Consider the following 461,373-nt stretch of genomic DNA (forward strand, 5'->3'; position numbering starts at 1 on the left):
ACTCGTCAATGGTAAATTTATAAATGTCAAGCGCAGCTCCTGAAACTCAAAAATCCACGAGTTATAAATAGCTTTCAATTTGGGGAAGCTTTTCTTTAAGCTGACGGACATTGGTCTCTAGTTTTAAAATGACCTCTTCTAATTCCTTTGGGTCGATGCCTCTAAGTACTGGGACCTGAATAACCTCTGTGGCTTTGGTTTCTGATTTTAATTCTCGCATCTCCAGCTGCTGTTCTTGCCATTTATCCATCAGATCAGCAATTGTCGCATAAAAACGCTCATAATCCTTGATTACGCTATCTAAAAATGTATCCACTTCCTCCGCATCGTAACCACGAAGCTTCATACTGAATTCTTTTTCATGTATGGTTAGAGCATCTAGAGTGATGCCAAGTTGGCTGAATAGCTTACGTTGTTTGTCCAATCGACGTTTCATATGTTCATCCATCATTTGTAACCTCCAAGTATATACTGCAATTATCCGGCAGTAACCATTATAACAGGGTGAGAGCATCCTGAAAATATAACTATAGTTCCAGTTCTAGAAGTTATCCGCAACCGCCTTGTTCAAAATACCTAAGCAGCGATCAAGATCCGTCTTCACCTGCTTCTTATATAGCTTCGCTTTCTCTTCTCCATCAGTTGTGAAATGGTATAAGACGATTTCTTGAAAATCCACCTTCGGATCATTCCCTTTTAGCTGTTTAGTACGATATAAAATTCCTTGCTGTACCAGCTCATGCAGCGCGCGATAAATTTCGCTCTGTGGAGGGGAATATCCATGTGCCTTGAAATCTCGACGTAAATCCTCAAGCATTTGGTATCCATACCCGCGATGTTGTTCTACCATTGTTATAAGATACACCTTGATAAAAGCCCGTTGAGCAATCATAAACGCCATATAAACCCTCCTCATGTTGTGTTTTTTTTGGTTAATCTTACCTTCTATAACTCTAGTATAAGCACTATTTTCCAACTTTCACAACCTGAAATGTGGTAGTGGTTTCACTTTTTCCGATTTGTATAGAAATTTAATAGGGATAGATGATGAATTTATTGAAAGTAACTAGATAGAGTTGTTTATTTTGTGATTTTCTATTGTGAATTTTTCATATGATGAAAGTTGGTTTTTTTGAGTAATAAATAACGGTCATTGAGAACTTAACCATAAAGTTCTCGATGGCCGTTGAATAATGAGTGAACAATCCCTTAGCGTTTATTGGCCTCATGCCATTTAGCGAGTAATTCCTCTCGGTTCGCAGCAGCGATATCGAATCGATACGTAATCATTAATTTTTCCAGCTTAACAGAAGACAATAGCGGATGGATCTTAATATTCGGCATCACAGGTAAGGAAAATGCGGAATTCATATAATCTGTCTGAGCATCTGTTGACAGTACAAAATCTACCAGCTGCTTAGCAGCAGTCACGTTGTTCCCACCTTTCAAGATCGACACTGCACCTATCTCCCATCCAGCTTGTGGAGGAATAGAAGATTGTATAGCATATCCCGAATTCTTAAATCGAAGCTGGTCGCCCATAAAGCTGATAACAGCAGCAACTTCACCTACTGCAAGCCGCTGGGCAGAACTAATTCCTGAGAATGTAGTTGATGAACTCTGCTTCTTAAGAGCACTCACCAATGCTAGAGCTTGCTCCTCCCCACGTTCTTGTGCAAGAGAGGCTAGCAATGTGTATCCTGTACCTGAGGTTTCTGGGTCCGGAATTTCAATTTTCCCCTTGAGCTCGGGACGTAATAAGTCTTCGTAGCGTTCCGGAAGAGGTAAAGCTACAAGCTGAGGATCTTGATTCCAGACCTGCTCATTTACACCAATAGCCAATGCACCCATGTATATACCTGTCCAATAGCCCATTTTATCTTTATAGATGTCGGGGATCTCATCAGCAACATGTGATGAATAGCGAATTAATTTCCCTTTGTTCTTGAGCTGCTCATGAAGATCAGCAGGCCCACCGAGAACAACATCAATGCCTGTCTTATTGATCGACATCAAATGGTAGCTTGCCTCACCGCCAGACATGCGAATAAGCTCATAAGACTGTCCCGTCTTCTTCTTATATTTCTCCAACAGAATACGCGCTTCATCCTCTTGAAAAATTACATATACTTTGAGAGGCTGATTGCTTTTCTGGCCAGGATAGAAATATATTAGAAGAAGTATTGTTACCGCAACCAATGACAGGATAATTACCTTTGTTCTCAATTAGAACGTCTCCTCCCGCTAAACTAGCCTATAGCCGCCGTTCTATAAAAAAACGATACGCCAAAAAAGGAAAACGACTGTTTTCCTTTTTTGGAACATCTACTTCAGTTTACGGACTAACCTTTTTAATAATATGAATTTTGTCTATTGCCGCACTCATCCGAACTTGACCATCGAAAGTCTTTTGACCAATATCATAAGCATCGACAATCCATTCTTTGCCCCATTGATCTGCAAGGAAATATCTTTCCTTTTCTCCTAGAAACATCGAGGATTGGACTACTCCCATGATGTTAAATCCGCTAATGTCCGGATGATTTAGTCGCAATGATTCGGGGCGAACACTCAGAAGAACTTCCTCACCCTCTGTCAGCTTTTCATCTGTAGTAATAGTAACATTATCCCCTCCAAAGCCGTAGCTAACTGTTGCCGTACCCTCTTTACTTTGCATGACTACTGCCTCAATAAAATTGGTAGAACCAATAAAATCAGCTACATATTGTGTACGAGGTTTATAATATATTTCATGCGGCGTACCGTACTGATCAATAGCTCCTTTATTAAAAACAACGATCTGATCTGACATCGACAAAGCTTCCAATTGATCATGCGTTACATATATTACGGTTAGTCCAAGTTCCTGTTGAATTGTTCGCAGTTCAACGCGTACCTCTTCACGTAATTTAGCATCTAGATTACTTAGTGGCTCATCCAGGAGAATAATCGGCGAATTCATCACTAAAGCACGAGCCATAGCTACACGTTGCTGTTGTCCACCAGACATTTCATGGGGATATCGCTCTTCAAGTCCGGATAATTTGACCTGGGCCATAACAGCCATTACCCGTTCCTGTACTTCTGCTTCAGGTCTTTTCTTAATATCTAGTCCATAAGCAATATTATCAAATACCGTCATATGCGGGAACAAGGCATATTCCTGGAACACCATTGGAGTGCCCCTTTTATATGGAGGTAATTCATTAACCAAATTCCCGTCAATCCACACCTCACCATCATCGATGGTATAGAAACCCGCGATGGAACGTAATAAAGTCGTCTTCCCACAACCACTCGGACCAAGGAAGGTGATGAACTTCCCCCGTTCAATCTTTAAGTTGATATTTTTCAAGACATGGTTATTGCCGAACACTTTATTCACGTTTTTCAAATCTAGTAGTATGTTGGATTCCATCGTGCCCACTCCCTTCAAAATCATTAGAAATCAAATATTTTCACTTTGGAACGGAAGATCAACTTGATCACTCCCAGTGTTCCAAGCGTTGCACCCATCAAACCCACTGCCACAGCGGCTGCCCAATAATAGGTTCCCGTTTCGGCATAGTTAAAGATCGATACTGCTGCAACAACCCATTTAGGGGTAATTAGGAAGATTATCGTACTCAAAGTATTCATATTTTTCATAAACGCATAGACAAAGTTCGCTACGACGGTTTTTTGCAACATTGGAAATACAATCGTTGTTAGCGTCTTACGGCTACTCGCACCCAGATTGGTGGCTGCTTCTTCGATCGATTTATCCACTTGTTTAAAAGACGCAGTCAAGCCCCGATAACCTACAGGCATCTGTTTAAGTAACATCGCAATGACAATCAATGCTGCAGATCCCTGCAAAACAATCGGACCTTTACTAAACGCAACAATCAGTGCAAGACCAACGAATGTTCCTGGAAGCGCAATTGGAAGAACCGCGCTGAAATCTAGTAATTTTTTACCCGGAAAAGGTTTGCGAACTACTATATAGGCGAGCACTAATGCAAGAGCCACCGCCAGTAACGCACTAATTAGTGATAACACTAAGCTGTTCAAAACGGCTGGACTAGATGAACTAAAGACAACTTTCATAATATGATCCAGTGTGAACGTATTATCTCGACCAAAGTTTTTCGTAAAGGCGAAAAGAATGGTGATCGCAAACATCGAAATAATGAACAATGAGATTAAACTGTTAAAAGAGAAAAGTAATGCATCTGTCTTCTTAGATGTAGTGATCCGTTTCAAACCAGATACCGGCTTACCAGTTATCGTTGAGTAGGAGCCTTTAGATAAAATCTTATTCTGAACCCAGAATACAATCAGTGCAGGAATTACTAAGATAATCCCCATGACCGAAGCTAGTCCAGCCTCGTTATTAATGATTTCTCCGTAAATTTCAACTGCTAAAAGTGAATAGTTACCACCAATTAGCTTTGGATTTCCGAAGTCAGCGAAGCAGTTAATCGCTACCAGCAAGAATGCGTTAATAACACCTGGAAGTGCAAGTTTCAGCGTAATCGTCCTGAATAATTTGAATCCTCTAGCTCCAAGATTCTGTGCTGCTATCTCCAGATTCGGTGATATAGCGCGGAGCACACCTGTTATAGTCATGTAGGCAAGTGGAAAATAGGATATCGTCTGAACAATCCACAGCCCCGGTAATCCATACAAATCAAGCTCAAAATTAAAGTTGGTATTTAACCATTGTGAGATCATTCCCCCACGTCCAAAAAGCAATAGGAATGCTAAACCACTCATAACCGAAGGAGCTAATAATGGAATAAAGGCTATAAATCGAAAGAACTTCTTTCCTCTGATGTTACTATAGTGAATCGCATACGCGTATATAAATCCAAACACTGTTGCTGTAAAAGCGGATAATGATGAGCTAACTACCGTATTTAATAGAGCTTTTCCATAACGGGGTTTACTAAAAAACGTTGCCCAATTATCAAATCCAGATGTAAACACAACGACTACCAGCGGATAAATAACAAATAGAATGAGAAATGCAAAGCTAGTCAGTACAAGTACGAGTGACGACGGATCTTTAAAGAGCCTGTTGATCGACTCCCCAATGCCTTTTTTTTCTTTCATAGGGGGCGACTCCCACCTTTCTGCCATCCAATTTGAGGGGCATTACAGTCATCATATATGGTACAGCCCTGCAATACCCCTATTGGCTCTTTTATTTCAAATCTTTTAATGCATTTTGCAACTCTTTACGCTGCGATGCTGCTTTTAACAAATCATAAGCATCGTTGTATTTCGTTGTTTTAATATCAATGCCACCTTTAGGAATCGGTACTGATGCTTTAACGGATACTGCGTATGCAGATTGCGTATACAACTCACCCGGTTCATTGGTAAGCATATAATCCATAAGCTTCTTCGCAGCCTCTGTATTAGGTCCACCCTTAACAATCGATAAGGCTCCAACTTCATAACCTGCTGCTTCTGGAACAACACTAACAATTGGGTTGCCTTGGTATTTAATCTTCAATTGATCGCCTAGGAAAGTCACACCAATTGTATACTCCCCTTTAGCAGCTTTCTGAATTGGCTCAATGCCAGACTTAGGTCTTTCCTTAAGGTTAGGCAGCAACTGTTTGATATAGTTCAACATCTCATCATCACCCCATACTTGGGCTAAAGAAGCTACTGCTGTATATGCTGTACCCGATGTTGCTGGATCGGACATACCGATTTCACCTTTGAATTTAGGATCGAGCAAATCCTTAAAAGTTTCAGGGTATGGATCACTACCATATTTCTCTTTCCAACGTTCTTCATTAATACCTATAGCGATTGGATTTAGATAAAACCCTGTCCAGAAGCCATCTTTGTCTTTCATATTGTCAGCGATGTCAGAAGCATTCGGAGAAGCGTAAGCTTCCAATGAACCTGCCTCTTTCAGTACTTGGTGCGAATCTGCTGGCCCTCCCATCAGAAAGTCGGCTTGTGGATTCGACATTTCATTCTGTACACGGGATACTGCTTCTCCACTTGGTAAACGTAGGATGTCATAGTCAATTCCGGTTTCAGCTTTGAATTTATCCAGAATTTTACGAGCCTCTTCCTCTTGAAAAATGGAATATACGGTAATTTTTTTGATTTCTTTACCGCCAAATACTCCTGATTTATACATGAAGAACCCCGCTACCAACACAACTACTATGACTGACAATAAAATGACTGACTTACTGTTTTTTTTCTTTCTCGCCATAGACTAAACCATCCCTTCAAGATCAGTATGAGGCATTATTTAGTTTGAAATAGACTCTTTGATTGGTCTCATCCAGAAGGTCATAGACCACGAAGTAAGCACCGTTATAGCGATCCACATGGATCCAGTGCTTTTTCACTCGATAATCATTCGTGAGCTGAATGACAAAGTGAGCATCGGGTGTACGTTGTAAGTCATCAAAATGGCTGAAATCGATAATACGCTCTGCTGCACGAATCTGCGATATCAACGCCTTCCTCTCAACCTGAGTGAGAGCTGTAAGTACTCCCTGCTGTAGTGTGAACACATCATTAATCTTGTTTTCCACAGCAGATCCAATACTCGACGTTGTTAACATCTTATCGATGAGTGTACTTTGCAGCTTGCGGATAGTAGCACTTACATTAAGCGAATTAACTGACTCCGCACCGAAGTGAAACGCATTCGTTTCCACTTGAAAAGGAATATCTTCTTGATCCAGATAGGCCATCGTTCCCGTCAACAGAAGTCTCGGAACCAACTGTTGTGGACGCTGCATTCCTGATGATAACAACCCAGAAAAAGTAGATCTCAATTTCAGCAATTCCTTCGGATCCTCAATGGATATCGTCCCTAGGCCTGGATACGTAATATCCACGCGCATCGGAACGCCAGCAATGCGGTCAAGTTGATCCTCCTGTCGAGGTACAACATGCACTTCATCAAGAGGTATTCGAAAAGTGTAAGCGCACATGCCGATTAGCAGACTGCCTATGATGACTTGTAACAAGATGAGGCGAAACCATGAAAGCCCTTTCTTATCCTCTGGCACTTACTTTAACCTCCTCATATATCAGAAAAATTTTAAATTTGTATCAGTTTTGTAACAGCGCTTACATTTGTTATGTTAAGGGGAATCTCAGCTGAATCTCTGTCCCCTTCTTCTCCGAGCTAGTAATGACGATACTCCCTCCTTGAAGTTCCATAAACTGTTTACATAGAGGTAATCCTAACCCATGTGATTCGTTTGAAATAATACGATCCTGTTTCTCTGCCGAGGGTAGAAATAATATACTTTGCAATTGTTGTGATATCCCTCTCCCGTTATCTATGATACGAACCAGCCCACAGTCCCCATGCTCCGTTAACTCGATATAGAGATTTGTACATTCACTATGCTTAATAGCGTTATCAATCACGTTAAATAGAACTTGCTGAGTTCTCTTGGGATCTAAATTCACTTCACAAGATGAGATCTTTAGCGTGGTAACAATCGCGGATTTTTGAAGGGTCGGCTCTAAGATACGTAGACTATCCTTAATGACAGCCCCTAAATCAGTACACTCCAGCTTGATACGCCAAGCCTCATCACCAATCAGTGAGGTCTGTAACAAATCCTCAACCATATTTAACAACCGAGTACTCTCTTTACGGATATAGGTATTACATTCCTGTATATCATCCTTCTTATTCATTCTTTCAATTAAATCCGAAAACCCGATAATCGAAGTTAATGGTGTTTTTAATTCATGAGTTATGTTGTCGTAGAAAGCTTTCTGCTTTCCCTGTTCATACTTTAACATTTTGATATGATGTTGCAGCGCATCCGACATATGATTGAAATCCTTGGCTAATTCTCCTACCTCATCCTGACTACTCGCCTGTATCTTTCTGCTAAAATCGCCAATGGATACAAGCTTAAGCGCCTGCTGCAAGGCATGTAGAGGCCTCACCAACAAAGATGAGAATGAATAGCTGACCATAAGCGAAAAAATTAAACATCCTACAGCTGCAGCGATGAACCAAGTGCGCATCTGGTTTAATGTCTGCAAATTCTCATGGAGGTCCAATAAATATCGAAATCCACCCACAATTTCTCCTTCATACCAGAAGGGAACTGAGTAGATTAGATATTGTGTACCTTCACCTGCAGTTATGACTGTGGCAGCATTACCAGTAAGCGCTTTCTGAATATCGTTACGTTTAAGTAAGTTTTCTTTATCGCTGCTGCTCCCAACAATCGTCTCATCTAGTGCGAATAGTTGTACTTGAAAATTGCTGTTTGACGCCAAATGCGACGCAATAAAGGGGGCGTACTTACCTGAAAATAATTGTTCTATATTAATTTTCTGATCACTGACAATCTTCAATGCCTCAATACGATGCAAGCCAAAATACTGACTTAACGTCTGAGTATCCCGTTTAATCATACTTTGGTTAAGCGTATAATTAACGATAAAAAACATCGCTGTGAGCAGCATAACAATCGTAACGGCATGCTGAATAAACATTTTATTTCGCAGCCCCATCTTCTATACCTCCAGCTTATAGCCTGTCCCATGTATAGTAGCGATCAGATGCTCGTTGGGTTTCATTTTCTCCCGAAGACGGTTTACCACCATGTCCACGGATCTTGTATGCCCATAATAATCATAACCCCAGACCTGATCAAGCAAGTCTTCGCGAGTGAAAACTTTCTTAGGATGAGCACATAAGAGCCACATAAAGTCAAACTCTTTACTGGTTGTCTTAAGCCATTGTTCCCCTATCTTACAGGTACGTCCATTCTTATCAATTTCAATAGGTCCAATCTTGATCACTTCAGGAGGCGCCACCATCTTCATTCGTCTCATAACTGCCTTAATGCGCTCGATAAGTTCCCTTGTCTCAAAAGGTTTCGTTAGATAATCGTCTGCTCCCAACTGAAAGCCAAGGATTTTATCATTCATTTCATTCTTAGCGGTGAGCACGATTACCGGGACTGACTTATACTGTTGTTGAAGCATTTGAAGAAGCTCGAACCCGGAACGGTCAGGTAACATAAGATCTAACAGAATTAAATCGGCAGACCATGTTGCAAGTTCATCCCACGCCTTAGTCACCGTTCCTACAGCTTTCGTCTGATACCCTTCCACCTCTAAGCTCAATTTTAGCAGCATTTGAATGCTGGGATCGTCTTCAATAATTAAAATATTCATACGTAGCCCTCTTTTCCTTAGATGCTATTTTACACTGAACTTTCATATTTTTAGTTACCCTCTTATAATAGCGGATATCGTTCAATACGAAAACGCTTTCCAAATATCTACAATTAAAAATACAAATCAAATAATTGACTATAAACTTACATTTTATGTCTCTGTATAGTAAGTAAAATCCACAAAAAAACTCCCACATAATGGGAGTTCTACGGATTTAGGATTTTGTAGAACGGACTATACCACTCGAAAATCCCTTAATCGAGCGATTGCGCTCATGATTGCTCATCTCTGTTTTTCTCCATAAATTCTTCCTTCGTCAATCCAAACAATATCAAATCATAATATCGTCCGTTCGTGTAAATGACTTTCCGCCGCACGCCCTCTTGCACACAGCCGACTTTCTTTAACATCCCTATAGAACCTTCATTACCTTCAAGCGCACATTCATTGAATTTATTTAGCCGTCGCTCGAAAAAAGCATATTTTAAGAGGATGGTTATAGCTCTCGTTCCATACCCTTTACCTCGATGATCTTTATCCACCTGCACACCAATGCTGAACGTACCATTTTTCTCATCAATGCTATTTAGATTTACGCCTCCGACATTTTCACCATGCAAATCTTCAATCGTAAACATTAGTCTATTCGATGAGAATTCAGCGTAAGTCTCCGCAAAATTTTTAGCTTCGGCAATGGTGGGTGGTAGTTCAACTGCACATTGTAAGAGTCGTCGTGCTGGGGTATCAAAACGATTCGTATAATAGCCTTCCCAATCCCCTTCTTGTATTGATCGTAATCTTATTTTCTCGTCTTTCCAGTAATAATTGCTATAATCTATCTCTCTCATTTTCTAGCCTCCAAATAATATTGGGATTGTTTTTTTATAATAAACATTACTTTATAACCATGTAGTAAGATATAACCATTAAACGTGACTATGAAAAACACTTTGGAAAAGAGGCAAACTTATGAGTGATTACCAATTGGTCAGTGATTATAAGCATATCGAAAAATATAAAGAAAGCTTTAATGCCTTAGCTAAATCAATCTTCGGGATTGATTTCTCGCCATGGTATGAACAAGGAGGCTGGAGTGACAAGTATATTTGTTATTCCTATATCGATGGGGACCATGTGATCGCTAATGCGTCCATAAACAAAATGACGATTCTCATAAATCAAAAAGAGTATAACGCCATTCAAATTGGCACTGTAATGACACATCCTGATTATCGCATGCAAGGATTATCCAGGAAATTAATAGATCAAATTATCGCGAAATACGAACATGAATATGACTTCATTTACTTATTTGCAAACGACAGTGCTTTGGACTTTTATCCTAAATTCGGATTTGAACGTATGCAAGAAAGCAGCTTTTCGATTAACGCTTCTAATCTTAGAAATCAAACGTCTAAAATCTTCTCTGTGCGTCCCTTATCTATGAATAACTCCGTTGATTTCACCATGATAAAAAAATTCGCTGAAGAAAAAGTTCCGGTGTCCTCTATACTCAGCGTTGTAAACAATGAACATCAGCTGCTGTTTTATTTTATCCTTCCTTTCCATGATTCTTTTTACTATATTGAAGAAGCTGACGTCGTAGTGGTCTTTAGACATGAGGAGCATCAGCTTCATATTTTTGATATTATCAGTACTAAAAGTATAGATATTAACGCGATATTGAATAGCATTATTTCTCCTGAAACGGAGGTTATACATTTTTATTTCACACCAGATTATGCCATAGATCACATAGAGTCAGCATTAATTCCCCAGAGTGAGGATACGTTATTTGTACGTCCATTTTTAAAAGAACTACCTAAACATTTCATGTTTCCCATAACCTCACATGCCTAGATAGAATGAAGAAGGCTGCCATCCGGCAGCCTTTTTTTTATTTGCTCTTTCATTTCTTCAGAGCTTCATTTCATACCAGATTTATTCATTAAACAAGTGGAGCTTGAATCAATGTTGCGAAATTGAATCGATGGACATGACCATCATTTAATGTAGTTTGGCCAGATACAAAATGTACGTGTTTGCCATTTCCGACTGAAATAGCAGGGCCTGTTCTTATCTTTTTCAGATTATGAAAGTGGTTCAAGAAATCAGTTCTACTAAGATCAATTTCATGAATATGGCTATTCCCTACTCGAATCGCCTGCCCCGTAACACCTGCAAAGCGATGGTTATGTCGATCTGCACCTTCTTCAGCCAATTTCGTACTACCTTCAAATTCATGTACATGTCTCTGCGCATATTGAGAATATAATGTTTTCTTCTTTAGAGTAGCTTTTTTCTTTACCATCTGTTGTGAACCTCCCTATAAACATGAACTTCACAACATTCTATTAAGAAAACACATTTTAAGTTCTAGGCAGGTGTCTAAGTAACCATTATGATTTGTTCGCTAATCCTTTACAGGAATATACATGCTCTGTATCTCTTGTACTCCAGGAACAAATCCTAGATTTGTATAAACAGACTCCGCGTCATTACCTTCCATGACATATAATCTAAGGAGAGGATACTTATCTTTAAGGAGACTTAGTCCTCTTTTCATCATCAGTGTCGCTAACCCTTTGCCTCTATAACTGGGCATTACACCAATACTATAAACCGCTGCGTAATCGTCTTGTAAACCCAAGAGACAATTCGCAATTAACTGTCCCGATTTCCTATCATACACAAGCGTTGACGCGGTAAGTAATGCTTCATTCGTATAATTCGGTTCTTCACTTGGAATAAAATCTTCATAAGAGAATTTTTTTCTTCTAGTCGCCTCGAGACTTCCATTAAAGCTTGCATAGCTACATTCGGCGATCTGATCTTCCAGAATAAAGCGTTTAGCTCCTATTCCATCATCTTCGATCTGTGGACTTTCAATTCTAAATTCTTCGTTCCATTCCACCTCGAAATGATCTGTAGGACGCTGCATCCAGCGACATCTGAACTCATCAGGCCAAAATCCTGCCCGCGCAAATAAATGAACTTGATCCGGTAGAACCTCAAATGTTTTTATAGGCTCCGTTCGGTCAGACCAATATATCAAAAGCTTTTTTAGAAGTTTAAGCACCACAAATGTATCGTTAAAAGGTGGAATAACAAATAAATGATAGATCCGATTAGGCGACATCCTTACTCCACCTATTTTCGCCTCCCCTTTATAGATCCAAAAAGCATTCTTTTGGGCAGAATTGAACCCATCTTCTCTAAAAAAGCCAATATACTGAATATTATAATAAATGGAGCAATACACTCCCCACTCTTTCGAATCAGCCTTACGAATTGAATAATCATTACTTAGCTCATACGATATTTCATCCTCAGACCATCCCATTAATTGCATGTACAATTCCTCCTCGCTGCTACTTCACCTTCTATTTTCTATAGTATCACTTCTTAAAGTAAATGATTGGTAATAAACACTTATAATGATTATTTACTAAACTACAGCAAGTGTAATTGCATCTGGAAGTCCAATATATAAGAAGAAACCTTATAATATAAAAAAACTGCCTATTGGCAGTCTTCTCCTTAATAAATTCTAGAACATAGCCAAATGGCGGTTCCCACAGCGATAATACCTGCTAATGTTACAAATAGGACATACCCTCTCTTTGTTCTAGTAACCGTGTGATTATCATAAAATTCAGGTTTTCGTACGATTCCAAACCATAGATCCGCGATTAAATTCACGACCACTAGAGAGAAATTTTTTATTACCCCCACGTCATCACTCCTTTTCAACTTTAGCTAGCCAAGTTTATTATTAATTTCACTTAGTGACTCATTCATTTCGTCCATTTTCTTGATCATCGCATATTGATTGCTAATCATCATGATTAAACCAATAAAGAACAAAATCACAAGAAGTAAACTCATACTGCACTTCCTTTCAGTAGCTGAATTCATTCACTCTGGACATTCAAGCTCCGAGCAAATCCTGACCTCCATGACGGGTACTGTGGACTCCATTCGTAATCCATTCGAGCTTTCGTATTGGAGGCTCCGCGTTCCCATCCTGCTCTGCCTTCTTGAACATTAGGAGCAGGAGCACCTATGGTATCTGAATAAGTTGATAACCAATCCAATCCATTAGCAGGCTCGTCGTCTACGATGTTCACAGGACCTGAAGGCCAGTTCAGAGCAAGCACCGCCGCGTTAGCTGCATCCTCCACATGTAGGAATGATACAACTGCATCTGTCGCTGTCACTCGTCCTTGACGAATTTCCTCTGTCATATAGCCATTAGTGTCATACCAAGTTCCTTGGCCGTACAACATTCCATACCGCAAGATCACATGATTGGGGATCTCGGCAACTGCTTTCTCTAATGAGCATATACCTTCAATCGTTCTTATCCGAGGCTCTAAAGCCTTCAGATCTAAAGGAGTTTCCTCCGTAGCTGGCTCCTCTCCAGCTTCATAAGCCCAAGAAATACTTTGTGCAATGATTTGTTCCACGCCTGCTCCAAGGGAAGCATCCACAATATTTCGTGTTCCTTCTATTCTTATCCTCGAATTATCTGAGAAATTCCGCTGACTTAGTGAAGTTAGCTGATGAATAACCACTTCTGGCTGTGCTTTGTGAATGGACGCAAATACGGCCTCTCGATCGAAGACATCCGCGACTACCACCTGCGCTCCACACATCTCAATAAATGCTCTATTTTCTTCCTTATGGGTCATTCCGACAACCTCATGCCCCGTTTCTAATAACTTGGGTAGCAATAGCCGTCCAATCACGCCCGCTGCACCGGCTACAAATATCTTCATCTAAGCCCTCCTTAAGAACAGCCTCTAAGTATAAAGATTGCTAGTTACTTCTCAAAATCCCAATTATAATTTGGATTATTATCCATATCATACCACATGCATAATAAAGACTGCACCTCACAGCTTATCGCTGTGAGGTGCAGTCTTTGATGGATTGTTTATAGTAAAAGTAGGTCGATTAACATTTTAGATTTTATCGCGGTTGTAGACTTCAGCCGTTCGGTCTGCTCTGTTAGCCATCGAATTACCTAGTCGAGTGTCTTCGTTATAGACGCCTTCGTAACGCTGAGCATTTAGTGAGCGATTGTCTCGGAACACATCATGCGCTTGATACCCTCGTCCATTATCCTCAACAAGCACAAGGATCTTGCCACTTTCAACGTATCCTTCGTACTCTTTTGCCTCATCCTCAGGAATGCCAAGACCGATCAAGCCGCCAACTAAGCCACCTGCACCTGCACCCACGGCTACACCTGTTAACGTTGCCACAATAGGTCCCGCTGCCAGAATAGGACCAATCCCCGGAATTGCGAGCGCTCCGATACCTGCTAGCAGTCCGGTAACACCACCCAATACGCCGCCTGTAGCTGCACCTGTTGCAACACCCTCGGGAGCTTTTGTGCCTGTATCATCCGAAATATGTCTTAGCTCATCACGATCACGTGTGATTACTGATATTTCATCATTACTGAACCCTTGATTGTGAAGTCCTTCAATTGCTCTGGTTGCTTCTTGTTCTGTATCAAAGATACCTACGATTTTTTTAGTCACTTGAAGCCCTCCTTAGTAATTGTCTTCGCTAGTTAATTACCCTGTAAGCTGAAGACAAAACATCTAATTAAAATTTCAAGTGCACGAAGGACCCTATTATTTCTTGGGACGTGCTCGATTGGTCGGAATAGCTTGCAAGGGGTCGTCTGGCCAATAGTGCTTCGGATAACGTCCTTTTAGATCCTTTTTAACCTCAAAATAAGTACCACGCCAAAAGCTTGCAAGGTCAGAAGTCACCTGCATCGGCCTTCTTGCCGGTGATAAAAGATGAAGCAATACTGGTACCTTCCCCCCTCCAATTCTAGGGGTGTCTAACTGTCCAAACATCTCTTGCAAACGCACAGCCAGTACGGGAGCAGCTGGATTAGCATAGTCCACGGGCACACGCGAACCACTAGGAACTGTTATATGTGTCGGCGCTTCCTGTTCAAGAAGCTGTCGCTGATTCCAGTCCAGCAACCCCTCAAGCGCACGGGATAACGGGATTCGCTGAAGGTCGCGCAAGTTACGCATACCGTGAATGTAAGGTAAAAGCCATTCATCAAGCGTCTCAATTAATGCTTCATCAGAGACATCCGGCCAATCTGAACGTAAGGCGTGCATAAACATTAGCCGCTCACGAAGCTGCAGAGGTCCCTTTTCCCACGGTAAGATATCAATCCCACCCTCTGCGATTACACTTAGCAGTACTTTCGCTGTTTCTTCCGCGGAGGGTCTTTCATGTGACGTTTCTTTTAAGACAAGAGCGCCAAGCATCGTTCGACGGCGTTTCTTCACACTTCCACTTTCTTTATCCCAATGCACGTCAGAATCCTCTGTGATGTGATCTATATGATATTTAAGCAGTTGTCCTTCTTCTAGCTCAGCTGCCAGCAAGATTGCACCTTGTGTGGCTCGATCGTCAACAGACGCGGCCACAATATAAGCGGATCGGGCCAGCGGTTGCCCTTCCCGCATGGCCACGCCACGACCGGCAGAGAGCAGAAACGCGCCATCACCGCGTTTCTGCCCGATACGGTCGGGATAGGCGAACGACAGAAGCAGCCCGCAGAGGCTGATGTCGTTCACGGTCCCGCCCGGCGCTGCTTGCAGCTGCGCCAGGAAATTGCGGCTCTCGCGCACCACCGCGCGCAGAGCCGCAGAGTCCGCTCCGCCCGTGTCGGCGGAGCGTTCGAACCGGAGCAGCGCCTCTACGCGGAGCGTGAGGTCGCAATCTAGTGCCGCGGGACCCTTGAACAGGTCCCGCTCTTGCAGCAGCGCCGCCAGCCGGCAGGCGAGCGGTGCTGCGTTAAGCTCTGCCGCGCGCAGCAGCATATGCGCGGCTCGCGGGTGCGCGCCAAGCACGGCCATGCTGCGGCCGTGCGGCGTAATGGCGCCGCCAGCGTCCAGCGCGCCGAGCTGGCGCAGAAGCGCGGTGCCCTGCGCATAGAGCACAGCGGGCGGCGCGTCAAGCCAAGCTAGCGCGGCAGGATCGCGCACGCCCCACAGCGCCAGCTCCAAAGCGAGCTGCGCAAGATCCGTCTCCATAATCTCCGGCACATTGTCATCCGGAAGGCGATTATGCTCCTCCTGACTCCACAGCCTGTAGCATACGCCCGGAGCTGTCCGCCCGGCCCGTCCTCGCCGCTGATCGGCAGAGGCTTTCGAAACCGGAACCGTCGTAAGACTTGGCATTCCCGTACGCGGAGAGAAAATCTGCGTACGACGCAGCCCTGTATCAATTACCGTTCGCACACCTTCGATCGTCAAGCTTGTCTCCGCAATGGAGGTCGCTAGTACGACTTTACGTTCGCCGTTTATGGATGGAGCCACTGCAGCATCCTGCATAGCCTGAGGTAATTGTCCGTATAAAGGACGAAGCACTATTCCGTCAGGCAGTTTTCCATGTTCCAACTCATTTTGGGTTCTGCGAATCTCCCGTTCACCCGGCAAGAATACAAGTACATCTCCCGGCTGTTCAGCAAGCGCATGTCTCACTGCGGCTGTGGCCAATTTTTCAATAGGAAGATTTCCTTTAGTTGGGTTATAGATAGTTTCCACCGGATAGGTTCGTCCCGGACAATCAATCACTGGCGCATCGCCCAGCATAACCGAGACCCGTTCACTATCCAATGTTGCTGACATAATCAGAATCCGAAGATCATCACGCAGCACAGCCTGCGCTTCCAGCGCCAGAGCTAGTCCCAGATCCGCATGTAGACTACGCTCATGGAACTCATCAAAAATAATCAGACCCACATCCCCTAGCGATGGATCACTCTGAAGCATCCTCGTTAAGACACCTTCAGTCACTACAACAATTCGTGTATTCTTGCCTACCTTAGTGTCGTTCCGCATCCGATAACCTACCGTCTGTCCAACACTTTCTCCAAGATTGGACGCCATGTAAGTTGCAGCTGATCTAGCGGCAAGTCTTCTAGGCTCAAGCATAAGAATGCTTTTACCAGCCATCCATGGCTCGTCCAGAAATGCCGGAGGCGTTCCAGTTGTTTTGCCCGCACCGGGTTCTGCGATCAGAACAGCTGCCCGTGTTGAGCGAAGTATGTGTTTCAGGTCTGGAAGCACCTGTATAATTGGAAGCTGTTTCATTATATCTCTCCATCGTTTGTAATAATATGTTATGATTTCCTTTGATGTGGTCTAAACCTTATTCATCATGTGCGAAAAAACTTCAAAGATCAAGACAATCTGTACTTACCATTTCAAGTATAACTTTCTTATATTATAAAAAGGAGACTTTCTAAAATGCTCGTAACTAAAGCCACTATTTCAGATTTATCTATACTCAGCAAGATCGATAGCATGGTCATTGGCAGCGAAATTCGCAAACCTAAAATTGAACAATATATTCTAAATGAGCAATGTGTTGTAGCATCGATTAACAGTGAGCCTGTCGGTTTTGCTTGTTACGATACCACTTTTTTCGAATGCTGTTTTATTCAGCTCGTAATTGTGAATCCCAATTTCAGACGTCTTGGCATTGCCGGTGCACTTATTCGTTACATTGAAGAACACTCTCCAACCCCTAAGCTGTTTACTTCCACCAATGAATCCAATACGATCATGCAGCAAGTGTGTCTTTCTCTAGGATTTGTAAGAAGCGGAATCATTGAGAATTTAGACGATGGTGATCCAGAATGGGTATATTTCAAGCAAGTAAAATGACACTTGTGAAACGAAGCACGCAAAAAGGCAGCTCTTTCGTCTCTTTATGGACTAAGAGCTGCCTTTATATCACACTATTTATCCTCATGTCCATACAATAGGACCCTAATAAGCGTTATTCTTCTTCCCTAATTATCTGTTCGTGTATTTGAACACTGTATTGCATAAAAGCAGGATTACTATCTAAGCCTCGTTCACGCAGAAGCTCTTGCAGACGCAGCCTTTTCAAAGACAATTTTGCCCGGATAGCCTTGCCTTCACTAGTTTCAGTGCCTCCGCTATTGTGGCAGGCAGCAAGCAGCCCTTCGAGGGTAACGCATTCTGCACGCAAAGATACTTCCTCGGGCACCAGCCCGGAATTCTTCATAATTTTGAAAGACATGCGCAATTCTTCTGGCACGCCCGATAAATCCTCAAGCTCCAGTGGCTTGCCATGCCCAGGTAAATCTCCAAATTCCCCATTACGCATAGATTCCTGAATCCGCTGCTCAACCAGCCAGGACATCATCCCCATATACGCAGCCTCCTTCACCAATACCACTACTATGATCTATCCCGCCTAAGCAAAAGTATGGTAAGCAGAATTGCGTCTATTTTAGCATAAAAAACTGTAGATTTACATCAAACTGCCGCAATGCATTCTTATAAAAGGCGATCCTTCTCCGTTCTATGAATCTTCCTCGTCATCGCAGATCGTTCGGACTAAGGAGCCCTTATTTCGCAATTTCAGGCTATTTTGCTACACTATCGGACTCAGTTGTACCTATTCACGCAAATACACCCTATTTTTAATAGAAATTGTGGAAATAAGAGCTATGCAGTCCGAAAAGTCTGCGCATCCTCATATTCGCCTCCGCAGATCGCTCAGGACTCAAGAGTCCCCATTCCGCAAATTCAATTCATTCTGCTACACCATCATTATCTGCTCCCTGTCCGCAACATATTACAGACGCCTAACCAAACCGTACAATAGTTTTTTTTCATGCGAACAATTGTTATACTCGTTCTAATAAGCCTCAACTCAACAAGAAAAACGCCTGACGTCGTCCTTGGAGGTAGAGTTACAAGCTGAGTACATCCGTAATTCCATACTCGTATCCATATACACCTTCGTAGTGAGCACTTATTCCCTAATAACAAGCCCCTTCCCGGTGATCTGGGGCGAATAACAGCGCTGGCTCATTTACGTTACCGGCGGCACATTGTATTCGGTTTTTCGCATACATTTGGCTCGTTTACGTTACCGGCGGCACATTGTATTCGATTTTTCGCATACATTTGGCTCGTTTATGTTACCGTCGGCACATTGTATTCGATTTTTCGCATACATTTGGCTCATTTACGTTATTGGCGGCACATTTGTATTCGGTTTTTCGCATACATTTGTCCGTAGGCTCGACTAAAACATGCATTTCGGAGGATATAAGGTCCGCTCGGTTTTTAGAATCTGACGGATGACTCCTCGTTTATTTCATGTCTCCTGCTTCTTCACGTTCACCCCTCCTTCCTCTTTCTTCGGAGTTATCCACATTTTTTTTGTATTGTATAATTTCCTAAACAATAAAAAAAGGACTACAGCAGTAGTCCAAAGGAGAAATATAACATGATAGCTAACCTCAAAAAAGCAGATGATCATTATGTCGCTCGTTTCGAACGTCAACTAAAACATCCCGCATCAGAATTATGGTCCTTTCTGACAGAGAATGAGAAGCTAGCTTTATGGTTCACTGAATTACGTGTTGAAGACCTGTGTGAAGGTGGATTAATCAAGTTTGATATGCAAGACGGAACCTTTGAGGAAATGACGATTACCGCCCTGCAACATGAATCTGTTCTTGAATTTACGTGGGCTGAAGATTCCGTTCGCTTTGAGCTATATCCTAATTCAGAAGGCTGCCTTCTCGTCTTGAATGAAACGATCCGAACGCTCACGCCACACACACCCCGAGATTTAGCTGGCTGGCATGTATGTCTGGACGTGATCCAGCATCTTCTGGATGGTACGACGCTGGAGTCACGAAAAGCTGAATGGAACGTTTGGTATGAACGATACCGAGAAGCGATCTCTAAATTAGGACAATAAGGATTCTGCTCCATCAATCACAATTTGCGCACCTGTAATATGAATGGATTCATCGGAAGCCAAAAAAGAAACTAGATCGGCAACATTATCCGGTTTACCCGGCCCATCCGCCAGCGGCTGAGCACCATCGGGAAATTCAATCGGAATGACGATCGCTTCTACTTCTTCGTTCATTTCAGTGGTTTCATCTATATTGGTAGCAATCGCCCCAGGGCAGATCACATTCACTCGAATTTTAAACTTAGCTAGCTCAAGTGCAGCCATTTTGGCAAAAGCTACCTGTCCAGCTTTGGTAGTACTATATGTAGACCACCCAAAGCTGGCAAATCTAGTATTCCCATTGATGGAGCTAGTGATGATAATGCTACCTTTCCCTTTATCCTTCAGATGAGGGATCGTATATTTTAATGTCAAAAAGGTCCCCGTCAAGTTCACCGACATCGTGCGCTCCCAATCACTCAGGCTCAGTTCCTCTATAGGTCCCACCGCACCATTGATTCCCGCGTTAGCGAATACTACATCTAAGCCGCCGAATTGTTCGACTGTCCTGCGCACGGCTTCCTCCATCCCTTTTTCATCCGAAGTGTCTACCTCTATGGCCAATGCACAATCTTTGCGAAACTTGTTTAGCTTATCCGCCAAAGATGAGGTACGTTCAAGATTCAAATCAAAAAGCGCTACATTAGCACCTTCCCTCGCCAGCTTAATAGCGGTAGCCCGACCAATTCCTGAGCCCGCTCCTGTAATAATTGCTGTTTTTCCAATAAATCTTTGTTTCTTAGCTATGTTTGGACTCATATGTAATCTCTCCCTTAAGATCTCTTAGTGATGTACTATGGATCAAGATTACCCAAATACATGCACACTGGAATCATCTTCACAAAAAAACTCCCCGTTCAAAAGCTTGAACTGAGAGTTTCATCTAGATCTATACATCTAATTGTCCAGCTTCCGCACATCCACTTTCACGGTCAGAGTGCCTGCTCCACCACGATATACACCTTTTACAGGTACAATATCTTTGTAGTCCCGTCCGTGACCTAACTTAATGTAACGCCAATTGACCTCAACATTATTCGTCGGATCGAAACCAAGCCAACCTGTACCCGGAATGTGAGTCTCCACCCAAGCATGTGAGGCTTGCTCAAAATTAGCATTACTCCCTTGCAAATCACCAACAAAATGATATCCACTTACATATCTGGACGGCAGACCGACACTACGGCAGACAGCAATCATTAGATGAGCATAATCCTGACATACACCGCGTTTAAGCTTCAGTGCTTTTTTTACCGTAGTATTTACACTTGTAGCCTCAGGGTCATAGGTGAACTGTTCATAAATCGTCGCCGATAATTTAAGAATCCATTCATACATATCCTCTGCTTCATTAAAAGGGTACTGTGAGGCAAACTCCACTAATTCAGGCGTCACCTCGGTATAACGAGTCGGCAATATAAACTCAATATAACGGTTCTGAAATCCCTCGTCATTTAACAATCTAATTTGTTCTTCAAGAGATGTTCTCGGGAGATCTGTCCCCTGAGCTTTATCCAGTGTAACTACAGTAGCTTTAGTGTGGATGACCATCTCCGTATGCGGTTTATTAACCGAATAGGCATGGACCCGATTCCCGAAGAAATCCTCATAGGTTAATAGATTGGCTGGCGGGTAAATATCCACTTCATGGTGATAACAGGATTGGCGATAATTCGTGCGTGGCGTGAGTCTGATCTCATTGACACTGTCCGTAACCGGCTCTGGATAGCTGTATGTGGTGGTATGATTGATTTGAATCTTCATACAGACACTCCTTCTCGCCGAAAAAAGGCGCCCTCCATTGTTTTACCAAGTTTTTGACAGGATATCACCAGCGATTTAAGCACATCTTCCACTAGCTCGCCGGACATTTCTTCCTTTTCCATATAATCCAGCTCTGCTTTTAGCTTACCCGCTTGCCGGATAACCTTCTCATGACCTGAACCTTTCTCTGAGGGATCTAGTTCAAGCTTTGCTAAATGCTCTTCCAGCTGATGAAAAGAAAAACGAATGGAACGCGGAAATTTGGGATTCGCAATCAAGAAATCTAAAATGCTCTCCGGGGACATAGCATCTGCATAATAACGGCGAAACGCCTGGTACCCACTAACGGATTTAAGCACCGCCTGCAACTGAGTATAAACCGCGTCAAGCTCCTTAAATCGGCATGAGGCAATGACCGCCTGCAAGATACGAGTTGTATTCTCTGCCCGCTCTAGAAACCGTCCGCTCTCAATGAAATGCCACTCATTCCCTCTAAGCATTACCGACTGCTCTGCTCCGAGAAACATGGCTGTACGCTCCTTAACCTGCTGATAGAACTGATGTGGGCCGCTCATAATATCTGCAACAGACCGCTCACCAAGCCATAGGTTGAAGCTGTTGACAACATCCCATAATTCACTTGGAAGCTGCTGACGGAGTGTTCGCAGATTATTTCTGGCATGATGTACACAAGAGAATAATGAATTAGAATTGCCTAAATCAAGTGTGATGAAAGATAGGACATCCTGCTCGGAAAAGGTTTCGAACTGCTGCATATATTCACCTCGAACGCCTAGCGCATCGATTAACCTTGACCATTTATGTCCTTCTTCATGAAAATCCTCTTCCTGCTGGATATGATAATGAACATTGATTAGCCGCGCATGATTCTCTGCCCTTTCAATATATCTGCCGATCCAGAACAAAGCTTCAGCATTTCGATTCAGCATCTCCAGCCACTCCCTTATTTAACAAATTGATGCTGCATTTTGTTAATCATCAACAAGCCTCACTAGGTTGTATCAAGCCATGACCCAAGTATCTTTTACGCCACCACCTTGCGAGGAGTTTACGACCAAAGACCCTTCTTTCATAGCCACCCGTGTCAATCCCCCAGGGATAACATGTGGCTTACGGTCAGCACCCATTAATACAAAAGCTCGAAGGTCGATATGTCTCGGTGCCATTGTTCCTCCTGACAATACCGGTGCTCTAGATAGAGACATGATCGGCTGCGCAATATAACGCTCCGGATCTGCGATAATCTTCATTCGAAATTCAGCGAGTTCTTCTTTCGTAGCTTCGCTTCCGATCAACATTCCATATCCCCCGGATAAAGAGGTTTCCTTAACAACCATTTCAGATAGGTTCTCAAGGACATATAAACGTTCATCAGGCCTGCCTAGCAGATAGGTCGGGACATTCCCAAGAATCGGTTCTTCATTCAGATAATAACGAATCATATCCGGTACATAGACATACATCGCTTTATCATCAGCAACACCAGTCCCCGGGGCATTAGCAATCGCTACATTCCCTGCCCGATACGCATTCATCAGACCCGCCACCCCTAGAAGTGAATCCGGCTGAAAAGCTAACGGATCGATGAAATCATCATCCAAACGGCGATATAGTACATCTACGCGGCGAAGTCCGTTCATTTCTTTCAAATATATTTTGTGATCCTTTGCAACCAAATCTCGTCCTTCAACCAAATGTATACCCATCTGTTGTGCTAGAAAAGCATGCTCATAATAAGCAGAATTGTATTCCCCAGGTGTAAGAAGTGCTATAACCGGATCTGACTTTCGTGAGGGTGATAAACTACGTAGAACGGATAAGAAGCGATTCAAGCTATGATCAACATCTCGGATGGAGCTGGCAAAGGACAATTCAGGAAACAACTGATTCATAAGGGTTCTGCCTTTAAAAAGATATGAAAAACCTGAAGGCGTTCGTAGATTATCTTCAAGCACATAATATTGCCCATCATGATGGCGAATCAGATCGATTCCCGAGGTAGTGATGTAGGCTCCACCAGGCACCCTTAGACCAGTCATTTCTGGCCGGAAATAACAGTTGGAGATGATCATACGCCTTGGGACTATTCCATCCTTTACGATGTACTGCTCATGGTAGATATCATGAATGAACAGATTCAAAGCCGTGATACGCTGAATAATTCCAGCCTCTAGCCTCTCCCATTCATTCTTAGGAATAATGCGTGGAATCATATCGAAGGGAATCGTACGCTCCATGGGATGATCCTGAGCCGGATTGTATAGCGTAAAAGTAATTCCTTCCTCCATCATCCTGCGCTGCATCAAATTCTGCTTACCCTGCAGCTCTTCGGAGCTCATTCCGGAAAACATGCGATTCACATGTCTATAATGCGGCCGGACATTTCTCTTATCTGCATACATTTCATCGAAAAAATGTTGCAGCGGATACGGAGACAGACCTGGCAGAGGATCTAATTTGGACATGAGCCCGACTCCTTTCGATAATGTTATCTTTACTAACAACCTATACTTTAATTTCTGAAAATATCCTTGAAAATATTGTTTTGTATTCCCATAATACGTAAATTCTATTGCCGATGTCAATATATATAACAGAGAAATGTGATCTCTGAATATTTCCGTGTTTTGGAATCGCTTCCTTTCTCTCTTATATAGGTTGCCGGAGCTGAAATGTAGTTTCTTCATTGAATTGTATGCAGGAGTAGTGACAAGCATTACTATTATGAATTTTTCATATGTTGGTTTTTTTATATAGTTGTCTGGGAAAGTAATTTCAGTTATATGGTATAATTTGGAGCGTTAGGAGAGTGAACAAATGGATCACAAATATACTATGACCATGGAGCAGGAAGAGGCTAGGCGGAAGCATATTTATCTTTTATTTGGTTTGTCAGAAGCTGGTTCGATGAAGGTAGCACTTAGTCGTGTAGGCAGTCGTCATTTAATAAGAGTACTTTCATTTAATGAGACGTTCTCTGCTGGACCGCTGTGCAAATTACATAATGATGAAGGGTGTCATGCCCGTGAGTTATGGTTTCAAGAACGATTTCCGGATCAGGGTTATCATCTCAATCCCCAGCATAAACTGGGAGCCATGATTCAGACCTTAAAAGAAATTCCCGAGGACAAAAAAATCACTATTTGGTGCGGAAACAACTCCCATGATCAGACAGGTTTACGATTTGCACTTTCTGTTCTTAGTGAGAGGAAGCAACCTATTTATGTTATAAATCCAATCGAAGCTTATGAGGAGCTTCCTGGGATTACTGAACAATATAGCATGGACTTATCTCCCCAGTCCCTGGGTCAGCTCCCAAACGAAGCTGTGCAAACTATTATCAAAAACACCGAAAATACGCAACCCCTTACCTCCGCGCAGAGAAAACAGTATGAGCTGGAGTGGCAAGAAATCAGCAACACTGAGGATATGCTTCGAGTATGGTTCAAAGGTCAGCTAACGAATGTACCCGAAACATACTATGACGAAGACATTTTATCCTTAATTCTGCAACTGCAAAAGAATGAACAGGGATTTCATTTCGTAAATGCAGGACTTATTGTAGGTGCAATTATAGGACAGTGGAATTTATTTATCAGTACCTCATTTATAGAATATCGCTTCTGGAGGCTTATTAGTGAGGGGAAGCTGTTATTTAAAGGGATACCCTACGCGATGCATTTGTACTTTTTAAGAATTCCTTAGAGGTCGCTACATTAACAACTAACAAACATTTTATAAAAAAGGAATGCCCTCATAAACTAAATATAGCTTCGAGGACATTCCTTGTAAATATGACTTCTTTATGATTATGTGTAGGGATGGATTACACTTACTCTTCCGATTCTTCTGACTCTTCCTCAGCAATTAATCCGGCAAAAAGAGCATGCACGAACTGCTGAGAATCAAATGGCTGCAAGTCTTCCATCTTTTCTCCGAGCCCTACGAGCTTCACTGGTAAGTTCATTTCCTGACGAATGGCTACTACAATTCCGCCTTTAGCTGTACCATCCAGCTTCGTCAAGACGAGCCCTGTTACCCCACTCTTTTCACCAAATAGCTTGGCTTGAGTAAGCGCATTTTGACCTGTGGTCGCATCTAGCACCATCAGTACTTCATGCGGAGCACTAGGAATTTCTCTTTGAATAACGCGGAAAATTTTGTTGAGCTCTTCCATCAGATTACTCTTATTCTGAAGTCTGCCTGCCGTATCGCAAATCAAGATATCTACATTCCGCTGCTTAGCCGCTTGAACAGCATCGAACATAACAGCGGCTGGGTCAGAGCCAGCTTGTTGCTTAATTACGTCTACGCCAGCACGTTGACCCCAAACTTCGAGCTGCTCAATCGCTCCGGCACGGAACGTATCCCCTGCGGCCAAAAGAACTTTTTTACCCTCTTGTTTGTAACGATGTGCTAGTTTACCGATCGTAGTCGTCTTGCCTACTCCATTTACCCCAACGAACAAAATAACTGTAATGCCATCCGGATTTTCCTTCAGGCTGTTATCGTCATCGCCGCGCAGCAATTCCATGAGCTTACGGGACAAAATGGGTTGCAGCTCTGCTGCATCTTCAATTCGCTTTTGCTTCACTTCGGCGCGCAGATCCTCGACAAGTGTCATTACTGTATTAACACCTACGTCCGCACCAATCAAGATTTCTTCCAGCTCTTCGTAGAACTCTTCATCTATTTTTTTACGGCGGATAATCAGGTCTGCTACCTTTTCGACAAAGCCTTTACGGGTTTTCTCTAATCCGTCGCGGAATTGTTTGGTTACACTTTCCGTTTTGCCGGAAATGCTTTCTTTTAACTTCCTGAAAAAGCTCATTTGTTTCCTCCTAAAAGTTTTGTGAGCGACACTTCATTGATTTAACTTCGTACAAAACTCGCTTCGGAAGCCTATGCTTAGTTTTGTATAAGATCACTACATCGAACAACTTCGTACAAAACTCGCTTCGAAAGCAGATACTTAAAAAAATCACCAATTTGGCAAGCCGTTAAGCGATCTCTGCTTCCTCATCCTCTAAACGTACAGAGACAAGCTTAGATACTCCGCCTTCTTCCATCGTCACTCCGTAGAGCACATCCGCCTCTTCCATCGTTCCTTTGCGGTGTGTAACGACGATAAATTGCGTTTGTTCCGAGAACTCACGCAAATACTGTGCAAAACGCACGACATTCGCTTCATCTAGCGCAGCCTCTACCTCATCCAGTACGCAGAACGGAACCGGCTTCACTTGCAGGATGGCAAACAAGAGGGCCATCGCAGTTAAGGCGCGTTCCCCACCAGATAGGAGCTGCAGGTTTTGAAGCTTTTTACCCGGTGGTTGGGCTACGATATCTATACCTGTTTCAAGCATATGTTCTGGATCCAGCAGCATGAGATCAGCTCGACCGCCTCCGAACAGCTTCGAGAATACCGTGCCGAATTGTTTACGGATCGCATCGAAGGTCTGTTTGAAGCGTTTGGACATTTCATCTTCCATCTCACGGATAACTTGATACAGGGTAGTCTTGGCTTCGACCAGGTCATCTTTTTGTCCACTGAGGAAGGTATAACGCTCATGAACACGCTGATATTCTTCAATCGCACCTAAGTTCACTTCGCCCAATGCAGAAATACTGCGTTTCAGACGCTGTACATCCGCTTGTGCGGCAGGCACATCTTCGGGCACAGGATAACGTTGCTTCGCTAGTTCATAGCTTAGCTCGTAATCATCACTCAGCTTACGAAGAATATTATCAAGTTCAACATCGAGACGACCCACAGAAACTTCAGTAGAACGCAGCTTGTCCTCCACGACTCTAAGTGCCTGACGCTGATCCTTGGTCTTACCCTCCTCTAGCTCAAGCTTACGGGTTAACGCTGAACGTTCCGCCCGAGCTAGATCCAAAGTACCGGCTGTCTCTTCCTTCTTCAGACGATAACTATTCAAATCTTCTTTCTGTTTCACGGTTTCCAAAGCATTACTAGCCAAATCCTGTTCGATCGTATGTAACAGATTTCGATTCTGGCGCAGCTCTTTATCCTGTGAACCCGCATCTTGTCTTAGACGACGTAATTGCTCCTCCAAGGAGAAAATCTCCTGATCGAGCTTGCCTTCCGAAACCTTCATACTGGTCAGCTTACCTTGCAACTCTTCCTTAGCGGATTCATTCGCTTTACGCGCCGATTCGGCATTACGGATACCCTCATGAGCTTCCTTCTCTTCCTTCTCGAGACGTTCAAGCTCAGCAGAGGCTTGTTTCCGAGTCTCCTCAAGCGTGCGGACCTCACTTTCAAAGCCACTACGTTCCGCGCCTGTGCTCTCCACTTGTTCCTGTACATGCCGAAGCTCCTGTTCAAGCTGCTTCAAATCGCCAGAAACACGTTGCTCTTCCAGTCTCTTCTCATCACCATCACGGCGCAGGTCCTCTAGCTTCACGCTAGCGTTCTCCTGCTCTTCACGAAGTCTGGCTATGCCTTGTTTCAGCTTAACAATTTGACGCTCGCTCTCTTCGATCTCACTGCTCAGCTGATCCAGCTGGCGTTTACGACTAAGTAAGCTATTGTTCTTCTTATGTTGGCTACCACCAGTCATGGAGCCCCCGGCATTGACTACATCACCCTCTAGCGTAACCACACGATAACGATACTGGCATCTTGCGGCGATGCGGTTGGCCTGCTCCAGGCTCTCAGCAATAACTACATTGCCAAGCAAACTGCCAACAATACTTGCATACTTATCATCGTATCCAACGAGTTCGGAACCAATTCCAACAAAACCTTCAGCATCTTCCACCATTCCTCGGTCACTACCGGAAATTTGGCGTGGCCGGATAACATCGAGTGGTAGAAAAGTAGCTCGTCCCAATTGACGTTGCTTCAGGAAAGATATCGCTTGACGAGACACGCTCTCATTATCCATAACCACGTGTTGCAGCGATGCACCCAGCGCAGTCTCAACAGCCATTTCCAGCTTCTCCGGAACGGAGATGAGTTCAGCAACCGCACCATGCACACCGTTAAGCTGTCCTTTACGAGCTCCTTTGAGAACTTCTTTAACCCCAAGCATAAAGCCATCGAAATCATCCTGCATTTCTTTCATGGTCTCGTGACGGGAGACTTGTGCTTCCCGCTTCTGTTCCCACTTTCTCAGACCTGATTGCGTCTCTTCAATCAGCTTCTGACGTTTACTAAGTTGTTCACTTTCAGTAATATAAGCACCACGAAGATTGCTTAGTTCTTTTCCAAGCTGGGCAATCTTGTCTTTTAGCCCTTTCTGGTTAGCAGACAGCTCATCATGCCGTGCAGTCCATTTGCCGCTTTCTTCTTCACTGCGGCTCATACGACGCTCCAGGTTCTCCTTCTGTTGATCCGCGTAACGAATTTCGTTACGTGCATTCGCCATAAGGTTCATTAACTCCAGGAGAGCACTTTTCAGCTTCTCCTCCTGGCTCTGACTAATACCGTCAGCGACACCTTCGAGTCTTGCCTCTTCCGCTTCGATCTGTTTCCGAAGCTCAACAAGCTTAAGCCGGGACGCTTCGAGCTTAGCTTCTAAATCCCCAAGCTCACGCTGTCGGTCCGCAGAACGCTCACCTACAGAACCTAATGTGAGCATTAACTGTTCACGGTTGCTCTCAAGATTACGCTTGCGTTCCTTCAACACTTCCCCGTAACCTTCGCTCTTCTCATAAGCTTCACTATAACGGAGCAATTGCTCTTGCTGCTTCTCGATCTGTTCTTCTAACGCGCGCAGTTCAGCACGTCCGCTTTCCAGCTTGGCATCATGGGCTGAGACAACTGTAGATAACTCCAGTTGCTCATCCTTTAAAGTTTCGAGCTTAGCGTTACCTTCCTGCCAAGCTGTATGAATGCCTTCAATCTGATGCACATAGACTGAAATTTCCTGATTCTTCAGTTGTTCCCGAAGCTCTTTAAAGCGAATGGCCTTCTCCGATTGATCCTTAAGGGGACCAATCTGATCCTCAAGCTCACTAATCAAATCGTGAATACGAAGCAAGTTTTGCTCCGTGTCGTCAAGCTTTCGACTTGCATCTTTTTTGCGCGATTTATATTTTACAATACCCGATGCCTCTTCGAATATGCCTCGCCGATCCTCGGAACGAGTACTCAGAATCTCTTCAATCCGACCCTGTCCGATAATCGAATAAGCCTCACGCCCGATACCGGTATCCATGAACAGCTCTGTGATATCCTTCAGTCGGCAGGATTGCTTATTAATTAAATATTCACTCTCACCACTACGGTGAACACGCCGAGTCACTGTAACTTCGCTGAAATCCAGTGGAAGCGTGTGATCCTCATTATCGAGCGTAAGTGATACTTCACCATAATTCACAGCTTTACGCGCGTCACTACCGGCAAAAATAATATCTTCCATCTTGCCGCCACGCAGTGATTTAGCACTCTGTTCGCCGAGCACCCAGCGTATGCCGTCAGAAATATTGCTCTTGCCGCTTCCGTTCGGACCCACTACGGCCGTTATTCCGCGCACAAATTCCATTTCTGTTTTGTCGGCAAATGATTTAAAACCAGCTAATTCTATCCGTTTCAAAAACATACTTGCCTATCACCTCTGACCCATTATACCATAGCGTTTATTCGCCTAAAATAGCTTCAAAATGAAGCTTGGCTATTCTTTCGAAAAAGAGCAGCAACGGTCTGAGCTCCGCCTAAACGCCGGTATTCAGACCTTTGCTGCTCTCCTCCGCTTGTCCACATGATGCAAAATTCAGGCACCATCTTCTTTCAGATGCAACAGTGCAGCTGCTGCAGCCTGCTGCTCTGCTTCCTTCTTCGAGCGGCCGCTCCCTTTACCAAGTGAACGGTTAGTCATTAACACTTCAGAGACGAATTCACGCTCATGCGCGGGTCCCCGTTCTTCAATGATCCGATATTCCAACGTACCCATATTGTGCTGCTGAATTAGCTCTTGCAGTTCCGTCTTATAATCGGTCATCTGCATTTGCAGTTTCCCATCCGTCTCCACAAGTGGAAATACGTGATTATCAAGAAAAGACCGTACAGTTTCCAGTCCTTGGTCAAGATAAAGCGCTCCCACGAAGGATTCGAACACATCAGCCAGCAGGGCCGGGCGAGTACGTCCGCCCGTAAGTTCTTCCCCTTTTCCCAGCAGTACATAACGGCCAAAACCTAAACTCTCAGCGAACTTAACCAGCGAAGGCTCGCATACGATAGCGGCACGTAGCTTGGTCAGTTCCCCTTCAGGTCGATCTGGCAACAGATTGTACAAATATTCAGAAACCGTCAGCTCCAGTACAGCATCCCCTAGAAATTCGAGACGCTCATTGTCCTGATGCTGATTGAAACGGTGTTCATTCACATAAGATGCATGGGTAAAGGCCTGCTTCAGAAGCACAGAATCGTGAAATTGGATTTGAAGTTGCTGTTGTAACTGCTTCAGTTCTCCTTTCACCGCGCTGTCCCCTTACTGATTATATTTTTTTAGAATAACTGTTGCGTTATGTCCCCCGAATCCAAACGAATTCGACATTACAATATCAAGATCCGCTTTACGTGGAACATTTGGTACATAATCCAAATCACATTCCGGGTCCTGGTTGTCCAAATTAATTGTTGGAGCAATCATGCCCTTTTGCAAAGAAAGTCCGCAGATAATAGCTTCAACTCCACCAGCAGCACCTAGAAGATGACCTGTCATGGATTTCGTTGAGCTAATAGCTACTTTATAGGCATGTTCGCCTAATGCTTTCTTAACAGCAGCCGTTTCTGATCGATCTCCTACAGGCGTTGAAGTACCATGTGCGTTGATGTAATCAATATCTTCAGGAGAGATACCAGCATCACGGATTGCCATCTTCATGCAGCGAGCTGCTCCATCTGGATCCGGTTCAGTCATATGGTGAGCATCAGCGCTTAGACCATAGCCAATTACCTCAGCATAAATCTTCGCTCCACGTTTCTCAGCATGTTCAAGGGATTCCAGAATCAAGATCCCAGCGCCCTCTCCCATAACGAAACCATCGCGATCTACATCAAATGGCCGACTAGCCTTCTCCGGCTCATCATTACGAGTGGACATCGCTCTCATTGCACAGAATCCTGCCATTCCTGTTGGACGAATGGTCGCTTCCGAACCACCGCAGATCATAGCATCCGCGTCTCCACGTTGAATCAGACGGAACGATTCCCCAATGGAATGACTTCCTGTAGCACAGGCTGTCACTGTAGTCGTATTCGGTCCCTTTGCACCGAGGTTAATGGACAGCTGCCCAGAACCCATGTTAGCGATCATCATCGGGATAAAGAACGGGCTAACCCGTTTTGGCCCTTTTTCAAGCAACAGATTATGATTGTCTTCCCAAGTACCAAGACCACCGATACCCGAACCAACAGATACACCGATCCGTTCAGCATCGATATCTTCACCGATCTTAAGTCCACTGTCTCTCAATGCATCTTCACCAGCAGCCACTGCAAATTGTACAAAACGGTCCATTTTGCGGGCTTCCTTGCGGCCAAAAAGAGCCTCCGGATCAAAGTCTTTAACTGATGAAGCAATTTGCGTAGTGTATTCACTGACATCAAACGCTTCAACCATCGATACACCTGATTTACCGCTCATCAGATTATCCCAGAACGTCTCCAAGTCTTTCCCCAGTGACGTAATTACGCCCATCCCGGTTACAACCACTCTATGACTCAAACACAATCACCCCATCTATAGGCTGTATACATTATATTCAGTACTTATATACTGCAAATTATTACTATATGAACAGCGATCACCGCATCATTAAAGCTTCCGCGGTTCTGTTATAATCCCTATGAAGCTGCACATGGCAACCTGTAATACAACTTTAATGCTGTATAAATGAGGAGAAGCCCCGCCCAAGTTGGAACGGGACTCTCAATCATATGACTCTAGGTATGAGATTGTATGTACTTCACAACTTCACCCACGGTCGTAATCGTCTCTGCATCTTCATCAGAGATTTCCATGTCGAATTCATCTTCCAATTCCATAACCAATTCTACTACATCAAGAGAATCAGCACCTAAATCATCTTTGAAAGACGCTTCTAATGTTACCTCAGCTTCATCGGCACCTAAGCGGTCGATGACAATGCGTTTTACACGCTCTAATACATCGGACATCCGGTTCACCTCCTCTTTTGGTATTATACGAGATATGAGGTCAAAATACCATAGACCGCAAAAAACGCTTTCCTGATCCCTCACATTTCATCTTTAAAACAGTGTAATTTCTCCCAAGCATAAACGCTTTCGGCGTCCTTATAAGGACGGTAAGTGTTTAAGCAAGAAATATAAAGATAAAGTATAGTGTGAAACTTATACTTTCTTATATTTTCAAAGGAGAATTACATATACATCCCGCCATCCACGTGTAGTGTCTGGCCGGTCATATAAGCGGCGCCTTCAGAAGCTAAGAAAACAACTGTCATAGCTACTTCTTCCGGACGCCCAAGGCGAGCTAGTGGAATGCCCTTCTCTAGCTCACTGCGAACCTCTTCAGAGAGCTCACGCGTCATATCTGTATCAATAAACCCAGGAGCGATACAGTTGACGGTGATGCCCCGCGAAGAAAGCTCACGAGCCGATGCCTTCGTTAAACCGATGACACCAGCCTTAGCTGCAGAGTAATTAGCCTGACCAGGGTTACCTGTCACGCCCACAACCGAGGAAATATTAATGATTCGGCCATAGCGCTGTTTCATCATCGGACGTGTTGCTGCCTTAAGGCAATTAAACACACCTTTCAGATTCGTCTCAATCACTTGATCGAACTCTTCCTCTTTCATGCGCATAATCAGGTTGTCCCTAGTAATGCCGGCATTATTGACAACAATGTCAATACGTCCCCAGGTATTAAGAACCTCTTTCACAAGGCTCTCGGCCTGTTCACTATTGCCGACATCTCCACGGAGTGCAATACCCTCCGAGCCAAGCTCGACAATACGAGCCACAGTCTCCTGTGCCGCCGCTTCACTTCCTGCATAGTTCACGGCCACCTTTACACCGTGTTCTGCAAGAGCAAGCGCGATACTACGGCCAATGCCACGTGAGCCGCCAGTTACAAGGGCCGTTTGGCCCCGCAATGCTGAGAACATAGTCTAATCCCCTTTCAATCATGATGCTGTTGTCAAAATGTTAAACCATTTCTTACAAAACAGTTTGGACACTTTCAAGTGTATTAATGTTGATTACTTTGACTGTTTTATCTATTTTGCGGATCAGACCTGCCAGAACACTACCAGAACCAATCTCAACAAAAGTGTCAACACCATCCGCAATCAACCATTCAATACTGTCTTGCCAAAGCACAGGAGAATACACCTGACGAACAAGCAGTTCGCGAATTTCTTCGGGATCTGTTACCGGTGATGCAGTGACGTTAACGATGACAGGTACATTTGGAGTGTTGAAGGTTACTTTCTTCAACTCTTCTGCCAAACGATCTGCAGCAGCTCTCATCATAGAAGAGTGAAAAGGTCCACTTACTTCTAGCGGAATTGCCCGCTTGCCACCAGCTTCTTTAACACGCTGCACAACACCATTAACGCCTTCCTGAGATCCGGAAACAACGATCTGACCTGGACAGTTAACGTTAGCCAGTTCTACAACACCATTCTCTTCAGAGATAGTTTGGCATAATGCTGCCAGCGCTTCTCGTTCTGCACCAAGCACTGCCGCCATTGCACCTTGTCCTCCTGGAACAGCTTCTTCCATGAAACGACCTCTCAAGCGTACAAGTGTTACAGCATCTTCATATGACAACACACCCGCAGCTACTAGTGCACTGTATTCACCAAGGCTATGACCAGCAACATAATCCGGCTTCAAGCCTTGTTCACGTAGAGCTTCAAGATAGGCTACGCTTGCTGTAAGAAGCGCTGGTTGCGTGTTTACCGTTTGCTTCAACTCACTGTCCGGTCCTTCAAAAATCAGCTTACTTAGTGGAAATCCGAGAACTTCATCCCCTTTCTCGAACACTGCACGGCTGTTTGGAAGAGCATCATAAACATCCTTGCCCATTCCAACTGCTTGTGCTCCCTGACCGGGAAAGACGAATGCAATTTTACTCATAAGTATGAACTCCTTCCCGTATAACGGTCTTAGCTTATTACCAGATCAATACAGATGCGCCCCAAGTCAAGCCACCGCCGAATCCAACCATCAGGACGGTGTCGCCTTCTTTCATACGTCCTTCTTCCGCCGCTTCAACAAGCGCTAGTGGAATGGAGGCAGCCGAAGTATTGGCATATTTATCAACATTGATTACACATTTCTCTGGTGGCAAATCAAGACGCTGCATAGCGGATTGAATGATACGAATATTCGCTTGGTGAGGTACAAACAAATCGATATCTTCCTTACCCAGACCAGCTTTAGTAAGCACACGTTCTGTAGCTGAGCCCATTACACGAACAGCAAATTTAAAGACTTCACGGCCATTCATATAAATGAAATGCTTCTTATCTTCAACGGTTTGCTGAGAGGCAGGCAAGCGCGAACCGCCGGCTTCTAGCTTAAGCAAGTTCCCTCCAGAGCCTTCAGCACCCAGATCAAAGGATTGGAAACCACGACCTTCCGGAACCTCACCAATGATAACTGCACCTGCTCCATCACCAAACAAGACACAAGTATTGCGATCTGTATAATCTGTGATGCGGGATAAAGTATCCGCACCTATAATAAGTGCATTATTGTACATTCCGTTCTGGATAAAGCCAACCGCAGTAGCTAAGCTGTATACAAAACCAGAGCAGGCTGCTGACAAGTCAAAAGCCGCAGCGCCTTTAGCACCCAGTTTATCCTGTAAAATACAGGCTGTAGAAGGGAAAGCACTATCAGGTGTTACTGTTGCAATAATAATAAGATCCAAATCTTCGGCTTTCATTCCAGCGGAATCAAGTGCCTTGAGTGCTGCTTCATACGCTAGATCAGAAGTTGCCTCGTGAGGCGCAGCAATATGTCTCTCGCGGATGCCTGTCCGACTGACGATCCACTCATCGTTAGTCTCCACTATTTTTTCCAGATCGCTATTTGTCAATATTTTCTCAGGTACATATTTCCCAGTTCCTATAATTCCAACCGGTCGCAACTGTCTCATGTCGTCACTCACTTCCCGCTAATTTCCTTGGATATACTTGGCACAAGATCGGCTTGTAGAGCAATCCGCGCTTGTCTTACCGCATTCTTAACTGCATTTCCGTCAGAAGATCCGTGGCCCTTAACTACCAATCCGCTAAGACCGAGTAGTGGTGCACCACCGTGCTCTTTGTAATCCATTTTACCCTTTAAAGCTCTAAGCTCCGGCATCAGCATAGCCGCGCCAAGCTTAGTCTTCAGGGAACGACTAAATTGCTCCTTGAGCAAAGAGAACAAAGCACCCGCCGTACCCTCAAGAGACTTTAGCAAAATATTACCGGCAAATCCATCGCAGACAAGCACATCGCAATTCCCTGTCAGTACGTCACGTGCCTCAACATTACCGATAAAATGAATGCCTGGCAAGTTCTCAAGCAGCGGATAAGCTTCTTTCGTCAGTTCGTTACCCTTTCCAGGCTCCGTCCCTACATTCAGAAGTCCCACACGCGGCTTAGCAATACCATGAACCTTGCTTCGGTAAATGCTGCCCATCAGCGCATATTGTACCAGATGTTCAGGCTTCGCATCCATGTTAGCACCAAGATCAAGAGCCAGTACGCCAACATCGTCAAGCGTTGGAATCATAGGCGCTAGTGCAGGACGTTCAATTCCCTGCATCCGGCCAACTACGAGGAGTCCTGTGGTCATTAGCGCACCCGTGTTACCCGACGAAATCATAGCATCCGCTTCACCTTCACGCACCATTCGTCCAGCTACAACCATGGATGAGTCTTTTTTACGACGAACTGCCTTAACCGGCTCTTCATCAGAACCAATGACGTCTCCTGCATGACGTATTGTCAGATTAGATGGCTTGTCTTTGAGTAGTGGCTCTAATCTGGCTTCGTCACCAACGAGCACAATCTGCGTATCTTTCCATTCCGCGGCCGCGGACAACGCCCCCTCGACATTACATTCAGGAGCGTTGTCCCCGCCCATGGCATCAATGGCGATCAGCACTATGGTTACCCCCTTCACTGTGTTCATCATTTGCGGACCGATACACTATAAAATGGCCCTGAAACACTAGTTCTTCTCCGACATAGGTGAATACGTCCACCTCTGCTTTGCCACCCCTACCGGCGAGTGACCGCACCTGTGCTTTGGCAATACACTTCTCACCTAGCTGAACTGTGCGTACAAAACGTATATCGGCTGAAGCGGTCAGAGCAATTTCATCGTTGATTACGGCAACCGCAAGCGAATTCGCTTGAGCAAACACATAGTGACCACGAGCGATCCCATTTCTAGAGAACACATGGTCTTCGCGAATCTCAAATATCGAAATCCCACTCTTGTCCAATTGTAAATCCACAATGTCTCCGATGACTTCATCCGCAGGCAAAGAGCGCACCTGATCATAGGAGTGCTCTGCCATTTGCTTCATTCGTTCACGCAGTTCCGGTATCCCCAGCTCCATTCGGTCTAACCGAATCGTCTGAATGCTAACTTTTAGCTGACGAGTCAACTCCCGATCCGTTACAAAAGGATTACCTGCGATTATATGTAGCAGCTGTTGCTGACGTTCTTTCTTGGACATCCGCTCGATTGCGGCTCACCTCCTGGCACGTGCCAAGCATAAACGCCTTCGGTGTCCTTATGGACGATAAGCGTTTAAGCGAGAAATATAAGACATCAAGTATAGGTGCATAACTTATACTTTCTTATATTTTAAAGAAAGCATTCGGCCGCTTGAATGGCCGCTGTTATATTAGGTCAAATAACCTTAAACATTATTTAGAACCAGGTACTAATATGTAGTATAAAGCATGCCGCACCAAAAATAAAGCATTGACTTCTGGGCGGCTTATGTTTGGATAAGCATAAACGCCTCAGCGTCCCTAATAGACGGTAAGCGTTTGTGCAAAAAATATAAGGATAATGTATAGCGTGAAACTTATATATTCTTATATTTCAAAAAAAATAGTACTTCACCGATAGTGAAGTACTATTTATTCCGAAACTATTGTTTGATGATTTCTCTTGCTTTGTAAGTTCCGCAAACTTTACATACGTGGTGAGCCAATTTCAACTCTCCGCATTGTTCGCATTTCACCATGCCCGGCACAACCAACTTAAAGTGGGTGCGACGTTTGTCACGGCGTGTTTTAGACGTTCTACGTTGTGGTACTGCCATGTGTTCCACCTCCTTGTGATATTTCTGTCAGCCTGCTCCTCAGAGCAGAATGTGTTTTGTTGTAATGTTTCATTTGAAAAAGTCTTTCAACCCAGCGAGTCGAGGATCGATCACTGTGTTGTCGCAACTGCAGGTGCCTTCGTTCAAGTTCTGTCCGCATTTCTGACAAAGACCAAGACAGTCTGCCTTGCACAATACCGAATCCGGTAAGTGCAGTACGAAATTTTCTTCCACATAAGGAATAAGATCCACAACCTCATCCTTGACGTAAATGAGTTCCTCATCTTCGTCATCATCTGGAAGAACTGGCTGCTTAAGCCACTTGAAAGTCTCAGCAAAAGGAATGTTCAAATCACTTTTGACCTCCGTGAGACAACGTGAACATAACATGTCCACATCTCCACTCAGTTTTCCCACCACGTTCACACAATCGGTTCCCGCGGGCAGCGCTTTAAGGTCCACTGAGAGCGGAGCAACAGCTAGAATATCCTTGCGCCCTTTGACTACCTCGCTGACATCCACAACATCGTGAATATGTAACGGTTCGTCGGCATTCGCTAATTTGCGAAAGTGAATCTGCATAACTTATCACTCCCAAACAAACAAAATTTATTATACCTAGTATTATATACCTTTGTCAACCATTTTCCCTTTATATTGTTTCAGGAATTGGAGAGAATTATGATATAACTATTAGTGTAAATCAAAATGACAGCATATGCGAACTGAGTTTCTAAATATTAATCCTACTAATCTCTACTTATATTTTAAATAATGGTTACATACGGAGGGAAGCAGCAGTGACAACAGTTGGAATAATAGCAGAATACAATCCATTACATAACGGACATGTCCATCACTTCACCGAAGCCAAAAGACTATCTGGCGCTGAGCGCGCCATTGTCGTCATGAGCGGTCCCTTTACTCAGCGCGGCGAGCCGGCGGCGGTAAGCAAGCAAGCCCGGACAGAGATGGCGCTACGAATGGGCGCCGACCTCGTCATTGAGCTGCCTGTGGCCTATGCTGTACAGCCGGCAGAATGGTTCGCCTTCGGAGCAGTTGCACTGCTGGAAGCGACCGGGGTCGTGGACAGCTTGTGCTTCGGCTCCGAAGCCGGTACTTTGGGTTCGCTGCTTCCTCTGGCCAAGTATCTAGCAGAGGAAAGCAGCGAACTTCAGAGCGAGATCCGCCGCCGCATGGCGCTCGGAGCGAGCTTCCCCGCCGCATACAGCGCAGCGGCGGCGGTGGCCTTTGAAGGGACTCTCCATGAAGAGGAGAGTCCCGGCGATGCTGGCGAGCTGCTGCGCCAGCCGAATAACAGCCTTGGCTTGCATTATCTCATCGCCTTGCAGCGGCTAAATAGCAAGATTGAGCCGCTAACCGTTCCGCGAACGGCAGCCGGATTCCATGATCCTTTGCAAGTTGGCTCATCGATCGCAAGCGCCACTGCTATTCGCAAGCTGCTGCAAGAAGGCGGCTCTCCAGCAGCATACATGCCGGAATATAGCGTGTCCATATTAGAAAGAGAGCATGCAGCAGGTAGAGGTCCTCTGGCATTGGAGCATTTCCGAGGTCCCCTCCGTCACCTGCTCTCTACACGTACCGCTGCCGAGCTACGAACCATCCAAGACATGAATGAAGGCTTGGAGAATAGAATCCTTCGTCTTATGCCCGATCTTGAGCAATTCTCTATCTCGGGTTTGCTTCAAGCCCTTAAGAGCAAGCGTTATACGCATACACGACTGCAACGTCTACTGCTACACATTTTGCTGAATCATACAAAGGAAGAAATGACCCCTTCTGTACTAGCGGAGGGGCCCGGGTATATTCGAATCCTTGGTTTTAGAGAAAGTGGACGAGCTCTCCTTAAAGAGATGAAACAAAAAGCAACCTTACCCATCGTCATGCGGCCTTCACTGTGCTCCCATCCACAACTTGAACGAGACCTTCAAGCCGCGTCTGCTTTCGCAGGAGCTTTTCGAGAACCTTACAGAACCGATATGTATCGCGATTATTTGGAACCTCCGGTCATGGTTTGACCGGTAGTTCCTCCATATACTTCAGTGCTTCATCCAGTGTCGATACGGGTACCAGCTTCATAGATGTGCCGATTTTATCAGCTTTCGTTTTGGCTTCGTCGTAATTCTTAACAGGAACGAAAAAAATCTCCGCCCCTTCTCGATCTGCAGCAACAATCTTATGCTTCACTCCACCGATAGCACCAACCACACCCTCAGCGTCGATCGTGCCCGTTCCTGCAACCCTATGACCTTTGGTTAAATCACCAGGCGTAAGCCGGTTGTAAATCTCCATAGTGAACATCAGTCCTGCAGAAGGTCCGCCAACATTCGTATCCACAAAGCTGACCGCTTTGCCTTGTTCTTTAGGTTTTACCTTTTGAACTGCGGCTATAGTGACTCCAAAACCAGGTCGAACTGCAGTACCTTCTTTATCTTTGATCTCGACAAGTGTCACTTGTTCCTTTACTTCCTTACCGTTTCTTTGTAAAACAACAGCGACCTGATCACCGATTTTTTTTGTTGAAAGTAAAGCAGAAAGTGCTTCTGGATCGGGTACCTTCTGGCCTTCTACACTTATGATTCTGTCACCCGGCTGGAATTGTCCTTTATTACTGGCAACCGGAACTGAAAAAACATACAAATAATCCACAACATCCTCATACGGAATTCCTGCAGCATGATAGGCCGCCTGAACGGAGTAAGATTGCGAGCTGTTCATATAAAAAACCTGCTCCGCAGCATACTCATCTTCAGACTTATCTCCTAACCGTGTTTCTTTCCGCACAACCTCTGAATTGGAGTTAAAAACAGAGGCGACCAGCAACGCCACATTAGCGTAACTAGCAGATACTGTAGTCATCATGAAGGTTCCTTCTTCAGCTGGATCAGCATTTTCCACTTTAATCATAGGGGCAACTTCAGATGCACTACCCGGTTGATATACAATGTACGGGGTGTTCATAAATACAAATACATACACGATAACTACAAACGTAAAGAGGTAAGCTGTGGCACGGAATCCCGGCCGATGCTTCAACTGCTTCACTACTCTTCCCTTCTTTCCCACGGCACATTTAGGATATGAATGTTTGAACTTCATTACCGCTTCGACTAGTGGTTTGGCATGATGGTTGTCTACTCTGCATAAATTGATAACACATCCGCTATGCCTTAAGTTATGAAGAGGTGATTCTAGAAATGAACAATATTAAAATACGCCGGCTAGCTAGTCGCTCCACACCTTTTTTATCTGGGGTGATCGCAATCCTGTTAGCCATTGCCATCATCATCTCACCAGAAAGCTCTTTCGAGGCTTCTCTCCAAGGGTTAAAGCTCTGGTGGACACTCGTATTCCCTGCACTTCTACCCTTCTTGATGCTGTCTGAGATGCTAACCGCTTCGGGCTTCGTGCATGGTTTCGGAGTTCTCCTGGAACCATTGATGAAAAAGGTCTTTCGACTGCCTGGCGCGAGTGGTTGGACTTTGGCGCTTGGAATCACCGCTGGATTCCCCGGCGGGGCTGGAGGTGTAATGCAGCTTCATAAGCAGGGCAGCATTTCGGACAAGGAAGCCGCTCGTCTTGCTTCACTTACGCATTTCGCCAGTCCAGTAACCCTGCTCATTGTGATTGGTGTAGCTTTCCTACATAGTCCTACAGCAGGTTACTTTCTACTTGCTATCCACTGGGTTTCAGGACTTTTGGCCAGTTATACAGACGCTCTTTTAAATGGCCGGCTAGACAATCTGCAGCCTTCTTTAAAAGAAAGCACGAATATCAAACGACCTTCTTTATATAGTCGTGTCCAACTTGCAGCCACTGAAGCCAGATCAAGAGATGGCCGAAGCTTCGGTAGACTTCTTGGGGAGTCAGTAGCTACAGCGGTACAAAATTTGATGGTTGTGGGCGGTTACATGATTATGTTCGCCGTGGTCATCAATATCATTACTACGGTACTTCCTGCATTGCCAGCCGCTCTGCCAGCGAGCTTGCTCGAGATTCATTTAGGAGCCGACGCTATAAGCAAAGGACTCTCGAGCATCGGAGCCGGAGCATCAGGTGTACTAGGCTTGGCCTTACTCTCTGCTGCACTAGGCTGGAGCGGGCTCTGCGCGCAGCTACAGGTGCTGACGTTGCTTAAACAAGCAAATGTCCGATTCCTCCCCTATGCTGTCGTTCGCCTGATGCATGGCGTTTATGCTTTTTTATTAACACTGCTACTATGGAAACCACTTTTAGTAATAAGTGAGGCTACTTTGCCTGCGCTCGCTGATTCACAATCCATACCAAACAGAACCATTAATGTAACTGCCATATGGAGCTCTTTTCCACAGTTGCTTAGTTTGCAATCGCTTCTGCTAATCATCCTCCTGGCATTATCCGCAACGATCTATCTCGTTAGCGCTTTTCGCCATCGGCTCGATTAAATTTAAGCTTCATCGCCTGTTCCACCTCAGGCGTCACGAAGTCAGACACATTCCCACCAAAATGGGCAATTTCTTTTACAACGCTGGAGCTTAAATAGGAATATTTCGGATTAGTCATCATAAAGATCGTTTCCGCATCCGGATCCAGACTATGGTTGATGGATGCGTTTTGCAGTTCATATTCAAAGTCAGTTACGGTACGAATACCACGTACAATGACTTGAGCATCTTTTTGACGAACATAATTGACTAATAGATCCCTAAAGCTGTCGATTTCCACATTGGGAATATCAGCTGTCGCCTGTCTTAAAAGCTCTGTCCGCTCTTCTACAGTAAACAGCGGGTTCTTACTCAAATTATTAAGCACCGTTACGATTAAACGGTCGAATTGCTTGGATGCGCGCCGAATAATATCCATATGTCCCATAGTCACGGGATCAAAGGTGCCTGGATAGATGGCAACACGTTCTTTTCTAATTTGCTGACTCATTCTCTACCTCCTCACCAGTCTCGCTTTCCACAGAAGGATTAGCTTCATACTGATAAATAGAAATTGTCGTTTCTCCGTATACGGCCTGACGCAGCCTATAAAATCCTGGGATATCCTCAGGATAGGCATAACTTGATTCATGCTCCAGAACAATGATTGCGTCCTCTTGCAGCATTCCTTTTTCTACCATAGATAGCATCAGCTCATCTCCGTGCTTCAATCGGTAGGGAGGATCTAGAAAGACTAAATCAAAAACACGTCCCCGCTTCTCTAATGCACTGAGTGCTCTTCCTGCTTCATTTCGGTACACTTGCGCACTCGTTTCAAGATTAGTCGCTTTCAAATTGGCACGAATGGTGTCAATACTTTTGGGATCCATATCTACAAATACGGCGCTTTCCATCCCTCTGCTTAAAGCTTCGATACCCAAACCACCTGTACCTGCGAACAAGTCCAGTACCGCTCCACCTTCAAAATATGGACCGATCATACTGAATACAGCTTCCTTCACCTTATCGGTTGTAGGTCTTGTTCCACTTCCCGGCACACTTTTTAGTGGTCTTCCTTTTGCACTTCCCGATACCACTCTCACCGTCAATCACCCGCTCTATGTCTCTGTTTGTTATACCCAAAAGGGCATAAGTCCACGCCTATCGTAACACATTTGCGCAATGAAATAAAAAATTTGTCTAGATATGAAAAATGGAAAGATCAAGACTATTCCGATAAATAAGTCTTCCTTATGTATAAGACTGGGCTTCCAGGGACATCATGTAATTATCGACACCACAAATGTCGTAGACAACCGCGGAGCAGGCTTACGTTTCCCCATAAGCTCTTCGTCCGGTTTCTCCTCTCCCATGAAAGGGGCCCTAGAGATAGGGCCCCGAATTTATGTTTAAAGACATTAAAAGTTATTATTATATATGTAATAATCAATACAAAATTACTAGTTTCGGACAATGAGAAAGAAGAACTCACACAGTGGCTTGCGAATGCTGCCGCCTTAGGAATACCCAAATTTCTGCAATTGCCTCTTGGCTCAAAGATCACGGTCATAGGGAAATATGGGCTCTCGTGCTCATCCTTTCGGAGATCTGCGACGTGCCATATTTTCAGCAGCGTATTCAACTCCCTCTGATAAAATTAAAGCTCATTCATATTGAATTGGATATGGAAAACGACCTACGGTTATATGAGCGTGGCAAGATAGATGAGGATGAAACATCCGCGCATTTCATTCAACTGTATCATCACTACCTAATTCATCATCGATTTGCTGTTGTCTTTTTTTGTTTATATTCCGTAACACTAGGTGTGTAAGAAAATAAACAATTATAAAAGATACAAAGATTAAAATAATGCTCCAAACATTTCTTTCTCCCGCCAAAACTATAAGCAACGAAACACAAATTCCGCCTGAAATAATGCTGTTTATGAGCAGCTTTTTGTTTGTGTGTCTTTGGGAATCCCAAATATCAACACCAACAGACAAGTGCCGGATCGTTATATATATTCCACTACCAATCAAACAGAAAAACTCGACTGCAAATTGCTCAAACGGAGCATTCATTATGAATTGTTGAATCAGTACTGAAATCAGCAAACAATATACTAATATTTGATAAGCATCACTTTGAATCTTTCTTCTTTGAGATACAACTCGTTCATCATTCATTTTACTTTTTTTCATTATTATCCCTCCCTATAACCAGAATTATAATATATTTATTACATAATGCAATTTATATATTGCATTTAAATGTGAATAAAAAGCAAACTCACACAATAAATTCGCTAAAGAGTATATACATCACAAAAGGACCACCTTTCGGCAGCCCTTTGTTAGACAGTCACGGTAGGGGTTACATGATAGAAATAAAAGCTTCCCACCGTTACGACAATGATTAATAGTACAATAATGGAAGAAATCCCGATCAGCATTTTTTATGTACTTCAATACGAGAGTAGAATCCTAACGACTTTTGCTTAGCATCGCATAAATTGAAATAGTACCATAAAGAAAGTCTGCTTCCAGCACGCATGCCAGAAGCAGACTTTTTTATATCTTTAGAATATGCATGCGCTCGTAATAATAACTAACAAGATGAACAACACTAAGATTGCGCCTGTATTAGTAAAAGCACCACCAACATGACCAAATTCTGCACCCATGAGAAGACCTCCTCCGTATTTTAGAATACATCATAAGATATGTAATCATCTTCTTAGAAGATTGGGCGAACGGTTAAAAAAAAGACCCCACTGGCAACCAGTGAGGTTAAATGCTCTGCAATTAATCAGAAACTAAAATACCGTCAAAGCTTTCTGGACCCACACGTACTGTTCCAAGAAGACTAGAAGAAACAAATGCTGTATAAGTGAGTTGAGGTGTGATTGCAGGTAAGAAGTCTGCTGCCGAGAAGGTTATCACTTGCGGTGCCAGTATACTAAGGCCAAAAGTTGAAGTAGCAGAATACACTTTCGGATCCGTAGGCAAAGTTCCTCTTACAATCGTAACTGTAATACCCACCAATGACAGCGGTAGAGTAACAGATATCGTCCCTTTTAGCAGCACACGCGGGTTCGTAGTCACTCCTGCAGTTATCAAACCAATTTGTCCAAACAACTGTGGCGTGTTAATTGCTGTAATCGGGATAGCTATCGAATTGGCGAGACTGGCATTTTGTGATGTTCTAGCGTCAAGATAGGTTCCCATAGTTACACCTCCTTTTTCTTTTCATACCATAATATATTAGTCATCTTGATAGAATGCGTAGTCATTTTACCAGTGAGAAAGGATTGATTTTAAAAAAATGAATACGACAGAATCATTTATCGTCTGTTTTAGTTCCATCCCTTTTGTTAAAAGCAAGCTCGAATAACCCCGTCGCCGAAAGTCCTGCTAGCCCTCCAGCCCATAGCCGCAGGATCAGATTCATATCAGTGAACGGATAGGCCACTGCTCCAACCAGCAAGCCAATAGCTAATCCAACAACCGGTACAATATTCCGCGGAAGTTGCACGCTATTCTTCACAAGTTGTACAAGCGCCATTACAAAAACAGCCAGCACGGAAGCAAAGGCAAGCACACTGTTGAGAGCATCATTATACATGGTGTTTAATCCTCCTTATTTCATTTTCCACTACCAGGAGCAAGTAAGCCTGCACGGTTCAGCACTGTTATTATGCGATAGAAGTCATAACTGCCACCTGACGGTGTATCCAGCAGCCCTGCAGCACTCGCGGCTTTTACTGCCGCTTCAGCCCATGGGGGTACATTCATCACTGCTCGGCCTTCGATTAAAGTCACACGATCTGAAAGCTTAGTAATCGACTGGCCTTGTTCCTGCATACCTGTTTTTAGCGTATCCTTGCTATCCGTAAGGCTCACAATAACAGCACGCAATTCCTTTATTTCCATTTCCAGACTAGCCAGCCTTTGTTTATCCTCTGCCGACATTTCGTCATCACCTTCCTTGGCTTCATCATCATATTTATACAGATTGTAGGTATTCATGATTTGGATTAGCTTTGCTGCATAGTTTGGGTCGGTAGCATAACCAGCGGCAGCAATCTCTTGTGCAGCTACCTTGCCACTAGCACCAAGCACCTTGCTGTAAAGATTACGATTCCACGAAACACCATTCACAATCAACGCGGAATGATCCGCAACAGATTCTCCCCAGTTGTTATAGGCCCGAAAAAGAGCTTCTACTTTAACAGCTTTACCATTAACATATTCAGTAGTTTGCACAGTAATACTACCGGCTGGTCCGCTACCTTTAATCCCAAACAAATTGTTGGCCTTAACAGTCAATCCGCTGCTACCAAAGCCCGATTCCAGCGCCGCTTGAGCTATCGTTAGCGATGCCGGAACCTTGCTGATCTGCATGTCCTTCACAGCAAAATTTGCGATCTTCGCAATAAACTCAGTCTCCGTCATTTCATCACTTCCTCTCCTTTTATTAAATGCTGAGCATAATGAAATGCTTGTGCATATCCCTACTAATAGAGCGTCATTGCTAGATTCCATTCAAAATAAACGTCAAAACACGCGCCCAAAGAGCGCGTGTTAGTATTTGATAATACAGATGTGACATAAGTAGCTGAAAAGAATTAAATGAAGCATGCAACTTACATAGGGCTATTGGTCCTGCTCACATGAGCAATTTACTTCTCGTAGATTCATAATATGTAATTATAAGTAAAATTGTCTTGAAGTTTCATTAAAACTAGCGTAACATATAGTATTAATTGACTATATAGGAGGGTCTAATAGACTATGCCTTCATATTACTTTAGAGAACTATGGACACCCTTACGCTGGGTAGGTATTAAATTTTTCCGTGATGACGAAGGTTTTCTTTGGATTAAATGGTGGGCCAAACCCAGAAAAAGACTGCGTTAACCGTTAAGCAAGCAAATATACATAAGAAGTTTCATACAATGTGCATATGTATTTCTTGATAACAATCTAAAGGGGCATCAACCGCTAAACATTAGCAGCTGATGCCCCTTTTCCTAGTTTCCTACCTTAGCCCCAAAAGAGCGTGCTAACAGTACAGCCTGATCTATATCCATACGAACACCTTGCAGATCCAAACTTTTCAAATCAATTCCTTCAACAATAGCATCCCGTAGGTCAGCCCCCTTAAGCTTGCATTGAGACAGCTGTACACGGCTCAGATCAGCCCCTCGAAGATCACTTTTTTGCAAATTACAACCCATGAGATCGGCCTCAGTAAATCGAATCCCGCGCAGATCCTGTCTGCTAAGATTGGTATGTCTCAGGTTCGTGTAGGACCAATCCCCGCCGATAAGTGTGATCCCGTCCAAATAAGCATTTGAGAAATCAGATCCTACCATTTTACAATCTTCAAATTTCGATACGAACAGATTCGCACCCGTGAACTTACAGTTAGTAAAAGCCGAGCCTTTATGATGTGATGCATTGAGCATGGCTCCAGTAAAATCGCAATCTATAAATCGGCAGCCGATGGAAGTCATCTCTTCCATAGAGCTTCCCTTGAAGGAACACTGCTCAAATGTACAGTTATTTAGTTCCCCGTCCTGTAGACTTCCTTGGTCAAAATTGTGTTTTTGGAACGTTTCATTAAGGTATTGGTACATGTTAAGTCTCATCACCTTCATTAGGATTAAATAAATTTATTCTTATTAAAAATAGCACTTTAGTAGATTGTTCTCAACAATCTCTTTCGATATAATTGCAAATAAACGATATGGAGGGAAATTATGGATGTGTCCAGCAGGAAAGAACCATTTCGCTATGTAATGAACCAGCCGCTTGAATGCTGGATTGAAGTTCCAATAAGTAGTAGCGGTCCGGGTGCCGGAAAGCTAACAGAAGCTGTGTTGCTCGATCTTAGCCGATCTGGCTGCAAAGTGCGTACCCCCCTGAATCTTCGATTCACGGCGGGCGATACAAAGCTAGTGATTCATCTTCAATTAAACGAAGAAAAGCTTCAACTCGTGGGCAGCGTCCGCTGGGGCTGGATGTTCGGACTCGGCCAATACCAATATGGAGTTAAACTTAAATTGAACGAGGACGAAGAAGAACAGCTACATAGAGAACTCGATATATGGACAGCCTCTCTAAATGTAGAGGGCCTGTAGAATTCTACATAACAGATGCCCTTCTCATGGAAAGGCGTCTTTTTTTTGCATAAAAACGAAGACAAAGCTAATCGCTCTGCCTCCGTTCTAAAAATCGTTATTTCAGGTGTACCTAGGACTCCACTCTTTTTTTAACGAGCTTAACAATAGCAAATACTAGAATCGCAATAATCACAGCTTCGAACAGGGTAGGAAGTAAGCCAAGAACATACTGAGAGATCTCAATATCATTTAATTTAGCGGCCTCATCCGTCACTTCAAATCGAAAAGCTCTTTCCAAAGTGATATTTTCATGATCGAACATCGATGTTTCTAATGAAGAAATTATATACTGTATTACAAAAAAAACGGCTATCCCAATCCATACTCTTCCTTTCACTCTCACACTCATTGCAACGGTCATGGAGAACATCACGAGCAACATAGAGTAGGCGGAAGCCCAAAAGACTATTAGTACTGTATATGCGGAGATCAGCCAAAATTTTTCCGGTAAAAACAAAGTTGAATACATCATAATATCTACTGCTAAATGAATATAAGCAACTAGAAATAAACCGAGTAACGACCCTAAAAACAGCATTACCGGTGAGAGAACGGTATGCAGGACTGGTACTGGCACAAGCCTCCGATTGAATAATCTCAGGTTCTGACCGAAGGTGCGCAGACTAAAAAAGAGAAGCACTACACCTGCTACGGCATAGGAAGTGATGTTCATCATGAACATATCTTGATCTGATTGAACAGTAAATCCTATCACAAACTGCACAAGAATGGTGATTACAAAAACAGCAAGAAACTTATCCCTATCTCGTCTAAAATCATACTTCACTAGCTTTAGCATTCTGCGTACACCTCTCTGAACAGTTCGTCTATGCTTTTACCTTGGCGCAGCCGGATATCTTCTACCGCCGTATGCATCACAATTTCTCCCTCTTTTATAAAAATCACATCATCAAAGATCCGCTCGATATCCGATACTAAATGAGTAGAAAGGAGAATGGTGCTGTCCTCTTCATAAAACTCTACTAACGCGTTAAGAATTTTAGTTCTAGCTACTGGATCTACACCACCGATTGGCTCATCCAGTAAATACAGGCTAGCTCGACGTGATAAAGCAAGTGTAAGCTGTAGACGCTCATTCATCCCTTTTGACAAATCCTTCACCTTATCTTGAGCACTTAGCTTCATAAACTCCAACATTCGAGAAGCCTTAGTCTGATCAAAATCCGGATAGAAATCACTTTGGAACTTTAGAGCATCCTTAACATTCATCCAGGATTCTGTAAGCGGCTTATCGGGCATAAATGACACTACTGCTTTACTATCTATGCCTACAGCCCCTCCAATAATGGATACACGACCGGAAGTAGGCTGTGTCAGCCCGGCGATGATTTTCATAAGTGTACTTTTACCGCTGCCGTTACTGCCCAGCAGTCCCGTGATTTTACCCGCACTCAGATTAAAGGATACTCCGCGGAGGGCGTGCTTGGATCTATATTTTTTTGTAACGTCATGAACCTCAAGTATATTTTCCAACTTGCTTATCCCCCTATTCTCCATCCTTGTTTCGGATACTCTCTGCTACTGCCGCTAAAATATCTTCACCTTGAAAACCAAGGTCCTGCATGCCACGAATGAAACGATCCAGTACATCCTTTGCCATTTCTTTTTTGATGGTCAAAATAGTACCTTCATTACTAGTGACGTATCTTCCCATTCCACGCCGGGTCTCCACGATTTCTTCACGCTCCAGTTCCTGAAAGGTTCTTTGTACTGTATTCGGATTAATCTGCAGTTCATTGGCAAGCTCTCGTACCGAGAGAATTTTATCTCCTGGTTTTAACTTACCTGTGACGATTTCTCCTTTGATATAATTCATGATCTGAATATAAATCGGCAGGTTGTTATCGAATTCGATTGTCATGATTAAGCAACATCCCTTCGTCTAAAGACGGAGAAGCCTATGAGTAGAAAGACAGCTGTGTATAAAACTAGCATTACTATGGAAAAGGTCAGCGTCATTCCAGGAATAGGTGCTCCTCCACCTTCATAAGCAGCTAAATTTAGGTTGGGGAATAATACATATTTATAAAATTCACGAAAAATAACCAATTTGTCTATCATCAGCATAAACATTGTAGCACCAATTGTAACACCCGTAGATGTTGTCAAAATACCGATCATAAAAGCAAGTGTTGTATATACAACTGTACTAACTGAGTTATACATTAAACTGGTTAACATCTCACGAATACCAGCCTCACCACCACTCAAGCCAAACCATAAAGCTCCTGATGCAAAAACCGCCAACATGCCGACAACTGCCACTGAGAACGCGTAAATCAACACAACAGCATATTTGGACGCAAGTATTGCTGTACGACTTCTCGCACGGATTAGAAGGAATTTGATGGTGCCCTGACTATATTCTTTTGAGACAATACCCGCTGTTCCGATGATTGCGAGAATGGTAATCACTTGCCCAATCCCTTGTGAAAGCAGCATCATTGCTGAAAAGTCATAAGCTGATCCAAACATATCAGGTGAGGCAGAATGAACAATATAACCTAATAGCAGGGATAATAAAATTAATATCAGGTAAGGTACAAAAAACGTACGTTTCTTCGAGAGCTTGAGCCATTCATTAACAACCAAATTATTAAAGCTACGCAATTCGGTTCCCTCCTGTCCATTTCAAGAAATCTTCCTCTAAGCTTTGTTTATTCTCTGCAATCCGGTAAATACCTACCCCTTTATTACTAAAAGTCGACACTAGTTCCGGCACTTTACTGTCATGCAGATTTATTGTCACCTCAGAACGAGCACTATCCATAGACAATAACTCTGCGTATTCTAGCCCTTCCAAGATGTTAATTGCTGATTCTACTGAGCCTACACGAATGGTTAGTTTCACATCTGAAGCTGTCTCCTGCTCCCCACCAATCGCTGTAACGGTCACCAATTTTCCGTTCTGAATCACGATGGCCCGGTGACAAATTTGTTCAATTTCAGTTAGTAAGTTACTGGATATTAGAATAGAAATCCCTTCAACCTCAGCAATCCTACGCATATAATCACGCATTTCTCGTATGCCTGCTGGGTCAAGGCCGTTCGTAGGTTCATCTAGAATCAATAACTTTGGTCGGTTCAGTAATGCCTGAGCAATCCCAAGACGTTGACGCATACCCAGCGAATAGGCCTTCACTTTCTTATTCATCGCTTCCTGAAGTCCTACCAATTCAACAACCTCATCAATTCTGCCAGCCTCAATATTATCTGTCATTCTCTGGTATTGCTTTAGATTATCAAGCCCTGTCATATACGGATAGAACTCTGGATTTTCAATAATCGCTCCAATATGTCCAATAGCTTTATTAAAATCACTCTTAACACTGTGACCTTGAACGATCACATCGCCTTCACTCATCCTTATAAGACCCGTCATCATCCGGATCGTTGTTGTCTTCCCTGCACCATTGGGTCCCAATAGCCCAACAATTTCTCCCTTACGGATATCAAATGTCAGCTTATCCACAATGGATTTCCCTTTAATGATCTTGCTTACCCCATTCATTTGCAGCACGATTGAATCCTGCATGCGTTCATCACTTCCCTGCTTCATGGTAATCCTCCCTGCCATCTTTTTATTATTGATGAGTTTTTTTAATGTGTCGGTGTTATAGTTGAATAGTACACTAATGCATTGTTTATGTAAAGCCCGAATAATTGAATGACGTAAAATAAGGGCTTTCTATTAGACTATCTGCCAAACCAAAAAATGAAATGAACATAGATTAGATTACAAAGGAGGAATGACAAATGAAAAAAGAAGTTCATGTATCACAGACTTATCCACGCTTAACTGTTTACGATGAAGAAAACTTTAGGGGTAACAGTAGAATCTATACTGGCAACCTAGGCATTCGTAATACGGACAACATCCTCGATGGTATTGAGAGTCTTCGTTTCTTCTCTACCAGCAGCAACGCAACACTGGTACTGTTCACAAGAACTAGGTTTAGAGGGAACTTCCGCGTACTCCGTGGTAACCGCAGCATCCGTGATTTGGACGATTTCATTTCCGGCAATGATGTGGAATCCATTATTTCAACCAATCAGAGATTAACTCTCGAACAGATTCGCAATATCCGCAGCAGCGGCACTTTGCCTGCGGGATATCGCCTGATCTAACATTTCCATTCAACAAGAAAGGAGCAATCTGGTGCTAGAGCCCAGGTTACTCCTTTTTCCCAAGTGATCTTCTGAGGTCAAATAGTTATTAGATTTACCTGCTAAGTCAATCCAACAAGGAGAGATGAAATATGGTAACCATAAAAGCAGCGTCCGTAATCTATCCCAGATTAAGAGTATATAGTGAGGAGAACTTTCGTGGGCTCCGCAGAACCTATCGCGGCAACCTAGGCATTGCAGATATTGATGCAGTCCTTACTGGAATAGAAAGCTTACGCTTTTTCTCCACGAATCCGAACGCTACGCTTGTGTTGTTCGATCGTTCTCGCTTCCGTGACAATTTCGTAATTCTGCGTGGTAACCGCAGCATTCGCGAACTAGATGACTTTCTCCGTAGTGGAGATGTCGAATCGCTCATTTCAAGCAATCAGCGGCTGACTCCGGCGCAGGTTCGCGCCATACAGCGCACTGGTAGCTTGCCTTCAGGATATCGTTTGATCTAATTACTTGAGGACGCAGTTTAAGCTATAAGCTTAAGGTGCGTCCTCATTTATTTTCCGCTATAATGACTCCATACATATTAATAGAAAGAAGGTATCTTTATGGAACCAATCGTTTCTACCCGATGGCTGCTTGCTCGGTTATACGAACCTGAACTGGTTATAGTCGATTGCCGTTTTTTACTTACGGATCCGGAAGCTGGGCGTAAAGCCTATACGGAAGATCATATTCCCGGCGCAATCTATTTTCATCTAGAAGAACAACTCTCCGCTCCAGTAAGCGCACACGGTGGACGCCACCCACTGCCTGAGATCTCGAAGCTAACCACCATTCTTAGCAAGGTTGGCATTAACAGAGATAGTATTGTCGTTGCTTATGATGATCAAGGTGGTGCCTACGCTTCCCGTCTGTGGTGGATGCTTAAATATTTGGGACATGAACGTGTGTTTGTAATGGATGAAGGCTACTCTGCTTGGAAAAAAGCGTCCTTCCCCGTCAGTGATCATCAAGCGGTTAGGATTCCTAGCCAGTATGAAGCAGATGTTCAGAAGAAGATGCTTGCTAGCATGGAAGATGTGCAAAATGTAGTTAACGACGGTCGCGCACTATTGATTGATTCCCGCGAGTCCCGTCGCTATGAAGGGCTGGAAGAACCGATTGATCCGAAGGCAGGTCATATTCCTGGGGCGATCAATAAGTTCTGGAAAGAAGTGCTGGATGAGCAAGGACGCTGGAAATCAACTGAGGTGCTGAAAGAGCATTATGAGGGAATTGATCCTGAGCAAGAAATTATCGTGTACTGTGGTTCAGGTGTAAGTGCCTGCCCGAATGTGCTCGCGCTCGGAAAAGCTGGGTATAGGAATGTGAAATTGTATGCGGGTAGTTGGAGTGATTGGATTTCTTATGAGGAGAATCCGGTGGCGATAGGAGAAGAATAGAATAAAGAACCTGCGGCGCGGATTCTTGTGATTCCCTGGAAATCAGAGGCCTGATTTACCCGACTGGAAAAATATCGTATTCGATTTTTCGTGTATATTTGGCTCGTTCATGGTTCGGTGGCACATGTATGCGATTTTTCGCATACATTTGGCTCATTTATGTTACCTGTGGCACATTGTGTTCGATTTTTCGCATATATTTGGTTCGTTCAGCTTGCCGGTGGCACAATGTATTCACTTTTTCGCATACATTTGGCTCATTTATGTTACCTTTGGCACTTAGTGTTCGGTTTTTCGCATACATTTGGCTCATTTACGTAACCGGCGGCACATTGTATTCACTTTTTCGCATACATTTGGCTCGTTTACCTACCGTCGGCACATTGTGTTCGGTTTTTCGCATACATTTGGCTCGTTCAACTTGCCGGCGGCACATTGTATTCGGTTTTTCGCATACACATGCCTCCTTCAACTTGCCGACGGCACATTGTATTCGATTTTCCGCATACATTTGGCTCGTTTACCTACCGTCGGCACATTGTGTTCGGTTTTTCGCATACATTTGGCTCGTTCAGCTTGCCGGTGGCAAATTGTATTCGATTTTCCGCATACATTTGGCTCGTTTACCTACCGTCGGCACATTGTGTTCGGTTTTTCGCATACATTTGGCTCGTTCTACTTGCAGGCGGCACATTGTATTCGGTTTTTCGCATACATTTGACTCGTTCAACTTGCCGGAGGCACATTGTATTCGATTTTTCATTCACATTCTCACGACGGACTTCATCTTCAAACCAAATCTGGACTTTGTAGCGTACCAATATATTCATAGTAAATGATCCGCTGAGATGAACCTCTTGCCACCGGGCGAAATTTTCCTTTATCCACCAGCTGACGGCAGTATTTAATGATCGTCATCGTGTGCAATTCCAGTTCTCTCGCGGCATCAGCCGGGCGAAGGACTCGATGGTGCCGGATGGCTGCCCGCATCAGATCGCGCTCGATTCTGGAATAGGCTCTCTCAACGGTTGTCTTCGCAGACTTTTCTGCTAACAAATAAGAAAAGAGAATGTTCCGCAGCGCGGAGAGAATGAAGGATGGATTTTCTTTTAGCTCATCCAGCGAGATATAGAGCACCGTGCAGTCTTGAGACTGTAGAAAAAGCCCGCGGTTCAAGTCCATCCGGTATTTGCTACGCTCCGTTCCATGTGAGCCATAGTCCATGATCTCAAATGCAATACGCGAGGCTCCGATCTCCCACAAAATATCCACAAAATAGGATCTGCCGCGCCAGTCCTTAACTTCATATTCTGGGTGTAATCCGTGAAAATGTCCGGCTAGAGGCCACCACACTCGCTCGACAAACAAGCGGTTTCCGTAACCATGACCGCGTTTAAGTGCATCGAGCCGCTCTCCCTTCCTTTGTTTAAGATGATTACATAACCATTCATTATGCTCCCTCTCGAAACCCATTACCTATCCCCTCGCTCTGCAACGAAATATGTTTTTAATCATACAAAACCCCGCCTCTATTCCAAAAGGAAAGGAGACGGGGCATTCTTTGCCTCGTTTGGTTTTATCTATACATAGTGTGCCACATTATCATTAGAATGCACAATAGGAAATCGGCAGGATCATTCAAAATAAATAAGCCCAGTAAAATCCCCCAAAAATTCTATCACCCTCTATTCCATTTATTTTTATATTTATATCCTCTTTTCTTTTAATATTTTCACTAATAATACATTTTCATATGGAATATTTTATCTTTTCAATTTTGGGTTTACTTTCCATTTTAATCAACTGCCCGCCCGGGGTAATATCGCTGAAGAAGGCCGGATATACGAATATATAAAGGTATGCAGCAAGTTAGAGTGATTGGGTTTCGTATGGGGATTACGGTTGCTCTTGATGAAGATTAAAGTTAAAAGCGCGTGCTTGATATCTGGTTAAACGATTATATGAAAGAGAAGCAACTGTCAGCATACCGGAGTATCCGGCCGCACTTCTGCGAAACGGTCCGCTGAGGACTCCCGTTCCATTCTGAGTAGTGCTCACCCTATCTGAGGACGGTTGGTCCGCGTTGGGTTCGACCAGGATTTTCTGTATAATGGTAAACGTTACGTCGGATGTGATGTTAAACGCACAATGACAAGTAAAGAAAGTCCATCCGGCGTTTGAAACCACGAACCGGAAAGGATGAAGTAAATTGAGTTATACGGAACTGCTGGAACGGAAGAGCGAAATCTTGAAGAAAACGGTCGAGAACTGGGTTTTGAAAGAAAATCGCGACGGACTGAACCTTCAAGAGGCTCATATTTACCAGAATATACTCAAGGAATTTCATCAGAACGAACATGAACTGAATGGGGTACGAGACGAGGAAGCAGTTAAGCGTCAGGACAACGGGTCCACGGAAAAAGAAGACACTGTAACAGCTCGCAAACATGAGGCGCAAACGGCTTGATCTCAGAAGACGTACGCGTAAGAATATGAGAGGCTGCCCAGGAAGTTTGGGCAGCTTTTTACGTACAATCAATTCGCTGCCGGCCTCCGAAGCAAACGCTCTAAAATCCAGACGTTCGTATAATCCAGCAACCGGAGGATATCGCTATATGACGTTAACCTTTTCTGTGCCAAGTATAAATTAGAGTACAGAGCTAACTCCTGTGCGTCACGACTGCCAGTATGTGCTGGCGGTGCTGGAGGTGGCCCGTATACCTCACTCTGGAGTTTCTCAGATGTATTCGATATCAACAATTTATATTTGTAAATATTTTCATGATAGATGGAAGACCAATACAAAAGTTTGTACTGATAAGGTAACAGTTCAGCACATAATTTTCTATCCTATTAGGTATTATCGCCTGATGAAACTATCAACCTTCTGGACAATCCTTCCTCTAGTTGTATATAGTGTATAACGAAAGTGGCACTTAGTGAGCAAGGTACCAGGAGGAGAAATACGAAATGGCAAATATATTGGTAGTAGAAGATGAACGAGCGATTAATGATTTAATTACAATGAATCTCAAGCTGGTTGGACATACATATAGCAAGGCTTACCGTGGACCGGAGGTTTTCGAAATTCTGGAGCGTGAAAAGACTGATTTGATTCTGCTGGATGTTATGCTTCCGGAATTGGATGGTTTTGAGGTGATGCAGCGGATTGCACATTTGCAGGTTCCAGTGATTTTGATCACCGCCAAGAATTCTTTGGCTGACCGCATTAAAGGCTTCGAGCTGGGCGCGGATGATTATATCATTAAACCCTTTGAAATTCTTGAATTACTGGCAAGAATCAATGTAGTCCTGCGCAGGGGTGAAAAAGGCACTTCCAGCTTCATTTGCGATAATGTTGAGGTGCGTTACATGGAACGGCAAGTTTTAGTAGATCAGACACCGGTTGATTTGACCGTTAGAGAATTCGAGCTGCTTGAGGTGTTAATTCGTAACCGGAATATTGCATTGTCGAGGGAAAAGCTGCTGGAATTGGCGTGGGGCTATGATTTTGAGGGCGACACCCGCACCGTGGATGTTCACATCCGGCAGCTACGTAAAAAGCTGGGCTGGGAAGAACGGATCAAAACCATTTTCAAGCTAGGCTACCGCCTGGAAGTTCAGAGCTAATCATGAGATTCTGGCATAAGATTCTGCTGTCGGTACTTGCTCTCTTTATTGCTGCTCTGGATGTAAGTGTCATTATGGTGATGAAAAAAAGCTGGCAGCTAAACATGGACAGTGAAATGCAGAGAGCATCCAGTGAGCAATTGTTAATCGCCAACAATATTTATGAGAACCTTAATTCTATTCAAGCACGGGGAACGGCATTGACCCCTATTCTACTGGCCAGCGTCTCTGAGTCCTATGGAGATTACTACCGTAAGCAGGGAATCTATTTACAGCTATGGGAGAACGACCGAATGATTTACCCTCCCCAAAAAGGACAATTCGGGAAATCTAATTTAGGAAAAGGCGATCAGCCTGTATCCTCAGACGAACGCTCTATTCAGCTCTCCACTCAGCTTCCTGCTCCTTACCAGCATTTGCTGCTTGTCTATCAGCGTGATATCAGTGAGCTCTTCAACAAGCAACAGGAACTGAACCGCTTTTTTGTAATGATTAACTGGATCGTGGGACCCGTTCTGCTGTTACTTCTTTATCTTCTAATCCGGCATCTAAGCAAGCCGCTAAAGCTCCTGTCAGAGACCAGCAAAACGATCGCCGAAGGCGACTATACGAAACGGGTGCAGCTGCGCAGCAAAGATGAATTTGGCGAACTGGCCTTGAACTTCAACCGGATGGCGGAGGCCGTGGAACAGAGGGTTACCGAACTCTCGGACATGGCTGAAGAGAAACAAAGGATGGTGGATAATTTGGCCCACGAGTTGCGCACGCCTTTGACCAGCATGCAGGGGTTCGCCGAGTTTCTGACCACGGCCAATATTGGACAGGAAGAACAGCAAACTGCAGGCGGCTATATTCTTAGTGAAACCCTTCGTCTCAAGAATCTGGCCTTCAAGCTGCTGGATTTGTCTGTCCTCCGGCATCAGCCGTTGGCACTTCAGCAGGTGGATATTTCGGAACTATTTCAAGCTATCCAACAGACGGAGCGCCCAAAATTGACGGATGCTGGCATAAGATTTCATGTCCAACATACGATTTCAAATGTCTGGGGAGATCCCGATTTACTAGCTTCATTATTGGTAAATCTGGTTGAGAATGCGATTCATGCCTCCAAGCAAGGCAGCGAAATCCACATGCTGGCCTATGAGCTGGATGGAGAAGCCGTGCTAGAAATCCGTGATACGGGAACCGGAATCACCGCAGAGATGGCTAAACGTGTGTTTGAACCTTTCTATCGGGGAGACCAGGCTCGTTCACGTGAATATGGCGGCGCTGGCCTAGGATTATCCTTATGTCGGCAAATTGCTGAAGCGCATAAGGCCAGACTGTCCTTAAACTCTGTCCTCGGCGAGGGAACTAGCATCAGACTCTTTTTACAACTCTATAACAACTGCCCTCCTACTCTATAACATCTTTGGATTAAGGTTAGGAAGATTCATCATCATCCGATCCCAATGGAGGTTAAGTTAAATGAAGAACAACAAGATTTCCGCTACACTCGCTGTACTCTTGTTCTCTGGAAGCGTGCTGGCGGTGAGCGCAATGATTGTCCCAGGATTTGTGAACACCACCGCCGCCAAGAGCATTTCTGCAGTACAAGACTCGGGCAATCTAACCTTGAACAGCAGCAAGGCACCCGTACTAAAAGTAGAAGCAGAAGCTCCGGTATCTACTGTGAACAGAGATCTAGAGCAGCTGATGACCCAAGAAGAAATGCAGCAAATTTATGATTTTGCGGACAAGCCCAATAACGAAATTATCACCATCGGAAGGGAGATGACCGAGGATGAAATAAACCGGAGGCTGATATTGGAAGACCAGTATGTGTATGACGGCCTTCGTCCCAAGCAGCTGTTCCCGTTAAAATCGGGACAAGCGGAGTTTTATTTTGACTTGGAGAAAAACACGCTCAAGTATCCGAATCGGACATTGACTGACGAGGAACTGTTACAATATATTGACTGGTTCTACCGGGAGGCCTATGCCTTGTCCAAGCGGAATATTGTAACCCCTCCAGAAACAGGGAATTTGAGCCAGACCGACGCCGTTGCCATGGCCGCTTCAAGTGTGCGAAAAATATTCGGAGCTGACGTCTCCAAGCTTGAAGTAAAAGCAAGCCAAGGAGAATCCATGCTATCAAAGAAAAAGACCTGGATGGTAATATTCACCCCTTATAAAACCAACACCTTAAGAGGACAAGGTAAGGAATTTTGGCAATATACCGTAATTATTGATCCCTCCACCCGCACGGTAGTAGATACGACCGCAGCTAATTTTTCACTCACAAGAACCCCAATCAATGCTGAAGCTGCCATCGCTATCCAAAAGGATGCAACCTGGATTAACGAGGCTACAAAAATAGTTACAGACAGACAAGGAGAAACCCGGAGAATCGCCACGGCTTCCCTTACAGACACTGACGTAAATAATAAGCGCGGTATGGTAGCGGTCAAAATGTTGCTCGAAGACGGCAGCAGTTATACTGCAGAGTTACGCTACCCAGATCAGACTCTTCGGTGCCTCATCTATGAAGATGCAGAAGCTGCTAAATAGGGATACTAAGGATGAACAAAGGGGAAATTGTTTTTCAAATCGGTATAACCAGTTCTTGAAAAAGTTAAGGAAGCTACTGAATAAGAGTAAGAATTGCGAGGCATTTGGATAAGTGGTTTGTGGACTGAACTAGGTGATGAGTAAGATCCCTGTTCAGTCCTTTTTGGGTTCTTTTGCAAACAATCTGCAAACAAGAAGTCGAAGATGATAGTTGTAGTGTACCTAGAAGCATCTACGCTTTAATAGTCTCTATCCTTTGTCCAAATTGCATTTAATAGAATATTTTGGTAGATTGAATCCAGGAACTTGTTAACCGACTGATCAGCGCAAATATTGTTCAAAACTAAGCGTATTTCTACCGAGGGGAGATCAGATTTCTATGAATATAGCTGTCAAATTGATGCAAAAATTTAAAGACCGCGATACCCAGAATAAGCTGAAAGTTTATCAGGACAAAGTGCAGCTCATCAGAAAACGGAATTTGGAAGCATGGGACGATGGGCAGCTTCTAGCGGAATCCCTCCGGCTACAAAAAGAAGCAGAATCAGGTACACCTTTGGATGAGCTGCTTATCGCTGCTTATGCGTTAGTATGCGAGGCAGCGAAGAGAAAGCTTGGATTAAATCCTTACGATGTCCAGATCATGGCTGCCATCGCTCTGCACGAGAGATTCTTGATCGAGCAGCATACCGGTGAAGGAAAAACACTTTCTGCTGTTATGCCTGCATATCTAAATGCACTGACTGGCAAAGGCATTCATGTGCTGACTTTTAACGATTATTTAGCCAAACGGGATGCGGAATGGATGGGCCCGATCTATCGTTTTCTCGGATTAACGGTAAACTCGGTTCAAGCGGGCATGAGCCTGTCCGAGAAACAGGAAGCATACGCCAAGGATATAACCTATGTTACGGCCAAAGAAGCGGGATTCGATTACTTGCGCGACACAATTGCACTAAACGAAGCCGATACCGTGCATCGTCCTTTCCACTACGTCATCGTCGACGAAGCGGATTCGCTGCTTCTCGACGAAGCTCGGGTGCCGCTAGTCATCAGCGGTGATTCTCCCTCTTCCAGGAGCGACGGCTTTCGTTTCGCAGAAGTAGCTCGGCAGCTCAAGCGAGATGAGCATTACGACTTCGACGAGTTCCAGCGGAACGTTTACTTAAATGAAACAGGCGCTGCGCAAGCGGAATCGCTGCTGGGATGCGGCAATTTGTACGATAGCCATAACAGTCACTTGCTGACATCATTAAATTGCGCGTTGCATGCAGAATCGTTATTAAAGAAAGACGTCGATTACATCGTCCGGGACGGAAAAATCGAGCTGATCGAAGAATATACCGGTCGAGTGGCGGAGAACCGGTATTTGCCGGACGGGCTTCAAGCCGCGCTTACGGCAAAAGAAGGGCTGTACTCCATAGCCGGCGGGAAAATTCTCGGGACGATCACCATTCAACACTTCATCAGCCTGTATCCGCAGATTTGCGGAATGACGGCTACCGCTCATGCATCCGCAATGGACTTCGAAGATATTTATGCGCTGCAGGTGCTGCAAATTCCGCCGAACCGGCCAAACATCCGGATCGACCATCTGCACCGGATTTATACCCATAAAGAAGCCAAACTTATGGCACTCGTACAAGAAATCTCATCCGTCCATAGGACGGGACGTCCAATTCTCATTGGTACGTCAAGCGTCGAAGAGTCTGCCATACTGGCAGAGGCACTAGCGGTTGCTGGCGTACCTTGCCATGTTCTAAATGCGAAAAACGATGCGGAAGAGGCAAACATCATCGCCAAAGCGGGAGAAACCGGTGCAGTGACGGTGTCTACAAATATGGCGGGACGCGGGGTCGACATCCGGCTCGGCGGCGTCGACCCCACGCAAGCGGAGGTAATCGCAAAGCTAGGCGGGTTGTACGTAATTGCCACCCATGTGAACGAAAGCGTGCGGATCGACGACCAGTTGCGCGGGCGTTCCGGTCGCCAAGGCGATCCGGGAGCTTCCGTTTTTTATGTAAGCTTGGAGGACGAGTTACTGCTTCGCTTCGGCATCCATAAAGCAGCTCGCGCTCCCAGGCAGGATGAGGCTCTTGAAGAGACGGGGCTCAGCAGCAAGATTACAAGTATTCAGCGGATTGTTATGGGCCAAAACTTTGATATCCACAAGGAACTGAACTGTTATTCGGATATGGTGGAGGATCAGAGGCGAATTCTATACGCGGAGCGGCTGAAAATTTTGAAAGGCGAGCAGCCGCTGAGCCCGGCGGAGCAGCGGGTACGGCTTTTTTATATCGACGAATTCTGGGCTGACCATCTTGCATACGTTTCTTACCTTCGTGAAGGCATTCACTTAGAGAGCCTTGCCAGCCGCAATCCAATCGACGAATTTCATGCGCAAATCACTGAAGCCTACGAGCAAATTCCTTCTAAAATAAATATCGCGTCAGAAAATATGCTTGAAAAGCTCGGAGGTTCAAATGATCCGGCAGAGTGGGAAAAGTTCGGTCTGAAAAGCCCTGCTTCCACCCGGACTTATATTATCAACGATCAATACCTACAGAGTAAGCGAACCTCATGGACCGGAACGACCGTATTTGCTTATTGGCTTCGCACGGTTGCGAGGCCGATATTCAAGCTGTCAAAATATTGATGCAACGATGGGGCGGTTAGCCCCTACTCCTCTAGCTCATCCAGCTTTGCTTCCAATTCAGCCAGCTTGCGATTCGCTTGTTCCAATATCTCCTGTTGTTCTGCGGTTTTTGCTCGTTTTATTTCTTTTTTGATGGCCACAATCTGCTGTTCCAAATAGAGAATTTCAGCTTCATTTCCTGCGTTGTTCCACATCTGTGAATAAGTCATTGTCGGTCTCCTTTTTTCTAATTAAGAAAAGCTTTCCATAAAGTTCAATCGAACTTTAGGAGAGCTTCTTTTTTTATCTACACAAGGTTTCAAGTTCTCGCTTCTCGCAAAATTCTACTCTTGTGATGCTTCCTGTATTAAAGGCATCCCAGCTTCAACTAAACGTTTGTTTCGAATGAAGATAATGGACAGTATTACAGTTAACACCCCTGTTCCAACAAGGAGCCATTCAATCTCAATTACATCTGCGAGCGGACCGAATATCAGCATTCCGATTGGCATCATGGAAGTCGATATCATACCAAAGACTCCGAATATGCGTCCCAAGTAATCCGGATCTACCTTCTCTTGTAGCATTACGGTTGTCGGTGTATTAAAGACGGGCATAGCTACGCCGAAAATAGCCATCATAACCAAGTAGATCCAAAAAACAGGTACAATACCCAAAGCGAACGTACATACACCCATAATTAAGCTAGCAAAAGTCATCGTATATACTTTGTTTCGAAAGCCGCCCCATGAAGCAATAATTGCTCCGCCAGCCATCATACCGATAGAAAAAGCAATTTCAATGGCTGTTAATCGCCAATAATCATCTCCGAAGCTGCGTGTCACTTGTAGCGGTGTTAAAAATGCAGCCGGTGCCATCAATACGAAGAAAAAGGCGAAAAAAATGAAAAAAGTTTTGAGAAAGCTGTGGTTTTTAATATAGCTTAAACCCTGTTTAAAATCGTCCAAATAGCTTGTCGTTTGTTTATCAGTCGCTTTTTTATGCAACGGTATTTTCAAAAAGAAAGATAATGTAAAGATCGCTATCACCGCTGTGATAACATCGATAAAGAAAATGACCTCAATTGTTGCCAATGAAAGCAATGACGCGCTAACGATAGGTGCAACAAACATCATTAGTGCTTGAAGACTTCCGTTAATCCCATTTACTTTCGTCAGCTTATCCTCTGGTACAATTTGAGGTAATATTGCCCCAACCGCAGGTGATTGAACCCCAGCTCCGAGCGCACGAACTGCAGCAATGGCGAACAACAACCATATCTCATCATAACCAAGCAAAAATGTAATGGCTAAAATCAGTGTAACAAAGGCAATCAGGGCATCTGCTATCATAATAAGATATTTCCGGTTGAAACGGTCCGCCCATACACCTGCAAACGGTGATAATAAAAAGGTAGGAATGAATCCACAAATAATAAATAATGTCATCATCATACCTGATTTTGTTGTAAGCGTAACGTACCACATAATAGCATATTGAACTAAAGCAGAACCGAATAACGAAAATGTTTGACTACTTAAAAAGATAATTATATCCCGTTTCCAATGTTTTTTGTTTTGTGCTTCGGTTGGTATCACTATAACTTACTCCCCCATTTTAAAAAAATATCATTCATTCCCCATTCGCCTATTAAAATTAATTACCAAATCCGGTACTTCTAATTCTATGTACAAAAATTTTATATAAATCACATTTCTAGAATAGCACAGAAATATTCACCCCACCATTCAGTAAGCATCTTAAAATTAGCCTGTGCATATAAAGAGCCGGTATCCCCCTCTTTCGAGAAGCCACCGGCTCTTTTTTACGTCTATTTCATTCTCCGTTTATACACTCGCATAGCGGAAGCCCAGAAAAACGCAAGTATCGCTAAACTCCATAATACCGCTACAAGCGTAGTTTTATCTGCCGTTCCTCCGAGTAAAAGAGAACGAATACTCTCGATAAGCGGTGTCATGGGCTGATATTCTGCGAATACGCGTATAGCCGAAGGCATGCTGTCGGTCGGCGCAAAGGCAGAACTAACGAATAAAAGTAACATCAAAATGTAAGAAAATACTCCTGCTCCTTCGAATGATTTAGCAAGTAAGCCGAAGGTGACGGCAATCCAAGTAAACGCAAGTACGCTAAGCAACAAAATACCAATGGCTAATACCCAACCGAGCACATCCGCTTTCGGCCGAAATCCCATTCCGAAGGCAACAAGGAAAATGGCAAGCAATGAAATGACGTTAAAAACTAATGAAGCAACCACATGACCGCCTAGAATAGAGGCTTTTGCGATCGGCATGGAGTGGAAACGCTCGAATATGCCTTTCGTGAGATCGTTATTGATACGAAGAGAAGAATAAGCCACGCCACTAGCAATGCAAAAGAGCAATATTCCGGGCACAATATAATTGATATAGCTTACATCACCGGTGTTCATCGCTCCGCCAAAGATGTAAACAAAGAGCAGCATGATCATGATCGGCATGGCGATGACGGTAATAATCGTGTCGATGCTACGTGTGGAATGGCGAATGACACGCCCACTCATGACGGCGGTATCGCCTAGAAAATGAATGAATTTCATCGGGAGTCCTCCTTTTTGCTAGTGACGATCGCGAGAAAAACATCCTCAAGCGAGGGCAGTTTCTGCGCAAACTCGGCAATTTCTATGTCAGCTTCCGCTGCTTTCGTTAGCAGACGCATCATCTGTCTCGTACTTCCGTCTGTAATGACGGAGAGCGTGAGATTGTTTGAATTTGCAGTCGCGTTAAACTCCTTTAACAGATCTTGTGCTTGATTTAGCGTTGTTTCATTGTCGAATCGAAGCTCGATATGACCCTTAGGCAATCTATTTTTTAGCTCCGCGGGACTGCCGCTTGCCACGATATGACCTTCGTGTAAGATCGCAATTTGATCAGCTAGATGGTCAGCTTCCTCTAAATACTGCGTAGTTAAAAAAACAGTGACACCTGATCTCGCTAAATCCTTGATCATATCCCACATAGCAAGACGCGCTTGCGGGTCAAGTCCGGTGGTCGGCTCATCAAGAAAAATGACCGAAGGGTTACCCAGTAAGCTCATGGCCAAATCCAAGCGCCGACACATCCCTCCGGAATACGTGGAGATTCGGCGATCGGCGGCATCGAGCAAGTCAAAACGACGTAATAACTCCTCGGCTTGTTTGTCAGGATCGGGCAAATGGCGGAGTTTGGCCATCATTCGCAGATTCTCGCGTCCGGTCAGGATATAGTCTGCGGTGACGCTTTGTCCTGTCAGGCTGATTTCCTTACGTACTTGCTCTGGTTGCTTAGTTACATCTTCTCCATTAATCTTTGCACTTCCGTTGTCGGGCTGGAGCAGGGTGGCAAGAATTTTGATCATAGTAGTTTTACCCGCGCCGTTGGACCCTAGAAGAGCAAAAGTTGAACCCTTCTGAACAGTAAAGTCCACCCCCCGCAACACTTCCACGTTTTTATAGGATTTTTTGAGGCCTATTACTTCAATCGCCCAATTGTTCGATATCATCCTAATCCCCCCTATCTTCCAAGTTTTTTGTGAATGGACTCGTTCATTTTGGCTCGCATTTTCCCTGTCCAAGTCTGAGCGGAAACGTCCTCGAGCAGCCCGTCACAGAACGCCATTACGTCATTCCCTACGATCTCCAGAACATCTCGACCTTCAGCAGCTCCCATCTCAAACATGTCAAGCATTTCGGGAAACAGGTTGATGACACTAGAATCGTTAGTTGAGAAGTTCAGCATGTAGCGCGATGCGATATTGTAAACTTCTCGGTAATCGTTCGGAAGCGCTTTTGAACGTTTTACGCACTCTTTATAAGCCTTTTTTTGTTCACGTAAATCTTTAAATTTATCGAGCATGTTCTTATACACGGCTATCCTCCTTCAGTTGGGTAAGTCTTGACGAAACATATCCCCATTTCTCCCAAAACATGGATAGTTCCCGTAATCCCTCTTCATTTAAACTATAAAATTTCCTTGGTGGTCCTATTTCGGACGGTTTTTTCTCGATATCGACGAGTTTATTTTTTTCTAACCGTATCAAGATGGTGTAGACCGTTCCTTCAACAACATCTTCGAAACCGAGCGCATTTAGCGTTTTTACGATTTCATACCCATAGGTTTCTTTCCGGCTGATGATTTCAAGTACACAGCCTTCCAAAACTCCTTTCAGCATTTCTGTTAGGTTATCCATTTAAATCCTCCAATGCTACTCTGTATTGCTTAGTACCACTATATAGTAACACCGAGTAGTGGAATTGTAAATAGGAGGAAAAGCGGATTGCTGAAAATAAATACGACAGCAGTAGGGACTGGATTTGGTATGAGTGGAAAGCATTTGCTTTAAGTCAGTAACAATAAAGAAAGCCCGCGCTGGGCACGGGCTTTCTTTATTGTTACGAGGTTCTTCGACATCGACAAAACTATTTATACGGGTCAGCAATTTCTTCCCATTGACCAGTGAAGACATCCACTTTTATCGTGAACTCCCTGCCGCCTTGCCTAACATTACTGAACAAATAACCATCTCCAATAAAGCCGGAAATCCAATCCTCATCTATTGGCTCGAAGCCTTCTGTATCAAAGATTGGCTGAAGTAACTTATACAGCTCCTTCTTGTATTCCGTACCGTTAGATATGTTCCACAGATCTATCGCTTCTCGATTCACAAGGCTTCTCACTGGACTGCCAGAAGTTGTATCATGAACCGTTCCGGTAAGAGGATTAATTTTATAGCTAAGGCCTTCCCCTACACCATTCGGTGGATCCATAAAATTAATCGTGTATTGATCGCCTTTTTTACCAAAAGTCCAGCCGCTAGCTGGAAGCTTTTTTTCCAGCAAGGACTTAATATCCTGTTCACTGAGTGGAGGAGAAATAAACGAGCCATAGTACATCTGTACACTCTCAATGGTCAATTCCTTGCCGTAAACGACAATAACTTCAAGCGGAAACTCAGAGATGGATGCTGCACCTGCCAAACGAGCTACAATACGGTCCCCATCAAGCTCATACGAAACTACGGCGCCAAATCCAATCTTCTCGCCCCAATCCCCCTCAGTGTAATCATACACTTTAGTCAAATGCTTTCCGTCTAGTTCAGCGGATACGTAAGTGTGGTTATTCCGGTGTGAAATGGAGGATTTCAGCCTCCGATTTAGCGTCTCGACCGGTTCCTCTACCACAAGCTCTTCCAGAGTGACAGGCTGGAGCACATGAATCTCACTCATTGAGAGCCCTGTTCCAGTGCCGGTAGTAATACGAATAAAGATTTCTTTAGTACCATCCCCGTTAAGATCGGCTTCTTCAATGGAAGGTGGCCGCGTTTCATCTTCACCGGCATTCCACAAAAACGTTCTGTTAACCTCACCGCGCACATCTACCGTGACTTCATGCAAAAGTGCATGCTCAGCCGTGGGCTTTGCAGTTACAGTAATTCCGTTCTTCTCCACTAATAGGGTTCCTTTGGGATCGATTGCAGTTGAATCTTTAGTCTGAGAAGCTGACGGGATAACAACACTCTTCTCCGGGGCTGACGTAGAACTCAGCTTTGCCCCAGTCAAGGTACAGCCACTTAAGACCATAATTACTGTTAACCCCAACACCGTATTTTGTGCTGTGATTTTTTTATGCCTGGTGATCATGGTTATCCTTCTTTTCATTTCCTTCTTGTTGCTTGAAATGCCGGCTGCACCAGCCACTCGGATTGGATCGGTCAATGTTTCCAATAGTTTAAGAAGAGTCCGTGCGTAGTCTTTGTGGTGCTCCGATGCAAGATGCTTTAAAGCCAGCGCATCACATGCGACCTCTTGATCCCTTTTCATTTGGCTAACGGCATACCAAAGCAACGGATTGAACCAATGCAGGGCCAGCAGCAGTCCTGTCAGCAGATTCAGCGAAATATCACGACGTTTCACATGCGCCAGCTCATGCAGAAATATATGACGCAGTTCGTTTGCCTCCAGCGTGTGCAACATGGATGTCGGCAGCAGCAGCTTGGGGCGCATCACACCAAGCAGTGTGGGCACGGCAGTCTGCTTCGTCTCAACCAGCTTCACTGGGCGCCTTACCTTCATCTCTCGTTGACACGTTTCGAACAACCACAGGATATCTGCGGAACGGATCTCCGGTTCCCGTCGAACCCGTGCCGTGAATCGCAGCTGCTCACGAACCGACAGACTTATCATTACCACTGCTCCGCTAAGCCAGATCAGAACCAGCAAATGCATCGGCGTCCAGCCTGTATTGAATGTCTCATAAGGATCGTAGATTTCCGGAGTCACCAGTGTCATACTATCTGGTCTCTCGGCTTGCTTTGAAGTTCCTGTTCCTGTTATTTCAGCGACCTTGGTCGAGTCCACCTCTTGAATGTTCATCCCGGACACAGGCAAATCACCTACATCCGGCTGCGCAGAAGGAATATTGAAAGTCAGAGCTGATTCTGTCTCCAGCGGAAACAAATTAAAAATGCTGAACGCACTTTCCGGTGTCCAAGGGACGGCTAACCTCACGATCAGCGGTATCCACAGAAGATACGTCCAGGTCGGTTTTAATCTATTCTTGATCAAGAAACGGGTTGCCAGGATCAGCAAAGCCAGCACGCTCGCCATAGCGGATAGTGACAATATCTTAACGAACAGATTGTATGCAGCTTCCAGCAAGCGACTCAGTCCTTTCGCTCATCCAAAATTCTCTTCAATTCTTCAATATCTTCTCGGGACAGCTTCTCATTCTGTAAAAAGTTGACTAACATCGGGCGCAGCGTTCCACCGTAGATCCGCTTCAGAAAAGATTGTGTCTCCGATTGGATGCATTCCTCTTCCCGCACCAGTGGGTAATACGAATACACCCTTCCTGTCTGGTTGTAACCGATAGCCCCTTTCTCCGTCAGACGCTTAATCAGCGTCCGCACCGTTTTTGGGTTCCAGTCCCGGCTGCCCTCCAGAGCTTCAACAATCTCTCCTGCCGTGCGCGGGGCTCCAGTCCACAGCACCTTCATTACTTCCCACTCGGCATCCGAGATTTTTGGAATTTCCGTAGACATAATCCTATCCGCCTTTCTTTCTACTGAATGACTACACTTGTAATCCAATGTAAAAAATATACAAGTAAGTCTCGTTTATGTCAACCTTAAGTAACAATACGAATCACTATTAACAATGAATGCAGATGTGGGGTTAGTGCAGAACACTATATTTGGGGAGATAATTGTGAATATCCTCTTTTTATAGTTTAAATTAAGGTTGGCCCCTTCACTGACCCGGTGTATGGACAATGTACAAGAAGAATTATGATTACGTACATTAAAAATATTAATACAACTCTCCAAAGAGGTGGAACGTGTGCCTATTAAAAATGGTAATCAATACATCGAACGAATCGACCGGCAAAATATCAATATTTGGTACAACGGGACGCGTATCGAAGGACCATTATCCAAACATCCTGCATTTCAAGGCCTCATACAAACACAAGCCGAAATGTACAACATGCAGTGTGACGAACGTTATTTAGCGCAGATGACCTACCCTTCGCCTGATACTGGAGAGCTTGTTGGACTATCTTTTCTCCCACCCAAAAGTGTTGAAGATTTAGAACGTCGAAGAAAAATGATTGAAATCTGGTCAAACAGACATCACGGTTTTTTAGGACGCTCCCCAGATTATATGAATACGGCAATCATGTCTCTGTTTACAGCTGCCGATATCCTTGAGGACCTTCATCCGAAATATGCTGAGAACCTCAGGAAATACTATGCCTACTGCCGAGATCATGACATTACTTTATCCCATGCATTCATCCAGCCTCAAGCAAGTAAAATATCCGGTCAGGTTGATGCCACAGAGGATTCTATCGCTGCTAAAGTCGTAGAAATCAAGGACGAAGGGATGGTTGTGACCGGTGCTTTTATGATGGCAACACAAGGGGCTACATGCGATGAAATGCTAGTATTCCCTACGCCTTCACCATCCCTTGTAGATGATGATAATCCCTTCGCATTTGCCTTTGCAGTACCTAATGATCTGCCTGGGATGACTTTTTTTTGCCGTGAAAGTTACTCAGCCCCATCTGCTTACGACCATCCCTTAAGTTCTAGATATGAAGAAATGGATACGCTTATTATATTTGACCGCGTACTCATCCCACATGATCGAATATTTTATTACGGAGATGAGATCTACTGTGCCCGATTGTTCGGTGAGAGTCACTTTCATACCCATATGGGTCACCAAATCATCACCCGCTATATTGCTAAGACTGAGTTCTTTCTCGGTGTGCTAGAATCTTTGGCAGAAGAACAAAATGTTGAGCTTGAGCCCTTCACCATTCTGCCGATTTCAAGAATACTGACGTTTCTAGAAACATTCAAAGCGTTAAGACTCGCTTCTGAAGTAGGAGCATCCCACGATAAATTTGGATTTCTTGTTCCTGATAAAGGCCCCCTTCTAGCTTCAACCATTCACTTTTCAGAGTTTTATCCGAAGATGGTTGAAATGGTTCAAAATCTCAGTTCAAGCGGGCTTATCATGATCATCTCTGAATCGGACTTCAGTTCAAGTGCCGGTTCATACCTCCATCAGTATTTGAAGGGTAATGTCTCGGATGCTTGGTACCGAAATGCCTTATTCCGGGTCGCATGGGAACTGGGAGCGGGTGCATTCGGTGGCCGCCAAACCCAATTTGAGCGGTTATTTTTTGGGAATTCAGAAACAATGGCCTGGCGTATGTACAATAGCTATGATAATCACGAATACTTCCGTCAAATCATTCACGAATTTATTTCACCAGAAGACCCCCTCCCTAATTCAACAACAGATGTAGTTTCTAATTGAGCTTTCTTTTTGTATATTTTTCATGTTGAATTGAACTTTTCAAATTGCTCCCACGGCCAGGTAACACGAAGCATTATAACCCTGGCTGGAGCGTTAAGACTTAAATATTGCACCTAATTATACGAGATAAGTGCAGTTACTCCTTTGTTAATAACCAAAAAAGAAGAGCCAGAGCACTCACAATTGCACCTAACAAACTCACTCCGTTCCAGCCAAAGTAAACATAGATACTGGTAGATGCGATCGACCCAGTGGCGCTGCCAATGGAATAAAAAATCATGTAACCGGCAGTAAGCCGACTGCGTGCCTCAGGTCGCAAAGTAAGGATCATGCTCTGATTGGTGACATGTACGGCTTGTACTGCAAGATCAAGAAGGATAATACCAACGATTAATGCAATAAGCGAATGTTGAACATAACTTATTGGCAACCATGATATGAGCAAAAGAATCAAGGCTACACCTGTGGTCTTCTGACCTAAACCTCGATCGGCGAGGCGACCTGCTCGCGCTGCTGCTAACGCGCCTGCAACACCTGCGAGACCAAATGCTCCAATCGCTGTATGTGAAAGAGAAAACGGTGGGGCGCTGAGAGGTAATACTAGAGACGTCCATAATATACTGAAAGCGGTAAAAATCATCATGCCTAGTGCAGCACGGATTCTAAGAGTTCGTTCCTGAGCAAACAACGTGAACATTGAACGAATCAACTGTAGGTAAGATAATGATTCTCTTTTGTGCTCATAATGTGGCAACACCCGAAACAATACACACGCCATGATTAGTGTTAATACCGCGGAAACAAGGTAGACTGAACGCCAACCTGCTAAATCCATTAATACGCCAGCGAAAGTTCGCGCCAGTAGAATACCAATTACAATTCCACTTGTCACAACACCAACGACACGCCCACGTTCGGCTGGAGCAGCCAAAGTTGCCGCGAATGCAACGAGCGTCTGTGTCACTACGGCAAGAAACCCAACCGCTGCTATACCTACGAATAACACTATACTGCTGGTGGCAGTACCAACGACAATTAAAGCCAAAACGGATAGGAGCATCTGTCCAGCGATCAGCCAACGCCGATTTAATAGATCGCCCAGAGGCACTAGTAATAACAGTCCAAGTGCATAAAAAATTTGAGTGATTGTAATAACAAGTCCAACGAATGAATGAGAAATACCAAACTCGTTCGAAATAGCGTCCAGTAAAGGTTGCGCATAATATATGTTAGCAACAACTATTCCGCAGGCGACGGAAAATAAAAGTGCCACATTACGAGATATTATTGATACAGGCACTGGTTCCGACGCTCTAAACCCTCCTTGTACTTTTTCAGCTTTTTTGACTGTTTGATCCGCTATAATAGCTTTCGATTCCTCAACAGATTCCCCCAAAAATAACGCCTCCTGATTAACTTTTATCAAATTCATAAATTACATACCGATCAGTACGTAAATACGCTTGACAAATATAACTCAAAAAAAAGATAACTGTCAAGAGACTAGCTTATGAACAATCGAAAATTAGAATCCGACTATTTGTACGTTCATTTCTTATTGACATAATAATATTCAAACCATAAAATAATATCATACCGTTCGATATGAAAAGAGGGAGTTACTATGGCTCGACCACGTGAATTTGATGAGGAAAAAGCATTGGATGCAGCTATGCAAGTTTTTTGGGAAAAAGGGTTCGAGGCTACCTCTTTAAGCGACCTGACATCAAGAATGGGTATTCAGCGGCCTAGCATCTACTCTACCTTCGGAGATAAAAAAGGACTATTTGAAGCTGCGTTGCGGAAATATACGAGTTCTCATGCTGCCTATGTTCGTAACAAGCTTCAAAACAATTCTTCTGTTAAAGAGGCATTCCGTGACTTTTTCGAAAATATAGTGGCAAAAGAATATGGACAACATCCGAACTGGGGATGCTTTTGCATTAATTCGATGGTTGAACTTTCACCCCACGATGAGAAATTTGAGCTCCTGACAAGAGAACACCAGATGTATCTCTCGGTAATATTTCAAGAAACGATTGATCGGGGTTTGCGCTCAGGTGAGCTTGATCCCGCTATTAACGCAAAAAGTTTAGCGCAGACACTAGTCATAGCATTAATTGGACTTACTGTGATCATGAAATCCCGTCCTGAAAGATCATTTGTAGATAATTCTGTAAAAGAAATACTTACATTGTTACGATAGAATCAAAAATTAGGTATGCAGCTTTTGTAATTTCGAAACTTTAATATGTTTAATAACTCTTCACTAATCCTGTTTTCCTGTCGATAATTTATAGTAGATGGAAAAGTATGGAGGAGCATATGAACACTAATCGCAGAACTGAACCTTTTCGATATACCCTTAAAGAACCTGTAACCCTTGATCTTCATATTCTTAGTATTAACGGAATCCAGGTTCCTTCTAAGCCTGTAAGAGCTGTACTGTTCAACATCAGTCGAACAGGCTGCCACTTATCGTTACCCCTCAACATCAATCCAGAAAATAACCTAGTACGGATTGGTATGGAAATGAATCTTACGGATGAATCTATTTACTTAGAAGGAATTCTAAAATGGAATAGAGAACAGCAGGACTGTTTCCATTACGGTATTCAATTAGACATTCCTGAAGCAGACATTGAGTGTCTTCCGAGGGTGCTACGCAGGCTCGCTGGAGAAGGTAAAATATTGGTTCGTTGAGATGTTAACAAAAGAATAGTACTCCATTAATAAAAAACAAACCCGCGTGTAGACGCGGGTTTGTTACAGTTTTTGCTGCTGTTATTGAAAATCAAGATAATTCCTAACACTTCTACCTTTGTTCTTGAGGTATATCTCGTTCAGGGGTTACTGGTATAACTTGCTCTTTCTCCAGCACCTCTTTTAAATCATCCTGAATTCTTCGATCCCAATGAGGAACACCGGAGCGATATGCCGCCCTACCTGTTAGGTGGGCGGATAAAGGTGCAGTTATAAATACAAAGACAATTCCTAGTAATAGCTTTGCACTAATATGATTCTGAAAAAATGCAAAATATAGAAATGCCCCAACTAAGACACATAACACACCGAGAGTGGCACTCTTCGCGGCAGCATGTGATCTTAGATAAACATCAGGTAGCCGTATCAAACCAATAGCACTAACGGCGCTAAGCAATGCCCCTATAAGAATTAACAAGGCAAACAGCAACTCACCTGTAGTCTTGATCATTTCCATTTTCTAGCACCACTCCCTTTTCGATATATCTGGCAAAGGCTGTCGTTCCAATAAAGGAAAGAATTCCAATCAATAAAATAATTTCTATAAAAGCCTGCGTTTGGAGAAAGACAGATAACACGGCCACCATTGCTAGCAGATTAATTCCAATCGTATCTAGTGCAGCGACTCGGTCAGGTAAAGAAGGTCCTTTCACCAAACGCCAAGCACATACGCCTATAGCTAAAGCCATGATCGTAATGGATAGCATAAGAATAAAATGAATCATTAGCGGGTCACCTCCAGTATCGCTCGCTCAAAGGTATCACGGATATTTGCTCTGAACTGTGCAGGGTCATCAACATCCATAGCGTGAATATACAATGTCCGATTATCATCCGACACTTCAAGCACCACCGATCCAGGAGTGAGGCAGAGCATCGTGATTAACGTTGCCACTTCCCAATCTGATTTCAGCTCTGTAGTATATTTGAGGATAGCTGGACGTATATTAAGCTCCGGTCTTAGAACGGCTTTTACCACTACATAACTAGAAACGACCAGCTCCCGCAGCAGCAACAGGATTAGCTTAAGGATCGCCCACACTTTTCCAAGATATAATCTGGGCCAAAAGCGTCGCATTCCGAGCAGAATGAGTATACCGAGCAGGAAACCAATGACGAAACGTGGCCCAGTCCAATCATTGTGCAGAAACATCCACAGGAATGCTATCATGAAATTCAATAATAGTTGAAAAGCCATAGTATCTACTCCTTCATGACAGCGTTAATGTATAATGCTGGATCGGCCAGTACGGCTCCGGCTTGGCTGACATATCCGTTTACCGTCTCAGCACCTACACCCATCAGAATTACAATCGCGAACAGAACAGCTGCCGGTGCCATCATAGCTTTATAATGAAGCGGTTTGACTTGTTCTTCCCTTTTCTCGCCACCCCAGAATACCTGCTGGAATACCTTGATCAAGGAATATAACACTATGAAGCTTGATGCAAGTGCAATTAGAGCCAGAGCCACATGATTCTGTCCAAATCCGCTACGCACCATCATCACTTTTCCAGCGAAACCACTAAGTGGTGGAACACCAACCAACGCCAAAGTCAGTACGAAGAACATCCAGCCGGTCCACGGATAGCGTCGAATTAAACCACCCATTTCTTTTAAGCGGTCGGTGCCCGATGCTGAGATAATCATCCCGCCCAGGAAAAATAATAATGCTTTGGCAACCATGTCATGCATTAAATAAAACACTACACCATTTAACGAATCCTGAGTCGCGACAGAAATCCCAAAAGCAATAAATCCAACACTGATGATGATATTATAATTAAAAATCCGCCCCAGATCGTTGTAAGCCAGTGCACCGATTGCACCAAGGATCATCGTCGCTCCCGCCATCCAGGCAATCAGTGAATGGGTGAGTCCCGGTTCTTGAATAAAAATCAATGTAAAGGTACGTGTAATGGCATACAATCCCACTTTCGTTAACAATGCTCCAAACAGTGCTCTAACAGCCACAGGTGGCGCACTATAAGAATCCGGAAGCCAGAAAAAGAGCAACAAACCTGCCTTTATCGAAAATACGATCAGCAGCAGGACCGCAATGACGTTCATTACACCGCCTTGTCCCGCCTCTGCTACACGCATAGATAGATGTGCCATATTCAGTGTTCCTGTCGCGGCATATAAATAAGCAAGCGTTGCTACAAACAAGGAAGAGGAAATCACGTTAACTAATACATATTTTAACGTCTCTCTCAGTTGACCTTTGGAGCCACCAAGTACAATTAAAGCGTACGAGGCAACTAACAGGACCTCAAAGCAGACGAACAAATTAAACAAATCTCCGGTGAGAAAGGAGCCAAATACCCCAGTTAATAGAAAATGGAAAAACGGATAGTAATAAAACCTTTCTCTTTCTTCCCCAATGCTGGCGAAGGAAAAAAATAGACATGCCGCACCAACAATAGCACCGACTAGCACAAGTAAGGCCGCAAACATATCGGCAACAAACACAATGCCATAAGGTGGAAGCCATCCACCCATATATAGGGTCTGGATGCCCTTTGTACTTACCTGGTACACAATGATTCCAGAAACCAAGATATTTAAAAACACACTGACGGCACTGATAATACGTTGCAGATCCACTCGTTCTTTTAGAAAAATCAGTATAACTGCCGTAAAGGCCGGAATCAGCAGAGGCAGCACTAGCAAGTTGTTCATTGTTGTCTCTCCTCCTTGGTTCCTTCCACATCATCCGTGCCCGTCGAACGGTAAGTCCGGTATGCCAAAACAATGAAGAATGCTGTTACTCCAAAACTAATTACAATAGAGGTCAAAATGAGCGCCTGCGGTAACGGATCTACATACGCCTCCGCTTTTTCACCTAGCAAAGGTGGAGCACCTGTCTTGAGACCCGACATTGTCAGTAGCAGTAAATGAACACCATGGGTAATTAAATTAGTACCCAGCAGGATGCGTAGCAAGCTTTTGGAAAGGACTAGATAAACACCTACGGTAAACAATACGCCGATCGCCAAGGCAACAACAAGCTCCATTAGCTATCCCTCCCGATCGTAAGTATGATATTCATAGTGACACCAATAACAGCTAGATAAACACCAAGATCAAAGAACATTGCAGTGGTTAATTCTGTTTTGCCCATAAGCGGCAATTGGAAATACCCAAAATTTTGGCTCAGGAAGGGTACGTCGAATATAAATGAGCCAACCCCGGTAAGAAAAGCAATCGAAATCCCGATCGCAATTAACTTACGATAATTAATAGGCAGCACTTTCTCAACCATATCCATCCCAAAAGTAATAGCAAGTAGCACCAAACCTGCAGAAGCCATCAAAGCCCCAATAAATCCGCCTCCCGGATTATTATGACCGGCAAAAAACAAAAACAACGAAAATATCAGAATGATAACGAATGCTACTTTAGCTACCGCTTGCAGTAACACATCATCACTTCGGGAATAACGAGGCTTATTATAGGGAACAACCCTCTTCAGTTGGTCTGCTGTACCCTCTCCATCCAACTGCAGCTTGATCATGGAATAAATAGCAAGTGAGGCAAGACCTAGTACTGTTATTTCAAACATGGTATCAAAGCCGCGGAAATCAACGAGCAGAACATTGACAATATTTTTACCGCCACCCAAAGTATAGCTATTCTCCACATAATATTTCGAGATGGATTCGAACGGACTACTGCCTAGAGCAGCAAGTGCAACCAATGTCATCGTTACGCCCATCCCGATGGAAATAGTTAGTTTCAGGAAATGCGCACGAGGTTTGAGCTTCTCTTTTTCCAGCCTAGGCAAATGCCTGAAACATAATAGGAACAATGTAACAGATACCACTTCAACAATCATTTGCGTAAGCGCCAGATCAGGAGCTCTGAACAGAACAAAGAGCAAAGTAACCATATAACCAACCATTCCTGTTAACAAAATGGCTGTTATTCTGGAACGCACAAACGGAATAGCTAAAGCACCTAGAAGCAAAACCATTACAGCAATAACCTCAAACAAAGAAAAAGGAGTATACTCAGTCGTACCAAGTGTAATTCCATCTGAATACCAGACGACACCGCAAATCGTTACGATCAAGAAGGAAAAAATATACATTAAATAATGTCTCATGGAACCAGTCATATAAGAACTAGTCACCCATCTAGACAATTTCTCAACCAGCCGGATTACTCCGTCATAGACTTGATTTAAAGTGTAGCCACTGCCCCATTCTTTATCGACCAGACTTAAGCGGCCATAGATTCGGTATACAGTAATACCAAGAATCACAACACCAAGTGTCATCCATACTTCTGGTGTAAAGCCGTGCCAGAAATGGATATTCACAACAAAAGGTTCCCCGGTCTGCAAGATAGGGTGAATAGCATTCATTGCAGGGATAATAAGTGTATTAGATAATATATTCGGGAAAAAACCGATAAATATAGACAGCACTGCTAGCAGGCACGGGGCAAGCAGAAGTCCAAATGGGGCTTCATGCGGTTTTTTGTCCAGCTTCTCAGGCTGATATTTTCCGAAAAAGGTGTGGAATACCAAAATCATACTGTATGCAAAAGTAAACACGCTGGCAATCCAGGCCAAAACCGGGAAGAGCGTAAACAACGAGGGAATAGAGAATATATCCAAGTTTCGGATATTCAGGACAGCTGTAAAAAACATCTCTTTACTTAAAAATCCTGAAAATGGCGGCAAACCAGCCATGGAGAAACTGCCGATCATCGCTACCGTAAAGGTAACCGGCATAATGGAAATCAGTCCGCCCAGCTTTCGCAGATCGCGGGTACCTGTCTCATGGTCAACTATACCGACCATCATAAACAAAGAGCCTTTAAAGATGGCATGGTTAATAAGGTGAAAGATAGCCGCTGTTGTTGCAGCAGTGTAAAAGACTGAATCTTCCCCTGCATAAAATGCCGCTGCCGATCCCATTCCTAGCAATCCCATAATCAGTCCAAGTTGACTAATCGTTGAATAGGCTAATAGAGCCTTCAGGTCCGTCTGCTTCATCGCCTGGATAGAGCCATAAATCAAGGTGATCAAACCGACGCCTGACACAACCCAGAACCACTCATATTGCCCCGCAAAAATAGGGCTGAAACGGGCGACAAGATACAATCCAGCTTTAACCATCGTTGCTGAGTGAAGATATGCGCTGACGGGTGTCGGTGCCTCCATGGCATCCGGCAGCCAGATATGGAACGGGAACTGAGCTGATTTGGTGAAGGCGCCTAAGAGAATTAGTAGCATCGCCGGAATAAATAAAGCATGCCCGCTAATATCGCCAACCTCACTCCAAATTTCCCTGATACTAAAAGTGCCTGTCATTACATAAAGCATTAAAAAGCCGGCAAACATCGCTAAACCACCAAATACGGTAATCAACATAGATTTGAGAGCACCATACCGCGATTTTTGCCGCCGATGCCAGAAAGCAATCAACAGAAATGACGAGACACTTGTTAATTCCCAAAAACCGTATAACACCATCAAGTTATCCGAGAGCACAACGCCAAGCATCGCTCCCATAAACAACATTAAATAAATATAAAAAGGGGTCAACGCTTCTTTTCGCTTGTCTAGATAATAAATCGAATAGATAATTACAAGACTACCCATTCCAGTGATTAACAAAGCGAACAGTAAACTTAATCCATCCAGATGGAAAACCAAATCAATGCCTAGGGAAGGAATCCATGAAACGGTTTCATATCCCAAATCCCCTCCTTTAATAACAGGAATCCGGGTTAAAAAATATACAAACAAAGCGAGTGAACCGGGGAAAACAAGCCATCCTCTATGAAGGTTGGATGCTCTCTTGGTCAAAAGTGCGATTACTAAGGCCATTAGAAACGGAACAAGTATGATTACATGCAGCAAAGGCAGTCCTCCTTTTCCACTTGAGCTTATCAAGTTGTGAACTTTAGTACTTACTTTTTTACCAAAAGCCAAAGATCATATGATTGGAAGGGCCCTTAATAATAGGCCCTCATCAAGATAAGGGCACGCCGATTATAAAGAATCGGTCAATGTGCCATCACAAATATGCAAATATCTAGTCTTTCCATCCTCTTGCTCAATTCTGAATAAACCGTTCTCAAATTCTGTGTGTAATTCGTGAAAGAACTTTCCTTTAAGCGAATACTCTCCCTTAGGTTCATCACTGAGCTGATACTCATCCCCGATTTTGACCAGGTAGGCGATTACGCCTTCCTCATGGGTTTCTTCCAGCCCGGCGCGCATCCGTTGAACGGCGACTACATGCAGATCCATCATTTTCATTTTACCAATGAGTTCATTGATGAAATTGCGTTTGGTAAGCTCCTGCCATCGAGTCTGAGCAGATTGTCCAATGACGATCTGTGTAACCTCATTCTTTTCAGCTACTTCTACAATAATATCAGTTGTTTTTCGGCCTTCACGTTTCCGAATGATAAATTCTGCGCCAGCTTCATCGGCAAGACGTTTCCAAACCGTCATATACATTTCTTTGCTCTGATTATATTCATCATTGTCCGAACTATCGACATTTAATACAAACAATGGGGCCCCTATTATTTCAGATAGTTGCACACCACGCCGGATTAAACGCTCCCCATGCGGACCATAATGAACACAAACCATAATCTTTTCATTGTGTATGACCTTCACCCTCCTGTAACATGGCCAAGAAATACAAAAGGAGCCTACTGGCGTTAGGCCCCTTGCGTAAATCTAAAACCGATAAGTTATACTTAATTATATCTATTCCTATGTTTTTTGTAAAGTTTAATGGTTATCATGGAACATATTTCTACGTAATGCTTGTACTATGCCCATCTTTTGAAGTTATCATACAATGAAAATTCTAAATATGCCTTTACAGGAATATTCACTTAATGGTATATTTTAAAAGCAAACAGGAAATACAAGGAAGTAGGCCTGTTGAGTTTCTCCATCATGGCCCGTCATATGAAATCCGAATCAAATCAATGAATCGAAGTGATGATTGTTTATGAATACTAACGTAATGAGTGCTTTAGCAGAGCCTAATCGTATGCAGATCGTTGAACTATTACGCGAGAAACCCCTAACCGTTGGAGAGATCGCAGAAAGTCTTCAGCTGCGGCAGCCTCAAGCGTCCAAGCATTTGCGTGTTCTCAGTGATGCAGGTCTTATTGAAGTTCAAGCTGTTGCTAATCGGCGCATTTGCAAGCTCCGCCCTGACCCTTTTAAGGAATTAGACACTTGGTTAGAATCCTACCGTCATATGTGGGAGGAACGCTATGATCGACTGGATGATTATTTGCAGAAGCTACAAAGCAAGGAATTAGATAATGAAAAGTAAACGAGGAGGATTTATCCAATGACAAATTCTAACCAAACCAACCAACTAGTATCCAAAGTCGAAGGCAGCACTCTAATATTAGAGCGTATTTTTAAAGCTCCACGTGAGCTAGTTTTTAAAGCTTTTTCTGAGGCTGAGCATTTGAAGCATTGGTGGGGGCCAAAAGGTTGGACACTTCCCGTATGCCATGTTGATTTCCGGCCAGGAGGTACTTGGCATTATTGCATGAAGTGCGAGGATAAGAGTCAGGGAGATTTCTACGGTATGGAGTCTTGGGGTAAGGCGATTTATCGGGAAATTTCGATTCCAGAGCAAATTATTTACACGGACGGGTTCTCAGATGCAGAAGGTAATATTTCAAAAGATCTGCCCGAGACACTAGTCCAACTAGATTTTATCGAGCTGGATGGTCAAACGAAGCTGGTTAACACCGGTAAATACGCTTCTCCAGAAGCGTTACAACAAGTGATTGATATGGGGATGCTACCGGGTATTTCACAAACCTTTGATAATTTGGACGTACATCTTGAGAATATACAGAAGAGTAACTAAAGTAGATATGCTCGGACCGCAAGACTAAATTATGGTTATCTAACCTATATGTAAAAAAATAGGACGATGCAAGGATACTCTATCCTGCTCGTCCTTTTATTCATTTTGCGGGAAATAAGAACCTGATGCTACTCGGAAAATATTGCAGAAAAAACGTGTCATTATGCGTGCCTAATGGATCTGTCTCAAACATCACCCGCTGATCAGCTCCATCTATCTTCTCTTTTAAAATATCAAAAGCACGTTTACTATTAGGCACCATGTCCTTCTGTGCATTAGTCTTCTGGATACCTTCCTGTTCACCTACATACATATAGACTTTGCATTCCCTATCTAACTTTGAAGTCTCCATATAATGTATAAAATCTTCAAACCACACAGACGCGGATATGAAAATAAAATTATCAAAAACAGACTCCGTCTTGTACATCGCATACAGACTTATTAACCCACCTAGTGATACACCGCCTAATGCCAATTTGTCCGGCTCATGAGAGATGCGAAAAGAACGAATTATATGCGGGACCAGTTTCTTATATACGTAATCCAAATATTCATCACCCTTGCCCCCAAAGGACCAATCCTTAAAAAGAGCAGGCATTTCCCAAGGTGTATATTCATCATTGCGTCGCTGAGAATCAATCCCGATAAAAATAACCGGTTCTGTAATCCCCGCCTCCACATCCCTTTCTATATCAGCAATCGACTCTTTGAACAAGAAATCGCCATCCTGTAAGAAAACCGCCGGGAAGCTTCGCTCAGTAAACAAATGATATGCTTTAGGGAGATACACGATAATTTGTCGCCCCATATGTTCAAAAGTAGTAAGTTCTCCTAACATTATCCTGCATCATAGCCCCTTCCTTAACAATTCAACATACGGAACGCTCTGCTCATGATGGTCGGCACTACTGACGCGTGGTTTTCATCTGGCGCTATGTAATGCTCAACCTGCAAATCAGGCAAAGAATACTCACACAATTTTGAAAATAATCCTTTAGCATCATCGACCATAAACGCCTCTTCACTGCCCACTGTGATCAATAGCTTTCGTTTCTCGGATCTTATCGTTTGACCCTTCTTATAAAACGCCTCCGCATACACCAAGATTTCATGATCATTCCACCAAATCGAGGGGCTAGAGGCCAAATAATACTGGAATAGCTCGGCACGAGTAAACAGCGTCCAGAGAACAAACAACCCGCTTAATGAGTGACCAAATAAAACTTGCTTATGCTGATCGATATTATATTTTTCAGAGATCAGGGGCATTAATTCCAACTCTAAAAAAGATAGTAACTTTTCAGCACCACCATGTGGTCCTATGTCAGCATTTTTCAATCGATCCGGATATACATACTGCTTCGCAGGAGGCGTGAAATCATAAAATCTTCTTTTGGAGACCTCATCATCTGAACCATAATGCCCAATGCCAATCACGATGGCTGGTGTAATCAAAGTTTTCGGCGCATTTCTTGACTGCAATTTCACGACATCCCGGCCCAATTGAAAATATGAATTGCCATCGAGCATGTAATAGACGGGAAATCCATTCTCAGGGGCCTCTTCTCTCGGAATTGAGACCTTTATATCATACGTGTAGCCCATATACTGAGATTCTAGCTTCCATGATTCTGTGCGTTCGAGTTCAACTTGTGTTGACATATGTGCTGCTCACTCTCCCCTACACTCTTGACTTGGCTAATAAATATAAGAAATAGGGAATGCCAATAATCGAAACGACTATTCCCACAGGTAACTCTGCTGGCTGAAATAATGTTTTGGCAAAATAATCCGAGATCACCAGCAAAAACATCCCAACCACTGCACTGGATAACATAATATAGCGGTGATTAATTCCTACTAATCTTCTGGCGATGTGAGGAGCCATCAATCCTATAAAACCTATAGAACCGGATACAGATACACAGACACTTACAATCCCCACACTGCATAACAGAAAGATCAGCTTTTCTTTTTCTACGGAGATCCCCAAGCTTTTTGTGCTGGAATCCTCCAATTGAAAATAATTGAGCAAATAGCTTTTTCGATACATCACAAATCCTAAAATCAGCACCCAAGGTGTGATCATTATGATATAAGTCCAATTCGCGCTGTAAATACTTCCGACACTCCATACCGCAGCCATTTCATAATCACTTGCATTCATTTTTAGAGATAGATACAACGACAACGCGCCAAAACCACTGCTTATCGCGATCCCTGTCAATATCAAACGTTGCATATCAAGTGCACCATTCCGCCAAGAGAAAATAAAGATAACCACAACTGCGGCAAGCCCCCCCACAAAACCAAAGAGAGGCATGGCTAGTATCGAAAACCAGCTTTCTTTAAAAAAAGTAACCCCTGACATCTGAAAGAAAAACATAAATGCAACGATGGCAGCTCCGGCACCGGCATTAATCCCAAGGATACCTGGATCAGCCAGTCCGTTTCGGGTAATGCCTTGAATGACCGTTCCAGCCATCCCCAGACCTATGCCTACTAATGACGCAATAATGATCCGTGGTAGTCGAAATTGAAAAATAACCAGGTCAAATTTAGGATTGGGATCTATTCGCAGCAGCGTTTTTATCACATCCATGACAGACATATCAAAAGCGCCATTCGTAAGATGAAAATACCCCGCCACAAGTGTTAGCAGGATAAAAGCTAATAGCGTCAATATATAGCGACTAAACTGTATTTTGCCTCTATCCATGTTGCTCTCCCCCCTTAACCCGAATTAAATAAAGGAAGAACGGGATTCCAATAAAGGCTGTCACAACGCCAATTGGCGTCTCAAACGGAAAGTTAATATACCGGCTTAAGACATCACAAAATGCTAAAAAAACAGCCCCAATGACTGCTGAGCAAGGAATGATGAAACGATAGTCGATACCAACGATAAAACGTGTAATATGAGGGATAATTAGACCCACAAAGGCTATCTTACCGACTAAAGCTACTGCTGTTCCGGTTAGACATACAACAGATAAAATGCTGACGATTTTCAGCCATTTTGTCCGTTGACCCAAGCTAATTGCCGTTTCATCCCCTAGGGAGGCAACCATTACAGATTTAGAAATACTAACTGCCAAGAGCAGACCAACGATTATAAAAGGAATGGACAATATTAGCATATCTGGATTTACAGTATGTATTTTCGAGCTATACCAAACACTAACATTTTGTGAGACTTGAAAAAACATTGCTACTGCTGAGGCAATACTACTTAAAAATGTACCAATTACAGTACCAATAATGGCTAGTCTGACTGGAGATAAGCCGTTTTTGACCAATGAGCCAAATCCGAAAACCAAACCCGCTCCGATAGCAGAACCCACCATGGATAAAAGAATCATATGCACATTCGATAATCCAGGATAAAACACCATAGCCAACGTAATAACAAATGCCGATCCGTCATTTACTCCCATAATCGATGGTGATGCAAGATAATTCCGTGTAACGCCTTGCATTAACGCCCCTGAAACAGCCAGTGCCGCTCCAACTAATAAAGCGGCGATTACACGCGGTAATCTAGATGTCATAATAATGTTGTGGTCCACATTATTTGCATCGAAGTGTGTAATCGCCTGCCATATTGTCAATATTCCAATATCTTTAACACCATATAAGACGGATACAACTATTGCTAATACGATGAATAATGGAGAAGTTGATAGGATCAATATAACTTTCCAATTTTTTGTATTCATCTTATTCATCGCACCTTCGGTTTTACTTTAAGAGATTTTCAATTGCAGCATCCAGGAATCTTACTTTAGACCAAGCTGTACCACCTTGCGCCAACGGATCAATTGCATTTACAAAGACATGATTGTTTTTGACTGCATTTACGCTTTTGAAGATCGGATTCTTAAGTAAATCATCAAGTGCCGTTGCATTATCCGTATTCTCGCTGGTCTCAAACTGCAAGAAAATATAGTCCGGATTAATTTCCGCTAAAGCTTCTAGTGAAAGCTCAGCTTGAGCTTTAGTAGTTGTTATTACTTCGGGAATGGTAGCACCTAAATCTTCGTAAATAACCGGATTCAGGTAAACACCCGCTGGATACACACACATACTACCCTCACGAATACGAATAACTAGAATTGATTTATCTTTCAACTTTTCTCCAACGTCAGCCTTTGCACTAGCAGCTTTTGATTCATAATCGCTAATAATCTTTTCTGCTTCTGAGGTCTTTCCGGATAATTGACCTAGTAAAAGCAGATTATCTTTCCAATTCGTTGATATATGTGAATAAGGAATCATCGTTTGAATTTTATTAAGCGCACCCGACACATCTTCACCAAACTTGGAAGACCCTAAAATAACATCTGGATCTAGCTGCAAGATCGCCTCATTGCTTGGAGCAAATTTATCCCCCACTAAAGATGCACCAGCTAATTCCGTTGACAGATAACCTGGAATGGCATTTGCTATAGCAAGTACGCCTACAGGTTTCACTCTTAAGATTGCTGCATCTTCCATAGATTCAAGACTTGCAGCTACGATATTATGAATCTCTATAGGTACAACATAATCCTTACCTAGATATGTAATGGTTTGTTCAGTGGCAACTGCCTCCTGAGCCGTATTTCCTTTGTTGTTTGCATTTCCCTCTGCTGCTACGGCGGAATTATTTGCACTTTTTGAAGCTGCGTTATCCTTTTCATTGTTACCACATGCCGCCAAACTCAAAGCTAAAACCGCTGATACCCCTGCTAATAAAACTTTTTTCTGATTCATTTTCTATCTCCCCATCTCTATTTTTTTTATCATTCTTTATAGCAAAGTAATGATAATGAGAATCGTTATCATATTAAATCATATGAGAACAATTATCAATAGATTTCTTTAAATATATGAAATTTTGTAAATTGTCAGATCATTATAAAGGGAGAAATTTCCGCAGATGACGTAATTGTTAAAAAAGGAAATGGAGCTGGCGGTGCATCCGTGTCACATGTACTGCATCTAATGCAGGTTGGTCTTCAAGAGGCGTACGCTCTGGCAGAGCTTGTCGAGCTAGATGCACTCTCTGTCGTAGTTCGGAATAAGTTTCGTAAACAGTTGGGTCTGCCAGTGGCCTAGACTCTACCGTCCTATTAAGAACACCGAAGGCGTTTATGCTTGCTATAATAGAATTTTTAAAATTTCTAGATTGCGGAGAAATGTGAAATGAACTCAAGGGATGGGCCTATATTCAACTGTTGGCCATGGGGAGCCCTGTTTTTAATTAAGCACACGCCTCTTTGGGATGAGGGACCCAGCGAACCTTAAATCCTTAGAATACATGTTTTAGTCGAGCTTACGGACAAATGTATGCGAAAAACCGAATACAATGTGCCGAAGGTAACGTAAAGGTGCCAAATGTATGTGAAAAACCGAATATAATATGCCGAAGGTAACGTAATAAGCCAAATGTATGCGAAAAACCGAATACAATGTGCCGAAGCTAACGTAAACGAGCCAAATGTATGTGAAAAACCAAATACATTGTGCAGAAGCTAACGTAAATAAGCCAAATGTATGCGAAAAACCGAATACAATGTGCCGAAGGTAACGTAAATAAGCCAAATGTATGTGAAAAACCGAATACAATGTGCCGAAGGTAACGTAAACGAGCCAAATGTATGCGAAAAACCGAATACAATGTGCCGAAGGTAACGTAAACGAGCCAAATGTATGCGAAAAACCGAATACAATGTGCCGAAGGTAACGTAAACGAGCCAAATGTATGCGAAAAATCGAATACAATGTGCCGGCAGTAACGTAAAGGAGCCAGCGCCGATACACATGCTGAAGAACCCGCACTAAATGCGGGTTCTTCAGCGCTTTAAATATAAGTTCATCTTTTTTCATCAGCGGATATTTCACGGCATATATTTCTCAGCAATGCTGGTGACATATCCGTCTTTTTTAGTAATCACACACGGGGGCACAAAATCAGTATATTGCTTGAAATATTCAATAAACTCCTGCTTGCTTACTTCTTTTAGAGCACCCGCATTAGCATCAACAATAGAATATCTCGTATCCTCTGTAACCTCTAATGGATCGGTATACGTATATTTGTTGAGGATATAAAATCCATTGGGCATATCCTCATCTGGATTAATATTCAACCCTTTAAAGCGAGCGGAATCCTCCATTGTTAGCCATTCAATGTTATCAAAATCAAAGGAATGATTCTCCAGGCTAAGATTAAAAACATAGCCCATTAATATACTCTCGGGCGTGATCGCAAAATCATCAGCTGTAGCCTCATTGTCCACCACAAGCTGATCCAGCTTGACATGCTGACCCATTCCAATATCATTGCTTATATAATTCATGGCGACCTGCAAAGGATCAAGTAGTGCCGGCTCCTCCCCCTGATCCGCTAATGTCTGCAGACGGGCATAATATTCAGCTATCGTAACATCAGTTTGAGGTGTATTGTAATATTCATTTCCATTCGAATCCTTCCAACGTTCTACGGTCCAAATTCCTGAATCTCCTTGAATAACAGGTTGGGATAACAACAGTTGACTTGTTTCGCCTGTCGTTAAGGGGAATTTCACTAGAATATGCTTCCCACTATAAGTTTCATGCGGAAGGTGATGGTTTGCTTCAAGAAACACACGCACTGCCATTTCCTGACCGGCTGGTGTGGATATGTCATTCTCTCCACTCCTGATTACGCCCAAATATTGTGGTGTTGAATTCATAATAGAAAAAATAAGTATCGGTTTCCCCATGCTTCCTTCTTCGGTGATAAATCCATCAACCACATTTTCCGTCATCGTCAGCTTAGCTGGATCATCCGGTTTCAAGCGATATTCTAAACTCCAAATTTCCAAGGGTGTTGCAAACAGATCGTCGAATGACGCTATTTTTTCAAGCTTAGTAATTTTACTGTTAACCATCTTAACATTTGTACTATTCTCATAGCTCGTAATGTTCTGCTCCATAAATTGCTCGGCATAATCCTTTACGGTTAATGGATCATTTTTCGGATTACTTATGAGTCCGACACCACAGCGCAGCCACGACTAAGATTGCGACTAAAACAACCCAAAAGGCTGGTTTTTTGTAATTCAGAATATTTTTGATTCGTCCTTTTGTATTGCTCTCGCCAAAGGCAAGCGGTGAACCACCCATAAATCGTCTTCCAGTAGATAAGGACAAAAGTGAGGTCGAGTATTCCTTTTTGATTCCACTGCCCATCTGTCTTATGACGCTTTCGTCACAGGACTGCTCCATATCATCACTCATCAGATAAAAAGCAAGCCAAACCACTGGATTAAACCAATGTATACACAGAACAACGAACGCGAGAAGTTTTATGATGTGGTCGCATCTGTGTATGTGCACTTGCTCGTGTTTGATGAGATAAGCTTTTTCATGATCGGAAAGACCGTTTGGAAGGTATATTCTAGGCTTAAGGAAGCCGAATACAAAAGGTGTGGAGATGCCGTTATGTTCATATATATTTTCGAAAAGAGGGGTTGCGGCTCTTAAGTCTCGTGAAAGTCGAACAGTGGCAACAATGCTGTAGATGAGCAGCAGCCCAATCCCGATCAACCATATATATTGGCCTATGTTAATCCACGCATCTGAAGGATTCGAAGGGATTATACCACTTGGTGCAGCAGGTGTAGAGGGAATAAGTACGGGTGATATATTATTTACAGCTTGCTCGGATGTGTTGATTACATTTTGGATTTGAGGCATTTGTGTGTATAGCTTATTTAGAGGTGAGTTCTGTACTTCAGATGGGATAAAACTAAATATACTCTCAATCGAGAACGGACACAGGAGTCGGATCAAAACCACAGACCATAAGGCATAGGAGAATATTTTGGGAACTTTTCTTAAGAACAGCCGTGCCACGATGATAAACACAATCACATAACTTCCCGTAATGCTCATGTTTAAAAGTTGTTCAAACAGCTGATCCACCGTTACTCCTCCTTATGCTCATGGATTAGTCTTAGAACATCATCAATTTCGCTGTCACTTAATTTCCGGCTCTTTGTAAAAGCAGCCAAAAATTTGGGTAACGAACCGCCGAAGGTTTCCTTCACAAACGCCTTGCTCTGCTCCGCATAAAAGTCATCCTTTTTGATAAGAGAACCTACCACACCATTATCATTGATAAAAATCTCTTTAGCTTCAAGTCGTTTTAACATCGTATACGTCGTAGATTTCTTCCAGTTGAGCTCGGATTCACATAACTTCACCAGATTCCCTGACGGAATCGGTTCATGATCCCATATTAATTCCGCAAATCTACCTTCCATTTCGGTCAGTCTGAGATCCTTCAACCTTGCGCCTCCCGTTGGTCTACAATTCCTAGACCTTCCATTTGAATTAGAGTTTACAACTTGTAGACCATTTTGTCTACAAAAATTTCCAGTACAAAAAAAGAGACTCTGTCTTTGCAAACATCGCCTCATTGTTATCTTTATTAAGGATAAAACACAGATAAGTCACGAAACAATAGTCCGCTCTCTTCTAGTCTGTTAAGCTCCTCTTCTACATCAGTTACAATATGGCTTTCTCGCTCATGAGCTGTATTGATTAACCACGGTTGCCCCTGTCTTAAAAAACAAAGATCATCGGGCACTCTAGTCTGCACCCATGAGTACAAGCTCGTAGAATAGGATAGTAAAATATCGACCGCATCCGGTGAACATCTAAAAAAATAAACATCTGCATAATGCCCCATAAGCCGAGTTCCCGGCCAATAATCATCTTTGACGATCTCTTTGAGAAAAGGCTTTAACCGTTCCAATAGTTCATATCCTTCTGACTCTAACTCCATCTGATCCCGTTTGACCAAAATAAATTCATCACACACTTCCATAGCTACCTGTATCAGCGTCTTATAGGCCTGACCTGTTGGGTCCTGCAAAATAGTATTTATAATAATGTCCGCCCCTTACTTATTTGTATTATTTAAATACTCCTGATGCATCCTTCCCCAGCCACACATGCTATCCAAAACAGTAATTAGTGATTTTCCATGTTCTGAAATACTATATTCCACCCTCAATGGAAGCTCATGAAAAATCACACGATCGATAAGTTGATCCTCTTCAAGCTCCCGTAGTTGCTTAGTTAATGTCCCTTGAGAGACATCTGGAATAATCCGTCGAAGTTCGCCAAATCGTTTGGTACCATCTATCAATAAAATAAATAAAATGAGCGGCTTCCACTTTCCACCGATCTTATCAAGCGTTGTAAGCACTCCGGCCAATCTCGGCTCCAGTAAATCCATGTGATCATCTCTTTCGATAGTTAATCTATTTCACAGCTAGTACGAACAATCGTACCTAGTACGAAAAAAGTGCGTACTGTGCAGAATTTCTTTTATACCTAATAATAAAAAACAGAACTTAAAAGTCCATTTTACTATGAACGGAGTAGATAAAAATGTCCAGTATTTCATTAAAAAACCAGCGAATCGTCATTATCGGAGGAAGCTCCGGAATAGGGCTCGCGACTGCCAAACAAGCGGTTGAACAAGGCGCATATGTCATAATCGCTGGGCGTTCACAAGATAAATTAGAAAAAGCTCAACAAATTCTAGGGTCCGAATCTACCGAAACTCATTCGCTTGATAATCAAAATGAAGAAGACTTAAAGTCTTTTTTTGAAAAAATCGGCAACTTCGATCATTTGTTCACTCCCGGCGCCTCTTATGTTAGAGGACCGATTACTTCAAGCTTAGAGATTGCACAAAGCTGCTTTAATGCAAAGTTCTGGCCTCAATATAATGCTGTGAAATACGCGATCCCATATATAAGTCCAACTGGCTCTATTGTTCTGATGTCTGGCGCATTCAGTCAACGACCACTTGCAGACGGTGCCTCCTATGCAGCTTGTAACGGCGCGATTGAGAGTCTAGGAAAAGCATTGGCTGTTGAGTTAGCTCCGATTCGAGTAAATGTCATCTCCCCAGGCACCATTCATACCAACTTTAATTGGGTAGGAGCAGAACAAAAAACTAGAGACAAGTCTTATGATGAATATACGAATATGAATATCCTTGGCAGAGTAGGACATGCCGACGAAGCGGCACATACAACCATTTATTTGATGACTAATAACTATACTACGGGAAGCACCCTATTTCCTGATGGGGGTTATATTTTGCGTTAAAAAATAGCTGACTCAATAAGTAGGAAATGCTACTTAGGGGTCAGCTCCTTTTAGTTTAAAGAATTAGGTGAGAAATTTCTTGATTATTAGCCAGGGGATTACCCTCATTTGAATATGAATTTCTATGACTACTTCGTATTAAAGGTTATACGAATTACATCCTCCTGAGTCTCCTTAATTTTATATATACCAATTTTTTCAGCGGAGCTCACTAGCGCTGTGATATACTCAGGAGATGAATTTATTTTTCGAGCAGAGGCCTTCAGGTTAATGGAGAACTCATCCCCGTTCTCGTCAACATCAAGAGATTTCACATAAACTTTAAATACCTTTACATAATGCTCATAGTTAACCAAATGTTCTTCAGTAACATCTTGAAATGAAACATTTACTTTCAAGGATTCCGGTTTCAGAAAGCTCACCTTACCTGCTATATCTACCTGCCCCACTTCAGGATTCAACACTTGATATTCAACTCCGTCAAGGATTGTATAACCCATCCCATTATCCATAGTGGCAATTAAATTAAGACGCACATTAAGAGCTTCCGGTCCGAGTAATGTCAGATAGTCACTTACTTCAAGCTTGATCTTTTGTACAGCCTCTTTCCCGGCGAACATAATCAATGGACTATGTACACGTCTATTCCATGACTTCTCTTCATGTGTACCCAAAGGGTCCATCTGAAAGAATAGGTCCTTACCTGATACAAATCCCTTCGACTTTAATACATTCACAAGCGGATCAATTGGCATTCCTTCGGTTACACCCATGTCGAGCCAAATCTTCAATGCAGGCTTCCCGGACTCTTTCGCCAACTCATCCAATATACGCCCATTACTTACCCAAGTGGCAGGGGATAAAGCCGCTATCGCTGAAAAAGTCTCCGGATGTTGATATCCCATCCATAACGCCTGAATACCACCGAAAGACGATCCCATGATCATTCGGTGATCCCGATCGGGAATGGTCCGATAAGCACCATCGACATAGGGGATAACCGTTTTAATAAAATATTGGGTAAATTCCTCTGCACTCGTTCCATCAGTAGGAATAGACTTCTCCGGAAAAGGGACATACTCCTTTCCACGTTCTGAACCATCACTTGAAGCGATTCCTATCACAATAACCTTCTCCATTGTTCCATCAGCAACGAGCTGATCAATGATCTCCTCCACTCTCCATTCTTTGCCTAAAGAGCTGGTATTTGTATTGAAAACATTCTGCCCGTCATGCATGTACACTACTGAATAACGTTCATCGTCGGTTTCATACCCTGCAGGCAAATAAACAAATATTCTCCGCTCACCTAGTTTATCTATGTGCACAGTACCTTTTGCCACAACCCCAATGTTTGGGCTATCCGATGCCTGAGAAGTATTGCTTATCGTTGGATTGGGAAATGGTGATGTAGCAACTTTTTCATTTACATTTCCGTTATTAGAACATCCCGAAAGCGCTAACAAAATTAATACAGCAAGTCCCCAAAAGCTCCATTTAAATATACCACTTGAATGCATAGAACCCCCCCTGAACTATGGTTCAAATTTCAAAAGTGAACTTCAAACTAGGAATAGTATACTTTTTCCACTTTATATAATGTATGCTCGATAGTTGGGCAGAGATCGGCATCTACTTTATAAAATTTAACTCGAAAGTATAAACTTTTCAGAAAGTTCTTTATATTATTTTTTTGCCTAAAGGCAGGAAGAAACTCTGAATTTCTCTCCACATCACCAAAACCTTGAATCCATTGCTCTACATAAGTCTGACTAAGTATTTTTCTATTTAAAACACTAATTATGGGTCTTACCATTCTCTCATCTTCCCCATCGGAGTAAATTCGATCTGTTATGATCATCTTTTCATAAACCAAATGGAGAATCGTTATGAGGTCATTGTTATCCAGTTCGGAACATTGAGCTAAATCGTCTAAAGCATCTGCTGCATGGGCTATGGCATGAGCCCAGCCCTTTTCTTCATCATACCCGCGGTAATCTCGCTCTTCTTGTACATTGTAAAATACTTTCTCTTTTATCAGATGAATTTGCTCTCTTGAGAGAAATGGTGATTCTCTATGTCTTTCTAAGACGAGTGGTATGACTAGCATTGAGAAAGATCGAGTAAAGACAGCATCTGTATTTGTTTCACCAAGCTTAAAATGCAAATGGTTATGATCCAAAATAACTGGAAGAAGTTGTTCTAGTTCATTTGCAGTTAGAGAATTACCAGGAATCCAGTGTGATAAGATTGTATAAATCAGATCATCACGCAGCTCGGCATCCACAGAACCGATGTTATGTATCATTTCTTGTATCAACTGGAATGTATCGGGAGGTGCTTGGTAGCCATTTTCTTTTATTACTATCAACTTTTCTTTTAAATTCATTTTACACACTCCTACTAGAATTTTTCCGTATACAGCGTAATAACGCGACAATTAACAGAGATATTAGTTTGGAAAATGTCACACTATCCTTTCGGGTTGTCGGCATTTATCATGGTACTATATATAGTATTAAGGGCAAACTTTTATGGTTAAGCGACACCCTTTCTACATTCTAGAATAGCCTATTCAATAACCAACCAAAGGTGGTACGAAAATGAACCAGAAACTAGAAACAACAGATTCTAAGCGTCGTGTTCTCCCCTTTAAAGGGGTCCTCAATTTCCGAGATATGGGCGGATACACCACCGCAGATGGCCGTAGAGTCAAATACGGTTTGTTTTTTCGATCAGCCGAATTAACAGGAATGACCGATCAAGATATAAAGCTCTTTAAATCACTTGGAATTAAGACCATATTTGATTATCGGGGAATAGAAGAAATTCGTTTAAAACCAGATCCAGTCATTCCAGGAGTTAATAACATTTGTGTACCTGCGCTAAAGCAAGAGGTGCCTGGAGACATGAGAGATGTGGTTCGTTCTGGATTCCTTGAACATTTTACGACAGACTTCTTGGTTAATATGTATTTGGATATGGCCTTTAATAACCCTTCCTTTAAGCGACTTATGGCAACCATTATGCTTCCAGATGAATTCAGTATCCTGCATCATTGTGCCGGCGGAAGAGACCGCACTGGCGTAGGATCAGCATTCATCTTCCTAGCACTTGGGGTTCCAAGAGAGACGATTATAGAAGACTATTTGCTCTCCAATCAGACACTTGGTCCTTTGAATGAGCAAATAAAAAAGCAAGCCTCACAGCATCTGTCACCGAAGGAAGTCGATACTGTTATGGCTGCGCTTATATTACGCAGAGAATTCATGGAAGCCATTTTCTCTGCCATTGACGCGCGTTATAAAAGTGTAGAGATTTTCCTCGAACAGGAATTCGGCATGACTGCTGATAAGCGCAAGCAGCTACAAGCCTACTGTTTAGAAGCTTAACAACTTATTGAGCTATGGACTAATTCATTAAGATAGCGATAAAAGTATAAGAAGCGTAGCTCTTTAAGAGCTACGCTTCTTTCCATTTAATACTGACGTTCTTCCTCGTAGGATACAAACAACATTCTACGCTGTACATCCATCAACGACTTAATCACCCAAGTTGCGATCACGGCAACGACGAGTCCCGCTACAACATAAGAAATGTATTGCTGAGATAATGTCCAGTCGATATTAAATAAAGCAAACACACTATTCTCCAAAATGTTCAAATCCATCGTTTGCAGGAAAATCTGATGAAGCACGGGTAGTGTAATCAGACCTAACGCAGCTGCTACCACAGTTATCGTTAGTGAAAAGAAGATAATACTGGATACGAATCGTCCCATAATCAGCATGATGTTACGTGCAAACTTTGCACCATCAAAACCTAACTTCATTCGTTGCAGGAAGCCTGCTCCCTCTTGCTTCATATCTGTTCTACGCTCTTCACTCGGTCTAGGGATATCCAGCAGTGATCTTACTAGGTCTTGCTCAAATTTCACAATGTAATCTAACCCTTTAGCTACTGCGAAAAACAAGGGTATACCGATGAAAACTGGTGTTAAAGCAATCGATAATGCTAATCCTGTCACCATAAACACGAAATATACAATCGTAATCGGCAAAGAGATTATAAAATACAATATACTCCGATAGGTCTTGGGACTTGATCGACGTTTGCCTGGTTTAGATTGTGATTTCGATTCTACGGGAATCTGCATGGAATCTACCGCTCCGATCGGCATTGTATACAACTTATCGTTCATTTCTTATGTCCTTCCTCTCACGTTATCAATTAATCTTATTATACGTGAGAAAGAGAAGGCTCAAAACAGTCTTAGGACCGGAGTCTTACCAGACTAAAGGCTAGGATGGGTTTAGACTGGAAATAGCCACAAGCCCTAGTTTATCCCCCCTTCTCTACCATTCGAAGCAACTCATCTACAACAACTTTCGGCTGATAACTATGAATATAGTGAGAACTGCCCTGTACGATGATTTGCTTGCCAGAGGTGGACCAAGCGGGAAACTCCGCTTGACTGTCCTTCCATGATCGATCTTCATCCAGCTTGCCAAAATAGTCAGCCGTCAAAACGGTAATGGGGATATGGAGTGGCTTCCCACCAGTCATGACGACTTCGGCATTCTCTCGACTTAGTTCTAACTCATTCACCATGTTCCTGTTTCCAATCTTGAGTAAGGTACCTTTACGATTTAGTGCCTTTAGCCCCTCAGGCAAAAGCTTATCACCATTACTTTGGTCAGATACCCATGCCGCGAATCCATCGAAATGATATAACATCCGCAGAATACCTGTCGTTCGGAGTCCCTTATATATCCAAGGAATAACGGTTAGCTCCGGGCTTTTTTTATAATATTCTGGACTTCCACCATCAATAAACACAATCCCCTTCACTTCCTCCGGGAAGCGCTGTGCGTACCGAATCGTTTCTAGAGCGCCGAGTGAGTGACCGACAAATAAATAAGGTGGCTTCTGTTTGGAGACTTTAAGGAGCTCATGAATTTCGTCTGTAATCGTATCGATATCTCGTGGTCTGTCCGTCGCATCGCTGAAGCCGTAACCGAAGCGATCATACACTGCAATTTTTACGTGCTGCTTTAGTCCTTCATACAAAGGATAAAAATCAGCATACGGATTTACCGATCCCCATCCAGAAGCGAAGACTACTGTAATATTGCCTTCGCCTTCCGTATAAAGGTGCATCTTGTTGCCCTCTACCTCATACAGTTTTCCAACGGGTCTATAAGCTTTTCTGTCTTGTGTTGAACCATACCATTGATACAAGGCTCCAATTCCTATTAGCACCACCAGTAAGAGGAGAATACCTAACACCATTTTACGAAACCGCCTCCACATGTTCTTCACCTCCCCTTCAGCTATTCCACAAAAAAAGTACGTAAGTTCTACGCACTCCATTGTTCAAACTATTCTATAAGCCCAGCTTATTCCCCTTCTCGAGCCGCACGATCTGCTGTTCTCCGCTATCTGCCAGCTCTCTAAACTGGTTAATGGTTTCACGCATTTTAGGAAGAGCTTCCTGCTTATACGTACTGATCGAATCTAAAGCGGATAGCACATCTGTAAATGCCTGTTTTAATGTATCTACTGAAATGCTAGATTCTAGGGATTGCTTATGGATCGCCGCCCCCTGATCTTTCAACATTTTTGAGGTGCCGCTTATTAGCGTGTTGGTTGTTTGATTTAGGAGTTCAATCTTTTTCAAAACAATTCGTTGATTATAGAGTGCACTGGCCACCGTAACGGAGATTTTCAGGGCAGAAACCGTAACATTTCTAGCTCTGTCCACCCCTCTAATTAGCTCTTTATTATTTCGTATAACCACCTCAATCGCCATAATTCCCTGCTGATTTACTACCAGCATCTGTTGCAGATCCATCACACGCTGCCGCAGAGGAAACAACACCTCCTCCGTTATGAACTTTACTCTTTCTTCAGACTCATTACGTAGCTTGGCTGCATCTAGCTGAGCCTCAATCTCCTGATCCATCAGCATTCCTAGCTGAATTTCTTTCTGCAGTTTTTTAGTGAGCTCTCTAAGCGATTGCTGCTCAAACTCTAATGTAGTGTTATCATTTTTCAATACGGTTTTGCCTTTATCTAAAGAAATGATAATATCTGAGATTACAGCATCTGCTTTTTGATACTTCGCAAAATAACTCCGCAATGGGTTAAAGAACTTCCCTAGAAGACCACTTTTGGCAAAATCCACTGCGCTTGGGTCTAAATCTTTCAACTGGAGGTTTAGTTCCGTTAATCCTTTAGCTACTTGCCCGCCTTCATCCCCCGTTTTTGATAAATTCCCTACAGAAACTTGCAAAAGAGAGTTCTTGTCTGAAGACGATCTCATGGTGCTCATCCCGAAGCTGTCTATGGATTGCAGCACTTCTTTTCGCTTATCCAAAGATTCTAAATCCAGCTCCAAAATCGTCGAGACATTGGTTATCGCCATTTCCTTCAGTTGTGTTACTTCCTGTGGCTCAGGTTTAACCTGTTCTTCAATCGCTGATTTCAATTTTTCCGGACTTACCACTTCCATCGTAAAAGACATAGAACCCCTCCTAAAAGTTGTAACTTACATTTGGACATTGAGCAGGTTTCCGATTTTATAGACTACGTCATCTGTATCCGCGTTGATGTTAGCCGCTTCATTAATACTTGAAATGCTCTCCAGTGCTTTAATATTTGCGTTGTAGCCAATGGTGTAAATCGGAATTTTATAGGTTTCAATTAAGCCCCTGATATCATTCAGTGAATGACCTTCATTCGTTTCTCCATCACTTAATACAAAGATTAAAGGTTTGATTTCCGGGTTTATCTTCATTTCGTCTTGAAGCATTTTGAGTGCCACCACAATTCCATCAAAAGTCGCTGTCCCCCCATTCGCCTGAAGACTATCTATTGCCCCAACAAACATCGACTGCTGATTCGTGTCATATTTGCCAATTGGAAGATTTATCGTAACGTTATCGGAGTAGGAAACAAAACCAATACTATTATCTTTGCCTAAGTATTTCTGTCCTGTTAATAATGATTGCTTTAAACGATTTAAAGGCTCACCGTTCATGCTACCTGAGACATCAGCTACAAATACTGCCGCAATGGGTTTATTGCCGTTTTTCTTCTCCTTCCACAGCTTTTGAGCCGAGGATAAAAGACTGCCATCCACTGGATTAACCTCCGAATGATAGTCATTCAGTCCATTAAAACCTTTTTCCTCACCCAAACGCTGATACTTATCCTGTTCAACAAACTCCGCGAATTTCTTAATAATGTCCAGCTTCTCTTGTGGAAGATCACCTAATGCGTAAAGGGGGCTGTCATGCCTTACACCAAAAGGAGTAAATACATAACTACCCTTTAGTTCGGGGGCATTTGCGTAAATTTGGTACTCTAATACAAAAGCATCCAGCTTCCCCGTTTTAGCCGCATCACGCATTTGTAAAGTAGTCGAGGCGATAAAAGGTACATTCGCTTGGAATTTCTCAAAGCCCTGAACCGCTTGCTCTCCAAGCAAATCAGAGCTGTCAAACGTCCCAAGTGCAGTCACAAGAAAATTCAAACCTGTTGAGCTGGCAAAAGGATCTGTGTAACCCATAGATAATTCATTATTCGCTATCGCATCAGTAATCGTCTTAACGTTTAAAGAACCATACTTTTCTACTAACTCATCATATTTCGTTTTATTCGTGACAATACCGGCTACATTACCAATAAGACGATTGGTTATAAGCTGCGTATTCATTCCGTTCGCTTTTACCATCTCACCCCATAACTCATTGGATGGTGTAAACGCATCTGGTATATATTTACCAGACCTTATGTAATCCGTCGCTGTTCCTGAAGCAATATTGCGAATTTTTACTGAAACAGGTAATCCGTTCACGTCTATATTGGAACTATTAAAGTCTGTCGCCACTTCATTAAGCCATCCATCATTACCCGTTCCTGATTTCTCTGTGGATGAAAAGATTTCGACAAAGCTATCCGTTGTATTGGTTACTGATATAGGAAATTTAGAAATATCCGGTAAGGAATCACCAATCGCTACAGGATCAAGGTCGATTTGTCCTTTAACTTGCTCCGCGATATTTACGTTAATTTTTTTATAAAGTTTTTCCAGCCGCTTTCCTGCATCTTCTGACGAAACCTCAGTAGTGGTTTTACCTAAATTAGATGTTAAGGTGATCCCAAAGTACACAAGAGCAAAAACTACAACTGTAATAATTCCGAGGACTAAAAATGTTCTCCCTTTCCTAGCCATTCGCATCTTCCTTTCATTGCTTATAGAATTTCGTCTGTTTGATCAATTCATCGATCTCCTTCATACAAGGCATATCTTCAACATCTTTATAATTCGTACTGTCTAAAAGCGATATTTCGAGAAGTAATTGATCTAACTTCAGCAAAATCTCTTCGTTTGCACCGAGATAACCTGTTACATAAGCCAAGTATTCATTGTATAGCGCTGTTTTTTTCTGCACCAATTTATCCGAGAACTGCGCAGGTCTCTGCTGACTAGCAAAAAGGGAGAATTCCGAAGCGTCAAAAACACTTAACTTATTAAGTATCCCTCGGATATTCAGATAGAAAAGCTTCTCTACTTCATAACTGACCGCACCAAACTTCTTGAAGCTTAGCTCCGACTGCTCAAATCTCTGACCAAGGACAACCATTAATGTATTTTTCTTCTTTTCCATTCGAGTGACCTGATCCAAAGCCAGCGTAATGTCCTTCTTCAGCACCTTTACATTTTTGTATTGCGTGAGCGCTGCTATATAATCCTCATGCGTCTTTATCTCTTTTACAGGTGGAACCACCGAAGATTTAAACAGTAAATTATAACTTCCATAAAGGACAACAAGAAGACTAATCACTACTAATGTCACGCCAAAGGAAGTCTCTAGAACGCTTACTCCCCCAATTTCGACCCCTAATAACCCTGGTGACAAAACGATAATATTCAGCAACACCACGCCAACTATAAGTCCTAATAGCTTTACGGATCTCGCACCGTTCAACATAAACACCTCCCTAACCGATCCGGTAACTTTTTCCATCATTTGCTTTATTTTATCAGAAACTAACTCACCATACTCCTTTTATTTACAAAAAAAACTAATTTTCCGCAGATGATCTCTGCCCCTCGTTGATTCACTTCTATATATATGGAAATATTTCTGTGATTACATCCCTAATCACAAAAAAACCTTAACAGGCCCCAAGCCCATTAAGGTTAAGTAAACTTATTTATACCCAAGCGTCATTCGAATAGCCTCGTTGCTCCCAGTATCCTGTATGCTCTCCCTCGATCAGTTCAATCCGGTTCAGCCACTTCACTGACTTGTAGGCGAACATTTTGGGGACAATTAGCCGAACTGGTCCACCGAGATCGCTCGGAATCGGTTTCCCATCATGCATCACCGCGACCATAACATCGTCCATATCCGCCTGCTCCAGCGTAAGGGTATCTGTATATACTCCATCCCCTGAGTAGAACTTCACTGTCTTTGCAGTGGACTTCACACCAGCCAGTTGTAGAAGATCCTTCAGCTTGATGCCCTCCCAGGTATTCTTATAGACGGACCAACCTGTCACGCAGTGAAAATCACTCACTTGAACCGTCCGTTGCAATCGAACGAATTGCTCCCAATTCCATGTAAAGCTCTGATCAACAAGACCATCCAACTTAAAGGACCAATTATCGTTCGTGAACTCAGGAATAGGGGTTACAGTATAAATACGGAATTGACCCTGCGACCCACCTCCAAGAGGCGGTGACGATGCCGCCAGTGGCTGCGGTGCTGGCAACAGCTGATTGCGGTCATTCTCGATTAATTTATCGATCGTTTCGCTGCCACCGATGTTTCCAATCGAGCTGCCTAACCATTTTACAAATGAGGGTCCGATTGTAAGGGCAAGCCCTACACCGATCGTCCCTCGAATGAAAGCTCTACGTGTATAGACTGGCTGAGGAGTATTCTGAGATGTTGTAATAGCACTCCCCTCGCTCTTGATGGTCCGACGATTCGGCTCCTTCAACCACTTCACACGAGTCAATGAGTGATAGATAATGTAAGGCAGTCCAATCCAAGTCAGGACATCATGAACGACCAATGCAAGATTAGATACTTGCGGTCCTACCGTACGAAACTGCCATAACAATACACCAGAAACGAACCACCCAAGCAACAGGAAGAGCACAACAAGTACATTGAACCGCTGCCAAGGTTTTTCCTTTAGCTGTTTCCAATGTTTACTGGCCAGCAGAAGATAATAGATCACTGGAAGGATAGATGCAATTCCTACCACAATATGCAAGCCTTTAATCCATACCCTGCCTTCACCGAGGAAACCTCGCCAGAAACCGCCTACTAGCACAAGCCCAGTCAAGGCCAATATCACGACGATCCAGCCGTTCCAGGTGTGAAGTGCACGCAGCTTTTTCCCGTATCCCTTACGTAGCCGACCAAGCAAATCACTCATAGCTTAGCCTCCTCCTCATATGAATGATCCCGCATCCGATTAAATTTAGTCCAATAAGGTTAGAAAGGACTTTGATGCAGCAGAGAGTGGAACCCCTCGAAGAGTCGCTATCCCGATGTTACGCTCTGGAAATGGCGGATCTAAAGGGATTTCTACAAGCTCCCCACTTTTTAATTCTTCCCTTACATAATCACGAATAACAAAAGCTAGACCAAAGCCACGCAAAGCGAACTGAACAAGAAGATCTACACTGCCTAGTTCAAACTCTGGTGTTATCGTCATATGATTGGAGGCAAGAAACCCATCTATATACTTTCTTGTGCTGCCTCCTGGCTCCAGGAACAACAATGGGTACTGCTTGATGTTTGAAAGCGGCATCGTATTATCCGCTAAATGACGGAAGCCCTTGCCTCCTACAAGACAATCTTGGAGCTGTGTACTCTTACGAAATTCAATCTGCTTGTCAGATGCCGGTAAGCTTACGATGCCGAAATCAATTTTGCCTTCTTTTAAAAGCGTGAGCGTTTCCGGTGTTGTTCGATTCGTAATATGAATACGTACGTTAGGATATTGTTCATGATATTGCTCGAGATAAGATAACAAGTAATATTTGCAGAGGGTATCACTTGCACCGATATGAATCTCCCCACTATTTAAATTGTTCATTTCAGCAATCGCTCGCTCACCCATCTCCACATTCTGAAAGGCTTGCTCAATGAATCGCAGCAGTACTTTTCCTTCTGTTGTTAGATCCACCCCTCTAGAGGTACGGAAAAATAAGGGGCCGCCCATCTTTTCTTCCAATTGCTTAATCGTGTGACTCACCGCGGGTTGTGTGATATTCAGCCGTTCTGCTGCCGCAGTTAAGCTGCCTGTTTGTGCTACCCAATAAAAAGAGCGATACCATTCCAAGTTGATGTCCATTCCCAAGTCATTACCTCACCTTATAATAGATATTACATATATCAATTTTTCTAATGTTATATCTAGCATTATACTTAGAGCTGTAGCCAATCACAAGCTTGGGAGGTAATCACGTGACCGTAATCGCAATTGTAGGAGCTAACTGGGGAGATGAAGGCAAAGGAAAAATGACAGATGTACTAGCCGCTCAATCATCCTATGTAGTTCGTTTTCAAGGTGGAAGTAATGCTGGGCATACTATCATTAACCAGTATGGAAAATTTTCGCTTCATATGCTGCCTTCTGGTGTATTTTACCCTTCAGTTACAAACATTATTGGACCAGGAACAGCTCTTGATACAGAAGTATTAGTAAAGGAATTACAAGCATTAGCAGATAGAGGGATTCCACAGCCGAAGTTGTACGTGTCTGAGCGTGCTCAAATCGTACTCTCGATCCATCGTTTGTTTGATGAGCTGGAAGAGGAACGACTTGGGTCACAAGGGTTCGGTTCAACCAAACGAGGAATAGCGCCATTCTACGCGGATAAATATGCGAAGCTCGGGATACAAGTTGCAGATTTGTTTGATCCCGCCCGACTTGAGAAACGTCTCGAACAATTACTTGCTTCAAAAAATGTATTGCTGGAGCATTTATATAAGAAAGCCCCTATCCAAGTCTCTGAATTAATGGCTCAGTTGCAAAATGAAGCTGCTCAATTGGCACCATACGTTGCCAATACAACAGAAATACTACAAGAAGCTTATGCAAAAGGAGAAACGATTCTACTTGAAGGGCAATTAGGCGCTCTGCGCGATCCTGATCACGGTATATACCCTTACTCTACCTCTTCATCGACACTTGCCGGATACGCACCTGTCGGCGCGGGTCTACCTGCGGCTGCCATCACGAATGTTATCGCTGTAACGAAGGCATATTCCAGTTGTGTTGGTGCCGGACCTTTTGTATCTGAATTAGAAGGCCCTGTAGCGGATGAACTTCGCACACGAGGTGGCGATGCTGGGGAATTTGGAGCAACAACGGGTCGTCCTAGACGTATGGGTTGGTTTGATGCAGTAGCTACACGCTATGGTTGCCTGATGCAAGGTGCAACGGAGGTTGTGCTGACCAATCTGGATGTTCTTGGTTATTTAAATGAGATTCCGGTTTGCGTTGCCTATGAACTTGAAAATGGGGAAATCACCGACAAGTTTCCAGCAACAAATAAGTTAAACACAGCAAAACCGATAATAACGTATTTATCTGGCTGGAACTGCGATATTTCCCATATCACAAACTTCGACGAGCTGCCAGAGCAAGCTAAAAGTTACGTAGACTTTATTGAAACGTCTATTGGAATACGTATTTCTACTGTTTCTGTGGGACCTAGACGTGATCAGGTTATTCATCGTACGCTGAAATAATTTCATATCAAGCATAGTGTGAAATGTATACTTTCTTATATTTCAAAATAAGGATGCCTAGTTGTACCTACATGCAAAATGCATATAGCTGCAACTAGGCATCCTTGCGTTACTCTTTTACACCAACACTGCATCCACTTTCGTCTGAGGCGCCTTGTCACAACGCTTACAAACCTTAACGACTGATCCGTCCGTTTTTCTTTTTGGATAAAGCAGTTTGATCCGTGTGCTCTGACAGACCGGACAAGTACCCCGACCCCTGGATGGTAAACTCCACAGTGCATGTCCACGTTTTGACTTTGCCATGAATAAACCCCTCATTTCGCTCAATAAATAGTCAACATTTCATTCTGAAAGTGCTTCTTTCAAAAGATATGCTTCAGAGACAGGCTCTATGACTAAATCAATGATGAGGCGTTCGAATATATGAAAAGGACGCCCGATGATGAACCTGAAGGCGTCCTTTGATTTAAAATGAAGTTATAGTTCCCCTACATTAATTTGTGTAAATCATAGAGACAACACCATTTGTAAAGGTTACGTAATTATAATTTCTATATTGCCAAGTCTCAACTGTAATTCCACTGCCGGATAGACTTGATTTATCAATTGGAGTGCCCCAGCTTAATTCTACTTGCTGCTTCGTCATCCCTGTCGAAATTGTACCCGCCTTGATTTTGGCCCAAATCGCATTAGACCATTTATAGATTTTGGTAGGATCAGACGTAAAGAAATACTCTTTGTTTGCCAGATCGCGAGTGACCTGATCGTATTCCATATCATAAGAATTCACAATTTTACCTGATGCCAATTGAAAAGAAATCGAAAACTCATTATCGTCGTTCACAAGAATATCAACAATCGTTGCTTTTTGGAATTTATAGTCGGAATCATACTGGTTGAACCAATAAGTCTTTCCGATTAGCTTGGCGAGGTCACCTTGAGATTCTCTTTTGGATATTTTTAACGTATTTTTTGTGTACGCAAATAACTCAGCTTTACCGAAATTGATGTTCAAAGACTCATAATGAGCACCAAAGTCCAATACTGCTCCCAATGCTGTTTTTAAGAGGGTAGCAGGGAATACTGCTCCTCCATCCACGGTTTGCACTTTACCACTCATTTTCACCTTATTCCCATTCACCATAGCAATATCGCTGCCCAGTTGAAGCTGAATAGGCAAATCCCCTACACGAATACTAAAAGTCTTAGTGGCTGTATTCGTCTGAATAGTTGCACCTAAACTCTTAAAGGTAGTTTGTACAGGCAAATACATCGTGCCATTGATTAATACACCTGTTTCGATGTCCTTATCAGCACTGATAGATAACTTTAACGTTTTGGAATTAGCTCCTGAACGTACGGTTACATTTGTTTCGCCAACGGCTAATGCTTTTATTGAACCATCAGGCAGCTTTTGCAATAAGTAAGGCTTCTCAATAACCATATCTGCTTGAGACAGTGGAACACGTTCGGATGAGCCATCTGGACCTTTTGCAAAAATCTGCACTGGAACCTTGTCACCAACGGTCATCTCCGTATAGTCCATCTTAAAGATTAGATCATCGTTGTTTTGAGTCGTAGTCTCTACTTGTACACTTGTATCTGCTGCCTTCGCTGTATGAATTGGACCAAACATAGATACTGCCAGCGCTGCAGTGATGCCCCATTTAATCATTTTCATTTCCAAAATCCCCCTCTAGTAAATAAACCAATATTACTTTATCACAATTCCACTAATTTTGTAGATAAAAATGGAAGGTTGTTAAGCTTATATTTTTATAATGTGTAAATATTATGAAAAATAAAGGGAATTACATGGATCTACAAGAAGTTACAAAGTACGTATAACAGAGTCTTTGTAATCGTATTAGGCGGTAGCAACTGAAGAACAATTAAAACTTAAACTAGGAGTGCTATATTCATGGAAATAGTATCGAACCGATTAATTTTAAGAGATTATACAAGCAGTGATTCTTCTTTTTATGAAGAACTAGAACAAAATCCCCTCTCCTACAAATATGAGAACACTGCACCTGATGCAAAACAAATTAAAGATGACTTCCTTTCGATCTTGTCTCAAGCAACAAGTGATCCACGGCAATATTATGATCTTGCAATATGTACAAAGCTGGATATGAAGCCCATCGGTAATGTCAGCATAAAGTTAAACTGGGAAGAAATCAGTGAATGGGAAATCGGTTGGGTCCTACTCCCGGACTATTGGAAAATGGGATATGCAACTGAAGCCGTGAAGTCTCTGATAGGGTATGCCTTTAGCTCTCTTAATGCACATAGGGTTGTTGCATATGCCAACGCCGAGAATGTGCAATCTGAGAATGTAATGATTAGAGCAGGAATGTTAAAAGATGGGGTTCTTAGGGAGACTAGATTCTGTAATCAGCAATGGTGCAACGAGATCGTCTATTCCTCTTTAGAGCAGGAGTGGGCTAATATTTGATGGTTTAAAACTGATTAGGGAAAAACTCCCTATAAAAAGTCGATATCCGCTAATAATGAATGAAATTAGGGAATTCCTCCCTATAAATCAGGATAATTCCTTTGATTCTCATCAAATCAGACGAATTTAGGGGAGGTTTTCCCTAATTATAAGTCTGGCAACCAATATTCTCAGAATTAGAGGGAGAAATTCCCTAATTGTTCTATTGAAACTTCACTTGGAACTTCACTCGGATCATCATTTGGAACGTCATTTACAGGATAACAAGAAGAGCCGCTCCCAAGTAGTACAAAAACTACTTTTGGAACGGCCTCTTTTCTTTACACTATCAACTCACGTATAACTTCAACCTCATCCCTGCTCATTTCAACGAATCCAAGGGATGTATATAAGTTCGAAGCACGTTCGTTCTCTATTCGATGTCCAATAACGATTTTGTCGCAGTGATATTCCGCTTTTATAGTGCGAATCAAGGCATCCATTCCGGTTCTACCGAATCCTCTATTCTGATATTTCTGATCAATCATAAAAGCCATAATCCAATAGCTTCCGTCCTCAGGATCAACGGCATATACTGAGAATCCTACCAATTCTTCATCTGCGCATAAAGCCAACGGAGTCATTCCGCAATAAGCCGATTCTGCTAACCAATAGACTACTGGTACAGGAAAAACCGTCTTTTGCTCATTGGACACCTCTAATTGCGTACAGGCAAACCAGTTATTCTCAGTGATTGTCTTCAGCGCAATATGTGGATGAAAGCCATCCCGAATACGATCACAGATTCCTTCTAATTTTGATTTTAGCTGTAGTGCCCATTCCGGACAAACAGAAACGTCCAAATTCTCTAAACTCCGTAGTAACCTAGCGAATCCATATAAGTCAGAGAATCTTTGGAATTCTGGCAATAGCTTAATATAATCATCATCCACCCGCTTTACAGATCTATAGCCATTAATAAAAAGATCGATGTTCTTCTTGCTCTCCTCATCATTCTGCTTGGATAGATCTCTTAACGCTGATGTGATATCCATCGCAAACCAGTGATACATAGAGTCATCAAAGTCGATCGCACTATATCGAGATGTCTCTTTCATATAAAAGATATTGTCTGTCTCAAAATCAAAATGGATCAGCCCCGTATGCCCTACGCCAAAAGAGAGCTCACTTAACCACGCCTCAATTCGTTCATATTCCTTAAGCGCTTTATGCTCCTCGGGGTGTCTTCTTAATACGGATAAAATAAATTGAAGCGAATCGACCCAGCTTTTACGCGCGGGTGTGCTCGGAGCATAAGTCTCGGATAAATTATGCAATCTCGCGAGCGTTTGACCCCAATGTTGGAACTGCAGCTCCGACATCTCTTCAAGTGGAACGTACTCCCCTTGGGCTTTTTCAAAAACAACCCCGTGATATCTACCATTTCCAGTTGAAAGGGTCTCAATCCACTTCCCTTGCTTGGAGCGTAATGGCGCCACGGTCTCATAGCCCTGTTCCAATAAGTACATCATAAAATCTAGTTCAGCTTGAATATTCTCTGCGCTATTATCCTCTTCGTGAGTAAACCTTAAATAATAGTGCTTACTATTCCATTGAAACATATAAATAAAATTGCTACTTGCTCTCACAAGCTTCAAAGTTCCAGGCTCATGATTCCAATACTTGATCATCTCTTTGGCGGGTAGATCGTTCTCTGTTCCCCGTACCAAGTTCATTAAATTCATCATTTCCGATAGTGCCTCCCGTAGTCATTGAGAGGTGTTCTTCCCTTACGAATACTGACCTCTCTCGGACTTCATTGTGGTGTTGTTGGTAATCAAACATCATCACTCCTTATAAACGGATTAGGGACCCCAGAAAGATTCGATCTTTACTCTCGTCCCCTTTAACATTATCGGTAAATTATTCTATTTAATCAAGAGATTTAGATAAAGCCTTCATTACTAGATGAAAGGGATGGGACTCCGTACTCCCAGATCTGTAATGCCGCACCGATCATTCCACAGAAATTGCCACGATAGGCTGCTTCAATGCGGACGCCTTCCAGCATCGATGGCATCGTTCTCGTAGCCACTTCTCTTCTTATTCCTTCGAATAATAGCTCACCTGCTTCAGCCACTCCACCACCAATAACAATAACCTTTGTGTTAAAAATATGAATAAACGAAGCGATAGCTGAACCAAGCGCAGCAATTGTTTCTTCCATTACTTCTGTAGCTAGACGGTCTCCTTCTCTCCATCTCACGATCACGTCTCGTGATTCTAAGTTATCAAGTGGCTCATTGTTTAAAGTTAGTTTTTCCCGCATTCGACGAGCAATGCTTGTGCCTGACGCATAATGTTCTAAGCAGCCTCTCCCTCCACAAACACAAGCAGGTCCTTTGAAATCTACGGACAGATGCCCCAACTCTCCAGCGCCACCCCAAGAACCATGGACAAGACGACCCTCTATAACAATGGCTCCACCTACACCCGTACCAAGTGCAAGACAGATAAAATCGCTCACACCTATACAAGAACCTAGATATTTCTCTGTTAATGCTAGTACATTCACGTCGTTATCTACGATTACTGGAAGCTGGAATTGAGTCTGAAGTAACGCTTTCAAGGCTGTCCCAGCATAGCCAGGAATAAGCTCAGAGGCTGAGCGAATACTCCCCGCCTCCCAATCGATTTGTCCTGCCGTTCCTACACCAATCCCTTTAAACTGAATGCCTGCATGCATCGCTGTAACCTCATTCATTAGCTTTTGAATAGCCTGAATAGCTCGGTCCACGGTCTTCGTGAACCCAGCCTTTGTGCTCAGACTTACAGTATGTACTACGTCACCCTGTGGTGTAACGAGTCCAGCATTAATTTTCGTCCCCCCGATATCCACTCCGACAGCATATTCCATTAGAGGATCATAATCTTCTAACACGGACTCGCCTCCTTAAGTCTCAGCAATCGATCACGGCTTTGACATATCGTGAAGTGATCAACTGTGGCCTTGTAATCGCACTTCCTACAACTACATAAGATGCCCCAGCCCTCTTAGCGCTCGCCGCATCTTCCGGTGTCCATATACGCCCTTCTGCAACTACGGGAATCTTCACGAACTCGCATAACTGCTGAAGCAAGACAAGATCTGGTCCTTCTTGTTGTGTGCTGTATGGTGTATAGCCCGAAAGTGTTGTACCAATAAAATCTACACCTAATTCTTCCGCTGCCAGTCCTTCCTCCAAAGTCGATATATCTGCCATTACAAGCACACCCATTTGATGGGCATATGTGATTAAAGGCTTAACCGACGCTAAGCGACCTTCCCGATTCGTAACATCTAATGCAACAATATCCGCTTTAGCGGACACGATTGCTTTCACCTCATCCAGAGTTGGCGTAATAAATATGGCTGATCCGGGAATATCCCGTTTAATAAGTCCAATAACCGGTACATTTACTTCTTCTTTAATCGCTAGAATATCTGGAACCCCATTCGTGCGAATTCCAATTGCCCCTGATTGAACCGCCGCTCTTGCCATTTTTGCCATTGTATCCCCACCATGAAGCGGCTCATGCTCAAGTGCCTGGCATGAAACGATCAGACCTTTCATCGGAAAGATATCGCTCATTCGAGTCATCATAAACCCTATCCCTTCGCTTCAAGAATATAATCTAATATTCTATTGTTCAAAGCTTTCACCCGATCCTGATCCGAAGCCTCGATGGGTAGAAGAGGCATTCTCGGTTGGCCCGTTTCAAATCCACGCAAACTCAGAATTGCTTTGCATGCACCATATAATGATGGAAAGGATAATAATTCTACAATGAGATCATTGATAATGAACTGCCATTTCTGCGCCTCAGCCATATCGCCTTGCCCATAACATTGTTCTACTTTTAAAAATAGCTCGGGCATAACCCCGTAGGTTCCACCAATCCCACCATCTGCCCCAATGCTGCGGCCAGCTAAGTACTGCTCATCTGGTCCATTCAATACAAGAAAATCATTTCCACCTGCTGCCTTAAACTGCTGAAGCTCAAATGTACTTTCTGCTGAAATCTTCACGCCAATCACTTTATCCTGCGCGGCCATCTTCACTAACAAGCTTTTAGATAATTGAAAACCTGTCGTTTGTGGGATGTGGTAGATAATAAATGGAAGTGAAGTACTATCAATGATCGCCTGCCAATGGCTTTCAACACTGTCCGGAGACAAACGGTAATAGATAGCCGGAACAGCCGATACCGCATGTGCGCCAACTAATTCAGCATGTACAGCTAGCTCAACACTGTCTCTTGTAGATGGGGCACCTACATGAGCAATGATCGTAAGCTCATCTCCTACTTCCGCTATAACTGCTTCGAGCATTTGTTTACGCTCTTCTACCGATTGCAGCATGCCTTCGCCTGAGCTTCCGCCAACATAAAGACCTTTCACACCTGTAGAAGCATAATGACGAGCTAATTTGCGTGCCGCTTCTTTATCTATATTCCCCTCAGCATCATAACTAGAGTACAAAGCGATAATAATGCCTTTAAAAGCTTCAAGATTATATGATTTCATAGATAATAGCCTCCATCGTTTAAATCACTATTGTTAATTTACGTTGTTATGAGAATTGTTAACCCTTAACAGCACCCATAGTAATCCCTTGTGTGAATGCCTTTTGAAACATTAGGAAAATCGCAATCATAGGAATAGAAGCTAACGCAGCACCTGCCATAAGCAGTCCATAGTTCGTTGTGAATTCGCCTCGAAGTGTCGCAACCCCAAGTGGCAAGGTCATCATCGAAGTAGATCGCGTCATGATTAGCTGGCTGAAATAATCGTTCCATGAAGTAATAAAGGTGAATATAGCAAGTGCACCAACTGCTGGTTTCAATAACGGTAAAATGATCGTTCCGAACAATCGAATTTCCGAGCTGCCGTCAATTTTTGCCGCTTCAATCAACTCTCCCGGAATCGTCTGCGCGAACTGTTTCATCAAAAAGACTCCAAATGGCCAGCCAATTGCCGGTAAAATAAGTCCTTTATACGTATTGACCCAACCAAAGTCAGCTAACATCGTAAACAACGGAACGAGAATAACTTGCTTAGGTAATGCCATAGCGGCAACAAACATCGTGAAGATAATTCCTCGTCCTGGAAATGATTTCTTTGCGAGAACATATCCGGCGCAGGAGGAGACAATACAGATCGCAGCCATTTCTGCAAAAGCAATAATAAAGCTATTAAACATCCAGCGTTCTACTGGATTCTTAAATAATTCTGTCCAGTTCTGTAACGTCGGCTTTAACGGAAACCACTCCGGTGGGATGGTCGTTGCCACAGTTTGAAGTTTAAAGGCCCCCGACACTACCCAGTAAAAGGGAAATATAAAAAATAATGTAGCCAAAATCAATAGGATTGTAGCGATTATTTTTGGAATCGTTAATTCTTTTTTCCATGCGCTTACTTTCTTAGACTGGATAATAGGTGCTTTCAGTTCTAATGGATTCGTAGAATTCATGATGTCCCCTCCTTAATACTCAACATCGCTGCCAAAGTATTTGAATTGAATGATTGAAATGATCCCAATTACAATTGCGAGTATGACGCCCATTGCAGAGGCATATCCGAAATGACCTAGCATAAAGGCTTGTTCATATACACCATACATAACAGTTGAAGTGCTATATACAGGTCCACCTGAGGTAAGGAGTTGAATCAGTGCAAAACACTGAAAGGTATTAATCGTGGTTATCACGATAATATATAAGTTCGTTGGCATCAGCATCGGCCATAATATTTTCCGGAAAATTTGCCAAGGGGTTGCTCGATCTATCTCTGCGGCTTCAATATAAGAGGTAGGAATGTTACCAATGGAGGCCACATACAAAATGATCGGTTGCCCTACAGAAGTCGTTATTAAGACCACGATAATTGCAAGTAAAGCGGTTCTTGTATCCCCAAGCCATGAAACAGGCTCCATTCCAAATAAACCCGTCAAATAATTCAGAATTCCGTAGTTGGGATGGTAAATCCAGCCCCAAACGACTGTAATACTTACGACCGAAGATACGGCTGGCAAGTAGAACACACCGCGGAAAAACGATCTAGCAAACTCTTTTTTCTTATAAATATTCATGGAGACAAACAGTGAAAAGATAATCACGATCGGTACGGTGATCACTACGAGTAATAAAGTATTTCCCATGGACTTCATGAAATTATCATCTTTAAATAATGAAATATAATTATCGAGACCAATAAAACTAAAATCTCTCAGCGAGTAATCAAAGAAACTAATATAAACCCCTTTTATCATTGGGTAGGCTACAAACAGAAGAAAAAATCCAAACGCTGGTAATAAGAAAAGATAACTCATCATCCAGTCACGTATCACATAACCTTTAATTTTGCGTACCGTTGTCCCCACAACCTTCTCCCCATTTCTCTGATGAAAAATAATGATATTTATAGGTGCGTAGCTTTAAAATTTTCATTTTTTTAAATAGAATAGAGTGCTTCCCGCACTCTATTCTTTTGAACACCATTCACTATTTATTTCATAGCTGCTTTTGCTTTAGTAATAGCTTCGTTAGCCTTTGTAGCAAAACTATCCAAAGCTTCCTTGCCGGTTGCGCCTCCAGTTAAAGCACGTTGTAATTCAGGGAACCAGAACGTACGAATATCTGCATATCCATCAGCAATCGTTGGTGCATCTGTCGTAAATTTACGTGCATATTCAGCGTATTTATACTCTGGATCGTCATAAAGACCAGTAATCGAATTACGAACCGAGAGACCACCTGTTTGAATCAAGTTTTTCTTACCCCATACAGGATCATTAGCAATAAAATCAATCAGCTTTTTGGAAGCTGCAATCTTAGCTTCATCCCCATTGTTAAATACAGCCATACCGCCCAGATATGGTTCAAGCTTTGGTTCTGAACCATCTAGTGTAGGGAATGGAAGGAGAATATCTTCGAACTGTACCATTTTTTTAGATACGTTCTGTGCTTTTAGTACAGCGGAATAGTTAAGTGTAAAGGCCAATTTACCTTGCAGGAACAAATCGTTCACGTCAGCAGCCGCAAGTGAAGCTGCACCAGAGACACTGAGTTTATCTTTCGTAGCTTGGACAATCCAATCTAACGCTTTAGCAGCATTATCAGTATTGATAGCGACTGCTGAGTTATCTTCATTTAAGAATCGGGATACACCTAAGTTAGCAAGATAAGCGCGAGTGCCTTGGTCTCCAGCTTGGCTCTTCGCGAAGAATCCTGTAGGAATAACGTCCGGGGCCTTTTCTTTTACAGCTTCCAACGCCTTTTTATATTCTTCAAACGTCCAAGTTCTATCTTCCTTATCCAAAGGTAGTAAATCTAGAGCGCCAATCTTTTCAAAAATAGACTTATTAACAGCCATCATAAAAGGCGCTGTGTTGATCGGGTACATAAAGATGTTGTCGCCTACACTTGACTGCTTCCAAAAAGCTTCTGAAATATCATTCTTCACTTCATCAGTCACCATGTCGTTAAGCGGTGCAAGCAAATCCTTTTTACCCCAATCGATAATCCGTCCAGGTGCATCATAGATCACATCCGGTGCGGTATTCGAAGCAATTGCGACATTCAGTTTTTCAGGGCCGCCTTCAAAGGTGATCATCTCAAGGTTTACTTTAATTTCAGGATTCTTCTCATTAAAAGCTGCAATGATTTCCTTCTCATACTTGCCTACTTCACCATCTAAAGCTTGAAAGCTCGGAAAATTCCACCAAGTAATTTCTACTGGTTTAGCAGCAACCTCAGTTGCTGCGGGCTCAGTCTTGTCAGCATTATTACTTGGTGTAACCGCTGAATTCGCTGTGTTCGTATTTCCACATGCAACTAACTGTGTACCTAAAAGTGCGACACCAACAATACTCATTAGCCCTTTTTTCATTGCTTTCATATGCTACCCCCAATTATTTTTTGTGGAATAAAGTACTGCTCTCATTCCTTGCGCTAATCATAAATCAATTGTAAATTCAGGAGAATCCCACTCCTTTTACTTTTAGGGTTCATTTCTGACATATCCCTTCAATCCACCCCTCTTCAATGTTATAATACATTACATATTCCACCTATTAACAATTGAATTTATATTTTTTCACTTTTCCGCCTTAATGTAACCCTTTTAATCTTACATCTAATGGTATTCTCTTACGAGTGATCCACTATAATTCTAGTCTTCCGGAGGGATTTCATGTATAAATTGATGATTGTAGAGGATGAGCCATTAATACGAACGGGCTTAAAACATTACTTTGCTTGGGAGGAGCTTGGGGTCCACAGCATTATTGAAGCAGAGAATGGCAGAGAAGGAATGACCACCGCGCTACGCGAGAAGCCCGATTTGGTGATCACCGATATCCGGATGCCAGAAATGGATGGGCTTCAAATGATTGAACAGATTCGCAATCTGCTTCCTGATACATTATTTATCATTTTGACAGGATTCAACGATTTCGAATACGCTCAGAAGGCTATACAAGTAGGGAATGTACATGCTTTTTTGCTTAAGCCTTTGGAATATGAAGAAAGCCTTCTAGTAATACAAAACTGTATGAACAAGCTTCATCTAAAGCGGCAAGACCGATTAAAACGTTCTAATCTGGAAGGGGCAGAGCTTGTAAAGCTGTTGCTAGAGGAAGAACATTCAGTAATAGATGATGCTATTATCCATGAACTATGTAATTTCAACAGTAACTACTATCTTTATCTCCCCTTTGTTTTGACTGGCATTCCTATGAGAGAAACGCGCACGCAATCCACCCTATGGATGAGAGAATATGCGGAAAAGTTCATTCATTACGCAGTGGATGAGTATCTCCATGCCTCTACACCGCACTCTATTTTTACATATTCATCTAAAACAAAGCTCTATGGTCTTATTGTATTGGGATCTCCGTCTTCTACTGACAACTTCCCTCTTCAAACTCAAGTACAGATACGAATCGATCAATATCTGAAGGCGCTTACGCTAGAACATCATCTAGGCCTCTATTTAGTTATAGGTAAGACGACGGAGAACCCTGCACAAATACATACTTTGCTGCACGATTCCGATCGAATGTTATATCAACGCTTCTACAAGAGAGATTGCAGGTTATTCTATGTGCCACAATGGATAGAAAACTCAAATTCTCAGAAACCATCCTTAATTCAACTAGATGAGAATGATAAGAAACGGATGATCTCCTGTATCGAAAGTTCTAACGAAATAGAGACGCTCCAGCTGATGCACCGCCTGGCTCAAGATATTTTGAGTAAAACCGATGTCTCTTCTCCTGATTACTGGCTCGCATTTCTTCAGGAAATCATAAGTGTTATAATCCGCTTCGCCAATAAAAATCACATCCATATCGAAGGTGTGTACAGCGAAAAGCTCCTGAACCTTACCTTTGTGGATGATTTTAATTCGCTTGAGACGCTTTTTGACTGGCTTGGCAGGTGGATGATTCATTTAGGGATTGTTTATACCGAAGGATTGACGCACAACCACCAACAGGATGTGATCATATTCGAGCATATTAAATCCTTCATTAAAGAAAATATTGATCAAGAAGTGACTCTGCAGATGGTAGCAGATCGATTCTTCTATAATCCGTCTTATTTAAGTCGCCTGTTCAAACGAAAACTCGATAAGAACTACATGCGATTTGTAACCGAGATTCGGATGGAATATGCGCAGGAATGCTTAAAAAAACCGGAGATTCTAGTGACCGATGTCTGTACGATGTGTGGTTACAAAAGCTATAAGCATTTCGTTAAAACCTTCCGAAGCATCACGAACATGACACCATCAGACTATAGAAAACAATCAGGCTGGTGACCTAAAATGATGCAGATTGAGCAACCAAAGCGACGCTACCGGATGCGACATGTCAATCGTCAAATTTTCATACTGATGATCCTGACCATTACCATTCCACTCCTGATCATATCCGCAATCATCTATATCTTTTCAAACCAAGCCGTCAAAAATGAATACCAGAGCAGCTCAAATCTGATCCTTAATAACCTCTCGTTCAATATTGACCAATATCTTCAAAGTATTGATAAAGGTACACTGAACGCACAGGTAGATAGCCAGCTCCAAACCGCACTTGAGCACTGGACGATCCATAAAGACGACGTCGGAAATGACCTGAATATTCAGTATGGAAACACGATTGAGCATTTCATCAGCGGGATTGAGATGACGATTAAAAATGTTGATAGTGTGCAGATTTTTTCGGGATCACGTGTGTTCTACTCTGCCAATTTCAATCGTGCGGATTATGATGTGAAGGATTATACCCAGGAGGATTGGTATTTACAGACCCAGCAGAAAAAAGGCGGAGTGATTCTATTTGGCAGCCATGTCCCCTTCTATCGCACCAATTCCAAACAATCCGTCATTTCTATTGCCCGAGTCATTAATAAAAAAGGAAGCAAGCAGCCCATTGGCGTCATGTTAATCGATATCCGATTGGATTCATTACGTGAAATCTTAAAGCTCTCGGAGAATAGCAAACGAAAATTCATTATTTTAGACGATAAGGGCGGTAGTGTTTACAGCTCTGACATCTTAGAGACCTCACCCTTACAACCTATCCCTATAGAACCTCAGGCGCTTAATACTTTCATGAACAATGACACGGGAAGCTTTTATGGTACTTTTGATGATAAAGACTCGTACATTAACTTTGTTACGTCTCCCTATTCCAACTGGAAGGTCATACAGTATATAGATGAAAAAGAGATGACTAAGCAAGCCACTTTTCTCGGAAAAATCATTTTAACATTAGCGCTCTTGTCGCTTGTCACTGCGATCTTATTCATGTATATCCTATCGGAGCGTGTCACTAAGCCTATTATTCTTTTAAGCCGAAAGGTTAAGCTGGTGGGGATGGGGAACTTTGATGTGGATTTGTATAGTAATCGTCAAGATGAGTTTGGTGTTCTATACAATGGAATCCGAAAAATGGTGAAAGACCTGCAAAATTATATCGAGCGATCTTCTATGGCCAAAGCACAGCAAAAAGTAGCTCAATACGGCGCCCTTAAAAGCCAAATCAATCCACATTTCCTTGCGAATGTACTTGAATCTATTCAAATGAAAGCTATCATTAATGGGCAAAGAGAGATTGGCGAAATGGTGGGGATTGTAGGTAGATTGTTTCGGATTCATATCCAGACCGGAAAGATAACCGTAACCCTGCGAGAAGAACTTGAACACGTCCGGCTGTATGTAAAAATCCAACAATTACGTTTCGGGGACAAAATTCAATATATTGAACAGCTAGAACCTAATACCGAAATAATTAAAGTCATGCACTTTTCCCTTCAACCCATCGTTGAGAATGCTATCGTCCATGGACTGGAGTGTCGAAGTGAACCGGGTCTCCTTGAAGTCTCCTCGATGATTTCGGGGGATGACATGCTAATTATCGTTAAAGATAACGGAATTGGTATCGATGAAGAGAAACTTAAACAGTTACGTCTTCGTCTCTCTCAACCATCAGACACCCTAGATGAAGATCATATTGGTATAAAAAATGTTCATGATCGTATTCAATTTCATTTTGGTGAACCCTATGGGATTGAAATCACCAGTCAAGTAGGTAAAGGGACGACCGTGATCATCCGACTGCCAGCATAATCCTAAACATTCTGTTCAGTGATTCCTGCTTCAGGATCGAAGGTAAGCATTTTCGTTGCAATTTTATCGATGAAGAAGCGGTCATGACTGACGGTAACTACGGCTCCAGGGAAATGAATGAGTGCTTGCTCCATCACCTGAATACTCGTCAAATCTAAATGATTCGTTGGCTCATCCAAAATAATGACAGCCGCGCCAGAGAGAAGGCATTTCGCTAACGCTACTCTGGCCTGCTGTCCACCTGACAGACTGCCGATCGTTTTGCTCAGATCCATTTCCGAGAATTGTAGCATCGATAGAAATTTGTTCACTTTTTTCCGCGGAGCATCGAGTCCCAGCCCATACACATTTACGGCATGACTGACTGTATCCTTAACATCGAGTTCGTCCCACATCTGATTGAAGTACGCATAGCTGACCCCACGTTCCCAAGTCACACCACCCGTTTCAGGCTCTTCTTGCCCAGTCAATACCTTTATGAGTGTCGACTTCCCGCTTCCGTTAGGCCCCACAATAGCTATCCGATCTTCCTTTTGAATATCGAAGCTAATGTTCTGGAATATCGTCCGACCATCATAGCTTTGTCCAATTCCCTTCACTTCACCAAGCTTGTCCGGAAACCGTAAATTGCTGTAGATATCGGTGATCAGTACGTTCACTGGATGAGGCTCCACACGCTTTTTCATATCTGTCAGTTTACGTGATAGACGATCCTTCGGGGACTTTTTGTTCCCGCGGGTTTCAATGGCTTCAGACTCCATAAGTAGAAGCTCTTCTTCCCACTCGAATTGACGATCAAGCACCTTTTTGCGCATCTTCTTTTTACGAACATAGTCGGTGTAATTGCCTTCATATTCCTGAAAATGATAATTCTCGATTTCTATCGTCCGCGTGACTACTCTGTCAATAAATTGCCGGTCATGGGAGATGAGAATCATCGCCCCATTAAAACGGTGAAGCCACTGCTCCAACCATACGATCCCTTCGATATCCAAAAAGTTAGTAGGCTCATCGAGCAATACGACATCGGGCATTTCAATTAAGACTTTAGCCAGTGCTGCACGGTTCCTCCAGCCTCCCGATAACTCATCTACAGGTTGATGCCGTGATCTTTCATTGAAGCCCAACTTCGTCAGAACAGTGTTGATTTCTACAGATACATTCCAGCCATCCAAATGATCCATTTGTTCAAAAAGCGCCGCTTGCCGCTCTAAAAGTGTATTCATCTGGTCATCATCCGTCACTTGTCCAAGCTGTTCCCCGATTTGGTTAAGCTCCTGTTCGATAAGCGCTACCTGCTCAAAGCACAATTCTAACTCTTGCTGTACAGACAAGGCCCCGGAAAGCTCCGAGAATTGAGAGAAATAACTGATCTTCACATTGGGATCTAACTCTACTTTCCCTGCTGTTGGCTCCTCTTTTCCCATCATCAGTTTAAAAACAGTAGACTTCCCCGCACCATTTCGTCCGATTAACCCAATCCGTTCCCCCTTGCTAACTCGAAAATATATATCTCGAAAAATCAAAGTATTCTCATATTTCTTAGTTACGTTCTCCATACGGATTACGCTCAAATCTATCACCCCTAGTTCATATAGATCAAAATACAGCTCAGAACACTCAAAGAGCTATTATAGCACTATTTTAAAAAGGACTTTATAATCATATTTAATCTTCTAGAAAACAAAAAAAGGTCGCTGTCAGCGGACCTTTTTCTGCATTACGAATCCCATCACATTCTCACTCTCATCACTTGCTGCTTATTTTTTCAAGATATCAATATACTCCTCTTTCTCGCGATCAGGCCCCGCATCAAGTTTCAAACGAATGAATTTGGGTTGATCCAATACGTTGCTGCTAAAGTTACTTATAAATCCATCCTCACTGCCACTTCCGCCAATCGAATTATTTTTCAATTCGCGCTTCCCAACCCGCGATGTCAACTCACTGGGGGTCTTTCCAAATAACTCATTCCTGATCTCCCAATCGGTTTTTAATGCCTCACTTAACGTAAATTTAACTACTATACTTAAAGGAGATAGCTCCACCTGCGCAAGATTCACTTCATGTCCGTCAATCATAAAAGGCTGATTTATAACTACTGTCTCGGTCTTCTGTTCCCAGAATTTTGGATCAATAGCGAAGCTCACCTTTAAACGATCAGAATAGCGCATGTCAGCTAGATCCGTTCCCGTTTTTGGTTTTGCTAGCATTCCTGGATCCACTGAAGCGATCTGAAAATTCGCCACCACCTCTTTTGGAAATGCTTTATCCTTATCTAGTGGATAGATAGTTTTTCCGAGCCATGTATAAATACTATCCACAGCATGTAAACCCATCCCACCTCTACTCCCATTTTCATCCACTACACTTTGTCCCGTCACAGCATCTGTCAGCCATACACTATTCACATTGTAAATTTCCTGACCACCACTTGTAGTCCCTGTATATAGCAGTATAATTTTATTTTCATCAGCGATCACAGCATTTAGAGTGATTTTATATCCGTTTTTCTCAGCACTCTTATTCACGATTTGCACATAATCATTTCGGATAGCAGATTCTAATGTGAGAGCATCACCATCTAACGAGGCAAGCTTCTTAAAAGGTTCCAGCACACCCCAGTTACTTGATTCAATACTTGTAGAGGCTTGCTGTGGCATCAATTGGGTTGGATTGAAGAAGAGTAAACCTGCAATCAAAACAGAAGCAGTCAGTACAGCCATAGCGCTTCTAGCGAACATTAGCTTTTTTCCGCGCTTTTTACCTAGTTCGAGTCCTGCTTGAATGGCATAGATTTGTGCGGCTGCACTCTCCATTTTTTGCTCCTGTGGGATCCGTTCAGCATCGATTAACATGGCAAGCTCCTCCTGACTACTCATGGTTCCAATCACCCCGATTCTTAATGATCGTTCTTAACTGCTTGAGTCCTTTATGCTGCCATGTCTTGACCGTTCCTTCAGGTTTATCTAGTATTTTAGCAATCTCATTTAAGGTCATATCGTTGTAGTATTTAAGCAGCAGCACATGGCGATACTTGGGTTTAACCTGTTCAAGTGCCCACAGCATTTCCATCCGATGATGGCCAATGTGGGTAATCTGCTCTCCTATTCTCTCGTCAACAAGCGGCATGGAACGCTTTCTACGTCTTTGTTCATCTATACAGACATAAATCAGGATCCGAATGATCCATGATTTAAACGCTTTTGGATCCTTTAACGTTTTTCTTTTGATCCAGGCCCGGCAAGTCATTTCCTGCATCGCTTCAAGCGCATCATTCCGGTTACGCAAGTAGCTATAGGCAATACTGTATAGCTGTTCTCTATGTACCAATATAGAATCGTAGAAATCCGTCTCGCTCCTAGAATCAAGAATCGTTACCTTCTTCATTTCTGCATTAGTCATCGTCATATCCTTCCTTAGCCCCCTCTCCTAAACCTCTCATAAATTAAGACGGGGAGGGTATAGAAACGGTTTTTATTTGTATTAACTTTTTTGGGACTGAGCACTTGAAATTATAACATTCTATAAAAAAAGAACGATAAATGTTATGATAAGCAAAATTGGACATAATCAATAGTACGCACTTAAAAGTACCATAGATACTAAAAAGTACCCATACATTGGAGGATATCATGACAACTATCAAGAAAAAATACAATATTTCTGTTGAGGCCACACTCGAAGTGATTGGAGGAAAATGGAGATGTGTAATTCTGTGTCATTTAACTCATGGCAAAAAACGAACATCGGAACTAAAACAGTTAATGCCCGGAATTACTCAAAAAATGTTAACCCAGCAACTACGCGAACTTGAGGCCGATGGAATTATCAACCGGATCGTATACAATCAGGTTCCACCCAAAGTGGAATATGAGCTTAGTGAGTATGGTGATAGTTTAAGCGACATTTTGACTTCTCTATGTAATTGGGGAGAACAACATATCATTAAGCAATATGGCGATAAATATGCTGTTTTAGAGGACAACATTTTAAATAAATAAATTTTACCCCATGAAAAAAGGACAGTTAAATCAGATCGATTTAACTGTCCCATAACTTAAATTACGCCATCTCCTCCTATAGCAGTTGCTGTGAATGATATGGGTCCAAATAGATTTATAGGCAAGTTGCTATCATTCTGAATTACCAATTCATAGTTGTGGATTCCAATATAAGGACCATCAACCCACTGAACATTTAATTGAATATCAGTAGTTGTAGTAAAACGAAAAAAGGATCTATAAATATCGACTCCAGCACGTCGGATTAAAACAAGAAATTGGCTGTTAGCAAGTGCAGTAAGACTAAAACTACCATTTAACTCGACTCTACTGGAGAAAGAGGCAGGATTAGCCGGACTAATATTTACTTGCGCTGTGGCTAGACCCGCTCCAGCTCCAGGAATCCCTGCAACCGTTATAGCAGTAGTAAACGGGTCTAACGGGATTTTTGCCTGTGACCCATAACTTATAATTGTCGCCATTTTTTATCACTCCATTTCAAGGTTATAGAATAGTATATTGTGAATCCGCAATGATAGATTGGACTTAATTCCTGATGATTATATACATTTAAGTTATACTTTTACTAGATTATAAAACCTAGATACTTCGAATATCATCCTCTAATTTCCACCTATTGACAAACTCACTTATCAGAATTACAATTACCCAAATATCATGAACAACGCTGACAAAGGGTAAGTAGACAAACGAACATGGACTTCAGAGAGCCGGTGGTTGCTGCGAACCGGTGTCCAGCGCTTGATCGAATGGCCTTTAGAGTTGCTCTTCCGAACCATCTCACTAGGATGCTGTAGGGATAGCCGGGGTTCCCACCGTTATCAAGGGACCTGTATCTAGATTGTTTTAACACTCTCCGTACAGGTAAGAGAAGATCGTAAAGCCAACGAAACGTATGGTAACACGATCAATTAAGGTGGTACCACGACAACTTCGTCCTTATTGGATGAGGTTTTTTTGTTATTTTAAGGAGGTGATGGCCATGGATGATGGCTGGTGGTGGCGATTCAATGTTAATCAGAAGCGACAAAACAGGAGGAATTCAAATGATAAAAGAACGTGTATTAACTGGAGATCGAGTGACCGGAAAGCTGCACCTTGGCCATTACGTGGGCAGTTTACAGAACCGAGTGGCTCTACAGGAGCAATATGATACTTTTGTGTTTCTAGCAGATATTCAAGCCCTAACGACTCACTTTGATCGGCCTCAATACCTTGGTCAAAACTTGAATGAAATCACACTGGACTATTTATCGGCGGGTATAAATCCAGATAAAGCCACCCTATTTATTCAATCTATGGTTCCTGAGATCGCTGAGCTGACCGTCCTATTCTCCATGTTTGTTACTGTGAATTCTTTACGGCATAATCCCACGATTAAAGCCGAATCGAAAAATTCCAGCTTAGATGAATTGTATTATGGTTTTCTAGGTTATCCAGTTAGCCAGGCTGCGGATATAACCTTTTGTAAAGCGACGATTATTCCTGTAGGAGAAGACCAGCTTCCCCATCTGGAGTTGACCCGCAAAATCGTACGTAGATTCAACGAGCTGTACAGCCCCATCCTTGTGGAGCCCAGAGCGCTCATCAGCGAGACGCCAAGACTAATAGGAACAGACGGCAACGCTAAAATGAGTAAAAGCCTAGGCAATGCTATCGAGCTGGACTCTACGAAAGAAGAGATCACCTTCAAGATCCGTAAAGCCACAACTGATCGAGCCCGTGTTCATAAAAATGATCCTGGGTATCCAGATATTTGTCCCATTTATGCTTATCATCGTGCTGTTCGTTCACATGGCGCCCCAGAAATTCACGATAGCTGCGAAAGTGGGAGTATAAGCTGTTCTGCCTGTAAGCAGCTTATCACGACAGCTCTAGACCAGCTAATTGAACCAATGCGTGAGCGTCGCTCCTATTATGCTGCCAGACCCAAGGTTGTTGAGGATATCTTATTATCCGGAACTAAGCGTGCCCGCGATATTGCTCAAGAAACGATGTCCGAAGTACGCGAGGCTATGGGCCTTAATTATTTTTCAAAATAAAACTGATCTCTATGGGCAATAAAAAAACGCCGGACTCTCTATTGAAGAGAGCTCTGGCGTTTTTTTAGAAACAATTATTGACTCTTCATCATCCAGCGTCACATTGGACAGCGGCTCTTAGAGGAAAAAAGAAGAAATTGTCGAATCATTCATTTAAATCATAGTAGAAAGAAGAATGGACATGAATACATTTTATTCACAGCTTGGACGTGTGCTTGAAGAGAGAACTCCGTTCCACCAAGAAGGTTACTATCTTTTATATGATGGAAACAGAGCAAAATTTAGTCCCACTAAACCTATTCATATTGAAATTGTTACAGCTGAAAGCTTTGTAAATACCCTCGTTAAGAACAGTAAAGCAGTCATTTCTTCTTTCGCGAGTGGACCTGACAATAAAGATGTCTATGTTTTTAATCTTCAAGCTGATGAGTTTTATAACATCAACATTTATCTAAATACCCTTGAAGGTTTCCAGCGGGCTTTGGAGAGAAATCCAATGGATCGAGATGAACGTTCAATAAACTGGTTGAAATATAATCAGGGGGATTTTCGGTACCACTTATGGCTTGAAGACGATAAGATCGTGAATTATTTTACCCAACTAGCAGATCTGACAACTTATCCAGAAGAAGATTTTCTCTTTAACACGGAGGATCAACCTATCATCGCCTTTGAAGCAGGGATTATTAAAATGGGGTATTATCTGCTGACGCTAAGAGCAATGCAGCGTTTGATCACTGAGGGTGAGCTTGAGTCATTAAATACAACTGAAGACTTTATTGCCTTTGCCTCCACAGGGAACAATGACGTAGATTACAGTATTGTGATGCCAAAAACCATCGAACCTGCTTTATTCGCAAAGATTTTCCCATTTGATCATGCAAAAGATTTAAAATTTCGAGAGCTGATGTTGCAGAATCAACATTTCTCAGTCACAGAATATTTAGATTATTGGTCCGACGCAGTTCTTAGTAGCTACAGTGACACGATTCCATATATTTACGGGAAGTCTGACCTAGAAGTGTTCATACAAATGGAGCATCTTGGAAATGCACTGGCTCAGGAATGCATCCAACGTTTAAATCCCTTAATAGATTTGGAGATCATTGAAATTGAGAATTATTACTTCATTTATTACTATATTGAAACGCTGCATTTTGCAGGACCGCTAACAAAGCAACAACTTGATGATTGTAAGCAGCTAGCAAACCGCATGAATGAAAGAGGCGAAGATCTGGAAGATGCTTTGCGCGAAATAAACGCTGTAATAAATTTATAAATATTCTCAAAAGAAAAGGCCGTAACCCTCCCCAAAAGGGATCATTACGGCCTTATTTTCACTTACAGCACCCAATTCCCTTTACGGAATACCGGCTCAATCGTACCATCCGCCAATTCTCCGTCAATATCCAGCTCAGCTGAACCAATCATAAAATCGACATGTGTTAAGCTGACATTAGCACCTCGTGCGATAAGCTCTTCATTCGTAAGCTTTGTGCCGCCTTCAATATTGACAGGATAAGCACTTCCCAACGCGAAATGGCAGGAGGCATTCTCATCAATCCCTGTATTGTAGAAAATTCGGTTCAAGCGAGAGATTGGAGAATCATGCTGCACTAAAGCCACTTCTCCTAAATATGATGCACCTTCATCCGTTGCCAGCAGCGAAGTCAGATGCTCACGTCCGGACTCAGCTTCATATGCTACTACTTTTCCATCTTTAAAAGTGAATGAAAGACCTTCTACCAAACGTCCGTTCAGATTCAAAGGAAGTGTGCTTTTAACTGTACCATTCACACCTGTACGATGTGGCATGGAATAGATCTCCTCCGTTGGCATATTAGCCACGAAATACACGCCTTTATCATTCTCTCCGCCGCCTCCACGCCAAAGATGTCCTTCTGGAAGCTCCACATGCAGATCCGTTCCCGGAGCACGGTAATGCAGGCTTTTATAACGCTTAGCGTTCATTCTATCCTGACTTTCTTTCAATTGACCGATATGCTCTCTCCATGCGGCAACCGGATCCTCGCTACCTACACGATTCATCTGGAAAACGGCTTCCCACATCGCTTCCACTCGATCTTCCTCAGGGAGATCGGCGAACACCTTGTTCGCCCAAGCGCGCGTTGGGGCCTTAACGAGAGACCAGCTAATTTTGCTATTACGAGTATATTTGGAGTAGTTTTTGCGAGCAACAGCTGCCGCTTTAACTGCTCTTGACACTTTGGAAGAATCAATACCATTGAACAATTCCGGATCTGGTACTTTAATATGTAAGATGGCGCCGTTCTCTTCCGCAAACTTCTCCATCATTTCTGCTTGCCACTGTGGATAGTAATCGAAGGAATCTTCTGGGGCTTTTTCGTAACGAATACGTGTAGTCGCTTCATCGTCCCAATCAACAATTACATATTTAGCACCTGCTTCATAGGCTTTACCTACAATCAAGCGAGTAAGCTCTGCCGTTTCAATAGGTGCATGCACCATCAAAACTTGTCCAGGCTGTACATTTACCCCTACCTTTACAACCAGGTTCGCATATTTCTCTAACATGACATCAAAATCTTTCATGAATTCTCTTCCTCCATCTCTATGGTTGCTTTACTGTCGCACCAAAGCACCGGAGCTCCTTAACAGCAGACGGTCAGCTTCACTTCTTATTTTAACGCAAAATGCTAAGAGTTGCGATTCGATATAATAAAGCGGCCCCCATGAAAGGAACCGCTCTCGTAAATCCTTATTTTTTATCCACTTGCAGCAACGTTACGGTCTTTAAAGAATAGGTATGCATTATCTTGTCCTCAGAGATTACGTTAAGCTTGGTCAAACTTGCTACCTTCGCGGGATCTGATTTGGAGAGCATACGCCACACTTCGGGGTCTGATAGGGTTTCATATAACTTGAGATCATCATATTCTTTGCGATTTTGCATCACTAGCTTCACTTTGTAGCTTCCGATTTCAGTCTCGGTAGCCCCCTGCTCACTACAATAGCTTAGAATATCCTGCCGAAGCTCTGCTAACTCTTTTTCAATTTCCTTTTGCTTTTGCTTCAGTCGATAATACTGCTGCACCTTTTTCTCCATCACTTCACGCTCCTCTATAGACATATGTATGCCGGAAGCGCTAAATAAATAAGTTGAGTTCCCTATCATAAAATTTTATAATGAGCCGGGAACGCTAGTTTGCAGCAGACTACAATATTCCACAAAAACAATGATTCGGCAGGTGACTTATGTTTCATTCTTACTTTTTCCCAATTTCTTATGCCTTTATGATGTTTCCTATAGCGGCATTGATCTTCACACTCCCTTTTCTAATCGTTCAATACCGTAGACACGGCTACATCCATAAGCTTAGAGCTTTAATCCTATACTTATTGCTGCTCTATCTGATGAACGCTTATTTTCTTGTTTTGCTTCCGATGCCTTCCTCAAGACATAATATGGCACCTTCGGGAAGTATGATGCAGCTCGTCCCTCTTCAATTCATACAAGATATTATAGATGGCTCTAAGATCATACCTGATCAGATTTCAACGTATTGGTCATTACTGCGCGAGCCTGCTTTTTTACAGGTGATATTTAACATCGCTTTGACCGTGCCGTTTGGATTGTTTCTGGGATACTATTTCCGAACGCGCTGGGGAATGTGTATTCTCTTGTCTTTCATACTTTCGTTATCTTTTGAGGTCACTCAGGTTACAGGCATCTACGGCTTTTTTGATCATCCCTACCGTCTATTTGATGTCGATGATCTTATTACCAACACGCTGGGAGGGATCTTTGGATTCCGAATTGCTATCTGGATAAACGGGTTACTGCCACGTATAGAACAACTGGATACGAATATCGATCGTTCTGCCAAAAGAGTCTCCTATACCCGCAGAGGGATTGCTTTTTTCATCGATAGTATGGTGTGGATCATTGGGTTTGGTGTACTTTATGGATTCGATATAAAAAGTGCTTTCTGGATTGTAACAGGGATTTACTTCATCCTGATTCCAGCTTTTACTGGTGGGCGGACCTTAGGCAAATGGATTGTACGTATTCGGGTAACGAACAGAGGTAATCGGGCTTCTTTCTGGGCGCTTATGATCCGATATGGTTTGTTATATTGGGTAATACTTGGACTTCACGCTATTGTTATCGATTCTGATGTGACGGGGCTTCTATCTTCACCATTGAGAACGGCCGCTTACCTCTTTGTTCTACTGGTCGATTTAGTTTTCTTTATCCATTTAATCATTAAGGTATTCAAAAAAGATGACCAGCTAATCTATGAGAAATTAAGCCGAACCTCGCATGTTATTTCATGGCCTGAGAAAAGATTGCATACCGATGCCTCCAACAGCAGCTCTTTAGAGGATTAAAAATCTTCATTTTATATAGTATTTATACAATGGAATTTATTATAAAATAGGAAGGCAAGGATTCTCAAAATTTAGGAGATGAATGAATGGAAACTACAAGTAGCTTGCAGTTGTCTAGAAGTCTTCCAGAAGAGCAGGGCATATCATCAGCCGCAATATCCAGCTTTATTGATGCAGTAGAGACACAAAGCTTAGGTCTGCATAGCTTCATGCTCCTTAGGCATGGGTATGTGGTCTCTGAAGGCTGGTGGTCTCCTTATAAGTCCGATCTTCCACATATGCTATTTTCCCTTAGCAAAAGCTTCACCTCAACTGCAATAGGGTTTGCGGTTACAGAAAAGCTAATTACGCTCGACGATGCAGTTATCTCCTTCTTCCCTGAAGAGGCTCCTGCGACTAACACTGACAATCTATCCAACATGACAATCAGACATCTATTGATGATGGGTACCGGGCATGTCGTGGATACTATGGACACACTTCATAAAAGTGCAGACGGGAATTGGGTTAAAGCTTTCTTCTCAGTCCCAGTGGAGAAACAACCAGGTACACATTTCCTATATAATACCGGCGCCACTTACATGCTGTCCGCGATCCTTCAACGAGTTACTGGCCAAACACTGCTAGAATATCTAGAACCGCGTCTGTTCGCTCCGCTCGGTATTCACGGAGCAACTTGGCAGTCTTGTCCACGTGGAATTAACACGGGGGGATTTGGCTTAAGCATTACCACAGAGGATATCGCTAAATTCGGCCAGCTTTACTTACAAAAAGGGATCTGGAATAATCAACGAATCCTGCCTGAACAGTGGATTAATGAGGCAACTTCCAAACACATTTCCAATGGCGAAGGCGATCATGACTGGGCGCTCGGATATGGTTATCAATTCTGGAGATGCCAACACGGAGCCTACCGCGCCGATGGCGCATTCGGACAACTCTGCGTTGTTCTTCCTGATCAGGATGCGGTAATTGCTATTACTGCCGCTTCAAATAGTATTCAAGGTATTTTGAATGCAGTGTGGGAGCATTTATTACCCAATATGAAAGATGTCCCTCTTCTGGAAGAACAAGCATTAGCAGCCAAATTGGCAGACCAATTAAAAAACTTATCGATAGACCCTCCACAATTGCAGCCGTCATCTTTTCAAGAAGATCAATTGAATGGTATAACCTATACACTCGATGACAACCAATTTTCACTAGCTACTATCTCTATCTCTTTCAACAATGATGAAGCTGAAGTTACTTTAATAACTAAACTTGGTGAAAAGAATGTCATTCGATTAGGCCGAGGACAATGGCTCGAAAGCTTTGCACTCATCCTGGAGCCTTTCATGAACCGGATTATGTCCAGCTTTACTTGGACTGCAGAAGATCAACTTAAATTGTCCTTGCTATTTGTTGAAATGCCTTTCTTAATTACACTTGATATTAATATTCTAGAGAACATGCTTATCCTTAAGCAGCGGATTAATGTGAATATGGGACCGCTTGAATTCGATGATATAATCGGAAGAATACAATAGGTATAGTTAATAAAAGAAAGGCCGCTTCGTCCTATGCAGGAACTTAGCGGCCTTATATCACTTTTTTTATTCCGAAAAATCAGCTAGCTTCAACATGACTGGGCAATGATCACTACCCATGATCTGACAATCAATTTGGGCATCAATTACATTAGGTGCAAGTCTAGAAGAAGCTAAGAAATAATCAATTCGCCAGCCCACATTCCGCTCTCTCACCTTCGGCATATAAGACCACCATGAATACACTCCCTCAAGCACCGGGTGAAGATATCTGAACGTATCTATGAAGCCCGACTCAAGCAGTGTACTCATTTTCCCTCTCTCTTCATCCGTAAAACCGGAGTTCCCACGGTTAGCCTTTGCATTCTTGATATCAATATCTTCATGGGCAACATTTAGGTCTCCACAGACAACAACTGGTTTACGCTTATCCAGTTCTAAGAGATAATTACGGAAACGGTCCTCCCATTCCATTCTATATGCCAATCGAGACAGATCTCGTTTGGCATTAGGCGTATAGACGTTGACCAGATAAAAATGTTCGAACTCTAATGTAATGATCCGGCCTTCTGCTTCTTCATCTTCTTCCATCCCATATCTCGCAGAGATCGGCTTGATTTTAGTGAATATTGCCGTACCAGAATAGCCCTTCTTCACTGCGTAATTCCAATATTGATCGTATTCTTCGCCATGCTCCAGTGTAATTTGCCCTTCCTGAAGCTTTGTTTCTTGAACACAGAAGATATCCGCATCTACTTCTTTAAAATAGTCATTAAACCCTTTTTTGACACAGGCCCGAAGGCCATTAACATTCCATGATACCAGCTTTATCATCGGCTTTTCTCCTTGCATTTTGCTTTAATTATTCTCAGTTTATCATAGTTTTATATCCTAATCATTCAACATCCATGATACAATAACAAAATTGACTCTATATAAATATTAATTAATACGTGAGGTAAAAAAACTTATGAATGCACCAACACTATTACGAGGGTTTAACTTTTTGTATTTTGCGTTGCTGGCTATGTTCATTCCTTTTCTGCCAGTCTATCTAGGGGAGCAAGGTCTTAATCCGGCGCAAATTGGATTCATTATTGGTACTGGAGGGTTTGTTACCATTATTGCTCAACCCTTATGGGGGATGATCAGTGACAAAACAAGAACGATCCGCAAAGTGCTGTTAATTCTGTTGTTATGTTCTGCGGTGACGGGATACTTTTTATTCGATTCTAGCAGCTACGTGCGACTTATTCTTTTTGCGATGCTGCTCTATTTCTTCTTAATGCCTATCGATCCGCTAGCTGAAAGCCTGAATTTCCGGATCTCTGAGGCAGCTGGAATTAGCTATGGTTCGATACGTACATACGGTGCGTTGGGGTACGGTGTTATGGCCTTACTCACAGGTTATGTGATGAGTTATTTCGGTTCACAAGGTATGGCCTTGCTGTTCGTCGCAATAAGTCTTACAAGCTTTGTGGTCAGCTGGTTCATGCCAGATGCTCCGGTGACCGGTAAACCGGTCACACTTGACAGCCTGAAGCATTTTCTTAGTAACAAAGAAACACTGCTATTTCTAGTACTCATATTTATTAGCTCCGTTCCTGCACGAATGAACGATACCTTCCTTGGGGTTTATATTCGCGAGCTTGGTGGCAGTCCTGAATTAGTTGGTCAATCGTTCTTTATCGCCGCAATGAGTGAAATTATTGTGTTTGCCTTAAGCTTTTGGTGGCTGCGCAAAGGAAAAGAGTTAATCATTATTTCAATTTCTGGAGCCTTTTATTTTCTTCGATTCTTTATTTCGGCCTGGATATCTGATCCGCATTTATTAGCTTATCTACAGATTCTACAAATCCTTACCTTCCCAGTATTCTACTCCGCAGCTATTCAGTATCTATATAGTATTGTGCCTGTGGAATGGCGTGCTACGGGTCAAACTGTGTTGGCGCTACTGTTCTTCGGTGTATCAGGTATTCTCGCTTCTTATGCTGGTGGAGCATTATATGAAGCCTTTGGCGGTAAGGTCCTTTACTTAACAATTTCCGTGATGTCATTTATCGGTATGCTGTTCGGATTGATATTGTACAGAATCTATGGAAGTAAACACGCCAATAAAAAGAATATAGCCACTCATTAATCTTTCGACAATTAAACGGGTATGTCCCATAGCCATGTAGACGGCTGACAGACATGCCCGTTTTCTATGAATAAGTATCGTAGTGTCCGCAAAAACAAGCTCCTTGTCCCCTATCAAAAAGTGCTAATTCACCGTGTCATTCGCTCTCCCATCAATAGATTTATCGCATAGTATATCCTATCAAAAGAAAAGGAGGTCGTTACTATGGCCATCGTATTACCGCTTCAATTGTTTGTTTTAGAACCTGTCATTGGCAAATCATATTATGAAAACCTTGCAGGTGGTATTAATGCTGCAGTTACAGTAAACAATATCTCGGACCATCCGGTACAACTAGTATTAACCCGTGTGAATGCTCCAGTTATCACTTACACGATTCCAGCATTCAATAGTCTTACACTTCAAGTTCATGCACTGTTGGTTGCAGCACTCTTAAGTACTCCTTCGGGCACAACATTCGGATTTATTGAAATCTCAACATCAGATTTCTAATAGATTCATTTCACAATGCTCTCTAAAGCATCTCTAGTTGATAATTCAGCTAGAGATGCTTTTCTATGAACTTCTAACCTAAGTCATTCTTTATGCTGCTCCATAAGCTGCTTCAGTTTGATTTCAGTATTTGAATCTGCGGCAGGCGTATAAATACTACAACGTAAATCTGTGCTGCCTTGAACCTGAAGTGAGGTTAAATGAAATAACATTTTCCCTGCTTTGGCATGTCTGAATTCCAATAGCACATCGGGAGCAGAGCTTACACGACTTTGTTCCCACATTTCATTAAACGCTGGATGCAGTCCCTTTAATTCCTCAATAAATTCATCGTACCAACGATCCTCTACATATTGTCCGTAATACGCTCTGAAGATGGATAGATAACCACTTACGAATTGTTCCCAATTTACAGCTAAACGTCTGAACTCCTTACGAACAAATAACAAACGAATCATGTTTCTCTCCTCGATGGGCAACTTAGAGAAATCTAGAAACACATGTGCTGCAGCCTCATTCCAACCTACTATCCCGCAACGCCGGTCTGAAATAATCGTAGGACAAGTCTTAAGCTCCTGTAAGATTTTCTGTAGAGAAGGACTAATTACTGAGGATTCCTCTTGCTGAAATAGAACGTTCCCTGTTCCAGTCTCTAGTGCTAGTGCAAAAAGATATTTCCGCTCATCATTAGTTAGCTTTAGGGCAGTCGCAATACAGTCCAGAACAGACGAAGATACTTTAATATCCCTGCCCTGTTCTAGCCACGTATACCAGGTACTGCTTACCCCCGCTAACTGTGCAACTTCTTCCCTGCGAAGTCCAGGCGTTCTCCTGCGTGTGCCCTCTGGCAGCCCAACAGAGCTGGGTGAGATCGAAGCACGGCGTGCTTTTAAGAAATCTGATAATGCCTGCAATCTCGTCTGATTAGCCATACGCTTCCTCTCCTCTCTGTTACATTCTTTAGTATAGTACAAATTATACTAGGATAAACGATAACTTGTAATAGGATAAAATAAGTGGAAAAATACCTATATACACTTCTTGAGGAGGTTCATTATGGAACGCGTAGTTATTACAGGTATGGGCTTAATCTCGCCCCTTGGAAATACAATAAAACAATTCTGGGATCGTCTAGTTTCTGGTGAGTCGGGTATTTCTCCAATCACTTCATTTGATACCTCTAACTTTAAGACAAAGATCGCGGGAATCGTGCATGATTTCGATGCGGAGGCCAGATTTGGCCGTAAAGAAGCACGCAGAATGGATAGATTTAGTCAGTTCGCCCTGGCAGCCGCTGAAGATGCCTGGACACATTCCGGTCTACAGCTTGATAAGATTGACAAGGAACGTCTCGGAGTTTATGTAGGATCAGGCGTTGGTGGAATTCAAACCTTGATGGAACAAGGGAATGTGTTAAAGGGCCGCGGACCAGATCGGGTCAGCCCCACTTTAATTCCCATGATGATCTCTAATATGGCTGCGGCGATGATCAGCATTAAATTAGGAGCCTTAGGTCCTACAATGTCTCCAGTAACTGCCTGCTCTATTGGAAATACGGCAATCGGTGAAGCCTTCCGGTTGATCCGTTATGGAGGTGCCGACATCGTAATTGCTGGTGGATCAGAAGCAGCCATTACTGAAATCTCTTTAGCCAGTTTCGGCAATGCCACCTCCTTATCCACTCGAAATGAGGAGCCGATTAAGGCGAGTCGGCCTTTTGACGGGGAACGTGACGGATTTGTTATCGGTGAAGGTGGCGGAATAGTTATTTTGGAGTCACTTTCTCATGCGCAGCGTAGAAACGCCAAGATTCACGGAGAGATTATCGGTTATGGTGCCAGCTCTGATGCCTATCATATGGTCGCCACCCATCCAGAAGGAATTGGTGCTTATCAAGCGATGAAGCTGGCCCTGAATGAAGCTAATCTCCAGCCCAAAGAGGTGGATGTAATTAGTGCTCATGCCACAAGTACAGTAGTAGGTGACCGCTCTGAGACCCTTGCGATAAAGAAGTTATTCGGTGATCAAGCCTACCAGATTCCCGTAACCGCTAATAAGTCCATGACTGGACACGCCTTAGGGGCGGCTGGTGGCCTAGAAGCCATTGCCCTTATTAAGAGCATTCAAGAAGGAATCATCCCACCTACCATTAATCAGGAGGTCAAAGATTCCATCTGTGATTTAGATTATGTCCCGAACATTGCGCGAAAATCTGATCTTACTATAGGTATGTCTAACTCCTTTGGTTTCGGTGGGCATAATGCTGTCATTGTGATTCGAAAGTTTGAAGATTGACCACTCATCCATAAAACGGGGTTCCAGCTTAGTCATTCTCAGGACTAATTGGAACCCCGTTTCTACTGCCAATTTCAAAAAAATCTATTATTCCATCGTTGATACGTGGCTCCCCCAGATAGAGATACCTTCCTTGGAAACCGCAGTAAACGTCATAACGTTACTAGCTGTTGCTTCATTCCACTCTTTCAGGAACACCCCATTATAAGTAGAACCGTCAATGGTAAGCTCAGCAGTATGATCATCAATAAGCTTCCATTTCCCTTTTACTGCTCCTTTAATCTTACCGCTTTTAGTGAATTCAATCAGCTCCGACTGCACGATATCAGCCGTAATGTCTTTGTTATGGTTTACATATTTATATTCGCCTGAAATTTGCTCTTTTGTGTATTTCTCTATGCTCTCTCCGCCATAGCGGTGCGGGGCTACAACCGGCCAGCCCTCACTGTTCATAAACATCTGATGAACTCTTACCTCATGCTTTTCTCCACGATTTGGGAATCGTGTATGGAAGATCAGATAATACTTGCCATTCTCTTCATCATAAAACGCTGAGTTATGACCTGGTGATACATATCCTTCTCCACTCACTGGCAGCTCGTCATCCGTATTCAAGAATTCGAAATTCCCCATTAGCTTCACTCCATAAGGAGCATATGCTGAATCATCGAACAATACGGATGGCGATCCTTGTGCATTAATCATATCCTGACCCTCAGAATCTTCGAAAGGTCCATCAGGCGCCTTTGAACGAGCTACACGGATGTTATATCCACCGTCTGCAGCCAGACCACCGTAGGATAGGAACAGATAGTAGTAATCCGTTTCCGGACTGTACAGCATATATGGAGCTTCTATCCGAGCATGATTCGCACCCAGAAGCTTTTTGCCATAACCTTGATCTGGCAGCGGGAAGCCTGTATTAGCATCTAGTTCCATAATAAAAATACCACCGGAGTAAGAGCCATAGACCATCCACAGCTTCCCTTCTTTATCAAAGAACACATCCGGATCTACTACATTCGGCTTTTGAGTGGCATCATATATTTCTCCATCATCACCCTTGCCCATCATACCTGACTTCAGAATGATTCCTTTATTCTTATAAGGTCCCTCAATATTGTCCGACACAGCTATGCCGAGTGCAGACAACGGGGAATCCCCTTTACAAGCATTGTAATACATATAGTATTTGCCATCCGCCAATTGGATAACATCGGGTGCCCATAAGGTATCCGTCTGTGCCCATTTTAATGCTTCAGCAAACTCCTCTTTGACATTAGGAATGAGAACGTTTCCTTCTACCACCCCAGAGGACAGCTGAGTCCAAGACATCAGATCATTTGATTTAGCAGATGCTAAATGAGAGCCGAACACATAGTATTTGTTATCTGTCATAATGATCGACGGATCATGTACAGATACATTTTTGAAGACAGGCTGCGCAGAGTCAGCTACGTTATTTGTGTTGCTGGAACTAGCTGAATTGTCATTGCACGCGGTTACTGCTAATAATGAAACGCTGATCATTGTAGTCATAATTGCTTTTCTCATCGTTATACCCCCTATGTATGCCTTTTCATTTTGAAACGAAAACGAACAATAGTCAATCCTTTTATTTAATTAAGTTCGTATTAATTCATATTTATTTAAATAATAGTGAACATTCATACACATAAAAAAAACGCCAAGCCATCGAAATGGCCTGACGTTTCCTTTTATATTTTTCGTAAAATAATCTGTTTAATTAGCGCCTTCTTGTACCAAAACTGGCTCTGGATAAGCATTCTTAAGCACACGTTGTCTGTTCTTAACAACTGCCGGCGGTTCCACCTGAGGAGCCATCGGATGCATTAGCCAAGACTTCACCATATGGGTATCCGAAACCTTATACATTGGAGGCTCTTTCTCCATATCGATTTGCATAGCGTAAGTGCTACGTAGTGCGAAAGCATCGCCCTTAGGCGGTTTGATCAAATCTGGAGGAGTACCAGGAATGGCTGTTAGCAAAGATCCTTTGCTCTCTAGACTTGGCATGGAAGCTAGCAAGCCCCAAGTGTATGGGTGTCTTGGATCGTAGAAGATCTCTTCCGCTGTTCCCATTTCAACAATTTGTCCGGCATACATTACAGCTACACGATCTGCCATTCTTGCTACAACCCCGAGATCATGGGTGATAAAAATAATAGCCGTATCAATCTTCTTTTGCAATTCCTTCATCAAATCAAGGATTTGTGCTTGGATGGTTACGTCGAGCGCAGTAGTCGGCTCATCCGCAATCAGAAGCTTAGGGTTCGCAGCAAGTGCCATTGCAATAACAACACGTTGACGCATACCACCACTGAATTCATGTGGATATTGATTGAAACGACGTTCTGGAGAAGGAATACCTACAAGATTGAGAAGCTCAATCCCACGTTTATTCGCATCAGCCTTGGAGATGTTCTCATGTTTAAGCAGCACTTCAGTAATTTGTCTGCCGACCTTCATCATTGGGTTCAGAGAGGTCATCGGATCTTGAAAGATCATACCGATCTCTTTACCGCGGATCTTCTGCATCTGCTTCTCTGTCTTGCCAATCAAATCTTGTCCATCGAACAGAATCTGTCCGCGTTTATATTCTCCTGGTGGTGTAGGAACTAGCTTCATAACCGCTTGTGAGGTTACACTTTTACCCGAACCTGACTCCCCAACAATCGCTAGAGTTTCACCTTTATCTACATGGAAGCTAACACCACGGATCGCTTGTACCTCTCCGCCGTGTGTTTTGAATGATATCGCTAAGTCTTTTACCTCTAAAAGGCGCTCCATCTTGTCACCCTCTCATTTCCTCGTCAATTATGATAATGATTCTCAGCATGTTGTAAGCAATAAGTATTATTTTATCTAGTTTTAAGGGTTCTAGTCAAGATTTTTCTGAAAAAAATGCGGCTAACCTCACACTTTAGTACTAGATCTAATTATTGCGTGCTCAATAGTTGCGATAGCTCCTCTTTAAAATACGTAAATAGAGAATAAGGAAGAACTACTAGGTGCTGCTAAATACAATAAATGGTATGGAAGGAATACTGCCATGATTCTAAAGCCCACTATCAAAATATACACGAATAATACAACCAAAGCAAAAGTTACATGGTCATGTACATCAGTAAGCAATGCTATTTGTGCATAAATGATCATGAAACAAACGTAGTATCGACAGCAGCTACAGCAAACTTACGGTATCAATATGTACACTCAGCCGTTCAAATATAAGAATTCTCCCCTACTGTTGCTCAGTCTCCCTATCTGTCATGTTGTAGTTGTGTCAAAAATGTGTTAATTCATGAACCGCTTCCAGCCCTCAAGCAGATTATCATGCGCCCACTCAAGGTGACCTTGGCTATCGTACTTACGCGAATAACACTCGATGAAGTAAATTAAGTCGATATATAAGTCGTAGAGTTTTTTACGGGCATGTTCGTTTGGGCTGTCGAAGCTATTCCCGTAACCTCTGCAGAAATGCTCTGAATTCTCAATATAGCGAAAATAATATTCCATAAGTGGATCGCCCCAAAGTGCCCGTTCCCAATCAATCAATGCAACAATGCGGCCCTTTCGCACAAACACATTGCCATCCCATAAATCCCAATGTATTAGACGAGGCTCAACGACTGCGTCCATAACATGTAAGTGACTTTCGATCTCTGCCTCAACAGTTTCTAACGGAATGGGCATTTCTACCTTTAAACGACGTGCATCTTCAAGCAGATTCATTATCAAATGCTTAAAAGTTTCCCGCCATGAAGTTCCTTTTACTGGTGTGGACGCACTAAATAATCCGAAACGCTCACCAGAAATTTCATTAATTAAACGGGAATAACGACCTAACTCTTCCTCAATACTTATTCTCTGCTGCGAGCTTAGCGCTTCCTTAATTTCATTATAGGGCTGGCCAACTATTTTCTCCATGAAAAAAAACTCACTTGAAATCATTTCTTTACTGTTATCATAAGCGTATACCTCAGGCACAGGTACTGTCCCTTTTGACTTCATCAGTCGCATCGCCGCAACCTCTACAGACATAATATCATGCTCGTAACTAAGGGTATCTGCTTCAGCTGACGGTGCTATCTTAAGAATCATGTCTCTTCCATCTGATAATAAAAGGTCATATGCTGCGTTAAAATAACCACCTGTCAGTTCAGTACTTCGCTGAATGCTCACATGGCTTCCAAAAGTAGCACCTACCAAATCATTCTGTTGCTCTGTTGTTAATTTTGTTTTAGTAAAGCTCTCCAAGATCTCACCACCATAATGAAATAAGTATCAAAGGATAAACAATCCTTCTCCATTTGATTGAAAATTGTTAAAATTAGAACAAACGAGTCTCATTAGCCTGCTTTTCATGAAAGAGAGGAAACGATTAACATGATTATTAAACCTAGAACACGCGGCTTTATCTGTACTACCGCACACCCGCAAGGTTGCGCTCGTCAAGTAGAGCGGCAAATCGAATATATCCAGACACAACCCGAGATCAAAGGACCACGCAAGGTGCTTGTCATTGGCGCCTCTACAGGATATGGCCTCGCCTCACGGATTACAGCCGCCTTTGGGGCTGGAGCCAGCACAGTAGGCGTCTACCGCCAGAGCAGCAGCAATGGAGCCCGTACAGCCTCTGCTGGATGGTACAATTCAGCAGCCTTTGAGGAACTTGCAGAGAAAGCTGGACTTCAATCCTACAGCGTAACCGGTGATGCCTTCTCCAAAGAAACTAAGGATAGAACCATACAGCTGATTCGCAGTGAATTGGGACAAGTTGATCTAGTCATCTACAGCGTTGCTTCTGCCCGTCGAACAGATCCTGTGACGGGTGAAGTTTATAACTCCGTAATTAAACCTATAGGAGATACCTACACGAATAAAACCGTAAACTTTCATACGGGTGAAGTCAGTCAAATTTCTATTGAGCCTGCTACAGACAAAGAAATCGATGATACCACTCGAGTGATGGGTGGTGACGATTGGCAGCTTTGGATTGAAGCTCTTCATCAAGCCGGAGCTTTGGCCGATCATGCCACCACCATCGCATTCTCATATATCGGGCCGGAGATTACCCAGTCTGTATATCGTAAGGGAACGATTGGACGCGCAAAAGATCATCTAGAATTAACAGCACACACTCTTAACGATGAACTATCTAGTATAGACGGTCGAGCTTATGTAGCAGTTACGAAAGGACTGGTCACACAGTCTAGCTCAGCAATTCCTGTCGTCCCCCTGTACACTTCTGCGCTATACAAAGTCATGAAAGAGAAAGGACTTCATGAGGGTTGTATTGAGCAAACCTATCGGTTGTTTGCAGAACGTCTTTATGCGATCGAAGGGACTTCTGTGGACGAAGAAGGGCGTATCCGAATCGATGACTGGGAGATGTCCCCGGATGTACAGGATCAAGTGACTCAAATCTGGGATAAACTCACGACAGACAATATCTATGAATTGACAGATCTAGAAAGCTACAAACAGGAGTTTTTCCAGTTATTCGGATTTGAGACTGAGGGTGTAGATTATGAAGCTGAGACTGATCCAGACGTAACGATTACCAATCAGCGGTAAACAATACATTATGTTGCGGACTATCTTCTAGCAGATGTTAGTGGTTGCTCAAGTGCATACAATTCTTCTTCAATGGAAATCATCTTTTGCTCAATCACTTTACGGGCATCTGCCAGTGCCTGATTATAAATATAAGGTGAGAGTTCTTTGAGCATAAAATCAAGAAGATTCTCACTTGCTAATTGGCCAATTTCGCTAGACAGCTCCGTTTCAAAATAATCCTGAATGCTGGATGTAATTTGTAGTTTGTGTTCTCTCTGTATTTTTATCGGCTGCATGATCGTCCTCCAATTTGTATGGTTTAAAATTCAGATTATTAATACAGGAAAAATGACGTGCTTGCGCACGTCATTTCTTATATCTATACCCTTTAATCTAAACCCACCACATTTCTGCTAGTGGCTCCTCAATCAATACTTGTTGAAGGTTACTTACAGCTTTGGAGAAGCCTTCTTCCACAGACATCAATCCATCTTCATGCTCAATACTGACCACATAATCATATCCTACCAAACGAAGAGCACTCATAATATCAGCCCAAGTCTTAAGATCATGTCCAAAGCCAACCGAACGGAACTGCCATGCACGGTCAAGCATTTTGGTATAGGATTGCATATCTGTTAAGCCATGCATATTGACATTGACTGGATCAATAACTGTATCTTTAGCGTGGAAATGATGAATTGCGCCTTGGCGGCCTAAAATATGAATTGCCTGCACTGGATCAATTCCTTGCCACCACATATGACTCGGATCAAGGTTAGCTCCGATTACTTCACCTGCAGCTTCTCTCAACCGCAGTAGAGTAGCAGGTGTGTGAACGGAGAATCCGCCGTGCAGCTCAAGACCAACCTTCACATCATGCTCTGCGGCAAAGGCTCCCCATTCAGTCCAGTAAGGAATCACTTTATTTTCCCATTGCCAATCCAGAATTTCTTGATAATCATTTGGCCATGGAGCTACCGGCCAGTTCGGATACTTGGCACCCTCATGATCACCTGGACAGCCAGAGAACGTATTAACGACTGGAACTCCTAGCTTCTGCGCCAATTTGACCGAGTTCACAAAGTCCTCATGATCCTTCTGGGCAAGCTCTTTTTGTGGGTGTAGGGGATTTCCGTGACAGCTCAATGCACTGATTGTCAATCCACGGGATTCCACAGCATGTTTGAATTCTTTCAATGCTGTCTCATTCTCGAGAAGCATCTTAGGATCACAATGGCTGTTACCAGGATTCCCTCCTGTACCAATCTCTACCGCCTTTAGACCTTTGGACGCTACATAATCAAGAGCATCCTCCAGCTTGCGACCCCCAAACAAGACCATAAATACTCCAAGTTTCATTGTAAGTCACCTCTTTTGCAAATAGTTTACTTACCTTCACCATACATATCGAAGTCTTTTACTACTTGATTCTTCTCAGCAGATTCAAAAATAGCTTCAATCAAATTCTGAACACGCATTACTTCGGCATTCTTAACGATTGGCTCAGCTGTTCCCTCAATAACGGCTGCGAAATTGTCATAGAAGCTAGAGCCTAGCTCCGCAGGTTGAGGTAAAGTTTCTGTAATCGTAGCCCCTTCTGAAGGAGGCGCCATAGTTTTGGTTAATCCAACACCAGCACGTATAGGCTTAGGCTCGATCTTTTCACCTTCATTGTTTCTAGTTACTAAACGTCCAGTTAAAGACCAATCTTCGATAATACCCGTTCCTTCAATACCCTTCACATACCATCTAGGCAGCGTAATAAAGTTAGTTGTCCCAACCTCAACGATAGCTTTAATTCCATTCTCAAATTGCAGGATGGCTTCAAAGCCATCATCTACATCATTGCCTAGAATAAAGCTCAGACTGCTGCTCACACTGATGACTTTGCTATCGATCATAAATAAGAGCTGATCTAATAAATGAACGCCCCAATCTAGCAGCATTCCTCCACCTTGTGCCTTGACATGGCGCCAGTCTCCTGGAATACCATTCGCTCCGTGTACGCGAGATTCAAGCTGGAACAAAGAACCGATGGTCTCTTGATCATACATTTTTTTGATGGTTAAGAAATCCTCATCCCAACGTCTGTTCTGATGTACCATGAACACACGTCCTGCTGCATCCGCAGCATCGAGCATATCTTGAAGCTCTTCCTTGGACATAGCAACTGGCTTCTCACAAATAACATGTTTGCCAGCTTGTAGCGCACGTATAGCGATTTCTTTGTGTACATCGTTTGGTGTCGCAATAAGAACAATCTCAACTGCAGGATCTGCTAATACTTCTTCATAACTTTCATATACCTTGTAACCAGCATTGATGGAGTCCGCACGACGTGCTTCAAGTAAGTCGTATGTCCCTACCACTTCTAGGGAGTTAGTCTCCTTAATTAATTTCGCGTGATAACTTCCCATTCCACCAAAGCCAACGATGACTACGGAATGTATCTTTGAGCTCATGACTTCCACTCCTACTTCCCTATTAATTATCTGATGTGCCGTCAAAATACACAGCGCGACCTGTACGTGAAGATTCATAAATAGCTTCCAAGATTTGAGTAACAACGAGGGCCTGCTCAGGTTTAACTACAGGTTCCTTGTCTTCTCTAACCGCCTCAAGCCACAAGCGAGCTTCACGATCAGATTCATTTTCCTGTCCACCATCAAAGAACGCTACTCCACCAGCAGACAAGTCTACTTTGGTCTCATACAGACGTCCACCACGGTCACCGTTTAGGCGCAGACCATCCTTCATATCTGCACCACCTTCTGTACCTGCAAGAAGCGTCTGAGCTTCTCGATACTCAGATACATTTAGTGCCCAGCTAGATTCAAGTACAATTGTAGCACCATTTTCCATGGTAATAAATCCAAAAGCTGAATCTTCTACCTTAAATTGCTCAGGATCCCAAGGACCAAAGGCATTTCCAGCGTTCTTTCGGTTACTCAGCTTATGGAAAGACGAGCCCATAACACTGCGTGGTTTATAATTATCCATCATCCATAAAGTAAGATCAAGTGCATGCGTACCGATATCGATCAGTGGGCCGCCGCCTTGCTTTTCTTCATCCAGGAACACGCCCCAAGTAGGAACCGCACGACGACGAAGGGCAATTGCTTTTGCATAATAGATATCACCTAGTTCGCCGTTTTCGCAGAGTGCTTTAAGGTATTCACTGTCCGAACGATAACGGTTCTGGTAAGCGACAGACAACTTCATCCCCGTACGCTTCGCAGCATCCAACATTTCTTGTGCTTGGGCAGTGGTTTTAGCCATTGGTTTCTCGCACATTACATGGTTACCTGCTTCCAATGCAGCAATAGTAATCACGGAGTGACTGTCATTTGGTGTACATACATGGACAATATCAAATCCGCCAGCTTTCAAAAGCTCAGTGTAATCTGTATAAACAGCAGCGCCTTCAGCACCATAAGTCTGAGCGGCTTTCTGTGCACGCTCTTCTATGATATCGCAGAAAGCTACCATTTCAGCATCCTTCTGACGTGACAAACTTGGCATATGTTTCCCATTTGCGATACCACCGCAACCTACAATAGCAATTCTCAACTTATTAGACATTAACTTTTCCTCCTTGATTTGCGTATGCTTTTACCCATTTCAAACTATCTTCTACACTTTCTAATGGTGAACGACTGCAGAAATCCTGCTCTACTACCGCCCACTCCACATTTGCCTGTACAGCTGCATTTAAAATTGCAGTAAGGTTCACTTCACCTTCACCTAGTACAACAGTTTCCGGAGAGCCATCTTCTTTTTTCTTCAAATCCTTCAGATGGATGATCGGCAGTCGACCTGCGTATTTATTGATATATTCAACTGGATCATAGCCTGCATGATGTACCCAGCAAGTATCCATTTCCACTTGCAACAGGTCAGCCGGCACCTCTTCAAACAATCCATCAAAAGCAGTACGGTCACTATCACCATATTTATCTGTTAACTCGAAATCATGATTGTGATACAGAAGAACTGCTCCGCCCGCTTTGCACTTTTCTCCAATAACCTTCAGATTCGCGGCAACCTCTTCATAGTTACGTTGTTCTTCTGACAAATAAGGAACAATCAAATTTGGATTTCCAATCTCAAGATTGTAAGAGATCTCTGCTTCTGTATCATTCAACAATGCGTCATATGGACGATGTGCGCCGAGCGCAACCAGTCCAAGCTCATTTAGCAATTGTTTAACTTCTGCTGCGGTGCGGCCGAAATAGTGGAAAAACTCTACGCCTTTATATCCAAGGGCTGCTACCTTACGCAGTGTTCCTTCAAAATCCTGTTCCAATTCTTCTCTAAGCGTGTACAATTGCAGACCTATCTTCAGCATTTTCTAATCACTCCAATGGGTTTAGGGTTAGCTTACTAATTCATTTAAACTTCTTTCTGCTGCTCGTCCCCAAAGAGATCAACAGCAGCAATCACTTGAACAATAATGCTGTTGCAGAATTGACTAATCTGATTCCCATTAGTTTCCTTCAACTGCCATCCTTGTTTGCATAGCTAATATCGACTCCGTATAGCGTGGATGGTCGATTTCTTTCTTTATTGCTTAGGTACATAGTAATATGAAAGCGTATATAATAAAATGAATAATATGATTAAAACATGAACAATCTGATTATCATTTCTAGACATCAAGGAGGACACATGAATCAATCAACTACCTGTCACGTTTTATCTGCTGGATTTTCCTTTCACCGCAAACCTTTTCATATGTCACATAGCCATGGAAATCAGAACTATTTAATTCGTCTGCAAACAGAGGGCCGAAGCCGAGCAATGATCGACGGTGTGATGACTCCAGTGGAAAGCGGCGATATCATGCTGTTTGCTCCTAATGATCCTTACTATTTAATCATTGATAAGGAAGAGTATCCTGTAGGTAAGCCGCGGATTGAAAGCGGAGATTATCATATTTTTTGTGAAGGAACTTGGATTGTTGAATGGTGGGAACGTGCTCAGAGACCCTCACTCTTAAGTGTGCCACTGAGTGAGAATTTCCTCGGCTTATTTCGTCAGCTGATTCTTGAGCACAGACGTCTTTCCGATTTCTCACCAGCGATATCTGCCTGTTATCTGCAAATCCTGTGTATGGAAATCGACAGACTCATTACAGATCAGCCAGCGATTACGCCTAAAGGCTATCTAGCTTACCGAATGAAGCAATATGTTGAGGAGCATGCAACCTTACCTTTTCTGTTGGAGGATGTTGCCGCGCATGTAGATATTTCCGTCTCCCGTGCCGTTCATTTATTTAAGGAGGCCTTCGGGACCAGTATTATCAAATATGTAAATGATGTCCGGCTAGAGATGGCAAGAGAACGAATAACCTTCAGCCCGATGCCGCTGGAGCAAGTAGCAGAAACCTGCGGTTTCGCGAACTATACTTATTTTCACCGTGTATTCCGAAGTCGTTTCGGCATGTCCCCTAGACAGTACCGTGTACACAGCAGAACTCAAGTATAATATAGAGGTGAATTGCATCAACAAAAATAGGGCTATCCCTATAGTAGATAAACTACTACGAGGATAACCCTTGCTTCTATATTCAAACAATACTCATGTTAATGAGATGATTATTCTTTTTCAGCTGAAATGATCAGGAACATCGGCCTGCGATCCTCGTCCTTCATCCACGGATCATTGCTCATTTCATCAGAAGGCTTAGGCTCCTTAACTGCTTTGATAGCAAACCCGGCTCCAATCAAGTCATTGAAGTAGGTTGAGATTGTGCGATGATATTTAATCACATTTTCTGTTAAGAAGGTCGTTTCACGCAACCCCTCAGACTGATAATGATCTACAGGCCAATGAAGACGATTGCCTTGGTCATCCACATACCAATCCTGTTCATTTCGAGAAGTAAAGATGGGATGCTCCACTGAAAATATAAAGCTACCGCCTGGCTTAAGGTAAGTATGAACCTTGCGACAGATAGCTTCAAAGGACTCTACATAATGCAGGGCCAATGAACTGATGACCACATCAAATTGTTCGCTCGCAAATTCAATATCTTCAATCGGCATCTGGATATATGAAATAGCTGGATCGTCTGTTTTTTCACGCGCTTCTTGAAGCATTTTTTCAGAGATATCTACGCCAACGACTGAGCTTGCCTGCTGCTCGCGTGCATATAGACAATGCCAGCCAAATCCGCAGCCTAAATCAAGAACACTTTTATTATGTAAGTCTGGGATCAGAGGTTGTAATACATGCCATTCTCCAGCTGCTTCAAGCCCACCAATGGAACGAGGCATTTGTTTATAGGCTGAGAAGAAATTCGTATCGTCGTATTTATTTTGTTTCATCAGTTATATATCTCCTATCCATAATGTCTTCCATCAGTATATTCTTAGCCATGATAACAAAAAATCTTATTTTCAGTATACTCATTGAAATGATCCCCTTACTTAGGGTATTAATTTTCTCTCTTACCTGTAAATTATGATCATGAATCTTGGCCCCATTACTTATTTTTTTACACCAAAACGGTGTCGAAATGGTAACGATCCAAACCGAAATATTCTTGTTTAAATAGTCCTATTGCTGATAGCCCTCCGCCCATAATCGAAGTACTAAGCCTAACTCTGTGAAAGGAGAATCAGCTGCAATGATCAGCAATCCTATAGTCAGCCCTGCAAACGAAATGTGGTTTACAGAATCCAACATAGCAAGAATCAATCTCCAGTAATAGATATATTGACCGATTCGAACCCTCGTTTCCAACCCACAAAAAAATCCTCGCCTCGCAACAGCAAAAGGAGTACCTGTGGCGTAAGCCGACGGGAATCGGATAATGTTCTTGTCAAATCGGTACAAGTTCTTGTCTTCAGAAATTGACAAGAACTTGTTCCGATAACTAAAATTTTCGGGAAGATTGTTGTATTTGTACAAAGATAATTAGCAGCCATTCGGAAATATACAACTATTAAGATTGTCTTGCTTCTTATGCTTCGCCAAGTTGTTCAGAAGCTACTAAGCGATGCGCTGACACAAGCTGCCCATCTGCATCCTTACCCCAAACCGAAATTTGAACTTGTTGTTCTGCTAAACCGCTCGTTGTAAAGACAAATTCGAAAGCATCAAAGTCAGCATAATAATTTTTTGTTAGAACTTGATTTGGATCTACAGAAATTAACTCAAGTACATATAACGTTCTGGTCCCGATTAAGTAATATCCCTGAATCAAGATACTCGAGGTATCGACTAAGTCACGATTATCAATTTTGATAGTCAACTGTTGCGTCGGCCTTACATTACTGACCGGATTATTTTCTATTGGTCCGGTGGATAAAATCATTCTCTTTTTCCCCCATTCTATTATTTGTAGAATATGATTACAACCCGTGGGTTTTACCAACTCTCAGCTACTCTAAATACCACATCAACTGTATTCGAACCTCCCCCGCCAATATTTGCCACAGCTAATGTTACGGTTTGATTCTCAGGAAGCGTGAAGTCCAACAGTTCTGAAGAAGCTAGTATCCTGGTATCGCCTTTTCCGCCTCCTGTAACACCTTGAAACACCACTTCTCCCCCGGTAATCGTTGTGGACGTATTATTTACTAACAGAGCCGTCTCACTATCGGGAATGATCGTTGTAGCTGTGGGATAATTAACAAATGATCCATTTAGCGTTCCTCCCACAAGTACTTGATAGCTAAGATCTACGGATGAAATAATATTAATTTCTTCTAGATCCACCTGCACAGAATTGGTTCTAGCTGATCCCGATGGGAAAACTGCTTTTCTTGTAAATGATAGGACTGGTGTTAGTGTTGATGTGACGTTTGTAATTCTCCTCCTTTCCGAAGTGACTCTAAAGGTAGGATCATATTTTCCGATAATGCTATATTGTCTTCCTCCGACAAAAAGGCTGTAGGCTGCGGCGGTTCCGTTATTATTGATTTGTGCTCTTAATGGGAGATTGGGATCAATAAAACTCGTTTGACCTGTTGGGGAGAAACGATTTACGGTAATCACCTCTTGCGCTAAAGTGGACGGATTAGGGATGACCACTCTAAATTCGATCACTCCATACCCATACCAGGTAAAGACGATTTGAAATATATTGCCTTTAGATAGATTAAGCGTCGCTCCACTTGGACCAGTTCCATCTAATCGGTCTACATTCCATGAACTTTGAGGAATTGTTGTATCCGTTCCCCCTCTGCGTATGACCACGAATACATTTGTACTATTGACTCCAAAAAATGCTCCATTCTGATCGTCGAACAACCCCCATCGTCCAACCTGATTACCTGTTGGTAGCAATGGTATACGAACACCCATTCCAGCTTCCCCTGCAAAGCCCGGCTCGTACCTGCCTCTCAGTACACTTTCTAAAATGGCTGAATCTATTCCGATAGCGGTATTGCTTAAATTATATTCCGTAGCATTATTGGTAACCGTCCCATTCCCGGCAGTCGTAACAGCATCCCTTAGAGAGGATAGACCGTATACAGAAGTTAACTCCACGATTGGAGTTTTTTGTGATACCGTTAGCTCATCGAATTGTGAACTTACATTTGGGCCAATATTCGAGATGATAATATCTGACATCACACTTCCTCCTTTGCAGAAAGGGGGCGAAAATGAATCCCCCATGACTGTTGCTTTTTACCATTCTTCAGTAAGACTGAAGGTTGCCGTAACGGAATTCGTACCGCCGCTTAAATTCGCAACAGCTAAAGTAACAAATTCAGTATCTGGCAATTGAAAATCCAATAATGAAGCAGAAGCTAATATTCTTGCACTTCCCTCAACTCCGGCTGCTAAGCCTTGCAATAGTACTTGACCACCCGAAATTGTTGTTAGCGTGCTGTTAATTAGTAGAGCTGTCTCCGAAGTTGGGATATTAGTCGTCGCAGTTGGAAAGTTTGCAAAGGCTCCATTAATCGTTCCGCCTAATACGATCTGATAGTAAATATCATCTGAAGTGACAAGGTCAATCCCTTCTAGTTTGATACTTACTGAATTAGCCCTACCCGAACCTGGCGGGAAGGTTGCCTTTCTTTGGAAAGACAAAATCGGTGTAAGCGTTCCTGTTGCAGTTATGGTTCTTCTTTCGGAAGTAACTCTGAAAACGGGACTATATTTGCCCAATATGCTATATTGTCTTCCTCCAACAAATAAATTGAGTCCAGATGCCGTGCCATTATTAAAGATTTCTGCACGAAGAGGAAGATTAGGATCGGCCAGACTCGTTTGCCCATTCGGAGAGAATCGATGAACGATAATTACTTCTTGTGCTAAAGTCGTTGGATCAGGGATGACGACTCTAAATTCGACTACACCATACCCATACCAAGTAAACACGATTTGAAATATATTCCCTTTAGATAAAGTAAGTGTCGCACCACTTGGTCCTGTTCCATCTAATTTATCCACGTTCCAAGCTGCTTGAGGAATAACAGTGTCAACGCTTGCTCTTCTGATCGCTACAAATATTCCATTCGCTACGCTCTGGCCAAAGAATAAGCCGTTCTGATCGTCAAAAACGCCCCATCTCACTACTTGGGCTCCTGTCGGAGCAACCGGCAAACGGATACCTATTCCCGCTTCTGCGGCAAAACCTGATTCATACCTTCCTCTCTCCGAGCTTTGAAGGATGGCAATATCAGCTCCGGATGCGGTTGTAGTTAATTGAAACTCCGTATTATTACTTCCTACTGTAGCTCCTCCCAATGTGGAAACAATGTCTCTTAGGTTGGATAAGCCATATACCGAAGTCAACTCAATGAGCGGCGTTTTTTCATTTGTTCTTAATTCGCTAAATTGGGAGCTAACATTTGGTCCTATTCCAACGATGGTAGCAGTAGGATCAATCGTACCAGTGGCTCCGGTAACTCCAGTTGATCCAGTAACACCCGTTGCACCTGTTACTCCAGTGTCTCCAGTGGCTCCTGTAACTCCTGTAGCTCCAGTAGCTCCTGTAACTCCTATATCTCCAGTAACTCCTGTAACTCCTGTAACTCCTGTAACTCCAGTGGCTCCAGTAGCTCCGGTAACTCCTGTATCTCCTGTAACCCCTGTAACCCCTGTATCTCCAGTAACTCCTGTGACCCCTGTAGCTCCAGTAACTCCTGTAACCCCTGTAACCCCTGTAACTCCTGTAACTCCTGTAACTCCTGTAACTCCCGTAACTCCTGTAACTCCCGTAACTCCTGTGGCTCCTGTAACTCCTGTAGCTCCTGTAGCTCCAGTGTCTCCTGTAACTCCTGTGGCTCCTGTAACTCCTGTATCTCCTGTAGCTCCAGTGTCTCCCGTAACTCCTGTAACTCCAGTGGCTCCTGTAACTCCAGTGGCTCCTGTAACTCCTGTAGCTCCTGTAGCTCCTGTAGCTCCTGTAGCTCCTGTAACTCCTGTAGCTCCTGTAGCTCCTGTAGCTCCTGTAGCTCCTGTGGAGCTTGTAACTCCAGTGGCTCCTGTAGCTCCAGTAACACCGGCCTCACCGGTAACTCCAGTGGCACCGGTTGCTCCAATGACACCATTTGTACCTAACAATTCTGAAGATATGATACGGTGGGGAGTTACAAGTTGCCCCGCATCATTTTTTCCCCAAACCGAGATTTCCATTTGATTTTCTGCTACACCGCTCGTTGTAAATACAAATTCAAAAGCATTAAGCCAGAACATTCAAGCGATCTTAGTCGCCAATATTCTCTCCGTCCGTGAATTACTCCTTGCAGCCATCTTCTTATCCTTGCCTTGTTCAACGGCGTAATGGACAACTCGGTGTGTATCGAATGTGTTAGTTAAAATAACTCTGTCAAAATGAAACATTCAATTGCCGTAATCGTGGTTCCGGATAATAGTAGACCAGTCATCTTCTTTATAGAGAAGACGACGAATTGAAATAGTTAAAATCATTCCACAACGTTCAGTCATGATGGAGCGATGATTAATTCAGGAAGGCGCAAAGAGTCGTTGTACCGGTGGACTCCCTCTAATTGGAAGCAGGAGGCAATATGCGAATAAATCTAGAGGAATTTTATTATGCAACAATTTATTCATGAAATCTTGAATACTCTGGGAATCATTTTATCTGTAATCTGTTGGAAGGCTATCAATTCCTTACTCGACTCCGTATTTTCCTTTCTAGCCAGCTGGTTAGATTATTTAACCGCTTCTAAATCAGCTCAAGAAAAAGTGTACCTGTTCCCCATTAGTGAGCGGTCAAGGAGAATACAGCTGAGGCAACAAACAAGAGTTTGCCGCAGAAACCATCGTTCTTTTTTTAAAAGAATAACTTGAAGTCAAAAAACCTTGAAGATTTCTCCGAGGGTTAAATTGCTCACACATTAATAAAGGTTTGTATTTTCGCTTTAGTACGTGACGAGTCCGTGGTGCTGCTTTGGCTTAGCGTCGCTTATGGGCACTAAGCACATTAGAGACGGGAAATTACCGCTTCAGAAGTATCTTGAAACCAGATGAACCCTTCCTTCTCGATAGTTGCATCTTTCACCCAGCACATCAGTAATAAAGATAAAGATACTCAGTGTGATCAACTAAGAGCTCTTTATTCTCTTAAACATTAATTTATATACTCCATTATTCTAATGAAACTGATATAAACCTTAGCGTAATTTTTATTTGCATTAGAACAGCACCTGAACCTTATTTTTCTGTTTGTTTTTAGGTTTACATGTTAAAAGAAAATGAACAATTAGACTGAAAAAATAAAGTATTAGACTCGGAAAATAGAGTGTTAGACTGTCATTGCCTCATTAAGCTAACGAGCAGTTTAGTTCAATGATATATTGTATGTATAACCTTTATCGTTTTAAACAGGAGCATAATTAATGGACTACATATGGTTTAATTACGAAATATTTGATTTTACTTTGCTCTGAGAACCTCAGGACATTTGTATGGATAACTCGAAAATGCCCTCGCAGCTGCTTCCACTTTTCCATTTCGCTTTGGATTTGATCGAGACGGTTGTTTACTTCTGTAATTGGCAGACCCGGGTATAGTTGTTAATTTTCAAAGGCATACTGAAGGTCATTTCTTTGCCTTTTTTAACCGTTCATAATACTTTCCAAGTCTCTCAAGACAATAAGGATCACCCGATTGTACGATGGTTTGGCTTGACTTGGCGGGTGAAGAATTTGAGTATATGGCAATAACAATACGGAGAAGGGAACCCCTTTCTTTGACGTACTTTAAGGCTGCTTTATCATTCATTTTTGCACTCGTAAGATCCAGATTGGTAATAACAGTTCATCTGCATAATTCTATTCACATTTTGTACAAGTCCCTGATCATGATAACTCTGGAACGACCTACTATCGTAAAGAATATCTGAATTAGACATATATCAAATCGGCAATGGGACTATGTTCTTGTCCTCCTACAGAGTGACACATTATTTTCAAATCGCCAAATAAAAAGGAGCATCATCTTGGAAGATCCGCTCCTTGTGTTTGTTCTTATTCAATTGCTGTTGTTTGCTCGGCGTTAACCGTACATGCTGTGAAATGGCGCTATAATCCCCATTGGATCTGCGACTTTGAGCTGCGCACCAGATACCTGAGCGCTCTGCCTTTAACAAGGCTTTTTGAGTCTTGGTTCGTGCCATGTGGCACCACTCTCCTATTCATTGATGAACTATTAGACAACTACAGTTTAACATAATACAGACTATGAGCGCAGCCAGAATTCCGTTACAATGAGATCACTGCAAGTTTTCTTACTTATCTAAATAGATTCGGAGGTTTTTAGTGATGAAATACGATGTTTTGTACGAGGGTGCTTTTGCAATGTTAAAGGTATATTTGGACCCCGGCGAAAGTGTTAAAGCTGAGATGGGCGCAATGGTTGCCATGTCTCCTAACGTAGAGTTAAAAGGAACGGCTGATGGAGGCGTAATGCGGGGTCTGGGAAGAATGCTGAGCGGTGAAAAGTTCTTCTTCCAGGAACTCAGAGCTATCCGTGGTCAAAGTGAGGTCCTACTGTCTCCTGGATCATTAGGTGATATCCAAGCTATCGAATTAGATGGATCCTATAAGCTGTTAGTTCAAAAGGACGGATTCTTAGCCGGTACGGAAGGCATTCAAGTAAATACCAAAATGCAAAATTTAACACGCGGACTTTTCTCTGGTGAAGGCTTCTTCATTGTAGAAATCAGCGGCAGAGGAACAGTATTCCTGTCCTCCTTCGGAGCGATCCACGCCATTAATTTAGCACCTGGTGAAGAGATGATTATCGACAATGGACATCTCGTCGCTTGGCCAGATTATATGGACTATAAGGTAGAAAAAGCAGCCTCGGGTTGGTTGAACAGTTTAACCAGTGGTGAAGCGCTTGTCTGCCGATTCCGCGGAGAAGGTGTAATCCTCGTTCAGAGCCGTAACCCTGGGAGCTTCGGAACGTGGATTAAATCCTTCGTACCCACTCGAAGCTAAGAAAAATGACATAGGCTTTCCCGTAAGTAGGATTTCCTTTAACAGTTTAAAAGGCAATGTAGCGTTTCTCCGGTTTTCAAGAAGCGCTGCTTTGCGTGCAAATTAAGAAATATCTCCCTATAATTCAAAGATTTCTGCGCATTTGACTACTAATTAGGGAAATCCTCCCTATAATTCAACTGATTTGTTGTGAAATATAGATTTTTCGCCGATTTATAGGGAGGATTTCCCCATTTCCATTCATATCGGCCAATTATCAGTTATTTAGAGGGAGTTTTTCCCTAATTCTTTTCCGAAAAAGAAGCTGCCCCTTAAGTAGTACTTACTACTTCTGAGACAGCTTCTTCTTTTAGGTAGAAAGCGGCTTAAGAAACCGCTTTGTTTGCTTTTTCTTTTTTGCAGCCTGTTCGTTTACATGTGTCATAAGTGCCCTTGAAATCAAGGCGGTGATCCGTGACGTTAAAGCCATATTCACGTTCCACTCTTTTCTCCAGCTCCACCAGCCAGTCATCCTTAATTTCCTCCAACCTGCCGCACACGCTGCATATCAAATGATGATGCATGTGAGAATGATCATTCCCGCGCAGATCGTAACGAGCGACTCCATCTCCGAAGTTCATCTTTTCTACAATGTGAAGCTCGCATAAGAGCTCAAGTGTACGGTATACCGTTGCCAGCCCTAAATGCGGATAACTGTTCTTAACAAGCATATATACTTCTTCTACGCTGAGATGATCTTTCTCATTGTCGAGCAATATGTTCACTATGGCCTCACGCTGGGGCGTTAATTTATATTTTTGCGCCGCAAAAAGCTGACTGATATTTGAAATTTGATCCATTTGATCTCCTACCTTCCCGGAATGATTTAACATCCGTATCCACTGAGACGCACCCATTTATGCATCAAAATATTAAACGTAAATAGTAATCGTTACGATATAATCATATCAAAAATAATCACGAATGAATAGAGCCTGACATCATTATAACATTTCAGCTCTCTTATCCAAAGTTCTTTCATCCATTCCTGCCTATTTTTCTGCCAAAATCTACTTTTTCGTGAAATATTATAGGTTTGACCGCAACCTTTCCATATTTTTCTGCGTTTAAGTTTGTGATAGCGGCCACGAGGCCTATCCATACAACGAGGTGAAATAACCATGAATATGAAAAAAAGAACGTTAGCCGCGATTACAACCGTTACGATTCTCTCCTTCTCTTTGGGTGGCCAAATATTTGCAGCCGGAAATACCTTTAAGGATATTGATAATATAAACGGCAAAGAAAAAATTATTTCTTTAAAAAATCAAGGCTTGATCAAAGGGGTTAGTGAATCCCAATTCTTGCCCAGCTCCAAAGTAACAACAGCACAAGGGATCCAGTTCATTTCGGGTGGACTCCAGCTTAGTCTCGCGGCTATTGATTTCAACAAAGCTCCCGTTGCCAGTGGCTTGTTCACGAAAGTCAAGGATAAAGCTTGGTACGCTGAAGCCTTTATCAATGCGTATTACAATCATGTCGAGCTTCCTAAGGACATTGATCCAACCAAAACAATGACCAAAGAAGAGTTCACCAATTATCTAGTGCAAGGGGTCGAAGGCATTGGGAATCTGCCGATGATCAATATAGTGCCCGTAGATATCGCTGACGATGCTGCGCTGAATCCTTCTTATCAAGGCAGCATTCAACGTTCTCTTAAATACAAGATTAATAGTTTAGACGCCAATGGGAAGTTTAATCCAAAAAGTGAAATCACTCGCGCCGAAGCTGCGATTATGCTCTATAATGCTTTGGAATTTCTGAAGACCGGTATTAAATCCTAACCTAGAAGCGACACACCACTAACATTGAATGGTAAACAAGAAAAAGCAGCCCAGGTATAGTCCTGGACTGCTTTTTTTGCGTCTTGATCTTATTCTATACTTCTTCTCCACTAATTCTGTTCAGAAATTGTAGAGCACGAGGATGCTGCGGATGCTCAAGAACTTCTTGCGGAGTCCCTTGCTCTAGAATATGGCCTCCATCCATCAGAATGATCCGGTCAGCCACATCCGCAGCAAATTTCATCTCATGGGTCACTATCACCATAGTCATTCCCTCTGCCGCTAACTGTTTAATAACCTTAAGTACTTCCCCCACCAACTCTGGATCAAGCGCAGAGGTAGGCTCATCGAACAACAGCACCTCTGGATCTACTGCCATGGCACGAGCGATAGCTACCCGTTGCTGCTGGCCACCAGACAGTTGGTGCGGATAAGCATCCGCTTTGTCCGCCAAGCCAACTTTAGTTAACAACTGAAGGGCACGTTCGCGTGCTTCGTCCTTGGATCGTTTCTGGACCGTCACCTGCCCTTCCATCACGTTGCCTAGTGCAGTCATATGCGGAAAAAGATTATAGGACTGAAAGACCATCCCTGTTTTTTGGCGTAATGCCAAAATGGACTTCTGGGGGATTTTCTTGTTATCCGTGAAATTAATTTTAATATCACTGAGCGATAAGCTTCCTTTATCAGGGACTTCAAGCAGATTAAAGCAGCGTAAAAGCGTTGTTTTACCTGAACCCGATGGGCCAATAATGACCAGTACCTTGCCATGTTCCATTTCGAGATCAATGCCCTTTAATACCTGCAGCTCACCGAAGGATTTATGCAAATTAAGTATTTCAATCATAATTGTCTCCCCCTTTAGCTCGCAGAGTAACGACTCAGTCGTTTCTCCAAGTAATTTTGCAGTGCTGATAACACTGAGCAGAATAGTAAATAGAACAATCCTGCTTCGCAATAGATCAGCAGTGGCTCATAGGAGGTGGAAGCAACCTGCTGTGCTGTTCTGAACATCTCCGTATAGGTAATGGTCGCTGCCAGTGAAGTGTCTTTGACCAAGCTAATAAAGGAATTCGATAACGGCGGTACAGAAACACGGGCAGCTTGTGGCAGTATAACGCGGCGCAGTGCCTGGGCACGAGTCATCCCAACGGAGAAGGCCGCTTCCCACTGACCTTTATGTATAGACAGGATAGCAGCACGTATGATTTCTGATGAATAAGCTCCTACACTAAGCGTAAATCCAATGGTCGCGGCTATGAAAGGGTCGAGCACGATTCCAACTGCCGGCAAACCATAGAAAATAATAAACAGTTGTACCAACAAAGGGGTTCCACGAATGACCCATACATAAAAGCGAGCAATCAGCTTCGGAAGTACCCACGGGGAGAGACGAGCTAGTGCAGTCAATATCGCTAAGATCAGTCCAAGTGCAAATGATATCAATGCCAAAGGAATGGTAAAAGCCACCCCAGCTTTTAGCAGGGGTAGCAGTGAATCTAAGAAAATTTGTATTTTGCGGTCATCCATTTTTAGACATCCTTTTTTGGTTCCAAGCTGGTTAGCTTCTGAAACCTTGTATTATTTTGAAACGTCAGCACCAAAGTATTTCTCAGAAATCTTTAAGTATGTGCCATCGCTCTTCATTTCAACAATTGCATCACTAACTGCTTTTACCAACTCATCGTTGCCTTTTAAGAAAACAGCTGCGCTTTGCGAACCGTCAGGAATCTCATCTACCACCTTAATTTTCACATCAGGCTTTTGCTTTTTCAGGTCTAGATAAGACAAACCATCATTTACAGTCGCATCAATACGGCCTGAGGTCAATAGGTCCATCGCTTGATTGAACCCGTCTGTAGCAACGATTTCAGCACCGTTTTCACGGGCGATATCGGACAGGTTACTGGTTAGAGATTGTCCGGCTTTTTTACCCTTAAGATCTGCAAATGTTTTGATATCCTCATTGTTTTCACTTACTATCAATACCGCTTTAGATACGATATACGGTTCAGAGAAATCATATTTCACTTTACGATCTTCATTAATGGATACTTCGTTAAAAATAACATCAAACCGCTTGGCATCCATCCCAGCAAAAATACCGTCCCACTGTGTCTCAAAAAATTCTGGTTCAACACCGAGGCGCTTCGCTACTTCCTCAGCAATTTCTACGTCAAAGCCGGTCAGTTTCCCCGAAGCGTCATGATAAGTAAAGGGTGCATACGTCCCTTCTGTTCCTATACGCAATTTGCCGCTAGCTTTAACAGCTTCCAGACTGTTTTGCGCAGTGGCTGTATTTCCACCATTCGTTCCAGCTGAAGAATTTTTAGAAGTATCGGTATTCGAATTATTGCCGCAGGCCGCTACAAACACCACGGTTAACGCCAATAGAATAGTTAAACTTAGTTTTTTCATTATTAATTCCCCTCTCTTTACCCGGAATTCATCCGGTAAATTGTATACTACACTGGCTGCTGTTTACCGTCAATGGTTTTTTCCGATTATATACATCGGAATTGTAATATTAGGTAAATCTCTACCCTTATATTACCCATTCTTAGAATAATCCTTCACAAGATCCTCTCTTTACATCTCAGAAAGATATGGTATATTTATAAACAAATTAAATATGGACCTGTTATTTCACTAGGGGAGTCGGCCGACTGAGACGGAGCTTCAAGCTCCGGACCCTTGGAACCTGATCTGGATCATACCAGCGGAGGGAAGTGGAGCAGAATTTTCATCCCATGCATTTTTAGTGTTCCTATGCTGAATGAACTTTTTGACCCATTTATTTCCCACCGGAAAAGAATGGGTCTTTATTTGTTTACAATCAATCACAAAACTTAAGCGTAGGCTTCCGAAGCAAGTTTTGTACGATGCTTTCCAAGAAGCCAACGCTCACAAAACTTTTTAGGAGGTTCGATCATCACGACAATCCTATCCATTCAAGGCTTAACCTACTCCTTTCCGGAATCAGAACAACCCCCTGTATTCGCAGATCTATCCATGGATATCAGGCAAGGAGAATTTGTCTCTGTCATTGGGGCTAGCGGAAGCGGGAAAAGTACGCTTTTCAAAACTATAGCAGGCTTGCTCGAACCCACTCATGGGAAAATAAAAATTCATTCGAACTCGTCATCCTCTTCTCGCTTAGGTCAGATCGCATACATGCCTCAGCAGGATTTGCTGCTGCCTTGGAGAACCGTGCTCGACAACTGTCTTTTGCCCTGGGAGATTAAACCAAGGTTTAGTAAACAACAGACGATCTCTCACATTCGGGAAATGCTGTCACGCTTCGGTTTGGCCGATGTAGAGAGGGCTTATCCCCATGAGCTATCGGGTGGCATGAAACAGCGAGTCGCATTTCTACGAACGCTTGTAGCTGGCGGCGGGGCCGGTCTTATGCTGCTAGATGAGCCATTTGGAGCGCTCGACGCTATGACCAAACGTGAGATACACCGTTGGCTGTTGGAGCTTTGGGATGAGCTGGATCAAACAGTGATGCTCATCACCCATGATCTAGAGGAAGCGCTGTTACTAAGCGATCGGATTTATTTATTGTCTGGAGGCATGCATAGCGAATTACAGGAGATCGTCGTTGATTTACCGAGGCCAAGACATTACAAGATGAACTATGAACCCCGGTTTATAGCGTTACGGGAAGAGTTGGAGCGGAGACTGTATGCAGCCCATACCTTTTAAAAAATATTTAAACAATTACGGCCCCTTCATTCTACTGCTATTGTTCATTCTTGTGATCTGGGAATCAGCTGTTCGTCTTCACTTGATTCCAGCCTTTATCCTACCTGCACCTTCTTCAATAGGTATCGCATTGATCGAACACAGGCAATTACTCAGACCGCATTTATTGGCGACACTGCAGGAAATATTGGTAGGTTTTGTTCTCTCGGTTATCTGTGGTTCACTGCTGGGCACCGGAATGTTCTTATTTCGCCCACTTGAAAAGGCCATCTATCCGTTCCTTATTATCAGTCAGACGATCCCGTTAATCGCGCTATCCCCCATTTTTATTATGTGGTTCGGGTATACGCTGTGGAGCAAAGTGGCTGTTGTGTTTCTAACTGCTTTTTTTCCAGTCGTTGTGAGTACATATGACGGACTTCGTACAAGTGGTCAAGCCTACAAAGACTTATTGTTAACATTTGGCGCAAACCGCTGGCAACTGCTTGCTAAAACCCAAATCCCGCTGGCGCTGCCCTCTTTTTTCTCAGGACTAAAGCTATCCATTGTGTACTGCGTGATTGGAGCAACCATCGGCGAATGGCTCGGCGGCAGCAAAGGACTCGGTTACTTTAGCCGAAGGATGGCCGGAAATATGCAAAGTGCCGAAATGTTCGCCGCTGTATTTCTGTTGTCCGCGCTTGGTGTAGTGTTGTTTCTGATGATAGCTCTGCTCGAACCATTATTTTTAAAGAAAAGAGGATCTAAGCAATGAATGATTTGAATTCCCAAAGAAAATGGCTTATTCCCGTATTTCTCATATGTTCAGTCCTAATCTTCACCAGCTGCGGAAAAACATCCAATGTAAGTAGTCCTCCTGCTAATTCATCTAATAACGAAATTATACAAACGCACAAGCTGACGATTATGCTCGATTGGTATCCCAATGCCGTTCACTCTTTTTTATATGCTGCTGAGCAGAACGGTTATTTCCAAGAGGAAGGTCTGGACGTAGAGATCCAAATGCCCGCAGACAGCAATGACGCACTGAAACTTGTAGCAGCGAATCAAATCGATTTAGCGTTTAGTTATCAACCTCAGGTGCTCATGGCACGCAGTGAGAACATTCCAGTACGTTCGATTGCAGCGATTGTGAGACATCCGCTTAATCATTTAATGGTACCTCAGGCTGGAGACGTTCATAGTCCCAAAGACCTCACAGGTAAACAGATCGGGTATTCTTCCATTCCTCTTTATGAAGCCATGATTCGTACGATGATCCAAAACGATGGGGGTGACCCAAAGGCCAGCAAATTAATAGACGTAGGCTTTGACCTTATTCCGGCGATTGCGACGGGGCAAGTGGATGCCATTATGGGAGGGTTCATTAACCACGAACAATTAATCTTGGAAAAAGAAGGTCATCGCGTGAACTCGTTCAATCCCACGGATTACGGAGTCCCCGATTATTATGAGCTAGTCCTTGTCGCCAGCGATCAAGGAATACAAAATTTTGAATCCTATTTCAAAAAGTTTGTAAATGCAATTACAAAAGGACAACAATTTGTGCAGGATAATCCGGAAAAAGCGTTAAATTTGCTGCTTGCACACGAAGATGAGACCTCTCCACTCGATAAGCAAATTGAAGAGAAGAGCCTCGCGATTCTACTACCGCTAATGAATGCGGGTGATCAAGATTTTGGATATCAAGCGCCCACGTCTTGGGAGAAGGTACGACAGTGGCTATCGGACAATGATTTACTGTCTACTGACATCAAAGCTGAGGATGCTTTTATTAATTTTTAAACATTAGCTATTCGCTCATAAAACTTGAGGAGGAATAATCATGAGTTATCTATCCAAAGTACGGGAATCCAATCCACTTGTCCACAATATCACCAACATCGTCGTAGCCAATTTCTCTGCCAACGGTCTTTTGGCGCTCGGTGCCTCCCCCTTTATGGCGGATGCTCACGAGGAAGTGGTCGATATCGCCGCATTTTCATCTGCTGTAGTTCTAAATATCGGCACACTGAATGACTACGCCATTCAATCCATGGTGCTCGCGGGACAATCTGCGAATAAGCACGGCGTTCCCTTAGTTCTTGATCCAGTGGGTGCGGGAGCCACTTCTTATCGAACAGCGGTCACTCAAAAGCTAGTGAATGAGATGCAGATTACCGCTCTACGTGGCAATGTAGCTGAAGTTGCCAATGTCATTGGTGAGAGCTGGTCTATTAAAGGGGTAGATGCAGGCGAAGGGGATGGCGACGTAGTCGTCTTGGCTGAGACAGCCGCGCGGAAGTTAGGCTGTGTAGTTATCATCACCGGAAAAGACGATGTCATCACAAATGGAGATAACACCTACATTGCCAGCAATGGTCACCCAATTCTAAAGAAAGTAACGGGAACCGGTTGTCTGCTAAGTGCAGTAGTCGGTGCATTTCTAGCGGTAAGTGAAGGAGCATCTCTTGAAGCCGCAGTCGAAGCTCTCTCCTTCTATGGAGTGGCTGCTGAAATCGCCGCTGAACTAACGACTGGACAAGGTCCGGGGAGCTTTCAAATCGAGTTTCTAAATCAATTGAGCTTGGTCACAGCTGAAACTTACCAAGATAAATCAATAATTAAGCAACTCAGATAACAACCCTAAGGAGTGAACAATGATGATATCTAAAGCTTTAACTATAGCCGGCTCGGATAGCGGTGGTGGCGCTGGCATCCAAGCAGATCTAAAAACCTTTCAGGAGCTTTCTGTATATGGAATGAGTGCTCTTACGGCTGTGACAGCCCAGAACACCCTCGGAGTTCAAGGCGTTTATCCGTTGACACTGGAAGCTATTATTCAGCAGCTTGATTCCATTGGACTTGATCTGAAGCCGGATGCTGTGAAGACCGGGATGCTTTTTAACAGTGACATCATACGTATCGTAGCAGAGAAGATACAGCAATACAGCTGGCGTAATCTTGTAGTTGATCCTGTGATGGTTGCTAAAGGGGGTTCCACGCTGCTACAGCAAGAAGCTGTTCAGTCCTTAATCAATCATCTCCTCCCGCTAGCCTTAGTGACGACACCCAATATTCCAGAGGCTGAAATGATTACCAACAGAAGCATCACTACTATAGACGATCGTAAAGAAGCGGCTAAACTCATTCATGCCATGGGCTCTAACTATGTAGTGCTAAAAGGTGGGCATGATACCTCAACTACGGCTGTTGTGGATCTCCTATATGATGGTCACGAATTCATCTTTATGGAGAGTCAACGAGTTCAGACTAGACACACGCACGGCACAGGCTGCACCTATTCAGCAGCAGTCACTGCCGAGCTTGCTAAGGGCAAAACCGTTCCCGAAGCAACACACATAGCTAAAGCTTTTATACAAGCGGCGATTGAAGACGAGCTGGGCATAGGGGCTGGACATGGACCTACGAATCATTTTGCATATCAGAATAGATTGCGAGGGATGAACCTTGAAGCAAATAGACAGTGATCAACTGCGGGATTTATTAAAAGTCTATTTCATTATGGGCAGTGTGAATTGTCGGATAGCCCCAGCCAAGGTATTAAAAGAAGCGGTCGCGGGAGGCATAACGATGTTCCAATTTCGTGAAAAAGGTACGGGGGCATTAACTGCCCAAGTTAAATTTAATTTAGGAAGACGGCTCCAAAAGATATGTCGTGCTAACGGAGTCCCTTTTATCGTTAATGACGATATTGATCTAGCCATCGCCCTTGATGCGGACGGCATTCATGTAGGACAAGATGATACCCCTGCGCTGGCGATTAGGCAGCTGCTTGGCGAGGATAAGATCGTTGGTGTGTCCGCTCATTCGCTCGCCGAAGCTCGGCAGGCGATAGCGGATGGAGCCGATTATCTGGGCATTGGTCCTGTTTATCCTACCTCTTCCAAGGAGGATGCCCAAGCTGTTCGAGGCACATCATTTATTGAAGAAATACGAAACAGCGGCATTACGATTCCTTTGGTTGGCATAGGCGGGATCACGGTGCACAATGCAGCACCAGTACTAGCTGCGGGTGCGGACGGTATCTCCGTTATCTCAGCTATTGCGGGCGCTGAAGACATCACCTTGGCAGCCAGAGGATTTGTTCACGAAGTTAATTTAAGCGGGTCATAAGCTCACTCAGCTCTTCTCCGCTCAAATGCCGCCATTGTCCTCGCTCCAAACTATCAAGTGTAATATTCATGATTCTTATACGCTCTAGCTTTAGTACTCTATATCCTAACTCCTTGCACATTCTACGTATTTGCAGATTAAGGCCTTGAGTTAGGATAATTCTAAACTGACATTCCGCGATCCGAGAGACCTCACAAGGTTTTGTTGTGACGCCAAGAATATCCACACCACTAGACATGGCATGTATGAATTCTGACGTTATCGGCTTGTCTACATGAACTACATATTCTTTTTCATGCCCATTCTCGGAACGCATCATTTTGTTTACGATATCTCCATCGTTGGTTAACAAAATGAGGCCTTCCGAGTGTTTATCTAATCTGCCGATCGCAAAGATCCGTGAGGGATAACCTACAAAATCTATAATATTCCCAGCTACATTTGGCGCAGCTGTACAGGTGATGCCTATCGGTTTATTCAGCGCGAGGTATACCGGCTCCCCTTTACTGCTTGTTATGGGCTCTCCATCAATCCATACGATATCCTCTGGCTCTAAAAGAATATTCCCATCACAGACGATGCCGTTAACAGCGATCCGCCCTGCGGTAATGAGTCGTTTCGTTTCCCTTCTGGAACAGAAGCCTGTTTCGCTTATATATTTATCGATTCTCACTGATGATCCTACTTTCCTTCTGATACTGGTACTTGCATCTATCCATAAAAAAACACCTGATTTTAACGATCAAAATCAGATGTTAACCTTCAGGAATAATTGATTTCAAGGGAGCTATTTCGAGCTTCCGCTTTTTTTCACGTTATTGCCCTTGCTTCCACTTGCATCTTTAGCGCCTGGACCCGTGGTTGGAGCACCTTTAGCAGGTTTAACTGGTTTTGCTGTTTTGTTCCAGCGTGTCCAGCCCTTACTCCCCGTACCTCTGCCCGTGCCGCCACCTTTACTTTTTGCACCCATCTTATCACTCCGTCAGTCATTCAGAATTCGTATAGTTTATACACTTCATCTATTTTACCACACTCTCAAACTTTCTGTTTAAGTAATAGCTCAGCTTCGTCTAACGATACTCTGATTAGTATTTAGCATCTTTATTCATTTCATGAATATCAAAGGTATCTTCATGTATTTCAATGGCGATGACAGTACCCTCTTTTTCGAAAAATTGCACATGCCCTAACCGCTTGTCCTCCAGCTCCACCCAGCCAGCATCCTCTAATTTATTAAAGTAGTGGTCAGGTCGATAGAGACCTTGTTCTCCCCCTATATTATCCAATTCGTATTTTACGCCTATTTTTATATTGGGGTTACTTGAAGTTGTTGTCACTTCGATTTCCTTTGCTTTCTTAGGAATAGGAATTTCAGCATTTATAGAAGATATTCCGTACTCTTGCTCCTCTTGAGTTGATGATGTACATCCGCTTGTGAATAGTATTAAAGGTAACCATAAAAAAGCTAATAAATATTTATACAGGTATATCAGCTCCTTCCCTAACTTATTTTACCAAATCAACCCATTAAAAAACACCCCATCAAAGACTAAGCTTTGATGAGGTGTCTATTTCGAATCAGCTTTACAGCTTATCCATTTTATTTAGGCTGAATATAACCTTCTGCTTTCAGAAGCTCAGCGATCAATACAGCACCGCCAGCTGCTCCGCGCAGGGTGTTATGGGAGAGACCTACGAATTTGTAATCATAGATGGCATCTTCGCGAAGTCTGCCCGTCGATACGCCCATACCATTCTCAATATCACGATCCAATTTGGTCTGTGGACGGTTCTCCTCTTCGAAATAAGTAATGAACTGTTTAGGGGCGCTAGGCAGTTCAAGCTCTTGAGGACGTCCTTTGAAGCTATTCCAGAGTTTCAGAATCTCTTCTTTGGATGGCTTTTTCTCAAAAGAAACAAATACAGCAGCCATATGTCCATCCGCTACAGGCACACGGATACACTGCGAAGTAATCGTCGGCGCTTCACTTTTTACGATACCTTCTTCTTGCACGCTTCCCCAGATGCGCAACGGCTCTTGCTCGCTCTTCTCTTCTTCGCCACCAATGTACGGAATCACGTTGTCCAGCATTTCAGGCCAGTCAGCAAAAGTCTTGCCCGCACCCGAAATCGCTTGGTAAGTGGTGACTACCACTTTAGATGGGTTGAATTCTTTGAGCGCATGAAGTGCAGGTACATAACTTTGAATGGAGCAGTTAGGTTTAACCGCAATGAAACCAGTCTCAGTTCCCAGACGTTTTCTTTGCTGCGCAATAACCTCAAGATGCTCTGGGTTAATCTCAGGAATAACCATAGGCACGTCCGGTGTCCAACGATGCGCTGAGTTATTGGAGATAACTGGAGTACCCGTACGAGCATAAGCTTCTTCGAGCGCTTTAATCTCTTCTTTTTTCATGTCTACTGCGCAAAAGATCAGGTCTACGTCCGCAGCTACTTCTTCTACCTTAGAAGCATCTTGAACCATAATATTCTTCACGTTCTCAGGCATTGGAGTGGATAGCTTCCATCTGCCCTTGGCCGATTCTTCATACGTTTTCCCAGCAGATTTCGCACTGGCAGCAATCGCAGTTACTTCAAACCAAGGATGATTCTCTAGAAGGGCAATAAAACGTTGTCCTACCATACCTGTGCCGCCAACTATGCCGGCTCTTAGCTTTCTTGACATCAGAAAATACACTTCCTTTTGATTAACTGTCCTATTGTGAATAATAGGCCGATAATTAATGATATACGGGTCGAGAACATTTGGCGAGTGTTAACATCAAAATAACATTAAAAAATTTAATATTTTCATTTAAACCAGCCTTTTTCCTTAAATCGAGTGATCGCTTCAATCCGATTTCCCACATCCAGCTTATCGAGGATAACAGAAATGTAGTTCCGTACCGTACCAGTGGTAATGTACAGCTCGCTGGCAATTTCTTTCGTATTTTTGCCATCGGCGATCAGGCCGAGTACTTCCTTCTCCCGCTGAGTCAATGGATTCACTTCACCGCTGTAGGCTTCATCCATCAGCTCCGGTGCATACATGCGTCTGCCTGCCATAACATTCCGGATAGAGAGTGCCAGCTCTTCACTAGGACTGTCCTTCAGTAAATAAGCATGAACACCCGCTTTGAGCGCACGTTCGAAATATCCCGCCCGGGCAAAGGTCGTTAATATCATCGTTTTGCAGCCGCTAGTCTTCAGGGCTTCTGCAGCGTCGAGACCACTCATTGCCGGCATCTCAATATCCATAATACAGATATCCGGTTTAAGCTGCTGAACCATTGCAACAGCTTCTTCCCCGTTACTTGCTCGGCCTACGACCTTCATATCCTCTTCTAAATCGAGCAAAGAAGCCAGCGCCCCGAGGAGCATTCGTTGATCCTCAGCGATTACAATTTTAATCATTATAGGATGACCTCCTGTTCCTGATGTTTGAATGCATTGGGTACTTTAATCACAATTGTAGTCCCGCTATCTCTCACGATATCCATACAGCCATTCACAAATTCAAGACGCTCTCTCATGCCTTGCAGCCCATGACCTTTAAAATAAAGATCGTTCCCGGGTATCCCAGTCCCGTCATCTTTCACTTTAATGACTAGATCCGTGCGTGAGGGGTTAATCTGAATAGAGCAAGACTTTGCCCCGCTGTGCTTCACAACATTAGTGACAGCTTCCTTTATACACATGCTTAGCACATTTTCAGTTATCAATGAGGTATTGGTTAGCTTCGGATTCCCCTCCAGCTTAAAATCAATCTCAGCAGCTGCAAGAAACTGCTGAATATGAATCAGTTCATCTTCAAGCCGAATGCCACGCATTCGCGTAACCATTTCCCGGACCTCTTTTAGCGCACTTCTCGCTGTCTGCCGTACATCATTAATCTCAGCTTTGGCTTGCGTAGGATTAGAATCAATTAGCTTTCCCACCAAGTCACTCTTAAGACCAATTAATGAAAGCTTCTGACCTAATGTATCATGAAGATCTCGCGAAATCCGTTGACGTTCTTCAATCTTAACGAGTTCGGAGATTCGCTTATTCGCATCCTCCAATTGATCTTGTAACTTGCCCTGATTATTTCGGTTATACGTACTGATTGGAAGTAGAATCACTGCAATCATACTTACTAGCACGAACGGTAGTTGACTAATAAACACTGAATTACGCGAGAGCAGCTCATAATTGATTGTAATGATCGTAGTTAACAGATGAATAGAGTACAGTGTGAAGAACCCTACTCGATTCTGTATATTCCCAATAAAAAAGGCTAGAAAAAGTGCGAAATACATATATCCGAACAAAAGCGTCATTGTTATAGAAACTATAATTTGGACACTCGTCCAGAAATAAACCAGCCACCCCTTAGAAACAAAGGAAAGCACATAACAAACAAAAAATACAGCAATCATCAAGATTCCCCAAACTACTTGGTAGGTAGAGGAGGAGCGAAATATAAAATAAAACGGTAGAATGTAAAAAACGACCCACACATAAGGGCTGAGACCTGTGCTTTTATGAAAAATATGATGCCACTTTTGCATGACCGCTCTCCTTTTTACCATACATTACTCTCCTTATTCTAGCACAAATTCAGTGAAAATCTGTTGAACCACTACGATAAATAGAAAAAGATTAGAGCCACGAATGATTTCTCCGGCTCTAACCTTTCTTTATACTCCTATTTTGTTCGAACCTATAGTTATTATTCTCCTTGGAGTCTAGTCTTATGAACTTGCAGGACTTCTCCCGCTACCTTAGGTTTGCTTAGTCTCGACTTTACCTCTTTAAAGCTGATGAAGCACTTATTCTCCTCATCCCAAAGACGGAAGTGTAGAGCCTTCAAGCTAGTGCTAAGTGTTATGGTCGTCGCCTTTTGCAATGGTGGAGTTGCATTATGTGCTTTTTCTAAATTATAGTTGGGTACCTTTGGACTTAAATGATGGACATGGTGGAACCCGATGTTCCCTGTGATCCATTGCAATAGCTTAGGTAGCTTGTAATATGAGCTTCCCTCTACTGCAGCCATAACATAACTCCACTCCGATTCATTCTCGAAGTAGGAATCCTCGAACTGATGCTGAACATAGAACAACCATATTCCGAGAAAACCGGATACAAAGGCTATTGGCAATTGCACCATGATAAAGGCTTGCCAGCCGATCGCCCAAATAAGCAAACCATAGAGAGCTGCGATAGATACATTTGTTAAATAGGTATTCATCCGCTCTTTACGTCTAGCGCCTTTAGCATTAAACCGATATTGAATCATAAAAACAGCAATAGGTCCTAAACCGAACATCACGAGTGGGTTACGGTAAATCCGGTAATACAGACGTTTCCAGGATGAAGCTGCTTCATATTCATCGACAGTCATAATCCATATGTCACCAATCCCTCTTTTATCGAGGTTACTGGAGCTGGCGTGATGAATGGAATGACTATGCTTCCACTGCCGATAAGGAACAAGTGTAAGTACACCTGTAATCGTTCCGATAATGTCATTCGCTCTACGATTCTTAAAGAACGAACCATGTGTACAGTCATGGAAAATAATAAAAGTCCGGATTACAAATCCTGCTGCAGGAATGGCCAACAAAAGGGTGAGCCAGTAGGAAACGGATAAAGAGAAATAAGCTCCGCCCCATAACAGCACAAGTGGCCCTAAAGTATTAATGAGCTGTCTTATGCTCGCGTTGCGGTCGTTTTTTTCGTAAGGGGCTACACTTTTTTTAAGACTGGAGAGCTGTGATGTCTGTTTTGTAGTCATCTTTATCGTTTCCTCCTTGATGTGTCTGGCTAAGGATCTTTTTTTATCTATCCTAAGTATAGGAGATAAAGTGTCATCCTATAAGTCATAAACATCAAGTAAAGGGTATGATAAATGTCATACTTATGCCCTATTTTCCCCCTTTTGCTATGCAATCCGTGTATTTCTTTGTTAATTAGCTTGCTTCGCATGCTCTTCACGATATTCCGTAGGCGTCTGACCGCTAGCTTTTTTAAAGACTTGAGTAAAATATCGTGGATCCTGATAACCAACTAGTGGAGCGATCTGATATACCTTCACATTACTACTTTGCAATATATCCTTCGCCTTCTCCATTCGACAGTGAGTCACATACTCCAAGAAGGTATAGCCTGTTATTTGTTTAAATAGAGTACAAAAATGACTGATACTAAGATCGGCAAGCTCCGATACTTCTTCAATACTTAAGTCTTTATAGTAATTACTCTCGATATAACGTTTTGTCTTCTCGATTGAACTACGTGTATCTTCCCGATTCACAGGTTTACTACCTTGATCCAATCGCTCCCCAAATTCTTCCTTCAACGCAGACATCATTTCACTCAAGGTAACCAAATGGTGCAGCTTACTTAGTAATCCATGTAGAGACCAATCCGAATTTAGATTCAAATGTTCAAAATGTCTGTATAACACAACAACCATTTCCACGAGAAGACGTTCTGCTATCTCTTTAGGAATAGCTTGAGCTTCAATATATAATGCCAACTCATCAAACAATGATGACATTTGGTTTCTATTCAAGGTACGAATACTCTCTATCAACGAGGTCTCCAGCTCTTTTGGATATTTCACTTCTGTATTGCCTGCGAAGGTTGTTTCCTCATCTATATACACCCCGGCAAGACCATAATAGAAACGTTGATACAAAGCCTTCGCAGCCAATGGATACACCGTACTTAATTGATCAATCCCTTGTGTACAGCGGCTGATTCCTACAGAGCAGCTTAGCTTGGAGTATCTTTTGATCCCTGTAATTAAATGTTCACCTAGTTCTCTTCTGCTAGCGCTTAAAGATCCAGGAAAGAGCAATATCCACTCCCCGTTATGAAAAGGAAAGACTGTAAGTACTCCATGTTCCAGCGACCACTCTTCAACAATATTACGGATCGCAAACAGCCACAGCCGCTTTTCTTCCACACTCCACTGCCCAGTAAGCACAGAATAATCATCCAATTGGACAACAGCCATGAAATATCCACTCTCAAGTTCACTGTTCTCCAGCCATTTCAGGTGTTCAAGCGGCCTTGCATTTCCCAAAGTAATTTCAGCAAACATCCGTTCACGAGCTAGCATCGACAGCATCTGAACGGAATGCATCATCTGATCGTTCTCTTTTTGCTCATCTAGCCTCGTTTTCGCTCGGTATAGCATTTCAACCAGTTCGTCATGGTCGATGGGTTTCAGCAAATAATCAAAGGCTCCTTGACGCAAAGCTTCTCTCGCATATTCGAACTCCCCATAACCACTTATAAAGATAAATACCAGCTTAGAATTCTTTGGTAATACTTCCTTCATCAAATTGATTCCGTCAATCACAGGCATACGGATATCGCTGATTATAATATGCGGGGTAGTTTCTTCTATTAAGCGGAGGGCTAGTTCTCCATTTCGAGCCTCTCCCACAATTTCCATCTGGAGATCATCCCATGGAATAGCTACTTTTAGACTACGAAGAATAATCGGCTCATCATCTACGAGCAGTACTTTATATTTCTCTTCTATCTCATCCATTCCAGCACCTCCATGCTTATTGAACACTTGAGTTTTGGATCAGATTCCAGTATTCCATCGATGATGCCTGCACTAGCTTTAAAGCGTGATCTGCAGACATTTCTTCGTTAATCATTTTTTCGATGACACTTAGGAACATTTTCTTAACTTCAGGTGATAATACGTTATCGTAAGGCACAAAGCTCTTGCGGTTCACTTCCATCATTTCCATCACTTGCGCGAATACCGGACCGGTCTTCTCCGGATCAAAAGCAATACGAATGGATGGAATTCTCAGTCCTTCATATACAATTCGGGTCTGAACTTCCTGCGTGTAAAAAGCCTTCATAAGATCCAAAGCGGCTTCCCGTTTAGCTCCATTTAGTTCGGAGGAAAGACCGATGCCGATGGTATATCCCCCCGCAATCGAAGGCTCCTCTCCTTGCTTCAAGGCAGGAAATGGAATAACGCCTACCTCATTCTGAAAATCTGCTGGAGCCGCACTACCAGAAAATAAATTGATATCCCAGTTCCCGTTTAAATACATCGCAGCCTTGCCGCTTGTAAACAAACCGACTGCATTTTCAGTTGAGAGATCATTAGACTGGGGACTAAAGGCACCTTCTTTTATCCATTGATCCAAATGCTCAAAAGCCTTTAAATAGGACTCATTCTGAAAGCTCGCTTGATCTTCACCTGTGATTAGCTTTTGGAACACTTCGGAGCCAGCATAACGATCCATTAAATAATGTGCAAAGATCCCGGCAGGCCAGCGATCCTCGTTCCCGAGTGCAAACGGAATGTATCCTCCAGCCTTGAGCCTCAGTATGACATCATCGAGTTCTTGAAGCGTTGTAGGCGCCACTAGACCAAGCTTGTTGAAAATAGTCTTATTGAAATACAGTGGTTCAGCGTTTCCTTCGATGGGCAATCCATAAATATGGTTGTCAAAGGTCCATAGATGCAGATCCTTGAATTGATTGGTTAGACCGTTCTCTCGAACAAAATCAGTCAGATCAACCAGCCGATTGGAGCGCACGTACGGCTCTATTTCAGCTCCACCAAATAAAACAAACATATCTGGTGGCGTGCCAGTAACCATCTCGCTTTTCAGCTTTTGTTCACGGTGTATCGTCTGGTCTAGTCCTTCAAAATTGACTTTCACATTCGGATGCGCAATTTGGTATTTATCCACGATCTCTTCAAAGATAGCCAGCAGTGGCCGATCATGCTCTTTGATCCAGAAGTGACGGAAAGTCAGCGTTATTTTTTCTGGTGAATTATCTTCAATCGGTTCGTGATCTCCTAACGTAATAAATAGAACAGCGCCAGATATAAGCACTAGATATATCCACATCCAGCCCCACTTTAATAACCACTTCATGTCAATCTCCCCCTGTTTCCTCTGTATGATCGATTATGGCAGTATTTTTGGTATTCGGATTCGAATCGTTGAACCAAATCCAGGGGATGAACACACAAGTAAGCCATATGGACTGCCGAATCTGATATTCAGGCGCTCATGAACATTCTTAAGCCCTACACCACTGTCACTATATTTCTTCTGGCCGCCTCCCACGTTATCCCATAGATTCATCATCTTGGCTAAGTCGAAGCCCGGACCGTTATCTTTTACGATAATGATCATATCCGTACCCATTTCATAGGCTGTGATTTCTATGATTCCAGGGTCCTCCATCGGCTCAATCGCATGGTACAATGCATTCTCTACAATGGGCTGAACAATCAGCTTTTGAGTCATAAACGTTCTAAGACCCTCAGGAAGATTTATAATATACGAAAATTCATCCTCGAAACGGAACTTCTGAATATCCAGATAATGGCGAACATGTTCAAACTCCATTTGCAAAGGTATCAGCTCTTGATTCTGACTAATACTGATTCGCAGCAGCTTGCCGAGTGAAATGACCATTTTACTAATATCTTTATTACCTTGCAGCACGGCCATCGAATTAATCGATTCCAGTGAATTATAAATAAAATGAGGATTAATCTGCGCCATTAATGCCTTCATTTCCGCTTCCTTTTTGCGACCCTGCTCCGTCTGCACTTGCACAATCAACTCGTTGATCTGTGTGCTCATCCGGTTAAAGCCATCAATCAGAAAATCACTTTCATCATCCGCACGATAACGTGTAGTGATAGGTGTAAATATCCCCTGCTTCACCCGCTTCATCCCGTTGACCGCGCTGTTAATGCTATAAACGAGCCTTCTAACAAAATATCGGTCAAACAAAATGGCGGATAACAATGAAACCGTACTCAAAATAATCGCAATATTACGAATAGATATAGATTCCGAAGAGATTAGATTCATCGGTGTAATCGCTGCCAAATACCAGTCTTTATTATGTGAAGGAAGGAAGGTTATGAGTGATTTTTCCCCCTGATAGTTGTCGATGTAATAGTTTTGTTCCTTGGCATAATCATTTTCTAAAAAAGGGAACTCCGTGCGCTGCCCAATATGTTCACCGGATTTGTTAAAAACGATATTCCCCAGCTTGTTCACCAGCAGAATATCACCCTTCTTAAGCGTTGCTGCCTCCCAGAAAATCTGATCCAGTAAATCAGGTTTAACATTAACGACCAAATAGCCTATATCTTCAAGAGAATAATAATCTTTGATTACTCTGGCTTGCACAAGTACCGGATGGCCCGATAACGCCGAACCATTCTCACCAGGTCCTGACCATACGGGGCGCCCTTCAGCACTTTCCATAGTATGAAACCAGCTTTGCTTCTTCATCTCCTCAAAGGACATCGGCGCATTGTATTGATAAAGCAACCGATCTTTACTATATAAACTAAATGAAGTAATCATCGGATGATTAATGAGTAAATTGTTGAGTTCCTGCTTGCGATCATAGGTGAGCACAAAGTTAGACTGCTTGAGCGATTGTTGAATAACCGGTTGTGTGATCGCAGAATTTGAGATCGAGGAGATTTCACTAAGTGCGAATTTGAGCTTTCGATCCGTTTCGAGTAGTGAAACCCAGTAGAAGTTACTTGATTTTTTCTCCATAGCGTTAGAGAAGTTAACGTAAGTAACAATCCCCATCAGAATCACTGGAATAAAGACGAGAAGAATAATAGCGAACAAGATTTTACGGCGGAGCTTCATGGTATTCCCCTTCCCCCTGCTGTCTCTGTCCTCTAGTATTCTTCACGAAACCGCCCATTCCCTTGTAAATGTTAAAAGTAAAATCAGCTCTTAATAGCTCCTGAGGTTAGTCCTGCAATTACCCAACGACTAAATAACAGGAAGACGATCAGCAGTGGCAAGGTCGCCGTAAACGTAGCTGACATGATCATTCCATAATCCAGACCGTCGCGATTGGAGAATAACTGCTGGAGCGCGATTTGTATTGTAAAATGTTCTTGGTTCTTTAACACGACCAAAGGCCAGAAGAAGTCATTCCATACGGTCATAAAATTCAATATGCCTAGTGTTGCCATAGCTGGAGTGATAACTGGAATGGCGATGTTCCAAAAGATCCGGAAATGTCCGCCGCCATCAATCCGTCCTGCTTCGATCAGTTCCGTATGTACAGCTGTAGAGATATACTGCCGCATCCAAAAGATCCCAAAGGCATTAACCATAGCCGGAACAATCAGCGCCTTGAAAGAGTCGATCCAGTGGAGCTTGGCCATAATTACATAAGTAGGTAACACACCAAGCTGCTGGGGTACAAATAGAGTGGCAATTACAAAGTAAAACAGAATATTTTTAAACGGGAATTCATATTTAGCAAAAGCATAACCAGCAAGTGTACAGAAAAATACGACCGATATGGTTACCATAGACGAGACGAATAATGAGTTTCCAAGAGCTTGGAAAAAATCCGTTTTATCCAGAACCCGCTGGAAATTATCAAAAAACTGGTTCCCAACCGTAAGCAAAGGGGGTACATGGAATACTGCGCCCCTATCATTTGTGCCAACTACAAACATCCAGTAAAAAGGAAAGATGGACACGAGTGCACCAAGAATCAGAATGAGATAAAATCCTATTTTGCCGAAAATCCCAAGATCATCCGGATCTTTTTTTAATAGACGCACAGTACTCACGCTTTACCCCCTCCTGTATCTCCACCCATGCGGCTTGAAACCAGCATATTAAGGACAGAAAATATAATCGTGACCACAAACAGCAGGACTGCCGTAGCCGCCGCCGTACCGAAGAATCCATTGCGGAATGCCTCGCTGTACAAATAGGTAACCATAGTGATGCCTTCCTGACGTGTAGATCCCGTTCCTGATTGTCCTAAGAATACATAAGGCTCAGTGAATAGCTGCAGGGCGCCTATAGTCGAGAGCAAAGTGACAAATACGATGAACGGTTTCAGTAATGGCAATGTAATGAAGGTTAATTGTTGCCTTCTGTTCGCTCCATCAATACGGGCTGCTTCATACAAATCCGTCGGTATACTTTGAAGTCCTGATAGAAAAATAATGGCATTATACCCTGTCCAGCGCCACATCACCATGGTTGAGATCGCGATTTTGACCCCCCACCAGCCAGAGTTGAAGGCCACACTATCAAGCCCTAAACCACTGAGCATCCAGTTGAGCATCCCGTTGTTCCCAAACAGCGTACTAAACACTAGGGTAACCGCAACGATAGATGTAATATTGGGCATGAAAAAGAGAACACGGAACGTTTTCTTGAAACGAGTCATCCCCGAATTCAACAATACGGCAATCAAAAGCGCCAATAGGATCTGTGGAACAGTTCCGAGCAGTCCCATAATTAAGGTGTTGCTAAAAGAAATCCAAAAGGTAGGGTCGCTTGTGACCAATTCATAATTTTTCATTCCTACGAATTTCATAGGATTCAAGGCATCCCATTTAAAGAATGAGAGGTAGATCGTAAAGAAGATCGGATATAGTCCAAATATCGAGAACAGAATAAAAAAAGGAGAAATGAAAGTATAAGCGGTGATGCGGCTCCTTCTTTGTTCAGTTAAAAACGGGCGCTTGCTCTCGGCATGCGGACTCGAAATAACAGGCTCAGCCATGTCACACCTCCAGGTAATCTAACGTATTAAGCAAAAACATCTTCGGCGTCTCTATAAGGACGCTAAGCGTTTATGCCAGATAAATCCGAATTCATAGAGAATACCGTTCTCCATGAATCCGGACCTTCTAGAAATAGAGTGCTTTTATTAGAAATCTTAACTGCGTTCAGCCAGTGTTTTCGCTTGTTTTACAGCTTCATCCCACTCTTTAGCCGGATCAGCCTTTTTCTCCAGCACATTTTTCAGTGCATTTTTGAAGAAGGTATCGGTTTGGTCATGAAGAGGACCGTAGTATACAGGTTTTACACGATTAGCAGCTTTACCAAATTCAACAGCCGTTTGTTGTCCACCGAAGAATTCATCCTTGAAATCTACGAATGCCGGATCTTCGTACAGGGCAGGTATAGAAGGCATCAATCCTTTAGTTTTGAATGATTCCAGTTGATTATCCTTGTTATCCATCCATGCGATAAAGTCATAAGCTTCTTTAGAATGCTTACCTTCTTTAGGGAGTGTCAAGAACGAACCACCCCAGTTACCAGCACCTTCTGGAAGCTGCGCGATTTTCCATTTGCCAGTGGAGTCTGGAGCATTACTCTTAACATTCCCTGCCATCCAAGCAGGTCCCATAACCACTGCAAATGATCCGTCGTTCATCCCTTGTCCCCATTCAGGAGACCAGAGCATCACATTGCTGATCCAGCCTTCTTGGATACCTTTAACTGTGAAATCATAAGCTTTGCGAACTTGCGGATTAGTGTCTCCGATAAAGCTGCCATCCGCTTTGCTGAAATAGATTTCATCCGCAGATTGGTCACGTAATGCGTTAAATGTAAGATCAGTAAGGTCTACAAACGGTTTGCCTGTCTTTTCCTTGAAAGCTTTGGCTACAGCTGCGAACTTGTCCCAAGTATCAATCGCTGCGCCGAATCCCTCGGAGTCACTTGGCAATCCCGCTTCTTCAGCCAAATCTGTTCTGTAATACACAACCGTTGGACCGATATCTGTAGGAAGACCCAGCTGGAAGCTTCCATCTACGGAAGAGGCTTGTTTCCATTTCCAATCCAGATAGTTCGCTTGAATATCTTTGGCTCCGAGATCATTCAGGTTATAGAATTTATCCTGTGCATTGATAAAACGCTCCATGAAACCGATTTCAAGTTGGAAAATATCTGGTGCGCCCGACCCCGCCGATAAAGCAGTGGTCAAATTATTATGGTGAGCCGTTTGGTCACCGGTATTTTGAACCTTGATCGTAACGTTTGGATGTTCCTTCGTGTACTCTTTCGCTAGATCCTCGTAGTTCACGTTACCGAGTGTCCAGAAAGAAAGTTCGATTTTCTCAGCAGGCTCAGTGCCCTCGTCTTTTGCAGGCTCACTTGTGCTTGCTGCGTTGTTACCTTTATTTTTACTTGATGCATTATTCTCGGCGTTGTTGCCTCCGCATGCTGCCAGTGAACCTACAAGCATGATAGCGACTAACGAAAGCGCCAAGTGTTTTACTTTATTCATTCCCCTGTACCCCTTTCAAAGGTTTCTCTTACAAGATTTAGTGTACAGGGTTTATATTCTTTTTTTGAGGAGGCAAACTTCCGATTTATGGTGGAAATAATTACGAACTCAAGATCAGCTTAAATCAATATTTCATACAGACCTATGCCTACTAATAACAATCCACCGATAAGATCAGAATGTTTACCTAGCCAAGTTTTGGACATTCGATTCCCGATTTTCATTCCGGCAGCAACAGTGATAAACGAAAAGACACCCACTGAGATCGCTGTGAATGTTGCGTTCACGCCGCTGATCCCTGCTCCAAAGCCTGTAGCAATGCAGTTTATAGCCAACGCCACACCAAGCCAAATCGATTCTTGCCATTTTAAAACATGACGATAGCCAGTATCGACAGAACAGCAATAATCAGATTAGAAAATGGTGTAATTCTTGTGGACCTAGCGCCAAAGGAAACGCCTATTCCTAAGTTATCCAAATTTGAAGCCAACCCAATAATGATGATGGAAAGCCAATGCATATCTAGACCCCCTTAATACATTCATAACTATGTTATGTCTGAGATGGGCGTATAGAATTTTGTCCAAATGTGCTGCTCATAGAATGTTCGTCAGCTTCATTTATATTGGATTTCTCATGCTTCCACAGTTATACTATTTTTATTTCTAACTTCATTAAATGATCAAAAGGAGTTAAATACTTATGCCAATTAACCGCCCGCTGCTAACAGACAGCGATTTCCAAGAAGCCGTTGACCGCAAACTACCTGTTCGTGTATTTCAGGACGATCATTTGGTGAATTCAGGGGCCACTGTTGTCCGCTTCACCGATTCTGATGTAGTTATTCAGTCGAGGGTTAGCGATCTGACTTATTACGCTCGTAAGAGTTGCCAATTTTATGAGGTTAGACCCTAAAAAAAGCCGGAACACACTGACCCTTGGGATCAATGCGTTCCGGCTTTTTTCAGCAGACATATGTAGTAGCTCTTACTTAATATTTTTGTATGTGCCATACACTTTCATTTTTTCATTCAAGACTTCCTGAAAACTCTGCTTCTTCTTATTAGCTCTCTCTTGTTTAGGATTGACCACGGGCTGAGGTCTAAAAAACTGATGATTGTAAGCCATAAGATTATGTACCATCACATTCATTGAATTCTAACCTCCTTAGGTAATCATTTCCTGAAATACGCGGAGCAACCACTACTACTTAAAAGTTACTTACCCAGCAACATATAGACCGAAACAAGTTTATCACATGTTCATATGAAAACAACCTCCAAGCTGTAAAAACAGCTGGAGGTTGTTTAATTTCTGCTCATTTTCTCAACGCTGTGATGGAAATCTAGCGTTCCCAAAACCTTTATTACTATGATCAACTTGACCTCTCATCAGTTCAAGCAAATATTCGGGATCAGAGTTCATATCTAACATTTTCAACGCATTTTTTGGAGCAAACCCTTCACTTACACTATGAGTGATCATGGCTAACAGTGGATTAAAATAACCTCTTATATTCAGCAGCCCTATAGGCTTCTGATGAATCCCAATCTGCATCCAGCATAGAATTTCAAATAACTCATCAAAGGTTCCGAGACCACCCGGCAGGGCAATAAACGCATCAGCCATACCGCTCATAACGGCCTTTCGTTCATGCATACTAGAGACCTCAATCAGATTCGTTAGCCCAGAATGCCTGATTTCATCTTTAAAAAGATCCACTGGCATGATACCGACGACTTCACCACCATTTGCCAACACTCCGTCTGCCACCTGTCCCATCAGGCCATTTCTTGAACCTCCATAAACCAGCCTACAACCTTGTGCAGCTATATGATAACCCAACTCTCTAGCCATTTCTGTATATTCTGAATTAAGACCTGGATTCGAACCGGCGAACACACATATTGTAAAAGCCATACCTATCACTCCAGACTGGTTATTATGGTTCAATTGAGATAATTCACTTATTGTACATCAGAATATTAAAATAAGTGTTAAATGAAAGTCATCTTTTTGTTTGTATCGTTAATTGGTACAGTTTACTATTCCACTCTGCAGTAACACCTAGTGCCTTAGCCAAAGCTGCCGCTGGAACAAGTGATGCATAACTTACTTTAATGGCTCCCTCTTTAAAGATGATTTTCTTGCCTTCTTTCGAGAGCGTCATATCTCCGTCCCATGAGAGGGTGTAGCCCAGATTTTCCGCCACTTCCCTGATCGGTACTCTTACACTTCCATCCAAGAATATAGCAGACTGTGCGGAGTCGATCTTCTTCCCATCCACGATTACAGTAACAGGCTTCAAGATAGGAGATACAGTAAAAGGACGTGAATCAAGCGCGCTGATTCCAAGTTGACCAAACATATTCGTCCCCCAAGCTACTGCTGTTCCATCCTTCAAAACTGCATATTTACTATTTTCCCCCGTGGCAAAAGAAACCGGATTGCTCAAGCCTTTGATTTGTTTAGGTTTAGTAAAGACCCATTTACTGTCGGTTGATGATTGGGTACTCCAAGTCCACACGGTGCCATCTTTTTTAACAGCTACAAAGCCACCTAAATCCAGCGTAAGTTTGGAGATCGGCTTTATGACTGTGATCTTTTGCAGACCTTGCAATAAAGTGCCAGCTTTCCATACCCAGTATTCTCCTTTTTTATTGGCAACAAGATTGAACCCATTTTTCGTCTGAACAGATACAATATCCGTAAGACCTGGCATCTTCTTCATCATGATTTCGTTATAATTATTGCTGTCAACCGTTGCCCAGACACTTCCAGTCTCAGTTAACGCCAGTATACTCCTCCAGTTCATAGAAACGGACTTCACATGGTATAAATCCTTGACTGGGGTCGGCTTCTTCACCGCTTTTGTATTCTCTATTTGCGGGTTAGCGCTCCAAATCCAAAGAGTACCGTTGGTGCGAATTGCGGCCTGATAGTCACTGTTACCGACCCACATTACCTCACTTAAACCCTGAACCTTGGTAGCAGCAGGCAACACTGTAAAACCTACATCAGTGATTTCTGGAGGATTCCACTGGAGTACGCTTCCATCCTTTCTCAAAGCTAAGGTATTGTGCATGCCTGAAGCTATACTGACTACATCGGTCATCCCAGAGATAACCTGAGGAAGCAGCACCTTGTGCTGTTTAGCGCTTACCCCATTGCCTGCTTCTATAGCATTCTTATCCCGGTAATCTCCCCAAGCTTTAACCGTCCCGTCTTCGTTCAGCGCAACATAATAAATTCCACCGATCTCTAACTGCTTCGTACGATCAAGCGCTGCTATGCTATGGGGAGTAATCGTCCACCCTTCAGGACCTGCAGTTCCATTTGCAAATTGTCCAAAAACATTGCTCCCCCAAGACCATACGGTTCCGTCAGTCCCCAGTGCGAAGGAGCTGCCTCCCCAAAATCCAGAAGTGGCAACAATCTCCTTAATTCCACTCAGCTTCGCGGATGAGGGATCCGCGCTTATCACTTGTGGGACTGACGTAACAGCCATAAAAGTAGAACAAACAGCCAAACTAAACAGCTGTAGCTTCCTTGCTAATAAGTTCATCTTGTTTTTCCCTTCTTATGATATTATTGTAATTATTATTCATCTTACACTAAGACGCTATTAAGCTGCTCAAAGTTGTATAATTTTTAAATCCCGGGATTCAGATTGCTTTGAATTATGTTATAATTACGCTGCCTTGGATCTACTCTTTTCAATCGCAATACCGGAACCAAATGATTATGGAGGGAAGTTATGCTTAAATTTATAGGTGTTTTACTGCTCTTCAGATTAGTGGGCAACCCTTTTCTGGCTATATTCATCCTGCTTCTTATCTTGTATTTCTTGGATCGGCGATATGTGGGCATCTTCCCCAGCATTACAAAGCCCTTCAAAAGAATGCGTCAAATTTCCAAGTTACGTACAACCATTTCTTTAAATCCTAATGATGTTTCATCCAAATTTGATTTAGCGCGGAGTTTGACAGAACGTAAAAAATACAGGGAAGCGAAGGATCTCCTACTGCAAATCGAGGACCGTTATGAACAATCTGCTGAATATTGGGTAGAACTCGGACATGTGAATCTTAAGCTAGGCGCTTTGGAGGAAGGCGAAGCACAAATGCTTCGTGGTCTGGAGATCAACCGTAAGGCTCGATATGGACAGCCATATCTTTGGTTAGCGGAAACTTTCCGCCATACGAATCATGATAAAGCATTGCATTACGTTACTCAGTATCAAGAAATCCAGTCTTCTTCTTCTGAGGCGTATTATCTGGCTGGCTCGATGTATAAAGCGCTTGGCAGATCAGAGGATGCGAAGCGAGCTTTCGAAGAATCCACCGCTGTTTATCGTTCACTGCCTAAATATAAAAAACGGCAGGAGCGCGGTTGGGCGTTGCGCAGCTTTTTCGCCAAGATGAAATAAACTTGACGACTCCTTAACCCAAAAAACGGAGATCACTTCTGATTATCAGAAATGATCTCCGTTTTTTTATAATAAATTGGGGGGGAAACGATGTTATTAGTTCGTCACTAATTTCCAAAGCGATAGTGCCGACTCCGGATTCCAGTTGGTATCACCGAAACTTCTAAATGTCACTCGAGCTTCATAAACGTTACCTTTGTATTCAACTTTTGTTCCTACAATGTACAACCCGGTTGCATTCCAAGCTGCTACATCTGGTAATACGGGTTTCACAAGGGTTGTGACTGTATACAAAGAGCTCTTGTCTGAAATATTACCAGCAGCGTCTACAGCTCTCACATGATAATTGTACGTAGTGGATGCTTGCACCGTTAAATCCGTAAAGGAAGTTCCCTTAGTTTGAGTCAATTCAACACCCTCTCGATACACAACATAATGATCAACACCTACATTATCTTGGGCGGCGTTCCACATTAAATTAACACTATTGTGCTTCACTGCCATGGTATGCAGCCCCTCAACCATCGAAGGCTTCACAGTATCTGGTGTTTCCACTGGAGGTATAACCACTTCCGGGTTTGGTGTGCTAACAACAATAATATTACTTGCGCCTGACGTGTTTCCTGCACGATTCACCGCAACAATATAATATGTATAAATTTTACCTGCTTCTACAGTAATGTCTTTAAAGCTCGTTGTTGAGGATGTTCCGATTTGTTTCGCTATACCGACGCTATCCCCGCGATAAATCTTGTAATGATCTACGCCTACGTTATCTGTTGCAGCATTCCACATAAGATCTACACTGCTCGATTCTACACTCATCGTGTGTAACCCTGTTACTGTTGACGGCTTCTCCGTGTCTGGTTGTACCCCAGGTCCTGATTCATCGTTCTTTAGATTCACATCAATGACTTGGTAGAAGGCATTCGCTGTATCATCAATATCCCACACCGCCAAAATAACATGGTATCCACTGCGGTCAGTTGGGACATTTACTTTGTGCGTCACAGAACGCTCAGGCTGTTTACCGCCATTCTCAAAAGTTCCAATAAGCTCTAAATCGGAACGTTTAATTGGCGTATTAGGATTCCAACCTTTTTTCGTAATATAGTAATGCCATTTTGTTGTTCTATGTTGTGCTGTATGATACCAAGTGATGTCATTGACTCCGCCAACCATATCGTGCTTAATCCAGCGATCACTTGATTGTTGATCCAGAATTCCTCCGAACATGCCACCCGCAGATGCAATCTTCCCGTCCGCAGGACCCGCCAATGGGAAACCCTTTGGTGCCTCTAGACTCTGTGGCTCATATTGAACAGAACCCACATTATTCGCTGCACCAAGCTTCGCACGACTTGCTGGTTCGGATACATAACCGTGTCCTAACGCTTTATCGGTATCGATAAGTCCTACTCCGGCAATAACTCCCGCTGTAATAACAAATGGAGCAACCTTCTTTGCGATACTGCTGTTCTTCATGCTTACTTTCATCATTCATCATCTCGCTTTCTAGTTGTAATTTGGAGACTTTGAAAACGAATCCAGTGTTATTATAATTTTCTAAAAACATAATAACAATAACCTAAAGAACCAGACGTCAATGGATAAAAGACCCATGACAATTGAACGGATTAGTAGTTCTCCCCGCTAATAATGCCCCATCGAAACGATTCATTCTACTCAAATAAAAAGCCAGCCACCGATAAATATATCGGTGGCTGGCTGCAAAAAAACAACTTGTTATGACTTCTGATTCATAAATGGGGTATAGTCCCATTTACATATTTAAATCCTGCTTGTTAGCTTCTCCGCTCTGTTTAACCGAAAATGGCCACCAATTTCCTCGGCCGAAGATCCGTACCATTACAGGGACAAAGAACGGCAGGAAGATTAAAGCATACAAGGCCAATCCTACGAGCACCACTGTAGCAATCTGCATCATCGACAATACCCCAGAAGGATACATCGAAGCGAAGGTACCACCCAGAATAACTACAGCTGAAAGGATAACTGTACCCATATTGCGCATAGCGTGTAGAATCGCTTCTTTTACGTCCCATGTTTTATTTTCGTTAAACCGGGCCATTAAGAAAATGCTATAATCCACACCTAGTGCAATCAGCATAACAAAACTAAAGAATGGCGTCGTCCAGGTAATCCCTTCATAGTGCAGAAGATTAACGAAAATAGCCTCTGTAACGCCCAACGCTGAAAAGTAAGTGATCAAAAGTGAAATAATAAGGTAAATCGGCATTACGATTGAACGGAGCAGCAACACTAATATGATGAAAATACCGCTCAGCATCAAGATTACTGTACGCGTATAATCTTCATTGGAAATATTCCGCAAATCGCTTTGACTGCTTGTAACCCCGCTAATAGCTGTTTCAGCATTTTCAAGCTTCGTACCTTTAACTGCACGATCTACTGCTGCTTGAATATCACCCACACTATCTATAGCCTCTGAGCTGTAAGGATTCTCAGTGAATACCACGTCCAATGTCATCACCTTACGGTCATCAGATAAGTACGTGTCAAATACCTGCTTTATACCTTCAGCTTTAAGTGCCTCAGCCGGTACGAAGAATCCGCTCAGCTCTTCATCCTTAGCCGCTTGAATCTGATTCAAGTATTCTTGTGCCGAGCCCAGACCGCTTGTAATTTGCTTCAATCCATCAGCACTATCGCTTAGTCCAGTGGTTAAGGCTCCAATCTGACCTGTCAATTCACCAAAACCATCTGCAAGCTGCTTCTGTCCGCCTTGCAATTGATCAAGACCACTTGTGATAGACGGAATCTTTTCTACGATCTGTCCTTGACCTGCTGCCGCCTGGTCGAGTCCAGATTGCAGTTGACCGATTCCAGCTACAAGCTTAGCTAAACCTTGCGCGAGCGCGGTTTGCCCAGCCGCAGTTTTGGCATAACCGGCATTCGCTTCATTTAAGCCAGTAGCTGCACCTTTAAGCTGTTCTGAAACCTGACCAAGACCGGCTGCTAGTTGCGCTGCACCCGTACCACTTTGTGCTACTGTACCTTTGATCGTCAAATAATTTACATCCTGAACAATTTCCGGATAACTGCTCTCTAGGCCAGCGAAGGAACCGTCCAGTCCTTTTAATGCCTCTGCAACACCTTGTAGCTGCTTCGGAAGCTGCCCGAGTCCTTCATCCAGCTGGGTTAAGCCTCCACCGATTTTTTTATAGCCCTCAAGTAACTTCGCATTTGCATCTGCTAACTGTTTAGCACTTGTTGCTGCCTGCTGAAGACCGGATTTGATCTCTCCTGCACCCGCTGAGCCACTCTTAATCCCGCTCTCAATCTGGGTGAGCCCAGCGCCTAAAGCAACAATTCCGTCTTTGAGATCCGCTGTGCCCTCTGTCAGCTTAGCACTCCCTGCAACAGCTTCTGTAAGTTTAGGAGCATTATCGCTAAGCTGTTTACTAGCTTCAGACAAGCCGGTCTGAATCTTGGTCAGACCTTCGTTACTCTGGTCCAGTCCATCAGAAAGTGTACCGACCTGATTCGGAATCAAGAAATCGCTAATCAGCTCACCTGTAGGACGTGACATGCTGCGAACGGATTTTACGCTATCCACTTTTTCCAGCTCGCGGCTAATTTTCTCCGCAAGTCCCAGATATTCTGAATTGTCCATACGATCATCATTCTTGATAACGATCTTGCCAGGCATCGATTCACCTGGTCCGAAGCTCTCCGAAATAATATTAAAGCCTTTTACGGAAGCATATTCCGAGCCAATTTCCTCCAAGCTGTTAAAGGACAGCTTACCGCTATAGGTAACTAGGAATGGGGATACGATTACTGCAACGATTAGAAGTGCGGCCCACGGTCTTTTTAAAGAAAAAGTACCTGCCCATCCCCAAATACGGCTCTCACTATGCTCCAGCTTGCCACGGGAGGGCCAGAATAGCTTTTTGCCTAGAACAGCCATAAAGAATGGAACAATCGTCACAAGTGCCAATAGCATAACTGCAATACCAACTGCAACAGCTACTGCTGAACGATAAAGAATAAATTTCGATAACCCAATCGCTACAAAACCTACAAACACCGCTAAGCCCGAATAGAACACCGTTCCTCCAGCTTTTCGATAAGTTGCAATGATTGCACTTTTAGTATTTTCTGCGGTCATCAATTCTTCTTTAAAGCGACTGATCAGCAGAATACAATAATCCGTACCGATCCCGAACATGACCGCAACCATAAAGATTTGAGTAAACGTTGATAAAGGAAAATCATAACGATCCACCAAAAAAGCCACGACAGATTGGGATACAATATAGCTGATACCCACGGTCAGCAGCGGTACAAAAGGCGCTACGAACGAACGAAACACGACGAATAGAATAAGTAGGATAAAAACAACTGTAATATACTCCGACTTCTTTAGCCCTGCTTCTGAGCTTGCAATCATATCCTCTGTAATCAGACCTTCACTGGTCAAATAATGATCTGCTTTAACACCTGAGAGCATCTCATCCACTTTATCTGGCAGCGCAGTAACAGCCTCTCCTTCACCTTTTACGGATAACGCCACCATAATAGTCTTGCCATCTTTGGCAATCAGTGTATCTTTAAGCTCACTTTGTGAAAAAGGATCGGTGATGGAATCTAACTGCAGAGCTTCCTTATTCGCAGCCAGCTTCTCAACGCCTTGTTGAATACTTGCTGTTTCTTCCGCTCCGATTCCCTTCGGGTTATTGAACACAAGGGCTACTTGATGGAGTGATTCGCCTCCCTTGTCACTTGATGCTTCCTTCATGATTTCTGCTGCTCTAGATGAAGGGTATCCCTCTGGAACCGTAACCTGCCCCTTCTCACGGACAAGATCAGAGAAAGACGGGGCCGTCATCACTAGCACCACCGCTACAGCGAGCCAGATTGCGATAACCGCCCATCTTGCTTTTAGAATCGTCTTCATTGGCTCTTCCCTCCATTATCATTCTGAATTAGACTTGCCAGTTTCTCAAACATCATGATGAATGTCTCAATATCCTTCTTTTCAAAATGAAACAAATACGGGGCCACTACTTCATGTACTTGCGACTCAGCTGCTTCAAATACTCTTTTACCATGCTCTGACATCGATAAATACACCTGACGACGATCATTCTCGTCACGAGTGCGCTCAATAATGCCCGCTTGCACCAGTCTGTTGATTATTGCTGTAATGGAGCTTTTACCCACGCAAAAAGTTTCTGCTAGATATGTAGATGTACATTGTTCCTGAGCATTAATCAGACGCAGAATTTGATACTGATCATTCGTTGTATCTGCAGCAATGCTATCTTTAATTCTTGCGGCTACTTGTCTAGTCACCATCATATAAGCATCCATATAACGGTTAATCCAATGCTGAACTTCATCTTCCAAAGCTTCCTACCTCCAAATATAGTTCAACTGTAGAACAGTTTCATTGTCAAACTATAATCCCATTTATTTCAAAAGTCAACTTTACAATTCTAAGGAACAATTTAAGGTGACCCAACAAAAAAACAGGCCGAGATTTCATCTCGACCTGCCATTGTATGTCTTCTAAAAATTGTTTATTCCTCATCCTCGATCTCTTCTACTTCATAAACACATCTCAGCGTTTCAATGCCTGCTGCATTTTCGCCGAGGCTGTACACCATGAACCCAAGACTACGGTAGAAATCTGCAGCAATCTCATCCTCTGTTTCAGCTACCAGATAACGCGGCTGACGCGTAGTAAGCAGCTCCAGAATCATCCCTCGTGCATAACCTTTTCCTCTGTTCTCTGGCAATACAGCAATATGCCGAATATCCAAGGAACCATCTTCTGTTTCTTCAAAGCCTACAAGACCAAGCAGTAATTCTTCCTCTTCCCAGCCATATAACTTTAGCCCGGCTTGTTCGCTATACTCAGACGAAGTCTGCTTTAGAGCATTCGGATCATCTATGACCGCATAGGTCAGCAGCTCATTCACCTCAGATGTACCAATGAGGGGTTTAAGATCAATCAACATTCTTCACATTTCTCCTTCTTTGTTCCTTTTACAGCTAATCACTCGAAACAATCCGTAGCCTGTCCACACACCTAGCATGTTTAATAGTAAATCATCAATATCGAAGCTTCCCACATGCAGCAGCATTTGCAAGCACTCCAAAAGCAGAATACAAGGGACAGCATATAGCGAGATTCTAAGGCAAGAAACAGGACGTATCTTTACTAATGGCGAAAGAAAACCAAATGGAATAAAAACTACAACATTTCCTAGCAGATTTACTAGCCGATTGATAAGTGATAAACCGTTATCCAAGTTGAAATAAAGTGACACCGTGCGAAATGGAACCAGATTATACTGAAGAGGACCTCCGGTATGTACCTCACGTCCAAATCCGATAAACATCCAATAGATAACAGTAGCACTATACAGAGTTAGCACTACCCGTGTCAATCCTTTTAGCGGCCATGAACGGTAAGTTTCTTTATGTCTGCGGTTAATCAATTCTTAGGTTGAGCTTCAATAATTTCGATACTTCCATCAAGTTTACCTACGATCGCCATCGCTGCAATTCCAATAAATAGGCCGTGATCTACAACACCCGGGATGTTTTGGATGGTCAGTGCAAGCTTCGGTGCAGCTTCTATCGCTTCAAATCGGCAGTCCGCAATGTAATTGCCATTATCCGTCTTGTACAACTCTTCTCCGCTGCGACGCAATTCAGGTTGGCAACCCAGTTTGGCAAGCTCTGCCACAGTCCATTCCCAGGCGAAAGGAACGATTTCCACCGGCAACGGAAATTTGCCTAGCGTGTCTACAACTTTACCTTCATCGGCAATCACAATCATTCGGGTACTATTACTAGCTACAATCTTCTCACGAAGCAAAGCGCCGCCGCCGCCTTTAATTAGTTGCAGACTGCTGTCTAGCTCGTCCGCTCCGTCAATGGTTAAGTCCAGACTATCAATATCACCAAAAGCTACCAGTGGAATTCCCAGCTCTCGTGCTTGCTCTTCGGAAGCGCGTGAAGTAGCTACTGCGGTAATTTTCAAGCCTTCACTGACGCGTTCACCGAGCTTGCGGATTGCCCAGTAGGCAGTTGATCCCGTACCCAGACCTACCTTCATTCCATCTTCTACATATTCCACTGCTTTTTCAGCTGCTAGTTGTTTAACGTTGATACTCATTTTAATACCCCCATGTTATCCATTATAAAGTTTTATAGTATTTTGCCGTAACAGAGACTATCCGGATCACCTATGTAGGGTCCAAATAAATCAATCGGTTGGTAGCCATGCTTGACGTAAAGCGCAATCGCTTCTGGCTGCTTAATTCCGGTCTCCAATCGGATCTCCTTAAACCCCGCCGCTAATGCTTGTTCTTCAAGGAATAACAGCATATTTGTAGCTATGCCCATTTTACGATAACTAGAATCTACATAAAAGCGCTTCAACTCCATCGTTGCGATCTCTATTCCGATATAATCCAGTGGACGAAGCCCACCACAGCCCACTGGTTTTCCGTTTAAGTAGGCTACTACGAAAGTCATTTCTTTTACTTTGGGATCCTCGAAATCAACAACATAGATCGTCTCATGCGGATAACGCATCTTCAGTTCCTCATCCAAAAACGTAATAAGTTCTCTTAAATCAGCGTTCTCTGGATCAACTACTTCAAAATTCACTTCTGTTACGGGCGACACTCTATTTCCCTCTTTTCTTGTATCCAAATTCGTATTATCCTTCTTGCAGCCAAAAAAATCAATATTCTTCATTCTGTCTTATGTATATTGTAATTTCACTACATCCTCTAAGTTTAGGATCATCTCTTTTTCAGCGTGGTTAGCAGCCCTATGTAAGTAAGCTTTATGCTCAATGAAAGCGTCTGAGGGGGCTGCCAATTTAATGTGCTCCAGCACACTGCGTTCGACATCAGCGAGAACTAGATTTCCTCTACCCGCACTTACTCTACATAGATTAATGATTGCTAAAGGCTTATTCACAACTGCCTGCCCGCTGGACTCCACAAAAACTGTGTATTGAACTAAAGGAATTACGTCTGGATCTTCCACACTAGCAGCACAAGATTGGTCAAAGATAGAATACATTAGTGAAGGATTGCGTGATAAAGTTCCTAATTTTTTCTGATTAGATACCAATTTGCTGTTCTGGTAAGCCAAGAATCCGGCAACTGACAACACGAGCACAAGCAAAATAACTAATATCGAGTACATTTCATCACGTCCCACCCAATACTCCATAATAACAATACCGATTATATATTATCATGGATAACTGCATAGACCAATCCTATATTATCAACACTATAACAAGTGTAAGCGATATTCAATCTATAAAGTTATTTTGAAATATTCAAAATAACAGTTGAAACTTCGTTTGACATGTCTCATAATGAAAATATGAATATTGTTTGTCAATCCATATGGAAATCAAGGGAGGAAACTTAAAATGAAGTTTTTCTTGGACACCGGAAATATTGAAGAGATCAAACGTATTACTCGCCTCGGATTAGTGGATGGCGTAACGACTAACCCGTCGCTCATCGCTAAAGAAGGAAGATTGTTTAAAGATGTTATCAAAGAAATCGTAGCAATCGTTCCAGGTCCTGTAAGTGCAGAAGTAATCGGACTTACAGCAGAAGAAATGCTTAAAGAAGCATACGAAATTGCTGAGTGGGCTCCAAACGTTGTCATTAAACTCCCTATGACTGAAGATGGCTTGGAAGCTTGTTATGAGCTTACAAAAAAAGGTATCAAAACTAATGTAACGCTTGTCTTCTCAGCGGCTCAAGGCTTGATGGCTGCAAAAGCAGGCGCAACTTATATTTCTCCTTTCGTAGGACGTCTGGATGATATCGGTGTTGACGGAATGAAGCTGATCAAGGATCTGAAGACCATCCTAACTAACTACGGTATGACTTCCGAAATTATTGCAGCATCCATCCGTAACATTGCGCATGTTGAGCAAGCCGCTCTTGCTGGTGCTCACATTGCTACCATCCCAGGTTCGCTCCTGCCTACCCTCTGGAAGCATCCGCTGACAGATAACGGTATCGAACGCTTCCTGAAGGATTGGGAATCCGTACCACAAGCATAAGATTGTCTTTCATTCTTTTATCAAAGGGCTATCCCGCAAGCTACGGCAACGCAGCTTAAGGATAGCTCTTTTTTCCATCTAAAGTCCTTGCAGAAGTCTGACGAACACGCTTTGACAAGAGTCGAGCATCTACCTGCTCCGTTTCTTTCACGTCAGATTCTCCCTTGCTCCCCTTGCTTGGCGTTACTGCAAATAAGGTCAGCAATCCACCAATTGCGCCGACTGTAGCCATCAAAGCGAATAATACCCAATGACCACTGCTTAACAGCAGCGATACCACTGGCGGTCCTGCGGCTACCCCTATAAACCTCATACTGCTATAGAGAGCGGTTATCGTGCCGCTATTTTCTTTCTCAATTCCCTCCGTGATCAAAGCATCCATACAAGGAAGCACAATCCCGATTCCAACACAACCTAAGCCCATAAACCCGACTAAGAAATAAATACCTTTATTGAACCCCGCAAAGATCATTGCTGCAGTAAGTAACACCATTCCTCCAAAGCCCAGCCATTTCATTAGCGTTTTGTTCTGACCAATGATCTTACCTGTTCCATATGAAGACAGACATAACAAGGCTAATGGTATTGCCAGCACAAATCCCTTCATTGCCCCATGCATATTAAATTTAGTTTCCAGCATTTCCGATAAATAGAATTGAACGCCAAAGGTTACAAACATACAGATACCGCCTATGGCAAAAATAGCATACAACCATCGTCCCTTTTCACGCAAAATGCTCACAATTCCGGATAAAAATTCTTTTATACCCTGTTTCTCAGGTTGTTCCTTCGCTTCCGGCTTTCGAACCAGAAAAAGAACTAAAGCAAATGAAATTAGACATAGAACAGGAATAGCGATAAAAGGTGCAAACCAGAGCCATATTCCAAGATAAGCTCCAAGGATCGGACTGAGTACTTTACCAAAGGTATTTGAGGTTTCAATAATTCCCAGACTTTTGCTTACATCCTCTTCTTCCTTGAATAAATCACCAACGAAGGGCAGCACAATAGGAAAAGCACCAGCCGCACCTATCCCTTGTAACAAACGTCCGGCCAGAATGACCCAATAGGCGGTAACGCCCTTCATAAACCAAGCCGCCACCACGCAGACGACTCCACCAATAGCAGCAATGATCAGACTCGGAAGAATCACCTTTTTTCGTCCATAAGCGTCAGACAGGTACCCTGCAATAGGAATCATCACGATAGCCATCAATCCATAAACAGTAATCAGCATACTCACCTGAAAAGAGCTAATGCCTAGTTCTTTATAAATCTGCGGCAAAATAGGGAGCAGCATGGAGTTACCGAGGGTCATAATTAGTGGAATGGATGCCAGTGCAAGCAGATCCCATTTTCTTTCCTTCATGAACTGACCACCTTTGTCTTTGTTTGCGACGACTCTCTATATTGTGGTTTGTTCATCCCTCTTTATTCATACATATAAAAAGACCGTCCCCCCGCCAATGCGAAAGGACGATCTTATGATCAGAAGATGGGGCTTTACAGCGAATTTGTAATCATGGTCTTCGCTTTTACAGATGGAAGAAACCGGTTTGGTTCTCCTAGGCTAAAAATATGCAGTAAGTGCATCGCTCGAGTGCAAGCTGTATAAAACAGTTTACGCTCACTTTCTCTGCCGTATCGTTCAGCTGAACCATCGTAAATGATGACAGCATCAAACTCCACACCTTTAGCTAAGTAAGCTGGTAACACCAATGTTCCCTTCTGGAAATTCGGCGTTTCTTTCGTAACGAGCCTTACTGGTAGCCTACTATGTAGTTCATCATGAACTCTTGCGCTTTCTTCTGCTGTTTTACAGATGACAGCCACATAATGATACCCCTTGGATTGCAAATTCCGGATATCCATTTCAACTGCATTCAGAAGCTCATCCTCGCTAGACACCACACTTAGCTGAGGTTCTTCTCCTCGTCGATTAAACGGCACAATTCTTTCCCCTCCAGGAATCATTGAACGCGTAAATTCTACAATTTCAAAAGTGGAGCGATAGCTTCGGGTTAACGAGATCACTTCTGTATTCTCTTCCCCATAAATGCTTACCAAACTAGACAAATCACCGAGCACCTCACCTTGTGCATAGATCGCCTGATTCAAATCACCCAATACGGTCATTTTTGCCCTTGGAAATAAACGGCGCATGAACTCTAATTGGAAAGGTGAGTAGTCTTGTACTTCATCCACAATCACATGACGAATCAGCGTATTGGTACGGAAGCCTTGGCTTAACTCCTTCAAATAAAGGAATGGTGTAGCATCTTCGTAGGCAAGCTCGTTCACTGCGATAGATTTTAGTGTTTGTTCACAGATCTCATCCCAGATTTCCGGCAGAGAATTAACACCATTTAGGCGTTCCATAAGCTCCCGATCCGTAAACAGCGTACTGTACAACCCCTTAACATCCACAAAACGACCTCGTTTAGTCCATCCGCGCAGTGGTTTTAAGCGTTGGCTGACTACATACCGGGATAACACTTCTTTTTCAGTATCAAAATCATCAAAACTATCCTGCGTGGCTTTCTTCTTACGTCGCAACATCTGATATGCACGATGGTAATCACTGGAGTCCAATAGCTCAATTTGATCTTCAACCCATGAAGCATTTCTTTCCTCATGGCTAAAATCAGCGATCTTCTTCAGTAACCAGCGTGTCATTAAGTCTACACGGTTCGCAAGCTTAATGGCGGGATCATAGGCATAGAAATGACGTTCCATTTCTTCTTTACTGACTACCGCTCTACCTTGAAACATTAAAGGCTTGAACAGCATGCCCTCATGTTCCAGCATCGTAGCATACCGACGAATCACATCGAGAAAAGGTACGGATGATTTATAAGCGATGCCTTCTCTGCGTATACCCACTTCAGGGCCATCAGGGGCATTCAATAGGTTTTCCGTCTGACTAAAGACATCTTCCAGCTGGAATTCATGTCCTAAACGATGCTCAAGATACATCTGAAAAGTGGTTTGTTGCATATTTTCTTCACCTAGCTCTGGGAGCACAGTTGAAACATAGCTATTAAACAGCGGGTTCGGCGAGAACAACAACATCTGGTCTGCTTGCAGAACTTCACGGTATTTATACAAAAGATAAGCTACGCGCTGCAATGCTGCAGAGGTTTTCCCGCTTCCTGCGGCACCCTGAACGACCAGCATTCGGCTTTTGTCGTTGCGGATAATCGCATTTTGCTCTTTCTGGATGGTAGCTACAATACTCTTCATTCGATCATCGGCACTATGGCTAAGCACTTGCTGCAAAAGCTCGTCGCCGATCGTTACCCCAGTATCAAACATAACTTCAATAACACCATCAGAAATCACAAACTGACGTTTAAGATTCATTGTACCGGAAACAAGTCCACCAGGTGTCTCATAAGCTGTTGGGCCAGGAGCTCCGTCATAATATAAGCTCGATATAGGCGCCCGCCAGTCATAGATCAAGAAGGTGCCATCATCCTCCATCAAGGATCCAATCCCCAGATAAATCTTTTCCGTTTCTCCATTTGGTGCTTCTGTAAAGTCAATACGCCCAAAGTAAGGAGAGACGAGTAGCTTTTTATATTTTTTTAGAGCCTTGCTCGACTGTAAATGATGGCGTTCACGTTCATTCAAGATTTGGGATTGTTGGCGCAGACTTGTTGAAGTTTCCCCTAAATCATCTGGACTACTGAAGTTTACCGTTACCTCTTCCCAGAAGTCTTTCCGCATATCCACTACATCACTGCGATGGAGTCCGAGCTCCTCAGATAATCGCCGGATATGGGCAGACAAAAGCTTAGTCACTCCGTCAACCCGCTGCTGTTCCTCTTTCCATTCAGTTTCATGATTCTCCACTACATTTCATCCCCTTTGGAAGGTTGATATTTCAAGTGAGGATACTCTTAATAGATGAATCCTTAAGCTTATATGTTGCACATCACAAGGTTATGTTTAAGCTTCGCGATCCGTTTCTTTTTCCTCAGTCGCTATACGGTTCATCTGATCTGCCACTTTATCAAGCCGTTCTAATTGATATCCGTAATCGTAAATAGCTGCGGCTACAACATACAATCGTAGTTGACCTATTTTCTCCGCATTATACCCCATGATCGTTGAATTCAAAAATCCATCATTCTCGTCTCCCAAGGGTTCCGATTCATTAGTGTTTGGTTTTAGTTTATCTTCAAATTTCAGCAAGATCAGTTGATGATATTTGATTAACTGCTCCAAATGACTGTCAAACAATGCATCTGTCTCTTCACTTCGATCCGCTTGAAAATAATGCCGATCCACAGCCTCAAGAACATCGAAGCCTTTTTGCAAAGAAGATAACAGGTTCTTATAGACAACCATTTGTCTAGTCTGACTGTACTTCGCCCTCTTTAGCTGTTTCTGCTCTTCCTCAAACAAAGCGTACTTATCCGCTAAAGATTTAATAGATGACTCCAGTGCAAGTTTTTCATCACGAAACACACTTTCCTTCATCTCATGAGATACGGCCGTTCTTAGCAGCAAGGAAAGACTGGCAAAGACGTTCTCGATTTGCTTGATGTACTGTTTCCGTGGTTTCGGAGGAACTACTATAATATTGATTAGAAATGCAGAAACAATCCCTGTCAATGTTAATAAGAAACGATTCAGCGCAAACTGCCATTCACCAGAAGCCTCCATCACTGTTATAACGGTGACGAGTGTCAGGCTAATAGTATCCGCTCGGTTAATTTTCATACTGATCATAATGACAAGAATGCAGACCAACCCAACCGCAATTGGACTATTGGATAACAGCATTCCTCCCAGAAGAGCGAGTACCGCGCCCATTGTAGTCGTTGTCAGCTGATCAAGAAAATAACGCCAAGAGCGATAAATAGACGGCTGCATCGCGAAAATTGCTGCAATCGCAGCGCCCACAGAAGATGGAAAATGTAGCAGTTCGGCTAAATACAAGGCAAGCGTGACTGCCATTCCTGTTTTAAATATGCGAGCTCCAAAAGCCAAAAATATCCCCCCTAAAAATTGGCCCACTCTGCAATATGGACATCTACGAATCCCTCATTCCTCTAATTACCCAAGCCTAGAGTTGATGAATTTTATGATCATTTAAGCTCTCACTTATGATTCTTTCAGCTTTCAGGGAATACTAATTCAAGTAAGTACCTATCACATATAACATACGAGGTGAGTGAATGAATAACAACATCAAAAAATTAGTGACCATCACAGCTGTTCTTTTCCTCAGTCTGTCTCCAGCACTTGCTCCTACTCGGAGCGTGTCAGCTGAGAATGTAACTTCCACTGCACCTGATTCTGGGCCTTCGGAAAAAGGTCATAGACCCCCACCAGGGAAAGACGGGAAATTCAGAGCCGGCGGACATTTTATTATTTTCGAAACAGCCAAGCTGCTTGAGATGGATCGTACGGAGCTAATCAATAGCCTTAAAACAGGCAAAACCCTTCCCGAGCTTGCCCTTGAAAAGAAAGGCTGGACAGAAGATCAATATATTCAAAAGCTCAGCGAATCCGCAAGTAAGCGGCTGGATCAAGCCATCAGCGAGGGACGTCTAACAAAAGACGAAGCTCAAAAGCTAAAGGCTGGACTTCCTTCTATGCTGAAGAAAAAAATAAGTAAAATGGGTCATTTCCAAGATCATAAATCTTCGGAACATCATGTGATGAACCCTCAAGCAAAAACGCCTTCGGTGTCCTATTTAGGACGGTAAGCGTTTATGCGAGAAATATAAGGATAATGTATAGCGTGAAACATATATATTCTTATATTTTAAAATATCCCCACAAAAACGGATATCTTCATTTCTTATGAGGATATCCGTTTTTTATAGGCTTCAAATAGACTGATGGATAACATCAGCCACGCGCCACTTGCAGCATAACCACCAATTACGTCGCTAGGATAATGAACTCCCAGGTAAATACGACTCCAGCCAATGCCCACAGTCATGAATACCGCAAATATTATTAACAGGATTCTTTCACTTCTTCGCGGCAAATGACGCCACAGTAAATAGGCAATTACCCCATACAGGGAGAAGGCTGCCATGGAATGTCCACTTGGGAAACTATAACCGAGCTCTTGGACAATACGATTGAAATTTGGACGCTCCCTTTGAAACCATAACTTCATAAGTGTATTCAATAGCTGTGAGCCTAGTCCAACCCATAGGAACAGAATTAGCTCAAGCCGATGTTTCAGCAGAAAATACAGCAGTGCCATCGTGCCGATCGATATGCCAATCGCTACCTTGGAGGAACCAATCAGAGATAGTCCTTTGGCGAATGTGGTCAGTCCAGGTGATTCAGCGGATTGAACAAAATGAATCATATAATTATCAAATGATGATACCTTGTTCATATGAACTAGGATCGCAATAACGACGAAACAAGCAGCAAACCCTATAAAATAACGAAAACCTCTAGACCAGTTCTGATAATAAAGCATAAATACCTCCGTGTCTAATTTTGTGCCTGTCGATCACATTTCCTGAGAAGCTATAACCCGTGCTATAATTATAGAGAAATAAATATACAAAAAGATGGAGTGCTGCCAAAGTGGAGAGTCTAAAATTGCAGGAACGTTTGTTGAATCAGTTTATTTCCACAAAGGTGCCCGTGACGATTTTTACAACAAATGGTGTAAAAATGCAAGGCGTCGTAACCTCGTATGATGCATTCACAATCACTTTACAGGGTCAAGGTGATGGCAGACAGAATGTGCTCTTCAAATCTGCAGTATCCACTATTGTACCTCTTAAGCCCGTCTCACTCAAATAGTTCACACATTCATTAAACTTCTTCATCCTATTTTCAATAATAAAGGGAACACCGGACTACATCTCCGGTGTTCCCTTTATTATTTTCTTAAATTGTCTTATTCACTCTTCAAAACGAGTTTCTTTTATACTGGGAAAATCACAGGCTTCACACACACCGGCTTGGATACCTCGGCAGTATTTCCAGTAAAGACGAGACGACCACTGGTCTCTACAATAGAGAACACAACCAGGTTATTAGCGTCACGATTTGCAACAATAAGATAAGCCCCATCCGGAGTTAATGAGAAGTGTCGTGGATGCCCTCCACGAGTAGATACATATTCAATTAGTGTAAGCTTGGCAGTAGCGTTATCCACTGCAAACACTGCGATGTTATCCGCTCCACGATTAGAAGCGTAAAGATATCTTCCATCTACTGAAGTGGCAATTTCAGCGCAAGTATTCTCTTCCTTAAAATCCTCAGGCAAAGTTGAAATTGTATCTACCGTGTGAAGAGTCCCTGTAGCACTGTCATATGTAAACGATGTTATCGTGGAATCCACCTCGTTTATAACATAAGCAGACTTTCCATCTGGATGAAAAGTAAAATGACGAGGTCCCGCCCCTGGATGAAGCACAGTATCTCCGTGAACTTCTAGTTTGTTCAAGTCTCTATTGATTCTATAGGACCGAATAATATCAAGCCCAAGATCAGAAACAAACAGAAACTGTCCGTCCGGACTGAAAATAGCCGAATGGGGATGCGGGCGATCCTGTCGTTCAGGATGGTGACCATGACCGGAATGAATCGCGACATCCGCCAGTTGATTAGCAACTTTTTCTTCATCTAATGTGATCAAGCCTACACTGCCACCATGATAACTACATACAACAATGTATTCATCGCTTAGATCTCTTGAAATATGGCATGTGGTCGTTTGACCATTACCTGAAGCAGGCATTGAGGCAATACGGTTCAATTCGCTCAATTTCCCACGCTTAGCATCGATAGCAAAGGTAACGACTTCTCCCTCTTTTCCACCTTCACCATTTGGCTTTTCTCCTATGGCATATAAACGCAGGGCTGAAGCATCTACATTAACAAAGGTGGGGTTAGTTAGACCCTGAACCGAGTCGATTAATTTTAACGTACCTCCTGCTTCGCCATCGAATTCAAATACCTGCACACCGCTTTCCGTGGCACTTGCATAGGAACCCGTAAACAGCAATAACTTAGTCTGCTTTTCCATCTCTACATCCTCCTCCAAAGTATTGCTATTATATAATTTACAATTTTTAAACGTTAAAGACAAACTATAAAGTAAAAAGTGTGACAAATAGTTCAAAAATAAGGCTTTTCAATGATTAGGGATTGTGCTATAATGAAAGCGCTAACATTAGTCTTTTATTAAGTATAAAGGGGGAACATGAATGAGTAGCATCCTGCTGGAAGCCAGAAATGTATACGAGGACTTCGAGGTGGAAACAGACATTCTGTTCTTTAAGGTCGGGGACCATGATTTGGTCATTTTTCACGGCAGAAACTACAACATAAAAAAGAGAATGACTGCCGAGCAATTAAAACGATTGTTATCCAATTCTACTTACTATCATGTGTACGGTGGCTGTTATGTCAATCTAAACAAGATCAGTTCTATCGAAGACGACTGCATTTATTTCGGAGAAAAGGGCCTATTCGCTAAAAACGTACGGGTCCCAAGACGGAAACAAGAAAGTATTCGTCATCTATTGAAAGGACTGAAGTAAACATCTTATTCCCATAAGCCGGAAGGGCATGTTACCGATGCCATTTCCGGCTTTTTGCTTTTTATTAATAGAAACTTAAAAAGATCCTATCTTTTTTTATACTTTCTTAAGGTTTAGGATCTGGATTTCTGTTAAAGTTGTAAATAGACAAGCAACACCTATATTGAAGGGAGTCATTACTAATAATGGACAAAAAAGATCTGAATGGAAATGAGAACTTAGAAAACAACGGTACTCCGGAAGAAGAATTGAACACTACCGAGAATACCAATGAAGTAAATGAAGTGGAGGTCGTAGCTGCTGAAGAACCTGTGAATACAACAAAAGAAGAAAGTGTTCCAGTAATGAACAAAGTCGGCAGCAACAATAATACGACGCCACCTGCTCCACCAGTTTCTCCTAAAGGTAACAAGGGCTGGATGATTGCCTCTGTGGTTCTGGCTGCGGCACTCATCATTGTATTGATTAAGCCTCCATTCCAAAAGGACGACAGCAGCACAGCTGTTGCTAGCGTTAACGGAACTAACATTACTAAAGAACAACTTTATGATAAATTGATCGAAGCAGGCGGAGAAAGTACACTGCAAGCTATGATTACTACTGAACTCGTTGATCAAGAAGCTAAAAAAGCCAACGTAACCGTTACTGATGAAGACATCAATGCTGAATTAGAAGACCTTAAAGCACAATTCGGCGGAGAAGCTGCATTTAATGCTGCATTGCAACAAAGCTCAATGACCGTTGATGACTTGAAGAAGCAAATGCCGCTGCAAGTAAAACTGCGTAAGATTCTTGAGCCGCAAGTGACTATAACGGATCAAGAAATCAAAGACTACTATGAAGCAAATAAAGCTACTTTCAATGAAGAAGAACAAGTTCGCGCTTCCCACATTCTCGTTGAGACTAAAGAAGAAGCGGATGCAATTCTGAAGCAATTGAAAGATGGAGCAGATTTCGCTGAACTTGCTAAAGAAAAATCTTCAGACACTGGTTCCAAAGCTAATGGCGGAGATCTAGACTTCTTCAAACGTGGAGACATGGTTGCTGAGTTCTCCGATGTAGCCTTTAAGCTTAAAGTTGGAGAAACAAGCGGTGCTGTGAAATCCGATTACGGTTATCACATCATTAAAGTTACCGACCACAAAGACGCTAAAAACTACACCTTGGAAGAAAAGAAAGATGAAATCAAAAAGACGCTTGTGTCTCAAAAGGTTTCCACTCTTTCCACTACTTGGTTATCAGATACAACTGCAAAAGCAAAAATCACAAATTCACTTACGGATGCCAAAAAAGAAGCAACAGCTTCTCCTGAGCCATCTGCAAGCGCAGAAGCAGGAACTGAATCTGCTAAATAATACGACAGTAAAAAGCAGGACAAGCGTTAATAGACGCTGTCCTGCTTTTTTTGTACCTCTATTTCCGAACTTTTAATTAATGTCCTTTTTTACGGACCTGCTTATCACGATTCTCTCCCCACTCTTTCGCTTGTGCGGTAGCAATAGAGATCGCCCTTCCCTCTTCATATCCTTCTTCTAGCAGTGCATTAGCAATATCAATTGCCTTATTACGAACAGGTGCTGTGAAGTTTTTCAGTGAATCAGGATAATCGTCTTTATTCCACGGCATACAAAAACCTCCTTGACCAGACTATATAATTAATTAGCCTGGTCAAGGAGGTTTTAAACGCTCTTTTTAAGCTTATTTAAAGACTTTAACGCGATCTTCAACCGGTTGGAATTGTTTCTCACCTGCTGGAGTTACAGTCTTACCAAATGGCAATTGAGCAATCAGTTTCCAGTCTTGCGGGATGCCCCAAGCTTCTTTCACTTCGTCATCAATCAGTGGGTTATAGTGCTGCAGGGATGCACCTAAACCTGCTTCAGAAAGTGCAGTCCATACTACGAATTGCAGAATGCCTGAAGATTGGTTAGACCAAACTGGGAAGTTCTCGGCATACAATGCGAAGTTTTCTTGAAGGTTCTTCACTACCGCTTGATCTTCAAAGAATAATACGGAACCGTAACCTGCTTTGAAAGATGCTAATTTTTGAGCTGTTCCTTCAAATTGTTCTGCTGGAACGATTTTGCGCAAAGTTTCTGTCGTGATATCCCATAATTTATCATGCTGTTCACCTAAAAGAACAACCGCTCTAGAGCTTTGGGAGTTGAATGAGGTTGGGCTATGCAAAACCGCTTGCTCAACGATTTCAATAATTTGAGCATCGGCTACAGTGGATTCTTTACTGATGGCATAGATGGAACGTCTTCCTTTAACTGCTTCAAGAAAATTGTTAGACATAAAATAACTACCTCCATTTATTTAAGTAACTTACTTTTGTACATCTTATCACCTTTTTTCTGAAAACACAACATCTATTCACAACTTATTTTGTCGGATATACAATTAGCCTCGATTAGTAACATCTCCCCTTCACTTTTCCGATATACATTTCGGCTAAAAATAAGCTACAATAGTGCAGCAAAAGTGCAGAAGGAAGGTTATATAAATGAATTTTTCAACAGATAAAGTTCTTATTCTACATAAAAAAATGGTCATATTCTCTTGTGTAGTGCTCTTTTTCCTTAGCTTGGTACTAACTGGCTGTAAAGACACAAAATCGTCTAATTTAAACGCTGTGGAACTTGGTCAAGCTGAACTAAAACCTGTCTCTTTCTGGGTCGCCACAGACACTCACTTTTTGGATAAGGATCTTCAGGATGGTGGACAGGCTTTTCAAACTTATGTCACTGGAGGCGATGGAAAAATGCTGCCCTACAGTGATGAAATGGGTGAAGCTTTGGTCTATGACGCTGAACAGAAAAAACCTGCGTTTATCATCCTCAGTGGCGATTTAACTAATAATGGAGAACGCAGCAGCCATCAAAAATTAACCGAAAATTTAAAACGAATCGAACAACAAGGAACCTCTGTTTATGTCATTCCAGGCAATCACGACTTATTTAATCCTTGGGCTAGATCCTTCAGTGGCGATAAACAGCTCCTTACGGATTCAATTACAGATAAGGATTTCGTCAAAATGTATGCGGATTTCGGCTACAAAGAAGCTGCATCACGTGATAAGGAATCACTAAGCTATATCGTCAAGGCTGCCCCCAACTTATGGATTCTGATGATAGACAGTAGCCAATACCTTAATAATAAAAAATACGGTTTCCCTCAGACCGATGGACGTATTGCTTCCTCTACGCTTTCATGGATCGATGAATCCGTTAAGCTTGCAGCCAAAGAGCACGCTTCAGTGATCACGGTGATGCATCATAATTTATTAAGTCACACTTCTATGTCTGTTTCAGGCTTCAAGCTTAATAACAGCCAGGAAGCTATAAAATCCTTACGGAAGAATGGACTTAATCTAGTTCTCTCAGGACATATTCATATGCAGGACATTCAAGTAGATCCAGCAGACGCGAATCAAGATACAGCATCCTCTGAACAAATGCCAATCTATGATATCGCTACGAGTGCGATGGCCGTCAATCCGCATCAATATGGAGCCATGACCTTCGATCCCGTCTCGCGAACCGTAAATTATAAAGCAACGTCTTTGAACGTAGAAGGTTGGGCTGAAGCTAACCAGATTACAGATCACAATCTCTTAAACTTCAAGGCTTATGCCGAAGAAGCCTTTGCTACTAACTCCTATGACAAAGCTATGGATAGTCTTAAGGAAAGTCCTTTAACGGAGTCTGAAAAAGAATCCATGGCGAAGGTAATGTCCAAGCTGAATGTACGATACTTCGCAGGAACTGCGGGTACTTTTGCTAAGGATATTAAAGCGTTGCCTGGCTACAAGCTTTGGGAGGAACAGCAGGACGGTTTCTTAGGAGGCTATGTCCAAAGTATGGCTGAAGAAAAAGCGTTAAGTAATGTCGACCTAGAGGTGGTTTTAACGAAGCAATAAAAAGATGCCTTATTTCATATAAAAAACCCAGCTCCACCCGCAATACTGCGAAGTTAGAAGCTGGGTTTGTTTGTGTTATTTAGCCAATGAGGATCGAACTAACTATTTACGTGTAATAGTAATCCAACCATCTTCATCTACATACACAGTAGCATGAAGTGCTTCAGCAAGCAGACGTAGCGATACATAGGCATCACCATATTCGTCAACAAATACAGGCTCTGCAAGCTTCACTTTTTCACCGTTAATCACTGCTTCGGAAGAACCGATTTTGAATACCAGTTTATCACCGTACACACCATCAGTTACGATAATAGCACGATTGACTGTATCCCATTCCACAATAGCATCTAAATCTTCTGCAAAATACCGAAGAGGAATGTACGTCGTATTATTGTCAACGATCGGATAATAATATTCGTCGTCTGGTTCGATGACAATCGTTCTCTTGGTGATACCAAGATCGTCTTTCAATATACGATAAACGTTAGAATTTGGATCAAAATTGTTCAAAGTCTCTCCAGGAGTCAGGTCACCGGAAGAAACATCAAGTGCTCCTTCAGTACTGATTGGATCTGCCGTTACAGCTCCACCAATGTTCCAAATCTGACTGGAAGCCTTAAGAGAGAAGCTCTTTAATGGCATATCTTCAGTACCTGGAAGCGCCACTTTCAGATCAACATTCTGTTTACGAACATGTAGTCCACTGTCTACAAAAATGTCGACAGCAAGCTTCGTATCCTTACTCAGAACCGTCTTAAGCTCAGGGGTAGCTTTGTAAAGACTGTCTAGTTGATTGTCATAAACCAGCAGTAACGCATCCACAGCCAATTTTGCTGCATCATGCAGTACAGTTACAACAGCTTCTTTATCACCCAGAGGAATTACTCCAATACCTGGAATTTCATAATCACCGGAGGCTTTTTCGTCCATAGCTTTGATCACAGGATACAGATAGTCATATAGACCACCAACCAATTCTGTAAAGCCTTCTGTATCTTTAGAGATCGATTTCAGGAATCCTTTTAACAATGCCGGAAGCTCATCACCCGTCACTTCGGTATGTAACTTCGTCATATTCACCTGCTGGCCATATACAGCCTCACTAACGGGTGTTACGCTAATTACGCTTGGATTAGGAAGATTCTTCACCACAAACTTCGTTAGCAGCTTACTAAGATCTTCAGCTTTAGTCAGATCCAATCCAACTTCAGCAAAGACCTCATCATAGCCTTGAACCGGGAAGTAAAACGGTTGTTTTGCTCCTTCAACCGTAAAGACTAAAGTTTTTTTGTCCATAAACAATGAGAATGGAATATTCAATTGTTTATAGCCGATCGTTCCATTGGCAGATACATTACCATTCTCTTGTAACTTTGCATTGCTAATACTCAGGGAAAAAGAATTTATGAGATCGACCATTTCCTTATCTTCTGCGCTAATTCCTTCTGAAGGTTCAGCGTTCATAGAAAACGTCATGCTGGATTCTGATGATTTAACATCGACATCCCCGATCAATGCCTTATTAACATCGAAACCTCCAACCGATTGACAACCGGCCAGAACAAGCAGCAGTGCGACAAAAGGAATAAACCATTTTGCCCTAGCTTTCATTCTCCTCATAGCAAGTCTCCTTTTTGTAAGATTTTTTGAAATCAATCCATTATCTCAGCAAAGGCAACATTTGTAAATCAAAGTATTACTTATTGTAAAAATACTATAGATTCAACAAAGTTCGCCATTCGATAGAAACCCATTCATTGTATATTACGCCTTTAAATAACGCTAAAATCAGTAAATGCGCAGGATAAAAAGACCACCACACCCAGCGTGGTACCCGGTGACGCTCTAAATATCCCCAAAGTGCAGGCGCCAAAGCAATCAACAGTGTTGGTAAAATACTAAGCATTTGCACAACCCAATAATTATAAAACATGTAGAACAGATTAAGTGCCAAATGTGCTACAACAAGCCAATATGACTTCGCATAACGGAATATCAATACTAGCAGCAGGCCGTACGCATTATAATCTATCGGGAAATAATCCATTAACGCGATAGCTGCAATGACGACTGGTATTCCAAGCCATGGAGTAGGCAGTTTATCTAAAATAACCAATACGGTTGCGGATAACAAAAGCGTAAACACCACGTTCCATCCACCAGGATTAATCGCTAAATTGTATGGGATCTGAGAAATAATAGCGATAATGAGCAGTCGGAACAAGTATTTCGGTCTGGATGATGTATGGATATGCCCCTGCACAAGCCCGTAACAGTAGATTGGAAAGGCTATTCTTCCTACATATCTCCAAGCAATATCCTCTGGAAAAAAGATATAGCCAATATGGTCGATTAGCATCGTCAGCATGGCGAGAATCTGCATATCAAACCTCCTTAAAATAAGTTGATATCATACATTCGCCAATGAGTACTTCATCTCCTTCGCCTGTACACAAATGATGACTGCAATAAAAGAGAACTGAATTTCTGGTTTCTTGCCTCTTGACTTTATGGGGTGCAATTGAGTACTATGAACGAGCAACATCATATGGCAATGATCAAAGACAAGATTTCCTATACGAACTGTCCAGAGAGAGAGGTCTAGGCTGAAAGCTTCTCCAGTACACGATTGTGAAGTTACCCCTTTGTAGCCGTGACGCTGAATCCGCAGATCTAAATTTTGCGGTAGTATGTGGCACCGACTTATCCACGTTATAGGATACCAATGAGGTCCTATCCTTGTGATAGGTCGAATTAGGGTGGAACCACGAGCTGAACGCACTCGTCCCTTTCTGGGAGAGATGCGTTTTTTTGCGTTCACCACTAACAATTTTTGAGAAATGGAGGCTAACAATCATGGAGATCAAGGTAACACTGCAAAACGGAACAATTAGAGAGGTACTGCAAGGAACGACGATTAAAGAAGCAGCAGGTGCCATAAGTACCAGTCTGAAAAAAAATGCTGTAGCTGGAATAATCGATGGAAGATCCGTTGATCTAAACCAAGCGATCGAACATGATTGCCAGCTCGAAATTGTTACGCTGGATAGCAAAGAAGGCCTGAAAATTTATAGACACAGTACAGCACATATCATGGCGCAGGCCATAAAACGTATATATGGAGATAAGGGTGTCCAGCTCGGCATAGGTCCAGTAATCGAAGATGGCTTCTATTACGACATTGATATTGAGACACCTCTATCCACGGATGATCTTGTAGCAATCGAACAAGAGATGGCGAGAATTATTCAAGAGAATCACCCGATTGTCCGCCGTGTCGTTCCCCGCGCTGAAGCAATCAAGCTTTTTGAAGCGATGAATGAGCCCTTAAAGCTGGAGCTTATCCGTGATCTGCCGGAAGACACAGTATTGTCTATTTATGATCAAGGGGAATTCTCGGATCTCTGTCGAGGCCCACATCTCCCCTCAACTGGCTTGGTCAAGGCTTTTAAGCTGTTGAATGTAGCAGGTGCCTACTGGCGTGGAGATTCGAATAATAAAATGCTGCAACGTATTTACGGAACTGCTTTTCCTAAGAAAGCTCAACTTGAAGAACACTTACTCTTTCTTGAAGAAGCTAAAAAACGTGATCACCGTAAGCTCGGCAAGGAACTGGAATTGTTTATGTTCTCTGAAGAAGCTCCAGGTATGCCCTTTTATCTTCCCAAGGGGATGACTATCCGTACAGAGCTTGAGAATTTCGCACGTGAATTACAAAGACAGAGAGATTACGATGAAGTTCGTACACCACTGATGATGAACAATCGGCTTTGGGAGCAATCCGGACACTGGGATCACTACAAAGACAATATGTATTTCACCAATGTAGACGAAACAAAATTCGCACTCAAACCGATGAACTGCCCAGGTCATATGATGATCTACAAAAATAATCTACATTCTTACCGAGAGTTACCTATCCGAATTGCCGAATTTGGTCAAGTACATCGCCATGAGTTCTCTGGGGCACTTAACGGGATGATGCGTGTTCGTACGTTCTGTCAGGATGATGCCCATCTCTTCGTATTACCAGAGCAGATTGAGGATGAAATAAGCCGGGTAATCTCACTGATTGACCATATTTATCAAGTGTTTGGCTTTGAGTACAAGATTGAATTATCTACTCGCCCGGCAGATTATATGGGATCAGAAGAACTATGGGATCTAGCTGAACAATCATTACAAAGTGTATTAGACAATCTCGGGATCGAGTATCGTGTGAATGAAGGTGATGGCGCATTCTACGGACCAAAGATTGATTTCCATATCTTAGATGCGCTAAAACGAAGCTGGCAATGTGGAACCATCCAACTAGATTGGCAAATGCCAGAGAAATTCGATCTTACTTACATCGGGGAAGATAACCTTAAGCACCGCCCGGTCGTAATCCATCGTGCTGTTTATGGGTCGATTGATCGTTTTATGGGGATTATTACGGAGCATTATGCTGGCGCATTCCCGCTATGGCTAGCACCCGTTCAAGCGAAGTTATTGCCCGTCTCTGAGAACTACGTTGATTATGCATTTCAGGTGAAACAATCCTTAGAACAAGCTGGCATTCGTGTAGAGGTTGATATCCGAAATGAGAAGCTAGGTTACAAAATTCGTGAAGCCCAACTTGAAAAATCACCCTACATGCTCGTTCTCGGTGAGAATGAGAAAAACTCTGGCAGTGTTTCTGTAAGAAAACGTGGTGAGGGTGATCTTGGTTCAAAGAGTATCCAAGAGATTATTGAGCAGATTAGTGAAGAAATAGTTAGTAAAAAATAAAGTTCTGCTTCAAATTAAACGTTAAAGGGCTGTCTATCGTAGAAATCTACGAACAAGACAGCCCTTTCTTTGATCACATATTAATATTCACAGGAACACTATTTCACGTACAGCCGACTGCTTTCTTCCCAATACTCGCCTGGTTTGAGACTGAATAAGCCTATCTCATCCGCTGGCAGATCTACCATTGGCGCATTAACTAAGTTGATTTGCGGCTCTGGGCAGAAGAACTGCTCAGAAGCACCATTATTCCAGATCATCCACTGCTTGTATGAAGTCCCTACATCATATACTAAAGTGACTCCAGCTTTGCTGTCGGTAAGCTCCATCCGGTTACGTCCATTCTGAGCTACAGCTGTGTAGTGGTTGTCCATCGAAGCGAAATAAGGATTCACACCTTCATCACGAAGCTGAGCTTCACCTGGCTCCAGCTCTTGGAATTTACCAGTCGGCAGCATACGGTCATTTAATTCCCAGCGATTACCGATGGTCGCTTTTACAAGGTAGTCTTGTGGTGTGCTACCTGGTGCGAATGGTGCATTAATCGCGGTATGGAATGCCAACAAGCAAGGCATCTCTTCATCACCATCATTATGGACTTGTACCTGTTGAGATAAGCCACCTTCACCAAGGGTATAACGTAGTTTCATTGTGTATTTAAACGGCAAGTATTGATAAGAAGGATGGTTCTCATCCACTTTGATGAATACGATTACGAAGCTTTCGGTCTTACCGCTACCGAACTCTTCTACTTCCCAAGCTGCCGTATGTAAAAATCCATGTAAATGGTTGCCTGTTGCGACTTCATTTACCGGGAGTTGATAAGTTTGACCATTCCAAGGAAATTTGCCATCTTCATATCGATTCGGAGGAAATAATACAGGAATACCATGGATGCCTGGACTTGCTTTGAAGGCTTCCATTTCCTCAGCTCCCGGTTCATGCAAGAAACGGTAACCGTTTTCGGTATCACGGAAACAGATCAAGTTGCCACCGATGCCTGGTAGGATAGCTGCCTCATAACGGCCAGCTTTCAACCAGATGGCTGCTTCTCCTTCATATTGTCCTTCATAGGCTGTGATAGACATAATAATGTGTTCTCCCTTCCAGTGTCTGATAATTGTCTCTACTTGATAGATTACCACATCTGGTCATGACGTGACATGCCCTTTTTTACAGCTGTTCCACTTCAACGCTCATGACATGATCAATTTTCTTCACATCATAATAGATCTCTGTTGCGTAATCTTTATCCGGCGCTGAGATCACCATATCGATCATTTGTCTTCCATCTTCCAAATCCTTAATCTTCATTCTGCGGATCGCCCGGGATGGACTTCTAGTACTTCTTTGGGTACTAACCTGGGGTCTCTCAATTTTTTGGATCACTTCAGTAAGTACAAAATTAGCTTCCATGATTATTCTCACCGAAACTTCATGCTTGTTAAGCACTTCAGGACCAATCGAACGAATTAAATGAGGAACTAAATTCACCGCAAACATTAGAAGAATAACCGCATATGCTGCTTCAATATAGAATCCTGCTCCCACAGCTATACCAATCCCCGAAGCTGTCCAGATGAGTGCTGCCGAGGTTAAACCTGATATCGCATCACCGCCTCTACGCAGGATAACACCAGCCCCCAAGAACCCTATCCCACTGACAATTTGAGCAGCGAGGCGCATCGGATCCATATTTGGATGCTCAGGACCTGCAAACTTATCAAAGGCATGAATAGACACTACAGTTACAAGACAAGAGGCAATACTAATGACCATACTGGTCCGAATCCCCAGCGGTTTCTGCTTGATCTGTCGGTCAATCCCGATGAACAGCCCGAACAGCATGGCCACTAGCAGCTTAATTAATGATTCAATATGAAAATCCATAGTTCATTCTCCTTTCTCCACAGATACTCCATTATAACGGAAAACGGAGATTATGATTAGCTTTATTTTACAGCAAAAAAACGGAACTCCTATCCTCCATGTATATGCGCAGACAGCTTATATAATCCGCATAACGAAGGGGATAGAATCCGTTTTGGTGAAAGATTATTTAACCATGCAGCAACGATTCTGCACCGTCACAATAAATCTCAGTTCCTGTAATATGATCGGAATCCTCGGAGGCCAGAAAAAGTGCCAGCTTTGCAACTTGATCAGGGCGCCCAGGACCTTCCTCTAGCGGTTGATCCCCTTCCGGAAATTCGACAGGGATCTTTACCTCTTTGAGATCCTCGGATGGAAAAGTGTTGTCATCTATATTGGTCTTAATAGCCCCAGGACAGATTGCATTTACGCGAATTTGAAATTGAGCCAGTTCTAATGCTGCCATTTTCATAAAAGCAACCTGACCTGCCTTTGTCGTACTGTAAGCAGAAAAACCGATGTTAGAAAATACACGATTTCCGTTAATGGAGCTGTTAATCAGGATGCTGCCACCGCTTTCTTTTAGATGCGGTATCGCATATTTAACAGTCGCGAAGGTTCCACGAAGGTTGATGTGAATCGTCTGGTCCCAAGACTCAATATCCATCGTTTCAATGGGCGTCATGGCTCCATTAATCCCTGCGTTTGCAAAAACAACATCAAGACGACCCCATTTCGCGGCCGCCTTGTTTATGGCAGCTTCCACTTGCGGGGGTTCAGCAACATCGCATTCAATTACGAGAGCTTCTCCGCCTTCTTTCTCCACTTGTTTTCTAACCTTTTCTGCGTTCTCAACAGTTCTATCCAGCAACACAACTTTGGCTCCGTTACGAGCGAACTCAAGCACAGTTGCTCTTCCAATGCCGGAACCACCTCCTGTTACAATCGCTACCTTACCTTCCAGCTTCTTATCTGCCATGTTTAAGTATCCTCCTTCTTGTCATGCAAGCCTTCCAGTTAAGTTCTTTCCTTAACCTTAACCTCGCATACAGAAGTTGAATCGATAGATCTTTAATACCCCAAAGGATTATTTTTATTCACCCTGCCGAAGATGGATAATGAGATCATTTAAACCGGCTTCACGGATGCCCTCTACAATAAGATCAGCAAGCAGACGTGCTCCTAAAATCTGAAAATGTGTATTGTCTTGTACGCCAACTGGATGCAAGATATATTCTCCCGGATAGGACCACATGAACAGATCCTTCGTTCCTTCCACACCATATTCTTCAAAAAGCTTACGACTCTTCTCCGCCAAATCGATTAGGGGGATCTGCTCAGTCTCAGCCAACTCTTTCATTGCCGTTAAATACTCTCCATGACTGTCTACTATAGCTTCAGCAGGATCAAATCTCCGCCTATGTACAGCGGTCACCAGTACCGGGTAGGCTCCTGCTTTCCTAGCAACTGTAATCATCCGCAGCAAATATTCTTTATATGTAGTGAAAGGTTCGGTGTGTCTATGTTCATCCCCTTTTGAATCGTTATGACCAAACTGTATGAATATATAATCTCTGGGCCGAAGCACAGTAGAAATATTGTCCAAATGCCCTTCCTCAATAAAGCTCTTGGAGCTACGTCCTGAAATGGCTCGATTATCCACTACAAGACCTGCTTTGAAGCAGCGAGGCAGCAACTGGCCCCAGCCAGCATAGGGATAACCAGCTTCTCCTTGATCGGTCACCGTAGAATCACCAGCCAAATATAAGACGAGCGCTTCGTTGTCAGGCTCAATGTCGAGAGCATTTATTCGAGGCGCAATACCTGAGAAGGAGAGCTTTAGCTGACCACCCATGATTCGCATCGCAAATGATTCTCGTATATACTGACCTGCCGGGACGTTCAATGTATCTAATACGTACTTACCATCACCTGCTCGAATTATTGTACTCGTATCTGCTAAGGAGTCACCAAGTAACAAAGAAATCCGGTAAATCCCATCAGGAATATCTAACAGGAAGACTGCCTTCTGCGGAATGCAGAAATCACTTCTTAATGTATCTGCTCCTCCCCTGGAACGCCCGAATACTGTCGAGTCTGAAGTAAAACCAAATTGCGCATCCGGAGAGTATCGTGAGTCCGGCCGAATTTTGGTGTAGCCGGACGCTGTATCTTTAATCCCAAAGTCAAAATGATAGCTATCCAAATTCAGCCGCACCTTTCTTCATTAGATATTTTATCCTTTCAAACCACTGGTGCTGATTCCTTCCACAATCTGCTTTTGAAAGATAAAGAAAATAATCATGACGGGTGCCAAGCTAAGAACGGACATGGCAAACATGGGTCCCCAGTTGGACACGGACTCACTGTCGAGGAACATTTTCAGCCCCATAGAAACTGTATATTTAGATGGAGAGTTCAGGTACAACACTGGCCCAAGCAGGTCTTCCCAGCGCCAATAGAAGGAAAAGATCGCTGCAGTAGCCATAGATGGACGGATGAGTGGGAGAATGATTCTGAAGTACAGACCAAATTTCCCGCACCCATCAATCGTAGCCGCTTCGTCAAGTTCAACAGGTATTGTCCGAATAAACTGCAGCATTAGGAAAATAAAGAACGGAACACCGAAGAACTGTGGAACCACGATCGGCTTGATACTATCGAGCCATTCCAATTTCGCATAGATGATATATTGCGGGACTAGCACTACATCTGAAGGAAGCATAAGCGTCATCATCATGATACCGAACCATAAGCCATGCCCTACAAACTTATTACGTGCAAATCCGAAGGCTACCAGTGAAGAAGAAACCACCGCTCCTAGAGTGGCTACAACGACAATAATTAATGAATTCTTTATGAAGACACCAAAGGAATATCCGGCAATCCCTTCCCAGCCTTTAGCATAATTCCCCCATACCCATGGATCGGGAAGAAGCTGCTGAGCGGTAACGAATACAAGCCGGCTCTCTTTAAAAGAGCTCATGATCATCCACAAAATCGGATACAGCATAATGATAGCGAGGCCACCGATAAGAATGTGATACAGCGGCCATTTCAGTTTCATTTTCGCCATGGATTATTTTCCTCCTTCCGATTCGTAGAAGACCCACGATTTGGATGTCTTGAACAAAATTCCGGTCATGATGCCGACTAGCAACAACATCACCCACGCCATAGCTGAAGCGTAACCCATGTTATTAAACATAAAGGCCTGACGGAATAGATATAGAGAATACAACATCGTACCGTCCATTGGTCCGCCTTCACCTTTAGAGATAATATAAGCTGGAACAAAGGTCATAAATGCACTGATCGTCTGCATGACTAGATTGAACAGAATAACTGAGCTTAGGAGGGGCATTGTAATCTTAAAGAACTTTCTGAAAAAGCCTGCTCCATCTACACTAGCTGCCTCGTACATTTCACCAGGAATATTCTTTAGACCTGCCAGAAAGATCAACATGGATGAACCAAATTGCCACACGGATAAAGTGATCAACATAATAAGCGCAGCGCTCGGATTACCAAACCAACTTACTGGACCAAGGCCGAAAAAACCGAGCATGCCATTAATAATTCCAGTATCACTAAAAATATTACGCCACATGATGGATACCGCCACACTGCCACCTATAATAGAAGGTAAATAATAAGTTGTACGATAGGCTCCGATCATGCGCGATTTAGTATTTAGAATCATAGCCACAAATAATGCAAAGGTGAGACGTAAAGGCACACCAATAAATACGTAAAGCAGCGTCACCTTTAGTGAATGTAAATATTTCGGGTCATTCGAGAACATTTTGATGTAATTATCAAATCCGATCCATTTAGGTGGAGCGAACAAATTGTATTTGGTAAAAGAAAGATAAAGAGAAATGATCATCGGGATCAATGTGAAGCAAAGGAAGCCAATGACGAATGGACTGATAAAGGCATATCCTGTAAGGTTGCTTCGTAAACTCCGGCCTGTTAGCTTCTTTTTCTTAAAAGCCAGCGGATTCGAAGGAAGGGGATTCGTGGATGCCAAGGGTCTCCAACTCCTTTTTATGTGAATAATAAGGGAAACGGACTGCCGCCTAACCAAATGGCATGCCGTTTCCCATGTTAGACGCAGTATAGTTATCTGTTACCTTCTATTACCGGCTGGAGAGAATAGCGTTCGCTTCTTTTCGGAACTGTGAGGCGGCGGCGGCTGGGTCAATTTTGCCGAAGTTCATTTGTTCAGCAAGGTCTGTAAGGAGTGCTACTACCTCTGGCGATCCAACTGGCGGACTCATTGGAGAAGTAGTAGGCTCCATGTCAGCTACGAATTTAAATACTTGCTTACCGGAATCCGTTAATTGTGAAGCTACAGATTCTTTGATTTTGCTTGAAATTGGCACACCACGTTCGCCTTTGATTAAATTGTTGGCTTCGGGATCATTAATCCAGAAATCAACGAACTTCGCTGCTTCTTCCTTCACTTTTGAGTTAGAAGTCACCGACCAATACATACTTGGCTGCATGTAGAGTCCTTTTTCCATATCCGGACCAGGCATTTGTGCCAGTGCCATAGGGCGATTTACAGCGATTTGCAAAGCAACATATTGGTTCGACCATTGCCATACGCCGATGCCTGTTCCTTTAACAATATCAGACTCTTCGATAACGCCTTTGTTTTGGCTCAGTTTGTCTTGGGATGGAACCGCTCCATCTTTAATTAAACCAGACAACATTCCGAAAAAGTCAGTGAACAAGGCATCATCCTCATATCCAAGCGCTGAACCATCATTGTTATAAAGTGCCAGCCCTTTTGTACGCAGATAATAGTTGAAGAATACGTCAGCTGCCATAGAACCGTCGATATACAGTCCAGCTGATTTAGCTTTCGCAGCAATTTCTTTGTATTGATCCCAAGTCCAGTTCTCAGGAATGGAATCCACCCCTGCCTTCTTTAGCAATTCTGGGTCATATTGAAAACCAAGTACGTTAACGCCTAATGGAATTCCGAATTGCTTCTCATTGATTACCCCAGTACTAAGGACGTTCTCATTCACATCGCCGACTTGTATCTGAGAGTTCAAATAAGGCTTCAAATCTTCGAGCTGTCCGTTAGACCCATATTGATTAATATAAGAAATATCCATTTGAACGATATCAGGAAGTCGATTCGCTGCTGCTTGAGGGGCAAGCTTCTTCCAATAATCATCGAATGAAGCATATTCAGGTTCAATCGTTACATTCGGGTATTTGGCTTCATACATATCAATCACTTGTTGTGTATAAGAATGCCGTGTATCTCCACCCCACCAAGCTATACGCAGAGTTACGGGTTCTGCTGAAGTTGTAGCTGCGGGTTTCGTTTCTGAAGGCGTGTTTGTAGCGGAATCCGTAGCGGCAGCACTATTATTGTTATTACCTCCACCACAACCAGCTAACATCGATGACAACAACAATGGTACGGCTAGTAAAGCGAATCTCTTTTTCAAATTCATGTCCCCTTTTCCTATAATAGTATAAAGGCTCTGATCCCTTTAGGTAGCGCTTTCATGTATAAATCTTCTCAAATATTCAGTGATTGTTGAATACAAAAAACCGTCTTGTTTGTTCAATAATCAGTTCCCTTGAGAGGGTTTCATAAATTCTGTGGGTGTCTGCCCAGTTACTTTTTTGAACACTTGACTAAAATACTGTGCATTCCCACCGAAGCCGAACATTTCAGCGAGCTCAAATACTCTTACATCACCACTATGCATAATGTGTTCTGATGCTTTAGTAATCCGGTAATTGGTAACGTAATTAGAGAATTTCTCCCCCGTGATTTTCTTAAATATTTTCCCGAGATAATCAGGATTCATATATAACATCTCAGCAGCGACTGAGCTAAGTGACAGTTCCGCATTCTTATAATCATCCGCAATAATTTTGAACATTTTATCTACGATTAAGGATTGGCGACAGCGAAAATGACGATCATACATCGCTGTCAAACGAGCAGCAGCATCTTTTACATAGGCTTTAAGACCACTTAAAGTCCTGATCTCAGCCAGTTCCACCATACTTGAAGTAAAGGTATTTCTTTCATCAGGGACGGCTAGACGTATCATCGCAGAATACAATTGTAAAACATAAGATCGTGTTACATTAATATCCACACGCTGTTCAGCTAGCAGATTAAATAACCGCTCTAATTCAAACTCTACTGCACTTTGTTCGCCCGCCTTAATCAGCAGACAGATTTGCTCTTCATCTAGTTCAATGTCATTTCTTCCGCTTAGTTCATCACTAGGAATATCACTTCCTGTGATCAGGCCTCCCTCTTCCATATAAAAACAGTGATTAAGACATTGCAGAGTCTGACGATACAATCTCCGTGAATGTATCATGAAGTCCGCGTCACTAATCGCAATGGTTACATCCACTTTATAAAATTTGTAGAACATTTTCCGTACATCAGAAATTCGTTCAAGCAGTGTACTATTCAGCGCAGTCTCTCCTTCGACTTCCATTAGTGTCAGAATAAATCCGCCTATCCTTGTACTAAGCAGCGTTTCTTGCAGCATATCCTGTGCAATATTTTGCAAAGCAAATAGTTGCTCATATTCATAAGAACCTTCCAGTCTGAACAAGATCAAACGCACCACTTTGTCATTTAATTCGATGCCTAGCAGCTCCTGATAATACTCTAAATCTTGACTCCCGTACGTTTTGTTAGAGATCCATTCCTTCAAAAATTGTTCCTTTACATGCGGTAGAACTTTAGTAAAACGTTGCTTCATATCATTTACAAATTCCGTCCGGCCCTTAAGTTCATCGAGCTCTGCTACCAGTTCAACTAACGCATCATGAATTTGATTCTCGTTGCACGGCTTAAGCAGATAATGCTTCACTCCATGCTGCATAGCGATACAAGCGTAGTCAAAATCCTTATAACCCGTCAACATAATGAACTTTACCTCAGGAAACCGTTCACTGCATTTCTGCACCAAGCCTAGTCCATCCAATCCGGGCATGGAAATATCAGTAATCACTATTTCAGGGCGAAGCTCCTCTATTTTCTCTAAGGCTTCTATCCCGTTTCGAGCAGTACCCACAAGTTCCGTTCCTGCCTGTGCCCAGTCCACTACCTGAGATATGCCTTCTAGTATCAACCGTTCATCATCAACCAGCAGTAACTTATACATTCTCTTGCACTCCTTTTAAATAAGGTATACGTACATGTATTGTCGTTCCTTGACCTGGCTCACTTTCAATCACTGTACCCCATTCTGGGCCAAATACGATTTGAATACGCTCTGCGATGTTCGCTAACCCAATGCCTTCGCCACGTGTCTTAACTCTTCCCTGCTGTAAATCTTTGATGAACTCGGCACTCATCCCCGGCCCATTATCACTAACAAGAATATCAAGGCCCTGTTCTTCCTCACTTACGGTTATAGAAATCGTGCAAGGCTCGATATTAGGCTCCAATGCATATCGGATCGCATTCTCGATCAACGGCTGAAGCGTCAGCTTCGGAATTAAAGCGTCATGCAAATGCTCTGGAAAATCCATGCGGAAATCAAGTCTCTCGTCAAATCGTGTCTTCTGGATAATGACATAATTGCGCACAATGGTGAGCTCTTTTTCAATCGTAATCAACGGGTCTTTAAGACCAATCGAACTGCGAAACAAATAGCCAAGCGCTTCTACCATTTCTGAGATTTTAGCTTGCTTGTTCATCTTCGCTAACCAATTGATCGATTCAAGTGTATTGTACAAAAAATGCGGATTGATCTGTGCCTGCAGTGCTTTAAGCTCGGTCTCTCTAATAATGAGCTGCTTCGCATAATTCTCATCGATAAGTTCTCTGATTCTGCGGATCATCATTTTAAAGGTTCTGTTAAGCTGACTTACCTCGTCCTGCGCAGTTTGTGAAACGACACCTAGCGACTGTTCCTCCAGATTATCCAGATCTCCCTTTTCGATTTGTTTCATTTTTTTGGTCAGCTTTGAAATCGGGCGTACAATACTTCGGGCTAATCGATAGCCTAAGAGCAATCCAATTAGTAATATGAGCGCGAATATGATGACGACCAATTTTTTTACAAAAGTAATATGTTTGAACATCTCATTGAAGGGGGTCGCATTGATATACATCCATTCCATATAAGATGATTTAGTCTTCGTTATAAAATATGTTCCTTCTTCATACTTAGCCGTACGATAAAGTTCGGAACGTTCCGTTTCCGCTTTAAGCTCATTTGGCAGCAACATTGGAGTTTGGGGATAAACCGCTAGCCCTGAAGCCGCATCTGCAACAATCAACTGATCGCCATCCGAAGTGTTACTAGTGCTATCTGCAATAATACGATCAATCCGAATTCGAATGACTAACGTTCCTAAATCGTCCAGCGTAAAGGTTGATCCGGTGTAAGATTTAATCTGCCGAACAGCCAGGAGTGAATTCTTATTCCCTTGGGGATACCACACAATACTACCGCTAGCTTCCTTAGCCAGAGGCTTTAATTGATCCTGGAGATCCTGTGATACACCTTCCCGATTACCCGCAGTCATAGCGCCGCCATTCGTATCCAACAACATCATGGAATAAACGTATTTCTCTGCTCCTGCAAAGGCAACTAACCTGTTAATGATTTTATTATGTAGGACCTGCCGCTCATATGGTTGAGGATCATCCTGCAACTGGCGAAGACATTCCTGAATTTGCTCATCAGAGACCACTGTAAAAGAAAGTTGTTCCAGCTCTCTCAAAGTACTCTCTATACTGATAGATGACATTCCCAGCACTTCAGATGCCTTTTCATAGATTTGCTTGTCATAAATTCGATAAACATACTGCAGGACGGTTAAAGAGAACAGAAAGGACAGCAGCAGCAAAAATGAAATGATCAATATCATTTTATTAAAAATTCCTGAACTCCTGTAAGCGCTAACATTCTTCCAAAACATAAGCATCCTCCAATTCACTCCAAACCCTTATTATGGGAAGTAATATTTATCATCACTATATCCTATCATAAATGATATTGAAGCATTTGGGAAAACTTACAACAAAAAGGACTTAAAGCGAAATCCAGAGTCAGAATTCACTTTAAGCCCCTATCCTGAGCCTAAGATACTCCTATAAAAGACTAACCAAGCATCATTCGATCATCCGCCAGTTTATGACCACTGATGGTCTCAAATTCTCCCAGCAGGCGTTCTACCGTAAGATCCTTTTTCCTTGTTTCATCAATATCAAGGATAATACGGCCTTTATCCATCATGATAAGACGATTGCCAAGACGTATAGCCTGCTCCATGTTATGGGTAACCATAAGCGTAGTCAGCTTCATCTCACGGACGATAGACTCTGTCAGTTTAGTAATCAGCTCCGCTCGTGAAGGATCAAGTGCCGCTGTATGTTCGTCTAATAACAAGATTTGCGGCTGGGTAAAGGTTGCCATTAGCAAACTCAGTGCTTGTCTCTCCCCACCAGATAATAACCCTACCTTTGCTCGCAGACGATTCTCCAATCCAATCCCGAGACGACTTAACTCCTCACGAAACATCGTCCGTCTCGCTGCATTTACACCAAACGATAGTCCTCTACTCTTCCCTCTTTTGTAAGCCATCGCTAAATTTTCTTCAATCGTCATCCGTGGAGCCGTACCTGCCATCGGGTCCTGAAAAACCCGTCCGATCCAGCGACTGCGCTGATATTCTGCTAAATGGCTGATCGAATTCCCTTCAATACTTGCTGAACCAAGATCCGGCTTCATCACACCAGAAATAATGTTCATTAGCGTTGATTTACCAGCACCGTTGCTTCCAATAATGGTAACAAAGTCACCGGGAAGAAGCTCCAAATCAATGCCAAGTAGCGCGATCTTCTCATCCGGTGTTCCAGGATTAAACAGCTTAGATACGTTATCCAGTTTAAGCATCGATGGTGCCTCCTCTCTTGCTGCTAAACGCTTGTTCAGCTAATTCAAGCGAACGTTTACGCGCCATATTCTTCTGCTTCAAGAAACGCTGAATCGATGGGAATACAAGTGCGAAAATAACGATAATCGCCGTAATCAGCTTAAGATCCGAAGGTCTCAACCATGGTACATACAAGGCTAGTGCAACTACGATTCGGTAAACAATAGATCCCAGAACAACTGCCAACGTCGCACGGAATACATTTCCAGCACCGAAAATGGCTTCACCAATGATTACCGAAGCTAATCCGATAACAATCATCCCTATTCCCATTGAGGAATCCGCAAAAGTGGAATACTGAGTGATCAATGCACCTGAAAGTGCCACCATTCCGTTGGATAAACTGACTCCGAGAATTGTCGTATTATCTGTGTTTACACCCAGACTACGGATCATTCTTGCATTATCTCCGGTAGCCCTTAAAGCAAGCCCAAGATCAGTACGCAAGAATAAATCCATTTGAATTTTCACGAATAAAACAATAAAAGGAAGAACAAGAAGTGGATTGATGGACGAGAACAACGTGGTATCACCCATTAGTGACCAGTTAGGTTTACCGCCAAAAATTCTCAGATTGATGGAATAAAGTGCGATCATCATTAGAATCCCGGATAACAATCCATTAATCTTGCCCTTCGTATGTAGTAGACCCGTACACATTCCTGCCAGCATCCCACCTGCAATAGCAGCAAGCGTGGCTAACCAGGGTGCATAACCATTGGTAATCATAACGGCAGCAATAGCGCCGCCAGTAGTAAAGCTTCCATCTACAGTCAAATCAGGAAAATCCAAAATGCGAAAAGTAATATACACCCCTAAAGCCATAAATGCATAGAGCAACCCCATTTCCACAGCCCCGAGCATTGAATCATACATAGAAGTCTTCTCCTTTCAAGCATCAAGGGGCGCCCTCATGGAATCGCCCCTATAGAATGTCTTATTGAATAATATTGTTAGCTTGATCGGTAACTTCTTTTTTCATCGCATCCGTCACTTCTATACCTTGTGCGGCAGCGGCTTTAAGGTTAAGGATAAGATCGAGCTTTTCTTGCATCGTTACTTTCATATCTGCTGGCTTTTTACCATTCTTCAGAATGTCCACTGCCATTTGTCCAACTTGGTAACCATGGTCGAAATATTTGAAGCCAACGGTTGCAAATGCGCCTTTTTCAACGGTATCCCGGTCGCTGGAGAAGAACGGAATTTTCTTATCATTAGCTGTTTGAATAATCGTATCAACAGCACTCACTACTGTGTTATCCAAAGTAATGTAGAATGCATCTACACGACCAGCGAGTGATTCAGCAGCTTGCTTCACTTCAGAAGTATTTGTGATGGCTGCCTTCACAAGCTCAATGCCATGTTTATCCAGCTCTTTCTTAGCAATATCCGCCATAATTACAGCATTTGGTTCACCCTCATTGATAACAATGCCCAGCTTCTTCACATTAGGAAATTGAGTAGCAATGAATTGCATTAATCTATTAATAGCTTCAGGATTCGTATCTGATACACCAGAAACATTTCCACCTGGGTGCTCCAGATCAGTTACGATCTTTGCATCGAGTGGATCAGTCACTGCTGCGAACAGTATCGGAGTGTCCTTACTTGATTTACTAAGCGCTTGAACAACCGATTGAGCAGAAGGTGTCGCAATAGCCAATACCAAATCATTAGTGTCAGCAGCAATCTTCTGAGCAATGGTCAAGTTATTCGCAGGGTCAGCTTGAGCATTCTCAAGGTCAACCTTCAGGTTCTCTCCTTCAACAAGCCCGGCATCCTTCAAAGCAGCAAGAATACCTTCGCGTGTAGCATCAAGTGATGGATGTTCAACGTATTGCGAAATTGCGATTTTGTACGTTTTGGAATCAGCGGTTCCGGCATTCGTTGGCGCATTACCAGTGTTTGTTGCGTTTCCTGAATTTACAGCGGCATTATTGTTGCCACAGCCAGCAGCTACTAGCATGAAGCATAAGCTTAAACCTGCAAAAATGTTTCTCTTTTTCATTAAAGTACCCCATTTCATTAGATTATTAACGCGTGCATCAAAGTGAGCGACTCAGCATTATCACTTTTATCGATAAAAGCATTAAAGCATAAGCTTACACGTACCTCACAATAATGATGGAAATCTATTAAACCTATATTATATGGAGGTTGTTTATCCGTCAATCACTTATCCTACTTCCATAGATTACAAATTTTATAGCGCATAACTCACCAATATAGGAAGGACTTGGTTATGTCTTACAGTGATTGCCTTCGGCCTCATTACATAAAAAAAAGCCCCCTGCACAAACTTAAACTACAGTTTGAACATGGAGCGTGTCATATGCCTAATAACCACAAAAAATTACTATCCACTGCTACTGTATTGCTCGCTGCCGTTTTATCAAGTACCGCATGCGGTTACTCTTCACAATCACAAAAACCCAAGGTAAACGCCGTAACTCCCGATGGCATGCAAGCCTCAAGTTATTATGAAAAGTCCGCCATCACCGATGCTCAAGGAAAGTACTGGATTCCACTCAAACCTGCGATTACTTCACTTGGCTATCGAATGAAAGATGATGCTACTCATGGTGGATACACCAAAATTGGCTACAGTGATGTTATGTATATGCTGCGCCCTGGCTCTACTCAAGTCTTCTCCCTAGGTGAGAAAATCACATTACCGCAGGCACCTAGACGACAAGAAGGTCAAATCTATATCACACCGCTAGCTCTATCCAAATTTCTTCAAACGGAGGTGGGTTGGAATCCTCAGTCTGGTGAAATCAACATAGCCACACCGACCGACCATGAAGCTATTATAAAAACACCATCTACTAAGTCATTAAATGAAGCTAAACCATTTCACATTCAAAGTATTTCTGAAGCAGACAAGAAGGAATTAGTTACTTATGCCAAAAAATTCTTAGGTGTGCCTTATGAATTCGGTACCGGGCCTTATGAAGAGACTAAGAAATTTGATTGCTCTTCTTTTACAAGGCATGTATTCAAACAATTCAGTGTAAACTTACCGCGTTTAGCCAAGGATCAAGATAATATAGGTTCTCGCGTGCAACGCAGTGCACTAGATGTCGGCGATCTTATATTCTTCACTGTCCCAGGTCGGTTTGAAAGTGACGCTATACCCGGGCATGTCGGTATTTACATTGGGGATGGAAAGTTCATTCACACCTGGGGTGATCCCGGGGTTCAGATCAGTGAGCTTGACTCAGGGTATTGGAGCAACGTAATCCTGCATATGCAGCGCATTCTGTAACCCACATTCACTGGCTAAAGGCACCTATTAAGAAAGCCTGAATCCTCCACTATGGAAGGGTTCAGGCTTCTTTGTTGCAGCATAAATTGGTATTCTTAATCCCAGTTCTTGCCCTTGCCACTTAAACGTACAAACAGCTTTACAAACTCTACAATCACTATAATCGCCAGTGCTGCAGCAATTACAATTCCCCACTGTAACCCGCTTAAATGTGAGACACCAAACCAGTCATTCAGTCCTGGGATGATGATCACCAGCACCAGCATAAGTGTAGAGATCAGTGATGCCCACAGCATATACCGGTTGCTGAACCAGCCAATCTGGAACAACGATTTCGTATTGGATCTGACGTTAAATGCATGAGAAATTTGCAGCAATCCTAATGTGGCGAATGCCATCGTAACCGCAATTCCCTCATTGTAATGGGTATGTGCCCACTGGTATACAAACAACGTAAGCGCCGCCTCTAATATCCCCTGGTAGATGATCCCGATTCCCACGCCACCAGCAAAGATACTGCTGCTGGCTTTGCGTGGTTTCTTCGACATCAAATCATCCCCCGCCTTCTCAAGCCCAAGAGCTAATGCCGGTAGGGTATCGGTAACAAGATTAATCCACAGAATATGAATTGGCTCGAGTATACGCCAGCCGATCATGGTTGCAATGAATAGCGTAAGCACTTCCCCAAGATTGGCTGAGAGTAGGAACTGGATGGCCTTACGGATATTGCTGTAAACCTTCCGTCCTTCTTCAACAGCAACAACTATGGTCGTAAAGTTATCATCAGCTAGCACCATATCTGAGACGCCCTTAGCTACATCCGTTCCTGTGATCCCCATCCCGACGCCGATATCTGATGATTTAAGCGCAGGAGCATCATTCACACCGTCACCAGTCATGGCAACAATCTTCCCTTTTTTCCTCCATGCCTTAACGATCCGAACTTTATGTTCAGGAGATACACGTGCATAAACCGAATAATTAGTGACTTTCTCAGCAAATTCCTCTTCACTGAATTTATCCAGCTCACTGCCGGTCAATACGCCCGTCTCATCTTCGATAATACCTAATCTTTTAGCAATGGCCGCTGCGGTATCTCGATGATCTCCTGTAATCATTACAGGTCTAATCCCTGCTTTACGGCAGATAGCTACCGCATCCCGTACTTCCTCTCGTGGAGGATCAATCATACCGACTAAACCGATAAATACAAGTTCTTTCTCCGTAGCTTCCGGGGAGAGGTTAGTCGGTAGCTGCTGTTCATCTCTGAAAGCAAATGCCAGCACCCTCAGTGCATCATTCGCAAGCATTGTATTACTTTCCATGATATGTCGTGAATGTTCATCATTAAAAGGAACGATCTCTCCATCCACGAAGATATGGCTGCATTTGGACAAAAGCACATCTGGTGCACCTTTCGTTAATACACGATAACGTCCGTTCTCAACTTCATGAATCGTCGTCATCAGCTTGCGATCGGAGTCAAATGGCAGTTCATTTTTACGTGGGAATTTCTTTTCTAAATCCCTTTTGTCAGTACCTATACTGAGCGCATAGTCCACTAACGCTGTTTCCGTAGGATCCCCGATAATCGCTTTACCACTCTTTGTTTGCGGGTCCTTAGCTCCTTCATTCCCTCCAGGTACTTCAGAGGAATTTCCTTCGTCAATGCTGGAATCATTACAAAGCGTCATAGCCTGAAGCAATAGTTCACCACCCGGTGTCCCTTCAACACCTTCAGCAGCTTCTTTCGTAGTTCCATTGACATGCACTTTTTCGACAGTCATCTTGTTTAGAGTCAAAGTACCTGTCTTGTCAGAGCAAATAATTTCGGTGCTTCCGAGCGTCTCTACAGCGGGGAGTTTGCGAATGATCGCTTTACGTTTAGCCATCCGCTGCACTCCGAGTGCCAAGATAATCGTCACAATTGCTGGCAGTCCTTCAGGAATCGCTGCTACTGCAAGTGAGATCGAGGTGAGAAGCATATCCAGCAGCTCTCTACCCTCAAATATACCGACGGCAAAAATGACTACACAGACACCAAGAATAATAAAGGTGAAATATTTTCCTAGTTCATCCAGTTTCTTTTGCAGCGGTGTTACATCATTCTCTTCCTCCGAGATAAACCCAGCAATCCTGCCGACTTCAGTCTGCATTCCTGTAGCTGTGACGACACCAACCGCTCTACCGTAAGTTACATTGCTGCTCATATATGCCATATTGGTGCGATCCCCGATAACAATATCGCTTCCTTCAAGCACACCTACCTTCTTTTCTGAAGGTAATGATTCTCCGGTTAATGCGGCTTCCTCTGTTTTCAAAGAAGCAGCTTCTAACAGTCTAATATCCGCCGGAACTACATTTCCAGCTTCCAGCAATACGATATCCCCTGGTACGAGATCTTCACTTTTAATCTCTGAGACCTGACCTCCACGTCGCACTCTGGCATGCGGAGAGGACATACTTTTCAGGGCATCTAGCGCCTGCTCTGCCTTATTTTCCTGAATAACGCCAAGTACCGCATTCAGGATGACTACCAACAAAATAATGACTGTATCTGTCCATTCTCCCAAAACCCCAGACAATACTGCCGCCACTAGCAAAATAAAGATCATTACATTTTTAAATTGTTCAATAAATTTTCCTAGCAGAGATTTGGTTTTTGCTTCTTGAAGTACGTTCTTCCCATACTGCTCCAGAAGTTTAGCGGCTTCACCGGAAGACAAACCATCTTTCCTTGTTTCCAGCCTTTTGAGCACTTCTTCCTCACTTAGTGTATGAAAAGGTACCTGCCCCTGCGATTTTGGATCATTTGAGTTCAAGACAATAGCCTCCTTCCGGGATTGAGATTCTGGTAAAACCTCTCATATGAGTCTTACCCAAAAAAGGCATGGTGATTCTAGAACGTTATGTACAATTTTAGAAATTAAGCTGTTCCGTCTGCTTGACTCGATCAAAGCTCTTGAATCTAGTCCCTTGATAAAGGAGTTCTCCTCGATCCCCTTCTACAATCAGACCAAAATCCTGATCTCGAACCTGCAATTCCAAGCGTCCACCATCCTCAAACTCAAACGTCACATAATAACTAGTATGTGCGCTCGATTCACCCGAACCCCCCCATACCTCAGTCCGTTTCGTCACAGCTTTAGAGCTAGCTTTTATCAAGGGGCTTGCGTTGTTGGCTATCCAGCTTCTCACTGATTTATAAATTATAAAAACGAAAACACCTAGAATAAACAAAGCAAATAATTTAAAAAATAGGGGCATCTCATGAATGAAACTTCCGAAAAAGCTTCGTTTATCAAAACCGTTAAAATCCTGCCATTCGCTCAAATTTATTCCTCCTGACTGATACAAGATAATAAAAGTCTTCTTTTCTACGAAATACGTCATTTTTCCCGTTCGGTTTCTTGTTTTCATCGTTTTCAAATGAATTTTTTTCACAAAACAATTTGGAAACAAATGAAAAGGTATGGTATGCTTTTTATACTACATACAGTTGGGAGGTGTTATTTCGGTGCAATATATAGCGCGCTTGTCACTACTTTGGTTTCTTCGTATAGTCCTAATTCTAGGAATGATGTTTTCTTTTCCACCGGTTTGGTCTGGCGGATTATTCACTACGGAGCAAGAATCAACGACAACCGAAATTGAACGCTACGAGCGAAAGTTTATAGCTCCCGTAAGGACGGTACCCCAAATAACTCCTCAAATAGGAGCCATCAAAATAATTGAACAGTGGGGAACTAAATCTGTTGCGGTAGCCGCGATACTCCCTGTGCTTTCTTTTGTATTCCGTCCTGTGATCTATAAATTCTTGCTTCGACTGCGACTGTACCTGTTAAAATTCACTTCTCACTTTCTAATATCACGCAATGCGAATTTCATCTCTACCTTAAATGATTGTTACTGAAGGTCATTTAGAACTTCCATTGATAAAAATTCGAAGAAAACGAAATAATTATAAGACACCTAAATGCAGGGTAGACTTTCGTGGATTATAGAGAATCGGATTTACCGGGAATCGGTAAAATTTGTTATGCAAACTTACTTCTAGCATAGGAATCAAAATGGATCTATAAACTATTGGATACAGTATATAAATTAAAGAAGTGACATGCTGCTAAAATTATCCCAAAAAGCTGTCGCTTCCTACGAAAATGAATAAAGTTGTTTCCCCTGCTAAAGGAGGAAAAACATTGCAGACTAAGACAACACAACATAAACAATTACGTAAAAATTCAGTATTACGAGTTCTAACCGTTATTGCAGGAGCACTACTTGCCGCAGTAGGATTAGAGTTATTTCTCATACCACATGGGCTTGTAGTTGGTGGAATCACAGGTTTATCGGCATTATTCGCTCATACCACTGAAATGCGGTTGGGATTGTTTCTTTTTCTATTCAATCTACCTTTTATATTCATGTCTCGAAAGCAAGTGAATCTTCGCTTTGCTCTGTATACCGTTCTAGGATTAGCTTGCTTGACCATCGCTTCTCTTGCTCTACACCGTTTTCCTGCAGTGATTAGTGATCCTTTACCTGCTGCTATGGCAGGTGGCATCTGTTTAGGACTCGGTATCGGTATATCTGTCCGATTTGGTGGTGTGAACAAACATGCAAGTGATCAAGGATATTCACTTCTGAGTGGTGGACCGCCAAAGTCAACCGAAGTCGTCATCATGATTCTGAACTGTGCTATTTTGCTTATAGCAGGCACACTATTTGGCTGGGAGCAAGCCATGTACTCCATTATTGCTTACTTATTGGCCTTCGAAGGTGTGAGATTCTCACTCCGAGGGTTATCCGATTCACGCGCTGCATGGATTACCAGCAATTGTTGCATGGATATCCAGGAAGCTCTCGAAAACTCATTAAATCGAGAAGTTGGGCTTGCTGAAGGCTCCGGGCAAAATGGAGAGCTGAGCACATTGTTTTGTCTCATCAACAAAATGGAAGAACATCAATTGCGGACCATCGTCCTTAATTGTGATCCTGACAGCCAAATTGTGCTCAAATCAGCTGCCAGTGATCAAAGATTGAGTAACCTGCCATCCTAACTAATAGGGCAGAATGATGAGCATGGTGAGTAGGATGATTACGTCTTCTTTGTTTGAAGGTACACTTTATTATTCCACGTAAGATAAATAGCGTTTCTCCCGTGTATGGGGGAGCGCTACTTTTGCGTTATCAACCGAGGTTCTTTCGCTGGAATTGCGAAATCCTGCAAAAATACATCTTTTTGCACAGATTTCCGCTCTATTAAGTCCAAATACTGCAAATGTACAGGAATATCCTCATTTATAGCTCAAAAGCTTCTTCTGACGCAAGAATTCCTGCTGATTTGCAGGAATCAATACTTTAACCCTCCTCGTATCATCTAAAGATGTACTATTGCAGGATTTTCGCCGGAAAATTATTGGTTAGTCTACATTCGTCAGTCGGCGTTCATTAATCAACGTTAATGAGCCAGTGTTTGTTTGTCTGCTTTTCCCTAGAATTCATCCTTGGTTCACACAAAAAAAAGCTGTCTCAAAAGCAGCATTCACTACTTTTGAGACAGCCTCTACTCCTTTAGCTAGCTGAGAATTAGACCTAAGATCTAGCCTATACTCGCTAGCAAACTTTCCTAACGGAACATTCCCCACAAACGGATCAAGTGGAAGGTGTTGTTTGGATCAATTTTCTGAGCGATAATAAATTTCACAATTTGGTCTTCCTGCGTCGAGGTCAGTTTCTCGTTCAGTACACCTGACGCATTCCGTACCAACCTGCGAACAACTGCCGTGTCCTGTAGCTCTTGTTTCGAGACGCCGTTAATCATATTTTTAATACGATCTTTGACAGTCGCGTTTTTCATCTTCAGCTTGATGCGTTCCACGAGCTGAGGGCTAATTCCGAATTGTTGATAACCCAAGTGTAGCACCTCCCGTCATATCCAATCTTTCACAGTATATGAGGCTTAGGAGCTAGATGTGCCTACTTAGTCAATTAATTCCCCTTGGAAAATTTGCTCGCCTTGTAAATAATGCCGAAGAGGTGCATATTCAGGAGATGTCCAGAACTTCTCATCCTTAAGCAGCTCTGCCACATCATCACGCGCCTGCTCCAGCACTTCAAAGTCAGCCGTCATATCCGCCAAGCGAAACTCCGGTAATCCACTCTGCTTGGTTCCAAAAAAATCACCTGGACCACGCAGCTCCAAATCTCTCCGCGAAATCTCAAATCCATCATCGGTGTCCGTCATAGCAGTCATTCGTTCACGCCCGATTTCAGATTTCGGATCAGCCACTAGTACACAATAAGAGGCATGCTGACCTCTACCAACCCGTCCACGAAGCTGGTGCAGCTGTGATAATCCGAACCGGTCTGCATCCATAATAATCATCAACGTGGCATTAGGAACGTCTACACCCACCTCTACAACCGTTGTGGATACTAAGAGTTGCAGTTCATTGTTGTAAAATGCTCGCATCACTTCATCTTTTTCAGCTGGAGACATCTTTCCATGCAAAAGCCCAACTTTATAGTTAGGAAAAGCTTGGCTCATCTGAATATGTAAATCTATAGCATTCTGTACATCCAGTTTCTCCGATTCTTCAATGAGCGGACAGATCAGATAAGCCTGACGTCCCAGCTCTATTTCACGCTTAATCAGATTCAGGACACGATCCATGAGATCATGCTTGACCCAATAACTAGTTATTGGCACTCGGCCTTTCGGTCTTTCCGACAGCGTGGATACATCCATATCTCCAAAAACAGAGATCGCAAGCGTACGTGGAATAGGTGTTGCAGTCATCGTAAGTACATCCGGATTATATCCTTTACGCCGCAATACACCTCGCTGGTTTACACCAAACCGATGCTGCTCGTCCGTAACTACAAGACCCAGATCACGGAAAAATACATCCTCCTGAATCAATGCATGCGTTCCTACAACAATATCGAGCATCCCCATTTGTAGTGAAGCTAACAATTCTTTACGTTTCCGTCCAGTTACGCTCCCTGTTAACAGACCAACCGTAATTCCAAACGGCTCAAACATCTTCGTAAGTGAACGCATATGCTGCTCTGCTAAAATTTCAGTGGGCACCATAAGCGCACCCTGAAAACCAGATCGCACGGTGGCAAAAAGCGCGACGGCAGCTAGTACCGTTTTGCCGGAACCCACATCACCTTGAAGCAGTCGATTCATGCAATATGGTGATCGCAGATCATGTAAGATCTCCAGCTCCACTCGTTTCTGAGCATCTGTAAGCTCAAAAGGTAAGCTGCGAACAAACTGGCGCACGGTTGCGTTATCTACAGTATGGACTACACCATCCATCCTACCGCGATTAAGTACCCGGAATGCCTGCATCTTCAACTGGAACAGAAACAACTCCTCATACACCATCCTGCGGCGTCCCTGCTGCCCTTCACGCGTATCCTCTGGCCTATGAATGGTAGCAATCGCCCGTTTACGGGGCATAAAATCATATTGCCGCATAATAGAATGTGGTAGTATCTCAGGAATTAGATCTCCATACTGCTGAAGCGCCTGATTAATACTTTTCCTGATCCACGACTGCGTGATCTTACCACCGACGGAATATACCGGCTGTAGGGTCCCTGTCTTCCCTTCCCCACGATCGGGGAATTCAAAATCCGTCACTGTAATTTGATTTCGCTTCTGATCCCATTTACCTGTGAGTACAATTTCTCTTCCCACAGTAAGTTGCTCACGCACGTAATGACGATTAAACCATGTAGCTGTGAACATCCAAGGCTCCGCAACCATTTTACAACTAAGTCGTGACTTGCCTCCAAAACGTTGCAGTACAGGGATACCGATCACTTTAGCCTCTGTAGTCACTTTATCCCCATGTTTGGTTTCACTCAGCGAGCGCGGGCGATAATCCTCATAACGGAACGGATAATACTCTAACAAATCCTTTACTGTAAAGACGCCAAAGGCGTGAAGCTCGCTTTGCTTTTGAGCACTCACGCCAGTTATGTTTTTTACTTCAATTTGATTTAATGACAGTGTCATATTCATCCCTCATTTTGCAGGCCAAATGAATACAGCTAACGTACCGTTTCCGACATGGCTGCCCACGACAGGGCCGACGTTCGTCAGCACTTTCTCTTCTAGTGTAAAATGTCCTGACAGCTCTTTCAGGAACTCTTCACCGGAAGCCGGTTCAGCCGTATGACCCACGGCCACATTGATCTTGTCTACACCTTGAATATCCTTCTTAAATAATTCAATCATACGGGCAATAGCCTTCTTACGGCCTCTAACTTTCTCTACCGCATATATTATTCCTTCTGCATCAATAGACAGGATCGGCTTAATATTAAGAAGCGTTCCCAGAATGGCCGAGGCCTTTCCGATTCTCCCGCCTTTTTGTAAATATTCAAGTGTATCTACCAAGAAGTAAAGCTTACGAGATTGGCGCAGACTTTCTACAGCTTCAAGAATCGCTTCGGGACTCTTATCTTCAGCAGCCAATCTGGCGGCTTCCACCACCATAAATCCAAAACCGTAAGAAGCGGAGAGAGAATCTACTACAGTGATCCCTTCTCCCTCTTCCTCCAACATCGATTTAGCCAATAGTGCTGATTGGTACGTACCGCTTAGTCCAGAAGAAATATGAAACGAAAGGATAGGACTTCCCGGGTAACGTTCCAAAATATCTCGATACACATTCATGTATTCAACCGGTGAGGGTTGAGAAGTAGTCGGCAACTGTGACGAGCGGGGAAGTCGCTCATAGAACTGCTCCGGCGTCATATCCAGATTGTCCCGGAAAGCCTCTTCGCCGAACATCAAGGTCAAAGGGACGACCTCAATGCCATACGCTTCCGCCATTGCTGGCGGGATATCAGATGTGCTGTCGGTGACGATAATGGTACGATTCATGGATTATCTCCCCCATACTATAATTTTGCCAACTACGTAATTAGCAAGTTGCTCCTGAATTGTTATAGAACCCTCAGCATCTACCTATGGCTCTACGGAGAAAAGATAATAATAAAGGGGTTGGCCACCCTCATGAATCTCTACTTCCACATTCGGGTAAGTCTCTTCCAGCCACTCGCTTAAGGAATCTGTGACCTCAGAATCAGTTTCTGCTCCAATAAGGATCGTAACGATTTCATCGCCATTCTCAAGCATGTTGGACAGCAACGCCTGACTTGCAGCTAACAGATCATCTGCGGCAGCGACAATTTTGGAGTTCGAAATTCCGATAAATTGCCCGGATTTAATCTCCAGATCATCAAAGCTTGTATCACGGACAGCATTTGTTACTTGTCCCGACTTGACCTGTGAGATTGCTTCTAGCATGTTCCCAGAATTAGTCTCCACAGAATCCTCTTCTTGGAACGCGAAGGCTGCAGCGATTCCTTGAGGAATGCTTTTGCTTGGAATAACCGTAATCTCACGTTCGCCTTCCAAGAGCTCCTTAGCTTGCTGAGCGGCAAGAACAATATTAGAGTTATTCGGCAGAATGTAAACATGCTTCGCAGAGATGGAAGAAATCGCGTTCACGAAATCCTCTGTGCTAGGGTTCATAGTCTGACCTCCAGCTAGGACTACGTCCACACCGAGGCTTTTGAAAATATCTGCAATCCCAGCGCCTGATGATACTGCGATGAAGCCGTAAGGTGCCAAATCATCTGCTGGTGGTTCGGCTGGAGCTGATTGTACCCGGCTCTGTTCATCCGGCATATCGGCGAAAACATCTGGCATAGGTGCAATATCCATCCCTGCAGTTAACAAGTCACGGTGTTGCTCACGCATATTGAGAATATGAATCTGCGTAATTTCCCCATAGAGAAGTGCCAGATTCAAAACTTCACCTGGAGCCTTGGAATGCACATGCACTTTAATGGTTTCATCATCCGAAATTACAATAATGGAATCACCATTTACTGACAACGCTTTCCTAAAGGTTTCCTCATCAAAATCCGTTCTCACGTTACCACCTAACTGGCGATTAATGAAGAACTCCATATCATATAGAAATTCTATGTCCTCTGTAGAAAGCTGTGATTGTGCAGAAGACTGTACAGAAGACAGTTCGCTTTCAGGTTTCTTTAACACCGGTACCGGTGTTGGCACGACTGGTGCCTGAGGTTGTCCTTTTACAGGTTCAGACACACCGGAGCTTCCGCTCGTCAGATGCTGGTGAAACCCTTCATAAATATAGACCAGTCCTTGACCGCCAGAGTCTACGACACCGACTTGCTTCAAGACAGGCAATTGTTCCGGTGTATAGGCTAAGGCTTCCTTTGCTTTGGCCAATACCTCTGTCATGAGCTCTGTAACATCTGTAGTTCGGCGAGCATAGTAGACAGCATGTCTTGCAGCCTCTTTAGCCACTGTAAGAATAGTTCCTTCTACAGGCTTTACAACTGCTTTATAGGCTGCGTCAACTCCGCTTTGCAATGCAGCAGCAAATTGCTGTGTGTTTAGCTCATCATGTTGAGCTGCAGATCTGCTAAAGCCTCTGAACAATTGAGATAAAATAACTCCGGAGTTCCCCCGTGCGCCCATTAACAAGCCCTTAGAGAGTACACCTGCACATTGACCGACAGACGTTGTATTATTTTTCTTCAATTCATTCGAACCTGCGGTCATCGTCAAATTCATGTTAGTTCCGGTATCTCCGTCTGGAACCGGAAAAACATTTAGGGAATTGACGTGTTCTGCATGCTGTTGCAGCTTATCCGCTCCAGCCAATACCATAGCGGTAAAATCTGTTCCGTTTATAGAACGCTTACTCAATTGAGAATTCCCCTTCCTAACTTCATGCCTAATCATTCTATGATTAACAGGACATAATGCACTAATTTACATTGTACTATAAGTATTAAAAGAAATAAATGTTTTTGAATCGGTTGACGTAGCAAAATTTGCTGTGATATTATAGATAAGTATTGTTTTATGCAGGTGTTAGGAATAAGGAGGTGTAATCTATGTCCCGCAAATGTGCAGTAACAGGCAAGAAACCGAGCAGCGGCAACCACGTGTCTCACGCCAATAACCGCAACCGTCGTTCTTGGGGAGTTAACGTTCAGAAGGTCCGTATCCTCGTGAACGGTAAACCAAAACGCGTGTACGTCAGCACCCGTGCTTTGAAAGCCGGTAAAGTTGAACGCGTTTAGTCTTTTGCAATTTTAAAGACCGAGCGATCACTCATATGAAGCAAAAAGCACCCTTTACATTTGTAAGGTGCTTTTTTTCATGTTTTCTTTTCTGTTCCAAGCCCAAGATCAACTCTTCTGAAATGTGTTCAAAATCGCTTTAACAAAACCTCCCAAAAACCTTGGCAGCTTAAACGTGTAAAATTTCATGGTTTACCCTCCCATCAATTCATGCCGTACGCAGGAGACTTTCTTCTTGTTCTAACGGTAACGTACTGCAGTCCTCCCTGCCAAAACAAAAAAGGCTACATGAGATTTCTGCTCATGTAACCATATTTATGCGTCGAGGACTTGGCCTATACCTTTAGTCGTAATAGCCTATTTTTTTAACGAAGTGCCGCTTCCGCTGCTTCTCGAATCTCAAGGATCGCTGCAGCACGATCACTCCGGCCAAAAACTGCATTTCCTGCAACCAAAACATCCGCTCCTGCACTGACAACCAATGGCGCTGTAGCTTCCGAAACACCACCATCGACTTCAATAAGTAGATCTGGATTGACTTCATTCGCCCATTCTCTAATTTGAGTAATTTTGCGCAACGTGTTAGGAATGAATGCTTGACCTCCAAAGCCAGGATTGACAGTCATCACGAGAATCATATCCACATCCTCAAGCACCTCACGCACCGCTGATGCCGGTGTGCCAGGATTAATAGCTACTCCTGCCTTAAGACCCAATTCCTTGATCTGATGCACCACACGGTGTAAATGAACGCAAGCCTCTGCGTGGACAGTAATCACACTAGCGCCTGCGGCAGCAAAATCAGAAATATAACGTTCTGGAGACTCAATCATTAAGTGAACGTCTAGTGGAAGCTTGGTATGTAACGAGACCGCTTTTACGATTGGTGGACCAAGCGTTATATTCGGCACAAAATGCCCGTCCATTACATCCACATGGATCCAATCCCCGCCACTGACCTCAGCTTCTGCAACCTCTGAACCTAAACTTGCGAAATCGGCAGACAATATAGATGGTGCAATTCGTATCATGACTTAGTACCTCCGCTTTTTATCTTTCATTTCATTAAAAAATAATTTGTAATGTTCATACCGGCTATCAGCGATATTCCCAGCTTTCCATGCCTCGATAACTCGGCAGCCTGGTTCATGCTGATGACTACAACCACGGAATTTACAATCCCCAGCATAGTTAGCAAATTCACGGAAACAAGTAGAGAGCTCTTCAACCCCAAGCTCAAGAAAATCAAGCTGACTAAAACCAGGGGTATCCGCTACAAAGCCGCCCCCGCCAATATCCATCAATTCTACATGGCGGGTAGTATGACGACCACGGCCCAGACGTAAGCTGATCTCACCTGTCTCCAGTTTAAGTCCTGGCACAATACGATTCAATAAGGTCGACTTTCCTACCCCAGATTGTCCGGCAAATACACTAATACCACCAGTAAGCCGCTCTCTTAGTTCATCACTGCCAGCTCCTGTAATTGAGCTTGTAACCATCACTTCATAACCAATATCCTCATAGAGCTCTTTAACATACTTAGTGGCTTCACCATTATCATTAGCCAAATCCTGTTTGGTCAGAACGATTAAGGGTTCCAGTCCCGAGTGCTCAATATGAACTAGGAACTTGTCCAATAGATTCAGGTTCATATCAGGCTCCCGCACAGAAAATAATAGAACGGCAAGGCTTACATTCGCTACAGGTGGACGAATTAACTCAGATTCTCTAGGGAGAAGCTCATCCACCATCCCTTCACCATGCTCAGTCAGCATATAGATCACGCGGTCACCTACAAGAGGAGCGATCCCCTTTTTCTTAAGTATGCCTCGGCCTCTGCATTGAACTGAAACTTCCTCTGTTGCAATTAATCCTTCACGAAGCGGTTTTACGTAATAATATCCGCTTAACGCCTTTACTATTATTCCTTCAGGCATACATAGTGAGCCTTCCTCTCCTGATTTTGCGAAAATGACCCAAGTTTGAAAATCCCCGGGTCACTTCGCTGCCACAACTATTCAAGCACTTCTGCCCTGATTAGTTATCGCTTTTATCTTTAGATTTGTCTTTGTTTTTATTATTATGCTTGTCATCATTTTTATTACTGTTCTTGTTGTTACCACTATTGGTCGATTCATTATTCACCGAATTGTTAGTAAGGAATCCCGTCTGATTGACTGATCCAGTATTAGTAGACCCTTCGTTGTCTGAACTTGGAGGCAGGATCTCAGGCTCAATGGTTGGTTCAGCAGTAGGTGTAGGATCTATCGGTGTCTGAGTCGGCTGCGGAGTCGGAACCGTCGGTGGTTCAGGTTCTTGCACCGTGCCATTCTTGGCATCAATATATGGAATCACATAAGTGTCTAAAAGCACACCATCTCGGGTAACAATAACAGAGCCATCTTTATTCGGAGCAAGCACTAGATTAACGGACAGCACTTGGCTCTTTCCAATGGTACGCGTTCCCCAATCTTGTTTTTCACCATTATTGCGCGCATCAACGAATTCAATTCGAATCTTGCTCTTCTTTCCATCCTGTGCAGGAGCTACTGGTACATTAAAGGTATAATTCAGGGCTTCAGGTGGATAACCTGTACTTAAGTAAATCGTAATCGCTGTTCCAGGTGGAACAGAGGTACCTTTCTCATAAGCCCAAGTTTTCGTTACCTTACCTTCATCAACTGTGAAGCTGGATTCTTCCTTTACATCTCCGAGGACCAGTTTGGATTCTTCCAAAAGCGCTTTAGCTTCACTCTCCGTCTTACCGATGAGGTCTGGCATCGTGACACTTTCTTCTCCTTTGCTAACGTAGAGGGTGATTGAAACCGTCTCTGGATCAAACTCGCTGTCAATGGCTGGGTCTGATTTTACAACCTTACCCACCTCCATATTTTCATCGAAGAGAGGTTCATTCTTAATTTGATTCTGGGGTACACCCTTTGCTATTAGCGCTTTAACCGCTTCGTCAAAGCTTAAATTTGTAACATCTGGCATCTTAGTTAATGGTTTCGCCGTATTCACAGTTAGTATTAGGGAGGCTCCCTTTTTCACTTTGGCGTCCTTTTCCCTACTTTGCTTCATGACCACATTCTCTTCGAAATTCGGACTGTAGTCATACAGTATAGGATCAGCAACCTCAAGCCCCAAATCCTCAAGTTCAGTCTTCGCTTGTTCCAGCTGTTTACCGACCACGTAAGGAACCGATACCTCAGGAACAACTAATTGGGATTTAACGTACCACACGAGACTGGCCATAGCCAGCAGTAACACTAAAGTTAAGCCAATCCATAATGCAGGTTTAGTCCATTGTTTTTTACCTTTTTTCACAGGTACCGGATCGTCATCATCATCTTCATCATTATCCATCCGGTCGTGGCGATGATTACGATTTCCATTGCTTCTTTGGATCGGTTTAATCGCTGGTATGACCCGCGTTCGATCCTCGTCTTCCTCATCGTTAAAAAGAACTTTTGCTTCACTACGGCGTTCCGGCAACAAGCAGGTTTCTAAATCCTGCAGCATTTGCTTTGCAGACTGATAACGCTCTTCCGGATTTTTACGCATCGATCTTAGAATTACATTCTCAACGCTTTGCGGAATAAGTGGATTTATGAGCCTTGGCTCTTCAAACTCTTCTTGCAGATGCTTTAGAGCTACGCTAATCGGACTCTCCCCTAAGAATGGAAGACTTCCGGTAAGCATTTGATAGAGTACAATCCCTAATGAATACAGGTCGGATTTCTCTCCTGTTGATACACCTTTAGCATGCTCTGGTGAGAAATAATGAACGGAACCTACTACAGAGCCTGTCTGAGTAATGGTAGTAGATGTTACCGCGCGAGCAATACCGAAATCTGTTACCTTCACCCGGCCATTGCGCCCGATCAATATATTATGTGGTTTAATATCCCGATGAATAATTTGATTCTGATGAGCGTGATCAAGTGCATCACAGATTTGTGAAGCGATCCTTACGGACTCGTCAACCTGTAATGGCGCTCGTTCTTTTATAATTTCATTAAGATTCTTGCCCTCAATATATTCCATGACAATATAATGAATTTCGTCTTCTTGTCCTACATCGTAAATACTAACCACATTCGGATGAGACAAAGATGCAGCTGATTGCGCCTCACGCCTAAAACGGCGGATAAATTCCTCGTCATGAACAAATTGATTACGCAATACTTTAATGGCGACGTTTCGGTTTAAAAGAATGTCATGTGCTCTATAGACGAGCGCCATTCCACCTCCGCCGATCCGTTCGATGACTTGGTAACGGCCGCCCAGTTCGTGACCGATCATCAATCCCACTCCTTTGTTTCGGGCACAGCGGCCTCTCCATGATGTTCTAACAAAGCGACGCTAATATTATCGCCGCCGCCAGCAAGCAGTGCCAACTGAAGTAAGCGGTCCGCTCTTTCCTCTAACGGTATCTCATGTATTCCCGCTACCTTGCCCAAATGCTCATTGTTAACAAAATTACTTAAACCATCACTGCAGAGAAGCAAAAGTTCCCCAGGTAGCAGGGTAACAGGGGCTAAATCAACCAGCACCTCAGCATCTGTTCCAAGTGCTCTCGTCAGCACATTCCGTCTCGGATGATTATCTAATTCCTCCACACTGATCTGACCGTTCTTGAACAGCTCATTGACTAGCGTGTGATCTTCGGTTAATTGAACTGCTGCACTGTCCTTTATTAAATAGGCTCTGCTGTCTCCGATATGGCCAATATATCCGTTTGAACCATTCATCAGGGCAGCAACGACAGTAGTACCCATATTGTAGTACTTCTCGTCGCTGGAAGCCTCCTTGAAGACAGTGCTGTTAGCTTCCAAAATAGCAGCTGATAACGCATCACGCAGTGCTTCGTCCTGAAGCTCAGGCAAGAGCCCGTCTAGGGTATTCCTCATCGTCTCCAATGCAAGCCTGCTCGCGGTTTCACCAGCCTGATGTCCACCCATCCCATCGGCAATTATGCCGAGTGTATAACCGTGGCGCGTCGCGCCGATCCAGACCGAATCCTCATTGACAGAGCGCACTCGGCCAATATCGCTGGCATGAACTGTTCTGATCAAATATCCTCACCCCAACTCCATATGTTTGGCACGCAGCTGTCCGCATGCGGCCGCGATATCATGGCCTTGCTCACGGCGAATGGTAACATTCACGCCGTTGTCAGCCAAAATACGTTGAAACTCAAAGATATCATTGCGTGAAGTACGTACATATTTCCGCTCTGGCACGTGGTTTACTGGAATCAAATTGACGTGGCATAGCATGTTCTTAAGCACACCTGCTAATTCCTCAGCATGCTCCGGCTGATCATTCACCCCGCCGATCAATGCATACTCAAAGCTGACCCGTCGCCCCGTCTTAGCTTGATAATAACGTAAAGATTCAATCACATCATCAAACGGAAAGCGGCGGTTAACTGGCATTAGCTTCGAACGCAGTTTGTCGTTAGGTGCATGAATCGAAATCGCCAAATTTATTTGTGTATCTTCTTCTGCAAATTTATAAATGCTCGGCACAATCCCGCTAGTGGAAACAGTAATATGCCGTTGTCCGATATTTAGACCTTTCTCATGAATCATAAGACGCAAGAATCTCATTGTTGCATCATAGTTCTCAAACGGCTCACCAGTACCCATGATAACAATACTGCTGACACGTTCACCCCGCTCATCCAAGATCTGTTGAGAGCGTACAACCTGAGCTACAATTTCACCCGCTGTCAAATCACGTTTCAATCCACCAAGCGTAGAGGCGCAGAAAGTACAGCCGATTCGGCAGCCTACTTGAGTTGTTACACAAACGCTATTTCCATAATTATGTTTCATGATAACTGTCTCGATCGCATGATCATCATGCAATCCAAACAGGAATTTTACTGTTCCATCTTTCGATTCCATTTTAGTAATCTCAGTGAGCGCTGCAATGGAGAATTGCTCGTTCAGCTTCTGACGAAGTCCTTTAGACAAATTGCTCATGGATTCGAAGTCACTTACACGTTTTACATACAACCAATCAAAAATCTGTCCACCACGAAAAGCAGGCTCACCGTTATCTTTCGCCCACTGCTGTAACTCTTCTAAAGAAAAATCATATATTAAAGGTTTCATTATTATTAGCACCTGTTCTTTCATAAGGATATGCGTATTATTTCTCATTCTTCCTATTTTAACACAAATTTCAGAGACGGTAAAAGAAATAGCCCGCCGTACGTTAGCCCGGCGGGCGGAAGATACAACGATTGTCAGTAAATTTGCTATATTACAAGACTCTTTGAAGCTTGGAGATATAGAACCCATCACTGCCATAATGATGTGGCAATAACTGAATCCCCTCACCTACAGCCAGCGCAGTACCTTCCAATCTCCCCCACAGCGGGGAAGCAAATGTTATAGAAGTGAAATCAGGATTTTGCTCCAAAAAGGCAGCTACAACCTCACTATTTTCCGTTTGCTCAGTCGTACAGGTACTATAAACCAGAACACCACCCGGTTTCAACAGTTTAGAAACCGACTGTAGCAGCTGACCCTGCAGTGATGCTACACTTACAACATCCTCAGGCTGCTTACGCCATTTGAGATCTGGCTTACGGCGGATTACACCAAGCCCAGAGCAAGGCGCGTCCAAAAGAATTCTATCGAAGGAATGATGCTCTAAGGTAAGCTCCAGCTCCAGTGCATCTGTACTGCCTGTTACTACGCTTTCGAGACCTAACCGTGCAGCTTGATCCGAGATAAGCTTAGCTTTATGTGGATGCAGATCGTTAGCGAAAATAGATCCTTCATCTTTCATCAGCTCGCCCATATGGGCCGTTTTGCCCCCAGGCGCGGCGCAGCAATCAAGCACTCTCATTCCAGGCTCAGGTGCAACAGCTTCAGCTACAAGCATGGAGCTTTCATCCTGAACAGATAGATATCCATCCCGGTACCAGGATGAAAGAGCCAGATTACCGCCGCCTTTTATAACAATACCATAAGGACTTACTTCAGAAGCAGAAGCTTGCAGCCCTTGTTCAATCATCTGACTCAACAGGGCTTCACGGCTAATCATCGTAGTATTTACGCGTACACTTACAGCGGGTGGCTCATTGTTAGCAGCACAAATAGCTTCCGCAGTGTCAACACCATACTCCGTAATCCAGCGTTTCACTAACCATATAGGATGGGAATACTGAATAGATATCCGTTTCGCAGGACCCAATCCATCAGGTATTACCGGCAGATTTCCAGCGCGCAGCACACTACGAAGCACGCCATTAACCATACCCGAAATTCCTTGATGGCCCTTTTTCTTAGCTATATTAACAGCCTCATTTACAGCTGCATGAGATGGTATGCGATCCAGGTACATAATTTGATATAAGCTTAGACGCAGTAAATTACGCACCCAGGGCTGCAATTTAGCGATCCCTTTGCTAACAAATTCCTCGAGCACATAATCAAGTGTATTCATCCGAGAGATGGTACCATAGACAAGCTCTGTAACTAGTCCAGCATCTTCTCTGCTAAGTGCAGACTTCTGCAGACTGCTGTTCAGCAATAAGTTGCTGTAAGCCCCTTGTTGTTCGACCTTAACCAGGATATCGAGAGCGATATCGCGGGCAGAAGCTGTAGCAGCTTTACCTTTATTTCCGCTACCGCCCTTTTTACCACTCACTGCTTTATGATCTTTACTATTTTTATTGCCAGAGTTATGACTTACTCCTGATCGGCCCGCACCGTTACCGCCCGCGCTCAACCTAGCACCGTCCCTGGTTTCATGACACCGCCACGGCTAAAATCCGCAGCACTCATCGCTTTCTTACCAGCAGGTTGAACGGTAGTTAGCAGCAGACTTCCGTCCCCAGTCTTAACCTCGACACCATATTCAGTGACCGAAAGTACCGTTCCTGGCGCACTATCAGTTGATTTCTGCTCAGCAGGAATTTTTGAAGCCCATACTTTGAAGGTCTCTCCATTCCAAAGCGTAAACGCACCGGAAAAAGGTACTAATCCACGAATTCGATTATAGTTATCACGTGAGCCAGCGTTCCAATCCAAACGCTCATCCTCACGATTTAGGTTAGGAGCAAAGGTCGCTTGACTGTCGTCTTGCGGAGTCGCTTGAACAAGGCCGTTTACTAATCGCGGCATTTCAGACTTCAAAAGATCACGTCCAGCAAGGCTAAGCTTCTCGAACATCGTGCCGGAAGTATCCTCATCCTCGATAGCCACCTCGACGCGCGAGATCATATCTCCAGTGTCAAGTCCTTCAGCCATATACATCAAAGTAACGCCGGTAACCTTCTCACCGTTAATGATACTACGTTGAATCGGTGCGCCACCCCGGTATTTAGGAAGTAGTGAACCATGAACATTCACACAACCATTACGCGGCAAATCCAATACAGCTTTAGGCAAAATTTGACCATAAGCCGCTGTAACAATCAGGTCAGGCTCATATGCAGCTAGCTCTGCGACAGCCTCAGGTTTGCGCATCCGTTCAGGCTGGAGCACAGGTAAACCGAGAGATAATGCGGCTTCTTTAACTGGTGAAGGAGCCAAGATCTTTTTACGTCCTTGCGGTCGATCTGGTTGGGTGACGACTGCTACAACTTCATAGCCTTCATCCATCAGCATTTGCAAGCTTGGTACCGCAAAGGCTGGGGTTCCCATGAATACAATCTTCATATCCTCACTCCTCAGTCTCATTGCGTTCAGCTGTCATCTCGTATACTTTTTCAGCGATATCGGTAAACAGTACTCCGTTTAGATGGTCAATCTCATGTTGAAAAGCCCGAGCAAGTAAACCACTGCCGGTAATGGTAATTTCTTTTCCCTCACGGTTAAGACCACGTACGGTTACTGTCTCTGCACGGCGTACATCACCATTTAATCCGGGAATACTAAGACATCCTTCAGGTCCTAGCTGCTCCCCTTCTGTACCGATGATTTCCGGATTAATCATTTTGATCAGCCCGTGCTCTTCATCTGCATCCACCACAATTAGGCGCTTCAAAATGCCAACTTGTGGAGCTGCCAGCCCTACACCTTCAGCGTCATACATCGTATCAGCCATATCATCTAACAATTTTTTAACATTAGGTGTAACTACAGTTACTTCTTTTGCTATTTTGTGCAACACTTCATCCGGTTCCTTAACGATCATACGTATCGCCATTAAAAACACCTTCCCGTTCTGTACATCTCTATATTTAGAGTTTATTGATCTAGCTCTTTTTTTACATTGTAACATGATAACGATTTACATCAACATTTGCGGATCAACATCAATGCTGATCTGAAGCCCTGTATCCCGTACAGAATCCTCCAACTCCTCAGCCACTTGTCGAACAAGCCCTATCACATCGATGGCGCCGCGCCATTTTATCATACATTGGAATCTATATCTACCCTTTAAGCGAGGGATTGGAGAAGCTACGGGACCTAACAGATCTAGTACATCCGTGGTTAGCTTATCTAGACTCCCATACCATCTTAGATTTCTGGCCTTCCCCTGCAGATTCATAGCGTAATTCTCTGCCATCCGGAGTAGTAGCGGTAACTGCTCATGGGATAATGTAACGAGTATCAGTCTGCAATAAGGCGGATAATGTAGCCCTCTGCGATGCTTCAGCTCTTCCCTTACAAAAGAGAGATAGTCATGCCCGCTAGCATGAATAATAGAATAATGCTCTGGTGTATAGGACTGAACAACGACCTCACCCGGAAGCTGATGCCGACCTGCTCTTCCAGCAACTTGTGTAAGCAATTGGAAGGTCTTCTCCGCTGCACGAAAATCTGGCAAGTTCAACGCTGAATCTGCTGTAATTACGCCAACAAGAGTTACGTCAGGAAAATCCAAACCTTTTGCTACCATCTGAGTGCCTAGCAGTACATCCGCTTTTTTGTCTCTGAATTGATTCAGCAGCTTCTCATGCGAACCTTTTTCTGTCGTTGTATCCACGTCCATACGAATCACCCGTATCCCAGGGAACAACTTACCAAGCTCTTCTTCCACCCGCTGCGTCCCCGTTCCGAAGAACCGGATATGCTCACTTCCACACTCTGGACAAAGCTTAGGTGCCGGTTCAGCATGACCACAATAATGACAACGCAAATTGTCACTACGACTATGGTACGTTAATGAAATATCACACTCGGGGCAGCCTGCTACATATCCGCAACTCCGGCACATAACAAACGTCGAGAAACCTCTACGGTTAAGCAATAACACGGTCTGTTCTCCACGTTCCAGTCTTTCAGCCAATGCAGCATGAAGCTTTCGACTGAACATTGAGCGATTACCTTCTTTAAGCTCCTCCCGCATATCCACGACATTTACCTTCGGTAGTTCGTTACCAAGCGCGCGGGTAGGCATCTCTAGAAGGACTGGTGAAAAATGAATATCACTCTGCGCTCTAGCAGCATGATAGCTTTCTAACGAAGGCGTGGCGGAGCCTAAAATCACGGCTGCCCCACACTGTTCGGCTCTGCGAATCGCTGCATCACGGGCATGATATTTCGGATTTTCCTCCTGCTTATATGAGGTTTCATGCTCTTCATCCATAATAATCAAACCTAGGTTAGAGAACGGGGCAAACACCGCTGAACGGGCGCCAACGGCAACCGTAGCCTTTCCTTCACGGATTTTGCGCCACTCATCGTAACGTTCGCCAACAGATAATCGGCTGTGCATTACCGCGACACCACTTCCGAAGCGCCCTTTAAAGCGCTCCACCATCTGCGGCGTTAATGCGATTTCCGGGACGAGCACTACGGCCTGTCTACCCTGATCCAGACAACGTTTGATACATTGCAAATAGATTTCTGTCTTACCGCTCCCCGTAACGCCATGTAACAGAAAAACTTCATGGAGCTGTTCTTCTAGCGTTCGTGAAATACGTGTGTATACAATCTCTTGTTCTGCTGTAAGTGGCAGAGGCGTAGTAGGCTTAAAATCACGTCCTTGATAAGGGTCGCGATAGACTTCGATTTCACTGATTTCGATAAAGCCTTTTTCCTCTAAACCCTTCACGGTGCTTGCCGTCACTTGAAGTGCAGACAAGACTTCCTTAAGCGCCATTGGGAGTGTAGCTTCCCTTTCAATCAGAAAGCTAAGTACTTCCTTCTGTCGCGCGGACTTTTTGGGGAATTTATTCAACGCCTCACGAGCAGCGGTGATCCCTATCGCAAGATCTACTGCTTTCAGCTTCTTCTTGCCCATTTTATCTTTAATCGATTGGCTCTCTACAAGAACTCCACGTCTTAGCATGAACTTCACCGTCTCCGCAGCCTCCGGAAATGCACGGGTGAGCTGCTTCATGGAAACTTCGCCATTACGTCCGATAAACTCAGTAATTAGTCGTTCCTCATTCCCTGTATCTGCAAACATAGGGAATAATTCATCATCAGAAAATGCTGCTTCTTCTTCCACATCTCCTAGCGAAATCAGTCGTTCTGCCTTCCCTTTTAGAGCAGTGGGCAGCATCGCTTGCAGGGCTGAAATTCGTCTGCATGCATATCTTTTACTCATCCAGTCCGCTAGCTCAACTAATTCAGGAGATAAAGGTGGAAGCAAATCCAGCACCTCTTGAATAGCCTTAAGACCAGGATTCACTACTGTTTCACCTGACTCCAGAGAAACGACAAAGCCTTGCACCGTGCGGTGTCCAAACGGTACTGCTACTCGACTGCCCACTTCAATCCATAACTTTAGTGATTCTGGAATACTATAATCAAATGGCCGGTCAGTGCTGCGTACAGGCACATCCACAATGACCTTGGCAATATCCATTATAATGAAGCTCCAGTAATCCGCTCTGCCACGAGCGTCAGCAAGCGGCGAGCGACCTCATCCTTAGACAATTGTGGCAATTCGAGCACCAATCCATCTACATCATAAATCGATACAATATTCGTATCCGATCCGAATCCGGCTCCTGCAGCCGCTACATTGTTTGCAACAATGAGATCGCAGTTTTTGCGGACCAGCTTGTCCTTTGCATAAAATTCTGTGTTTCCCGTCTCCGCAGCAAAGCCGATCAAGAACTGCTTGTCTTTGTTCTTACCTAGCGTTTCCAGAATATCCGTTGTTTTTATAAGCTCAAGAGTCAGTGTATCTCCACTTTTTTTAATTTTGGATGGCTCACTTTGCTTAGGCCGGTAATCCGATACAGCAGCCGCCTTGATCATGATATCGCAGCTATCCCACTGCGCAGTAACCGCATCGTACATCTCTTGTGCAGATTGAACACGAATGACATTCATATCCGGGTCCTGCGGAGGCGCTTCATCTGTTCGCGCAGCAATCAAGGTAACCTCAGCACCCATTGCACGTGCAGCACGTGCCAATGCAAAACCCATCTTACCGGAGGAATCATTGGAGATATAGCGTACCGGATCAATCCGTTCTACTGTACCACCAGCTGTGATGACGATCTTTTTACCCTTGAGTGGACTAGACTTCACACTTTCTTGCAACGCAAAAAAATCCTCAACATTACTTACAATAGTCTCTGGTTCCTCTAAACGTCCTTTACCCACGTAACCACATGCCAGCAGACCTTCTCCAGGCTCAATAAACTGAATACCTCGTTTAGCGAGGGTATCCAAATTGCTAAGTACAGCGGGATGCTGATACATATGAACATTCATAGCCGGTGCCACCATTATAGGTGCAGTAGTAGCGAGTAACGTTGTGGATAACATATCATCCGCAATTCCGTGCGCCATTTTAGCAATAATATTTGCAGTTGCTGGTGCTACTATCACAAGGTCCGCCGAATCAGCCAAATCAATATGCGAGATGGAGGATGGATCCCGTTCCTGGAATGTATCGCTATATACTCGTTGCTTCGACAGTGACTGTAGAGTTAATTCTGTAATGAACTGCTTTGCCGAAGCTGTCATAATGACATGAACCTCAGCTCCTTTTTGGACAAGCTTACTGGTCAGGGCTGCTGCTTTGTAAGCGGCAATTCCCCCTGTAATCCCAAGTAAAATAGTCTTCCCCTTCAAGCTCTTCAACATGATCTCCCCCCTGTTCCCTTCTCTTACAACGAATGATCTATTTCTTAAACTTCTTATATTTTGAGAAAAAAATAACAACCTTCCGGTTGTCAGAAACAGCCCGGTCTTGGGCTATCAGCATTCATTAAAGACCCATAATTGCTCCATAACCCAAGAAGAAACGGCATCGCCTAATAACAAATAGGCGGTATCCGTTTCTACAAAAGGTCATATCTAAATAGACTTGAGACTACTCTTCACCACGGGTAAGCGTAATGCGATCTTCGTAAATTTCTTCAAGAGCAACACCGACGAATTTATGCGATCTAGGGTTCTTCACATCTGTCTTGCCACCCTCACGCAATTGTCTAGCACGACGTGCTGCGGCTACAACGAGCGAATACTTACTGTCAACCTTGGTCATCATTTCATCAATTGATGGATATAGCACAGGGACACCTCTTCATAGTTTACTGGTAATACCTTCAGCCTTGCAGCATTCATTATCTAACTTTACAATGTTCGGCGATAATAATGCTTTCTATTCTCTTACAGGCCAGATCAATCTCATCATTTACAACAGCATAATCATAATGCTGCATTAGATTAATCTCATCCTCCGCTACAGTCATGCGGTGATCGATCACATCTGGATGTTCCGTACCCCGTCCGCGTATGCGGTCCTTCAGCTCATCCATAGAAGGTGGAAGAAGGAACACAAAAATACCTTCAGGAAATTTTTCTTTAACTTTGAGAGCTCCCTGAACCTCAATTTCGAGAATAATATCTTTGCCGTTATTGAGAGTTCTCTCTACAAAATCACGTGGAGTACCGTAAAAATTACCTACGTACTCCGCATATTCAAGCAGTTGATCGGCTTCTATCATAGCCGAAAACTCCTCTTTGCTTTTGAAAAAATAATTCACGCCGTCTTCCTCACCCGCACGCGGACTGCGAGTAGTAGCAGAAACTGAGTAGACAAGTTCGGGCATCTTCGGTCGTAGCGCAGTACATACAGTACCTTTACCCACGCCGGAAGGTCCGGATAATATGATGAGCAATCCTTTTGACATAATACACTCCATTTAGTTGTTATTCGTCGTTGTCGTCATCTTTACTGGATAAGCGATGCGCTACAGTCTCCGGCTGTACAGCCGACAGAATGACATGATCACTATCTGTAATGATTACGGCACGAGTCCGTCGGCCATAGGTGGCGTCGATCAACATATGTCGATCTCGAGCCTCCTGGATAATACGTTTGATTGGTGCAGATTCCGGACTGACGATGGAAATAATGCGATTGGCGGACACAATATTCCCAAAGCCAATGTTGATAAGTTTGATTGCCATGTTCCGGTAGTTCCCCCCATAAAGTTCTATGCTATTGCCTGTTCCCGGTTACTCTATGTTTGCCGCTTGTTCACGAATCTTCTCCAGCTCAGCTTTCATGTCTAGCACAAGACCCACGAGTGTTAAATGATTACATTTCGATCCGATTGTATTCGTCTCCCGGTTCATCTCCTGAATGAGAAAATCCAGCTTGCGTCCTACCGGTCCTTTCCCCTTCAGGAGGGTTCTGCATTGTTCGAAATGACTATACAACCGGGTCAACTCTTCATCAATATTACAGCGATCTGCAAAAATAGCGATTTCCATCCCGAATTTATGCTCATCAAATGCGAACGTCCCATCATTTAACTCATTTAATCGATGACGAAGCTTGTCACGATATTCAATGATTACAACAGGTGCAAGTTCGACCATTTCAGCATGCATGGATTCTAGATGATTGAGACGCTGTTCAATATCAGCGGCTAGAAAACTGCCTTCACGGGCGCGCATCTCTAGCAGAGATTGCAAACTCTGCTCAAGTCCCGTCTCCAACATTTCAGAGTAGTCTTCTAAGGCCGCGGACACGGCACCCGCAGCCTCATCTTTGCTTTCCATAATACCGGGTATAGAAAGTATATCACGTAGAGTCAACTCACCGGACAAACCATACTCGTTCTTAAGCTGATCTGCTGCCTTAAGATAAGTCATGACAGTAGAGCGATTCAGAACCGGTCCGGAAGACGACTCATCGTGCTCTCTATTGATGGTAACATCTATCCTTCCCCGTTTGACGTGCTGCTGAACCTTTCTTCTCAGCACATCCTCATAACCCGTCCAATCCCGGGGCATCCGCAGTACAACTTCGCAGTACCGGTGATTCACCGATTTCACTTCGAACATAATCTTGTAGCCGCCGAATTGCAGGGACGATTGACCGTATCCGGTCATGCTAAATGACAACGGAATCACATCCATTACACTATTGTAATTGATTATTACTAGCGAAACAAGGGGGACAATTTACGTCCTGATTTCTCCCATACATACTCGATCAACTGTGTACTCATATCATAGAACATAAACGGTGTCATCAAATAGATCCCATTGAAATGGGCAGTTGCAACATCTAGCAATTCCTTGGCGATGGCGACCCCTTCAGCTCTTCCTGCTTCTCCTTCAAGTCCCTTCATGCGATTCCGGACATCATCCGTAAGCTGGATTCCCGGAACCTCGTTATGCAGGAACTCTGCATTACGCCCACTAGCCAGTGGCATCACACCAATAAACACGGGAATATCCAGATGTGCAGTTGCCTCAGCGATCTTTACGATAAGCTGCTGATCATAGACAGGCTGAGTCATAATATAATCTGCACCAGAGGCAATTTTCTTCTCCAGTCGCTGTACGGCCTTATCTAAATGTTTCACATTCGGGTTAAAGGCAGCACCGATAACAAAATTTGCTTTCTGCTTCAAAGGTTTACCTGAGAAGGAAATGCCATCATTTAACTGCTTAATCATACGAATAATCTCAAAAGAGGTTAAGTCGTAAACCGAACTTGAGCCGGGAAGATCTCCGAATTTCGCTGGATCACCAGTCACCGCTAACACATGATCAATTCCTAGCGCATCAAAACCCATCAAATGTGATTGAGTACCAATCAGATTACGATCGCGACAAGCAATATGCACTAGTGGACGAAGTCCAGTTTTAGCGTGCACTAAATGGCCCAAAGCCATATTGCTCATCCGTGTAACCGCCAGTGAGTTATCGGCGAGTGTCAACGCATCCGCACCCGCTCTTCTCAGTGCTTCCGCGCCCTGCATAAACTTGGCGATGTCCAAATCACGGGGTGGATCAAGCTCAACAATCACCGTATGGCGTTCCTTTACTAGATCAACCAGGTTCGGCTCTCTACCATCTCTTCCCTCATCTTCGCCAAAATGCTCTTGCAGAGATACACGCTCCACAGTCGGAGGCGACGGTTCTGGAAGTGGTTGAGGTACGTAATCTTTCAATGCGGAAGAAATTTCAGCAATATGCTGCGGAGTAGTACCACAGCAGCCCCCAATAATTCTGCAACCCATTTCTGCAAAAGTAACTGCCATTTGTCCGAAATATTCCGGTGAGGCTCCATACCGATATTCTCCATCTACATAATCCGCAACGCCCGCATTCGGATAGACCGAGGTAGGCAGAATAAGATTGCCTTGTACCGCTTTTAGTGCTCTCTTAATCCCGTTTGGGCCAGTATTACAGTTAAATCCGATGATATCCGCTCCATCACCTTCTAAGATCCGGAAAGCCTCTGGTAACGTCAATCCATCTAATGTACGTGCTGATTCATCCACAGCAAATTGGCAAATGACTGGGAGAGTACTATGTTTACGTACTGTTCTTAGCGCAAGATGCAGTTCCTCGACATCGTAAAAGGTTTCTAGCATAACGCCGTCTACTTCTTCTTCTAACAAAGCTGTAATCTGCTGTGTAAAATACCTCTTCAACTCTGTCGATGAGAGATTTGCACGCTTACCGGCGCGAATAGAGCCTACAGCACCTAATACATAGCCTGTATCTCCAGCAGCTTTACGAGCGATTCTTACTCCGGCGCGATTAATTTCTTCAACCTTGGACTCCAAACCATATTTGGACAGCCTGTCAAAATTCGCTGAGAAGGTGTTGCTTTCTAGCAGCACTGCTCCTGCATCGATATAGCTGCGATGGACATCTTCGATAACCCCCGGAGAGGTCAAATTTAATTCTTCGTAGGAAATGCCGACAGGGAAACCCTTCTGATATAAATAGGTACCCATCGCTCCGTCTCCAACCAATACTTCGTTTCCCCATGCGGAACGTAAATCCGGCTTCACTGCAAGATCCTCCCCTGTCACATTAGGTTCTACTTTAGTTTCATACTAATGTAACATAAATCGCTATGGATGATAAGCTTTCATAAGAAAAGCAATCAACCCCCCAGTGGTATGAATGATCAAGTATTAAAAGCCTCATACTAACGTTAAAAACAATAAAAGGGGTATTTAAGTGAAGAAAAAAACAAGAAAGTTTCTGATCCGAAAATACACGGTAATTCTACTCTTATGCATTCTCTGCTTATTATTTCTGTATTTGGGAGATTGGATGTACGGATATGGTCTGGGCAATATCGGTTATATTCTAAATTACTTGCTATATACCCCCTCTGAGAAAGTCGCTGCTTGTATTTTATTGCTATGCCTGATTATTCCCGATATCCTAGCCTGGAAGACGGGGCATCAACCAGAACGAGGAGGGGAACTGTGACTTCTTATCGCTGTAATAATAATTAGGAGCAATGGAATCAACACCATAAAGAAGGGAAAGACCGTGTATAGCAGTTTCCCTCCCTCTTCAATATGTTCTGTGAAGCTTCGGGCATTCAGCATCGAACTGAACAGGATTATTAGAGCTACCGGATACACCATTCTTCGGTAAGGAATCTTGAACAATTCTGAAATCCCAATAAGTGCTGCTGCAAAAAAAACAGACAATTTGAAAAAAACACCGATTATTAGCACCATGACAATTAGAATATCCACACGTTGAATAAAATCGGAGATAGAGATCTTACTGATCGTAGGCATTAAGGGGAACGGAGAACGCCTGACAATATCTGTACCAAGCACCGATATATTTAAGGCCATAGTCATACTTAACAGTATACCTGATACAAATATGCCCGCTGCGATTACCCAAGGACCTTTTTTAACGTTATTCAGATAGGGCATAAGCATAGTAAAACAGATCATTTCACCAAAAGGGAAAATGTAGTTTTGATGTAAAACAGAAGAAACAATTGGCTTAATTCCATTCTCAAAAACAGGGAGCAAACGGTTCAAATTAATGGAGCCCGAGAACATTAACATGCTCGAACAAAATAAACCGATTAATATCACAATCACCGCAAACACCAACGAAGTTCGGGACAGCACTTCTACTCCTTTATGCAATACATAAGCACTAGATAATACCATTAACATCGCTACAATGAATAACGGCGTCCTGTGCATAGTAGCCATAACTAGCATAGAGCTACCATCTCGCAGATCACGACCAGCCAAATTAAGAAATATCACGATATAAGCTATGGATATCAATGAACCCACATATTTACCAAATAGTTGCCGGATATATGCCGTAAGGGGCAGATTCGGAAACTTTCTATAAAGATAGGCATATCCTGCAAAAACAATTAATCCTATCAAATTCCCCAGCAATATGGAAATCCAAGCATCCTTATCAGACTCCATTCCAAGATTCACTACCAGCGCCGTCCCTAGTTCAAACAACACTGTCAGGGTGAAAAATTGAAGTAGTCCTATTTTTATATTTCCCATAGCTGCCCTCCTAAATTATCATTTCTTTTTGGACTGAAAGGAATCACTCCGCATGTCGGTATGCCGAATAACTATATCCACATTAAACTTGATCTCACAGGTTGCAAATATGCTATCCCAATGATCTTTTACTTGCTTCCACCCCCGCGGATTCTCTCGTTCTACAACTTCACCAAATCCAAGATAATCGCTTTTTAACGAACGAGCTGCTGAGACAGCTGCATGTAACTTATCATTGATACTCTGTTCTAGAAGTTCCGAAAGATTATTTAAGACCTTGGGATCTGTCAAATCCAAAGCATTAGGCGATTCTTTTAAACCTGCCTGCTCAGTGATATTTATTGTGATTACCGGATGCTCCGCGTCCTTCGCATCAGCATGAATATGTACCTGAGATAAATACACGATGAACGCTACATATTCATCCTCACCAATCGAAACCACTACTGGAATTTGTGTAATTTTATTCTTTAGCAGGGCAGTGCCTATAGCTTCATCACCTCGTAGCCAGCCTTTCAGCTTGTCCTCTTTAAATGCAGCGAAGTCTGTAACTCTAAGAATGGCCTCAGGATCTATATTTTTCAAACTGTCGTTATTATCTTTTTTGTCCAATTCGCCTGTTACCATTACCCCATTGACGATAGGCCCACCACCTGGAATTTGAATACCACGAATTATATCGTCTACTTCCATCCGGTAATTATATCCATACTGTTTAGAGGTCGTCTGCAGCTTCTCCACTAGATCATTGGCAGGAATCTTGCCAAACGTAGTCATGGTCGTCATACTATCTACCGCCGGCTGTCCCTTTGATATAAAAATAAAACTGCTTAGCCTAGTTTCACTCTCTCTTTCTAGGACATCCATCATATCTTTGATACCTTCGCGAGCAAACTTCTCCGAAATAACGATCACTCGGATATGTCCTAAGGACAAGAAACGCGCAGTCTGACGCGAGGCATTAGCCAACGCTTCAAACATTGTACGTCCACTGCCTTTATATACTACGACTGGCGAAGTACCTCTGGCGTTCTCGCCAGAGATTTCGTCAGCAATTATAATCTGAAAAGATAATACATATTTTTCCTCATCTGTAGGACCTCTATCAATAGCCACTCCAGAAACGATTGCCCTTCTATTTAACTCCACACTGTCCCAGCAGCCTGTAAGACTGAGAAATATCAATAAACATAGCAGGACAACCCCAATAAAAATAGTGCGATTACTCTTCATCCTGCGCTCCTTTTTTTGGATGCTCTGCCCCAGTAGATTTTTCAAGGATTTTAGGAGAAACATTCTGTTCATGTCCTGTTGAGATCTTCTTTCCTTCCGAAATGCCTTCTTGCCTCTTTGTTGTAGAAACTCGCTCCGTTCTCAAAGCCCATAAGGGCAGTCTTAAGAACGCATCTTTTTGACCATGTGAGGATATAGGCACTATAGGGGATAGATAAGGGACACCGAATGAACGCAGACTATTCATATGTGCAAGCAAAACAATTAAGCCTAAAGTAATCCCATAAAAACCAAACATACCGGCCAGTACTAAAAATCCGAAACGGATAATTCTTCCTGATATCGCCATGTTATACGCAGGTATAGCAAAGCTCGCAATCCCTGTCAGCGCTACTACAATAACCATAACCGGTGTGATAATTCCTGCTTCCACTACTGCCTGACCCAAAATAAGCGCCCCTACAACGGATACAGTCTGTCCCACTGCACGCGGCATCCTTACTCCAGCTTCTCTAATGATCTCGAACGCTCCCTCCATCAGGAGTGCCTCCACAAAAGCAGGAAAAGGTACATTTTCACGTTGTGATAATAGATTGATTAACAGGGTTGTAGGAATCATCTCATAATGGTAAGTGGTTAACGCTATATAAACGGAAGGCCCAAGAATTAGTACAATAAAACTGATATATCGAACAAGACGCATGAGAATTGTAATATCGAACCTTTGAGCATAATCCGAGGCAGACTGAAAAAACAGTGTAAATACCGCAGGCAAAATCAATACAAACGGGGTGCCATCTATAATGATCACAACCCTACCCTCTAATAGGTTCGTCGCTGCAACGTCAGGCCGTTCACTATTATTAATGGTTGGAAAAGGTGTGAAGGTTTTATCCTGAATCAGCTCTTCGATATAACCTGATTCCATGATGGCATCGACATTAATCTGTTGTAGCCGATTTCTCACCTCTTCTACCAACTTCTCGTCTGCATTGTCTTTAATGTACATGAGGGCCACATCTGTGTGAGTTACCTTTCCGATCTTTAAATGTTCTAGTCTTAGCTTAGAAGACTTAATTCTTCTCCGAATCAAGGAAATGTTCGTAGCTACAGATTCAACAAAACTATCCTTTGGGCCTCGCACGACTAGTTGGGTGGATGGTTCGCTGACGGAGCGAGCTTCTCCTCCCTCGGTCTCACACACAATTGCACTGTCATAACCTTCAATCAGAATGACCGTTTTGCCAGAAAGGATCGCCAGTAGAACCTCATTCCACTCCTCTTGCAGCTGTGCTTGACCTATTTCCAAAGCACGGTTCAATACGAATTCCTTAAGATCATTTGTTGCAGAGATGTTCTCTTTGAGCATTTCGTCTGTGATTCCGAGTAACGAACCGATTACGAATTCATCGACCGTTTCCTTGTTGACAAGACCATTAAGATGAATCGCTGCTGCTTGAAAGGGGCTCTCACCTCCGATCTTTACCTGACGAATTTTGAGATCAGGACTATGACCCAACTCATTATCTATTTGGTCGAGCGTTTGGTCCAAATCATCGGTAAGCCTCGGAATTCGAGTATCTTCATGACCTGAGGCTCCTTGTTGTTCCTTAGCGGATTTGTTTCTTCTGTTTATCCCGTTTATGTTCAACAAGGTTCCCCCTTTTTTTCAATCTTAGGGGTATTATTCTCGGTTATCCCTTCCATTATTCGGCTACATAAAGTCGCAAGGATGTGGAAACACAAAAAGACAGCCCAAGAGATTACTCTTAGGCTGCCTTTTTAAGTGTTTTTCTAAATGTCTACACTGCCTGTGAATGCAACCTCAGCAGGACCTGTCATATACACATGATTATCCTCTTCGTTCCATTCAATATAGAGATCGCCACCCTTTAGACTAATCCAAGCCGCCCGGTCTGTCAGACCATTGAGCACAGAAGACACTAAAGTTGCGCAAGCTCCAGTCCCACAAGCAAGTGTTGGTCCAGCTCCGCGTTCCCATACCCGCATATCTACTCTGCCTCGATCCAGAACCGTCGCGAACTCGACGTTTACCTTTCTCGGGAACAATGGATGTACCTCTAGCTTAGGTCCCCATGTCGCAAGATCGAAAGAAACTGCATCTTCTACATAGATAACGCAATGAGGATTACCCATAGATACTGCAGTAAACTTAAATTCGGTTCCATCCGATTCAATCCGCTCTGAGAGCACGGGTTCTGCATCAATAGCTACCGGAATTTGAAGACCGGACAATACAGGTTCACCCATATCAACCGTTACAGTTTCCACTACACCGTCTTTTACATTCAAGGTAACCTTTTGTTCTCCGGCACCAATCGTTTCAATAACAATCTGCTCGGAGTTTACCAGGCCATGATCGTAGACATATTTGGATACACAGCGAATGGCATTTCCGCACTGCTCTGCTTCCGAGCCATCAGAATTCATAATGCGCATCATGTAATCGCCGCGTTCAGACGGAAGGATGTATACAAGTCCGTCCGCACCAATTCCGAAGAATCGATTGCATAACGTTACAGCAAGATCCGCTGCATTACTTGGTAGCTCTTGCTCGCCGAAAACTACGATGAAGTCATTGCCTAGGCCGTGCATTTTTGTGAATTCCATTGAAAGTCCACTCCTAAAGGTTATGTTAAGTTAGATACGAGCTGTTAACTGCAACAAGTATACCTTTAGGAATGGAGCGTTACTATTAACTTTATGCCGAAATTTTTGTACTTTTTATCATCGAATTACTACCACTACGACCACGATTATGTTTACCGCCCCAAACACTGCCAGCACCCATCAAGAAGGTCGGAATCCCCGCTGTTACAAATACTAGACACCATTCACGGAAATTAAGCGGGACTGTTTTGAAGACGGGCTGGAGAAATGGAATATACATAACAGCCAGCATCAAAATCACGGATGACAATACAGCAAGAACTAGGTACTTATTCTGGAATGGATTTCGATGGAACACCGAACGAGAACTGCGGCAATCAAAGACATGAATCAACTGAGCCATAACGAGTGTTGCAAAAGCTACAGATTGTGCTCGAATCAGCTGCGCTGGATTTTCTGGTGCTACACGTAAGGTTAGCCAAAATGCTCCTAACGTACATAAACCGATTAAAAATCCACGGCTTATGATCTTCCACCCTAAACGACGGGCAAAAATATTTTCCTTTGCACCACGCGGCTTATGCTCCATTAAGTCCTTCTCAGGCTGGTCAACACCAAGCGCCATCGCTGGCAGTCCGTCTGTCACCAAGTTGACCCATAAAATTTGAATAGGCACTAATGGCAGAGGCAGACCGAGCATCATGGCAAAGAACATGGTCAAGATTTCCCCTACATTTGATGCGAGCAGGTATCGAATGAATTTACGAATGTTCTCATAGATGTTTCTACCCTCTTCAATGGCAGCAACAATGGTTGAGAAGTTGTCATCCCCTAGCACTAATGAAGATGCTTCCTTGGTCACATCTGTTCCGGTGATCCCCATAGATATTCCTATATCTGCCGCTTTGATGGCTGGAGCATCATTGACTCCGTCTCCGGTCATAGCCACAACATGACCACGGCGCTGCAAAGACTTCACGATACGAAGCTTATGCTCTGGAGATACGCGGGCGAATACGTACACATTATCCGATACTTTATCCAGCTCATCATCATCCATCCGAGTCAGTTGAGCCCCTGTTAATACTGTGCCCCCACGTTGCAGAATTCCTAATTGGTGAGCAATGGCCTCTGCAGTCGTTCCATGGTCCCCAGTAATCATCACAGTCTTAATTCCTGCTCGGCGTGTGACGCTAATGGCATCGCGAACTTCACGCCGCGGTGGATCAATCATTCCAGCCAATCCGATAAAGACAAGTTGGCACTCCGCATCCTTTTCACTATCCACATGTTCACTTGGACGCATATCACGATAAGCCATACCTAGGACACGAAGTGCACCTGAAGCCATTTGCTCATTGGCATCAAGTACTTTCTGCCGCAATGTTGGCGTTAAAGGCACGACACCGCCTTCCCAGAGCATATACGAACAGCGATTAAGCAGCACATCAGGCGCGCCTTTCGTACATACCATCCGTCCTCCGGGATGACCAATAATAACTGACATTAACTTCCGCTCGGAATCAAAAGGAAATTCCTTCTCACGGGAGTAGGTTACGGCTAGCGTCTGGGCGGTCAAACCCATCTTCCCTGAAAGCGCTACTAGAGCTCCTTCCGTTGGATCTCCTTTGAGTTCCCAGATCGATGAGCTGTCAGAAGATTTATCAACTACAATGCCCTTATCCTTCCCTTTACGCTTACCTCGCACTTCGGTCGGAAAGGTCTCAATAATCTCCGCATTACTGCACAAAGCACCCACCTGTAGCATCCGTCTTAAACTTTGATCATTTTTGAGATCTACCGGTTTACCTTTCTCCAGAACCTGTCCGTTCGGAGCATAACCTTCACCTGTTACTTCAAGGCCACGTCCGCCCGTCCATAATCTGGTCACCGTCATTTTATTCTGAGTCAATGTACCCGTCTTGTCCGAACAGATGACGGATGCGCAGCCCAAGGTTTCCACTGAAGGTAACTTACGAACGATAGCCTTTCGTTTGATCATCCTCTGCACGCCCAGCGCAAGTGCGATGGTTACAATGGCCGGAAGCCCTTCCGGAATCGCAGCGACCGCCAAGCTTACCCCGGCCAAGAACATTGCTGTGGCAGGCTGTCCATGTAAAATACCGGCTGCTACAACTACAATAGTTAAACCTAGTGATACATAGATCAAAATTTTTCCTAACTGCTCGAGACGATGCTGAAGGGGAGTCTCCTGAGATTCTGTATTCTGGATCAGGTCTGCAATCTTACCCATCTCTGTGTCCATACCCGTACGAATTACGATTGCTTTACCAGTACCCCTGGTTACCATTGTGCCCATGAACCCAAGATTCTTCTGATCGCCGAGCGGAATCTCCTCCGCGCGGATCACATCCGAATGCTTCGAGACAGGCAGTGATTCCCCAGTTAGCGCGGATTCCTCCACATATAGAGAACTGCAATCCAGCCATCGAATATCCGCGGGTATTCGATCACCACTCTCCAGCAAGACAATATCACCTGGTACTAACATCTTTGCTAGAATAACCTCGCTGTTCCCCCCACGCAGTACTTTGGCAGAAGGTGCGGAGAGCTGTTTTAAAGCTCTTAGCGAACGTTCGGCGCGGAACTCTTGAACAAACCCAAGGGCTCCGTTTAAAAGGATAATCGCGATGATCGTGATGGCATCCAAATATTCGCCAAGCAAACCGGATACGAGCGTCGCACCCATAAGCACAAGCACCATGAAATCCTTAAACTGGTTCAACAGCAGGGTAAACGGGGATACGGTCTTTCCTTCGGACAGCTCGTTATACCCATTTTGCTTCCGTCGCTCCGCGGCATCCTCTCCACTGAGGCCCGTCCTCGGATGGACATTGAACATTTTCTGCAGCTCTTCTGCACCGAGCCGGTGCCAACTGTTTTGTTCCATGACTTTTCTTTCCCTCCCGGTCGTTTCTTGACTTCCGGCGGCGCACAGCTTTTCCACCTGTTCATGACCAAGTGTATTCAAGGTCGTCCAATAATATCACCGCCTAACCAATTCCCCTTTTGCGCGAATGTCCCAAAGTATGGCATCATAGAGAGGTAAGCTTAAACGTCTTCGGTGTTCTTATAAGGGCGGTAAGCGTTTAAACAAGAAATATAAGATATAAAGTATGATGTGAAACTTATACTTTCTTATATTTTCAGAAATTCAATTCACGTCGACAGGAGAGCTTTATCATGGCATTAGACGGCATTGTTACCCGAGCTATCGTGCACGAACTGCAATCATTCATCGGTGCGCGTATAGGCAAAATATATCAACCGAGCAATCACGATCTTATCTTCAACCTGCGGGGTGCCGGTGGCGGCGGCAAGCTATTGCTCTCTGCTAATCCGACATATCCGCGTCTGCATCTTACAGAAAGAAGCAGCATAAACCCATCAGAAGCACCTATGTTCTGCATGCTCATGCGTAAGCATTGTGAAGGTGGGGCTATTGAGAGTATCACTCAGGTAGGCATGGAACGAATTATTCACATAAATGTTAAGACTAGAGATGAGCTTGGAGACGTTTCTGCCAAAAAGATCATCATAGAGCTCATGGGACGGCATAGTAATATCATCCTTACTGAGCTCAGCACAGGAACGATCATAGACGGCATTCATCATGTTACTCCATCAATCAGCAGCTACCGGATCGTAATGCCCGGTGTCGCTTACACAGAGCCTCCTCAGCAACACAAGCTGAACCCTCTGGAGATCGATAAAGAACGATTTCTCAATTTGATCTCAGCTGCTGAAGAATCCGCTCTACTGGAAGAAGATGAGAAGGAGGCCGAACCGGAAGAAATCATTGAAGGTGAGCTCGCCAACCTGATTACAAAAGAAGAGGTTGAACAGAAACCTGACGGCTCAGGCGGTCCTTCCCCATCAGCTGACCCGGTAGGCTGGATGGTGCATGCCTTCAGCGGAATGAGTCCACTTGTTGCCGGAGAGATTGCTCTTCGTCTCAGAAATGACCTTGCGATAGGTGATACACAGGGATCTGCACCAGAATTTCCAACAAAGTTATGGGACGCCTTCCAGTCTGTAATGGGACCTGTCCATAATTGCGAATTCTCTCCTATTTCAGGTGCGAATACGAAAGGGAAAATGATTTTTTCCGCGATTCCGTTATCTCTATTGGGTGAGAATGCGAAGCAATATAACACGATTAGTGAGTGCATGGAGGATTATTACGGGGATAAAGCTGAACGTGATACGGTGAAGCAACGGGTAAGTGATTTGATCCGTTTCCTGAGCAACGAACGTAGCAAAAACGTTAAGAAGCTTGCCAATCTACAGAAGGATCTAGACGAAGCGCAAGACGCAGATCGCTATCGTATTTGGGGTGAATTGCTATTCGCGTCCTTACATGCCGTGTCCAAAGGAGATAAAGAAGCCTCTTTGGTCAACTATTATGACGAAAATCAGGCAGAAATGGTCATCCCACTCGACCCTTTATTAAGCCCATCGGATAATGCACAACGTTATTTTAAAAAGTACAACAAATATAAAAACAGCCTCCTTGTCATTAATGAGCAGCTGATTAAGACCCATGAGGAAATATCCTACATGGAAAGTTTACTTCAACAGCTTGCCCATGCCTCATTGAATGACATTGAAGAGATCCGCGACGAGCTTGTAAGTCAAGGATATCTTCGCGACCGAAGCAAAAAAGGCAAGAAAAAGAAAAAAGCAACCAGACCTACATTGCAGGTCTTCACCTCGTCTGAAGGCATCGACATTTATGTCGGAAAAAATAATTTACAGAACGAATACGTCACTAATCGACTGGCTTCACCTAATGACACTTGGCTGCATACCAAGGATATTCCTGGTTCTCACGTTGTCATCCGTAGTGAGGAATTTGGAGATGCCACACTGGAAGAAGCCGCCCAGCTTGCCGCTTATTACAGTCAGGCGAAGCAGTCAAGCAGTGTGCCTGTAGACTGCACACTGATCCGCCATGTCCGCAAACCGAGTGGCTCGAAACCCGGATTTGTGATCTATGATCATCAGAAAACATTGTTTGTCACTCCAGATGAAAATCGCATTAAGAGTCTTCCAAATACGCTGAGAAGCTAAATAACAAAAAGAACCGGCTGTCGTCCATTTGTGGATGACAGCCGGTTTTCGTTTTTCAGTATATTATGTTCAACTGATTGAACTTAGTTTTGACGTAACATGCCAGCAACCTTCTTCAACTGTTCCAGAGCTTCAACAGAAACCGTAACACTACCGATATCTCCATGGAATACAACACCTTGACGAGCACCATGAAAATCCGAGCCACCGGTTATAATTAAGCTGTATTCTTCAGCCATGGTTAGGTAACGCTCTGAATCAGCGGGTTCGTGATCCGAATGATAAACCTCAATCCCTTTAAAAGCCCCCCGCTCCATAATCCCTCGTACTAACTGGTCGTCACCATATAGGCCTGGATGCGCCAATACTGGAGACCCACCCGCCTCGATAATCCAATCACAGGCTTCCTCGGGCGTGATTCGTGGGGGTGACACGTAAGCCGCTGCACCTTCGGCTAAATACTTATTGAACGCATCTCTCATATCCGTAGCTGCTCCAAGACGAACCAGTTCATCAGCAATATGTGGTCGACCAATACTCTCATCAGGCTTCAGTTCCCGTCCAATTCCCGCGACAACTGCCTCAAGCGTAATTTCAATCCCAAGCCCACGTAATTTTGAGAGGATCGCATCATTCCTTAGTGCCCGGGTTTCTCTTAGCCCTTCCAAACGGGAAAGAAACAACTCATTTGCTGGATCTATGTAGTATCCAAGGACGTGAATATCTTTTCCTCCAGCACGAGTGCTGATCTCTACACCCGGTACAACAGTGATTCCGTACTTCTCTCCTGCTTCGAGAGCTTCCTTCACACCAGCCACAGTATCATGATCCGTAATGGCAACTGCGATTAGTCCCTTCTCTTTAGCGAGACGTACATTTTCCTCCGGTGGCTGCATGCCATCAGAGGCTTGAGTATGCGTGTGAAGATCGCATCGTGAGGCGTCAATATTCTCCGGTCTGTCGCCCTTCAGTTCATCCAGTCTAGTTTCATTCTCCATTTCTATCACCTCTATCGCTAGTTTCTAAGTTTCCTGCCTCTGGTCATATTGCTTTAGTTATCATTCGAATGCTCGCGCAAAAAAGTCAAGAACGTCACTGCAGAAATTGGCAGCAGTGTCGATTTTAGATGAATGGCGTAGAATTGTCTTTTAAATGAGGCATCCGAGATATTCACGATTTTCAGTAGTCCAAGCGCAACCTCATGTTTAACAGAAGAAGTCGAGATAATAGTAACCCCAAGACCCGCCTCCACTGCCGACTTCACAGCACCCGTACTACCAAGCTCCATCACTATTTTCATCGATCCCGGATCAAGCCCCTTCGAGAACAGCTGCTCTTCCATCACACGCCGCGTTCCTGAGCCCTGCTCACGCAGAACAAAAGGGTGCTGAAGCACCTCCTCCAAAGTGACCTCTTGCTGCTCTGCAAGCGGATGATCATAGGGCACAATCAACTTCAATTCATCCCCCATCACCGGCTCAATCACCATATCAGGATGTGTTACCGACGCTTCAATTAAACCAAAATTCAACTGATGTTTTAGGATTTCCTCCATAATTTGCGAGGTATTCATGACCTTCATCATGATTGAAATGTTCGGATATTGCTTTCCAAAAGGACCTAAGAGCCGTGGCAGCACATACTCCCCAATGGTAAGGCTTGCCCCAAGCTGCAAGCGCCCTTCCAACATATGCGTAAACGCCGACATCGCTTGATCCGTCTCCCGCATCAATTGGATACTGCGCAGCGCGTATGGCATTAACGTATGACCTGCTTCGGAGAGCATGATTTTTTTGGTAGAACGATTGAAGAGCTTGGTTCCAAAATAATCCTCTAGCGCCTGTACTTGCATGGTCACTGCTGGTTGAGTCATATGTAATGTCTGTGCCGCTGCCGAGAAGCTTCCTCGCTCTAAGACAGTATAAAAAATATGTAATTGATGAAAGTTCATGCTCTGCAACTCCTTGTGCTGTCTATAAAAGAAACTTAAGTAAGGGATTATGTACGATATGAAGCTTATATATTCTTATTTTCAAAAAGGACATGCAGCCACCGCCGCATGCCTCCTGTTCGCTCTTTATACACTATTTACGTTTACGCTTCTTCTTCGTTAGCTTAGTGCGGCGGGAATTGCGCAGCAGCGAAAAGTAAGTTTTTAAATCTCTCAACTGTGGAGTCGCAGAGATTCTACCAAGAAACGAAACGATGATCATAGAATATAATGGCTGACCTGAAATATCTTTTTCACCTATCAATTCCGTGAACTCAGCGATTACTACAGAGTCATCGTCAATTAAATACGCGTTAAAATCACTGTCTGAAAAGGGCTTGAGCCGATTCTGCATCAGGCACTGCCACATCCATGCGGCGACCTCTTCGTCATCGCTTACACCTTTACCGATCCGGTCCAAATAACGACTCTTCGCATGATTTGTTATAACGATGTCAGCGACCCTGTAGTCGTTCAGCATGATGTGGAAGGGCTCGTAAGAACTGGGCCAATCCGTCCCTTTGTTGCGCATCATCATCACACTCCACCATAAGGGTCTTTGTATGTACTTAATGTTGTCATCTTACCTCATTGCTGAAAGTTGTACAAGTTCCAGAGCACGGAAGAAACCGCGGTTACCCGAGAGCTGCGCATAAAAAAACAGGTGCTACTTAAGCACCTGTTCACCTCCAAGAATTACATACCGTAATTACGGGACTTGTCCGGCCCATTACTGGTATACTCTGTCTTAATTTCGTTTCGATAGGATCTTTCGATCTTACGAACGTAGGAGAGTCTGCGGACATTCTTCATAACTTCCTCGGCACGTTCTGCATTTACATACATCACTGCATAATGCATTTTCCGAGAAACATAATGTAATGTTCCGTATTTCTCAAGGTTACGTGCCGCTTTAACGTCACTTACCCAAATGATGTATCCTGTCCGTTCCGCAAACATAAGCTAAACCGCCTTTCTCTCTCTAAATCCTAAGGGAAGCTTATCCGCAGGAGCATTTTCCCCCGCTACCGCATCCACCTTTAGGGGAAGGATCATTGCTTGGTACTTTAATGCTATCCGATACTGAAAAAGCAATCGCTTCCGACATGGAATGCAGAATGTCATCAAGAGTCTTCTCCGCCTGCTTAAAACGAGCGACCTCTTCAAACTTCTCCAATTCCGCTTCTACTGCCGAAACCTCATCCTTCGCTGAATGATAGTTCGGATGAAAATGTCCGAATCGCTGTGTTTCTTCAAACAACTCCTTCTTGGCTTGAAGCTGTTTGACCATGGCCTGAATTTCTGGGTTCGAATCAACCCGTCCTTTCCAGTATAAGTAATCCGACACTTCGGCGGATTGATTAATCATATCGCCTAATTCATAGGCGTATGTCAGCACTTCAGCCATATCGACCGTATTTAATTCCGCTACGCTCATGAACTCAGCTCTTTTCTACGTTAATGTTCTACCGAATTCAGTAGACTTTTCTATCATACCATAATCACTCGCTTCAGCAGAAGAGGAATTTCTTCGCCTTTTGGGAATTACTAACTTCATTTCCTTCCAGTCTTCAGGGGTCAGCTCTATTTCCTCAACCGTTTCACCATCGTTATACAGCAGATGTCCTGCCACTTTCCAAGGATTACCTTTTATTCTGGAGGGGATGAAATCTAACATTTGGTCCTTTAAGGAAAACCGCACCTTAATTCCCCATTTCAACCCTTGTTCCATTACTTTCTGAGCGGTTGAGCTATGATAATGGCGCCATTCCTTGCTCCAGATCTGTGGTACATTTTCTCCACCTAATAAGATATCCTCCTCCTGCTCAGGAGAAATAACTGGTAGGTTTAAAAAGGGATTCCCTCTGTCGAGTAGCCTTAGTTCAGCATTTAGTTCTGGAAGTGAATACAACGCTTGCCCGGTTTCGGCTTCTTGATGAAAAGAAGTCCATTCAGCATCCACCTCTTCCTCATGTCCTCCAATCATCCTAGAAGGGGCCAATCCTGCTAAGAACAGCTCCTTACGCATCTGCTCCACAGACTCCGGAGATACAAGGAAATGAAGCGGTCCGATACGTTTAAGGCTCTCTTGCAGTCGCGGATGGGCTGCAATAGCCGCTCCGTCCTCCTCCGTCTGACAAGTCAACAGAATCACTTCAGAGAGTGATGTTCGGCCAATGCTCTTTCCCCATTGCTCTAAAGACAGCTCTACCACAGATGGCAGACCACCCAGTGCATGATCTTTAATCCAAGCTATCGCTTCTTCTGGAGGCATCCCTCGCTCTGATGCATGCACTAGCATCTCACGAGTCAGTCGGAAGCTCCACATCGTATCTGTTTGCAGAAGTTCAGCGCATTCAGCTAAAATCCAGCGCACAGTATAGAGAACATCCGGTGGAATCAGGACTTCAAAATCGGGCTGCACAATAAACTGGTCATTCGAATGCTCTGACACAGAATCAGGGGAGGACTCACTACTGTACATTAGCTTCGGTTTTGCAGCAGTCCAGCGAAAACACTGGATACCCTCAGGCGTGCTCCCCAGTTCACACCATCCAAAGCCTGTTAGACAACGAAGCCAGTTCAAGCTTGATTGTTCCAGCTCTTTCCGGGAAACTGTTCCGGTTAAATTCATATCTGCCATCCAGTCCAGAAGCTCAGGCAACGCTGTCCATTTCTCTGATACAAAAGCATTGCTGGATATTAAATAGCGAAAATGCTGATCGGCAGGCCCAATGCTTCCAAAACGATGAATAACAATCCCATACAGGATGTCAGTCATTCTTGTCTCAGGAAGTTGCAACCAACTTCCCAGCATATCCTTGTCCAGTCTATAGCCTGTTTTCAGCCTGGTAATAAGCCCAAGACACAACATGATATCTACTACAAGAGCCGCTGACAGAGCATCCATTTCATTCGAAGGAGTGCCCATAGAGAGCCCCGCTAAATGCTTTTCCTGAAAAGAAAGCTGAGCCGCTAAACGATTTAAATTCTTTTTATGAATAATTCCCTTAGCGGTCAAAGGCAAGCCTTCACGAGCCATGAACAGCAAGGCCCGAAACAGATCTACTGCCAGTCCAGCACCCGCCTCCATGGATAGATTCACTGAATAACCCTCAATAAACTTAGGCTGGTATGGGAAGAATTCTTGTTCTAGCACTAATAATTGTTCAACAGGAATCTGATACAGCTTCTCCCCCAATATTTTATGCCTCGCAGTTAACAACCCCGCGCGCCGCAGTTCATTCATTGCAAGCTTTTGCTCTGCCCGGCAGAGCGTCGTAGGACGCCACCGCTCTTCTTTCCCCTCGTCAAAGGGCTGGGCCGCGTAAGCAGCACATAATCGCTTTAAGACCTCTAAGGCTTCCGCTGATAGCTGGTTCAATGGATCGTTCGCTCCTTTCCGTTCGGCACCATTTTAACGACATATTCATACCCCTGTTCTGTTAAAAACATGCGGCGGCGCATAGCGAATTCCTGCTCCCGGCTATCTTCAGATACCAGCGAATAGAAGTACGCTTTGTTCTCACCCGCCTTCGGACGCAAGATTCGACCCAAGCGCTGGGCCTCCTCCTGCCTGGATCCAAAAGCTCCTGAAACCTCAATAGCAATCGACGCATCTGGCAAATTCACCGCAAAATTCGCTACTTTAGAGACAACAAGCACCTGTATTATTCCCTCGTTAAAAGCTGCATACAACTCATCTCTTTCTCGCTGCTTCGTTTTACCCGTAATCAGAGGTGCACCGATCTTATCCGCCAGTTCAATTAATTGGTCGAGATACTGTCCAATAACCAGAACCGATGATCCCTGATGGGCTTTTAGAATCTCGACTATAACCTCAGCTTTTGCAGGATTGCATGAGGCCATACGAAATTTCTCTTTCGCTTCCGCATACAAATACTTCTGTCTCAGCTCAGAGCTCATCGGTACGATCATCTCGACACATTCTACCTCTGCAATCCAGCCCTGCTGCTCCAGCTCCTTCCAAGGCATGTCGTAACGCTTAGGCCCGATCAATGAGAATACGTCCCCTTCCTTCCCGTCTTCTCTAACCAGAGTTGCAGTGAGACCTAGTCTTCTAGTAGCCTGAATATCTGCTGTAGCCCGGAATACTGGAGCTGGAAGCAGATGAACCTCATCATAAATAATCAAACCCCAGTTGCGTTCATTGAACAGCTTCATATGGAGAAAAGGACCGCCTTTGGATTGACGGTGCGTTAATATCTGATAGGTAGCTATAGTAACAGGCCGCACTTCTCTTTTTTCACCGGAGTATTCGCCAATAGACTCATCAGCCAAATCGGTTCGCTCAAGCAGCTCATCTACCCATTGTCTTACCGAAGTTGTATTTGAAGTTAAGATCAGTGTTTCGCATTGTAGACTTTCAAGAACGGCCAGTCCCACTACCGTCTTACCCGCTCCACAAGGCAACACAACTACCCCGCTGCCTCCCTGCCCTTCTATGCCTTGAAACATCTGGACAGCCTCCTGCTGATATTCACGCAGTCTAAAAGCTTCACCTTTCGCTCCATCCTTTGCGTGATTGTGAGACTCCTTCCAGGTCAAACTTAGAGCTTGTCCGACATGATAACCAGCATAATCCAGTACAGGGTAGCCTAGTCTCATCAGCTCTTGCTTTAAAAGCCCTCGGTTCTCCGCACGGCATGAGCTTTCTAGTGGATTTATTCTCTGCAAACCTAACTCCTTTAGACCTGATTCATTAACTAGTCCATTCAGAATCTCAGCTGTCTCAGCCCTAAGCGTAATGAGCTCATTCGAAGTCTCCTGACCGTGAAGGGTGAGCTTCCCATACCTAGAGAGAAGAGTTGCGATCTCGTCCTCCAGCCCGGCAGGAACACCCCAGCGCGCGAGTTGATGAAGACTTGAAATAATCGTTTCAGCTGTATAATTAAGCGCTGCTGCATTCCATAATGATAATGGAGTGATTCTATAAGTGTGATAAGCCGGAGGACTCTTTACGAGCTCTGCAAAGGTTCCCAGTTCTTTCCTTGCCTTCTCAAAACCAGGATGTGCACATTCCAGTAGAATCGTCCGATCCCTTCGCACAATGCAAGCCCCTGTTTCATTCATAACGTTCCCTCCCCAATCATTAATTTTATTCAAGCCTGCGCTATGTAATCTGCTTACATTCATACAAGCAAAAACGCCTTCGGCATCCCAAAAGGGCGTTAAGCGTTTATGCGAGAAATATAAGGATAATGTATAGTGTGAAATCTATATTTTCTTAGATTTGAACAGGAAAAAGCTCATCCCCGCATAACGGTCATGAGCTTCCCTATCAAACTATTTAATGTAAATGCTGCTGCGAAATATCATGAAGCGCTTCTCCAGCCTCGTCCGCAAAAATGTTGCGCACAGCCAAGTCACCGATGGACACTACACCTATCAGCTTCTGGCCACTAGTCACAGCCAATCTGCGAATTTGCCAGCTCGACATCAGTTCTGCAGCCTCATCTACAGATGCATTCTCTGAGACGGTCTGAATTTCTCTACTCATTACCTTTTCCACAGCTGTTGATCCAGGGTGTTTAGCCGCGTAACCTCTAATCACTAGATCACGATCTGTAATTACACCGAGTAATGTCTTATTGTCTTCATTATCAATGACTGGTATAAATCCAGTGTCATGCTCTCTCATTTTAACAGCGACTTCATACACATTATCCAGTAGTGTAACTGTTACTGGATCCTTCGTCATAACCTCTTTCACTGTCTTCAAGAACGAACCCTCCTAAACGTAATCTCCATGTTATGGAATAGGTTCTCCTCTATGAAACGAAATTATACGATTGTCTTCTCTTGCAAACAGGAATTCGCCATAGCGATCAATAATTTCATCCCATGCAACATAGCATCCTCGTCAAAATCAAACTTGCTATGATGATGCGGGTAAGCTGCATCTTTGTCTGGATTCCCAGCCCCTACGAACATAAAGCAGCCAGGAATTTCTTTTACATAGTAGGCAAAATCCTCAGCTGGCATCAGCTTTTCCATGCGAATCACTTGAACAGCTTCTCCTAGTGCTCCCGGTGCCACCTCGGAAAAACGCTGGTATTCCCCCTCGTGATTTACGAGTGGCGGATATCCCATAACATAGTCTATCTTAGCTTCTGCACCGTATGCGCCAGCTATTGAAACTGTCATTTCTTCGATTCTGCTGCGGATCAGATAACGGGTCTCCTCGTCGAACGCCCGTACGGTTCCTGTAATGCGACAACGCTCAGCTATGACGTTCTGGGCGAATCCCCCTTGAATGGTTCCTACACTGAGAACAGCGGGCTCCAGCGGGTTCACAGAGCGGCTTACGATGCTCTGAAGCTGAGTCACAAGCGCTGCCCCGGCTACAATACTGTCTATCGTGCGATTCGGCATACCGCCATGTCCGCCCCTGCCGATGATATCAATGAAAAATTCATCAGCAGATGCCATAAGAGGTCCTGGCGCACTGCCCACGGTCCCCATTGGAAGCGGAGTCCACAAATGCAAACCATACACCGCATCCGCGCCTTCCAGCACGCCTTCGGCAATCATCCCCTGTGCTCCACCCGGGCATACTTCCTCCGCAGGCTGAAAAAGAAAACGCAGCTCCCCTTCTAACTCTTCAAGGCGGCTGCTATAGTAAAAGGCTACACCCAGCAGTATTGAAGTGTGTCCATCATGCCCACAGGCATGCATAACCCCTTCATTTTGCGAAACGTAGTCATTCTTATTCTCCTCTTTAATAGGTAGTGCATCCATATCCGCGCGAAGGACTACCGTTTTCCCCGGCCGATGTCCTCGCAATATACCTGTTACACCATACCCGGACGTGCTTCTTCTAACTTCGATGCCGAATTCTGCTAACTTGTCTGCTATAAATGCTGACGTTTCCTTTTCATGAAAAGACAACTCCGGATGACGGTGTAAATGGCGTCTCCATTCCACGATCTCCGGCATGAGCGAATCAACCGCTAAGCTCTTCATACGTTCTCCATCCCCTTCTTCATAAACCCGCATCAATAGCATGCGACAGCAGTCCTGTACACTTTGTTCCAGCCGTATACGGCTATAATTCTTTTATTGTAGCAGAAACGCAAAAAACTGGGTATCGTTAGGAGGTGCCTACTCTTGCACAACGTTTAGAAACATACTATCATGAGGTAGAACATCAGCAAACGGATCATGAATTCATCATTATACTTCATAAGGGGGATATGCGTGCTATGATTTTTGAGAACACGGGCCTCGTAGGATTGAAGAGTGATCTTCTCTATCTGGACGAGAGTGCGACAAAGGCTGGCTTCATTCGCTGGCAATGGGAATACTATCGTGCCACTTACGACTGCAAAATTGAAGACCCACAGGATGGTGGCGAATACTTTCTACGCATCAACACTCGCGCTGTCGAGGGGAAGCTGGAGAAAGCTGATGCCGTACTTGCAATTGAAGCCGTATACTTAGGGAAAGCAACATTCCCCCATGGCCTGGAGTATGACTCCCCGGTACCTAAACCAGTATTGGACACTGCTGCTACTCGGATTCTCGAATTAAAGCAGATGTTGGAGGCTTGAGTAACAGAAAGGGAAAGACGAAACAAAATGTCAGCCTGCCCAAAAGAGGAACACCCGATTTCCAACTACTTATCTTAACACTACTACTTGTGGGTTTCGGTCTAGTCATGGTCTTCAGTGCTAGCTCCAGTTTGACCTTAGCAAGCTCGAAGTTCAGTAATGACCCTCTATTTTTCATGAAACGCCAGATGATATGGATCGTACTTGGAATCGTTGTTATGTTTACAGCCATGAACATTCACTACAGTAAATTCAAGAAGTGGTATGTGCCTATCTTTATCATCACCATAATTCTCCTGCTATTTGTAGCCTTTTCCGAAAGAATCAATGGCGCCAAGAGCTGGTTAAGTATCGGGACGCTAGGGATCCAACCTACCGAGCTGGCCAAAATATCAATTATCCTGTATCTCTCTGCACTAATTACCAAAAAAGGTGAACGGTTTAGAGATTTCCGTACAGGATATATCCCTGTAATGGTCATTGTGGGTATAGTTGCCGGACTTATTATGATGCAGCCAGATTTGGGCTCATGCCTTATTCTCGTGGCTACCAGTGGACTTGTCATTTATGCAGGCGGTGCCAGCATGAAGCATATCCTGGGCTCTATTGCACTCTTGGTGCTAGGGGTAGGAATTGTTATGGGGGCTAAAGCAGCGATTGATTCCCTTTCCCCCGCAACCGACAAAGTAGCCGCCAATCAAGACTATAAAAAAGGCCGTATTCAAGCTTTCATAGATCCCTATCAGGATCCTGAAGGCGAAGGATATAATATTATTCAGTCTTTGACCGCTCTCGGACAAGGTGGAGTCAGTGGCTCTGGCTTTGGCAAAAGCATTCAAAAGCTGGATTATCTTAAATACCCGTATACGGACTTTATTTTCCCTGTGATTGGTGAAGAATTCGGCTTTGTAGGAACGGCATTATTTCTGATGTTATATCTGTATTTTATCTGGCGAGGTATTTTAATCGCATTAAGGTGTAAGGATCCCTTTGGCACACTAGTGGGCATTGGTATTATGGGCCTCATTGCCATTCAGGCCTTTGTCAATATTGGTGGTGTAACGAAGACGATTCCGCTTACTGGTGTAACCTTGCCATTTATCAGCTACGGCGGTTCTTCACTTCTTGTGAGTATGCTGTCCATGGGAATTATGCTGAGCATTTCAAGAGAAACTAATCTTCCAGCTAAAGAGGAAGTCACGAAATCTGTAACTACGGTTAGACAAGTTCGTTCCCGGTAAGATTCATAAATCCGGATGTAATAGAATATATAAAAAAGCAGTCCAAGTTAAATATCTTGGACTGCTTTTTTGTGTACAAGCTCTTTTGCATTAAGCAATTTCATCGTTCTTGAAGGCTACGCCTTCAACTTTGACATTCACTTCAACAATATGAAGTCCAGTCATGCTCTCCACAGCTTCGCGTACGTTCTGTTGAAGCATCCGGCACACTTCATGTATCGGAGTTTCATAGAGAACTATAATACGCAGGTCTACTGCTGCTTCTAGCTGTCCCACTTCAACGGTAACGCCCTTTTGGACGTTCTTACCACTAAGACGCTTTGCCCAGCCCTCTGATAGGCCACCTGACATGGCTGCAATACCTGGAGTCTCCAAGGCAGCCAATCCGGCAATTTTCGAGACGACGTCATTTGAAATTCGTATATTTCCCATTTCCAATTGAAGTTGTTCTGCCATGCCATATCCCCCCTTAACTCATTATCAATTATTGTAATTCCTAAACAGGCTAAAAAGCAAATCAGTTTCTCGCTTTCTCGTTTACACTTAGGAATAATTTGGGTATATTGATTATGAATTGATCCTGAATACATAGATTGGAGTGTACTTTACATTGAAAAAATGGATTTCACCAGCTTTGCTGGCAATCACCTTTATCCTTAGTGCCATAGGACATTATGCAGATTGGGACCACACGCTTCAGTTCGTTCTCTCTGCAGTAGCCGTTGTGTTTGTGGCTGGCTTTCTGGGCCGCGCCACAGAAAGTGTAGCACATTATGCTGGACAGCGGTTAGGCGGCTTCCTAAACGCTACCTTCGGTAATGCCGCAGAGCTAATCATTGCCTTTTTCCTAGTGAAGGAAGGACTGTTCGACATGGTGAAAGCCAGTCTTACCGGTTCCATTATTGGCAATCTGCTGCTTGTCCTCGGTTTAAGTATTTTCGCTGGCGGAATGAAGTTCAAAGTACAGAACTTTAACGTAACCCTTGCCGGTATGAACGGTTCCCTTATGATCGTAGCAGTGATCGCTTTATTTGTACCGGCTATGTTCTTCAATACCCATTCCATAACTGAAAAAGATACAGACGTGCTGAGTTTAATCGTTGCTGGGCTGCTCATCGCTTCGTACATGGCCTGGCTGGTCTTCTCCATGATTACGCACAAGAAACATCTAGAGGACGTTACAGAAGCCGGTAAGGAAGAAATGGCTCATGAGCATGCGCCTAAGTGGTCCAGAAACAGATCCATCCTTTATCTACTTCTTGCTACCGTAATGGTAGCCTTTGTGAGTGAGTGGCTGGTAGGGACGCTTGAGACTCTAACTGAGCGCTTTGGATTTAGTGAACTGTTTGTAGGCGCCTTCCTCGTGGCAATCATCGGTAATGCCGCAGAACATAGTGCAGCCATTATGCTAGCCATGAAGAACAAAATCGGTGCGGCAGTAGAAATAGCTGTCGGGAGCAGTCTTCAAATTGCACTATTTGTAGCGCCTGTACTTATCTTCGCCAGTTATTTCATGGGTGATACTATGGACATTGTGTTTACAACGATCGAAATTGTCGCCATTGGCGTCGCGGTCTTTATTGCCAAATCAATCACTCAGGATGGCTCGACCAACTGGTATGAGGGTCTCTTGCTATTAACGGTTTATCTAATTCTCGGAGTCTCCTTTTATCTAGTATAAATACCTACCTATTCATTCTATAATTCTCAAAAAAAACGCACATGAGTGACGATCTGTCCTCATGTGCGTTTCTATGAATACTATAAATCAAAACTTATTCTTCTTTTGCTTTGTTATTCAATGCCTCATAGAGTACTGCTAAATTCCGCTCCAGCTTACTCAGCACCATTTTACCGGTAATCTCTGGCACCAAACCTGCTCTAACCGCAAAATCGACCTCTCTTGAGAAACCGTACATTTGGGTATCGAGCACTTCCTCATAGAGAGGGCAGTAGCGTGTTGCCAGATTTTCCATCTGCACTTCAATAAGTTGCTGAATTTTATCGGCATCTTCTTGTAGAAGATTGATCGCTTTAAGATTAAACTGTTCCTGTAATTCCGACGAAGTCATGCCTCTTCCCCCCCATGTCCAAAAGTTAAGCTGCTTTTACTATTTTACTTAATATTAGTCGAAATCGGATATCAATACAACAATTCTGTTTATACTAACCATTTATTTGAAAGAAGCAGCTATGTTGTTTATAAGGGATGGCATTAATTCCTCATCTATTTCTAGAAAAAACGCCCCACCGTAAATCGGTAGGACGTCTTTACATACAACTATTACTCAGCTACAACTGTAAAGTTCAAACCGTGTTTAGCAAAAACTTCACTCATTGCCTTCTTAGCTTCTTCTGCATCTGTTCCGTGAACATGAAGCTCGTAGCTTTGGCTTGATACCAAAGTCGTGAACAAACCAAGGATACTCTTAACATCAATGTACTTGTTGTCCGCTTGAAGAACGATTGAAGAGTTGAACTGACCTGCCGTTTGAGCAATATCAACGATTGCCGCATTGTTACTGGACATAGAAATCCCTCCGCAACTTGATTATGAAACATAAGTCATTTGTAATCATTTCTTATGATACCTTGAATCCGCTTACTTGTGCAAGGTGTTTTCTTACTTTTACAGCTTATTTCAAGTTTTCAGGATTCAGACCTTCCAGTTCTGGTAACACGAAGATTCCATCCTTACGGATTAATACATCGTCAAAATAAATCTCCCCGCCGCCATAGTCTGGACGTTGGATTAATACAAGATCCCAGTGAATGGAGGACCGGTTTCCGTTATCTGTAACATCATATGCTTGTCCTGGTGTAAAGTGCAGGCTGCCTGCAATTTTCTCATCGAACAGAATGTCATTCATTGGGTGCAAAATGTAAGGGTTAAAGCCTATGGCAAATTCTCCAATGTGACGTGCGCCGTCATCTGAATTCAGGATTTCATTCAAGCGAGCGGAGTCATTGCTTGTTGCTTCAACAATTTTACCGTTCTCGAATTTGAATTTGATATTTTCAAAAGTCACTCCGTTATAAACGGATGGTGCATTATAGCTGATCGTTCCATTTACAGAATCACGAACAGGAGCGCTGTAAACCTCGCCATCCGGAATATTCTTTTGTCCAGAGCATTTCTCTGCACCGATTCCTTTGATGGAGAACTTAAGATCTGTTCCAGGACCTGAAATATGTACCTTATCTGTTCTGCGCATGAGATCAGCCAATGCATCCTGAGCCTTGTCCATTTTGGCGTAATCCAAATTACACACTTCGAAATAAAAGTCCTCAAATGCTTCTGTACTAATATTTGCAAGCTGAGCCATACTCGCATTGGGATAACGTAATACTACCCACTTCGTATGCTTCACGCGTTGTTCACTATGCACTGGATGGGAATACAAAGAATTATACAATTTCATATTTTCTTCTGGAACATCGGACAGGTCATTTACATTCTCACCTGCACGGATGCCGATATAGCAATCCATTTGCTTCATCCGGTTCAAGTCAATTTCAGCCCATGTCTGAAGACTCTCACGTGTTGCATATTTAAGCATGCTGCGTAGGACTGTACGATCTGTCAACTGAACAAAAGCATGACCGCCAGCTTTACCGATTTCCTCAACAACAGCTTTGATTAAATCTCTTTCATTGCCAATCATTTCTACAAGCACGTTCTCGCCTGGCTGAACATCTACGGAATAACCTACAAGATTTGCCGCCAGCTTTTGAATTCTGGGATCTTTCATTGTGTACTCTTCCTTCCTCTGTCTGAAAAATAAGCATGCTTTTCTATTGTAGCACGCCCTTTATGGAGCGCAAGACCTGCATAACCATGTAAAGATTAACGGTAGCCTGTGAAATCCACCTTAGATACATAAGTTTCATTTTCAGATTTATTCATCATTTCACCGGAATAGCTTACTTTTCGATTCAAGGTAAGCCTTCTGGGAAGATTATGCTTCTTATCAACCGTTAGGTGGTAGACCGTTTCTACATTAGCCTGTTTCAGCTTTTGCTGTAGCTCATTATTTTTCTTCTGCCACAGCTTCTCCAAAGCTTTCGTCACTGCCTGATCAGCCTCTGCGTTGTTCTCAGCGGATTCGGGGACTTTAGGACGAAGGTTCTGCATCTCTTTCTCCAATTCAGCTGACAGCTGCTTTCTAGCCTCTGAAGGGGTCAATTCGATTCGCAGCACACTTGTCCCTCTGCCAGCTCCAGCCTCTTCGGTTACACTCGTCTCCATGGACTCAAGCTCCTCAAGTTGCTTTAGCGGATTTAGCGCAGGTAATGGATTTCCCTCCTCCGAGGAATTTTCAGTAGTCTGAAGTTCCCATCTGCCCTCTTTTTTCTCTAACTGACTGTAATAAGGTTTCAGAGCATATGCGCTACTCTTTAAGTCTTTAACGCCATCAGCTGCTGTTTTTTTGGTCATAGATTTATCTGGAAGAAGCGTGTACAGCTTGACCTTTTTATGATCCTCCACTGTGCCTCCGTAGAACAATAAGGATTCAGGAACCGTTGTTCCCCCTCGTTTCAGCATATTCGCCCCTTCAAAAACAACCTCATCACTTCCAGCCATCCCTGCCAACGCCAAACTTAAATCTTCCTTCGCAGGTTTGTCTCTTATGACACTACATCCGCTACATAACAGGCAATACAGTGTCAGAACTAGAGGGACTCCTCCCTTAAGTAATAATAGCTTTCTCACGGACCTCAGGCCTTTCTCGGAGTATTTTACTTAAGTACAACCCACGTATAGGGTTCTCCCTTCCTGCAAGCCTTATACCGCAATTAGAGCCAGAATAACTGTGCATATAAAAAAAGAACCCATAAGGCTTACCTCACGGGTTCTTAATATTGCTATCCTTTTCTTTCGTATCAAAAACAACTTGGTTCCGGCCGTTATTCTTAGCTTTATACAGCGCCATATCCGCTCGATAAAATAATGACTCAACACTTACTCGATCGTCCATCCAGCTCCATTCCGCTATTCCGCAGGATACCGTTACACTAGGTTCGGTTTCTTCCATAACGCGTTTGCGTATACGCTCAGCTACATAACCCGCCTGCTGCATTCCCATTAACGGTAAATAAACGGAGAGCTCCTCCCCACCCCACCTCGCAGCAATGTCGCCTTGACGGATGGAAGATTTCACAATTTCACTAACCTCTTTTAGAATCTTATCGCCTTTTTGATGACCATAGGTATCATTCACGATTTTGAACTGATCAATATCCACAACAATTAAACAACCGCAGAAGTCCGTAGACTGTCTTTCTTTTATCTCTTCGTCCAAATAATGACGAGCATAGAGACCTGTTAGGCTATCTCTATTCGCAAGACGTCTGACTTCAGCATGTAGCCTGGCGTTACCTACTGCTAGACCAATATGTCCCGCCATCGCCTGCAATAGCCTGTAGTTGTCATAGGAAAAATAATGAGAATCTCGATGTGCCAGCATAATCGCACCTCGCACTTCTCCACCCACACTAAGAGGTGTGGCAATCAACGACTGCGAACCGGTAGCATTCATTAGTCGGGAAGTTGTCTTAGGATTATCTATGTAGTCAGACATGATCAGTGATTCACCTGTGGAATACACCTTTCCACCTAAACCTGCCCCTACTTCTAATACTTCATTTTGCAATGAGGGATGGTTGCAGGCAATAACTTCTAGGCCACCCTTTTCCTCATTCAAATGTAAGATACAGCAGTAATCTGCACCAAACATTTCAAGTAGCTCTTCAAACGCAAATTGAAAAATATCGCCTAAACGCAAGCTTTGATTCAAACGCTGGGTAAGCTCATTACTCATGCGAAGCTCACGGATTAACTGATTGGAGCGCTCATAAAGCTTGGCGTTCTCAAAAGCAGTCCCTGCCGTATCGGCTACCATTGTGAGAAACCGTAAATCAACGTCAGGGAAGATTGGATTATCCATCACCATATGGAATACCCCATAAACCCCCTGCTTACCACCTAACGGAAGCCCTATTTCTACATTTCGGTGATTTTCATCACTAGTGTGCAGCGCAACACGTCCATCCTTAAACGCCCTGGCACAGACATCATCACTGGACATGTGGAAAGGTAACGGTTTGACCTGCGGATTAGTGCTGCGATGATCTTGTGACATATACAGGTCGAGTCTGGCTCCAGGATACATCGCAGAGATGCTATCAATGACTTCCGAAAGTACAGCATCTACATCAATATTGTCATGCATCCGCTGAACAATCTGAAATAACAATGAACGACGATTGCTTTCACGTTCTGCATGAATATGGGTACTTGCAAGATCAGCTACAAATATATGTTCAAACTTATGATAAAAACAGGTGCGGTAATGCAGCGACATAGCTTCTGCAGTATCTCGTCCACCCATTTCATATTGTTGCGTAGGCATAGAACAGCCCAAAAACGCAAAAATTTTATTGTCGACGCGAGTGAATAGCGGTATGGTAAAAAAACTCAGATCCTTACCTTCTACGGTTAACGGAACGGCAGAGATTGTTTCTGAAATCAAGCTAGAAGCCGCCGCCTGTTCCCACTGCTGCCTCCATAGTTCTTGTTGATCCAAACTATTGTTTATATATTTACCTTCAAAATTCAGCACACACCATTCCCATGATCTAGAGAATGGAAGGACATTGAGCCCACCAAACCATTCATTGAAACTGTCTGCAATCAAATTTGCTAGATAAGGGAAGTCATGCGTTACTATTTCCGTTTCCCTAAGCCAGGCGGTGGGATCTTCGGAATCTCTACTAGCGTGTAAGTTGTCCTGTAACAGCATACGGCTGTCTTTATGGACGTATGCTTTCTGCTCTGACATAACGAAGATCCCCTTTGCATCTTGATTAAGAAAACTATCTTCCCTAGTAACAACTAATTAACTATATTTTACTCCCTTTCTTTGTGCATTGCATTATATTTTCATCATTTCCGGGACTTTTTTTTAGGACCAAAGAACTATCGACAAAGATTGACAAAAACTCTTTTAATAAGCGCTTGACTTTATATACTGTATTCATATAATATTTATTGTTGAACAAGACTGTAACAAGTCTTACTTGGGCGTAACGTTGTGTCACCCTCACGCATTTCGTTACTGCCAGGGCAGCGGCTGAACTTCCCTGGCAGTGTGGAAGCCATTAATGCTAATCACGGATACGAAATGCGGCGCAAATAGGCCCTACCCTGAAATTTCAATTATAAAGGAGTCTACTATAACATGGCACGTTACACCGGACCTAAATTCAAACTCAGCCGCCGTCTGGGAATTTCCCTTAGCGGTACAGGAAAAGACTTGAAACGCCCTTTTCCACCAGGACAACACGGAGCTAACCAACGCAGAAAAGTAAGTAACTACGGAATGCAGCTTTTGGAAAAACAAAAACTGCGTCACATGTATGGTTTGGGAGAGAAACAATTCAAAACTCTCTTCACTAAAGCACAAAAGCTTCCAGGTCTTGCGGGCGAAAACTTCATGTTCTTGCTTGAAAGCCGCTTGGACAACCTAGTTTACCGTCTTGGATTTGCTAACTCCCGTGCTGGTGCACGTCAGTTGGTATCCCACGGACACGTAACTGTTAACGGCAAAAAAGTCGACATCGCTTCTTACCGTGTAAGCTTGGGCGACGTTATCGGTCTTCGCGAAAGAAGCCAAAGCATGGCTTCCATCAAAGAAGCTCTTGCTAACCGTTCCCACCTTCCAGCTTACCTGGAATCTGCTGAAGGATCTTTCGAAGGTAAATACATTCGTTTGCCAGAACGTTCCGAGCTTTCCCAGGATATCGATGAGAAACAAATCGTCGAGTTCTACAACCGTTAATATCTCGCTTATAGCGAGTATGACCAAAGCCTCCGGATTTATCCGGAGGCTTTTTGTTATTCTAATAGGTAATGAACACTCCGACTGCATTCAAAATCGCCAATTTGTGCTATAATAATTCCGTTAAAAGGAGGAATTATCGTCGATGGTTCAAGAGAACAAGAAAAAAAACGTAAAGAAGCCTTCACCCCGCAGATCTGGGCTTAGCAGGTTCGGTTCTGTAGTTAAGTGGATGTTTATTCTTGGCATAATAGGCATTCTGTTCGTCGGTGGTGCAGCAGCAGGATATGTCACTTCCATGGTGAAAGATGAACCTGTTCGCTCTGAGGAAATGATTCAACAGCAAGTCGGACAAAATGCGATCACCGGATTCGCATACTTCCGTGATGGCGCACCGATCGGCCAGCTTCGTACAGAAGAAGATCGAAGGCTCATTCAATACAACGACATCCCCCAGATTATTATTGATGCAGTTCTCGCTATAGAGGACAATAATTTCAATGAGCATAATGGCGTGGATTTCAAAGGCACCTTACGTGCCGTCAAACAAAAGATATTAAATGAATCCGTTCAGACCGGAGGCAGTACACTTACTCAACAGCTCGCAAGACGTGTATTTCTCAATCTGGATCGAACAGAAGATCGTAAAGCAAAAGAAATTCTACTTTCACTTAGACTAGAGCGCTTCTTGACCAAGCAAGAGATTTTAACAGCTTATCTGAACAAGGTTCCGTTCGGAAATGGCTCGAATGGCTATAACGTATTTGGGATTAAAGCTGCATCCAAAGGTATATTCGGTCTGGATGATCTAGACAAGTTGAATATTGCCCAAGCGGCGTATTTGGCCGGTCTTCCACAGCTCCCATCCGCTTATTCAGCATTCAATGGCGTTGGAGAATTCAACGCAAAGGCGTTCAATAGAGCTATGGATCGTCAACAGCTTGTACTTCGTCGTATGCTAGAGGAGAACAAGATCACTACCTCCCAATATGATGAAGCACTCAAGTTTGATATTAAAAGCTCTCTCGCTCCTCACACTAAGAAAGCCTATGCTACATATCCATACCTAATGATGGAGACGGAGCGTAAAGCATCTGAGATTCTTTTGTCACTAAATGAAAAGAATAACAGTACAGCTGATACCACTAGCTCTAGTGATAATGCCGTACTTCTTGAGGAAGCAAGACAACAGTTAATGACCGGCGGTTACCGAGTCTATACCACGATTGATAAGAAAGTATACAGTGCAATGCACAGTATTTCCGAAGATAGTAGTAATTTCACCAAGGACAGCAAAACAAAAGGTGTTGAACAGACGGCTGGCATTTTGATCAACAACAAGACCGGAGCCATTCTCGGTATGATTGAGGGCCGCGATTTTAATATCGAGCAAATGAACTACGCAACCCAAATGGTCCGGCAACCCGGCTCAACGATGAAGCCGATTTCAGCATACTTACCTGCCTTAGATGCAGGACTGATTCAACCTGCTGGAATCTTAGATGATGCTCCAATCATTTTGAAGGATGGCGGGAAAGGCTTCCATATCCCTAAAAATGCTAACAATCGCTATCAGGGTTTAGTTACGGCTCGCTATGCACTTAATAAATCCCTCAACATACCGGCGCTTAAACTATTTAACGAGAAGGTCGGAATAGAGGATGCTTGGGCCTTTACTAAAAAGCTAGGGATCACTACACTCACCGAAGATGATTACAGAGCGCAGACTGGGGTTATAGGTGGTCTTCGATACGGTACATCCGTTGAGGAATTAACCAATGCCTATTCCGCCATTGGCAATAAGGGAGCATTTAATGATGCTTATATGATTGAGAAGATTGTGGATTCGGAAGGCAAGATCGTTTATCAGCACAAGGTTAACCCTGAACAAGTATTCTCTGAGCAAACTGCTTATCTAATGACCGATATGCTGCGTACAGTAATCACAGAAGGTACTGCAAGCACAGTAAGAAGAGATTATAAACACTTTAAAGACGTTCCTATTGTAGGTAAGACTGGCTCCACTCAGAACTATGGAGATGTCTGGTTCATGGGCTACACCCCTGATGTCACACTTGGCATGTGGGTTGGTTATAAGGAACAAATTAATACCCTTACAGGAGATACACAAAAACGACAAGCACAGACCTTATGGGCTAAAGTCATGAATGCTGTTATCGATAAGCAGCCAGACTTGTTCGTTACAGACAAATTCACACAACCTGAAGGAATTACCAAAAAGACAGTTTCCGCATACAGCGGTAAGCTGCCAACGGCTCTAACTGACAAATTCACAACGGATCTTTTCAATGCGAAATATGTACCTAAAGAGAGCGACGATGGGATTTCCAAAGCCAAGTATATTACTTACAATGGCGTCAACTATATCCCACTCGAAGGTACACCGGAGGATTTCCTTAAAGAAAAAATCGTCGTTAAACGTGAAAAGCCGATCCAGGAATTAGTTAAGGAGCTCTTGGCAGCCTTCCCTAAGATGAAGGAGCATAAATCCCTGGAGTATTATATGCCAGCCGATGCTAAGACAGATTTCCCTACTGAAGTCGATCCACGCGTGGACGACGGTACTTCGCCTTCTGCTCCTGGAAATGTAAGTGTCTCATACAGCACTGGAAAAGCTGTGATCAGCTTCTCCCCAAGCGGCTCTCCAGATGTAGTAGGGTACCGCTTATACCGTTCTTTAAACGGCGGGTCTTTCCAGAAGCAAGCTGTAATTATGGCTGACGAGAGCAAGGTATTCTCGCCAGGAACTCCTGCGAGTGCCAATGCAACATTCTATGTCAGTGCTGTTGATGTCGCAGGTAATGAGACAGCTTCTGGTAGCGTTGCTGGAGGCACTACACCAACTCCGGAAGCAACACCAACTCCAGATCAGCAACCGGAGACAACGCCTCCTACAGGCTCTGAGAGTACACCAGGAGAGGATATCGAGATTCCTGGAACCATTCTACCTACGCCTACTTCAACGCCATCTGGCGAAGGTAGCAGTAACGGAAACAGTAATAGTGGTACAGCCGGCAATACGACTGGAAACCATTAACCGGTAGTCCGAAGAATAACTTCACACAGCAAAACACCGTTCCCTTGAATTCATTAGGGAACGGTGTTTTTTATGATCCATTCTAATCTTAATCTTCTATCGTTGATAAATCGCCAGTTGGGAGATGAAGCTCCCAAGCCTTTAATACACGCCGCATGATTTTACCTGATCGTGTCTTAGGAAGTTTATCCTTAAATTCGATCTCTCTCGGCGCAGCATGCGCAGACAGTCCGGCTTTAACAAATGCCGCGATCTCCTCTTTGAGAGCAGCTGTAGGAGTATAGCCTTCTCTCAGCGAAATGAAAGCCTTGATAATTTCCCCACGCACCAGGTCTGGTTTACCAATTACACCCGCTTCTGCCACAGCAGGATGCTCTACTAATTTACTCTCCACTTCAAAAGGTCCTATACGCTCACCAGAAGAGTTGATAACGTCGTCAATCCGTCCTTGAAACCAGAAATATCCATCATCATCCATATAAGCAGAATCACCAGAAATATACCAACCAGGAATGCGGAAATACTCCTCATACTTCGCCTTATTGTTCCAGATCGAATTCATCATGGATGGCCAAGGCGTCCGTATTGCAAGATTCCCCATTGAGAATGGTGGGAGAACATTGCCTCGATCATCTAAAATCGCAGCTTCAATGCCTGGCAACGGACGGCCCATAGAACCTGGTTTGATATCCATTCCAGGATAATTACAGATCAGTTGCGCTCCCGTCTCTGTCATCCACCAAGTATCATGAATGCGCTGGTTGTAGAACTTATCTCCCCATCGCACGACTTCAGGATTTAACGGTTCTCCAACAGACAGGACATGGCGCAGGCTGCTCAAATCAATTCCCTGAATTGAACTCTCTCCTGCCCCCATCAACATACGAAATGCTGTAGGTGCACTGTACCAAATACTAACCTTATTTCGTTCAATCGTCTTATACCAATCCTGAGGACTAAAGCGTCCCCCTCTCACGACATTCGTTACCCCATTTAACCAGGGAGAAAATATTCCGTAAGATGTTCCTGTCACCCAGCCTGGATCAGCTGTACACCAGTAAATATCATCTGGACGTAGATCCAGCACCACTCTACCTGTATAATAATGTTGAATCATTGCTCTTTGCACATGATAAACGCCTTTAGGTTTTCCTGTAGAACCAGATGTATAATGCATGATAAGGCCATCGTCCAGGTCAAGCCATTCCAATTCGAGCTCAGAAGACGCGTTATCCATCTCCTCAGTGAAACCTAAGTTACCTTGCTCGATATCAGTGGTACCGCCTACTAGAAAAATATGACGCAAATTCGGAAGCTCATCTCGCTTCACACGATGAAGTAGTTCAGGTGTAGTAACCAAAGCAACCGCACCACTATCCTCCAGCCGGTCCTTAACTGCCGTTTCCATAAAGGCTTCGAACAGAGGGCCCGCTATTGCCCCAATCTTCAGAATACCTAGTAAACTAAAATACAGTTCCGGTTGACGAGGCATAAAAATAAATACCCGATCTCCCTTCCCGATACCATATTTACGCAATACATTTCCGAACCGATTCGACCGTTCCTGCAGATCGGCAAATGTATAGGATTCATCCCGCACCGCATCACTGTAGAGCAGGGCCGTCGCCGCTCCCCGTCCTTCTTGAACGTGGCGATCCACTGCTTCATGTGCCATATTAACCTTTCCAGTGTCATACCATGAGAAGTTACGTTCAACATCCTCCCACTTAAAATTGGCTACTGCCTGGGTGTAATCAGACATATTGGAGCTCTGCACACGGCCAGGCAAAATTTCGCTATGGACTTGACCCATCACTCTTGCCTCCCTCACTCGTTTGATTTAAGCTTTAAGGGTAAGACTCTTCTCTTAGATAATGATGTCAATGCAATGAATGTGAATTTTTTATGTCTGAATTAGTATAACATAGCAAACGTTTACATTCCATATTTTATCATCCGAAAGGAGCACGGCTATGGAGCATCGTAAAATCCCTGTTTCCCATACGCTTTCATATAAAGGTAGAACAATAACAATAAGTGGCCCCCGATCTCCAGAGGACCTTAAAGTCCTCCACATGCATCATGATCTTGATGCCTTCCGCAAGCCGATTGAACAGCAAGAAGCTCTCATAGAGATTGCTAGCCTGCCAGAAGGACGTATAATTACAGCTGTAGAGGATGGCACTATAATAGGCTATGTAACCTTTCATTATCCGGATGAAATGGAGCTTTGGTCACAGGGTGGAATGATGGATCTAATTGAGCTTGGAGCTATTGAGGTGAGTAATGATTATAGGGGAGCCGGACTAGGCCGGCTGCTGATTTCCACTGCTTTTGAGCAAGAGCAATTGGAGAATTGTATCGTCTTTACAACAGAGTATTATTGGCACTGGGATCTAAAAGGAAGTGGGCTTGATGTGTGGGCTTATCGTCAAATGATGGAGCGGCTAATGAAAACCGTAAATATGGTTTGGTATGCTACGGATGATCCCGAAATCTGTTCACATCCAGCAAACTGCCTAATGGTTCGTATTGGACAAGAGGTACCTATGTCCTCACAGGAGACTTTCGACAGGGTACGCTTTAGACAGCGCTTCATGTACTAAACGAGTATTAAAGGTGCTGCAGCATATATTCTAATATAGAATGTGAGCGCCCTGAGGCTTCCACCGTGAACTCCTTAAAACTCACATTTGCTGACCCGTCAGACTTATCAGACATCGAACGAATAATAACAAAGGGAGTGGCGTTCATCACACACACTTGTGCAACCGCCGCCCCTTCCATCTCCACGCACGCTCCGTCCAATTCCTCTCTTAATTTAGCTACAATCTCCGCATTAGAAATGAATTGATCACCTGAAAGTACTTTGCCGACCAAGTACTTTTGGCCTAACTCGTTACACGCCCTCTCAGCAAGGAGTACCAATGAAGGGTCTGCCTGAAAGACAGAATTATCCTGATAAGGTATTTCACCTTTTGAAAAGCCAAGTGCTGTAGCATCCATATCATGCTGAACACAAGTAGATGATATAACAATATCTCCAATATTCAATTCAGGGTGCACAGCCCCAGCAACCCCAGTAAACAACACACGAGACACACCAAAGGAATCAATTAGAATTTGTGTCGTAACTGCTGCATTTACTTTACCTACCCCAGATTTACAGAGCACTACAGACTTTCCTAATATATTTCCTATGTAATAATGAATTCCTGCCTTGACCTTCGTCTCCTTATTCTCCATCCTTTCTAGTAATAGCTTAATCTCTTCATCCATCGCACCAATTAATCCGATTATTTCAGGCAAAGATAACGCCTCCTCCGATGATTTACTCTGTAAAAAACATAAAAAGCTCCAAAAGGAGCTTTTTACGGAAATACTGTTTAGTTCTTAAATTACTTATTCAGATGATTAACAGACAAGCGGAGAATCGTTTCATGAGGCAAGATAACCCGCGGATTCTCAACCGTCTCTTTCTTCATGAGTTTCGTCAAAAGTCTCATTGCTACCGCACCTAGGTCATACATAGGCTGGGCTACAGTTGTCAACAATGGACGAACCATCGAAGCCATACGGATGTTATCCACACTAATAATGGAGAAGTCATCCGGTACCTTCAGGCCTTCATCCTGAATACTGTGAATTGCACCAATAGCCATCTCGTCGGTTGCGGCAAAAATAGCGGTTGGCTTCTTCTTGAGTCCAAGGAAATACTTCATGGCTTCGACACCAGATTCATAGCGGTAGTTACCGATACGTACCAAGTCTTCTTGATACTCGATTCCAGCCTGTTCAAGTGCCTTCTTATAACCATGGAAACGTGCATATCCATTCGCAGGATCCTGGAGTGTACCACTGATCATTGCGATTTCTCGGTGACCGTGACGAATCAAAGTATTCACTGCATCAAAAGCAGCGGTTTCATGATCGATGTCAACGGAAGGATAAGTTCCCTTCTCATCCCGTGTAGCACATAGGACAATCGGAACTGCAGAAGTCTGGAAAGCTTGAATATGTTCTTCGGTTACCGTACCACCCATGAAGAGCAGACCATCGACCTGTTTCTCCAAAAGGGTATTGATGACACGGATTTCCTTTTCTTTACGCTTATCCGCGTTACACAATATGATATTGTAATGATACATGTTCGCGATATCTTCAATCCCGCGTGCAATTTCTGCAAAAATCGAGTTTGAAATATCAGGGATGACAACCCCAACGGTTGTCGTTTTCTTACTGGCAAGTCCTCTCGCCACGGCATTGGGACGATATCCCAAACGCTCAATCGCTTCAAAAACTTTCTTCCGGGTCTGCGGTTTCACGTTAGGGTTATTGTTCACAACCCGTGATACCGTAGCCATAGATACGCCTGCTTCTCGAGCTACATCGTAAATGGTTACCGTCAAATTACTCTCTCCATTGCGATAAATTTTATCGTTCGACTAATTAAAAATATGATACGACACTTTGTACAATTGTGCAATGATAACGCTTCATTTTCCTTTCAAAATTTCTTTCAAGGCTGAAGACGTAACCCCTAATTACAATTTTTGACTAGTGTAGGTTTCCCTATTCACGAGCACAATAATGTAACTTCTATCTATCGTAACAAAAAGTGAGTGAAAAATCCAACATTCCGTGAAAGTTTTTCATTATTTTCACAGAATGTTTTAATAATTTGCGTTTTTAGTCGTTTGGAACGTTAATTGAGACAGTCTTCGACTAGTTTCTTCCATCCAATTCTGGTCTTTAAGCCCCTCAGCTAGTCGGTATAGATCAAGTAACATATCCACTCTAGCCTGAATTGTCTCTCGGATAGCCAACTCTAATTCTTGAAATCCTCCGACAACAACCTCTGTCAAAGCTTCTTTTAGGACACTAGCTAATTCATTTCTTTGAGTAAACGAAAAATCTTGTCTTGGCACATCCGCGTTCAATTCTTTCACTAGCTTTCCTAGATCTGCTTTAATAAACGACAAGGGCTCATAACTAGTACATTTCGGACAAGTATAGACAGGGACATGTGTAATCTTCACCCTCGTATTAAAAATCAATGAATGCATATGTAAGTTCATGAGGCCACCGCAGCTGCACAACTTCTCCATTAAGTTATCTGTATACATCTTCTACACCTCTTGCAAGAAATGAATTAAGTACAAAGTATGACTTTTCAATTTCTATATTCGACCTCCCTCGATTAAAACCCTCCTTAATTGCATATAATGATTAAATTGGCAATTCGTCTATAATTTACAACCCTTCAGATGACTTCGTATTTTAAATTTGATAGAATATGAAGGATCATGTGATACGAAAGGAGCTTAACAAAATGAGACTAGCTGGAAAAAAGGTCATAGCACTCGTAGACGATGAATTTGAAGATTTGGAGCTCTGGTATCCCGTGTACCGAGTAAGAGAAGAAGGCGCTGAGGTTCACTTGGCAGGTTTGGAAAAAGATAAAACATACATCGGCAAATATGGTGTGCCTGCAAAAGCGGAGTACTCCTGGGACGATCTTAATGCCGCAGATTATGACGGGATTTTAGTTCCTGGCGGCTGGGCCCCTGATAAAATCCGTAGATACAGTGCCGTACTAAAGCTAGTGCAGGATTTCAATGCAGCTAAGAAACCTATTGGGCAGATCTGCCACGCAGGCTGGGTATTAATTTCCGCTAAAATTCTGGAAGGTGTAACCGTCACCTCCACACCCGGCATCCGTGATGACATGGAGAATGCCGGAGCGATATGGAAAGATGAAGCTGTGGTTACGGATGGACATATTATTTCTGCTCGTCGCCCGCCAGATCTTCCGCCCTATGGCAAAGCTTTTTGTGATGCGTTAGCAGGGGAATAAACAGTAGAAATAAAGTTTAAAATCAAACAAGCCCTGTCTCTCAATATGAGGAACAGGGCTTTTGATTTGCTTCACTCGACTTTCGAGCTACTTACTTAATTCGAATGGACGCTTTCTCCTTGATTTTGTTTGGATAAGAATTAAATTTGAAAGTCAAGGGTTGTGGTAGCTTTTCCTCCCCTATGTTAAAGAAAAAGGTTACTGTAGTTCCCCTACTATCTTCATTAAATTCTTTATATCGTGAGTAGCCATCTTTGACCCGTCCCAACCAATGCCCACTTCCAGTACTATCCACAAAATTATCGTCCAATGCAAAACCGCTATCAGCAAGCGCCTCCATATCATCTTTAGGAATAAAGTAATCCAATAACAGAATTCCCTGCTCTTCGTTCTCCATCCGCTTTGAAATCGTTAGATTGTTATCCGGTGCTTTTAGAATCTGCTGTGTTTCCGTGTTAATCACAAGCTCGGCCTTTGATTGATCTAGAGCAGAGATTCCTTCAACTTCTAGTTTGATTGGTTCAGCAAGTCTCATATTGTCATTGTGGAAGATATAAGTTTTCAAGCCCCCTACTACTGAAGAACCACCACTTACCCGCATTAACTCCTCTTGATGCTCCCCTTTCCCGATAACCAGCTTAGGTGAAAGCATATTAAAAATCCTCATTGTATTCTCTTTGTCAAAGGTTTCCCGCATGTAAATACCCGTAGGTCCAATATAGACATTATCCATTTTTATTTTCTGTCCACCAATAGACAGACTATCCTTCAGATCAACAACTTCTCCCTTAAAATAGTTGTTATCGTCTTCCAGCGGAATTTTAACACTTAGCTTTTTAATATCCATGCTCGACCTAGAAGGGTCCTTGGATTCTGGATATAGAGATAATGTAATATTCAACTCATCTGTCAGATCCTCTCGATATTTATCCCAGACGATTTGTTCTAACATGCGGGTCGTCCCAGGTGAACCTGCCTCTTGTGCATTAGAATTGCTAAACCCGCTATATCCGGTGAGGTCGTAATTATTCTTTTGATTTTTTTTCAATGACAGGCCTATCATTTGCAACTTCTGATCCGTATTGTTCTGGATGGTATAGAGCACAACAATGCCTCTTCGATCTGCCATAATTCCGTTAACTGTCCATTGTATCCCATCAATCTCTGGAGAAGAGACATTTACCTCCTTCAGCATACCTGCATCAAGTGCTGATTTAATCGTCAGATTATCAGCAATAATGGGTCTAAACACTTCAAGCTGACCCCAGCTTTTTGGTGGTAACTGCGCACGTACAGGATTGGCCATCTGATTTACCCATGGGACAATAATCAATAAGGCGATAGCTAAGACCGCCAACGTAATAACAGCGTATCTTTTTCTAAAAGATAACCCTTTTTGGTTACCTAGCTGCATCCCCTTGCGAATCGCGGCATCCAGCTTAACATCCGGGATCTCCTCAGCCTCGACACCAATTCTCTGAAAATATTCGTTAAGTAGCTTTTCTTCAGACTCAGCCATAAAATAGATCCCCCTTCCGTTTCATTCGGTCACGCAGTTGTTTCAGACCTTTGTTGAGCCATGTCTTTACCGTACCCTCCGGTTTATCGAGCACCTCTGCAATTTCTGCAAGGGTCATATCCTTGTAATATTTGAGTACAAGCACCTGGCGATACTTCGGCTTAACCCCATCCAGCGCTTGTTCCATGTCCAATCTGCGGTCGCTTTTCATCTCCATAATCCCTATATCACTTCGAGTAGCTTCTGTGACAGCATTCCTCTTTCTGCGCTTCAACTCATCATTACAACAATTGATCAGAATGCGTGTTAACCAAGGAACAAACCTTTCGGAGTCCTTTAAGCTTTTACGTTTAATCCATGCACGACAGGTTGCCTCCTGCAGAACTTCTAACGAATCCGCCTCGTTTCGCAAATAGCTGTAAGCAATGCTGTAAAGCTTTCTTTTCTGTTCAGCTACCAGCTCGTAGAATGTATCTTCTTCCGTAGCAACTATTTCCATTTCGTCTTTAATAATGTGTTCCATCCTTGTTTTGTCCTCCCCCCTTGCCTTCACGCATAAATCATTCCTGTACAACACGCTCTATGTATAGACTGCGGCGAAGCGCAAACGGTTTTGTTTTTTTATAACAATCTAGTACAAAAGAAAAAGGCTCGGCAAGAATGCCGAACCTTGATGTGGACTTGATGATGTAGCGCTTGATAACTATGAAGAAGCTTTCTCCTTTGTTTCCACGCTCGTTCCAAGCGTAATACCGCTTTTCTGAGCATAAGCACTTAGGATTTCTTCTGTCTCCGAGCTTGTACGATGATGGAAGCAAGCTTTGGCAACCCTTGTAGCGTCTATAGCCAGTGTATTCAGGGTACGGTGTTTAACCTTCAGCAGTGCCTGTGGCGACATGCTAAGATCACTAATCCCTAACTCCAGCCAAAGTGGCAAAGAACGCTCATCTGCCGCCATTTCACCACATACACTAATATCTATTTTTGCATTACGCGCTGCTTCTACAGTCATACGGATCATTCGCAGAACCGCTGGATGATATGGATGATACATATGCGCAATTTGTTCATTCATTCGGTCTACGGCTAGTACATATTGCACCAAATCGTTCGTACCGATACTGAAAAAATCAACTTCCTCCGCCAGTAAATCCGCAATCATAACCGCAGCTGGAACTTCAATCATAATACCGACTGGAATATTCCGATTAAACGGTATGCCCCGTAGCTCCAGTTCAGCCTTCACTTCTTCCAGTACAGCTTTTGCTGCTTGTACTTCTTCTACGGAAGATATCATAGGGAACATTAGCTTTACATTCCCATACGCACTCGCCCGCAAAATGGCGGTTAGCTGAGTTTTGAACATATCTTGTCGATTTAAGCTGATTCGAATGGCACGATAGCCAAGGAACGGATTCTGCTCTTCTGGCAGCTGGAAGTAATCCAGATGCTTGTCCCCGCCTATATCCAGCGAACGGATCACAACCATATTGCTGCCTACCTTCTCGACAACCTGTTTATACACTTCGAATTGTTCATCCTCCGTCGGAAAAGAACTGCGATCCATATAAAGAAACTCTGTACGGAATAGACCTACACCCTCGGCTCCATACTTGAGCGCTAAATTCAGTTCTTTGACGGAGCTGATATTACCGGCCAATCGCAGGTTAACGCCATCTTTAGTGACGGCATCGACTGTAGCAAGCAGTTCCAGTTGTTCTTTCTTTTTATGCTGCTTATTCCGAAGAGAAACATATTCATTGATCGTTACCTCATCAGGATGAATTTGCACTGATCCGGTGTCTCCGTCTATCACGAGCATGTCTCCGGTCTGAATTGGGTTAGATAAATTATTCTCCAAACCTGCTACGAGCGGAATGCCCAGCGCACGAGCCATAATGGAGGAATGTGAGGTTTTACCGCCCATCATAGTAACAATACCTAGAACATAAGTTGGGTTCAAGTGAGCTAACTGGGAAGGAGACAACTCCTTCGCTACGAGAATATACGGCTGTGTATCCGATGGCAGCGTGACCTCAGGAGCACCTAAAAGATGCTTTAACAGACGGTTACCGACATCCTTGATATCAACCGCCCGCTCCTTCATGTATTCATCATCTAGCAGATCAAACATCGCTACAAAATGATCAATCGCTTCCTTAACAGCCACTTCCGCCGCCTTATATTGGCGTTCAATAATCCCCCGGATTTCGCTCATAAACACCGGATCATCCAAAATCGCCAGATGAGCATCAAAAATGCTGGATTCCTCCGGACCGACTACTTCTCTGAATTCTTTTTTGATGAATTCAATCTCGTCCTTAGAGGTACGGATACCTTCGTATAAACGCTCAAACTCCTTAGCTAGATCCACTGGGTTCACTTGTGTGTCTGGTAAGCTCCACTCCCAGTTCGGTAAGACAAAGGCCTTCCCGATAGCTACACCTGCTGCTGCGCCTATGCCTTGTATCATCCTTCTATCCCTCCAACGTTACTTTCATGTAAGACTACGGACATTACTGAAGATTGCCCCTTTTTAACATTTTTAAATGGAGCATAGCTCCATGATTTTACTCGATCAGGATTCGTAATCACCATTGGTGTAGCCAGTGAAGCTGCATGCTCACGCAAATAAGCGAGGTCGAATTTAACAAGCAATTGACCTGGTTCCACACTGTCGCCTTCTTTTACAACCGCCTCAAATGGTCCTTTAAGCTGCGAAGTGTCGATCCCTATATGCATAAGCACCTCCAGCCCTTCCGGCGTAGCAATACCAACGGCATGCATTGTAGGATAGACGTGCATAACCTTCCCGAATACAGGCGAAGTAAGCTCCCCTTTTTCCGGCAAAAATGCAACTCCATCACCCACCAGCTTCGCTGCAAAGATGTGATCCGGCACTTCCTCAATGGGCATCATTCTACCCTGCATCGGAGAACTGAACAATACCTGAGGCAAATCACGAAGCATTAGCTTATTAATCTCCTCGCGGATCAACTCTGAATACGTACCAAATACTACCTGGACATTCCCGCCACCGAGCTTGATAATCCCAGCGGAACCAAGACCTTTAAGCGCCCCTGTATCTATAAATCGATCATTATGGACGGTTAGCCTCAAACGAGTGATACAGGATTGTACTTGTACGATATTCTCCTTGCCACCAAGCGCCTCCAAGATCAATGGTGCCTGATAAGGGATATTGCCTGCCCAATCACCAAGTTCAGAACCTTCTTCACGCCCTGGTGTCGGGATCTGAAAACGGCGAATCGCCCAGCGGAACAAATTATAATACACAATCCCATAACCAATACCGATCGGAATCAAAAGCCAAGCCCTCTGTGACAGATGCAAATTCAAAAAGAAGTCAATCGCTCCTGCCGAATAAGAGAACCCGTGATGAATTCCCAGCATATAGGTCAGTACCATAGCGAGGCCAGACATTACAGTATGTATCGCGAATAAATACGGAGAAGCAAACAAAAACGCGAATTCAATCTGCTCCGAAACCCCGGTCAGAAAACAGACCAAAGCCGCTCGCATGAAAGTCTTTTTAATCTTAGGCTTCAAGTCCTCGCGCGCTTCCTGAATAATAGCAAAAGCAATGGCTGGCAGTGCGAACATCATAATTGGAAACAAACCCGCCATAAAAATGCCCGCCGTAGGATCGCCTGCAAAAAAACGTGGCAAATCCCCCTGAACGACAGTACTACCATCAGGAGTTGTAAAGTTTCCAAACTGAAACCAAAACACATTGTTGAGAATATGGTGAAGACCGAAGGCTGTTAGTACTCTATATAGCACTCCATAAATAAAAACGCCAAAGCCGCCTGTCTGCAATATCCCTTGAAAAAGATCATCCAGTCCTCTTTGCAGCAGTGGAGAGATCCCTAACATCACCCATGCAAAGCCAGCCGAAAACAATCCCATGAACAGCAAAACAAAACGCGAACCTCCAAAAAACTGTATCGCCTCTGGAAGCTTGATATTTTTGAACCGGTTTTGAGCGATACCGGCAACTATACCCAGCAAAATTCCGATAAGTGTTGCAGGTTGTACAAGCCCGTCTCCCATATGGGTAACAATCCGGTCGTAAGTGAACATTCCAGCCAGTGCTGCAAGACCCGCCGTTCCAGCTTGATTGGATAATCCCCATGCTACACCCACAGCGAACAAATAAGGCATAAAATAAAAGATTCCCTGCCCAGCGTATGTAGCCACTTCGGATACCGAAGAAAGTCCCCATGCAGACCAAGGTAAGCTGCCCAAACTAAGCAAAATGGCTGCCGCCGGCAGTACCATGGTAGGAAGCATTATGGCTCTGCCCAATTGCTGCAATGATCCGAGCCAATTCAAGGCTACCCTCTCCTTTCTTTCTATATTGAATGGTAAGCGCTGCGGGGGTTTTTGTCAAAATAAACTGAAGGAAATATTCCGATGCAATATGCTGTTTTCGCTAACCTATATACGTATCAAGATACGTATCAAGATTTCACTCGGATGACCTGAAGAATTTAGTATATGATATAGACCTTTCATTTTTCAAAATGCTCTTAGGAGACTCTTTGGAGACTCTTTGGTGACTTTTATAACTTCGGATTAAAGACCCCTAGGAGGTTCTCGTATTCTAATGTATTATGTGCAACAGAATAAGCTTAATTTTGATGAAAAATGGTTTTGATTGCACTTTGTACAATAGAAATTCCTTAAATCACTTTATTAAGGATCTATTGCTCTTTTTGATTGCACAAAGTGCAATGAAGGTAATTTTTTTAAACTGAAACGAAGATTCTATTGTACAAAGTGCAATCTAACGCTAAATTCACTCACTCATCACCATTTTTGTTCAGGGTGCATTGGTCGCAACTCATAATGTCTAACCCCTCTTCTACCTACTACAGGCTTTATTAGTCCCTTCTCACTCAACGAGTGCAACAATCTTCGCGCCGTTCGAAAGTTAATGCTGAAATGCGTGGTCACATCCTTTGGACGGATCGCCCTGCCCAGTCGCCAAGCCAACCGCAGAACCTCCTTCTCCTCAGACAAAATATCCACGCCTGCAGATTTGCGCGCCAAATGAGGTGCCAGCACCAATTGCAAAAGCATCCGGCACACCTCGGGGCGGTGCTGAAGATCATCAACAGAAAAATGAATCATTTTCCACCCCATTCCGGTCAGAAAAGTGTCCCGATTAACTGCATAGTTAAATCTCTCGCGGTCCATGTCCTTCACATGGCTTTGAAACCCGTCGCACTCAATCCCGAGACTGCCGCCGCTCTGCGGAAGAAAAGCGAAGTCCAGAAACTGAGATTTACGGTTCCAGTCGTACACTTCGTATTCTGGATGCAAATCATCAAGGCTCTCAAACAATGGCCACCATACATTCTGCAAGAACAGCTTCTCCGCATAATTATGCCCTCTAACCAGCCTCCCCCTTCTTTCTCCTAATCTTTCAGTCAAGTGCTTGTTAATGAACATACCATGTGCTTCTTCAAATTCCATTATGGTATCCTCCCCTATAAAAATAAAAGAACGCCCTTCACCGCAAATCATGCGGATAAAGGACGTTCTTCGCCTAACTTCAGTATAACAAGCTCAGTTAGTGATTTGCATTAGAAATTGCACAGTCTGTACAGCGAATCGTAATCAAACGATGTTTTTGATCTTGGCTGTTCTTCAACATTAAATTTGCAACTACTTCAGCGTCAAAAAATTTAGTTCGCTGGTTTGTTAGTTTGTTCTTTTGTCTGTCGGCTCGTATGCACGCCGGTTTATTGTTCTCTCGTTGTGGGTTCGTTTGTCGGTTCGTTTGTCGGTTCATTGTTCTCTCGTTGTTGATTTGTTTGTCGGCTCGTAAGCTCATAAGCTCGTCAGTTCATCGTTTGCCCGCTCGTCGGTTCGTTCGAAATCCCTTGATACACGCTCTGATCATCATTTTTTCAATAGTCAGATAAAGTGTTGAATTACCGAACCTTATGCCCGAGTACGCCCATGCATCGTGATCGCTTCTTCGACCTTGATACAACGGTCCATAATCGCCGTCATACCGTGCTCAGCGGCGATTTCAGCGGCTTCCTGGCTGATTATACCCTGCTGGAGCCAGAGCACACGTGCGCCGATTTCAGCGGCCTCCTGTGCGACCTTTGCGCAGTATTCGCTTCGACGAAACACATTAACAATGTCCACCGGCTCTGGAATTTCCGCTAACGTATGATAGCACTTTTCTCCCAGTATTTCACCATCAACCAATGGGTTTACAGGAATGATACGATATCCCCGACTTTGCATAGCACCCGCGACCATATAGGAGGTACGGTCTGTTTTGTCAGACAGGCCAACAACTGCAATATTACCTGCAGAAGCAAGGATATCTCCGATCTGTTCCCGACTTGGATTCTCAAAGCTCATACACAGTGCCCCTTTCCATAGTTACACTTTATGATCCTTATTTAACTGAAGCTAAATTCGCTAGCTCCCTTACTTCTATTGTACCCACTCCACATTCGCACCAAGCGCACGCAGGTGATCAAAGTATTGCGGATACGACTTAGCGACATGGTGAGCATCCTTGATCAATAGTGGTTTACGCGCTCGTAAACCTACTACTGACAGCGCCATAATTACACGGTGGTCGTAATGCGCGTTAATCGTCACACCACCTTCGACGCCTTCAGGCATGCCGTGAACGATAATTTCATCGCGGCGTTCCTCAACATTGGCTCCTGCACGAGTCAACTCTGCCAAGTAATCAGTTATACGATCACATTCCTTATACCGAAGGTTCTCAACGTTATAGAATCGTGAAGTGCCTTCAGCAAATACGGCAGCAGCTACCATAGCCAGCACCGCATCGGTTGCAGCATCTCCGTCGAATTCAACAGCTTTTAGAACGCCGTTCCCTTGTACGTGAACTGTTCCCTCTTTATGAGTAAGCGGTACTTCCATCATACGCAACACATCAACAATGGCTCTTTCTCCCTGCTTACTCTGTTCCACAAGTCGATGTACCTTAACATCTGACTTTGTAACCGCAGCTGCTGCTAGAATAGCCGCAGAGCCAGGATAGTCACCTTGAACGGTATACGTTTTTGCCGCATAGGCTTGACGACCTGGCACTTTAAAGGACATATAATCATCCGCCGCATGAACCACAATTCCAGCCTGCTCCAATACTTCTAGCGTCTGACCTACGACAACCTTTGATTTCAAATCATCAAGGACAATAATTTCACTATCTTCTTCAAGCAATGGTGTCAAGAATAATAGAGCACTTAGGAACTGGGAGCTGACAGCACCTGAAACTGTAATTCTACCCCCAACAGGTTTGCCACCGCGGATCGTGATCGGCAACTTACCTTCATTATGCTCTACCTTCACACCAAGCTGTTCTAGAGACACGATCAAGTCGTCATGTGGACGTTTGCCCAATGAGTCAGGATACGTGTTTACGAATGTAACTTCAGGGCTCAGCGCAGCAACAGCCATTAGAAAACGTAGTACTGCTCCAGCATTCCCCACATTAAGTTCCTTAACATCCTTAGGTTTGCGACCAAAGCCTTGAATCACAATCTTCTCATCATCTTCTGTGAGTACAGCTCCCAAATCTGCAATACAACGACGGATGGCATCGCTATCTTCACTATGTGCCGGATGATAAATCGTACTTACGCCTTCTGACAATGCGGCAACCAGCAAATAACGAGTGGTATAGTTTTTGGAAGAGAGGGCCCCAAATTCTCCTTGCAGGGATGGCGTTGGCCTAACAATAACGTCCATAATATAAACTCTCCTTAGTAGATATAGTTGTATGTAGTGCTCGTTTGACAGGGTATTCCATGCTTGTGTTATCATTAAACCATTCTTCTGATGAAAAGAGGTCACAACCATGCATAATGTTCCACAAATTACACCGCAAGAATTGCGGCAGTGTCTAGAGACAGGGGAAGACCTTGTACTCATCGACGTTCGTGAAGACGAAGAGGTTGCCTTCGGGATGATTCCCGGTGCACAGCATATCCCCATGGGAGAAATTCCACACCGCACTGAGGATATTCCAAGCGATGCCAAAGTGATCTTTATTTGCCGTTCCGGTGCTCGAAGCCAGCGTGTCTGCGAATATCTACAACAGTTTGGCTATCATGCTACAAATTTAAGCGGCGGTATGATTGAATGGAATGAAACACTCTCTTAAAAGCTCAGCCGCGGTAATGCATTAAAATATATTGCGACACTTCTGCCGCTGTCAGCCCCGTTGTATCGACCGTGTAATGCGCGAACAGGTAAGCTTCTCGACGGTCTTCCATGATACGTCTAACCCGTTCTTTTGCATTGCCGGCGAGCAGCGGACGATTCTGATCTCCACTAACGCGGGCAATAATCTCTTCTTCTGTTGCCGTTAGCGCAACCACATGCCCTTTACTCAGCATTAAATCTGTATTCCCCGGCGCCAATACCGCGCCACCACCAGTAGATATTAATTTATTCTCAGACTCTAGCATACGCTTTAGTACTGCTGTTTCCACGCTTCGAAAGTAATGCTCTCCATCTTCCGCGAAAATTTCTGCAATACTTCGGCCTTCAGTTTCAACAATGACATGATCCAGATCAACCAGCTCGTAACCCAGTTCCTCGGCCAAAATTGCGCCTACTGTTGACTTCCCCGTTGCCATCATCCCTACTAAAATAATGTTCTTATTTCTTTGCTCTTCGTTGAACTTTTTAAATTCTTCTGTATCCCCAGCCATGTCTATCCTCCAACCGCGATATTTGTCATATCATAACACAGGGTCAAAACATTAGACAATCTGCTTCACATAGTAAATACACATCAAAACTTCAACAAAAAAGGCCCGAAAGCCTCCCCATTTCTGGTGAAGCAATTCGGGCCACTTTTTTAAAATATAAGAAAGTACAAGTTTCATGTTATACATTAACCTTATATTTCTCGCATAAACGCTTCTTACCGTCCTTTAGGGACGCCGAAGGCGTCATTGCTTATAACCGTAATAAACTAGATTATTCTGCAGACATCCAGTTGTGGTGGAAAACGCCTTCTTTGTCTACACGTTTGAACGTGTGTGCGCCGAAGTAATCGCGTTGTGCCTGAAGCAGGTTCGCAGGCAGTCTTTCTGTACGATAACTATCATAGTAAGCCAATGCGCTGGAGAATCCAGGTACTGGAACACCCATCGTTACAGCTGAAGCGATAACTTTACGCCATGCGGATTGGTAATTGTCCATAACATCCTTGAAGAAAGGATCAAGCAATAGGTTCTTAAGATCTGCATTGTTCTCGTAAGCATCCGTGATGTTTTGTAGGAAACGGGAACGGATAATGCAGCCACCGCGCCAAATTTTAGCCAACTCGCCATATTTCAGATCCCAACCGTATTCGTCGGAAGCTACGCGAAGTTGAGCGAAACCTTGAGCATAGGATACGATTTTACTTGCAAACAATGCTTTACGCACGTTCTCGATGAATTCAGCTTTGTCACCATCAAATGGTGTAGCTTCTGGTCCGTTAAGCACTTTGCTTGCTTCTACGCGCTCATCCTTCATTGCAGAGAGGAAGCGTGAGAATACGGATTCGGTAATCATGGATAAAGGTACACCAAGATCCAATGAGCTTTGGCTTGTCCATTTACCAGTTCCCTTTTGGCCAGCGGAATCAAGGATCACGTCAACCATTGGTTTACCAGTTTCTTCATCATACTGAGCAAAAATATCTGTAGTAATTTCGATCAGGTAGCTGTCGAGCTCACCGCTATTCCACTCTTTGAAAATGTTGTGAAGTTCTTTTGCATCCAGACCTAGAACGTCTTTGAGCAGCTGGTAAGCTTCACAGATCAATTGCATATCACCATATTCGATACCGTTGTGCACCATTTTAACATAGTGTCCCGCACCGTCTGGTCCGATATATGTACAGCAAGGCTCACCGTTAACTTTAGCTGAGATTGCAGTTAGGATTGGTTCAACTAGCTTATACGCGCTTTCTTGACCGCCAGGCATAATGGAAGGCCCTTTAAGAGCTCCTTCTTCACCGCCAGAAACCCCAGTTCCGACAAAGCGGAAACCTTTTTCTTCTAGATATTTACTGCGACGAACCGTATCAGGGAAATAAGCATTTCCTCCGTCGATAATAATGTCGCCTTGATCAAGATGCGGCAACAGTTGCTCGATGGTAGCATCAGTAGCTTTACCAGCTTGAACCATGATCAGAATTTTGCGCGGTGTTTCCAGCGAAGCTACAAATTCCTCAACCGAAAATGTGCCTACGAGGTTTTTACCTTCCGCCTCAGCAAGAAGATCATGTGTCTTCTCCGGTGAGCGGTTAAACACGGATACGGAAAAACCTTTGCTTTCGATATTTAGAGCCAAATTCTTGCCCATTACCGCCAAGCCAATAACGCCGATTTGTTGTTTTGCCATCTGGTCCTCCACCCTTTGCACCCTATATTTTTGGGAAATCCATTTCTCGCAGTATAAGAATACCACCCTTTATCAGAGACAGCAAAGCCTGCCCTGCGAATAAAGATCAAATTCATCGACAAAACCATTGCCAATATGAAAATGATCACAATGACTATTTTAACGTTTTTAGCGCCAGAAGTGAACCCCTGTCTGCAAGTTCTAAAACAAATCTAAGACACCCCGAAATTCGGGGTGCCCCTAAGCAACTTATTTCGGCACCTTGTTTACCATTCTAACATATACAATTCCTTCGTCAAAAAGGTAAGCTGAGCTCGGCATTTCTCCGCGCGAATCATATCCTCAGCCTTAATTGCATCATTTAATCGATCCAGCTGCTCATCCACTTCAATCCTACGCTGGCGAATTCGTTCCTCTCCTTCAACAGAATAATAGAGCTTGGTCAGCTCCTCATCTGTGAGCATAGGACCCTTCTGGTATAAGACTCGCTGCTGATAACCCGAGATTTCAACAAGACGAATCACTTCGCCGAACAAAATATTTTCAATAATAATCTGACGGTCCCGGAAGCGCTTTACAATGGCATGGCCTCGCATGTCCCCAATTAACTTCTCCATCCATTCTGACAAGCGAGCATCACGAATCATATAGTCACCCACGAGTTTATAGCCATCTTTGATCCTTTGAAAACGTAATTTCACCAGTTTACGACCCGTACGGACCGAAATTACAAAGACCTGTTCGTTCTCGCTCCAATATAGGGAATAACCTTTTTGAATCAAATCCTTGATCAGGTCCTGGATATGCTGTCTGTCGAAACGCAGCTCCAGGTTACAATACTCCACCTCGTCGTTTTTGTTCACGGCACTCCCCCCTAACTGCTTCACATCTGCAAAGCCAACTCAATTGTTGAATTCTTGATTATTTATGGCTGCCGGACCTCTTCAAGTAGTAGTTACTTTTGCGTTCGTCTTAGTCTTATTTTATACTTCAGTTTATGTAGCGGTAACTTGGTTTATTGACTATTTTTACCCGCAACAGACTTTCTCCAAACGCTGATTGAATTTTTATTTCTTTTAGTCCTTTTAATTCCTAAAAAAAGCCGCTGACAACTAATTCTCAGGTTGTCAGCGGCTTTTCACATCTAAGGTCAACTAGTTTTAAATTTCAACTTCGTTCTGTGTACAATTAGTAAATGCAGCCCAAAGAGCATCAACATTACAATTGCACTCATCAGAAACGGAACACCGTGACCTACATGGTCCCATAGTCTCCCTGATATCACGGGTCCTGCCACCATCCCTGAGCCTTGCAAGGTCAAGAAAAGCCCCCATACAGTCCCTCGTTCCCCTTTAGGCACTTGCTTAGCCAGAAAGGCATTCCATGCCGGGAGAATAAGCGCGTAGCTTATACCGACCAATGCCACCGCGATAAAAGCAAGCGGGAGCCAGCGTACCTGTGAGAACAGGGCAAGGGAAAAGGCGGCGAGCAAAAAGCCAATGTTCAGAAACACAGTTGTTCCTATTCGGTCTACCAGCTTGCCTGCTGGAATTAGAGCGAGCACCGTAATCCCACCACCGGCAATCAGAAGTAGGCTAAACTGATTTGGACTAACATGAAGCTCCGTACGTGCAAACAAGGTAACTACAGGCGTCATCAAGCCAATGGCAAAAGCCTGAAGAAATAAGGCCGGATATAGTAGGCGACTGACTTTAAGCGTCGTTCTGACCTGATGTAGTGTTCTTTTTATACTTTCTAACGGACTAATTTTTTTACGTTCAACGACTCCACCAAGCCCCTCCATGTCCCTAACAACTGCATGAGTGCCACTTGACGAGATTCTTTTAGGTAGAAATAGGGCAACTACAACTACTACAGCAGCACACCCTAGCAGGACCAAAAAGGCTACACGATAGCTTTGTCCACCCTGATCCATCAAAAAATTCACTACAATCGGACCGATTCCCGTTCCTGCGAGCGATGCCATCTCTACAGCACCCATAGCTGCACCACTGCTGCCGCTTTTAGTAGATCCCGCCAATTCCGTTATTCCGGTCATCACACAAGGCCAAAGCGGGGATGTCCCGATCCCAAGAATAAGACAGGCAATCGAGAGCGTAACTGCTGTTTTGGCATATATTATCATTCCAACAGCTACTAGGATCAACAACAAGGCACTTGTCATGGTCCAGCGAAATCCTATGCGCTCCATAACCCAGCCAGAAGGACTGCGGAATAGATTATCCCCCAAATACTGGAGTGCAAAGGCAAAGCCTACTACCGTAACAGATAGACCCAAAATATTCTCCATATATACGGGTAACAAAGCGACAAGTAGCGACCCTTTAACAAACTCAACTAAAAAAATAATTACCCACATCTCCATGATAAATGGCGACGTCAAACTGATATGTGTACGTTGCGCAGCTTTCGTGGACATTCTATCACATCCAAATCCTAGTATTCTGTAGATTGTTTTGTTATACTGATGCTTGCCTTAAATTTTAATATTCGCGAAAGGTTGTGACAGCATTAAATGAATCAACACCGTACTCCCCTCTTCACAGCTTTAAAAAAGCATGCCGCCGGCAATCCCGTTCAATTTCATATCCCGGGGCATAAGAAGGGGCTAGGAACCGATGCCGAATTCCGTGAGTTTATCGGCGATAACGCTCTATCCATCGATCTAATCAACATCGCACCGCTTGATGATTTACATCAGCCAACTGGAGTAATCCAGGAAGCTCAGAAGCTGGCTGCGAAGGCTTTCGGCGCCGACTATACGTATTTTAGCGTACAGGGCACGAGCAATGCCATCATGACGATGATCCTCTCTGTCTGCTCACCGGGTGATAAAATAATTGTGCCGCGCAACATTCATAAATCTGTGATGTCGGCCATTATCTTCTCCGGAGCCAAGCCTGTGTTTGTCTCGCCTGTTCAGGATGAGAATCTCGGGATAGATCACGGCATAACGACCAGTTCGCTGGAACGAGCGTTAAGGCGTCATCCAGACGCCAAAGGAGTTCTAGTAATCAATCCCACGTACTTCGGTGTATGCGCCGACCTGCGTTCGATTGTCGACCTGGCTCACCGTTACGGTGTACCCGTATTGGTGGACGAGGCACATGGAGTACTGATTCATTTTCATGAGGATCTGCCGGTATCGGCCATGCAGGCCGGAGCGGACATAGCTGCCACTAGTGTGCATAAACTTGGCGGCTCCATGACGCAAAGCTCGGTACTGAATCTTAATGCTAAGACGGGTCTGATTAACCCGCAACGGGTACAGACCATTATGAGCATGCTGACTACAACATCTACCTCATATATTTTATTAGCGTCTTTGGATACATCAAGACGTAATCTCGCGCTGAACGGTCATGAAATGGCGGAAAGAACCATCAGACTGTCCAACTACGCACGCGAAACGATCAATACGATCGAAGGCCTGTACAGCTTTGGAAAAGAGATCCTTGGGACAGAAGCTACATTTGATCATGACCCAACTAAGCTGAACATTCATGTGCGCCATTTAGGGATCACAGGATACGAAACCGAAAACTGGCTGCGCGAGAAGTACAACATCGAAGTAGAACTAAGTGACATGTATAATATTCTTTGCCTTATTACCCCAGGTGATACCCAAGAATCAGTAGATAAATTATTAGCTGCACTTCGGGTGTTGTCCGCCATTCATTACAGCAAGGGTGAAATCTACGAACTTAAGGTTCAGGTTCCAGAAATTCCACAGCTTGCTCTGATTCCAAGGGACGCTTTTTATGCGGATACGCAGTTAGTTCCATTCCGTGAATCTGCTGGCTACATTATTGCAGAGTTTATATATGTATATCCGCCTGGAATTCCTATTCTTCTCCCTGGCGAGGTTATCACTCAGGATAACATCGATTATATTATTGACCATGTGGAGATCGGACTTCCGGTTAAAGGTCCTGAAGATCGCAGCATCACGAACATAAAAGTGATTGTAGAAGCCGATCCTATTTCCTAAGATCCATTATTTTCCTAAAAAACTTCATTCATTTATACAAAAACCCGATACCATAATAAGTATCGGGTTTCTGTATATAAACATCAACTGTCATATACACAATAGAACAGCTTAATTTAGTCGCTAAAATCTATTCTTGCTGAGCAAGCAGATTGTTGTAAGCTTCTTCAACAGCTTTCCATTCTTCTTCATCTTCGATATTGTACAATACCATTTCTTCGTCTTCTTCTTCCATACGCAGAATAATGCCATCCGCTTCAGGATTTTCCTTTTCTAACAGCAGCGCGTATAGTTTCTCACCGATGTCGAAAGTTTCAACCAATACCATTTCAACATCTTCGCCCTGCTCGTTCGTCAAGGTCAGCACAAACTCCTCGTGCTCATGGTCGTGATCATGCCCGCAACCGCATGCTTCACCATGCTCATGTTTGTGATCGCTCATTGTAATACCTCACTTTGAATTGTATTATCCTACATCTGGTATACTACCACGTTAGATTAGTTCAGGTCAATTTAGAACCCTTAATTAAGAGCTGTAATTACCTTTTCTGACACAAGAACGTAATCCGCATTTTTGGAAGCTTTCATATAGAAGCCTACCCGATATTTGCCGGTTTCTTTAAAATCATAAGTAAACTCCGAGGTCGGAAACCAGAAATTATCCTTCTGCGAGCCTTCAAGCTCCTGCGACTGAATATCCTTAACATTACCAGAGGGGTCCGTTATGGCTACTTTTACAGCTGAAACCTCTTCTGTTAAGCTATCTACCTGGGTTAATATTTTAATCTTAAGCTTGCCTACGTTTACGTTACCAAAGACCGTATTATCCTTAAAAAGAACAATATGAACATTAGGCTTAAGAATCGTCACTTTACCAGATCCATCCCAATTCACTACCCCGCCCGCTTCTCTAGCGGGAATATATGTTTTTCCATCAATCAAATAACCGCCGTCTACAATTTCCGTCCCGTTGTTCCATACCCTGATTTTCTTACTCACAGAATCGGCGAACAATAAGGAGCCACCCATCAAGGAAAAAGCAAACACACATAAAGTGACTTTTTTCCATCTATTCATTTGAAACCCTCCAAATAATTCATGCTATTAATGTATACTTACTTTGTCTCAGCAAGTTGCGCTAATTGTAGGTAAATATTTCATTCATCTTCCGAAAAATGATATTATGTACTTGTTCAAAGTTGATATATTAGCTAACAGCGATTTCAGGAGGGTACTTTCTTATGAGTCTGAGCCTACAAATGCTAGGAACTGGCAATGCTTTTGCAAAAAACTATTTTAACAATAATGGCTTGCTACTAGCTGATGATTATACCCTACTGATTGATTGCGGGATTACAGCTCCACTTGCCATGCATACCATCGGGAAATCCTTCCGTGACGTAAACGCTACTCTAATTACGCATATTCATGCGGACCATGTTGGAGGTCTGGAAGAGCTAGCACTTACACTAAAGCACGTATACGGGAAAACTATGAGATTACATTTACCTGAGACGCTTGTTGAGCCACTTTGGAACAACACCTTAAAGGGTGGATTATATCAAAAAGATGCAGTAGCCTCCCTGACCGATATCTTCGAGGTTAAACCTATGAAACCCGGAATTACGTACAAGCTCGCTCCTTCTCTTACGCTCGAGATCATACATACGCCGCATATTCCTGGCAAAGATAGCTATTCCCTTCTAATAAATAATGAGATTTTCTACAGCGCGGACATGACTTTTCAGCCGGATCTACTTATACGCCTTGTCCGTGAGCACGGCATCCGTATGATTCTGCATGACTGTCAGCTTGGTGGATCAGGTGTTGTTCACACCACACTGGAGGAGTTAATGTCATTACCTGAAGATGTTCGACGTATCATCAAGCTCATGCATTATAGCGATGAACAACCTCAATTCGTCGGGCTTACTGGAGAGATGGAGTTTATTGATCAGCATGTAATTTATAAACTCTGATTATGATTAAAAAAAGACCGTACATTGACGTCCGATGACGTATGTACGGTCTTTGCCTTTAGAACTATGAGAAACTCGGAAGATTATCCAAATTGTTGGTTGGATCCCCATCCGCGTCGCCGCGAATATAAGTTCCTCCGTCTTTACCTTTAAAAGCATTCACTCCGGCAATATTTCCGGCCTGTACTTCTTGAAGCGCTTGATCATACGCCAGGACACGTCCTGTAGAGGTCTGGAAACTGGTTAAATCTCCGTCTCCATTTTTCTGTACAGCTACGAAACTTTCGCGTTCGTTATTTGGCACTTCAGCTCGCCCCTTGCGCTTGGATTTGCCATCATATGGCACATCCTAGCTTGCTTCATGGAACGGTAAATTATGTGCACTATTTTTAAAGAGTTTTCTGCATCCGTACATGTAGAATACCTGCGTCATAAAAAGGTTCCGTAGAAATCACTTCATATCCTAGCTTCTTGTAGAAATTCTCAGCTTGGCACTGTGCATCAAGAATCGAAGCTTCCAGTCCAAGCTCCCGAGCAAGCTCTTCCATAGCTAGCAACAGAACACGTCCGTATCCTTTGACTCGATAATCTTTCAGTACGGCGATACGCTGCATTTTGGCTGTACCTGCTTTGTAATAAATCAATCTTCCCGTAGCCACAGGTACACCTTCATCTATAATTAGAATATGGTGCGCATTCGGACCGATAACATCGTATTCATCAATTTCTTCCTCAGCCGGTACCATTTGTTCCTCTACAAATACTTTGGTACGAATATCCAGCCCCATTTGAAGCTGTTCCTCTGTAGTTACCCGTAAGATTTCTGCCGCCATGTTAGTCCCAAACTCCTCTCTCTATGTATCCAACGATAGTTGTCTATTATATAAAAATTCGACTAGAAAGAAAAGCCTGAGCATGAGAAATCGTCTTCTACGCTGCTCTAATCTGCAGAATATACTTCTTCAGGAATCGAACGATTGTATGTGTCTTGCATCACTGGTGACAATGGAGGGTACTGACCTTTTGGCTTTCCATCTAGGTTGGTCATTTCTTTGATTTCCATGACTTTTGTTGGCTTCGCCTCGGAACATCCTCCCAAAACCATCAGTAACAGCAAACAAACGCCGACTTCCCATTTCAAAAATTTAGGCATGGTTTTACTCCTTTCACCGTTCAACTGCGGTTATTCTCATTACAGCTTTGACGGTTCATGAGTTTTATAAACCATTGGATCACTTCATTGCCCGATTCTAACCCTTATAGATTCACATTTCCAACGACATGGACCATGTACATCATTCCTGCCAGAAAGCCAGCTAATACAAAATAAGCGATACCGTATTTCCAGCGTGAGCTAACCGGCACATCGTAATACTTATCGTTCTCGTAGACCGAATAGCTGATATCACAATTCATCTTAAGATGAAGCCCATTCTCTAAGGTCACAGGCTCTAGCTGCGAGATACGTACCTTTTCAATGATGCATTGTTGCGGAAGCGTAGCTCTACCAATATAGTTCAGTTGATCCCATCTCACCCCTACATACTGCTGTCTTTCCAAATCACTATAAGTAGTAAAAGGTAAATCTCTTCTATGCTCTGGTCCTGGAATCATGTAGCCTGCATCTCTAAGTGGCTCTACTGGAATTAAGAAACTCTTCGTTACAGAATAAAGGCGATTGTTAGTGCGTCTCTTCACATATTTGTTATACAGATCGTAAGCAAATAACGCCCAAATAATAAAGAACAAGATCGAACGCATATAGATGATGATGGCTAAACCACCCACTAGCCCCACAAGCCACAGCCAACGCGTCACCGCGGTTGCAATACGGCCACCGTCAAGCGGGTGAATCGGCAGCAGATTGATCAGATTAAGTAAAAAACCTATATAAGCCAAGGAATAGAGAAGTGGACTATCCATGTAATAAGCCGCTCCAAAAACGGCTGTAGCCCCAATAGTTCCTAAGATCGGACCTCCAAAAGCAATATAAGCTTCCGTCTGGGCATCCAGCGGCTGTTTTTTCATTGTAATTAAAGCTCCCAAAAACGGTATAAACAGTGGAGCGCTGACTGGAAGCCCGATCCGTTTCGCTGCTATTACATGTCCTAATTCATGGACTAGCAAGAGCAGGACAAAGCCCACGGCAAACCCCCACGGGTAAATCAAAGCATAAGCCCATATTGAAATCATCATTGATATTAACGGCCCGGCAATTTTACCTATTTTCAGAAGAGACAAAATCGCCTTTCCTTTAAACAGGAGCATCGCCGCCCCGCCCCCCAACCATTTCCATGGCGTGGAAGAATTCTTTTTCTGCTCATTTTGCGGCAAGATCTCAAGCTCCTTTTTCTTTCAATTTTTATCTAACTGCTGTACATTACCCTCCATTTTATCATAAGCGCTTAAGGAGTATTTCCATAAAAAAGCACTCGGCTAAGTATACGACGCAACTTTTAGAATCGTTTCAACATCAAACAAACAGATAATGGATAATTTTCACTATTATTCAAGGAAAGACAGTAATTCCGCTTCAATCCCCCCCACCTCACACAAAATAACCCGAATTTTATGGTTACCCTATAGGCTAACGCCGTGAACGTTATAGGCTACGAACCATAGACTGTTATCAGGGTTATTCAATTGAGGAGGTTATTTATGGATACAAATGCAAATTTACATCAACAGGTCAGTTGGAATTGTATGAACAAATACGTTGGTATTACAACGACTGACGGTCAGTCCTTTGATGGCTTTATTGCCCATGTAGATCAAAACTATGTTACTCTTGCGGTTCCTAGCAACGAAATGGTAGAACGTTTAAACGGAATGCCTACACACGAATCGGCGTATAGACAATTTGGTTTCCGGCCTGGCTTTTTCCCAAGACGTCGCTTCTTTCCACGACGCATTCCTTTTTTCGGTATAAGCGATATATTTCTACTTCCGTTCTTTATCTGACGTAGCTCATGGGGATGGAGCGGCATCCCCTTTTCTTATTATTTTAAAGACTATGTAAACTATCATCCCTATAGATTGTAAAAAAAGAATTGCCATCCTACTCTATCGTATGGTATTATGAAATTCGTCGCAGGACGGTAGCTCAGCGGGAGAGCACTATCTTGACAGGGTAGGGGTCATGGGTTCGAACCCCATCCGTCCTATATCGAAAAGCCTTGAATTTCAAGGCTTTTTTTGTTTTCTATTCACTTATCATTCTATTAAAAACCCCTGTGAGACGAATTTGATACGAATCGCGATTACTTTTCGTATCAGTTCATGTGATCCTCTGGGAAAATATCATCGCTTCTACCCTCCAACCAATCACTAAATTCCGCTTTACTGATATATAATTCCCTTCCCACTTTTGCAACATGAAATACGTGGAAGCCTGTTTACAATCCTTTCAATTCTATCGCTGTCCATGCCATCTTCAGGCTCATGGAATCAGAGCCAAAAGAGAAAGAAGCCGCTACTGAAAGCAGCAGCAATATTCCTAGGAGTAAAAACAGACCGAAATACGATTTCCCTCTTAAATTAGGGATAACAGCTGTTTTATCATCTAGCTTTCTATTTTTTTCATACGTTGACACTAGCTTCTCAACTACAAAATCTAGCTGCTTATCAAGAGATTAGTTATCGGAATAATATGAAAAATCAATATATAGCCTTGCAGCTTGTCCCCAGGCTCCATCACAGCATGTCGAATATCCAGCACTTTAACGGCTGTATAATTCCATGCGGCAATATGATCTTCCAGCTTCATCTTGCATTTCACTCCGATCCGTTACACAATCTATTTAAGTTAATTACATCTTAAACAATGATAATGATTATCAATTAGTATTAGGCAGCTCTTCTATTTTGTCAATCGCTGTTTATTATCGTGCTTGCTGATAGCTTCGCATAAACTTCGAAAAGTCAAAAATAACATCGCCATGAATCTATAAACAACCACGAAAACCACTGGTCTAAGGTGTCCCCAACCTTTCCAATAACCTTCTTTGATGACATCAAATTCGCACAGCGTTGATTTCCATTCTTCTGGAACCGTTATCTCTCCTTATGGGGTCTCATCCCTATGATTCCTTATCTAAACGTTACTTGAACTAAACAGGAACAACCTCTCAACATTGCATCTCCTATAATTTAGCATTAATATAAAATAATGAGACTTACTGAAAATCGTTAATGAGTATCGTTTTGAGGATTATTGCATTTTCGCAAACTCACTAAGGAGTAGGAGTGTTTTTTATATGTTATAGGGGAAAACGAATATTGGGACCAATGACTGAAGCTGATGCTCTACGTGAATGGTTTACTCTTTCCGGTACAGTGAAGGACATTTATATTATTGAGGTTGATGAGAACAATAAAGTAAGGCGCCAGATTGGACCCACAAAGAAGAAAAAAAAATAAGCATAGCCTGCAGCAACCTACTATAACTTGATTGAAAAAGAGATAAAACGTAAAAAAGCCCCACCGACCTTTATTGGTTGATGGGGTGTTTTATTAAAATGGAAATTTAGTAAGCGAGAATATTAAGAGTACCATCCCAACAATCGAAGACAGAGCAGCCATTTTATCTTTAGTTTTAAAATAGGTAGCTCCTCCATTAAAAATCAGAGCTCCACACATCCCCATCATTGTCCAAGACATGATCACTTGATCCTGACCACGGAAAAATAGTATTGCCAGAATGATTGTTGCTGCACTAAATAAAATACCGAACAGCCTTAGTGCTTTCAGCAAAAAATCCCCTCCCGAAATATAATGGGCTAATGAATTTGCAGCTTACTCGATATTACAAGAAAAAATGTAGCCAATGGGCCACAAAGCAATGAAATTAAAAACCAGTTTAATCCACTCCTATTTTTACCTTGTGCTAACCCAGCATTTATTAATGCCAATGTACCCCATCCAACAAAATACCCGTTATCCATCACGCACACGACCTTTCAACATCATTTTATAGGAATACGATTATCCAATATAATGGTTTCATCATACATAGATTACCATTCCTATATCTGGTAGAATTAATTAGTATTTACTATCAGATTTAGGGGGATATAAGATTGAAAATAAAGACTTTTTTATGTATCGTTGCAACTATTGTACTTCTTACAGGATGTGGTAGCTCCAAATCAAATTCAGAGGAAAAGAATACAACATCTGCAGAAGTTACTCAGTCTGAAGCAACAGCTGACTCTTCAAAAACAGCTGCTGCAACACCAGTGCCAGAGAAGAAACTTTCAGAATCCGAGAAATTAGCTCTCGATTATGTGGAAATTTTCCTGAATGGTTCAGATATCGAAGCGAAAAAGAAGTTCGTATCCGAAAATATACTTCCTGATGTACAACCAATTTTTCAAATGGCTGAATCTACCGAGACACCTGAGAATAACAAACTTAAGAACGCTTCAGTAATAGAATCAGCTGATTATACAGACAAGGATGGTGGAAAAGATAAAATCGTCCTAATTCAAGGTGAAAAGTCGTCCTCCAATAGTGAACTTATAATTTTTATTAAGGATGATAAAATTGGTTGGGGATATTCGTCTAATGACAAGAATAAAGAAGCCTTTAACGAAATGAGAAAATTCTTCAAAGAGCCTGTAAATAACACATCTGATTCAGGTACAACTGAACAGTCTCCTGAAGCGACACTTAAAGAAATTAGTAATTTTGTCATTTCAGATATTTGGAATGTTGGATTTGTTGATATCAGTTGGTATGCAAGTTCAGGAACTAGCTCTACAGGTGAAGCCATAGATATAGATTTTACAATTGAACAATTAGGAAAAGCGATGCGTACAAAATTAGAATACGATAATTACATCAACAACCTGGATGCAAAATACGATTCAATTAAAAACATCTGGTCTAAGCTCTCTGGTGAGATTGATCGTATGTACAAGCAAATCCAAGATACTCCTCCTATAGCAAATGATGCTACCACTAAATTAGATACAGGAATATTCAATCAGTACCAGGATGCTTTTAGTGATGAGGTAGATAAATTATCCAATTCTTAGATTAAAATAAATCCCTGCCAACCCCTCAGGTTGCAGGGATTTATTTTACTTGCTGAGATTTCAACAACTACTTTATTCTTGTGGCGATAAGCTGGATCGTTTCATCAGAGTCTTTTACCAAACATTTCAAAGTAATGCCCAGGGCAAGTGAAAATAAAGAGATCATAAAACTAATGACTGTAATCATTGCTCCTCTTAAGTCATTTGTGAAATTATAACGCAAGATTTCTGAGAAGCTGCTAGTAGAAAAGAAAATTATAGTCAAAATAAAAAACAATCCAAAAACACAAAATAAAATGTTTGATATTTTATTAACTCTTTCAAAATAGCTCACATACTCAACTCCTCTGATCAAGATAATAATCCACCAAGACATAAATGGAACCGGCAATACCAAAAAGGATAATGGCTATACTACTATTCAAATGATATTCCTGTATAAAGCGTTCATCGTATGCCTTGTAAAAGAAAACATATCCCCCGATACCACTCAGAAGCAATATCATTATGTGGCTAATCAAAGGATTTGCAATCATTCGAACAACCCAAGAGAAAGGAAAAATTATGATTGGGTAAAGAACGGCTGAAAAAAGAAATGCTAAGAAAATAAAAACAAACCCTATATTTTGAAACCCATAGTATTCAGTCGTACTGATCTTATTTCCTTCCCATAGCTCTAATCCAAAAGTGGCCAAGGTGAATAAAATCATCGAAACAAACCATAACATAATATGCTTAACTACACGCAAAGTAATCCCACCAACTTTATGCTTTATATATCAGCCATTTTATTCATAAGTTCTATTGTTAAATCTGCTTCCAATAATCATTTAGCACTTGGTTCTATTGAAGTTAAAAAAGGTTTTTGCCCTATTCTACTATTATAGGAAACAAAGTACTCCTCATTTATATTAATCAACTTAAATATTCCTTTTGGGATTGTGACTGTAGTTTGATCACCGCTCATATTTTGTACTACTATTTCTCTTTTATCTACTGACACTACATTAACAACAGCAGATGTACTTGCCATCAAAAGGTACCATATTATAAATAAAAAAATGATCAAAGGAAGAAATGAGAAGATTTTACAATTATTCATATCTATCACCTCAGAGTAAGGATCATCTAATGCCATTGCCGAACAATTCTTGTATGTATTTTCCCGACATATATTCTCTAAATTCTTTATCTAATAAGTATATTTCATCTTGTTTTATCCACTGGTAGTTAAAAACAGTTCCACAGTCCTCTCCTTCACCCTCTACAGTGAATCTCCACTTTTCAGGTAATCTTGTTTCTGGAATCAGAAGGTAGTCATGTCTTTCAACATTTGCATCTATATAATCCTTATAATAATATTGTGTTCCTATTTTCTTTACTAATTTAAATTGTTTAAGTCCACTTTCTTCTTGAATTTCCCTGAATAAGGCTTCTTCTTCTGTTTCCCCGGCATCGACATTACCACCTACTAATCTAAAGGGTACTTCTGGTACATTAAGATAAACTAATAAGGTCTTTTCTCCAACTTCATTGTCTTGCAAAATAAATCCGTATACCTTCTTTCTAATCGGTTTCCCTATCTTCATCGTGTCCCCCTATTTAGCTTCTTATAAACGAAAATAAAAAAGTATTTGATCATTGATCAAATACTTGCTCAGTCGTACGGTGTTATGAATATATGCTCCCTTGTGGTCATCTACGTTTACGCCATTCGAAAATCCCATAAATTTACTTTATTGTATTCTGAAAACCTAAATTAAACAAGAGTAACTCTTTAATTCTCACCGCTGATCAAAATAGCACTCCGCTTCTGTTTAGCACATTACAATCTATTGTGCATTTTATATAGAGAAGCTTAATAGAAAGGGGTGGATCAGAATGGCAACTCGTCAACCTGATTTGGTATTGATCACTTGGAGCAGAAATCCTTTGGTTCGTGGCTCTGCACGTAGGATTATTTCTGTCCGCATCATTGGAAATGCTGAGCCTTGCCGACCTAGCTTAAGACCCAATGGGCTACTCGACACTGCCTTAGCTTGTTTATTAGATAATGACATTGGTTTTAAAGTGGTGTTTCGTAAAAAAACTTCAAGGATTAGCGGCTATTTGCTGTTACAACGCCATTAATATTTTCAGAGGGCAGCTAAGTTGCTGCTCTTTTTTAACGTTGAATAGAACCTGAATCTGATCGAAATTAGGTGAGTCCATGAACTTACAAGATGTAAAGAAGAGCTATGATTTAATCGTAAGCTTAGGTATGTCTTGTGCTCCTGCTATAAATATGCAAAGAAATAACTTGAGAACATTCTCCATGCCTCTCGACTGGATGATTTCTTATTCATTAACTGATGTAAACAGACTTTATAAAAATAGATTTCATAATTTCATGGAGTTAACAAATCTGCAAATGCTCGAAGAGACACATTTTTTTCTAGAGGATGGAGTGCCCGCTTATCCTAATGGAAACAAGAATGCGTTAGTGAAATCGTATTTTATTCAGGATACCTTTTATAACATTATCTCTGTACATGATTTTCCTATCACCTTGGGTAAACATTGGTCTACGACCTATCCATCTTATAAAGCAAAGCTGGATTTACGAATTAAGAGATTTTGGGACAAATTACTAAGCAGTAAAAAAATTCTATTCATTAGATGGTTCGCCACATACGAACAGACTGTAGAGCTACAAGCGATTTTGTCTGATATATTAAAACCGAACGAATTCACTGTCCTTATCCTTTATCCCGTTCGTGAATTAACATCAGTACGAGAAATCCATTGGAATATTAATCATATTTTTGTGTTAGAATTTCCTGATGATATGAACGATTATGATAGCTGGGATTATATTTTGAAAGATATACAAATAACGCGCGATTAATTTATCTCTTATTAAAAAATGACCCTCACATGGGTCATTAATGTTGACGGTTTCGGTCGATCAAATGATTAATCATTTCTTGCGCAGCAAAAGCATATGGATTCAGATATAACCTACTGATACTTACAAATATAGCAATAGGGTTACTGACTCCAAAATCGCTTTGGCTCCAAAGTGATTTTGGATTTGTAAGTTCAGGCTCTACAAGATCATACTTTTCCATCAGCCTTTCCTTTGTTCCACTATCCATTACAGCTCCGTTTCCTTTATCCGCAAAGACTGCTCCTGATGAAAAACACGCCATGATCAGAACAAAGGAAAAAATGAGTATTGCTAGTTTCTTTTTACACATAATACAGCTCCTAATTCTTTCTATGGTCTACACTAAACTCTAAACCTTGTACCAACTCAAATATTTCTCGGGTAATCGCAGGAAATCTATGTATTCGACATTCTTGATCAGTTCTAGATCATATTCTATAAAAATAATGGGATAAAAAGTATTAAATTCTATAATACACCTTTCTCCATATAAAAACAAAAGCACCCCACAGCTATAATTAGTAGGGTACTTTTGAATAATTCTCCATATTTACAATACCAACATCCCAATAAATATTCTATGGGGTTGGAGTTCCGCCATTGGCATTTAGCGTTTCGCCACTAATATAGCTCGATTCCTGGCTAGCAAGAAATACATAAGCCGGAGCCATCTCTGCAGGCTGTCCCGGACGGCCTAGTGGTGTGCTCGCACCGAACTCCTTCAGCACTTCCTCTGGTTGCCCACCCACCACCTGAAGAGGTGTCCATACGGGACCTGGCGCCACTACATTGACTCGAATCCCCTTACCAGCGACTTGCTGAGCGAGAGATTTACTGAATGTATTGATCGCAGCCTTGGTCGTCGCGTAGTCCAACAGGATGGGCGAAGGGTTATAGGCTTGAATGGAAGAAGTGTTGATGATGGCGCTACCCGGTTGCATATGTTTCACTGCCGCTTTACACAGCCAGAACATAGCATATACGTTCGTTTTAAAGGTATCGTCAAAATGCTTCGTAGTAAGATCAGCAATATCGGGGACGAATTGCTGTTTGCCCGCTACATTGGCTAAAATATCAATCCCACCCAGCTGCTTGACCGCAGTATCGACGAGCTGTTCACAGTACTCCTCGTCCTTAAGATCACCTGGGATGGCGATTGCGGTTCGTCCTGCTTCCTGCACCAGCTTGAGAACCTGCTTTGCATCTTCTTCTTCCTCCGGCATGTAGGATAAGACAACATCTGCGCCTTCACGAGCAAAAGCAATCGCAACAGCTCGGCCTATCCCGCTGTCTGCCCCTGTAACAATCGCTTTTCGTCCAGTCAGACGTCCGGTGCCTTGATAGGTATCTTCACCTGTATCAGGCACGGGATTCATCTTCTTCTGAAGCCCCGGCTCTTGTTGCTGCTGTTGAAATTCTGGTCCTGCCTTGGTGTACTGAGTGGTAGGATCTTGCATCGTATATTGGTTAGACATCGATCAATTCCTCCTTTATTTTTAAAAAACCATTTTTTATTTAACGAACTCTTTTTTATGTAAACACAACAGTACACCGCTAAACATACCTCATCGATAGCATAGTCCTGAATATTTCCACAAAAAATACCCCAACTACCTGTTAAGGTGGCTAGGGTATCTCATACTTTAAGTATCATTAATCATTTAATGGCCTTAAATTTCCTCTGACCTGTCTGGAACCGACTCATAACGAGTACGTATTTCACGATTTTTAGCGTAGATGTATAAATCTAAAGCCACTATTCCTCTACGTGCCAATTTTACTAGCAGGACGAAGAAGTAGATTCCCAAGCCAATTGATATCAACCAAATTAAAAAGAACAAAACACCTACTCCCCCTCCGAAAAAAAGACCTGTGTGTTCCATACGATTTATCCGCTCCTTAAGCAATTTTCATTTTTTATCAGTCTATATTGCGTAAGCTTAAATAAATATATGGAAACTCACACATGAATCGGGACACCCTCCATACAGTTTCGCGTATACATTACATAAAGGAGTGATAAATCATGGGCTTTTTTATTTTCCTCTTTGTTCTGTTAGCGCTACTTAACATCTTTTTCCCACGATTCGGATGGTACATGAGATACGGATGGATGGTCAAAGGTGACGTTGAGCCAAGTGAGGCTTATTTATTAATGACCCGCGTCAGCAGTATAGTGGCACTTATTGTCCTCTTTTTTATCTGGTCTAGTTTCTGACTTATCCTAACGCTCTTAATACATCCTCAATCTTACGCTGATGCGACAATACGCCGTAATTCATCCAGGCCATGAAATCCACCTCATATACGCTGCCGTTACGTACAGCAGGCAAGTTGCGCCAGAGTTGTGTATCCAGCAGTTCCCGTCCTCCCCCTTCAAGCTGATCAAAGGTAATAAACAAATGATCCGCAGTCAGATTGGCAAGCTCTTCTTTTGTCAGGTTCACCCGATTCTTTCCACGGGTCAACTTCCGAACCAAGCTATGGGGTTGCAAGCCCAAATCATGATGAAGCACGCTTCCTGTATACCCCAAATCCTCACATCCATAGAGAGTGATTCCGTAGACTGAGATTCTTAAACAAGCTATGGTCTGACTATAGACGGAACTGGTAAGCAGCTGCTTGGCTTGCTGTGCCTGATGCTCATAATTGTCGATCACTTCCTGGACACGTTCCGTTCTGCCAAAGACGGCTGCTGCGGAATACAATGTGGCACGCCAATCCTCTTGATGAACAGGCAGCTTGAACAACGGAGCGATCCGGCTGCACTCCTCCAGATGCCAACGATGAAAGCCATTATCCAGCAAGATCAATTCGGGCGTATACCGGGAGAGCTCCTGCCAATTACGAGTCGAAATATCTACCTCAGGCACATTGTGGAGAGCCAAGTACTCTTGTTTCCCCCACTCGGCGTGAGAATATTGCGCCACAGGCGTAATATCCAGAGCCAATAGATAATCTTCCAAAAAAGGAGCAAACACCCTCAACCCATCCTGATGGAAGCTTCTGTATTGGCCTGGAGTAACACCCACCGATCTTTTAAAACGCCGATTAAAATAATACTCATTACTATATCCGACGGATACCGCGATATCATGCATACGGTCATTCGTCAGCAGTAGCTGCTGCTGCGCTCTTTCGATACGAAGCCCGTTCAAATGCTCCAAGGGAACCCTCCCTGTCACCTCTTTAAATGTTTGTGTGTAACGCGCACGTGTAATACCTGCTACTTCAGCCAACTGATCGACGGTTACGGCTTGGTTATAATGCTCCTCCATGTAGTGAATGGAACGCTGTATTGCCTCATGATCACCCGTGACCTGAACGAAAGAGGAATTTGCACGCATGATTAGCAGCAGCAGCTCCTGAAAGCGCGTATGGCCTGCGAACCATTCGATCTCATCTGTGCTTCTACGGCTATTGTAGATAGCCTCTAGCAGTAATTTACATTGTGAAAAGGGTCTACAGCTTAACAAACCAGATCGAAGGATGTCCTCTTTAGTCCTTCCTTCTATTTCACTCTGCCTGTTTTCCCCGGTTTCGATGATTTCAAAAGTAAGCCGATAAAAGCTAAGCCCCCGCTCCTCGGCATTGATTTTGCTTAATAACCCTGGTTCGAACAAGAACCCAGTACCTTTTTCCAGTGGAAACTGCCTCAACTCAGCCTCAACATACCCCTGTCCTTCCGATACAATGAGTAGTGTATGATCCTGAAACACCTCACACTGTCCGCTTCCTGACAGGGATAGGGTTTCTATATTTATCAAGCTATAGAATAGCTTCCTTCTATTGCTGTCTTGCAAATCTTTTGCCATTCTCCCGCCCCCAATTGAGAACCATTTTCATTCACTTCAGTGTAAAACAAAAAAGAAGGTCTATCAAGGGTGCTGATAGACCTTCTTTTTGCTATTCCTTCAAGGCAGCTGCCATTTATTTCACCATAGCTTCCAGCAGGTCATCAAGCTTCATCGAATTGGCCGTGATGGCACCAGTCTGCCAGTGGGAACGTTCCATTCTATAAACATTCCCGTTCTTCACTGCGGGTAGGCTCTTCCACAGCGGCCCATCAAGAATTTGGATCGCTTCCTGATTTCCTTCAGTATCCCAGCCCCCGTTGTCAGGGAATACGATGATATGATCCGCTTCGAGCTGAGGAATAAGTTCTTCGGAAATAATAGATTGATATTCGGTCATTTCTGCAGCCATAGGCACGGGTGTCAGGCCAAATTGAGAATAAATCACACCGATAAAACGGTTTTTAACACCGAACAAAGCAAAGGTCTTATCCGCTACGTTGAGCCGGATCACTGCTACTTTTTCTTGCCCCAGAGCCTGTTGCAGTTTAGCTTTTCCATCTGCCACTTTCTGATCATACTCGGCGAGCACAGCCTCAGCCTTCTCCGGAATACCGAGCGCATCTGCAATCGCTGTAAGCACTTGTCTTGAGTCCTGCAGCGCCGCCTCAGGGAGACGATACGTTGGTGCTATCTTGGAATATTGTTCATACCTCGTCGCATCCGCGCCTCCGTCCGCAATAATCAAGTCAGGGTCTTTCTCCAACAACGCTTCCAAGCTTCCGGTGATATCAAATTCTGGCACATCGAGATTTAAGTAATCCTGTTTGCCCCAGCTTGGATGATACCACTGAACCACCGGGGTAATCCCCAATGCCTTCAAATAATCTTCAAGGTAAATCCCGGCCACCCGTTTAGGGTTGACTGGAATCTCAACATCTCCGAATTCCCCTGTAATCGTCCGAGTTGCAACCTCTTCCGAAGCATTTCCACTTCCTGCGCTCGGTGTGCTGCTAGCTGAGGTTGATTCCTCTGCATTCTCTGTTTTAGCAACATTATCTTTCGTAGTATTGCTATTCGTTCCGCATGCCGCCAGCGCGGTCAATGCCATAATAAGTACTGCTGACCATAAAAACTTCCGACCCCATCTTACCATTATCCCTTCACTCCAATGCTATATTTTCATTGATTATCATTCTCAATAATCATTATCACAATAGTAGCATGACTTTTATAGCTTTCAATGCACTTTCTCTGCAAAAATCTTATACAAACTATTAACTAGTTTCTTCCCTTCTTCACAAATTTCTTATTATTTACGATTGATTTATACAATGCTTTCGCTTACAATAAACTCATAAACGCGCGTTTATGAAAAGAGGGGAAACATGCGCAGCGAAGATATAGCTAAGTTGGCCGGGGTTTCCCGAAGTACGGTATCCCGCGTGATCAACAATTATTCCAACGTCCCTGAAGAGACCCGGGCCAAAGTGCTGCGGGTGATTGAGCAACATCAGTACGAACCGAACAGCTTTGCAAGGGCTTTAGCCGGTAAGAAGACCGATACGATCGGACTCTTCGCCATCAGTATGAACGAGAAGGAGAATACTACCCGAATTTATCAGAACAATTACTTTGCTCCATTCGTTGATGCCGTAGTCGATACCTCGAATGCCCGCGGATGTTATGTACTGATTCATACGGTTTACTCTCCCGACGATTTCATCAAGGTAAAGCAAGCTTTTCTTCAAAAACGGATTGACGGCGGTATCATTGTCGGCACTCAGAAGGATATTAATATCGTCCGAGAAATGGTAGGGCTCGACTCTCCTCTCGTATTAATTGATTATGATATTTCTGAGATTATGTCGGAGCATCTTGACCGCAATCATCTGGCCATTGTGAACTCCAAAGATTACGAGGGCACCACAGAAGCGATTGAATATTTGATCTCTCTGGGTCATCAAGAGATTGGCATCATCTGTGGGCAAATGAATACGTACTCTGGACGAGAGCGTTATACGGCTTATGAAGATACGCTGAAGAAACATGGCCTGCCTGTAAATGAGAGATTTAATCTGAAAGGTGATTTTCTGAAAGAGACTGCTTACGAAGAGGTTAAGAAGCTCCTTGCTTCTGGAGAACCTTTGCCAACGGCCTTCTTCTCCTCCAACGATGATATGGCTATATCAGCGATGGAAGCGTTCTCCGAACACGGAATCATTGTCCCTGAAGATCTCTCCATGGTTGGATTTGATGACATTCAGCTAGCATCCCGTATTCAACCTAAGCTGACCTCTGTACGCTTGCCGATCTATGAAATGTCTAAGGCTGCAGTTGAAAAAGTAATCGAGCTGTGTGATTCACAGCAGCCGACGTTTAGCACGATCAGCTTTCCAGCTCGTTTAGTGGAGAGAGATTCCTGTCAATCGCCGAAAAAATAGCTTAAGATCAATCCTTCGCTGAAGAAATCTACATATTTTTCCGTGAAGCTGCTATTTGATTCGGTATCGAAACTACTGCTTTAATTGTCCTGCTTAAAAGCATTGAAAAAACTCCCTTCCCTCGAGGGAATTTTTTCTGAAACTTATAAACGCGCGTTCACAATCGAAAGGAGACTTTCTCACATGAAATTCGGAACCTTTGACGACACTCGAAAAGAGTATGTAATTAACACACCTAAAACCCCTTACCCTTGGATTAACTATCTTGGTAATGAGCAATTTTTCGGACTTATTTCCAATACAGCTGGTGGCTACACCTTCTATAGAGATGCTCGTCTCAGAAGATTGACCCGTTACCGTTATAACAATATCCCACTGGATACCGGCGGCCGCTACTACTATCTTTATGATGATGGTGATTTCTGGACCCCAGGCTGGATGCCAGTAAAACGTGATCTCGACTTCTACGAATGCCGTCACGGTCTTGGCTACACTTCCATTACTGGCGAACGGAACGGAATTTCTGTGAACCAGCTTGCTTTTGTCCCTATGGGTCATAATGCAGAAGTACATCGTCTTGTAGTGAAGAACACGGGCTCTGCTAAAAAATCCGTGAAACTGTTCTCTTTTGCAGAGTTCTGTCTCTGGAATGCACAAGATGATATGACTAACTTCCAACGCAATCTCAGCACCGGTGAGGTTGAAGTGAAGGATTCCGTTATCTATCACAAAACTGAATATCGTGAGCGCAGAAATCACTATGCTTTCTACTCCGTAAATAAAGAAATCGCTGGTTTCGATACTGATCGTGAAGCTTTCGTAGGGATGTACAACGGTCTGGAAAGCCCACAAGCTGTAGTTGCAGGCGAACCTACTAACTCCGTAGCTAGCGGCTGGTCCCCTATCGGATCACACGCACTTAACATTACGCTTGAACCAGGTGAAGAACAAAGCTTCATCTTTGTACTCGGCTACATCGAGAACCCTGAAGAAGATAAATGGGAATCCCTGAATGTAATCAACAAAAAACCAGCAGAAGCTATGATCGCACAATTTGCTACAGATGCTCAAGTAGATGCTGCACTCGCTGCACTTGCTGCTCACTGGGATAACCTGCTGTCTAAATATCAAATCCAAAGCGGTGACGAGAAACTGGATCGCATGGTTAACATCTGGAATCCATATCAATGTATGGTTACCTTCAACATGTCCCGTTCTGCTTCCTACTTTGAATCCGGTATTGGCCGTGGTATGGGCTTCCGTGATTCTAACCAAGACTTGCTCGGATTTGTTCATCAAATTCCTGAACGTGCTAAAGAACGTATTCTCGATATTGCGGCAACACAATTTGAAGATGGCAGTGCCTATCACCAATACCAACCGCTCACTAAAAAAGGGAACAACGAAGTCGGCACCGGCTTTAACGATGATCCGCTTTGGTTGATCCTAGGAACGGCTGCTTACATTAAAGAAACTGGTGATACCTCGATTCTTGATGAGCAGGTTCCTTTTGACAGTGATCCGAATAACACCGCTACGCTGTTTGAGCACTTGAAACGTTCCTTCGAGCATGTAACTAACAATCTCGGACCTCACGGCTTGCCGCTGATCGGGCGCGCAGACTGGAATGACTGCTTGAACCTCAACTGCTTCTCTACTGAGCCAGGTGAATCTTTCCAAACTACTGCCAACATCGAAGGTCGCGTTGCGGAATCTGTATTTATCGCGGGTCTGTTCGTCTTCGTTGGACCGGACTATGCTGAAATCTGCCGGATGCGCGGACTTAACGATGTAGCTGTGGATGCTGAAGCTAAGATTGACAACATGAAAGAAATCACATTGACGCACGGCTTCGATGGCGATTGGTTCCTGCGTGCTTATGATCACTATGGCGACAAGATCGGTTCCAAAGAAAATGAAGAAGGTAAAATCTTCATCGAACCACAAGGGATCTGCGTAATGGCCGGTATCGGTGTGGAAAATGGTCAAGCTGAAAAAGCTCTATCATCCGTACAAGAGCATTTGGATACTAAATACGGTATCGTATTGCAACAGCCACCGTATTCCAAGTACTATCTGAACCTGGGTGAAATTTCTACGTACCCTCCGGGCTACAAAGAAAATGCCGGTATTTTCTGCCATAATAACCCTTGGATCATGATCGCTGAAACTGTACTTGGACATGGCGACAGAGCGTTTGAAATTTACGCAAAAATTGCTCCTGCTTACCTGGAGGATATCAGCGAAATTCACCGCACAGAGCCTTATGTCTACTCCCAAATGATCGCAGGTAAAGATGCCGTTCGTCACGGGGAAGCTAAAAACTCCTGGTTGACTGGTACTGCTGCATGGAACTATGTAGCCATCACTCAATCGATCCTTGGCATCCAAGCGGATTTCAATGGTCTGAAGATCGATCCTTGTATTCCTACTGAATGGGATAGCTTTGAAATCACACGCGTCTTCCGTGGAGATACTTATGTGATTCAAATCAAGAACCCGAACCATGTATCCAAAGGTGTAGTTAGTCTTACCCTGGATGGCACAGCTGTCGAAGGTAACATCATTGCTCCAGTTGGAGACGGTGCAGTACACCACGTAGTTGTAGAACTGGGTTAAAAAAATCCGCTCAACCGTTCACTTGAACGATTGGGCGGATCTATAATTAACGCTGAATGACTCCTGAACTCTTCAGGGGTCTTTTTTTTACCCTTCCACAACATCTGCTCTTAAATCACTCGCAACCTCAAGCATTCTCGGGATCACAGCTTCATTATTTCCAGAAACGTAAATATCCCCTTGATAATGCCTAAATGGGATTGTAGTATCACCAAAGCTCCACATAAAGAAATCTCCCTCAATAGACATCGTAGTGGCGCCTGCTACTGTATAAACTGATGTATAGGTGAAATCAGGTTTTGATGCGAAATACTGCTTGCACTCTTCTAAAGATATGGTTTGTGTTGAACCTCCATCATTTTGCATAGCTCGTGTAATTCGATAACGTTTGCTCATTGTGATGCCTCCAATATTTTCTGTAAAATGATCAGCTACCTTGTCCCGATCAAATATAGCATACAATAAAGCGTAAATCCCAGCTATCCTAAACCTTAAATTACTTCGCCTGTCCCATAACTCACATACTACCTTCCGGAATCCATACCTTCATTTCACCACTGCCACGATTGCCCCACAAGTAATATGGAACAGCTTTGACCTTAACGGATTGAAGAGGTGCTTTCTCTCTGCTGTAAAGTCCACCACTCCAGCTCTCTTGATCAACACGCAGTCCATCTGCCTCGACAACAACAGCGCCACCAAGCAAAGTCTCATCAAAAGCCGCCGTAAGTTCACCGTCTTCTTTTAAAGAAATAGAGCTTAAAGGCTCACCATTATCGATACTTTCAAGGCAATACACAAGCGGTCCGCGTTGAATCGTTACTTTTTGAGCATCTGCACGCAAATTGGGATGAGCGTAAATGCGATGTGCCTCCATTGGGTCATTCACTTCGATTATGTCTCCTGCTCTCCACATTCTCCGAATAACGAGGTATCCCTGCTCGATGTTCTCAGCAGTGTTCAGCGCTTCACCATTGACTCTGATTTCCATTCCTAGACTCCACGATGGAATCCGTAAAGCAATCCCAAACTCCGCTTCCTCTTTCGGATTGATCTTCATCGAGACTATACCTTTCCATGGATAGGTACTTTGTTGTTGAATGGCGACATCCGTTCCGCCCAGCTTTGTTCTCAGCTCACTGCCAATATACAAATTCGTATAGAGTGTATCGCCATGAACCGTGTAAATATATTGATTGAGCGAAGTAAGTAGACGCGCGACATTCGGAGGGCAGCAGGCGCAGCCAAACCAGCCTTGACGTTCAGACTTCACATGATGTTTCTCCGGGTTGCAACTGCATGCCTGAGGCCATACTTCTAGTGGGTTCACATAAAAATAGTGCTTGCCATCCTGTGCCATCGAGCCCAGTACATTGTTGTAAAGCGCCCGCTCCATGACATCGGCATAACGTGCATCCGGTGATATTCTCAGCATACGCTGTGCAAAAAAGATCAACCCAATAGAGGCACAAGTCTCTGCGTACACCGAATCGTTAGGCAGATCATAATCGAAGGTGAACGCCTCCCCTCTATGTGTAGAGCCGATCCCGCCTGTAATGTACATTTGCTTGTTCGTAATGTTATTCCACAGTCTCTCGCATGCTTCACGAAGTGATTCATCTCCAGTAATAGCGGCAAGATCAGCCATAGCAGTATACATATAAACCGCACGTACAGCATGGCCTACAGCCACCTTCTGCTCTCTTACTGGAAGATGACTCTGGTAATATTTTAAATCAAGATCCTCCTTCCGACCTGTGAAAAAATTGATCTTCCCCAGATTATCCCATTGTTCCTTTAAGAAATTCGGCTGTTGACCTCGCTCATTAATAAAAAAGCTGCTGAGCTTCAAATATCGTTCCTCACCTGTCAATCGATACAGCTTAACGAGCGCGAGTTCAATCTCCTGATGCCCATCATAGCCCTGCATTTTGCCTTCTTCCGGTCCAAACACAGAATCGATATGATCAACCATTCGGCACATGATGTCGAGCAGTTTTCTTTTGCCAGTAGCTTCATAATAAGAAACGGCAGCTTCTATGAAATGTCCAGCACAGTACAGCTCATGACAATCGTTCAAATTGGTCCAGCGTTTACCCGGTTCTTTTATCGTAAAATAAGTATTTAAGTATCCATCTTCCTGCTGCGCCTCGCCAACGAGGTCAATCACTTCATCCGCTTGACGCTCTAGCTCAGGATCACGTGTAATGCTTAAGGAATAACCAACAGCCTCCAGCCACTTAGCCACATCACTATCTTGAAATACCCAGCCGTAAAACTCGCCAGTCTTCCGGCCCGCAGCAATCTCAAAATTAGCAATGGCATGACTCGGTTCAGCTCCCAGAGCTCTATCGTGCAATGCCTCATATTGATAGGGGATAACAACGTTCTGGACCAGCCTAATGTATCCGCCCCAGAAATCATCTTGAATGGTAACAGTTTGATCTTTTACAACTTCTTGATCCTGTATAATCTTGTTCATCCTCATCTTCCCCTCAGCCTTATTTCATACTCGCTAATAATAATTATAGGGGGTAGAATAGATTAAAAATACGATCAGAAGCAACCCCTTTTTTGTACTATTTCACACTTTAGAAAGGAGGGATAATTACAAAATGGGCCTTTCATTTATACATTTCGCTGCGCCGCCATTTCCTTATTTTCTAGAATGCAATCGCACGGTTTATCAACCCGGAGATCAGCATCCGAATAGAAGCCATATTGGAATATTTGATCTACTTATTGTAGAACAAGGCTGTCTATTTATCGGGGAGGACCATAATCAATGGGAGGTTTCGGCGGGACATACACTGCTATTGCTGCCCGATCGCTATCATTACTCCGTTAAGCCATGTGATGAGACCACTTCATTTATATGGATTCATTTTCATACCCTTGCAGATTGGTCTAGCTCTGAGGGTGGACCCGTGTATATCAACCGTGAAACACATTTTCGGCAGTTTCTTACTCCTCCGTATACCATTCGAGTGCCACAGTTCGGCCCTCTCCCTGACCCTTTTGAACGGAGTGGACAAGCTGAGATGCTATTACAGCTGTCTACGGGCCGGCGTTCCAGCGCAGTTTGGCAGCAGCAACGGATATTTGAAGAAATGCTGCGGATGATGGATCTGGCACAGCATGATACTTCAGAAAGTCACGCGGTGGAAATTGCAGAGCAGACGGAGACTTATATCCGTAATCATTATGCGGAGCCTCTCTCCAATGCCTCACTAGCGGACGCACTGCATTTTCACTATAACTACCTTACTCGCTGCATGAAACGAGTATATGGGCTGACTCCGATGGAGTATTTGACGGATTACCGTTTGGAACAGGCTAAGCTATTGCTGCTTAAGACTGAGCTTTCTATAGCCGGAATCGCAGAACGTACCGGCTTCGAGAGTGCCGCCTACTTCTCGCGTCGATTTGCTCAGCAGATCGGAATCTCTCCGCTTCGCTTTCGTAAGCGTTACTCCCGTTAAAAACACAAGCAGCACGTCTCCGATTATTGGACACGTGCTCCTTCCTCCATACCGTTACATTCATACTTTCATTTCTGACTTGCTTACGCTTAGTTACTTGGTGTCTTTTGAGCGTTAGGAACCGTCTATTCCTCACACACTATGTAATATAAGACTTTTTAACCCTGATTCATAATCAGGTTTTTTTGTTCAACTGCAATTTTTTGGAAGTGACAAGCATATTTATAGACATGCCTTTAATGTGGAGATGTTAAATATGCGGCCATTAAGATACCTTATCATTCTTTTAGGAAGCTTACTCGTTGCTGCGGGAACTAATTTTTTTCTCGTACCATATAAAATCCTGGATGGGGGAATAATAGGGATAGCCCTCATTATTAATTATTTATCCGACGCTAAAATTGGCGTAGCTATAATTCTCTGCAGCTTTCCTATCTTTCTGCTCGCTTGGTTAAAGGAACGCGATATCTTTTACAACAGTGTACTCGGCCTATTGATCTCATCATTTCTGATCGAGCTTCTCGGTCCTTTCCAATATCACTTTCTATATTATTTTGAGTTTGGTTCCATTTCTAGCGCCATTATTGGCGGTTTTTTGATGGGAACGGGACTTGGGATTATGCTGCGGTTTAAAGCAAGTACGGGTGGCACCGATCTGCTCGCTCAATTTATAAAAAGGTATGTCCCGCTGAACCTTGGATTCATCATTTTTTTGACCGACTTTATGATTATCGGCGCGGGAGGACTCCTGATTTCCAAGGAAACCTTCTTCCACTCCATCCTCACGATTATCTCTGGGGGCGTGGCTACGGGTCTATGCACACTTGAGACGAAATAAATGGAAATAAATAAGAATATACACGATCATACGTTCGCATTATAATAAGGAGAAAAAATATAAGGTATCTCTACCTCACCTGGAGCGTGTGAACCTATGAATAAAGAGCGTGTCATTATGCTATCTGATTGCCAAAGCTTCTATGCCTCCGTGGAAAAAGCCTCTAATCCGCAGTACAGCAATAAGCCGCTGATCGTTGCTGGAGACCCAGCTAGACGGAGCGGTATTGTGCTGGCTGCCTGCCCTATAGCCAAATCCTATGGCATTACTACCGCTGAGACGTTGAAGGAAGCGCTGGCAAAATGCCCCGAAGTCATCGTGGTCAGACCACATATGCAGCAATATATCGATGTCTCCTCTCAAATCACAGATATTCTACGTAAGTTTAGCGACCAGGTAGAGCCCTATTCTATCGATGAACAGTTTATTGATGTCAGCGGTAGCCTCAGCTTATTTGGCAGTCCAAGGGAGATCGCTACCGCCATTCAGGATCTAATTCGTAGAAACACAGGTGTGCGTGCGCGCATCGGCATTGGATATTCCAAGGTTACCGCCAAAATGGCTTGCGACCTGTGGGCCAAGAAGAACGCGGATGGTATATTCACCCTCGCTAACGAGGAGCTTCCGAATGTGCTCTGGCCTCTCCCCATTAGCGAGCTGTTCATGGTAGGTCGCCGCATGTCCGCCCATTTCCAAAGCATGGGTATTACGACAATTGGACATTTGGCACAGATGCCGCTAAGCGAGCTGAAATGGCGCATGCGGGAGAAATTTCACAAAAAATGTGATATCGACGCCGAGCTATATTGGCGGATAGCCAATGGCATCGATGACAGCCCCGTGAGCCCCAGCACCTATGAAGTCGCACCCAAGAGTGTCGGGCACCAAATGACGCTGCCAAGGGATTACTATAAGCTGCAAGATATTAAGACCATCATTCTTGAGCTATCTGAGCTTGTATGTAGACGTTGCCGCAAATTGAAAGTACATGGTGCAGTCGTGTCTATCGGCTGCCAAGGTGCCAGCTTTGATGACCCCACAGGCTTCTCAAGACAAACTACAATGAGCGATCCTACAAATGCCACCCTGCTGGTATATGAGGCAGCTCTTTCTCTCTTCAAGCTCCACTGGGACGGTCAGCCTGTGCGTAGAATCCACTTAAGCCTGTCCAATCTATCTGACGAAAGCCAGTACCAGCTAACCCTATTTGAGTCTCGCCCTCGCTATCGTGAACTCGAACGTGCGACCGATGCCCTCAAGAATAAATATGGGGAGACTATCATTGGGCGAGCAGCTTCTTTTACAGATGCCGGGCAGCTTAAGGACAGATCTGGAAAAATCGGCGGACACTATAAATAAAAACTATATTAAAATACACACCATATCGTTTATAATGCTATATTGGGGTTGTTATTTTCACGTAGATGAAGCGACAATCGAAATATGTAAACATAGATAATCACATTCCAGAGGAGGACCGGAGAAGTTGGATAGCACGAGCAACACTAACACTACGTATTATGAAATCGTTGATCTCTGTCTTCTTGCTGGCAAGATCATGCTGCAGAATGGTGCAGAAACATCCAGAGTTGAAGATACGATGACACGAATGGCAGGATCCCTCGGGTTCCCAGGAGCACATAGCTATGTGACGCCAACCGTTATTATGTTCACCACAAATAGAATAGAACCTGTTAAGTTATACAGAATTGCGGAGCGAACAACAGATCTGCAGAAGGTATCGGAGGTCAATGACATTTCTCGGCGTCTAAGCGAACGTCAGATTACAGCTGAGGAAGCTCGTGCAAAATTAGGAGAAGTCGATGAAGCCTCACCTGTCTATCCCGTATGGCTGCAGATCTTAGCAGCCGCCCTTACTGGTGCTTGCTTCACCGTTATGTTTAAAGGCAGTTTGTGGGATGCTCTCCCCGCCTTGCCGATTTCCGGACTAGGCTTCGCTGCGGTCATCTATCTGCATCGTTTAGTGCAGACTAAATTCTTCGCAGAGTTTTCTGCTTCCTTCCTGATCGGACTTCTAGCCTTCTGTTCTGTAAAGCTGGGGATAGGTCAAGAGATGGACAAAATCATTATCGGCTCCGTTATGCCTCTAGTACCCGGACTACTCATTACTAATGCCGTTCGTGATCTGATGGCCGGTCATCTGGTCTCAGGCATATCCAAGGGAGCCGATGCCTTTCTAACTGCATTTGCGATCGGTACAGGTATCGGGCTTGTACTATCACTATTTTAATATCCATGTGAAAGAGGTTAGCCCTTCATGATTTTGCAACTTATAACCAGTTTTATCGCCGCGGCAACCTTCTGTATTCTATTTAATGCGCCTAAGCGCTCACTACTACAGTGTGGTTTTGCCGGAATGGTGGGCTGGATGGTGTATGTGCTTCTTAATGTAGAGTTCGGACCTGTTGTAGCTACGTTTGCAGCTAGTGTAATAGTGGGCATCGTCAGCCAATTTTTTGCGCGATCCTTCAAAATGCCGGTTATTATTTTTAGTGTAGGTGGTATTATCCCGCTTGTTCCGGGTGGTCTCGCTTACGATGCTATGCGTAAATTTGTGGAAGAGGACTATACTCTGGCTGTAGAAATCGCTGTTCGGGCATTAATGCTCTCTGGAGCCATTGCAGCTGGACTCGTGCTAAGTGATGTAATTGGACAAATGTTCCGTCGTCGTGCAATCAAATAACAGCATACTTCTTCAAAAAAAAGAAATCGCCTGTTGGTACAATGGTGGTCACCCATCCATCTCCCAAGGAGCGATTTCTTTGTTCATCTCTATGCAAATAACGCTTCAGGGAAGACTAAAGGCGCAGCACCCGGATGAATACTATTGATACTAGTGTTCTTGATCCAGGACAGCCCTACAGTACCCTCACCCGCATGAACAGCCACAGCAGGAATATAGGTCATAATCTCAGTTCGTATGTCAGGCGCCATTGCTTTTATGTCCTCTTCTAGCTTGAGTGCCATCTCTAAATTATTCGAATGCATGATACATACATCACTAACAAGCCCTACATCCTGTTTAAATATCTCCAAAAGCGCTTGTTGCGTTTTCTTCATTGTACGGATTTTCTCCACAACAACGACCTTCCCTTCGTCAAAACGAAGCAGCAAGTTTATACGCAGCAATTGGCTAAGTACAAATTGTGATCCAGAAACACGTCCACTGCGATGAAGCTGTGTCAAGCTTGCAGGAATTAAGTAAAAGGACATATTCTGAATAATATTTTCAATCTTCGCTTTAATTTCTAGTCCAGAAAGACCCTTCTTCTGCCAATGTATACCGCGCATGATCATTTCTCGGATTGGATAAGCGCCAACCTTGGCATCAATTCCAATTACATTAGCCTCCGCTATTTCGGCGCCTTGCATCGAAGCATTGTAAGTGCCACTGAGCTCTGAAGAAAGATGTACAGCAATAATTTCATCGTATTCTTCCTTCAACCGTTCGTATAGCTCAATAAACTCACCGATTGGAGGCTGTGAGCTGCCTACCTTTTCATGCTGGCGCATTTTCTCATAGAAGTCATCGATCGTAATATCTATATTCTCTTTATAACATTCGTTGTTAATAATAATCCGTAACGGAATAATATATACATGATTATTCTTAGCGAACTCCGGATCTATGATACTTGTACTGTCGGTTACCCAGGCAATTGATTTCATGGTCATTTGTCACTTCTCTCTCTCATAAAAAGGAATAGTAGAATGAATGAGGAGACAAGGGCCAATAATTTCTGACCAGTGAATCACACGCTCACCCTGAATAATCAACTTAAGAATTGAACAGCGGTTAAGTAATCCGCGTATTCGTAAATTATACAGGATAACAAGCGTTAATATAGGCAAAACAGGCCTTTCAAGCAAATTTCAATCCATTTAATTCAACATTATTCGACATTTTTTCACATTATATATGACGAATATACCTATCCTAATAGAGCCACTTCATGTTATGAAAAAGCTAAACCACAGCAAAAATATCCCTGCCCCCGGCATCTGTCAGTTTTCCAACTTCAACTCATCCATCTGCTTCTGAATCTGAGCGACATCTACTGTTCTTTGAAAACGAACCTCCGAGCGACTGAAGCGATCCTGAGTAATGGAAGTCTGTTCAAGCAAATCGCTAAACAGCTTGCGTAGCTGTAGCATTTTGTCCCGTTCCGCTAGCGCATCGGCGATCGATTGATCACTCGGATCAAAATCGTCTGCTCATTCACAGCTCTTTCTAACTCCTGCAAAAGAGCTTCAGGTTGTTCAGCCGGCTCCTCACCCTCTTGAACTTTAACGACTCGCTCCAGCCGCTGCTTTAGCTGCGCGATTTTACGGGTTAGATCACTTCGCTTCACTAACGCTTCCGCAAGTTTCAGATCTGGATTCCCCCTAAAATTTTCTGATAGCTAGCGAATAAAGCTCGTGTGAAGAGATGCCGTGGTGTTCAGTACAGCTAATCCTCCCAAATCGATGTCTCTAAATGATCTACGAACTTGCGTAATTTACCAGCTAGCTTGCGGTTAATGGTTCCATCCTGATACATTTGCTGCACCTTATCCCGCTGCTCTTGAATGGCTTTCAGCTTCATTTCAAGCTTTTGATCATCAACAAGCCCATCCTTTGTCCAGCCTTTCCCTTGCTCCAGACGAGAAATTAACTGCTCATAACTGCATGCAACCTTCTCGGCTGCATTTCGGTTGTTCTCGTTCTTACAGACATTAATAGCAGCTATAGCAGCATGGGCCATGGCAATTTTCGCTTCTCTAGCACACTCAGCCTGTTGCAGCATTTGTTGGCTGGCTTCCCCTTCATTCTGACCTGAGAACATTCCCGCAAACAGCCGTCTGATCTCGGTAATCGATATTCTAATTTGTGAATTTAGACTTCTGGCCAGAAAGACCTCACTATGATCCAAGAATCCTCCCAGCTTCTGAGCCACTGAGGCGGGAATCTCATTGTTCTCTAGCAATCGGTTCAGTTCTTTACGTTCAGCTTGCAGACCCACAATCCTCGCTTCAACACCCAGTCGGCGGAAGTTCTCGAGTGCTGGATCATTTGATTGGTCCTCACGGTTTAGACTATAAACCTTTTCTCTAAATTCACTCAAAGCCGGTTGTGCGGATTCCTTACTTTCTTCTGTCATCATACTTTGCAGCATGGTTAAACCGGCAGCAATAACTTTAGACTTGGCCGCCTGCTCGGCTCCTGTCTCACCTGATTCAGCAACTGGCTCTTCTTTACCTGCTAGAATTGGCAAAAAGATACTAGCGATCAGCAGCGACATTAGAATAACACCTGCGGCGATAAAGATGATTAAATCACGCTCAGGAAATGGTGATCCATCCCCAAGAAAAAAGGGAATCGAGAACGCACCGGCTAAGGTAACCGCTCCACGCACTCCTGAAATGGTGAGGATTAATAGTGATTTAACAGATGACTTCTCCATTTTTCGCAGACGAGATCCTACTAAAGAGAACACATACACCCATACAAACCGTAGTACAAACAGCAGCATAGTAATGGCTAATACATAACCTACAACTATAAGATTATCCACGGTCGTATCACGGTAGATCACTTCTATAACGTCTGGAATAGATAAGCCAAGAATAAGGAAGACCAGCCCATTCAATATATAGAGCAGAACAGACCATGTACTAGCGGATACCAGTTGTAGCTTATACTGCGGAGATACGGCACGGTCCTTCTCAACCGCATGAATAACCCCCCCTGCAACCACTGCCAAAATGCCAGATACCCCTATCTCTTCACTGATCAAATAAATAATAAAAGGAGTTAGGATTTGCAGCAGCACATGCACTGTGATATCCTCCATCCCCAGTCTGCGAATAATTACGCTTAGCCGAATCAGAAGAAAAGCCAATAATGCCCCAACGATCAACCCGCCTGCAGCAATAACTACAAAGCTAATGGAGGCTTTCGGTAAAGAAAACATACCCGTAACTGCTGCAGCAATGGCAAAGTTAAAGGCAACAAGCCCGGAAGCATCATTCATTAATGATTCGCCCTCTAGAATGCGGTGAATACTCTTAGGAAGATGTACTCTACCAGCGATTGCGCTGACCGCGACCGCATCTGTAGGTGACAAGATCGCTGCCAGAGCAAATGCAGCTGCTAGCGGGATCGTTGGAATCATCCAGTTGATCGAATATCCAGCAATAAGCACCGTAGCAAAAACCAATCCCAGCGCTAGCATTAATATCGGACCCCGTAAGTTCCATAATTCATTTCTTGGCGTCCGTTTCCCATCATTGAACAAAAGCGGTGCAATAAACAATACGAAAAACAGCTCTGGTTCCAATGTCATATGTATTCCCAAAGGCATTAACACAACCATTACACCCAGACCAATTTGAATTAACGGTATTGGCACAAAGGGAATAAATCGGTTTATGATGTTGGAAATTGCGATAAGGCCCAGTAGGACGAGTACAACTAGAAAAGTCTCCAAACCACATCAACTCCCTTTTTTATTTGGTTATTATATCGTAAAGCTTCGGGTAAGGGAAAAATATAGAAATAGAAGTTCTCAACAATAATGTCCCCTAGAAATTACACAAAAAATACATCAGATATATATTGACAAAAATATTTATTTATGTTATAATAATAAATTACTCTATTGAAATTACATTTTATTTTAAGTATTATATGCATTAGCCTAACGGCATCGCTCTTATCATCAATCATGGAGGGATCTTATGCATATTGCTAGTGGAATAGAAATGTTAGAGATTACAGCACAGGTTATGGGCGGGAGTGACACGATTTACCCTACGCTGCTCTGGGATCAAAATTCTGCTGTACTCGTAGACACTGGATTTCCGGGCCTGCTCCCAAAATTCAAAGAAGCTCTAAAAGAAACCCATGTGCCTTGGGAACAACTGCGCACCGTAATCATCACACATCAAGATCTAGATCACATCGGGAGCTTACCTGATTTACTGTCAGAAGAATGTCTAGAACTGACAGTTCTGGCTCACGAAATCGAGCAGCCTTATATTGAAGGAGAACGAATGCTCCTTAAACACACCCCCGAAGCTTTAGCTGCGGCAGAAGCCATGATCCCCCCTCATGTACCAGAGGAATGGCGCCGCGCTTTCCTATCCGTGTTATCTCATCCCCCTAAAGGAAGAGTAGATCAAACCATAGTGGATGGGGAAATACTGCCTCTTGCCGGTGGAATTACGATTATCCATACACCAGGACATAGCCCTGGACATCTGAGTCTATACCATCATGATAGCCGTACGCTAATTGCCGCGGATGCTCTTACCGTTCAAGGCGGTGAGCTGCACGGCCCCACTCCTTCGGCAACGCCTGACATGAAGCAAGCTTTAATCTCTCTGACAAAGTTCGCCGAGTATGAGATTGAAACGGTCATTTGCTATCATGGCGGAATTTATCGCGGAAACGCAAACAAACGGATTGCTGAAATTGCGGAAGCAAGAGAATAGACCGATGCAAGAAAGCAGAGCCCTTATCTGGCTCTGCTTTCTTTTTATATATAGTCCTTACTCGTTATACTCACTTATGATTCCGAAACAACTGTAAACCGTTCACGAATATGCTGCGGCTGTTCAATTTCATCTACAATAGCAATCGCATAATCTTCATAGCTGACATAGCTCTCACCTTTGGAATTCACAAGCAGATGATCTTTGCCTTTCACATAAGAACCCGTTCTAGTCCCAATTGCAAAATTAGCGGATGGACTAACGAAAGTCCAAGATAGCGAGTCTGTACCTTGCAGAATCTCCAGGTTCTTCCCTTGATTCGTAGCCGTTGGCTTGATAAAGTCAGGGAAATCAGGGGTATCTACCACTTTAATCGTCTTAGCTTCATCTACATATAGACTTCCCGCACCTCCAACTACAATCAATCTTGTATTAGGGGCATCCTTTAATGCTTCAATAAGCACATTTCCGGCATCCACATGCAGATGCTCTTGTCCAAATGGTGCTCCGAAAGCATTCACAACAACATCAAAACCCTTCAAATCTTCAGCGGTAAGTGCAAATACATCCTTTTCGATGACCTTTGCCTTACGATTTGCAACTTTCGATGCATCCCGTACAATGGCTGTAACTTCATGGCCTCTATCTAGCGCTTCCTGAGTGATTCGGCTTCCGGCTTTTCCACTTGCTCCTACAACTGCGATTTTCATATTATTTCCTCCTGTATATGTTTACGATGTTTTTACTTTAGTATTTATATCAAGGAGATCCTGAACGATGGTTCTGTCGATATCGAGATCAAACTTTCTCCCCCAAAAGCATTCTGTACCCGTACGAGTGATCCGGTCATAATCTTCTATCGTTAGTGTTCTTGGATAATCCGGTCCTGTTTCCCAGTCTGTATACCTCTTAATTTCACTCCGTACATTGTTCTTAAACGCACTATTCAAAATAATCGTATGGAAGAAGATTTCATCTCCACATAATGTGTTCTTAAAAAATCTAACATACTCTGGAGAAGTAGAAGTAAACTCCATGATGTATTCCATACATTCACCTGTGATAGACATCCAGTTAGAGCCTTTATACAGCGATTTTGGCAGAACACCCAACCTTCTTTGCAAGAATGGAACGTTCATTACTGCTTTAATATACCTCATCCTAATGGCAGCCATACGCCTGGTTCTTGAGATCAGGAATCTAGGATAATAAACCGACACCCTCTCATAACATCCCCACGTTTCAGAAGTATTCGGTAATTGCTGATACTTTACAAATTCGTCCCCCTGATTCTTCTTAAAGAAATCAAGAATAACTTCGTTGGAAGCTAAGGGCAGATCCTGACCACTTATGATGTGGATATAATTGAATTTCCCATGTTCTTTGATCAGCGCAAAACACTTCAAAACACATTCAATCTGACTGTAATGTCCCCACCGTACATCAATAGGCTCTTTGACAAAATGAATATCGTTACGGTGAGTAATATCAGCTTCAATACCACTCTTCTGATCGACATGTAGGAAAAACTCGACGGAGTCATTAGTTAAACTATCGATTAGCATATTGATCTGCTCAGGATTTTTGTGACAAAGGATCACATACGCCATTTTGAATGATTCCAACAACCTTCACCCTTCCGCCCATCTTTTTCCAAATATTATAAAATAAATGGACAAAAATGGATAGTTCTTTCTATCCAGAAAAAGGTGAATTCGATTGGTGAATAGTTATTTCGTATGACTTTTCACTATAAGTCTGATTCCAATGTTCCATGGATCTTTGAATGTAGGGGCTCCATTCTCTTCAACAACGGTGTAACCCGCCTGCTTAACACGCTCCACTACAGACGTACGCTCCTCTTCATTCGGAAGAAGTAAGGTGAAATAATCAATTCCTACTGCATCAGAAGGTGCCACAGGTGCGCCTTGCCCTGCCCATATATTCAATCCAATGTGGTGATGATACCCACCTGCTGAGATAAACATTGCCGCACTGCCATAATTAGCTACTAGATCAAAACCAAGCAAACCAACGTAGAACTCCTTCGCCTTAGTTAAATTACCCACATGAAAGTGTACATGTCCGATCACCGTTCCAGCTGGCAGCCCGTTCCATTGAAAACCTTCAGAAGCCGCCAACAAACCATCTACATCCACTGGGTCCGTTGTCATCATTACATGCCCTTCCGCATCATACTTCCATGTATCCCTAGGACGATCTCTATAAATTTCGATTCCGTTGTTATCCGGGTCCTGAATATACAGTGCTTCACTCACCAAATGATCTCCCTGACCCACTTCAATTCCCAACGCGATCAAATTGCGTACAACGAGTCCCAAGCTAGGACGATCCGGAACAAGGATAGCAAAATGATACAATCCAGCCACTGAGTTCGGACGAAGAACCTTTGCATTCTCAATCTCCCGCAGAATCAATAACACATTCTGACCGTCAGCAGTCATTTCCACCTCACGACCAGATTGCCGCAAGACACTTAACCCCACCACGTTCTGATAAAAGGTGAGCGAACGCTCTAAATTACTTACTCTAATTTGTACCAGACCAATCTCTACGTCCGGATGAAGTGTTGTTTTAGTTGTCATTATATTTCCTCCCACTATTCCTGTAACTTAATCAGTTACAAATTAACTATATTTAGTATAGTTACCTTCTATATGTTTGTCAATTACCAACAAAAAAATCATGCTGACTGATTCACAGCCAAACATGATTCATAAGAACACCTCATCCTTAGGAGTGCCATTCCTGTAAATATTCAGATACACTGGATTCAAGAAGTCCAATTAAGTCTTCATCCATATACTTATAATCATCTGATATATTCAAACAAATTATTCTTTTGCCGATTACACCGTCTCTGAATTTATCTTGAATTCTTCGAACATGCTTCTTCTCCATCACAAAAATAACATCCGCCCAGCCCACATGTCCTTCAGAAAGTTTGATTCTGGCATGATCCTCTGTTCCAGCAGATCTCACTTCATGACCATCAATTCCTTGAAATATCTTCTCCGCAGTTAAACTCCGCCAGCGATTCTGGCTGCAGACAAACAGTAGTTTAATAGAGAGCACCTTCCTTATTCAATTAATACCTTATTTCGTTTATCGGTTTAGATAAACCCTCCTATTTAAGGAGGCATCCGAAACCCATGTTGTTAATAAGTCTTTGTTAAAAAGATATTCATTACCAACTCTGATATAAGGGAACATAGTCCCTTGAAAAATGCCCGATCTACTTAAATTCTCATGCTCCGTTTTAATAATATTCATCACTTGATCTTCAGTCAGATTTAAGTATAAGGCCGTCTCTTTAATATCCATCAAAAGCTTATCTGCCGTTACTATGGATGGAGTCTGGTCTTGATCAACTTCCAACTCTTTATCGCCATTAGTTATTGAACATCCAATAATAAATGAAATCCCTAGAATAAGACTCGCCACGATAATTGAGATTTGATTAGACTTCATTGATCACCTCCACCGTACACTTCATGAAGAGGTCTGTAGCTTGGGTGTTCTTCGATTTGCGTAACGACAACACCTTGCTCTGAGTCCATCACACGGTAGGCTTTAGCTTCTTCTCTTGTCGACATCACCTTATATTCATTATCCTTGTAGATGATGGCACAGTTATTATCCACTGCGATTCCGAGCAAACCTCCGTCTTTTACCATACGCGAAAAATCCTCAACCCGAATATCCTCATTATAATGCGGACAATGAATACCTGGCAGAATCCCCATCGCTTCAAGCTTAATATACTGCCAGTTCCCTTGGTCGTCGAACGCTTCAGAGTCACTATGCCCATATTCAAACCAGCAAATGGAACCTGCACTCAGCCCTGCCAAAATAGTCCCCGAGTTGTACGCTTCTTTTAGAAGAGCATCTACGCCGGTATTTTTCCAAATCTCCAGCATCTTTCGGGTATTACCACCACCAACATAAATCAGATCCGCGGATATAATTAACTCTGCGATTTCTTCATGGGTATAGGTTTGGCTCACAAGCAATAAATGACTTGTTTCACATCCTAGAATCTCGCCGTACACTTTGTTGAACGTATCACAATAACCTGGTGCATCACTACTAGCTGTTGGAATAAATAACGCTTTCGGATTAACTTTCTGGGTTAACTTCACAACTTCACGATCCATTTCAAGCGTTTCTAAATCGGTTAGCTCTCCCCCACCGATTACCACGATAGTCCCCATAATCTCCCCTACTTTCACTAGGATCTGTTTTCTCCCTTTCCGTATTCCTCTGCAAGAATGCTGTAAATCTCCAAATCAATGAGCCCTTTACCTGACCATACATGGGCTTGTCTTAACGTCCCCTCTTTCAGAAAGCCACTTTTCAAAAGGACCCGCTTGGACCGCTCATTAAAAGGCATGACTTCAGCTTGGATTCGATTGACCTCTGCCGTCTCAAATAAATATTTTTTCACCATTTCAACGGCCTGAGTTGCAATCCCTTTTCCCCAATAAGACTCCGCCAAAAAATAACCAATCGTGACCATATCCACTTTTTGATTAAAATCCATAGCTTCGATGATACCTAGCAGTATGTACGGATTATTTTTACGGAAAATTCCCCACTTCACTCTTAACCCTTTATTAAAATCACGTTCGAAATGTCCGATCATATTCTTTACTGTATCTTTATTATGTTTCGGAATAATTCCGCAGTACTCAAACACTTGATCATTGCTATAAATTCCAAATACCTCTTCAAGGTTACTAACTTCAATTTTTTTCAGTGTTAGTTGTTCGGTTTCCAAAGTAGGGAATTGCTCAAATACATGACTAAGCTTCAATTCGTTCCCTCCGTTACTTTTTGATGTTGTGAATCAAGGTCACCGTTCGAAAGTTCATCTTCTATCCCCGCGCATTCCCTCTATACTGCGCAGTTCTAAGCTCTCGAATATAGGGCTCTGTAGCTGGCATAACTGCATCTATGGCTTGTTGAATGGCTAACTCAATATCATAAGGAACTCTTACAAATTGTATATTCAAAGATGCTGTTGTCAGGCCTCCATACTCCCCCTCCAAAATCACATAAGATGCCTGAGTGACATCTAGAGGATTCCCCACACTGCCAACATTAAATAAAGTCTTCCCTTCTAAATGTTGTATAAAAGCATTGTGAATGTCCCCATAGCCTACGATATCCGCTTGTCGCTGCTCCTGGCAGAGATCAGAACAACCAAACATAGACAGCCGCTTCTCATAATCGTCCCAAGGCTGAATCCGTTCATAGTAGCTTCGCGGTGAAGCATGAAATAAACGGATAAACTTACCACTCATCATAAACTCAATCGAGAACGGTAATGTACCTAAATAAGCAAGGCGGTCTTTCCCTAACAAATTCCGACTCCACCGGGCCATTTCAAAATCAACATCCTGATTCATTAAATCATCCCAGTTTCCCATAACACTGATTTCACAATTGTTCTTAATGATATCAACGGCTAGATCTGAATTTGGTCCTTTACCAACAATATCACCTAGGCAAAATATCCTACTAATTCCACGCTGCTTAATATCCTCTAATACGGCTGTCAAAGCCGGGATATTTCCATGAATATCTGAGATTAATGCGATTTGTTCCACTGTAAATCCTCCGTTCATTTTCCACTTCAGCATATTAGAGTTTCCCTATATGAAGTATTATCTGTTTTATGCCTTCTAAATACAGATTCTATGATTACGCCCTACTTCCCTTCTTTAAGTCACTACTCTCCTGACCCGAGCCATTCGGAGCCTCTTGATATGTTTCCAATAAAAAAAGACCACAATCACGTTAGCACATGTTGTGGTCTTCATTCTACGTTGCGATATGGAGTGGTTATATTTCAGGCATTTCATTCACAATCTGCTCCAAAGTAACCTCCTGAAGGACATTCTCCATCGCCTTTTGCGCGAGCGAGAATACCGGTACAATGGCGCTGGCTATATTTTTGCCGACTGGACAATCGGGGTTAGGGTGCTCATGAACTGAGAACAACGAATCCTCCTCCACCGCGTTTACTGCCTTATAAATCTGAAGTAGTGTAATCTCAGCGCTACTACGTGAAAGTGAGGCTCCTGCGACTCCGGGGCGGGCCGTTACCAGTCCTGCTTTTTGCAACATACTAGTTAGCCGGCGGATAACTACAGGGTTGGTGTTCACACTACCAGCTATCCACTCCGAGGTACTTTTACCCTCTTTATTACTGTCGATTAACGTTAATATATGAATGGCTACCGCAAATCGGGTGCTGATGTTCACTATAAATCTCTCCTTTTGCCATACTACCCGGCTAGCAACAAGTGCATTAATCAGATGCAACAATAATAGTTACATTTTATGCATTTGTCAAACACTGAAGGAGATGCACTTCAGGATCGTAATTAGTGAATATTATGCTTTTTGAAATTACCACCCTTAACTTCTGCTACATCATATACTACGACAAAAGCGTTAGGGTCAATTTCATGAATGATTTCCTTGATTTTGCTTTCTTCCAGACGGTTAATTACACAGGTAATTTCTTTGAATTGTTCATTGGAGTAACCACCGTATGCGTCAGTATAGGTTGCCCCACGTCCCAATCGGTCACGAATCGTTTCCACCATAATTTCCGGTTGAACGGTGATGATTTTGAAAGTTTTAGAGCCGCTCAAACCTTCTTCAACGATATGAATCACTTTAGAAGCAATAAAATAAGCAAGTGCGGATAGAATCGCCCCTTGTAGCCCAAATGCAGTTGAAACAACAATAAAGACAAACATGTTTAGGAATAAGATTAGATCACTTGTCCCAAAAGGTATTTTTCGTGAAAGCAATACAGCCAACATGTCGATCCCATCTAACGCCCCACCATTACGTAACGCTAAACCCATACCAAAACCGATGATAATCCCGCCTACAACAGTAATTAATAATGTATCTCCTTCAATAATCGTTGGCACATGGTGCATAAGGCTTGTACCAATGGCTAATGAGGCAATACCGATAATGGAATAAATAGCAAAGCTTTTACCAATTTGCTTATATCCTAACCAAACAAATGGGATGTTAATTATAACAATTAGCAGCCCTAACGGTAATCCAAACAGCTGTGAGCCAACGATACTTAGGCCTGTTACACCACCATCTGAAACATTGTTAGGTATTAATACGGATTCCAGGCCATATGAAGTTATAAGTGCCCCTATAATAATTAATATGACTTTTGAAAATATCTTCAGCTTATTTGATTTTTGATGCTGTCTTATTCCATGCATTCCATTTCCCCACTTCAAATTAGTTTTTTATATCACTGCAAGTGAAAAACATCCACTGGACAAAAGCCGACAAAAAACAGTCTATAATAAATGTCACCACTTTGGCAAATCAGACGCCGCTAGTATGATATCTATTATTTTACCCATATGACTTAAAATAATCTTATCGTTCCATAAAAAATGAAAAAACCAGACTACGAAAATTCGTAATCTGGTAATCTTCTCTATCTCTATCACACCTTCATGTATTCGTTATATAATTCCTCAAAAGTATCGTATCGTTCAACTTTCCTTCCCACCTTATTATATTCTTCAAGATATTCATCCATGACCTGCAGGAACTGCTCTTTAAATAAATGCAGATGATCTGAATCAAAATACTGCATAATATCAAACTTTTTTGTTCCCCTTGATTCTGTCATTTCATCAAGAAAATTTTGTATGCCCATGGCTGCATAATAAGCATAAGATTTATCATTTAATTCCACACTTGCTATAACCTTATTGCGGCAGTTACACCATAATTCCTCAAAGGTGCCACCAAGATTATCATAGGTAGGGACAGGCTGAATCACAAAATCCTTATACATTTTATTATATAAATCATTGACGCTTTCTAAAAATCTATATGATGCACTTCTGATTTCAACGATTGTCTTCGCATCGATCACAGCCATATATATATTTTCAAAATCATCAGGAACATAACGATACGTAGCTATTTCCTCCAGATATCTCTTAAGTCCCCTTTTAAAATAGGTATTGTTCAAATGTGTTAGAGCATTTACCAAATTGTATACAACTTCACATGAAGCATACCTCACTGCTCCGATATCTTCAGAAAGTAATGTATTCGTATATTCTTGTTTTGCTATGTCTATATTCTTTTTCGCTCTACTAATACATTCACTCACTATAGGCTTTGCCAAAGCATCGAGAGCTCTCTGTTTATATAAATTTAGCTTTTCCAGATATTCGGGTTTCCCACAATATAACAGCTCTAAATCTATCAGACACGAAATCATTGGGCTCTCAAGATTCGCTTGATCTTCTATCCTTGTTTCCCATGGCGTACAATAGATGTCGTATCCAACATCCTCCAGAATAAAACACGAAGATATCCCCCAGCCTTGGGCCGTGTTATTAATTATAATTAGATCAAGATCGCTTTTTTCATGAAAATCTCCGGTACTGAAAGAACCTGTAAGCCCAATGATTGCAATGTCATCAGGAAAATCTCTCTTAGCACGTTCAATAACCATACTAATAAGTCTGTCATTTTTATTTAGAATTTTTTGTCTAATATCAGCATCCATATCCAATTCTCCTCTTACTCCATTTTAATTTCATTGTATATGGATATAGCTCCAGTAAGTATTCCGACTTTATATATATTCAATCTATACCAAGAAAATTTCATCTAAAGGTCTTCCGTCACAAGGATTAAAATCAATCCCTAAAATCTTTGCCATCGTAGGAGCTATATCTACCATTTTAAGATCCCCTATGGGAAAATCACTTTTCACCTTGTTCCCTGAGATCACCAAGTTGCATCTATAATCCTCTTTATCGGGAGAGTAGCCATGCGTAGCATATTTAATCCCTTGTTTGTCCAAATCAACAATCGTAGGTTCATCCATGCTCTCATCGAAACAATAGCCTCTCCTAGCTTCAAGCATATATTTAGTAGATGGGCCCACATGAAGTTGATTCAGCCGCTCTCTAGTATACATTTCCTCTATACCTGAAGCGTCATCATCCATATATTCCTGAATAACAGCTAACGCTAATTGTTCAGCTTCTTCATCACCTTCTTTAATATGCAGATAAGCGGATCCGCCCCCACACTGAAAGTAAGCTCTCCACTTCATTTCGCCATTCTCTTCATAGATCAACCCTTTTTCCTGCAAAAGGTTGTTCAAATGCACTTTGTACCGAACATTGAACTGGCCATGGTCACCCAAAACTAAAAAAACCGTGTCATCCTTTATCCCGGCTTCATCCACTGCTTGTATAATATCACCTAACCGCTTATCCATACGTGTGATTACCCGCTTCACTTCATCGCTGTCAGTGCCGTAGACATGCTTGGCGTCATCCAGATCAATCAAATGTATCATAAGAAGATTAGGCTTTTTACGCTTAATCGTTTCTATCGCACACTTTGTCGTGAAGTCATCCAGATAAGGCTGTTCAATCCCTTTTCGAAACCGTCCATATTTCAGCTCCATCTCAATGCAATATAATGGGCTCCCGCTTTTTAACACCTTCAGTGCCTGATTTTCGTTGTTGATGGCTCTGATTTCAGGGATATTATATTGGATTGAGGATTTCCCTGATACCGGCCAGAGGATTCCTGCGGTACTCATGTTATGCTCGCGCGCAGCATCATAAATCGTGGGCACCTTTATCGCATTTCTGTACCAGAACCAGCTTTGCTCCTTTTCCTTCACAAACGGCTGAAATGGATTGTTATGGTGGATACCATGCTTATCTGGATATACACCAGTTGCTATCGTAGTGTGTACCACATAAGTGAGCGTGGGATATACACTTTTTAATTGATTACTATGCGCTCCGTTCTTAATCAATTTCGATAGGTTTGGAAGACGGCTGGCCATTTCCCATTGGTCTTCTGAAAAGGCATCGTAAGAGATGACAATCAGATGTTTGGCCATTGCCGTTTGTTCTTTGCTTGACTTCATAGGATAAGTCCCTTCGGTTCATCTTGTTCAAGCTTCTCTTTTGGTAAAGTTATAAATACGAAGAATCCAATAATGAATAGTGGGATAATCGCTAAAATACTAAATTTAGCGTTGCCTGTTAGGGTAGTTGTTAATGACATTACAGCAGGACCCACAATCGCCGCAAACTTGCCAAAGATATTATAAAAGCCAAAGAATTCATTGGATTTTTCCTTAGGAATAATCTTCGCATAATAAGATCTGCTAAGCGCTTGAATCCCTCCCTGGGCAGATCCAATTAGCGCTCCCAGAATAAATATATGCCACACTGAAGTAATAAAGTAAGCCGCGATACAAGAAATGATATATGTAAAAATCCCCACGATGATCATTGTTCTAGCTGAGTATTTTTTGGCAAGATTACCGTACAGGATAGCACACGGAAATGCGATGATCTGGATAACTAATAAGATCCCCAGTAAAGTAAAGGTATCAAAAGCATCCGCACCCAGTACCGATGTGGCATATGGCACTACCATTTTAATAATCGTATCTACCCCATCAATATAGAGAAAGTAGGCGATCAAGAATACAAATACTACTTTATGCTGTCTGACATTTTTAAACGTGTCTCCCAGTCTTTTAAAGCTATTAATGACCGGTTTGGGTTCAGGTTCTATATAATATCTTTGCTGCACATCCTTGATCATAGGCATGGTCAGCAGTCCCCACCAAAGGGCAGTGATTATAAATCCAATCTGATAGCCGATTGATTTATCCATCCCCATAAACAGAATCAGCAGTAGGCTGATACCGAATGGAATAACGCTGGCGATATATCCAAAAGCAAACCCTTTTGAGGATACCTTATCCATCCTTTCATCCGTGGTTACATCCACCAGAAAAGAATCATAAAAAATATTGGCCCCGGCAAATCCTATGACTGACAAAATATAAAATACAATCAATAACTGCCACTGCCCACTCGCAGGTGCAACGAAAGCCAGCGAAGCAGTAGCTATCACGCCGATCAATGAGAAAAATATGAAGAAGCGTTTTTTCTTATCCTTATAATCTGCCATCGTCCCTAAAATCGGGCTAAGGATGGCCACCAGAATACTCGCTATGGAATTAAAATACCCCAAATCCATGCTGTTGTTAACATTCGAAAACATCCCAAATACAATAGGCAGTAAAGCCGTTGTAACCGCCATCGAATACGCCGAATTTCCACAGTCATATAAAATCCATGATTTTTCCTCTTTACTTAGTTTCATCTAACAGCCACCTTTTCACCTAGTTCCTTCTGTTATATCACTTAAGCATATGTGGCATGTTAAATGCATGTAAAACTACACTTCATAATTCCAATGGAGAGCTGATCCTCATGTCCTCTCCTGTATTGTCAAACTCTTAAGGACCTCAGCAACCTGTAGAGCATACTTTTTACTCAAACGTGACTTACCAAGATTACTCTTCACAATCTTAATCATTCGGGTATCTCGGCTCTTAGCGAATTTCTCCAGCATGGCAAAACCCGCTTCAGGTTCACAAGCCACAAATACACTTAAGCTGTATTCAAGTCCCTTAGATAATACACGAAAATGCTCAGCGTCCTCATATTGTACTTCCCCACTACCCAAACTCTCCATAATTCGAGTAGCCAACTGAAGACAATAAAGCGTATTCTCTTTCTTTTTTAAAAGAGGAGGATGCGCTAACGCTGCTACAAAGGCTCGTTGTTCAAGCCTATTCGCACCTTTCTCCCACATGTCGATCAGCTGCCTGACAAGAGAAAAACCATCCTCCCCTATACTTTGCAGCGCCATAGCAGACGCTTCACGCATCCTCCATCTGGAGTCGTTCATAGCTGTCTTAATGATGCTCTGAATCACAATTCGCTGCTCTTCTTCAGCGTAGCTGTAATAAGCGCCCAGCGCTCTAACCGCACAAAACGGCAGAAACTCACGGGGATCATTCACCCCAGCTTCTGCCTCTGTAAGATTAGCCCATGAATTAAGAAACTCCCAGTCTGTCTCTGTTAGTTTAGGATGGGCAAAATGTTTGGCAAAATTGCCTGATAGCTCCAAATTCACTCGTGGTCCGGGAAGATTGCTCTCCTTCATCAGCAAATCTCTAAGCTGTACCCACTGCTCCTTATCGCTTACCCATTGCTGAAACAGCATATCCATCATTTTTTGTCCAGCCATCTCTGGTCCCTCCGGTATTTACCTTTAGATTTGAACAATCCCCTGCATCTCGTATGGATAATCAATCTGCTTTTTTACCGAATTCATCGCTGCTTCTCCAGCCAAGTATGAAATCAGTTATAACCCCAGATCAATGGAAGTGGAAACTCCACCACCTGTAATCACATTACCATCATGCACAATACGGGTCTCCACAACTTCTTCACAGTAAGGTTTTAGTAATTCATAGGCAGATGGATGGGTAGTAGCTTTCTTCCCTCCTAGAAGCCCCGCAGCCCCAAGCAGCAGTGAGCCTGTGCAGACAGATACCTTATAAGGAACATTGTGAGCACCAGCAATCCACGAGACAAAACCTTCATCATAACGAAGTTTCCGTGTCCCCATCCCTCCAGGTACAAATACCATGTCATACTCCGAAAGCTCTGGCAGCACTTTTCCAGCTTTAACTGTGAAACCTAACTCATCCGTCACTTCCTCCGACGCTGCACATATATCCCAAGACAAATTTTTGCCGATTTCAAATTGCCCCAATCGATAAATAACATCATAGAACCCCGCAAAATCTAAGAACGTAATCCCGTCAAAAAGTATAAAGGCGATTTTCAATTTCGCACTCTCCTCTTTATGGCTTGGTTAGGATAATAGGCTCACCTTTAGTCACAATAATCGTATGTTCAAACTGTGCTACCCGGCCATTGTCTACGACACTCAGTGTCCATCCATCCGACTGCTGCTCCACGTAATCTGCTCCAGTAGAAAGGAAGGGTTCAACCGTAATCACCTGTCCCTCTTTTAACACTGTAGTCACTCTTGGATTGTAGAAAGGTAAGATTTCAAAAGGCTTCTCATGGAGTGATTTGCCAATCCCGTGGCTGCACAGATTACGTACCACTCTATAGCCGCGTTTCCGAGCTTCGAGTTCCATCATTCTGCCAATCTCATTGACCTTCATCCCTGCTCTCAGATGATTGATCACGCTCATCATAGTTTCCTCTGCACTCTGGCATAGTCGAAGAATGTCATCATTATAAGGTGGTAGTTGAAACGAAACTCCGGCGTCCCCATAATAACCATTCAGTTCAGCAGATACATCAATATTGATCAAATCACCAGCATTAATCACTCTAGGACCAGGAATCCCATGAGCAACCTCTTCATTCACACTAATGCAGGTGCTGCCTGGAAAATTATACGTTATCATTGGGGCTGAAGATGCACCGAATTCCGCTAGAATTTCAGCTCCAATCTTATCAAGCTCCGCTGTTGTCATACCTGGAGTTACTTTCTTTTTCATCTCGGCGATGGTATGTCCTACTACTTTCCCTATGGCTTTTAGCCCTTCTAAATCTTGTATGGTATCACTCGTCATCTATCACACATTCCTCTCACTTCTGGTATGAATCACTTGTCTAACTTCTGAAATGCACTTCCATTCCACTGAAAAATATCTTCCATCTGTCTACCCGCTACATTATCGTAATAACTTCTCTTGAAGCTATGATCATCCACTTTATCAAGCTTTATCGAATACCCCTTAGGACTGCTGATAAATAAATCAGAGTCGGGTTTGATCCCTAATTCCTCTATAACGTTATTTTTTCTAAGCGTAAATAGCTTGTAGAAGTAACCATTACTGGATCCGTACTGACCAATCGTAAAATCCGGATCGCCGTCGCCATTATAGTCCTCAAACTGAATTTGAAAAAAATCATTAAATATTATGGGATCCTCAAAATATTCACTGAGTGGAAAGCTATTCAAAGTTCTCCCTTGATTATCGATAAGAACAAGCCCAAATCTGCCACTCCAATTCCTTCCCATCAACGGACCTGGTATTGTCCAATCCTCACTGTAGGTTCCATCTAAAAGCTGCAGATTCAAGAATCCAGTTCTATTAGTTAAGGGATAGAGATCATTATGTGATATCGTTACTGGACCTGTAACCTTAACAGAAGACTCCAGCGACTCCGTCTGTTCTATGTTCGCCTGATCTGCTGTTCCAAAAATGAGTTTCCTTAATTGGTCCGAATTCTTCACCGGAATAGAGTAGCCTTGACCACCATTCTCAGCTGTAGTAAATACTCCTTTATAGCCGGGTTCATCACCTATTGCTATGTAATAATCCTTCGAGTAGCCATCACCATAAACAAGCTTCATTTTAAATTCAGGAGCCCAATCCAGCTCTCCCAATAATTTATCGCTCTTGTTCATAGCCTCCGAAAGCGCCTTAATCAGAGCGGAGTCCTTCAGTATTAGGGTCTCAAAATGTTCGGGTCGATCAACTTGGTTCTGATCACTAGTTGTTACAGGAGTTAAAGACACTCCGGCGATCCACCTTGCATTGATGAAGCCCACATCATTCTTACACCCGCTTAAAAGAGCAACCAAGAACAAGGGTACAACCCATAGTAATTTCCTAATGCGAACCACCTCCAAGAAAAGAAACATAACCTAATTATAACAGCGTCCATAAATATAAAGAAATCGACTTTCCGAACCATTACAAGCATAAATGCCTTCGGCTTCCCTATAAGGACGGCAAGTGTTTAAGCGAGAAATATAAGGATAATTTATAGCATGGAGCATATAAATTCTTATATTTAAAAAAAAGACTATAACCTGCTCCTTTAATGAGTGGTTCTAGTCTTATAAAATCAAGTAAATATGTAGTGATATGATCAGACGATTAAGCTTGAATTGCGCTAACCGTCTTAAGCCAAGCCTCTGCAATAAGTGCATGGCCCGCAGGTGATGGATGTACTCCATCCGGAGCCCAATAAGCAGGCTCTGCTTTCACGGATGCCGCAGCAAACAGGCCATCCAACGGAACAAGTAATGCACCATATTCACGTGCCAATTCACGAACAATGTGAATTTTAGGGTCCAAATCCTGGCGCCAAGTTCTACGATCTTCTGGGACAGGCAACACAAATGGCTCGATTAAGACTAAATTAGCAGCCAGCGAATGCTGCGTGCGTTCGATCAGGTCACGATACGCAGCTTCAAATTGTTCAGGCGTTGTTTCCTGACCAGAATCAAAGCGGCGCCAAGTGTCATTTATCCCAATATATATGGACACCCAAGTCGGCTTCAGATTCAGGCAATCCTTCTCCCAGCGTTCCTGCAAATCTACTGCACGGTTGCCGCTAATTCCACGATTATAGAACGTAAGATTCTTCTCAGGATATAAATGCCCCAGACGAGCGGCGACCATCAATGCATAACCTACACCAAGCGATGAAGCATCATCATAATTACGACCCCAATCCGTTATACTGTCGCCTTGAAACAGAATGACATCGTTTTGTCGGAATAACATCACGTAATCCTCCCCTATTTTCCCCTGTTAATATTAGCCAATATAGTATATCAAAAATGAATACTACGTACTAGGACAATCATTAACAATTCATGGTAGAAACCACTAGAGATCAACAAAAAAACCTGCTCAAATTAGAGCAGGTTTTCCAATAATACAATTAATAAGCTAAGCTAAACAATCCTTTAATGTGGGACAAGTAACGAATATTACTTGCTTCCTTCATCAAGGTTGCAGGTAATCCTTTTAGCGGAGTTGAGCTAGCACCAACGATGGCTACACCGTCTTTACGACCTAAGCTCGCAAGCGTACCTGAGTTGATCGGACTAAAGGATTCAAATGATTTATCCTTCAAGTATGCATAAAGATTGTACCCGATCAATTCGCCCATTTGCCAAGCGATTTGTGCAGTTGGTGGATATGGACGACCATCTTCGGCAAAGACAACGGCGCTGTCACCAGCAACGAATACGTCTTTGTGTGATGTGGATTGCAAGAATTCATTTACCGTTGCACGACCACGGTTCACTTCAAGACCGGACTCACCAATCAGTGGATTTCCTTGTACGCCGCCAGTCCATACGAAGGTGTTAGCAATAATTTTTTGACCATCTTTCAAGTCAATGACATTATCCGCTACATTCGTAACAGGTAGTCCTGTCAAGAATTGAACACCACGTTTTTCTAAGCTTGCCACTGCGCGTTCGATCAATGCATCTGGCAATACTGGTAAAATCTTAGGGCCTGCTTCAACCAACATCAGTTTAATTTCTTTAGGATCCACGCCATATTTCTTAGTGAGTGTTGGCAACACATCAGCGATTTCACCAACAAGTTCAACACCTGTTAAGCCACCGCCACCGATTAGGATGCTTGCATCCGCTGGATTTTTAGACTTCGCATATTCACGGATACGCTCATCAATATGACGATGAATTCTGTTAGCATCTGCTGCCGATTTCAAAACCATACTGTATTGCTCAAGACCTGGAATGCCAAAATAAGCCGTAGTGCTTCCAAGACCCACAACTAAAGCATCGTAGGACAATGTCACACCATCAGATAGTGTAATTTGTTTGTTCTCAACAGAAAAAGAATTCACCTTTGCAATTTTCAGGTCGATATCTTTACCTGCAAAAAGCTTAGCTAATGGCATAGCAACAGCACCTTCTGCAACACTACCCGCTGCAAGACGATGCAATTCTGTAATAATTTGATGTGTAGGATATTGATTAACGACTGTAATTTTAGCTTCGTCCTTCTTCAGGTACTTGCGTACAGTTAAGGCGCTTAGTAGACCACCATAACCTGCTCCTAGAATGACAATATGTTTAGACATGATGTTTCCTCCGTCCTTACGAATGAGATATAAAAAATATTATTTCTGTTGACTGCGTTCGCCGGCAACTTGAAGATAAGCATTTACGAAACGGAAAAGCTTCTGTGCTTGTGGATCTTTCATCATCTTCATAAGACCAAATACACCGATCACATCGCTATTTTCATTCGCACGATCTTGCGCTTCGATCACTGTAGCTGCCATATTCTTCGCCGAATGCACCACTGGTTCAGCAAGTTCTTTAATTGCACTTACCGTATCACTTTTCAAGACTTCATCCGCAGCAACAGTTTGAACAAAGTCATATGACTTTGTGAGCACGCCGACAAGCTCTGTTAATTTTGGCAACTGTTCCACTAAGACAGTTAACGACTCCTGAACTTCAGGCTTCAATAGCTGCTCTAGAACATTCATTTGTTCTTGAGTGACAGCTAATTTTGGTGATTCTTGCTCAGGTTGTGTTTGAGTGATTGTTTCTGACATATCCGAATCTCCTCTGCAAATAAGCTTTGCTGCTTAATAGTAATAAAAAAATAAAAACTTATAACGCCATATTTCTATTATAGCACTTATCAAGTTATAAATGTCACAAAGTTTTTGATTTTTTCTAAAGTTTTGTGATTTTTATTACATTAAAATAAATTAGTCATAATTTTCGATATTTTTTATACATGCATAGATGATTAAATGCTTATTGTGTAAATTCATTCAAATTCATCTCCGCTTTCAATAAAACCTCGACCATTGCCGGATTGTTCTTTAATGGTAGCAATCTAAAATACAGAGAACGAACGAAATTTTTGGTGTTCACACGAGCAACGTACTGGCCTCGGCTTCTCGGCCACCCCCCACATTGCTCCAAGTTGCGAATCCAGTCGACAATAGATTGTTGTGGAAGTAAATGATGATCTATCATTGTAGCTACAATCGTAGCGATCCGTTCATCTTCTTCGTCGCTAAATATGTGCTGATCGTTGTAAAGCATCCTTTGGATGACTGCCAAAACCTCTTCTCTTATTGCAGCATCACTCTCCGAGCAGAGTACCAGTTCATCCAAGGCATCTGCGCCATGGGCTGCAGCATGTGCCCAGCCTTCTTCTGGCATAAATCCTCGTAAATCCAGTTCTTCCTCATAATATCTAATCAGCGCTTCCTTCACATTTGTAAACTCTGCGCTAGCTAAAAAAGCCTGTTCCCTATGCCGTTGAAGAATCAGCGCAACGATCAGTACCGAAAACGTTCTTGTGAACACAGCCTGATCTTCTTTGCTGCCAATGTAATAGAACAAATGCTGCTCATCAAGGAGAATCAAAAGTAGTTCACGAAGCTCCGCATCACTAAACCATTGTTTCTCGTTAATCCATTTGTAGAAGGTGGAATAGATCAAGTCATCTCGTAGCTTCGGCTGTGGATCTCCTATGTACTCAAGCATCAATTTCACATAATCCCTTAATTGCTCCCCACTTTTAAGCTCGTAATCGTTCTCTTCAATTCTTTGCAAGTCAATTATCAACTGCTCTCTAGTATCGTTCAACATTCCCACCCTTTCATTAATAAAAGCAATTTAAATTTTTCGTATCCTAATATCCTAATTTACATCCCAATATTTTACAACATAGTAATTATTCTTCGACATTCCAAAGTACTTAGAGAGCTGAATGTAAATGAAGTGAATTTAATCATTGACGAATATAATTAACTGTGCTATTTTGAGTTAGTAACTAATAGTTAGTTCATTTATAAATATCACTTATTTATAATTAACAAGCAAATACATAACATATGGAGGAATAACTCATGAGCGCTTTTACAGATTTGATTGAATCCCGCAGGTCTGCTATGAATTTTGTTGAAGGGGTGAAGATCCCTCAGAATGAACTAGAGGAAATGTTCTCTTACGCCAGATTGGCTCCATCTGCATATAATCTTCAACATGCCAATTATAAAGTGGTTTCTGATGAGAATTTAAAAGATGAGATTCGTAAAGCGGCTTACGGTCAATATAAAATCCACTCCGCCTCAGCGGTAATAGTGGTACTCGGGGATAAGAATGCTTATCTGAAAGCCCCAGAAATCTTCGGAGGACTTAAAGCTTTAGGGGCTATGAGTCAAGAGGATTATGATGCAGAGATAGAAACGATTAACAATGCATACAAAGGAAATGATGCTTTCCAAAGAGATGAGGCTATTCGGAATGCTTCACTCTCTGCCATGCACTTCATGCTGATTGCCAAAGATAAAGGATGGGATACCTGCCCGATGATCGGCTTTGATCCGGAAGCGATTCAATCCACTTTAAATCTACCCGATCATATGGTACCGGTTATGCTGATCACTATCGGCAAAGACAAGAAACATAAAATCAGACCACGTGGCTATCGTAAACCGGTCAATGAATTCGTTGAATTTATCTGAGGGTTATTGGAAGATATCGATAGATACAACAAAAGCGTTTCATCCGATATTTGAAGTTCGGATGGAACGCTTTTTTACTAAGGATGTGGAGCTTAAATCTTTCTTCACTACTTAGCATACTGAAGAATTGCAATCGCTGCTCGTTCCCGTCGTTCGGCGTTCTCACTAACAAGAGCTTCCTTCAAAATATCGAGCGCCATTGATAATGTCTCTTCATCCACATGCATTCGATTACTCATCGCTTGCTCTGAATCAGAAGAACCTGTAATCCACAGATCCACACGAGCACTAGGCATCGGCCCCTTATACTGTTTGACCACTCCACTACTGCTAAGAAACTCTTTTATCCCTGCGTTTAGATCGGTTATAGGAAGACTTTTCAGCCAAGTTACACCACGTCGATGGCATGTACCGATGTCTGGCGTGTCAAATAATTCATTGTAAAAATAATCGCCTAGATCACCTAAATGTACCCAATCTCCATCACACACCAGCACATAATCGCCATCCTGCATCGTATGTACGAAGAGTTGAATGGCTTGTATATGTTCTGTAAGCTCCAACTCACTGTATTGGTATGCATGAATCATCCGATCACGGAGCTCCACTTTACTGATGTTCTCCAAATCCCCTATTCCGGGATATCCGATACTCACATAATTATCCTCTAAAAATGCTGTGATTCGTTCGGTACCAAGCGGCTTTGATCCCATCTGAAACAGATTCATAGATCATTCCTCCAAGTAATTAATATAATATTTTTTCAGCAAAGAGAACTCTTCTTAGCAAGCTCATATGCCTATCCTCCATCCTGCGTCCTCATTGGTGTAATTAAAAAAAGTGTGGACGAAGTCATGTCTACAGGCTGTATCACCAGTGGTCTTTCTTTTCCAGCAAACCTTATTCTAAGCGTATCACTATCGATCGCCCGAAGGATGTCTCTGAAATATTTCCCGTTAAAAGCTACTCGAAAATATTCACCTTCTAGATACTCCAATGGAATCTCCTCTTTTGCCTCACCCACGTCGGCGGTCCTGGATATTAAATGAAGTATACCGGAGTGATATACACCGAGCGTTACACTTTCACCAGCCAATATAGCAATACGTTCAACCACACGCAACAAACGCTCTGTCTTAACGATCACTTCGGATATATATACTTGTGGAATTAAATTATCAACATAGGGATAAGTGCCCTCAAGTAGCGCAGACTGAACCCTCAAGCCATCAGAAATAAATCTGATTTGTTTCTGACCTATCTCGATTTGGGTGCTGCTGCCCTCATCATCGTTTATTATTTTTAAAAGATCCTCAAGGGTGCTGCCCGGTATAATAACATTTAAAGGACTTACTCCGTAATCTTCTACGTTTTCAACAACTTGCTGAGCGAGGCGGATGCCATCAGTGGCGACTACGCGAATGTTTTGATTATCTATTTGAAGTGAAACACCTGTGAGCACAGGTCTTGTTTCCAACGAAGAGACCGCAAAAACCACATGTTTAAATATTTGCTTCAAAAGTGTGTTCTTCATGCGTATCTTTTTGGTGTTTGGATGATCCACGTAATGGATTCTCGGAAATTCTGCAGTGTCCATCCCGCATAAACGAAACTGAGTATAGCCCGATTGGATATTTAGAATCAATGTCTCTGCGATTTCCAGCCTAATTAATCCAGGGTCAAGCTTGCGGATGATCTCATAAAAATAACATGCGGGCACTACGATCTCACCTGGTTTGTGTACAATCATCGAATCCATCTTCACAGGAAGCTTATATTCAATGGTCATTCTTATATTGCTGGCTGTTAAAGTCAGACCCTCCGCTTGCGCCTGAATATGTATTCCGGAAAGAACACGGGAGGAACTATTCGCGGATATAGCTTTTAAGGCTGCTTGTAGTGCAGTGCTAAGAGAATCTTTTGACACATGGATTAGCAAAGACCTCACCTAACTCTCCTTAGATTCCTTTGCAAAATGTGCCTCAATAATGTTCCGAAATACTTGGGAGCGAGATACGTTCTGTTCCTCACAAGCCTGCTCTATCTCCTGCCAGATGTTTTCTGGTAACGTCAAAGATACCTTTTTAGTTATACCGGTGCTTTTTCTGCCAGCCCCTTCCCGAAGACCTCCCCTCGTAAAAAGAAACCCTAACTGCCCGTCTTTAGTAGCTACGCCTACCTTAACTTTATCCTTAGAACTACTTGTGACATCGCTTGTGATTTTAGAATTGAATTCACTTAAAATTTCATCTCTGTGTTCGTCTTCGAATTTATGATCACTCAATCCTTACACCTCATAATTTGAATTTAGTAACTAAAATCAATAAATCCACTATTTTCATAATACCATACATGCCAATAATCCACCACCATTCTAGACACAAAAAAAACACCCCATAGATCGGAGTGTGTGGTTAACTGGCTAAGCGTTCGAAATTGTGATTGAAAGAGTTAATTACCGCACTATCTCAAGATATTCTGGTAATTTGGTGTAAGGTCAGACTTTCGTGGGTCTCTCAAATGCTTGAATGATTCTAACTTCACCTTAGGACCAGGAGTGATTCTAAAAGTCATAGTATCCTCTCCAACGGAAAGATGTGGACCCACTGTAGGGTGTATATTGAGTGTAATTAAGAAATCAAACCGACGAAATCCATTCACTCGCTTTATATCTGTAACATCTACTAAATAAGGATACACTGTAGGAGTTACCGTCAGAAGTGGCGCATAAATCTCAGCCATTTTTTTCTCAATATGGGGTAAAAGAAAGAGCATCATTGTGTCTTTGTACATGAGCTCGCGGGAATCCTGATCTGGAAGCTTCGGTTCCGAATCAGCTCTGGACGGAGCCTCGGCTTGCGGTTGAACTAACCCATTAGCGGAGCAAGGTTGTTGCCCCAGCAAGAACATAACTGCGATAAGAAGAGGAGCAATCCAGCTTTTTTTCATCAAAATAGCCTCCTTAGGGAACTTTTTATAAATTCCCCAATGAGGCCCTATTTTTATACGCTAAATCTCAATTGTGTTAAAAAGAAAGGGATCTCCCCTAAGATAATTCCTTAGAATCGCTTGCGCATAAGGCTGTTCTGCTTTCAGTCCCGCGGTTTCTCTAGGGTCGGGTGCGTGATGGCAATAATTTTCGATCATAACCATGACCGTAAAATTCTCTAAAGTCTGAAACCACTCCCCATCAAGCTTTGCCCCACTTTCGTAACCCTTAATGACCAGTTCTCTTTGTAAAGGATACAACCCTAGAATGGTATGTGCCACATCATAAAGATAATATCCCCAGCCGCATCTTCCGAAATCAATCGGTCGAGGTTCACCCTCTTTAAATATGATGTTCCCTTGATGTAAATCACCATGGATGACCCCATATGTCCTTCTGTTCTTATTTTTATGTTGCTTGCTTAACCAGCCGTATAATTTCTCAGCCGCAGACTGATACAGCACGAACTCATCATCCGAAAGAAAACTATGGTAGTGCAGCTTTAATCGGAGCATTGCTTTTCTAAAGCTATGTTCATCCCACACAGGACGATTAAAGCCTGGAGGTAACTCAAGCTCCTGTGCCGCTTTATGTAGCTTGGCTAATAGAACGCCTTCTTTGTAAATTTGTTCTTCGGTAAGTCTTTCGTTCGCATGTTCGCCTTCAACCCAGCGCATTAACGATGCATATATACCATCCTCATTACCTTGCTCCACTTTGAACGTAACAGAACCCGTTCGATCATGAACGCCTTTCGGCAGGGGGACATCAATTTTGCTCTTCAAAAGCTCCAGCCAAGCGATTTCGGAGTTAATTTCTTCTTTAGATCTCCCCGAGTGAAGACGCAGCAAAAAAGTCCCCTCTTTATTTGTCTCTATTACAAAAGTGCAGGTGTCCGATCGTTGGTTGAAACGAATCTGTGTCCAATCGAGGTCAAAGTGCTGGAGCGCCATTAAAGCTGCTTGCTTATAATTATTTCTCATCGCAATGGAATGTACACATCAACCTCATCAGGCCACGTAGGATTAGCAAACTGATAGACTTCAATAGCCAGTGCATGAACATACTGCTCTCGCTTCATCGCTTCTACTCTTTCCGTCTCGTGCCCTACAAAGGAAGAAGTAATACTCAAGCGTATTAGCTTCATTTCCGGTAATTCGAGCACTTGGACTACACCTTCATCCATCATGAATAATTCATCCCTTCTATGATTATTTAAAATGAAAATATTTGAAATAAATATTTCTCTTGAAAATAATTTCAGAAAACTAAATAATATAAAGCAGTACTACTTGTCGGATCTATCATCTTAATAAGGGTGGAGCTTCATTACAGACAGAAGAAAGGTTGAACATCGGCACCATGAACGCAATTCCAAACCTCAACAAGGAACCAGCCCGTGTGGAAAAAACACGCAAAGAACCTTTCCCCATCTCTATTCTTTCGCTTACGGTAGGCGCTTTTGCCATTGGAATGACTGAATTTGTCATCATGGGTATTTTACCAAATGTCGCCAAAGATTTACAGGTTAGTATTTCTACTGCAGGTCAGCTCATCACGATGTATGCCCTTGGGGTAGCCGTCGGTGCTCCTATTCTAACCATCCTTACACAACGAATTCCGCAAAAGAAACTGTTATGCCTGCTCATGGTATTATTTATTCTAGGCAACGGAATCTCTGTATTTGCTCCAAACTATACCGTTCTTATGGTTGCTCGTATCATCACAGCTTTAACACACGGGACTTTCTTTGGCGTTGGTGCAGTGATCGCTTCTAATCTGGTCAAGCCCAATAGGCGGGCCGGAGCCGTATCCATTATGATGGCTGGTCTAACGATTGCTAATATCATCGGTGTTCCTCTAGGAACATTTATTGGGCAAAACATGGGCTGGCGCGCCTCATTTGCTGCGATAGCAGTCATGGGCGTCGCTGCACTAATCGGCATTCTTATTTTCATTCCAAAGATTAAACAAGACAAACCTGCTAGTGTAATCCAGCAAATTTCTGCGCTAGCTAATCCTAAACTGCTTCTATTCTTACTGATCGGTGCGCTTGGTAACGCCAGCTTGTTCACAGTGTTCACTTATATAGCACCACTGCTAATGGAAGTTACCGGCTTTGCCGAGCATAGTGTGACATGGATTCTAGTTCTCTTCGGCTGTGGTGTAACCATCGGGAATATCGTTGGCGGGAAGCTTGCAGATTGGAAGCTGATGCCTTCTATCGTGGGACTTTATTTCGCGGTTAGTGTCATTCTTACGATCTTTTCCTTCACAATGCATAGTCCAGTAGCTGCGGTCATCACAATATTCTTCTGGGGTTTGGTATCCTTTGCGGTCATGCCAGGACTACAAATACGGATCATGAGTCTGGCTCAGGCCGCTCCTGCACTCGCTTCTACAACCAGTCATTCCGCAGGTAATCTCGGAAACGCAACAGGTGCCTTCATCGGCGGATGGGTCATTTCTCATCTTGCGATTACTTCGCTGCCATGGGTCGGTGCCGTTCTGGTAGGACTCGGTCTGGTACTGGGGATTGCTTGTTATGTAGCAGAACGTAAAGAGAAAGTGGCATAATTTTTTATAGGGTTATATTTAAAAACGAGGGTGCCTCCAAAGCGATGAAAATAGCTTAGAGACGCCCTCGTATTTTATTTTACAAACTATAGCTATCTACTATTTTATGGCTTCATTCTTCTAATGCTCAGCATCTGATTTGCCCCTTTTTGAAATTCATAAGGAACCTCCATCTCCTCCACAGCGAAACCTTGTTGAACCATCTCATCTATAAGGCGATCTAGATGCTCATATCTTTTACAAGACAGATCAACTAAAGGGAAAATACGAAGCTCTCCTCTAGTCACCCGCATAAGTTCATTAATAGTCTTTAGATGAAAATCATAGTCCAGCCGATCACTATACATAAATAGGAAATGCGCAGACAATGTCAGATCAAAGTCCTCATCATTGAACGGCAGATTAGGTAAAATCACAGGAACATATCGCTCCGGGGTTTGTCTCTGATCCCTGATGTTATCGTTTAAAGCCCTACTCCTCGCTTGTGTCAAATCCTCTATAGACTTGAAGTAGTCCCATACAAAATTGCCCTGTACCTTAACCAGTTCAGACATAGCATGCTCAATATCTTGAACACCTTTATCTTCAAGCTCATCCGCAGAGTAATAATAAGCGATATCCGCAGCAGTCACGTCACTCCCTAACTGATTCGATATCGCTGTAAAAGAGCAGGCACCTGCAGGACAATCCAAAATCCGCCTGCCTACAAGATCCTTTTCTTTCAATTTGAACATCTGCAAATACTCCTCAAAGGTCCTTCCTATAAAAACAATCCTCTCCAACTCAAGCTTTCCCTCTGCTCCGCTCATCTCATCTCACCTTTCCTCATCTCGGCTAATACTGCTCGCTTTTTACTTCTGTTTAAATATATGTATAAGATAATCTATAAGAAGTCCTAAAATTAGGAACGTCCCAAAATGAATTACATACGTGGGAAATCTGACGCTGATTAATATACTGCTTGCAGCCCATTCCGTATTATTAACATCAACCATCCAGTTTGCAAAGGGCTTCATGAAAATCAGCGTATCTATAATTGGATTAAGTCGTACAAGAATGATGTTTGCGATCTCAATCCCCAAATAATCACCCAGACAGATGATGATACTAATAATCGAAAACCAGAAACTGAATTTTCTCCTTAAAAACATCAAGCACCGCCCTCTCTTTTTTTCCTAATACATACAATTCGTTTAAAATTCAAAATATCCTTGTCGCGGATAGCTCCTGCTTTAAAAAATGATACAATCTGGAGCTCGCCAGCTTCAAGGGATAATCCGAAAGTTTACATAGGATACCGCAGGTCATATCGATAACCTTTCCCTCCAGTTTTCGCACTACCGTTCCTGCAGGGGCCGGATTCAAGACTATCTCAGGGACAAGAGCGACGCCTAAGCCACTTTCTACAAAATATTTTAGAGCCGACATGCTTCCAATCTCCATAGTATCGAACGGTGCACCACCTGATTCCTGTAGCACACTTTCTAATTTTTTGCGATAAGGACAGTTTGCTGCCGTAATAAGTAACCGATGATCCTGTAAATCCTCTGGCGTGATATTCTCCTTGGAAGCTAGCCTATGCTCTTCTGGCATAAGTAACACAAATTCCTCCGTAAATAAGGGTTCAAAATAAAGCTCCTTACCCAGCTCTGGCGCTGAACATACAGCCATATCAATTTCGCCTCGCAAAAGCAGTTCACTGAGTGCAGCGGTTCCCGCGATCTCCACGGAGACTTTCACTTTCGGAAACTGCGTCATAAAGCTGCTTAACAGCTGCGGCAAACGATAGCTCGCCGTCGGATCCGTTACCCCTATGCGGAGGTTGCCAGCCTCACCTATCTTCAAATCGACCAAACGGCTCTGCAACCGCTCCATATCCTTAACAATATGTAAGCTCTCTTCATAAAACAATCTACCAGCTTCTGTTAAGCAGATTTGTTTTCCCCGCTCAAGCAGTTGACATCCTAAGTCGGATTCAAGCCTCTGCATTTGCATCGTGACCGTGGATTGGGCATAATTCAATTCCTCTGCTGCACGGTTAAAGCTTCCTGAACTCACAATGGTTTGAAAGGTTTTTATTGTTTTTAGATCCATTCCTGAGCCCTCCACTACTTAATTCAAATAAATTGAACCAAATATTCAATTAATTCAATTATACGAAATCTAATAATCACTATAGAATACTCTATATCAACAACATACGCCAACCAAAGGAGTGAATAAGGATGGATCTTAACAATAAAGTAGCCTTAGTAACTGGTGGAGGTACTGGAATTGGCAAAGCTGTAAGTCTAGAATTAGCCCGACGCGGAGTCCTTGTTGCAGTGAACTATTCTAGATCCGAGGCGGAAGCTAATGAAACCGTGAATACGATTATAAATCAAGGTGGGCAAGCGATAGCAGTACAAGCCGATGTTTCTAAGGATCAGGAAGTGCGAAGTATGGTCCATTCGATTATTCAGCATTTTGGGACGGTAGATCTGCTGGTGAATAACGCCAGTATTACTAAACATATTGCGCTGGGTGATCTGGAAAAAGCAACAGAGGAAGTCTGGGATGAACTCTATGATGTGAATGTGAAAGGAATGTTTTTCTGCGCCAGAGCAGTTGCTCCGTATATGAACCTGAGCGGTTCAGGCACCATCGTCAATCTCGGCAGCATCGCCGGACAAACTGGCTTAGGCTCTTCCCTTCCTTATGCGGTCTCCAAAGCTGCTGTTCATGGCCTCACGAAATCTCTCGCCCATGCGCTAGCTCCAACTATTAGAGTGAACTGTGTCGCACCGGGAGCTGTTGCTACCAGATGGTGGTCTGGTCGAGAAGAACAGATGCATAAATTAGCACCTAATCTGCTGCTCCAGCGTATATCATCCACTGAGGATATCGCTCAATTCGTCTGCGCAACACTCGAACAGGAAGCAATGACCGGACAGATCATTACGGTAGATAGTGGACAAACGTTGTAACAACTAAACAAATGGCATATCAATTGAAGTGCCGATAGAATAATTAGGGAATTTCTCCCTGTAATTCTGACATATCTACTCATCCAAATAGTAATTACGGAAAACCTCCCTATAATTTAGCTGATTTGCTGGAAAATAAAGAAATCCCCCTGATTTTTAGGGAGGAATTCCTTGTTTTCGTTCATTTAAGGCTAAACTCGGCTATTTTCAGGGAGTTTTTCCCTAATTCCTCTCTAGCCCGCTCGATCGTCGTTTGGTCTATTTTATAAAGATAGAAGCTGCCCCAAAAGTAGAATTCTCTACTTCTAGGACAGCCTCTATTGCATAAATATTGGTGATGTCTTTAGTTAGGTTCACTACCCCAAATCAAGTTTCCTGACACGTATGCTGGTGTTTTGCTCCAGTCCACATAATTAGTATCCACCGCATTAAAAGAAAAATCTCCGGTTTGAGTGTAATTCGTCCAATCCTCTTTAGACACACGCACCTGAATGTCGATACTCGCACCCGCCGCAAGTGAACCTGCTGCACTTGAGAAACCAACCTCCAGATAATAATCCGCATTTGCTTTAGCTGTTGGCAATTTTACAAATGTTCCTGTTACATTCGCGCTTCCCACCTGTGACCAGTCGCAGAAGAAGCTTTGTGCCTTCTCACCATCAATAGTGTAATAGTATCTCACTTTCACATCAGAGAGTGTCACAGCACTTGTGCTCGTATTCACCAGCTTAAACTTTGGATTCAACGTATTTCCGGAAGCAGACAATGAACTATTATACATCTGTACTTTCAATGCTGCAGTAGGAGCTACTGTCGTATCCGCAATCGTGACAACCAAGGATTGTGTGGTTCCTGCACTAAACTCAAAGGTAAGCGTAGTGCTTCCCAACGCTTGGGTTGCCAGATACTCTTTCTTGATCGTTACTGTAGAACCACTCACTGTATAATCTGTGCTTGCTACGAGGGTGGCTGTTCCGTTTTTGATCGTGCTGAGCGTATTTCCGTTCAACGTCATAGTTACTCCTACGTCTGCTTGATTCGCAGTTTTCTTATCAAAGCCTGCCATTGTTGGGGTTATCGTGGAGTTAGTTACTGGTGTTGTCGTATCCGTTACCGCAACCGCTAAGGATTGCGTCGCTCCTGCGCTAAAGCTGAACGTCAGCGTGGTCGTCCCTACCGCTTGCGTCGCTAGATACGCTTTTTTAATGGTCACAGTAGATTCACTGACCGTGTAATCTGTACCAGTAACCAATGTCGCCGTTCCGTTTTTGATCGTGCTGAGCGTGTTTCCGTTCAACGTCATAGTTACTGCTACGTCTGCTTGATTCGTAGTTTTCTTATCAAAGCCTGCTATTGTCGGGGTTATCGTGGAGTTGGATACTGGTGTTGTCGTATCCGTCACCGCAACCGCTAAGGATTGATTAGCCCCTGCGCTAAAGCTAAACGTCAGCGTGGACGTTCCTACCGCTTGCGTCGCTAGATACGCTTTTTTAATGGTCACAGTAGATCCACTGACCGTGTAATCTGTACCACTAACCAATGTCGCCGTTCCGTTCTTGATCGTGCTGAGCGTATTTCCATTCAGTGTCAGCGTTACTGCGACGTCGGCCTGATTCGCTGTTTTCTTATCAAAGCTTGCGGTTGTTGGTGTTATCGTGGAGTTAGTTACTGGTATTGTCGTATCCGTCACCGCAACCGCCAATGATTGATTAGCCCCTGCGCTAAAGCTAAACGTCAGCGTGTTTGTTCCTACCGCTTGCGTCGCTAGATACGCTTTTTTAATGGTCACAGTAGATCCACTGACCGTATAATCTGTACCAGTAACCAATGTCGCCGTTCCGTTCTTGATCGTGCTGAGCGTATTTCCATTCAGTGTCAGCGTTACTGCGACGTCGGCCTGATTCGCTGTTTTCTTATCGAAGCTTGCAGTTGTTGGAGTAATGGTTGAGCCTGTAGCTGGTAGATTGACAGGATCAGCATACAATGTGCCTCGGCCATTCGTTCCGAGATATACACGTCCGTAAATTCTTGGGTCACCAGTAATCGCCATATTAATCTTGGCGTATTGGTGGGCATCGTCATTAATACGAACCCAAGTTGCGCCAACATCATCGGAACGGAAGACACCCCGCACGCCATCAATCTTCGCTACCGTGTACAGTGCCATATAAGTTTGACCCGGCGCAGCCTTTCCATAACCAATGAGATCAGCTTCTTGTACGTTGGTTAACTTCGTGAAGCTCGCACCAGAGTTCGTGGAGTGCCACAAACCATACTTATTCTCAGTCGTATTTCCTCCTGCAAACCAGATGTCACCTTCAATACCTGGTACTGCCTTCATGCTGATCTGAGCTTCATTCGGCTGTAATCCAGCTACATTATTGGTTGGGAAACCTGAAGCTGAAGTGGCAGTAAATGTAGCTCCGCCATCCACACTAACATAGAAGACCCCAGCAAAAAAACCATAAAATTTGTTAGCATTCACTCGGTCAGATGCTACTTTTGCTCCTGCAGGTAATCCGGCGCTTGCTGTCCAAGAGTTACCCGTTGTTTTGGAGTAGTACACACCAATATCCGAGGTGCTCCACAAAATAGAGTTCCCACTTGCAGACACAGCTACTTGTCCATGCCCTACTGTTGTTTTGGTGCCATTTGACGGTTCTGAATTTGGCATGTACCAGTTCACACCACCATCGTTAGAGATACCAATGGATTTCATACTTGGTGTCTTCTCTTTATCTGCACTGCCTACCCGTACCATATAAGATGGACTCAACTCTGCATAATCGATACTCATTGTTGTTGCCCATGAAGGACTGGTCTGGAATTTAGTTGGAGCTACCGACAAATCCTCATGACGGAAACCAGAAACGTCACCAAGTGCAGTGATCAAATGGGAGGTTCCCGTTGGTGGGCTTATCAGTCCGAGCACAGCCGTTTCCTCCACACCCTTGGCCATAACCGAGATATTCACCTTGCCTCCGGTATCCCATGAGGTCAAATTGTTCGAGCCATAAATGGTGGCCCCCGTACCATACATCATCCGGTTAGAGTTGAAAGGGTCAATTTCCAGATCGCCCATCATCCAGCCCAGTTTCGGTGAAGGATCAAGCGAGGTCGAAGTCGTTCCATGATCGAGCCAAGGTGCTGCTGTGATATCCATACTGAACTTATAAGTTCGTTCTGGATAGTTGCCCCAGTCCCAAATTCGGCTCCATGTTGCACCACCGTTAGTACTGCGGAAAATCACTTCATCAGGCCACCAAGCATTTAAACTGGATACCATAACTGTGTTAGGATTCTGTGCATCCACAGCTAAACCACCGAAGCCATACCAATTATCCGTTCCGGTTGAAGGACTGATGTTCGTCCATGCACCGCTTGTTTTATTGTATTTCCAAACCTCACCTTTACTTCCGTCATAAGGACCTACACCATTGCTATAAGTAATATACAGATCGCCTGTAGATGAAAGCACGCCATGATGTGGCAAGTAGCCTGAAGGTTGTCCTGCCAGAGCTGTCCAAGTTACGCCTCCATCTGTACTTCGATATACGCTGCTTGCTGTATCGGCAACCCCTACATATATCGTTTGAGTCGCATTGCCAAGTGTTCCTGTGCTTTTATCGAACGTAATCCAGGATAGGCCGACAAGATCATTTCCGTAATCCAGTGTCGGATTCTGAATATATGTTCCTACATTCGTAAAGGAGGTTACCTTCGACCAAGTAACACCGGAGTCCGTACTTTTCCAGAGCCCATTGCCACTTCTGGCTCCGAAGAATAAAATATTATTCTTATTCGGGTCAATGACGAGGCGTTCACCCGCAGAGCGGCCCGGCATATTGCCACCTACCTTAAAAGGCAGCGGAGTGGTTTGCCAGGTGTTTCCCCGGTCACTAGAGCGCATGATCTGACCGTTATTATCCCAGGAGTTAGTATAAGTACCTGTTGCCATATAGACTTTGTTCGGATCAATAGGATCTGTAGCAAGGGCATCTACACCATTCTTATTCCAATCGACCCAGCCTACGGAGTCACTAATCGAAGTCCAACTAGAGGTAGCCTGATTCCATCGATACGCACCCCCGATATCTGTTCTGGCATAAATTAAATTGGGTTCGGACTGATTAAAAATAATTCCGGGTACAAAACCACCGCCGGCTCCCGTTACAACACTCTTCCAATTGTAAGGTTCACTTGCGGCCGCATGAGTAGTAGCTGGGAATGCAGAGAATAAAGAGCCTATCATCGCGCCAAGCAGGATTAACAATCCAGTTTTTCGGATACGATTACGAATCACGTTTTACGCCTCCTACAATTTTATTGGTTTGCTTTTGTTTTCCTCCTACTCTGTATCCCTGCTTCTTCCCTCCCCCCTAAATTCGACTATTTAAATTTTTCCGATAACGCTTTCATTATAATGGTAATGTTTTTCATAATCGATAGAAAATGGTTGTATTTTCATGAAGTTTGTCTCTAAAAATCGTACCATTTTCACACCTTAGATTACATTTCACTAGCATAAATGCCTTAGGCGTCCTATAAGGACGGTAAGCGGTTAAGCGAGAAATAGAAGGATAATTTATAGCGTAAGCATATACATTAATCTATTTCAAAAAAAACAGATGCCTCCTTTTGAGATGGCATCCGTTTCTCGATTAACTTTATTGATTTATTGCCGCAAACGACTCTGCTGCTGCAGAAAGATAATAAGCCAACCCCGTTTGCTGATTCTCAAGCATTTTAAGATGAAAGTCATCACTTAAGAAAAATTGAGTCTGAGCTGCAAAGTCTTTCACAGATATGTTATGGCCATGTTTGTTCATAAATTCAAGATGACATCGAATCAAATTCTCTATTTCCTTATCGTTATGTTTTAACCCTTCTCTTAATGAACTTGCTATTTTATTCATAAATGTCATGCCTTCAAGTGCTTGTTCATTCATATCCGGAACATCTTCTGGTAAAACTTCAATAGAGTCCATCCCATACGATTCCTTCAAATATTGATTTTGCTCGATCAGCGCTTCTTTCCATTCTCTTTCGCTTTCAAATCCTTCGAACATTTCCTTATTATCCATGCGCTCCCCATCCTTTAAATAACCAATAGATTTACGTAATGTCTGAACAATCGTATCCAGCCTGGCTTTGCGGCCAAGGAGTAGCTCCTCCTGCTGCGAAAGAATAGAGTACCTGTCCGAATGATGATCCATCATTTCCTTGATTTGATCTAAAGAAAATTCTAATTCTCTGTAAAATAGAATCTCTTGCAAACGTTCCAGCTCTTTCGTTCCATACAACCGGTATCCAGCATCACTTATCCTGCTTGGTAAGAGAAGACCGATCTTGTGATAATGATGAAGCGTTTTGATTGTAACCTTGGACAGTTCCGATACTTCTTTTACCGTGTACAATGTTGTTCATTCCTCCTTTCCTTAAGTAGCTTAATGCCTCCCCTAAGAGGAGTGTCAAATCAAAAATCCAGAAGAATCCCAAAAAAGCCCTCTCCACCCTAACGGTGAAGAAAGCTACTACTGGTTAATGCGTAAGCACAAATTCATCCAGCATCTTACCATCCACATCATAAGCCTGATAAGTCAAACTATCCTTGGTAACACTAATCCCTGCGAACATTTGCTTGTAGTTTTGAAAATGCACCGCATGATAGAACTGATCCTCTTTTTTCTCGTTAAATTTCCCTCCGGAAGCATTGGTCACCACATATACCGTACCTTTTTTAGCACCTACCGGATTCTCACCTTCAGGAACGATTTTTCCAGCCCGCAAAGGGTAGGATCTGGAGTACTCATGATTATGACCCTGCAGCACCAGATCGACCTCATATGCATCAAAAATATTCGTCCAATCTTCAACCTTCTTATATGAATTGCCCCCGTATGCCGGACGGTGCATCGCAACAATCTTCCATTCCTTATCCGTGCTCTTCAAATCTTGCTTCAGCCACTCAGCTTGCTTTTTCAAATTGCTCTCCGTATTCAATACAGACACATGTACAGGACCGTAATCGAAGGAATACGAGGTGCCCGCAATAGAACCTTTTGCCCCGTTATCTGGCAGGTTGAAATGAGAAGTAAAGTCCGTCGCATCGTCATCAACCTGATCATGATTTCCCGTAACAGGCATTAATGGTGTCCCCGAAAGCAAGCCTTGCACGTTACCAAAAAATTGATCCCAGCCCGCCGAATCCTCCGGGTTCTCCGTTAAGTCACCATTATGCACAATAAATTTCGCCTCTGGAAAGGTCTGAACGGCCTTGCTCAATGTCTTCCCCCACAGCTTAAAATCATCCGCCCTCTCCCCTTGAGAATCCGCGACGTTGATAAACGTAACACTATCTAGTTCAACCTCTTCCGTGGTGAATTCCGCAACTGAACTCCATCCTCCCTCAAGCCCGCTGCCCACTCTGTAAGAATATAACGTCCCAGGTTCAAGTCCTGTAACCTCCGCTTTGTGAACACCTCTGGGACCATGGTCCGTTTTTATGGTGCTACTATTTGCTTCTACCCTTAGTACATCCGATTCTACAAAAGTGGACATCTGTCCCTTTACTAACTCCAGAACTCCTGCGGCATTGGAATCGCTAGTATACCAAGTAAACGCACGACTCGTTCCCGCATCTCCCTTAAAGGTGGTAACAAGATCATACGGGGCTGATGATTTCTTGGAGCTCCCGGATTTGGACCACTCCATCCCAACAGCCACCAAGATCAGAACAATCACTACTATCCCTAGGATGATGGCGAATTTATAGTCTTTCATCACGGCTCCTCCTTCATTTTTCTCTCTAGTCTTCTAACTAAGATAGCCTTCCAGAAAGTCAGAAGTCAAATCTATAGATCTATACTTTTGTTAACGCAGTGTAAAACATTCAGCTAACATTCAGTCTATTTTAAGTTAAGCATAAGGTCTGTCTCCTAGAATTAGTTGTGCAAGAAGGTTAGCCAACGACAGAGATAGAGATAGAAACGAGGTGGGAAAATGAGTAACAAGCTTCAATTCCGGCATGAACTAAAATTCTTCATTAACTATCATCAATACCTTGTATTACGCCAACGATTACAGAGTTTGATTGATACAGACCAGCATGCCAATGAAAGTGGCGAATATCATATCCGCAGTTTGTATTTTGACGACATCAACAACTCGGCGCTTGCCGACAAACTCGGAGGTCTCAGAGAACGCGCCAAATATCGTATTCGTATCTACAACATTCAAGACAACATCATTCACTTTGAGAAAAAAATCAAAATGGACGATTATATCGCCAAAATTAAAGAGCCGCTGACCCGTCAAATGTACGACGAGATCATGGCAGGTAACTATGAGGTCCTGAATGTCCCGGACAGTCCACTGTTCATGGAATTATACAATCAGATGCGCCATAACCTTCTTCGGCCGAAGGTCATCGTGGATTATGTTCGCGAGCCCTATGTTTGCCACAACGGCAACGTGCGGATCACGTTCGATAAAGAATTACGTACCGGTCTGCATTCGACGGATATTTTTGATAAGGATTTGCATCCGATTCGGGCGATTGATGAGAACTTTATTATTTTTGAAGTGAAATTCGATGAGTACATTCCGGAATACATTAAAATTGCGCTGCAGTTAGAGGGGCTGAACAGACAGTCCGCTTCAAAATATGTGATCTGCCGCAAATTCTTAAAAACTAACACTTGGGAGGATTATTGATTATGAATGCATCACTAGCAACAATGGCAGCAACCGCAACAACAGATACAACCACAAATACTTTTTCAGATATCATTAAAAACTCGGTGATAGACAACTTTGTCTCCGATATAAGCATCTCGAAAATGCTAATCACGTTAGGTGTGGCTTTTCTGATTGGCTACTTTATTTACCTTCTCTATAAACGTGTATTTAGCGGAGTGTTATACTCCAAAAGCTTCAACGTCTCGCTAATGGGCATGACCATGATTACAGCCACTGTCATTATCGCCATCAACTCTAATCTTGTGCTGTCCCTCGGTATGGTCGGCGCATTGTCCATCGTTCGTTTCAGAACGCCGATCAAAGATCCAACAGATCTGATCTTCTTGTTCTGGGCAGCAGTCGCAGGCATTGTAACTGGCGCTGGCTTCTTCACTTTGGCTATTGTTGGTTCAATCATCATTGGTCTAATTCTGTTCCTGTTCATCAAAAATTCTTCTATCGAAACACCATATTTGCTAGTCATTAACTGTGATAGCGACGAGAGTGAACGTGAAGTCCACAGCCATATCACCAAATCTGTGAAACGCTACAACGTGAAGCAAAAAACAGTATCTGCAAACAATATCGAATTAACACTGGAGCTTCGTCTGGATGATAAAGTAGGTGGCTTTGTCAATACCGTTTCCGACTTAAAGGGTGTTAAAAATGCACTTCTGATTAGCTATAGCGGCGACTATGTATCCTAAACACAATAAGATGAAAGGCGGTGCCCCAGATGAAAGCAAGAGGTAAATCTATCCTGCTGAGTCTTTGTTGCCTGCTGCTGGTCATCGCTGTAGCTGGGTGCCAGAACGCAAGTCCATCGGCAACAAACGAAACTGCAACAGATTCTAAGGATAAGGTAGTCTCGAGCGACGAGAAAAATCTAGACGAGCAGGTCTTTCCAAAAGATAAGGTCGTCGATGTCAAAATCACTTTGGACCCGGATGATTTTCAGGATATGCTGGATAATGCCAGCGCGGAAGAATATAAAACCGCATCGGTTGAGTACAACGGCGTTAAATTCGATAACGTTGCCGTGCGGACCAAAGGAAATCTTAGTCTCAGAAGTGTAGTACAGATGACAGACTCTGATCGGTACAGCTTTAAAATTTCTTTTGATGAATATGTGAACCAGAACTTATTTGGCATCACTAAGATCAACCTGAATAACAATTACAGCGATGCTTCTTATATGCGTGAATTTCTGACCTACGAGCTCGCTGAAAGTGTCGGACTTCCGACGCCGAAATATTCCTTCGTCAATGTATACGTCAACGATGAGCTAAAGGGCTTCTACCTCGCGGTAGAACAGATCGGCGACGCATATTTGGAACGCAATTTCGGGAACTCTTACGGCGCACTTTATAAAGGGGAAATGACCGGTCAGGGTAGTGACTTGACTTGGCTTGGTGACGACCCTTCCCTCTATACCGGATTAGTAATGAAGTCGGATAAATCTAACGATGATATTCTGATCGATATGCTGAATGAGCTTAATAACGGCACCGATTATGAAAAATACATCGACGTAGAGGAATCGCTGAAGTATATCGCTCTAAATGCGGTCACGGCAAATATGGACAGTTATTTAGGTGGTAATAAACAAAATTATTACTTATATGAAGACGAAGGCGTCTTCTCGATCCTGCCGTGGGATTATAATATGGCTTTTGGCGGCATGGGCAGCGCAGACGTACTGATTGACGAGCCTACACAAGGCGCGCTGGCTGAACGTCCTCTGATTGCGAAGCTACTTGCTAACGACGAATACAAAGCGAAATATCACGAAATCGTCAGCGAAATGATTAATGGCTATCTAGCTGATGATACGTTCCAAACTAGAATGGATCAGCTGGACATGATGATTTCCAGCTATGTCAAAGCAGATCCTTCTGCTTTCTACACCTTCGAGCAATATGAAGAAGGGATTAAGTCTGTTAAGACCTTCATGTCGAACATGGCTAAAAATATCCAGCAACAGCTCGACGGAACCATTCCTTCCTCCGGTGACGGATCGGGAAGCGGTATGGGTGGTGGCATGGGCGGCGGCTTTGGTGGTGGCGCTAGGAATGGCACTGGTGCTGGTGCTTCTGGTGCTGGACAAGGCACGAACGGCGCGGGTAACAAGCAGCCTGGCGCGGGGGCGGAACAGAGCGCGGGTGGTGCTGCACCGAACGCCGAAAGCGGGCAAGCTGCCACGGATGGACAGGCTCCTCAGGGCGGTGCAGGCGGTGAGCCCGGTGCCATGGGCGGACCGGATATCCCTGATGCCGGCGCGGGTCCCGGCAGTAACACGCAAGCAACAGCTGGCGGGCAAGTTGCTCAAGGTGGTCAGACCAACACCGATGGGCAAGCCGCTCAAGGTGGATTCACTGGAGGGCCTGGCGGTGCACCGGGTGCCATGGGTGGACCAGCTATCCCTGAAGGTGGAAATGGCCCTGGCGGTGGCGGAATGGGTGGTGGCATGGGTGGTGGCATGGGTGGTAACTTTGGCGGCGTTGCTGGTGCTATGCAGCAAAAAGGCAGCACGAGTGAAGCCATCACTACTGGGGTCGCGATACTTCTCTTACTGCTGACTGCAGTCTTTGTGACCTTCTATAAGCGGAAACGGCTGTAGACAAGTAAAAGTAATTCACAACAAAAAAACATAAAAGAAGCTCCCGTCGTTTATCGGCTGGGGCTTCTTTCATGTCCTAAAGATCATATTGCCAAATTTCCACAAAAAAACCGTGAACAGTCTCAAACTTCACTCGAGACTGTTCACAGTTATAAATTCAAACTTTTTTCTTATCAAAGTATCCAACTCAGATCACGGAATCCAACGATCTCCGCTTACTCTTTCCGCCCGCGCAATATACTTATAGCCGCTATTAAAAAGGCAAGTAAAGATATCCCGACTGCGATGTAGACCATTGGATTGACACTGTTTGATTTTTCCTCATCTTTCATAATAGCATTATGCTCTTCCATGCTCATGGAATCGCTCTTCACATTGGAACCGTGAGATTGTTCATCCCCACTGGAAGCTTGTACAATTGTAGTAATGGAATGCGGATTCTCTGTTCCAGCCTCACCGGACCATTGCACCAAGCTTCCATCGGCATAGTGCTGATAAGCATCCCATGCAATGTCGCCAGCGGCATCAGGGTTCTTGGCCGTAAAGTAGAAGCGTTGGAATTGCCCCTTCTGAATGCCCTCACCATTAGCTATCCAGCTAACCTTATTCCCCTCAATGGTAACATCCCATCCGGGTGTAGCCTCATATTGTTTAAACTCGGCACCTGCTGGAACTCGTAGATCAACTTGTACAGTTGCCACGTCTTTTTCCGAAGGAACCTTTAATGTATAAGTCTCCCATGCCCCCGTGCTAGATTGTGCTGGTGCCACGGTTACGTGCGCGCTAGCCACTGCTGCGAACAATAACAGTGTTGCTGCAGCTGGTGCGAATAACGTCATTATTTTGCGAGATAATCTGTTCATAGTTAGCCTCTTCTCATCAATAATTATATATCTTCGTCCTTAACTTCCTGCTATACATCTTTCGAAAAATCTCGTTTACGCGAAGCAAGCCCTTGCTCCAAGGCATAACGCGTCAGCTGCGTTCGGTTTTGGAGTTGCAGCTTTTGGAGGATGTTCTTCAAATGGTTTTTTACGGTATGCTCCGAAATCCCCAAGCTCACTGCAATCTCCTTGTTTTTTGATCCAGAAGATACACAGCTTAAAATTTCTTTCTCTCTAGCCGTCAACGACTCCCCTTCATCCGTTACAGAGGGTACGGTGAACTCCTTCAAGATTTGAAAAGCCAGCTCCCGACTAAGCGGTGCTTCTTCATTAACAATGGCCTGCAAATATTGAATCCAGGTGGAAGGTGCCAGATTCTTTAGCAAATACCCCTGTGCTCCTTGCTTTAGCGCTTCGAGGAGGTGGGAAATTTCGTCCGATACGGTAACGATAACGATTTTGACATAAGGATATTCCTGCTTGATCCGGCGAGTCGTCTCCAGCCCGTCCATTTCCGGCATCTGAATATCGATTAGGATGAGATCAGGCATCCACTGGGCTGTGAAAGCGATCGCTTCAGCACCACTCTCCACTACTCCAATGACCTCAAAACTATCATCCATGGACAAAATCTCGCACATCGCCTCACGTGCATGCGCATGGTCATCTACAACTAAAACCCGGTATCGGCTCATGGACTGACTTCCCCTTTCGTAATTTCAACCTGGGTGCCTGTGTCACCAGAAGTCAGCCTAAGCTTCCAGCCCATCCCCTCGACACGTTCCTTCATGATCTGAAGTCCGTAGCTGCCACTCACTTCAAATGGATCATACTGAAATCCTTCTCCATTGTCTGTAACAACTACCCTCCAGTTCTTCTCATCGCCAGCGCCAGTAATTGAAACCAGTCCAGCTCGTGTATGCTTACGAACATTAATGATCGCTTCGCGAATACAGGATAACAATTCTGATTTTTCCGAAGGGGAGAGCGCATCATCTTGCAGGCTCCATTCGAGAGAGGCTTCGATCATAATCTCGTTCGCCATCTGGGCTAGCTGATCTTTTACCGACTGTTCCAATGAAAAAGAACTCTGCTCTGAGACCGGAATCTTCAGATTGGCAATGGCCTGCCGCACATAACGGTTCACCTCATGGACCGTCTTTTTGATCTGATCCACATTTTCCTCACTGACCTCACCATTCTTGCGGCTTGCTTCTAGCCGGTCGATTTTGACAGATAAGAGAAATAAAGATTGCGCCATTCCATCATGCAGTTCTTTGGCAAGTCCTTCCCGAGCCTTCATTGCATCTTTAAGCGCACGTTCCTGCTCCAGCTCCCGCTGATTCCGCTCCATAAGAGAGAACAAAGGGACGAGCAACACAAGACTGACTAAAAACACCAGGACAGGCGTCAAATAGTTCCCCAAATCCATAGAAATATAAGGCATTAGAAACTGGTGACGCACAATCTCCCAGATCCCCACCATTAGCGTTGGCAATAACAGGATCATATACTTTATTTGTTTATACGTTGCCGTCCCCTCCTGCACATCTTATGCTTAACAATATCACCGTCTCATCTAAGCGACATGACTCGATCGGGCTATATAGACCCATTAATGTTACAAATTTAAGTATTTTAAAAGGAGATTGCTGACATTTATAATATCATAAGCAGGCTTTCTTATATTGTAGCAAAAAAAAGATACATCTCACGATGCACCCAATCATTTCTACTTTTACTGCGAAATCCTACCTAAAGTGGTGAAGTATAACGTCCATATTGGATATCCATTTCTTTAAACGAATCTCCCTCTTTTTTCAGAAAAAACGTATTTACTCCCTCTGAGCCCCACCAATTCAGGCCGAGTAATGGGCCCTCTGAGGTTTCAGCAGCAAAAAGGATGGAGAACATTTCAGGCATAACCTCTCCGCCATCATCCACCCGCCAGACCGAATATTCATCTCCTTGAATCACCGCTGGATAGTCCATGAAGGTAAATTCATCTTTTTCTTTCCAAACGAGACTAAATAACATATCCTGATCCAGCCTTACGAATTGAACGAGATACAGCTGTCGATCTGTAGATAGGTCTGCCAGCTTCCATATTTTCTGAATTTCACGTTTTTTCGTATCTACAATACGCTGTCGAACACTTTCCTCCACAGTAGATAAAGCTTCTTGACCCTCTAAGGATTCAATAGGCAAAAGCGCATCAACCTTAAAGTCTGTTTGATCCGTCAAATAGTAGGTTTCATCCGGGGTCGCACTTGCTTCTTCCACCGTAAAAAGATAACCCGCCAGATTTACAAAATTATGTGCCATCTCCCGGCCATTGCTGTTCTCTGTTCCATCCTGCCATTTATTAAATTTAACCTTTAACACATTCCCCTGATCACCAATAGCCTCATTTAATTGTGCCATCTCCTGATCCAGCCCTTTTTCATGCCCGGTAACTAGAATATTCCGCCCCTCTGCATCCGCAAAGCCAAAATTCGTCTTCAGCTTCTCAGTATCTAGATAAGCTTCAGTCTTCTGCTTGCTTGGAGTTGGTAATGGCTCTGCGCTTGGAGGAAGCGTTGGTGAAGGCAGTACAGTTTCAGCACTTTGTTCCGGTGTAGACTCAACATGATCGCCATCACTGGTCATAGAGTTGTTGCTGGAACAACCCACCAACATAAGAGCAATAAAGAAACTTACCATAAGCTTATTCATTCTTTTTCCTCCAAACGAAGTTAGAATATTCCCATGCTCAGGTAACGTTCCCCCGCATCAGGTGCAATACATAGCACTCGCTTGCCGGCCCCGAGGCGCCGTGCTTCCTGCAATGCTGTCCATACTGCGGCTCCACCTGATGGTCCAAGCAGAATTCCTTCCTGTGCTGCCAGCATTCTCACGGTATTCAGTGCATCTTCATCCGAAACTTGAACAATTTCATCGTAGACCTTTGTATTCAGAATGGCGGGTATAAAGCCCGGACTGGTTCCAACCAGCTTATGCGGTCCAGGCTTTCCACCGGATAATACTGGTGAGCCCTGCGGCTCAACAACTAGAATACGAATATCTGGAAGCTGCTCACGCAACACTTCCCCAGTTCCAGTTATTGTACCACCTGTTCCCGAAGAAGCAACGAACACGTCCAGCTTCCCTTCCATTTGCTCCATAATTTCAAGAGCTGTCGTAGTGCGGTGAATGTCAGGGTTCGCTTTGTTCTCAAATTGCTGTGGAATAAAGCTGTTTGCCACTTCTTTCCCCAGCTCGATTGCTTTTGCTATAGCTCCCGGCATCCGCTCCGCTGCAGGAGTCAGAACAACTTCAGCGCCATAAGCCTTTAGAATATTGATTCGTTCCTTCGTCATATTGTCAGGCATGACAAGAATCGCTTTATAGCCTTTTGCAGCGGCATTCATAGCCAATCCAATGCCTGTATTTCCGCTTGTCGGCTCTATAATGGTCCCTCCGGGCTTCAGCAGCCCGGCTAGTTCTGCTTGCAGGATAAGATTATAAGCTGCTCTATCCTTTACACTGCCACTGGGATTGAAGCGTTCCAGCTTTACATATAGTTCTGCATCTTGGGGGGTGGTCAACCGATTTAGTCGCACAACCGGTGTATTCCCAATCAGCTCAGTTATATTGTTAACAACTAGTGGTGTCATATATAGCGCCTCCTTCATTACTTTACATACCCTTCATTGTAACTTGAGTGGCACCTCCTGTCGATTCTGGAGCTTGCAAGGTCCCTAAGTTAAAAAGCCGCCTCCCAAATTTATGGGTAGGCGGCTTCATTATAACTGACTACTGATCTACAATTTACGGATTCACGTTAATGGTAAAAGTAGATGTATTATTCTTAATATTTGTTACCGTGTTCGTAATCTTTAGATTGTTGAAGGTTGCTGAGCCTCTGGCTGGACCTTGACCAGCCTCAGCAGCTTCATTCACCCAGATACCCACTCCGGATTTACTATCAAAAGCATCGCCGCTCTTCTGCGCACCGGTAATTGTAACATTATTAAAGATGGTATCTGTTACAGGGAATTGTGGAGTGGAACCTACATAGTTGGTCTGGAACATGATTCCATGATAGGTCGGATCAATGATATCCACATCATTGACTCGGATACCTTGGAAGACCTTGGAGGCCGAGAATACCCAGATCGCCGGGAAGGTCTGTGCCCCCCAGAAATGCCCACCTGCACGAACAATAGAAATATTCTCAAAATTCGTAGTCGGTGAAGCTCCGAAGCCATTCATCGGATATCCAAAGTCTAAAGAGCTGATTGTAATCCCGGAGTAGCAAAGTGTATCCGCAATATAAATGTTACGGAAGGTATTTGCGTATCCACCATAGACAGCTACACCAGCAGCACGCCAAGTCAAGATTGAAGTGAGGTTCTCATAGATGTTATCCTTCATATCTGCACCACCGGAATCAATCGCCGAGAACAATGCAAAGCTATCATCACCTGTTGCCCGTGCTTCAATATTAGACACGAGGTTATTCGTGCTTCCATTTGTCATATTGATGCCGTCAGCGAAGGTGTTACGGATACGAGAGTTTTTAATCACCATGTTATCGGTATTGGCTCCCCAGTACATACATACCTGATGTTCAGTCCAGATGTTGTCGATCGTAATGTTCGCCACATTGGAGAAATCAAATACTTTACCAGGACCGTCGATACGAGAAGTATAGTTTCCGAAATAAGCGAAATTCGCAAAGGTAGATCCATTCGCAGTATCACTTGCTCGGAATCCGACATCGGTATTCTCTTGGTTAGTTGGAGCAATGAACCTTGTATACCAAGGACCCGCACCGATAACCTTCACTGCCTTGCCGTAGACCTGAAACTTGTTAGAGGTCTGATAGTTTCCTGGTGGCAAATATACACCTACGAGATTTCCTGTGGTGTCCATCCGCACTCTATCAAGCGCATTTTGAACATCCTGATGCGTAAAGCCTGCAGGAACAGTGTATTTAGCCGGATCTGGATTAGCAATCGGTGAAACCTGCTCCAGACTGATGAAGTCGATGGCGTATTGAGAAGTGTTAGCGGTATCCTTTTGTAAACGGATCGTACTTCCTGCCGGAATGGTACTATCAAACATAATGTTAGCTTCATCATAAATATGCCGTGGAGAACCTGCGCTTGGCGAATTTCCAGGACTTGTCTCAGAACCGTACAACCATGCATATTTAGAGGTTAAGTTAATAGCTTTGCTAAAGACACCATTAACATAGATGTTAAGCGTAGCATTTGTGCCGTCACCACTCGCTGAATCTGGAATCGAGAAACGAGTAACCAGAGTGTTCGTGCTGGCTTTTGTCGTGAATTCAACATAGCTACCTGTGGTGTTCAGAGTGACTGCTCTTCTGCCTGAAGCCTCACCTGCAGGATCGCCGATGGTCCGGTTGGCTGAAAGCTTCACGGCCCCACCGCCAATAACTCCATCCTCAGCCTCATACATGTCGTAAGGCATGTTCGCACCTCGACCGATGAACAGTGACTGCGTCTGAATATTATTAGCCCGTTTTACAGGCAGCTCATTAGCATCTACTGCAATTTCACTCTTCACAGTATATTTGCCATTTCCTGCAGTCCAATTACCAAGAGCTACAGGCGCTGTGGTCACCCCACTTGCGATCACGCCGTTATAGGAGCCTGTTAGAGTCTTAACCACCGCATTCGTAGTAGCATCTAAAACCGTCAGAGTTATGTTATGCGCACCACTCGCGGAAGCTGCTGTACCTTGATTCTTAATGGCAACTGAGAAGCTTACAGTGTTGCCGCCTGCTGGATTGCCAGGTGTCCAACTGACGGAGGAAGCAACCAGATCAGAACTGGACACTGGAGCAATAATAAGGGAAGCCGGACTAGTAAAACTATTATTCCCCTCATTTGATTCAATCACTGTATTATTCTCATCGACCTTTGCACTTAATGAGTAGGTTGCTGCATCTTTTGCGCCCAAGTTAAGAGATACGCTAGTTGATGCGCCAGCAGCTAGAGCACCTACTGGACTAGTACCTACAAGGGTAGTGCCCAAATAAAAATTCACATTAGTTGCAGAAGATGCTAGAGATCCTATATTCTTAACTGTTGCAATAAGTGTAATGGCATCTGTCTCAATTGGAGAGGTTGGAGTCCATGTAAGAGCAGTCACCGTCAAATCTGGATTCGCAGATGGTGTACCAATTACCTGAAATTCAGCAATTTGTCCAGCACTTGAACCAGAGTTGGTAGTGATCTTTAGCTGCAATTCACTAGCCGTAGCCGTGACCGGAATCGTCACTGTATTGCCGGTTGCCGGATTAAAGGTATACACGGTCGCAGGTACAAGACTCGTAAAAGCCGTTGTATTCTGATTATGCCCAAGCACTTGAATGGTCTGAGTACGTGTCAACCACGCCGATGCAGGATTCAGTTTGAGAACAACCGATGTAACATCAGCATTGCTGCCCAAATTAACAGTTAATGTGTTCGGATAACTTCCCCCTGCCCCCTCCCAATAAGTAGTTACATCACCGTCATTCGCATTCGTCTGCACAAAGGTAAAGACCGAGGACGACGCAGTTATACTTTTGTTCAAAGCCAAATTTGAACCCGTCCCAGGTGTTGGAGTTACCGTTGGTGTCGGTGTTACTGTCGGTGATGGTATCGGTGTTGGCGTTGGTGTTGGGGTTACTGTCGGTGTTGGTGTTGGTGTTGGTGTTGGTGTTGGTGTTGGCGTTGGTGTGGCCGTTGGCATTGGGGTTGGCGTTGCCGTTGATGATGGTGTTGCTGTCGGTGCTGAAGATGGAGTAAGGATCAGGTTGTCCAGATTCACGTTTCCAGTATCACCAGCGTCATATTTATAAGTAATCGTATTAGCACCATCATTCAAGGCTAGCGTTTCAACCTTTGTGGACCATGTATTCCAGTTGGCCAGATTTAAAAGAGAAGATTGCTTTAATTTCGTCCCATTTACATAAATACTTACCGTTTTTGTGCTGCCTGAAGCATTTGCATATTTTAATGCGGCATCATAGTTTCCAGCAGAGGCAACATTAACACTAAAGGCAGTCGTTGCTCCTTGTGTCAAATAGCCATCTACAAATCCGGTTCCGGTATAACCGGTATGATCTGTATTGACTTTTGCTCCACCGGATAAAGCAGCATTCTCCGCTTCATATCCTGTTGTTGGAAGTGTCGTTGTGCTGCCATAAATCTCAAATTCCGATAACTGTGCTGCTGGCCATCCTGTATTTGCCGTGAAGTTCAATTTAACATATCTAGCACTCGCAGCTGTAAAATTAATGGTCACAGTATTAGATCCGCTTGCTGGATTAAAGGTGTAATTGGCAGAGGCTGCTAAATTAGTGTAAGTAGAATCATCAGAGCTTCCCTCCACCGACAACGTTTGGGTTCTTGTTTCCCAGTTCGTCGGCAGTTTTAGAACAACCTGATTGACACTGCTTACGTCGCCTAAGTCCACTTTAATCCATTGCGGGAATGCGTTACTTGCACTCTCCCAATACGTTCCTTGATTGCTGTCATTGGCATTAGTTGCTACATAAACATCGCCAAATGAGCTTGAAGTAATGCTTTTACCTTGGGCTAAATTCCCCGCAGCTAAACTCACCGAGGGGTACAACGCTAATTGACCTACAAACAATATTACAATCAAAAAATACATTACTGCCGACTTACCCGTAATTTTTTTAGAAGCTGCTATCATTAGAGAACCACCTCCCAAAGTTTTGTGAAGCTATGCAGCCAATAAGAATACGCTTTCAAAATAGTATTGTTATAGACATTCGCCTCCTAAAATGGACCTGATAGTTTTCAACGAGACTTAACAATCGCTTTATTATTAGCTGCCTGTCCTCCCGTATCCTTGACTCTGACTTCAATAAGTCACTGATCTATACCCAGAGGTTGACCACAAACTAACTAATAATGGTAATAATATAAGTTATAGGCAGGTGGACGTCGATGGCAATTTCTATGCTTAGTATGTGGGATATTACGTTCAACCAAATAAAAAAAGAAAGCTCCAGAGAGCACTGGGATTCCCCCTCAACTCTCCGAAGCTCGCCTTATATATTAAATCTAGCTACCAGCCCCTGTAGTCCATGAGCCATTAAGTTTAGTTCACTTGCAGAGGAAGCAATTTGTTCCACCGAAGCCCTTTGCTCTTGTGAGGCTGCCGACACATGTTGTGTACTCGCTGCAGTCGTTTCTGCAATTGTCGTAACACTTCGAAGCGATTCCACAATCTCTTCCGTAGCCGCTGTTATCTCTTCCACAGCTCCGGATACTTCCTGAACCTGCTCGGCTAGTGAATCTATAGATAACCGAATCTCACCAAAGGAACGTCCAGCCTGCTGAATAATCTCCGTGCCTCCCCTTACTTCACTCATACTACTCATCATGACTTTCATCGCATTATCTGCTTCACTTTGAATCCCGCTCGCCATTTCCGCAATTTGATTAGCGGATTCTGCGGATTGCTCTGCCAGCTTACGAACCTGGTCGGCAACTACAGCGAAGCCTCTCCCTTGCTTACCCGCGCGGGCTGCCTCAATTGTCGCATTTAACGCCAGCATATTTGTCTGCGAAGCAATCCCTTTTATAACTCCTACAACACTGCCAATTTCCTGTGATCGATTCACAAAGCCTTGGACTTGCTGTGACAAAGAATGTATAGATCGATTAATGGATTCCACCTGCTGCCCTGCTGCCTGAAGTGATTCATCTCCGGCAATAGCAAATGACGCAGAGCGATGCGAGGCTTCAGAAATATCCTGAACACTAGAGGCAATTTGACCGATTCCAATCGATATTTCTGAAATTGTTATTGTATTGGTCTGTAGATCATTCATCTGTTTAGCAGTTCCCGAAGCTACTTCACCCATAATATCCGATATTCGTTCTGTCGCACCTGCTGTCACTCCACTATCCGAGGTAAGATTTGTAGAGGAATTCGCGAGACTATTCGCCGATAGCTTCACTTGTTCAATCATCAAGCCCAAATTTTCTGTCATTTTATTAAAATTAAACGCCAGTTCACCAATCTCATCTTTTGACCGGACGTTTAGCTTGCGAGTAAGATCGGCATCTCCATCTGCAATCTCCTTCAGCTGTGTGTTCACATCACGAAGTGGTTTAATAATTCGTCCAGATATTAATAGTGCAAGAATTAGGGCAAGAACAACCGATAATCCGGTCACACCAAAGCTAGTAATCATAGCGTTATTACGATGGGCTTCTGCTTGACTCTGCCCGTTCTGTATTCCCTCCATGAGCATGCTCTGGAATACAATCTGAGATTCAATCATTGAATCTAAAGATAAATTGGTAAACTTCTTCTGCGCTTCCGGGAAGTTTCCGTCCTTGGCTATGGCGAAGGCTTCCTTCAAAACGATCAAATAATCATTCCATTTCCCCTTCAGCTCCGTTACACCCTTTAGTTCTTCTTCACTTAATCTAACACTCTCCAGCTCCTTGATGGCATTCTCAATCAATGGGAGCGTCTCTTCGTACTTAGACAGATATGATTTCCGCTCAGCCTCTGTGTTGCTCATCACATAACGAGCCCCTAGCTCATCTGCCGTACGAATTTTATCCGTTAATCCCTGTACAAGCGACAGTTTGTTCCAATTGCGATTGACCTGATCCGTCAGCATCGTAGCCTTTCCTTGAAACCATGTGTTTCCTGCTATTGCCACTAGAAAGACCACAATCACAGCAGTAAATCCCAATATCATTTTTCCGCGGATATTTCTGAACATCGTTGTTCCTCATCTCTATATGTATAGTAGGTTTCTAATTGGTACTTTTATCCTACTATCGTTCCCTTAAGCCACTCTGAATTTGAACTGAATGTTCGCTTAAAAAAACAAAAAGACCTCTACGTCCGGCCCAAGGCTGGAACTAATGGTCTTTAGAGATCTTTTTATTCGTATAAATTTCCGTTCGCCAGCTCAGCGAGCTTCCCTTCGTCCAGTACGCTTAGGCGTCCACGATTTCGTGTAATAATTCCTTCATCAATGAACCGACGCACGATCCGGTTAAGATGCCGATAACTTGTACCTAACAACTCTGCTGTCTCTATAAGGCTAGAGGTCCGAATCTCCTCCACACGTCGGTCACCGTTTTTATCGGCGAATAAAGACATCAAATAGCTGGCAAATCGATTCTCGACCGGATACAACAGGTTAAGTGCGGAGGCTTGACCGAGCGTATGCAATTTGTGACTAAGTTCCCCTACGAGAAAACGTAACAAAGCTGTATTTTCCTCAAGCTCTCTCAGCAGTAATCTTCTCCCGGCAAAAAGAATCAAGCTCTCACCCACAGACTCCACTTGATTCTTGACAGGAAAGCGATGAAGCAGCTCCACATCCCCAATCACTGATATCGGATTTGTAAACCGCACCAGCATAGATTTGCCGTTCGGCAGCAGTGTCTGAATTTTGAGCTTGCCCTCAACCAATATGAACATCCCATCCAACTGATCGCCAACCAAACACAGCTTCTCTTCATCCGTATAACGTCTCAATTCCATTTTATACGTGACTAGCGGGCTAAAAATTCCGTCCAGACCGTTCTTCACTGCCAAGGCACGGACAGCTTCACGGTCATTTATCGTTTGCATGTGGTGCCCCCTCTATTGTTTGCTCAAATAAGTGTAATTTAGAATACCCCACAAAAAAAGGACATATGTCCTTTTTAATAATATAAGAAAGTATAAGTTTCACACAATACAATATTTCTTATATTTCTCGCTTAACCACTTACCGACCTTATAAGGAAGCCGAAGGCGTTTATGCTTGTAAGGATATCCCAAAACATCTTACATCACAACAGAGTCCACACTATATCGGATCATATTCACTTTCTGATCTTGTAACCAAAATTCTAAATTCCGATGATTGATTTTATCCACATACCCGATAATATCAGCCCCTTGTTCCCCTCTTTTATAATAAGAAGAGCCATAAGCTTCAATCACATCATCTGTAGAAGACCCCACGTGAATACCTCTAGCAGTACTCATCTTCAGATCGGAATAGACGCTAATTAGAATGATTTTATCGTCACCACGCGCTGTGGCTACTGTTGTTTCGTTGTCCAAATGATAATATTGATACCGTTCAATATCGTCACGTGGTTTAGGTGCCTGGATGAGCGATTCGAGACTCTGAAGCAGCTGGATGTCTCCCAGACGTTCCTGCTCTAAATTGCTGCTGGATATATGAGAGTAATGACTTTGTCTTGGGGCATTGTATAAATAAATATGATAGATCCCATAACTTAAACCTACCGTAATAAAAATGATGATAAATAACCAGCCGTTACTAAATGGCTTTTTTCTCACTTTCCTCACACCTTCTTCTAACCTTTACTGTGCAAAATACTTCTCCAGCTCACGCTGCGCCTGATATTCCGGGAAATTAAAGGACTGCCACTTCCGCTCTCGCTGAGCACCATCCCACCATTTGTTTTTCAAAAATTGATCTAGCATCCCGTCTTCCTTACGACTGAACTTAATCAGAGAAGGGATGACTTCCGGTGACAGACCAACCAAATAATCTGCATCCAGCTTACCACTCACCTCATAACGCTCCATATTCTTATTAGCTATAATGACATCCATACCTATATAGTTCATAACAACATAAGAGGTCAGACCTAGCACAATATAACATTTAGCCAACGGCAAACGGGGCACTACAATCCGTACAGCTGCAAGAATCAACAGCAAACCCATAAATATCATAAATGCATGAACTAGGAAACGAATCGTAGTATATCCATACGCCTCTTCATATAGGGTTAGTCTAGTATAGGCAGAATACAACATGACAGTTGAACAGCCAACTAAGATATACAGCATAATATTAATGACTTTTTGGAGCAGTCCTCCCCTCTTTCCTTCTGATCCCAATGCCAGCATTAGAATCACGAAATTAATCGCGGTCACCATAATTAACTCGAAGAATCCACTACGAGCGTAATCAGCATAGGAACTACCCTCTGGTAACATCCCTTCCCAAGCTCCAAACAAGTAAGAAAATTGGACGAATACGAACAGAACATATACCGTGTTAATGGCTATAAGAATTGTCGTCATAATTACTGGATCAACCTTAAAGGTCACAGGCGCCTGCACAGGTCCGTACTCCCTTGGTTGCACATTCCAGTCATAGACCTTCGAATCTACAAAGCCCCATACTAAGCCGAACAATCCCATGCCTATCAGGAGTACCCATAACGTCCGTACAATAATTTCACCAAATGAAATTCGATCCAGCATATTTGGCAGCCATATTAGCACAAGATGAAACACACCATCGGCCGAGGCCAGCAGGGTAATCACAACAAGCAGTATCGGTAAAGAGATCGCAAGTCCTGTAAACACTTTCCCCAGCACTTGCTTGCGTCCATCCTTCACCTTACTATCACTGCTACTTTTGACGTCCTTGAACACAGTACCCCAGTGGCGAAAGTTCTGGGGAAGCAAATGCTCTAGTGTATCCCAAAGTATTCTGAATTGACTCCAAGAGGGGCGTTTATCACTTAGCAAATAAGTCATATGTAATAATATCAGCACAGGGATTACTAATAGGTTCAACCCAAAGTAGAAAAGATTATGAAACAACACATAGGTCATTGAGAGTAGAAAAATCGCTCCAAACCAGAAATAACTGAGTTTGGTCAGTTTGCGCATTTTAGCCTTAGCGTAATAAAGCATATAAACATAAAACAGACAAACGAAGATAGGATAAGAAACACCTGGCAACTTTCCGTAGAACAACAACTGATGAACAATCGCCAGTAAGAAGGCAACAATTAAAGCGGCAAGTGATCGATTAAGCTTAAGCTCCGTTTCATCGGTCATGGTAAACCCCCCCATATTCTTACTTTCTTATCCTTATTCTAAGTGATAAAATAAGAAAAAAAAGAGAAAGAATTTTTTAATAATTTCCTATTTTCTGAAAGGGACTTAAACCATGAAGCTGCATAGCCAATATTTAAAGCTGCACTCGCAGTTTGGGGGAGTCACAGAAATCTCAGTTACGATGGATGAGCTAGCCTTGACCTTCGGATGTACACACCGCAATGCCATGCATATTGTGAATAAAATGATGCAGCTGGAATGGGTCCAATGGACGCCGAAGCGCGGACGTGGAAGTCGTTCCTTATTACAGTTCCTTGTCCCTTCCGAAGAAATTGCGCTTCAATCCATGATGCAGGCTATCAGCCGTAAAGATGTTCACAAAGCTATTGATGGCATCAAAACCCATGCCAGCTCTTCCTCGCTGCAGGATACTTTACAAGGCTGGCTGCTGACCTATTTTGGTCATCATTCCGAAATCCGAAGTGACAAACAGATTGATACCCTGCGGCTTCCCATCACCCAGCAGCTACATACCTTCGACCCGCTTCATATGAATCTATTGGCAGAGTCTTTTGTTTCCAGTCATGTCTTCGACGGATTAGTGAGACGCAGCGGGGAACGGGATAAGATTGTGCCTAGTCTTGCTCATGCCTGGGAAGTGGATGAGAGCCGTACGATTTGGACTTTTTTTCTTCGCAAAGAAGTGCTGTTCCATCATGGAAAAGTACTGACGGCAAAAGATGTAGTCTATTCCTTGGGACGGCTGATGCAAACCTCAAAGCGGACACTCTATAGCTATATTTTCAAAGAAATCCAGCAAGTTATCGCACTAAATCCATCCACCGTTCAAATTACACTTAAACAGCCCAATGAGCTATTCCTCCCTTTCTTGTGTACGAGTAGAGCGGCAATTGTTCCGCGTGATTTAGAAGGAATGGACGAACCTAGCTTTGGCCGCAGACCTGTGGGGACAGGACCATTTAAGGTTGTGGACATGAATGAGGACACTTGTGTGCTGGAGGTTTTTCCTTATTATTTTCTAGGAAGAGCTCATTTAGATCGAGTCGAAATAATGTATGTTCCGTGGGATACTACGTCCGATTCCTCAGATACTGGCTCGGCTTTTCATGTGATTCAGAATCCTTCATCCAACAATTCTTCTTCTTGGAGTCGGATTCATTCAGAGTCCTACATCCGTAAATTTGTTACCTGCAACACACAAAAAAAAGGACCGCTTAGCGACCCCCTTCTTCGGGCAAAGATCGTATCCTGTTTAAAAGATGATTCAGAGTCTGTAACGCTTAAGTCGATGGAAGACCTTGAGGTCACCTTGCAAATAACCACCATTCCGCAATATGCTAACGATGCTGAATGTATTGCTGCTAAACTAGAGCGTCAAGGTTATCCGTGTACGGTTGTTTCCGTGTCTCCAGAGGAGTTCAAGGGCCCGATCCGACTGGAGTCCGACCTGATTGTTTTTTCATTATTTCGTGACGAGGATGAACAGCTTCGTTTATTTGATCTATATCTCACGCTTTCCCAGCATATAGAACCGCATACTCGTGCGGATATTGAAGGCTGGCTCTATACCATTGCACGAGAACCTAACCCTGAGGCTAGATCCGAGAGCTTTAGTATGATCGAGAACCGTCTTCTTGAGGAACATCATCTGCACATCTTGTATGAAAAACCCACCCAAACTGCTTATCTCCCCTCGGTCCGAGGCGTGAGCTTCAATAGTCAGGGCTGGGTTGATCTTCGTCATTTGTGGTTCCCGCCGCTGCTTTCCAGCGACAGCACTTCATGATATAAGCAATGCCCAGTCGATTCCCGAATCATCGGAGCCCTTTTCCAATCAAATTGGCAGAAACTGGCTCTTTCCCGATTTCCCTTGCCCAAACGGACAACTGTCCGACATGATGAATTTCATGAGCGATCACATGGCGCATCACTTCACCCCAAGTATCTGTCACGATCCGGCCATCCGCCAGGTGATCCTCAAACATATTCTGCTCCAAACCCGCATGCCAAGAAAGTACAAAGGGCTCTACATCGGGCCGGAATTTCGCATCCAGTTCTCTTACCTGCTGCAAAGACTTGTAATGTTCGAAATCCTCCTGAAAATCCGGTTTACCTTGCAACACTTGAATCCAGCTCCACTCCACATCAACAATATGAAAGAGAGTCTTCAATATGCTGCCTACACCACCAGTACGTGTCCCAAGCAACTCTTCTTCAGAAATACTCTCACACCACTCGTACCATTGTTCACGAACCATCCAGTTATATTGAAAGAATGTTTGCAGATCAAGGCCTCCTTTTAATGGGAACTTAGATATTTTCGGTATCCTTCCACCTTCTCATCTCTATACCCTAACGATTCATAAAAAATATGCGCTTCCTTACGCTTCTCTCCAGAGACTAAAATGATATAAAAGCAGTCTTTCTCCTGAGCTATTTCTTCAATGGCGAGCATCAGTTTTTTGCCCACACCTTGACGACGGGCACGCGATGAAACTACCACATTCTCAATCACCATAAACGGTTTGCAATCTCCTATTAGATCATGACAAATGATACCCATCAAAGACCCCATCAACTCCCCGTCCACAAAAGCGCCCAACAATATGTACCGACGATCTGTCTTAATCACTTTAAATACTTGTTCCATTTTATTAAGATCAGAAGGTTGATTCATTAGCTCCTGATATAAATCACCAAGTTCATGGAGAGACTCCAACTCTATTTCTTTAATAACCACCATGGATATTCAACCTGCTTTCTTTAATTTAAGAATCTTTTTCATATATGCTCCACTATTTACGAACCTTCAGTTCAAATTCATCCTTCTGCCCATCCCACTCTACAACAACCTTAATAATCGAGTCCTCGTGTTCAAACGCCCCGCTTCCAGCTCTTTCGGACTTCAGCTCGCTTTTTCTTACTCCCTCGACATCTTCTAAGGTTTTACTTCCTCCACCTGATGTTCCCTTGAAGCTATATTTAAAAGAATTAATCTTATCAAGATCCGTTTGCTCACCTTTATATTTAAGCTCAAATGTAGATTGCTGCGAGGTTTCATAATCTGGTCTCTCACCCTTTTTATCGATGAACTTCTCCTTTGCCTTTTGAACATATTCAGCCGACCATACTTTTCCTTCACCTGTAAATGTGTAATTGTGTTTATAGGTAGTTGTATTGCAGGCAGCAAGAAGAACTATGATTATTCCAGACAGCATCAGTGCGGATAGCCTCTTAATCATTATAGATCCCTCCCGATTCTGATAAAAAGCGAATAGTAACTGTTGTCCCCTTACCTTTAGAGCTATTATAATAAATTTCCCCACCATATTTTTCTACAATATTAAAGCAAATCATTAACCCTAAACCGGTTCCATTACTTTTTAATGAATAAAAAGGCGTGCCCAGCGACTTAACCTCAGCCTCGGACATCCCACTTCCTTCATCGGTGATCATGATCTCGATAAAATTATTATTTCTATTTGCTATGACTGAGACGGATTTCCCTACATCCGAGGCTTCTAGCGCATTTTTTATAATATTAATGAGTAACTGCTTAAACTCAATTTTATTAATGGAAATAAAACAATCTTCCTCTACCTTTATATCGATTTGGTTATCAGATAGCATGGCATAGGAATGAAGCAGACCCGTAACACTTTGAAGGACATCCTTCACATCTACTTTCTCTAGTCTCTGATCTCCATTTGGTTTGGATAGGGTTAGAAATTGAGAGATAATCTGTTCTACTGTGTTTAATTCATCAATCATTAAGTTGAACTTACTTTTTTTAGAATCATCAAATGAATCGTCCTCTTTGAATAATTGCAAAAAACCTCTAACCACAGTTATAGGATTTCGAATTTCATGAGCAACAGCAGCTGTTAATTGTCCTACCATCTTTAACCGCTCGGATTGCTGTAATTGTTCATAATACAGTTGCTGCTTTTTCATCCGTTTAAATGATAAATGGAAAATGAAAAATAATAATGCTTGAACAGCTATTATATTTATAATGTTGCCTATAATGTCATGATGTAAATAAGTATATAATTCACCTTTATCAATAAAGATGACATAACTAAAAGTAATTACCATCAATATTCCATTTATAATAAAGGAAAAGTAGAACAATTTTAAATCGAAAAATAGTATAGAAAGTGCAGGAATTAGGCAAATCAAAATATAGGTGGTCCAAGTTTGAGGATATAAAAAGAAAAGCGTATAGAAGTAAGCAAATCCAAAAAGAATGATGATCTTTCTAAAGGTATATGTCTCATACTTAGGATAGATCCATAAACTAATGGATAGAATCATCACGCACAAAAATTGTACAATGTATCCAAAATTAATCCCTTTCAACTCTGTTGTAGACAGTATTAATCCAGATATCATAAGGGTAATGTTTAATAACATTACAATGTAATAGATTTTTCGATTCACCTGACTGTAAAACTCTTTCATGAATTCACCACTTCTATATTAATTTAACCCTTTTTTGGATACTACCCTCTCTAGAGGCAAAATTTAAGGGCACCCACTTGGATGCCCTTTCTACATCTCATACATTATTGTAATTATATCAGCCACTTTACTAAAATGGGAATAAATACTTTTAGCCCTAATTATGATACGCCTCTCAGTTATGTGTCAATGTATAAAAAAATAGACTGCTCTCTCACTAAGCAAAGCAGTCCATTTATAGTATCGCTTTTATTCCATATCCTTATCAATATCCTTAGGGATCCGGCGGGCTACGTCCGTTGCAATAGCTGCATGGATCACTGCCAGACGCACTAACTCTACCACTTTTTCGTTAAAAATACTTGGGATTACGTATTGCTCATTAACCTCATCCGGATGAACGACTGAAGCAATCGCTTTTGCCGCGGCCAGCTTCATTTCAAGGTTCACTGTTTTTGCTCTGCAATCCAGTGCGCCACGGAAAATACCCGGAAAACACAGCACATTGTTGATCTGATTCGGATAGTCACTTCTACCTGTCGCTAACACGCGAACAAAAGGCTCGGCCAATTCTGGTTCAATCTCCGGTGTCGGATTAGCCATTGCAAACACAATGTTATCGCTGGCCATACTCTTGAGATGATCGACGGATAGAATCCCACCACGTGACACCCCAATAAAGACATCTGCTCCCTGCATAACCTCCGTCAGTCCACCTTCAATACCTTCCGGGTTAGTTGCATCAGCAAGCTTCCGCCATTCCTGATTATCATACTGAAGATCTTTTCTAAGAACACCTTCACGATCTACCGCGTAGATTTTGCGAGCTCCTGCCGCCAGAAGCATATTACAGATGGACACACCAGCCGCACCTATACCCACAACGACAATTCGAACATCTTCGATAGATTTATTTACTACTTTAAGCGCATTCAAAAGACCTGCCAAAACTACAACAGATGTACCGTGCTGATCATCATGAAATACCGGAATATCCAGCTCTTCGGCAAGCCGACGTTCAATCTCGAAACAGCGCGGAGAACTGATATCTTCTAAGTTGATTCCCCCAAATCCAGGAGATACTGCTTTAACGATATTAATGATTTCATCTGAATCTTTAGTATTTAAGCATAGTGGAAAAGCATCGATGTTCGCTAATTGCTTAAACAGCATAGCCTTACCTTCCATAACAGGCATAGCCGCTTCCGGTCCAATATCCCCTAGTCCAAGCACAGCCGTTCCGTCTGTAACGACGGCTACTGTATTCCGCTTCATCGTCAAAGAATAGGCTTTGTTCGGATCTTCGGCAATCGCCGTACACACTCGGGCAACTCCCGGTGTATACACCAGCGATAAATCCTCCCGATTTTTGATAGGCATTTTAGGTGTGATTTCAATTTTTCCGCCAAGATGAGCTAGAAAAGTTCGATCTGATACATTAATTACTTTGACTCCTGGCATCTTCGATAGTATAGACATCATTTCTCCATTCGAGGCATCTTGCACGTTTATTGTTATATCTCGAGTTGTTACATCCTTACCTGCACGAATCACGTCAATAGCAACGATATCTCCACCTGCAGTGGCAATTCCTGAAGCAACATCACCAAAAGAAGCAACCGATTTCCGAATTTCGAGCCTGACAATCATCGTTGTTGCAATAGCCATGAATTAGCCTCTCTTTCTTCAACCCTAAGATTTCAAATACACTATACTATACCATTTAAACAAACTTTCTTCCTATTGAATAGATCACCTTAGTATTTTTCTTAAGATAGTATTCCCTTCGGCACCCGGACCAAATACATCAGGGATTGTAGCGACGGGCACAAAGCCGTTTTTACCGTAAAAAGCAATCACATCATAATCTTCTGCATAGGTCAGCATAAGTAAACAGTAAGCTCCCCTGCTCTTAACAACTTCTTCTACATGCTGTAGTAAAATACCTCCTATTCCTTTTCTGCGATGATCTTTACATACTCCAATATCTAGGACTTCGGCTCTTGCTCCAAGCGCGGGAATGCCAATCGGTGCCTCCTCATGCAGAACGGCAACAATACCAAAAGCATCGTCTTGTTCATTCTCATGATAGGCATAAAACAACGCCCCCCGCTGAAAATGTGATTGTATGCGACGTCTCAGCCACTGCTCATGGTTAGGATTGTTTCTATCCAGATGGATATGTTCAACCTCAGCTAAGAGTTCCAAATACGGTTCGATCTCATGTTCACGAATTAACTTTATAATAGACATTTCAACAATTCTCCCTTAAAAACAAGTTGTATACCAGCAGTCTGAACTTAACACGTCCACTGTACAAATAACATGGATAGTTCGATTATAATGTTACAATACACAACCAAAGAGTCCTACACTACGTCTAACTTGCGTTATATCATAGACAATGACGAGTTGACTGATCAGAATAAATATTATATACATGTCTTACCTATAACGTAGTTGAAGGAGCTTACACTTAATGACAGAATCATTTCAAGCATTAGTTGTCGACAAAACAGAATCATCGTTCTCCGTCGCTGTTAAGCCGGTTACCTTAGAAGAACTACCCGCAGGAGAAGTTGTAATTAAGGTTGCATACTCCAGTGTGAATTATAAAGACGGATTAGCCAGTATCCCTAACGGAAAAATTGTAAGATCATACCCTTTTATTCCAGGCATCGACTTATCCGGTACTGTGGTGTCTTCTACAGACGAGCGGTTTCATGAAGGACAACAAGTTATCGCTACAGGGTATGGTATGGGTGTATCTCACTTTGGAGGATATAGCGAATATACACGAATTCCTGCCGCTTGGATCACCCCACTTCCGGAAGGACTTACACTAAGAGAAGCCATGATCTATGGTACAGCTGGACTAACTGCAGCCTTGTCCATTCAAGCTCTGGAAGACAATGACTTAGCACCAGACAAAGGCAAAGTACTCGTAACGGGAGCGACCGGTGGTGTGGGTGGATCGGCTATCGCTATGCTTAGCACAAAAGGCTATAGCGTAGTGGCCAGCACTGGTAATACAGAAGCTAACGAATATTTGAAAACTCTTGGCGCGGAAGAAGTCATTTCACGCGAAGAGGTTACGGGCTTATCTAGCAAACCATTAGAGAAGCAACTATGGCAAGGTGCTGTAGATTCCGTTGGCGGAAACTCACTTGCGTCGATTTTGAGTAAAATCTCCTACAGAGGTTCTGTTGCTGCAAGCGGCCTGACCGGTGGCACTTCTGTTCCAACTACCGTCCTTCCCTTTATTCTTCGGGGGGTTAACCTGCTCGGTATTGATTCCGTAGAGTGTCCTGCTGAGCTACGCGAAAAGGTGTGGACACGGATGGCGACTGATTTGAAGCCTGCACAGCTTGAGAACCTTGTAGATCGTGAAGTAACCTTGAATGAACTGCCACAAGCATTGGAAGATATTCTGCAAGGAAACACACGAGGCAGAGTGCTTGTCCGTTTATCTTAAGCACTAACAAGAAAACCTCCCGGGAGATTTAATCTCAGGAGGTTTTTTGTTGTTACTCTTGATTATTTGAATATTGATAATTCGGCTGTTGTTGTACATAAGGCTGTTGGCGATAGTGCTGTTCATAGCCTTGAGTGTAGTATCCTTGCATTGGGTAAGGCTGATAATTAAATGCTTGCGTCGCTGGAGGCATTTGTGAAGATATAGGAATGGGCTGAGCTTGCATATGAGCATATGGCTGCATGTTTGGATGCATGTTAGGTTGCATATTTGGTTTCATATTTGCATGCATATTCATATTAGGAGCCATATTCGGGGCCATATTATTGACTCCCTTTACTTTATCTTCTTCACAGCAGTCGGCAGGTGGGCCGATAAAGGTGCCAGGTTTAATAGGAGCTAACGCTTCCTTTACCAATGCTTCATTCAAACAGTAAGTATGGGCCAATACATTTGCCGGAGTTTTGCTCAAAATATCCGAACCTAAGATAACCTCAGGAATAGGTGCGTCAAAAATGGCAAGCAGATGTGTATTATCGACAGTAGCTACTTCATAATGCCACCAGCCTTGCGGCACATTCGCCACTTGACCTGGACATATTGGGAAATGAAGAAGTTCATTTGTAAACGGATTGAGTATAGACACTACTGCTGAACCGCAGATACAATAGACAAGCTCTGCCGCATTTTGATGATAATGAGGCTCCACCACATTCGATTTGCTAAGAAAAATATCAAGGAGTGAGGTATTCTCCAGTGTGTTCAGCTGCTTAACCGACAGCAAATTAATGTAGTTGTTGGCATCCTTTTTAAAGAGAGTATTAGTGTTCACATCGAAAGTAAATTGTGTATCAGGGGACGTATAATCCATGTATGAAGTCACTGTTTATTCCTACCCTTCTGTTCCCGTAAATTTTTGATTTCCTAGAACAACATATGCGTTTGCCTATGCCTAGGTGTCGGAGATTCACTGACTCCAATAAAAATTCATCTTTCTCTGTCAATCGGGGCATCCTCTATAATGTTAAATTCTCACACTATACAGGAGGCAAAGTATGAAATCGATTCACATTAAAATAGTATTAGCGTTATGTATCTCTATCTTCACCATTATGGGGTTGCAGCCTTCGAATCAACACTCCACGGTTGCAGCCGCTAACCACAAATCCTCTACTAAACAGACTCCATTAACCTTTGTTCTAATTCATGGGTCTTGGGCTACTGCAGGTTTTTGGGATGAAACAGCCGCTGAGCTTCGTAAGTTAGGGCACACCGTCTACACACCGGAATATGCAGGACATGGCGCGGATAAGAATAATAATGTAACACATGAGCAAATCACAAAGTCCGTTGTCGACTATATTAAACAAAAAGACTTGAAGGATTTTATTCTGCTCGGACATAGCTTCGGCGGATCAGTCATTCAAACAGTTTCCCAGCAAGTACCTGATCGGATCAAACGGATCGTGTTCTTTGATGCCTTCGCGCCGCTTGACGGGCAAAGTGTGGCAGATCAATTTCCTGCTGAGTCACTTAAATCCTTTGAACAGCTAAGAGACGCTTCCGGTAATAACACCATCACGCTCCCTTTCCCGCTCTTCCGGGATACCTTCGTCAACACTGCCAGTCTTGCGCAAGCACAAGCCTTTTATAAACAAGCTCCGCCTGAACCAGCTACCCCACTGTTTGAAAAGCTGGATCTCAAGAAATTCTACAGTCTCCAAATCCCTAAAAGTTATCTTTATCTGACGGAAGACACGGCTATCCCACAAGGTCCATATGGGTTTCACCCGACTCAATCCAGTCATTTGGGCGTTTTCCGCTTCATCGAGGGCAAAGGTGATCATATGACCACTGTCCGAACCGAGCCAAAAATGATGGCGGAATTGATGGTCAAGGCGGGTAGAGATTAGTCGCGTAATAGCGGAATAATGCATTCAGTCAGTAAAAAAGAGCAAGCGTACGGGAATGTTCCCTACTACGCTTGCTCTTTTTACAATTCTCCGCATGTCATTTAAGGATTCGGCTTCACTCCGGTAATCACCCAGCTATTATGATCTTTAACAAGTGAGATCGTCAGTAGCATAGATGGTTCCGGACCATTTGAAGTCGCGGAATCTATGCGCATTTCTATGACCTCTGAATTTGGGTTAATTACTGTTTCTTTAGTAACCTCGTACTTTGTAATCCACGGACTGGATACACCAGTTACCCAATTCAGTTCAACAAACTGCGGATACATAACCTTTTTAAGTTCCTTGGAAAAAATCGAATATTGAATTGAAGCATTCCGGTGCTGCAAACCGAACCCGTATAGCTCAGCCGCTTGAAACGCAGAAGGCAATATGATTCGTTTAGACTCGGGAGCTGGCAAAGGCATGGCTGAGAGCAGCTTTCCATTAGACTGAATCACCGTTTCGTTATCAGGTGCACCTATTGCGATTCCTGGCAGAAGCAATACGCCTGCGATCAGGGTAACCGCCAATTTCTTTTTACTAATCAGAATCACCTCATAGAAAGCTTTTTCACCTCATGTGAATTGAATTCTAATTATTCCCCGTTATCGCTAACTTTTATGTAACCAAAATGCCAACAAAAAAAGCGACCGTGACAATAACGGAATCGCTTGTGTGAAATAGAAATCTATTATCGTTCTACCGATTGTTTAAGCCGTTGATCAGGCGTGAAAAAGAGTCGGTAGCTCAGTACACTTAGCAGTATACTTGTTATGGCCGCAGAAGCGGTGAATGAGAACACAATCAGAATCTGGTAGCGAACAGCGATTACCGGATCAGCGCCTGCTATAATCATACCCGTCATCATACCTGGAAGCTGGACAAGTCCTACTGTCTTCATTCCGTCGATGGTAGGGATCATGCTGAATTTCACAGATCTTTTTCTAACTTCATGGATCGCTTGTGGAACCGTTGCACCGAGTGACAGCAGGGTCTCGATTTCCCCTTTGCTCTGCTGTATTTCGTGCTTGATATGGTTAATGAACAAACCCGAGACAACCATAGCGCTACCAATGGTCATGCCACTAATGGGAATGATATATTGTGGGGTCGCCTCAATAATATGTAAGCCGAGCAGAATCCCCATCATAAGGAGCTCCATAGTAGCGATCGCAAGTCCAATTCTCCAGACTAATCCACGTAGACCTTTTCCTCTTTTCGCTGCATTCCATGCGGCTACACTTATCATGAAGATTATTATCAAAATAACATAGATCATCTGATCGGTTTTAAAAATAAATTGCAGTACATATCCGACCGCAAGCAATTGAATCGCCGACCTTATAGTGCCTACAATAATATCTTTTTCAAGTCCGAGCTTTTGCCATACCGAAACCAACATCGTCCCTAACACAAACAGAAGCGTAAAACTCAGTGCAGTATAACTCATAAGAATGACGCTCCTTCTAACGGTCGAATAAATCTTTTCGCCAAGTCTTCCTCAGATTCAGCAAAAAAAGATTCACTCAAGTGTTGTTCCAGCTTACCATTCCCCATAAACCATGTAGTAGTGCTTATTCGGCTAGCCTGCTTAAGGTCATGGGTCACCCAAATCATTGAAGTCCCTTCTTCTTTATGCCACTGTTCAAGTAGATCCTCTACCCTTTGAGTGCTGTCAATGTCTAGTGATGCAGTGATTTCATCGAGCAGTAGAACAATAGGTCGTAGCAGCAATGACCGAATCAGGGATATCCGCTGCTTTTCACCGCCAGAGCAATCTGCTGCTTTTTTACTTAAATCCAATTGTTCCAACCCTAGTTGTTCCAATAACCGCTGAACTAATTTATGGTCATATGGTCTGTCATGCAGCTTGCTGACGGTTCTTAGGTTATCCTCCACACTGCCAGGCAACATAACCGCTTGTTGAGCCACAAACCCGATTTTCATTCTCCACAGCCTTGAATCCATATTTTTGAATGAAGTGCCCTTGATAAGCATATCCCCTTCATCTGGAGCATCCAGCAGAGCCATTATCCTAAGTAGTGTGCTTTTACCTTGACCCGAGGCACCGATCAGAGCGATTCGGTCCGATTCAGATATTTCAGCGGAGATGTCAGAGAATAGATATTTCAAAGCTTGTTCGCTGCTTTTCCAGTTCAATTTTGCAAGTCTTTGAATTTCAAAAATACTGCTCAATGCTTTACCTCCTATTGCCAAACGAAAAAATATCATACCATTTCGTATTATAGCATTTTAGCTGCATAAAAAAAGAGAAAGGCATCTCCCCCATGAGACATGCCTTTCCCATATATTAATTAATTTATTGATTAAACCGAGCTGTAACGAACACCGCAGGTGAATTCCAGTAGATCGTTACCTCATTCGTAGAATAACTAAGTTCATGATCGGCAAAGCACTGAGCGGCTGGTTTTCCTTGTAAATGTTCTACTACATATTCATCATGAAGCCCACGATCTGGTCCCCCAGATACAAGACCCGGCACAGGATCAACCACATGGTCACCAACAGATGGACGATGATGCGGATGCATCACTGGATGATCGCCAAATCCGGTAACATAACTGATATCCAGTACGTTACGACCCATCAGATAGTGCAAATGATCTAGCGCACAGTCCGCAAAGCTCGAATTTCCACTAAAATATTCAGCCACAACTAGCAGCATAGCGTTGTTCATTACTAGCATATTGCTACCCCAAATATAGTCTTCCTCTTTCAAAGAGATCCTATAGCCATCCTCGCGACTCTGTTCAGATAAACGTCCAGCTTCAGCTAGAAGTCCTTCTCTTAAGGAAGCATACAAAGCACGGTCTGCTAGATCTTCACCATTTAATAGATACGCAAGCGTGCCGTAGCCCCCCATATCTGCCCAGCCTAGACTGTATTTTGAAAAAGACAACTGCACCAGTTGCAGAACGGCTTGATGGTATTCTTCTTTCCCCGTCGTACGATAGAGCTCCGCAGCTGCCCAATACCGCTCATCCTTGTCGTTCCCATCTCCATATTCACCGGTGCTAATTTCTGGCGGATTTATAAACCCTGGCGCATCTGGATGTTGAACAAGCCATTTCCAAGCTAGTGTTGCGGCATCCAGACATTTCTTCGCATAGGCTGAGTCAAAGGGCTCATACATCCGCGCTGCCATGGCCATGACTCCAGCAAAATCTCCAGTGGCGGTTGCTGACACCGGTGAGAAATATAGATCTGCTGTATCAGCCTCTGGCATCACATCCAAATCTGGAAAGCTCAGCGTAGTCAGCTTATGATACACTCCACCTGTTCTATAGTCTTGCATTTTGAATAACCAATCCAGCTCCACTTTGCATTCCAGCAGTATATCTGGAGTTATCCCCCCACTTTCAGGAATCGGGATAGCGCTTACAAAAGCAGATGGATATAACTCATAGGCTAGTAATAGATCAGCGATGGCCTTGGCTCCAGGGCCGCTATATTTACCATAATCACCTGCATCATGCCAGCCTCCAGAACAATCTAGACGACGCTCCGTTTCACCATATACAATTCCCTCTGCTGTATGACATGCCTTATGCTTCCAATCTCCAGCATACTCTTCAGTCAACTCAACCCCGCAACGATAATAATAAAAGGCCTTCAACAAGCCCTGTTGAAGCTCGTGATAAGGTTTATCTGAGATTATAAATGATGCCGAAGCTATCCCCTCACCTTGCTCAATCCGGTATCTGCCCACTGCATGAACCTCAGAAAAGTCACCTGTATGTACAGTTACTCCGCTTGCCTCATCAAATCTGGGAGCACCTGTCTGCCCTTCGAATACAACATTTCCATGATCAACATCAACAACCTGAAAGCCATGTCCAGCACCAGTAAACACTGCAATCTTTTCTCCACCCACCGGATATCCGATTTGATTTACAGTAATGGTTCGGAGTCTACGGTCACTCATCTTCATTCTCCTTCATATCAATTTGATGAAGCCAATGATTACAAGTCTCTCTTTCAAGTTGAGAATACTCTATTCTAGTTGTACGTGGCAATGATTACTACAATAAAAAACCTAGAGTTAACCAGAAACGGTAACTCTAGGTGATATAATCAGATTATTTGTCTCCAAGCAGCTTAATAAAGTTAGCTGGAAGTGTGAATTGCTGATTGTGAATCACTATACGGCGAAGCTCCTCAAAGGAACTAAGATCATCATCTTCATCGTCGTCTTTGATTTCCTTAATGTCCCGATGCAGTCGCTCCATTTGCAGATCAAGTGCATGAGCGGCATCCGCTGCATTTTTCAATTCACGCGTCATACTCTCTGGTACTGACTTATTATATTTATAGAAAATTTTATGTTCGAGACTTGCCCAGAAATCCATAGCAATGGTACGAATTTGTACCTCAACGCACACTAACTCCTGACGATCTGACATAAATACAGGTACCTGAATCAGCAAATGCAAACTTTGATAACCGTTAGGCTTGGGATTCTTAATATAATCCTTCACTTCAAGAACCGTTAAGTCGTCCTGCTTCTGAAGCATTTCACTTACATGATAAATATCTGAGATAAAAGAACAGGTAATTCGTAGACCTGCAATGTCTTTAATACAATTTCTCACAGAATCTAGAGATAATTCTCCATTTTTGCGGAGCATTTTGTTCATAATACTCTCGGGAGACTTGATTCTCGATTTGGTATGTTCAATAGGACTGTAATCGTGAAGAGACTGAAACTCCTGTTTGAGGATCTCAATCTTCGTCTCCATCTCATCAAGCGCAAATTTATAAATCAACATAAATCGGGTGATCTCGTGCTTAAGCTTCTTAAATTGTTCGATTTGATTCTCGGGGGTCATTATCCATTTCTCCTCTTGTAGCTTTTCTCTATATTTATCATAGCCAATCCACTAGTGAAATTCAAATTCAGCGAGCGAATGTGAGGTTATTCAAAGTTAATTTGATTCAAATCCCATATTTCAAATGGGGTATTAACCTACCCATATTCTACCACATCTAATGATTAGCAGAAAAAGAGCTCCCTCTCGGCAGCCCTTTCATCTGTTACAGTAACTGTTCTCTAGTTAAGCTGTTTCCACTTTTGCTCCAACGTTTGAGGGACATAGCTTTCTAATTTTTTTAATAGTTCCAAGGGTTCTTGATCTATATTTAACAAACTAAGATGCGAAGTGTTAGAAAATCCCTCGTTAATGCTATGTTGAATTAGATTCATCAGAGGATCAAAATAATTCCTGATATTTAAAACCCCTACCGGTTTCTTATGAATACCGATTTGTGACCAGCACAAAACCTCAAACAGCTCTTCATACGTCCCAAAACCGCCGGGTAAAGCAATAAACCCATCCGCCAATTCTCCCATTTTTGCTTTTCGTCCATGCATATCTTCCACTTCTATCAGCTGCGTTAATTCTCTATGTACCATCTCTCCATTAAACAATCCCCTAGGCATAACTCCGATCACCTCACCTCCACCGTTCAAAACAGCATTGGCGACCTCACCCATTAATCCAATTCTTGATCCCCCGTAAACTAAGCGATATTGGTTCATAGCCATGTAGTTTCCAAGTTCAACAGCTTTGACTTTATATTCCTCATGAACCCCTAAATTCGATCCTGCAAAAACACAAATTGATTTCAAATCCTCATCTCCAAACTATATATTGATAATATCCGACATCTAATATACTATATGTTGGAGAATAAATCATATAAAAGATTAAGGAGAGCTACATAATATGGAGATCAATGAAGTGCAGAAATGGATTAAAAGTTATTATGGACAAAGAGGCTGGACCGATTATGGTCCTTTTATACGGGTTGGATTTCTTATGGAAGAGACCGGTGAGGTTGCACGGGCAGTACGCTCCTATGAAATCGGAAGAGATCGCCCAGATGAATCTACCCCTCCACCAGAGCAACTGAAACAAGACTTGATTGAGGAAATTGGTGATGTGCTAGGAAATATAGCCTTGTTAGCCGATTTGTATGGTATCACTTTAGAAGAGGCATTTACTGCACATAAGGAAAAATTAGTTAAACGCTTTAATTCCTAAAAAGAAGGCGAAAAAGGGCTACAATCGGCATCACCGTATTGTAACCCTTCATTATCTAACTATTTAAACCTCGTTAAGCATTACTGCCTAATGTATGATTCGAAATAGCATTAATTATTGTTTCCCAATCATCAGGGTGAACTTCGTGACCCGTTCCTTCTAGGGTTAGTAGCGACGCATTAGGAATTTCATCGGCAAGCGCCAGACCATGCTCCAATGGAAGTACGCTGTCTTCTGTACCGTGGATAACTAAGGTAGAAACCATGGTATTTTTCGCCTTCCCCTCGTAGTCATCCACTCCTGTAAGAAGCGAATGATTAAACATGCTGAGCAAGTTGTTTGCACGTTTTATTTCCATCCTAACTTGTTTATACGCTCTTTTCTCATCGAATTTATGTTTTGATCCACAGAGTATGCTGGAACCGGAAACCAAGTAATCTGCGACCGCTTCTTCATCTGACCAATCCAGACTAGCTCCATTGGCATGAAAAGCGAGGATCCTCTCATCCATTGGAGGTAAGTTCCGGTCATTATCATCAGATTCAAAAATGCTAGATGCGATCAATGTTAAGGTTAGAACTTTTTGGGGATGACGTATAGCAAGGACTTGTGCAATCATTCCACCTAAGGACATCCCAACGATATTTGCCTGTTCTATATTATAAGCGTCAAGTAACCTAGCAGCATCATCGGCCATATCAATTACCGTATAATTAGAACTCCCAGGCTTATATACAACAGAACGTCCCACATCCCGGTTATCATACCTTATAACATATCGTCCTGTATCTGCTAATCGCTGACAAAATTCCTCATCCCAATAAACCATTGAACAAGTGGCACCCATAATTAGTAATACTGCTGGATTGCTGGGGTCTCCAAAACTATCCGAACATATATCAATACCGTTTACTTTAAATATCTTTTCGCTCATTGTTTATTCCTCATTTCATTCGAATTTGGTAATCAAAGAATGCACACTTAAATAAGACCCGTCACATTTTGAAATAAATGGATGTTGGTATCATTGAATTGTACCTCTAATTAACGCAAACGAATGAACTTGATGATCACGATAAGCACTCTCCTACTTCATATTAAAGGGTTGTTAACCCAATTTCGATTATAACATAAAAAGACTATCCTCTGATTTTGAATCAGGAGATAGCCTTTCCATTTATCCAGACAAAACTATTCGTTAAATAAATACTTCCTCAACGGTCAAATTTCGCTCCTTGGATAAATCCCTAAACGTAGTTTCATCTACTTTCACTAACGGTTTAAAAATATCCAAAGGGTTGTTCATAATAATAATACCTTGCTCTCCGTTGCTAAGCTGCACACTTTTACCTACGAAGTTCGGCAGTAAATGTCCAATCAAAGCTTGTACCGCATTTCCATTCAGCTTGCCAAAGCCCAGCTCATGCACCTTGCGCAGAACGGTAATCAGCCCTTGTTTGGGTTGATTCACTCTTGCAGAGGTCATCCCAACATAGGCATTAGCAACAGCCACAATCAGTGTATACGGGTGCAGGTCCGCCTTACGAAGCATATTAGGATAACCAGTCCCATCCTCGAATTCATGATGCTGAAGCGCCACCAGAGCGGTCTTCTCGTCATTCATAGATTTAAGAATAATATCGTATCCATACGAAGTGTGACGCTTTAGTTCTTCAGTTTCCTCAGGGGTTAAGATCCCCGTCTTATTTAAGATAGATGGGTCGATCTGACTTTTTCCTATGTCGTGTAAATACCCTGCCCGGCTAATCTCGTAGCGTTCTTCTTTGGTATAACCTAACCAAGTCGCTATGTAAAATGATAGCAGTCCGACCTGTAATGAATGATTGTATGTACCAACATCTTCTCGTTCAAGCAACAGCAATAAGGAAACTACATCCTTATGTTCATCCATTTTTTCCAGCAAGGGCTGCAACGTAAGATCAACATCTGACTGCGTGAAACTGCCCTTGCTGAGTGCTTCTAGAAAAATAGATTCATAGTTTTGGATCGCTAGATCAAAGTTTCCATTTAGGCTTTGCTCCAGATTCGTTCCCTCATTATCCATCGCAATGCTGCGAGGTTCAATATCGACATAATCGATACGATGTCTCATCAGGAGGGTGATTTCTTCTTGGTAAACAATTGTCCCTTTTGGGAGCACGTGTAAACCAACACTATTAAAAGTGTCCAACATAAGACAATCGCCATGTTTGAGATCCGTGACATGAGCTTTCAAAATTCTGCACCCTTCCTATCAATAGGTATATTTTACCTTAAGGATAGCTAAATTATTCCAAAGTCACAATATGGTTAAAGTCTCATTAACACTCTCAATTAGTTCAAAAGACCCCCGCAACATCACCTAAAAAGGAATACTAAAGTCCGCTATCACTTTTCCAATCAACTGATCCTTCGCTACAAAAGGAGTAGCCCAGAGATGAGCATCATAGCTTATATTCCGGTTATCTCCGAGAAAAAAGTAATGATCCGCCGGAACCGTAACGGGTCCAAAAGTATAATTCATCCGCTCATTAAGATAGGGTTCATTGATCTCCGTTCCATTTCTGTAAAGGGCTCCATCTTTAATTTCAATGGTATCACCTGGCAACCCTATCAACCGCTTTACATATCTTTTATTCTCATCACCTGCTACCGGAGGCGTAAACACGACGATATCTCCATGATCGAGTGTCGTCATCCATAACATTTTTTCAACGATTAGACGGTCATTAATTTCAATTGTAGGAATCATAGAGCCAGTAGGAACCCTCATGGCTTCAGCAACATAAGTTCTTACAAACAAAGATAGGACCACTGCGATAGCAACACTAGGCAAATATTGTTTGATAAATTTCAACATAATTGCTCACCTCATATTCATTTTATAAACTCTTTGATTGGTGCAGAAGCTTTTTTCGCTCGTTCATATTCAGTTCATATTGTCGTCATGTAGGGTTCACCTTCATCGGATATGCTTTCTTTGGTAAGTCGATAAGATAGCCAGAATAACTGATGAGGACAGGTGAAGAGACGAGTGAAACCAGAAGAAGAGATTATTAAAAAAAGGATGAATAAACCGCTTAAAATTATACTTATTTCCTTAGGGGCTTTAGCTACTGCAATAGTGCTTTTTCTAGTGACTGTTTTTGTCGCTAATATTTTTCTCAATAAATCGGACCAAGCTAAAATAAAACCCTATGGTCAGTCTGTAAGCGTCGATGGTAAAAATATGAACGTTTTGATTCAAGGAAAGGGTGAAGAGACAGTCGTGCTCTTACCTGGTTATGGAACGGTGGCACCGGGACTTGATTTTAAGCTGTTAATAGATGAACTATCACCATTTTACAAAGTTGTTGTGATTGAGCCTTTCGGTTATGGATTAAGTGATAGAACTGAAAAAGAGCGAACCACAGAAAACATTGTGAGTGAAATTCATGAAGCTGTAAAGCAGCTTAATATTGACCGTTATATTCTAATGGCACACTCTATTTCCGGTATGTACAGTTTGAATTATGTGAACAAATATCCAAACGAAGTGAGTGCATTTGTCGGGATTGATAATAGTATTGCAACGGAAGACAGAATAGGTGTTAAAATACCAACAGGAAAATTAAAACTACTTAGAAAATCAGGCTTGGGCAGATTGTTATTTAAATCAAGTGGAAATCCCTATGCTGAATTGCCGTTTGATGATGAAACTAAAGAACAATTGAGATTGCTTACGCTTAGAAACACTTATAATTACACTAACTTAAATGAAGTGGAACATATGTCTTCTAATTATAAAGGGGCTCTAAATTCAACTTTTCCAAAGGATATTCCCCTTTTGCTCTTTGTACAAGGGGATGATACTCTCTTAAAAGATTGGATATCATTGCATGAAGAGCAAGTCAAAAATTCCGTACAAGGAAAATTGGTAAAACTTGATGCAGGACATTATCTGCACCATACCAAATCAAAAGAAATCGCCGAAAATTTTAAGACATTTATGAAAGAAATAAAATAAGTATAGATTGTATCGCTCAGATTGTCTAAACCGTTTCACCTATTCTCCATGCTGCTGCATCATGTGCAAGCTTCCTTGCATTTCATGCCGCAGCATTTTTTTTCTTATTCATACTCGTTAATATTTACGTACCCACACTTCTAAAACCGCTCAATAATGCGATTCATTTCCCCATCTACGTCCATCATAGTATTCTTAGGAATATGAATAACCAACAAACCGCCAAAGATCTGTTCACATTTCCCATCATTCTCTGTGATCCGTTGTTTAAAAGCAGAAATGGCTGCTGAATCAACAGCCTCTTTACTGAGGAGCCAAGCGTACCTTTTGAAATGAGATTTCTGTACAGTTTCCTGATAGTAATAGATCCCTAGCTCTTCTTTCACCCGTATAATATCACCCATTGTAACACTTGGATTAAAGATCGGCGTCTCTTCGATGCGGTATTTATCTTTACCGACTGGAGTAACATCAAGGATTTCAATTTCACGGCCTGCTGGATCGAAGCAAATATGTAGTCCTGACGAATCTAGCATCAGCACACCTCAATTCTATTCAAAATCTGATCTTGATGATTCTAAATAACACAAAACACAATAAATACATTAAGCTTGTAATCCCGAACAACCTGAAGATTCCCGGCGTTAATAACATATATAAACTGTATGGAAAACTCCAAATAAAGGCGAGAAGCATGAGAAGGCTTCTGTTTAAAGAGACACCTATCGCAAGTAATCCGGCAGGCAACACCAACATTACCATACTTATTATAATACTGGATTGATTCGTAACCTCAGAATACGGATTAATGAATATAAATATAAACCATAAAAAAACGGTCATCAAACTGGATACATATCCAATGAGTTTAATGATTGTTAAGTTTATGGATTGCTCCATTCCATCACCTCAATTCTTTCGCAATAATTCTCTCCAGCCATTTCCACGGGAGCAGCGTTTTGCCTAAAATCAAGATCTGGGTGCCTTTGCCGATAGGATACCGAAGCCTCGGTGACTTCATTTCAGTAATACGACCGATGAGATCTGCCACTTGCTTTGGATCAGGTGCAGTTTCAGCGGTATGCTTGGAATATCGTAGCACAGCGTCCAGACGGTCTCTATAAGGAGAATCCTCGACTTGACGAATTTGTGCCATTCCTTTTCCCCAAATCGAAGTACGGAAGGAGCCAGGTTCAATTAATACTACACGTATTCCATAAGGAGACATTTCATGACGCAGACTTTCACTGAATCCTTCTACTGCAAATTTGGAAGCTGCATATGGAGCGTACCCTGGAAACCCGGACAACCCGCTTATACTCCCCACGTTAATAATCGTACCACTTTTCTGTTCTCGCATAACTGGCAGCACAGCTTTTGTCACCGCGACTAATCCGAAAAAATTCGTCTCCATTTGCTGACGCCATTCTTCCATGGATATCTCTTCTATGAAGCCGCCTATAGCAAAGCCTGCATTATTTACCAAAACATCAATTCTTCCGAATGTTTCGTGTACTGAGGTTATAGTCGCCTGTATAGAATCACTATCGGTAACATCCATGGTCATAAAATGAAGCTGCTTCAAGAGTCCTGCATGCTCTGCCTGCTGTTCAAGCTCGCCTTTACGACTCAAATCGCGCATGGTTGCTACAACTTTGAATCCCTGTCCTGCTAGTTTAAGGGCTGTGAGCAGTCCAAATCCACTAGAGGTTCCGGTTATTAAGGCCACTCGATCATGCATTCGATCTAGATGTGAATTCATCTTTGACTCTCCTTATGTTTCATTATTTCAAAAAAGCAAACAAATGTTCTTTTTCGGATTGACTATCCATTAATTTCAAGTTATAGTAAGTGTATCATTTATATTTCTGCGGGAGAAGCACCTCGCAAGATAGGCATTCATGCCTATCTTGGAGGTGCTTTTTTTGCGCACATAGACTAATTAAGGAGCTGAAATGAATGTTTATTCACAATTTTAGTTATTTAAAGAGGTTTGTCCAATTAATCCTAGTAGTAGCTCTCCTCAACATCAACCTTACATTAGCTTCTGCAGGTACAGACTGGGATTCAGCCTTAGATGACATTAACGGTCTCCATGGTAATTATACCTCGCTTCAAGTAGCCCTCAAGTCCGATAGCTCAAAAATTCAAATGCTACGTAAGCAGAACAATGAAACACTGAAATCTATTCACTCTGTCATAGAGTCAACAGATAAGGTTCTGCTGAGTCGTTTATCATCTGAAGCAATGTCGGCTCAGAAGAAACATGCTCCTCTACTGGACCAATACAGCACACTCAGTAAGCAGTCTACCGCAGCCAAGAAAGCTAAGGACTTTAAGACAGCCACTCTCCTGGATCTAAGACGCAATAAGCTAAAAGCTGCGGTAACACTCGCTCGAACTGAAATTAAGGCCAAGACAGACGCTTTGGCAACTGCCCGCAAGCAAACAGCTGCCAAGATCAAGCCTATCAAAGATGCTCTGGCACCAATCACAGCACTGAAGAAGCAAATCACCGCCGAGAACAAGAATATCGCTGTAGCACAGAAAGTTCGTTCAGAAGCAGATAAACAATATAAATCGGCTGTAAAACAAGGGGATGCAATTAAGGCAGTATCAGAAATGAGAATATCCTATGAGCAAATGAAACGAATTCATGACATGCATCAGAATATTTACAGCTGGGAGCAGAAGATCTCCCTAGCTCTACGATCTGCAGAGTCTAAGCTTCCATAATGATTCGCTCCCACCAGCTCATATCAGCTTCACTAACATACTAATTAGTTGGGCTGCGGGCACAATTAGGAGCTGAGCAAATATAGTACCTATAAATCGTGAACCCATCAATACCACATATATTTTTCCTAGCTGATCACGGTATTCTACATTTTCAGTGGCTTTATGGGTAATAAGACCAAGCTGTGGGTCGATAAATATGGTCAACAGTATAGTCGCCATTCCGTTAATCAATCCTGAGGCTTGTGAAGCAGTCGTGCTATATTGAGGCATCAGATGAGCAGCATACAAAGATGATATGACCCCTACGGTGTAAAAGGCTGTAACAAAAACATTCATAACAATAAAACGTTTAGGAATCCCCAGGTATCTGAAGTTATATAGATTCACTTTTGGTTTTCTTATGTATTTTCTAGTATTTTTTAACTGCCCGATCGTTACGCTCGTAAGCAGCTTGGGAATAGAACCTTCGATTTCAAGCTTTGAGATGATTCTCCCAAACAAGCCTACAAAAGTAGGGAAAATAGCAATGGCAATTAATGTCCCTAATGAAGAAGCTAACAATATAATTCTCAAGTAATTAAGAAGCGGGAAATCAGAATGTATTTTGGCATAATCTACGAATTTAGCCGTCAGTGGAGCTTGAATCATGTTTGCAGTTCTTGACACGAGAACAATAATGCCTGTCAGAGACAAAGCAATAGCTATCTTGTTCAGCTTCACCCCGGCGTATCTTACCGAATAAGATAAGGTTTCTGCTGTATGAATAATCATTGTAAGCAAGCATACTACAATCAAGCTATTTACCATTTTTAGGTTCATCTCCATTAAAAGCTATTTATCTATTCGGTGCAGTTTTGGGCGAAAGTATTGATCCAGTCCGTAAGAAAGCGTAATTCCAACGGTATATCGAACAAGGTCAATCCATAGGAATCCCTTTCCGAGAATCAACCCACCGAGTATGGTAGCACGGATGCTGTTGATCCACTCTGCTTGATACAGTTGGCTAAATTCTATGCCGAAACTAAACATCAGGCTCCACATAAAAGCGATCCACAGCTTCCGGTTCACTAGCAGTACACGAAACATAAAGTAAACCATGCTGCCCCAAAGCGCATCTCCAAAATGTCTCGTTACAAACAAAGGTAGCTGTTCCGAGAATGCTCTAGAGCATAACCCCAGTACAATAACAATTAAGCAGATGCATCCATAAATAACTCTTTCTTTTAAAGCATTGACTCTCATTTCCATCCTCTATCCTGCGTCTGACTTGAAATTTATGCTTGATATAATATTAATCATCACGATATAAAACGGATAAATAATCATGGCCCCTATTATGATTAACCCCGTTACCGGAACTGGTTTATCCGCAGCTTCTGTAATCGGGGACCATGCTGCGAATAAATTAATAAACAGAACCAAATAGGGAAACCACAGGATCGTAGTGAAATACATGGATTTTTTACCGATCAAATATTTTTTTGTCATCCAAACAAACCCTAAGTACTTCGGGGTTCCACATTCGTTCCACACTAGTGAGCTCTAATTCGTCAAATTCCAGCCTATAAATATCTGGTTTCGAAGTCTGTTCAAAGAACTCATAACCATACTTTTTATTGAAGTAATTCAGGATAATGGTCATGATATTCCCGTGGGTACCTAGTGCAATTTTGCTGCCTTTATTTTGCTGGATCAATTGCTTCATGATGGGGATCGCACGCTCTTGCGCTTCCTGAGTACTCTCACCATTTGGCATTTTATATTGTAAGTCTGTGAATGATGCCCGGATACCTTGAAGAAATTCTTGTTCACTGATCTCAATTTCCACACTTGCGATGGCTCTTTCTCTAAGTTCCTCATACAGCTTAATTTCTTGATCTGAAGCTTCAGCCAAATACTTAATTGTATCGATGGCTCGTCTATAAGGACTGGAGACAAAATGTGTGATCTCTTCCTCTGCCAATATTTCTTTAATTCTATAAGCGTCCTCATGCCCTTTATCAGATAATCCTCGTTCCCTCTCATCTCCAAGCACAAAAGGTGATACCGCGTGCCTAATCATATAAATAAAAGTCTTCATGAGTTACTCCTCTCCAGCTCATTCAAATATCGTTTTTGCCACTTCGCGCTCTTTCTTGAAAATCTCCACTGGATAGGGAATGGCCATCTCGGGCAGCTCACTCTCTTTAAAGAACTTAAATTCTTCGACTTCTCCATCCATTGCTCTCAGCGTTCCACGGATGATAGAACACTCAAATACGATGACTGTATATTCCACCTGGTCTCCATTGTTATATTCGTATCTATATTTCCCTCCACCAAAAACCCCAAGAATGGAAGTAGGATGCACCATTAATCCAGTCTCTTCATATACTTCTCTGCGCAAAGTTCTTCCCGGCCGTTCCCCTGGCTCGATGGCGCCTGCTGGCAATCCCCACAAGGACTCTTCAGGTTTTCGAATAAATAGAATTTCATCTTCTTTATTTCTTATTACTGCAGCTACGGAAGGCATCATTAATAACTCTGAACCGACTTTTCCTCGGATCTCCTGATAATACTCAGACATCGGCACGCTATTCATCCATCCTCTCACACCGTTTTGTAGAACATCATCCTATTTTCCTCCGGCTTCCCAAAAACCCACATTATGTATATATTAGACATCTCTGTGATGGAATCCTTTAGATTCGGTAATATGCTTAGCGTGGAACAAAAAAAGCTTCCGAACGGCTCAATACTTTCTGAGGTCCGGAAGCAGTTACAATGAGGTGAGACTTTGAGCTTAATGTTTCCCTTTGTAGCCGGCAAGCTGTACGATCATGATGACAAGAACAAGCAATGAAATGAGCTGATCAATACTCATTTGCGTCCGCCTCCAATCCCAAATGAAGGATGGCTCTTCGGACGGCATTTCCTCTCCCAAGGACACTGCTTCGTTCCCCTTATACACACTATGTAACATGAGTTCCAATTATTACTTTAAGATTGACTTACCCCTCCATACGAGCAATTTCTTTCTCCACTTCATCTAGTTGATCTTCGCCGAACACTTTAAAGCCATTCTGCCGTAATAACTCCGTAGTCGTACCTTCTCCTGACATCTTCGTATCCATAAAAGTACCATCATAAATATAAAGACTACCACAAGAAGGACTATCCTGTTTTAATATCGCTAATATAACTTGATGTTCTGTAGCCAGCTTCAGCGTTGCTTGAGCACCTTTCATAAAAGGTTCCGTAACATCCACACCTGCACCTGTTACCACCCGCTCACCTTGCCGCTGGGCATCAGGACGAGGCGTTGATAACCCTCCGACTACCTCAGGACAAATGTGGACAAAACGCCCTTCCTCATACCACTTCAAGAAACGAGCATCGAGACACGGTACATCACCATTATCATAACGCACTTTATGTCCTAACAGACATGCGCTTACTAGAATCTTCCCTGTCATCGTTATCTCCACCAGTCCGTCTAGTATTTAATATATGGCTATATTATTTACGACACAAAACTGATATGCAAGATCGAAATGCTTGTCACTGAAATCTTTGTGCTTCATATACAAAAGAATGCTTATTATGTTCATATAGGCATCATTAATCTTGATATTGGGGGGTCTTCTCACTTCTATACCGACTCCAGCAAGTCCACAATAAATCAGCCATAAGATAGAGTCCCACGAAAGGAAAAATAATTCCCCAAACATTATAGACTAGTGAATACAAACGCTCCATAAACGGCTGAATCCCATATACACAAGCTACCGATAGCGCCCACCAATATAGGGAGAATCGAAGGCAAATATGCCCTTGCAGTTGATAAGACATCCCTGAATAATCCCACCATTGCTTTTGAAACACAGTTTTCAGCACCCAACCACTTACGTATTCAACAGCTGAAGGAACGACTAACGCAAGCAGGAGGAAAATTGGGAAAGGCAGGGTTAAGTCTCTGGCAATCAATAGAAGCAGTGGTGCAAATCCATACATTGGTTTAAAAGGGCCTTTTAGAAAGCCTTCTTTGCGAAAGCTTCCATTACTATATAAGTTATATGTACCTTCCAATATCCAGCCTAAAAAAGAGTAGATCATAAAATAAAAGAAATATTGGCCAGCCACTGCCATCGCAGAATCTCCGCTTGAAGAAAATATAGAAGTCATCATGTTTATACACCGCTCCTAGTTGTCATTATTTTCTTAAATATCCATCCGGCCCTATTATGCCTTAATCCTTCAGGAGATATGCGCAACAAAAAAGACATAACCCAAAGGTTATGTCTTCATTACAAATTATAAAAAGTGAAGCGGATTCTCTATCCATCCACGCTTATGGTTTAAGCCGTTCTTCGTGATTCTGAGCCGATATTAGCGACTGATCGTCGTCTTGTTTCTTTAACGTATCCGTTGTAAGTTCACTACGTACGCCAAAGTTTGAACCATACTTTTTCTCAAAGTTGCCTACAAGAGCCTCACCACGTTTTTGCCGATATCGGCTGTTCTCATTCCGACTACGCATTTCATTTCCTCCCTGCTACAAGAATGGCTGAGATCTGTGAAATATGCGAAAAGCTACTAAGAATTTGGAGAAAACTCTCTGATGAGGTTGTACCTGAATTCATTATACAATAATTTCTAAAATCATCTCAAGAAAAACAGACTGCCCAATGAAGGACAGCCTGTCTTCCGAATCATTTAGTCCAAATCGTTAGGAAGCGGATCAGGATGCGAGGACTCTGCAGGCTTGGCTACCCAATCGTCTGCTTCTGGCTCGATGTCCACACCATTCTCCATCTTCTTAATTTCAGCTAATGAATCGCCGTCTTTATTTTCCTTGTTGCGGATTTCCGCTTCATCTTGAGAATAATCTGACATGTGAAATCCTCCTCAGGTGCTTTGCTTTATTTGTTCCTTAGTTATAGTTACCCGATGGAGTGTTTTGCAAACATAGTTACGATGAATGAATTTAAGGGTACATGATCCAAGCTACCACCGGACCGATACATGAACCGACAATAGCACAAACGGTCATCGCTACGGAGCTCATTGAAACTGACTGTTCACCGTATTCCAGTGCCTTTGCAGTTCCAAGTGCATGAGAACCCGTTCCTAACCCGATCCCAATCCCAACTTCGCTTCGAATCTTAAACAGTTTAATAATGAGAGGACCGCCAATCGCACCTGTAAATCCGGCAATCATTACAAATACGGAGGTTAGCGAGGAGTCCCCACCTAAACCATTTGAGATTTGTATCGCCACAGGTGTTGTGATCGATTTTGGCAAAATGGACAGAACATACAATTTAGAGAATCCTAGACCAGCCGCCAAAAGCAGACCACTAAACATCCCTAATAACAGACCTGCAATCGCTCCCCCCAGGATGGCCGGAAGATTCTCAACTAACACATTACGTTGTTTATACAATGGGTAGGCTAGCGCCACTACAGCAGGACCGAGTAACTGATTGATCCACTGACCGCCTATCATATATGTATCATACGGAATATGAAAATATAGAAGTATTGCTACAACAAGGACTGTTGCTGTTAACGCGGGAATCAGTACAGGAAACCGAAAACGTCTATAAATTACGGACATCATCAAATAAATAGCAACATTAAGCAGGACAATTCCTGTCGCGATAAAAAACATTATAATTCCTTCCCCTTTTCGCTTAAGCTCTTGCTGCTCCAGCCCGCCTTGCTCTTTCCTTTCAAGGTTGAAAGCCATTGACTCGTATGTGCTGCTGCTGCAATTGTGAGGACGCTGCTAACGATAAGAATCAAGATTAAGAGCAAACCTCTTCCACTAAAAATATCCATATGCTTCACGATCCCAGCCGTCGCTGGAATAAAAAATAACGGAAGGTAAGCTAATATTGTTGTTGCACCATCTTCAATCCACTTCACTGGTACAACCTTGAATAGCAATAAAACAAAGAGCAAAAGTAATCCGACGATACTCCCAGAAACGGGAAGATGCAGCTGCTTTTGCAGGAAGTCTCCAGCCAAGTAGAACAAATAAAGCAGGAACACTTGGATAATTATGCGAATGATTTTCATGATGCAGGATCCCTTCATTATTAAATTAACTTGATAAAGCTTAAAATGGGTCACCTCAATAAGAGTATCAGAGTTTTCATGAAAATTTCAATTACTTTTCGAATCTTGTAAGAATTAAACAAAAATAACCTGCATGATCTCCAAGACACTGGAGACTTTGCAGGTTTCATTATTTTCGTTATGCAGCTCAAAAATGAGATTCCAGCTTAGTTAAACCCACTGAACGACTTGCTCTGCGCTTTGTCTTGTTTTTCCACGTGGTTCATTCAAACGATACCCAAAGGCTACCATGCAGGAGATTCCAAAATGTTCGGCATCCATAATCCCCTCTTCGGCAAGAACTTGCTCTATCTTCGCCTTATCGAAACCTTCCATTGGGCAAGAATCGATTCCGATTAAAGCGGCTGATGTCATCATATTACCAAGGGCTATATAAGTCTGACGGCAGCTCCATTCGAACATTGCACGCTCATTCTCCATCAATCCGAAATCAACCTTTAAAAACTTATCGAACATATTACCTTTCCCCTCCATCACTTCTGGAGGTAGCTCCTGCACATGCTCCATGATCCCTTTAATATAATCTGAATCAGCAGCCATATCTTTAGGAAGACGTGAGAGAATCAATACAAAATGACTTGCGGTTGACAATTGCTTTTGTGCTCCCCAGGCATGAGCACGTAATTTCTCTCGTATTTCCGGACTTTGTACTACGACAAAACGCCAAGGCTCGAATCCGAACGAACTTGGTGACAGACGTCCTGTTTCCAGAATAAACTGAAAGTCTGACTCACTAATTTTTTTATGACTATCAAATTCTTTAGTTGCATGTCTGAACTGGTAAGCAGACAGGATTTCATTCTTGTTTAATGATAAAGTATCCACATTTAACACTCCTTTTATTTGCTTAGAATCAACGGCCCATTTGACTGTTTGCCGTTCTCATGCTTAATATTAGAATATATATCACTTCTTTAAAAGTACGCACATTAATGTTATGTAGTATACAAAATGATACTATGGGAGTTGAACGGCTATGCGTGATCGAAAAGGTGGATTCGGAGATTTCCCAGGAGGCAATAAGGAAGCTTGCCCTGTGGAATTTACGCTCGATGTTATAGGAGGAAAATGGAAGGGAATTCTCATCTATCACTTGATGGATGGAACGAAACGCTTTAACGAATTTCGCCGGATATGCCCAGGAATCACTCAACGCATGTTAACCTTGCAGCTTAGAGAGCTGGAAGAAGATGGAGTTGTTCACCGCGAGGTCTACCATCAGGTTCCCCCGAAAGTCGAATACTCGTTAACTGAATTTGGCAAGACACTGACCCCTATTATTAAACTCATGAAAGACTGGGGCGAGGTTTACAAAACAAAACAGCTTTCCGCAGAAAGCTGTCCAGAAGGTACAAATATTACGGTGTAGCTCAAAGCTGCACCTTTTATTTTTCCCCATTAAAAAATGCTTCGGCCTTTTCCTTATGTTCGTTGGTTACCTGACCAGATATCGCTTTAATGCCTGCTGCAATGATCGCTGCATCATCTGTAAATCCAAGGCCGAGAATCGCATCGGGTATCGCATCAATCGGGGAGATGAAATAAGCCAACGCTCCGAAGGCAATTCCTTTTGCCCATAAAGGGGTCTTTGCATCGACTGCGCAATAATACATCGCAATAGCATCTTTAGTAAATGGGATCTTGCCTGCGAACTTTTTAGTTTTAGTCCAAAAATTCCGCGTCACCATCTCCTCGTTCTCTTTACTGTATGGAAACTTCTCTGCTGTGAGTTCCGCAGTGATCTTATCATCATCTTTCTTCATTAGATTTTCCCTCCGCAAGGTTCATATGAAGTACATACAGTCAGTATACCCTCAGCTATTATTTATATCTTTAAGATAAACTATAGCTCGTTCTATGAAACTTACACAATATCATTTAATTTCTTTGATTTTATTCAAATCACTGCTGCATAACGCTTCAAGATTCTTAAAGATTCGCTCAGCATCCCAATCCCACCACTTAAGCGCTTCTAGATGTTCGATCAATTCATCATCAAAACGTTGTCTGATTACTTTACATGGATTTCCTCCAGCGACACTATAAGCCGGGATATCTTTGACAACTGTTGAATTGGCCGCGATGACGGCTCCATTACCAATATGTACACCCGGCATAACCGTAACATTCTGCCCAATCCACACATCGTTGCCAATCACCGTATCTCCTTTTAAGGGTAAATCTGATAGTTCTGGAACCGCATGCTCCCAGCCATTAGACATGATATTAAAAGGGTAGGTCGTAACAGAATTCATTCGATGGTTCGCACCATTCATGACAAATTCAATACCTTTGGCAATCGCGCAGAATTTCCCAATAATAAGCTTGTCACCAATAAAATCATAATGATGAGTCACATGCTCCTCAAACTTTTCGGCACCGTCTATATCATCATAATACGTATAATCGCCAATCGTAATATTTTTTCTTGTAATCACATTTTTGATATAACAGATGCTTTTGATCTGTTCATTCGGATAGAGCACATTCGGATTCGGTCCATATTTCTCCATAATAACGCCTCTCTCTCTTTTTGATAAAACATAGCAGAGATCACATATCTTTTCAAATAAGTACTAATCATGAACATAAAAAGCGGCTACCGTGTGGTAACCGCCATAACAAGTACTTTATCGCTTTGATAAAACATCTACTTCGTATTGCTTCACATCGCTCAGCCAACTTTCTCGGACAGGCACACCATTCGTCGCACAATAATAATCCCAAATAGCTCCGAACGGATAAGATTTCAATTCCTCTACCAGTACAAGTCTAGTAGTATAATCCCCATCCAGTTCAATTTGCTTCAATAGCTCTATCGGTTCCAGCATCGCACGTAGCAGAGCTTTGATTGTGTTACGTGTTCCGATCACCCAAGCGGCAATGTGATTAATACTTCCGTCAAAGAAATCGAGTCCAATATGAGTTCTTTCTAGGAATTGACCTCTAACTAGTTCACGAGCAATCTCCAGCAGTTCATCATCCATAGTCACCACATGATCACTATCCCAGCGTACTGGACGGCTAACATGCAGCAACAATTGATCACCAAACAGCAGCCAAGAGGATAGTTTATTCGAGATGGTCTCGGTCGGATGGAAATGCCCAGCATCGAAGCAAACCGCTTTGCCCCGACTTAGTGCATAACCCATATAAAATTCATGCGAACCTACCACATAACTTTCTGAACCAATTCCGAACAACTTGCTTTCTACAGCATCAATGTTATATCGCTCATCGATCTCCTCGCTGAAGATCTCGTCCAGTGATTGCTGAAGTCGCACTCTCGGTGACAGACGGTCGATCGGTGTATCTTTATATCCATCTGGAACCCAGAAGTTGGTTACACAAGGCTGACCTAGTGCCTGACCGAAAGATTCGGAGATTCGGCGTGAAGCCTTGCAATGAGCAATCCAGAAGTTGCGGATTTCAGGATCCGAGTGGCTTAGTGTGAAGCCATCATTAGCTTTTTCATGAGAGAAGCAAGTGGGATTGAAATCCAATCCAAGCCCCTGCTCCTTAGCCCAGTGCACCCATCTTTCAAAATGCTTAGGCTCTAGCGCATCAAGATCTACAGTTTCTTCCGTATCGGCATAAATAGCATGTAAATTAACTTTATGACGTCCGGGGATAAGTGCTAGTGCTTGCTCCAAATCACGGCGCAGCTCCTCCGGATTTCTAGCTCGCCCCGGGTAACTGCCCGTGACCGCGATTCCGCCACTTAGTTCCTTTTCCTTATTCAGGAAGCCCTTTACATCGTCTCCTTGCCAGCAGTGCAATGAAATTTTGATTGCTGCAAGCTGCTCTAATACTTTATCTACGTCAATGCCATGCTGTGCGTAGAGCTTTTTCGCCTCATTATAGCTCGTCTGAATGTTCTTTAAGCTTTCTGTATTCTGCACCATGCTTGAGCCTCCTGATATTTTCTTAGTGATTTCATTTAGGGGGATTTATACCCTTCTTTTGGTCATTTTCCGCTTTTTGCGCTCAATGAGGGGGATTTATACCCTTCTTTTGCTCGTTTTCCGCTATTTCCGCTCAAAGAGGGGGATTTATACCCTTCTTTTACTCGTTTTCTGCTTTTTCCGCTCAAAGAGGGGAATTTATACCCTTCTTTTGCTCGTTTTCCGCTTTTTACACTCAATGTAGGGGATTTATACCCCTCTTTTGCTCGTTTTCCGCTTTTTACGCTCAATGAGAGGGATTTATACCCTTCTTTTGCTCGTTTTCCGCTATTTACTCTCAAAGAGGGGGATTTATACCCTTCTTTTACTCGTTTTCTGCTTTTTCCGCTCAAAGAGGGGGATTTATACCCTTCTTTTGCTCGTTTTCCGCTTTTTACGCTCAATGTGGGGCATTTATACCCTTCTTTTACTCTTTTTCTGCTTTTTCCGCTCAATGAGGGGGATTTATGCCCCTCTTTTGCTCGTTTTCCGCTATTTATGCTCAATGTAGGGGATTTTTGTACCTCTTTTGCTCATCCATAGCTATCTAATAGTCATCCCATGTATTCTCGGTTACTTTATTAGTTACTCTTATACGACCTGCAGTCGAGCAAACTCAGCCAATGCCGCGGTTTTTAGGGAAGAGTCCATCTCTTGTGGAATATAGATTGTTACATCAAATGAACGAAATATAATTTCTCTTGCTTCTTTAATATCTGTGACTGTACCCACGCTGATCATTTGCATAACTACGTTACCTAATGCGGTGGATTCCGTTGGACCAGCGTAAATCTCCATCTCTAGCAAATCCGCCGCAATTTGGCATAGCAATCCATTGTTCGCCCCTCCGCCTACGATGTGCAGCCGCTCCCACTTCTCGCCGGTCAATAGCTGAAGATCCTGAACATAGAAATAGTAAGAAAGAGCAAGACTGTCAAACACACATCTGGCGATCTCCCCTGGTGTCTTTGGTACCAACTGTCCGACTTCCGCACAATAGCTCTGTATCTCGCTGATCATGTTGGATGGATTCATGAATCGTTCATCATTGCAGTAGATGATGGATCTGAAAGGAATCTCTTGCTCTGCTAGCTCCACCAGTTCACCGAAGCTGTATTGACCACCATATTCCTCACGAACCTTTTGGATCAGCCACATCCCCATAATGTTCTTAAGAAAACGGAACGAACCGAAGGCTCCCCATTCGTTCGTATAGTTACGTTCCATCGCTTCTGGACTTGTAATGGCTGAAGCTCGTTCCACCCCGATGAGTGACCAAGTACCACTACTGAGAAATCCCCATTTGTCGCTACTTGCAGGAACGCCTAGTACAGCTGATGCTGTATCATGTGTGGCAACTGCTATGAACTCACAATCTGGAAGATCACCGCGTGCCACCAAGTCATCAGTCAATCCGCCAATTCGTTCCCCAGGTTCCGTTAAGGGAGGAAACTGCTCTTTTGAAAGACCAAGCAGTGCCAGTAAATCAGTATCATAATCCCGAGTTTGCAGATTAAGCAGACCCGTGGTTGAAGCATTCGTGACTTCACTAATTCTTCGTCCCGTAAGCCGATAGTAGAGATAATCAGGGACCAACAGGATTGAATGTGCTGCTTCAAGATCTGCCTGATCATGCACAAACAGCTGGTACAACGTATTAATCGGGAGAACTTGTATCCCCGTCTTTTGGTAAACGCTTTCAGTTGATATATTGCGGTGTACGCTTTGTACCGCTCCATCTGTTCGGGAATCACGATAAGAAAAAACTTCATGAATTCGTGTACCCTTCTGATCTAGAAGTACGTAATCCACGGCCCAAGTATCAATTCCGACGGTACAATGCTCAATTCCTTTTGACTTCGCCTTCTGCAAGCCTTTTACAATTTCAGCAAATAAATAATCGACGTCCCAATAAAGATTACCATTCTTCTCAGAGAACCCATTACTAAAACGGTGGATTTCTGTTAATGATAAGGTTCCTTCCGGTTCTTGCAAGGTTCCGCAAACGACTCTCCCACTAGAGGCTCCAATATCAATAGCAATATGATTCTGACCCTGTTTATGTGCCCCAGCATTCATTCTTAAACAACACTCCTTATCTCCTCATCAGCCTACCAGCAAGGCGAATACGATTCCAGGGCCATGCACACCTATCGTCAGATCATTCTCAATATCCGCTGAACGGCTAGGTCCCGAGATAAAGTGAATACCTGCGGGGAGACCCGATTGTCCCGCTTCATCAAAATCAGTAAGCACCTCACCCAGACGAGTCTTCAGCCGCTCCAGCGGAACGATGGCAATTAATGCGGTTGGCAACAGGCTGACAGAGCGCCCTTTATCCGCAGAAGACAACACTGTAATAGAGCCCGTATAAGCAACTGCGTAATCCGCGATCACAATCCCAATATCGGCTTCCGCCGCCCTAGCTTTCCATGCTTCTTGCATATCCGTATTCCAGACAGATACCTGCGTATCTACAAGTTCTTCTTCTAGCCGAAGTGCCGCAAGCTCAGCTACATTTTGCCGAAGAATATAACGGGCGAGCATATCACTCGCTTTATTGACGATAAAAGCTTTAGCTTCATCCATCGTTGCCATGCGAAACACATGTCCACCTGCACTTTGAAAATTCGCAGTAAATTGATCGATGCGTTCTTCTGGACTCCACTGGAATTCTTGCCAATAATCTGGAGCACCGCGAAAAGGATGTAACGGAGCCGCAGTCGTTCTTGGCCGCTTCAGGCGACGAGCGATATCGTTCATGAATGCCTGCTGTTTCTCACGAGAATCATGGTCCATACGCTCCAGCCATTCTCTGTGCGTTTCCTCAGTCATATCCGGGCTCTCCTTTCAGTTCTTCCGCCTTCCGCTTCGCTAATAAATCTTCCATCCGTTTCTGTATCGACGGGTCCATCTCGCGACTATTTTGGTCTAACTCCTCCTGCAGCTCTTTCCAGCTCTCGCGGAAGGATTCATCCGCCAGCTTCGGAGCGATCCGGTAGTTATTCCAGCCTTTTAGCGGCCCAAGCTTTGACGGAATTCCGCCGTCTCTCACAAGTAGCTTTTGTCCGATTCTGCCTACTTTCATCACACTACTGAATCGCTGGGACTTCGCCATAATCGCACCAAAACCTTTCATGCCAAGACCTTCCGCTTTGTCTCCATAACCTCTCTCTACCTTACGTCGCCGTAAATAGATAAGCATATCATGCAGAGGGATTTTGACTGGACAAGCTTCATAACACGCACCGCATAGACTCGATGCACCTGCGATATCATCCCATTGATCTACATTTTTGTTCAGCGCTGGGGTCAACACTGCTCCGATCGGTCCGCTATAAGTTCCACCATAGGCATGACCGCCAATATGACGATAGACAGGGCAGGCATTCAGACAAGCTCCACAGCGGATGCAGTTCAGTAGCTCCTGAAACTCTGGATCGCCGAGCTGCTCAGATCGACCATTATCAAGGATAATAATATGCTGCTCTTCCGGTCCGTCCCCATCATCCTTTCTACGGGGTCCTGAAATACCAGACATATACACTGTTAGCTTCTGGCCAGTTGCTGAACGAGGTAATAACGTAGCCATCACCTCAAGGTCGCTCCAAGAAGGAATAATCCGCTCCATCCCCATCAAAGTGATTTGCGTCTTTGGCAAGGTGGTGACCATGCGAGCATTGCCCTCATTCTCGAATAGCACCATGGAACCTGTCTCTGCAATTGCAAAATTGCATCCCGTCATCCCAATATCCGCTTCTAGGAATTTCTCCCGTAGCTTGCGCCGTACAAATCCTGCAAGGATTGTAGTCTCAGGCAAAAGCTCCTCCCCTGCCTCCTTGGACAACAGCTCAGCAATCTGATAGCGGTTCTTATGGATGGCTGGGATAATGATATGAGACGGAGTTTCTCCGGCAAGCTGGATAATATATTCGCCAAGATCTGTCTCAATCGTCTCCACGTCAATGGATTCAAGAGCCGTATTCAAATGCAGCTCCTCAGTCACCATCGATTTTGATTTGACCACGGAAGCCGCTTGTTTTCGCTGTGCAATCTCTAAAGCAATCTTCACTGCCTCTTCACCCGTTGCCGCAAAATGAATATGCGTGCCGTTCGCTTTTGCATTGTCCGCAAATAGATTTAAGTAATAATCCAGATGAGCGATCGTATGCAGGCGAATTTGCCGCCCACGTTCGCGCCATTCTTCCCAGTGTCCATGATCATTCGCCGCTTTCTGTTTCCCGTCACGCAACCTTTCCGTAGTAAAGCGAACCGCCTTGCGCAAAAAGTCATTATTCAGCGCCAAGTCGGCACGCTCTTTTACCGTAGCTGGCTTCACATTAATCGATTCCGATTTAGCCTGAGCGGCATTCTGACTCATTGTCCACTCACCCCCTCATACAGTAGCTCTGCTAAATGCATGACTCGGACCGGTTTGTGGCGATAACGCAAATTCCCAGCAATATTCATGAGACAGCCCATATCCAGACCCGTTAAGACTTCTGCTTCCGACTCCAGCACATGATCTGACTTCTCAGTGACCATCGCCCCGGAGATATCAGACATCTTCACGGCAAAGGTTCCACCAAACCCACAACAGTCCTCAGCAAAAGGTAGTGGCACTAGCTCCATCGCCTTCACATTCTGCATAAGTAACATAGGCTCATCACGAATCCCCAGAATCCGAGTGCCATGACAGGAAGGATGATAGGTAACTTTATGCGGAAATACGGCCCCAAGATCCGTTACGCCAAGCACCTGTACCATGAACTGGCTGAACTCATAGGATTTACGCTGCAAATTCTGCGCCTTGACCAAATTAATCGGATCATCCTGAAACAGTTTCGGGTAATGATGAAGCATCCCGGTGCAAGACCCGGAAGGAGCAATGACAAAGTCACTGTCTTCGAAAGCCTGCAAAATCGTAAGTGCAGCTTGACGTGCCTCATTCCAATAGCCACTATTGTACGCAGGCTGTCCGCAGCAGGTCTGCACTTCGGGAAAATCCAGCTGCACGCCATATCTGGCAAGCAGACGTGCCATCGCTTCTCCGACCTTCGGGTACACAGCATCACTGATGCAAGTAATAAACATCGATACCTTCATGTCCTCACCTCCTGCAACACTATTTTCTACACGGTTGTTATTGCGATGTTCAGCTCCTGTAGCTGCTTTAGCTGTTCTGTGGCAGGGCTGTAATCCGTTATCACAACATCCAAATCACTAGTCGTGGCAACATGTGTGAACGCTTGAATTCCGAATTTGCTGGAGTCACAAAGTAGGATCACCTGCTCCGCGATAGAAATCATCTTTCGCTTCACCATCGCTTGCAGCTCATTCGATTCACTGGCGCCGCGTTCGAGATGAAATCCTTTGCAGGAAAAAAACATCTTATCCACGTGATACAACTCAAGCGAACGCTCGGCTAAATGACCAACAAAGGACATCGATCTGCGGCTCAGTTGACCGCCAGTTGAGATCACATCTATTCGTTCCTTCCCACTTAACTCCGCAGCTACCCTAATAGAATTAGTCAGTACAGTTAGTGGCATATCCGGCAAATGTGAGGCCATATACCATGCAGTTGTGCTAGCATCCAGCAAAATCCGATCTCCCGGCTTTATCATCATCACTGCTTCACGAGCAATCTGCTGCTTCTCCGCTGCGTTCATAATTTCACGTTCAGCATATGGCGTCTCTGGCTGACGATCACGTAGACTAACTGCACCGCCGTGCGAGCGTAGCAGCCTCCCCGCCTTTTCCAAGCGATCAAGATCGCGGCGGATGGTCTCCTCCGTCACTTGGCATAATGTACTCAGTTCCGAGACACGAATGCTGCCACGTTCATTCACTAGTTCTACGATTCTTTCATATCTGTCTGCAATCAGCATGGCTTGCCTCCGTTATATCTATCTATATTCCATCTTCCACTTATCTAGTAAAAGCTGCCGGCACTCCACCGTCAATCGTCAGCATGCAGCCCGTAGTCTTCTCTGACTTGGATGAAGCGAAAAAGGCCACCCCTTCAGCAATATCACGTGGATAAATATTTACAAGCAGTGTTGTGCGTTTACGATAATGTTCCTCCAGTTGATCCGGCTCAATCCCGTAAGCAGCAGCCCGTTCATTCCGCCAGTTCGAATTCCAAATCGCTGAGCCTTGTAGAATGGCATCCGGCAAAATTGTATTGGCGCGAATACCGAACTCTCCACCTTCAGCTGCAATACAGCGAGCCAAATGTGCTTCGAGTGCTTTGGCAGAACTGTAAGCCGATACGCTTTTTCCAGCAAATATAGAGTTCTTAGAGCCAATAAATACCATGCTACCGCCGATCTTTTGCTCCTTCATCACCTTGAAGGCTTCACGTGCAACGAGGAAATATCCAGTTCCTAGCACGGAAATGTTCAAGTTCCACTCTTTTAATGAAGTCTCATCAAAAGGACTGGAAGTCGCAAGCCCAGCATTGTTCACAATAATATCTACTCCGCCATAAAAAAGTGCTGTATCTGCATAAGCTGCGGTAACTTGCTCCTCCTGCGTTACATCCATTTTAACAGCGAACGCACGATTCTCACCGTATTTATCGTTAATCTCCTCGGCAATTTTCTGTGCGCCCTCCAGATTGAGATCTGCCAGCACAACATGCGCCCCTTCGGACACTAGACGACGAGCGGTTTCGCTCCCGATTCCTCCTGCGCCACCAGTAATGAACGCAACCTTACGCGAGAATTCTGCTTCTGCTGGTGCCAGCGATAATTTATATAATTCCAAAGGCCAATATTCCACATTGTACGATTCATTTTCACTTAGAGAGACGAAATCTCCCAATGCGGTAGCTCCGCGCATAACAGCAATCGCCCGGTGATACAAGGCACCGCTAATTTTAGAGTTGCTCCAGCTTTTGCCGGTGTTGATCATTCCCACTCCAGGAATTAGAATCACACGCGGTGCGGCTTCGAACATTACATCTCCCTCATGCTTATTGCGATCGAAGTACGCTTTGTACTGCTCTTTGTATGCGGTAATCGCTTCATTCAGCTTCGTCTTCAAACCATCAATATCACTGGCATTTGGTTCCCAATTCACAAATAGTGGCAGCATTTTGGTATGTACCAAATGATCCGGACAAGCTGCACCTACACTGGATAATTTCTCCGAGTTAACTCCACCTACAAAACGCAGCACATCCTCTGCATCATCGAAGGTCAGTATCATTTTGCGCTCATCACTGACTGCGCCTCTAATCAATGGCATCACTGCAGCTGCTACAGCCCGCCGCTCTTCTTCCGGAAGCGCTTCCGATTTGCGACCTCCGAACAGGTTCCCATCTTCAATTCTATCTTGGATGTAACGCTCTGCTTCATTAATGATAGAGATCGTCTTCGCGTAACAAGCTTCCGGCGTATCCCCCCAAGTCACGAGGCCATGCTTCTCCATCAACACCAATTCTGCTTGAGGATTAGCAAGTACGCCTTCAGCGATCATTTTGGATAAAGTGAACCCAGGACGAATGTAAGGCACCCATACGAAACGATCCCCATAGATTTCCCGCGCAATATCTTTACCGTTATGAGCACAGCATAAGCTGATAATCGCATCTGGATGCGTATGATCTACATGTTTGAATGGTAAAAAAGCATGCAGCAGCGTCTCAATTGAAGCACGCGGATGCTTAGGATCAATCATACAATTCGCGAGGTAAGCCACCATTTCCTCATCAGGCATTTCCTCCCGATCAAACAAAGGCGCAATATCCTCAAGCCGCAATCCGGTAAAATTGCCTGCTTTCATCGTAGCTAGGTCAGAGCCGCTACCCTTCACCCACATGACTTCAACCTCACGACCACGGAAATCTAATTCTATAGTTTTACTAGAGGTATTCCCTCCTCCAAAATTACAGACTCTACGATCTTCACCCAACAGATTGGAGCGATAGACCAGTGCATCCAGACCTCCGTTGATGACTTTTTCCCGTGCAGAATCCCATAAACTTTGTACCATTTGTGAATACCTCCGTTTTTGAATGTTTATTTTTTTGTTTATTTTTGTTTGTTTTGATTTTAATCTATTTGTTTGTGTTTGAATAGAGCGTTTTCAACAAAATTTAAAATTTATTTCACAAGTTAGATGAATCCTCCTTGGATGAACTCAAATTCCATTGCGAAAAAACAAAAAAAGAGTTGCCAATTAGCAACTCCTCACCCCCACTATTCATCACCGACTCGACTCATAAACTAATCCAGTAGTTACATTTCCCATCCTCGATACCGCTAAGTATTCCTCTGTTCGCTTCAATAACCTTTCTCGAAGATACATTGTTCGGCTCACAAGTCAGCATGACCTTATCAATCCCCAGATCCGCAGCTTTTTTTAACAACTCTGCTAAAAAAATCTTGCCAAAGCCCTTTCCTCGCTCACTAGGCCTGATGCTATATCCGATGTGTCCACCTGATTTTCTTAATTGATCATTTAAGGAATGTCTTAGCTTTCCAACACCAACAGGATAAGAGTCAATCAGTAACCAATAGTTGGTTTGCGGTACATAGTTTGGTAGGAGATTATCGCCTCTTGAGAGTGCTATCCGATCTCTGATGAAATCAGGAAATTCACTGTAAGCCAAATCAAACCCATTGTTAACGAATCCATTCTCCCCAGGGCCGATCTCCATAATCATTTCAAAAATATCGCGTCCATCTGACAAACTAGCTTCCTTTAGCTCAATCAACATTATAATCCCCCCTAAAACACAAAGTTGCTTACCATATCAAAAAATTTTACTGCAAAAAAGAGCCCTCTGCATTATTTAATTGCACTTTCTACAACTAAAATTAACTTCAGCACGTCTGTCTATCGTTAAGTGTACTTTGTGCAACTAAATTCCCCCAATTAAGCTTTATCCGCTGATTTCCAGAGATATAGTTGTACAAAGTACATCTATATCACAATAACCTGAGTAAAGTAGCTATTTAGTTGTATTGAATACACTTATCTGCTCCCGCCCTCTTTTTCACAGTAATGTTTCTATTTCTATCTCCTCCTTGCGAACTCTCGTAGTATACTAATTGGAATAAGATACAGATGTTTTATTTTGGATAAGGAGGTTTGAGATGGTAAATAGCTTTAAGAATGCCAAGGCGCAAGAACGAGTGTGGCACTCCTATGAGCAGATGGTTGAGCAGTGGCCCATTCCACTTGAGGAGATCGATGTTCCAACCACATATGGACTGACGCATTGTATCCTTGCTGGTCAAAAGAGTAATCCACCTTTACTACTGTTTCATGGTGTTGGTGATAACTCGGCGGTCATGTGGATCTTAAATATCGAGGAGTTCTCGAAGCATTTTTATTGTATCGCGATTGATACTTTGGGTGGACCCGGAAAAAGCATACCTAACGAGCAGTTTAACAAACAGAAGTTTGAGCAAGTAAAATGGATTAATGAAATAGCGACGTATGTGAATATAGACGTCTTTAATATTGCGGGTGTGTCCAATGGCGCCTATATTGCTTTTAATTATGCGACCAAGCAACCGGACAAAGTGAACCGTGTCGTTTGTTTGGAGGGCGGGATGGTCACTGCACCGATTAAATCCATGATCCAAACTTTAATGATGATGTTCCCGGAGATTCTGATTCCAACGGATCGCAATTTACTGAAAGTTCTGAAGAAGTTAAGCGCACCTCACTCCCCTTTATTTGACAACCATCCAGCATTAGCTGCTCATCTGATCCTTTTAATGCGTACTCATAATCAGCAAGCTATGTTTGTGCATAAGCTTCATCCATACGATAAAAACGCTGCAGTCGCAGTTAGAGACAAGCTCTATTTTCTTGTTGGAGAACACGCACTAAAACAATCGAAGGATTTCATAAATATTTTAGAAGATGGAAAGTTCTATTACCAAGTCATCCCCCATGCGGGACACGGGATTAATCATGAGCAACCGGATAGAGTAAACACTGAGATCATCAATTTCCTGATAGACGATAAGGATAAATCACTTGCATCCAGATGAAAGCGCTACTATTATGTTTGTAATTACACATACCTACCCTAGATAAGGAGATGATTTCCATCAGATACGGAACATTAGCGCATACATTTGGTTGTTTACCCCTCAAATCGTTGACAGCAACGCTTCAGATTTATGATATCGATTTTGTTCAACTTGCTTTATCCAAAGCTATTCAGGACATCGATACCTCCACAGGTAAATTAAGTCCAGGCCTCGCAAACTATATTGGCGAACAATTTGACAGAGCAGGTATACGTATCGGAGTGTTAGGCTGTTATATCAATCCCATTCACCCGGATCCTGTTATTCGGAGATTAGAAATAGATCGCTTTAAAGAACATCTTCGGTATGCCCGCCAATTCGGCGCCCCTATGGTGGCTACGGAGACGGGCGCACTGACTACTTTCCAAGCACAAGATCCGCTCCATTACGAAGAGATCGGCTGGGATATATTAAGGGCAACTGTACAAGAGCTTGCGGAGGAAGCTGAAAAATGGGGTGTTTTTCTCGGATTAGAGGGTGTCTGCACACATACTCTTTCTACACCAGACAAGATGCGCCGCATCTTAGATGAAATTCCCTCTGGCAATATTGGTGTTGTCCTGGATCCATGCAATTTTATTGGTGACGCTGTAGATATGCAGGATCAAATTGTTGATGACGCCTTCAGGTTGTTCGGGGATCGGATCATTTTGGCGCATTTAAAAGACATCTATCAAGATGGAGAGAGAATTTACCACGGTAAGGCTGGTGGAGGGCATTTTCATACCGAAGCATTCCTGAGCAAACTCCAAAAATATAAGCCCATGATCGACCTATCTTTAGAAGATATAACGAACCTCGAGATTAATGAGACCGTTGCTTTACTGAAGAATATTGCTCATATGGAAAAATAACGCTTTTCAAAATAGCTAAATGGTACCTTTCTATGCGAGTTGAATAAAATAAGAAACAGAACGATTGAGTAACATCGTTTGACGATTAAGCCCTAACTTGGAAGGGACGGGATTACCGATGAGATTCACATTCCCTATTCTGACCTTATCTCATGGTGGAGCTCAACGCATGCTGGTAGAACTCGCCAATGGGCTAACAGCTATGGGGCATCAGGTTACTATCCTCATGCCTGTGGATGGGGTTGTTTCCTATGATGTCCGCTCCACCTTAATCCGTTCCACACATATGGAGCTTCAAGAACAGGACTATCCCATAGGCGATGTTATTGTTTCTAATTTCCATACGACAGTCCCTACCTCTCAAGCAGCTAGCAATCAAGGAAAAGGAATTCATGTCAGATTGTCATTATGTTATGAACCCCCCTTTTTACCAGATAGTTCGCTGTCGTTCCCTTCTTATCATGTCACAGAGCATCTAATTGTTTTATCGCATTGGCAGCAGGAGCTGATTCGTTTAAATCATGGGATCACAGGAAAAATCGTGCCCATTGGCATTAGCTCCTCCTTCAAGAATATGAATATCCGTTACAGTCTTCAGGAGCCTTTAAACATAACAGCTATATTAAGAAAAGCAGAACGTGGATTCTCATGGCACCGTGAGCAAGACTATCTTATAGAGCAGCTGGATCACGTGAAAAATCAATGTCCCAATGTAAATATTAACTTTATCAGTCCGCCCGACGAGTTCAATACTTCAGAAGTTCTCCAAAGAATGAAAGCTACTGGCAAATATCGATTCTTCACACCTGCTAATGATGAGGAGCTCTGTTACCATTACAACGGTGCAGATATCTTTGTTAGTTCTAGTATTTTTGATACGGGTTCTTTGCCGGGGCTTGAAGCCATGCGGTGTGGCGCAGCACTCGTCTGTGTTTATTCAGGCGGAAATATGGAATACGCAAATCACGAGAAGAACTGCCTGCTCTCCTATCGGTACGAGAATCGGCTTGGTGAAGATGTCATCCGCCTAATTCGAGACCCAAACTTAAGAACTAAATTAGCCGTACAAGGTGAAAGATCTTCCCTCAAATGGACATGGGCAAATAGTGTCAGGTTATTTGAGCAAGCGGTTAGGGACTTCTTGTTAAAAACTAGACGATCTTAAAAATAGTGAAGGCTACTCTCTCTTACGATAGTTGCCTGGCGAGACGCCATAACGTTCCCGAAATACCCTATGGAAATAAGTGTAGCTTCCAAACCCCGTCTCCTCTGCTATTCGCTCTAAGGTATAATTGGTGTTGTCCATTAATCGAAGTGCCATAGCAAGCCGAATTTGCCCAGCATATTGCATAATAGAGTAGCCGAATTGAATTTTGAATACATGCACGGCCCTCGTTACACTAATTCCGGCATGGGCGGCTACATCCTTTAGCCTGATTTCTGATGTAGCATGCTCCTCTACATAACTCTTCATCTTAAGCCCGTGTAGCAGTGAGGCTGATGATGATGCAGGGGCTTCTTCCATAGCCCGATCTAACAGCAGACATAGCGCTTTAAACAGCGCCTCAAGTATTTCAGGGCTACCCCCATCTAATCTTCTATTCTCCAGATCAAGCTGTTGCCATATACTTTGCAGCTTGCCATCATCCGCAATTCTAACCTTCTTCTGTCTTTCGCGCAGGTTCCACCACTGATCCACCCATTCCCCTGTACACATTACAAAATAGTCCACACTATGTCCCAGCGGACTCTTCTTTTCGCCGATTCTCAGATCATATATATCTTGAGGCTTAAATAATAACAGATCACCAGGTACCACGGTTACCATGTCCCCATCGATCAGTACTTCACACTCCCCTTCTGCTTGCAGCCTGATGATATAGGTATCCAGCCCACTGCGATATAATTGCCGAAAAGGCTGAGTATGGCGAATAAAGCCGCATAGGCTTATTTGGACACTATTAGTTTTCATAGCATTCAATCCTCTTCTCTAAGTAGTCGATGACCAGATCGTTGAGGTTCTTAGCCATATTGTTTCTTCAAAGAACAGTGAATCTCCTTCTATAATAAAGACAGAATTTATATGTACAGGAGGTTACCAACCACTATGAGTAAAATTGTCCGCGTCATTCAAACAGCAAAAGAAACTACCGACCGTCTGACAGAAAAAGACCCTCTGATCTTCCTCCCCGATACATCAGGTGTCGAATCAGAGCTCATCAATATTTATGATGATCTGGAGTATCAGATAATGGAAGGTTTCGGTGGTGCACTTACCGAGGCTTCTGCTGTTACCATCGCTAAACTAAGTGAAGCTAAACAAAAAGAAATCATCGACGCTTATTTTGATCCTGAGCACGGAATTGGGTATACCCTTTGCCGCTCGCATATTCAGAGCTGTGACTTCTCACTGGGCAACTATGCTTATGTAGAAGAAGGCGATGCAGAGCTCCGTTCGTTCGATATTTCCAGAGATCAAGAGTCAATTATCCCCCTAATCAAAAATGCTGCAACAGCTGTTGGTGAAGATTTCCGTTTGTTTTCCTCTCCTTGGAGTCCACCTGCTTTTATGAAAACGAACGGTCAAATGAACGGTGGTGGAGCTCTCAAGCCTGAATACCGTGAGGCTTGGGCCAACATGTTCGTAAAATATATTCAGGCTTACGCAGCTGAAGGCATCGATATTTGGGCTGTTAGTGTTCAGAATGAAGCGAAGGCTGTTCAAATCTGGGATTCTTGCCTTTATACTGCCGAAGAAGAAAAAGATTTTGTTCGTGATTACTTGGGACCAGCCTTGGAACAAGCCGGTTTGGCTCATGTAAAGGTTATGATCTGGGATCATAACAAGGAGCGCGTGTATGACCGTGCCAAGGTTGCTTTTGAAGATCAAGAAGCCTCCAAATACATTTGGGGAATTTGCTTCCACTGGTACTCCGGCGATCACTTCGAAGCCCTATCGGCCGTTCATGATCGCTTCCCAGACAAGAAGCTGTTCTTCAGCGAAGGCTGCCAAGAAGGTGGCGTTCATCTCGGCTCATGGAACACAGGCGAACGTTACGGCCATGATATCATTGGTAACCTGAACAACTGGATGTCAAGCTGGACGGACTGGAATATTGTCTTGGACGAGCAAGGGGGCCCTAACCATGTAGGTAACTACTGCGATGCTCCAATTATTGGAGATACGAAAAACGATGAAATAATATTTGAGAGCTCCTTCTATTACATCGGGCATTTCAGTAAATACATTCGCCCAGGTTCTAAACGAATTGGGCACTCTAAATACACAGATAAGCTTGAAACAACAGCTTTCCGTAACCCAGATGGCACCATTGCTGTTATCGTTATGAACCGCACGGAACAAGAGCTTCCTTTCACCCTGCGCTTCCATAACAACTTGGCTGAGAACATGATTCCGGCTCATGCCATTCAAACCCTGCTAATAAAGTAAAAAGAATAAGGAGGTTCTCTTTATGCCACTCGCATAGAGAGAACCTCCTTTGTTAAATAAGTGAAATAGGATGTTACAGCCTAGCCGTCAGTATTTCACATAATGCTCTATTCTACATTCACATAACGACTGTAAGCATCGGTACGAATTTTAACCAGCTTCTCCAGTCCCATTCCCCGCAGCTGTTTCACATAATCAGCCCAGCCCTCGTCAATTTTACCTGTAATTATAAACTGAGCACGCATTGTATTGACATAACTATCGATGTCCGTAGTCAAAGTCAGCAGCAGCTGAAACTCTTCAGCGGTATACATTACATCAGGGAAAGGTGGCGTTGTATAATCACTTCCCAGCTTATCGAGCTGCAGCTTCAGTCCATCTCCGGTTTTTGGGTTTAGAAAGATGGATTTTTCAAACACTGGACTGACATATTTCGGCCCGAAATCCCGGAGTGATTGATCCCAATACCAGGCATCAGCACTGGTACCCATCGGTGGGTCCATCAATGTATAAGAACCGTTGATATTTTTCTTAATAACGGTGTCTATCGCTCCCCAGAAATTTTGAATGCTTGCTTCATTGGTATAGAACTGGTCAGCCCAGCGGGCAGCAATCTCTGGATATTTGCAAGAAGTGGAAATTAGCAGCTCGTTACGCTCCAGATTCATTCCATACGGATTTCCTATGGTGTAGCGCTTACCATCCGGTCCTGCAATCGGAGGAATCGTGATATATTGATCACTCCATTTGCCAAACACGGCATCCGGCGTCCACTGATACGAGAATCCTACGATAGGAGCATCCGGATTAAGAAACTTGGCTGATCTCATCGTTTCATCTTGCGTGAATAACTCTTTATCAAGCAAACCTTCGACAAATAATTTATGCTCCCATTTGAGCCCTTCTTTGTACGCCTCTGAAACAGGGTAATATACCGCATTTCCGTCCTGGACGACCATAAAGTTATTGTTCAGATCCGTGATTCCGAAGGGACTGATGAGATCATTACTTACTTCGATAACAGGTATCTCATCCAGCCTTCCATTCCCATTAGGGTCACGTTCTTTAAATGCTTTTAGCACGTTGTATAGATCATCAATCGTATCGGGAATCTTCAATCCCAATTTATCCAGCCAGGTTTTGTTAATCACGGGTTGGCGTGAGCTTTTAGGACGTAAAGGTAATCTTGCAGGCAAAGAGTAGATTTTCCCATCAGGAAAAGTACTGATTTTTTTCAATTCAGGCTCTTCCTGCATGGCTGCTTTGAGGTTAGGCATATAGCTTTCGATATAGTCATCAAGCGGCCTGAATAAGCTTAAATTATTGACGATATCCGAATCTCCGAAGGTCTCACTCCCTAAAATGATATCTGGAAGTGTACCGCTTGCCAGCATAATGGACTTCCGCTCACTCCAATCATTAGCAGACATCACCTGCCATTCGATTTTGACATTCGTATTTTTTTCCAAATCCTTCAGCCATTGATTCTGGATAAAGTTATCTCCCATGCTTCCCCACCGAACCGTTAGAACCTTCAGCGTCATGGGCTTATCCACGATTGGCAAACCTTCTTTATGAAATTGACCCGGATCAGATTCAACAGAGTTTACCCCTTTATCCCCTTTACAGGCTGTAAGGCCAGCAAGCAACGTTGTCACTAGAAGAATGACGGTGATTGTTCTATTGATACTGTTTTTGGGTTGCTTTTTCATTACGGTCTTGCTCCCTCACAAATGTTAGTTGAAAAGTAGAAGAGCTTATTCCTTCACTGCGCCGATCATTACCCCTTGGTTAAAGTATTTTTGCACAAATGGGTATACACACATAATTGGAACAGTTGCTACGATAATAACCGAATACCGCATCATATTTGCGAGCCGTAACGCGATTTGTGCGGCTTCTCCGGTCCCCATACCAGACTGCATCTGATTGGTAATCAGAATATTTCGCAGGATCAGCTGCAAAGGATACATATTAGGATTTTTCAAATAAATCAAGGCATTAAAATATGAATTCCAATAACCTACAGCGATCCATAAACCTAACACTGCAATAATAGCCTTCGACAACGGTAAAACTATCAGTGCAAAATAACGGAGATTGCCACAACCATCAATTTGCGCTGCTTCCCATAAATCGCCCGGAATACTAGTCTGGAAAAAAGTTCGTGCCACTATGATATTAAAGACTCCAACTGCAAAAGGCAGTACCATAACCAAGAAAGTATCATAGAGATGGAAATCACGAACCGTTAAAAAAGTAGGAATCAACCCCCCGTTAAAGAACATTGTAAATATGAAAAACAGCGAAATATATTTTCGCCCCACAAGGTCCTTTCTTGACAACGCATAGGCAGCTGAGATATTAACTACTAAACCGATTGCAGTCCCAACCACCGTGTACAGAATGGTATTCCAATACCCGATCCAAATATTCTCATGACGAAGCAGCTCTTTATAACCATCAAAAGTAAACCCTTTAGGAAATAGCCAAACTTGACCTCCAGCAACCGCAGAAGGATCACTAAACGAAGCAATGACGATAAAATACAGCGGATAGATCAGGATGATTAGAAAAATTGCCGATATAACGTACATCACAATTTCCATTATAGTATCTGAGGAGCGATTCTTCTTTATTTTTCCTACATTTCCTTTAGTCGCTGTCTCTAAACCTCCCATTTCAATGCTCCTCCCTTCTACCACAAGCTATTTTCGCTTAATTTTTTAGAAATCTGATTGACCATGATCAATAAAATAAAATTAATGACCGTGTTGAACAGGTTGATCGCCGACGAAAAGCTATACTGACTGCTGAGCAGACCAATTTTGTAGACATAAGTAGACAGAATTTCACTTGAAGTGATGTTCAAGTCATTTTGCATTAAGTACACCTTTTCAAATCCAACCCCAAGCAGTCCCCCGACCCGTAGGATAAGCAATGTTATCGCTGTTGGCATCAGCATCGGAATATCGATGTAACGAATTTTATGCATCCGACTTGCGCCGTCTACGGTTGCAGCCTCATACAAACTAGGATCAACAGCAGAGAGAGCAGCGATAAAGATAATGCTGTCCCAGCCGACATGCTGCCACACATCCGACCAGACGTACACACTGCTGAATAATCCGGCAGAGCCCATTAGATCAGGAGCTTCTTTTCCAAAAAGACTATATACATTGCCCAGTAGTCCAGTGCTAGGTGAGAAGAGAATCATCATTAAGCCCACCATAACTACGGTTGAGATAAAATGTGGCATATAGGATACCGTCTGAAAAAACCGTCTGAAACGGTTTGGTCTCATCTGGTTCACCATCAGCGCAAGTATAATCGGAATCGGAAACGTAATCAGACTGTACACACTGATGATTAGCGTATTTTTGATCGTTGCAGAAAATTGATAGGAATTAAAGAACTTCTCGAAGTATTTGAATCCGGCCCATGGACTTCCGCCTATTCCTAACGCCGGGCTATAATCCTTAAAGGCAATGAGCACCCCATACATGGGTTTATATGCGAATAATAACGTAAGGACTACTGCAGGAAAAAGCAACGTATATAAGCCCCAGTTTTGTTTGATTTGTCCGAGTTTCCGACTCAAATGAATTGGATCAGATTTCATAACATCCCCTCCTTATTAAAAATAGAGAATGCTACCCCACAAATTTATGTAGGGCAGCACCTTTTTCGAAAGACGAATAGGTTATTTCACACTCATATAACGACTGTAAGCATCTGTGCGAATCTTAACTAATTTTTCAAGCCCCATTTTATTAAGCTGTTTGACATAATCATCCCAGTCTTCGTCAACTCCGCCTTTGCTAATAAATTGAGCGCGCATTGTATTCACATAACCGTCGATATCCGTGGTCAAGGTTGGCAGCTCCTCGAACTCATCGGAGGTGTACATAACGTTAGGGAAAGGCTCTGTTACATATTCACTACCCAGCTTATCCAGCTGCAGCTTCAGTCCATCTCCACTTTCAGGATTAAGAACGATTTTCTGTTCAAAGGACGGGCTCACATATTTCGGTCCGAAATCTCGAAGAGACTGATCCCAGTACCAGGCATCTGCACTGGTTCCAGCTGGTGGATCCATCAATGTATAGGTGCTGTCATCATTCTTCTTAATTACAGTTCCAATTGCACCCCAAAAATTCTGAATGCTCGCTTCGTTCGTGTAGAACTGATCTGCCCAACGCGCAGCAACCTCCGGATACTTACTCGAAGTAGTAATCAGCAGTTCATTACGGTTAAGACTCATCCCAATTGGATTACCGATTGTATAACGCTTACCATCCGGTCCGGCAATCGGTGGAATCGTCACATATTGATCGCTCCATTTACCAAACACAGCGTCCGGGGTCCACTGATACGTAAAGCCTACGATTGGAGCATCCGGATTTTGGAACTTCGCCGATCTCATCGTATCATCCTGAGTGAATACCTCTTTATCTAACAATCCTTCCGCATACAATTTATTTTCCCATTTAAGGCCTTCTTTGAACTCCTCCGAAACAGGGAAATAGATCGCTTTTCCGTCCTTGATGATCATATTGTTGTTATTCAAGTCGGCAATTCCGAAAGGACTGATCAAGTCATTCCCAATTTCAATAAAAGGAATCTCATCTTGTTTGCCATTTCCGTTTGGATCTTGTTCTTTGAAAGCTTTAAGTACGTTGTATAACTCATCAATCGTTTCAGGAGCCTTCAGGCCCAATTTATCGAGCCAAGTTTTGTTAATCACAGGCTGACGAGAGCTTTTTGGACGCGATGGAAGTCTTGTTGGCAGTGAATAGATTTTCCCGTCAGGAAAAGTGCTGATTTTTTTCAACTCAGGCGTTTCTTCCATGGCCGCTTTAAGATTTGGCATATTTTTTTCAATATAATCATCTAACGGCCGGAAAAAGCTTAGATTATTAACGATATCGGAATCTCCGAAGGTTTGATTTCCGAGGATAATATCTGGAAGTGTACCGCTAGCCAGCAGAATGGACTTCTGTTCGGCCCAGTCATTGGAGGACATCACTTGCCATTCGATTTTGACATTTGTATTTTTCTCTAGATCCTTCAGCCATTGGTTCTGCGTAAACGTGTCTCCCATGCTTCCCCAACGTACGGTCAGCACCTTAAGTGTTACAGGCTCATTAACAATTGGCAGACCTTCTTTGTTGTAACTGCTCGTCTCACTAGTCGCAGCATTATTCCCGTCTTTTCCGCCGCAGCCAGCAATACCAAATACCATAGCCGCCGCCAGCAGACCCACAGTCCATTTCTTTGCCGTCTTTTTCTTACTGTGTTGACTCATCCTCTTAATCCCCCATTTCAATTAATCAAAGATTATCTGAATAGCTTAATCATAACGTCTTATTTTTTCGTATTCCGGACCCTTTAAGACGGTTATCCAGACCTTTGAATCCGCTTACAAAAAATACAAAATCAAAAGCCTTCGCTTGAAGGGACTTAATAACAGTATCCCGACTTCTGTATGTGCTTTCCGGACTTTGCGGTAAATCGCTAGCGAGTTCTCCTGTATTTTTCCTGCAGAGGTCTTATAATGATTTTATGAACAAAAAAACAGCGAAGCACAAAACCTACCCCATTCGTCATTATATAAAAGTCATGATGGCAGTCTCGTTCACAGTCCTCATTCTGGATTTAGCGATCAGCATTACTTCCATTTCTATCGTTAAGCAGCAGTCCACTCGAAATTTACAGGATACTGCGGCACTCTACATTAATCGTATCAATCATGATTTTGCTTACATTAATCACTATATGGGCTGGACGCTTGGGAACGATGAGAGCTTGCTTGCGATGAATACTTACGGGGTCAACAGTATCGAGTTCTTGAAGGCAAATGATAATCTGCATAAACGCTTTACCGAGCTGCAAAAAAACTACGGACATGAGTACAACTTTTTCTACTATTTGAAAAATGAGAACTACTTTTTAAATTGTGCACCGATCAGTGTGACCTATACGGATTACAGGCAACTCAAAACGAAGATTATTTCTTATATTGATGATAAGGAGATGTATGAGAAGTTTTATTCCAAATGGACGCCTATCCTTGTTAACAACCACTACTACGTGATTAATATCGTTCCCTATTACAATCGTTATTTAATTGGACTGATCTCCGCCGATAATCTGATCCGTCCTCTACGCCAAATTAATCTGGGTGCCAATGGTTATGTTTCTCTCGTAGATGAGAATGAACAGCCTTTATCGAGTCCCATATCAAACAGCGGAAAGCTGATAACGAAAGAGGGAGGCTTTTCTAATCTTTTGCAATCGCGTACAACAATCAACAGCGCCTTCTCGGACACCACCTTCAGCACTAAAATGGTCATTAAATATGGCATATTCGAAAAAATCATCATTGCTCAGCTGCTTATAATGTTACTCTTCTTCATTGTAACTTCCACTTTATGCATCGTTCTGCTGTTTTTCAAGAAAAGAGTACTAGGCCCGATTCAAAGCTTCTCTGAGAACCTTGCTTTCATTAATGAGGCTGGGCAACCCGCAGATTTCAAAAGCAGTGAGATTATAGAGCTGGAACAAGCAAACACACAGTTTAAAGATTTAGTTGATCAAATCAAAACCTTCAAAATCGCTATGTACGAGCAGGAACTGGAGAAGCAGCGGATACAACTGGATTATATGAAGCTACAGATCAAGCCCCACTTTTTCTTAAATTGCCTGACTAGCATCTATAGCATGGCCCAAATTGAAATGTATAAAGAAATTGAGAATATGACGTTATCTACGTCGAAATATTTCCGTTATATTTTTCAAAATGGTGAGAATTTTGTCCGGCTGGAGGATGAAATCGAGCATGTCCGAACCTATCTAGAGATTCAAAAGCAACGATATCAGGATGCATTTATTTACAATATTGAGCAAGAGGATCAGGCAAGCTGTGTGGAAATTCCGCCATTAGTGCTGCAAACCTTCATTGAAAATTCTATTAAATATGCGATTTCACGAGAACATGAAGTAGAGATCAGGCTTACAGTCCAGCGATTACGGATTGAAGAGGAAGACATGCTCGTTATCCAGCTCACCGACACCGGTCCCGGTTTTCCACCGCAAGTGTTAGAGAAGCTTAATCTTGGTGAGCCCTTGGATCAAAGCAACGGTATGCAGATCGGCATTATGAATACGCTTAAACGGCTGGAATATCTCTATTTAAAAAGAGCAACTATCACCTTTTCCAATTTGGAGAGCGGCGGCGCTAGTGTAATCTTATCTCTTCCGGAGCTTCCTAAAAAAATCTAAATGAATGGAGAGCTAACTATGAATGTACTGCTTGTTGATGATGACTTTTATGTTATTGCTGCATTGCAAAAGAGAATAGATTGGGAATCGTTACACATTGATACTGTCTATACAGCAAATAATGTCGCTCAGGCACGTGAAATAATAGAAAAGCATTCTATTCAAATTCTGATATCGGATATTGAAATGCCTCAGGGAAGCGGATTGGAATTACTGGCATGGATTCGCGAAGGGAATTATAGTATTCAGACTATACTTCTTACTAATTATGCGGATTTCAACTATGCCCAGAAAGCGATTGAATTGCAAAGCTTTGAATATTTTCTGAAGCCCATCGAATTTGATAAGCTGATGCTGATTATCCACAAGGCTATCACACAGGCAAAAGAGCAGCAAAGAAATGAAAAAGCCATTCAAGGCGGTTACTTTTGGCAAAAAAACCAGGCGAAGATTCTCGAGCATTTTTGGCGGAAGTTGGTTAGTGGAAGCACATCATTTCCGATTAAATTAGCGGACATCACCCTTGCCATTGAGGAACAGAACCTCTCCTATCAAATGAGTGACACTCTGCAGCCTTTAATCTTCAACCTATTTCCTTACAACGGCAGTATGGGAAAAGAAGAGAAGGATCTTTTTGATTTTGCTCTGCTGAACGTATTATATGAATTGTTACAGAGTCCTTGCTTTACCATCGAGAGCATTCTGGAATATAAAGATTATAATTGGATCGCCATATTAAAATGGAACCAGACACCAGACACGCCCTTGCTTGAAGAATTATGCTCTTCCTTTATTCAAAAGGCGATTCCTTATTTAAAATGCGACGTCTGCTGCAATATTGGTTTATACGATAAACTGAATCATGTGGGGAATGTTCTGAAACTATCGCTTCGCATGGATGAGGAAATTACGAGATGCAGAAATCAGACTTTTTTAGTGGAAGCCTATCTCTATCAAAATAAAACTGGCTATACGCCACCGGATCTTGTCTATTTGGAAGAGCTGCTGAACCAGAATCAGTTCACTACTTTTCTTGAGGAAGTTACGAAATCTCTAAGGGTTATGCTTAACAATAGAACTCTGGAGACCGCTGTCCTTAGCTTGTTCCGCTTAGATATTGTTCAGCTAGTCTATTCATTTCTCAACCTCAAAGGGATACGGTCACATAAACTATACTCCGGCAAAACTAACGATAAATTATCCTTGCACTCTCTGAACTCGATCGAGGATATGGAAGAATATCTTAAGTATCTAGTGACTACAGCGATGAAATACCGTGAGTTTGCCGCACAGACCAAATCCGTCGCGGAGGAAATCAAACAATACATTCATTCGCATTACGGTGATGATCTATCGCGAAATGATTTGGCCGAAATTGTCTACCTCAATCCTGATTATCTGGCAAGAATATTCAAACGAGAAACTGGTGTTTCATTAGGCAGCTACGTCATCCAAGTTAGAATCGCGGCTGCAAAGCATCTATTGGAAACCACAAATATGTCTGTTTATACTGTCGCAAACAAGGTTGGCTATAACAACTACTCCTATTTCTCTAAGCTATTCAAACAAGAGGTCGGACTCCCTCCCAACGATTACAAAAAAGAACAACAATACAATCCAGCATATTAAAAAGAGGGTGTCTTAACGACGAAAACCCCCAGAGTCATTATCATGACGACTGGGGGCATTTTTGTTAAGCTTGAATCGCTACATATTTGTCGCCAAGCAAATTTTTAAAATAAGTGCGGTTATATAACATGCTAGGATGGGACGGATAAAAGTTCAGCGCCGTTTCATTATGATGATTCGCTAACTCGTGTTGGCCAAGGCGATCATAACAGAGTGCCAATTGGAGATGCGGCAGCCAGGTATAAAAAATCCCATTTTTCATCCCCATCGAATCGTTATCCCGTGGCAGCTGTATCGCAAGCTCATACCAGTATGTTGCTGGGTGCAATTGACCCTTTTCCAATAGAAGGGCCCCAAGTCGGCAGCAGAACTCTGAACGTGGTTTATCGTACTGTAACGTTCTGCATAATGCTTCATATGCACCGTCTTTATCCCCCAGCCGTTCCCGGCATTCGGCAAGCCTTAAGCAAGCTTGAAAATTATCTTCTATCCAGCCCTGTCCACCCGCCAAAAACAGCTCGTAGTATTTGCAAGCCTCTTCATTTATAGCATGATCCCTTAATTCATTCGCATAATAATACTGATCCCTTGGAGAGAATGTTTCACCCTCGGCCACTCTTTTTTGGTAAATCCGCAAATTACGGTCTGTATATTCCTTATCCTTCTCATGGGTAATACAGACATCACTACTAAAGGAAGGGCCACTTACCTCTAGATACTCATGTACTGGGCCAATCCATTGAAAATTGCAGCTCCGGCGAACTAGCCGATTCCGACGCAAGCTAGCTGTGACATTCCCCGCCTCGTCAAAAGCCAAATTATACTGCATGTTCACGCTGTGAAAATGTCCTGGCAGAATCTCCTTTAGCTTTTTAAACAGAATCTGATCCGCTTCCTTTATATAGTCATCCGCATCCAGCCACAAAATATACTCCTGAGTAGCTTTACTGAAGGCAAAATTACGTGCGGCACTAAAGTTATCGATCCATTCAAAATCGTAAATCACAGCTCCGTAGGACATTGCGATCTCTTTCGTCTTATCCGTCGAGCCTGTATCCACGATAACCACTTCATCTACAAGACTTGCAACGCTAGACAAACATTTATGCAGGCTTTTTTCTTCATTTCGTACAATCATACATAAACTAATCGTGACCATACTCGCCCTCCTAAGCGTTTTGTTTAAAATTTCTTTCTATATTGATATGCAGGGTTAGTGAAATGGAATCCCTATCTATCCCTGCCGATAATGAAGAACTTCAGAAAATAAGGGCTATGTATAGTGTGAATCTTATAATTTCTTATTTTCAAAGAAACTTTCCACTTCATTCATAGGTCTATATAGATATGATCAAAGGAGGTGACGATATATGAAATCAAAACGAAGACGCGTTAGAAATGGCTGGATCTTAACGTCAATATTGTGCGTCGTAATGGCACTTGTGCTGTTGATTGGATATAAAGGCTTCGACTGGAGAACACCTACCATTCCACCCGCATCCACCAACGCACAAACAAATAATGAAGCAAATAACGAACCTACCGTCTCTCAAAATGTGCTCGAATTTCCTAGCAGCGATCCCGATAATGAACCAGTCCGCATTCCATTGCACACCACGCTGGCGCAATTAAATATCGATAGTGGCGACGGAAATGTAAATACAGAGGTTCCCCCCATTCCTGAAATGACCTTTGCCTTATCTCATGAAATGAAAAATCAAATCGAAGCAACGCTCGTCTATAGACCTGATATCGGTGGAGGTTATGTTCTGCTCGCACCTGCTGGATGGCTGGCCACCGCTGTTGTTGGTGCTAATGGTTCGTATGGGGTTACCTTTCAGGATCCAAGCAACCCGGCACAAAACATGAACTATTCAGATAATGCTTGGGGTTGTGTAGGCTGTGCTATCACTGGAATAGGGACTTATTTTCCGAACAAAGACAAATGGGCTAATGAAATGGGATTCACAATTTATAATCCTCTTAAGTTCAGCGAAAAGCATACTTTAGGATCGGCAGGAGCTGAAGCTCGTACTGTCAGATATACACTTCCAGCAGACACAAACGGTTATCAAGCCGAGGGTGCCGCCTATTACGATAAAGGTGAATGGGGTTATTTATTCCGCAATATTGAAATACATCAATCTCAAACAGCCCCGCAACAGGAAGTAATAGAGACCCTGATGAAGTTTTTTACAGATCATCATGGACCACTCTTCATCGCTGATCCAAACGGAGAAAAATCGGACTAATCATGGGGAATTTCTTGATGAATGTTTTTTCAAGGTTTGCTTCTGCATTTAGAAAGACGTAGGTACTATTTTTTGTTATAATCAATGCAATGCGTTGTTTATAAATTCAGACATATATAAAGGGGACGTTACCATGACTCAAATTATTAAAACTCTAACTATTGCAGGCAGCGACTCCAGTGGTGGCGCAGGCATCCAAGCGGATCTAAAAACATTTGAAGAGTATGGTACCTACGGCTTTAGTGCCTTGACAACTATCGTTACAATGGACCCGGACAACGGCTGGCACCATAATGTTTATCCAATTGACGCCTCCATTGTTGCTGAGCAGCTAAAAACTATTTTCGCAGGTGGTCCAGTAAATGCCATGAAGACAGGTATGCTGGGAAGTGTTGAAATTGTGCGTGTTGCTGAGCAAGCGATCAAAGAAAATCTACAGACCAATGTAGTGATTGATCCGGTCATGGTCTGCAAGGGTGAAGATGAAGTCTTGAACCCAGACAGCGCGGAGGCTATTCGTGATTTACTGCTGCCACTTGCCACTGTAGTTACACCAAATCTGTTTGAAGCTGGCGTTCTTTCAGGTCTTGGCAAACTTTCTACCCTAGAGGATATGAAAGAAGCTGCTCGTCTGATTCATAAGCTCGGAGCATGTAATGTCGTGGTTAAAGGCGGCAAAGCACTCGGGGGCGATCAAGCGATTGATGTCTTCTTCGACGGTGCTGAGTACACCGTATTTCAAACAGCCAAAATCGAGCCTGCTCACAATCATGGGGCTGGATGTACCTTTGCCGCTGCCATTACAGGCGGTTTAGCTAACGGTCTGTCCGTTCATGAAGCTGTAGCAAAAGCTAAAGATTTTGTCTCCGCTGCCATTCGCAATGGCTTTGCGTTCAATGAATATGTGGGTCCTGTATTTCATGGTGGCTATCGTTTAGAACGTTAGAACCCTAAGCTACAGATCCTGAAACAAAAATGGCAGTCCAGATGCTGTATTTCAGCACTGAACTGCCATTTTTTTATTGGGTGAGTATAATTACTTAAACCCTGGAAAATCAGCCAGATCGGAAAGACGGATGAAAAATACAATAATTGCTAACACGCCAAGCAGGATAATCGGAAACGGCTGTACTCATGCCCCATCTCCCCTTTCAACTGCAATTATATAAAGCACATTATAGAGTAAAACAAGGGATGGAGCAAACCAACAAGGGCATATTCCATAGGAATATACCCTGTAATATTTAGCGTTTCTATGATTGATTATTCAAAATTCGCAAACTTAATACTTTGCTTATGCTTACGTCTATTCTGATCATTCCACGAGAGAACGACTTCCAGTTCTTTTGCCCCACTCTTTATAAAAAATTGACTAAAGCTAACCGTCTCATTCGGTCTCATATCATAGCTAAATGGATCAGCTAAGATGATTTGTTCCTGATTAGCGTCTTGTACTGGTCGATACAACTCAAAGGTTACATCTATCGTATCTTCACTCAAATTTGTGACTAATAGCTCGTAGCTCTTATATTTTCCCGGCTGTGGCGAAGGCAGTTTACTTTTATGGAGCTCCACTGCCCATTTGGTTGTTTCACTCTTTACAGGTAGCATACTTTTAACCGCATAAATACTAGAGCCACCAGTAATCATCAAACACAGAACTAGCAGCGTCAGCACAAACCTTCTATTCAATGCTCATATCTCCTCGCTATAGGTATGCGTTTAAGATTTACGAACACTGATTTTTTATGCGTTTTTTGGCAAAAAAAAGTACTCGAATCTAAATTCGAGCACTTCATACACATATTATTTAATCAAAATAGATAAAGCACTTTTAGAGCCTAAACGGAACGATAAATCATCCTTACCCTGCAATTTCACAGCTACATTCTCAGCCTTTTCACTATCGTTGAACAGAACAACCGCAATAGAGTGATCTGTATTCTTAAACGCTACGGAACGAATCACTTCTTGATTAGTGGAAGCGTCAATACGTACAGCTTTAGGGCGAATGAATTTGCTGAAGTGTGCCAGTGCATAGTAGTCCAGTGTATACGTAAGTTCCTTAGTCTCTTGGTTGACCGTCACAATACCGCGACAAGTACTTTTACCAAAGCCCGGGACAGTTGGACCGTTCTTCTCATCTAAGGCCATATTCCACAAGACAAAGGATTTACTATGATTTCTGAGAATATCAATCCCTGTTCTCATGACATTCGAGAAGGCTTGTTCAAACGGAGGAATCCATTCGCCACCAGAACCTTCTGTGAAATGCACTTCTTTATCCGCGAAAGCTTTCAGCACCTCTGATTGTGCTGACGCATTCCCGCCATACCAGTGCCAGGCAACACCGTCCACTTCATCTTTCGCATAATCGAGCACCGTGAGTGGATAATCCGGACGATCCCAGTTGTGATCATAGCAGAGAATTTTTGTATGGATGTTGTTTTTCACGAAGCTAGGCTTCAAATAATTTTTAATGAAATCTCTTTGCGCCTCAGGCAGCATTAACATACTTGGATAGTGCTTTGGTTCAAAAAGAGGCTCGTTCTGCGGTGTTACCGCATAAGTTGGCAGACCGTGCTCTTCAAATGCTTGAATGTATCGTACAAAATAATCGGCATAAGCCTGGTAATGTTCATGTTTAAGTTCACCGGCGATCATAGATCCGCTAGTCTTCATCCAGCCTGGTGCACTCCAAGGTGAAGCCATCAGCTTGATCTCAGGATTAAGTTCCAGCGCTTGTTGTAACAAAGGGATAATATCAGCTTCATCATGTGCGATGGAGAAATGAGTTAATTCTGTATCGGTTTCCTGAGCAGGCATATCGTTATAGCTATAAATATCTCTAGCATAATCCGATGCTCCCATTGGATTTCTTAATACGGACAAGCCAATTCCATCTTGGGAATCAAAAAGCTTGCTCATGACTTCTTTTTTCTGTTCATTGTCAAGGACTTGGTTAATCAAATATGCGGATGAATCCGTAAAGGATGCCCCGAAGCCATCCATTTCCTGAAAGGTTTGATTCTCATCAAGGTTTACAGTAGTGACCGGCTCATCTGAAGCCATTGGAGTCAATTGTTCTAGCGTTTGCTCTACGAACAATTCATTTTCCCCTGTAGATTGATAAATTTTAAGTTTTGTCATGTTGTTTCCCTCCACTTTTCTATATATTTTGCTATGTTTCTGTAGGATAAGGCCCCGGTAAAGGGGCCCCATCCAGCCTTTTACTTATTTAAGACCTAATTTTTCTTTGTTGTTCTTCATTTTTTCAGTGCGAATTTCTGCGATCTTATCCCAGTTGTTATCCTTCAAGAATGATTTGTAAGCAGCCAAGGTGCTATCAAATGTTGCTTCATCCTTAGCACGAATCATACTCACAAGCGTAGTGTTCCAATTTGTATCGATTGCAGATAGACTACGAGCTTCCGGCGTTCCTTGAGCCGGGTTGATATTTTCAAGAATAAAGTGTGGTTTCAGCTTACCTTTACCCCACTCTTGCATTTGTTTAATAGAATCTGCGAATGCGTCATTACTTAGAGCTTTATCGCGGTCATGTCCAAAGAACATAAATTCGCCCATCCGGTAATCCTTTTTAAATTTATCGGCATTATTCAATTGAAGATCTTTGATTTCAGGTAAAAATTCAATTTTACCCGCTTCGTTAACCTTATAGGTTTCCCCTTCAATACCATAGTTCATAAGCTTTTGTCCTTCTTCACTCAATAGATAAGTGTAGATCTGAATCGCTTTGGCAGGGTCTTTAGCCTTTTTAGTGACATAGGTAATCATCCAGCCTGTAATTCCTGACTGATTCAACGTTGGCTCATGTCCAACTGTGCTTTGCGGTCCATCAATAGCGATATATTCTTTGTCTGGATTTTCTGTCATGAAGATTTGCAGGTTACCACTTTGTTGAGGTGTTCCATCGAGCATCAGCGTTGCATATTTACCGGATTTCAATTTTTCTTCAAAAGCCGTCCCATCATCTGCAAAGCTGTCATCGCTGATGTCACCATTTCTGTAGACTTCATTTAATGTTTTCAACCAAGTCAGATAATCCTCATCTAGGTTACGGTTGTAGAATTCACCATTTTCGGTTTCCATCGGTACGCCGATGAAATCCTGAAGAACATCTCCCAAAGAACCAGTGCCTGTGCCAATAGAGTTAAAACCAAAAGGAATCATTGCCGGGAATTGCTTTTTGATTTGCTGCATAACACTCTTGAATTCTTCAGGAGTTCCAATGCTTGGTTTTCCTATCGCTTCGTAAACATCCTTGCGGATTACAAATGCCGTTTTAGCAGGAATGTTACCGCTATCAAAATCGTTTTGCGTATTAGAATAGTTAGGATAGCCATAAGTCTTACCGTCTGCTAATTGGAACCAGTTCATCGTATCTTTTGCTGCTACTTTATTGAAATAAGGATCATATTTATCCGCCAGATCATTCAAAGGCAATGCCCAAGTTGCGGCTTTTTGTACCACTGGTGAGTTCGAATCAAAGATAGTCAACATATCCGGCATTTCGCCACCGGCAAAAATAGTATTTAACTTCGTGTCGTCCCCAGTAATGAATTTAATATTGATGTTCAGGTCCTCTTTAATCTTTTTAGTAACGAGGTCCTTACCAAAGTCTGTGTTCCACCAATCCGCATTTACATACCAAGTGAGATCCGTAGTTTCCTCTTTTTTATCAAGCTTCCAAGCTGGTGTTTCTGGGTCAATTGTATATCGCCCTTCAATGGAGCTTAATTCTTTGCTGGAGTTATCAGAACTACCCTTCGATCCACAACCCGTAAATACCAATACAACAGCCATAAGCGCAGTACAAAGTTTGAGTCCTTTTTTCCCAAATGCTTTGTTCATCCCTTGTTTCCCCCTAAAAAAGTTTTGGTAGTAACGGAAGTGTAGATCTGATAGTACAAGCTACACTTCCGATGGATCATTTCGTACATAAGTGTTTGCTATAAAACCCCTCCAATCTTTCTATTCTTTCACCGCCCCCATCATCATTCCTGAAATAAAGTACCTCTGTAATATTGGATACATCACAACAATCGGCAAAGTTGTAATGACAATTGTTGCTAGTTGAACCCCTTTAGTTGTAGTTTCGATAATCGCAGATCCGCCGACATTTTGCATGGATTGCGTTTGCGACTGAACGATAATTTCATAGAGCTTCATCTGCAGCGGATAGAGTGCTTGATCGGTAATGTATAATTTGGTGGTCATAAAGTCATTCCACTGCCCAACCCCGTTAAATAACGCGATCGTAGCCATAGCCGGCATGGAAAGAGGGATAAAAATCTTCAGGAATATACGCCAGTCACCTGCACCATCGATTTTGGCTGACTCTTCAAGTGAATCCGGTACGTTTCTAAAGAAGTTCATTAGAATAACTACGTCATAATAACTGAACAAGGCCGGGATAATATAAACCCAAAAGCTGTTCAATAGACCGAGTGATTTAATCAATAAATACGTTGGAATCATACCACCTGAGAAGAACATGGTGATTACACCCAAGGCAACGTATAGCTTGCGGCCACGTATGTATTTTTTACTCAAGCCATAACCGATCATCGCGCAAAAGAATACGTGGGTAATGACACCGATGAACGTTTTTGCAATGGAGACTAGAAAGGCTAATCCTATCGTCTCGTCATTAAATACTGCGCGGTAATTCTCTAAGGAGAAATCAGTAGACCAGAATATAAATCCACCTTCCGCGAGCGCCTTACCTGAGCTTAAGGAGGATATGACCACATTCCATAAAGGAACAACGATAATTACAGTACAGATACAGAGTAAAATAATATTTATAGTGTTAAAGATTCGACTGTCGAGATCTTCTTTAGCTACCGTACGATTCACAAAAATGCCTCCTTCTACAGAACTGATTGATTATCATTTAATTTGCTGGACACTTTGTTGGCACTAATCAGTAGGATCACAGAAACAATGGAGACACCTAAACCAACAGCAGTAGCATAAGAGAAGTCACCTTGCGTCATACCCATACGATACACATAAGAATTGATTACCTCTGCTTTGGCACGGTTCTGAGAATTCATCAAGACCAAGGTTTGATCCAGATTCGATCCTAATAAACCGCTTACAGTCAGAATCAGATTTAAACTGATAATTGGCTTCATATTAGGTAGGGTAATATTCCAAATTTGTCTCATACGACTTGCCCCATCTATTTTGGCAGCTTCATAATAAGTAGGATCAATTTTGGACATGATGGCTAAATATAAAATTGTTCCCCAACCTGCCTCTTTCCAAATATCCGATAACGTTGCAATCCACCAATACTTGTTCGCATCAAGCAAGATATTTACCGGTTTCGAAATGATCCCCAAATTGAGCAAGATTTCATTAAACATACCGGAGGAAGAGAACCAAGCAATCAACATCCCGCCCAGAACGATCCAGGACAAAAAGTGTGGTAAATAAGAGATTGTTTGTACTATTTTCTTAAAGCGTCCACCGCTTAATTCATAAATCATGACGGATAGAATAATTGGAATAACAAAACCTATAGCTAATTTCAGAAAGCTGATCCCCAAGGTATTGACTACAGCATCCCAAAAATATTTGTCTGATAAAATAATTCTGAAATTATCAAGCCCCACCCATGGTGCAGAATCGAGCGTGTCTATTACGGTGTAGCTCTTAAAAGCAATCGTTAATCCGTAAATAGGAATGAAACAAAAGATAATCATAAAAATGATTCCCGGGATGACCATGGACTGAATCTCCCATTGCCTCTTATAATCAATCACAAATTCTTTGACCCTCTGTCCCATAGGTTTCTTACTGTTCATTGGATTCTTCCCGTTCACTGGCACTACGGCTAATTTATCCACGTTTTTCTTCTCCCCTCCAAATCATGATCCCCATAACAATAAAAACGTTTTTATTTCTTTTTAAAAAAAACCTCCTAAAAGCAATAAAATTATAAAAATGATCGGATACTATCTTGTTGCCCTTCTTGAAAGCGTTAGTACCGATCAATCTTCACTTGAGTAGAACCACGTACAATTAGTTCACCTGGCAGTTTCATCATTTCGCCCTGTTCCTTCTTCTGAATCATGCGAACCAGGTGATTTATGGATAGAATACCTTGTCTGGCAATTTGATTTCTTACCGTCGTTAATGGCGGTGAGAAATACTGCGCGATATCAATATCGTCAAACCCCATAACGCTTATATCCAACGGGACTTCATATCCATTCGATTTCAAAGCTTGAATACATCCAATGGCACTCAAATCATTCCCCGCTAAAAAAGCATCAGGCATTTTTTCAGGACTTAAATGAACTAGAGACTTTATAGCGTTATAGGTGCTCTCTTCCTCAAAATATCCTTGGATAATATACTCTTCGTTCGTCGGAAGCTGATATTGACGCAAGGCGGCCAAGTATCCTTCTTTCCGCTGAACACTGTCATACATCTCATCTACACCAGATATGTAAGCAATTTTCTTGTGTCCCAGATTGATTAAATATTTAGTTGCTTCGTAAGCAGATTCAAACGAATTAAAGATTACGCTTCCCATCGTTTCATTCTTAAGTGGTCGATCCAGAAACACAGCCTTGATCTTGTCTTTCACCATTGCGGCAATTTCTTCTTCATCTATTCTCAGCTCTTCGTAGATAATGACACCATCCACACGTCGGCCTAGAATATTGCTCATAATTACTTGTTTATCCTTTGTAACAAATACATTTAAACCATAACCTAACCGATCACATTCACGAGACATGGACTCCACCAGCTTATAGAAGTACGGGCCCGCTACACTTGTCGTGAAAAAACCTAGCATTTTAGTTTTTCCGTTTCTTAGGAGCTTGCCATTTAGGTTTGGAACATAATTTAATTGCTTCGCGACCTTAAGCACATGTGATTTGGTCTCCGGATTTAATACATCAACGTCATTTAGTGCGTTGGAAACTGTAGAAATGGACACTCCAGCCTCTCTAGCAACGTCTTTGATAGTTACCTTTTCCATAACGATTCAATCTTCCTTTACAAATAAAAACGTTTTTATAAATTTAAATTATCATAAAAACGTTTTCATTACAATATGTTTTTTTTATTTTTATTAATTCTCTATTTCGTATCATTCACAATATCTGATTAGCAGATTCCCCGAGATCCTGATAATTTAATCTGCAGGCAGTTCGTAGACAGTGAGCAATACTTATATGTCCCTCCATCCACACGTCTCATTTTAGAGTTAATCAGGCCTGCTTTTTGTAGCTTGGCAACATGGGTGCTAACCATCGCACTACTTATATAGAGCTCGGCAGCCAGTTCTTTAATATGCATCTCTTTTCGGTCTAGTAGTTCGATAATCCTTAACCTGACTTCACTTGCAAGTGCTTCATAGACTCGAAGCGATTCTGTATCTGTAGTTAAGTGCATTTTATTGTCTCCTATGCCTTTGAATTAGTATTTTTATGTATTCACAAATCACATTTCTTAGTTAACAATAATATTAATCGTTAATTTAACATAAGCGAGATAAGTATGGATGCAGTGTAGCTACTACCTGTGATTATATTCAAGCTAAGAAAAAGAGCAAGAAGAAAATTAGAGTTCGAAGATGTATACACACTAGAAGAACACTGGTCGTGGCTGTTGTCTCATTACATTACTAAAACATGTGAACCGTGTAAAGATGGTCTGCATCGGCCAGCTATTAATGATATTGCACCTATCATGACCGAGAATATCCTAGAATGTGATCGTCTGTGGGTGAACAGCTATACAACCGGACATAAACGCCCCTTTGAACCTTTTTAACACTAAGGATTCAGAGGGGCGTTTTTAGTTTTTATTTTATTCTAAAAATCGTTACGGATTGTTTAGGGAACTCATAAGAAAAACTGCTGCCCATCGTCGTAAAATTGGTTTGCTTAGGGTAGACAAGCTCTTTATTCTCGAAGTTATTTTCATCCTCAATCTGGTATCCCGACAGTTCATATACTTCGATGGACAAGTCCTTTTTTACCATCTCTTCTAATATAATCTCAGCAGAAACGCTGTTATCTTGTACATTCACTGTCTTAAGAATGATATCCCCTGTGGAATCCTCCACACTTGCTGTGTAATACAGCGGTTCGATGATCGGAAGTTTGTCCTCCGTCTCATTGATCAGCTCTCCGTTAATATAAGTACGAATATGTCTGCCTGATACTTCTAGCTTCAGATCGTATTCTACGTCTGTTTCAACTGTAAACATAGAATGTGTAAGCACAGAGTTTCTCCCGTTAATAATTGATGCCACAATGGAATCCTGATTCTGCCAGCCACCTAGTTCCCAATACAAATGATTCTGATCATCTGCTTTACCAAAATAGAACACAAACCCTTTATTCCCTGCGGTTCTAGTAGCCTTAAAATTCAAGGTATAGCTCTCCCACTCCGTCTCTCCAAGCTCTAGTGTTCGTTTGGCCGTTCCGTTCTGAGCAGGATCAGGCAGGTTTGATACTTCTTCTGACAACTCAGAATACGTCTTCACTTCTCCCGTAACATTGTTGACCAGTGTGATTTCTGAATATCGAGCAGCGGATGCATCCACACCCAAGCTAATCGCTCCTGTGATCGCTTCAACTTTGCGTTCCTCAGGTACTGTGAAGCCGTTCGCTTTTATCTCCAGTAGCTGATCTCCCTGATGGTTCATGAATAGCTTTTGAACATAGTAGTTCGCAGTTCCATATACTTCATGATTATTAAACCAGATTAGATCCGGCTTCCAGTTGATATAATCCACATTGCAGAGCATAGGAGCATAACATGCCAAACCAACCGCATGAGCGTTGTTCTGAAGTCCCGTCATAAATGCCGCTTCCACTAATGCGTTATAATAGGTATTGCCCCATGAAGCATATTCACCTAAAAACACTTTCGGTTCGTCGGCCTTAAAGTCATCATAACGATGATGATTCGCCAGGAACCATTCAGGTGTACAGTAATAATGCTCGTCTACAAGATCAGACTTATTCTCTTTTGCAGATGTCCAGCCCCGCTCATATTCCTTACCAGCAGAGAATGGACCGCTTGAATTAATGACCTTAATATCCGGATATTTCTCTTTAATGGCTTGATGAAAGTATGGATATCGCTCGAAAAAGGGTGCACCTACCTCTTCATTGCCGATGCCGATATACTCTAGCCCAAAAGGTTCCGGGTGACCAAGGTTCGCACGTATCCTTCCCCACTTCGATGAAATGTCCCCATTGGCAAATTCGATCAAATCCAGTGCATCCTCAACCCAGGGCATTAATTCACCCAGCGGCACCATACGTTTATGATGCGGATCGTAGCCGCCCGGAAGAACGGGAATCGGCTTAGCTCCAATATCCTCACAGAACTGAAAATATTCAAAGTATCCTAACCCAAGCGTCTGATTGTAGGACCAGTTATTCCGCCTTGCCGGCCTTTGTGTCACATCCCCTATTGTATTCTTCCATCTGTACATAGAATCTCTGTCATCTGGATTTAAGGAACCGTCATGTACCAGACAACCTCCCGGAAACCGCATGAATTTAGGCTTTAAGTCGGCGAGTAACAGTGAAATATCTTCACGCATGCCCCCAGGTCTATTCATAAAGGTCTTCTCCGGAAACAGAGAAACCATGTCCAGATATACCCTCCCGCTGCCTTTGGTAACGATTACAAGACGTGAACTACTATCTGTAGCCTTAGACTTAATAACTGCTTCGTATCGAGTCCATTCGGAGTGATTCACAGCGATTTCCGCTTCACCATGAATGATACCATTTGTACTTTCAATGGATACGATAAGGGGTACGTCAAAGCTTGTCTCCCGACGAGCATATACCGAGAACTTATAATTCTCGCCCTCTTTTACTGGAATACCACTATTGAATCCCAGATTCATCAACCCAACGCCGTCACCTTCAGCCACAATATCAATGGCTACATAATGTGGATTACGATCATTCAAGGGCTCGCTATCTTCCACGGTGATTACGGTTTTCCCATCTCCACGTTCTATATGCTCCCAAGCCATTAACGCATGATAATCGGTCCGATCTATCGGATCAAATTCAAAGGATCGATTCTGAACTAGCTCAGCATAAAGTCCACCATCTGCCGCATGATTTAAATCCTCAAAGAAGATTCCAAATAAATCACCTAATGCTGCACCACGCTTCTGTGTATGTATTGTCAGAGTTCCTTCTGTCTTCATTCTTTCATCACTCCCTTGTAAAATTCAGTTTAGTTTATATTTATATTACTTAGTTCATATCTATATGAATCATTATAGTGAGTTCACTTCACATTCGTCAATTCAGATGCTTTGAATGTACAACAAAAAAGCCGATATCGTATGAGAATCCATACAACATCGGCCTTTATAACACAGGTCCATTTATACCTACTCATTTATTTGGCAGTCATTTGCCCTACTAAGAACTCAACAAAATCAGTTGATTTGTTCTTATCTTCACCTTCTCCAAACACCCCAATGATCATCTTCCGTGAATGAATTGGAAGGTCTGTAGCAAATTTCGTATCTGTGATATCTACGCCTGTGATCCATTCTTCACCGTTCTCCGTATTTTTTATACGTTTCAAACGAATATCATCTAAAGGAAGTCCCGCTGATTTAACAAACGGCTCTAGATTCTTAAGTCCCTGCTGTTGTCCAATCCAATCAAAAGTAGCATCATCCAAAATAAGAATATTCGGACGATCCGCCGCCAGCATCGCCATCGCGCGCTGGATATAAGTCATGTCTAACGCGCCTCCACCTTCTCCACCTGTTGAGGGAAGGTATACGACTTCCGTCTTTACCCGCTTCCAAGCTGGATAACGATTGACGATCTCTTGTTTAAGCTCTTCATCCTTACCTGATGGATCTTGAGATTCATAGTTTCCTAGGAACATGATAGTTACATCCACTGGCGGGAGTGAAGCTTCATATTTTTT

General features: G+C 43.0%; 446 protein-coding genes, 1 tRNA gene, 4 pseudogenes, 1 riboswitch and 1 other annotated feature (1 of these 453 running past the window's edge). Of the genes and pseudogenes, 107 read left to right on the forward strand and 344 right to left on the reverse strand.

Going from position 1 to position 461,373, the window contains the following annotated elements; all coding sequences use genetic code 11:
* Positions 1–61: 61 nt before the first annotated feature.
* From MKX35_RS21130 to MKX35_RS21175, 10 genes are all read right to left on the reverse strand, one after another.
* Positions 62–448 carry a DivIVA domain-containing protein gene (locus MKX35_RS21130; RefSeq protein WP_042187755.1) on the reverse strand — a complete coding sequence of 129 codons (387 nt, stop codon included), beginning with the start codon at positions 446–448 and terminating at the stop codon, positions 62–64.
* A 93-nt stretch (positions 449–541) separates the two neighbouring features.
* A complete protein-coding gene (locus MKX35_RS21135; RefSeq protein WP_042187753.1) occupies positions 542–901 on the reverse strand; it encodes a helix-turn-helix transcriptional regulator in 360 nt (119 codons plus the stop codon).
* A gap of 308 nt (positions 902–1,209) precedes the next feature.
* Positions 1,210–2,226, reverse strand: a complete 1,017-nt coding sequence (locus MKX35_RS21140) for an extracellular solute-binding protein (RefSeq protein WP_042187750.1) — start codon at positions 2,224–2,226, stop codon at positions 1,210–1,212.
* A 109-nt stretch (positions 2,227–2,335) separates the two neighbouring features.
* Positions 2,336–3,418, reverse strand: coding sequence for an ABC transporter ATP-binding protein (locus MKX35_RS21145; RefSeq protein ID WP_042187748.1), 1,083 nt, complete (start codon positions 3,416–3,418; stop codon positions 2,336–2,338).
* Between the two features lie 23 nt (positions 3,419–3,441).
* On the reverse strand, positions 3,442–5,097 hold the full coding sequence (locus tag MKX35_RS21150) for an ABC transporter permease (protein ID WP_076298891.1): 1,656 nt from the start codon (positions 5,095–5,097) through the stop codon (positions 3,442–3,444).
* A gap of 91 nt (positions 5,098–5,188) precedes the next feature.
* Positions 5,189–6,226 carry an ABC transporter substrate-binding protein gene (locus MKX35_RS21155; RefSeq protein ID WP_076286421.1) on the reverse strand — a complete coding sequence of 346 codons (1,038 nt, stop codon included), beginning with the start codon at positions 6,224–6,226 and terminating at the stop codon, positions 5,189–5,191.
* Positions 6,227–6,248: 22 nt separating this feature from the next.
* Positions 6,249–7,037, reverse strand: coding sequence for a DUF3919 family protein (locus tag MKX35_RS21160; protein ID WP_042187743.1), 789 nt, complete (start codon positions 7,035–7,037; stop codon positions 6,249–6,251).
* A gap of 70 nt (positions 7,038–7,107) precedes the next feature.
* The gene (locus MKX35_RS21165; protein ID WP_076298890.1) at positions 7,108–8,514 is read right to left on the reverse strand and encodes a sensor histidine kinase; all 1,407 of its coding nucleotides are present in this window, start codon (positions 8,512–8,514) and stop codon (positions 7,108–7,110) included.
* A gap of 3 nt (positions 8,515–8,517) precedes the next feature.
* Entirely contained in the window at positions 8,518–9,183 is a 666-nt protein-coding gene (locus MKX35_RS21170) for a response regulator transcription factor (protein ID WP_076298889.1), read from the reverse strand.
* Positions 9,184–9,458: 275 nt separating this feature from the next.
* Positions 9,459–10,034 (reverse strand): GNAT family N-acetyltransferase, encoded by a 576-nt coding sequence (locus tag MKX35_RS21175; RefSeq protein ID WP_076298888.1) that lies wholly within the window; start codon positions 10,032–10,034, stop codon positions 9,459–9,461.
* Positions 10,035–10,155: 121 nt separating this feature from the next.
* Here MKX35_RS21175 and MKX35_RS21180 point away from each other — a divergent pair, with 121 nt between their 5' ends.
* Positions 10,156–11,046 (forward strand): GNAT family N-acetyltransferase, encoded by an 891-nt coding sequence (locus tag MKX35_RS21180; RefSeq protein WP_076298887.1) that lies wholly within the window; start codon positions 10,156–10,158, stop codon positions 11,044–11,046.
* 88 nt (positions 11,047–11,134) lie between these two features.
* Here MKX35_RS21180 and MKX35_RS21185 read toward each other — a convergent pair whose 3' ends face one another.
* The 6 genes from MKX35_RS21185 to hrpB form a co-directional block, all read right to left on the reverse strand.
* Positions 11,135–11,497: a YmaF family protein gene (locus MKX35_RS21185; protein WP_076298886.1), complete on the reverse strand. Its 363-nt coding sequence runs from the start codon at positions 11,495–11,497 to the stop codon at positions 11,135–11,137.
* A 102-nt stretch (positions 11,498–11,599) separates the two neighbouring features.
* The gene (locus MKX35_RS21190; protein ID WP_076298885.1) at positions 11,600–12,538 is read right to left on the reverse strand and encodes a GNAT family N-acetyltransferase; all 939 of its coding nucleotides are present in this window, start codon (positions 12,536–12,538) and stop codon (positions 11,600–11,602) included.
* A 407-nt stretch (positions 12,539–12,945) separates the two neighbouring features.
* Positions 12,946–13,074: a hypothetical protein gene (locus MKX35_RS21195; RefSeq protein ID WP_256716254.1), complete on the reverse strand. Its 129-nt coding sequence runs from the start codon at positions 13,072–13,074 to the stop codon at positions 12,946–12,948.
* A gap of 26 nt (positions 13,075–13,100) precedes the next feature.
* On the reverse strand, positions 13,101–13,967 hold the full coding sequence (locus MKX35_RS21200; protein ID WP_076298884.1) for an NAD-dependent epimerase/dehydratase family protein: 867 nt from the start codon (positions 13,965–13,967) through the stop codon (positions 13,101–13,103).
* A 186-nt stretch (positions 13,968–14,153) separates the two neighbouring features.
* Entirely contained in the window at positions 14,154–14,738 is a 585-nt protein-coding gene (locus tag MKX35_RS21205) for a general stress protein (RefSeq protein ID WP_042187728.1), read from the reverse strand.
* A gap of 96 nt (positions 14,739–14,834) precedes the next feature.
* Entirely contained in the window at positions 14,835–17,327 is a 2,493-nt protein-coding gene (hrpB, locus tag MKX35_RS21210; protein ID WP_076298883.1) for an ATP-dependent helicase HrpB, read from the reverse strand.
* Positions 17,328–17,483: 156 nt separating this feature from the next.
* Between hrpB and MKX35_RS21215 the strand changes: the two genes are divergently transcribed.
* Entirely contained in the window at positions 17,484–17,903 is a 420-nt protein-coding gene (locus tag MKX35_RS21215; RefSeq protein ID WP_076298882.1) for a GNAT family N-acetyltransferase, read from the forward strand.
* A 115-nt stretch (positions 17,904–18,018) separates the two neighbouring features.
* Here MKX35_RS21215 and MKX35_RS21220 read toward each other — a convergent pair whose 3' ends face one another.
* On the reverse strand, positions 18,019–18,417 hold the full coding sequence (locus tag MKX35_RS21220; protein ID WP_076298881.1) for a DnaJ family domain-containing protein: 399 nt from the start codon (positions 18,415–18,417) through the stop codon (positions 18,019–18,021).
* 1,089 nt (positions 18,418–19,506) lie between these two features.
* On the opposite strand from MKX35_RS21220, the gene MKX35_RS21225 reads away from it, so the two are divergent.
* Positions 19,507–19,986, forward strand: coding sequence for an SRPBCC family protein (locus MKX35_RS21225; RefSeq protein WP_076298880.1), 480 nt, complete (start codon positions 19,507–19,509; stop codon positions 19,984–19,986).
* On the opposite strand, the gene MKX35_RS21230 is transcribed toward MKX35_RS21225, so the two are convergent.
* The 4 genes from MKX35_RS21230 to MKX35_RS21245 all read right to left on the reverse strand — a co-directional run bounded on the left by MKX35_RS21230 (position 19,975) and on the right by MKX35_RS21245 (position 24,275).
* The gene (locus tag MKX35_RS21230; protein ID WP_042187718.1) at positions 19,975–20,784 is read right to left on the reverse strand and encodes an SDR family oxidoreductase; all 810 of its coding nucleotides are present in this window, start codon (positions 20,782–20,784) and stop codon (positions 19,975–19,977) included. The genes MKX35_RS21225 and MKX35_RS21230 overlap by 12 nt on opposite strands.
* Before the next feature lie 138 nt (positions 20,785–20,922).
* Positions 20,923–21,789: a transglutaminase family protein gene (locus tag MKX35_RS21235; protein WP_042187715.1), complete on the reverse strand. Its 867-nt coding sequence runs from the start codon at positions 21,787–21,789 to the stop codon at positions 20,923–20,925.
* Positions 21,786–22,739, reverse strand: coding sequence for an alpha-E domain-containing protein (locus tag MKX35_RS21240; RefSeq protein WP_076282772.1), 954 nt, complete (start codon positions 22,737–22,739; stop codon positions 21,786–21,788). The genes MKX35_RS21235 and MKX35_RS21240 overlap by 4 nt, the downstream gene beginning before the upstream one ends.
* A 72-nt stretch (positions 22,740–22,811) precedes the next feature.
* Entirely contained in the window at positions 22,812–24,275 is a 1,464-nt protein-coding gene (locus MKX35_RS21245) for a circularly permuted type 2 ATP-grasp protein (protein WP_076282773.1), read from the reverse strand.
* Positions 24,276–24,627: 352 nt separating this feature from the next.
* Between MKX35_RS21245 and MKX35_RS21250 the strand changes: the two genes are divergently transcribed.
* Positions 24,628–25,515, forward strand: a complete 888-nt coding sequence (locus MKX35_RS21250) for a DUF1835 domain-containing protein (RefSeq protein ID WP_076298879.1) — start codon at positions 24,628–24,630, stop codon at positions 25,513–25,515.
* A 127-nt stretch (positions 25,516–25,642) separates the two neighbouring features.
* On the opposite strand, the gene ftsY is transcribed toward MKX35_RS21250, so the two are convergent.
* The 12 genes from ftsY to MKX35_RS21310 all read right to left on the reverse strand — a co-directional run bounded on the left by ftsY (position 25,643) and on the right by MKX35_RS21310 (position 38,693).
* A complete protein-coding gene (ftsY, locus tag MKX35_RS21255) occupies positions 25,643–26,641 on the reverse strand; it encodes a signal recognition particle-docking protein FtsY (RefSeq protein ID WP_042187710.1) in 999 nt (332 codons plus the stop codon).
* 169 nt (positions 26,642–26,810) lie between these two features.
* Positions 26,811–30,380, reverse strand: a complete 3,570-nt coding sequence (gene smc, locus MKX35_RS21260) for a chromosome segregation protein SMC (protein WP_076282775.1) — start codon at positions 30,378–30,380, stop codon at positions 26,811–26,813.
* A 171-nt stretch (positions 30,381–30,551) separates the two neighbouring features.
* On the reverse strand, positions 30,552–31,256 hold the full coding sequence (rnc, locus tag MKX35_RS21265; protein ID WP_042127220.1) for a ribonuclease III: 705 nt from the start codon (positions 31,254–31,256) through the stop codon (positions 30,552–30,554).
* Positions 31,257–31,268: 12 nt separating this feature from the next.
* Entirely contained in the window at positions 31,269–32,507 is a 1,239-nt protein-coding gene (gene fabF, locus MKX35_RS21270; protein ID WP_076282776.1) for a beta-ketoacyl-ACP synthase II, read from the reverse strand.
* 218 nt (positions 32,508–32,725) lie between these two features.
* Positions 32,726–32,959 (reverse strand): acyl carrier protein, encoded by a 234-nt coding sequence (locus MKX35_RS21275; RefSeq protein WP_036686493.1) that lies wholly within the window; start codon positions 32,957–32,959, stop codon positions 32,726–32,728.
* Positions 32,960–33,183: 224 nt separating this feature from the next.
* The gene (gene fabG, locus MKX35_RS21280; protein WP_042187706.1) at positions 33,184–33,933 is read right to left on the reverse strand and encodes a 3-oxoacyl-[acyl-carrier-protein] reductase; all 750 of its coding nucleotides are present in this window, start codon (positions 33,931–33,933) and stop codon (positions 33,184–33,186) included.
* Between the two features lie 52 nt (positions 33,934–33,985).
* The gene (gene fabD, locus MKX35_RS21285) at positions 33,986–34,909 is read right to left on the reverse strand and encodes an ACP S-malonyltransferase (RefSeq protein WP_042187705.1); all 924 of its coding nucleotides are present in this window, start codon (positions 34,907–34,909) and stop codon (positions 33,986–33,988) included.
* Between the two features lie 37 nt (positions 34,910–34,946).
* Positions 34,947–35,936, reverse strand: a complete 990-nt coding sequence (locus MKX35_RS21290) for a beta-ketoacyl-ACP synthase III (RefSeq protein ID WP_139328492.1) — start codon at positions 35,934–35,936, stop codon at positions 34,947–34,949.
* An 8-nt stretch (positions 35,937–35,944) separates the two neighbouring features.
* Positions 35,945–36,934, reverse strand: a complete 990-nt coding sequence (gene plsX, locus MKX35_RS21295) for a phosphate acyltransferase PlsX (protein ID WP_042187701.1) — start codon at positions 36,932–36,934, stop codon at positions 35,945–35,947.
* Complete coding sequence (gene fapR / locus MKX35_RS21300) at positions 36,918–37,514, reverse strand: transcription factor FapR (RefSeq protein ID WP_042127208.1); 597 nt, start codon at positions 37,512–37,514, stop codon at positions 36,918–36,920. The genes plsX and fapR overlap by 17 nt, the downstream gene beginning before the upstream one ends.
* A gap of 423 nt (positions 37,515–37,937) precedes the next feature.
* Complete coding sequence (gene rpmF, locus MKX35_RS21305) at positions 37,938–38,111, reverse strand: 50S ribosomal protein L32 (protein ID WP_019911234.1); 174 nt, start codon at positions 38,109–38,111, stop codon at positions 37,938–37,940.
* A 69-nt stretch (positions 38,112–38,180) separates the two neighbouring features.
* Complete coding sequence (locus tag MKX35_RS21310; protein WP_042187699.1) at positions 38,181–38,693, reverse strand: YceD family protein; 513 nt, start codon at positions 38,691–38,693, stop codon at positions 38,181–38,183.
* 218 nt (positions 38,694–38,911) lie between these two features.
* On the opposite strand from MKX35_RS21310, the gene MKX35_RS21315 reads away from it, so the two are divergent.
* The gene (locus MKX35_RS21315) at positions 38,912–40,150 is read left to right on the forward strand and encodes a nucleotidyltransferase (protein ID WP_076298878.1); all 1,239 of its coding nucleotides are present in this window, start codon (positions 38,912–38,914) and stop codon (positions 40,148–40,150) included.
* Here the strand turns inward: MKX35_RS21315 and MKX35_RS21320 are convergent.
* Positions 40,140–41,177, reverse strand: a complete 1,038-nt coding sequence (locus tag MKX35_RS21320) for a SepM family pheromone-processing serine protease (RefSeq protein WP_076298877.1) — start codon at positions 41,175–41,177, stop codon at positions 40,140–40,142. The genes MKX35_RS21315 and MKX35_RS21320 overlap by 11 nt on opposite strands.
* A gap of 152 nt (positions 41,178–41,329) precedes the next feature.
* Here MKX35_RS21320 and MKX35_RS21325 point away from each other — a divergent pair, with 152 nt between their 5' ends.
* Entirely contained in the window at positions 41,330–42,556 is a 1,227-nt protein-coding gene (locus tag MKX35_RS21325; RefSeq protein WP_076298876.1) for a nucleoside recognition domain-containing protein, read from the forward strand.
* Here the strand turns inward: MKX35_RS21325 and coaD are convergent.
* The 8 genes from coaD to MKX35_RS21365 form a co-directional block, all read right to left on the reverse strand.
* Positions 42,528–43,046, reverse strand: a complete 519-nt coding sequence (coaD, locus tag MKX35_RS21330; RefSeq protein WP_076282781.1) for a pantetheine-phosphate adenylyltransferase — start codon at positions 43,044–43,046, stop codon at positions 42,528–42,530. The genes MKX35_RS21325 and coaD overlap by 29 nt on opposite strands.
* Positions 43,030–43,638 carry a 16S rRNA (guanine(966)-N(2))-methyltransferase RsmD gene (gene rsmD / locus MKX35_RS21335; protein WP_076298875.1) on the reverse strand — a complete coding sequence of 203 codons (609 nt, stop codon included), beginning with the start codon at positions 43,636–43,638 and terminating at the stop codon, positions 43,030–43,032. The genes coaD and rsmD overlap by 17 nt, the downstream gene beginning before the upstream one ends.
* A 645-nt stretch (positions 43,639–44,283) precedes the next feature.
* A complete protein-coding gene (locus tag MKX35_RS21340) occupies positions 44,284–44,739 on the reverse strand; it encodes a DUF6773 family protein (protein WP_076298874.1) in 456 nt (151 codons plus the stop codon).
* Between the two features lie 377 nt (positions 44,740–45,116).
* A complete protein-coding gene (locus tag MKX35_RS21345; RefSeq protein ID WP_081382793.1) occupies positions 45,117–45,221 on the reverse strand; it encodes a sporulation protein YjcZ in 105 nt (34 codons plus the stop codon).
* 121 nt (positions 45,222–45,342) lie between these two features.
* A complete protein-coding gene (locus MKX35_RS21350) occupies positions 45,343–45,765 on the reverse strand; it encodes a hypothetical protein (RefSeq protein ID WP_076282783.1) in 423 nt (140 codons plus the stop codon).
* A gap of 112 nt (positions 45,766–45,877) precedes the next feature.
* Complete coding sequence (locus MKX35_RS21355) at positions 45,878–46,162, reverse strand: holin (protein ID WP_076282784.1); 285 nt, start codon at positions 46,160–46,162, stop codon at positions 45,878–45,880.
* Positions 46,163–46,182: 20 nt separating this feature from the next.
* Positions 46,183–46,992, reverse strand: a complete 810-nt coding sequence (locus MKX35_RS21360; protein ID WP_076298873.1) for a glycoside hydrolase family 73 protein — start codon at positions 46,990–46,992, stop codon at positions 46,183–46,185.
* Positions 46,993–47,570: 578 nt separating this feature from the next.
* Positions 47,571–48,179 carry a pentapeptide repeat-containing protein gene (locus MKX35_RS21365; RefSeq protein WP_076298872.1) on the reverse strand — a complete coding sequence of 203 codons (609 nt, stop codon included), beginning with the start codon at positions 48,177–48,179 and terminating at the stop codon, positions 47,571–47,573.
* Positions 48,180–48,302: 123 nt separating this feature from the next.
* On the opposite strand from MKX35_RS21365, the gene MKX35_RS21370 reads away from it, so the two are divergent.
* Positions 48,303–48,683 carry a PilZ domain-containing protein gene (locus MKX35_RS21370; RefSeq protein WP_042187677.1) on the forward strand — a complete coding sequence of 127 codons (381 nt, stop codon included), beginning with the start codon at positions 48,303–48,305 and terminating at the stop codon, positions 48,681–48,683.
* Between the two features lie 112 nt (positions 48,684–48,795).
* Here the strand turns inward: MKX35_RS21370 and MKX35_RS21375 are convergent, their stop codons facing one another.
* The 5 genes from MKX35_RS21375 to MKX35_RS21395 are packed head-to-tail and all read right to left on the reverse strand — an operon-like array spanning position 48,796 to position 52,305.
* A complete protein-coding gene (locus MKX35_RS21375; protein WP_076282786.1) occupies positions 48,796–49,524 on the reverse strand; it encodes a hypothetical protein in 729 nt (242 codons plus the stop codon).
* Positions 49,518–50,219 (reverse strand): ABC transporter ATP-binding protein, encoded by a 702-nt coding sequence (locus MKX35_RS21380; protein WP_179085701.1) that lies wholly within the window; start codon positions 50,217–50,219, stop codon positions 49,518–49,520. Before MKX35_RS21380 ends, MKX35_RS21375 begins: the two co-directional genes overlap by 7 nt.
* A 13-nt stretch (positions 50,220–50,232) precedes the next feature.
* Complete coding sequence (locus tag MKX35_RS21385; RefSeq protein ID WP_042187671.1) at positions 50,233–50,607, reverse strand: GntR family transcriptional regulator; 375 nt, start codon at positions 50,605–50,607, stop codon at positions 50,233–50,235.
* A gap of 2 nt (positions 50,608–50,609) precedes the next feature.
* The gene (locus MKX35_RS21390; protein WP_076298871.1) at positions 50,610–51,356 is read right to left on the reverse strand and encodes an ABC transporter permease; all 747 of its coding nucleotides are present in this window, start codon (positions 51,354–51,356) and stop codon (positions 50,610–50,612) included.
* The gene (locus tag MKX35_RS21395) at positions 51,349–52,305 is read right to left on the reverse strand and encodes an ABC transporter ATP-binding protein (protein ID WP_256716253.1); all 957 of its coding nucleotides are present in this window, start codon (positions 52,303–52,305) and stop codon (positions 51,349–51,351) included. Before MKX35_RS21395 ends, MKX35_RS21390 begins: the two co-directional genes overlap by 8 nt.
* Positions 52,306–52,502: 197 nt before the next feature.
* Between MKX35_RS21395 and MKX35_RS21400 the strand changes: the two genes are divergently transcribed.
* From MKX35_RS21400 to MKX35_RS21410, 3 genes are all read left to right on the forward strand, one after another.
* Entirely contained in the window at positions 52,503–52,874 is a 372-nt protein-coding gene (locus MKX35_RS21400; protein ID WP_076282789.1) for a hypothetical protein, read from the forward strand.
* 131 nt (positions 52,875–53,005) lie between these two features.
* Complete coding sequence (locus tag MKX35_RS21405; protein ID WP_076298870.1) at positions 53,006–53,377, forward strand: hypothetical protein; 372 nt, start codon at positions 53,006–53,008, stop codon at positions 53,375–53,377.
* Positions 53,378–53,476: 99 nt separating this feature from the next.
* Positions 53,477–54,313, forward strand: coding sequence for a sulfurtransferase (locus tag MKX35_RS21410; RefSeq protein ID WP_076298869.1), 837 nt, complete (start codon positions 53,477–53,479; stop codon positions 54,311–54,313).
* 789 nt (positions 54,314–55,102) lie between these two features.
* On the opposite strand, the gene MKX35_RS21415 is transcribed toward MKX35_RS21410, so the two are convergent.
* Positions 55,103–55,786: a hypothetical protein gene (locus MKX35_RS21415; protein WP_076282792.1), complete on the reverse strand. Its 684-nt coding sequence runs from the start codon at positions 55,784–55,786 to the stop codon at positions 55,103–55,105.
* Positions 55,787–56,522: 736 nt separating this feature from the next.
* On the opposite strand from MKX35_RS21415, the gene MKX35_RS21420 reads away from it, so the two are divergent.
* The 5 genes from MKX35_RS21420 (at position 56,523) to MKX35_RS21440 (ending at position 63,149) form a co-directional block, all read left to right on the forward strand.
* A complete protein-coding gene (locus MKX35_RS21420; RefSeq protein WP_042187657.1) occupies positions 56,523–56,780 on the forward strand; it encodes a hypothetical protein in 258 nt (85 codons plus the stop codon).
* 503 nt (positions 56,781–57,283) lie between these two features.
* A complete protein-coding gene (locus MKX35_RS21425; protein WP_076299369.1) occupies positions 57,284–57,943 on the forward strand; it encodes a response regulator transcription factor in 660 nt (219 codons plus the stop codon).
* 2 nt (positions 57,944–57,945) lie between these two features.
* Positions 57,946–59,349: a sensor histidine kinase gene (locus MKX35_RS21430; protein ID WP_076299370.1), complete on the forward strand. Its 1,404-nt coding sequence runs from the start codon at positions 57,946–57,948 to the stop codon at positions 59,347–59,349.
* A 61-nt stretch (positions 59,350–59,410) separates the two neighbouring features.
* A complete protein-coding gene (locus MKX35_RS21435) occupies positions 59,411–60,493 on the forward strand; it encodes a hypothetical protein (RefSeq protein WP_076299371.1) in 1,083 nt (360 codons plus the stop codon).
* Between the two features lie 379 nt (positions 60,494–60,872).
* A complete protein-coding gene (locus MKX35_RS21440) occupies positions 60,873–63,149 on the forward strand; it encodes a preprotein translocase subunit SecA (protein ID WP_076299372.1) in 2,277 nt (758 codons plus the stop codon).
* Between the two features lie 23 nt (positions 63,150–63,172).
* On the opposite strand, the gene MKX35_RS21445 is transcribed toward MKX35_RS21440, so the two are convergent.
* The 8 genes from MKX35_RS21445 to MKX35_RS21480 form a co-directional block, all read right to left on the reverse strand.
* On the reverse strand, positions 63,173–63,358 hold the full coding sequence (locus MKX35_RS21445) for a hypothetical protein (protein WP_076299373.1): 186 nt from the start codon (positions 63,356–63,358) through the stop codon (positions 63,173–63,175).
* Between the two features lie 114 nt (positions 63,359–63,472).
* Complete coding sequence (locus tag MKX35_RS21450) at positions 63,473–64,723, reverse strand: MFS transporter (protein WP_076299495.1); 1,251 nt, start codon at positions 64,721–64,723, stop codon at positions 63,473–63,475.
* Positions 64,724–64,959: 236 nt separating this feature from the next.
* A complete protein-coding gene (locus tag MKX35_RS21455; RefSeq protein WP_042187644.1) occupies positions 64,960–65,724 on the reverse strand; it encodes an ABC transporter permease in 765 nt (254 codons plus the stop codon).
* Complete coding sequence (locus tag MKX35_RS21460) at positions 65,721–66,665, reverse strand: ATP-binding cassette domain-containing protein (protein WP_076299374.1); 945 nt, start codon at positions 66,663–66,665, stop codon at positions 65,721–65,723. Before MKX35_RS21460 ends, MKX35_RS21455 begins: the two co-directional genes overlap by 4 nt.
* An 11-nt stretch (positions 66,666–66,676) precedes the next feature.
* Positions 66,677–67,030, reverse strand: coding sequence for a DUF1048 domain-containing protein (locus MKX35_RS21465; protein WP_081382854.1), 354 nt, complete (start codon positions 67,028–67,030; stop codon positions 66,677–66,679).
* Entirely contained in the window at positions 67,023–67,352 is a 330-nt protein-coding gene (locus tag MKX35_RS21470; protein ID WP_076299375.1) for a PadR family transcriptional regulator, read from the reverse strand. The genes MKX35_RS21465 and MKX35_RS21470 overlap by 8 nt, the downstream gene beginning before the upstream one ends.
* Before the next feature lie 229 nt (positions 67,353–67,581).
* Positions 67,582–69,819, reverse strand: coding sequence for a M56 family metallopeptidase (locus MKX35_RS21475; protein WP_076299376.1), 2,238 nt, complete (start codon positions 69,817–69,819; stop codon positions 67,582–67,584).
* 5 nt (positions 69,820–69,824) lie between these two features.
* Positions 69,825–70,202 (reverse strand): BlaI/MecI/CopY family transcriptional regulator, encoded by a 378-nt coding sequence (locus tag MKX35_RS21480; protein WP_076299377.1) that lies wholly within the window; start codon positions 70,200–70,202, stop codon positions 69,825–69,827.
* A gap of 298 nt (positions 70,203–70,500) precedes the next feature.
* Between MKX35_RS21480 and MKX35_RS21485 the strand changes: the two genes are divergently transcribed.
* On the forward strand, positions 70,501–71,991 hold the full coding sequence (locus MKX35_RS21485) for a 4-hydroxyphenylacetate 3-hydroxylase family protein (RefSeq protein ID WP_076299378.1): 1,491 nt from the start codon (positions 70,501–70,503) through the stop codon (positions 71,989–71,991).
* A 136-nt stretch (positions 71,992–72,127) separates the two neighbouring features.
* Here the strand turns inward: MKX35_RS21485 and MKX35_RS21490 are convergent, their stop codons facing one another.
* Positions 72,128–73,423, reverse strand: coding sequence for an MFS transporter (locus tag MKX35_RS21490; RefSeq protein ID WP_076282802.1), 1,296 nt, complete (start codon positions 73,421–73,423; stop codon positions 72,128–72,130).
* 192 nt (positions 73,424–73,615) lie between these two features.
* Here MKX35_RS21490 and MKX35_RS21495 point away from each other — a divergent pair, with 192 nt between their 5' ends.
* Both MKX35_RS21495 and MKX35_RS21500 read left to right on the forward strand, forming a co-directional pair.
* The gene (locus tag MKX35_RS21495) at positions 73,616–74,197 is read left to right on the forward strand and encodes a TetR/AcrR family transcriptional regulator (protein ID WP_076299379.1); all 582 of its coding nucleotides are present in this window, start codon (positions 73,616–73,618) and stop codon (positions 74,195–74,197) included.
* A gap of 119 nt (positions 74,198–74,316) precedes the next feature.
* Positions 74,317–74,694 carry a PilZ domain-containing protein gene (locus MKX35_RS21500; RefSeq protein ID WP_042187629.1) on the forward strand — a complete coding sequence of 126 codons (378 nt, stop codon included), beginning with the start codon at positions 74,317–74,319 and terminating at the stop codon, positions 74,692–74,694.
* A 112-nt stretch (positions 74,695–74,806) separates the two neighbouring features.
* Here MKX35_RS21500 and mnhG read toward each other — a convergent pair whose 3' ends face one another.
* The 7 genes from mnhG to MKX35_RS21535 all read right to left on the reverse strand — a co-directional run bounded on the left by mnhG (position 74,807) and on the right by MKX35_RS21535 (position 81,400).
* Positions 74,807–75,211 carry a monovalent cation/H(+) antiporter subunit G gene (mnhG, locus tag MKX35_RS21505; RefSeq protein ID WP_076282804.1) on the reverse strand — a complete coding sequence of 135 codons (405 nt, stop codon included), beginning with the start codon at positions 75,209–75,211 and terminating at the stop codon, positions 74,807–74,809.
* The gene (locus MKX35_RS21510) at positions 75,186–75,479 is read right to left on the reverse strand and encodes a Na(+)/H(+) antiporter subunit F1 (RefSeq protein ID WP_042187626.1); all 294 of its coding nucleotides are present in this window, start codon (positions 75,477–75,479) and stop codon (positions 75,186–75,188) included. Before MKX35_RS21510 ends, mnhG begins: the two co-directional genes overlap by 26 nt.
* Complete coding sequence (locus MKX35_RS21515) at positions 75,479–75,952, reverse strand: Na+/H+ antiporter subunit E (protein WP_076282805.1); 474 nt, start codon at positions 75,950–75,952, stop codon at positions 75,479–75,481. Before MKX35_RS21515 ends, MKX35_RS21510 begins: the two co-directional genes overlap by 1 nt.
* Before the next feature lie 5 nt (positions 75,953–75,957).
* Positions 75,958–77,436: a Na+/H+ antiporter subunit D gene (locus tag MKX35_RS21520; RefSeq protein WP_076282806.1), complete on the reverse strand. Its 1,479-nt coding sequence runs from the start codon at positions 77,434–77,436 to the stop codon at positions 75,958–75,960.
* Complete coding sequence (locus MKX35_RS21525; protein WP_076282807.1) at positions 77,433–77,771, reverse strand: Na(+)/H(+) antiporter subunit C; 339 nt, start codon at positions 77,769–77,771, stop codon at positions 77,433–77,435. Before MKX35_RS21525 ends, MKX35_RS21520 begins: the two co-directional genes overlap by 4 nt.
* Positions 77,771–80,635, reverse strand: a complete 2,865-nt coding sequence (locus tag MKX35_RS21530; protein ID WP_076299497.1) for a Na+/H+ antiporter subunit A — start codon at positions 80,633–80,635, stop codon at positions 77,771–77,773. Before MKX35_RS21530 ends, MKX35_RS21525 begins: the two co-directional genes overlap by 1 nt.
* A gap of 126 nt (positions 80,636–80,761) precedes the next feature.
* Positions 80,762–81,400 (reverse strand): universal stress protein, encoded by a 639-nt coding sequence (locus MKX35_RS21535; protein WP_256716289.1) that lies wholly within the window; start codon positions 81,398–81,400, stop codon positions 80,762–80,764.
* A gap of 343 nt (positions 81,401–81,743) precedes the next feature.
* Here MKX35_RS21535 and MKX35_RS21540 point away from each other — a divergent pair, with 343 nt between their 5' ends.
* Positions 81,744–82,076, forward strand: a complete 333-nt coding sequence (locus MKX35_RS21540) for an ArsR/SmtB family transcription factor (protein ID WP_076299381.1) — start codon at positions 81,744–81,746, stop codon at positions 82,074–82,076.
* An 18-nt stretch (positions 82,077–82,094) separates the two neighbouring features.
* A complete protein-coding gene (locus MKX35_RS21545) occupies positions 82,095–82,628 on the forward strand; it encodes an SRPBCC domain-containing protein (protein ID WP_076299382.1) in 534 nt (177 codons plus the stop codon).
* A 100-nt stretch (positions 82,629–82,728) separates the two neighbouring features.
* On the opposite strand, the gene MKX35_RS21550 is transcribed toward MKX35_RS21545, so the two are convergent.
* Genes MKX35_RS21550 through MKX35_RS21570 form a run of 5 tightly spaced genes read right to left on the reverse strand, consistent with a single transcriptional unit; the run spans position 82,729 to position 87,386 of the window.
* The gene (locus tag MKX35_RS21550; RefSeq protein ID WP_341044425.1) at positions 82,729–83,439 is read right to left on the reverse strand and encodes an alpha/beta hydrolase; all 711 of its coding nucleotides are present in this window, start codon (positions 83,437–83,439) and stop codon (positions 82,729–82,731) included.
* Between the two features lie 53 nt (positions 83,440–83,492).
* On the reverse strand, positions 83,493–84,293 hold the full coding sequence (locus tag MKX35_RS21555) for an alpha/beta hydrolase (protein ID WP_076299384.1): 801 nt from the start codon (positions 84,291–84,293) through the stop codon (positions 83,493–83,495).
* Positions 84,294–84,312: 19 nt separating this feature from the next.
* Positions 84,313–85,350: a FecCD family ABC transporter permease gene (locus MKX35_RS21560; RefSeq protein WP_076299385.1), complete on the reverse strand. Its 1,038-nt coding sequence runs from the start codon at positions 85,348–85,350 to the stop codon at positions 84,313–84,315.
* Positions 85,343–86,350 (reverse strand): FecCD family ABC transporter permease, encoded by a 1,008-nt coding sequence (locus MKX35_RS21565; protein WP_076299386.1) that lies wholly within the window; start codon positions 86,348–86,350, stop codon positions 85,343–85,345. The genes MKX35_RS21560 and MKX35_RS21565 overlap by 8 nt, the downstream gene beginning before the upstream one ends.
* 22 nt (positions 86,351–86,372) lie before the next feature.
* A complete protein-coding gene (locus MKX35_RS21570) occupies positions 86,373–87,386 on the reverse strand; it encodes an ABC transporter substrate-binding protein (RefSeq protein WP_076299387.1) in 1,014 nt (337 codons plus the stop codon).
* A gap of 210 nt (positions 87,387–87,596) precedes the next feature.
* On the opposite strand from MKX35_RS21570, the gene MKX35_RS21575 reads away from it, so the two are divergent.
* The gene (locus MKX35_RS21575; protein ID WP_256716290.1) at positions 87,597–87,731 is read left to right on the forward strand and encodes a hypothetical protein; all 135 of its coding nucleotides are present in this window, start codon (positions 87,597–87,599) and stop codon (positions 87,729–87,731) included.
* Positions 87,732–88,513: 782 nt separating this feature from the next.
* Here MKX35_RS21575 and MKX35_RS21580 read toward each other — a convergent pair.
* The 5 genes from MKX35_RS21580 to MKX35_RS21600 form a co-directional block, all read right to left on the reverse strand.
* On the reverse strand, positions 88,514–89,593 hold the full coding sequence (locus tag MKX35_RS21580; protein ID WP_076299388.1) for a hypothetical protein: 1,080 nt from the start codon (positions 89,591–89,593) through the stop codon (positions 88,514–88,516).
* A gap of 46 nt (positions 89,594–89,639) precedes the next feature.
* Positions 89,640–90,584, reverse strand: a complete 945-nt coding sequence (locus MKX35_RS21585) for a M56 family metallopeptidase (protein WP_076299389.1) — start codon at positions 90,582–90,584, stop codon at positions 89,640–89,642.
* Between the two features lie 2 nt (positions 90,585–90,586).
* Positions 90,587–90,949, reverse strand: a complete 363-nt coding sequence (locus MKX35_RS21590; RefSeq protein WP_076282816.1) for a BlaI/MecI/CopY family transcriptional regulator — start codon at positions 90,947–90,949, stop codon at positions 90,587–90,589.
* Positions 90,950–91,092: 143 nt separating this feature from the next.
* Entirely contained in the window at positions 91,093–91,539 is a 447-nt protein-coding gene (locus MKX35_RS21595; RefSeq protein WP_081382855.1) for a hypothetical protein, read from the reverse strand.
* A gap of 27 nt (positions 91,540–91,566) precedes the next feature.
* Positions 91,567–91,905, reverse strand: coding sequence for a winged helix-turn-helix transcriptional regulator (locus MKX35_RS21600; RefSeq protein ID WP_042187604.1), 339 nt, complete (start codon positions 91,903–91,905; stop codon positions 91,567–91,569).
* A 155-nt stretch (positions 91,906–92,060) separates the two neighbouring features.
* On the opposite strand from MKX35_RS21600, the gene MKX35_RS21605 reads away from it, so the two are divergent.
* Complete coding sequence (locus tag MKX35_RS21605) at positions 92,061–92,789, forward strand: SDR family oxidoreductase (RefSeq protein WP_076299391.1); 729 nt, start codon at positions 92,061–92,063, stop codon at positions 92,787–92,789.
* A gap of 128 nt (positions 92,790–92,917) precedes the next feature.
* Here MKX35_RS21605 and MKX35_RS21610 read toward each other — a convergent pair whose 3' ends face one another.
* Entirely contained in the window at positions 92,918–94,309 is a 1,392-nt protein-coding gene (locus MKX35_RS21610; RefSeq protein WP_076299392.1) for an alpha/beta hydrolase, read from the reverse strand.
* Positions 94,310–94,356: 47 nt separating this feature from the next.
* Positions 94,357–95,178 (reverse strand): DUF2785 domain-containing protein, encoded by an 822-nt coding sequence (locus tag MKX35_RS21615; RefSeq protein WP_076299393.1) that lies wholly within the window; start codon positions 95,176–95,178, stop codon positions 94,357–94,359.
* A 214-nt stretch (positions 95,179–95,392) separates the two neighbouring features.
* Between MKX35_RS21615 and MKX35_RS21620 the strand changes: the two genes are divergently transcribed.
* The gene (locus tag MKX35_RS21620) at positions 95,393–96,181 is read left to right on the forward strand and encodes a tyrosine-protein phosphatase (RefSeq protein WP_076282822.1); all 789 of its coding nucleotides are present in this window, start codon (positions 95,393–95,395) and stop codon (positions 96,179–96,181) included.
* Positions 96,182–96,267: 86 nt separating this feature from the next.
* On the opposite strand, the gene MKX35_RS21625 is transcribed toward MKX35_RS21620, so the two are convergent.
* From MKX35_RS21625 to MKX35_RS21655, 7 genes are all read right to left on the reverse strand, one after another.
* Positions 96,268–96,990, reverse strand: a complete 723-nt coding sequence (locus MKX35_RS21625; protein ID WP_076299394.1) for a sensor domain-containing protein — start codon at positions 96,988–96,990, stop codon at positions 96,268–96,270.
* A 140-nt stretch (positions 96,991–97,130) separates the two neighbouring features.
* The gene (locus MKX35_RS21630; protein WP_076282824.1) at positions 97,131–98,102 is read right to left on the reverse strand and encodes an alpha/beta hydrolase; all 972 of its coding nucleotides are present in this window, start codon (positions 98,100–98,102) and stop codon (positions 97,131–97,133) included.
* A gap of 73 nt (positions 98,103–98,175) precedes the next feature.
* Positions 98,176–99,315: a toxic anion resistance protein gene (locus tag MKX35_RS21635; protein ID WP_076282825.1), complete on the reverse strand. Its 1,140-nt coding sequence runs from the start codon at positions 99,313–99,315 to the stop codon at positions 98,176–98,178.
* A 24-nt stretch (positions 99,316–99,339) separates the two neighbouring features.
* The gene (locus MKX35_RS21640) at positions 99,340–101,028 is read right to left on the reverse strand and encodes a vWA domain-containing protein (protein ID WP_076299395.1); all 1,689 of its coding nucleotides are present in this window, start codon (positions 101,026–101,028) and stop codon (positions 99,340–99,342) included.
* Between the two features lie 13 nt (positions 101,029–101,041).
* Entirely contained in the window at positions 101,042–101,788 is a 747-nt protein-coding gene (locus tag MKX35_RS21645; protein WP_305953483.1) for a hypothetical protein, read from the reverse strand.
* A 226-nt stretch (positions 101,789–102,014) separates the two neighbouring features.
* Positions 102,015–103,250 carry a molybdopterin-dependent oxidoreductase gene (locus MKX35_RS21650; protein WP_076299396.1) on the reverse strand — a complete coding sequence of 412 codons (1,236 nt, stop codon included), beginning with the start codon at positions 103,248–103,250 and terminating at the stop codon, positions 102,015–102,017.
* A gap of 45 nt (positions 103,251–103,295) precedes the next feature.
* Positions 103,296–104,174: a LysR family transcriptional regulator gene (locus tag MKX35_RS21655; protein WP_076299499.1), complete on the reverse strand. Its 879-nt coding sequence runs from the start codon at positions 104,172–104,174 to the stop codon at positions 103,296–103,298.
* A gap of 113 nt (positions 104,175–104,287) precedes the next feature.
* Between MKX35_RS21655 and MKX35_RS21660 the strand changes: the two genes are divergently transcribed.
* Positions 104,288–105,577: an adenylosuccinate synthase gene (locus MKX35_RS21660; RefSeq protein WP_076299397.1), complete on the forward strand. Its 1,290-nt coding sequence runs from the start codon at positions 104,288–104,290 to the stop codon at positions 105,575–105,577.
* Positions 105,578–105,694: 117 nt separating this feature from the next.
* On the opposite strand, the gene MKX35_RS21665 is transcribed toward MKX35_RS21660, so the two are convergent.
* Entirely contained in the window at positions 105,695–105,883 is a 189-nt protein-coding gene (locus tag MKX35_RS21665; protein WP_076121390.1) for a hypothetical protein, read from the reverse strand.
* Between the two features lie 190 nt (positions 105,884–106,073).
* Positions 106,074–107,261: a stalk domain-containing protein gene (locus tag MKX35_RS21670; RefSeq protein WP_076299398.1), complete on the reverse strand. Its 1,188-nt coding sequence runs from the start codon at positions 107,259–107,261 to the stop codon at positions 106,074–106,076.
* A 240-nt stretch (positions 107,262–107,501) separates the two neighbouring features.
* On the opposite strand from MKX35_RS21670, the gene MKX35_RS21675 reads away from it, so the two are divergent.
* On the forward strand, positions 107,502–108,038 hold the full coding sequence (locus tag MKX35_RS21675) for a GNAT family N-acetyltransferase (RefSeq protein WP_076299399.1): 537 nt from the start codon (positions 107,502–107,504) through the stop codon (positions 108,036–108,038).
* A gap of 320 nt (positions 108,039–108,358) precedes the next feature.
* Here MKX35_RS21675 and MKX35_RS21680 read toward each other — a convergent pair whose 3' ends face one another.
* From MKX35_RS21680 to MKX35_RS21710, 7 genes are all read right to left on the reverse strand, one after another.
* Positions 108,359–109,765, reverse strand: coding sequence for a GNAT family N-acetyltransferase (locus tag MKX35_RS21680; RefSeq protein WP_256716291.1), 1,407 nt, complete (start codon positions 109,763–109,765; stop codon positions 108,359–108,361).
* A 197-nt stretch (positions 109,766–109,962) separates the two neighbouring features.
* Positions 109,963–110,958, reverse strand: a complete 996-nt coding sequence (locus MKX35_RS21685; protein ID WP_081382856.1) for an ROK family protein — start codon at positions 110,956–110,958, stop codon at positions 109,963–109,965.
* Between the two features lie 19 nt (positions 110,959–110,977).
* Positions 110,978–111,661, reverse strand: coding sequence for an N-acetylmannosamine-6-phosphate 2-epimerase (locus MKX35_RS21690; protein WP_143759417.1), 684 nt, complete (start codon positions 111,659–111,661; stop codon positions 110,978–110,980).
* A 5-nt stretch (positions 111,662–111,666) separates the two neighbouring features.
* Positions 111,667–112,584 (reverse strand): dihydrodipicolinate synthase family protein, encoded by a 918-nt coding sequence (locus MKX35_RS21695; RefSeq protein WP_076299400.1) that lies wholly within the window; start codon positions 112,582–112,584, stop codon positions 111,667–111,669.
* A 58-nt stretch (positions 112,585–112,642) separates the two neighbouring features.
* Positions 112,643–113,530, reverse strand: coding sequence for a carbohydrate ABC transporter permease (locus MKX35_RS21700; RefSeq protein WP_081382857.1), 888 nt, complete (start codon positions 113,528–113,530; stop codon positions 112,643–112,645).
* A gap of 12 nt (positions 113,531–113,542) precedes the next feature.
* The gene (locus tag MKX35_RS21705; RefSeq protein ID WP_427468745.1) at positions 113,543–114,439 is read right to left on the reverse strand and encodes a carbohydrate ABC transporter permease; all 897 of its coding nucleotides are present in this window, start codon (positions 114,437–114,439) and stop codon (positions 113,543–113,545) included.
* 125 nt (positions 114,440–114,564) lie between these two features.
* Positions 114,565–115,956, reverse strand: coding sequence for an ABC transporter substrate-binding protein (locus MKX35_RS21710; protein WP_076121384.1), 1,392 nt, complete (start codon positions 115,954–115,956; stop codon positions 114,565–114,567).
* A 294-nt stretch (positions 115,957–116,250) separates the two neighbouring features.
* Between MKX35_RS21710 and MKX35_RS21715 the strand changes: the two genes are divergently transcribed.
* Together MKX35_RS21715 and MKX35_RS21720 are read left to right on the forward strand one after the other, a co-directional pair.
* Positions 116,251–117,879, forward strand: a complete 1,629-nt coding sequence (locus MKX35_RS21715; RefSeq protein WP_076299401.1) for a response regulator — start codon at positions 116,251–116,253, stop codon at positions 117,877–117,879.
* Positions 117,880–117,885: 6 nt separating this feature from the next.
* The gene (locus tag MKX35_RS21720) at positions 117,886–119,691 is read left to right on the forward strand and encodes a cache domain-containing sensor histidine kinase (protein WP_076299402.1); all 1,806 of its coding nucleotides are present in this window, start codon (positions 117,886–117,888) and stop codon (positions 119,689–119,691) included.
* Between the two features lie 2 nt (positions 119,692–119,693).
* Here MKX35_RS21720 and MKX35_RS21725 read toward each other — a convergent pair whose 3' ends face one another.
* From MKX35_RS21725 to MKX35_RS21735, 3 genes are all read right to left on the reverse strand, one after another.
* A complete protein-coding gene (locus MKX35_RS21725; RefSeq protein ID WP_076299403.1) occupies positions 119,694–121,265 on the reverse strand; it encodes an ABC-F family ATP-binding cassette domain-containing protein in 1,572 nt (523 codons plus the stop codon).
* Positions 121,266–121,451: 186 nt separating this feature from the next.
* Positions 121,452–122,573 carry a DUF4179 domain-containing protein gene (locus MKX35_RS21730; RefSeq protein ID WP_081382858.1) on the reverse strand — a complete coding sequence of 374 codons (1,122 nt, stop codon included), beginning with the start codon at positions 122,571–122,573 and terminating at the stop codon, positions 121,452–121,454.
* Positions 122,566–123,102, reverse strand: coding sequence for a sigma-70 family RNA polymerase sigma factor (locus tag MKX35_RS21735; protein ID WP_042187570.1), 537 nt, complete (start codon positions 123,100–123,102; stop codon positions 122,566–122,568). The genes MKX35_RS21730 and MKX35_RS21735 overlap by 8 nt, the downstream gene beginning before the upstream one ends.
* Positions 123,103–123,326: 224 nt before the next feature.
* Here MKX35_RS21735 and MKX35_RS21740 point away from each other — a divergent pair, with 224 nt between their 5' ends.
* Positions 123,327–123,695: a winged helix-turn-helix transcriptional regulator gene (locus MKX35_RS21740; RefSeq protein WP_076299405.1), complete on the forward strand. Its 369-nt coding sequence runs from the start codon at positions 123,327–123,329 to the stop codon at positions 123,693–123,695.
* 56 nt (positions 123,696–123,751) lie between these two features.
* On the opposite strand, the gene MKX35_RS21745 is transcribed toward MKX35_RS21740, so the two are convergent.
* Positions 123,752–124,177 carry a hypothetical protein gene (locus tag MKX35_RS21745; protein WP_042127063.1) on the reverse strand — a complete coding sequence of 142 codons (426 nt, stop codon included), beginning with the start codon at positions 124,175–124,177 and terminating at the stop codon, positions 123,752–123,754.
* 197 nt (positions 124,178–124,374) lie between these two features.
* Positions 124,375–124,660, forward strand: a binding site (T-box leader).
* Between the two features lie 102 nt (positions 124,661–124,762).
* Between MKX35_RS21745 and trpS the strand changes: the two genes are divergently transcribed.
* Both trpS and MKX35_RS21755 read left to right on the forward strand, forming a co-directional pair.
* Positions 124,763–125,758 carry a tryptophan--tRNA ligase gene (gene trpS, locus MKX35_RS21750; protein ID WP_076299503.1) on the forward strand — a complete coding sequence of 332 codons (996 nt, stop codon included), beginning with the start codon at positions 124,763–124,765 and terminating at the stop codon, positions 125,756–125,758.
* Positions 125,759–125,939: 181 nt separating this feature from the next.
* Positions 125,940–127,037 carry a DUF4303 domain-containing protein gene (locus MKX35_RS21755; RefSeq protein ID WP_076299406.1) on the forward strand — a complete coding sequence of 366 codons (1,098 nt, stop codon included), beginning with the start codon at positions 125,940–125,942 and terminating at the stop codon, positions 127,035–127,037.
* Positions 127,038–127,099: 62 nt separating this feature from the next.
* On the opposite strand, the gene MKX35_RS21760 is transcribed toward MKX35_RS21755, so the two are convergent.
* A complete protein-coding gene (locus MKX35_RS21760) occupies positions 127,100–128,332 on the reverse strand; it encodes an aminopeptidase (protein WP_076299407.1) in 1,233 nt (410 codons plus the stop codon).
* A gap of 166 nt (positions 128,333–128,498) precedes the next feature.
* Positions 128,499–128,846, reverse strand: a complete 348-nt coding sequence (locus tag MKX35_RS21765) for a hypothetical protein (protein ID WP_042187563.1) — start codon at positions 128,844–128,846, stop codon at positions 128,499–128,501.
* A 149-nt stretch (positions 128,847–128,995) separates the two neighbouring features.
* Between MKX35_RS21765 and MKX35_RS21770 the strand changes: the two genes are divergently transcribed.
* Entirely contained in the window at positions 128,996–130,132 is a 1,137-nt protein-coding gene (locus MKX35_RS21770) for a VanZ family protein (RefSeq protein ID WP_076299408.1), read from the forward strand.
* An 86-nt stretch (positions 130,133–130,218) separates the two neighbouring features.
* Positions 130,219–131,661: a serine hydrolase domain-containing protein gene (locus MKX35_RS21775; RefSeq protein WP_076299409.1), complete on the forward strand. Its 1,443-nt coding sequence runs from the start codon at positions 130,219–130,221 to the stop codon at positions 131,659–131,661.
* 66 nt (positions 131,662–131,727) lie between these two features.
* Here MKX35_RS21775 and MKX35_RS21780 read toward each other — a convergent pair whose 3' ends face one another.
* On the reverse strand, positions 131,728–132,492 hold the full coding sequence (locus MKX35_RS21780; protein WP_076299504.1) for an exodeoxyribonuclease III: 765 nt from the start codon (positions 132,490–132,492) through the stop codon (positions 131,728–131,730).
* 139 nt (positions 132,493–132,631) lie between these two features.
* Here MKX35_RS21780 and MKX35_RS21785 point away from each other — a divergent pair, with 139 nt between their 5' ends.
* The gene (locus MKX35_RS21785; protein ID WP_076299410.1) at positions 132,632–133,801 is read left to right on the forward strand and encodes an MFS transporter; all 1,170 of its coding nucleotides are present in this window, start codon (positions 132,632–132,634) and stop codon (positions 133,799–133,801) included.
* A gap of 204 nt (positions 133,802–134,005) precedes the next feature.
* Positions 134,006–134,293, forward strand: a complete 288-nt coding sequence (locus MKX35_RS21790) for a hypothetical protein (RefSeq protein WP_076299411.1) — start codon at positions 134,006–134,008, stop codon at positions 134,291–134,293.
* Between the two features lie 83 nt (positions 134,294–134,376).
* On the opposite strand, the gene MKX35_RS21795 is transcribed toward MKX35_RS21790, so the two are convergent.
* On the reverse strand, positions 134,377–135,225 hold the full coding sequence (locus MKX35_RS21795; protein WP_076299412.1) for a helix-turn-helix transcriptional regulator: 849 nt from the start codon (positions 135,223–135,225) through the stop codon (positions 134,377–134,379).
* A 124-nt stretch (positions 135,226–135,349) separates the two neighbouring features.
* Between MKX35_RS21795 and fabF (MKX35_RS21800) the strand changes: the two genes are divergently transcribed.
* On the forward strand, positions 135,350–136,588 hold the full coding sequence (gene fabF / locus MKX35_RS21800; RefSeq protein WP_076299413.1) for a beta-ketoacyl-ACP synthase II: 1,239 nt from the start codon (positions 135,350–135,352) through the stop codon (positions 136,586–136,588).
* An 87-nt stretch (positions 136,589–136,675) separates the two neighbouring features.
* Here the strand turns inward: fabF (MKX35_RS21800) and MKX35_RS21805 are convergent, their stop codons facing one another.
* The 3 genes from MKX35_RS21805 to MKX35_RS21815 form a co-directional block, all read right to left on the reverse strand.
* Positions 136,676–138,142, reverse strand: a complete 1,467-nt coding sequence (locus MKX35_RS21805) for a glycoside hydrolase family 43 protein (protein WP_076299414.1) — start codon at positions 138,140–138,142, stop codon at positions 136,676–136,678.
* Positions 138,143–138,331: 189 nt separating this feature from the next.
* A complete protein-coding gene (locus MKX35_RS21810) occupies positions 138,332–139,399 on the reverse strand; it encodes an ABC transporter ATP-binding protein (protein ID WP_076282847.1) in 1,068 nt (355 codons plus the stop codon).
* A gap of 507 nt (positions 139,400–139,906) precedes the next feature.
* A complete protein-coding gene (locus MKX35_RS21815) occupies positions 139,907–140,869 on the reverse strand; it encodes a phosphotransferase family protein (RefSeq protein ID WP_076299415.1) in 963 nt (320 codons plus the stop codon).
* Between the two features lie 129 nt (positions 140,870–140,998).
* On the opposite strand from MKX35_RS21815, the gene fabV reads away from it, so the two are divergent.
* Positions 140,999–142,189 carry an enoyl-ACP reductase FabV gene (gene fabV, locus MKX35_RS21820; RefSeq protein WP_076299416.1) on the forward strand — a complete coding sequence of 397 codons (1,191 nt, stop codon included), beginning with the start codon at positions 140,999–141,001 and terminating at the stop codon, positions 142,187–142,189.
* Between the two features lie 20 nt (positions 142,190–142,209).
* Here the strand turns inward: fabV and MKX35_RS21825 are convergent, their stop codons facing one another.
* From MKX35_RS21825 to MKX35_RS21845, 5 genes are all read right to left on the reverse strand, one after another.
* Positions 142,210–142,467 (reverse strand): DUF2164 domain-containing protein, encoded by a 258-nt coding sequence (locus MKX35_RS21825; RefSeq protein WP_042187544.1) that lies wholly within the window; start codon positions 142,465–142,467, stop codon positions 142,210–142,212.
* A 97-nt stretch (positions 142,468–142,564) separates the two neighbouring features.
* Positions 142,565–143,533 carry a sugar phosphate isomerase/epimerase family protein gene (locus MKX35_RS21830; RefSeq protein WP_042187542.1) on the reverse strand — a complete coding sequence of 323 codons (969 nt, stop codon included), beginning with the start codon at positions 143,531–143,533 and terminating at the stop codon, positions 142,565–142,567.
* Between the two features lie 26 nt (positions 143,534–143,559).
* Positions 143,560–144,636: a Gfo/Idh/MocA family protein gene (locus MKX35_RS21835; protein ID WP_076299417.1), complete on the reverse strand. Its 1,077-nt coding sequence runs from the start codon at positions 144,634–144,636 to the stop codon at positions 143,560–143,562.
* A gap of 22 nt (positions 144,637–144,658) precedes the next feature.
* Positions 144,659–145,756, reverse strand: a complete 1,098-nt coding sequence (locus tag MKX35_RS21840) for a Gfo/Idh/MocA family protein (protein ID WP_042187538.1) — start codon at positions 145,754–145,756, stop codon at positions 144,659–144,661.
* On the reverse strand, positions 145,749–146,522 hold the full coding sequence (locus tag MKX35_RS21845; protein ID WP_076282852.1) for a sugar phosphate isomerase/epimerase family protein: 774 nt from the start codon (positions 146,520–146,522) through the stop codon (positions 145,749–145,751). Before MKX35_RS21845 ends, MKX35_RS21840 begins: the two co-directional genes overlap by 8 nt.
* A 320-nt stretch (positions 146,523–146,842) precedes the next feature.
* Between MKX35_RS21845 and MKX35_RS21850 the strand changes: the two genes are divergently transcribed.
* Positions 146,843–147,661, forward strand: coding sequence for an AraC family transcriptional regulator (locus MKX35_RS21850; protein ID WP_042187534.1), 819 nt, complete (start codon positions 146,843–146,845; stop codon positions 147,659–147,661).
* 110 nt (positions 147,662–147,771) lie between these two features.
* Here MKX35_RS21850 and MKX35_RS21855 read toward each other — a convergent pair whose 3' ends face one another.
* The 6 genes from MKX35_RS21855 to MKX35_RS21880 all read right to left on the reverse strand — a co-directional run bounded on the left by MKX35_RS21855 (position 147,772) and on the right by MKX35_RS21880 (position 154,778).
* A complete protein-coding gene (locus MKX35_RS21855) occupies positions 147,772–148,503 on the reverse strand; it encodes a class I SAM-dependent methyltransferase (protein WP_042187532.1) in 732 nt (243 codons plus the stop codon).
* Between the two features lie 232 nt (positions 148,504–148,735).
* Positions 148,736–149,038, reverse strand: coding sequence for a hypothetical protein (locus MKX35_RS21860; protein ID WP_256716298.1), 303 nt, complete (start codon positions 149,036–149,038; stop codon positions 148,736–148,738).
* A 103-nt stretch (positions 149,039–149,141) separates the two neighbouring features.
* Positions 149,142–149,495: a hypothetical protein gene (locus tag MKX35_RS21865; protein WP_076299418.1), complete on the reverse strand. Its 354-nt coding sequence runs from the start codon at positions 149,493–149,495 to the stop codon at positions 149,142–149,144.
* A gap of 53 nt (positions 149,496–149,548) precedes the next feature.
* On the reverse strand, positions 149,549–150,757 hold the full coding sequence (locus MKX35_RS21870) for a hypothetical protein (RefSeq protein WP_076299419.1): 1,209 nt from the start codon (positions 150,755–150,757) through the stop codon (positions 149,549–149,551).
* A 57-nt stretch (positions 150,758–150,814) separates the two neighbouring features.
* Complete coding sequence (locus MKX35_RS21875) at positions 150,815–152,833, reverse strand: hypothetical protein (RefSeq protein WP_341044428.1); 2,019 nt, start codon at positions 152,831–152,833, stop codon at positions 150,815–150,817.
* 1,738 nt (positions 152,834–154,571) lie between these two features.
* Entirely contained in the window at positions 154,572–154,778 is a 207-nt protein-coding gene (locus MKX35_RS21880; RefSeq protein ID WP_076282856.1) for a hypothetical protein, read from the reverse strand.
* A gap of 145 nt (positions 154,779–154,923) precedes the next feature.
* On the opposite strand from MKX35_RS21880, the gene MKX35_RS21885 reads away from it, so the two are divergent.
* Positions 154,924–155,604, forward strand: coding sequence for a TIGR00266 family protein (locus MKX35_RS21885; protein ID WP_042187527.1), 681 nt, complete (start codon positions 154,924–154,926; stop codon positions 155,602–155,604).
* A gap of 365 nt (positions 155,605–155,969) precedes the next feature.
* Here the strand turns inward: MKX35_RS21885 and MKX35_RS21890 are convergent, their stop codons facing one another.
* Complete coding sequence (locus MKX35_RS21890) at positions 155,970–156,443, reverse strand: Fur family transcriptional regulator (RefSeq protein ID WP_042187525.1); 474 nt, start codon at positions 156,441–156,443, stop codon at positions 155,970–155,972.
* A gap of 321 nt (positions 156,444–156,764) precedes the next feature.
* On the opposite strand from MKX35_RS21890, the gene MKX35_RS21895 reads away from it, so the two are divergent.
* Positions 156,765–157,427, forward strand: a complete 663-nt coding sequence (locus MKX35_RS21895) for an S-layer homology domain-containing protein (RefSeq protein ID WP_042187523.1) — start codon at positions 156,765–156,767, stop codon at positions 157,425–157,427.
* A 94-nt stretch (positions 157,428–157,521) separates the two neighbouring features.
* Here the strand turns inward: MKX35_RS21895 and MKX35_RS21900 are convergent, their stop codons facing one another.
* Genes MKX35_RS21900 through MKX35_RS21910 form a run of 3 tightly spaced genes read right to left on the reverse strand, consistent with a single transcriptional unit; the run spans position 157,522 to position 159,845 of the window.
* On the reverse strand, positions 157,522–158,274 hold the full coding sequence (locus MKX35_RS21900; protein WP_076282858.1) for an amino acid ABC transporter ATP-binding protein: 753 nt from the start codon (positions 158,272–158,274) through the stop codon (positions 157,522–157,524).
* 14 nt (positions 158,275–158,288) lie between these two features.
* Positions 158,289–158,957, reverse strand: coding sequence for an amino acid ABC transporter permease (locus tag MKX35_RS21905; protein ID WP_076299420.1), 669 nt, complete (start codon positions 158,955–158,957; stop codon positions 158,289–158,291).
* 51 nt (positions 158,958–159,008) lie between these two features.
* A complete protein-coding gene (locus MKX35_RS21910; protein WP_076282859.1) occupies positions 159,009–159,845 on the reverse strand; it encodes an amino acid ABC transporter substrate-binding protein in 837 nt (278 codons plus the stop codon).
* 223 nt (positions 159,846–160,068) lie between these two features.
* Positions 160,069–160,172: riboswitch (TPP riboswitch) on the forward strand.
* 267 nt (positions 160,173–160,439) lie between these two features.
* On the opposite strand from MKX35_RS21910, the gene MKX35_RS21915 reads away from it, so the two are divergent.
* Genes MKX35_RS21915 through thiE form a run of 6 tightly spaced genes read left to right on the forward strand, consistent with a single transcriptional unit; the run spans position 160,440 to position 165,251 of the window.
* Positions 160,440–161,135, forward strand: a complete 696-nt coding sequence (locus MKX35_RS21915) for an ABC transporter ATP-binding protein (RefSeq protein ID WP_081382859.1) — start codon at positions 160,440–160,442, stop codon at positions 161,133–161,135.
* Positions 161,116–161,889: an ABC transporter permease gene (locus MKX35_RS21920; RefSeq protein ID WP_081382860.1), complete on the forward strand. Its 774-nt coding sequence runs from the start codon at positions 161,116–161,118 to the stop codon at positions 161,887–161,889. The genes MKX35_RS21915 and MKX35_RS21920 overlap by 20 nt, the downstream gene beginning before the upstream one ends.
* Positions 161,886–162,920 carry an ABC transporter substrate-binding protein gene (locus MKX35_RS21925; protein ID WP_076299422.1) on the forward strand — a complete coding sequence of 345 codons (1,035 nt, stop codon included), beginning with the start codon at positions 161,886–161,888 and terminating at the stop codon, positions 162,918–162,920. Before MKX35_RS21920 ends, MKX35_RS21925 begins: the two co-directional genes overlap by 4 nt.
* A 40-nt stretch (positions 162,921–162,960) precedes the next feature.
* Positions 162,961–163,755 (forward strand): hydroxyethylthiazole kinase, encoded by a 795-nt coding sequence (thiM, locus tag MKX35_RS21930; protein ID WP_076299423.1) that lies wholly within the window; start codon positions 162,961–162,963, stop codon positions 163,753–163,755.
* 22 nt (positions 163,756–163,777) lie between these two features.
* Entirely contained in the window at positions 163,778–164,605 is an 828-nt protein-coding gene (gene thiD / locus MKX35_RS21935; RefSeq protein ID WP_076299424.1) for a bifunctional hydroxymethylpyrimidine kinase/phosphomethylpyrimidine kinase, read from the forward strand.
* Positions 164,595–165,251 (forward strand): thiamine phosphate synthase, encoded by a 657-nt coding sequence (gene thiE, locus MKX35_RS21940; RefSeq protein WP_143759434.1) that lies wholly within the window; start codon positions 164,595–164,597, stop codon positions 165,249–165,251. Before thiD (MKX35_RS21935) ends, thiE begins: the two co-directional genes overlap by 11 nt.
* On the opposite strand, the gene MKX35_RS21945 is transcribed toward thiE, so the two are convergent.
* The 15 genes from MKX35_RS21945 to MKX35_RS22015 form a co-directional block, all read right to left on the reverse strand.
* A complete protein-coding gene (locus tag MKX35_RS21945) occupies positions 165,232–165,924 on the reverse strand; it encodes a pseudouridine synthase (RefSeq protein ID WP_076299426.1) in 693 nt (230 codons plus the stop codon). The two genes, thiE and MKX35_RS21945, sit on opposite strands and share 20 nt — an antisense overlap.
* Before the next feature lie 114 nt (positions 165,925–166,038).
* Positions 166,039–166,221, reverse strand: coding sequence for a DUF3934 family protein (locus tag MKX35_RS21950; protein WP_042187505.1), 183 nt, complete (start codon positions 166,219–166,221; stop codon positions 166,039–166,041).
* Between the two features lie 115 nt (positions 166,222–166,336).
* Positions 166,337–166,588, reverse strand: coding sequence for a hypothetical protein (locus tag MKX35_RS21955; protein WP_076282866.1), 252 nt, complete (start codon positions 166,586–166,588; stop codon positions 166,337–166,339).
* A gap of 263 nt (positions 166,589–166,851) precedes the next feature.
* Complete coding sequence (gene asd, locus MKX35_RS21960; RefSeq protein WP_076282867.1) at positions 166,852–167,937, reverse strand: aspartate-semialdehyde dehydrogenase; 1,086 nt, start codon at positions 167,935–167,937, stop codon at positions 166,852–166,854.
* Positions 167,938–168,062: 125 nt separating this feature from the next.
* Positions 168,063–168,665 (reverse strand): response regulator transcription factor, encoded by a 603-nt coding sequence (locus MKX35_RS21965; protein ID WP_042187498.1) that lies wholly within the window; start codon positions 168,663–168,665, stop codon positions 168,063–168,065.
* Positions 168,665–169,801: a sensor histidine kinase gene (locus tag MKX35_RS21970; protein WP_076299427.1), complete on the reverse strand. Its 1,137-nt coding sequence runs from the start codon at positions 169,799–169,801 to the stop codon at positions 168,665–168,667. Before MKX35_RS21970 ends, MKX35_RS21965 begins: the two co-directional genes overlap by 1 nt.
* 161 nt (positions 169,802–169,962) lie before the next feature.
* Entirely contained in the window at positions 169,963–171,027 is a 1,065-nt protein-coding gene (locus MKX35_RS21975) for a fatty acid desaturase (RefSeq protein ID WP_042187494.1), read from the reverse strand.
* A 171-nt stretch (positions 171,028–171,198) separates the two neighbouring features.
* Positions 171,199–172,797, reverse strand: coding sequence for a response regulator (locus MKX35_RS21980; protein WP_076299428.1), 1,599 nt, complete (start codon positions 172,795–172,797; stop codon positions 171,199–171,201).
* Positions 172,798–172,813: 16 nt separating this feature from the next.
* Entirely contained in the window at positions 172,814–174,160 is a 1,347-nt protein-coding gene (locus MKX35_RS21985; protein WP_076299429.1) for an ABC transporter substrate-binding protein, read from the reverse strand.
* Between the two features lie 33 nt (positions 174,161–174,193).
* Positions 174,194–175,918: a cache domain-containing sensor histidine kinase gene (locus tag MKX35_RS21990; RefSeq protein WP_076299430.1), complete on the reverse strand. Its 1,725-nt coding sequence runs from the start codon at positions 175,916–175,918 to the stop codon at positions 174,194–174,196.
* Between the two features lie 83 nt (positions 175,919–176,001).
* Positions 176,002–176,865, reverse strand: a complete 864-nt coding sequence (locus tag MKX35_RS21995; protein WP_076282871.1) for a carbohydrate ABC transporter permease — start codon at positions 176,863–176,865, stop codon at positions 176,002–176,004.
* Complete coding sequence (locus tag MKX35_RS22000; protein ID WP_076299431.1) at positions 176,862–177,815, reverse strand: carbohydrate ABC transporter permease; 954 nt, start codon at positions 177,813–177,815, stop codon at positions 176,862–176,864. The genes MKX35_RS21995 and MKX35_RS22000 overlap by 4 nt, the downstream gene beginning before the upstream one ends.
* Before the next feature lie 156 nt (positions 177,816–177,971).
* Positions 177,972–179,327, reverse strand: a complete 1,356-nt coding sequence (locus MKX35_RS22005; RefSeq protein ID WP_076299432.1) for an ABC transporter substrate-binding protein — start codon at positions 179,325–179,327, stop codon at positions 177,972–177,974.
* 119 nt (positions 179,328–179,446) lie between these two features.
* Positions 179,447–179,662 carry a manganese efflux pump gene (locus MKX35_RS22010; protein ID WP_256716292.1) on the reverse strand — a complete coding sequence of 72 codons (216 nt, stop codon included), beginning with the start codon at positions 179,660–179,662 and terminating at the stop codon, positions 179,447–179,449.
* A gap of 32 nt (positions 179,663–179,694) precedes the next feature.
* Entirely contained in the window at positions 179,695–179,847 is a 153-nt protein-coding gene (locus tag MKX35_RS22015; protein ID WP_256716293.1) for a hypothetical protein, read from the reverse strand.
* Positions 179,848–180,029: 182 nt separating this feature from the next.
* On the opposite strand from MKX35_RS22015, the gene MKX35_RS22020 reads away from it, so the two are divergent.
* Complete coding sequence (locus MKX35_RS22020) at positions 180,030–180,242, forward strand: hypothetical protein (RefSeq protein WP_042187476.1); 213 nt, start codon at positions 180,030–180,032, stop codon at positions 180,240–180,242.
* A gap of 72 nt (positions 180,243–180,314) precedes the next feature.
* On the opposite strand, the gene MKX35_RS22025 is transcribed toward MKX35_RS22020, so the two are convergent.
* The 3 genes from MKX35_RS22025 to MKX35_RS22035 all read right to left on the reverse strand — a co-directional run bounded on the left by MKX35_RS22025 (position 180,315) and on the right by MKX35_RS22035 (position 182,892).
* The gene (locus tag MKX35_RS22025; RefSeq protein ID WP_179085705.1) at positions 180,315–180,479 is read right to left on the reverse strand and encodes a hypothetical protein; all 165 of its coding nucleotides are present in this window, start codon (positions 180,477–180,479) and stop codon (positions 180,315–180,317) included.
* A 174-nt stretch (positions 180,480–180,653) separates the two neighbouring features.
* On the reverse strand, positions 180,654–181,247 hold the full coding sequence (locus MKX35_RS22030; RefSeq protein WP_076282875.1) for an LOG family protein: 594 nt from the start codon (positions 181,245–181,247) through the stop codon (positions 180,654–180,656).
* A gap of 88 nt (positions 181,248–181,335) precedes the next feature.
* Complete coding sequence (locus MKX35_RS22035; RefSeq protein ID WP_076282876.1) at positions 181,336–182,892, reverse strand: stalk domain-containing protein; 1,557 nt, start codon at positions 182,890–182,892, stop codon at positions 181,336–181,338.
* A 192-nt stretch (positions 182,893–183,084) separates the two neighbouring features.
* Here MKX35_RS22035 and MKX35_RS22040 point away from each other — a divergent pair, with 192 nt between their 5' ends.
* Positions 183,085–183,756, forward strand: a complete 672-nt coding sequence (locus MKX35_RS22040; RefSeq protein WP_042187471.1) for a tetratricopeptide repeat protein — start codon at positions 183,085–183,087, stop codon at positions 183,754–183,756.
* 96 nt (positions 183,757–183,852) lie between these two features.
* Here MKX35_RS22040 and MKX35_RS22045 read toward each other — a convergent pair whose 3' ends face one another.
* The 8 genes from MKX35_RS22045 to MKX35_RS22080 all read right to left on the reverse strand — a co-directional run bounded on the left by MKX35_RS22045 (position 183,853) and on the right by MKX35_RS22080 (position 192,006).
* The gene (locus MKX35_RS22045; RefSeq protein ID WP_076299434.1) at positions 183,853–185,256 is read right to left on the reverse strand and encodes a lytic polysaccharide monooxygenase; all 1,404 of its coding nucleotides are present in this window, start codon (positions 185,254–185,256) and stop codon (positions 183,853–183,855) included.
* A 283-nt stretch (positions 185,257–185,539) separates the two neighbouring features.
* The gene (locus tag MKX35_RS22050) at positions 185,540–188,701 is read right to left on the reverse strand and encodes an MMPL family transporter (protein ID WP_076299435.1); all 3,162 of its coding nucleotides are present in this window, start codon (positions 188,699–188,701) and stop codon (positions 185,540–185,542) included.
* A complete protein-coding gene (locus MKX35_RS22055; protein WP_076282879.1) occupies positions 188,698–189,153 on the reverse strand; it encodes a MarR family winged helix-turn-helix transcriptional regulator in 456 nt (151 codons plus the stop codon). The genes MKX35_RS22050 and MKX35_RS22055 overlap by 4 nt, the downstream gene beginning before the upstream one ends.
* Before the next feature lie 173 nt (positions 189,154–189,326).
* Positions 189,327–189,767, reverse strand: a complete 441-nt coding sequence (locus MKX35_RS22060; RefSeq protein WP_076299436.1) for a GNAT family N-acetyltransferase — start codon at positions 189,765–189,767, stop codon at positions 189,327–189,329.
* Between the two features lie 3 nt (positions 189,768–189,770).
* Entirely contained in the window at positions 189,771–190,250 is a 480-nt protein-coding gene (locus tag MKX35_RS22065) for a VanZ family protein (RefSeq protein WP_076299437.1), read from the reverse strand.
* Complete coding sequence (rpiA, locus tag MKX35_RS22070; protein ID WP_143759438.1) at positions 190,247–190,927, reverse strand: ribose-5-phosphate isomerase RpiA; 681 nt, start codon at positions 190,925–190,927, stop codon at positions 190,247–190,249. Before rpiA ends, MKX35_RS22065 begins: the two co-directional genes overlap by 4 nt.
* Before the next feature lie 38 nt (positions 190,928–190,965).
* Positions 190,966–191,520 carry a GNAT family N-acetyltransferase gene (locus tag MKX35_RS22075; RefSeq protein ID WP_081382861.1) on the reverse strand — a complete coding sequence of 185 codons (555 nt, stop codon included), beginning with the start codon at positions 191,518–191,520 and terminating at the stop codon, positions 190,966–190,968.
* A gap of 6 nt (positions 191,521–191,526) precedes the next feature.
* On the reverse strand, positions 191,527–192,006 hold the full coding sequence (locus MKX35_RS22080; protein ID WP_143763989.1) for a hypothetical protein: 480 nt from the start codon (positions 192,004–192,006) through the stop codon (positions 191,527–191,529).
* Positions 192,007–192,214: 208 nt separating this feature from the next.
* On the opposite strand from MKX35_RS22080, the gene fsa reads away from it, so the two are divergent.
* Positions 192,215–192,862 carry a fructose-6-phosphate aldolase gene (gene fsa, locus MKX35_RS22085; protein ID WP_042126959.1) on the forward strand — a complete coding sequence of 216 codons (648 nt, stop codon included), beginning with the start codon at positions 192,215–192,217 and terminating at the stop codon, positions 192,860–192,862.
* Between the two features lie 55 nt (positions 192,863–192,917).
* Here the strand turns inward: fsa and MKX35_RS22090 are convergent, their stop codons facing one another.
* From MKX35_RS22090 to MKX35_RS22100, 3 genes are all read right to left on the reverse strand, one after another.
* Entirely contained in the window at positions 192,918–194,231 is a 1,314-nt protein-coding gene (locus tag MKX35_RS22090) for an MFS transporter (protein ID WP_076299439.1), read from the reverse strand.
* 134 nt (positions 194,232–194,365) lie between these two features.
* Positions 194,366–196,717, reverse strand: coding sequence for an RNA polymerase recycling motor HelD (gene helD / locus MKX35_RS22095; RefSeq protein WP_076299440.1), 2,352 nt, complete (start codon positions 196,715–196,717; stop codon positions 194,366–194,368).
* 96 nt (positions 196,718–196,813) lie between these two features.
* Positions 196,814–197,860: an FUSC family protein gene (locus MKX35_RS22100; protein WP_076299441.1), complete on the reverse strand. Its 1,047-nt coding sequence runs from the start codon at positions 197,858–197,860 to the stop codon at positions 196,814–196,816.
* Positions 197,861–198,048: 188 nt separating this feature from the next.
* Here MKX35_RS22100 and MKX35_RS22105 point away from each other — a divergent pair, with 188 nt between their 5' ends.
* Entirely contained in the window at positions 198,049–198,582 is a 534-nt protein-coding gene (locus MKX35_RS22105; protein WP_076282886.1) for a hypothetical protein, read from the forward strand.
* Positions 198,583–198,677: 95 nt separating this feature from the next.
* Here MKX35_RS22105 and MKX35_RS22110 read toward each other — a convergent pair whose 3' ends face one another.
* Positions 198,678–199,319 (reverse strand): phosphatase PAP2 family protein, encoded by a 642-nt coding sequence (locus MKX35_RS22110; protein ID WP_076299442.1) that lies wholly within the window; start codon positions 199,317–199,319, stop codon positions 198,678–198,680.
* Positions 199,320–199,429: 110 nt separating this feature from the next.
* Between MKX35_RS22110 and hfq the strand changes: the two genes are divergently transcribed.
* Entirely contained in the window at positions 199,430–199,651 is a 222-nt protein-coding gene (gene hfq, locus MKX35_RS22115; protein ID WP_042126951.1) for an RNA chaperone Hfq, read from the forward strand.
* 124 nt (positions 199,652–199,775) lie between these two features.
* On the opposite strand, the gene MKX35_RS22120 is transcribed toward hfq, so the two are convergent.
* Complete coding sequence (locus MKX35_RS22120; protein ID WP_076299443.1) at positions 199,776–200,882, reverse strand: lactonase family protein; 1,107 nt, start codon at positions 200,880–200,882, stop codon at positions 199,776–199,778.
* 181 nt (positions 200,883–201,063) lie between these two features.
* Between MKX35_RS22120 and MKX35_RS22125 the strand changes: the two genes are divergently transcribed.
* Together MKX35_RS22125 and MKX35_RS22130 are read left to right on the forward strand one after the other, a co-directional pair.
* Positions 201,064–201,399 (forward strand): hypothetical protein, encoded by a 336-nt coding sequence (locus tag MKX35_RS22125; RefSeq protein WP_042126947.1) that lies wholly within the window; start codon positions 201,064–201,066, stop codon positions 201,397–201,399.
* A gap of 185 nt (positions 201,400–201,584) precedes the next feature.
* Positions 201,585–202,754 carry a peptidylprolyl isomerase gene (locus MKX35_RS22130; RefSeq protein ID WP_076282889.1) on the forward strand — a complete coding sequence of 390 codons (1,170 nt, stop codon included), beginning with the start codon at positions 201,585–201,587 and terminating at the stop codon, positions 202,752–202,754.
* A 76-nt stretch (positions 202,755–202,830) separates the two neighbouring features.
* Here the strand turns inward: MKX35_RS22130 and MKX35_RS22135 are convergent, their stop codons facing one another.
* Positions 202,831–203,025: a hypothetical protein gene (locus MKX35_RS22135; RefSeq protein WP_076282890.1), complete on the reverse strand. Its 195-nt coding sequence runs from the start codon at positions 203,023–203,025 to the stop codon at positions 202,831–202,833.
* Positions 203,026–203,097: 72 nt separating this feature from the next.
* The gene (locus tag MKX35_RS22140; RefSeq protein ID WP_042187439.1) at positions 203,098–203,697 is read right to left on the reverse strand and encodes a nitroreductase family protein; all 600 of its coding nucleotides are present in this window, start codon (positions 203,695–203,697) and stop codon (positions 203,098–203,100) included.
* Between the two features lie 208 nt (positions 203,698–203,905).
* Between MKX35_RS22140 and MKX35_RS22145 the strand changes: the two genes are divergently transcribed.
* Positions 203,906–205,321 carry a metallophosphoesterase gene (locus MKX35_RS22145; RefSeq protein WP_081382862.1) on the forward strand — a complete coding sequence of 472 codons (1,416 nt, stop codon included), beginning with the start codon at positions 203,906–203,908 and terminating at the stop codon, positions 205,319–205,321.
* 102 nt (positions 205,322–205,423) lie between these two features.
* On the opposite strand, the gene MKX35_RS22150 is transcribed toward MKX35_RS22145, so the two are convergent.
* Both MKX35_RS22150 and MKX35_RS22155 read right to left on the reverse strand, forming a co-directional pair.
* The gene (locus MKX35_RS22150; RefSeq protein ID WP_081382863.1) at positions 205,424–206,944 is read right to left on the reverse strand and encodes a copper amine oxidase N-terminal domain-containing protein; all 1,521 of its coding nucleotides are present in this window, start codon (positions 206,942–206,944) and stop codon (positions 205,424–205,426) included.
* A gap of 94 nt (positions 206,945–207,038) precedes the next feature.
* Positions 207,039–207,707, reverse strand: a complete 669-nt coding sequence (locus tag MKX35_RS22155; RefSeq protein WP_076299444.1) for a TraX family protein — start codon at positions 207,705–207,707, stop codon at positions 207,039–207,041.
* A gap of 473 nt (positions 207,708–208,180) precedes the next feature.
* On the opposite strand from MKX35_RS22155, the gene thrS reads away from it, so the two are divergent.
* Complete coding sequence (gene thrS, locus MKX35_RS22160; protein ID WP_076299445.1) at positions 208,181–210,094, forward strand: threonine--tRNA ligase; 1,914 nt, start codon at positions 208,181–208,183, stop codon at positions 210,092–210,094.
* A gap of 98 nt (positions 210,095–210,192) precedes the next feature.
* On the opposite strand, the gene MKX35_RS22165 is transcribed toward thrS, so the two are convergent.
* The 12 genes from MKX35_RS22165 to MKX35_RS22220 form a co-directional block, all read right to left on the reverse strand.
* Positions 210,193–211,182, reverse strand: coding sequence for an aldose 1-epimerase (locus tag MKX35_RS22165; protein ID WP_076299446.1), 990 nt, complete (start codon positions 211,180–211,182; stop codon positions 210,193–210,195).
* Positions 211,183–211,267: 85 nt separating this feature from the next.
* On the reverse strand, positions 211,268–211,984 hold the full coding sequence (locus MKX35_RS22170; RefSeq protein ID WP_042126933.1) for an MgtC/SapB family protein: 717 nt from the start codon (positions 211,982–211,984) through the stop codon (positions 211,268–211,270).
* A 169-nt stretch (positions 211,985–212,153) separates the two neighbouring features.
* Entirely contained in the window at positions 212,154–212,945 is a 792-nt protein-coding gene (locus MKX35_RS22175) for an SDR family oxidoreductase (protein WP_042187431.1), read from the reverse strand.
* A 114-nt stretch (positions 212,946–213,059) separates the two neighbouring features.
* Positions 213,060–214,184 carry a rhamnogalacturonan acetylesterase gene (locus MKX35_RS22180; RefSeq protein WP_341044430.1) on the reverse strand — a complete coding sequence of 375 codons (1,125 nt, stop codon included), beginning with the start codon at positions 214,182–214,184 and terminating at the stop codon, positions 213,060–213,062.
* Positions 214,185–214,202: 18 nt separating this feature from the next.
* Entirely contained in the window at positions 214,203–215,042 is an 840-nt protein-coding gene (locus MKX35_RS22185) for a carbohydrate ABC transporter permease (RefSeq protein ID WP_042126927.1), read from the reverse strand.
* A gap of 3 nt (positions 215,043–215,045) precedes the next feature.
* Positions 215,046–215,966: a carbohydrate ABC transporter permease gene (locus tag MKX35_RS22190; RefSeq protein WP_042132108.1), complete on the reverse strand. Its 921-nt coding sequence runs from the start codon at positions 215,964–215,966 to the stop codon at positions 215,046–215,048.
* A 142-nt stretch (positions 215,967–216,108) separates the two neighbouring features.
* Complete coding sequence (locus MKX35_RS22195; RefSeq protein ID WP_076282896.1) at positions 216,109–217,446, reverse strand: extracellular solute-binding protein; 1,338 nt, start codon at positions 217,444–217,446, stop codon at positions 216,109–216,111.
* Positions 217,447–217,566: 120 nt separating this feature from the next.
* Positions 217,567–219,135, reverse strand: coding sequence for a response regulator transcription factor (locus tag MKX35_RS22200; RefSeq protein ID WP_076299448.1), 1,569 nt, complete (start codon positions 219,133–219,135; stop codon positions 217,567–217,569).
* A complete protein-coding gene (locus tag MKX35_RS22205; RefSeq protein WP_081382864.1) occupies positions 219,128–220,903 on the reverse strand; it encodes a sensor histidine kinase in 1,776 nt (591 codons plus the stop codon). The genes MKX35_RS22200 and MKX35_RS22205 overlap by 8 nt, the downstream gene beginning before the upstream one ends.
* Positions 220,904–221,085: 182 nt before the next feature.
* Entirely contained in the window at positions 221,086–221,880 is a 795-nt protein-coding gene (locus tag MKX35_RS22210; RefSeq protein ID WP_076282899.1) for an ABC transporter ATP-binding protein, read from the reverse strand.
* Positions 221,873–222,796, reverse strand: a complete 924-nt coding sequence (locus MKX35_RS22215) for an ABC transporter permease (RefSeq protein ID WP_076299450.1) — start codon at positions 222,794–222,796, stop codon at positions 221,873–221,875. Before MKX35_RS22215 ends, MKX35_RS22210 begins: the two co-directional genes overlap by 8 nt.
* Before the next feature lie 61 nt (positions 222,797–222,857).
* Entirely contained in the window at positions 222,858–223,928 is a 1,071-nt protein-coding gene (locus tag MKX35_RS22220) for an ABC transporter substrate-binding protein (RefSeq protein WP_076282901.1), read from the reverse strand.
* 324 nt (positions 223,929–224,252) lie between these two features.
* On the opposite strand from MKX35_RS22220, the gene MKX35_RS22225 reads away from it, so the two are divergent.
* Complete coding sequence (locus MKX35_RS22225) at positions 224,253–225,188, forward strand: C40 family peptidase (RefSeq protein ID WP_076299451.1); 936 nt, start codon at positions 224,253–224,255, stop codon at positions 225,186–225,188.
* Positions 225,189–225,283: 95 nt separating this feature from the next.
* Here MKX35_RS22225 and MKX35_RS22230 read toward each other — a convergent pair whose 3' ends face one another.
* Positions 225,284–228,010, reverse strand: a complete 2,727-nt coding sequence (locus MKX35_RS22230; RefSeq protein WP_076282903.1) for a calcium-translocating P-type ATPase, SERCA-type — start codon at positions 228,008–228,010, stop codon at positions 225,284–225,286.
* A 97-nt stretch (positions 228,011–228,107) separates the two neighbouring features.
* Complete coding sequence (locus MKX35_RS22235) at positions 228,108–228,521, reverse strand: DUF2500 domain-containing protein (RefSeq protein ID WP_231573434.1); 414 nt, start codon at positions 228,519–228,521, stop codon at positions 228,108–228,110.
* A 184-nt stretch (positions 228,522–228,705) separates the two neighbouring features.
* Here MKX35_RS22235 and MKX35_RS22240 point away from each other — a divergent pair, with 184 nt between their 5' ends.
* A complete protein-coding gene (locus MKX35_RS22240; protein WP_076282905.1) occupies positions 228,706–229,101 on the forward strand; it encodes a hypothetical protein in 396 nt (131 codons plus the stop codon).
* A 286-nt stretch (positions 229,102–229,387) separates the two neighbouring features.
* Complete coding sequence (locus tag MKX35_RS22245; protein WP_179085706.1) at positions 229,388–230,248, forward strand: YitT family protein; 861 nt, start codon at positions 229,388–229,390, stop codon at positions 230,246–230,248.
* 569 nt (positions 230,249–230,817) lie between these two features.
* On the opposite strand, the gene MKX35_RS22250 is transcribed toward MKX35_RS22245, so the two are convergent.
* From MKX35_RS22250 to MKX35_RS22265, 4 genes are all read right to left on the reverse strand, one after another.
* Positions 230,818–231,105 (reverse strand): stage VI sporulation protein F, encoded by a 288-nt coding sequence (locus MKX35_RS22250; protein ID WP_042187408.1) that lies wholly within the window; start codon positions 231,103–231,105, stop codon positions 230,818–230,820.
* Between the two features lie 66 nt (positions 231,106–231,171).
* Positions 231,172–233,223, reverse strand: a complete 2,052-nt coding sequence (recG, locus tag MKX35_RS22255) for an ATP-dependent DNA helicase RecG (protein ID WP_076282907.1) — start codon at positions 233,221–233,223, stop codon at positions 231,172–231,174.
* 9 nt (positions 233,224–233,232) lie between these two features.
* On the reverse strand, positions 233,233–234,096 hold the full coding sequence (locus MKX35_RS22260; RefSeq protein WP_076282908.1) for a DegV family protein: 864 nt from the start codon (positions 234,094–234,096) through the stop codon (positions 233,233–233,235).
* An 84-nt stretch (positions 234,097–234,180) separates the two neighbouring features.
* The gene (locus MKX35_RS22265; RefSeq protein ID WP_042187402.1) at positions 234,181–235,965 is read right to left on the reverse strand and encodes a DAK2 domain-containing protein; all 1,785 of its coding nucleotides are present in this window, start codon (positions 235,963–235,965) and stop codon (positions 234,181–234,183) included.
* A gap of 191 nt (positions 235,966–236,156) precedes the next feature.
* Between MKX35_RS22265 and rpmB the strand changes: the two genes are divergently transcribed.
* Positions 236,157–236,345, forward strand: coding sequence for a 50S ribosomal protein L28 (rpmB, locus tag MKX35_RS22270; protein WP_036686205.1), 189 nt, complete (start codon positions 236,157–236,159; stop codon positions 236,343–236,345).
* A gap of 108 nt (positions 236,346–236,453) precedes the next feature.
* Here the strand turns inward: rpmB and spoVM are convergent, their stop codons facing one another.
* The 16 genes from spoVM to MKX35_RS22350 all read right to left on the reverse strand — a co-directional run bounded on the left by spoVM (position 236,454) and on the right by MKX35_RS22350 (position 253,557).
* Entirely contained in the window at positions 236,454–236,534 is an 81-nt protein-coding gene (spoVM, locus tag MKX35_RS22275; protein WP_020431362.1) for a stage V sporulation protein SpoVM, read from the reverse strand.
* 176 nt (positions 236,535–236,710) lie between these two features.
* Positions 236,711–237,376, reverse strand: a complete 666-nt coding sequence (gene rpe, locus MKX35_RS22280) for a ribulose-phosphate 3-epimerase (RefSeq protein WP_076282910.1) — start codon at positions 237,374–237,376, stop codon at positions 236,711–236,713.
* A 3-nt stretch (positions 237,377–237,379) separates the two neighbouring features.
* Entirely contained in the window at positions 237,380–238,285 is a 906-nt protein-coding gene (gene rsgA, locus MKX35_RS22285) for a ribosome small subunit-dependent GTPase A (protein WP_042187397.1), read from the reverse strand.
* Positions 238,286–238,385: 100 nt separating this feature from the next.
* The gene (gene pknB, locus MKX35_RS22290; protein ID WP_076282911.1) at positions 238,386–240,653 is read right to left on the reverse strand and encodes a Stk1 family PASTA domain-containing Ser/Thr kinase; all 2,268 of its coding nucleotides are present in this window, start codon (positions 240,651–240,653) and stop codon (positions 238,386–238,388) included.
* On the reverse strand, positions 240,653–241,426 hold the full coding sequence (locus MKX35_RS22295; RefSeq protein ID WP_076299452.1) for a Stp1/IreP family PP2C-type Ser/Thr phosphatase: 774 nt from the start codon (positions 241,424–241,426) through the stop codon (positions 240,653–240,655). The genes pknB and MKX35_RS22295 overlap by 1 nt, the downstream gene beginning before the upstream one ends.
* Before the next feature lie 6 nt (positions 241,427–241,432).
* Complete coding sequence (rlmN, locus tag MKX35_RS22300; RefSeq protein ID WP_042187390.1) at positions 241,433–242,473, reverse strand: 23S rRNA (adenine(2503)-C(2))-methyltransferase RlmN; 1,041 nt, start codon at positions 242,471–242,473, stop codon at positions 241,433–241,435.
* Positions 242,474–242,624: 151 nt separating this feature from the next.
* Positions 242,625–244,019, reverse strand: a complete 1,395-nt coding sequence (gene rsmB / locus MKX35_RS22305) for a 16S rRNA (cytosine(967)-C(5))-methyltransferase RsmB (protein ID WP_143759440.1) — start codon at positions 244,017–244,019, stop codon at positions 242,625–242,627.
* Between the two features lie 77 nt (positions 244,020–244,096).
* Positions 244,097–245,032, reverse strand: coding sequence for a methionyl-tRNA formyltransferase (gene fmt / locus MKX35_RS22310; protein WP_076282913.1), 936 nt, complete (start codon positions 245,030–245,032; stop codon positions 244,097–244,099).
* Between the two features lie 4 nt (positions 245,033–245,036).
* The gene (def, locus tag MKX35_RS22315; protein WP_042126884.1) at positions 245,037–245,522 is read right to left on the reverse strand and encodes a peptide deformylase; all 486 of its coding nucleotides are present in this window, start codon (positions 245,520–245,522) and stop codon (positions 245,037–245,039) included.
* A gap of 84 nt (positions 245,523–245,606) precedes the next feature.
* Positions 245,607–248,138: a primosomal protein N' gene (gene priA, locus MKX35_RS22320; protein WP_076299453.1), complete on the reverse strand. Its 2,532-nt coding sequence runs from the start codon at positions 248,136–248,138 to the stop codon at positions 245,607–245,609.
* The gene (coaBC, locus tag MKX35_RS22325) at positions 248,138–249,373 is read right to left on the reverse strand and encodes a bifunctional phosphopantothenoylcysteine decarboxylase/phosphopantothenate--cysteine ligase CoaBC (protein ID WP_076282915.1); all 1,236 of its coding nucleotides are present in this window, start codon (positions 249,371–249,373) and stop codon (positions 248,138–248,140) included. Before coaBC ends, priA begins: the two co-directional genes overlap by 1 nt.
* A gap of 229 nt (positions 249,374–249,602) precedes the next feature.
* Entirely contained in the window at positions 249,603–249,803 is a 201-nt protein-coding gene (gene rpoZ, locus MKX35_RS22330) for a DNA-directed RNA polymerase subunit omega (protein WP_036686188.1), read from the reverse strand.
* 52 nt (positions 249,804–249,855) lie between these two features.
* Positions 249,856–250,425, reverse strand: coding sequence for a guanylate kinase (gene gmk / locus MKX35_RS22335; RefSeq protein ID WP_076299454.1), 570 nt, complete (start codon positions 250,423–250,425; stop codon positions 249,856–249,858).
* 19 nt (positions 250,426–250,444) lie between these two features.
* The gene (remA, locus tag MKX35_RS22340) at positions 250,445–250,705 is read right to left on the reverse strand and encodes an extracellular matrix/biofilm regulator RemA (protein WP_006209218.1); all 261 of its coding nucleotides are present in this window, start codon (positions 250,703–250,705) and stop codon (positions 250,445–250,447) included.
* A gap of 48 nt (positions 250,706–250,753) precedes the next feature.
* Positions 250,754–251,647 carry a YicC/YloC family endoribonuclease gene (locus tag MKX35_RS22345; protein WP_042187381.1) on the reverse strand — a complete coding sequence of 298 codons (894 nt, stop codon included), beginning with the start codon at positions 251,645–251,647 and terminating at the stop codon, positions 250,754–250,756.
* 38 nt (positions 251,648–251,685) lie between these two features.
* Positions 251,686–253,557, reverse strand: a complete 1,872-nt coding sequence (locus MKX35_RS22350) for a bifunctional homocysteine S-methyltransferase/methylenetetrahydrofolate reductase (protein WP_076299455.1) — start codon at positions 253,555–253,557, stop codon at positions 251,686–251,688.
* Positions 253,558–253,729: 172 nt separating this feature from the next.
* Here MKX35_RS22350 and MKX35_RS22355 point away from each other — a divergent pair, with 172 nt between their 5' ends.
* Complete coding sequence (locus MKX35_RS22355; protein WP_143759425.1) at positions 253,730–253,987, forward strand: hypothetical protein; 258 nt, start codon at positions 253,730–253,732, stop codon at positions 253,985–253,987.
* Here the strand turns inward: MKX35_RS22355 and MKX35_RS22360 are convergent.
* From MKX35_RS22360 to MKX35_RS22380, 5 genes are all read right to left on the reverse strand, one after another.
* Positions 253,960–255,060 (reverse strand): GerAB/ArcD/ProY family transporter, encoded by a 1,101-nt coding sequence (locus MKX35_RS22360; protein WP_076299456.1) that lies wholly within the window; start codon positions 255,058–255,060, stop codon positions 253,960–253,962. The two genes, MKX35_RS22355 and MKX35_RS22360, sit on opposite strands and share 28 nt — an antisense overlap.
* Positions 255,061–255,078: 18 nt before the next feature.
* Positions 255,079–256,293 carry a Ger(x)C family spore germination protein gene (locus MKX35_RS22365; RefSeq protein ID WP_076282920.1) on the reverse strand — a complete coding sequence of 405 codons (1,215 nt, stop codon included), beginning with the start codon at positions 256,291–256,293 and terminating at the stop codon, positions 255,079–255,081.
* Entirely contained in the window at positions 256,283–257,947 is a 1,665-nt protein-coding gene (locus tag MKX35_RS22370; protein ID WP_081382867.1) for a spore germination protein, read from the reverse strand. The genes MKX35_RS22365 and MKX35_RS22370 overlap by 11 nt, the downstream gene beginning before the upstream one ends.
* A 140-nt stretch (positions 257,948–258,087) precedes the next feature.
* Positions 258,088–258,924, reverse strand: coding sequence for a diaminopimelate epimerase (gene dapF, locus MKX35_RS22375; protein WP_076282922.1), 837 nt, complete (start codon positions 258,922–258,924; stop codon positions 258,088–258,090).
* Between the two features lie 91 nt (positions 258,925–259,015).
* Entirely contained in the window at positions 259,016–261,835 is a 2,820-nt protein-coding gene (locus MKX35_RS22380; protein WP_076299457.1) for a calcium-translocating P-type ATPase, SERCA-type, read from the reverse strand.
* A gap of 293 nt (positions 261,836–262,128) precedes the next feature.
* Here MKX35_RS22380 and MKX35_RS22385 point away from each other — a divergent pair, with 293 nt between their 5' ends.
* Positions 262,129–264,018 (forward strand): Rqc2 family fibronectin-binding protein, encoded by a 1,890-nt coding sequence (locus MKX35_RS22385; RefSeq protein WP_076282924.1) that lies wholly within the window; start codon positions 262,129–262,131, stop codon positions 264,016–264,018.
* Positions 264,019–264,101: 83 nt separating this feature from the next.
* On the opposite strand, the gene MKX35_RS22390 is transcribed toward MKX35_RS22385, so the two are convergent.
* From MKX35_RS22390 to MKX35_RS22430, 9 genes are all read right to left on the reverse strand, one after another.
* Positions 264,102–265,016: a PHP domain-containing protein gene (locus MKX35_RS22390; protein WP_076299458.1), complete on the reverse strand. Its 915-nt coding sequence runs from the start codon at positions 265,014–265,016 to the stop codon at positions 264,102–264,104.
* Between the two features lie 53 nt (positions 265,017–265,069).
* Positions 265,070–265,969: a selenium metabolism-associated LysR family transcriptional regulator gene (locus tag MKX35_RS22395; RefSeq protein WP_076282925.1), complete on the reverse strand. Its 900-nt coding sequence runs from the start codon at positions 265,967–265,969 to the stop codon at positions 265,070–265,072.
* Between the two features lie 133 nt (positions 265,970–266,102).
* A complete protein-coding gene (locus MKX35_RS22400; RefSeq protein WP_076283371.1) occupies positions 266,103–266,540 on the reverse strand; it encodes a hypothetical protein in 438 nt (145 codons plus the stop codon).
* 164 nt (positions 266,541–266,704) lie between these two features.
* Positions 266,705–266,968 (reverse strand): YlbG family protein, encoded by a 264-nt coding sequence (locus tag MKX35_RS22405; protein ID WP_042126853.1) that lies wholly within the window; start codon positions 266,966–266,968, stop codon positions 266,705–266,707.
* Positions 266,969–267,008: 40 nt separating this feature from the next.
* Entirely contained in the window at positions 267,009–267,446 is a 438-nt protein-coding gene (locus tag MKX35_RS22410; RefSeq protein WP_076282926.1) for a YlbF family regulator, read from the reverse strand.
* Between the two features lie 15 nt (positions 267,447–267,461).
* Entirely contained in the window at positions 267,462–269,393 is a 1,932-nt protein-coding gene (locus tag MKX35_RS22415) for a helicase-associated domain-containing protein (protein WP_076299459.1), read from the reverse strand.
* Complete coding sequence (locus MKX35_RS22420) at positions 269,390–271,102, reverse strand: DNA repair helicase XPB (RefSeq protein ID WP_076299460.1); 1,713 nt, start codon at positions 271,100–271,102, stop codon at positions 269,390–269,392. Before MKX35_RS22420 ends, MKX35_RS22415 begins: the two co-directional genes overlap by 4 nt.
* A gap of 217 nt (positions 271,103–271,319) precedes the next feature.
* Entirely contained in the window at positions 271,320–271,751 is a 432-nt protein-coding gene (locus MKX35_RS22425) for a CBS domain-containing protein (RefSeq protein ID WP_076282929.1), read from the reverse strand.
* Positions 271,752–271,813: 62 nt separating this feature from the next.
* On the reverse strand, positions 271,814–273,037 hold the full coding sequence (locus tag MKX35_RS22430; RefSeq protein ID WP_081382868.1) for a M20 family metallopeptidase: 1,224 nt from the start codon (positions 273,035–273,037) through the stop codon (positions 271,814–271,816).
* A gap of 197 nt (positions 273,038–273,234) precedes the next feature.
* Here MKX35_RS22430 and MKX35_RS22435 point away from each other — a divergent pair, with 197 nt between their 5' ends.
* On the forward strand, positions 273,235–273,582 hold the full coding sequence (locus MKX35_RS22435; RefSeq protein ID WP_076282930.1) for a YugN family protein: 348 nt from the start codon (positions 273,235–273,237) through the stop codon (positions 273,580–273,582).
* A complete protein-coding gene (gene ftsW / locus MKX35_RS22440) occupies positions 273,579–274,823 on the forward strand; it encodes a putative lipid II flippase FtsW (RefSeq protein ID WP_076282931.1) in 1,245 nt (414 codons plus the stop codon). Before MKX35_RS22435 ends, ftsW begins: the two co-directional genes overlap by 4 nt.
* A 90-nt stretch (positions 274,824–274,913) precedes the next feature.
* On the opposite strand, the gene MKX35_RS22445 is transcribed toward ftsW, so the two are convergent.
* Positions 274,914–275,279 (reverse strand): Asp23/Gls24 family envelope stress response protein, encoded by a 366-nt coding sequence (locus MKX35_RS22445; RefSeq protein ID WP_042126837.1) that lies wholly within the window; start codon positions 275,277–275,279, stop codon positions 274,914–274,916.
* 154 nt (positions 275,280–275,433) lie between these two features.
* On the opposite strand from MKX35_RS22445, the gene cax reads away from it, so the two are divergent.
* Positions 275,434–276,504, forward strand: a complete 1,071-nt coding sequence (gene cax, locus MKX35_RS22450) for a calcium/proton exchanger (RefSeq protein ID WP_042187348.1) — start codon at positions 275,434–275,436, stop codon at positions 276,502–276,504.
* A 94-nt stretch (positions 276,505–276,598) separates the two neighbouring features.
* On the opposite strand, the gene MKX35_RS22455 is transcribed toward cax, so the two are convergent.
* The 5 genes from MKX35_RS22455 to MKX35_RS22475 all read right to left on the reverse strand — a co-directional run bounded on the left by MKX35_RS22455 (position 276,599) and on the right by MKX35_RS22475 (position 281,665).
* Positions 276,599–276,895 (reverse strand): YlaN family protein, encoded by a 297-nt coding sequence (locus MKX35_RS22455; RefSeq protein ID WP_042126833.1) that lies wholly within the window; start codon positions 276,893–276,895, stop codon positions 276,599–276,601.
* 212 nt (positions 276,896–277,107) lie between these two features.
* Positions 277,108–277,353, reverse strand: a complete 246-nt coding sequence (locus MKX35_RS22460; RefSeq protein WP_042126831.1) for an HPr family phosphocarrier protein — start codon at positions 277,351–277,353, stop codon at positions 277,108–277,110.
* Positions 277,354–277,459: 106 nt separating this feature from the next.
* Positions 277,460–278,575, reverse strand: coding sequence for an aminopeptidase (locus MKX35_RS22465; protein WP_076282932.1), 1,116 nt, complete (start codon positions 278,573–278,575; stop codon positions 277,460–277,462).
* 95 nt (positions 278,576–278,670) lie between these two features.
* Complete coding sequence (locus MKX35_RS22470; protein WP_076299461.1) at positions 278,671–279,423, reverse strand: hypothetical protein; 753 nt, start codon at positions 279,421–279,423, stop codon at positions 278,671–278,673.
* A 247-nt stretch (positions 279,424–279,670) separates the two neighbouring features.
* The gene (locus tag MKX35_RS22475; RefSeq protein ID WP_076299462.1) at positions 279,671–281,665 is read right to left on the reverse strand and encodes a sensor domain-containing diguanylate cyclase; all 1,995 of its coding nucleotides are present in this window, start codon (positions 281,663–281,665) and stop codon (positions 279,671–279,673) included.
* 399 nt (positions 281,666–282,064) lie between these two features.
* Here MKX35_RS22475 and rpsD point away from each other — a divergent pair, with 399 nt between their 5' ends.
* Together rpsD and MKX35_RS22485 are read left to right on the forward strand one after the other, a co-directional pair.
* The gene (gene rpsD, locus MKX35_RS22480; RefSeq protein WP_042187338.1) at positions 282,065–282,664 is read left to right on the forward strand and encodes a 30S ribosomal protein S4; all 600 of its coding nucleotides are present in this window, start codon (positions 282,065–282,067) and stop codon (positions 282,662–282,664) included.
* 145 nt (positions 282,665–282,809) lie between these two features.
* Entirely contained in the window at positions 282,810–285,722 is a 2,913-nt protein-coding gene (locus MKX35_RS22485) for a transglycosylase domain-containing protein (protein WP_076299463.1), read from the forward strand.
* Between the two features lie 88 nt (positions 285,723–285,810).
* On the opposite strand, the gene acsA is transcribed toward MKX35_RS22485, so the two are convergent.
* Positions 285,811–287,535 (reverse strand): acetate--CoA ligase, encoded by a 1,725-nt coding sequence (gene acsA, locus MKX35_RS22490; RefSeq protein WP_076282936.1) that lies wholly within the window; start codon positions 287,533–287,535, stop codon positions 285,811–285,813.
* 160 nt (positions 287,536–287,695) lie between these two features.
* Here acsA and MKX35_RS22495 point away from each other — a divergent pair, with 160 nt between their 5' ends.
* Positions 287,696–288,328, forward strand: coding sequence for a GNAT family N-acetyltransferase (locus MKX35_RS22495; RefSeq protein WP_076299464.1), 633 nt, complete (start codon positions 287,696–287,698; stop codon positions 288,326–288,328).
* A gap of 7 nt (positions 288,329–288,335) precedes the next feature.
* On the opposite strand, the gene MKX35_RS22500 is transcribed toward MKX35_RS22495, so the two are convergent.
* The 3 genes from MKX35_RS22500 to MKX35_RS22510 all read right to left on the reverse strand — a co-directional run bounded on the left by MKX35_RS22500 (position 288,336) and on the right by MKX35_RS22510 (position 290,848).
* Positions 288,336–289,031: a 5'-methylthioadenosine/adenosylhomocysteine nucleosidase gene (locus MKX35_RS22500; RefSeq protein ID WP_076299465.1), complete on the reverse strand. Its 696-nt coding sequence runs from the start codon at positions 289,029–289,031 to the stop codon at positions 288,336–288,338.
* A gap of 89 nt (positions 289,032–289,120) precedes the next feature.
* Positions 289,121–290,131, reverse strand: a complete 1,011-nt coding sequence (ccpA, locus tag MKX35_RS22505; RefSeq protein WP_042187330.1) for a catabolite control protein A — start codon at positions 290,129–290,131, stop codon at positions 289,121–289,123.
* Positions 290,132–290,395: 264 nt separating this feature from the next.
* Positions 290,396–290,848: a hypothetical protein gene (locus MKX35_RS22510; RefSeq protein ID WP_042187328.1), complete on the reverse strand. Its 453-nt coding sequence runs from the start codon at positions 290,846–290,848 to the stop codon at positions 290,396–290,398.
* A 206-nt stretch (positions 290,849–291,054) separates the two neighbouring features.
* Here MKX35_RS22510 and MKX35_RS22515 point away from each other — a divergent pair, with 206 nt between their 5' ends.
* Positions 291,055–291,579: a type 1 glutamine amidotransferase domain-containing protein gene (locus tag MKX35_RS22515; RefSeq protein ID WP_042126813.1), complete on the forward strand. Its 525-nt coding sequence runs from the start codon at positions 291,055–291,057 to the stop codon at positions 291,577–291,579.
* A gap of 91 nt (positions 291,580–291,670) precedes the next feature.
* Here the strand turns inward: MKX35_RS22515 and MKX35_RS22520 are convergent, their stop codons facing one another.
* The 7 genes from MKX35_RS22520 to aroA all read right to left on the reverse strand — a co-directional run bounded on the left by MKX35_RS22520 (position 291,671) and on the right by aroA (position 300,874).
* Positions 291,671–293,098 carry a DUF4179 domain-containing protein gene (locus tag MKX35_RS22520; RefSeq protein WP_076299466.1) on the reverse strand — a complete coding sequence of 476 codons (1,428 nt, stop codon included), beginning with the start codon at positions 293,096–293,098 and terminating at the stop codon, positions 291,671–291,673.
* Positions 293,091–293,621, reverse strand: a complete 531-nt coding sequence (locus MKX35_RS22525) for a sigma-70 family RNA polymerase sigma factor (protein ID WP_076299467.1) — start codon at positions 293,619–293,621, stop codon at positions 293,091–293,093. Before MKX35_RS22525 ends, MKX35_RS22520 begins: the two co-directional genes overlap by 8 nt.
* A gap of 180 nt (positions 293,622–293,801) precedes the next feature.
* A complete protein-coding gene (gene ptsP, locus MKX35_RS22530) occupies positions 293,802–295,571 on the reverse strand; it encodes a phosphoenolpyruvate--protein phosphotransferase (RefSeq protein WP_042187321.1) in 1,770 nt (589 codons plus the stop codon).
* Complete coding sequence (locus MKX35_RS22535) at positions 295,568–297,454, reverse strand: glucose PTS transporter subunit IIA (protein WP_076282943.1); 1,887 nt, start codon at positions 297,452–297,454, stop codon at positions 295,568–295,570. Before MKX35_RS22535 ends, ptsP begins: the two co-directional genes overlap by 4 nt.
* Before the next feature lie 477 nt (positions 297,455–297,931).
* Positions 297,932–298,600, reverse strand: coding sequence for a hypothetical protein (locus MKX35_RS22540; RefSeq protein WP_076299468.1), 669 nt, complete (start codon positions 298,598–298,600; stop codon positions 297,932–297,934).
* 471 nt (positions 298,601–299,071) lie between these two features.
* Complete coding sequence (locus MKX35_RS22545) at positions 299,072–299,506, reverse strand: CoA-binding protein (RefSeq protein WP_076299469.1); 435 nt, start codon at positions 299,504–299,506, stop codon at positions 299,072–299,074.
* A gap of 75 nt (positions 299,507–299,581) precedes the next feature.
* Positions 299,582–300,874: a 3-phosphoshikimate 1-carboxyvinyltransferase gene (gene aroA / locus MKX35_RS22550; protein WP_042187311.1), complete on the reverse strand. Its 1,293-nt coding sequence runs from the start codon at positions 300,872–300,874 to the stop codon at positions 299,582–299,584.
* A gap of 109 nt (positions 300,875–300,983) precedes the next feature.
* Here aroA and MKX35_RS22555 point away from each other — a divergent pair, with 109 nt between their 5' ends.
* Positions 300,984–301,289 (forward strand): rhodanese-like domain-containing protein, encoded by a 306-nt coding sequence (locus MKX35_RS22555; RefSeq protein ID WP_042187309.1) that lies wholly within the window; start codon positions 300,984–300,986, stop codon positions 301,287–301,289.
* Positions 301,290–301,293: 4 nt separating this feature from the next.
* Here MKX35_RS22555 and MKX35_RS22560 read toward each other — a convergent pair whose 3' ends face one another.
* The 4 genes from MKX35_RS22560 to MKX35_RS22575 form a co-directional block, all read right to left on the reverse strand.
* Positions 301,294–301,842 carry a shikimate kinase gene (locus MKX35_RS22560; RefSeq protein WP_076282947.1) on the reverse strand — a complete coding sequence of 183 codons (549 nt, stop codon included), beginning with the start codon at positions 301,840–301,842 and terminating at the stop codon, positions 301,294–301,296.
* Positions 301,843–302,113: 271 nt separating this feature from the next.
* The gene (gndA, locus tag MKX35_RS22565; protein ID WP_042187305.1) at positions 302,114–303,529 is read right to left on the reverse strand and encodes an NADP-dependent phosphogluconate dehydrogenase; all 1,416 of its coding nucleotides are present in this window, start codon (positions 303,527–303,529) and stop codon (positions 302,114–302,116) included.
* A gap of 266 nt (positions 303,530–303,795) precedes the next feature.
* Complete coding sequence (locus MKX35_RS22570; protein ID WP_076299470.1) at positions 303,796–304,392, reverse strand: hypothetical protein; 597 nt, start codon at positions 304,390–304,392, stop codon at positions 303,796–303,798.
* A gap of 287 nt (positions 304,393–304,679) precedes the next feature.
* On the reverse strand, positions 304,680–305,969 hold the full coding sequence (locus MKX35_RS22575) for an MFS transporter (protein ID WP_076299471.1): 1,290 nt from the start codon (positions 305,967–305,969) through the stop codon (positions 304,680–304,682).
* A gap of 96 nt (positions 305,970–306,065) precedes the next feature.
* Between MKX35_RS22575 and MKX35_RS22580 the strand changes: the two genes are divergently transcribed.
* Positions 306,066–307,541, forward strand: coding sequence for an aminotransferase class I/II-fold pyridoxal phosphate-dependent enzyme (locus MKX35_RS22580; protein WP_042126789.1), 1,476 nt, complete (start codon positions 306,066–306,068; stop codon positions 307,539–307,541).
* Between the two features lie 130 nt (positions 307,542–307,671).
* Here the strand turns inward: MKX35_RS22580 and MKX35_RS22585 are convergent, their stop codons facing one another.
* Together MKX35_RS22585 and MKX35_RS22590 are read right to left on the reverse strand one after the other, a co-directional pair.
* Positions 307,672–307,983, reverse strand: coding sequence for a DUF1292 domain-containing protein (locus MKX35_RS22585; protein WP_042187300.1), 312 nt, complete (start codon positions 307,981–307,983; stop codon positions 307,672–307,674).
* 80 nt (positions 307,984–308,063) lie between these two features.
* Positions 308,064–308,618, reverse strand: coding sequence for a copper amine oxidase (locus tag MKX35_RS22590; RefSeq protein WP_042187298.1), 555 nt, complete (start codon positions 308,616–308,618; stop codon positions 308,064–308,066).
* A 164-nt stretch (positions 308,619–308,782) separates the two neighbouring features.
* On the opposite strand from MKX35_RS22590, the gene MKX35_RS22595 reads away from it, so the two are divergent.
* Complete coding sequence (locus MKX35_RS22595; protein ID WP_076299472.1) at positions 308,783–309,520, forward strand: MBL fold metallo-hydrolase; 738 nt, start codon at positions 308,783–308,785, stop codon at positions 309,518–309,520.
* A 64-nt stretch (positions 309,521–309,584) separates the two neighbouring features.
* Here the strand turns inward: MKX35_RS22595 and MKX35_RS22600 are convergent, their stop codons facing one another.
* The 4 genes from MKX35_RS22600 to MKX35_RS22615 all read right to left on the reverse strand — a co-directional run bounded on the left by MKX35_RS22600 (position 309,585) and on the right by MKX35_RS22615 (position 311,854).
* Positions 309,585–309,824, reverse strand: a complete 240-nt coding sequence (locus MKX35_RS22600; RefSeq protein WP_042187294.1) for a DUF3892 domain-containing protein — start codon at positions 309,822–309,824, stop codon at positions 309,585–309,587.
* A gap of 85 nt (positions 309,825–309,909) precedes the next feature.
* Positions 309,910–310,353 carry a GNAT family N-acetyltransferase gene (locus MKX35_RS22605; RefSeq protein WP_042187292.1) on the reverse strand — a complete coding sequence of 148 codons (444 nt, stop codon included), beginning with the start codon at positions 310,351–310,353 and terminating at the stop codon, positions 309,910–309,912.
* A gap of 107 nt (positions 310,354–310,460) precedes the next feature.
* Entirely contained in the window at positions 310,461–310,673 is a 213-nt protein-coding gene (locus tag MKX35_RS22610; RefSeq protein WP_076282950.1) for a hypothetical protein, read from the reverse strand.
* A gap of 104 nt (positions 310,674–310,777) precedes the next feature.
* Complete coding sequence (locus tag MKX35_RS22615; protein ID WP_076299473.1) at positions 310,778–311,854, reverse strand: site-2 protease family protein; 1,077 nt, start codon at positions 311,852–311,854, stop codon at positions 310,778–310,780.
* A gap of 324 nt (positions 311,855–312,178) precedes the next feature.
* Between MKX35_RS22615 and MKX35_RS22620 the strand changes: the two genes are divergently transcribed.
* Entirely contained in the window at positions 312,179–312,481 is a 303-nt protein-coding gene (locus MKX35_RS22620; protein ID WP_042187286.1) for a hypothetical protein, read from the forward strand.
* Between the two features lie 131 nt (positions 312,482–312,612).
* Positions 312,613–312,684: transfer RNA gene (locus tag MKX35_RS22625), tRNA-Val, on the forward strand.
* Between the two features lie 231 nt (positions 312,685–312,915).
* Here the strand turns inward: MKX35_RS22625 and MKX35_RS22630 are convergent.
* Together MKX35_RS22630 and MKX35_RS22635 are read right to left on the reverse strand one after the other, a co-directional pair.
* On the reverse strand, positions 312,916–313,113 hold the full coding sequence (locus tag MKX35_RS22630) for a hypothetical protein (RefSeq protein ID WP_042187285.1): 198 nt from the start codon (positions 313,111–313,113) through the stop codon (positions 312,916–312,918).
* A 20-nt stretch (positions 313,114–313,133) separates the two neighbouring features.
* Positions 313,134–313,298: a hypothetical protein gene (locus MKX35_RS22635; RefSeq protein WP_341044433.1), complete on the reverse strand. Its 165-nt coding sequence runs from the start codon at positions 313,296–313,298 to the stop codon at positions 313,134–313,136.
* A gap of 500 nt (positions 313,299–313,798) precedes the next feature.
* Between MKX35_RS22635 and MKX35_RS22640 the strand changes: the two genes are divergently transcribed.
* Positions 313,799–313,939: a hypothetical protein gene (locus tag MKX35_RS22640; RefSeq protein WP_156113100.1), complete on the forward strand. Its 141-nt coding sequence runs from the start codon at positions 313,799–313,801 to the stop codon at positions 313,937–313,939.
* A 93-nt stretch (positions 313,940–314,032) separates the two neighbouring features.
* On the opposite strand, the gene MKX35_RS22645 is transcribed toward MKX35_RS22640, so the two are convergent.
* A complete protein-coding gene (locus MKX35_RS22645) occupies positions 314,033–314,272 on the reverse strand; it encodes a hypothetical protein (RefSeq protein ID WP_076282962.1) in 240 nt (79 codons plus the stop codon).
* A gap of 326 nt (positions 314,273–314,598) precedes the next feature.
* Between MKX35_RS22645 and MKX35_RS22650 the strand changes: the two genes are divergently transcribed.
* Positions 314,599–315,558, forward strand: a complete 960-nt coding sequence (locus MKX35_RS22650) for a hypothetical protein (RefSeq protein WP_076282963.1) — start codon at positions 314,599–314,601, stop codon at positions 315,556–315,558.
* A 67-nt stretch (positions 315,559–315,625) separates the two neighbouring features.
* Here the strand turns inward: MKX35_RS22650 and MKX35_RS22655 are convergent, their stop codons facing one another.
* The 4 genes from MKX35_RS22655 to MKX35_RS22670 form a co-directional block, all read right to left on the reverse strand.
* Positions 315,626–315,892 (reverse strand): hypothetical protein, encoded by a 267-nt coding sequence (locus MKX35_RS22655; protein ID WP_076282964.1) that lies wholly within the window; start codon positions 315,890–315,892, stop codon positions 315,626–315,628.
* Between the two features lie 4 nt (positions 315,893–315,896).
* Positions 315,897–316,307, reverse strand: a complete 411-nt coding sequence (locus tag MKX35_RS22660; protein ID WP_081382869.1) for a hypothetical protein — start codon at positions 316,305–316,307, stop codon at positions 315,897–315,899.
* Between the two features lie 77 nt (positions 316,308–316,384).
* Positions 316,385–316,696: a hypothetical protein gene (locus tag MKX35_RS22665; protein WP_076299474.1), complete on the reverse strand. Its 312-nt coding sequence runs from the start codon at positions 316,694–316,696 to the stop codon at positions 316,385–316,387.
* Entirely contained in the window at positions 316,683–317,147 is a 465-nt protein-coding gene (locus MKX35_RS22670; protein WP_076282966.1) for an NUDIX domain-containing protein, read from the reverse strand. Before MKX35_RS22670 ends, MKX35_RS22665 begins: the two co-directional genes overlap by 14 nt.
* 292 nt (positions 317,148–317,439) lie before the next feature.
* Here MKX35_RS22670 and MKX35_RS22675 point away from each other — a divergent pair, with 292 nt between their 5' ends.
* Both MKX35_RS22675 and MKX35_RS22680 read left to right on the forward strand, forming a co-directional pair.
* Positions 317,440–317,688 (forward strand): hypothetical protein, encoded by a 249-nt coding sequence (locus MKX35_RS22675; protein ID WP_076299475.1) that lies wholly within the window; start codon positions 317,440–317,442, stop codon positions 317,686–317,688.
* 79 nt (positions 317,689–317,767) lie between these two features.
* Complete coding sequence (locus tag MKX35_RS22680) at positions 317,768–318,445, forward strand: DUF1796 family putative cysteine peptidase (protein ID WP_076299476.1); 678 nt, start codon at positions 317,768–317,770, stop codon at positions 318,443–318,445.
* 37 nt (positions 318,446–318,482) lie between these two features.
* Here the strand turns inward: MKX35_RS22680 and MKX35_RS22685 are convergent, their stop codons facing one another.
* Both MKX35_RS22685 and MKX35_RS22690 read right to left on the reverse strand, forming a co-directional pair.
* Complete coding sequence (locus MKX35_RS22685) at positions 318,483–318,797, reverse strand: hypothetical protein (RefSeq protein WP_076299477.1); 315 nt, start codon at positions 318,795–318,797, stop codon at positions 318,483–318,485.
* Positions 318,798–319,065: 268 nt separating this feature from the next.
* On the reverse strand, positions 319,066–319,962 hold the full coding sequence (locus MKX35_RS22690; RefSeq protein ID WP_076282970.1) for an SDR family oxidoreductase: 897 nt from the start codon (positions 319,960–319,962) through the stop codon (positions 319,066–319,068).
* Between the two features lie 551 nt (positions 319,963–320,513).
* Between MKX35_RS22690 and MKX35_RS22695 the strand changes: the two genes are divergently transcribed.
* A complete protein-coding gene (locus tag MKX35_RS22695) occupies positions 320,514–320,705 on the forward strand; it encodes a DUF6199 family natural product biosynthesis protein (RefSeq protein WP_042187270.1) in 192 nt (63 codons plus the stop codon).
* Position 320,706: 1 nt separating this feature from the next.
* Here MKX35_RS22695 and MKX35_RS22700 read toward each other — a convergent pair whose 3' ends face one another.
* Both MKX35_RS22700 and MKX35_RS22705 read right to left on the reverse strand, forming a co-directional pair.
* Positions 320,707–322,302, reverse strand: coding sequence for a helix-turn-helix domain-containing protein (locus tag MKX35_RS22700; RefSeq protein ID WP_076282971.1), 1,596 nt, complete (start codon positions 322,300–322,302; stop codon positions 320,707–320,709).
* 115 nt (positions 322,303–322,417) lie between these two features.
* Positions 322,418–323,437 (reverse strand): ABC transporter substrate-binding protein, encoded by a 1,020-nt coding sequence (locus MKX35_RS22705; protein WP_076282972.1) that lies wholly within the window; start codon positions 323,435–323,437, stop codon positions 322,418–322,420.
* Positions 323,438–323,669: 232 nt separating this feature from the next.
* Between MKX35_RS22705 and MKX35_RS22710 the strand changes: the two genes are divergently transcribed.
* Together MKX35_RS22710 and MKX35_RS22715 are read left to right on the forward strand one after the other, a co-directional pair.
* The gene (locus MKX35_RS22710; protein WP_076299478.1) at positions 323,670–324,725 is read left to right on the forward strand and encodes a LacI family DNA-binding transcriptional regulator; all 1,056 of its coding nucleotides are present in this window, start codon (positions 323,670–323,672) and stop codon (positions 324,723–324,725) included.
* Between the two features lie 183 nt (positions 324,726–324,908).
* Complete coding sequence (locus tag MKX35_RS22715) at positions 324,909–327,344, forward strand: GH36-type glycosyl hydrolase domain-containing protein (RefSeq protein WP_076282974.1); 2,436 nt, start codon at positions 324,909–324,911, stop codon at positions 327,342–327,344.
* A gap of 87 nt (positions 327,345–327,431) precedes the next feature.
* Here MKX35_RS22715 and MKX35_RS22720 read toward each other — a convergent pair whose 3' ends face one another.
* A complete protein-coding gene (locus tag MKX35_RS22720) occupies positions 327,432–327,740 on the reverse strand; it encodes a hypothetical protein (RefSeq protein ID WP_042187261.1) in 309 nt (102 codons plus the stop codon).
* Between the two features lie 121 nt (positions 327,741–327,861).
* On the reverse strand, positions 327,862–329,826 hold the full coding sequence (locus MKX35_RS22725) for a glycoside hydrolase family 127 protein (protein WP_076282975.1): 1,965 nt from the start codon (positions 329,824–329,826) through the stop codon (positions 327,862–327,864).
* A gap of 133 nt (positions 329,827–329,959) precedes the next feature.
* On the opposite strand from MKX35_RS22725, the gene MKX35_RS22730 reads away from it, so the two are divergent.
* The 5 genes from MKX35_RS22730 to MKX35_RS22750 all read left to right on the forward strand — a co-directional run bounded on the left by MKX35_RS22730 (position 329,960) and on the right by MKX35_RS22750 (position 334,368).
* Complete coding sequence (locus MKX35_RS22730) at positions 329,960–330,826, forward strand: helix-turn-helix transcriptional regulator (protein ID WP_076282976.1); 867 nt, start codon at positions 329,960–329,962, stop codon at positions 330,824–330,826.
* Between the two features lie 247 nt (positions 330,827–331,073).
* Entirely contained in the window at positions 331,074–331,664 is a 591-nt protein-coding gene (locus MKX35_RS22735; protein WP_076283375.1) for a YitT family protein, read from the forward strand.
* Positions 331,665–331,760: 96 nt separating this feature from the next.
* Positions 331,761–333,023, forward strand: a complete 1,263-nt coding sequence (locus MKX35_RS22740) for a DNA polymerase IV (protein ID WP_076299479.1) — start codon at positions 331,761–331,763, stop codon at positions 333,021–333,023.
* A gap of 127 nt (positions 333,024–333,150) precedes the next feature.
* Complete coding sequence (locus MKX35_RS22745; protein ID WP_042187254.1) at positions 333,151–333,915, forward strand: threonine/serine exporter family protein; 765 nt, start codon at positions 333,151–333,153, stop codon at positions 333,913–333,915.
* 27 nt (positions 333,916–333,942) lie between these two features.
* The gene (locus tag MKX35_RS22750) at positions 333,943–334,368 is read left to right on the forward strand and encodes a threonine/serine exporter family protein (RefSeq protein ID WP_042126727.1); all 426 of its coding nucleotides are present in this window, start codon (positions 333,943–333,945) and stop codon (positions 334,366–334,368) included.
* 89 nt (positions 334,369–334,457) lie between these two features.
* On the opposite strand, the gene MKX35_RS22755 is transcribed toward MKX35_RS22750, so the two are convergent.
* The 3 genes and pseudogenes from MKX35_RS22755 to MKX35_RS22765 form a co-directional block, all read right to left on the reverse strand.
* On the reverse strand, positions 334,458–335,354 hold the full coding sequence (locus MKX35_RS22755) for a DegV family protein (RefSeq protein ID WP_081382875.1): 897 nt from the start codon (positions 335,352–335,354) through the stop codon (positions 334,458–334,460).
* A gap of 336 nt (positions 335,355–335,690) precedes the next feature.
* A pseudogene (locus tag MKX35_RS22760) lies at positions 335,691–336,058 on the reverse strand (DIP1984 family protein).
* Positions 336,059–336,135: 77 nt separating this feature from the next.
* A complete protein-coding gene (locus tag MKX35_RS22765; protein WP_076299480.1) occupies positions 336,136–338,154 on the reverse strand; it encodes a Na+/H+ antiporter in 2,019 nt (672 codons plus the stop codon).
* A gap of 250 nt (positions 338,155–338,404) precedes the next feature.
* Between MKX35_RS22765 and MKX35_RS22770 the strand changes: the two genes are divergently transcribed.
* Positions 338,405–339,160, forward strand: a complete 756-nt coding sequence (locus MKX35_RS22770; RefSeq protein ID WP_076299481.1) for an MBL fold metallo-hydrolase — start codon at positions 338,405–338,407, stop codon at positions 339,158–339,160.
* Between the two features lie 74 nt (positions 339,161–339,234).
* On the opposite strand, the gene MKX35_RS22775 is transcribed toward MKX35_RS22770, so the two are convergent.
* The 21 genes from MKX35_RS22775 to MKX35_RS22875 form a co-directional block, all read right to left on the reverse strand.
* Positions 339,235–339,870: an NAD(P)-dependent oxidoreductase gene (locus MKX35_RS22775; RefSeq protein WP_076299482.1), complete on the reverse strand. Its 636-nt coding sequence runs from the start codon at positions 339,868–339,870 to the stop codon at positions 339,235–339,237.
* 21 nt (positions 339,871–339,891) lie between these two features.
* Complete coding sequence (locus MKX35_RS22780; RefSeq protein ID WP_143759429.1) at positions 339,892–340,785, reverse strand: beta-1,6-N-acetylglucosaminyltransferase; 894 nt, start codon at positions 340,783–340,785, stop codon at positions 339,892–339,894.
* A 105-nt stretch (positions 340,786–340,890) separates the two neighbouring features.
* Positions 340,891–341,766, reverse strand: coding sequence for a VOC family protein (locus tag MKX35_RS22785; RefSeq protein ID WP_076299483.1), 876 nt, complete (start codon positions 341,764–341,766; stop codon positions 340,891–340,893).
* Positions 341,767–341,914: 148 nt separating this feature from the next.
* On the reverse strand, positions 341,915–342,247 hold the full coding sequence (locus MKX35_RS22790; RefSeq protein ID WP_179086694.1) for a low molecular weight protein tyrosine phosphatase family protein: 333 nt from the start codon (positions 342,245–342,247) through the stop codon (positions 341,915–341,917).
* Positions 342,248–342,286: 39 nt separating this feature from the next.
* Positions 342,287–342,652 (reverse strand): hypothetical protein, encoded by a 366-nt coding sequence (locus tag MKX35_RS22795; protein WP_076299484.1) that lies wholly within the window; start codon positions 342,650–342,652, stop codon positions 342,287–342,289.
* Positions 342,649–343,395 (reverse strand): Type 1 glutamine amidotransferase-like domain-containing protein, encoded by a 747-nt coding sequence (locus tag MKX35_RS22800; RefSeq protein ID WP_076299510.1) that lies wholly within the window; start codon positions 343,393–343,395, stop codon positions 342,649–342,651. Before MKX35_RS22800 ends, MKX35_RS22795 begins: the two co-directional genes overlap by 4 nt.
* A 17-nt stretch (positions 343,396–343,412) precedes the next feature.
* Complete coding sequence (locus tag MKX35_RS22805) at positions 343,413–343,997, reverse strand: GNAT family N-acetyltransferase (protein WP_076299485.1); 585 nt, start codon at positions 343,995–343,997, stop codon at positions 343,413–343,415.
* Positions 343,998–344,058: 61 nt separating this feature from the next.
* The gene (locus MKX35_RS22810) at positions 344,059–344,793 is read right to left on the reverse strand and encodes a metallophosphoesterase family protein (RefSeq protein ID WP_076299511.1); all 735 of its coding nucleotides are present in this window, start codon (positions 344,791–344,793) and stop codon (positions 344,059–344,061) included.
* A 235-nt stretch (positions 344,794–345,028) separates the two neighbouring features.
* Complete coding sequence (locus tag MKX35_RS22815; RefSeq protein WP_042187235.1) at positions 345,029–345,451, reverse strand: Rrf2 family transcriptional regulator; 423 nt, start codon at positions 345,449–345,451, stop codon at positions 345,029–345,031.
* Positions 345,452–345,573: 122 nt separating this feature from the next.
* On the reverse strand, positions 345,574–346,449 hold the full coding sequence (locus tag MKX35_RS22820) for a YitT family protein (RefSeq protein WP_179085712.1): 876 nt from the start codon (positions 346,447–346,449) through the stop codon (positions 345,574–345,576).
* Positions 346,450–346,682: 233 nt separating this feature from the next.
* On the reverse strand, positions 346,683–347,765 hold the full coding sequence (locus MKX35_RS22825; protein ID WP_341044434.1) for a nucleotidyltransferase domain-containing protein: 1,083 nt from the start codon (positions 347,763–347,765) through the stop codon (positions 346,683–346,685).
* A gap of 84 nt (positions 347,766–347,849) precedes the next feature.
* Positions 347,850–349,154 carry an alkaline phosphatase family protein gene (locus MKX35_RS22830; protein ID WP_076299487.1) on the reverse strand — a complete coding sequence of 435 codons (1,305 nt, stop codon included), beginning with the start codon at positions 349,152–349,154 and terminating at the stop codon, positions 347,850–347,852.
* Positions 349,151–350,410 carry an MFS transporter gene (locus MKX35_RS22835; RefSeq protein ID WP_042187227.1) on the reverse strand — a complete coding sequence of 420 codons (1,260 nt, stop codon included), beginning with the start codon at positions 350,408–350,410 and terminating at the stop codon, positions 349,151–349,153. Before MKX35_RS22835 ends, MKX35_RS22830 begins: the two co-directional genes overlap by 4 nt.
* Before the next feature lie 108 nt (positions 350,411–350,518).
* Entirely contained in the window at positions 350,519–351,343 is an 825-nt protein-coding gene (locus tag MKX35_RS22840) for a hypothetical protein (RefSeq protein WP_076299488.1), read from the reverse strand.
* Positions 351,344–351,460: 117 nt separating this feature from the next.
* On the reverse strand, positions 351,461–351,949 hold the full coding sequence (locus MKX35_RS22845) for a DJ-1/PfpI family protein (protein WP_305953484.1): 489 nt from the start codon (positions 351,947–351,949) through the stop codon (positions 351,461–351,463).
* Positions 351,950–351,965: 16 nt separating this feature from the next.
* Positions 351,966–352,712 (reverse strand): type I methionyl aminopeptidase, encoded by a 747-nt coding sequence (gene map, locus MKX35_RS22850; RefSeq protein ID WP_076299489.1) that lies wholly within the window; start codon positions 352,710–352,712, stop codon positions 351,966–351,968.
* A 32-nt stretch (positions 352,713–352,744) separates the two neighbouring features.
* Complete coding sequence (locus MKX35_RS22855) at positions 352,745–353,665, reverse strand: hypothetical protein (protein ID WP_076299490.1); 921 nt, start codon at positions 353,663–353,665, stop codon at positions 352,745–352,747.
* Between the two features lie 364 nt (positions 353,666–354,029).
* On the reverse strand, positions 354,030–354,662 hold the full coding sequence (locus tag MKX35_RS22860; protein WP_076282991.1) for an SGNH/GDSL hydrolase family protein: 633 nt from the start codon (positions 354,660–354,662) through the stop codon (positions 354,030–354,032).
* 160 nt (positions 354,663–354,822) lie between these two features.
* The gene (locus MKX35_RS22865; RefSeq protein WP_042187216.1) at positions 354,823–356,001 is read right to left on the reverse strand and encodes an NAD(P)/FAD-dependent oxidoreductase; all 1,179 of its coding nucleotides are present in this window, start codon (positions 355,999–356,001) and stop codon (positions 354,823–354,825) included.
* A 39-nt stretch (positions 356,002–356,040) separates the two neighbouring features.
* Positions 356,041–356,484, reverse strand: coding sequence for a DUF1641 domain-containing protein (locus MKX35_RS22870; protein WP_042187214.1), 444 nt, complete (start codon positions 356,482–356,484; stop codon positions 356,041–356,043).
* A 208-nt stretch (positions 356,485–356,692) separates the two neighbouring features.
* Positions 356,693–357,535: a DUF2785 domain-containing protein gene (locus MKX35_RS22875; RefSeq protein ID WP_076283380.1), complete on the reverse strand. Its 843-nt coding sequence runs from the start codon at positions 357,533–357,535 to the stop codon at positions 356,693–356,695.
* A gap of 263 nt (positions 357,536–357,798) precedes the next feature.
* On the opposite strand from MKX35_RS22875, the gene MKX35_RS22880 reads away from it, so the two are divergent.
* Positions 357,799–358,416: a nitroreductase family protein gene (locus tag MKX35_RS22880; protein WP_042187213.1), complete on the forward strand. Its 618-nt coding sequence runs from the start codon at positions 357,799–357,801 to the stop codon at positions 358,414–358,416.
* A gap of 107 nt (positions 358,417–358,523) precedes the next feature.
* On the opposite strand, the gene MKX35_RS22885 is transcribed toward MKX35_RS22880, so the two are convergent.
* The 6 genes from MKX35_RS22885 to MKX35_RS22910 form a co-directional block, all read right to left on the reverse strand.
* Positions 358,524–359,144 carry a hypothetical protein gene (locus MKX35_RS22885; protein WP_076282992.1) on the reverse strand — a complete coding sequence of 207 codons (621 nt, stop codon included), beginning with the start codon at positions 359,142–359,144 and terminating at the stop codon, positions 358,524–358,526.
* 71 nt (positions 359,145–359,215) lie between these two features.
* The gene (dnaN, locus tag MKX35_RS22890; protein WP_341044435.1) at positions 359,216–360,343 is read right to left on the reverse strand and encodes a DNA polymerase III subunit beta; all 1,128 of its coding nucleotides are present in this window, start codon (positions 360,341–360,343) and stop codon (positions 359,216–359,218) included.
* Between the two features lie 21 nt (positions 360,344–360,364).
* Positions 360,365–360,700 (reverse strand): ribbon-helix-helix domain-containing protein, encoded by a 336-nt coding sequence (locus MKX35_RS22895; protein WP_256716295.1) that lies wholly within the window; start codon positions 360,698–360,700, stop codon positions 360,365–360,367.
* A gap of 179 nt (positions 360,701–360,879) precedes the next feature.
* Positions 360,880–361,365 (reverse strand): DUF3888 domain-containing protein, encoded by a 486-nt coding sequence (locus MKX35_RS22900; RefSeq protein WP_081382872.1) that lies wholly within the window; start codon positions 361,363–361,365, stop codon positions 360,880–360,882.
* 60 nt (positions 361,366–361,425) lie between these two features.
* Positions 361,426–362,388: a phosphotransferase enzyme family protein gene (locus MKX35_RS22905; RefSeq protein WP_076299492.1), complete on the reverse strand. Its 963-nt coding sequence runs from the start codon at positions 362,386–362,388 to the stop codon at positions 361,426–361,428.
* Positions 362,385–362,594 (reverse strand): hypothetical protein, encoded by a 210-nt coding sequence (locus tag MKX35_RS22910; RefSeq protein WP_076299493.1) that lies wholly within the window; start codon positions 362,592–362,594, stop codon positions 362,385–362,387. The genes MKX35_RS22905 and MKX35_RS22910 overlap by 4 nt, the downstream gene beginning before the upstream one ends.
* A 173-nt stretch (positions 362,595–362,767) precedes the next feature.
* On the opposite strand from MKX35_RS22910, the gene MKX35_RS22915 reads away from it, so the two are divergent.
* Positions 362,768–363,982: an MFS transporter gene (locus MKX35_RS22915; protein WP_042193708.1), complete on the forward strand. Its 1,215-nt coding sequence runs from the start codon at positions 362,768–362,770 to the stop codon at positions 363,980–363,982.
* 104 nt (positions 363,983–364,086) lie between these two features.
* Here MKX35_RS22915 and MKX35_RS22920 read toward each other — a convergent pair whose 3' ends face one another.
* Positions 364,087–364,791 carry an SAM-dependent methyltransferase gene (locus MKX35_RS22920; RefSeq protein ID WP_076299494.1) on the reverse strand — a complete coding sequence of 235 codons (705 nt, stop codon included), beginning with the start codon at positions 364,789–364,791 and terminating at the stop codon, positions 364,087–364,089.
* 391 nt (positions 364,792–365,182) lie between these two features.
* Positions 365,183–366,076, reverse strand: a complete 894-nt coding sequence (locus MKX35_RS22925) for a LysR family transcriptional regulator (RefSeq protein ID WP_076282999.1) — start codon at positions 366,074–366,076, stop codon at positions 365,183–365,185.
* Positions 366,077–366,207: 131 nt separating this feature from the next.
* On the opposite strand from MKX35_RS22925, the gene MKX35_RS22930 reads away from it, so the two are divergent.
* The gene (locus MKX35_RS22930) at positions 366,208–366,948 is read left to right on the forward strand and encodes an SDR family NAD(P)-dependent oxidoreductase (protein WP_076283000.1); all 741 of its coding nucleotides are present in this window, start codon (positions 366,208–366,210) and stop codon (positions 366,946–366,948) included.
* 343 nt (positions 366,949–367,291) lie between these two features.
* Here the strand turns inward: MKX35_RS22930 and MKX35_RS22935 are convergent, their stop codons facing one another.
* The 4 genes and pseudogenes from MKX35_RS22935 to MKX35_RS22950 form a co-directional block, all read right to left on the reverse strand.
* Positions 367,292–368,014, reverse strand: a complete 723-nt coding sequence (locus MKX35_RS22935; RefSeq protein WP_341061125.1) for a X2-like carbohydrate binding domain-containing protein — start codon at positions 368,012–368,014, stop codon at positions 367,292–367,294.
* 63 nt (positions 368,015–368,077) lie between these two features.
* Positions 368,078–371,200: pseudogene (locus MKX35_RS22940) on the reverse strand (X2-like carbohydrate binding domain-containing protein); the annotation flags it as partial.
* 415 nt (positions 371,201–371,615) lie between these two features.
* A complete protein-coding gene (locus MKX35_RS22945) occupies positions 371,616–372,365 on the reverse strand; it encodes a MerR family transcriptional regulator (RefSeq protein ID WP_076298418.1) in 750 nt (249 codons plus the stop codon).
* Positions 372,366–372,489: 124 nt separating this feature from the next.
* Positions 372,490–373,731 carry a purple acid phosphatase family protein gene (locus MKX35_RS22950; protein WP_076298419.1) on the reverse strand — a complete coding sequence of 414 codons (1,242 nt, stop codon included), beginning with the start codon at positions 373,729–373,731 and terminating at the stop codon, positions 372,490–372,492.
* A 219-nt stretch (positions 373,732–373,950) separates the two neighbouring features.
* Between MKX35_RS22950 and MKX35_RS22955 the strand changes: the two genes are divergently transcribed.
* The 3 genes from MKX35_RS22955 to MKX35_RS22965 are packed head-to-tail and all read left to right on the forward strand — an operon-like array spanning position 373,951 to position 377,308.
* Positions 373,951–374,664, forward strand: coding sequence for a polyphosphate polymerase domain-containing protein (locus tag MKX35_RS22955; protein ID WP_076298420.1), 714 nt, complete (start codon positions 373,951–373,953; stop codon positions 374,662–374,664).
* A 23-nt stretch (positions 374,665–374,687) separates the two neighbouring features.
* Complete coding sequence (locus tag MKX35_RS22960) at positions 374,688–375,395, forward strand: DUF4956 domain-containing protein (protein ID WP_076298604.1); 708 nt, start codon at positions 374,688–374,690, stop codon at positions 375,393–375,395.
* Positions 375,396–375,424: 29 nt separating this feature from the next.
* A complete protein-coding gene (locus MKX35_RS22965) occupies positions 375,425–377,308 on the forward strand; it encodes a CotH kinase family protein (RefSeq protein ID WP_076283006.1) in 1,884 nt (627 codons plus the stop codon).
* 215 nt (positions 377,309–377,523) lie between these two features.
* Here the strand turns inward: MKX35_RS22965 and MKX35_RS22970 are convergent, their stop codons facing one another.
* From MKX35_RS22970 to MKX35_RS23015, 10 genes are all read right to left on the reverse strand, one after another.
* Positions 377,524–378,171: a YcnI family protein gene (locus tag MKX35_RS22970; protein ID WP_076298421.1), complete on the reverse strand. Its 648-nt coding sequence runs from the start codon at positions 378,169–378,171 to the stop codon at positions 377,524–377,526.
* Positions 378,172–378,221: 50 nt separating this feature from the next.
* A complete protein-coding gene (locus tag MKX35_RS22975; RefSeq protein WP_042187189.1) occupies positions 378,222–378,887 on the reverse strand; it encodes a response regulator in 666 nt (221 codons plus the stop codon).
* Positions 378,884–379,702 (reverse strand): sensor histidine kinase, encoded by an 819-nt coding sequence (locus MKX35_RS22980; protein WP_042187187.1) that lies wholly within the window; start codon positions 379,700–379,702, stop codon positions 378,884–378,886. The genes MKX35_RS22975 and MKX35_RS22980 overlap by 4 nt, the downstream gene beginning before the upstream one ends.
* Before the next feature lie 245 nt (positions 379,703–379,947).
* Positions 379,948–380,907, reverse strand: a complete 960-nt coding sequence (locus MKX35_RS22985) for a hypothetical protein (protein ID WP_076298422.1) — start codon at positions 380,905–380,907, stop codon at positions 379,948–379,950.
* Positions 380,908–380,927: 20 nt separating this feature from the next.
* Positions 380,928–381,848 (reverse strand): cysteine synthase A, encoded by a 921-nt coding sequence (gene cysK / locus MKX35_RS22990; RefSeq protein ID WP_076283009.1) that lies wholly within the window; start codon positions 381,846–381,848, stop codon positions 380,928–380,930.
* Positions 381,849–382,002: 154 nt separating this feature from the next.
* The gene (locus tag MKX35_RS22995) at positions 382,003–385,911 is read right to left on the reverse strand and encodes a galactose-binding domain-containing protein (RefSeq protein WP_076298423.1); all 3,909 of its coding nucleotides are present in this window, start codon (positions 385,909–385,911) and stop codon (positions 382,003–382,005) included.
* A 361-nt stretch (positions 385,912–386,272) separates the two neighbouring features.
* Positions 386,273–387,967 carry a methyl-accepting chemotaxis protein gene (locus MKX35_RS23000; protein ID WP_076298424.1) on the reverse strand — a complete coding sequence of 565 codons (1,695 nt, stop codon included), beginning with the start codon at positions 387,965–387,967 and terminating at the stop codon, positions 386,273–386,275.
* 164 nt (positions 387,968–388,131) lie between these two features.
* The gene (locus tag MKX35_RS23005) at positions 388,132–388,830 is read right to left on the reverse strand and encodes a Crp/Fnr family transcriptional regulator (protein WP_076283011.1); all 699 of its coding nucleotides are present in this window, start codon (positions 388,828–388,830) and stop codon (positions 388,132–388,134) included.
* 198 nt (positions 388,831–389,028) lie between these two features.
* Positions 389,029–389,553: a hypothetical protein gene (locus tag MKX35_RS23010; RefSeq protein WP_076298425.1), complete on the reverse strand. Its 525-nt coding sequence runs from the start codon at positions 389,551–389,553 to the stop codon at positions 389,029–389,031.
* A gap of 24 nt (positions 389,554–389,577) precedes the next feature.
* The gene (locus MKX35_RS23015; RefSeq protein ID WP_076298426.1) at positions 389,578–391,077 is read right to left on the reverse strand and encodes a DUF4153 domain-containing protein; all 1,500 of its coding nucleotides are present in this window, start codon (positions 391,075–391,077) and stop codon (positions 389,578–389,580) included.
* 112 nt (positions 391,078–391,189) lie between these two features.
* Between MKX35_RS23015 and MKX35_RS23020 the strand changes: the two genes are divergently transcribed.
* On the forward strand, positions 391,190–392,884 hold the full coding sequence (locus MKX35_RS23020) for an ABC transporter substrate-binding protein (protein ID WP_076298427.1): 1,695 nt from the start codon (positions 391,190–391,192) through the stop codon (positions 392,882–392,884).
* Positions 392,885–392,912: 28 nt separating this feature from the next.
* Here MKX35_RS23020 and MKX35_RS23025 read toward each other — a convergent pair whose 3' ends face one another.
* The 6 genes from MKX35_RS23025 to MKX35_RS23050 form a co-directional block, all read right to left on the reverse strand.
* Positions 392,913–393,383, reverse strand: coding sequence for a DinB family protein (locus MKX35_RS23025; protein ID WP_076298428.1), 471 nt, complete (start codon positions 393,381–393,383; stop codon positions 392,913–392,915).
* 14 nt (positions 393,384–393,397) lie between these two features.
* Positions 393,398–393,841 carry a GNAT family N-acetyltransferase gene (locus MKX35_RS23030; RefSeq protein ID WP_076298429.1) on the reverse strand — a complete coding sequence of 148 codons (444 nt, stop codon included), beginning with the start codon at positions 393,839–393,841 and terminating at the stop codon, positions 393,398–393,400.
* Positions 393,842–393,893: 52 nt separating this feature from the next.
* On the reverse strand, positions 393,894–394,340 hold the full coding sequence (locus MKX35_RS23035) for a hypothetical protein (RefSeq protein ID WP_076298430.1): 447 nt from the start codon (positions 394,338–394,340) through the stop codon (positions 393,894–393,896).
* Entirely contained in the window at positions 394,333–395,562 is a 1,230-nt protein-coding gene (locus tag MKX35_RS23040; protein ID WP_076298431.1) for a sensor histidine kinase, read from the reverse strand. Before MKX35_RS23040 ends, MKX35_RS23035 begins: the two co-directional genes overlap by 8 nt.
* 249 nt (positions 395,563–395,811) lie before the next feature.
* Positions 395,812–397,230 (reverse strand): NAD-dependent malic enzyme, encoded by a 1,419-nt coding sequence (locus tag MKX35_RS23045; RefSeq protein ID WP_076298432.1) that lies wholly within the window; start codon positions 397,228–397,230, stop codon positions 395,812–395,814.
* 84 nt (positions 397,231–397,314) lie between these two features.
* On the reverse strand, positions 397,315–397,815 hold the full coding sequence (locus MKX35_RS23050; protein ID WP_076283019.1) for a GNAT family N-acetyltransferase: 501 nt from the start codon (positions 397,813–397,815) through the stop codon (positions 397,315–397,317).
* 226 nt (positions 397,816–398,041) lie between these two features.
* On the opposite strand from MKX35_RS23050, the gene MKX35_RS23055 reads away from it, so the two are divergent.
* Complete coding sequence (locus tag MKX35_RS23055) at positions 398,042–399,037, forward strand: acrylyl-CoA reductase family protein (protein WP_076298433.1); 996 nt, start codon at positions 398,042–398,044, stop codon at positions 399,035–399,037.
* Between the two features lie 295 nt (positions 399,038–399,332).
* Here MKX35_RS23055 and MKX35_RS23060 read toward each other — a convergent pair.
* Positions 399,333–399,920: pseudogene (locus MKX35_RS23060) on the reverse strand (cupin domain-containing protein); the annotation flags it as partial.
* Between the two features lie 172 nt (positions 399,921–400,092).
* Here MKX35_RS23060 and MKX35_RS23065 point away from each other — a divergent pair.
* Complete coding sequence (locus MKX35_RS23065; protein WP_076298435.1) at positions 400,093–400,950, forward strand: alpha/beta hydrolase; 858 nt, start codon at positions 400,093–400,095, stop codon at positions 400,948–400,950.
* Positions 400,951–401,051: 101 nt separating this feature from the next.
* Here MKX35_RS23065 and MKX35_RS23070 read toward each other — a convergent pair whose 3' ends face one another.
* The 6 genes from MKX35_RS23070 to MKX35_RS23095 form a co-directional block, all read right to left on the reverse strand.
* Positions 401,052–401,546 carry a hypothetical protein gene (locus MKX35_RS23070; protein WP_076298436.1) on the reverse strand — a complete coding sequence of 165 codons (495 nt, stop codon included), beginning with the start codon at positions 401,544–401,546 and terminating at the stop codon, positions 401,052–401,054.
* A gap of 137 nt (positions 401,547–401,683) precedes the next feature.
* Complete coding sequence (locus MKX35_RS23075; protein WP_042187159.1) at positions 401,684–402,442, reverse strand: ABC transporter permease; 759 nt, start codon at positions 402,440–402,442, stop codon at positions 401,684–401,686.
* On the reverse strand, positions 402,439–403,188 hold the full coding sequence (locus MKX35_RS23080; protein WP_143759311.1) for an ABC transporter ATP-binding protein: 750 nt from the start codon (positions 403,186–403,188) through the stop codon (positions 402,439–402,441). The genes MKX35_RS23075 and MKX35_RS23080 overlap by 4 nt, the downstream gene beginning before the upstream one ends.
* Positions 403,189–403,312: 124 nt before the next feature.
* On the reverse strand, positions 403,313–404,938 hold the full coding sequence (locus MKX35_RS23085) for a glycoside hydrolase family 9 protein (protein ID WP_076298437.1): 1,626 nt from the start codon (positions 404,936–404,938) through the stop codon (positions 403,313–403,315).
* Between the two features lie 154 nt (positions 404,939–405,092).
* Positions 405,093–405,842, reverse strand: coding sequence for a GTP pyrophosphokinase (locus MKX35_RS23090; protein WP_042187155.1), 750 nt, complete (start codon positions 405,840–405,842; stop codon positions 405,093–405,095).
* Between the two features lie 221 nt (positions 405,843–406,063).
* The gene (locus tag MKX35_RS23095) at positions 406,064–406,642 is read right to left on the reverse strand and encodes an LOG family protein (protein ID WP_076298438.1); all 579 of its coding nucleotides are present in this window, start codon (positions 406,640–406,642) and stop codon (positions 406,064–406,066) included.
* A 97-nt stretch (positions 406,643–406,739) separates the two neighbouring features.
* Here MKX35_RS23095 and MKX35_RS23100 point away from each other — a divergent pair, with 97 nt between their 5' ends.
* Positions 406,740–407,057: a MazG nucleotide pyrophosphohydrolase domain-containing protein gene (locus MKX35_RS23100; RefSeq protein WP_042187151.1), complete on the forward strand. Its 318-nt coding sequence runs from the start codon at positions 406,740–406,742 to the stop codon at positions 407,055–407,057.
* Between the two features lie 73 nt (positions 407,058–407,130).
* On the opposite strand, the gene MKX35_RS23105 is transcribed toward MKX35_RS23100, so the two are convergent.
* The 3 genes from MKX35_RS23105 to lepB all read right to left on the reverse strand — a co-directional run bounded on the left by MKX35_RS23105 (position 407,131) and on the right by lepB (position 409,917).
* Positions 407,131–407,991, reverse strand: a complete 861-nt coding sequence (locus tag MKX35_RS23105) for an alpha/beta fold hydrolase (protein ID WP_076298439.1) — start codon at positions 407,989–407,991, stop codon at positions 407,131–407,133.
* Between the two features lie 264 nt (positions 407,992–408,255).
* A complete protein-coding gene (locus MKX35_RS23110; RefSeq protein WP_076298440.1) occupies positions 408,256–409,293 on the reverse strand; it encodes an HD-GYP domain-containing protein in 1,038 nt (345 codons plus the stop codon).
* Positions 409,294–409,419: 126 nt separating this feature from the next.
* Entirely contained in the window at positions 409,420–409,917 is a 498-nt protein-coding gene (gene lepB / locus MKX35_RS23115; RefSeq protein ID WP_076283028.1) for a signal peptidase I, read from the reverse strand.
* Between the two features lie 207 nt (positions 409,918–410,124).
* Here lepB and MKX35_RS23120 point away from each other — a divergent pair, with 207 nt between their 5' ends.
* A complete protein-coding gene (locus tag MKX35_RS23120; protein ID WP_076283385.1) occupies positions 410,125–411,063 on the forward strand; it encodes an alpha/beta hydrolase in 939 nt (312 codons plus the stop codon).
* A 140-nt stretch (positions 411,064–411,203) separates the two neighbouring features.
* On the opposite strand, the gene MKX35_RS23125 is transcribed toward MKX35_RS23120, so the two are convergent.
* Both MKX35_RS23125 and MKX35_RS23130 read right to left on the reverse strand, forming a co-directional pair.
* Entirely contained in the window at positions 411,204–411,599 is a 396-nt protein-coding gene (locus MKX35_RS23125; RefSeq protein WP_076298441.1) for a DUF4265 domain-containing protein, read from the reverse strand.
* 368 nt (positions 411,600–411,967) lie between these two features.
* The gene (locus MKX35_RS23130) at positions 411,968–412,825 is read right to left on the reverse strand and encodes an SDR family oxidoreductase (RefSeq protein ID WP_076298443.1); all 858 of its coding nucleotides are present in this window, start codon (positions 412,823–412,825) and stop codon (positions 411,968–411,970) included.
* A 197-nt stretch (positions 412,826–413,022) separates the two neighbouring features.
* Between MKX35_RS23130 and MKX35_RS23135 the strand changes: the two genes are divergently transcribed.
* Positions 413,023–413,799, forward strand: a complete 777-nt coding sequence (locus tag MKX35_RS23135; protein WP_076298444.1) for a hypothetical protein — start codon at positions 413,023–413,025, stop codon at positions 413,797–413,799.
* A gap of 18 nt (positions 413,800–413,817) precedes the next feature.
* On the opposite strand, the gene MKX35_RS23140 is transcribed toward MKX35_RS23135, so the two are convergent.
* The 13 genes from MKX35_RS23140 to MKX35_RS23200 all read right to left on the reverse strand — a co-directional run bounded on the left by MKX35_RS23140 (position 413,818) and on the right by MKX35_RS23200 (position 420,750).
* Positions 413,818–414,609, reverse strand: a complete 792-nt coding sequence (locus tag MKX35_RS23140) for a lipid II flippase Amj family protein (protein ID WP_042187128.1) — start codon at positions 414,607–414,609, stop codon at positions 413,818–413,820.
* A gap of 24 nt (positions 414,610–414,633) precedes the next feature.
* Entirely contained in the window at positions 414,634–415,044 is a 411-nt protein-coding gene (locus MKX35_RS23145; protein WP_081382731.1) for a ribosomal maturation YjgA family protein, read from the reverse strand.
* A gap of 9 nt (positions 415,045–415,053) precedes the next feature.
* Positions 415,054–415,290: a hypothetical protein gene (locus tag MKX35_RS23150; RefSeq protein WP_076298445.1), complete on the reverse strand. Its 237-nt coding sequence runs from the start codon at positions 415,288–415,290 to the stop codon at positions 415,054–415,056.
* Positions 415,265–415,882, reverse strand: a complete 618-nt coding sequence (locus MKX35_RS23155) for a histidine phosphatase family protein (RefSeq protein WP_076298446.1) — start codon at positions 415,880–415,882, stop codon at positions 415,265–415,267. The genes MKX35_RS23150 and MKX35_RS23155 overlap by 26 nt, the downstream gene beginning before the upstream one ends.
* Before the next feature lie 18 nt (positions 415,883–415,900).
* On the reverse strand, positions 415,901–416,374 hold the full coding sequence (locus MKX35_RS23160) for an NUDIX domain-containing protein (protein WP_076298606.1): 474 nt from the start codon (positions 416,372–416,374) through the stop codon (positions 415,901–415,903).
* Positions 416,375–416,584: 210 nt separating this feature from the next.
* Entirely contained in the window at positions 416,585–416,731 is a 147-nt protein-coding gene (locus MKX35_RS23165; protein ID WP_156113097.1) for a hypothetical protein, read from the reverse strand.
* 61 nt (positions 416,732–416,792) lie between these two features.
* Entirely contained in the window at positions 416,793–417,257 is a 465-nt protein-coding gene (locus tag MKX35_RS23170; protein WP_076298447.1) for a DUF523 domain-containing protein, read from the reverse strand.
* A gap of 145 nt (positions 417,258–417,402) precedes the next feature.
* Positions 417,403–417,969 (reverse strand): putative ABC transporter permease, encoded by a 567-nt coding sequence (locus MKX35_RS23175; protein ID WP_256716217.1) that lies wholly within the window; start codon positions 417,967–417,969, stop codon positions 417,403–417,405.
* Positions 417,970–418,132: 163 nt separating this feature from the next.
* Entirely contained in the window at positions 418,133–418,321 is a 189-nt protein-coding gene (locus MKX35_RS23180) for a hypothetical protein (protein ID WP_076283037.1), read from the reverse strand.
* Positions 418,322–418,497: 176 nt separating this feature from the next.
* Entirely contained in the window at positions 418,498–418,677 is a 180-nt protein-coding gene (locus MKX35_RS23185) for a hypothetical protein (protein WP_042126589.1), read from the reverse strand.
* Between the two features lie 91 nt (positions 418,678–418,768).
* The gene (locus tag MKX35_RS23190) at positions 418,769–419,455 is read right to left on the reverse strand and encodes an LrgB family protein (RefSeq protein WP_042187114.1); all 687 of its coding nucleotides are present in this window, start codon (positions 419,453–419,455) and stop codon (positions 418,769–418,771) included.
* Positions 419,455–419,865 (reverse strand): CidA/LrgA family holin-like protein, encoded by a 411-nt coding sequence (locus MKX35_RS23195; RefSeq protein WP_076283039.1) that lies wholly within the window; start codon positions 419,863–419,865, stop codon positions 419,455–419,457. Before MKX35_RS23195 ends, MKX35_RS23190 begins: the two co-directional genes overlap by 1 nt.
* Positions 419,866–420,075: 210 nt before the next feature.
* Positions 420,076–420,750 carry an NAD(P)H-dependent oxidoreductase gene (locus MKX35_RS23200; RefSeq protein WP_076298448.1) on the reverse strand — a complete coding sequence of 225 codons (675 nt, stop codon included), beginning with the start codon at positions 420,748–420,750 and terminating at the stop codon, positions 420,076–420,078.
* Between the two features lie 151 nt (positions 420,751–420,901).
* On the opposite strand from MKX35_RS23200, the gene MKX35_RS23205 reads away from it, so the two are divergent.
* Positions 420,902–421,294 carry a winged helix-turn-helix transcriptional regulator gene (locus MKX35_RS23205; protein WP_060622450.1) on the forward strand — a complete coding sequence of 131 codons (393 nt, stop codon included), beginning with the start codon at positions 420,902–420,904 and terminating at the stop codon, positions 421,292–421,294.
* A 16-nt stretch (positions 421,295–421,310) separates the two neighbouring features.
* On the opposite strand, the gene MKX35_RS23210 is transcribed toward MKX35_RS23205, so the two are convergent.
* The 11 genes from MKX35_RS23210 to MKX35_RS23260 form a co-directional block, all read right to left on the reverse strand.
* The gene (locus MKX35_RS23210; RefSeq protein WP_076298449.1) at positions 421,311–421,688 is read right to left on the reverse strand and encodes a YkvA family protein; all 378 of its coding nucleotides are present in this window, start codon (positions 421,686–421,688) and stop codon (positions 421,311–421,313) included.
* 111 nt (positions 421,689–421,799) lie between these two features.
* Positions 421,800–422,438, reverse strand: a complete 639-nt coding sequence (locus MKX35_RS23215; protein WP_076283041.1) for a Vat family streptogramin A O-acetyltransferase — start codon at positions 422,436–422,438, stop codon at positions 421,800–421,802.
* Between the two features lie 117 nt (positions 422,439–422,555).
* Positions 422,556–423,830, reverse strand: coding sequence for an L-rhamnose isomerase (gene rhaA / locus MKX35_RS23220; RefSeq protein ID WP_076298450.1), 1,275 nt, complete (start codon positions 423,828–423,830; stop codon positions 422,556–422,558).
* Between the two features lie 62 nt (positions 423,831–423,892).
* Positions 423,893–424,324, reverse strand: coding sequence for a hypothetical protein (locus MKX35_RS23225; protein WP_143759313.1), 432 nt, complete (start codon positions 424,322–424,324; stop codon positions 423,893–423,895).
* Between the two features lie 136 nt (positions 424,325–424,460).
* Positions 424,461–425,948: a rhamnulokinase gene (rhaB, locus tag MKX35_RS23230; RefSeq protein ID WP_076298451.1), complete on the reverse strand. Its 1,488-nt coding sequence runs from the start codon at positions 425,946–425,948 to the stop codon at positions 424,461–424,463.
* 27 nt (positions 425,949–425,975) lie between these two features.
* Positions 425,976–426,704 carry a LutC/YkgG family protein gene (locus MKX35_RS23235; RefSeq protein WP_076298452.1) on the reverse strand — a complete coding sequence of 243 codons (729 nt, stop codon included), beginning with the start codon at positions 426,702–426,704 and terminating at the stop codon, positions 425,976–425,978.
* Entirely contained in the window at positions 426,697–428,250 is a 1,554-nt protein-coding gene (locus tag MKX35_RS23240; RefSeq protein WP_076298453.1) for a LutB/LldF family L-lactate oxidation iron-sulfur protein, read from the reverse strand. Before MKX35_RS23240 ends, MKX35_RS23235 begins: the two co-directional genes overlap by 8 nt.
* Positions 428,247–428,975 carry a (Fe-S)-binding protein gene (locus tag MKX35_RS23245; RefSeq protein ID WP_042187093.1) on the reverse strand — a complete coding sequence of 243 codons (729 nt, stop codon included), beginning with the start codon at positions 428,973–428,975 and terminating at the stop codon, positions 428,247–428,249. Before MKX35_RS23245 ends, MKX35_RS23240 begins: the two co-directional genes overlap by 4 nt.
* Positions 428,976–429,001: 26 nt before the next feature.
* Positions 429,002–429,760 (reverse strand): DeoR/GlpR family DNA-binding transcription regulator, encoded by a 759-nt coding sequence (locus tag MKX35_RS23250; RefSeq protein WP_076298454.1) that lies wholly within the window; start codon positions 429,758–429,760, stop codon positions 429,002–429,004.
* 40 nt (positions 429,761–429,800) lie between these two features.
* On the reverse strand, positions 429,801–431,870 hold the full coding sequence (locus MKX35_RS23255; protein WP_076298455.1) for a bifunctional aldolase/short-chain dehydrogenase: 2,070 nt from the start codon (positions 431,868–431,870) through the stop codon (positions 429,801–429,803).
* Positions 431,871–432,096: 226 nt separating this feature from the next.
* Complete coding sequence (locus MKX35_RS23260; RefSeq protein WP_042187086.1) at positions 432,097–432,597, reverse strand: GNAT family N-acetyltransferase; 501 nt, start codon at positions 432,595–432,597, stop codon at positions 432,097–432,099.
* A 379-nt stretch (positions 432,598–432,976) separates the two neighbouring features.
* Between MKX35_RS23260 and MKX35_RS23265 the strand changes: the two genes are divergently transcribed.
* The 3 genes from MKX35_RS23265 to MKX35_RS23275 all read left to right on the forward strand — a co-directional run bounded on the left by MKX35_RS23265 (position 432,977) and on the right by MKX35_RS23275 (position 435,946).
* Positions 432,977–433,885 (forward strand): alpha/beta fold hydrolase, encoded by a 909-nt coding sequence (locus MKX35_RS23265; protein ID WP_076298456.1) that lies wholly within the window; start codon positions 432,977–432,979, stop codon positions 433,883–433,885.
* A 110-nt stretch (positions 433,886–433,995) separates the two neighbouring features.
* On the forward strand, positions 433,996–434,781 hold the full coding sequence (locus tag MKX35_RS23270) for a sugar phosphate isomerase/epimerase family protein (RefSeq protein ID WP_341044440.1): 786 nt from the start codon (positions 433,996–433,998) through the stop codon (positions 434,779–434,781).
* A gap of 118 nt (positions 434,782–434,899) precedes the next feature.
* A complete protein-coding gene (locus MKX35_RS23275) occupies positions 434,900–435,946 on the forward strand; it encodes a glycosyltransferase family 4 protein (protein WP_042187080.1) in 1,047 nt (348 codons plus the stop codon).
* Positions 435,947–435,958: 12 nt separating this feature from the next.
* Here MKX35_RS23275 and MKX35_RS23280 read toward each other — a convergent pair whose 3' ends face one another.
* On the reverse strand, positions 435,959–436,753 hold the full coding sequence (locus tag MKX35_RS23280; RefSeq protein ID WP_076298458.1) for an AraC family transcriptional regulator: 795 nt from the start codon (positions 436,751–436,753) through the stop codon (positions 435,959–435,961).
* Positions 436,754–436,888: 135 nt separating this feature from the next.
* On the opposite strand from MKX35_RS23280, the gene MKX35_RS23285 reads away from it, so the two are divergent.
* Positions 436,889–438,232, forward strand: a complete 1,344-nt coding sequence (locus MKX35_RS23285) for a glycoside hydrolase family 30 protein (RefSeq protein WP_076298459.1) — start codon at positions 436,889–436,891, stop codon at positions 438,230–438,232.
* Positions 438,233–438,339: 107 nt separating this feature from the next.
* Here MKX35_RS23285 and MKX35_RS23290 read toward each other — a convergent pair whose 3' ends face one another.
* The 4 genes from MKX35_RS23290 to MKX35_RS23305 all read right to left on the reverse strand — a co-directional run bounded on the left by MKX35_RS23290 (position 438,340) and on the right by MKX35_RS23305 (position 443,540).
* Positions 438,340–439,944: an extracellular solute-binding protein gene (locus tag MKX35_RS23290; protein ID WP_076298460.1), complete on the reverse strand. Its 1,605-nt coding sequence runs from the start codon at positions 439,942–439,944 to the stop codon at positions 438,340–438,342.
* Between the two features lie 45 nt (positions 439,945–439,989).
* A complete protein-coding gene (locus MKX35_RS23295) occupies positions 439,990–440,913 on the reverse strand; it encodes a carbohydrate ABC transporter permease (RefSeq protein ID WP_076283054.1) in 924 nt (307 codons plus the stop codon).
* A gap of 17 nt (positions 440,914–440,930) precedes the next feature.
* Positions 440,931–441,854 carry an ABC transporter permease gene (locus tag MKX35_RS23300; RefSeq protein ID WP_042187071.1) on the reverse strand — a complete coding sequence of 308 codons (924 nt, stop codon included), beginning with the start codon at positions 441,852–441,854 and terminating at the stop codon, positions 440,931–440,933.
* A gap of 81 nt (positions 441,855–441,935) precedes the next feature.
* The gene (locus tag MKX35_RS23305; RefSeq protein WP_076298461.1) at positions 441,936–443,540 is read right to left on the reverse strand and encodes an extracellular solute-binding protein; all 1,605 of its coding nucleotides are present in this window, start codon (positions 443,538–443,540) and stop codon (positions 441,936–441,938) included.
* Between the two features lie 257 nt (positions 443,541–443,797).
* Here MKX35_RS23305 and MKX35_RS23310 point away from each other — a divergent pair, with 257 nt between their 5' ends.
* Entirely contained in the window at positions 443,798–445,516 is a 1,719-nt protein-coding gene (locus tag MKX35_RS23310; protein ID WP_076298462.1) for a sensor histidine kinase, read from the forward strand.
* A gap of 18 nt (positions 445,517–445,534) precedes the next feature.
* On the forward strand, positions 445,535–447,145 hold the full coding sequence (locus MKX35_RS23315) for a response regulator transcription factor (RefSeq protein WP_076298463.1): 1,611 nt from the start codon (positions 445,535–445,537) through the stop codon (positions 447,143–447,145).
* Positions 447,146–447,209: 64 nt separating this feature from the next.
* Here the strand turns inward: MKX35_RS23315 and MKX35_RS23320 are convergent, their stop codons facing one another.
* The gene (locus MKX35_RS23320) at positions 447,210–448,304 is read right to left on the reverse strand and encodes a glycosyltransferase family 2 protein (protein ID WP_076298464.1); all 1,095 of its coding nucleotides are present in this window, start codon (positions 448,302–448,304) and stop codon (positions 447,210–447,212) included.
* 211 nt (positions 448,305–448,515) lie between these two features.
* On the opposite strand from MKX35_RS23320, the gene MKX35_RS23325 reads away from it, so the two are divergent.
* Both MKX35_RS23325 and thiD (MKX35_RS23330) read left to right on the forward strand, forming a co-directional pair.
* Complete coding sequence (locus MKX35_RS23325; protein WP_076298465.1) at positions 448,516–449,397, forward strand: DUF4850 domain-containing protein; 882 nt, start codon at positions 448,516–448,518, stop codon at positions 449,395–449,397.
* Positions 449,398–449,530: 133 nt separating this feature from the next.
* Positions 449,531–450,343, forward strand: coding sequence for a bifunctional hydroxymethylpyrimidine kinase/phosphomethylpyrimidine kinase (thiD, locus tag MKX35_RS23330; protein ID WP_076298466.1), 813 nt, complete (start codon positions 449,531–449,533; stop codon positions 450,341–450,343).
* Between the two features lie 317 nt (positions 450,344–450,660).
* Here the strand turns inward: thiD (MKX35_RS23330) and MKX35_RS23335 are convergent, their stop codons facing one another.
* The 7 genes from MKX35_RS23335 to MKX35_RS23365 form a co-directional block, all read right to left on the reverse strand.
* The gene (locus MKX35_RS23335; protein WP_076298467.1) at positions 450,661–451,089 is read right to left on the reverse strand and encodes a hypothetical protein; all 429 of its coding nucleotides are present in this window, start codon (positions 451,087–451,089) and stop codon (positions 450,661–450,663) included.
* Between the two features lie 114 nt (positions 451,090–451,203).
* Complete coding sequence (locus MKX35_RS23340) at positions 451,204–452,547, reverse strand: glycoside hydrolase family 30 protein (protein ID WP_076298468.1); 1,344 nt, start codon at positions 452,545–452,547, stop codon at positions 451,204–451,206.
* 84 nt (positions 452,548–452,631) lie between these two features.
* Complete coding sequence (locus MKX35_RS23345) at positions 452,632–454,269, reverse strand: sugar ABC transporter substrate-binding protein (RefSeq protein WP_076298469.1); 1,638 nt, start codon at positions 454,267–454,269, stop codon at positions 452,632–452,634.
* A gap of 120 nt (positions 454,270–454,389) precedes the next feature.
* Entirely contained in the window at positions 454,390–455,277 is an 888-nt protein-coding gene (locus tag MKX35_RS23350; protein ID WP_076298470.1) for a carbohydrate ABC transporter permease, read from the reverse strand.
* Positions 455,278–455,291: 14 nt separating this feature from the next.
* On the reverse strand, positions 455,292–456,233 hold the full coding sequence (locus tag MKX35_RS23355) for an ABC transporter permease (protein WP_042193674.1): 942 nt from the start codon (positions 456,231–456,233) through the stop codon (positions 455,292–455,294).
* A 176-nt stretch (positions 456,234–456,409) separates the two neighbouring features.
* The gene (locus tag MKX35_RS23360; protein WP_076298471.1) at positions 456,410–457,420 is read right to left on the reverse strand and encodes a LacI family DNA-binding transcriptional regulator; all 1,011 of its coding nucleotides are present in this window, start codon (positions 457,418–457,420) and stop codon (positions 456,410–456,412) included.
* Between the two features lie 128 nt (positions 457,421–457,548).
* On the reverse strand, positions 457,549–457,836 hold the full coding sequence (locus MKX35_RS23365) for an ArsR/SmtB family transcription factor (RefSeq protein ID WP_081382732.1): 288 nt from the start codon (positions 457,834–457,836) through the stop codon (positions 457,549–457,551).
* Between the two features lie 211 nt (positions 457,837–458,047).
* Between MKX35_RS23365 and MKX35_RS31945 the strand changes: the two are divergent.
* Positions 458,048–458,142: pseudogene (locus tag MKX35_RS31945) on the forward strand (alpha-L-arabinofuranosidase C-terminal domain-containing protein); the annotation flags it as partial.
* Between the two features lie 106 nt (positions 458,143–458,248).
* Here the strand turns inward: MKX35_RS31945 and MKX35_RS23375 are convergent.
* The gene (locus MKX35_RS23375; protein WP_076298472.1) at positions 458,249–460,630 is read right to left on the reverse strand and encodes an alpha-L-arabinofuranosidase C-terminal domain-containing protein; all 2,382 of its coding nucleotides are present in this window, start codon (positions 460,628–460,630) and stop codon (positions 458,249–458,251) included.
* A gap of 197 nt (positions 460,631–460,827) precedes the next feature.
* Positions 460,828–461,373 carry the 3' portion of a hypothetical protein gene (locus MKX35_RS23380; RefSeq protein ID WP_076298473.1) on the reverse strand. Its footprint extends 360 nt past the window's final position, so 546 of the gene's 906 nt are visible here — the last part of the coding sequence; the start codon falls outside the window, past its right edge — the gene reads right to left on this strand; it ends in the stop codon at positions 460,828–460,830.

This window comes from Paenibacillus sp. FSL R5-0923, from assembly GCF_038009145.1.
Classification (GTDB): domain Bacteria; phylum Bacillota; class Bacilli; order Paenibacillales; family Paenibacillaceae; genus Paenibacillus_AQ.

What these genes read in the sequence shown, in the direction of transcription:
- MKX35_RS22820 (WP_179085712.1), bottom strand. Translation starts at nt 346,449, where the DNA reads ATGCATGGAATAAGACAGCATCAAAAATCAAATAAGCTGAAGATATTT.
- MKX35_RS21460 (WP_076299374.1), bottom strand. Translation starts at nt 66,665, where the DNA reads ATGATATCGAACAATTGGGCGATTGAAGTAATAGGCCTCAAAAAATCC.
- MKX35_RS23085 (WP_076298437.1), bottom strand. Translation starts at nt 404,938, where the DNA reads ATGAGTGACCGTAGACTCCGAACCATTACTGTAAATCAAATCGGATAT.
- fabD (WP_042187705.1), bottom strand. Translation starts at nt 34,909, where the DNA reads ATGAGTAAAATTGCATTCGTCTTTCCCGGTCAGGGAGCACAAGCAGTT.
- MKX35_RS21200 (WP_076298884.1), bottom strand. Translation starts at nt 13,967, where the DNA reads ATGAAGATATTTGTAGCCGGTGCAGCGGGCGTGATTGGACGGCTATTG.
- MKX35_RS22560 (WP_076282947.1), bottom strand. Translation starts at nt 301,842, where the DNA reads ATGGCTGGGGATACAGAAGAATTTAAAAAGTTCAACGAAGAGCAAAGA.
- MKX35_RS21150 (WP_076298891.1), bottom strand. Translation starts at nt 5,097, where the DNA reads ATGAAAGAAAAAAAAGGCATTGGGGAGTCGATCAACAGGCTCTTTAAA.
- MKX35_RS21870 (WP_076299419.1), bottom strand. Translation starts at nt 150,757, where the DNA reads ATGTCAGATATTATCATCTCGAATATTGGCCCAAATGTAAGTTCACAA.
- MKX35_RS21890 (WP_042187525.1), bottom strand. Translation starts at nt 156,443, where the DNA reads ATGGATCAAATTTCAAATATCAGTCAGCTTTTTGCGGCGCAAAAATAT.
- MKX35_RS23260 (WP_042187086.1), bottom strand. Translation starts at nt 432,597, where the DNA reads ATGTTGATTGAGCTAAAGGAAGCTAGTTTGTCAGATGGACGCGATATT.
- MKX35_RS21765 (WP_042187563.1), bottom strand. Translation starts at nt 128,846, where the DNA reads ATGGAGAAAAAGGTGCAGCAGTATTATCGACTGAAGCAAAAGCAAAAG.
- MKX35_RS21345 (WP_081382793.1), bottom strand. Translation starts at nt 45,221, where the DNA reads ATGGGTGCAGAATTTGGTCATGTTGGTGGTGCTTTTACTAATACAGGC.
- thiM (WP_076299423.1), top strand. Translation starts at nt 162,961, where the DNA reads ATGAGTTATCTATCCAAAGTACGGGAATCCAATCCACTTGTCCACAAT.
- MKX35_RS23000 (WP_076298424.1), bottom strand. Translation starts at nt 387,967, where the DNA reads ATGTTCAGAAATATCCGCGGAAAAATGATATTGGGATTTACTGCTGTG.
- MKX35_RS21740 (WP_076299405.1), top strand. Translation starts at nt 123,327, where the DNA reads ATGACAACTATCAAGAAAAAATACAATATTTCTGTTGAGGCCACACTC.
- MKX35_RS21775 (WP_076299409.1), top strand. Translation starts at nt 130,219, where the DNA reads ATGGAAACTACAAGTAGCTTGCAGTTGTCTAGAAGTCTTCCAGAAGAG.
- MKX35_RS21695 (WP_076299400.1), bottom strand. Translation starts at nt 112,584, where the DNA reads ATGAAATCATATAATCTTGAAGCTTTTAAAGGCATTATTATCGCTTTG.
- MKX35_RS21545 (WP_076299382.1), top strand. Translation starts at nt 82,095, where the DNA reads ATGACAAATTCTAACCAAACCAACCAACTAGTATCCAAAGTCGAAGGC.
- map (WP_076299489.1), bottom strand. Translation starts at nt 352,712, where the DNA reads ATGACGAGTGATACCATACAAGATTTAGAAGGGCTAAAAGCCATAGGG.
- MKX35_RS22695 (WP_042187270.1), top strand. Translation starts at nt 320,514, where the DNA reads ATGGGCTTTTTTATTTTCCTCTTTGTTCTGTTAGCGCTACTTAACATC.
- MKX35_RS23235 (WP_076298452.1), bottom strand. Translation starts at nt 426,704, where the DNA reads ATGACTGAGGAAACGCACAGAGAATGGCTGGAGCGTATGGACCATGAT.
- MKX35_RS21690 (WP_143759417.1), bottom strand. Translation starts at nt 111,661, where the DNA reads ATGATGACTCGAATGAGCGATATCTTTCCGATGAAAGGTCTGATCGTT.
- rpe (WP_076282910.1), bottom strand. Translation starts at nt 237,376, where the DNA reads ATGATACGAATTGCACCATCTATATTGTCTGCCGATTTCGCAAGTTTA.
- gndA (WP_042187305.1), bottom strand. Translation starts at nt 303,529, where the DNA reads ATGGCAAAACAACAAATCGGCGTTATTGGCTTGGCGGTAATGGGCAAG.
- MKX35_RS22910 (WP_076299493.1), bottom strand. Translation starts at nt 362,594, where the DNA reads ATGATGGATGAAGGTGTAGTCCAAGTGCTCGAATTACCGGAAATGAAG.
- fapR (WP_042127208.1), bottom strand. Translation starts at nt 37,514, where the DNA reads ATGTCCAAGAAAGAACGTCAGCAACAGCTGCTACATATAATCGCAGGT.
- MKX35_RS21350 (WP_076282783.1), bottom strand. Translation starts at nt 45,765, where the DNA reads ATGGGAACCTATCTTGACGCTAGAACATCACAAAATGCCAGTCTCGCC.
- MKX35_RS22035 (WP_076282876.1), bottom strand. Translation starts at nt 182,892, where the DNA reads ATGAACTTATTAGCAAGGAAGCTACAGCTGTTTAGTTTGGCTGTTTGT.
- MKX35_RS23205 (WP_060622450.1), top strand. Translation starts at nt 420,902, where the DNA reads ATGCGTGATCGAAAAGGTGGATTCGGAGATTTCCCAGGAGGCAATAAG.
- MKX35_RS21760 (WP_076299407.1), bottom strand. Translation starts at nt 128,332, where the DNA reads ATGAAAGATTTTGATGTCATGTTAGAGAAATATGCGAACCTGGTTGTA.
- MKX35_RS22135 (WP_076282890.1), bottom strand. Translation starts at nt 203,025, where the DNA reads ATGCCGTGGAATAAAGACGATTATCCTGATTCACTGAAAAACTTCACA.
- MKX35_RS22730 (WP_076282976.1), top strand. Translation starts at nt 329,960, where the DNA reads ATGGGCCTTTCATTTATACATTTCGCTGCGCCGCCATTTCCTTATTTT.
- MKX35_RS21500 (WP_042187629.1), top strand. Translation starts at nt 74,317, where the DNA reads ATGAACACTAATCGCAGAACTGAACCTTTTCGATATACCCTTAAAGAA.
- MKX35_RS21925 (WP_076299422.1), top strand. Translation starts at nt 161,886, where the DNA reads ATGAATGATTTGAATTCCCAAAGAAAATGGCTTATTCCCGTATTTCTC.
- def (WP_042126884.1), bottom strand. Translation starts at nt 245,522, where the DNA reads ATGGCGATACGTATGATCGTTAAGGAACCGGATGAAGTGTTGCACAAA.
- acsA (WP_076282936.1), bottom strand. Translation starts at nt 287,535, where the DNA reads ATGGGTCAAGTCCATAGCGAAATTTTGCCTGGCCGTGTGCAGAGCTCC.
- MKX35_RS21480 (WP_076299377.1), bottom strand. Translation starts at nt 70,202, where the DNA reads ATGTCTACGGAAATTCCAAAAATCTCGGATGCCGAGTGGGAAGTAATG.
- MKX35_RS22005 (WP_076299432.1), bottom strand. Translation starts at nt 179,327, where the DNA reads ATGAATAAAGTAAAACACTTGGCGCTTTCGTTAGTCGCTATCATGCTT.
- MKX35_RS21250 (WP_076298879.1), top strand. Translation starts at nt 24,628, where the DNA reads ATGGATCACAAATATACTATGACCATGGAGCAGGAAGAGGCTAGGCGG.
- priA (WP_076299453.1), bottom strand. Translation starts at nt 248,138, where the DNA reads ATGGATATTGCCAAGGTCATTGTGGATGTGCCTGTACGCAGCACTGAC.
- MKX35_RS21570 (WP_076299387.1), bottom strand. Translation starts at nt 87,386, where the DNA reads ATGAATCAGAAAAAAGTTTTATTAGCAGGGGTATCAGCGGTTTTAGCT.
- MKX35_RS22430 (WP_081382868.1), bottom strand. Translation starts at nt 273,037, where the DNA reads ATGCTATTGATGCGGGTTTATGAAGAAGGGGATGGAGAACGTATGAAG.
- MKX35_RS23300 (WP_042187071.1), bottom strand. Translation starts at nt 441,854, where the DNA reads ATGAAATCTGATCCAATTCATTTGAGTCGGAAACTCGGACAAATCAAA.
- MKX35_RS21555 (WP_076299384.1), bottom strand. Translation starts at nt 84,293, where the DNA reads ATGTCAACACAAGTTGAACTCGAACGCACAGAATCATGGAAGCTAGAA.
- MKX35_RS22830 (WP_076299487.1), bottom strand. Translation starts at nt 349,154, where the DNA reads ATGAAGTCAAGCAAAGAACAAACGGCAATGGCCAAACATCTGATTGTC.
- ptsP (WP_042187321.1), bottom strand. Translation starts at nt 295,571, where the DNA reads ATGATACAAGGCATAGGCGCAGCAGCAGGTGTAGCTATCGGGAAGGCC.
- MKX35_RS21415 (WP_076282792.1), bottom strand. Translation starts at nt 55,786, where the DNA reads ATGGGTTTCGAGAGGGAGCATAATGAATGGTTATGTAATCATCTTAAA.
- MKX35_RS21900 (WP_076282858.1), bottom strand. Translation starts at nt 158,274, where the DNA reads ATGATTGAAATACTTAATTTGCATAAATCCTTCGGTGAGCTGCAGGTA.
- MKX35_RS23310 (WP_076298462.1), top strand. Translation starts at nt 443,798, where the DNA reads ATGAACAAAAAAACAGCGAAGCACAAAACCTACCCCATTCGTCATTAT.
- MKX35_RS22025 (WP_179085705.1), bottom strand. Translation starts at nt 180,479, where the DNA reads ATGAATGTGATGGTACATAATCTTATGGCTTACAATCATCAGTTTTTT.
- MKX35_RS22685 (WP_076299477.1), bottom strand. Translation starts at nt 318,797, where the DNA reads ATGTGTAAAAAGAAACTAGCAATACTCATTTTTTCCTTTGTTCTGATC.
- MKX35_RS22525 (WP_076299467.1), bottom strand. Translation starts at nt 293,621, where the DNA reads ATGGAACACATTATTAAAGACGAAATGGAAATAGTTGCTACGGAAGAA.
- MKX35_RS21310 (WP_042187699.1), bottom strand. Translation starts at nt 38,693, where the DNA reads ATGCAGATTCACTTTCGCAAATTAGCGAATGCCGACGAACCGTTACAT.
- MKX35_RS21735 (WP_042187570.1), bottom strand. Translation starts at nt 123,102, where the DNA reads ATGACGATGACTAATGCAGAAATGAAGAAGGTAACGATTCTTGATTCT.
- MKX35_RS22540 (WP_076299468.1), bottom strand. Translation starts at nt 298,600, where the DNA reads ATGGAATTTGAAGAAGCACATGGTATGTTCATTAACAAGCACTTGACT.
- MKX35_RS21400 (WP_076282789.1), top strand. Translation starts at nt 52,503, where the DNA reads ATGAAAAAAGAAGTTCATGTATCACAGACTTATCCACGCTTAACTGTT.
- MKX35_RS23285 (WP_076298459.1), top strand. Translation starts at nt 436,889, where the DNA reads ATGAGTAAAATTGTCCGCGTCATTCAAACAGCAAAAGAAACTACCGAC.
- MKX35_RS21640 (WP_076299395.1), bottom strand. Translation starts at nt 101,028, where the DNA reads ATGGCTAGGAAAGGGAGAACATTTTTAGTCCTCGGAATTATTACAGTT.
- MKX35_RS22165 (WP_076299446.1), bottom strand. Translation starts at nt 211,182, where the DNA reads ATGTCTATCACAGCCTATGAAGGACAATATGAAGGAGAAGCAGCCATC.
- MKX35_RS23105 (WP_076298439.1), bottom strand. Translation starts at nt 407,991, where the DNA reads ATGAGCGAAAAGATATTTAAAGTAAACGGTATTGATATATGTTCGGAT.
- MKX35_RS23005 (WP_076283011.1), bottom strand. Translation starts at nt 388,830, where the DNA reads ATGCAAACGATAAATGACCGTGAAGCTGTCCGTGCCTTGGCAGTGAAG.
- MKX35_RS23305 (WP_076298461.1), bottom strand. Translation starts at nt 443,540, where the DNA reads ATGAGTCAACACAGTAAGAAAAAGACGGCAAAGAAATGGACTGTGGGT.
- MKX35_RS22145 (WP_081382862.1), top strand. Translation starts at nt 203,906, where the DNA reads ATGAATTTTTCAACAGATAAAGTTCTTATTCTACATAAAAAAATGGTC.
- MKX35_RS22795 (WP_076299484.1), bottom strand. Translation starts at nt 342,652, where the DNA reads ATGAAGTCTAATCAAATCTCAATTATCGTGGCGAGTCTTATTCTAGGG.
- MKX35_RS21655 (WP_076299499.1), bottom strand. Translation starts at nt 104,174, where the DNA reads ATGGACATCAACTTGGAATGGTATCGCTCTTTTTATTGGGTAGCACAA.
- MKX35_RS21675 (WP_076299399.1), top strand. Translation starts at nt 107,502, where the DNA reads ATGGAAATAGTATCGAACCGATTAATTTTAAGAGATTATACAAGCAGT.
- MKX35_RS21230 (WP_042187718.1), bottom strand. Translation starts at nt 20,784, where the DNA reads ATGAGTCCAAACATAGCTAAGAAACAAAGATTTATTGGAAAAACAGCA.
- MKX35_RS21635 (WP_076282825.1), bottom strand. Translation starts at nt 99,315, where the DNA reads ATGTCTTTTACGATGGAAGTGGTAAGTCCGGAAAAATTGAAATCAGCG.
- MKX35_RS21565 (WP_076299386.1), bottom strand. Translation starts at nt 86,350, where the DNA reads ATGAATACAAAAAATTGGAAAGTTATATTGATCCTATCAACTTCTCCA.
- fabV (WP_076299416.1), top strand. Translation starts at nt 140,999, where the DNA reads ATGATTATTAAACCTAGAACACGCGGCTTTATCTGTACTACCGCACAC.
- MKX35_RS22960 (WP_076298604.1), top strand. Translation starts at nt 374,688, where the DNA reads ATGGCAGCAACCGCAACAACAGATACAACCACAAATACTTTTTCAGAT.
- MKX35_RS21610 (WP_076299392.1), bottom strand. Translation starts at nt 94,309, where the DNA reads ATGCATTCAAGTGGTATATTTAAATGGAGCTTTTGGGGACTTGCTGTA.
- MKX35_RS22390 (WP_076299458.1), bottom strand. Translation starts at nt 265,016, where the DNA reads ATGGAGAATGAAACTAGACTGGATGAACTGAAGGGCGACAGACCGGAG.
- MKX35_RS22090 (WP_076299439.1), bottom strand. Translation starts at nt 194,231, where the DNA reads ATGAAGGAAAGAAAATGGGATCTGCTTGCACTGGCATCCATTCCACTA.
- MKX35_RS22175 (WP_042187431.1), bottom strand. Translation starts at nt 212,945, where the DNA reads ATGGCAGATAAGAAGCTGGAAGGTAAGGTAGCGATTGTAACAGGAGGT.
- MKX35_RS21235 (WP_042187715.1), bottom strand. Translation starts at nt 21,789, where the DNA reads ATGAAGATTCAAATCAATCATACCACCACATACAGCTATCCAGAGCCG.
- MKX35_RS23035 (WP_076298430.1), bottom strand. Translation starts at nt 394,340, where the DNA reads ATGATTAAGAGGCTATCCGCACTGATGCTGTCTGGAATAATCATAGTT.
- MKX35_RS22775 (WP_076299482.1), bottom strand. Translation starts at nt 339,870, where the DNA reads ATGAAAATCGCAGTTGTAGGAGCAAGTGGAAAAGCCGGAAGCCGAATC.
- MKX35_RS22925 (WP_076282999.1), bottom strand. Translation starts at nt 366,076, where the DNA reads ATGGATCTAAAAACAATAAAAACCTTTCAAACCATTGTGAGTTCAGGA.
- MKX35_RS22000 (WP_076299431.1), bottom strand. Translation starts at nt 177,815, where the DNA reads ATGGCTGAGCCTGTTATTTCGAGTCCGCATGCCGAGAGCAAGCGCCCG.
- MKX35_RS21560 (WP_076299385.1), bottom strand. Translation starts at nt 85,350, where the DNA reads ATGGATAGAGGCAAAATACAGTTTAGTCGCTATATATTGACGCTATTA.
- MKX35_RS21425 (WP_076299369.1), top strand. Translation starts at nt 57,284, where the DNA reads ATGGCAAATATATTGGTAGTAGAAGATGAACGAGCGATTAATGATTTA.
- hrpB (WP_076298883.1), bottom strand. Translation starts at nt 17,327, where the DNA reads ATGAAACAGCTTCCAATTATACAGGTGCTTCCAGACCTGAAACACATA.
- MKX35_RS22575 (WP_076299471.1), bottom strand. Translation starts at nt 305,969, where the DNA reads ATGTCCACGAAAGCTGCGCAACGTACACATATCAGTTTGACGTCGCCA.
- MKX35_RS23180 (WP_076283037.1), bottom strand. Translation starts at nt 418,321, where the DNA reads ATGCGTAGTCGGAATGAGAACAGCCGATATCGGCAAAAACGTGGTGAG.
- MKX35_RS23125 (WP_076298441.1), bottom strand. Translation starts at nt 411,599, where the DNA reads ATGCTAGATTCGTCAGGACTACATATTTGCTTCGATCCAGCAGGCCGT.
- MKX35_RS21180 (WP_076298887.1), top strand. Translation starts at nt 10,156, where the DNA reads ATGAGTGATTACCAATTGGTCAGTGATTATAAGCATATCGAAAAATAT.
- MKX35_RS23365 (WP_081382732.1), bottom strand. Translation starts at nt 457,836, where the DNA reads ATGCACTTAACTACAGATACAGAATCGCTTCGAGTCTATGAAGCACTT.
- MKX35_RS21240 (WP_076282772.1), bottom strand. Translation starts at nt 22,739, where the DNA reads ATGCTGAATCGAAATGCTGAAGCTTTGTTCTGGATCGGCAGATATATT.
- MKX35_RS21515 (WP_076282805.1), bottom strand. Translation starts at nt 75,952, where the DNA reads ATGGCTTTTCAACTATTATTGAATTTCATGATAGCATTCCTGTGGATG.
- MKX35_RS22770 (WP_076299481.1), top strand. Translation starts at nt 338,405, where the DNA reads ATGCATATTGCTAGTGGAATAGAAATGTTAGAGATTACAGCACAGGTT.
- MKX35_RS23295 (WP_076283054.1), bottom strand. Translation starts at nt 440,913, where the DNA reads ATGGGAGGTTTAGAGACAGCGACTAAAGGAAATGTAGGAAAAATAAAG.
- MKX35_RS23340 (WP_076298468.1), bottom strand. Translation starts at nt 452,547, where the DNA reads ATGACAAAACTTAAAATTTATCAATCTACAGGGGAAAATGAATTGTTC.
- MKX35_RS21525 (WP_076282807.1), bottom strand. Translation starts at nt 77,771, where the DNA reads ATGGAGCTTGTTGTTGCCTTGGCGATCGGCGTATTGTTTACCGTAGGT.
- MKX35_RS21170 (WP_076298889.1), bottom strand. Translation starts at nt 9,183, where the DNA reads ATGAATATTTTAATTATTGAAGACGATCCCAGCATTCAAATGCTGCTA.
- MKX35_RS21605 (WP_076299391.1), top strand. Translation starts at nt 92,061, where the DNA reads ATGTCCAGTATTTCATTAAAAAACCAGCGAATCGTCATTATCGGAGGA.
- MKX35_RS22510 (WP_042187328.1), bottom strand. Translation starts at nt 290,848, where the DNA reads ATGTATACAGATAACTTAATGGAGAAGTTGTGCAGCTGCGGTGGCCTC.
- MKX35_RS21785 (WP_076299410.1), top strand. Translation starts at nt 132,632, where the DNA reads ATGAATGCACCAACACTATTACGAGGGTTTAACTTTTTGTATTTTGCG.
- fmt (WP_076282913.1), bottom strand. Translation starts at nt 245,032, where the DNA reads ATGAAGATTGTATTCATGGGAACCCCAGCCTTTGCGGTACCAAGCTTG.
- MKX35_RS22475 (WP_076299462.1), bottom strand. Translation starts at nt 281,665, where the DNA reads ATGTCAGAGCAGAAAGCATACGTCCATAAAGACAGCCGTATGCTGTTA.
- MKX35_RS23275 (WP_042187080.1), top strand. Translation starts at nt 434,900, where the DNA reads ATGAGATTCACATTCCCTATTCTGACCTTATCTCATGGTGGAGCTCAA.
- MKX35_RS22220 (WP_076282901.1), bottom strand. Translation starts at nt 223,928, where the DNA reads ATGAAAAAGAGAAACATTTTTGCAGGTTTAAGCTTATGCTTCATGCTA.
- MKX35_RS22495 (WP_076299464.1), top strand. Translation starts at nt 287,696, where the DNA reads ATGGAGCATCGTAAAATCCCTGTTTCCCATACGCTTTCATATAAAGGT.
- MKX35_RS22435 (WP_076282930.1), top strand. Translation starts at nt 273,235, where the DNA reads ATGATTTTTGAGAACACGGGCCTCGTAGGATTGAAGAGTGATCTTCTC.
- MKX35_RS22690 (WP_076282970.1), bottom strand. Translation starts at nt 319,962, where the DNA reads ATGTCTAACCAATATACGATGCAAGATCCTACCACTCAGTACACCAAG.
- MKX35_RS23360 (WP_076298471.1), bottom strand. Translation starts at nt 457,420, where the DNA reads ATGGAAAAGGTAACTATCAAAGACGTTGCTAGAGAGGCTGGAGTGTCC.
- MKX35_RS22715 (WP_076282974.1), top strand. Translation starts at nt 324,909, where the DNA reads ATGAAATTCGGAACCTTTGACGACACTCGAAAAGAGTATGTAATTAAC.
- MKX35_RS22580 (WP_042126789.1), top strand. Translation starts at nt 306,066, where the DNA reads ATGAATCAACACCGTACTCCCCTCTTCACAGCTTTAAAAAAGCATGCC.
- MKX35_RS22835 (WP_042187227.1), bottom strand. Translation starts at nt 350,410, where the DNA reads ATGAAACTAAGTAAAGAGGAAAAATCATGGATTTTATATGACTGTGGA.
- MKX35_RS21865 (WP_076299418.1), bottom strand. Translation starts at nt 149,495, where the DNA reads ATGATTTTATCCACCGGACCAATAGAAAATAATCCGGTCAGTAATGTA.
- MKX35_RS21670 (WP_076299398.1), bottom strand. Translation starts at nt 107,261, where the DNA reads ATGAAAATGATTAAATGGGGCATCACTGCAGCGCTGGCAGTATCTATG.
- MKX35_RS22170 (WP_042126933.1), bottom strand. Translation starts at nt 211,984, where the DNA reads ATGGATTTTCATATTGAATCATTAATTAAGCTGCTAGTGGCCATGCTG.
- MKX35_RS21190 (WP_076298885.1), bottom strand. Translation starts at nt 12,538, where the DNA reads ATGCAATTAATGGGATGGTCTGAGGATGAAATATCGTATGAGCTAAGT.
- MKX35_RS21975 (WP_042187494.1), bottom strand. Translation starts at nt 171,027, where the DNA reads ATGACTACAAAACAGACATCACAGCTCTCCAGTCTTAAAAAAAGTGTA.
- remA (WP_006209218.1), bottom strand. Translation starts at nt 250,705, where the DNA reads ATGGCAATCAAACTTATCAACATTGGCTTTGGGAATATTGTGTCCGCC.
- MKX35_RS22125 (WP_042126947.1), top strand. Translation starts at nt 201,064, where the DNA reads ATGAGTAGCATCCTGCTGGAAGCCAGAAATGTATACGAGGACTTCGAG.
- MKX35_RS21290 (WP_139328492.1), bottom strand. Translation starts at nt 35,936, where the DNA reads ATGAGACAGTTGCGACCGGTTGGAATTATAGGAACTGGGAAATATGTA.
- MKX35_RS21805 (WP_076299414.1), bottom strand. Translation starts at nt 138,142, where the DNA reads ATGAGAAAAGCAATTATGACTACAATGATCAGCGTTTCATTATTAGCA.
- MKX35_RS21905 (WP_076299420.1), bottom strand. Translation starts at nt 158,957, where the DNA reads ATGGATGACCGCAAAATACAAATTTTCTTAGATTCACTGCTACCCCTG.
- rlmN (WP_042187390.1), bottom strand. Translation starts at nt 242,473, where the DNA reads ATGAAACCTTTAATATATGATTTTTCTTTAGAAGAGTTACAGCAGTGG.
- MKX35_RS23245 (WP_042187093.1), bottom strand. Translation starts at nt 428,975, where the DNA reads ATGAAGGTATCGATGTTTATTACTTGCATCAGTGATGCTGTGTACCCG.
- MKX35_RS22710 (WP_076299478.1), top strand. Translation starts at nt 323,670, where the DNA reads ATGCGCAGCGAAGATATAGCTAAGTTGGCCGGGGTTTCCCGAAGTACG.
- MKX35_RS21540 (WP_076299381.1), top strand. Translation starts at nt 81,744, where the DNA reads ATGAATACTAACGTAATGAGTGCTTTAGCAGAGCCTAATCGTATGCAG.
- MKX35_RS22880 (WP_042187213.1), top strand. Translation starts at nt 357,799, where the DNA reads ATGAGCGCTTTTACAGATTTGATTGAATCCCGCAGGTCTGCTATGAAT.
- MKX35_RS23240 (WP_076298453.1), bottom strand. Translation starts at nt 428,250, where the DNA reads ATGAGTCAGAATGCCGCTCAGGCTAAATCGGAATCGATTAATGTGAAG.
- MKX35_RS22445 (WP_042126837.1), bottom strand. Translation starts at nt 275,279, where the DNA reads ATGGCAGAACAACTTCAATTGGAAATGGGAAATATACGAATTTCAAAT.
- MKX35_RS23375 (WP_076298472.1), bottom strand. Translation starts at nt 460,630, where the DNA reads ATGAAGACAGAAGGAACTCTGACAATACATACACAGAAGCGTGGTGCA.
- MKX35_RS23065 (WP_076298435.1), top strand. Translation starts at nt 400,093, where the DNA reads ATGAAATCGATTCACATTAAAATAGTATTAGCGTTATGTATCTCTATC.
- smc (WP_076282775.1), bottom strand. Translation starts at nt 30,380, where the DNA reads ATGTTTTTGAAACGGATAGAATTAGCTGGTTTTAAATCATTTGCCGAC.
- MKX35_RS23210 (WP_076298449.1), bottom strand. Translation starts at nt 421,688, where the DNA reads ATGAAGAAAGATGATGATAAGATCACTGCGGAACTCACAGCAGAGAAG.
- MKX35_RS23345 (WP_076298469.1), bottom strand. Translation starts at nt 454,269, where the DNA reads ATGAACAAAGCATTTGGGAAAAAAGGACTCAAACTTTGTACTGCGCTT.
- MKX35_RS21875 (WP_341044428.1), bottom strand. Translation starts at nt 152,833, where the DNA reads ATGTTCTGGCTTAATGCTTTTGAATTTGTATTTACAACGAGCGGTGTA.
- MKX35_RS21795 (WP_076299412.1), bottom strand. Translation starts at nt 135,225, where the DNA reads ATGGCTAATCAGACGAGATTGCAGGCATTATCAGATTTCTTAAAAGCA.
- MKX35_RS21215 (WP_076298882.1), top strand. Translation starts at nt 17,484, where the DNA reads ATGCTCGTAACTAAAGCCACTATTTCAGATTTATCTATACTCAGCAAG.
- MKX35_RS22885 (WP_076282992.1), bottom strand. Translation starts at nt 359,144, where the DNA reads ATGAATCTGTTTCAGATGGGATCAAAGCCGCTTGGTACCGAACGAATC.
- ftsY (WP_042187710.1), bottom strand. Translation starts at nt 26,641, where the DNA reads ATGAGCTTTTTCAGGAAGTTAAAAGAAAGCATTTCCGGCAAAACGGAA.
- MKX35_RS22755 (WP_081382875.1), bottom strand. Translation starts at nt 335,354, where the DNA reads ATGAAATCAATTGCCTGGGTAACCGACAGTACAAGTATCATAGATCCG.
- MKX35_RS22705 (WP_076282972.1), bottom strand. Translation starts at nt 323,437, where the DNA reads ATGGTAAGATGGGGTCGGAAGTTTTTATGGTCAGCAGTACTTATTATG.
- rpmF (WP_019911234.1), bottom strand. Translation starts at nt 38,111, where the DNA reads ATGGCAGTACCACAACGTAGAACGTCTAAAACACGCCGTGACAAACGT.
- MKX35_RS22040 (WP_042187471.1), top strand. Translation starts at nt 183,085, where the DNA reads ATGCTTAAATTTATAGGTGTTTTACTGCTCTTCAGATTAGTGGGCAAC.
- rhaA (WP_076298450.1), bottom strand. Translation starts at nt 423,830, where the DNA reads ATGGTGCAGAATACAGAAAGCTTAAAGAACATTCAGACGAGCTATAAT.
- MKX35_RS21600 (WP_042187604.1), bottom strand. Translation starts at nt 91,905, where the DNA reads ATGGATTTACTGGAGCCGAGATTGGCCGGAGTGCTTACAACGCTTGAT.
- MKX35_RS21355 (WP_076282784.1), bottom strand. Translation starts at nt 46,162, where the DNA reads ATGTATAATGATGCTCTCAACAGTGTGCTTGCCTTTGCTTCCGTGCTG.
- MKX35_RS22455 (WP_042126833.1), bottom strand. Translation starts at nt 276,895, where the DNA reads ATGACTTCGTCGGAATTACAGGAACAGTTTAATCTTAAAGCGATCAAT.
- MKX35_RS21275 (WP_036686493.1), bottom strand. Translation starts at nt 32,959, where the DNA reads ATGTCCGATGTATTAGAGCGTGTAAAACGCATTGTCATCGACCGCTTA.
- MKX35_RS22920 (WP_076299494.1), bottom strand. Translation starts at nt 364,791, where the DNA reads ATGAGCGGAGCAGAGGGAAAGCTTGAGTTGGAGAGGATTGTTTTTATA.
- spoVM (WP_020431362.1), bottom strand. Translation starts at nt 236,534, where the DNA reads ATGAAATTTTACACGTTTAAGCTGCCAAGGTTTTTGGGAGGTTTTGTT.
- MKX35_RS22365 (WP_076282920.1), bottom strand. Translation starts at nt 256,293, where the DNA reads ATGAAGAGTAATCGCACTATTTTTATTGGGGTTGTCCTGCTATGTTTA.
- MKX35_RS22555 (WP_042187309.1), top strand. Translation starts at nt 300,984, where the DNA reads ATGCATAATGTTCCACAAATTACACCGCAAGAATTGCGGCAGTGTCTA.
- MKX35_RS21625 (WP_076299394.1), bottom strand. Translation starts at nt 96,990, where the DNA reads ATGAACGATAAGTTGTATACAATGCCGATCGGAGCGGTAGATTCCATG.
- MKX35_RS22825 (WP_341044434.1), bottom strand. Translation starts at nt 347,765, where the DNA reads ATGGATGCTGATATTAGACAAAAAATTCTAAATAAAAATGACAGACTT.
- MKX35_RS23170 (WP_076298447.1), bottom strand. Translation starts at nt 417,257, where the DNA reads ATGACAGGGAAGATTCTAGTAAGCGCATGTCTGTTAGGACATAAAGTG.
- MKX35_RS22260 (WP_076282908.1), bottom strand. Translation starts at nt 234,096, where the DNA reads ATGAATCGTACCATTATCGTCACCGACAGCACATCTGATATCCCGCCA.
- dapF (WP_076282922.1), bottom strand. Translation starts at nt 258,924, where the DNA reads ATGGAATTCACAAAAATGCACGGCCTAGGCAATGACTTCATCGTAGTT.
- MKX35_RS22150 (WP_081382863.1), bottom strand. Translation starts at nt 206,944, where the DNA reads ATGAGGAGAATGAAAGCTAGGGCAAAATGGTTTATTCCTTTTGTCGCA.
- MKX35_RS23255 (WP_076298455.1), bottom strand. Translation starts at nt 431,870, where the DNA reads ATGGTACAAAGTTTATGGGATTCTGCACGGGAAAAAGTCATCAACGGA.
- MKX35_RS21325 (WP_076298876.1), top strand. Translation starts at nt 41,330, where the DNA reads ATGAACAATATTAAAATACGCCGGCTAGCTAGTCGCTCCACACCTTTT.
- MKX35_RS22380 (WP_076299457.1), bottom strand. Translation starts at nt 261,835, where the DNA reads ATGGAACAAAACAGTTGGCACCGGCTCGGTGCAGAAGAGCTGCAGAAA.
- MKX35_RS21630 (WP_076282824.1), bottom strand. Translation starts at nt 98,102, where the DNA reads ATGTGGAGGCGGTTTCGTAAAATGGTGTTAGGTATTCTCCTCTTACTG.
- MKX35_RS21985 (WP_076299429.1), bottom strand. Translation starts at nt 174,160, where the DNA reads ATGAAGTGGTTATTAAAGTGGGGCTGGATGTGGATATATCTAGTGCTT.
- MKX35_RS21790 (WP_076299411.1), top strand. Translation starts at nt 134,006, where the DNA reads ATGGCCATCGTATTACCGCTTCAATTGTTTGTTTTAGAACCTGTCATT.
- MKX35_RS23050 (WP_076283019.1), bottom strand. Translation starts at nt 397,815, where the DNA reads ATGTCTATTATAAAGTTAATTCGTGAACATGAGATCGAACCGTATTTG.
- thrS (WP_076299445.1), top strand. Translation starts at nt 208,181, where the DNA reads ATGGAGATCAAGGTAACACTGCAAAACGGAACAATTAGAGAGGTACTG.
- MKX35_RS22485 (WP_076299463.1), top strand. Translation starts at nt 282,810, where the DNA reads ATGGTTCAAGAGAACAAGAAAAAAAACGTAAAGAAGCCTTCACCCCGC.
- MKX35_RS23190 (WP_042187114.1), bottom strand. Translation starts at nt 419,455, where the DNA reads ATGTTTTTTATCGCGACAGGAATTGTCCTGCTTAATGTTGCTATTTAT.
- MKX35_RS22200 (WP_076299448.1), bottom strand. Translation starts at nt 219,135, where the DNA reads ATGTATAAGTTACTGCTGGTTGATGATGAACGGTTGATACTAGAAGGC.
- MKX35_RS22610 (WP_076282950.1), bottom strand. Translation starts at nt 310,673, where the DNA reads ATGCCTAAATTTTTGAAATGGGAAGTCGGCGTTTGTTTGCTGTTACTG.
- MKX35_RS21895 (WP_042187523.1), top strand. Translation starts at nt 156,765, where the DNA reads ATGAATATGAAAAAAAGAACGTTAGCCGCGATTACAACCGTTACGATT.
- MKX35_RS22725 (WP_076282975.1), bottom strand. Translation starts at nt 329,826, where the DNA reads ATGAACAAGATTATACAGGATCAAGAAGTTGTAAAAGATCAAACTGTT.
- rhaB (WP_076298451.1), bottom strand. Translation starts at nt 425,948, where the DNA reads ATGAATGCTGGGGCACATAAACAGGGTCAGAATCATATTGCTATTGAT.
- MKX35_RS21520 (WP_076282806.1), bottom strand. Translation starts at nt 77,436, where the DNA reads ATGAACAACTTGCTAGTGCTGCCTCTGCTGATTCCGGCCTTTACGGCA.
- MKX35_RS21810 (WP_076282847.1), bottom strand. Translation starts at nt 139,399, where the DNA reads ATGGAGCGCCTTTTAGAGGTAAAAGACTTAGCGATATCATTCAAAACA.
- MKX35_RS22105 (WP_076282886.1), top strand. Translation starts at nt 198,049, where the DNA reads ATGAATAACAACATCAAAAAATTAGTGACCATCACAGCTGTTCTTTTC.
- MKX35_RS22955 (WP_076298420.1), top strand. Translation starts at nt 373,951, where the DNA reads ATGAGTAACAAGCTTCAATTCCGGCATGAACTAAAATTCTTCATTAAC.
- MKX35_RS22900 (WP_081382872.1), bottom strand. Translation starts at nt 361,365, where the DNA reads ATGAAAAAAAGCTGGATTGCTCCTCTTCTTATCGCAGTTATGTTCTTG.
- MKX35_RS22980 (WP_042187187.1), bottom strand. Translation starts at nt 379,702, where the DNA reads ATGATCCTGTTATTGCCAACGCTAATGGTGGGGATCTGGGAGATTGTG.
- recG (WP_076282907.1), bottom strand. Translation starts at nt 233,223, where the DNA reads ATGACACTGTCATTAAATCAAATTGAAGTAAAAAACATAACTGGCGTG.
- MKX35_RS21395 (WP_256716253.1), bottom strand. Translation starts at nt 52,305, where the DNA reads ATGAAGCAGGGAAGTGATGAACGCATGCAGGATTCAATCGTGCTGCAA.
- MKX35_RS21710 (WP_076121384.1), bottom strand. Translation starts at nt 115,956, where the DNA reads ATGAAAGCAATGAAAAAAGGGCTAATGAGTATTGTTGGTGTCGCACTT.
- MKX35_RS22675 (WP_076299475.1), top strand. Translation starts at nt 317,440, where the DNA reads ATGGCAACTCGTCAACCTGATTTGGTATTGATCACTTGGAGCAGAAAT.
- MKX35_RS22720 (WP_042187261.1), bottom strand. Translation starts at nt 327,740, where the DNA reads ATGAGCAAACGTTATCGAATTACACGAGCTATGCAAAATGATGGAGGT.
- MKX35_RS22215 (WP_076299450.1), bottom strand. Translation starts at nt 222,796, where the DNA reads ATGTATGATTCAATGCTCGGGGCTGTGGAAATGGGGTTGCTCTATGCA.
- thiD (WP_076298466.1), top strand. Translation starts at nt 449,531, where the DNA reads ATGACTCAAATTATTAAAACTCTAACTATTGCAGGCAGCGACTCCAGT.
- pknB (WP_076282911.1), bottom strand. Translation starts at nt 240,653, where the DNA reads ATGATCGGTCACGAACTGGGCGGCCGTTACCAAGTCATCGAACGGATC.
- MKX35_RS21490 (WP_076282802.1), bottom strand. Translation starts at nt 73,423, where the DNA reads ATGAATTTGATAAAAGTTAATCAGGAGGCGTTATTTTTGGGGGAATCT.
- MKX35_RS21715 (WP_076299401.1), top strand. Translation starts at nt 116,251, where the DNA reads ATGTATAAATTGATGATTGTAGAGGATGAGCCATTAATACGAACGGGC.
- rpmB (WP_036686205.1), top strand. Translation starts at nt 236,157, where the DNA reads ATGTCCCGCAAATGTGCAGTAACAGGCAAGAAACCGAGCAGCGGCAAC.
- MKX35_RS22985 (WP_076298422.1), bottom strand. Translation starts at nt 380,907, where the DNA reads ATGAATAAGCTTATGGTAAGTTTCTTTATTGCTCTTATGTTGGTGGGT.
- MKX35_RS22700 (WP_076282971.1), bottom strand. Translation starts at nt 322,302, where the DNA reads ATGGCAAAAGATTTGCAAGACAGCAATAGAAGGAAGCTATTCTATAGC.
- MKX35_RS21165 (WP_076298890.1), bottom strand. Translation starts at nt 8,514, where the DNA reads ATGGGGCTGCGAAATAAAATGTTTATTCAGCATGCCGTTACGATTGTT.
- MKX35_RS21455 (WP_042187644.1), bottom strand. Translation starts at nt 65,724, where the DNA reads ATGAAATTCATTCATTTTCTAGGCGATACCGCCGTCATGAGTGGGCGT.
- MKX35_RS21665 (WP_076121390.1), bottom strand. Translation starts at nt 105,883, where the DNA reads ATGGCAAAGTCAAAACGTGGACATGCACTGTGGAGTTTACCATCCAGG.
- MKX35_RS22515 (WP_042126813.1), top strand. Translation starts at nt 291,055, where the DNA reads ATGAGACTAGCTGGAAAAAAGGTCATAGCACTCGTAGACGATGAATTT.
- MKX35_RS22410 (WP_076282926.1), bottom strand. Translation starts at nt 267,446, where the DNA reads ATGAGCGTAGCGGAATTAAATACGGTCGATATGGCTGAAGTGCTGACA.
- MKX35_RS22460 (WP_042126831.1), bottom strand. Translation starts at nt 277,353, where the DNA reads ATGTCCAGTAACAATGCGGCAATCGTTGATATTGCTCAAACGGCAGGT.
- MKX35_RS23055 (WP_076298433.1), top strand. Translation starts at nt 398,042, where the DNA reads ATGACAGAATCATTTCAAGCATTAGTTGTCGACAAAACAGAATCATCG.
- MKX35_RS22665 (WP_076299474.1), bottom strand. Translation starts at nt 316,696, where the DNA reads ATGGCATTAGATGATCCTTACTCTGAGGTGATAGATATGAATAATTGT.
- MKX35_RS21435 (WP_076299371.1), top strand. Translation starts at nt 59,411, where the DNA reads ATGAAGAACAACAAGATTTCCGCTACACTCGCTGTACTCTTGTTCTCT.
- MKX35_RS21495 (WP_076299379.1), top strand. Translation starts at nt 73,616, where the DNA reads ATGGCTCGACCACGTGAATTTGATGAGGAAAAAGCATTGGATGCAGCT.
- MKX35_RS21830 (WP_042187542.1), bottom strand. Translation starts at nt 143,533, where the DNA reads ATGAAACTTGGAGTATTTATGGTCTTGTTTGGGGGTCGCAAGCTGGAG.
- MKX35_RS22590 (WP_042187298.1), bottom strand. Translation starts at nt 308,618, where the DNA reads ATGAATAGATGGAAAAAAGTCACTTTATGTGTGTTTGCTTTTTCCTTG.
- fabF (WP_076299413.1), top strand. Translation starts at nt 135,350, where the DNA reads ATGGAACGCGTAGTTATTACAGGTATGGGCTTAATCTCGCCCCTTGGA.
- MKX35_RS21185 (WP_076298886.1), bottom strand. Translation starts at nt 11,497, where the DNA reads ATGGTAAAGAAAAAAGCTACTCTAAAGAAGAAAACATTATATTCTCAA.
- MKX35_RS21615 (WP_076299393.1), bottom strand. Translation starts at nt 95,178, where the DNA reads ATGAATTTAAAAGAAAAGTTGATAGTAATAAAAGAAAATGGCTACCAA.
- MKX35_RS21745 (WP_042127063.1), bottom strand. Translation starts at nt 124,177, where the DNA reads ATGGCGACAATTATAAGTTATGGGTCACAGGCAAAAATCCCGTTAGAC.
- fabG (WP_042187706.1), bottom strand. Translation starts at nt 33,933, where the DNA reads ATGTTCTCAGCATTGCGGGGCCAAACGGCCCTTGTAACTGGCGGCTCA.
- MKX35_RS21175 (WP_076298888.1), bottom strand. Translation starts at nt 10,034, where the DNA reads ATGAGAGAGATAGATTATAGCAATTATTACTGGAAAGACGAGAAAATA.
- MKX35_RS21680 (WP_256716291.1), bottom strand. Translation starts at nt 109,765, where the DNA reads ATGATGAATTTAATGAACTTGGTACGGGGAACAGAGAACGATCTACCC.
- MKX35_RS21700 (WP_081382857.1), bottom strand. Translation starts at nt 113,530, where the DNA reads ATGAATTCTACGAATCCATTAGAACTGAAAGCACCTATTATCCAGTCT.
- MKX35_RS21730 (WP_081382858.1), bottom strand. Translation starts at nt 122,573, where the DNA reads ATGAGTAGTCAGGAGGAGCTTGCCATGTTAATCGATGCTGAACGGATC.
- MKX35_RS23195 (WP_076283039.1), bottom strand. Translation starts at nt 419,865, where the DNA reads ATGAAAATCATTCGCATAATTATCCAAGTGTTCCTGCTTTATTTGTTC.
- MKX35_RS21840 (WP_042187538.1), bottom strand. Translation starts at nt 145,756, where the DNA reads ATGTCTAATAAGTTGAGAATTGCTATTGTAGGTTGCGGTGGTATCGCA.
- MKX35_RS23045 (WP_076298432.1), bottom strand. Translation starts at nt 397,230, where the DNA reads ATGGCTATTGCAACAACGATGATTGTCAGGCTCGAAATTCGGAAATCG.
- MKX35_RS23100 (WP_042187151.1), top strand. Translation starts at nt 406,740, where the DNA reads ATGGAGATCAATGAAGTGCAGAAATGGATTAAAAGTTATTATGGACAA.
- MKX35_RS22915 (WP_042193708.1), top strand. Translation starts at nt 362,768, where the DNA reads ATGAACGCAATTCCAAACCTCAACAAGGAACCAGCCCGTGTGGAAAAA.
- MKX35_RS21385 (WP_042187671.1), bottom strand. Translation starts at nt 50,607, where the DNA reads ATGACAATCGAATTCGATAACAACCTGCCGATTTATATTCAGATCATG.
- MKX35_RS22155 (WP_076299444.1), bottom strand. Translation starts at nt 207,707, where the DNA reads ATGCAGATTCTCGCCATGCTGACGATGCTAATCGACCATATTGGCTAT.
- MKX35_RS21845 (WP_076282852.1), bottom strand. Translation starts at nt 146,522, where the DNA reads ATGCTGAAGATAGGTCTGCAATTGTACACGCTTAGAGAAGAATTGGAA.
- MKX35_RS21145 (WP_042187748.1), bottom strand. Translation starts at nt 3,418, where the DNA reads ATGGAATCCAACATACTACTAGATTTGAAAAACGTGAATAAAGTGTTC.
- MKX35_RS22680 (WP_076299476.1), top strand. Translation starts at nt 317,768, where the DNA reads ATGAACTTACAAGATGTAAAGAAGAGCTATGATTTAATCGTAAGCTTA.
- MKX35_RS22905 (WP_076299492.1), bottom strand. Translation starts at nt 362,388, where the DNA reads ATGAGAAATAATTATAAGCAAGCAGCTTTAATGGCGCTCCAGCACTTT.
- MKX35_RS21950 (WP_042187505.1), bottom strand. Translation starts at nt 166,221, where the DNA reads ATGGGTGCAAAAAGTAAAGGTGGCGGCACGGGCAGAGGTACGGGGAGT.
- MKX35_RS22075 (WP_081382861.1), bottom strand. Translation starts at nt 191,520, where the DNA reads ATGAAGAATATTGATTTTTTTGGCTGCAAGAAGGATAATACGAATTTG.
- MKX35_RS22030 (WP_076282875.1), bottom strand. Translation starts at nt 181,247, where the DNA reads ATGGCTTTTACAATATGTGTGTTCGCCGGTTCGAATCCAGGTCTTAAT.
- fsa (WP_042126959.1), top strand. Translation starts at nt 192,215, where the DNA reads ATGAAGTTTTTCTTGGACACCGGAAATATTGAAGAGATCAAACGTATT.
- MKX35_RS23175 (WP_256716217.1), bottom strand. Translation starts at nt 417,969, where the DNA reads ATGATGACTTCTATATTTTCTTCAAGCGGAGATTCTGCGATGGCAGTG.
- cysK (WP_076283009.1), bottom strand. Translation starts at nt 381,848, where the DNA reads ATGACACCACTAGTTGTTAACAATATAACTGAGCTGATTGGGAATACA.
- MKX35_RS22405 (WP_042126853.1), bottom strand. Translation starts at nt 266,968, where the DNA reads ATGTTTGCGGAACGGACAGGATACATCATTTGGGTAAGTGACGTTAAA.
- MKX35_RS22965 (WP_076283006.1), top strand. Translation starts at nt 375,425, where the DNA reads ATGAAAGCAAGAGGTAAATCTATCCTGCTGAGTCTTTGTTGCCTGCTG.
- MKX35_RS21130 (WP_042187755.1), bottom strand. Translation starts at nt 448, where the DNA reads ATGGATGAACATATGAAACGTCGATTGGACAAACAACGTAAGCTATTC.
- MKX35_RS22520 (WP_076299466.1), bottom strand. Translation starts at nt 293,098, where the DNA reads ATGGCTGAGTCTGAAGAAAAGCTACTTAACGAATATTTTCAGAGAATT.
- MKX35_RS23265 (WP_076298456.1), top strand. Translation starts at nt 432,977, where the DNA reads ATGGTAAATAGCTTTAAGAATGCCAAGGCGCAAGAACGAGTGTGGCAC.
- MKX35_RS23185 (WP_042126589.1), bottom strand. Translation starts at nt 418,677, where the DNA reads ATGTCAGATTATTCTCAAGATGAAGCGGAAATCCGCAACAAGGAAAAT.
- MKX35_RS21340 (WP_076298874.1), bottom strand. Translation starts at nt 44,739, where the DNA reads ATGAAAAAAAGTAAAATGAATGATGAACGAGTTGTATCTCAAAGAAGA.
- MKX35_RS23250 (WP_076298454.1), bottom strand. Translation starts at nt 429,760, where the DNA reads ATGCTGATTGCAGACAGATATGAAAGAATCGTAGAACTAGTGAATGAA.
- MKX35_RS22740 (WP_076299479.1), top strand. Translation starts at nt 331,761, where the DNA reads ATGAATAAAGAGCGTGTCATTATGCTATCTGATTGCCAAAGCTTCTAT.
- MKX35_RS21580 (WP_076299388.1), bottom strand. Translation starts at nt 89,593, where the DNA reads ATGGAGCAGAACATTACGAGCTATGAGAATAGTACAAATGTTAAGATG.
- MKX35_RS22860 (WP_076282991.1), bottom strand. Translation starts at nt 354,662, where the DNA reads ATGTTATTCCGACAAAACGATGTCATTCTGTTTCAAGGCGACAGTATA.
- MKX35_RS23290 (WP_076298460.1), bottom strand. Translation starts at nt 439,944, where the DNA reads ATGAAAAAGCAACCCAAAAACAGTATCAATAGAACAATCACCGTCATT.
- MKX35_RS21510 (WP_042187626.1), bottom strand. Translation starts at nt 75,479, where the DNA reads ATGATTCATTTTATTCTTATGCTATCCATTACGATCATGGCTTTAGCT.
- MKX35_RS21430 (WP_076299370.1), top strand. Translation starts at nt 57,946, where the DNA reads ATGAGATTCTGGCATAAGATTCTGCTGTCGGTACTTGCTCTCTTTATT.
- MKX35_RS22975 (WP_042187189.1), bottom strand. Translation starts at nt 378,887, where the DNA reads ATGAGCCGATACCGGGTTTTAGTTGTAGATGACCATGCGCATGCACGT.
- MKX35_RS22020 (WP_042187476.1), top strand. Translation starts at nt 180,030, where the DNA reads ATGCCAATTAACCGCCCGCTGCTAACAGACAGCGATTTCCAAGAAGCC.
- MKX35_RS22620 (WP_042187286.1), top strand. Translation starts at nt 312,179, where the DNA reads ATGGATACAAATGCAAATTTACATCAACAGGTCAGTTGGAATTGTATG.
- trpS (WP_076299503.1), top strand. Translation starts at nt 124,763, where the DNA reads ATGATAAAAGAACGTGTATTAACTGGAGATCGAGTGACCGGAAAGCTG.
- MKX35_RS23120 (WP_076283385.1), top strand. Translation starts at nt 410,125, where the DNA reads ATGAATAAACCGCTTAAAATTATACTTATTTCCTTAGGGGCTTTAGCT.
- asd (WP_076282867.1), bottom strand. Translation starts at nt 167,937, where the DNA reads ATGTCAAGAAAGCTAAGAGCCGGCATAGTTGGCGGCACAGGTATGGTA.
- MKX35_RS21720 (WP_076299402.1), top strand. Translation starts at nt 117,886, where the DNA reads ATGATGCAGATTGAGCAACCAAAGCGACGCTACCGGATGCGACATGTC.
- MKX35_RS23320 (WP_076298464.1), bottom strand. Translation starts at nt 448,304, where the DNA reads ATGGTCACGATTAGTTTATGTATGATTGTACGAAATGAAGAAAAAAGC.
- MKX35_RS22185 (WP_042126927.1), bottom strand. Translation starts at nt 215,042, where the DNA reads ATGGCGAAAATGAAACTGAAATGGCCGCTGTATCACATTCTTATCGGT.
- MKX35_RS21770 (WP_076299408.1), top strand. Translation starts at nt 128,996, where the DNA reads ATGTTTCATTCTTACTTTTTCCCAATTTCTTATGCCTTTATGATGTTT.
- MKX35_RS21245 (WP_076282773.1), bottom strand. Translation starts at nt 24,275, where the DNA reads ATGTCCAAATTAGATCCTCTGCCAGGTCTGTCTCCGTATCCGCTGCAA.
- MKX35_RS23030 (WP_076298429.1), bottom strand. Translation starts at nt 393,841, where the DNA reads ATGGTGGTTATTAAAGAAATAGAGTTGGAGTCTCTCCATGAACTTGGT.
- MKX35_RS21405 (WP_076298870.1), top strand. Translation starts at nt 53,006, where the DNA reads ATGGTAACCATAAAAGCAGCGTCCGTAATCTATCCCAGATTAAGAGTA.
- MKX35_RS22140 (WP_042187439.1), bottom strand. Translation starts at nt 203,697, where the DNA reads ATGTCTAACAATTTTCTTGAAGCAGTTAAAGGAAGACGTTCCATCTAT.
- MKX35_RS21365 (WP_076298872.1), bottom strand. Translation starts at nt 48,179, where the DNA reads ATGTACCAATACCTTAATGAAACGTTCCAAAAACACAATTTTGACCAA.
- MKX35_RS22800 (WP_076299510.1), bottom strand. Translation starts at nt 343,395, where the DNA reads ATGGGGACTATCGTGGTAATCGGTGGGGGAGAGCTAACCGATTTAGAA.
- MKX35_RS23020 (WP_076298427.1), top strand. Translation starts at nt 391,190, where the DNA reads ATGAAGCTGCATAGCCAATATTTAAAGCTGCACTCGCAGTTTGGGGGA.
- MKX35_RS22785 (WP_076299483.1), bottom strand. Translation starts at nt 341,766, where the DNA reads ATGACAACTAAAACAACACTTCATCCGGACGTAGAGATTGGTCTGGTA.
- MKX35_RS21855 (WP_042187532.1), bottom strand. Translation starts at nt 148,503, where the DNA reads ATGAAACAAAATAAATACGACGATACGAATTTCTTCTCAGCCTATAAA.
- mnhG (WP_076282804.1), bottom strand. Translation starts at nt 75,211, where the DNA reads ATGGAAATGATCAAGACTACAGGTGAGTTGCTGTTTGCCTTGTTAATT.
- MKX35_RS23075 (WP_042187159.1), bottom strand. Translation starts at nt 402,442, where the DNA reads ATGAGTTATACTGCACTGAGTTTTACGCTTCTGTTTGTGTTAGGGACG.
- MKX35_RS23130 (WP_076298443.1), bottom strand. Translation starts at nt 412,825, where the DNA reads ATGAATTCACATCTAGATCGAATGCATGATCGAGTGGCCTTAATAACC.
- MKX35_RS21990 (WP_076299430.1), bottom strand. Translation starts at nt 175,918, where the DNA reads ATGAAGCTCCGCCGTAAAATCTTGTTCGCTATTATTCTTCTCGTCTTT.
- MKX35_RS22605 (WP_042187292.1), bottom strand. Translation starts at nt 310,353, where the DNA reads ATGGCGGCAGAAATCTTACGGGTAACTACAGAGGAACAGCTTCAAATG.
- MKX35_RS22130 (WP_076282889.1), top strand. Translation starts at nt 201,585, where the DNA reads ATGGACAAAAAAGATCTGAATGGAAATGAGAACTTAGAAAACAACGGT.
- MKX35_RS21825 (WP_042187544.1), bottom strand. Translation starts at nt 142,467, where the DNA reads ATGCAGCCGATAAAAATACAGAGAGAACACAAACTACAAATTACATCC.
- MKX35_RS21915 (WP_081382859.1), top strand. Translation starts at nt 160,440, where the DNA reads ATGGATATCAGGCAAGGAGAATTTGTCTCTGTCATTGGGGCTAGCGGA.
- MKX35_RS23145 (WP_081382731.1), bottom strand. Translation starts at nt 415,044, where the DNA reads ATGAGAGTCAATGCTTTAAAAGAAAGAGTTATTTATGGATGCATCTGC.
- MKX35_RS23280 (WP_076298458.1), bottom strand. Translation starts at nt 436,753, where the DNA reads ATGAAAACTAATAGTGTCCAAATAAGCCTATGCGGCTTTATTCGCCAT.
- rpsD (WP_042187338.1), top strand. Translation starts at nt 282,065, where the DNA reads ATGGCACGTTACACCGGACCTAAATTCAAACTCAGCCGCCGTCTGGGA.
- MKX35_RS22970 (WP_076298421.1), bottom strand. Translation starts at nt 378,171, where the DNA reads ATGAACAGATTATCTCGCAAAATAATGACGTTATTCGCACCAGCTGCA.
- MKX35_RS23140 (WP_042187128.1), bottom strand. Translation starts at nt 414,609, where the DNA reads ATGGTAAATAGCTTGATTGTAGTATGCTTGCTTACAATGATTATTCAT.
- rsgA (WP_042187397.1), bottom strand. Translation starts at nt 238,285, where the DNA reads ATGCCTGAAGGAATAATAGTAAAGGCGTTAAGCGGATATTATTACGTA.
- MKX35_RS21360 (WP_076298873.1), bottom strand. Translation starts at nt 46,992, where the DNA reads ATGACGGAGACTGAGTTTATTGCGAAGATCGCAAATTTTGCTGTGAAG.
- MKX35_RS22120 (WP_076299443.1), bottom strand. Translation starts at nt 200,882, where the DNA reads ATGGAAAAGCAGACTAAGTTATTGCTGTTTACGGGTTCCTATGCAAGT.
- MKX35_RS22205 (WP_081382864.1), bottom strand. Translation starts at nt 220,903, where the DNA reads ATGTTTTGGAAGAATGTTAGCGCTTACAGGAGTTCAGGAATTTTTAAT.
- MKX35_RS22385 (WP_076282924.1), top strand. Translation starts at nt 262,129, where the DNA reads ATGGCATTAGACGGCATTGTTACCCGAGCTATCGTGCACGAACTGCAA.
- MKX35_RS21850 (WP_042187534.1), top strand. Translation starts at nt 146,843, where the DNA reads ATGAATCAATCAACTACCTGTCACGTTTTATCTGCTGGATTTTCCTTT.
- MKX35_RS22060 (WP_076299436.1), bottom strand. Translation starts at nt 189,767, where the DNA reads ATGTTGATTGATCTTAAACCCCTCATTGGTACATCTGAGGTGAATGAG.
- MKX35_RS22420 (WP_076299460.1), bottom strand. Translation starts at nt 271,102, where the DNA reads ATGAATGAAACAGGGGCTTGCATTGTGCGAAGGGATCGGACGATTCTA.
- coaBC (WP_076282915.1), bottom strand. Translation starts at nt 249,373, where the DNA reads ATGTTGAAGAGCTTGAAGGGGAAGACTATTTTACTTGGGATTACAGGG.
- MKX35_RS23150 (WP_076298445.1), bottom strand. Translation starts at nt 415,290, where the DNA reads ATGACAAAAAAATATTTGATCGGTAAAAAATCCATGTATTTCACTACG.
- MKX35_RS21620 (WP_076282822.1), top strand. Translation starts at nt 95,393, where the DNA reads ATGAACCAGAAACTAGAAACAACAGATTCTAAGCGTCGTGTTCTCCCC.
- MKX35_RS21370 (WP_042187677.1), top strand. Translation starts at nt 48,303, where the DNA reads ATGGATGTGTCCAGCAGGAAAGAACCATTTCGCTATGTAATGAACCAG.
- MKX35_RS21650 (WP_076299396.1), bottom strand. Translation starts at nt 103,250, where the DNA reads ATGAGTGATTTGCTTGGTCGGCTACGTAAGGGATACGGGAAAAAGCTG.
- gmk (WP_076299454.1), bottom strand. Translation starts at nt 250,425, where the DNA reads ATGTCAAAAGGATTGCTCATCATATTATCCGGACCTTCCGGCGTGGGT.
- MKX35_RS22080 (WP_143763989.1), bottom strand. Translation starts at nt 192,006, where the DNA reads ATGGAGTATTGGGTGGGACGTGATGAAATGTACTCGATATTAGTTATT.
- MKX35_RS22870 (WP_042187214.1), bottom strand. Translation starts at nt 356,484, where the DNA reads ATGTCAGAAACAATCACTCAAACACAACCTGAGCAAGAATCACCAAAA.
- MKX35_RS21980 (WP_076299428.1), bottom strand. Translation starts at nt 172,797, where the DNA reads ATGGATGAGATAGAAGAGAAATATAAAGTACTGCTCGTAGATGATGAG.
- aroA (WP_042187311.1), bottom strand. Translation starts at nt 300,874, where the DNA reads ATGGACGTTATTGTTAGGCCAACGCCATCCCTGCAAGGAGAATTTGGG.
- MKX35_RS22595 (WP_076299472.1), top strand. Translation starts at nt 308,783, where the DNA reads ATGAGTCTGAGCCTACAAATGCTAGGAACTGGCAATGCTTTTGCAAAA.
- MKX35_RS22015 (WP_256716293.1), bottom strand. Translation starts at nt 179,847, where the DNA reads ATGCATTGGCTTTCCATCATCATTATTGGGTTGGCTTCAAATTTGGAT.
- MKX35_RS22110 (WP_076299442.1), bottom strand. Translation starts at nt 199,319, where the DNA reads ATGCTTTATTATCAGAACTGGTCTAGAGGTTTTCGTTATTTTATAGGG.
- MKX35_RS23015 (WP_076298426.1), bottom strand. Translation starts at nt 391,077, where the DNA reads ATGACCGATGAAACGGAGCTTAAGCTTAATCGATCACTTGCCGCTTTA.
- MKX35_RS22865 (WP_042187216.1), bottom strand. Translation starts at nt 356,001, where the DNA reads ATGTCTAAACATATTGTCATTCTAGGAGCAGGTTATGGTGGTCTACTA.
- MKX35_RS22995 (WP_076298423.1), bottom strand. Translation starts at nt 385,911, where the DNA reads ATGATAGCAGCTTCTAAAAAAATTACGGGTAAGTCGGCAGTAATGTAT.
- MKX35_RS22400 (WP_076283371.1), bottom strand. Translation starts at nt 266,540, where the DNA reads ATGCGCAACAAAGGGACGGATTGGCCCAGTTCTTACGAGCCCTTCCAC.
- MKX35_RS21910 (WP_076282859.1), bottom strand. Translation starts at nt 159,845, where the DNA reads ATGAAAAAACTAAGTTTAACTATTCTATTGGCGTTAACCGTGGTGTTT.
- MKX35_RS21920 (WP_081382860.1), top strand. Translation starts at nt 161,116, where the DNA reads ATGCAGCCCATACCTTTTAAAAAATATTTAAACAATTACGGCCCCTTC.
- MKX35_RS22360 (WP_076299456.1), bottom strand. Translation starts at nt 255,060, where the DNA reads ATGGGAAATATAAAAATAGGACTACTTCAATTTTTCACCCTGACAGTG.
- MKX35_RS23040 (WP_076298431.1), bottom strand. Translation starts at nt 395,562, where the DNA reads ATGAAAGAGTTTTACAGTCAGGTGAATCGAAAAATCTATTACATTGTA.
- MKX35_RS21135 (WP_042187753.1), bottom strand. Translation starts at nt 901, where the DNA reads ATGGCGTTTATGATTGCTCAACGGGCTTTTATCAAGGTGTATCTTATA.
- MKX35_RS22395 (WP_076282925.1), bottom strand. Translation starts at nt 265,969, where the DNA reads ATGAACTTTCATCAATTACATATTTTTTATACTGTCTTAGAGCGAGGA.
- MKX35_RS21445 (WP_076299373.1), bottom strand. Translation starts at nt 63,358, where the DNA reads ATGACTTATTCACAGATGTGGAACAACGCAGGAAATGAAGCTGAAATT.
- MKX35_RS22935 (WP_341061125.1), bottom strand. Translation starts at nt 368,014, where the DNA reads ATGGCAGGCTTTGATAAGAAAACTGCGAATCAAGCAGACGTAGGAGTA.
- MKX35_RS22225 (WP_076299451.1), top strand. Translation starts at nt 224,253, where the DNA reads ATGCCTAATAACCACAAAAAATTACTATCCACTGCTACTGTATTGCTC.
- lepB (WP_076283028.1), bottom strand. Translation starts at nt 409,917, where the DNA reads ATGTTGAAATTTATCAAACAATATTTGCCTAGTGTTGCTATCGCAGTG.
- MKX35_RS21970 (WP_076299427.1), bottom strand. Translation starts at nt 169,801, where the DNA reads ATGCAAAAGTGGCATCATATTTTTCATAAAAGCACAGGTCTCAGCCCT.
- MKX35_RS23090 (WP_042187155.1), bottom strand. Translation starts at nt 405,842, where the DNA reads ATGACCCCCGAGAATCAAATCGAACAATTTAAGAAGCTTAAGCACGAG.
- MKX35_RS21470 (WP_076299375.1), bottom strand. Translation starts at nt 67,352, where the DNA reads ATGGATAACCTAACAGAAATGCTGAAAGGAGTTTTGGAAGGCTGTGTA.
- MKX35_RS22050 (WP_076299435.1), bottom strand. Translation starts at nt 188,701, where the DNA reads ATGAAGACGATTCTAAAAGCAAGATGGGCGGTTATCGCAATCTGGCTC.
- MKX35_RS21550 (WP_341044425.1), bottom strand. Translation starts at nt 83,439, where the DNA reads ATGGGGCGACAAATTATCGTGTATCTCCCTAAAGCATATCATTTGTTT.
- MKX35_RS22840 (WP_076299488.1), bottom strand. Translation starts at nt 351,343, where the DNA reads ATGGCTGGACAAAAAATGATGGATATGCTGTTTCAGCAATGGGTAAGC.
- MKX35_RS21835 (WP_076299417.1), bottom strand. Translation starts at nt 144,636, where the DNA reads ATGAGCTCAAAGATACATTCCGTAGTCATCGTTGGCTTTGGTGGAATG.
- MKX35_RS21375 (WP_076282786.1), bottom strand. Translation starts at nt 49,524, where the DNA reads ATGCTAAAGCTAGTGAAGTATGATTTTAGACGAGATAGGGATAAGTTT.
- MKX35_RS21880 (WP_076282856.1), bottom strand. Translation starts at nt 154,778, where the DNA reads ATGGCACGAACCAAGACTCAAAAAGCCTTGTTAAAGGCAGAGCGCTCA.
- MKX35_RS22670 (WP_076282966.1), bottom strand. Translation starts at nt 317,147, where the DNA reads ATGAAGATAGGGAAACCGATTAGAAAGAAGGTATACGGATTTATTTTG.
- MKX35_RS22195 (WP_076282896.1), bottom strand. Translation starts at nt 217,446, where the DNA reads ATGAATTTGAAAAAGAGATTCGCTTTACTAGCCGTACCATTGTTGTTG.
- MKX35_RS23215 (WP_076283041.1), bottom strand. Translation starts at nt 422,438, where the DNA reads ATGGAGAAATATGGACCGAATCCGAATGTGCTCTATCCGAATGAACAG.
- MKX35_RS23315 (WP_076298463.1), top strand. Translation starts at nt 445,535, where the DNA reads ATGAATGTACTGCTTGTTGATGATGACTTTTATGTTATTGCTGCATTG.
- MKX35_RS21885 (WP_042187527.1), top strand. Translation starts at nt 154,924, where the DNA reads ATGAAATACGATGTTTTGTACGAGGGTGCTTTTGCAATGTTAAAGGTA.
- MKX35_RS22465 (WP_076282932.1), bottom strand. Translation starts at nt 278,575, where the DNA reads ATGAAAGATCCCAGAATTCAAAAGCTGGCGGCAAATCTTGTAGGTTAT.
- MKX35_RS21155 (WP_076286421.1), bottom strand. Translation starts at nt 6,226, where the DNA reads ATGGCGAGAAAGAAAAAAAACAGTAAGTCAGTCATTTTATTGTCAGTC.
- MKX35_RS22045 (WP_076299434.1), bottom strand. Translation starts at nt 185,256, where the DNA reads ATGATGAAAGTAAGCATGAAGAACAGCAGTATCGCAAAGAAGGTTGCT.
- MKX35_RS21195 (WP_256716254.1), bottom strand. Translation starts at nt 13,074, where the DNA reads ATGAGTTTACTTCTTGTGATTTTGTTCTTTATTGGTTTAATCATGATG.
- MKX35_RS22210 (WP_076282899.1), bottom strand. Translation starts at nt 221,880, where the DNA reads ATGCTTAAACTGGATAACGTATCTAAGCTGTTTAATCCTGGAACACCG.
- MKX35_RS21755 (WP_076299406.1), top strand. Translation starts at nt 125,940, where the DNA reads ATGAATACATTTTATTCACAGCTTGGACGTGTGCTTGAAGAGAGAACT.
- thiD (WP_076299424.1), top strand. Translation starts at nt 163,778, where the DNA reads ATGATATCTAAAGCTTTAACTATAGCCGGCTCGGATAGCGGTGGTGGC.
- MKX35_RS22545 (WP_076299469.1), bottom strand. Translation starts at nt 299,506, where the DNA reads ATGAGCTTTGAGAATCCAAGTCGGGAACAGATCGGAGATATCCTTGCT.
- MKX35_RS23135 (WP_076298444.1), top strand. Translation starts at nt 413,023, where the DNA reads ATGTTTATTCACAATTTTAGTTATTTAAAGAGGTTTGTCCAATTAATC.
- MKX35_RS23155 (WP_076298446.1), bottom strand. Translation starts at nt 415,882, where the DNA reads ATGAAGACTTTTATTTATATGATTAGGCACGCGGTATCACCTTTTGTG.
- MKX35_RS22735 (WP_076283375.1), top strand. Translation starts at nt 331,074, where the DNA reads ATGTTAAATATGCGGCCATTAAGATACCTTATCATTCTTTTAGGAAGC.
- MKX35_RS23355 (WP_042193674.1), bottom strand. Translation starts at nt 456,233, where the DNA reads ATGAACAGTAAGAAACCTATGGGACAGAGGGTCAAAGAATTTGTGATT.
- MKX35_RS22750 (WP_042126727.1), top strand. Translation starts at nt 333,943, where the DNA reads ATGATTTTGCAACTTATAACCAGTTTTATCGCCGCGGCAACCTTCTGT.
- MKX35_RS21440 (WP_076299372.1), top strand. Translation starts at nt 60,873, where the DNA reads ATGAATATAGCTGTCAAATTGATGCAAAAATTTAAAGACCGCGATACC.
- MKX35_RS22930 (WP_076283000.1), top strand. Translation starts at nt 366,208, where the DNA reads ATGGATCTTAACAATAAAGTAGCCTTAGTAACTGGTGGAGGTACTGGA.
- MKX35_RS22950 (WP_076298419.1), bottom strand. Translation starts at nt 373,731, where the DNA reads ATGAAAGACTATAAATTCGCCATCATCCTAGGGATAGTAGTGATTGTT.
- MKX35_RS21410 (WP_076298869.1), top strand. Translation starts at nt 53,477, where the DNA reads ATGGAACCAATCGTTTCTACCCGATGGCTGCTTGCTCGGTTATACGAA.
- MKX35_RS22585 (WP_042187300.1), bottom strand. Translation starts at nt 307,983, where the DNA reads ATGAGCGATCACAAACATGAGCATGGTGAAGCATGCGGTTGCGGGCAT.
- MKX35_RS21645 (WP_305953483.1), bottom strand. Translation starts at nt 101,788, where the DNA reads ATGTTGAACGGTGCGAGATCCGTAAAGCTATTAGGACTTATAGTTGGC.
- MKX35_RS23325 (WP_076298465.1), top strand. Translation starts at nt 448,516, where the DNA reads ATGAAATCAAAACGAAGACGCGTTAGAAATGGCTGGATCTTAACGTCA.
- coaD (WP_076282781.1), bottom strand. Translation starts at nt 43,046, where the DNA reads ATGAGTCAGCAAATTAGAAAAGAACGTGTTGCCATCTATCCAGGCACC.
- MKX35_RS21220 (WP_076298881.1), bottom strand. Translation starts at nt 18,417, where the DNA reads ATGGGGATGATGTCCTGGCTGGTTGAGCAGCGGATTCAGGAATCTATG.
- MKX35_RS21225 (WP_076298880.1), top strand. Translation starts at nt 19,507, where the DNA reads ATGATAGCTAACCTCAAAAAAGCAGATGATCATTATGTCGCTCGTTTC.
- MKX35_RS21965 (WP_042187498.1), bottom strand. Translation starts at nt 168,665, where the DNA reads ATGATTAAAATTGTAATCGCTGAGGATCAACGAATGCTCCTCGGGGCG.